The sequence below is a fragment of the Pseudomonas sp. LBUM1645 genome (genome assembly GCF_059716185.1).
Map to the genome: position 1 here is coordinate 3,974,226 of NZ_CP166811.1, position 461,373 is coordinate 4,435,598.

At 58.6% G+C, this 461,373-nt stretch carries 412 protein-coding genes, 5 tRNA genes, 13 pseudogenes and 2 riboswitches (1 of these 432 cut by a window edge); of the genes and pseudogenes, 185 read left to right on the plus strand and 245 right to left on the minus strand.

Annotated features, from left to right (window positions below; translation table 11 throughout):
- A protein-coding gene (gene galU, locus ACA079_RS17720) for a UTP--glucose-1-phosphate uridylyltransferase GalU (RefSeq protein ID WP_497700276.1) crosses the window boundary here: on the minus strand, positions 1-2 show a 2-nt sliver of it. 838 nt of this gene lie to the left of the window's left edge; only 2 of the gene's 840 nt are visible here; only part of the start codon is in view: it crosses the left edge, with 2 bases visible at positions 1-2; its stop codon lies off the left edge, out of view.
- Between the two features lie 266 nt (positions 3-268).
- On the opposite strand from galU, the gene ACA079_RS17725 reads away from it, so the two are divergent.
- Entirely contained in the window at positions 269-457 is a 189-nt protein-coding gene (locus ACA079_RS17725; RefSeq protein WP_056739847.1) for a hypothetical protein, read from the plus strand.
- A gap of 138 nt (positions 458-595) precedes the next feature.
- The gene (locus ACA079_RS17730) at positions 596-877 is read left to right on the plus strand and encodes a hypothetical protein (RefSeq protein ID WP_497700277.1); all 282 of its coding nucleotides are present in this window, start codon (positions 596-598) and stop codon (positions 875-877) included.
- Between the two features lie 11 nt (positions 878-888).
- Here ACA079_RS17730 and ACA079_RS17735 read toward each other — a convergent pair whose 3' ends face one another.
- Both ACA079_RS17735 and ACA079_RS17740 read right to left on the minus strand, forming a co-directional pair.
- The gene (locus ACA079_RS17735; RefSeq protein ID WP_415769267.1) at positions 889-1,119 is read right to left on the minus strand and encodes a hypothetical protein; all 231 of its coding nucleotides are present in this window, start codon (positions 1,117-1,119) and stop codon (positions 889-891) included.
- A 72-nt stretch (positions 1,120-1,191) separates the two neighbouring features.
- A complete protein-coding gene (locus ACA079_RS17740; RefSeq protein ID WP_123364929.1) occupies positions 1,192-1,548 on the minus strand; it encodes a hypothetical protein in 357 nt (118 codons plus the stop codon).
- Positions 1,549-1,760: 212 nt separating this feature from the next.
- Between ACA079_RS17740 and ACA079_RS17745 the strand changes: the two genes are divergently transcribed.
- The 6 genes from ACA079_RS17745 to ada all read left to right on the plus strand — a co-directional run bounded on the left by ACA079_RS17745 (position 1,761) and on the right by ada (position 5,434).
- On the plus strand, positions 1,761-2,063 hold the full coding sequence (locus ACA079_RS17745; RefSeq protein WP_024164534.1) for a DUF1883 domain-containing protein: 303 nt from the start codon (positions 1,761-1,763) through the stop codon (positions 2,061-2,063).
- Positions 2,064-2,092: 29 nt separating this feature from the next.
- The gene (locus ACA079_RS17750) at positions 2,093-2,269 is read left to right on the plus strand and encodes a hypothetical protein (protein WP_497700278.1); all 177 of its coding nucleotides are present in this window, start codon (positions 2,093-2,095) and stop codon (positions 2,267-2,269) included.
- 126 nt (positions 2,270-2,395) lie between these two features.
- Positions 2,396-2,902 (plus strand): methylated-DNA--[protein]-cysteine S-methyltransferase, encoded by a 507-nt coding sequence (locus ACA079_RS17755; protein ID WP_497700279.1) that lies wholly within the window; start codon positions 2,396-2,398, stop codon positions 2,900-2,902.
- Positions 2,899-3,603 carry a 2OG-Fe(II) oxygenase gene (locus ACA079_RS17760; RefSeq protein WP_497700280.1) on the plus strand — a complete coding sequence of 235 codons (705 nt, stop codon included), beginning with the start codon at positions 2,899-2,901 and terminating at the stop codon, positions 3,601-3,603. Before ACA079_RS17755 ends, ACA079_RS17760 begins: the two co-directional genes overlap by 4 nt.
- 4 nt (positions 3,604-3,607) lie before the next feature.
- Entirely contained in the window at positions 3,608-4,273 is a 666-nt protein-coding gene (gene alkB, locus ACA079_RS17765) for a DNA oxidative demethylase AlkB (protein WP_497700281.1), read from the plus strand.
- Positions 4,274-4,360: 87 nt separating this feature from the next.
- Positions 4,361-5,434, plus strand: coding sequence for a bifunctional DNA-binding transcriptional regulator/O6-methylguanine-DNA methyltransferase Ada (ada, locus tag ACA079_RS17770; RefSeq protein ID WP_497704339.1), 1,074 nt, complete (start codon positions 4,361-4,363; stop codon positions 5,432-5,434).
- On the opposite strand, the gene ACA079_RS17775 is transcribed toward ada, so the two are convergent.
- Complete coding sequence (locus ACA079_RS17775) at positions 5,398-5,886, minus strand: GyrI-like domain-containing protein (protein WP_497700282.1); 489 nt, start codon at positions 5,884-5,886, stop codon at positions 5,398-5,400. The two genes, ada and ACA079_RS17775, sit on opposite strands and share 37 nt — an antisense overlap.
- Before the next feature lie 52 nt (positions 5,887-5,938).
- Complete coding sequence (gene acuI, locus ACA079_RS17780; RefSeq protein WP_497700283.1) at positions 5,939-6,922, minus strand: acrylyl-CoA reductase (NADPH); 984 nt, start codon at positions 6,920-6,922, stop codon at positions 5,939-5,941.
- A gap of 189 nt (positions 6,923-7,111) precedes the next feature.
- On the opposite strand from acuI, the gene ACA079_RS17785 reads away from it, so the two are divergent.
- The 8 genes from ACA079_RS17785 to ACA079_RS17820 all read left to right on the plus strand — a co-directional run bounded on the left by ACA079_RS17785 (position 7,112) and on the right by ACA079_RS17820 (position 13,299).
- Positions 7,112-8,176, plus strand: coding sequence for an NAD(P)H-dependent flavin oxidoreductase (locus ACA079_RS17785; protein ID WP_497700284.1), 1,065 nt, complete (start codon positions 7,112-7,114; stop codon positions 8,174-8,176).
- 233 nt (positions 8,177-8,409) lie between these two features.
- Entirely contained in the window at positions 8,410-9,177 is a 768-nt protein-coding gene (gene modA / locus ACA079_RS17790) for a molybdate ABC transporter substrate-binding protein (protein WP_497700285.1), read from the plus strand.
- Positions 9,178-9,858: a molybdate ABC transporter permease subunit gene (gene modB / locus ACA079_RS17795; protein WP_074876958.1), complete on the plus strand. Its 681-nt coding sequence runs from the start codon at positions 9,178-9,180 to the stop codon at positions 9,856-9,858.
- A gap of 3 nt (positions 9,859-9,861) precedes the next feature.
- Positions 9,862-10,941 (plus strand): molybdenum ABC transporter ATP-binding protein, encoded by a 1,080-nt coding sequence (modC, locus tag ACA079_RS17800; RefSeq protein ID WP_497700286.1) that lies wholly within the window; start codon positions 9,862-9,864, stop codon positions 10,939-10,941.
- Positions 10,942-11,016: 75 nt separating this feature from the next.
- The gene (locus ACA079_RS17805) at positions 11,017-12,057 is read left to right on the plus strand and encodes a DNA topoisomerase IB (RefSeq protein WP_497700287.1); all 1,041 of its coding nucleotides are present in this window, start codon (positions 11,017-11,019) and stop codon (positions 12,055-12,057) included.
- 72 nt (positions 12,058-12,129) lie between these two features.
- Entirely contained in the window at positions 12,130-12,351 is a 222-nt protein-coding gene (locus ACA079_RS17810; protein WP_497700288.1) for a hypothetical protein, read from the plus strand.
- A gap of 125 nt (positions 12,352-12,476) precedes the next feature.
- The gene (locus ACA079_RS17815; protein WP_010460746.1) at positions 12,477-12,707 is read left to right on the plus strand and encodes a hypothetical protein; all 231 of its coding nucleotides are present in this window, start codon (positions 12,477-12,479) and stop codon (positions 12,705-12,707) included.
- Between the two features lie 307 nt (positions 12,708-13,014).
- Positions 13,015-13,299: a hypothetical protein gene (locus ACA079_RS17820; RefSeq protein WP_046047412.1), complete on the plus strand. Its 285-nt coding sequence runs from the start codon at positions 13,015-13,017 to the stop codon at positions 13,297-13,299.
- Here ACA079_RS17820 and ACA079_RS17825 read toward each other — a convergent pair.
- Positions 13,296-13,982 carry a TetR/AcrR family transcriptional regulator gene (locus ACA079_RS17825; protein ID WP_497700289.1) on the minus strand — a complete coding sequence of 229 codons (687 nt, stop codon included), beginning with the start codon at positions 13,980-13,982 and terminating at the stop codon, positions 13,296-13,298. The genes ACA079_RS17820 and ACA079_RS17825 overlap by 4 nt on opposite strands.
- A gap of 181 nt (positions 13,983-14,163) precedes the next feature.
- Between ACA079_RS17825 and ACA079_RS17830 the strand changes: the two genes are divergently transcribed.
- On the plus strand, positions 14,164-15,000 hold the full coding sequence (locus ACA079_RS17830) for an NAD(P)H-binding protein (protein ID WP_497700290.1): 837 nt from the start codon (positions 14,164-14,166) through the stop codon (positions 14,998-15,000).
- A 172-nt stretch (positions 15,001-15,172) separates the two neighbouring features.
- Positions 15,173-15,382 carry a hypothetical protein gene (locus ACA079_RS17835; protein WP_497700291.1) on the plus strand — a complete coding sequence of 70 codons (210 nt, stop codon included), beginning with the start codon at positions 15,173-15,175 and terminating at the stop codon, positions 15,380-15,382.
- Between the two features lie 79 nt (positions 15,383-15,461).
- Here the strand turns inward: ACA079_RS17835 and ACA079_RS17840 are convergent.
- The 15 genes from ACA079_RS17840 to gabT form a co-directional block, all read right to left on the minus strand.
- Positions 15,462-15,548 (minus strand) — tRNA-Leu (locus tag ACA079_RS17840).
- Positions 15,549-15,743: 195 nt separating this feature from the next.
- Positions 15,744-15,817, minus strand: a tRNA-Cys gene (locus ACA079_RS17845).
- Positions 15,818-16,154: 337 nt separating this feature from the next.
- Entirely contained in the window at positions 16,155-17,543 is a 1,389-nt protein-coding gene (hemN, locus tag ACA079_RS17850; protein ID WP_497700292.1) for an oxygen-independent coproporphyrinogen III oxidase, read from the minus strand.
- Between the two features lie 6 nt (positions 17,544-17,549).
- A complete protein-coding gene (locus ACA079_RS17855) occupies positions 17,550-18,899 on the minus strand; it encodes an oxygen-independent coproporphyrinogen III oxidase (protein WP_497700293.1) in 1,350 nt (449 codons plus the stop codon).
- Between the two features lie 116 nt (positions 18,900-19,015).
- On the minus strand, positions 19,016-19,459 hold the full coding sequence (locus ACA079_RS17860; protein WP_497704340.1) for a CopD family copper resistance protein: 444 nt from the start codon (positions 19,457-19,459) through the stop codon (positions 19,016-19,018).
- 844 nt (positions 19,460-20,303) lie between these two features.
- Positions 20,304-20,744, minus strand: a complete 441-nt coding sequence (locus tag ACA079_RS17865) for a CBS domain-containing protein (RefSeq protein ID WP_129444742.1) — start codon at positions 20,742-20,744, stop codon at positions 20,304-20,306.
- Positions 20,741-21,121, minus strand: a complete 381-nt coding sequence (nirD, locus tag ACA079_RS17870; RefSeq protein WP_497700294.1) for a nitrite reductase small subunit NirD — start codon at positions 21,119-21,121, stop codon at positions 20,741-20,743. The genes ACA079_RS17865 and nirD overlap by 4 nt, the downstream gene beginning before the upstream one ends.
- Positions 21,121-23,682 carry a nitrite reductase large subunit NirB gene (gene nirB / locus ACA079_RS17875; protein WP_497700295.1) on the minus strand — a complete coding sequence of 854 codons (2,562 nt, stop codon included), beginning with the start codon at positions 23,680-23,682 and terminating at the stop codon, positions 21,121-21,123. The genes nirD and nirB overlap by 1 nt, the downstream gene beginning before the upstream one ends.
- Before the next feature lie 95 nt (positions 23,683-23,777).
- Complete coding sequence (locus tag ACA079_RS17880; protein WP_497700296.1) at positions 23,778-24,023, minus strand: hypothetical protein; 246 nt, start codon at positions 24,021-24,023, stop codon at positions 23,778-23,780.
- A 20-nt stretch (positions 24,024-24,043) separates the two neighbouring features.
- Positions 24,044-25,387 (minus strand): OprD family porin, encoded by a 1,344-nt coding sequence (locus tag ACA079_RS17885; RefSeq protein WP_497700297.1) that lies wholly within the window; start codon positions 25,385-25,387, stop codon positions 24,044-24,046.
- A 66-nt stretch (positions 25,388-25,453) separates the two neighbouring features.
- Positions 25,454-26,659, minus strand: a complete 1,206-nt coding sequence (locus ACA079_RS17890; protein ID WP_497700298.1) for an acetyltransferase domain-containing protein — start codon at positions 26,657-26,659, stop codon at positions 25,454-25,456.
- A 28-nt stretch (positions 26,660-26,687) separates the two neighbouring features.
- On the minus strand, positions 26,688-27,458 hold the full coding sequence (locus ACA079_RS17895; RefSeq protein WP_497700299.1) for a DUF4198 domain-containing protein: 771 nt from the start codon (positions 27,456-27,458) through the stop codon (positions 26,688-26,690).
- Positions 27,459-27,859: 401 nt separating this feature from the next.
- Entirely contained in the window at positions 27,860-28,348 is a 489-nt protein-coding gene (locus ACA079_RS17900) for an Lrp/AsnC family transcriptional regulator (RefSeq protein ID WP_003174918.1), read from the minus strand.
- A gap of 45 nt (positions 28,349-28,393) precedes the next feature.
- Positions 28,394-29,050 carry an HAD family hydrolase gene (locus tag ACA079_RS17905; protein WP_497700300.1) on the minus strand — a complete coding sequence of 219 codons (657 nt, stop codon included), beginning with the start codon at positions 29,048-29,050 and terminating at the stop codon, positions 28,394-28,396.
- A gap of 95 nt (positions 29,051-29,145) precedes the next feature.
- Complete coding sequence (gene gabT, locus ACA079_RS17910) at positions 29,146-30,438, minus strand: 4-aminobutyrate--2-oxoglutarate transaminase (RefSeq protein WP_497700301.1); 1,293 nt, start codon at positions 30,436-30,438, stop codon at positions 29,146-29,148.
- Positions 30,439-30,710: 272 nt separating this feature from the next.
- Between gabT and ACA079_RS17915 the strand changes: the two genes are divergently transcribed.
- A complete protein-coding gene (locus tag ACA079_RS17915) occupies positions 30,711-31,637 on the plus strand; it encodes a 2-hydroxyacid dehydrogenase (protein WP_497700302.1) in 927 nt (308 codons plus the stop codon).
- 123 nt (positions 31,638-31,760) lie between these two features.
- Here ACA079_RS17915 and ACA079_RS17920 read toward each other — a convergent pair whose 3' ends face one another.
- The 13 genes from ACA079_RS17920 to ACA079_RS17980 form a co-directional block, all read right to left on the minus strand.
- Entirely contained in the window at positions 31,761-32,840 is a 1,080-nt protein-coding gene (locus ACA079_RS17920; RefSeq protein WP_497700303.1) for a tartrate dehydrogenase, read from the minus strand.
- Positions 32,841-32,865: 25 nt separating this feature from the next.
- Positions 32,866-34,323: an NAD-dependent succinate-semialdehyde dehydrogenase gene (locus tag ACA079_RS17925; RefSeq protein WP_497700304.1), complete on the minus strand. Its 1,458-nt coding sequence runs from the start codon at positions 34,321-34,323 to the stop codon at positions 32,866-32,868.
- A gap of 275 nt (positions 34,324-34,598) precedes the next feature.
- Positions 34,599-35,756, minus strand: a complete 1,158-nt coding sequence (gene argE, locus ACA079_RS17930) for an acetylornithine deacetylase (RefSeq protein WP_497700305.1) — start codon at positions 35,754-35,756, stop codon at positions 34,599-34,601.
- A complete protein-coding gene (locus tag ACA079_RS17935) occupies positions 35,753-36,907 on the minus strand; it encodes an NAD(P)/FAD-dependent oxidoreductase (RefSeq protein WP_134420326.1) in 1,155 nt (384 codons plus the stop codon). Before ACA079_RS17935 ends, argE begins: the two co-directional genes overlap by 4 nt.
- A complete protein-coding gene (locus ACA079_RS17940; protein ID WP_497700306.1) occupies positions 36,904-38,280 on the minus strand; it encodes an FAD/NAD(P)-dependent oxidoreductase in 1,377 nt (458 codons plus the stop codon). Before ACA079_RS17940 ends, ACA079_RS17935 begins: the two co-directional genes overlap by 4 nt.
- On the minus strand, positions 38,262-38,570 hold the full coding sequence (locus tag ACA079_RS17945) for a (2Fe-2S)-binding protein (RefSeq protein WP_415769402.1): 309 nt from the start codon (positions 38,568-38,570) through the stop codon (positions 38,262-38,264). Before ACA079_RS17945 ends, ACA079_RS17940 begins: the two co-directional genes overlap by 19 nt.
- On the minus strand, positions 38,567-40,408 hold the full coding sequence (locus ACA079_RS17950) for an ABC transporter ATP-binding protein (RefSeq protein WP_497700307.1): 1,842 nt from the start codon (positions 40,406-40,408) through the stop codon (positions 38,567-38,569). Before ACA079_RS17950 ends, ACA079_RS17945 begins: the two co-directional genes overlap by 4 nt.
- A 1-nt stretch (position 40,409) precedes the next feature.
- Positions 40,410-41,285 (minus strand): ABC transporter permease, encoded by an 876-nt coding sequence (locus ACA079_RS17955; RefSeq protein WP_497265877.1) that lies wholly within the window; start codon positions 41,283-41,285, stop codon positions 40,410-40,412.
- Complete coding sequence (locus ACA079_RS17960; protein ID WP_033062145.1) at positions 41,282-42,238, minus strand: ABC transporter permease; 957 nt, start codon at positions 42,236-42,238, stop codon at positions 41,282-41,284. The genes ACA079_RS17955 and ACA079_RS17960 overlap by 4 nt, the downstream gene beginning before the upstream one ends.
- 45 nt (positions 42,239-42,283) lie before the next feature.
- A complete protein-coding gene (locus ACA079_RS17965; protein ID WP_497700308.1) occupies positions 42,284-43,921 on the minus strand; it encodes an ABC transporter substrate-binding protein in 1,638 nt (545 codons plus the stop codon).
- Between the two features lie 83 nt (positions 43,922-44,004).
- Positions 44,005-45,279: an NAD(P)/FAD-dependent oxidoreductase gene (locus ACA079_RS17970; RefSeq protein WP_497700309.1), complete on the minus strand. Its 1,275-nt coding sequence runs from the start codon at positions 45,277-45,279 to the stop codon at positions 44,005-44,007.
- Positions 45,280-45,336: 57 nt separating this feature from the next.
- Positions 45,337-46,005, minus strand: coding sequence for a haloacid dehalogenase type II (locus tag ACA079_RS17975; protein ID WP_056743952.1), 669 nt, complete (start codon positions 46,003-46,005; stop codon positions 45,337-45,339).
- A 462-nt stretch (positions 46,006-46,467) separates the two neighbouring features.
- Positions 46,468-47,940: an aldehyde dehydrogenase family protein gene (locus ACA079_RS17980; protein ID WP_497700310.1), complete on the minus strand. Its 1,473-nt coding sequence runs from the start codon at positions 47,938-47,940 to the stop codon at positions 46,468-46,470.
- 242 nt (positions 47,941-48,182) lie between these two features.
- On the opposite strand from ACA079_RS17980, the gene ACA079_RS17985 reads away from it, so the two are divergent.
- Both ACA079_RS17985 and ACA079_RS17990 read left to right on the plus strand, forming a co-directional pair.
- Positions 48,183-49,040 (plus strand): GNAT family N-acetyltransferase, encoded by an 858-nt coding sequence (locus ACA079_RS17985; protein WP_497700311.1) that lies wholly within the window; start codon positions 48,183-48,185, stop codon positions 49,038-49,040.
- A 40-nt stretch (positions 49,041-49,080) separates the two neighbouring features.
- Positions 49,081-49,794, plus strand: coding sequence for a cupin domain-containing protein (locus ACA079_RS17990; protein WP_497700312.1), 714 nt, complete (start codon positions 49,081-49,083; stop codon positions 49,792-49,794).
- Positions 49,795-49,821: 27 nt separating this feature from the next.
- Here ACA079_RS17990 and ACA079_RS17995 read toward each other — a convergent pair whose 3' ends face one another.
- Positions 49,822-51,048, minus strand: coding sequence for an RtcB family protein (locus tag ACA079_RS17995; RefSeq protein ID WP_497700313.1), 1,227 nt, complete (start codon positions 51,046-51,048; stop codon positions 49,822-49,824).
- Between the two features lie 204 nt (positions 51,049-51,252).
- Positions 51,253-52,188 (minus strand): AraC family transcriptional regulator, encoded by a 936-nt coding sequence (locus ACA079_RS18000; protein WP_497704341.1) that lies wholly within the window; start codon positions 52,186-52,188, stop codon positions 51,253-51,255.
- Positions 52,189-52,453: 265 nt separating this feature from the next.
- On the opposite strand from ACA079_RS18000, the gene ACA079_RS18005 reads away from it, so the two are divergent.
- The 3 genes and pseudogenes from ACA079_RS18005 to ACA079_RS18015 form a co-directional block, all read left to right on the plus strand.
- Entirely contained in the window at positions 52,454-53,476 is a 1,023-nt protein-coding gene (locus ACA079_RS18005) for an alpha/beta hydrolase (RefSeq protein ID WP_497700314.1), read from the plus strand.
- An 86-nt stretch (positions 53,477-53,562) separates the two neighbouring features.
- The gene (locus ACA079_RS18010; protein ID WP_497700315.1) at positions 53,563-54,762 is read left to right on the plus strand and encodes an MFS transporter; all 1,200 of its coding nucleotides are present in this window, start codon (positions 53,563-53,565) and stop codon (positions 54,760-54,762) included.
- A gap of 254 nt (positions 54,763-55,016) precedes the next feature.
- Positions 55,017-55,163, plus strand: a pseudogene (locus tag ACA079_RS18015) (winged helix-turn-helix transcriptional regulator); the annotation flags it as partial.
- A 39-nt stretch (positions 55,164-55,202) separates the two neighbouring features.
- Here ACA079_RS18015 and ACA079_RS18020 read toward each other — a convergent pair.
- Positions 55,203-56,132, minus strand: coding sequence for a LysR substrate-binding domain-containing protein (locus tag ACA079_RS18020; RefSeq protein ID WP_497700316.1), 930 nt, complete (start codon positions 56,130-56,132; stop codon positions 55,203-55,205).
- Between the two features lie 229 nt (positions 56,133-56,361).
- On the opposite strand from ACA079_RS18020, the gene ACA079_RS18025 reads away from it, so the two are divergent.
- Complete coding sequence (locus tag ACA079_RS18025) at positions 56,362-57,651, plus strand: dicarboxylate/amino acid:cation symporter (RefSeq protein WP_497700317.1); 1,290 nt, start codon at positions 56,362-56,364, stop codon at positions 57,649-57,651.
- Positions 57,652-57,661: 10 nt separating this feature from the next.
- On the plus strand, positions 57,662-59,143 hold the full coding sequence (gene cuyB, locus ACA079_RS18030) for a cysteate racemase (RefSeq protein WP_497700318.1): 1,482 nt from the start codon (positions 57,662-57,664) through the stop codon (positions 59,141-59,143).
- A 327-nt stretch (positions 59,144-59,470) separates the two neighbouring features.
- Here cuyB and metC read toward each other — a convergent pair whose 3' ends face one another.
- The 10 genes from metC to ACA079_RS18080 all read right to left on the minus strand — a co-directional run bounded on the left by metC (position 59,471) and on the right by ACA079_RS18080 (position 70,232).
- On the minus strand, positions 59,471-62,224 hold the full coding sequence (gene metC, locus ACA079_RS18035) for a cystathionine beta-lyase (RefSeq protein WP_497700319.1): 2,754 nt from the start codon (positions 62,222-62,224) through the stop codon (positions 59,471-59,473).
- A gap of 23 nt (positions 62,225-62,247) precedes the next feature.
- The gene (locus ACA079_RS18040; RefSeq protein WP_497700320.1) at positions 62,248-62,904 is read right to left on the minus strand and encodes a glutathione binding-like protein; all 657 of its coding nucleotides are present in this window, start codon (positions 62,902-62,904) and stop codon (positions 62,248-62,250) included.
- Positions 62,901-63,497, minus strand: coding sequence for a cysteine dioxygenase family protein (locus ACA079_RS18045; protein WP_497700321.1), 597 nt, complete (start codon positions 63,495-63,497; stop codon positions 62,901-62,903). The genes ACA079_RS18040 and ACA079_RS18045 overlap by 4 nt, the downstream gene beginning before the upstream one ends.
- 17 nt (positions 63,498-63,514) lie before the next feature.
- Positions 63,515-64,351, minus strand: a complete 837-nt coding sequence (locus ACA079_RS18050) for an amino acid ABC transporter ATP-binding protein (protein ID WP_497700322.1) — start codon at positions 64,349-64,351, stop codon at positions 63,515-63,517.
- On the minus strand, positions 64,338-65,126 hold the full coding sequence (locus ACA079_RS18055; RefSeq protein ID WP_497700323.1) for an amino acid ABC transporter permease: 789 nt from the start codon (positions 65,124-65,126) through the stop codon (positions 64,338-64,340). Before ACA079_RS18055 ends, ACA079_RS18050 begins: the two co-directional genes overlap by 14 nt.
- Complete coding sequence (locus ACA079_RS18060; protein ID WP_497700324.1) at positions 65,116-65,850, minus strand: amino acid ABC transporter permease; 735 nt, start codon at positions 65,848-65,850, stop codon at positions 65,116-65,118. Before ACA079_RS18060 ends, ACA079_RS18055 begins: the two co-directional genes overlap by 11 nt.
- On the minus strand, positions 65,847-67,058 hold the full coding sequence (locus ACA079_RS18065) for an aminotransferase class I/II-fold pyridoxal phosphate-dependent enzyme (RefSeq protein WP_497700325.1): 1,212 nt from the start codon (positions 67,056-67,058) through the stop codon (positions 65,847-65,849). The genes ACA079_RS18060 and ACA079_RS18065 overlap by 4 nt, the downstream gene beginning before the upstream one ends.
- Complete coding sequence (locus tag ACA079_RS18070; protein WP_497700326.1) at positions 67,055-68,479, minus strand: FAD-binding oxidoreductase; 1,425 nt, start codon at positions 68,477-68,479, stop codon at positions 67,055-67,057. Before ACA079_RS18070 ends, ACA079_RS18065 begins: the two co-directional genes overlap by 4 nt.
- The gene (locus ACA079_RS18075) at positions 68,476-69,318 is read right to left on the minus strand and encodes a transporter substrate-binding domain-containing protein (protein ID WP_497700327.1); all 843 of its coding nucleotides are present in this window, start codon (positions 69,316-69,318) and stop codon (positions 68,476-68,478) included. Before ACA079_RS18075 ends, ACA079_RS18070 begins: the two co-directional genes overlap by 4 nt.
- A gap of 71 nt (positions 69,319-69,389) precedes the next feature.
- Positions 69,390-70,232, minus strand: a complete 843-nt coding sequence (locus tag ACA079_RS18080) for a transporter substrate-binding domain-containing protein (protein ID WP_497700328.1) — start codon at positions 70,230-70,232, stop codon at positions 69,390-69,392.
- 252 nt (positions 70,233-70,484) lie between these two features.
- Between ACA079_RS18080 and ACA079_RS18085 the strand changes: the two genes are divergently transcribed.
- Positions 70,485-71,354, plus strand: a complete 870-nt coding sequence (locus tag ACA079_RS18085; RefSeq protein WP_046046884.1) for a LysR substrate-binding domain-containing protein — start codon at positions 70,485-70,487, stop codon at positions 71,352-71,354.
- Between the two features lie 35 nt (positions 71,355-71,389).
- Here the strand turns inward: ACA079_RS18085 and ACA079_RS18090 are convergent, their stop codons facing one another.
- Both ACA079_RS18090 and ACA079_RS18095 read right to left on the minus strand, forming a co-directional pair.
- Entirely contained in the window at positions 71,390-71,605 is a 216-nt protein-coding gene (locus tag ACA079_RS18090) for a TOBE domain-containing protein (protein WP_008145745.1), read from the minus strand.
- A 136-nt stretch (positions 71,606-71,741) separates the two neighbouring features.
- Positions 71,742-73,004, minus strand: a complete 1,263-nt coding sequence (locus ACA079_RS18095) for an OprD family porin (RefSeq protein WP_497700329.1) — start codon at positions 73,002-73,004, stop codon at positions 71,742-71,744.
- Positions 73,005-73,270: 266 nt separating this feature from the next.
- Between ACA079_RS18095 and ACA079_RS18100 the strand changes: the two genes are divergently transcribed.
- From ACA079_RS18100 to ACA079_RS18130, 7 genes and pseudogenes are all read left to right on the plus strand, one after another.
- Entirely contained in the window at positions 73,271-74,218 is a 948-nt protein-coding gene (locus ACA079_RS18100; RefSeq protein WP_497700330.1) for a LysR family transcriptional regulator, read from the plus strand.
- A 91-nt stretch (positions 74,219-74,309) separates the two neighbouring features.
- Entirely contained in the window at positions 74,310-75,113 is an 804-nt protein-coding gene (locus ACA079_RS18105) for a putative hydro-lyase (protein WP_497700331.1), read from the plus strand.
- Between the two features lie 496 nt (positions 75,114-75,609).
- Positions 75,610-76,725, plus strand: a complete 1,116-nt coding sequence (locus ACA079_RS18110; RefSeq protein WP_497700332.1) for a substrate-binding domain-containing protein — start codon at positions 75,610-75,612, stop codon at positions 76,723-76,725.
- Positions 76,713-79,733: an EAL domain-containing protein gene (locus tag ACA079_RS18115; protein ID WP_497700333.1), complete on the plus strand. Its 3,021-nt coding sequence runs from the start codon at positions 76,713-76,715 to the stop codon at positions 79,731-79,733. The genes ACA079_RS18110 and ACA079_RS18115 overlap by 13 nt, the downstream gene beginning before the upstream one ends.
- 371 nt (positions 79,734-80,104) lie before the next feature.
- Complete coding sequence (locus ACA079_RS18120; RefSeq protein WP_497700334.1) at positions 80,105-81,031, plus strand: transporter; 927 nt, start codon at positions 80,105-80,107, stop codon at positions 81,029-81,031.
- A 48-nt stretch (positions 81,032-81,079) separates the two neighbouring features.
- A pseudogene (locus ACA079_RS18125) lies at positions 81,080-81,367 on the plus strand (outer membrane protein transport protein); the annotation flags it as partial.
- 124 nt (positions 81,368-81,491) lie between these two features.
- Positions 81,492-81,908: a type 2 periplasmic-binding domain-containing protein gene (locus tag ACA079_RS18130; protein ID WP_497700335.1), complete on the plus strand. Its 417-nt coding sequence runs from the start codon at positions 81,492-81,494 to the stop codon at positions 81,906-81,908.
- A 127-nt stretch (positions 81,909-82,035) separates the two neighbouring features.
- On the opposite strand, the gene ACA079_RS18135 is transcribed toward ACA079_RS18130, so the two are convergent.
- The 7 genes from ACA079_RS18135 to ACA079_RS18165 form a co-directional block, all read right to left on the minus strand.
- Complete coding sequence (locus tag ACA079_RS18135; protein WP_497700336.1) at positions 82,036-83,736, minus strand: hydantoinase B/oxoprolinase family protein; 1,701 nt, start codon at positions 83,734-83,736, stop codon at positions 82,036-82,038.
- Complete coding sequence (locus tag ACA079_RS18140) at positions 83,733-85,784, minus strand: hydantoinase/oxoprolinase family protein (protein WP_497700337.1); 2,052 nt, start codon at positions 85,782-85,784, stop codon at positions 83,733-83,735. Before ACA079_RS18140 ends, ACA079_RS18135 begins: the two co-directional genes overlap by 4 nt.
- A 55-nt stretch (positions 85,785-85,839) precedes the next feature.
- Positions 85,840-86,553, minus strand: a complete 714-nt coding sequence (locus tag ACA079_RS18145; protein WP_497700338.1) for a TorF family putative porin — start codon at positions 86,551-86,553, stop codon at positions 85,840-85,842.
- Between the two features lie 172 nt (positions 86,554-86,725).
- Entirely contained in the window at positions 86,726-88,015 is a 1,290-nt protein-coding gene (locus tag ACA079_RS18150; RefSeq protein ID WP_497700339.1) for a purine-cytosine permease family protein, read from the minus strand.
- A gap of 160 nt (positions 88,016-88,175) precedes the next feature.
- Entirely contained in the window at positions 88,176-89,948 is a 1,773-nt protein-coding gene (locus tag ACA079_RS18155) for an aminopeptidase P family protein (RefSeq protein ID WP_497700340.1), read from the minus strand.
- Positions 89,948-90,487: a peptidylprolyl isomerase gene (locus ACA079_RS18160; RefSeq protein ID WP_497700341.1), complete on the minus strand. Its 540-nt coding sequence runs from the start codon at positions 90,485-90,487 to the stop codon at positions 89,948-89,950. Before ACA079_RS18160 ends, ACA079_RS18155 begins: the two co-directional genes overlap by 1 nt.
- A 135-nt stretch (positions 90,488-90,622) precedes the next feature.
- Positions 90,623-91,111 (minus strand): Lrp/AsnC family transcriptional regulator, encoded by a 489-nt coding sequence (locus ACA079_RS18165; protein ID WP_497700342.1) that lies wholly within the window; start codon positions 91,109-91,111, stop codon positions 90,623-90,625.
- Positions 91,112-91,484: 373 nt separating this feature from the next.
- Here ACA079_RS18165 and ACA079_RS18170 point away from each other — a divergent pair, with 373 nt between their 5' ends.
- Together ACA079_RS18170 and ACA079_RS18175 are read left to right on the plus strand one after the other, a co-directional pair.
- Positions 91,485-92,618, plus strand: a complete 1,134-nt coding sequence (locus ACA079_RS18170) for an aminotransferase class V-fold PLP-dependent enzyme (protein ID WP_497700343.1) — start codon at positions 91,485-91,487, stop codon at positions 92,616-92,618.
- 414 nt (positions 92,619-93,032) lie between these two features.
- The gene (locus ACA079_RS18175; protein WP_497700344.1) at positions 93,033-93,929 is read left to right on the plus strand and encodes a LysR substrate-binding domain-containing protein; all 897 of its coding nucleotides are present in this window, start codon (positions 93,033-93,035) and stop codon (positions 93,927-93,929) included.
- On the opposite strand, the gene ACA079_RS18180 is transcribed toward ACA079_RS18175, so the two are convergent.
- Both ACA079_RS18180 and ACA079_RS18185 read right to left on the minus strand, forming a co-directional pair.
- Positions 93,923-94,831, minus strand: coding sequence for an MBL fold metallo-hydrolase (locus ACA079_RS18180; protein ID WP_497700345.1), 909 nt, complete (start codon positions 94,829-94,831; stop codon positions 93,923-93,925). The genes ACA079_RS18175 and ACA079_RS18180 overlap by 7 nt on opposite strands.
- 437 nt (positions 94,832-95,268) lie before the next feature.
- Complete coding sequence (locus ACA079_RS18185) at positions 95,269-96,210, minus strand: MBL fold metallo-hydrolase (RefSeq protein WP_497700346.1); 942 nt, start codon at positions 96,208-96,210, stop codon at positions 95,269-95,271.
- Positions 96,211-96,419: 209 nt separating this feature from the next.
- Here ACA079_RS18185 and ACA079_RS18190 point away from each other — a divergent pair, with 209 nt between their 5' ends.
- The 11 genes and pseudogenes from ACA079_RS18190 to ACA079_RS18240 all read left to right on the plus strand — a co-directional run bounded on the left by ACA079_RS18190 (position 96,420) and on the right by ACA079_RS18240 (position 107,944).
- Positions 96,420-98,978 (plus strand): arylsulfatase, encoded by a 2,559-nt coding sequence (locus ACA079_RS18190; RefSeq protein WP_497700347.1) that lies wholly within the window; start codon positions 96,420-96,422, stop codon positions 98,976-98,978.
- A gap of 130 nt (positions 98,979-99,108) precedes the next feature.
- Positions 99,109-100,230, plus strand: coding sequence for a formylglycine-generating enzyme family protein (locus tag ACA079_RS18195; protein WP_497700348.1), 1,122 nt, complete (start codon positions 99,109-99,111; stop codon positions 100,228-100,230).
- Between the two features lie 101 nt (positions 100,231-100,331).
- Positions 100,332-100,460 (plus strand): annotated as a pseudogene (locus tag ACA079_RS18200) (DUF3313 domain-containing protein); the annotation flags it as partial.
- A gap of 64 nt (positions 100,461-100,524) precedes the next feature.
- Entirely contained in the window at positions 100,525-100,953 is a 429-nt protein-coding gene (locus ACA079_RS18205) for a hypothetical protein (RefSeq protein WP_497700349.1), read from the plus strand.
- A 14-nt stretch (positions 100,954-100,967) separates the two neighbouring features.
- Positions 100,968-101,426 carry a glycine zipper 2TM domain-containing protein gene (locus ACA079_RS18210; protein WP_497700350.1) on the plus strand — a complete coding sequence of 153 codons (459 nt, stop codon included), beginning with the start codon at positions 100,968-100,970 and terminating at the stop codon, positions 101,424-101,426.
- 126 nt (positions 101,427-101,552) lie between these two features.
- Complete coding sequence (locus ACA079_RS18215; RefSeq protein WP_497700351.1) at positions 101,553-102,308, plus strand: bestrophin-like domain; 756 nt, start codon at positions 101,553-101,555, stop codon at positions 102,306-102,308.
- A gap of 399 nt (positions 102,309-102,707) precedes the next feature.
- Positions 102,708-103,559 (plus strand): sugar phosphate isomerase/epimerase family protein, encoded by an 852-nt coding sequence (locus tag ACA079_RS18220; protein ID WP_497700352.1) that lies wholly within the window; start codon positions 102,708-102,710, stop codon positions 103,557-103,559.
- A 14-nt stretch (positions 103,560-103,573) separates the two neighbouring features.
- On the plus strand, positions 103,574-104,644 hold the full coding sequence (locus tag ACA079_RS18225) for an isopenicillin N synthase family dioxygenase (RefSeq protein WP_497700353.1): 1,071 nt from the start codon (positions 103,574-103,576) through the stop codon (positions 104,642-104,644).
- A gap of 45 nt (positions 104,645-104,689) precedes the next feature.
- Positions 104,690-105,484, plus strand: coding sequence for an ABC transporter substrate-binding protein (locus ACA079_RS18230; RefSeq protein ID WP_497700354.1), 795 nt, complete (start codon positions 104,690-104,692; stop codon positions 105,482-105,484).
- Positions 105,485-105,548: 64 nt separating this feature from the next.
- Positions 105,549-107,096: an amino acid ABC transporter permease/ATP-binding protein gene (locus ACA079_RS18235; RefSeq protein ID WP_497700355.1), complete on the plus strand. Its 1,548-nt coding sequence runs from the start codon at positions 105,549-105,551 to the stop codon at positions 107,094-107,096.
- Positions 107,097-107,155: 59 nt separating this feature from the next.
- On the plus strand, positions 107,156-107,944 hold the full coding sequence (locus ACA079_RS18240) for an SDR family oxidoreductase (protein WP_497700356.1): 789 nt from the start codon (positions 107,156-107,158) through the stop codon (positions 107,942-107,944).
- 160 nt (positions 107,945-108,104) lie between these two features.
- Here ACA079_RS18240 and ACA079_RS18245 read toward each other — a convergent pair whose 3' ends face one another.
- The 7 genes from ACA079_RS18245 to ACA079_RS18275 all read right to left on the minus strand — a co-directional run bounded on the left by ACA079_RS18245 (position 108,105) and on the right by ACA079_RS18275 (position 119,128).
- Positions 108,105-109,883, minus strand: a complete 1,779-nt coding sequence (locus ACA079_RS18245) for an acyl-CoA dehydrogenase C-terminal domain-containing protein (RefSeq protein ID WP_497700357.1) — start codon at positions 109,881-109,883, stop codon at positions 108,105-108,107.
- A 36-nt stretch (positions 109,884-109,919) separates the two neighbouring features.
- The gene (locus ACA079_RS18250; RefSeq protein WP_497700358.1) at positions 109,920-112,430 is read right to left on the minus strand and encodes an efflux RND transporter permease subunit; all 2,511 of its coding nucleotides are present in this window, start codon (positions 112,428-112,430) and stop codon (positions 109,920-109,922) included.
- Between the two features lie 28 nt (positions 112,431-112,458).
- Positions 112,459-113,535 (minus strand): WD40/YVTN/BNR-like repeat-containing protein, encoded by a 1,077-nt coding sequence (locus tag ACA079_RS18255; protein ID WP_497700359.1) that lies wholly within the window; start codon positions 113,533-113,535, stop codon positions 112,459-112,461.
- 94 nt (positions 113,536-113,629) lie between these two features.
- On the minus strand, positions 113,630-114,988 hold the full coding sequence (locus tag ACA079_RS18260; RefSeq protein ID WP_497700360.1) for a DUF1329 domain-containing protein: 1,359 nt from the start codon (positions 114,986-114,988) through the stop codon (positions 113,630-113,632).
- Positions 114,989-115,025: 37 nt separating this feature from the next.
- The gene (locus ACA079_RS18265) at positions 115,026-116,930 is read right to left on the minus strand and encodes a DUF1302 domain-containing protein (RefSeq protein ID WP_497700361.1); all 1,905 of its coding nucleotides are present in this window, start codon (positions 116,928-116,930) and stop codon (positions 115,026-115,028) included.
- A 281-nt stretch (positions 116,931-117,211) separates the two neighbouring features.
- Positions 117,212-118,036 carry an SDR family NAD(P)-dependent oxidoreductase gene (locus tag ACA079_RS18270; RefSeq protein ID WP_497700362.1) on the minus strand — a complete coding sequence of 275 codons (825 nt, stop codon included), beginning with the start codon at positions 118,034-118,036 and terminating at the stop codon, positions 117,212-117,214.
- Positions 118,037-118,087: 51 nt separating this feature from the next.
- The gene (locus ACA079_RS18275; RefSeq protein WP_497700363.1) at positions 118,088-119,128 is read right to left on the minus strand and encodes an AraC family transcriptional regulator; all 1,041 of its coding nucleotides are present in this window, start codon (positions 119,126-119,128) and stop codon (positions 118,088-118,090) included.
- Positions 119,129-119,342: 214 nt separating this feature from the next.
- Here ACA079_RS18275 and ACA079_RS18280 point away from each other — a divergent pair, with 214 nt between their 5' ends.
- The 5 genes from ACA079_RS18280 to ACA079_RS18300 all read left to right on the plus strand — a co-directional run bounded on the left by ACA079_RS18280 (position 119,343) and on the right by ACA079_RS18300 (position 125,073).
- A complete protein-coding gene (locus tag ACA079_RS18280; RefSeq protein WP_497700364.1) occupies positions 119,343-120,398 on the plus strand; it encodes a beta-keto acid cleavage family enzyme in 1,056 nt (351 codons plus the stop codon).
- A gap of 113 nt (positions 120,399-120,511) precedes the next feature.
- On the plus strand, positions 120,512-121,798 hold the full coding sequence (locus ACA079_RS18285) for an MFS transporter (RefSeq protein ID WP_497700365.1): 1,287 nt from the start codon (positions 120,512-120,514) through the stop codon (positions 121,796-121,798).
- 10 nt (positions 121,799-121,808) lie between these two features.
- Positions 121,809-122,135 carry a Rieske (2Fe-2S) protein gene (locus ACA079_RS18290; RefSeq protein ID WP_497700366.1) on the plus strand — a complete coding sequence of 109 codons (327 nt, stop codon included), beginning with the start codon at positions 121,809-121,811 and terminating at the stop codon, positions 122,133-122,135.
- Between the two features lie 19 nt (positions 122,136-122,154).
- Positions 122,155-123,852 carry an AMP-binding protein gene (locus ACA079_RS18295; protein ID WP_497700367.1) on the plus strand — a complete coding sequence of 566 codons (1,698 nt, stop codon included), beginning with the start codon at positions 122,155-122,157 and terminating at the stop codon, positions 123,850-123,852.
- Positions 123,853-124,062: 210 nt separating this feature from the next.
- Positions 124,063-125,073: a YeiH family protein gene (locus ACA079_RS18300; protein WP_497700368.1), complete on the plus strand. Its 1,011-nt coding sequence runs from the start codon at positions 124,063-124,065 to the stop codon at positions 125,071-125,073.
- 61 nt (positions 125,074-125,134) lie between these two features.
- Here ACA079_RS18300 and ACA079_RS18305 read toward each other — a convergent pair whose 3' ends face one another.
- Positions 125,135-125,536 (minus strand): carboxymuconolactone decarboxylase family protein, encoded by a 402-nt coding sequence (locus ACA079_RS18305; protein ID WP_489845610.1) that lies wholly within the window; start codon positions 125,534-125,536, stop codon positions 125,135-125,137.
- Between the two features lie 122 nt (positions 125,537-125,658).
- On the opposite strand from ACA079_RS18305, the gene ACA079_RS18310 reads away from it, so the two are divergent.
- A complete protein-coding gene (locus ACA079_RS18310) occupies positions 125,659-126,693 on the plus strand; it encodes an AraC family transcriptional regulator (protein ID WP_497700369.1) in 1,035 nt (344 codons plus the stop codon).
- Between the two features lie 60 nt (positions 126,694-126,753).
- Here ACA079_RS18310 and ACA079_RS18315 read toward each other — a convergent pair whose 3' ends face one another.
- The gene (locus ACA079_RS18315) at positions 126,754-127,746 is read right to left on the minus strand and encodes a GlxA family transcriptional regulator (protein ID WP_497700370.1); all 993 of its coding nucleotides are present in this window, start codon (positions 127,744-127,746) and stop codon (positions 126,754-126,756) included.
- A gap of 127 nt (positions 127,747-127,873) precedes the next feature.
- Here ACA079_RS18315 and ACA079_RS18320 point away from each other — a divergent pair, with 127 nt between their 5' ends.
- Together ACA079_RS18320 and ACA079_RS18325 are read left to right on the plus strand one after the other, a co-directional pair.
- The gene (locus ACA079_RS18320) at positions 127,874-129,100 is read left to right on the plus strand and encodes an acyl-CoA dehydrogenase family protein (RefSeq protein ID WP_497700371.1); all 1,227 of its coding nucleotides are present in this window, start codon (positions 127,874-127,876) and stop codon (positions 129,098-129,100) included.
- A 37-nt stretch (positions 129,101-129,137) separates the two neighbouring features.
- Positions 129,138-129,851, plus strand: coding sequence for an NAD(P)H-dependent oxidoreductase (locus ACA079_RS18325; protein ID WP_497700372.1), 714 nt, complete (start codon positions 129,138-129,140; stop codon positions 129,849-129,851).
- Positions 129,852-129,900: 49 nt separating this feature from the next.
- Here ACA079_RS18325 and ACA079_RS18330 read toward each other — a convergent pair whose 3' ends face one another.
- Complete coding sequence (locus tag ACA079_RS18330) at positions 129,901-130,233, minus strand: winged helix-turn-helix transcriptional regulator (RefSeq protein WP_497700373.1); 333 nt, start codon at positions 130,231-130,233, stop codon at positions 129,901-129,903.
- A gap of 101 nt (positions 130,234-130,334) precedes the next feature.
- On the opposite strand from ACA079_RS18330, the gene ACA079_RS18335 reads away from it, so the two are divergent.
- From ACA079_RS18335 to ACA079_RS18355, 5 genes are all read left to right on the plus strand, one after another.
- The gene (locus ACA079_RS18335; protein ID WP_497700374.1) at positions 130,335-131,084 is read left to right on the plus strand and encodes an SDR family oxidoreductase; all 750 of its coding nucleotides are present in this window, start codon (positions 130,335-130,337) and stop codon (positions 131,082-131,084) included.
- A 450-nt stretch (positions 131,085-131,534) separates the two neighbouring features.
- Entirely contained in the window at positions 131,535-132,344 is an 810-nt protein-coding gene (locus ACA079_RS18340) for an energy transducer TonB (RefSeq protein ID WP_497700375.1), read from the plus strand.
- A gap of 85 nt (positions 132,345-132,429) precedes the next feature.
- Positions 132,430-133,155, plus strand: a complete 726-nt coding sequence (locus ACA079_RS18345) for a MotA/TolQ/ExbB proton channel family protein (protein ID WP_497700376.1) — start codon at positions 132,430-132,432, stop codon at positions 133,153-133,155.
- A gap of 1 nt (position 133,156) precedes the next feature.
- Positions 133,157-133,558 (plus strand): ExbD/TolR family protein, encoded by a 402-nt coding sequence (locus ACA079_RS18350; protein ID WP_497700377.1) that lies wholly within the window; start codon positions 133,157-133,159, stop codon positions 133,556-133,558.
- 65 nt (positions 133,559-133,623) lie between these two features.
- Positions 133,624-134,724, plus strand: a complete 1,101-nt coding sequence (locus tag ACA079_RS18355; RefSeq protein ID WP_497700378.1) for a sigma-54 interaction domain-containing protein — start codon at positions 133,624-133,626, stop codon at positions 134,722-134,724.
- A gap of 46 nt (positions 134,725-134,770) precedes the next feature.
- Here the strand turns inward: ACA079_RS18355 and ACA079_RS18360 are convergent, their stop codons facing one another.
- The 17 genes from ACA079_RS18360 to ACA079_RS18440 form a co-directional block, all read right to left on the minus strand.
- Entirely contained in the window at positions 134,771-135,133 is a 363-nt protein-coding gene (locus ACA079_RS18360) for a DUF6124 family protein (RefSeq protein WP_497700379.1), read from the minus strand.
- Between the two features lie 848 nt (positions 135,134-135,981).
- The gene (locus tag ACA079_RS18365; protein ID WP_497700380.1) at positions 135,982-137,808 is read right to left on the minus strand and encodes an ABC transporter ATP-binding protein; all 1,827 of its coding nucleotides are present in this window, start codon (positions 137,806-137,808) and stop codon (positions 135,982-135,984) included.
- Between the two features lie 129 nt (positions 137,809-137,937).
- Complete coding sequence (locus ACA079_RS18370; RefSeq protein ID WP_497704342.1) at positions 137,938-139,302, minus strand: MFS transporter; 1,365 nt, start codon at positions 139,300-139,302, stop codon at positions 137,938-137,940.
- Between the two features lie 88 nt (positions 139,303-139,390).
- The gene (locus ACA079_RS18375; RefSeq protein WP_497700381.1) at positions 139,391-140,599 is read right to left on the minus strand and encodes an acyl-CoA dehydrogenase family protein; all 1,209 of its coding nucleotides are present in this window, start codon (positions 140,597-140,599) and stop codon (positions 139,391-139,393) included.
- A gap of 26 nt (positions 140,600-140,625) precedes the next feature.
- Positions 140,626-142,338: a dipeptide ABC transporter ATP-binding protein gene (locus tag ACA079_RS18380; protein ID WP_497700382.1), complete on the minus strand. Its 1,713-nt coding sequence runs from the start codon at positions 142,336-142,338 to the stop codon at positions 140,626-140,628.
- Complete coding sequence (locus tag ACA079_RS18385) at positions 142,335-143,198, minus strand: ABC transporter permease (protein ID WP_497700383.1); 864 nt, start codon at positions 143,196-143,198, stop codon at positions 142,335-142,337. The genes ACA079_RS18380 and ACA079_RS18385 overlap by 4 nt, the downstream gene beginning before the upstream one ends.
- The gene (locus ACA079_RS18390) at positions 143,195-144,187 is read right to left on the minus strand and encodes an ABC transporter permease (protein WP_497700384.1); all 993 of its coding nucleotides are present in this window, start codon (positions 144,185-144,187) and stop codon (positions 143,195-143,197) included. Before ACA079_RS18390 ends, ACA079_RS18385 begins: the two co-directional genes overlap by 4 nt.
- Positions 144,184-145,800 (minus strand): ABC transporter substrate-binding protein, encoded by a 1,617-nt coding sequence (locus tag ACA079_RS18395; RefSeq protein WP_497700385.1) that lies wholly within the window; start codon positions 145,798-145,800, stop codon positions 144,184-144,186. The genes ACA079_RS18390 and ACA079_RS18395 overlap by 4 nt, the downstream gene beginning before the upstream one ends.
- A 592-nt stretch (positions 145,801-146,392) precedes the next feature.
- Entirely contained in the window at positions 146,393-148,066 is a 1,674-nt protein-coding gene (locus tag ACA079_RS18400; protein WP_497700386.1) for a dipeptide ABC transporter ATP-binding protein, read from the minus strand.
- Entirely contained in the window at positions 148,063-148,938 is an 876-nt protein-coding gene (locus tag ACA079_RS18405) for an ABC transporter permease (RefSeq protein ID WP_497700387.1), read from the minus strand. Before ACA079_RS18405 ends, ACA079_RS18400 begins: the two co-directional genes overlap by 4 nt.
- A gap of 66 nt (positions 148,939-149,004) precedes the next feature.
- Positions 149,005-150,054, minus strand: a complete 1,050-nt coding sequence (locus tag ACA079_RS18410) for an NADP(H)-dependent aldo-keto reductase (protein WP_497700388.1) — start codon at positions 150,052-150,054, stop codon at positions 149,005-149,007.
- A gap of 30 nt (positions 150,055-150,084) precedes the next feature.
- Positions 150,085-151,434 (minus strand): LLM class flavin-dependent oxidoreductase, encoded by a 1,350-nt coding sequence (locus ACA079_RS18415; RefSeq protein ID WP_497700389.1) that lies wholly within the window; start codon positions 151,432-151,434, stop codon positions 150,085-150,087.
- The gene (locus tag ACA079_RS18420; protein WP_497700390.1) at positions 151,431-152,744 is read right to left on the minus strand and encodes an acyl-CoA dehydrogenase family protein; all 1,314 of its coding nucleotides are present in this window, start codon (positions 152,742-152,744) and stop codon (positions 151,431-151,433) included. The genes ACA079_RS18415 and ACA079_RS18420 overlap by 4 nt, the downstream gene beginning before the upstream one ends.
- Positions 152,745-152,769: 25 nt before the next feature.
- Positions 152,770-153,702, minus strand: coding sequence for an ABC transporter permease (locus ACA079_RS18425; RefSeq protein ID WP_497700391.1), 933 nt, complete (start codon positions 153,700-153,702; stop codon positions 152,770-152,772).
- Positions 153,699-155,396 carry an ABC transporter substrate-binding protein gene (locus tag ACA079_RS18430; protein WP_497700392.1) on the minus strand — a complete coding sequence of 566 codons (1,698 nt, stop codon included), beginning with the start codon at positions 155,394-155,396 and terminating at the stop codon, positions 153,699-153,701. Before ACA079_RS18430 ends, ACA079_RS18425 begins: the two co-directional genes overlap by 4 nt.
- Complete coding sequence (locus ACA079_RS18435; RefSeq protein WP_497700393.1) at positions 155,393-157,087, minus strand: ABC transporter substrate-binding protein; 1,695 nt, start codon at positions 157,085-157,087, stop codon at positions 155,393-155,395. The genes ACA079_RS18430 and ACA079_RS18435 overlap by 4 nt, the downstream gene beginning before the upstream one ends.
- Before the next feature lie 75 nt (positions 157,088-157,162).
- Positions 157,163-159,304: a TonB-dependent receptor family protein gene (locus ACA079_RS18440; protein ID WP_497700394.1), complete on the minus strand. Its 2,142-nt coding sequence runs from the start codon at positions 159,302-159,304 to the stop codon at positions 157,163-157,165.
- Between the two features lie 445 nt (positions 159,305-159,749).
- Between ACA079_RS18440 and ACA079_RS18445 the strand changes: the two genes are divergently transcribed.
- Positions 159,750-160,478, plus strand: coding sequence for a class I SAM-dependent methyltransferase (locus ACA079_RS18445; RefSeq protein WP_497700395.1), 729 nt, complete (start codon positions 159,750-159,752; stop codon positions 160,476-160,478).
- A 125-nt stretch (positions 160,479-160,603) separates the two neighbouring features.
- On the opposite strand, the gene ACA079_RS18450 is transcribed toward ACA079_RS18445, so the two are convergent.
- Both ACA079_RS18450 and ACA079_RS18455 read right to left on the minus strand, forming a co-directional pair.
- Positions 160,604-161,971, minus strand: a complete 1,368-nt coding sequence (locus ACA079_RS18450) for an MFS transporter (RefSeq protein ID WP_497700396.1) — start codon at positions 161,969-161,971, stop codon at positions 160,604-160,606.
- Between the two features lie 68 nt (positions 161,972-162,039).
- Entirely contained in the window at positions 162,040-163,236 is a 1,197-nt protein-coding gene (locus ACA079_RS18455) for a fumarylacetoacetate hydrolase family protein (protein WP_497700397.1), read from the minus strand.
- A 120-nt stretch (positions 163,237-163,356) separates the two neighbouring features.
- On the opposite strand from ACA079_RS18455, the gene ACA079_RS18460 reads away from it, so the two are divergent.
- From ACA079_RS18460 to ACA079_RS18470, 3 genes are all read left to right on the plus strand, one after another.
- Positions 163,357-164,316, plus strand: coding sequence for a LysR family transcriptional regulator (locus tag ACA079_RS18460; protein WP_415769444.1), 960 nt, complete (start codon positions 163,357-163,359; stop codon positions 164,314-164,316).
- A gap of 166 nt (positions 164,317-164,482) precedes the next feature.
- On the plus strand, positions 164,483-166,030 hold the full coding sequence (locus ACA079_RS18465; protein WP_497700398.1) for a UxaA family hydrolase: 1,548 nt from the start codon (positions 164,483-164,485) through the stop codon (positions 166,028-166,030).
- A 73-nt stretch (positions 166,031-166,103) separates the two neighbouring features.
- Entirely contained in the window at positions 166,104-167,684 is a 1,581-nt protein-coding gene (locus ACA079_RS18470; RefSeq protein WP_497700399.1) for an aldehyde dehydrogenase (NADP(+)), read from the plus strand.
- A 249-nt stretch (positions 167,685-167,933) separates the two neighbouring features.
- Here ACA079_RS18470 and ACA079_RS18475 read toward each other — a convergent pair whose 3' ends face one another.
- The 6 genes from ACA079_RS18475 to ACA079_RS18500 all read right to left on the minus strand — a co-directional run bounded on the left by ACA079_RS18475 (position 167,934) and on the right by ACA079_RS18500 (position 177,646).
- The gene (locus ACA079_RS18475) at positions 167,934-168,902 is read right to left on the minus strand and encodes a LysR family transcriptional regulator (protein WP_497700400.1); all 969 of its coding nucleotides are present in this window, start codon (positions 168,900-168,902) and stop codon (positions 167,934-167,936) included.
- Between the two features lie 81 nt (positions 168,903-168,983).
- A complete protein-coding gene (locus ACA079_RS18480; RefSeq protein WP_497700401.1) occupies positions 168,984-170,834 on the minus strand; it encodes an amidohydrolase in 1,851 nt (616 codons plus the stop codon).
- An 88-nt stretch (positions 170,835-170,922) separates the two neighbouring features.
- On the minus strand, positions 170,923-171,897 hold the full coding sequence (locus ACA079_RS18485; protein WP_497700402.1) for a WD40/YVTN/BNR-like repeat-containing protein: 975 nt from the start codon (positions 171,895-171,897) through the stop codon (positions 170,923-170,925).
- Between the two features lie 9 nt (positions 171,898-171,906).
- Positions 171,907-174,270 (minus strand): efflux RND transporter permease subunit, encoded by a 2,364-nt coding sequence (locus ACA079_RS18490; protein ID WP_497700403.1) that lies wholly within the window; start codon positions 174,268-174,270, stop codon positions 171,907-171,909.
- 20 nt (positions 174,271-174,290) lie between these two features.
- A complete protein-coding gene (locus tag ACA079_RS18495) occupies positions 174,291-176,222 on the minus strand; it encodes a DUF1302 domain-containing protein (protein ID WP_497700404.1) in 1,932 nt (643 codons plus the stop codon).
- A gap of 59 nt (positions 176,223-176,281) precedes the next feature.
- Complete coding sequence (locus ACA079_RS18500) at positions 176,282-177,646, minus strand: DUF1329 domain-containing protein (protein WP_497700405.1); 1,365 nt, start codon at positions 177,644-177,646, stop codon at positions 176,282-176,284.
- Between the two features lie 426 nt (positions 177,647-178,072).
- Between ACA079_RS18500 and ACA079_RS18505 the strand changes: the two genes are divergently transcribed.
- Positions 178,073-179,557 carry a M20 family peptidase gene (locus ACA079_RS18505; protein ID WP_497700406.1) on the plus strand — a complete coding sequence of 495 codons (1,485 nt, stop codon included), beginning with the start codon at positions 178,073-178,075 and terminating at the stop codon, positions 179,555-179,557.
- Positions 179,558-179,730: 173 nt separating this feature from the next.
- Here ACA079_RS18505 and ACA079_RS18510 read toward each other — a convergent pair whose 3' ends face one another.
- Positions 179,731-180,603 (minus strand): DNA/RNA non-specific endonuclease, encoded by an 873-nt coding sequence (locus tag ACA079_RS18510; protein ID WP_497700407.1) that lies wholly within the window; start codon positions 180,601-180,603, stop codon positions 179,731-179,733.
- Positions 180,604-181,095: 492 nt separating this feature from the next.
- Here ACA079_RS18510 and ACA079_RS18515 point away from each other — a divergent pair, with 492 nt between their 5' ends.
- From ACA079_RS18515 to ACA079_RS18525, 3 genes are all read left to right on the plus strand, one after another.
- Positions 181,096-181,599 carry a sigma-70 family RNA polymerase sigma factor gene (locus ACA079_RS18515; RefSeq protein WP_497700408.1) on the plus strand — a complete coding sequence of 168 codons (504 nt, stop codon included), beginning with the start codon at positions 181,096-181,098 and terminating at the stop codon, positions 181,597-181,599.
- Positions 181,596-182,564 (plus strand): FecR domain-containing protein, encoded by a 969-nt coding sequence (locus ACA079_RS18520; RefSeq protein WP_497700409.1) that lies wholly within the window; start codon positions 181,596-181,598, stop codon positions 182,562-182,564. The genes ACA079_RS18515 and ACA079_RS18520 overlap by 4 nt, the downstream gene beginning before the upstream one ends.
- Before the next feature lie 98 nt (positions 182,565-182,662).
- A complete protein-coding gene (locus ACA079_RS18525; RefSeq protein ID WP_497700410.1) occupies positions 182,663-185,092 on the plus strand; it encodes a TonB-dependent siderophore receptor in 2,430 nt (809 codons plus the stop codon).
- A 270-nt stretch (positions 185,093-185,362) separates the two neighbouring features.
- On the opposite strand, the gene ACA079_RS18530 is transcribed toward ACA079_RS18525, so the two are convergent.
- The gene (locus tag ACA079_RS18530) at positions 185,363-186,400 is read right to left on the minus strand and encodes a GGDEF domain-containing protein (protein WP_497700411.1); all 1,038 of its coding nucleotides are present in this window, start codon (positions 186,398-186,400) and stop codon (positions 185,363-185,365) included.
- 244 nt (positions 186,401-186,644) lie between these two features.
- On the opposite strand from ACA079_RS18530, the gene ACA079_RS18535 reads away from it, so the two are divergent.
- From ACA079_RS18535 to proP, 3 genes are all read left to right on the plus strand, one after another.
- The gene (locus tag ACA079_RS18535) at positions 186,645-186,956 is read left to right on the plus strand and encodes a hypothetical protein (RefSeq protein WP_497700412.1); all 312 of its coding nucleotides are present in this window, start codon (positions 186,645-186,647) and stop codon (positions 186,954-186,956) included.
- A 369-nt stretch (positions 186,957-187,325) separates the two neighbouring features.
- Complete coding sequence (locus tag ACA079_RS18540; RefSeq protein WP_497700413.1) at positions 187,326-188,141, plus strand: DUF1206 domain-containing protein; 816 nt, start codon at positions 187,326-187,328, stop codon at positions 188,139-188,141.
- 669 nt (positions 188,142-188,810) lie between these two features.
- Complete coding sequence (gene proP, locus ACA079_RS18545) at positions 188,811-190,313, plus strand: glycine betaine/L-proline transporter ProP (protein WP_497700414.1); 1,503 nt, start codon at positions 188,811-188,813, stop codon at positions 190,311-190,313.
- Positions 190,314-190,375: 62 nt separating this feature from the next.
- On the opposite strand, the gene ACA079_RS18550 is transcribed toward proP, so the two are convergent.
- Entirely contained in the window at positions 190,376-191,626 is a 1,251-nt protein-coding gene (locus tag ACA079_RS18550) for an MFS transporter (RefSeq protein WP_497700415.1), read from the minus strand.
- 99 nt (positions 191,627-191,725) lie between these two features.
- On the opposite strand from ACA079_RS18550, the gene ACA079_RS18555 reads away from it, so the two are divergent.
- On the plus strand, positions 191,726-192,697 hold the full coding sequence (locus ACA079_RS18555) for a cupin domain-containing protein (RefSeq protein WP_497700416.1): 972 nt from the start codon (positions 191,726-191,728) through the stop codon (positions 192,695-192,697).
- A 62-nt stretch (positions 192,698-192,759) separates the two neighbouring features.
- Here ACA079_RS18555 and ACA079_RS18560 read toward each other — a convergent pair whose 3' ends face one another.
- The 9 genes and pseudogenes from ACA079_RS18560 to ACA079_RS18600 all read right to left on the minus strand — a co-directional run.
- Positions 192,760-192,975 carry a hypothetical protein gene (locus tag ACA079_RS18560; protein WP_497700417.1) on the minus strand — a complete coding sequence of 72 codons (216 nt, stop codon included), beginning with the start codon at positions 192,973-192,975 and terminating at the stop codon, positions 192,760-192,762.
- Positions 192,976-193,341: 366 nt separating this feature from the next.
- Positions 193,342-193,803 (minus strand): HvfA family oxazolone/thioamide-modified RiPP metallophore, encoded by a 462-nt coding sequence (locus ACA079_RS18565; RefSeq protein WP_497700418.1) that lies wholly within the window; start codon positions 193,801-193,803, stop codon positions 193,342-193,344.
- 245 nt (positions 193,804-194,048) lie between these two features.
- Positions 194,049-194,222 (minus strand): annotated as a pseudogene (locus ACA079_RS18570) (TolC family protein); the annotation flags it as partial.
- Between the two features lie 19 nt (positions 194,223-194,241).
- A complete protein-coding gene (locus tag ACA079_RS18575) occupies positions 194,242-194,700 on the minus strand; it encodes a response regulator (protein ID WP_497704343.1) in 459 nt (152 codons plus the stop codon).
- Positions 194,695-196,788 (minus strand): annotated as a pseudogene (locus ACA079_RS18580) (EAL domain-containing response regulator); the annotation flags it as partial. The pseudogene ACA079_RS18580 and the gene ACA079_RS18575, both read right to left, overlap by 6 nt.
- Positions 196,785-197,162, minus strand: a complete 378-nt coding sequence (locus ACA079_RS18585; protein ID WP_497700419.1) for a response regulator — start codon at positions 197,160-197,162, stop codon at positions 196,785-196,787. The pseudogene ACA079_RS18580 and the gene ACA079_RS18585, both read right to left, overlap by 4 nt.
- Positions 197,163-197,174: 12 nt before the next feature.
- On the minus strand, positions 197,175-197,909 hold the full coding sequence (locus tag ACA079_RS18590) for a response regulator (RefSeq protein ID WP_497704344.1): 735 nt from the start codon (positions 197,907-197,909) through the stop codon (positions 197,175-197,177).
- A 72-nt stretch (positions 197,910-197,981) separates the two neighbouring features.
- Positions 197,982-200,015: pseudogene (locus ACA079_RS18595) on the minus strand (PAS domain S-box protein); the annotation flags it as partial.
- Positions 200,012-200,522: pseudogene (locus tag ACA079_RS18600) on the minus strand (PAS domain-containing protein); the annotation flags it as partial. The pseudogenes ACA079_RS18600 and ACA079_RS18595, both read right to left, overlap by 4 nt.
- Positions 200,523-201,210: 688 nt before the next feature.
- Here ACA079_RS18600 and ACA079_RS18605 point away from each other — a divergent pair.
- Positions 201,211-202,185 carry a ribose-phosphate diphosphokinase gene (locus ACA079_RS18605; RefSeq protein WP_497700420.1) on the plus strand — a complete coding sequence of 325 codons (975 nt, stop codon included), beginning with the start codon at positions 201,211-201,213 and terminating at the stop codon, positions 202,183-202,185.
- 154 nt (positions 202,186-202,339) lie between these two features.
- Here ACA079_RS18605 and ACA079_RS18610 read toward each other — a convergent pair whose 3' ends face one another.
- Both ACA079_RS18610 and ACA079_RS18615 read right to left on the minus strand, forming a co-directional pair.
- Positions 202,340-202,681: an SMP-30/gluconolactonase/LRE family protein gene (locus ACA079_RS18610; protein WP_497700421.1), complete on the minus strand. Its 342-nt coding sequence runs from the start codon at positions 202,679-202,681 to the stop codon at positions 202,340-202,342.
- Position 202,682: 1 nt separating this feature from the next.
- Complete coding sequence (locus tag ACA079_RS18615) at positions 202,683-203,528, minus strand: SDR family NAD(P)-dependent oxidoreductase (protein WP_497700422.1); 846 nt, start codon at positions 203,526-203,528, stop codon at positions 202,683-202,685.
- A 151-nt stretch (positions 203,529-203,679) separates the two neighbouring features.
- On the opposite strand from ACA079_RS18615, the gene ACA079_RS18620 reads away from it, so the two are divergent.
- Positions 203,680-204,618: a LysR family transcriptional regulator gene (locus ACA079_RS18620; protein WP_497700423.1), complete on the plus strand. Its 939-nt coding sequence runs from the start codon at positions 203,680-203,682 to the stop codon at positions 204,616-204,618.
- Here the strand turns inward: ACA079_RS18620 and ACA079_RS18625 are convergent.
- Complete coding sequence (locus ACA079_RS18625) at positions 204,615-204,851, minus strand: hypothetical protein (RefSeq protein ID WP_497700424.1); 237 nt, start codon at positions 204,849-204,851, stop codon at positions 204,615-204,617. The genes ACA079_RS18620 and ACA079_RS18625 overlap by 4 nt on opposite strands.
- A 252-nt stretch (positions 204,852-205,103) precedes the next feature.
- Between ACA079_RS18625 and ACA079_RS18630 the strand changes: the two genes are divergently transcribed.
- Positions 205,104-205,934, plus strand: a complete 831-nt coding sequence (locus ACA079_RS18630; protein WP_497700425.1) for an alpha/beta fold hydrolase — start codon at positions 205,104-205,106, stop codon at positions 205,932-205,934.
- Between the two features lie 344 nt (positions 205,935-206,278).
- Positions 206,279-206,497: pseudogene (locus tag ACA079_RS18635) on the plus strand (LysR family transcriptional regulator); the annotation flags it as partial.
- 283 nt (positions 206,498-206,780) lie between these two features.
- Here the strand turns inward: ACA079_RS18635 and ACA079_RS18640 are convergent.
- Positions 206,781-207,281, minus strand: coding sequence for an Lrp/AsnC family transcriptional regulator (locus ACA079_RS18640; RefSeq protein WP_497700426.1), 501 nt, complete (start codon positions 207,279-207,281; stop codon positions 206,781-206,783).
- Between the two features lie 119 nt (positions 207,282-207,400).
- Here ACA079_RS18640 and ACA079_RS18645 point away from each other — a divergent pair, with 119 nt between their 5' ends.
- From ACA079_RS18645 to ACA079_RS18655, 3 genes are all read left to right on the plus strand, one after another.
- Positions 207,401-208,435, plus strand: a complete 1,035-nt coding sequence (locus tag ACA079_RS18645) for a histone deacetylase family protein (protein ID WP_497700427.1) — start codon at positions 207,401-207,403, stop codon at positions 208,433-208,435.
- Positions 208,436-208,486: 51 nt separating this feature from the next.
- A complete protein-coding gene (gene ocd / locus ACA079_RS18650) occupies positions 208,487-209,542 on the plus strand; it encodes an ornithine cyclodeaminase (RefSeq protein ID WP_497700428.1) in 1,056 nt (351 codons plus the stop codon).
- Positions 209,543-209,717: 175 nt separating this feature from the next.
- Positions 209,718-211,133, plus strand: a complete 1,416-nt coding sequence (locus ACA079_RS18655) for an amino acid permease (RefSeq protein WP_497700429.1) — start codon at positions 209,718-209,720, stop codon at positions 211,131-211,133.
- A 231-nt stretch (positions 211,134-211,364) separates the two neighbouring features.
- On the opposite strand, the gene ACA079_RS18660 is transcribed toward ACA079_RS18655, so the two are convergent.
- Entirely contained in the window at positions 211,365-212,297 is a 933-nt protein-coding gene (locus ACA079_RS18660) for a helix-turn-helix transcriptional regulator (protein WP_497700430.1), read from the minus strand.
- A 586-nt stretch (positions 212,298-212,883) separates the two neighbouring features.
- On the opposite strand from ACA079_RS18660, the gene ACA079_RS18665 reads away from it, so the two are divergent.
- From ACA079_RS18665 to ACA079_RS18680, 4 genes are all read left to right on the plus strand, one after another.
- Positions 212,884-214,233 carry an MFS transporter gene (locus ACA079_RS18665; protein ID WP_497700431.1) on the plus strand — a complete coding sequence of 450 codons (1,350 nt, stop codon included), beginning with the start codon at positions 212,884-212,886 and terminating at the stop codon, positions 214,231-214,233.
- A 98-nt stretch (positions 214,234-214,331) separates the two neighbouring features.
- Positions 214,332-215,024: a fumarylacetoacetate hydrolase family protein gene (locus ACA079_RS18670; protein ID WP_497700432.1), complete on the plus strand. Its 693-nt coding sequence runs from the start codon at positions 214,332-214,334 to the stop codon at positions 215,022-215,024.
- A 43-nt stretch (positions 215,025-215,067) separates the two neighbouring features.
- Positions 215,068-215,826 (plus strand): SDR family oxidoreductase, encoded by a 759-nt coding sequence (locus ACA079_RS18675; RefSeq protein WP_497700433.1) that lies wholly within the window; start codon positions 215,068-215,070, stop codon positions 215,824-215,826.
- Between the two features lie 33 nt (positions 215,827-215,859).
- Entirely contained in the window at positions 215,860-216,816 is a 957-nt protein-coding gene (locus tag ACA079_RS18680) for a 2-hydroxyacid dehydrogenase (RefSeq protein ID WP_497700434.1), read from the plus strand.
- Between the two features lie 249 nt (positions 216,817-217,065).
- Here the strand turns inward: ACA079_RS18680 and ACA079_RS18685 are convergent, their stop codons facing one another.
- The 3 genes from ACA079_RS18685 to ACA079_RS18695 form a co-directional block, all read right to left on the minus strand.
- Entirely contained in the window at positions 217,066-220,152 is a 3,087-nt protein-coding gene (locus tag ACA079_RS18685) for an efflux RND transporter permease subunit (protein ID WP_497700435.1), read from the minus strand.
- Positions 220,149-221,270, minus strand: a complete 1,122-nt coding sequence (locus ACA079_RS18690; RefSeq protein WP_497700436.1) for an efflux RND transporter periplasmic adaptor subunit — start codon at positions 221,268-221,270, stop codon at positions 220,149-220,151. The genes ACA079_RS18685 and ACA079_RS18690 overlap by 4 nt, the downstream gene beginning before the upstream one ends.
- Positions 221,271-221,448: 178 nt before the next feature.
- Positions 221,449-222,069 (minus strand): TetR/AcrR family transcriptional regulator, encoded by a 621-nt coding sequence (locus tag ACA079_RS18695; protein WP_497700437.1) that lies wholly within the window; start codon positions 222,067-222,069, stop codon positions 221,449-221,451.
- An 87-nt stretch (positions 222,070-222,156) separates the two neighbouring features.
- On the opposite strand from ACA079_RS18695, the gene ACA079_RS18700 reads away from it, so the two are divergent.
- Complete coding sequence (locus tag ACA079_RS18700) at positions 222,157-223,623, plus strand: efflux transporter outer membrane subunit (RefSeq protein ID WP_497700438.1); 1,467 nt, start codon at positions 222,157-222,159, stop codon at positions 223,621-223,623.
- Between the two features lie 387 nt (positions 223,624-224,010).
- On the opposite strand, the gene ACA079_RS18705 is transcribed toward ACA079_RS18700, so the two are convergent.
- Positions 224,011-225,576: a carbohydrate porin gene (locus tag ACA079_RS18705; protein WP_497700439.1), complete on the minus strand. Its 1,566-nt coding sequence runs from the start codon at positions 225,574-225,576 to the stop codon at positions 224,011-224,013.
- Between the two features lie 169 nt (positions 225,577-225,745).
- On the opposite strand from ACA079_RS18705, the gene ACA079_RS18710 reads away from it, so the two are divergent.
- The 7 genes from ACA079_RS18710 to ACA079_RS18740 all read left to right on the plus strand — a co-directional run bounded on the left by ACA079_RS18710 (position 225,746) and on the right by ACA079_RS18740 (position 234,011).
- A complete protein-coding gene (locus tag ACA079_RS18710) occupies positions 225,746-227,020 on the plus strand; it encodes an ABC transporter substrate-binding protein (protein WP_497700440.1) in 1,275 nt (424 codons plus the stop codon).
- A gap of 21 nt (positions 227,021-227,041) precedes the next feature.
- Positions 227,042-228,004, plus strand: coding sequence for a carbohydrate ABC transporter permease (locus ACA079_RS18715; protein WP_497700441.1), 963 nt, complete (start codon positions 227,042-227,044; stop codon positions 228,002-228,004).
- Positions 228,001-228,843: a carbohydrate ABC transporter permease gene (locus ACA079_RS18720; protein WP_150727227.1), complete on the plus strand. Its 843-nt coding sequence runs from the start codon at positions 228,001-228,003 to the stop codon at positions 228,841-228,843. Before ACA079_RS18715 ends, ACA079_RS18720 begins: the two co-directional genes overlap by 4 nt.
- A 27-nt stretch (positions 228,844-228,870) precedes the next feature.
- Positions 228,871-230,016: an ABC transporter ATP-binding protein gene (locus tag ACA079_RS18725; RefSeq protein WP_497700442.1), complete on the plus strand. Its 1,146-nt coding sequence runs from the start codon at positions 228,871-228,873 to the stop codon at positions 230,014-230,016.
- Complete coding sequence (locus ACA079_RS18730) at positions 230,013-231,515, plus strand: glycoside hydrolase family 32 protein (RefSeq protein ID WP_497700443.1); 1,503 nt, start codon at positions 230,013-230,015, stop codon at positions 231,513-231,515. The genes ACA079_RS18725 and ACA079_RS18730 overlap by 4 nt, the downstream gene beginning before the upstream one ends.
- Before the next feature lie 75 nt (positions 231,516-231,590).
- On the plus strand, positions 231,591-232,583 hold the full coding sequence (locus ACA079_RS18735) for a LacI family DNA-binding transcriptional regulator (RefSeq protein WP_497700444.1): 993 nt from the start codon (positions 231,591-231,593) through the stop codon (positions 232,581-232,583).
- A 294-nt stretch (positions 232,584-232,877) separates the two neighbouring features.
- Positions 232,878-234,011 (plus strand): CapA family protein, encoded by a 1,134-nt coding sequence (locus ACA079_RS18740; protein WP_497700445.1) that lies wholly within the window; start codon positions 232,878-232,880, stop codon positions 234,009-234,011.
- A 137-nt stretch (positions 234,012-234,148) separates the two neighbouring features.
- Here ACA079_RS18740 and ACA079_RS18745 read toward each other — a convergent pair.
- The 6 genes from ACA079_RS18745 to ACA079_RS18770 all read right to left on the minus strand — a co-directional run bounded on the left by ACA079_RS18745 (position 234,149) and on the right by ACA079_RS18770 (position 238,675).
- A tRNA-Gly gene (locus tag ACA079_RS18745) sits at positions 234,149-234,224 on the minus strand.
- Between the two features lie 62 nt (positions 234,225-234,286).
- Complete coding sequence (gene pgsA, locus ACA079_RS18750) at positions 234,287-234,847, minus strand: CDP-diacylglycerol--glycerol-3-phosphate 3-phosphatidyltransferase (protein ID WP_008150904.1); 561 nt, start codon at positions 234,845-234,847, stop codon at positions 234,287-234,289.
- 32 nt (positions 234,848-234,879) lie between these two features.
- The gene (gene uvrC / locus ACA079_RS18755; RefSeq protein WP_056741535.1) at positions 234,880-236,703 is read right to left on the minus strand and encodes an excinuclease ABC subunit UvrC; all 1,824 of its coding nucleotides are present in this window, start codon (positions 236,701-236,703) and stop codon (positions 234,880-234,882) included.
- A gap of 2 nt (positions 236,704-236,705) precedes the next feature.
- On the minus strand, positions 236,706-237,347 hold the full coding sequence (gene gacA, locus ACA079_RS18760) for a response regulator transcription factor GacA (RefSeq protein WP_008015884.1): 642 nt from the start codon (positions 237,345-237,347) through the stop codon (positions 236,706-236,708).
- Positions 237,348-237,473: 126 nt separating this feature from the next.
- Positions 237,474-237,917, minus strand: a complete 444-nt coding sequence (locus tag ACA079_RS18765) for a GNAT family N-acetyltransferase (protein WP_497700446.1) — start codon at positions 237,915-237,917, stop codon at positions 237,474-237,476.
- Positions 237,917-238,675: a carbon-nitrogen hydrolase family protein gene (locus ACA079_RS18770; protein ID WP_497700447.1), complete on the minus strand. Its 759-nt coding sequence runs from the start codon at positions 238,673-238,675 to the stop codon at positions 237,917-237,919. Before ACA079_RS18770 ends, ACA079_RS18765 begins: the two co-directional genes overlap by 1 nt.
- A gap of 160 nt (positions 238,676-238,835) precedes the next feature.
- Between ACA079_RS18770 and ACA079_RS18775 the strand changes: the two genes are divergently transcribed.
- From ACA079_RS18775 to ACA079_RS18810, 8 genes are all read left to right on the plus strand, one after another.
- On the plus strand, positions 238,836-238,964 hold the full coding sequence (locus ACA079_RS18775) for a hypothetical protein (protein ID WP_024164522.1): 129 nt from the start codon (positions 238,836-238,838) through the stop codon (positions 238,962-238,964).
- A 336-nt stretch (positions 238,965-239,300) separates the two neighbouring features.
- Entirely contained in the window at positions 239,301-240,389 is a 1,089-nt protein-coding gene (locus ACA079_RS18780) for a 3-deoxy-7-phosphoheptulonate synthase (protein ID WP_497700448.1), read from the plus strand.
- A 288-nt stretch (positions 240,390-240,677) separates the two neighbouring features.
- A complete protein-coding gene (locus ACA079_RS18785) occupies positions 240,678-241,559 on the plus strand; it encodes a lipase family alpha/beta hydrolase (protein WP_497700449.1) in 882 nt (293 codons plus the stop codon).
- A 106-nt stretch (positions 241,560-241,665) separates the two neighbouring features.
- Positions 241,666-241,947: a peptidylprolyl isomerase gene (locus tag ACA079_RS18790; protein WP_046048458.1), complete on the plus strand. Its 282-nt coding sequence runs from the start codon at positions 241,666-241,668 to the stop codon at positions 241,945-241,947.
- Positions 241,948-242,082: 135 nt separating this feature from the next.
- The gene (locus ACA079_RS18795) at positions 242,083-243,951 is read left to right on the plus strand and encodes an extracellular solute-binding protein (protein WP_497700450.1); all 1,869 of its coding nucleotides are present in this window, start codon (positions 242,083-242,085) and stop codon (positions 243,949-243,951) included.
- A complete protein-coding gene (locus ACA079_RS18800) occupies positions 243,951-245,012 on the plus strand; it encodes a microcin C ABC transporter permease YejB (protein ID WP_123368175.1) in 1,062 nt (353 codons plus the stop codon). Before ACA079_RS18795 ends, ACA079_RS18800 begins: the two co-directional genes overlap by 1 nt.
- Positions 245,012-246,034 (plus strand): ABC transporter permease, encoded by a 1,023-nt coding sequence (locus tag ACA079_RS18805; RefSeq protein ID WP_046048461.1) that lies wholly within the window; start codon positions 245,012-245,014, stop codon positions 246,032-246,034. The genes ACA079_RS18800 and ACA079_RS18805 overlap by 1 nt, the downstream gene beginning before the upstream one ends.
- Positions 246,035-246,048: 14 nt before the next feature.
- Positions 246,049-247,623, plus strand: a complete 1,575-nt coding sequence (locus tag ACA079_RS18810; RefSeq protein WP_497700451.1) for an ABC transporter ATP-binding protein — start codon at positions 246,049-246,051, stop codon at positions 247,621-247,623.
- A 2-nt stretch (positions 247,624-247,625) separates the two neighbouring features.
- On the opposite strand, the gene ACA079_RS18815 is transcribed toward ACA079_RS18810, so the two are convergent.
- From ACA079_RS18815 to ACA079_RS18830, 4 genes are all read right to left on the minus strand, one after another.
- Positions 247,626-248,957: a hypothetical protein gene (locus tag ACA079_RS18815; RefSeq protein ID WP_497700452.1), complete on the minus strand. Its 1,332-nt coding sequence runs from the start codon at positions 248,955-248,957 to the stop codon at positions 247,626-247,628.
- A 46-nt stretch (positions 248,958-249,003) separates the two neighbouring features.
- On the minus strand, positions 249,004-250,287 hold the full coding sequence (locus ACA079_RS18820; RefSeq protein WP_497700453.1) for a hypothetical protein: 1,284 nt from the start codon (positions 250,285-250,287) through the stop codon (positions 249,004-249,006).
- 33 nt (positions 250,288-250,320) lie between these two features.
- Complete coding sequence (locus ACA079_RS18825) at positions 250,321-251,256, minus strand: immunoglobulin-like domain-containing protein (RefSeq protein ID WP_497700454.1); 936 nt, start codon at positions 251,254-251,256, stop codon at positions 250,321-250,323.
- Between the two features lie 68 nt (positions 251,257-251,324).
- On the minus strand, positions 251,325-255,314 hold the full coding sequence (locus ACA079_RS18830; RefSeq protein ID WP_497700455.1) for an RCC1 domain-containing protein: 3,990 nt from the start codon (positions 255,312-255,314) through the stop codon (positions 251,325-251,327).
- Between the two features lie 274 nt (positions 255,315-255,588).
- Between ACA079_RS18830 and ACA079_RS18835 the strand changes: the two genes are divergently transcribed.
- The 4 genes from ACA079_RS18835 (at position 255,589) to ACA079_RS18850 (ending at position 261,606) form a co-directional block, all read left to right on the plus strand.
- Positions 255,589-257,004, plus strand: coding sequence for a sigma-54 interaction domain-containing protein (locus ACA079_RS18835; protein ID WP_497700456.1), 1,416 nt, complete (start codon positions 255,589-255,591; stop codon positions 257,002-257,004).
- Between the two features lie 287 nt (positions 257,005-257,291).
- Positions 257,292-258,683, plus strand: coding sequence for a GntP family permease (locus ACA079_RS18840; protein ID WP_497700457.1), 1,392 nt, complete (start codon positions 257,292-257,294; stop codon positions 258,681-258,683).
- 7 nt (positions 258,684-258,690) lie between these two features.
- The gene (gene hbdH / locus ACA079_RS18845; RefSeq protein WP_497700458.1) at positions 258,691-259,464 is read left to right on the plus strand and encodes a 3-hydroxybutyrate dehydrogenase; all 774 of its coding nucleotides are present in this window, start codon (positions 258,691-258,693) and stop codon (positions 259,462-259,464) included.
- Between the two features lie 186 nt (positions 259,465-259,650).
- Entirely contained in the window at positions 259,651-261,606 is a 1,956-nt protein-coding gene (locus tag ACA079_RS18850) for an acetoacetate--CoA ligase (protein WP_497700459.1), read from the plus strand.
- An 18-nt stretch (positions 261,607-261,624) separates the two neighbouring features.
- On the opposite strand, the gene ACA079_RS18855 is transcribed toward ACA079_RS18850, so the two are convergent.
- Both ACA079_RS18855 and ACA079_RS18860 read right to left on the minus strand, forming a co-directional pair.
- Positions 261,625-265,476 carry a hypothetical protein gene (locus ACA079_RS18855; RefSeq protein ID WP_497700460.1) on the minus strand — a complete coding sequence of 1,284 codons (3,852 nt, stop codon included), beginning with the start codon at positions 265,474-265,476 and terminating at the stop codon, positions 261,625-261,627.
- A 317-nt stretch (positions 265,477-265,793) separates the two neighbouring features.
- Positions 265,794-266,903 carry a PilT/PilU family type 4a pilus ATPase gene (locus ACA079_RS18860; RefSeq protein WP_497700461.1) on the minus strand — a complete coding sequence of 370 codons (1,110 nt, stop codon included), beginning with the start codon at positions 266,901-266,903 and terminating at the stop codon, positions 265,794-265,796.
- A gap of 120 nt (positions 266,904-267,023) precedes the next feature.
- Here ACA079_RS18860 and ACA079_RS18865 point away from each other — a divergent pair, with 120 nt between their 5' ends.
- Both ACA079_RS18865 and ACA079_RS18870 read left to right on the plus strand, forming a co-directional pair.
- Positions 267,024-269,561 carry a hybrid sensor histidine kinase/response regulator gene (locus ACA079_RS18865; protein ID WP_497700462.1) on the plus strand — a complete coding sequence of 846 codons (2,538 nt, stop codon included), beginning with the start codon at positions 267,024-267,026 and terminating at the stop codon, positions 269,559-269,561.
- Between the two features lie 69 nt (positions 269,562-269,630).
- A complete protein-coding gene (locus tag ACA079_RS18870) occupies positions 269,631-269,906 on the plus strand; it encodes a peptidylprolyl isomerase (protein ID WP_007898282.1) in 276 nt (91 codons plus the stop codon).
- A gap of 104 nt (positions 269,907-270,010) precedes the next feature.
- Here ACA079_RS18870 and ACA079_RS18875 read toward each other — a convergent pair whose 3' ends face one another.
- From ACA079_RS18875 to ACA079_RS18910, 8 genes are all read right to left on the minus strand, one after another.
- Positions 270,011-270,946: a sugar kinase gene (locus ACA079_RS18875; RefSeq protein ID WP_497700463.1), complete on the minus strand. Its 936-nt coding sequence runs from the start codon at positions 270,944-270,946 to the stop codon at positions 270,011-270,013.
- A gap of 140 nt (positions 270,947-271,086) precedes the next feature.
- Positions 271,087-272,304, minus strand: coding sequence for an amino acid deaminase (locus ACA079_RS18880; RefSeq protein WP_497700464.1), 1,218 nt, complete (start codon positions 272,302-272,304; stop codon positions 271,087-271,089).
- A 39-nt stretch (positions 272,305-272,343) separates the two neighbouring features.
- Positions 272,344-273,108: an IclR family transcriptional regulator gene (locus ACA079_RS18885; protein ID WP_033061664.1), complete on the minus strand. Its 765-nt coding sequence runs from the start codon at positions 273,106-273,108 to the stop codon at positions 272,344-272,346.
- Positions 273,109-273,258: 150 nt separating this feature from the next.
- Entirely contained in the window at positions 273,259-273,648 is a 390-nt protein-coding gene (locus ACA079_RS18890; RefSeq protein WP_108217295.1) for a RidA family protein, read from the minus strand.
- 30 nt (positions 273,649-273,678) lie between these two features.
- Positions 273,679-274,485, minus strand: coding sequence for an amino acid ABC transporter ATP-binding protein (locus tag ACA079_RS18895; protein WP_497700465.1), 807 nt, complete (start codon positions 274,483-274,485; stop codon positions 273,679-273,681).
- Entirely contained in the window at positions 274,482-275,144 is a 663-nt protein-coding gene (locus ACA079_RS18900; RefSeq protein ID WP_253428635.1) for an amino acid ABC transporter permease, read from the minus strand. Before ACA079_RS18900 ends, ACA079_RS18895 begins: the two co-directional genes overlap by 4 nt.
- Positions 275,145-275,152: 8 nt before the next feature.
- A complete protein-coding gene (locus ACA079_RS18905) occupies positions 275,153-275,815 on the minus strand; it encodes an amino acid ABC transporter permease (RefSeq protein WP_008015908.1) in 663 nt (220 codons plus the stop codon).
- 52 nt (positions 275,816-275,867) lie between these two features.
- Positions 275,868-276,716 (minus strand): transporter substrate-binding protein, encoded by an 849-nt coding sequence (locus tag ACA079_RS18910; RefSeq protein WP_497700466.1) that lies wholly within the window; start codon positions 276,714-276,716, stop codon positions 275,868-275,870.
- A 342-nt stretch (positions 276,717-277,058) separates the two neighbouring features.
- On the opposite strand from ACA079_RS18910, the gene ACA079_RS18915 reads away from it, so the two are divergent.
- Complete coding sequence (locus ACA079_RS18915) at positions 277,059-277,490, plus strand: thioredoxin family protein (RefSeq protein WP_497700467.1); 432 nt, start codon at positions 277,059-277,061, stop codon at positions 277,488-277,490.
- Between the two features lie 68 nt (positions 277,491-277,558).
- Here ACA079_RS18915 and ACA079_RS18920 read toward each other — a convergent pair whose 3' ends face one another.
- Positions 277,559-279,118 (minus strand): TerC family protein, encoded by a 1,560-nt coding sequence (locus ACA079_RS18920; RefSeq protein ID WP_497700468.1) that lies wholly within the window; start codon positions 279,116-279,118, stop codon positions 277,559-277,561.
- Between the two features lie 267 nt (positions 279,119-279,385).
- Complete coding sequence (locus ACA079_RS18925; protein ID WP_497700469.1) at positions 279,386-280,252, minus strand: LysR family transcriptional regulator; 867 nt, start codon at positions 280,250-280,252, stop codon at positions 279,386-279,388.
- A 103-nt stretch (positions 280,253-280,355) separates the two neighbouring features.
- Between ACA079_RS18925 and ACA079_RS18930 the strand changes: the two genes are divergently transcribed.
- Positions 280,356-281,906: an MFS transporter gene (locus ACA079_RS18930; protein WP_497700470.1), complete on the plus strand. Its 1,551-nt coding sequence runs from the start codon at positions 280,356-280,358 to the stop codon at positions 281,904-281,906.
- On the opposite strand, the gene ACA079_RS18935 is transcribed toward ACA079_RS18930, so the two are convergent.
- Entirely contained in the window at positions 281,887-282,300 is a 414-nt protein-coding gene (locus tag ACA079_RS18935; RefSeq protein WP_150655653.1) for a MerR family transcriptional regulator, read from the minus strand. The two genes, ACA079_RS18930 and ACA079_RS18935, sit on opposite strands and share 20 nt — an antisense overlap.
- 77 nt (positions 282,301-282,377) lie before the next feature.
- Here ACA079_RS18935 and ACA079_RS18940 point away from each other — a divergent pair, with 77 nt between their 5' ends.
- Positions 282,378-283,604, plus strand: a complete 1,227-nt coding sequence (locus tag ACA079_RS18940; RefSeq protein ID WP_497700471.1) for an NADH:flavin oxidoreductase/NADH oxidase family protein — start codon at positions 282,378-282,380, stop codon at positions 283,602-283,604.
- 137 nt (positions 283,605-283,741) lie between these two features.
- Here the strand turns inward: ACA079_RS18940 and ACA079_RS18945 are convergent, their stop codons facing one another.
- The 5 genes from ACA079_RS18945 to cobW form a co-directional block, all read right to left on the minus strand.
- On the minus strand, positions 283,742-285,388 hold the full coding sequence (locus ACA079_RS18945; protein ID WP_497700472.1) for a phospholipase D-like domain-containing protein: 1,647 nt from the start codon (positions 285,386-285,388) through the stop codon (positions 283,742-283,744).
- 100 nt (positions 285,389-285,488) lie between these two features.
- Complete coding sequence (locus ACA079_RS18950; protein WP_497704345.1) at positions 285,489-286,145, minus strand: vWA domain-containing protein; 657 nt, start codon at positions 286,143-286,145, stop codon at positions 285,489-285,491.
- Between the two features lie 2 nt (positions 286,146-286,147).
- Positions 286,148-287,146: a magnesium chelatase ATPase subunit I gene (locus ACA079_RS18955; protein WP_497700473.1), complete on the minus strand. Its 999-nt coding sequence runs from the start codon at positions 287,144-287,146 to the stop codon at positions 286,148-286,150.
- A gap of 169 nt (positions 287,147-287,315) precedes the next feature.
- The gene (gene cobN, locus ACA079_RS18960; protein WP_497700474.1) at positions 287,316-291,206 is read right to left on the minus strand and encodes a cobaltochelatase subunit CobN; all 3,891 of its coding nucleotides are present in this window, start codon (positions 291,204-291,206) and stop codon (positions 287,316-287,318) included.
- Between the two features lie 3 nt (positions 291,207-291,209).
- Positions 291,210-292,271 carry a cobalamin biosynthesis protein CobW gene (gene cobW, locus ACA079_RS18965; protein ID WP_046048481.1) on the minus strand — a complete coding sequence of 354 codons (1,062 nt, stop codon included), beginning with the start codon at positions 292,269-292,271 and terminating at the stop codon, positions 291,210-291,212.
- Positions 292,272-292,369: 98 nt separating this feature from the next.
- A riboswitch (cobalamin riboswitch) is annotated at positions 292,370-292,584 on the minus strand.
- A gap of 177 nt (positions 292,585-292,761) precedes the next feature.
- A riboswitch (cobalamin riboswitch) is annotated at positions 292,762-292,990 on the plus strand.
- A 121-nt stretch (positions 292,991-293,111) separates the two neighbouring features.
- On the opposite strand from cobW, the gene ACA079_RS18970 reads away from it, so the two are divergent.
- The 4 genes from ACA079_RS18970 (at position 293,112) to cobM (ending at position 295,274) form a co-directional block, all read left to right on the plus strand.
- The gene (locus ACA079_RS18970; RefSeq protein WP_497700475.1) at positions 293,112-293,315 is read left to right on the plus strand and encodes a CbtB domain-containing protein; all 204 of its coding nucleotides are present in this window, start codon (positions 293,112-293,114) and stop codon (positions 293,313-293,315) included.
- Positions 293,316-293,326: 11 nt separating this feature from the next.
- Positions 293,327-294,034: a CbtA family protein gene (locus ACA079_RS18975; RefSeq protein ID WP_497700476.1), complete on the plus strand. Its 708-nt coding sequence runs from the start codon at positions 293,327-293,329 to the stop codon at positions 294,032-294,034.
- On the plus strand, positions 294,031-294,444 hold the full coding sequence (locus tag ACA079_RS18980; RefSeq protein WP_497700477.1) for a cobalamin biosynthesis protein: 414 nt from the start codon (positions 294,031-294,033) through the stop codon (positions 294,442-294,444). Before ACA079_RS18975 ends, ACA079_RS18980 begins: the two co-directional genes overlap by 4 nt.
- 83 nt (positions 294,445-294,527) lie before the next feature.
- Entirely contained in the window at positions 294,528-295,274 is a 747-nt protein-coding gene (gene cobM / locus ACA079_RS18985) for a precorrin-4 C(11)-methyltransferase (RefSeq protein WP_497700478.1), read from the plus strand.
- A 146-nt stretch (positions 295,275-295,420) separates the two neighbouring features.
- Here the strand turns inward: cobM and nfuA are convergent, their stop codons facing one another.
- From nfuA to ACA079_RS19000, 3 genes are all read right to left on the minus strand, one after another.
- Positions 295,421-296,005 carry a Fe-S biogenesis protein NfuA gene (nfuA, locus tag ACA079_RS18990; protein ID WP_046048486.1) on the minus strand — a complete coding sequence of 195 codons (585 nt, stop codon included), beginning with the start codon at positions 296,003-296,005 and terminating at the stop codon, positions 295,421-295,423.
- A 57-nt stretch (positions 296,006-296,062) separates the two neighbouring features.
- A complete protein-coding gene (locus tag ACA079_RS18995; RefSeq protein ID WP_497700479.1) occupies positions 296,063-297,097 on the minus strand; it encodes an acyltransferase family protein in 1,035 nt (344 codons plus the stop codon).
- Between the two features lie 89 nt (positions 297,098-297,186).
- Positions 297,187-299,481: a fatty acid cis/trans isomerase gene (locus ACA079_RS19000; protein ID WP_497700480.1), complete on the minus strand. Its 2,295-nt coding sequence runs from the start codon at positions 299,479-299,481 to the stop codon at positions 297,187-297,189.
- A 155-nt stretch (positions 299,482-299,636) separates the two neighbouring features.
- Here ACA079_RS19000 and metH point away from each other — a divergent pair, with 155 nt between their 5' ends.
- Positions 299,637-303,347, plus strand: coding sequence for a methionine synthase (gene metH, locus ACA079_RS19005; protein ID WP_497700481.1), 3,711 nt, complete (start codon positions 299,637-299,639; stop codon positions 303,345-303,347).
- A 63-nt stretch (positions 303,348-303,410) separates the two neighbouring features.
- Here metH and ACA079_RS19010 read toward each other — a convergent pair whose 3' ends face one another.
- On the minus strand, positions 303,411-309,026 hold the full coding sequence (locus ACA079_RS19010) for an NEL-type E3 ubiquitin ligase domain-containing protein (RefSeq protein ID WP_497700482.1): 5,616 nt from the start codon (positions 309,024-309,026) through the stop codon (positions 303,411-303,413).
- A gap of 96 nt (positions 309,027-309,122) precedes the next feature.
- Entirely contained in the window at positions 309,123-310,490 is a 1,368-nt protein-coding gene (locus ACA079_RS19015; RefSeq protein WP_497700483.1) for a dermonecrotic toxin domain-containing protein, read from the minus strand.
- 152 nt (positions 310,491-310,642) lie between these two features.
- Between ACA079_RS19015 and ACA079_RS19020 the strand changes: the two genes are divergently transcribed.
- Positions 310,643-310,861, plus strand: a complete 219-nt coding sequence (locus tag ACA079_RS19020) for a DUF2970 domain-containing protein (RefSeq protein WP_497700484.1) — start codon at positions 310,643-310,645, stop codon at positions 310,859-310,861.
- On the opposite strand, the gene ACA079_RS19025 is transcribed toward ACA079_RS19020, so the two are convergent.
- Entirely contained in the window at positions 310,858-311,931 is a 1,074-nt protein-coding gene (locus ACA079_RS19025) for an ABC transporter substrate-binding protein (protein ID WP_497700485.1), read from the minus strand. The two genes, ACA079_RS19020 and ACA079_RS19025, sit on opposite strands and share 4 nt — an antisense overlap.
- A 525-nt stretch (positions 311,932-312,456) precedes the next feature.
- Here ACA079_RS19025 and ACA079_RS19030 point away from each other — a divergent pair.
- Entirely contained in the window at positions 312,457-314,115 is a 1,659-nt protein-coding gene (locus ACA079_RS19030) for a nitrite/sulfite reductase (RefSeq protein WP_111449836.1), read from the plus strand.
- Positions 314,099-314,593 (plus strand): DUF934 domain-containing protein, encoded by a 495-nt coding sequence (locus ACA079_RS19035; protein WP_497700486.1) that lies wholly within the window; start codon positions 314,099-314,101, stop codon positions 314,591-314,593. The genes ACA079_RS19030 and ACA079_RS19035 overlap by 17 nt, the downstream gene beginning before the upstream one ends.
- Positions 314,594-314,676: 83 nt before the next feature.
- On the opposite strand, the gene sohB is transcribed toward ACA079_RS19035, so the two are convergent.
- Positions 314,677-315,702 carry a protease SohB gene (gene sohB / locus ACA079_RS19040; RefSeq protein WP_497700487.1) on the minus strand — a complete coding sequence of 342 codons (1,026 nt, stop codon included), beginning with the start codon at positions 315,700-315,702 and terminating at the stop codon, positions 314,677-314,679.
- A gap of 203 nt (positions 315,703-315,905) precedes the next feature.
- Between sohB and ACA079_RS19045 the strand changes: the two genes are divergently transcribed.
- The 6 genes from ACA079_RS19045 (at position 315,906) to ACA079_RS19070 (ending at position 322,586) form a co-directional block, all read left to right on the plus strand.
- Positions 315,906-316,616 carry a histidine phosphatase family protein gene (locus ACA079_RS19045; protein ID WP_497700488.1) on the plus strand — a complete coding sequence of 237 codons (711 nt, stop codon included), beginning with the start codon at positions 315,906-315,908 and terminating at the stop codon, positions 316,614-316,616.
- 64 nt (positions 316,617-316,680) lie between these two features.
- Positions 316,681-316,995 (plus strand): SCP2 sterol-binding domain-containing protein, encoded by a 315-nt coding sequence (locus tag ACA079_RS19050; RefSeq protein ID WP_008154977.1) that lies wholly within the window; start codon positions 316,681-316,683, stop codon positions 316,993-316,995.
- A gap of 307 nt (positions 316,996-317,302) precedes the next feature.
- A complete protein-coding gene (locus ACA079_RS19055; RefSeq protein WP_497704346.1) occupies positions 317,303-319,150 on the plus strand; it encodes an amidohydrolase in 1,848 nt (615 codons plus the stop codon).
- Between the two features lie 234 nt (positions 319,151-319,384).
- Complete coding sequence (locus ACA079_RS19060) at positions 319,385-320,248, plus strand: LysR family transcriptional regulator (protein ID WP_033061633.1); 864 nt, start codon at positions 319,385-319,387, stop codon at positions 320,246-320,248.
- A 107-nt stretch (positions 320,249-320,355) separates the two neighbouring features.
- Positions 320,356-321,501, plus strand: a complete 1,146-nt coding sequence (locus ACA079_RS19065; RefSeq protein ID WP_497700489.1) for an SRPBCC family protein — start codon at positions 320,356-320,358, stop codon at positions 321,499-321,501.
- Positions 321,498-322,586 (plus strand): SMP-30/gluconolactonase/LRE family protein, encoded by a 1,089-nt coding sequence (locus ACA079_RS19070; RefSeq protein ID WP_497700490.1) that lies wholly within the window; start codon positions 321,498-321,500, stop codon positions 322,584-322,586. Before ACA079_RS19065 ends, ACA079_RS19070 begins: the two co-directional genes overlap by 4 nt.
- 91 nt (positions 322,587-322,677) lie before the next feature.
- Here the strand turns inward: ACA079_RS19070 and ACA079_RS19075 are convergent.
- Together ACA079_RS19075 and ACA079_RS19080 are read right to left on the minus strand one after the other, a co-directional pair.
- A pseudogene (locus ACA079_RS19075) lies at positions 322,678-322,939 on the minus strand (hypothetical protein).
- A 110-nt stretch (positions 322,940-323,049) separates the two neighbouring features.
- Positions 323,050-323,292: a DUF465 domain-containing protein gene (locus ACA079_RS19080; RefSeq protein WP_033061630.1), complete on the minus strand. Its 243-nt coding sequence runs from the start codon at positions 323,290-323,292 to the stop codon at positions 323,050-323,052.
- Between the two features lie 217 nt (positions 323,293-323,509).
- Here ACA079_RS19080 and ACA079_RS19085 point away from each other — a divergent pair, with 217 nt between their 5' ends.
- Positions 323,510-324,031 carry a DUF4142 domain-containing protein gene (locus tag ACA079_RS19085; RefSeq protein WP_497700491.1) on the plus strand — a complete coding sequence of 174 codons (522 nt, stop codon included), beginning with the start codon at positions 323,510-323,512 and terminating at the stop codon, positions 324,029-324,031.
- Positions 324,032-324,079: 48 nt separating this feature from the next.
- On the opposite strand, the gene ACA079_RS19090 is transcribed toward ACA079_RS19085, so the two are convergent.
- On the minus strand, positions 324,080-324,268 hold the full coding sequence (locus ACA079_RS19090) for a hypothetical protein (RefSeq protein WP_201181756.1): 189 nt from the start codon (positions 324,266-324,268) through the stop codon (positions 324,080-324,082).
- 171 nt (positions 324,269-324,439) lie between these two features.
- Here ACA079_RS19090 and ACA079_RS19095 point away from each other — a divergent pair, with 171 nt between their 5' ends.
- Positions 324,440-326,383 carry a PAS domain-containing hybrid sensor histidine kinase/response regulator gene (locus ACA079_RS19095; RefSeq protein ID WP_497700492.1) on the plus strand — a complete coding sequence of 648 codons (1,944 nt, stop codon included), beginning with the start codon at positions 324,440-324,442 and terminating at the stop codon, positions 326,381-326,383.
- Between the two features lie 85 nt (positions 326,384-326,468).
- Here the strand turns inward: ACA079_RS19095 and uvrA are convergent, their stop codons facing one another.
- The 3 genes from uvrA to ACA079_RS19110 form a co-directional block, all read right to left on the minus strand.
- Complete coding sequence (gene uvrA, locus ACA079_RS19100; protein ID WP_497700493.1) at positions 326,469-329,087, minus strand: excinuclease ABC subunit UvrA; 2,619 nt, start codon at positions 329,085-329,087, stop codon at positions 326,469-326,471.
- A gap of 141 nt (positions 329,088-329,228) precedes the next feature.
- Positions 329,229-331,340 (minus strand): hybrid sensor histidine kinase/response regulator, encoded by a 2,112-nt coding sequence (locus ACA079_RS19105; protein ID WP_497700494.1) that lies wholly within the window; start codon positions 331,338-331,340, stop codon positions 329,229-329,231.
- Between the two features lie 185 nt (positions 331,341-331,525).
- Positions 331,526-332,215 carry a GntR family transcriptional regulator gene (locus ACA079_RS19110; RefSeq protein WP_008154995.1) on the minus strand — a complete coding sequence of 230 codons (690 nt, stop codon included), beginning with the start codon at positions 332,213-332,215 and terminating at the stop codon, positions 331,526-331,528.
- Between the two features lie 140 nt (positions 332,216-332,355).
- Between ACA079_RS19110 and ACA079_RS19115 the strand changes: the two genes are divergently transcribed.
- From ACA079_RS19115 to ACA079_RS19145, 7 genes are all read left to right on the plus strand, one after another.
- On the plus strand, positions 332,356-333,441 hold the full coding sequence (locus ACA079_RS19115) for an ABC transporter ATP-binding protein (RefSeq protein WP_497700495.1): 1,086 nt from the start codon (positions 332,356-332,358) through the stop codon (positions 333,439-333,441).
- 1 nt (position 333,442) lies between these two features.
- A complete protein-coding gene (locus tag ACA079_RS19120) occupies positions 333,443-334,360 on the plus strand; it encodes an ABC transporter permease (RefSeq protein ID WP_046052935.1) in 918 nt (305 codons plus the stop codon).
- On the plus strand, positions 334,357-335,145 hold the full coding sequence (locus ACA079_RS19125; protein ID WP_046048507.1) for an ABC transporter permease: 789 nt from the start codon (positions 334,357-334,359) through the stop codon (positions 335,143-335,145). The genes ACA079_RS19120 and ACA079_RS19125 overlap by 4 nt, the downstream gene beginning before the upstream one ends.
- 39 nt (positions 335,146-335,184) lie before the next feature.
- Positions 335,185-336,249 carry an extracellular solute-binding protein gene (locus ACA079_RS19130; RefSeq protein ID WP_497704347.1) on the plus strand — a complete coding sequence of 355 codons (1,065 nt, stop codon included), beginning with the start codon at positions 335,185-335,187 and terminating at the stop codon, positions 336,247-336,249.
- Positions 336,250-336,408: 159 nt separating this feature from the next.
- On the plus strand, positions 336,409-337,605 hold the full coding sequence (locus tag ACA079_RS19135) for an amidohydrolase family protein (RefSeq protein ID WP_497700496.1): 1,197 nt from the start codon (positions 336,409-336,411) through the stop codon (positions 337,603-337,605).
- Positions 337,602-339,089, plus strand: coding sequence for an amidohydrolase family protein (locus tag ACA079_RS19140; protein ID WP_497700497.1), 1,488 nt, complete (start codon positions 337,602-337,604; stop codon positions 339,087-339,089). Before ACA079_RS19135 ends, ACA079_RS19140 begins: the two co-directional genes overlap by 4 nt.
- A 12-nt stretch (positions 339,090-339,101) precedes the next feature.
- The gene (locus tag ACA079_RS19145; RefSeq protein WP_129443589.1) at positions 339,102-339,764 is read left to right on the plus strand and encodes a flavin reductase family protein; all 663 of its coding nucleotides are present in this window, start codon (positions 339,102-339,104) and stop codon (positions 339,762-339,764) included.
- A gap of 146 nt (positions 339,765-339,910) precedes the next feature.
- Here ACA079_RS19145 and ACA079_RS19150 read toward each other — a convergent pair whose 3' ends face one another.
- The 14 genes from ACA079_RS19150 to ACA079_RS19215 form a co-directional block, all read right to left on the minus strand.
- Positions 339,911-343,009 (minus strand): error-prone DNA polymerase, encoded by a 3,099-nt coding sequence (locus tag ACA079_RS19150; protein WP_497700498.1) that lies wholly within the window; start codon positions 343,007-343,009, stop codon positions 339,911-339,913.
- Entirely contained in the window at positions 342,985-344,400 is a 1,416-nt protein-coding gene (locus tag ACA079_RS19155) for a Y-family DNA polymerase (protein ID WP_497700499.1), read from the minus strand. The genes ACA079_RS19150 and ACA079_RS19155 overlap by 25 nt, the downstream gene beginning before the upstream one ends.
- 7 nt (positions 344,401-344,407) lie before the next feature.
- Positions 344,408-345,025, minus strand: a complete 618-nt coding sequence (imuA, locus tag ACA079_RS19160) for a translesion DNA synthesis-associated protein ImuA (RefSeq protein WP_497700500.1) — start codon at positions 345,023-345,025, stop codon at positions 344,408-344,410.
- Positions 345,025-345,642, minus strand: a complete 618-nt coding sequence (gene lexA, locus ACA079_RS19165; protein ID WP_497700501.1) for a transcriptional repressor LexA — start codon at positions 345,640-345,642, stop codon at positions 345,025-345,027. The genes imuA and lexA overlap by 1 nt, the downstream gene beginning before the upstream one ends.
- Before the next feature lie 149 nt (positions 345,643-345,791).
- On the minus strand, positions 345,792-346,067 hold the full coding sequence (locus ACA079_RS19170) for a DUF971 domain-containing protein (protein ID WP_497700502.1): 276 nt from the start codon (positions 346,065-346,067) through the stop codon (positions 345,792-345,794).
- Positions 346,064-347,026 (minus strand): HEAT repeat domain-containing protein, encoded by a 963-nt coding sequence (locus ACA079_RS19175; protein WP_497700503.1) that lies wholly within the window; start codon positions 347,024-347,026, stop codon positions 346,064-346,066. The genes ACA079_RS19170 and ACA079_RS19175 overlap by 4 nt, the downstream gene beginning before the upstream one ends.
- Positions 347,023-347,871, minus strand: a complete 849-nt coding sequence (locus ACA079_RS19180) for an ABC transporter ATP-binding protein (RefSeq protein WP_497700504.1) — start codon at positions 347,869-347,871, stop codon at positions 347,023-347,025. Before ACA079_RS19180 ends, ACA079_RS19175 begins: the two co-directional genes overlap by 4 nt.
- On the minus strand, positions 347,871-348,653 hold the full coding sequence (locus tag ACA079_RS19185) for an ABC transporter permease (RefSeq protein WP_497700505.1): 783 nt from the start codon (positions 348,651-348,653) through the stop codon (positions 347,871-347,873). Before ACA079_RS19185 ends, ACA079_RS19180 begins: the two co-directional genes overlap by 1 nt.
- A gap of 165 nt (positions 348,654-348,818) precedes the next feature.
- A complete protein-coding gene (locus ACA079_RS19190; protein WP_497700506.1) occupies positions 348,819-350,222 on the minus strand; it encodes an ABC transporter substrate-binding protein in 1,404 nt (467 codons plus the stop codon).
- 237 nt (positions 350,223-350,459) lie between these two features.
- Positions 350,460-350,705 (minus strand): 4Fe-4S dicluster domain-containing protein, encoded by a 246-nt coding sequence (locus tag ACA079_RS19195; RefSeq protein WP_497700507.1) that lies wholly within the window; start codon positions 350,703-350,705, stop codon positions 350,460-350,462.
- Between the two features lie 25 nt (positions 350,706-350,730).
- Entirely contained in the window at positions 350,731-352,461 is a 1,731-nt protein-coding gene (locus ACA079_RS19200) for a fumarate reductase/succinate dehydrogenase flavoprotein subunit (protein ID WP_497700508.1), read from the minus strand.
- An 11-nt stretch (positions 352,462-352,472) separates the two neighbouring features.
- Positions 352,473-353,225 (minus strand): GntR family transcriptional regulator, encoded by a 753-nt coding sequence (locus ACA079_RS19205; protein ID WP_033061603.1) that lies wholly within the window; start codon positions 353,223-353,225, stop codon positions 352,473-352,475.
- A 177-nt stretch (positions 353,226-353,402) separates the two neighbouring features.
- Entirely contained in the window at positions 353,403-354,371 is a 969-nt protein-coding gene (locus ACA079_RS19210) for a Gfo/Idh/MocA family protein (protein ID WP_497700509.1), read from the minus strand.
- A 16-nt stretch (positions 354,372-354,387) separates the two neighbouring features.
- Positions 354,388-355,275, minus strand: coding sequence for a Dyp-type peroxidase (locus ACA079_RS19215; protein WP_497700510.1), 888 nt, complete (start codon positions 355,273-355,275; stop codon positions 354,388-354,390).
- Positions 355,276-355,621: 346 nt separating this feature from the next.
- Between ACA079_RS19215 and ACA079_RS19220 the strand changes: the two genes are divergently transcribed.
- Both ACA079_RS19220 and ACA079_RS19225 read left to right on the plus strand, forming a co-directional pair.
- Complete coding sequence (locus ACA079_RS19220; RefSeq protein WP_497700511.1) at positions 355,622-357,247, plus strand: NADP-dependent glyceraldehyde-3-phosphate dehydrogenase; 1,626 nt, start codon at positions 355,622-355,624, stop codon at positions 357,245-357,247.
- 68 nt (positions 357,248-357,315) lie between these two features.
- Positions 357,316-358,335 carry an FUSC family protein gene (locus ACA079_RS19225; protein WP_497704348.1) on the plus strand — a complete coding sequence of 340 codons (1,020 nt, stop codon included), beginning with the start codon at positions 357,316-357,318 and terminating at the stop codon, positions 358,333-358,335.
- A 14-nt stretch (positions 358,336-358,349) separates the two neighbouring features.
- Here ACA079_RS19225 and ACA079_RS19230 read toward each other — a convergent pair whose 3' ends face one another.
- On the minus strand, positions 358,350-359,246 hold the full coding sequence (locus tag ACA079_RS19230; protein WP_046055161.1) for a DMT family transporter: 897 nt from the start codon (positions 359,244-359,246) through the stop codon (positions 358,350-358,352).
- A gap of 135 nt (positions 359,247-359,381) precedes the next feature.
- On the opposite strand from ACA079_RS19230, the gene ACA079_RS19235 reads away from it, so the two are divergent.
- The gene (locus ACA079_RS19235) at positions 359,382-359,819 is read left to right on the plus strand and encodes an Lrp/AsnC family transcriptional regulator (protein WP_008155029.1); all 438 of its coding nucleotides are present in this window, start codon (positions 359,382-359,384) and stop codon (positions 359,817-359,819) included.
- A gap of 65 nt (positions 359,820-359,884) precedes the next feature.
- Here the strand turns inward: ACA079_RS19235 and ACA079_RS19240 are convergent, their stop codons facing one another.
- Complete coding sequence (locus ACA079_RS19240; RefSeq protein WP_223432534.1) at positions 359,885-360,556, minus strand: Bax inhibitor-1/YccA family protein; 672 nt, start codon at positions 360,554-360,556, stop codon at positions 359,885-359,887.
- A 123-nt stretch (positions 360,557-360,679) separates the two neighbouring features.
- Here ACA079_RS19240 and ACA079_RS19245 point away from each other — a divergent pair.
- From ACA079_RS19245 to ACA079_RS19260, 4 genes and pseudogenes are all read left to right on the plus strand, one after another.
- Positions 360,680-360,767: transfer RNA gene (locus tag ACA079_RS19245), tRNA-Ser, on the plus strand.
- Between the two features lie 203 nt (positions 360,768-360,970).
- Positions 360,971-361,180, plus strand: coding sequence for a hypothetical protein (locus tag ACA079_RS19250; protein WP_497700512.1), 210 nt, complete (start codon positions 360,971-360,973; stop codon positions 361,178-361,180).
- 264 nt (positions 361,181-361,444) lie between these two features.
- Positions 361,445-361,631 (plus strand): annotated as a pseudogene (locus ACA079_RS19255) (hypothetical protein).
- Positions 361,632-361,816: 185 nt separating this feature from the next.
- Positions 361,817-362,965, plus strand: coding sequence for a hypothetical protein (locus tag ACA079_RS19260; protein WP_497700513.1), 1,149 nt, complete (start codon positions 361,817-361,819; stop codon positions 362,963-362,965).
- 1,519 nt (positions 362,966-364,484) lie between these two features.
- Here ACA079_RS19260 and fleN read toward each other — a convergent pair.
- Positions 364,485-365,306: a flagellar synthesis regulator FleN gene (gene fleN / locus ACA079_RS19265; protein ID WP_497700514.1), complete on the minus strand. Its 822-nt coding sequence runs from the start codon at positions 365,304-365,306 to the stop codon at positions 364,485-364,487.
- A 196-nt stretch (positions 365,307-365,502) separates the two neighbouring features.
- Here fleN and ACA079_RS19270 point away from each other — a divergent pair, with 196 nt between their 5' ends.
- Positions 365,503-365,712, plus strand: coding sequence for a hypothetical protein (locus ACA079_RS19270; RefSeq protein ID WP_282314828.1), 210 nt, complete (start codon positions 365,503-365,505; stop codon positions 365,710-365,712).
- 708 nt (positions 365,713-366,420) lie between these two features.
- Positions 366,421-367,377 carry a tyrosine-type recombinase/integrase gene (locus ACA079_RS19275; RefSeq protein WP_497700515.1) on the plus strand — a complete coding sequence of 319 codons (957 nt, stop codon included), beginning with the start codon at positions 366,421-366,423 and terminating at the stop codon, positions 367,375-367,377.
- 63 nt (positions 367,378-367,440) lie between these two features.
- Here ACA079_RS19275 and drt2 read toward each other — a convergent pair whose 3' ends face one another.
- Positions 367,441-368,733, minus strand: coding sequence for an antiviral reverse transcriptase Drt2 (gene drt2, locus ACA079_RS19280; RefSeq protein WP_497700516.1), 1,293 nt, complete (start codon positions 368,731-368,733; stop codon positions 367,441-367,443).
- Positions 368,734-369,239: 506 nt separating this feature from the next.
- Here drt2 and ACA079_RS19285 point away from each other — a divergent pair.
- The 11 genes from ACA079_RS19285 (at position 369,240) to ACA079_RS19335 (ending at position 377,688) form a co-directional block, all read left to right on the plus strand.
- Entirely contained in the window at positions 369,240-369,641 is a 402-nt protein-coding gene (locus ACA079_RS19285) for a Rha family transcriptional regulator (protein WP_497700517.1), read from the plus strand.
- 20 nt (positions 369,642-369,661) lie between these two features.
- On the plus strand, positions 369,662-369,886 hold the full coding sequence (locus tag ACA079_RS19290; protein ID WP_497700518.1) for a hypothetical protein: 225 nt from the start codon (positions 369,662-369,664) through the stop codon (positions 369,884-369,886).
- Between the two features lie 15 nt (positions 369,887-369,901).
- Positions 369,902-370,582 carry a phage antirepressor KilAC domain-containing protein gene (locus tag ACA079_RS19295; protein WP_497700519.1) on the plus strand — a complete coding sequence of 227 codons (681 nt, stop codon included), beginning with the start codon at positions 369,902-369,904 and terminating at the stop codon, positions 370,580-370,582.
- Between the two features lie 6 nt (positions 370,583-370,588).
- The gene (locus tag ACA079_RS19300) at positions 370,589-370,717 is read left to right on the plus strand and encodes a hypothetical protein (protein ID WP_497700520.1); all 129 of its coding nucleotides are present in this window, start codon (positions 370,589-370,591) and stop codon (positions 370,715-370,717) included.
- Between the two features lie 445 nt (positions 370,718-371,162).
- The gene (locus ACA079_RS19305) at positions 371,163-372,005 is read left to right on the plus strand and encodes a helix-turn-helix domain-containing protein (protein ID WP_497700521.1); all 843 of its coding nucleotides are present in this window, start codon (positions 371,163-371,165) and stop codon (positions 372,003-372,005) included.
- Positions 372,006-373,230: 1,225 nt separating this feature from the next.
- Complete coding sequence (locus ACA079_RS19310) at positions 373,231-373,605, plus strand: hypothetical protein (protein ID WP_497700522.1); 375 nt, start codon at positions 373,231-373,233, stop codon at positions 373,603-373,605.
- Between the two features lie 13 nt (positions 373,606-373,618).
- Positions 373,619-374,143, plus strand: a complete 525-nt coding sequence (locus ACA079_RS19315; protein ID WP_497700523.1) for a hypothetical protein — start codon at positions 373,619-373,621, stop codon at positions 374,141-374,143.
- On the plus strand, positions 374,140-374,337 hold the full coding sequence (locus ACA079_RS19320; RefSeq protein ID WP_497700524.1) for a hypothetical protein: 198 nt from the start codon (positions 374,140-374,142) through the stop codon (positions 374,335-374,337). The genes ACA079_RS19315 and ACA079_RS19320 overlap by 4 nt, the downstream gene beginning before the upstream one ends.
- A gap of 685 nt (positions 374,338-375,022) precedes the next feature.
- Positions 375,023-375,736, plus strand: coding sequence for a recombinase family protein (locus tag ACA079_RS19325; RefSeq protein WP_497700525.1), 714 nt, complete (start codon positions 375,023-375,025; stop codon positions 375,734-375,736).
- Between the two features lie 334 nt (positions 375,737-376,070).
- Positions 376,071-377,396: a hypothetical protein gene (locus ACA079_RS19330; RefSeq protein WP_497700526.1), complete on the plus strand. Its 1,326-nt coding sequence runs from the start codon at positions 376,071-376,073 to the stop codon at positions 377,394-377,396.
- Between the two features lie 76 nt (positions 377,397-377,472).
- The gene (locus ACA079_RS19335) at positions 377,473-377,688 is read left to right on the plus strand and encodes a hypothetical protein (protein ID WP_497700527.1); all 216 of its coding nucleotides are present in this window, start codon (positions 377,473-377,475) and stop codon (positions 377,686-377,688) included.
- Between the two features lie 192 nt (positions 377,689-377,880).
- Here ACA079_RS19335 and ACA079_RS19340 read toward each other — a convergent pair whose 3' ends face one another.
- From ACA079_RS19340 to ACA079_RS19355, 4 genes are all read right to left on the minus strand, one after another.
- On the minus strand, positions 377,881-378,270 hold the full coding sequence (locus ACA079_RS19340) for a Rap1a/Tai family immunity protein (RefSeq protein WP_497700528.1): 390 nt from the start codon (positions 378,268-378,270) through the stop codon (positions 377,881-377,883).
- Complete coding sequence (locus ACA079_RS19345) at positions 378,267-378,722, minus strand: hypothetical protein (RefSeq protein WP_497700529.1); 456 nt, start codon at positions 378,720-378,722, stop codon at positions 378,267-378,269. The genes ACA079_RS19340 and ACA079_RS19345 overlap by 4 nt, the downstream gene beginning before the upstream one ends.
- Positions 378,723-378,802: 80 nt before the next feature.
- Positions 378,803-379,114 carry a hypothetical protein gene (locus ACA079_RS19350; protein WP_497700530.1) on the minus strand — a complete coding sequence of 104 codons (312 nt, stop codon included), beginning with the start codon at positions 379,112-379,114 and terminating at the stop codon, positions 378,803-378,805.
- A 256-nt stretch (positions 379,115-379,370) separates the two neighbouring features.
- Positions 379,371-379,435: transfer RNA gene (locus ACA079_RS19355), tRNA-OTHER, on the minus strand.
- 208 nt (positions 379,436-379,643) lie between these two features.
- Here ACA079_RS19355 and ACA079_RS19360 point away from each other — a divergent pair.
- On the plus strand, positions 379,644-381,539 hold the full coding sequence (locus ACA079_RS19360) for an acyltransferase family protein (RefSeq protein WP_497700531.1): 1,896 nt from the start codon (positions 379,644-379,646) through the stop codon (positions 381,537-381,539).
- Between the two features lie 5 nt (positions 381,540-381,544).
- Here ACA079_RS19360 and ACA079_RS19365 read toward each other — a convergent pair whose 3' ends face one another.
- From ACA079_RS19365 to ACA079_RS19375, 3 genes and pseudogenes are all read right to left on the minus strand, one after another.
- Entirely contained in the window at positions 381,545-382,078 is a 534-nt protein-coding gene (locus ACA079_RS19365) for a lysis system i-spanin subunit Rz (protein ID WP_497700532.1), read from the minus strand.
- Positions 382,069-382,386 carry a ubiquitination-like system serine protease family protein gene (locus ACA079_RS19370; protein WP_497700533.1) on the minus strand — a complete coding sequence of 106 codons (318 nt, stop codon included), beginning with the start codon at positions 382,384-382,386 and terminating at the stop codon, positions 382,069-382,071. The genes ACA079_RS19365 and ACA079_RS19370 overlap by 10 nt, the downstream gene beginning before the upstream one ends.
- Positions 382,383-382,679: pseudogene (locus ACA079_RS19375) on the minus strand (cell wall hydrolase); the annotation flags it as partial. The gene ACA079_RS19370 and the pseudogene ACA079_RS19375, both read right to left, overlap by 4 nt.
- Positions 382,680-383,117: 438 nt before the next feature.
- On the opposite strand from ACA079_RS19375, the gene ACA079_RS19380 reads away from it, so the two are divergent.
- Positions 383,118-383,519: a hypothetical protein gene (locus ACA079_RS19380; RefSeq protein ID WP_497700534.1), complete on the plus strand. Its 402-nt coding sequence runs from the start codon at positions 383,118-383,120 to the stop codon at positions 383,517-383,519.
- Positions 383,520-383,681: 162 nt separating this feature from the next.
- Here ACA079_RS19380 and ACA079_RS19385 read toward each other — a convergent pair whose 3' ends face one another.
- From ACA079_RS19385 to ACA079_RS19430, 10 genes and pseudogenes are all read right to left on the minus strand, one after another.
- Positions 383,682-384,107, minus strand: a complete 426-nt coding sequence (locus ACA079_RS19385) for a cell wall hydrolase (protein WP_497700535.1) — start codon at positions 384,105-384,107, stop codon at positions 383,682-383,684.
- Between the two features lie 62 nt (positions 384,108-384,169).
- Positions 384,170-384,535, minus strand: coding sequence for a phage tail protein (locus tag ACA079_RS19390; protein ID WP_497700536.1), 366 nt, complete (start codon positions 384,533-384,535; stop codon positions 384,170-384,172).
- Entirely contained in the window at positions 384,532-384,873 is a 342-nt protein-coding gene (locus tag ACA079_RS19395) for a hypothetical protein (protein ID WP_497700537.1), read from the minus strand. The genes ACA079_RS19390 and ACA079_RS19395 overlap by 4 nt, the downstream gene beginning before the upstream one ends.
- Positions 384,873-385,400 carry a hypothetical protein gene (locus ACA079_RS19400; protein WP_497700538.1) on the minus strand — a complete coding sequence of 176 codons (528 nt, stop codon included), beginning with the start codon at positions 385,398-385,400 and terminating at the stop codon, positions 384,873-384,875. The genes ACA079_RS19395 and ACA079_RS19400 overlap by 1 nt, the downstream gene beginning before the upstream one ends.
- Positions 385,401-385,535: 135 nt before the next feature.
- Positions 385,536-385,631 (minus strand): annotated as a pseudogene (locus tag ACA079_RS19405) (phage tail protein); the annotation flags it as partial.
- Between the two features lie 25 nt (positions 385,632-385,656).
- Complete coding sequence (locus ACA079_RS19410) at positions 385,657-386,160, minus strand: hypothetical protein (RefSeq protein WP_497700539.1); 504 nt, start codon at positions 386,158-386,160, stop codon at positions 385,657-385,659.
- Between the two features lie 152 nt (positions 386,161-386,312).
- Positions 386,313-386,669, minus strand: a complete 357-nt coding sequence (locus tag ACA079_RS19415) for a hypothetical protein (protein WP_497700540.1) — start codon at positions 386,667-386,669, stop codon at positions 386,313-386,315.
- Between the two features lie 3 nt (positions 386,670-386,672).
- Positions 386,673-391,607: a TipJ family phage tail tip protein gene (gpJ, locus tag ACA079_RS19420; protein ID WP_497700541.1), complete on the minus strand. Its 4,935-nt coding sequence runs from the start codon at positions 391,605-391,607 to the stop codon at positions 386,673-386,675.
- Positions 391,608-391,664: 57 nt separating this feature from the next.
- A complete protein-coding gene (locus tag ACA079_RS19425; protein ID WP_497700542.1) occupies positions 391,665-392,276 on the minus strand; it encodes a tail assembly protein in 612 nt (203 codons plus the stop codon).
- Positions 392,277-392,981: 705 nt separating this feature from the next.
- Positions 392,982-393,401: a hypothetical protein gene (locus ACA079_RS19430; RefSeq protein WP_497700543.1), complete on the minus strand. Its 420-nt coding sequence runs from the start codon at positions 393,399-393,401 to the stop codon at positions 392,982-392,984.
- Positions 393,402-393,555: 154 nt separating this feature from the next.
- Between ACA079_RS19430 and ACA079_RS19435 the strand changes: the two genes are divergently transcribed.
- The 3 genes from ACA079_RS19435 (at position 393,556) to ACA079_RS19445 (ending at position 395,097) form a co-directional block, all read left to right on the plus strand.
- Positions 393,556-394,377, plus strand: a complete 822-nt coding sequence (locus ACA079_RS19435; RefSeq protein WP_497700544.1) for a hypothetical protein — start codon at positions 393,556-393,558, stop codon at positions 394,375-394,377.
- Between the two features lie 138 nt (positions 394,378-394,515).
- The gene (locus tag ACA079_RS19440; RefSeq protein ID WP_497700545.1) at positions 394,516-394,770 is read left to right on the plus strand and encodes a hypothetical protein; all 255 of its coding nucleotides are present in this window, start codon (positions 394,516-394,518) and stop codon (positions 394,768-394,770) included.
- Positions 394,771-394,848: 78 nt separating this feature from the next.
- Complete coding sequence (locus ACA079_RS19445; RefSeq protein WP_497700546.1) at positions 394,849-395,097, plus strand: hypothetical protein; 249 nt, start codon at positions 394,849-394,851, stop codon at positions 395,095-395,097.
- A 108-nt stretch (positions 395,098-395,205) separates the two neighbouring features.
- On the opposite strand, the gene ACA079_RS19450 is transcribed toward ACA079_RS19445, so the two are convergent.
- From ACA079_RS19450 to ACA079_RS19570, 25 genes and pseudogenes are all read right to left on the minus strand, one after another.
- A complete protein-coding gene (locus tag ACA079_RS19450; protein ID WP_497700547.1) occupies positions 395,206-395,970 on the minus strand; it encodes a C40 family peptidase in 765 nt (254 codons plus the stop codon).
- A 2-nt stretch (positions 395,971-395,972) separates the two neighbouring features.
- A complete protein-coding gene (locus ACA079_RS19455; RefSeq protein WP_497700548.1) occupies positions 395,973-396,722 on the minus strand; it encodes a phage minor tail protein L in 750 nt (249 codons plus the stop codon).
- A 9-nt stretch (positions 396,723-396,731) separates the two neighbouring features.
- Positions 396,732-397,070, minus strand: coding sequence for a phage tail protein (locus tag ACA079_RS19460; protein WP_497700549.1), 339 nt, complete (start codon positions 397,068-397,070; stop codon positions 396,732-396,734).
- On the minus strand, positions 397,070-400,486 hold the full coding sequence (locus tag ACA079_RS19465; RefSeq protein WP_497700550.1) for a phage tail tape measure protein: 3,417 nt from the start codon (positions 400,484-400,486) through the stop codon (positions 397,070-397,072). Before ACA079_RS19465 ends, ACA079_RS19460 begins: the two co-directional genes overlap by 1 nt.
- 10 nt (positions 400,487-400,496) lie before the next feature.
- Positions 400,497-400,766: a DUF1799 domain-containing protein gene (locus tag ACA079_RS19470; protein WP_497704349.1), complete on the minus strand. Its 270-nt coding sequence runs from the start codon at positions 400,764-400,766 to the stop codon at positions 400,497-400,499.
- Between the two features lie 32 nt (positions 400,767-400,798).
- A complete protein-coding gene (locus tag ACA079_RS19475) occupies positions 400,799-401,188 on the minus strand; it encodes a phage tail assembly chaperone (RefSeq protein WP_497700551.1) in 390 nt (129 codons plus the stop codon).
- Positions 401,189-401,197: 9 nt separating this feature from the next.
- Positions 401,198-401,845, minus strand: a complete 648-nt coding sequence (locus ACA079_RS19480) for a phage tail protein (protein WP_497700552.1) — start codon at positions 401,843-401,845, stop codon at positions 401,198-401,200.
- Between the two features lie 70 nt (positions 401,846-401,915).
- Positions 401,916-402,332 (minus strand): phage tail terminator-like protein, encoded by a 417-nt coding sequence (locus ACA079_RS19485; RefSeq protein WP_497700553.1) that lies wholly within the window; start codon positions 402,330-402,332, stop codon positions 401,916-401,918.
- Complete coding sequence (locus ACA079_RS19490) at positions 402,329-402,925, minus strand: hypothetical protein (protein ID WP_497700554.1); 597 nt, start codon at positions 402,923-402,925, stop codon at positions 402,329-402,331. Before ACA079_RS19490 ends, ACA079_RS19485 begins: the two co-directional genes overlap by 4 nt.
- Positions 402,922-403,290 carry a hypothetical protein gene (locus ACA079_RS19495; RefSeq protein ID WP_497700555.1) on the minus strand — a complete coding sequence of 123 codons (369 nt, stop codon included), beginning with the start codon at positions 403,288-403,290 and terminating at the stop codon, positions 402,922-402,924. The genes ACA079_RS19490 and ACA079_RS19495 overlap by 4 nt, the downstream gene beginning before the upstream one ends.
- Before the next feature lie 44 nt (positions 403,291-403,334).
- Positions 403,335-403,532 carry a hypothetical protein gene (locus tag ACA079_RS19500; RefSeq protein ID WP_497700556.1) on the minus strand — a complete coding sequence of 66 codons (198 nt, stop codon included), beginning with the start codon at positions 403,530-403,532 and terminating at the stop codon, positions 403,335-403,337.
- A 34-nt stretch (positions 403,533-403,566) separates the two neighbouring features.
- Entirely contained in the window at positions 403,567-404,070 is a 504-nt protein-coding gene (locus tag ACA079_RS19505) for a DnaT-like ssDNA-binding protein (protein WP_497700557.1), read from the minus strand.
- Between the two features lie 3 nt (positions 404,071-404,073).
- Positions 404,074-404,391: a hypothetical protein gene (locus ACA079_RS19510; RefSeq protein WP_497700558.1), complete on the minus strand. Its 318-nt coding sequence runs from the start codon at positions 404,389-404,391 to the stop codon at positions 404,074-404,076.
- A 46-nt stretch (positions 404,392-404,437) separates the two neighbouring features.
- The gene (locus tag ACA079_RS19515; protein WP_497700559.1) at positions 404,438-405,400 is read right to left on the minus strand and encodes a major capsid protein; all 963 of its coding nucleotides are present in this window, start codon (positions 405,398-405,400) and stop codon (positions 404,438-404,440) included.
- A 12-nt stretch (positions 405,401-405,412) separates the two neighbouring features.
- Positions 405,413-406,141: a hypothetical protein gene (locus ACA079_RS19520; protein WP_497700560.1), complete on the minus strand. Its 729-nt coding sequence runs from the start codon at positions 406,139-406,141 to the stop codon at positions 405,413-405,415.
- 80 nt (positions 406,142-406,221) lie between these two features.
- Positions 406,222-406,887: a hypothetical protein gene (locus ACA079_RS19525; protein WP_497700561.1), complete on the minus strand. Its 666-nt coding sequence runs from the start codon at positions 406,885-406,887 to the stop codon at positions 406,222-406,224.
- A gap of 51 nt (positions 406,888-406,938) precedes the next feature.
- The gene (locus tag ACA079_RS19530) at positions 406,939-408,027 is read right to left on the minus strand and encodes a minor capsid protein (protein ID WP_497700562.1); all 1,089 of its coding nucleotides are present in this window, start codon (positions 408,025-408,027) and stop codon (positions 406,939-406,941) included.
- A complete protein-coding gene (locus ACA079_RS19535) occupies positions 408,002-409,417 on the minus strand; it encodes a DUF4055 domain-containing protein (protein WP_497700563.1) in 1,416 nt (471 codons plus the stop codon). Before ACA079_RS19535 ends, ACA079_RS19530 begins: the two co-directional genes overlap by 26 nt.
- Positions 409,414-410,715, minus strand: coding sequence for a terminase large subunit domain-containing protein (locus tag ACA079_RS19540; RefSeq protein ID WP_497700564.1), 1,302 nt, complete (start codon positions 410,713-410,715; stop codon positions 409,414-409,416). Before ACA079_RS19540 ends, ACA079_RS19535 begins: the two co-directional genes overlap by 4 nt.
- Complete coding sequence (locus ACA079_RS19545) at positions 410,702-411,163, minus strand: DUF2280 domain-containing protein (protein WP_497700565.1); 462 nt, start codon at positions 411,161-411,163, stop codon at positions 410,702-410,704. Before ACA079_RS19545 ends, ACA079_RS19540 begins: the two co-directional genes overlap by 14 nt.
- Before the next feature lie 32 nt (positions 411,164-411,195).
- A pseudogene (locus ACA079_RS19550) lies at positions 411,196-411,722 on the minus strand (putative metallopeptidase).
- Between the two features lie 147 nt (positions 411,723-411,869).
- Positions 411,870-412,340 (minus strand): hypothetical protein, encoded by a 471-nt coding sequence (locus ACA079_RS19555; protein ID WP_497700566.1) that lies wholly within the window; start codon positions 412,338-412,340, stop codon positions 411,870-411,872.
- A gap of 47 nt (positions 412,341-412,387) precedes the next feature.
- Entirely contained in the window at positions 412,388-412,576 is a 189-nt protein-coding gene (locus tag ACA079_RS19560; RefSeq protein WP_497700567.1) for a hypothetical protein, read from the minus strand.
- Positions 412,577-412,812: 236 nt separating this feature from the next.
- Complete coding sequence (locus ACA079_RS19565) at positions 412,813-413,169, minus strand: hypothetical protein (RefSeq protein WP_497700568.1); 357 nt, start codon at positions 413,167-413,169, stop codon at positions 412,813-412,815.
- Complete coding sequence (locus ACA079_RS19570; RefSeq protein WP_348125580.1) at positions 413,166-413,489, minus strand: phage holin, lambda family; 324 nt, start codon at positions 413,487-413,489, stop codon at positions 413,166-413,168. The genes ACA079_RS19565 and ACA079_RS19570 overlap by 4 nt, the downstream gene beginning before the upstream one ends.
- A 368-nt stretch (positions 413,490-413,857) precedes the next feature.
- On the opposite strand from ACA079_RS19570, the gene ACA079_RS19575 reads away from it, so the two are divergent.
- Positions 413,858-414,199 (plus strand): hypothetical protein, encoded by a 342-nt coding sequence (locus ACA079_RS19575; protein ID WP_497700569.1) that lies wholly within the window; start codon positions 413,858-413,860, stop codon positions 414,197-414,199.
- A gap of 75 nt (positions 414,200-414,274) precedes the next feature.
- On the opposite strand, the gene ACA079_RS19580 is transcribed toward ACA079_RS19575, so the two are convergent.
- The 10 genes from ACA079_RS19580 to ACA079_RS19625 all read right to left on the minus strand — a co-directional run bounded on the left by ACA079_RS19580 (position 414,275) and on the right by ACA079_RS19625 (position 419,647).
- Entirely contained in the window at positions 414,275-414,472 is a 198-nt protein-coding gene (locus tag ACA079_RS19580) for a hypothetical protein (RefSeq protein WP_497700570.1), read from the minus strand.
- A 244-nt stretch (positions 414,473-414,716) separates the two neighbouring features.
- Positions 414,717-415,298 (minus strand): hypothetical protein, encoded by a 582-nt coding sequence (locus ACA079_RS19585; protein WP_497700571.1) that lies wholly within the window; start codon positions 415,296-415,298, stop codon positions 414,717-414,719.
- Positions 415,295-415,870, minus strand: coding sequence for a recombination protein NinG (locus tag ACA079_RS19590; RefSeq protein ID WP_497700572.1), 576 nt, complete (start codon positions 415,868-415,870; stop codon positions 415,295-415,297). Before ACA079_RS19590 ends, ACA079_RS19585 begins: the two co-directional genes overlap by 4 nt.
- Positions 415,867-416,337 (minus strand): hypothetical protein, encoded by a 471-nt coding sequence (locus tag ACA079_RS19595; RefSeq protein WP_497700573.1) that lies wholly within the window; start codon positions 416,335-416,337, stop codon positions 415,867-415,869. The genes ACA079_RS19590 and ACA079_RS19595 overlap by 4 nt, the downstream gene beginning before the upstream one ends.
- 2 nt (positions 416,338-416,339) lie before the next feature.
- Positions 416,340-417,146 (minus strand): ATP-binding protein, encoded by an 807-nt coding sequence (locus tag ACA079_RS19600; protein WP_497700574.1) that lies wholly within the window; start codon positions 417,144-417,146, stop codon positions 416,340-416,342.
- Positions 417,136-418,005, minus strand: a complete 870-nt coding sequence (locus tag ACA079_RS19605) for a replication protein (RefSeq protein WP_497700575.1) — start codon at positions 418,003-418,005, stop codon at positions 417,136-417,138. Before ACA079_RS19605 ends, ACA079_RS19600 begins: the two co-directional genes overlap by 11 nt.
- Before the next feature lie 172 nt (positions 418,006-418,177).
- A complete protein-coding gene (locus tag ACA079_RS19610) occupies positions 418,178-418,609 on the minus strand; it encodes a phage regulatory CII family protein (RefSeq protein WP_497700576.1) in 432 nt (143 codons plus the stop codon).
- Positions 418,610-418,783: 174 nt separating this feature from the next.
- On the minus strand, positions 418,784-419,035 hold the full coding sequence (locus ACA079_RS19615; RefSeq protein WP_497700577.1) for a hypothetical protein: 252 nt from the start codon (positions 419,033-419,035) through the stop codon (positions 418,784-418,786).
- Positions 419,036-419,057: 22 nt separating this feature from the next.
- Complete coding sequence (locus ACA079_RS19620; protein WP_497700578.1) at positions 419,058-419,411, minus strand: hypothetical protein; 354 nt, start codon at positions 419,409-419,411, stop codon at positions 419,058-419,060.
- Positions 419,412-419,446: 35 nt separating this feature from the next.
- Complete coding sequence (locus ACA079_RS19625) at positions 419,447-419,647, minus strand: Cro/CI family transcriptional regulator (RefSeq protein ID WP_497700579.1); 201 nt, start codon at positions 419,645-419,647, stop codon at positions 419,447-419,449.
- Between the two features lie 104 nt (positions 419,648-419,751).
- Here ACA079_RS19625 and ACA079_RS19630 point away from each other — a divergent pair, with 104 nt between their 5' ends.
- The 6 genes from ACA079_RS19630 to ACA079_RS19655 all read left to right on the plus strand — a co-directional run bounded on the left by ACA079_RS19630 (position 419,752) and on the right by ACA079_RS19655 (position 423,297).
- Entirely contained in the window at positions 419,752-420,474 is a 723-nt protein-coding gene (locus ACA079_RS19630; protein ID WP_497700580.1) for a LexA family transcriptional regulator, read from the plus strand.
- Positions 420,475-420,476: 2 nt separating this feature from the next.
- The gene (locus ACA079_RS19635) at positions 420,477-420,680 is read left to right on the plus strand and encodes a hypothetical protein (RefSeq protein WP_497700581.1); all 204 of its coding nucleotides are present in this window, start codon (positions 420,477-420,479) and stop codon (positions 420,678-420,680) included.
- A 55-nt stretch (positions 420,681-420,735) separates the two neighbouring features.
- Positions 420,736-420,987, plus strand: coding sequence for a hypothetical protein (locus ACA079_RS19640; protein WP_497700582.1), 252 nt, complete (start codon positions 420,736-420,738; stop codon positions 420,985-420,987).
- A 382-nt stretch (positions 420,988-421,369) separates the two neighbouring features.
- Entirely contained in the window at positions 421,370-421,666 is a 297-nt protein-coding gene (locus tag ACA079_RS19645; protein ID WP_497700583.1) for a type II toxin-antitoxin system RelE/ParE family toxin, read from the plus strand.
- 16 nt (positions 421,667-421,682) lie between these two features.
- Positions 421,683-422,801 carry a HigA family addiction module antitoxin gene (locus tag ACA079_RS19650; RefSeq protein WP_497700584.1) on the plus strand — a complete coding sequence of 373 codons (1,119 nt, stop codon included), beginning with the start codon at positions 421,683-421,685 and terminating at the stop codon, positions 422,799-422,801.
- Positions 422,802-422,811: 10 nt separating this feature from the next.
- The gene (locus tag ACA079_RS19655; RefSeq protein ID WP_497700585.1) at positions 422,812-423,297 is read left to right on the plus strand and encodes a hypothetical protein; all 486 of its coding nucleotides are present in this window, start codon (positions 422,812-422,814) and stop codon (positions 423,295-423,297) included.
- 133 nt (positions 423,298-423,430) lie between these two features.
- On the opposite strand, the gene ACA079_RS19660 is transcribed toward ACA079_RS19655, so the two are convergent.
- Complete coding sequence (locus tag ACA079_RS19660) at positions 423,431-423,718, minus strand: hypothetical protein (protein ID WP_497700586.1); 288 nt, start codon at positions 423,716-423,718, stop codon at positions 423,431-423,433.
- Positions 423,719-423,891: 173 nt separating this feature from the next.
- On the opposite strand from ACA079_RS19660, the gene ACA079_RS19665 reads away from it, so the two are divergent.
- The 3 genes from ACA079_RS19665 (at position 423,892) to ACA079_RS19675 (ending at position 425,420) form a co-directional block, all read left to right on the plus strand.
- A complete protein-coding gene (locus ACA079_RS19665; RefSeq protein ID WP_497700587.1) occupies positions 423,892-424,128 on the plus strand; it encodes a hypothetical protein in 237 nt (78 codons plus the stop codon).
- 65 nt (positions 424,129-424,193) lie between these two features.
- Complete coding sequence (locus ACA079_RS19670; RefSeq protein WP_497700588.1) at positions 424,194-425,000, plus strand: zinc ribbon domain-containing protein; 807 nt, start codon at positions 424,194-424,196, stop codon at positions 424,998-425,000.
- A gap of 168 nt (positions 425,001-425,168) precedes the next feature.
- Positions 425,169-425,420 carry a DUF1654 domain-containing protein gene (locus ACA079_RS19675; RefSeq protein ID WP_497700589.1) on the plus strand — a complete coding sequence of 84 codons (252 nt, stop codon included), beginning with the start codon at positions 425,169-425,171 and terminating at the stop codon, positions 425,418-425,420.
- Between the two features lie 800 nt (positions 425,421-426,220).
- On the opposite strand, the gene ACA079_RS19680 is transcribed toward ACA079_RS19675, so the two are convergent.
- Positions 426,221-426,757, minus strand: coding sequence for a hypothetical protein (locus ACA079_RS19680; RefSeq protein ID WP_497700590.1), 537 nt, complete (start codon positions 426,755-426,757; stop codon positions 426,221-426,223).
- Between the two features lie 182 nt (positions 426,758-426,939).
- On the opposite strand from ACA079_RS19680, the gene ACA079_RS19685 reads away from it, so the two are divergent.
- From ACA079_RS19685 to ACA079_RS19725, 9 genes are all read left to right on the plus strand, one after another.
- Positions 426,940-427,188 (plus strand): hypothetical protein, encoded by a 249-nt coding sequence (locus ACA079_RS19685; RefSeq protein WP_497700591.1) that lies wholly within the window; start codon positions 426,940-426,942, stop codon positions 427,186-427,188.
- Complete coding sequence (locus ACA079_RS19690) at positions 427,185-427,397, plus strand: hypothetical protein (protein WP_497700592.1); 213 nt, start codon at positions 427,185-427,187, stop codon at positions 427,395-427,397. The genes ACA079_RS19685 and ACA079_RS19690 overlap by 4 nt, the downstream gene beginning before the upstream one ends.
- Positions 427,394-427,588, plus strand: a complete 195-nt coding sequence (locus ACA079_RS19695) for a hypothetical protein (protein ID WP_046047687.1) — start codon at positions 427,394-427,396, stop codon at positions 427,586-427,588. The genes ACA079_RS19690 and ACA079_RS19695 overlap by 4 nt, the downstream gene beginning before the upstream one ends.
- A gap of 280 nt (positions 427,589-427,868) precedes the next feature.
- Positions 427,869-429,017 (plus strand): coiled-coil domain-containing protein, encoded by a 1,149-nt coding sequence (locus ACA079_RS19700; protein WP_497700593.1) that lies wholly within the window; start codon positions 427,869-427,871, stop codon positions 429,015-429,017.
- Positions 429,018-429,070: 53 nt separating this feature from the next.
- Positions 429,071-430,060 carry a RecT family recombinase gene (locus tag ACA079_RS19705; RefSeq protein WP_497700594.1) on the plus strand — a complete coding sequence of 330 codons (990 nt, stop codon included), beginning with the start codon at positions 429,071-429,073 and terminating at the stop codon, positions 430,058-430,060.
- Complete coding sequence (locus ACA079_RS19710; RefSeq protein ID WP_497700595.1) at positions 430,060-430,722, plus strand: lambda exonuclease family protein; 663 nt, start codon at positions 430,060-430,062, stop codon at positions 430,720-430,722. The genes ACA079_RS19705 and ACA079_RS19710 overlap by 1 nt, the downstream gene beginning before the upstream one ends.
- Positions 430,723-430,724: 2 nt before the next feature.
- Positions 430,725-430,967, plus strand: coding sequence for a hypothetical protein (locus ACA079_RS19715; protein ID WP_497312412.1), 243 nt, complete (start codon positions 430,725-430,727; stop codon positions 430,965-430,967).
- The gene (locus ACA079_RS19720; RefSeq protein ID WP_497700596.1) at positions 430,964-431,425 is read left to right on the plus strand and encodes a hypothetical protein; all 462 of its coding nucleotides are present in this window, start codon (positions 430,964-430,966) and stop codon (positions 431,423-431,425) included. Before ACA079_RS19715 ends, ACA079_RS19720 begins: the two co-directional genes overlap by 4 nt.
- A gap of 75 nt (positions 431,426-431,500) precedes the next feature.
- Positions 431,501-431,842, plus strand: a complete 342-nt coding sequence (locus ACA079_RS19725) for a hypothetical protein (RefSeq protein ID WP_497700597.1) — start codon at positions 431,501-431,503, stop codon at positions 431,840-431,842.
- On the opposite strand, the gene ACA079_RS19730 is transcribed toward ACA079_RS19725, so the two are convergent.
- Entirely contained in the window at positions 431,839-432,282 is a 444-nt protein-coding gene (locus tag ACA079_RS19730; RefSeq protein WP_497341030.1) for a hemerythrin domain-containing protein, read from the minus strand. The genes ACA079_RS19725 and ACA079_RS19730 overlap by 4 nt on opposite strands.
- Positions 432,283-432,446: 164 nt before the next feature.
- Between ACA079_RS19730 and ACA079_RS19735 the strand changes: the two genes are divergently transcribed.
- From ACA079_RS19735 to ACA079_RS19745, 3 genes are all read left to right on the plus strand, one after another.
- Positions 432,447-432,677, plus strand: a complete 231-nt coding sequence (locus ACA079_RS19735) for a hypothetical protein (RefSeq protein ID WP_497700598.1) — start codon at positions 432,447-432,449, stop codon at positions 432,675-432,677.
- A 472-nt stretch (positions 432,678-433,149) separates the two neighbouring features.
- Entirely contained in the window at positions 433,150-433,311 is a 162-nt protein-coding gene (locus tag ACA079_RS19740) for a hypothetical protein (protein ID WP_497630831.1), read from the plus strand.
- A 104-nt stretch (positions 433,312-433,415) separates the two neighbouring features.
- Positions 433,416-433,562: a hypothetical protein gene (locus ACA079_RS19745; RefSeq protein WP_497700599.1), complete on the plus strand. Its 147-nt coding sequence runs from the start codon at positions 433,416-433,418 to the stop codon at positions 433,560-433,562.
- Between the two features lie 10 nt (positions 433,563-433,572).
- On the opposite strand, the gene ACA079_RS19750 is transcribed toward ACA079_RS19745, so the two are convergent.
- The gene (locus tag ACA079_RS19750; protein WP_497700600.1) at positions 433,573-433,758 is read right to left on the minus strand and encodes a hypothetical protein; all 186 of its coding nucleotides are present in this window, start codon (positions 433,756-433,758) and stop codon (positions 433,573-433,575) included.
- A gap of 79 nt (positions 433,759-433,837) precedes the next feature.
- Between ACA079_RS19750 and ACA079_RS19755 the strand changes: the two genes are divergently transcribed.
- Positions 433,838-435,643 (plus strand): DNA cytosine methyltransferase, encoded by a 1,806-nt coding sequence (locus tag ACA079_RS19755; protein ID WP_497700601.1) that lies wholly within the window; start codon positions 433,838-433,840, stop codon positions 435,641-435,643.
- Positions 435,644-436,285: 642 nt separating this feature from the next.
- On the opposite strand, the gene ACA079_RS19760 is transcribed toward ACA079_RS19755, so the two are convergent.
- Positions 436,286-436,588, minus strand: a complete 303-nt coding sequence (locus ACA079_RS19760) for a hypothetical protein (protein WP_497700602.1) — start codon at positions 436,586-436,588, stop codon at positions 436,286-436,288.
- Positions 436,589-436,598: 10 nt separating this feature from the next.
- Here ACA079_RS19760 and ACA079_RS19765 point away from each other — a divergent pair, with 10 nt between their 5' ends.
- The 5 genes from ACA079_RS19765 (at position 436,599) to ACA079_RS19785 (ending at position 439,876) form a co-directional block, all read left to right on the plus strand.
- Entirely contained in the window at positions 436,599-436,961 is a 363-nt protein-coding gene (locus ACA079_RS19765) for a hypothetical protein (RefSeq protein WP_497700603.1), read from the plus strand.
- Between the two features lie 121 nt (positions 436,962-437,082).
- The gene (locus tag ACA079_RS19770) at positions 437,083-437,211 is read left to right on the plus strand and encodes a hypothetical protein (protein WP_497700604.1); all 129 of its coding nucleotides are present in this window, start codon (positions 437,083-437,085) and stop codon (positions 437,209-437,211) included.
- 412 nt (positions 437,212-437,623) lie between these two features.
- The gene (locus ACA079_RS19775; protein WP_497700605.1) at positions 437,624-437,866 is read left to right on the plus strand and encodes a DUF4224 domain-containing protein; all 243 of its coding nucleotides are present in this window, start codon (positions 437,624-437,626) and stop codon (positions 437,864-437,866) included.
- A 1-nt stretch (position 437,867) separates the two neighbouring features.
- Entirely contained in the window at positions 437,868-438,917 is a 1,050-nt protein-coding gene (locus ACA079_RS19780) for a tyrosine-type recombinase/integrase (RefSeq protein WP_497700606.1), read from the plus strand.
- A 794-nt stretch (positions 438,918-439,711) separates the two neighbouring features.
- Positions 439,712-439,876, plus strand: a complete 165-nt coding sequence (locus tag ACA079_RS19785) for a hypothetical protein (protein WP_447792198.1) — start codon at positions 439,712-439,714, stop codon at positions 439,874-439,876.
- 730 nt (positions 439,877-440,606) lie between these two features.
- Here ACA079_RS19785 and ACA079_RS19790 read toward each other — a convergent pair.
- The 8 genes from ACA079_RS19790 to ACA079_RS19825 all read right to left on the minus strand — a co-directional run bounded on the left by ACA079_RS19790 (position 440,607) and on the right by ACA079_RS19825 (position 452,503).
- Complete coding sequence (locus ACA079_RS19790) at positions 440,607-440,861, minus strand: hypothetical protein (RefSeq protein ID WP_056744446.1); 255 nt, start codon at positions 440,859-440,861, stop codon at positions 440,607-440,609.
- A gap of 301 nt (positions 440,862-441,162) precedes the next feature.
- On the minus strand, positions 441,163-442,806 hold the full coding sequence (locus ACA079_RS19795; RefSeq protein WP_497700607.1) for a fatty acid--CoA ligase: 1,644 nt from the start codon (positions 442,804-442,806) through the stop codon (positions 441,163-441,165).
- 31 nt (positions 442,807-442,837) lie between these two features.
- The gene (locus ACA079_RS19800) at positions 442,838-444,616 is read right to left on the minus strand and encodes an acyl-CoA dehydrogenase C-terminal domain-containing protein (protein ID WP_497700608.1); all 1,779 of its coding nucleotides are present in this window, start codon (positions 444,614-444,616) and stop codon (positions 442,838-442,840) included.
- A 7-nt stretch (positions 444,617-444,623) separates the two neighbouring features.
- Entirely contained in the window at positions 444,624-447,143 is a 2,520-nt protein-coding gene (locus tag ACA079_RS19805; protein ID WP_497700609.1) for an efflux RND transporter permease subunit, read from the minus strand.
- A 31-nt stretch (positions 447,144-447,174) separates the two neighbouring features.
- On the minus strand, positions 447,175-448,248 hold the full coding sequence (locus ACA079_RS19810) for a WD40/YVTN/BNR-like repeat-containing protein (protein ID WP_497700610.1): 1,074 nt from the start codon (positions 448,246-448,248) through the stop codon (positions 447,175-447,177).
- Between the two features lie 148 nt (positions 448,249-448,396).
- The gene (locus tag ACA079_RS19815; RefSeq protein ID WP_497700611.1) at positions 448,397-449,755 is read right to left on the minus strand and encodes a DUF1329 domain-containing protein; all 1,359 of its coding nucleotides are present in this window, start codon (positions 449,753-449,755) and stop codon (positions 448,397-448,399) included.
- A gap of 41 nt (positions 449,756-449,796) precedes the next feature.
- A complete protein-coding gene (locus ACA079_RS19820; RefSeq protein WP_497700612.1) occupies positions 449,797-451,809 on the minus strand; it encodes a DUF1302 domain-containing protein in 2,013 nt (670 codons plus the stop codon).
- 127 nt (positions 451,810-451,936) lie between these two features.
- Positions 451,937-452,503 carry an RBBP9/YdeN family alpha/beta hydrolase gene (locus ACA079_RS19825; protein ID WP_497704350.1) on the minus strand — a complete coding sequence of 189 codons (567 nt, stop codon included), beginning with the start codon at positions 452,501-452,503 and terminating at the stop codon, positions 451,937-451,939.
- 355 nt (positions 452,504-452,858) lie between these two features.
- On the opposite strand from ACA079_RS19825, the gene ACA079_RS19830 reads away from it, so the two are divergent.
- Complete coding sequence (locus ACA079_RS19830) at positions 452,859-453,917, plus strand: AraC family transcriptional regulator (protein ID WP_497700613.1); 1,059 nt, start codon at positions 452,859-452,861, stop codon at positions 453,915-453,917.
- A 221-nt stretch (positions 453,918-454,138) separates the two neighbouring features.
- On the opposite strand, the gene ACA079_RS19835 is transcribed toward ACA079_RS19830, so the two are convergent.
- The 7 genes from ACA079_RS19835 to ACA079_RS19865 all read right to left on the minus strand — a co-directional run bounded on the left by ACA079_RS19835 (position 454,139) and on the right by ACA079_RS19865 (position 460,531).
- Complete coding sequence (locus ACA079_RS19835) at positions 454,139-455,149, minus strand: YeiH family protein (RefSeq protein WP_497700614.1); 1,011 nt, start codon at positions 455,147-455,149, stop codon at positions 454,139-454,141.
- Positions 455,146-455,472, minus strand: coding sequence for a Rieske (2Fe-2S) protein (locus ACA079_RS19840; protein WP_497700615.1), 327 nt, complete (start codon positions 455,470-455,472; stop codon positions 455,146-455,148). Before ACA079_RS19840 ends, ACA079_RS19835 begins: the two co-directional genes overlap by 4 nt.
- On the minus strand, positions 455,469-456,131 hold the full coding sequence (locus ACA079_RS19845; RefSeq protein ID WP_497700616.1) for a DsbA family oxidoreductase: 663 nt from the start codon (positions 456,129-456,131) through the stop codon (positions 455,469-455,471). Before ACA079_RS19845 ends, ACA079_RS19840 begins: the two co-directional genes overlap by 4 nt.
- Positions 456,128-457,456: an MFS transporter gene (locus ACA079_RS19850; RefSeq protein ID WP_497700617.1), complete on the minus strand. Its 1,329-nt coding sequence runs from the start codon at positions 457,454-457,456 to the stop codon at positions 456,128-456,130. Before ACA079_RS19850 ends, ACA079_RS19845 begins: the two co-directional genes overlap by 4 nt.
- Before the next feature lie 91 nt (positions 457,457-457,547).
- On the minus strand, positions 457,548-458,600 hold the full coding sequence (locus tag ACA079_RS19855; RefSeq protein WP_415769622.1) for a beta-keto acid cleavage family enzyme: 1,053 nt from the start codon (positions 458,598-458,600) through the stop codon (positions 457,548-457,550).
- A gap of 87 nt (positions 458,601-458,687) precedes the next feature.
- Positions 458,688-459,536 (minus strand): TauD/TfdA dioxygenase family protein, encoded by an 849-nt coding sequence (locus ACA079_RS19860; protein WP_497700618.1) that lies wholly within the window; start codon positions 459,534-459,536, stop codon positions 458,688-458,690.
- A gap of 14 nt (positions 459,537-459,550) precedes the next feature.
- Positions 459,551-460,531 carry a quinone oxidoreductase family protein gene (locus ACA079_RS19865; protein ID WP_192407843.1) on the minus strand — a complete coding sequence of 327 codons (981 nt, stop codon included), beginning with the start codon at positions 460,529-460,531 and terminating at the stop codon, positions 459,551-459,553.
- Between the last annotated feature and the right edge of the window lie 842 nt (positions 460,532-461,373).

The window sequence follows — 461,373 nt, forward strand, 5'->3', positions numbered from 1 at the left end:
ATAAAAGTCCTTGATAGGGCTGTGTGTACGAGTTTCGGCGCAGTCTAATCAGGCGGCGTGCACCTTACAATGCCCCGCACTGGCTAACCGATGCCATCATAGAGAAATATTCTCGCGGATAGTTCCCGAGATAGCTCCGCAGCCTTTATTGATAGCACAGACCATCAGATCTGCACGGCCGCGAATCACACAACCCTACACCATCAGCACCGGTTGAGTGCATTTGGCGCTATCATTGCGCGATTGAACCAGTCAACGAGGCAGATAGATGTCGGAAGCAAAAAGTGTCAACGGGTTCCTGATCAATCAGGCGAAAGACGGCCAGTGGTGGGTAGACAGTGCCAGCGGCGAGAATATTGCCGGGCCTTTCCCGACCGAGGCGTCGGCGATTGAAGTAGCATCCGTATTGGAGCTCGAACACCCAGCCCCGAAGCGTCGCGGCAAGGACAAGTCCTGAGAAGCACCTGACTCGACCCAAGCCCTGCTCGCGCAGGGCTTTTTTGTGATTGGCTGCAACCAAGTGGCCATTCGCTATAACCTTTTGATACCAGCGCTGTCACAGGCTCAGCCCCTTCATCCTGACGACGACAACGACATGAATAAATTTTTGCCCCTGATCGCGGCACTGGCCCTGAGTGGCTGCGCCACTTCGGAAACGACCTACCTGCACAACGGCGAGCAAGGCCTGGCGATCGACTGCTCCGGGGAAGCCAATTCCTGGGCGACCTGCTACGAAAAAGCCGATGCCTCATGCGCCGGCACCGGCTATCGGATCGTCGGTACCGACGGAACACCTTCGACCAAGGAAAGCGACAAGACGCTGGGTGTCGACGTCGGTAACTACAAGAACCGCAGCGTCGTGGTGGTTTGCAAGTAAGGCGCCCTGCCCTACATGTGAATTTCGGCGAACTTGATCCCGAGGCCGCGCACCGTCTCGATCAATTCATCGAGGCTACTGAAGGATTCGACTTCATCGTTTTCATCCACCAGAAAATAACTGCGCCCGGCGCTTTTCTTGAAAAACACGATCCATTCTTCCGGATCCGCCGGATTCTGAATCACGTGGGTGGCAGAGATGTGACCCTCTGCATGGCGCTCCCGTACCTGCTCTCGCTTCATGCTCGACTCCAGAAATGACAATGCCGCCAAAGCGCTGCTTTGGCGGCATTGGTGCTGACGGGCGACAGTCTATCAGCCGGAAATGCACGCCGTAGCGGCATTGCGTACATCCATGGGGCGCAACGGCACATTGGAAATGCGCTCATGCAGCTTGATGCTGCTGCCAGTGGAGCGGTCCTCGATATCAAATACCGCGGCCGGGCCCGAGGAGAACTTCTGCGGCACGATGACTCGCATTCCGTCCTTGTGCGGCTCGACTTGCAGGGCTCCGCGGCTGCTGGCCAGTTTTTCGGTCAGGCATTGCGCGTACTCATGAGGCTTCTTGCCTGAAATCACGCTCATGGTCGGCAACGTCTCATTGATCTCCGAAACACTCGCACAACCACTCATCGCTATCGCCATAGGCAGGAACAGCACACCCCACTTCATACAACACCTCCGATAAAGACACTCCGACAGTACAAATGCTGTTTTTCTCCGAGGCTCGCTGCGTTTATCGCTCATAGAATTCCGTATAACTGTTTTTAATTGTCAAAGCAGACCTCGACGACCGGATAATAACCCGTTCGGGCTGATAAACTGCGCCAATCGCACATGCTATCGTTTTGATTTTGTAGAAAAAGCCCTTCTGGAGGCGCCTCATGAAATTTATCCACCAGCGCGAGCACCTCAACGAAGACGACATCGTCGTCATTCAATGCTCCCAAACATGCAATATCCGCTTGATGAACGACGCCAATTTCCGCAGCTTCAAGAATGGCGGCCGCCACACTTACCATGGCGGAGCATTCGACACTTTCCCTGCCCGGATTACTGCACCGAGCACCGGTTTCTGGAACATCACTATCGACACGGTCAACCGCCGGCCGATCAGCGTGACGCGCAAACCGACCCTGACTCACACCATCAAGATCATCCGCCGCTCCAGCACGAAACTGAGCTGAGTGACACCCAAACACCAAGACAAGCAGGTATGACCGTGGCCCAAACGACCAAATACGTCATCAAATACAAACTCAATGGTGAGCGTCGCTTCGAATTTGCCCAGCTTGAAAACGGCACCGAAGAAGAAGCCAAGACCGCTCTGGACGCCATTCATGGCCAAAGCGAAGACGTCATCAGCGAAATAAGCGTCAGCAAAGCGTTGTAACGGGATCCGGAGCGACAACATGGACGTCTGCTCCTGCCTCTGGAATTCGACCGCAAGCGCCGGAGTGTTCACTCCAACCCCGTTCCCTAGACTGGCCACCTCAACCTTTGGTTAAGGAGTCAGAACATGTCTACTTCCTCGATTCGCTTCATCAGCGGCACTTCCAGCCTTGGCGTCTTGCTGCTCGCGTTCAGCGCCGAGGGTTTGTGTGCGCTGCTGATCGGTGATGATCTGGCAATGCTGGAACGCGATCTTTCGCAACGCTTCCCCGGCCAACAAGCACCGCAGCGCGATGAAGGCTTGATGCCTGCGCTGGAGCAAACCCTGCGCCACCTCGAAGACCCGCGCACCACCCTGGATTTTCCGCTGGATCTGACAGGCAGCGTTTTTCAACGGCGAGTCTGGGATGCCCTGCGGCAAATACCGGTGGGTGAAACCGCCAGCTATCTGGATATCGCGCGACAACTGGGTCAACCCACGGCTTTTCGGGCGGTGGCCAATGCCTGCGGAGCAAACCCGCTGGCGGTTATCGTGCCGTGCCATCGAGTGCTGCGTCAGGATGGCAGCCTTGGCGGCTACCGTTGGGGGCTGGAGCGCAAACGGCAACTGCTGGATCGTGAGGCGCAGCGATGAGCGAGCGTTCTCTTGATGGACTGGTCTGGGAAACGCTGACACAGCAACTCGATCAGGATGGCTGCGCGATCATCAGGTCGCTGTTAAGCCACGAGACTTGCGATGAAATCAGCGCTCTGTATGCGAGTGCCGAACCCTTTCGCTCGCAAGTGATCATGGCTCGTCACGGCTTTGGCCGTGGCGAGTACAAATACTTCAAATACCCGTTGCCAGATGTCATCGCCCGTTTGCGGGGTGCGCTTTACCCTCGCCTGGTGCCCATTGCCAATCGCTGGTACGAGCACATGGACCTGTCGACCCGATTCCCTGAAACCCATGAAGCGTTCCTCGAACGCTGCCATGCCGCCGGTCAGGAACGCCCGACGCCGTTGTTGCTGCAATATGGACCGCAGGACTACAACTGCTTGCATCAGGACCTGTACGGCGAACACGTCTTCCCGTTGCAAGTGGCGATTCTGCTGTCAGAGCCGGACGAAGACTTCACCGGTGGCGAGTTCGTACTGACGGAACAGCGCCCTCGAATGCAGTCGCGCCCCCAGGTCATTGGCCTGAAGAAAGGTGACGCGCTGATCTTTGCCGTCAACCAACGACCGGTAAAAGGCGTTCGTGGTTATTACCGAGTCACCCTGCGCCACGGCGTGAGTCGCCTGCACAGTGGAAAACGGCATACCCTTGGAATCATCTTTCACGACGCGTTATGACCCCATGAGCCCGACCACCTTCGACTTGTTTGCCGACGCCGAACCCGAGCAGCAACCCAGGCTCGATCGGATCGGCGAACAGTCCTGCGTCCTCAGAGGCTTTGCCCTGCCCTGGCTGGATCAGTTGCTGCCCGCACTGGACGCGGTTTTGGCGGCTGCGCCGTTTCGGCAGATGATCACGCCCGGGGGCTTTACCATGTCGGTCGCCTTGAGCAGTTGCGGCGCGCTGGGCTGGACCACCGACCGCAGCGGTTATCGCTATACCCGTCATGATCCGCTGACCGGTCAACCTTGGCCGAAAATGCCCGAGGTGTTTTTCGAACTGGCACAAGCGGCGGCGCGGGAAGCAGGATTTGCGGATTTCGTGCCTGATTCCTGCCTGATCAACCGTTATATTCCCGGAGCCAAGATGTCGTTGCACCAGGACAAAGACGAAGCTTCCTACGCAGCGCCCATTGTTTCAGTGTCCCTGGGAGTGCCGGCGATGTTCCTGTTCGGCGGCTTCGAACGCAGCGATAAAAGCCAACGAGTGCCGCTGTTGCATGGCGACATCGTGGTCTGGGGTGGCGTGGATCGCTTGCGTTATCACGGGGTCTTGCCGATCAAGGACGGCCAACACCCGCGACTAGGCGAACAACGGATCAACTTCACCTTTCGTACCGCCGGATGAAGCCTTCGAATTCGACCGCAAGACCCGGGGTGCAGCGACCCCGTCGGCTGGTTAATCTGCATGAAACGGATCAACGGACATGAAGCCATGACAAGCCATTCGACAAAGATCGCCACCGAGAACGATCCTCGCTGGGCCGCCGTCGTCGCGCGTGATCCCCGGGCAGACGGACAGTTTGTGTACGCGGTGAAAACCACCGGCATTTACTGCCGCCCCAGCAGCCTGGCGCGCTTGCCGAAACCGCAGAATGTCGAGTTCTTCGACACTGCCGAGCAGGCCCAGGCCGCGGGTTATCGCCCCAGCAAACGCGCCGCGAAGGATCAAAGCGACATCGCCGCGCAACATGCTGCGACCGTGGCGGCCGCATGCCGCCAGATCGAGACCGCGGAGAATCTGCCTGTTCTGAGCGAGTTGGCTTCTGCTGCGGGCCTGAGTAGCTTTCACTTCCATCGGGTGTTCAAAGCGGTTACCGGCCTGACGCCCAAGGGCTACGCCGCGGCCCATCGTTCCCGCAGGGTCCGTGATCGTCTCGCGGACGGAGGCTCAGTGACCGACGCACTGTATGACGCCGGTTTCAACTCCAACAGTCGTTTCTATGAAGCTGCCGATCAGCTATTGGGCATGAAACCCGGTGATTACCGCGCGGCCGGTCAGAACAACGACATTCGTTTTGCCGTCGGCCAGTGTTCCTTGGGGGCGATTCTGGTGGCGCAGAGTGAACGGGGGGTTTGCGCGATCCTGTTGGGCGATGACCCGCACCAACTGGTCTGCGATCTACAGGACAAGTTTCGCCGTGCGAATCTGATTGGCGCCGACCAAGAGTTCGAGCAACTGATCGCCAAGGTGGTTGGTTTTATCGAAGCGCCGGCCCTGGGCCTGGACTTGCCGCTGGATGTGCGTGGCACCGCTTTTCAAGAACGGGTCTGGCAAGCCCTGCGGGAGATTCCCGCCGGTTGCACCGCCAGCTACACCGATATCGCTCAACGAATCGGCGCGCCAAAAGCGATGCGCGCCGTGGCTCAAGCCTGCGGCGCGAACAACCTGGCGGTGGCGATTCCGTGCCACCGCGTGGTGCGCAGCGACGGCAACCTGTCGGGCTATCGCTGGGGTGTGGAACGCAAGCGTCAGTTGCTTGAGCGCGAAAACCCGTCTGAGTCCTGAATGCCGATATAGACCGACACTGAATCCGGGCTGGTATAGACCTCGAAGTCTGTGGCGAACGAGCGGCAAATCTGCGGGTTGTCCTTAAAGTAGGCCCAGATCAGGCCCCACGTCTGAATGACGCTATCTGGCATCGCCCCTTTGGCGCTGAACACCAGGTATTCGCCTCCTTCCACCTGAACCTGCGGAAAGTCCTCGGAGGGCGCGGTGACCGCCGCCCCCGCAGTCACATCGAAGTAGCCCGAAGCGTCGGACTCGTAGTTGGAATAGACGCCGTACATAAAGGAATCCGGCTGTTTGTGGGCAATCTTGTCGAAGATTTCCTCAACGAAGAATTGTTCCCACATCGGGCCGATGCGCGCCGTGTCTGGTTGCTGCTCTGCGGCATTGCAGGTGCGCACTTGCAGGCCCGAGACACTAAAGGGCCGCACTTCACGCTGCTTTACATCCATGGTCGATAGTCCTTGTCTCTGTCGTTTGTCAGTTTGATTGGCGGTGAGACAGTCAACGATTGACGTCGACCACCACCCGACCACGCAATTGACCGGCGAGTAATCGCGGTGCAGCTTCGATCACTTCGCTCAAGCCGATTTCGTGGCTGATCAGCGGCAACAAGGTGAAGTCGAGATCCTTGGCCAGACGATTCCAGGCCAGTATCCGCCTGGCTTTGGGCTGAGTCACGCTGTTGATCCCGGCCAGGGTCACGCCGCGCAAAATGAACGGTGCAACTGAAGCCGGGAAGTCCATGCCTTGTGCCAGGCCACACGCGGCAACAGTGCCATTGGCCTTGGTGCTGGCACAGGCATTGGCCAGGGTGTGACTGCCGACCGAGTCGATGACCGCCGCCCAACGCTCCTTGGCCAAGGGTTTGCCCGGCTCGGACAGCGTGGCGCGGTCGATGATTTCGCTGGCGCCTAGTTGCTTGAGGTAATCGTGTTCGGAGGTGCGGCCGGTTGAGGCGACCACCCGATAGCCGAGCTTGCTCAGCAGTGCGATGGCGAAACTGCCTACACCGCCATTGGCGCCGGTGACCAAAACTTCGCCCTGCTCGGGCGTCACGCCATTATGTTCCAGCGCCAGGATGCTCAGCATCGCCGTGTAACCCGCCGTGCCGATGGCCATCGCTTGCGCCGTGGTGAATGCCTTAGGCAGCGGAATCAGCCAGTCGCCATTCAAGCGAGCCTTCTGCGCCAGTCCGCCCCAATGTCCTTCGCCAACTCCCCAGCCATTGAGTACGACTTGATCACCGACCTTGTAGTCCGGATGCCCACTGACTTCGACAGTGCCTGCCAGATCGATCCCCGGCACCATCGGGAATTTTCGCACCACCGGGCTGCTGCCGGTGATTGCCAGGCCATCCTTGAAGTTCAGCGTGCTGTACGCAACACGCACTGTCACATCGCCCTCGGGCAGTTGATCGTCATTGATCTCTTGCAGTGTGGCCCGGTAACCGCTGTCGTCTTTGTCGATCAAAATGCCTTGGAACATTGCTGCCTCCAGATGGAATCACTCAGTTGTCTTGCAGTTGAAATAACACATAGCAACATTTCACCGTACTCGACTTTAAGCCAAGAGTGGCACACAGAACGAAAACTCGACTGGCCTTATGTCAGTCATTGCTGATACAAAAACGGTCCTACCGTCCCTGCCCTGTTATGACGTCGGAGAACCCTTCAAATGAGCAAATGGCCAGACACCCGCATTCTTGATCTGCTTGGCATTGAGCTTCCGATCATCCAGGCGCCCATGGCCGGCGCGACCAACTCGGCCATGGTTATCGCAGCCAGTAATGCCGGTGGCCTGGGCTCGATGCCGGCAGCCATGTTGAGCATCGATCAGTTGCGCGAGGAGCTGAAAACGATTCGTCAACACACTCAGCGTCCGATTAACGTCAACTACTTCTGCCATCAGACTCCCGCCGCCGATGAGCAACGCGCTCAAGACTGGAAGAATCTGCTGGAACCCTACTACCGGGAACTTGGCGTGGACTTCGACGCGCCGACGCCGGTGTCCAATCGAGCGCCGTTCGATAACGCGGCCTGCGAAGTGATCGAAGAGTTTCGCCCCGAAGTCGTGAGTTTCCACTTCGGCCTGCCGGAAAAGTCCCTGCTGGATCGCGTGAAAGCCACTGGAGCGAAAATTCTCTCCTCGGCCACCACCGTCGAAGAGGCGATCTGGCTCGAGCAGCAGGGTTGTGACGCGATCATCGCCATGGGGTACGAAGCCGGTGGCCATCGGGGCATGTTTCTCAGTGATGATCTGAGCAGCCAGGTGGGCCTCTTTGCGCTGGTGCCGCAGATCGTCGATGCGGTGAAAGTGCCGGTGATTGCTGCCGGCGGGATTGCCGATGCACGAGGCGTCGCGGCGGCTTTCCTGTTAGGGGCTTCGGCGGTGCAAGTGGGCACTGCGTACTTGTTCACGCCAGAGGCCAAGGTCAGCGCGTCTCATCACAAGGCGTTGCGCACGGCCAAGGAAAGTGAAACGGCCGTCACTAACATTTTCACCGGACGCCCGGCGCGCGGAATTCTCAATCGGGTGATGCGCGAACTCGGGCCGATGAGCGACAAAGCACCAGCGTTCCCGCTAGCGGGTGGTGCGCTGATGCCGTTGCGGGCCAAGGGGGAAGCGGATTTCAGCAATCTCTGGGCGGGTCAGGCATTCACGCTGGGCGTTGAAATGACCACGGCTGAACTGACCCGGCGTCTGGCTGAGGAAGGATTGGCGAAGCTCACTCGGCGCTAGGCGCAAAAATCTGTGGCGAGGGGGCTTGCCCCCGTTGGGTCGCACAGCGGCCCCAAAAGCTTTGCGACTGCTTCGCAGCCGAACGGGGGCAAGCCCCCTCGCCACAGGTTAGCTCCTCATCACAACTGAACGTCTCTCACTCCTACAAAGTTCCGTTTGCAGGCATTTCGCTATATATTCCGCTATATAGCGTTTCACCCCCTCGTTGCACTTGCCTATAACGGAGCCGTTTCATGACCATTCGTGCCTCACGTTTTGCCCCCACCTGCCTGGCAACCCTGCTTGCAGTGTTCGCTTTCGGGTCCGCCCAGGCGGGCGAAGTCCAGGTTGCCGTCGCTGCCAACTTCACGGCACCGATTCAGGCGATCGCCGCCGATTTCGAAAAAGACACCGGGCATAAACTGGTCACCTCCTTTGGTGCCACCGGCCAGTTCTATACCCAGATCAAGAACGGCGCACCGTTCGAAGTGTTCCTCTCGGCGGACGACACCACCCCGCAAAAACTCGAAACCGAAGGCGACACGGTCAAGGGCTCGCGCTTCACCTACGCCGTCGGCACCCTGGCGCTGTGGTCGGCGAAAGAAGGTTACGTCGATGCCAAGGGCAAAGTGTTGAGCGACAACCAGTATCAGCATCTGTCCATCGCCAACCCGAAAGCGGCGCCTTACGGTCTGGCCGCTACTCAGGTGCTGGCCAAGCTGGGCCTGACCGACAAGGTCAAAGCCAAGATCGTTGAAGGCCAGAACATCACCCAGGCCTACCAGTTCGTCTCCACCGGTAACGCCGAACTGGGTTTTGTGGCCTTGTCGCAGATCTACAAAGACGGCAAAGTCACCGGCGGCTCGGCCTGGATCGTTCCAGCCAGCATGCACGACCCGATCAAACAAGATGCGGTGATCCTCAACAAAGGCAAGGACAACCCGGCCGCCAAGGCGCTGGTTGAGTACCTCAAAGGTCCGAAAGCCGCCGCTGTCATCAAATCCTACGGCTACCAACTCTAAATGACGCTATCAAGTGCCGACTTTTCTGCCATCTGGCTGACCCTGAAACTGGCGTCGCTGACGACGGTTATCCTGCTGGTCATCGGCACTCCGATTGCGTTATGGCTGTCGCGCACCCGTTCGTGGTTGCGCGGCCCGGTCGGGGCGATCGTCGCCCTGCCCCTGGTGCTGCCGCCGACGGTGATAGGCTTTTATCTGTTGCTGGCGCTCGGCCCTAACGGGTTTGTCGGCCACTTCACCCAATCACTGGGACTTGGCACCCTCACTTTCAGTTTTGCAGGGTTAGTGATCGGCTCGGTGCTGTACTCGATGCCGTTCGTGGTCCAGCCACTGCAAAACGCTTTTTCCGCCATCGGCACTCGCCCACTGGAAGTGGCCGCGACCTTACGCGCCAATCCCTGGGACACGTTTTTCAGCGTGATCCTGCCGCTGGCCCGCCCCGGTTTCATCACCGCTGCCATTCTCGGTTTCGCCCACACCGTGGGTGAATTCGGCGTGGTGCTGATGATCGGTGGCAACATTCCCGACAAGACTCGCGTGGTCTCGGTGCAGATCTACGATCACGTCGAAGCCATGGAATACGCCCAGGCCCATTGGCTGGCCGGGGCGATGCTGGTGTTCTCCTTTATTGTGTTGCTGGCGCTCTACTCCAGCCGTAAAACCAAAGCGGGCTGGAGCTGATCAATGATTCATACGCGTCTGAAACTGAGGTATTCGGGGTTCGCCCTGGAAGTGGATCTGCAATTGCCCGGCCGCGGCGTCACTGCCCTTTACGGTCATTCCGGTTCGGGCAAGACCACCTGCCTGCGTTGCATCGCCGGCCTGGAGAAGGCCGAGCAAGGTTTCATCCAGGTCAACGATGAAGTCTGGCAAGACAGCGACAAAAAGATTTTCGTGCCACCACACAAACGTGCGCTGGGATACGTCTTCCAGGAAGCCAGCCTGTTTCCCCATCTGTCGGTGCTGGCCAATCTGCAGTTCGGACTCAAGCGCATTCCTCGCCCGCAGCGACGGGTCGACATGGCACACGCGACTGAACTGCTCGGGATCGGCCATTTGCTGGATCGCCATCCGCAGCACCTTTCCGGCGGAGAACGGCAGCGGGTCGGCATCGCCCGCGCCCTGCTCACCAGCCCGAAACTGTTGCTGATGGACGAGCCGCTGGCGGCATTGGATAGCCAACGCAAAAACGAAATCCTGCCTTACCTGCAGCGACTGCACGATGAACTGGACATCCCGGTGCTGTACGTCAGCCACTCACAGGATGAAGTCGCGCGGCTGGCCGACCACATCGTCTTGCTGAGTGAAGGCAAGGCGCTGGCCAGCGGCCCTATTGGCGAAACCCTGGCCCGTCTCGACTTGCCAATGGCGCTGGGCGACGACGCCGGAGTGGTGATCGAGGGGCACGTCAGCGCCCATGACGCCGACTACCAGTTGCTGACCCTGCAACTGCCCGACACGACCCTGAATATTCGGGTAGCTCACTCACCGATGACCTTGGGCCAGGCGCTGCGTTGCAAGGTTCAGGCGCGGGATGTCAGCCTGAGCCTGCAAAGTGTCGAGCAAAGCAGCATCCTCAATCGCCTGCCGGTCACCGTGATCAGTGAAATGGGCGCGGACAATGCCGCCCACGTGCTCATCCGTCTGGACGCTGGCGGCACACCGCTGCTGGCGCGGATCACCCGCTACTCCCGGGACCAATTGGGCGTGCACCCCGGCCAACAACTCTGGGCACAGATCAAGGCGGTTGCGGTGCTGGCGTAAATCCGCTGGCACGACTGCAACGGCGCGCGGTCAATGGCTGTAACGGCCCCTGATCCACCGCCAAGGACTACCGCCATGCCCGATACCGCGCGGCCCGATGCGCTGCCATCCGACCTGCATTACGTCGATGACACCCAGCCCGGCATCACCCGCAAGAAACTGCGCGGCAAGTTCTGCTACTTCGACCCTGCGGGTCAGCGCATTACCGATCAAGACGAGATCAAACGCATCAATGCCCTCGCCGTGCCCCCGGCTTACACCGATGTGTGGATCTGCGCAGACCCGCGCGGCCATCTGCAAGCTACCGGTCGTGATGCCCGGGGTCGCAAGCAATACCGCTATCACCCGCGCTGGCGAGAAGTGCGTGATGCTGACAAGTACTCACGTTTGCGGGACTTTGGGTTGGCGCTGCCGAAACTGCGCAAACAGCTTGAAGCACTGCTGGCGGCTCCCGGCTTCAGTCGCGACAAAGTCATGGCCACGGTCATCACCTTGCTCGATGCGACGCTGATCCGGGTAGGCAACACCCAGTACGCTCGGGACAACCGATCCTACGGCCTGACCACCCTGCGCAACCGTCACGTCGAAGTCAACGGCAATGCGATCCTGTTCCAGTTTCGCGGCAAGAGCGGCGTCGAGCACCAGATCACCGTGAAAGACCGACGCCTGGCGCGGATCATCAAACGTTGCCTGGAAATTCCGGGGCAAAACCTGTTTCAGTACCTGGATGAAAACGGTGAGCGGCACACCGTCAGTTCCTCCGACGTCAACGCCTACCTGCAGACACTCACCGGTGCCGACTTCACCGCCAAGGACTACCGCACCTGGGCCGGCAGCGCGTTGGCATTGGCGGTGTTGCGGAAACTGCAGTGGGAGCCTGAGTCGGACGCCAAACGGCATGTGGTGGAGATGGTCAAGAACGTTGCCAAACAGCTGGGCAACACCCCGGCCGTCTGTCGCAAGTGCTACATCCACCCGGCGGTGCTCGATGGTTTTCTTTTGGGTGCGTTGGCTGAGCTGCCCAGACCACGAGCGCGCAAAGGGCTCAGGGCAGAGGAAGTCGGGCTGGCGGTGTTTTTGGAGATGAGGGTCGCAATGGCTGAGGCGACGAACTGACCTGTCTATTTTTTTGCATGATCGCCAATGGCTTCTATAGTTGATGTGAACCTGAATTAGCTGCGGTGAGCCATGGAAGACATTTTCGTTGTGAAGCGATGCAACAAGATCATCATCCATGGTCGCCGGGCCGGAGAACCCGACCATCCACCACCCGACGCCGCCGTCTGGTATCGCATCACCGATACTCGAACCCGCGGCTTCATCGGTGACGGTTTCGATCGTGAAGAAGACGCCCGGCGTGAATGCCGGCAGCTGAATGCCAGGTCGCAAGTGACGGTCCGAGAAGGCTGAGGTCACCTGCCATTTAGGGGTCTATACTGAAAAAGCTGAAGGAACAGCAACCCCAACGGCTGAAAGCTCGCTCCCTGCGGGCTTTTTGCTGCCAAATACAGGTTTCTTGAACGGAGGTGTTTGCCATGTCCGAAAAAGAGTCCATCACCACTCTGCTCACCCTGCTCGACTCCCGTCAGGCTCGCCTGGCAGCGGCATGCAAGGAGATCGCCGACTGGGTCGATCATCAAGGTGGTCATCCGACGGCCCTCAGAATTCGTGATCGTCTGAACGACATCGAGAAGGACGCGCCACTGATTCGCAATACGCTGTCGTCGCTCAAACCTGTCGATCCGCCCCTGCCGCGGTTCAGATGATTCGATCTGGACATCCTCAAGGACACGGCCTGATTCAGGACGCATAAACGGCGACCTTATCGTCACCGGGTGCGTCCTTGCCTGAACGCTTCCTGCTACATCCCCAACCCAGCCTAGCGCTGGGCTTTTTTATGGCTGCGCAGTCTGTTTCACACAGTGTTCACATCTCAGGCTCTAGATTGACCGGACTCCTTTGAAGAATCCCCCTGGCCCGCCCGCATGCGGGCCTTTTTTTTCCATTACGCATGCAACGAACGTCACCGTACGCGCGAGGTCAAACGATCACACGTCACGAAGGAGGCGTCTGATGGTTACTCACTTCAAAGTCGGCGGGCATCTGGCCTGCGGTCACAAAGGCAGCAAGCTCGTTTCAACCAGCGAACTTACCCGGGTGAAATGCAGAAGCTGCCGCAACACCGACGCGTTCAAGGATGCGCGCAAAGACCAGCGCAACGCTGCACGCCGCGCCGCACGCAAAGCCAAAGTTACGCATACAGCCAATGACTGGCGCGCGGCTTGGGTCGAACGGCTCACCGCCATGGAAGGACTGCAACGATTGCCTCGTGGTTTCACCGGTCAGCCTTTCGTTTAGCTGACAGCATCGGCGGCTGAATCGAGTTCACTCGATCCGGCCGCTGGCGCCATGATTTCCAGCAACGACATGCGTTTGAAGGCTTCGACCAGACCACGCCCCTCCTCGGGTGCGCATGAGATGGCCAGCCGCATCGTCGCCTCCCCCAAATGCCAGATCAGAAACGCAGATTCCCGAACCCGCAACGCATCGCTGTCGGGGAATACCCGAAGCATCGCGTCAGCCAATAACCCGCCCGCAATACGACTCTCCTGCAGCTCCAGCGCCATGAGCTGTTTGTCTGCCTGCATCCCGGACCAGATATCACGCATCGCCGGTGTAGCAAAAACGATCTCGTAATACTGATCGAGCAGCTCCGAATAGGCTGCTTGCAATCCTTGCGCGTCCTCGACTGCACCCAACGCCTCTTCGATACAACGACGGCTTTCGGCGTTATAGCGCTCGGCCAGCGTGCGAATCACCGAACTCTTGTCGGGAAAGTATTGATAAAGCGATCCGATCGATATCTCTGAACGCTCGGCAATTTCACTCATTTTTAATTGATCGCTGCCCTTGGTCTCGATCAGTTGAGTTGCCACGGCCAGAATTCGCTCCTGACGCTCACGACTGCGTTGTTGCGTGGGGGTGCGCCGGGTCGGCTCTGAAACAAGCGACTCGGGCACCTCAGGAATTTTCTTGGGCACTGGTGCGCTTCCCGTTCAATAAACATGACATAGGCTCACCTTAGCACCGCTTATGAGCGCGCCCAACAGGTAGCGTCCATACGTCGGTTTCTTCAGTTCTGTTGATTGACGGCATAACGTGAGGGTTTATCATCTTTTTAACGTGAGCATCACTCACATTAACCCGATGGAGATGAACGCGATGAAAACCACTCAAGAGAACATCCTGATTCTCGGCGCGACGGGCAAAACCGGTCGGCGAATTGCCCAACGACTGGAAACTGCCGGCCTGCCTGTCCGCCTGGGTTCCCGTGTGGCGACGCCACCCTTCGACTGGGAAGATCGGGCTACCTGGGAAGCTACGCTTGATGGCATTCACGCGGTCTACCTCTCCTTTCAACCAGACCTCGCCGTCCCCGGCGCGCTCGAAACGGTTCAGGCATTCACCGATCAGGCGGTCAAAAGCGGTGTCAGCAAACTGGTGCTGCTGTCGGGGCGCGGCGAGGTCGAAGCAGAACAGGCCGAACGCGTCATCCAGAACAGCGGAGTCGACTGGACAATCCTGCGGGCCAGCTGGTTCTTCCAGAATTTCAGCGAGGCGCACTTCCTGGGACCTATCCTTCAAGGGGAACTGGCCCTCCCCGTCGGTCATATCGCAGAGCCCTTTATCGATGCAGAAGACATCGCCGAGATCGCTGTCGAGGCGCTGATCAAACCAGAACACTCAGGCCAACTCTATGAACTGACGGGCCCACGAGCGCTGACCTTTGCCGAAGCCGTCGACGAAATCGCCCGTGCGACAAAACGCGAAATCCGATTCGCCGCGGTGCCGCCGGACGCTTATCGTCAGGCGTTGGAACAGGAACAACTTCCAGTGCAACTGATCGACCTGGTGCTGTATCTCTTCACCACCGTGCTTGATGGTCGCAATACACCGGTAGCCGATGGCGTCCAGCGTGCACTGGGTCGGCCGGCGCGGGACTTTTCCGACTATGTTCGGCGCACAGCTGCTACGGGCGTCTGGGCAAATGAGGGATGAAATTGAAGCAGCGTGCGCTTTCGATTGGGATAACGGGTGTGCGTTAGTTAGATGATTTTTAAGCCCCTGGCACCCTGCCATTTTTTGGCGGCAAACAGATTTCTCGACTAGGGTTCTATCGAATCGAAATTGCGCCGACGGTGTTGGCGGGCACTCATCAAGGAGGGGACAGATGACATCAATTCGAGATACCGAGAAAACCTATCGCACCTGGTCCAGCCCAATCTTGCTTGAACTCAAGGAGAGAGAAGACCAGCTAGACGCTGCAGCCCGTCAGGCCCTTCAAAATGTCTTGGTAGAGAGAAGGCTTGTCGATATCGGCAACCCTTCTGGCCAAGATCGACGCGGCGCTAATCCAGGGGCTAGCGGTCGGGGTCAATAACTGCCACGGGCTAAAAACAGCAAGCCAGAAACAAACAAGGGTTTGCATCAGCTTTCGCCCGCAAACCCTTGATTTTAAATGGTGCCCGAAGCCGGAATCGAACCGGCACGCCCTTACGAGCGGGGGATTTTAAGTCCCATGCGTCTACCAGTTTCGCCATTCGGGCGGTAGCGCGGTGAAGCAGTCTGGAGACTGTCAAATAACGATCTGGCAGTTCTGACGCCTGTGCAGCAGAGGAGGAAATATATACATCCCGCCCCGGTGAAGCAAGTTCGCGACTGGCCTTTTCAAGACTAAATCTTGCAGGGCAGTGCAAATAAAAAAGCTCCGTAAATCATAGATCTACGGAGCTCGTTTAAAGTGGAGGCCGAGGTCGGAATCGAACCGGCGTAGGTGGATTTGCAATCCACTGCATAACCATTTTGCTACTCGGCCTCAAACATCTGATGTCAGTAGCACGACATCAAACGCGTACAAACTTGGAGTAAGATTCGTGACCTAACTCCTTGAAAACATTGAGCTTTTTCAGCGATCAGTGCTTTCGATGGCGTGAATTATGTACTGATTTCCCGAAGCTGGCAACCCCTTGATTTCAAAAAAAATTCCGCCAGGTGGTTTCTATGTTTCAAGGGGGTTGCTCAGCCCTTCAGGCCGGGATCGTCCGTCACGTCGACCGCGATCAACGGTTCGACGCCCCAGGCGCGTAGGTTGCCGTGTATCGAAGGCTGATGGATTGTCATGGGTTCGCTGATTTTCGAAAGGGCTTTCGGTCTCAGACCGTGCGTGAAAACTGGCCTTTTTGCTCACCACCCAGATAGGCGTCAAACGCCATCGCGGCACTGCGCATCATCAAATGCCCTTGTGGCAGCAGCACCAATTCGTCGCGGTGAATCTGCAGCAATCCATCGCGCACATGCTCGCCCAGCTGCGCCAGCGCCTCGGCAAAGTACTCGGTGAAACGAATGCCATGCCGCGCCTCGTACTTTTCGAACGCGATATGGCCGTGGCACATCAGGTCGCTGATCACCTCGCGGCGCAGCAGGTCGTCGGCGTTCAAGCGGTAACCGCGATGCACCGGCAACAACCCTTGATCGATACGCGCGTAGTACTGCGAAAGCTCCTTGACGCTTTGGCTGTAGCTGTCGCCGACCTTGCCGATCGACGACACCCCAAGGCCGATCAAATCGCAGTCGGCATGGGTGGAATAGCCCTGAAAATTACGCTGCAGCGTGCCATTGGCCCGGGCCAGCGCCAGCTCGTCTTCCGGCAAGGCGAAATGATCCATGCCGATATAGACGTAACCGGCCTCGGTCAGACGGCGGATGGTCAGCTCGAGCAGTTCCAGCTTGCGCTCCGGTGGCGGCATGTCGGCGGGGCGAATCAACCGTTGCGCGCGGACCATCTCCGGCAAATGCGCGTAGCTGTAGGCGGCAATCCGGTCCGGACGCAGCGCGATAATCTTGCTGAGGGTGACGTCGAAACTCGTCACGGTTTGGAGCGGCAAACCGTAGATAAGGTCGACGCTGATCGACTTGAATTGCGCCTCGCGCGCCGCCGCGACCAGCGCATAAATCTGCTCTTCACTTTGCTGGCGATTGACCGCCGCCTGTACGTCGGGGTCGAAATCCTGCACGCCGAAACTCAGGCGATTGAAGCCCAACTGGCGCAACGATTGAATCTGCTCGGTGCTGATGGTGCGCGGGTCGACCTCGATGGAGAACTCATGGTCATCGCTGTCATCCATGTTGAACGCCTGGTGCAGGCAGTCCATCAGGTCCGCCAGCTGTTCGCTGGTCAAATAGGTCGGTGTGCCCCCGCCCAGATGCAGCTGTGTGAGTTTTCGGGTGCCGTCGAACAGAGCCGCCTGCATCGCGATTTCACGCTTGAGGTACTTCAGGTACTCGACTGCGCGATGGGTTTTCTGGGTAATGATTTTGTTGCAGGCGCAGTAGTAACAAAGGCTTTTGCAGAACGGAATGTGGATGTACACCGACAACGGTTTCGGCGCGGCCACCTGATTGCTGTCGCGGGCGGCACGCTGATAGTCGTCAACGGCAAACGCCTGGTGAAACTGTGGCGCCGTAGGGTAAGAGGTATAGCGCGGCCCCGGGCGGTCATACTTTTCGACCAGGGCGCGATTGAAATCAAAAGTCTTGTTCATGATCGATCAACTCGCAATGGGCCCGCCAAAATCCTTTTCAAACAGGTTGCAGATGGCATCCACTTCCGGCCGACCGGCGGGAAGGATGCTGATGAAACGGTCTGATAATTCAATCAACCCGTCCCGGCTCAATTGCTCCAGCAACGGCCAGACGGCTGAGAAGTACTTGGAAAAAACCAGCCCGTAGCGCCGCTCGATGGCGCGGATATCCAGTTCTTGATCACAGGCCAGACGCTCCATGACCATTTGCCTGATCTGATCCCCCGCCTCGAAGCGCCAGCCTCGACACGTCGGCAATTGCCGCATGTCCAGTTGCTGCTGATAGCGTTCAATCTCGTCGGTGTTTTGCGTGTACAAATCGTCGATCTGGCTGATCGATCCCAAACCGAATCCAACATGATCGCAATAGCCGTGACGGGAGAAACCCTCACAGGTACGGCGCAACCGGCCGCGCTCCTGGGCGACCGCCAAATCGTCATCAGGCCGGACAAACTGCCCCAGACCGATGTAGTGATAACCCGCACCAAGCAGTTGCTCGAAACAGATCTGGCGCATCGCGCCTTTATCGTCCTGGCTGCACAACTCTCTGACTTTGTCACCGAGCACCGGCCGATAGCGCCGTGGTGGTCGGGCATAATCGAACACCATCAGCCGGTCCGGCTCCAGTTCGATAATGGTCGCCAGCTTCAGCGCAAAACTGTCTGGCGTCTGCCAGGCATGGCCAAACCCCAGATCGACGTTGATGGACCGAAACCCAAAGGTGCGCGCGGCATCCATGAGCGACTGGATCGGCGCCGGGTTCTGGTAGCACGCCACCGACCTGTCACAGTCGGCGTCGATATCCGGCACGCCGATGCTGACGTGATTGAAACCCTGGTCGCGCAACAACCCCATGGTCGACCAGTCGGTGTGGTGAAGGTCTACCTCGACGCTGTAGTCGCCGCCTTCATGTTCGAGAAAATTGAACCGGCCACGCAGATGACTCATCAGCCGTTGCAGATGGGCAGGCGTGGGGGTTCCGCCCCCCAGATGAAACTGCTCGACCCGTTGCTCTGCACCCAGGTGACAACCGACGAGGTCGATTTCACGCTCCAGGTGCTGAAGGTACTGCTCGATACCGTTGTTCTCGTCGGCGATATCACGCGAGGCACAGGAAGACGGCTTGAGGCTGGAAGGCAGCTGCACGTTCAGGGACAGCGGACGGCACTTCTGGCGGCTGACGCGCAATGCACGAAGCAGGTCCAGAGAGCCAATACCGTCATGAAATTTTTGCGTGTCGGCATGACAGTTAGGGTCAAGCACGCCTTGATCGCACCGAGCGATCAACTCGACGGGGTTGTGAAATAAATCGAGCATGACGGTCTCCGAGACTGGCTGCGGACTTTCAGTCTCCGGGTTTAACCATCAATGCTCCTTGATTTGCGTCAAGCGCAAGCGAAGTGTCTGCACAACGGACCACCGGTCCAGCCCGATTACCACGTCAGGTAAAACATGCCCTTGGCCAGCAGCACGATAACGACCATGTGGCAAAACAGGCTGCCATGGATGAAGTGCAGGTATCGCGGGCTCATTCGGCCGCTTTTGAACAAAAACATGGCTCCGAGGAAATGCAGCAGCACACTCGCGGCCACTGCAATTTTCAACGCCAGCAATGTGCCGAACGATGAGGCCAGTGGTGAGGCCAGGGCTGGCAAGTAGCGCAACCAGACCATGCCCAGTCCCGCGCCGAACAACACCAGCAGCACCCACGGCATCAGTGAGCGAGCGCGGCGACCGATGCCCTGTTCGACCAGCGGCATCACCCTGGCGGGTAGCTGTTTGCGGATGCTTTCCAGGAACAGGACTTCAAAGAACACCGTGCCGATGAAGATCAGCGCGGCAAACAGGTGCAAGGTCAGAATCAGCGGATAGATCATGGTGTTTTCGCCTTGGGTCAAGGCAACCCGCGCTACGGCGAACATTGGGGTGAGCGCATTGGCTGTCGGTCTCTGGAGACTACAGAGACTGCCTGGGTATGCGGTTGATACCGATCAAGAAAGCCGCAAAACCGTGTGCATATCCGTTTCTGCGGTCACGGCGCCTATCGGTTTCGCTTTTACAGCGAGTCACTTTCGAAAAGCCTGCGCGGCCCGGCGGAAAGTAACCAAAGCGCTTCTGCCCCTTTCGTTCGGTGCCTCGCCTAGGCTCGGCATGCCCTCGCTCCGGTCCTGCTCCGTGGGCCCGCCGCCATCGGCCATCCATGGCCGGGGGCGGCTAACCCGGCATCCATGCCGGGTTGCCCACTGCGCAGAACCTCCTCTCGGCCTCTCGATGGGGCGGTGCATCAAGATCAAAAGCTGCAGGCGAGCTAACGCTCGGCCTGTTGAGTGGTGAGGAGCGTGCGTACACCCCTTCCCCCCTGTAGGAGCTGTCGAGTGAAACGAGGCTGCGATCTTTTGATCTTGCTGTGGCTTTTGATTTTGATCTGTTGCCCCTTTCCCAGAGGCCGAACGCAGGCGTTGCGCAGGGGGCACCGCGGCAAGGATGCCGCGGTAGCCGCCCCCGGCCATGAATGGCCGATGGCGGCGGGCCCCCGGAGCAATGCCGGAGTGAGGGCATGCCGAGCCTAGGCGAGGCACCGAATGGAGGGGCAAGACTTTTTGGTTACTTTTGAGGCGTTTGTCAAAAGTGACTCGCTGTAAAAGCGAAACCGCCAGCAGCCATCACCGCAGAAACGGATATGTACCCCAACCTTAACTGAACACCATGGCCCAGACCCGTTCAGTGCCCGCGAATGTAGTGCTCCAACTGCCGAATCAGATCCGCCTGTTCAACGATAGCCTCCTTGACCAGATCCCCAATCGACAACAGACCAATCAGCTCGCCACCATCCACCACCGGCAGATGACGCAGATGACTGTCGGTCATGACCGCCATGCAACGCTCAATGCTCTGCTGACTATCAGCGGTCACCACCGGCGCACTCATAATGTCGCGCACCGGCGTACCGACCGAAGAGCGCCCCTGCAGAACCACCTTGCGCGCATAGTCGCGCTCGCTGATCACGCCGACCACCTGCCCGGCCTCAATCACCGGTAACGCACCCACGTTCTTCTCGGCCATGATCCTCAAGGCTTCAAGCACCATTTCATCCGGCGCGATGCTATGCACCTGGCGGTTTTGCACGACCTTGAGTTTGAGCAGTTGAGCGGCTGTTTTCATACGTGTACCCCGACTTCCACCACACCGCTGTTCAACCGCACGGGCCAGACACGCAGACGCTGTTGCGGATACTCCAGACAGCTACCGTCCTCAAGACGGAAATGCTGTTTGTAGATCGGCGATGCAACCACCAGATCCCCCTTGATGCTGCCCACCAACCCGCGACCGATCACATTCGCCCCGGATTGCGGGTCATGGTTGTCGATGGCGTAGAGGGTCCGCCCCTCGGCACCCGGCAGATAGAACAGCGCCACTTGCGCGCCGTCGAGCCAGACGACGACGCCGGAGTTGCTGACCAGGTCCTGTTGCTCGCACACCGTTTGCCAGGCCTCGGTGTTTTCCAGGGAATCGATGCGTTGGGTATTGGACTGGCTCATCAGGCAATCTCCTCGGTAACAGGGATAAGGTTGAGTTCGGCGGCCATGATCGGGCGCCGCTGGCCGCGTTCCTGGACAAAGTGGATGTCCGGGTCCGGGCGTTTATCGTTGACGAAGGTACGGAAGCGCTTGAGTTTTTCCGGGTCTTTGAGGGCGTTGGCCCACTCGCATTCATAGCGATTGACCACCAGTTGCATCTGCGATTCGAGCTCTTCACCCAGCCCGAGGCTGTCGTTGATGATCACGTCCTTAAGGAAATCGAGGCCGCCCTCCAGGCTTTCGCGCCACACCGAGGTACGCTGCAATTTGTCGGCGGTGCGGATGTAGAACATCAGGAAGCGGTCGATGTAGCGGATCAGGGTCGCATCGTCGAGGTCGGTGGCGAACAGCTCGGCGTGACGTGGGCGCATGCCGCCATTACCGGCGATGTAAAGGTTCCAGCCTTTCTCAGTGGCGATCACGCCAACGTCTTTGCTCTGGGCCTCCGCGCACTCGCGGGTGCAACCGGACACCGCGAATTTGAGCTTGTGCGGCGAGCGCAGGCCCTTGTAGCGGTCCTCGATGGTCAGGGCCATTTGCACGCTGTCTTGCACGCCATAACGGCACCAGGTGCTGCCGACACACGACTTCACGGTACGGGTCGATTTGCCGTAGGCGTGCCCGGTTTCGAAACCGGCTTCGATCAGCTCGGCCCAGATGTCAGGCAGTTCATGTAACTGCGCGCCAAACAGGTCGATACGCTGGCCGCCGGTGATTTTGGTGTAGAGGTCGTATTTCTTCGCCACCACGCCAATCGCGATCAGTTTGTCGGCGGTGATCTCGCCACCGGGGATGCGTGGCACCACCGAATAGGTGCCGTTTTTCTGCATGTTGGCCATGAAGGTGTCGTTGGTGTCCTGCAGCGGCACCAGTGAGGCGTCCATGATCGGCTGGTTCCAGCACGACGCGAGGATCGAGCCCACCGCTGGTTTGCAGACGTCGCAACCGGTGTGACCACGACCATGCTTGGCCAGCAGTTCTTCGAAGGTGATCACCCCTTCTACCCGCACCAGCGCATAAAGCTCCTGACGGGTATAGGCAAAGTGTTCGCACAGGCTCTTGTCGACGCTGACGCCACGGGCAATCAACTCATGTTCGAAAACCTGCTTGAGCAGCCCGGCACAACCGCCGCAACCGGTGCAGGCTTTGGTCTGCGATTTGAGCAGGCCGAGGTCGGTGCAGCCACCGTCGATGGCCGAACAAATAGAGCCCTTGGTGACGTTGTGGCACGAGCACACCGTGGCTGCTTCGGGCAACGCGCCCGGGCCCAGGGTCGGCGCGCCTTCGGACGACGGCAGAATCAGGCTGGCGGGTTCCGCCGGCAGCGCAATCGCGTTCTGCATGTATTGCAGCAGCGTGTCGTAATAACTGTTGTCACCGACCAGCACCGCGCCGAGTACGTGCTTGCCGGTCGCGTCCACCACCAGGCGTCGATAGCTGGCCGTGGTTTCGTCGATGAACTGATAACTGCGCGCGCCCGGCGTGCTGCCGTGGGCGTCGCCGATGGAACCGACATCGACGCCCAGCAGTTTGAGTTTGGTCGACATGTCCGCGCCCATGAACGGCTCGGCGGTTTCGTTGCACAACAGTGCGGCGACGCCGCGCGCCATCTGGTAACCGGGTGCAACCAGACCAAAGATGCTGCCGTTCCACGCGGCACACTCGCCGATGGCATAGATGTTCGGATCGCTGCTCAGGCATTGGTCGTCAATCACCACACCACCGCGCGGGCCGACTTCCAGCGAGCATTGACGGGCTAGTGTGTCTTGCGCACGGATGCCGGCGGAGAACACGATCAGGTCGGTTTCAAGGAATTCGTCATTGCCGAAGTTCATCCGGTAGCGGTATTCCTCGCCTGCGCTGATCGATTGCGTACCGCGCGACAAATGCACGCCGACGCCGAGGCGTTCGATCTGCGCCTTGAGCGCCAGGCCACCGTATTCGTCCAGCTGCACCGGCATCAGGCGCGGGGCGAATTCCACCACGTGGGCTTCCAGACCCAGGGTTTTCAGGGCGTTGGCGGCTTCCAGGCCCAGCAAGCCACCGCCGACCACCACGCCGCGGCGGGCGTTGCTTGCCGCGGCACGAATGGCGTCGAGGTCTTCAAGGGTGCGATACACCAGGCGCGAATCGCCCTCTGCGCCTTCGATCGGCGGCACAAACGGATAGGACCCGGTGGCCAGCACCAATTTGTCGTAGGAGACGCAGCCTTGCGCGGTGATCACCTGGCGGCGTGCGCGGTCGATTTCCAGGACCGGCACCCCCAGATGCAGCGTGACGCCCGGGGTCTGGTACAGCGAGGCTTCACCGAGGGCCAGCGACTCGGCATCACGGCCGGAGAAGTACTCGGAAAGGTGCACGCGGTCGTAGGCACGCATCGGCTCCTCGCTGAACACGTGCAGGCGATAGTGATCAAGGGCACCACGTTCGATCAGCTGTTCGACACAATGATGTCCGACCATGCCATTGCCGATCACGATCAGCGTTTGCAGCTTGTTCAAAGTGGCAACATTGGAATTCATAAGAGACACCCGTCGATAGCTGTTCAAAAAGCAAAAAAAAACGCCTGAAACCTTGCGGTTCCAGGCGTCTTTGCCTGTTCGTTTACGGTGCTAAGTCAGGCATCTATGCCGGATCCACCGATGTTGCCCGCGACCTGTTCGGCCAATCGATCGTCGTTGACCGAGGGGGCTGCCCACTCGACTGCATTCACAGTGGGCCTGAACAGTGTCTTGCAGACTTTGTGCCAGTCGGCCATTGGCAGTTCTTGCGCCAGTAAACGTTGACCACGGGCGCCCATCAAAGCCCGATGTTTGCCTTCGCATAGTGCAGAGGTGTGTTGCGTGGCCTTATAAAAGTGCACAAAGGCGATTCCGTTCCGGATCAGAATTTGCCACCCAGCGGGTATTCGATCGCCAGGCGGATCTGATTGGCGTCCAGCTCTGCTTGCGCCGCATTCCCGCGATGAACCGCATGGCGCAGGCTGAACGCGAGGTTTTTCGCGACGCCCGACTGCACCACGTATTTGGCCTGCAGATCACGTTCCCAATGCTTGCCGCCCTGCCCGTAACCCAACCACTTGTAGCCGCCGTTCGGGTCCATGTGCGTACCATCGATGCCGCTGCCGCGCACGTACAGGGCGCCGAAGGTCAGGCCGGGAATGCCGTAACCGGCCATATTCAGGTCGTAGCGCGCTTGCCAGGAAGCCTCCCGGGGCGCGTTGAAATCGGACAGCGCCACGGCGTTGCTCAGGTAGATCGCGCCACGGGTCACGTAATCGAAAGGCGTGTCGCCATCGACCTTTTGATAGCCCAGGCCGAAGCTGTGGGCCCCGAGTTTGTAGGTCGACAGCAAACTCCAGGTGGTGTTGTCGATGCGGCCGGACAAGGCTTTTCCAGTGTCCTGGGTTCGATACAGATTGAGATCAAAGATCAGGTCCTGGCCTTCCGCCAACGGCTGGGTGTAGACCGCTCCCAGGTAGTGCTGTCGCCAGGTGTCGGCGTAGTCCGCGCTGAACAGGCTGGCGTTGAGCCCTTTGACCGCCGTGTTGCGCACCCCTACCAAATCGAAGCTGTCGCCCTGTTTTCCGTTGGAGTAATTGACCACAAAGCCTTGGTCATGACTGGTGGCGTTGCGGTCGGTGCTCTCGTTGAAATGTCCGCCATACAGGGTGGTGGCGGGCAGCTCTCGACTGGTCAGCAGCCAGCCGGTGGCGGTCTCCGGCAGCAAGCGGCTGTCGGAGGAACCGAACACCGGGGTTTTCACCCGCTGCTCGCCGTAACGCAATTCAGTCGAGGAAAACCGCAGTTTGGCCACGGCACCGCCACGGCTGAACTCATCCTTGGGGTGCCCGTCATTGTCCACGCCCAACACCCGCGCCTTGCCGGCCCGCCCGCCGCCGCTGTCCAGTTCCCAGCCGGAATAGACGTGAGCGTCCATGCCCAGCCCCACGGTGCCGGCGGTGTAGCCGGAGGTGAAATCGGCCATCAGGCCGTAGGCCCACTCCTCGGCCAGGTCGCTGCGTTCGGCCCGGGGCTTGAAGGCATTGCGCGCGCCATTGCTCAGTGAGCCGTGTTCATAGTCGCGACGGTCATAGAGGCTGCGGTTGAGCAGGCTCCATTGGCTGTCTTCGATAAAGCCTTTTGCGGTGTCTTGCTCTGAAGCCAGGGCGAGCAGGGACTGCCCGCCCAATGCCAATAGCAGGGTATGCGTCGATAGGGTTTTCACAGTGCAACTCCACAGAATTCGGGGTCTGCAAGGTGTCCCGCCGAACGGGGGACACCGTAGGTCACCTCAGAGGTATTTGAGGATCGCGATATCGCGACGGCGCTGTTTGAGGTTGGCGAACCAGCGCGTCGGGAAGAACAGCAACACCCCGAGGATCACACTCCACAGCCACACCGTGGGCAGGTTATCGAAGCCATAGTAGGCACCCTGATTGGCGCCCCAGATTGCGACTGCCACCAGGTACATGGCCTTGAGTACGTACAAGTGCAGCAAATAGAAGAACATCGGCGCCCCGCCGTAAATCGCCAGGGTCGCCGTGGACCAGCGATCCTGCAGCTTCTCGAACAGCGCCAGCAAGATCAGCGAAAGGCCAATCGTCGGCATCAGGAACATCAGCGAGGGCGGGTACTTCTTGGCGCTCATGAAACTCATGAAGGTGCGCAGCGAGTCACCGGTCTGCACCCAGGGTTTCTCGCCATAGACGTTCAAGTAGCGAATGAACACGAACGCCACCAGCAGGCCTGCACCCAGTTTGAGCAGGCGGGAAATCCGCTCGGCCGGGTCCATGTCCTTGCCGAACCACGGCCCGATCCCCCACCCCAGCAGGATCACGCCAATCCAGGGCAATACCGGGTACGTGGTGCGGGCTCGGGTGAACTCGGTGATGTCGATGAACACTCGCTGATGCAGGATCGACCACGGCACGAAGAACGGCGACTCCGGCCCCACGGTCACGCCATCGAGCAGGTTGTGCCCGGCGACAATGGCCACCCCGAGCACAATCAGCCAACTGCGTTTGAAGTGCAGCAAACCGGCGAGCACGATCATGCAGATGCCGATGCACCAGATCACCTGCAGCCACAGGGTCTTGGGCGGGAACTCGGCGTTCCAGGCAAAGCACACGAAGGTGACTTCGAGAAACACCAGGAACAACCCGCGCTTGAGCAGGAACACCGAGGTTTCTTTCGCCGTATGTTTCTGGCTGTACAGCCAGGCGGACAAACCGGTGAGGAAGATGAACGCCGGGGCGCAGATCTCGCTGAGCATGCGGGTGAAGTACAGGTCCGGTGTGACGCTCAACGCATCGATCGGATCGGTGACCTGACGGTGCAGCAGAAAGGTTTCCCGCACGTGGTCGATCAGCATCAACAGCATGACGAAACCGCGCAGGGCGTCGATCGCCAGCATGCGGGTGTTGGCCTTGACGGCACTGGTTGCAAGCGCAGGGGAAGCGGTTGTCGCCTGCCCTGCCAATCCTGAAGATTGGGTCATATCAGTCACTCATGTAGTGGTCGAGGGATCAGGCTTGTTTCTTCAGCCTGGCGACTTCCGATGCCGGCAGCTGCGATGGCGCGCGCGGCAACGGCGTCTGGCCCTGTGATCGATAGAACGACAGTGTCGAACTGAAGCTCTTTATATCGAACGGCTCGGCCTTGCCTTGAGGACTGATGCGCTCGCCGGGCGTGCGGTCCTTGTACTCGACGGCCACCACGTAGGTGCCCTGCCACGGCAGCTCGAAGCTGACTTTGCCCGCAGCATCGGTGCGCTGGGTGAATACTTCACCGGAGCCGGTTTCCAGCACCACGTCCTGATCGGCCAACGGTTTGGACGCATAGAACACTTGGAACTGCGCCTTGCCTGCATCGGCGACGCCGGTGGGCACGATGTCCAGGGTCAGTTCCGGGGTGCGTGCGCGCAAGTCACCGACCCAACGGGTCGCCGGCGTCCAGTGGGTCTTCAGCGCCTTGTCGGCCTCATGAATATCGAAGATCGGATAGTGCGGGTCCTGGGCCAGCAGCGAGTCATCGGCACGGGTTTTATGGGCCACCGCAAAGGCCTGGCGCTGCAAGGTCAGTGTTAACGGCTGGGACTTGTTGCTGATCGACCAGCCCTTGAGTTGCTGGAACCGGTCCATCCCGCCCGGTGTGACTTCCAGCATGTTCTTGTCATATTCCCCGTAGTACAACGCCAGGGGTTGCCCGGGTGGTTGTTCATACCAGATTTGATGCGCCTCGCTGCTGCTCGCCAGCAGGAGAACGCCGTAACCCAATAGTGCTTTTGCGTTGCTCATTCGCATTTTTTACGCTCCGATTGGTGTTATTCAGCGATTTGCTGCAGTCGCCTCATCCTTTCGAATCAGCGACTTCAAAAACCGCACCCCTCTCTCTGTACGCATTACAGCGCAGAGACTTTTGCGCTTTGCTCTGAAATCAGCGCATACGGGGCAATCGGCAACTGTTTTTGTGGCTTGAAACAGCCGTTTATGCGGCTTGCGCCAGGATGAAGCGCCTTGGGCGGTTCCAGAGGCCCCATGTCCAAACACAGTGCGTTGCGGCACTGCAAAACAACTGTGGGAGCGAGCTTGCTCGCGATGGTGGCGAGTCAGTCGGTAAAGATTTCGACTGATCAACCGCTATCGCGAGCAAGCTCGCTCCCACAGGGGATTCGTATTGGGTCTAAGAATGGAGTCTGTCAGTGGCGCAGCAATTTACGCAGCGGCACGCCGTCCTTGAGCACCGGGGATTTGATGACGATGTAGCTGAAGTACTTGGAGATGCCGATGTTCTTGTCGAGCAGGCTTTCGACCACTTCCTGATAATGCTGGATGCTGCGGGTCATGAAGCGCACCAGGTAATCGTAGCCACCGCTGATCAAATGGCACTCGAGCACTTCGTCCACCAGACGGATATTGGACTCGAACTTGGCGAAGTCTTCGCGCTTGTGGTCGCTCAAGGTGATTTCGGTAAACACCGTCACCGAATCGGTGATCTTGGCCAGGTTCAGGTGCGCCTTGTAGCTGGAAATATACCCGGCCGACTCAAGCCGTTTGACCCGTTGCAGGCAGGGACTGGCCGACAACCCCACCGCATCGGCCAGGCTGACGTTGGTCATGCGCCCGTCCTTTTGCAGCTCCACCAGGATGCTGATGTCGATTCGGTCCAGTTTGACTAACCCTTCCATTGCGTACCTCTTGACTGCCGTTTGTAAGACAATCTTCTAGCAAAATCAGCGCCGTAAAGACAGCTGATGCTGAGCCACCAGATCCGCCATGCTGTTAATACAGTAATCCGCCGCGCACGGCGTGGGCTGTTTTGAGCGGCCGCGACAGATCAGGCACACGTCTTTGGCCGCCTGTCGGCCGGCCGAAGGGCGGGTCACGTGCAGGATGCTGCCGGGGTCAAGTTCGTTGTCCTTCAACCACTCTGGATCGAGTAAAGGGTCGCTCGCCAGTGAGATGAAATCGTCGGGCATGATCCCCAGCCGCTCGCAGAGCAGCCCTCGATCCTCGGCATCCCGGTCGCCGTGCACCAGCAAGCGGTAGAACTTGCGCAAGTACAACATCGCCCCGGGTGCGTCCTCGAACAGCGACCAACCGGCCACCGAACGGGCAAAGCTCATGCCCTCCTCCCAGCTGGCTTTCAGGCCCCAGCGCTCGGCCAACTGGCGATGGGCGAAACACAGCACGCCACTAAAGCCCAGTTCAGCGAAACGCGGATACAGCGCACGCACCACCTCGCTGTATTCGGCCAGCACCTGTTCCTTGTCCGGATGACCGCCTCGGCTGTCCAGCAGCGGTTGCAGTGCCGTCCAGACACCCGAGTCCCGATCGACCAGGACCTCATCGCAATCGATGAGCAGTGCTCGATATTCAGTCAGCCCCATGGTGCGCAAAGCCTCCGATGATGCATTCCATCAATCCATGCTCCATAAACGCTCACGGGCGATGCCTTGTGGCACCGCCCCGAGCGGCCAAGAGCTCAGTTCAAGACGCGTGCCAATGCCGCTTCAAGAATCTGCAGCGCTTCATCGACCTGTTCTTCGGTGGTCACCAGCGGTGCGAGGAAGCGCAGCACGTTGCGGTACACCCCGCATTTGATCACCAGCAAACCGCCGGCCCGGGCTTCATCGATCAGTCGCTGATTCAGGTCAGCGTCCGGCGTGCGGGCCTCATCATCCTTGATCAGTTCGATCGCCAGCATGAACCCGGTGCCGCGCACGTCACCGATTTGCCCGTGACGAGCCTGCAAACGCAGCAGCCCTTGGCGCAAACGCTCGCCCAGTGCTTCACCGCGGGCCAGCAGCTGTTCTTCCTCGAACGCCTCGATCACCGCCAGCGCGGCGGCACAGGACAAGGCGTTGCCACCGTAAGTGCCGCCCAGGCCACCGGGCAGCGGCGCGTCCATGATCTCGGCCTTGCCGACCACCCCGGACAACGGCAAGCCACCGGCCAGGCTTTTGGCGACGGTCACCAGGTCCGGCTGAATGCCGGCGTGCTGGAAACCGAACCACTTGCCGGTACGGCCGAAACCGGTCTGGATTTCATCGAGAATCAGCACGATGCCGTGCTTTTCCGTCAGCGCGCGCAGGGCCTGGAGAAACTCCGCCGGCGCTGACAGGAAACCGCCGTCACCCTGCACCGGTTCGATGATGATCGCGGCGACACGCTCAGGAGCAACCTGGGTGGCCAGCAACTCGTCGAGGGCCTTGAGCGCCATCTCGCTGGTGACACCGCGATAGGCATTCGGATACGGAGTGTGGAAGACCTCCGGCGCGAACGGCCCGAAGTTCTGCTTGTACGGCTGGCTCATGCCGGTCAGCGTGGTGCCGAGCAAGGTACGGCCGTGGAAGCCACCGCGGAAGGCGATCACTGCCGAGCGATTGGTGTGAGCGCGGGCGATCTTCACCGCATTTTCTACGGCCTCGGCGCCGGAGGTAAAGAACGCTGCTTTATACGCTTCTTTGCCCCCGATCATTTCGCACAGGCGCTGGGCCAGGTCTAGATAAGGCTTATAGGCCACCACCTGGAAACAGGCGTGAGAGACCTTTTGCAATTGCGCCTGCACCGCAGCGACCACCTTCGGGTGGTTGTGACCGATGTTCAGCACACCGATGCCGCCGACAAAATCCAGGTAGCGCTTGCCGTCCACGTCCCACAACTCGGCACCTTGGGCGTGATCGATCACCAACGGGTGAGCGGTAACCAGGCCACGCGGCACGAATTGATCGCGCTGACGGAGCAAATGAGGGGTTTCGTCGACTTTGCTATTCATGGCATTTCCCATCGTGAGTCCGGCAACCGGGAGGTGGTTGCGATGGTGTTCAGGTTAAGCCTTGCGCGAAACGATCTACGCCGAACTTGGCCCCTGAGAAATTCGGATCGACTGTTTTCACCCTGCCAAACGGCAGATTCCTTTCACCCGCCGAATCTGCCGGGGCGTCGCCGATCGAACATCGCGAAACCCGTTTAACCCGGCCCTTTCGACAGATCCTGCGCCGACGTTGCGCGATGATGTTCAGCACCTTCATCCATCAGGACATGCCCATGGCCCTGCTTTATAAAGCTGACCCTGTGCGCGGTGAACAGTGGAAAGCACTGTTCGCCGAACACGCCCCGGATATCGAATGGCGCGCCTGGCCGGACATCGGTGATCCGTCTGAGATTGAATACTTGGCCGCATGGCAGGCACCGGATGATCTGGAAACGCTGCTGCCGAATCTGAAAGTGCTGTTCGCGTTGTCCGCCGGGGTCGATCAACTGGACCTCAGTCGCTTGCCCGCGAGTTTGCCGGTGGTGCGCCTGCTGGACCCCGGTATCACCCGCGGCATGTGCGAATACGCCAGTTTTGCGGTGCTGAGCCTGCACCGGGACATGCTGCGTTATCGCCAGCAGCAAATGGCCCGGTGCTGGCAGGCGCACTTGCTGCAACCGGCGGCCACGCGGCGGATCGGCGTGATGGGCCTTGGCACCCAGGCTCAGCAGATTCTGGCGACGTTGCAGCCGTTGGGCTTTGCCTTGTCGGGTTGGGCGCGCAGTGCGCATCAGGTCGCTGGTGTGGAGTGCTATGCCGGGCGCGAGCAACTGCCGGCGTTTCTTAGCCAGTGCGACATTCTTCTGTGCGTGCTGCCGTTGACTGAGCAGACTCAGGGCATTCTTGATCATGAGTTGTTCCGACAATTGCCCCATGGCGCGGCGTTGATCAACATGGGGCGTGGCGGGCATCTGGTGGAGAGTGATCTGCTTGAGGCGCTGGACAATGGGCAGCTCAGTGGCGCGGTGCTCGATGTGCTGCAGGAAGAACCGGCGCCGGCGGATCATCCGTTTTGGGGGCATCCGCAGATTCTGCTGACACCGCATATTGCGGCGATGACGCAGCCTGAGAGTGCGTTTGGGGTGTTGTTGGAGAATATCCGGCGGCATCAAAGAGGCGAGCCGATGGTGGGCCGGATCGACCGCACCCAAGGTTACTGAACTCAACACATAACAACTGTGGGAGCGAGCTTGCTCGCGATGAGGCACTGACATTCAACATTGATGTTGACTGACACTCCGCTATCGCGAGCAAGCTCGCTTCCACATTGGTTGGGCGGTGGTTTAGAGAATGTCGGCAATTGCCTTGCCAACCTCCTGAGTCGACCCCTTCCCACCCAAATCAGGTGTAATCGGCCCCTCCGCAATTACCCGCTCAATCGCCTGCAATATCCCGTCATGCGCCGCGCGATAGCGCTCGTCCCCATTCCCCAGGAAGTCCAGCATCAACGCCCCGGACCAGATCATCGCAATCGGGTTGGCGATGTTCTGCCCATAGATGTCCGGCGCCGAGCCATGCACCGGCTCGAACAGCGACGGAAACCGCCGCTCCGGATCAAGATTGGCCGACGGCGCAATACCAATGGTCCCTGCACACGCCGGCCCCAGGTCGGACAGAATGTCGCCAAACAGATTCGACGCCACCACCACATCAAACCGGTCCGGTTGCAGCACGAAACGCGCGCACAGAATATCAATGTGCTGCTTGTCCCAGGTGATGTCCGGGTACTGCGCCGCCATCAATGCGGTGCGCTCGTCCCAGTACGGCATGCTGATGGAAATCCCGTTGGACTTGGTCGCCGCCGTCAGGCGCATGCGCGGCCGGGTCTGGGCCAGCTCGAAGGCGAACTTGAGAATCCGGTCCACGCCGCGTCGGGTAAACACCGATTCTTGCAGCACGAACTCATGCTCGGTGCCTTCGAACATCTTGCCGCCCACCGACGAATACTCGCCCTCGGTGTTCTCGCGGATCACCACGAAATCGATGTCCCCCGGCTTGCGTCCGGCCAAGGGGCACGGCACGCCGGGGAACAGGCGCACCGGGCGGATGTTCACGTACTGATCGAAGTCCCGACGGAACTTGAGCAGCGAGCCCCACAGGGAAATGTGGTCTGGCACCTTGTCTGGCCAACCCACGGCACCGAAGTAAATCGCGTCGAAACCCTTGAGCTGCTCGAACCAGTCGTCGGGCATCATCTGCCCGTGTTCCAGGTAGTAATCGCAATGCGCCCAGTCGAGTACTTCGATGCTCAGATCCAGCTGCCATTTCTTCGCGGCCTGCTCCAGTACTCGCAGCCCTTCCGGCAGGACTTCCCTGCCGATGCCATCGCCGGCAATCGCAGCGATTTTGAATGTCTTGCTCATCAATCTGCCTCCCCGTGTCTGTGAATTACAGCCCACCGATGTGGAAGGCTTTGACTTCAAGGTATTCATCCAGGCCGTACTTGCTGCCTTCGCGGCCCAGGCCCGATTGTTTGATACCGCCGAACGGCGCGACTTCCATGGAGATGATCCCGGTGTTGAGACCGACCATGCCAAATTCCAGCGCCTCGCCGAAACGCCATGAACGACGCAAGTCTTGAGTGAAATAGTAGGCACCCAAACCGTAAGGCGTGGCATTGGCCAGCGCGAGGGCTTCGGCTTCGTCGGTGAAACGCATCAGCGGCGCCACCGGGCCGAAGGTTTCTTCGTTGGCCAGCAGCATCCCCGCGTGGGCCTCGCCGAGGACCGTGGGCTGGACAAACTGACTGTCGCCCTCGGGAATGCCGCCGCAGAGCAAACGCGCGCCCTGGCTCAAGGCATCGTCGATGTGCCGGGCGACTTTGCTCACCGCCGCCGGGTTGATCAGCGGGCCGATGGTGACGTCGGCGTCCAGGCCGTTGCCGACCTTGAGCTTGCCCACCTCCTCCACCAGGCGCTGGGCGAAGCGTTCGTAGATGCCGTCCTGCACCAGAATGCGATTGGCGCAGACGCAGGTTTGCCCGGCGTTACGAAACTTGCTGAGCATGATGCCGGCCACCGCCTGCTCCAGATCGGCGTCGTCGAACACAATGAACGGCGCGTTGCCGCCCAGTTCCAGGCTCAAGCGTTTGATGTGTTCGGCGCTCTGACGCATCAGCAAGCGGCCAACGGCGGTCGAACCGGTGAAGGAAATCTTGCGCACGCTCGGGTTGCCGGTCAGCTCTTCGCCGATCCCGGCGGGCATGCCGGTCAACACGTTGAACACCCCGGCCGGGATGCCCACGCGCTCGGCCAGTACCGCCAACGCCAACGCAGACAACGGCGTCAGGTCCGAGGGTTTGACGATGATCGGGCACCCGGCTGCCAAGGCCGGCGCGCATTTGCGCGTGATCATGGCGTTGGGGAAATTCCACGGGGTGATCGCGGCGCACACACCCACGGGTTGCTTGAGGGTCAGCAGTCGGCGGTCACCGCTGGGGGCCGGCATGGTTTCGCCGTAGACCCGTCGGGCCTCCTCGGCGAACCATTTGACGAAACCGGCGCCGTAGCGAATTTCGCCTTTGGCTTCGTTCAACGGTTTGCCCTGTTCGCAGGTCATGATCAGCGCCAGGTCGTCGAGGTTGTCGATCATGGCCTGATACCAGCGCTCCAGAAGCGCCGCACGTTCCGCCGCCGGGCGAGCGCGCCAGGCCGGCCAGGCTTTTTCGGCGGCTTCGATGGCGCGACGGGTTTCCGCGCCTTGCATCGCCGGTACGCGGCCAATCAATTGGCCGTTGGCCGGGTCGATGACGTCCAGGGTCGCGGCGTTGTCAGCGCCGATCCACTGACCGTCGACATAGGCGAGTTCTGCCAGAAGGCTGGGGTCTTTCAAACGATTCTTGAGCATGGTCGAGTCCTGATCCGAGACACGCTCCAGTCTAGGGAGGTGCTACGGATGAGGATGCTGAAAGTGCCGATTGGGCGGTGTTGGATGCTGAAAATCGGGGTGGGACGGCAGGCTCTACTGAACCGACTTAGGGTCTTTCAGGGTAAACACCGAACCCTGTGGGCGCGAGCTTGCTCGCGATGAGGGACTGACATTCAACATTGATGTTGGCTGACACTCCGCTATCGCGAGCAAGCTCGCTCCCACATTTGATCTGTGCTTGCCATGGACTCTGATTACAGTTTCAGGGAACCGAGCAGGCCTTCCAGAAACCGCTCCGCGGCCTCCATCTGGCTGATCTCGATGAACTCGTCCGGCTTGTGCGCCTGTTCAATCGAGCCCGGTCCGCAGACCACCACCGGCACATCGAGGCGTTGCTTGAACAGCCCGCCTTCGGTGCCGAACGATACTTTGGCGGTGCCGGTATCCGGCGCGGCGAAGTTCTTCAGGAAGCGCACCGCTTCGACGCTCGGGTGCGTATCGAGGCCGGGATAGACGTTGACGGTTTCAATGTCGATCGCGGCGACACTGGACAGTTTTTTGGCCTCACGCACAATCACTTCGGCACGCTCACGCATCTGTTCCAGGAACTGATCCAGATCGTCCGCCGGCAAGTTGCGCACTTCGAAGTCCAGGGTGCACAGGTTCGGCACAATGTTCAGTGCCTTGCCGCCAACAATCTGCCCGACATGCACGGTGCTGTAGGGCACGTCGTAGTCCGCATCCTGGGCGCCCTGCTCTTGCAACTGCTGCTGGCTTTGACGCAGCGCGGCAATGAAATCGCAGGCCACGTGAATCGCATTGACCGAGCGCGGTGCCAGCGAAGAATGAGCCTCCAGGCCCCGACAATACGTGCGGTAAGAACCCTTGCCCTTGTGCCCCAATACAAACTGCATGTTGGTCGGTTCACCGATCAGGCACAAAAACGGTCGCACCGGCGCCAGGTGTAACACGTCCAGCAAACGTCGCACGCCGACGCAACCGGTCTCTTCGTCATGGGACAGCGCCAGTTGCAGCGGCCGGCTCAAGGGGCTGTCCGCCGCGTCGAGCATGGCGTCGATGGCCAATGCAATGAAGCCCTTCATGTCGCAACTGCCACGGCCGTAAATCCGCCCATCCTGCACCGTCGCCTGAAACGCCGGGAAGGTCCAGGCCTGCCCCGCCGCCGGAACCACGTCGGTATGCCCGGACAGCAGAATCCCCGGCAACTCGCGAGGGCCGGTGCTGGCGAACAGGTTGGCCTTTTTGCCGGTCTCATCCTTGACGATCAGCGACTCGATGCCTTTGCTCAGCAGCAAGTCACGCACGTACTCGATCAGGGCCATGTTCGACTCCGACGACACGGTGTCGAAGGCCATCAGGCGTTTGAGAATATCCAGTACACGGGGTTTCATGAGGCCTTGCTCCGTTGCTCGGCTGAGAGGGCGAACCGGTTGATGGAGAACGGCTCAATCGACGTACTGGTGCTGCCGGTGCTGATCAGTTCGGCCATCACGTCGCCGACGCCAGGACCGAGCTGGAAGCCGTGGCCGCAGAAGCCGAAGGCGTAGAACAAGCCATCGACTGTGCCGCTGGGGCCCATCACCGGCAGGGAATCAGGTAAGTAGCCTTCGATGCCGCTCCAGACCCGAATGATGTTCAGGTTGCCGACACCCGGCAGCAGGCGGCGCATCTGCTCCATCTGATTGAGGATGCTGCGTGGCTCGACATAGGCCCGGCGATTGAGCATGTCCGGTTTGCTGCGGTAGCCGCCGCCGATGACGATGTTGCCGCGCGGGATCTGGCGGAAATAGATCACTTCCTCGGGAATTTTGGTGTACACCCCGATCACCGTCGGCAAGGCGTAAGGCACCGGTTCAGTCACGGCCATTTGCGGGCCATGGGTGTCCAGCGGCACCGGTTCGCCGAACTGCGCCGACAGCTTCTGGCCCCAGGCGCCCGCCGTGATCAACAGCTGAGCGGCGCTGAATTGGCGGCCATCGGTGGTGGTGACGTTGAACTCGCCACCGACCTTCTGCACTTCGGCGACTTCCGTCTGTTCTTCGATCCGCGCGCCAAGTCGCCGTGCGGCACGGGCAAACGCCGGGGCTGCCAAACGTGGGTTGGCGTGGCCGTCGTGGGGCGCGTAGGAGCCGCCCTTCACGTCTGGCCCGAGGAACGGGAACCGCGCGTGCAGCTCGGCGCCGCGATAGATTTTCAGATCCAGTTGCGCCGCTTCGGGTGCTGCCGCGTAGGCTTCCAGCTCAGGGATTTCGTCTTCGCGGTAGCACACACGCATGTGCCCGCTGGCGATGAATTCGAGGTCGTCGTCGATCAGCTCCGGCAAGCGCTTCCACAGCGCCCACGAACGGTTGGCCAACGCCAGTTGCCCAAGGAATCGGCCCTGGCGGCGCACGTTGCCGAAGTTCACGCCGCTGGCGTACTGACCAATCTGGTCGCGCTCCAACAGGATCACCGACTGACCGCGCTGACGCAGAAAAAACGCCGCCGCCGAGCCCATCAGGCCGCCGCCGACAATCACGACATCGGCTTTGTGAACCGTCATGGCGACACCTCCTCGGTGAGCATCGAAAGGGGTTTGACCGGCGCCTGACCGCGTTGCCGACCGACCTGTTGCACGCTGACACCGGCGGCGGCAGCAATCACCTCGGCCCCGGCCTGGGAGCAATAACGGCCTTGGCAACGGCCCATTCCGACGCGGCTGAACGCCTTGGCCCGATTGACTTCGCAGGCACCCTTTTCGCTGACGGTGCGGCGCAATTCGCCGGCGCTGATCATCTCGCAGCGACAGACGATGGCGGCATCCGGCAAGGCTTTGGCTTGCGCCGACGGCCAGGGAAACGCCTGGGCCAGTCCCAGGCGAAACTGATCCATCACCGCCAGCGCGTGGCGTTGTTCATCGCGCAACCCGGCATTCAGCGGTTGGTGCAGGTCCTCCAGTAGTGCCATGGCGACCAGCCTTCCGGCGTGCTCAGCGGCATCCGCGCCGCGTATCTTCGAGCCGTCCCCGGCCGCGTACACACCACTGACCGAGGTCCGGCCGTCCTCATCAACCGCCAGCAACCATTGGCTGGACGCCTCATCGAACCGCAGGCGACAACCGGCCAGGTCCGCCAATTGCGTTTCCGGACGCAGGTGATAACCCAGGGCCACGGCATCGCAATTGACCGTCAGGGTTTCCCCGCGCGCCGTGCTGACCCGCACGCCACTGACGCCGCTCGCCTCGTCACCCAGCACTTGCAGGGGTTTGATTCCCAGATGCACCGGGATTTTCGCCTGATACAGCTGCGCCAACAGTTTCATCCCGGTGAACAGCAATCCGGGACGCGCCAGGAGTTTGGGCATGGCAAGGATGCGTTTGCTCAGCGGCGAGGTATCGAGCACTGCCGCCACGTTGGCGCCGGCTTTGACATATTGGCTGGCGACCAGATACAGCAACGGCCCGCTGCCCATGAACACCACACTGTGACCGATGGAAACCGCCTGGGATTTGAGCGCGATCTGTGCCCCGCCAAGGCTGTAGGTGCCCGCCAGTTGCCAGCCTTCGATCGGCATCAAGCGATCGGTGGCGCCGGTGCAGAGGATCAACGCGTCGTAATCCACCGTCGTATGCTTGCCCTGTTTCACGCAGCACAATTGCCCCGGTGTGAGGTTCCACACCAGCGTGTCCGGACGGTAGTCGATCGATCCGCGCAAGCGATCGAAGCTTTGGTGCAGGTCCCGGGCCTTGGTGGCTTCGGTGCCGTACAGGGTGGCGTAATCGCGGTTAAAGCCTTCCGGCTGGCGACGGTAGATCTGCCCGCCATCCCGGCGATTTTCATCGATCAGGATCGGCTTGAAACCCGCAGCCACCAGAGTTTCGGCACAACGAATACCGGCCGGCCCGGCACCAACAATGACTATCCGTGCAGTGGCCATGTCGCCTCCGGTTGTGTGGTGACGATGTCCAGTCCTTCACGGACTTCGTTGGAACAGGCACGCAGGCGTTCGCCGCTGCGGGTCCAGACCCAGCAATCCTGGCAGGCGCCCATCAAACAAAAACCGGCGCGGCGGCCCGAATCGAATTCCGACTGGCGCAACGCCGAGCCCTGGGTCAGCAACGCGACCATCAGGGTGTCGCCCTGCAGCGCCTCGATGGGTGCGCCGTCCACCTTCAGATTGACGGTCGGTCGACCCTGCTCGGCCAGCCTCACAAAACGCCCCTTCATGCATAGGCTCCCTGGGTCATGATGTTCAAATCCTGCTGGGTTTTCAGCAGCTCGGCCGTGTCATGGTGGCAAAGGATTTCGCTGCCACCGGCGATGACTCGGCGGTTCGGAGCGGTGCGATTGCACAGGCCGTCGACCCGCACCGGGCACCGATTGAGAAAGGTGCACAGCTCCGGCACGTTGGCCCTGGCGCCGATTGGCGGCAGTTCGCCGCAGGTGGTGCCACAGTTCTCCAGCCAGCCCTGGCGCAGTTCCGGCACCGAATGGATCAACAGATCGGTGTAAGGATGAAACGGTGCCTGGGCGAACGACTGCCGAGAGCCGGCCTGGATCTTGTGGCCGCTGTACATCACCACAATGTCATCGCACAGCGCGCGGACGGTGGAAATGTCGTGACTGATGAACAGGTACGAAACCCCCAGTTCCTGGCGCAGGTCGCGCAGCAGTTCGAGAATCGCCGCGCCGACCACGGTATCCAGCGCCGAGGTCACCTCATCGCACAGAATCAGATCCGGTTTGGCCGCCAATGCCCGGGCCAGGTTGACCCGCTGCTTTTGCCCGCCGGACAGTTCATTCGGACGCCGTTCGGCCATCGTGCGCGGCAAACGAACGAGATCCAGCAACTCGCCGATGCGCTCGCGCAATGCGGCCCCTTTGAGACCGAAATACATCTTCAGCGGCCGACTCAGAATGGTGCTGACGCTGTGCATCGGGTTGAGCGCGGTGTCGGCGTTCTGGAAGACCATTTGAATGCGGCGGAACTGTTCGGCGGTGCGCTCGGACAGACTGCCGCCCAGCGGTTGACCATCGAAGGTCAGCCCGCCCAGCGCCGGGGTCAACAACCCCGCCACCACCCGAGCCAAGGTCGATTTACCCGAGCCCGACTCACCGATCACGCCGATGGCCTGGCCCCGGCGCACGGTCAGGTCGATGTCTTCCAGCACCCGAATCGACGGCATGCCGTGCATGTTCTTGTTGCCGTAACCGGCGGTCAGGCCCTGGATCGTCAGCAATGGCGTGTCTTGCGCCACATCGCAGGGCGGACGAATCGTCGTGTCCGGCCGCGCCGCCGCCAGCAGGCTGCGGGTGTATTCGTGGGCAGGGCCTTTGAGTAAGGGCGCGGTGGCGCTTTGTTCGAAAATCTCACCGCCGTTGAGCACCACAATCTGATCGGCCATTTGCGCGACCACCGCGAGGTCGTGGGACACGTAAACCGCCGTCGCCCCCCGTTCGCGCACCACCCTTTTGAAGGCGCGCAGCACATCGATCTGGGTCGTCACGTCGAGTGCCGTGGTCGGCTCGTCGAGCACCACCAGCAGCGGATCGCTGATCAGCGCCATGGCCGCCATGACCCGCTGCAGTTGCCCGCCGGAGACCTGATGAGGGTAGCGCTGGCCGATGCGATCGGGGTCCGGCAACGCGAGGTCGCGGAACAATTCGATGGCCTTGGCTTCGAGCACAGCCCGGCTGCCCAGGCCATGAATCAGTGCGCCTTCCACCACTTGATCGATGAGTTTTTTCGCCGGGTTGAACGCCGCCGCCGCACTCTGGGCGATATAGGACACGCGGTTGCCACGCAGGCCTTGCAGCTCGCTTTCGCTCAACGCCAGCATGTCGTGCTCGCCGATTTGCACCACGCCAGACGCCAGGCGACAACCACGCCGGGCATAACCGAGCAGCGCCAGAGCGATGGTGGTCTTGCCGGAACCGGACTCGCCGATCAACGCCAGCACTTCGCCTTTGGCCAGGGAGAAACTCACGCCCTTGACGATTTCGACTTCGCCACGCTCGCCACAGGCGACCACGCGCAGGTTTTCGACTCGAATCAATTCACTCATTTCAATGGCCTCCCGAACGTCGACTACGTCGCGAAGACAGGCGGTCGATAAACAGATTCACACCGATGGTCAGGGTGCCGATGGCCAGCGCAGGAATCACGATGGCCGGCGCACCCTGATTGAGGCCGCCAATGTTTTCGCGCACCAATGAGCCGAGGTCGGCATCCGGCGGTTGCACGCCCAGACCGAGGAAGCTCATGCCGCTGAGCAGCAACACGATGAAACCGAAACGCAGCCCCAGGTCCGTCAGTACCGGGTTGAGCATGTTCGGCAGGATCTCCACGCAAGCGATGTACAGCCGACGTTCGCCGCGAGTACGGGCCACTTGCACGTATTCCAGGGCTTCGATGTTCACCGCCATGCTGCGGGCGATGCGGAATGCGCCGGGCGTGAAGCTCAGCACAGCGGTGCAGATCAGCAAGGTCACCGAGGAGCCGAAGGCTGAGACCATGATCAGCGCCAGCATCTTGCTCGGGATCGAGATGAAGGCGTCCATCAAGCGACTGATCACCTCGTCCAGCCACTTCGGCGACACCACCGACAGCAGCGCGCAACTGGTGCCCAGACCGCTGGCCAACACCGCCGCCACCAACGCCAGGCCGACAGTGAAGCGTGCGCCGACGAGGATGCGGCTGAGCATGTCGCGGCCCAGGTAATCAGTACCAAACGGGTAAACGGCGCTGATGCTGTCAAAGACATTGTCAGAGACCACTTCACCCACCGGGTGTGGCGCGAGCCACGGGCCGAAGATGGCCACCAGCAACCAGATAACGCACATCGCAGCCCCGATCAAACCCAGCCAGACCGGGCCATGAGACACCTTACCAACCGACAGGTCGGGGGTCGCAGGCGTCGATTTCACAATGAGATTGTTCATTGGTTTCTCAGCCTCGGATTGGACAGAATCGCGCACAGGTCGGCAATCAGCACCAACCCCAGGTACGCCGTGCAAAACAGCATGGTGCAGGCCTGGACCAGCGCCATGTCGCGGTTGGTCACCGCATCGACCATCAGGCTGGCGATGCCGGGGTAGTTGAAGATCGTCTCGACGATCACCACCCCGCCCAACAGGTAGGAAAGACTCAGGGCGATGGCATTGGCGATCGGCCCGATGGCATTGGGCAAGGCATGGCGCAGCACGATGCGCATCGGGCTCACGCCTTTGAGCCGGGCCATTTCCACGTATGGACTGTCCAGTTGATCGATCACCGCTGCCCGGGTCATGCGGGCCATTTGCGCGACGATCACGCAGCACAGCGTCATCACCGGCAAGGCGTAAGTGCGCATGAATTGCCAAGGTGAGGTGATGTCACTGGCGTACGACAGCGCCGACAACCAGCCCAGGTTCACCGCAAAAATCAGCACCGCCAGGGTCGCCACCAGAAACTCCGGGACGGCGACCATGGCCAGGGTAAAAAAGCTCAGGAAGCTGTCGATGCGCCCACCGCGGCCCATCGCCGAGCCGATGCCCAGAATCAACGCCACCGGCACTGACACCAGCGCCGTGGCGGCCGCCAACATCAAGGTGTTGGGTACCCGCCCGGCCATCAACTCGCTGACCGGCATGGCGTTGGAGACCGACTGGCCCATGTCGCCGCTCAGCAGGTTCATCAGCCAGTGCAGGTAACGCAACACACCGGGCTGATCCAGCCCCAGTTTCAGGCGCAACGCCGCCACCTGTTCCGGCGTGGCGAACTGCCCGAGCGATTGTTGCGCCGCGTCCCCCGGCAGTACCGCCGTGATCGCAAACACGACCATGGACACGATCAACAAAGTCACGATCGCGGCGCCCAGGCGCCGGCCGATCAACCACAGTGTGTTGCTATTCATCGCCCTACCCTCATGCAATGTCCCCGTCGCTTCAACCACTGCTCATCAAGCGTCCAGCCAGACCTGCTCGGCGAACATGTAGCCCATGAAACCGCCCAATGGGTTGCTGCCGTAGCCTTTGATGCGCTGGTCGACACCGTCGATGTTGCTGATGAACACCGGCACGCCGATACCGCTGTGGTCATGCACCAGGGTCTGCATGTCGGCGTACATCTTGGTGCGCTTGGCGTCGTCGGTTTCACCTCGGGCGAGCATCAGCAACTGATCGAACTGATCGTTCTGCCAGCCCGATTCGTTCCACGGCGCTTTCGACTGGAAGAACTGCGAGAACATCACGTCGGCGTTCGGCCGCGGGTTGATGTTGCCGAAGCTCAACGGGTGCTTCATCCAGTGGTTGGACCAGTAGCCATCGCTCGGCAGGCGATTGACGTCGAGCTTGAGCCCGGCCTGTTTCGCCGACTGTTGCAACAGCACCGCGATGTCCACCGAACCGGTGGCGGCCGGCGATGCGACCAGCGGCATGGTGATGCTTTCCATGCCGGCCTTCTTCAGCAGGAACTTGGCTTTTTCCGGGTCGTAGACCCGTTGCGGCAGGTCGGCGTTGTAGTAGCGCGAACCCGGGGAAATCGGATGATCGTTACCGACCACGGCAAAGCCCCGGAACACTGCGGATTTAACCTGCTCACGGTCCAGCAGGTGCTTCATGGCCTGAGTGAATTCGGCGCTTTTGCCCGGCATCTGGTCCTGGCGGATGATCAGGTCGGTGTAGTTGCCCGAGGGTGCATCGACGACCCGGTGTTTGGCGCTGGCCTTGATGCGTGTGGTCGAGCGCGGGTTGACCTCGTTGATCATGTGTACGTCGCCCGACAACAGCGCGTTGACCCGCGACGGTTCGTCGGCAATGGCGATGAACTCGATTTCGTCCAGGTACGGCAGGCCCGGTTTCCAGTAGCCGGTATTGCGCGCGGCAATCGAGCGTACGCCCGGTTTGAATTCCTTGACCTTGAACGGTCCGGTACCGATGCCCTGGTTGAAATCGGTGGTGCCTTCCGGAACGATCATCAAGTGCGACACGGCGAGGATCGACGGCAGCTCGGCGTTCGGCGCGCTCAGACGGATTTGCACTTCGTTGGGGCCGGTGGCTTTGATTTCTTCGAACTGCGCCATCAGCGGCATGACCTTGGAACCGGTCAGCGGATCCTTGTGGCGCGACAGCGAATACACCACGTCCGCGGCGCTCAGGGTCTTGCCGTTGTGGAAGGTCACGTCCTTGCGCAGGGTGATGGTCCACAGCGTGGCATCGGTGTTGTCGATGCGCTCGGCCAGCTCCAGTTGCGGCACCAAGTGGGCGTCAAAACGGGTCAAGCCGTTGTAGAACATGAAGTGGCGCACGTAGTCGGTCGACAACGCGCCTTTGGCCGGGTCCAGGGTATCGGCAGTGGAACTGGACATGCCGGCGACGCGAATCCGCCCGCCCGGCTTGCCTTTGCCGGGGGTGGCGGCTTCTTCGGCGAACAGCTTGCCGGCGGCGCCGAACAGGCTGCCGGCACCCGCCGCAGCCACACCGGCCACGCCGAGCATTTGCAAGGCGTTGCGGCGCGACATGCCGCGGTTGAGGCCTTCAAAGACTCGCAGGCTTTCTTGGCCGGAGATCAGTTGAGAGTCGATCTTTTTGTCAGTCATATCAGTTGTACCTGTCGATAATGAGAAGGCTCGGGTTGTCCGGAGCGTTGAAACGCAAACGACGGTGACGCCACAACATCAACTCAATGCAAATAATCCTGGAAGCGGTAATAGGCGCCCACAAATGGCAGGAACCACGGTTTGCCGAAATGGCCTGGAATCGCCGGCCATTCGAGTTCACGCCAAGGGTTGGCTTCGACGTTGCCGGCCATGACATCGGCCATGACCTGGCCCATGTGCACCGACATCTGCACGCCATGGCCGCTGTAGCCCATGGAGTGATAAACCCCGCCGTGTTGACCCGCCCGGGGTAGCCGATCGGACGTCATGTCCACCAGCCCGCCCCAGCAGTAGTCGATCTTCACGTTGGCCAACTGCGGGAACATCTGCACCATCGCCGCTTGCAGCACCTTGCCGCTTTTGGCGTCATTGACGCTGTCCGACATGGCGAACCGCGCACGGCCGCCAAACAGCAGGCGATTGTCCGGGGTGAGGCGAAAGTAGTTACCGATCATGCGGCTGGTGACATAGGCGCGGCGGCCCGGCAACAACTGCTCGATCAGCGATTGTGGAAGGACTTCGGTGGCAATCACAAAACTGCCCACCGGCACGATCCGCCGCCGATACCAACCCAAACCACCGTGCTGACAGGCGCCCGTGGCCAGCAGCACCTGACCGGCGTGCAGCGATCCTTTGCTGGTGTTGACCTGATAACCGCCGGCCTGGGCTTTCCAGTCCACAACCGAGGTGCCTTGATGGATCAACGCACCATGGCGAGCTGCCGCTTCGGCCAAACCGACACCGAAGCGCCCGACATGCATCTGCACGCCGTTGCGCTGCAGCAAGCCACCGTGGAACTGGGCCGAATTGACTTCCGCGCGGGTCTGCTCGGCGGAGAGCAATTCGACGTCGGCATCGACTTCCTTGCGAATCAGTTCGCACGTCCGTGCCAGGCCCTCGTAGTGCATCGGCTTGGCCGCCAGTTTGAGCTTGCCGTTGCGAATCAGGTCGCAGGCGATCTGCTCCTGCTCCACCAACGACACCACACTCTGCACCGCGTTTTCGTAGGCCTGGTAATAAGCCCGGGCCTTGTCGGCACCGAGGCTGGCGCTGAGCCCGGCGTAGTCCTGGGCAACGCCGGTGTTGCACTGGCCGCCATTGCGCCCCGACGCTTCACCGATCACTCTGCCGGCCTCCAGCACCACCACACTGGCGCCCTTCAAGGCCAACGCCCGGGCCGCCGCCAGGCCGGTGAAACCACCACCGACGATGGCCACGTCGACCTGCCCGGGCAATGCGCCGAGCTGAGCACCGCTGAACGCCGGTGCGGTGTCGAGCCAGTAGGATTCACTGCCCATGTCTAACCCGCCTATGCCAAAAAAAGAATGCGTTGAAGAGCGCCGTTACCGTTCGACTCAGAGACCAACCAGTGCGGCCAGCCCACCGATGTCAGTGATCTGCTGGTAGCCGTAGAAGGCATTGCCCGGGACTTCGTGACCACGGGCGACGAAGGCCTTGTTCTTGATCTTCATGTCGTGGGCCGGCATCAGGTCGTAACGGAAGCTGGAAGAGACATGCAAGATGTCTTCCGGACCGCAGTTGAGGTTGTCGAGCATGTACTCGAATGCCGCCAGACGCGGCTTGTAGGCCTGGGCCTGTTCGGCGGTAAAGACTTTGTGGAACGGCGCGCCGAGCTTGTCGACGTTGGACATGATCTGGCTGTCGCTGGCGTTGGAGAAAATCACCAGCGGGATCTTGTCGGCGATTTTCGACAGGCCGGCCGGCACGTCAGGGTGCGGGCCCCAGGTCGGCACGGCGTCGTAATACAGCTGACCTTCGTCACGGTATTCGATGCCCCAGCGCTTGCAGGTCCGCGCCAGTGCGGTCTTGAGGATTTCGTCATAGGGCATCCAGTCACCCATGACCTGATCCAGGCGATAGGCCGAGAAATCCTTGACGAACTGATCCATCTGCTCGGGCTTCACGCGATCGGCGAACAGTTCGCGAGTCATCGTGCCCATGTGGAAGTTGGTCAGCGTACCGTAGCAGTCGAACGTAATGAATTTGGGGCGAAGAAAGCTCATTGAGTGCGGTCCTGAAGTTCGTTGAGGTCATGGCGTGACAAGCATTCGCTCCGTTACCGAAGCTGTGATGCAACGCTGCAGCACACCGTCATTACAACACTGTGAAATCAGCAGATGGCGTTAAAAGCGACCTTCGCTCGATACAAACCACCGTTTTAGCGCCCACCCTCAGCAGACTTTGCGGCGCGCACAAGCCTTGGGCAAACCCCGTATTTGTGCGCTCTTATGGGCCTTTATCGCCCTGCAAGGGCCGATCACGCACCGATCTGCCGCAGAACCTGCGCCGGGCTGAACGAAAACGGGCGCTTCCTTGCGGAAGCGCCCGTTTGACATGTTGAAGATCTGGAGGCTGGTGAGAACCTGTGGGAGCGAGCTTGCTCGCGATAGCGGCCTGGCAGGCGACATCGATGTTGAGTGGACTGGCCTCATCGCGAGCAAGCTCGCTCCCACAGGGATTGGGTGTTACTGGACGATATCGATCAGCACACTCTTGAAGCGTAGATTGGCTTCGAACGCTTCGCGCCCCAGGTCCTTGCCGATGCCGGAGCGTTTGTAGCCGCCGGTCGGCAGGATGTAGTCGTTACTACGTCCGTAACGGTTGACCCAAACGGTCCCCGCCTCCAGCCGCCGGACCAGACGCAGGGCGCGATTGATATCGGCGGTGTGTACGCCCGCCGCCAAGCCGTAAGTGGCGTGCGCGGCCAGGCTCAGCGCCTGCTCTTCATCATCGAATGCCTGCACCGTCAGCACCGGGCCGAAGATTTCTTCGCAGATGGCCGGGTTGTCATTGTCCAGACCCGCCAACAAGGTCGGTTGGTAATAAGCCCCGCCCAGACCTTCAAACACTCCGCCGCCGGTCAGCACTTCAGCGCCGGCCTGACGCGAGCGCTGGACAATGCCGTCGATGCGGCTGGCTTGCAGTCGGGAAATGATCGGCGACAACGTGCTCTCGGTTGACCAGGTCGGCCCCGGGCGCAGCTCCTCGAAATACGTCTGCAAATGCGCGATAAACGGCTCCATGATCGAGCGCTGGATCAACAACCGCGAACCGGACACGCACACCTGCCCGGCGTTGCCGGTGATGGCCAGCGCCACAGTGCGCGCAGTTTTGGCGATGTCCGGCACGTCGGCGAATACCAATTGCGGGCTCTTGCCGCCCAACTCCAGCGTCACCGGTTTCGGCCCCACCAACGCGCAGGTCGACATGATGCTCGACCCGGTCGCCGTCGACCCGGTGAACGTCACCTTGGCCACGCGTGGATGGCGGCACAAGGCATCGCCCGTGATGCGGCCATCGCCTTGGATGACGTTGAAGATCCCCGCAGGAATGCCTGCCTGCAATGCCAGTTCGGCAAAGCGCAGGCTGGAGAACGGCGTCAGCTCCGAAGGTTTGAGCACCACGGCATTACCGGCTGCCAACGCCGGGGCGACTTTCCAGGAGGCCATGCTCAAGGGGAAATTCCACGGTGCGATGGCGGCAATGACGCCGTAGGGCTCGGCGATCTGCATGCCCAGTCGATCGGTCTGGGTCGCCGCCACGTGACCGCCATGCTTGTCCGCCAGTTCGGCGAAGAAGCGAATGCCTTCGGCGACATAAGGGATATCCCAGGCGATCACATCTTTATGAGGACGCGTCGAGCCCACGGCTTCCAGCGGTGCCAGGATGGCGGCGTCCGCCTCGATCAGATCGGCCCAGCGGCGCATCACCCGCGCCCGCTCCCGCGGTGGACGGCTGGCCCAGTCACTGCGGTTGAATGCCTGCCAGGCATCAGTGACCGCTTCATCCACCAGGTCCGCATCAGCGATTGGCAACTGGGCATAGACCTGGCCGTCAGAAGGTCGCACCACCTCAAGCCCGGGTTGCGCATCGCGGTACTTTCCAGCAATGAAGTGAGCGCTGCGCACAGCGATAAGGCGGGGATCGAAGCTATCCATGGAGCACTCCAAATAAGGGACGATGCGTCGTGAACTCAGGTCTCCATCGTAGAAAAAAAGCCCTGGCATTTGCTGCCGACCTTGCGGTGCATTTAAGTAGTAAGTGTGGTCTGCCGGCCTCGGGCTTGCGGAATCTGCCGAATGCTTCAGCCCCCCTTGTCAGGCCCTCACGCAGATGGGATACAGGCACCATCGCGCTGGAAATCCGGTCGCTTGCGCACACTGTCCAACGGAGACTCGCCATGTCCGCCTTGCAACAACCTGCTTATGTCTATCGGCCGATGACGGCCGCCGACCTGCCCTCGGCCCACGCGTTGTCCGTGGAGTTGAAGTGGCCCCATCGCCTGGACGACTGGGCGATGCTGCAACGGGTCAGCGACGGCTTTGTGGTGCTCGATGGCGAGCGTCTGATCGGCACGGCATTCGCCTGCCCCCAGGGTGGCTTCACCACCATTGGCCTGGTGATCGTCAGTGCTGACTATCAAGGCAAGGGCATCGGCCGCAAGCTCATGGAACAGGCACTGGATGCCTGCCAGTCACGCACCCCGATGCTCAACGCCACACTGGCCGGCGCACCGCTTTACGCCAGCCAGGGCTTTGTCGAATTCGGTCGGATTCAGCAGCATCAGGGCAACGCCAATGCACCTGCACCCGCAGCACTGGCAGACGGCGAACAGTGCCGTGCATTGAACGCGGCGGATCAGGCTCGCGTGCTGGCGTTGGCCAACGCCGGCAGCGGGCTGGATCGCAAAGCGGTACTCGCCGATCTGTTCGAGGTGGTCGAGCATTCGGTGGGGATCGAACGCGATGGCCAGTTACGCGCCTTCGCCTTGCTACGCCCCTTCGGCCGTGGTCGTTGCATTGGCCCGGTCGTCGCCGAAAACCTCAAACAGGCCAAACACCTGATCGCGGTGTTGCTGGCACAAGTACCGGACGCCTTCGTGCGCATCGACATTCCGGCCGACAGCGGCCTGGCCGAATGGCTGGAGTCGGCGGGTTTGAAGCCGGTCGATACCGTGGCGCAAATGGCCAAGGGCGCGCCACCGCAAACAGCCAATGGGGTCCAGCAGTTCGCTGTGGTGACTCAAGCCATTGGCTGATCGCTGTCCCTCACAGTCTTTTTTATGGAGCGTCACCCGTATGTCTGAACCTACCGTTCTGCTGTTGGCTCGCGCCGACGGCAGCCGCGTTACCACGTCTTTTACAGCAGCGTCTTTGGGTGCTTTCGATCCGTTCAAGGACGGTCGCCAGGTGGCCTACACCGGCCCGGATGGTGTGTCAGCGGGCATCGTGCACATCAGCGGAACGTTCGATAGCGATGACTTTCCGCACACCGAAGTGATCGTGGTCCACGCCGGCCACGTCGTGCTGCAATCCGAAGCGCAGACGCTGGAACTGGGTGTCGGCGCCAGCGCCGTGATCGGTCGAGGTACAGCGCTGCGACTCCAGGCCCAAGCTGATACATGCTGGGCCTTTTGTGCCGTCACCAGCCCTACCGCTAGCCCGACACCCGGCCTGACCGCGCTCGACCCGCTGGACATGCTCTCGCCTTCGGCCGCACCGGAACCGCAGATTTTGATCGGGCCGACGCCGCAGTGCCGGTCACACAATGCCTTCGAAGACGACGCCACCCAGCTGCGCGTCGGCGTTTGGGATTCGACACCGTATGAGCGTCACGGCCGGCCCCACAAACTCCATGAGCTGATGAACCTGATCGAAGGCAGTGTCACCCTGCTTGCGCCTGATGGAACGAGCGTGGAGGTCAACACCGGCGACAGCGTGTTTGTGCCGCTAGGTGCACGGTGCGCGTGGAAAAGTACGCGGTATGTGCGCAAGTTCTATGCGGTGAGGTAGTGGAAGGCATACCCGTGCCCATTTTTCCTATCCTTTTACGCACACCACCTGACGCAAGGTGTGCAGCACTTCCACCAGCTCGCGCTGGGCGTGCATGACGTCGTCGATATCCTTGTAGGCCATCGGAATTTCATCGATGACGGCAGCATCCTTGCGGCACTCCACGTGGGCGGTGGCACGGATCTGATCTTCGACGGTGAACAGGCTTTTCGCCTTGGTACGACTCATGGTTCGGCCGGCGCCGTGGCTACAGGAGCAGAAGGAATCCTCGTTACCCAGCCCGCGGACGATGAAGCTTTTTGCCCCCATCGATCCCGGAATGATCCCCAACTCGCCCTTCTTGGCCGACACCGCGCCTTTGCGGGTGACCAGAATATCCTGACCAAAATGCCGCTCTTTCTGCACGTAGTTGTGATGGCAGTTCACCGCTTCCAGCGTAGCCTCGAAGGGCTTGCTGATTACTTTTCGGGTCGCCTGAATCACCGCTTGCATCATCAATGCACGGTTCTGCCTGGCGAAGTCCTGGGCCCAGCCGACCGCTTCGACGTAGTCATCGAAGTGCCGGCTGCCCTCTTTAAAGTAAGCCAGGTCACGGTCCGGCAGATTGGCGAGGTGCTGACGCATATCCGCCTGCGCCATTTGAATGAACAGGTTGCCGATAGCGTTGCCGACGCCACGGGAACCGCTGTGCAGCATGAACCAGACCCGGTCGGTTTCATCCAGGCACACCTCGATGAAGTGGTTCCCGCTGCCCAGCGTGCCCAAGTGCCCACGGTTATTGGTGTTGGCGAGTTTCGGGTACTTGCCGGTGATCGCCTTGAACCGCGAGTCCAGTGCCGCCCAGGCCCGGTCCGCCTGATGCGGAACGCTGTCCCAGGCGCCCTTGTCCCGAACGCCGCGCCCAATGGTGCGGCCATGAGGCACCGCTTTCTCGATCGCGCAACGCAAGCCATGCAGGTTGTCCGGCAAATCGCTGGCGGTCAGCGACGTGCAGGCTGCGATCATGCCGCAACCGATATCCACCCCAACAGCGGCCGGAATGATTGCGCCGACCGTGGGAATCACGCTGCCGATGGTCGAGCCCTTGCCCAGGTGTACATCAGGCATCACCGCCAGATGCTTGAAGATGAACGGCATCCTGGCGGTGTTCATCAATTGCTGTCTGGCTTCGTTTTCTACCGGGACGCCTTCGGTCCAGAGCTTGATCGGATTACCGTTGGCGACTTCCAGCAGTTGGTAGGTAGGTGCTTGCATGACTTCGATTCTTTTCGATTGGCCGATTGTTCGGCGTTGTTCTGGCGCCGCTTTGATTTTCCTACTTCGCGGAGAAAAGAGGACAAATTTTTTACTCACCGTGTTCCCGCCTGCTGGCAATCGATTGTCATCGGCGGAAGCGTCCAATCACCGCGATATTGCATTCCATGAATGTGAATCTGTCACGGTGCCCCCATTGATTTCTCATGACTGCTTTCGCGTTGCAGTGCCATTTGCGTTGCCACGCAACACCGCAATATCCCGCTTGGGGGGTACGCCATACAGACGGCTGTATTCGCGGCTGAACTGGGACGGACTTTCATATCCGACCTTGTAAGCCGCACTGGATACGTCCTGATGTTCATTGAGCATCAAACGCCTTGCCTCGTTCAGTCGCAGCCATTTCTGGTATTGCAACGGGCTCATTGTGGTGAGTTGGCGGAAGTGGTGGTGAAAGGTCGGAGTGCTCATCTGCACTCGGGCCGCAAGCTCCTCGACGCGAAGCGCCGAGGTGTAATTCAACTTCAACCAATCGATGGCTTTGGCGATCCGATAACCTTGGCCATCGACAGAAGTTATTTGTCGAAGCCGGCTCGCCTGATCACTCTGCAAGAGACGGTAGTGAATCTCGCGCTGGATCAAGGGGGCGAGAACGGGGATGGACTCCGGCTCATCGAGCAGTGCCAATAAGCGTCCGAATGACGCCAGCATCGCAGGGGTCACTGAACCAATTCCTACCCCCTTCGCAACTGAACGATCACGGATTGGCGGCAGATCGCTTTGCGCTATCAGCTCTGCCAGCATGCGCAGATCGAGTTTCAAAGTCAGCCCCAGGCATGGCTGTTCCGGGCTTGCTGCCAGCACTTCTGAATTGGCAGGCAAGTCCAATGAGGTGATCAGAAAACGCGACGTGTCATACGGGTAACCCTCGCCCCCCACCCAGAGCTGCTTCTCCCCCCGGGCGACAATGATGATGCTTGGCTCGACCATGCAGACGACGGGCGGCGATGGATGTTCGCGCCTGAAGAAGCCGAGGCCCGCAATGGGCGTTCCGAAATCCCCTGGTCTGGAAACCTGCATGCCAATGACTTGGGCGAGCGCTTCCTGGGGCGATGTGGCGGTTGCGTGTTGGGTCGTCATGTTCATCTCGTACCTCTCGCTGAACTGTATCTCGCCAGCACACGACCGTCCTGCAAAAAAACAGAGACTCATAGAATCAGGCAAGTAATCCAGCGCAATGCACTACAGGGAGTTTGGGCAGCACGGGAGAATGTTCATCCGACAAACCCATTGAGGAATTGCCCATGACGTCATATCGCTTCCTGATCAACCCTCCCGACCTGGCTGACTAAACGCCGGGGCAAAAAACTCCAGCCGACAACTATTCAATCGAAAGGAATATCCAGTGAAAGGAATTTTGCTTGCCCTGGGGCTTCTCGTTACCTCGTTTTCTTCAATGGGAGCCGATATGTCAAACGGTGCGGACAACTTCTACAAAAGCGACAAGGTGACCGTAGAAAAGGTCACCTTCAAGAATCAATACGGCATGAAGGTGGCGGGCAACCTGTTCACCCCGAAAGACCTCGACCCCAAATCCAGGAACGCGGCCATCATCGTCGGCCATCCCATGGGGGCGGTGAAGGAGCAGAGCGCAAACTTGTATGCCACCAAAATGGCCGAACAAGGATTTGTCACATTGTCGCTGGACTTGTCCTTCTGGGGCGAAAGCGAGGGCACGCCTCGCCATGCAGTCTCGCCAGATATCTACGCGGAAGACTTCAGTGCTGCCGTCGATTTTCTCGGCACTCGACCGATTGTCGACCGTGAGCGAATCGGCGTCCTCGGCATCTGCGGCAGTGGCAGCTTCGCTATCAGTGCGGCCAAGATCGATCCGCGTCTGAAGGCCATCGCCACCGTCAGCATGTACGACATGGGGGCGGCCAATCGTAATGGCCTCAAGCACGGCGTAACGGCTGAACAACGCCAGCAGATCATTCGCGAAGCGGCGCATCAGCGCGATGTGGAGTTCCAGGGTGGGCAGACCCGCTATACCAGCGGCTCACCACTCAAGCTGACCGGCAACGCCGTGGGTGACGAGTTCTACGACTTCTACCGCACGCCGCGAGGGGAAGTCACTCCGGCCGGCGCATCGGCGCAAACAACCACCATGCCGACGCTGACCAGTAACGTGAAGTTCATGAACTTCTATCCGTTCAATGACATCGAGAGCATTTCCCCGCGCCCACTGCTGTTTATTTCCGGTGCCCAGGCACACTCACGCGAGTTCAGTGAGGAGGCCTACAAGCGAGCCGCCGAGCCTAAAGAGCTGCTCATCATTCCAGATGCCGGACACGTAGATCTTTACGACCGGGTCAACCTCATTCCATTCGCCAGGTTGACCACGTTCTTCAAAAGCAACCTGAAGTAGCCTGATCGGTGCCCTAGCCGGGCACCGGTTCTCTCGTAGCCTCGCTCCCGGGGCTGCGACGCTTCGCGCAATACAGGATTCAAACAATGACTGATCACCTCCTCCCAGTGCCTCATAAATCATGGGGCGCCGTATTCGCCATGTCGCTCGCCGCCTTCGTGCTCGTGGCCTCGGAGTTCATGCCCGTCAGCCTGCTGACACCGATTGCCGCAGATCTGCATATCACCGAGGGGCAAGCCGGCCAGGGAATCTCCGTCTCGGGGCTGTTTGCCTTGTTCACCAGTCTTCTGATCGCATCGGTGGCTACACGGGTTGAGCGTAAGCCGCTGCTCCTTTCACTGACACTGTTGATGATCCTTTCCGGAACAGTGGTCGCGTTCGCGCCGAACTACTGGGTGTTCATGATCGGCCGCGCGCTGATCGGTGTTGCGATAGGTGGGTTCTGGTCATTGTCGGCGGCAACCGCCATGCGCTTGGTGCCTGATGACCAGATCACTCGCTCCATGGCAATCGTCAACGGCGGCAACGCTTTGGCGACAGTGATTGCAGCGCCGTTGGGCAGTTTTCTCGGTGCCTTGATCGGCTGGCGCGGTGCATTCTTGTGCGTCATTCCGGTCGCGGTAGTCGCCTCTGTCTGGCTTTTGTTTAGCCTTCCAGCGATGAAGTCGCAAAGCGGTAAAGGCACTGAAAATGTCTTCAGGTTGATGAAAAGCACACCGGTCGCGTTAGGCATGGTGGCAGTCAGTGTCTTTTTCATGGGCCAGTTCATGCTGTTTACCTATCTGCGCCCGTTCCTTGAAACGGTCACGCACGTAAGTGTTTCCATGCTGTCGCTGATGTTGCTTGTCCTGGGTCTTGCGGGCCTCGCGGGAACCTTCCTGATTGAAGCGTTCTTGAAAAATGGCCTGCATCGAACCCTCGTCGTCATCCCGATCTTGATGGCGGTGATTGCACTGACGTTGGTTTCATTCGGTAGCTCGGTGGCCACCACGACTGTCTTGCTTGGCCTCTGGGGACTGGTTGCGACTGCTGCGCCCGTAGGATGGTGGACATGGCTGGCAAGAACGTTACCAGACGCTGCTGACGCGGGAGGCGGCTTAATGGTGGCGATCATCCAACTGGCCATTGCGTCTGGCGCAACCATTGGCGGGCTGGTCTTTGACTTGAGCGGCTATCGAGCGACCTTCGAGTTGAGCGCAGCCTTGTTTGGCGTGGCAGCCGTTCTTGCATTCCTGGCAGCACGCGTAGCAAAGCGGGAGTCTCCTGCATTGGCGAACATCGCTTGAAAATAACCGCAAGACACGCCAAGGCATGTCTTGTGGTTTCGGTTGAGCATGCGCTCGGAAATTGGACGTGTCAGTCAGCGTGCGCTGTCGATGATTTGGCCACGTCTGGCGTCAGGCTGTATCCCGTCAGAAATTGTGCATCCTTGCTGGCGAGGAATAGCACGACCGGCGCAATGTCCTCTTCGGGCGATCCATAACGGCCAAGTACGTTAGTGGGCGCGGGCACATCGGCCGCAGTACCCCAAGTGTCTGCGATGCCCCCGCGCGTCGAGTATGAGATGACGGCAAAGGCCCGAGCGCTAGGGCCGACGATGGAAGCACTCGCGTTATGGTGGAGCGAGTATGGAAAGAGCGTGCCGGTGAAGCCAGGCTCGCGCGGTCGCAAACCCAAAAGCACTTAAGCAGTAAATAGGGATACTTTTCGAGCCTTGAAGCTTCGATCAATTGGCTATTTTGCCATGGAGATCACGGGAAGCCCCTTCGAGGGTTTTCCATAGGCTGCGCATCGTTGGATTCTCATTGGTGATGGAGCAGTAGGAGCGTATTTCCAGTCGCGTACTCCATTCATCACCACCCGCTTTTACCAACTGACCTCGCTGAAGCTCGTCAATGACGGCGCTTTGTGGCAACCATGCCACGCCATATCCCTCTATCGCCATTCGCATCAAAAGCATCGCCATGTCTGCCTCATAGCACCGCTCCAGCACACTCACACTTGGCCCATTTTTGATGACTATGTCTGCTACGCGACCTAAAAAAGTTGTGGCTGTATAGGCGAGGTGAGGTACTGCTTTGGCTGAGGTGCCGGGCAAGCGATACAGGGGTTGCCCGTTGTTGTCAGGGGCACATAACGGAATAAAAGCGTCATGTCCCAACGTCAGGCAGCCGAATTTTTCCGGGTCTAGAAGAATGGGTGCCAAGGGATGGTGGTAGACGATCATCAGATCGCAACTCCCCTCCTCCAAAGCTATAACGGCGTCATGAATGTTCGCTGCAACGACTCGGGCGTTGAACTGCTCATTGTGCTGCTGAAATTGGGTTAGCCATTTCGGCAGAAACGTCATTGAAAGGCTGTGGCCAGCAGTGACCTGGATGGATCGCCCGGGCATTCGCTCAACCTCTCGCAGGGCTGAACGCAGTCTCAATAACCCCGACAATGCTTCGCGGCCCTCTTCACAAAAACTTCGCCCCGCAGGCGTGAGCTGAACGGGATAAGTTCCGCGATCTACCAACTCTGCTCCGACCCATTCCTCAAGTGACCGTATGCGACGCGACAGTGCTGACTGGGTCACGCACCGTACTTCCGCAGCACGAGAAAAGTTTTTCCACTCGGAAATCGCTAAAAGATCATCCAACCATTTGATTTGCATACCGGCACCTCACGCTCCGAATTCGCAGTGTACTGCGCCTCAGTCAGGACAAAGCAGCAGTTTCGAAAACTATTCCAAAAGCGCATGACGCTATCGGGATTACTCATCACGACGATTCAAACCCGACCCTAGAATCGTAAACGTTGAAGCGACGCCAGAGAGCTTCGACCCAATGACACTTGTCTCCTGCCAAGTAACAAAAGCAAAAAAACCACTTGAGGAAAGCTCCGTGAAGAAAAATAAACTTCCGCGTCGGATCGCAATTGGCATCGCCTCAGGCGTGCTTGTCGGTTGGGCGTGTCACCATTTCGCAGGGAGCGAACAAAGCGCCAAAGAGATCGCCTCTTACTTCTCGATGGTCACCGACATCTTTTTACGCATGATCAAGATGATCATCGCGCCTCTGGTATTCGCGACCTTGGTCGGCGGCATCGCGAGTATGGGTAACTCCCGCTCCGTTGGCCGGATTGGCCTAAGAGCCATGGCCTGGTTCGTAACCGCTTCGGTGATCTCGCTGGCAATCGGCATGGGCCTGGTCAACCTGTTCCAACCCGGTGCGGGACTGAACATGGAGGTTGTCCAGCATGCGGCAAGTCCCGTGGTGGTCAACACCGGGGATTTCAGCCTCAAGGTGTTCATCAGTCACGTGTTCCCTCGCAGCATTGCTGAAGCAATGGCCAACAACGAAATCCTGCAAATCGTGGTGTTCTCGTTGTTCTTCGGGTTTGCCTTGGCGGGTGTGAAGCGAGCTGGTCACACAAGGATTGTCGATAGCATCGAAGAGCTGGCCAAGGTGATGTTCAAGGTCACGGACTTCGTCATGGCCTTCGCGCCCATTGGGGTTTTCGCAGCCATTGCATCGGCTATTACCACGCAAGGGCTTGGCTTGATAGTCGATTACGGAAAACTGATTGCCGAGTTCTACTTGGGCATTGTGATTCTGTGGTGCGTGTTGTTCGGTGCCGGCTATCTGTTCCTCGGTCGCTCAGTGTTTACCTTGGGCAAGCTCATTCGCGAACCCATCCTCCTCGCATTTTCTACTGCCAGCAGCGAATCCGCTTACCCGAAAACCATGAAGGCACTGGAGAAATTTGGTGCGCCCAAGCGCGTATCCAGCTTCGTCCTTCCGTTGGGGTACTCATTCAATCTTGATGGTTCGATGATGTATCAAGCGTTCGCCGTCATGTTCATTGCTCAGGCCTACAACGTCGACTTGAGCTTCACACAGCAACTGCTCATCTTGCTGACGCTGATGATCACCAGCAAAGGAATGGCGGGTGTAGCCCGAGCATCGGTGGTCGTGGTGGCGGCTACGTTACCCATGTTCAATCTTCCCGAAGCTGGCATTTTGCTGATCCTTGGCATTGACCAATTCCTTGATATGGCCAGGACTGCCACCAACGTGGTTGGCAACAGCATAGCGACGGCTGTAGTTGCCAAATCAGAACCGCATGAAGAAGCAGAAGACGCGCCCGGTGCTGAATCTCCTCTCCCAAATCACACTGTAGCCACCGCCTGAGAACCGAACCATGAAAGGTAAATCGAAGCCGTCCAGCGGGTCATCGTTTGCTCGCAAACTGGGTATTGTCGGCGGGCTAGGCTCACTGGCCGGCGGCGACCTTTTTTACAAATTGGTGAAGTCCAGAGCTGTTTTGGAGGATCAAGGTCGCTATCACTTTCTGTTTGAACAACACCCGTTCAAGGACGTGCTAATGCCTCTGGATCAGGGTGCCAGCATGACCTCCAGAAAGTTCTACGTATTTCAGGTTTGCCAGACGTTCGAGGCAAGCGAAGTCAATGCAGTCTTACTGCCTTGTTTTGCCAGTCACACCTTTCGGGAGGAGATCCAGGAGGAAATCGGGATACCCGTCTTGGATATGATGGCGGCGTTACGCAAGCACGCGGATCATGTCGCTGAACACGGCAGTACCTTGGGCATCATTGCGTCCGATTATATTCGGCACTCCGGGTTGTTTGAACGCTATTTTGGCAATGACTTCAAGCTCGTTTATCCAAACGATAACGAGCAATCCGGGTTGATGGACGCCATGTACGGGGTTAACGGCATCAAAGATGGATTCCTTGACGGGGTACCACTCGAATGTGTTTATCAGGCCTGCCTGTCGCTTCAGGATCAGGGGGCCGCAATCATCCTGCCTGGCATGACTGAGCTCTCGTTGGTCTGCGGTGATCTTCAACGGCGTGGCTTGACTGTCCTGGATATCAACGAGATTTATGCCGCTTTCGCCACCTTGGAGAAAGGCCAGTCGGCCCGTCCGCCTTTCAAGCTCGGGATCGTCGGTGGAGTCGGGCCAGCGGCAACGGTCGACTTCATGGGTAAGGTTGTGGCGCACACCCCGGCAGGTCGCGATCAGGAACACATCAAAATGGTGGTGGAACAGAACCCCCAGATCCCTGATCGCACAGCCAACCTGCTGTACGACGAAACTGATCCGACGATGGCGATGTATGCAACTTGCAAGCGACTGGAAAGCGCCGGTGCCAATGCCATTGCGATTCCGTGCAACACAGCTCACGCCTTTGTTGAGCGCATCCAGGCGCACCTGCGAGTACCTATCGTGAATATGCTGACTGAAACGGTAGAGGCTATCGTGCAGCGGTACGGTGCCGGCAAAACCGTCGGGCTGCTAGCGACATCCGGCACAATCAAAAGTCAGGTTTATCACGAGGCTGCTCGCCGAGCAGGCCTTCAAATAATTGCCCCAGGCGTGGATTACCAAGCGTTGGTTATGCAGTCAATTTACGGAGATCACGGAATCAAAGCAGGTTTCACAGAGGGCATATGCAAAGACCAGCTCCTGACCGCCGCAGAGCACTTATGTGAATTGGGCGCTGATGTGCTCATCCTGGGATGTACGGAGCTACCTCTGGTGCTTGAGCATAGCGAATCCTACATGATTAAAAATCATGAGGTCGCATTGGTCGACCCGACAACCATTTTGGCATTGAAGTGCATTGAGCTTGCCCGAGTGGCGCTCAGTACACCGTAGAAAAACAGCCGCCGACACTTTTCTCCTGTCAGCACCGATAACAGAAACGCCGCTCAGTGAGCGTAATGCTGTTCACTTAAGCCGTAATGCGATCTGTAGCAGCTGGCGAAGCCTGCGTTCGGCTGCGCAGCAGTCGTGAGTCCGGCCGCCGTGGTGTACCTGACGCACCGCAAATGCTGATTTTACGACTGCTTCGCAGCCGAACGCAGGCTTCGCCAGCTGCTACAAAGAATGCGTCGCGGCTGAAATTTCTTAAGTGAACAGCGTTAGCTCATTGAGCGGCGTTTTTTGTGGAATAGGCATCCTTTCAGCTGTTGGCAGTGGAACCTAGTTATCCATAGCCGCAAACCCGCGTTGCAAATCCTCAATCAACGCCTCGACATCCTCAAGCCCGATATGCAACCGCAACACCGGATTCAAAGAACGATCCGCAGCGCTGTCGCGATCCGTGGTCTCGGCGACGGTGATCAGGCTTTCGTAGCCGCCCCAGGAAGCGCCGAGCCCAAACAACTGCAGCGAATCAATAAAGCGTTCGACGTAGGTCGGGTCTGCATCACGCAGTTCGAAGGACAACAAACCGTTGCTGCCATTGAAGTCTCGCTGCCACAGGGCGTGACCGGGATGTTCGGGCAATGCCGGATGGAACACCCGCTTCACCTGCGGTTGCGCTTGCAGCCAATGGGCGATTTCCAGGGCCTGGCGCTCGTGCACTTCCAGTCGCGGCGCCAGGGTTCGCGCGCCGCGCAGTACCAGATAGGCGTCGTCGGGGCTGACGGTGGCGCCAAAGGTGTCGCCCATGGACGCCAGCGGCTGCCAGACGTCTTGTCGGGTGCAGACGCTGCCCATGACCACGTCGCTGTGGCCACAGAGGTACTTGGTCAACGCCATGATCGAGATGTCCGCGCCGAGGGTCAGCGGTCGGTACAGGTAACCCGAGCCCCAGGTGTTATCGACGGCCAGGAGAATGCCTCGCGGTTTGCACAGGGCGGCGATGGCCGGCAAGTCGCAGAGTTCATACAGCAAGGAGCCCGGCACTTCGGTGTAGACCATTTTGGTGTTGGCTTGCAGCTGTGCTTGCAGGCCACTGCCATCAGGCGCGAAGTAGCTGACCTGAATGCCGAACGGCTGAAGAAACTCCCGGGCCAGACGTCGCACGGGCGCGTAGACCGCATCGGTGATCAACACGTGATCGCCGGGCCGCAGATAGGCGAGGAAAGTCTGCGCTACCGCCGCCAGCCCGGTGCCGAACAAGCGCGTGCGGTAACCGCCCTCCAGCTCCGTCACCAGATCTTCCAGGGCGAAGGCCGTCGGATTGCCTCGGGCGCCATAGCTCAAGACCCGCTCGCTATCACGGCGAGCACGGGCGTCGCGCATTTGCGCCAGGTTATCGAACAGCACCGTGCTCAACCGCGTGACCGGCACGTTGACTGCCCGACCACCATTACCCTGTTCGGTACGCGCCGAATGGACCAGGCGCGTACGTACCCGGGCATCGCGGGGCGCCGTGACGCGCAGCGGCTTGAGACTGGCGATTTCGTCGTCGCTCATCTGCGCCAGCAAACCGATTTCCCAGGCCAGGTACTGACGCGCCGCGTCCTTGTTACCGGAATGACGGTCATGAGTGAAAAACAGAAAATCGATGCACTGCTGATCGGGCGGTGTATGGGCGGACTCCTGCACGGAAAGGCCCGCCGCACGCCAGGCATCGAGTCCGCCGTCCAGCAGCCGCACGTACAGACGCTGTGCTTCGGACAATTCCAGCGCCGCGAAAGCGGCCAGCCGCGGATCATCGGCGACTAACACCAATGGCCGCTGCTCACCGGCCACTTCAGACGCCAACAACGAGCGAATCGACCAGCGCGACCCGGCGATGTGGCTCTTGCGATAAGTCATGCTCGGTCGCAGGTCAATCAGCGCAACGGCGTCGTCCTTCAGTGCATCAGCCAACGCCAGCGCTGTGATCGATGGCAACGCCTCGTGATCGGCAACTTCGACAACGGCCAACGCCAGACCGCTGCTCACGCCGCCCTTCAGGACATACGCTTCATGCCCCAATTGCCGCAACCAACTGGCAATGATCGGTGCCCGCACGCCATCACTGTCGAACAGCACCAACCGCGCCTGACGCACACCGACATACAGATCCGTGGATTGAATCAACTGCCCGCCCGGTGTGTGTTGTGCACCGGCCAGACTGCCCGCAGCAAACTCCTCGGCGGTGCGCACGTCGCACAAAAACAGGCTGCGACCGGCCTCCTTGGCCCATTGCTCGACCTGCGCAGCCTCAACGGTCTTCACACCGACCCGTTCCGCCAGTTGCGCAGCCGCGAGTCGCTGAGCCGGCAACGGGTCAGACGACACCTCCTCGGCATAACGTCGGGTGCTGCCGTGCTCCAGCTGAAAATCTTCCAGATACCAGCCCTGGGTTCCGTTCTCCAGCGCGTAGATCGGATTCTTCAACCCCAGATTGATCAACGTCTGGGCACCGATAATGCTGCGGGTCCGACCGGCGCAATTGACCACGATCGGCGTGCTTTCGTCCGGCACCAGATCGTGGACGCGATAACCCAGTTCGCCATTCGGGCAGCACACCGAACCGGGAATGGTCATCTTGCGATACTCATCGAACGGCCGACCGTCGAGCACCACCAGCGGCTCGCCCCGGCGTTGCCATTCGGCCAATTGCTGCGCGGTGACATGCGGCGTATGGCTGGCCTCTTCAACCAACTCACCAAAGGCCTTTGAGGGCACATGCACGCCGGCAAACAGCTGGAACCCGGCAGCCTGCCAGCCATCGGCACCGCCGACGAGAATGTGCACACGCGCATAACCGAGCGACTGCAAACGTCGAGCAGACCGTGTGGCAACATCCCCGCCGTCCTGGTCATAGATCACCAGCCGAACCTGAGGATTCGGTGCCAGACGCCGGACCTCCAGCTCCAGACGGCTATAGGGCAAATTCACCCCGAAAAACAGGTGGGCTTCGCCATATTGGCCGTGCTCGCGCACGTCAAACAGGGCAATTTCCTGCCCGTCGAACAGCCACTGCTGCAGTTGCCCTGGAGTTACGGTCTGGCTCATGGGAGTCCCGTTTGAAAAAAGAATTATTGAAGCGCCAGAGAGCGCTCATTGGCCGCGACTTCCCGGCCCTTCGAGTACGCACGCTGAATGGCCGGTCGCGCCTTGAGGCGTTCGCGCCAGGCATGGATATGCGGGTAGTCCGCCAGGTCCTGGCCCTGTCGCAACGGTTGAATCCACGGAAAAATCGCCATGTCGGCGATGGAGTAATCGCCCGCCACAAACGGCACGTCAGACAGGCGCGTTTCCAGCACCCGATACAGGCGCGTCGCCTCGGCATTGAGCAGGTCCAGAGCGAACGCAATCGGTTCCGGAGCCTTCTCCTTGAACAGCTGCAACTGGCTCAGGTACGGGGTGATATGCCCCACCTGCCAGAACAGCCACTCCTGAACGTTCTGCCGCTCAGCACTGCCGGCCGCTGGCAGGAAACGCCCGGCCTTGTCGGCCAGGTAATTGAGGATGGCGCCGGACTCGAACAGGCTCAGCGGCTCGCTCAAGCCCTGCGGCGCATGGTCGACAATCGCCGGAATCCGTCCATTGGCGCTGATGCGCTGGAACGCTGCCTGCTTCTGCTCGCCTTCACGGATGTTGACTGGCAGCAGGCGGTACTCAAGTTCCAGCTCTTCAAGCAGGATGCCGATCTTCAAGCCATTGCCAGTCGGCCAGTAATACAGATCGATCATGCGTAGGCCTTGATCGACGGCGCCATTTGCGAGGCGTTGTAATTGAGAATGCGTCCGTCGGCCTCGACGCCGTAACGGCCGTTGAGGGACTCCAGCGGCAATCCGTACAGGTGAAAATGCAGGGTCGCCTGCTCGCCTTCGACACGAATGCCATGCAGGTCTTCACCGAGAAACGAGATGGAGGTGCCGGGTTGCACGATCACTTCCTTTTCCAGGTGCAAGGTGGTGAAACCGGGCTCGCGGCCTTCGTCATCGCGACGATAGACGTAGTTGATTTCCTGGCCTTCGACCGCGCTGATGATCGCCCAGGTTTCATGGTTATGCGGAATCGTACTTTTGCCCGGCAACAGCGAGTTCAGGTACAGCGTCGGCGTGTCGCCGTCGTCATTGAGACGGTAGCGGAACGCGGTGCTGCCCTGCCCCGGCACCGGCGCGGGGAACTCGTCGAAATTGAACAGATCGCGGCGCTCAGCCAGGACTTCAAGCAAGGAAACAATTTCCACCAGCGCGGCGCGGTCGACGCCGCGTTGATGGATGACGCGGATTTTCTTCAGGAAATCCTCGATGACGTCGGCACGGTTAACGGTACTCATAAACAGGCTCCTCGGTATTAGACGGACAGGCTGTAGCGACTCAGGTTGGTCAACAGATACGGATCATTGGCAATGGGCGGCCGGCGGCCCGGATCACCCAGGGCGTGACGCAAAAACTCCTGAGTGCGCTCGCTGGTGGGGTGCTGAAAGATCTGCGCGGCGCTGCCGTGCTCGACGATCACGCCGTTCTCGGTGAAGTAGACGATGTCGCTGATTTCTTCGGCAAAACGCATTTCGTGGGTGACCAGCACGCAGGTCATGCCTTCTTCGGTCAGCTCGCGAATCACCGTCAGTACCTCGCCGACGGTTTCCGGATCGAGGGCCGAGGTCACCTCATCAAACAGAATCAGTTCCGGACGCATCGCCAGGGCGCGGGCAATCGCCACCCGTTGTTGCTGACCGCCCGAGAGCTGGCCCGGATAGGCATCGGCCTTGTGTTCCATACGCACCTTGGCCAACAAGGCGCGGGCGTCTTTCTCGGCGTCGATCCGGTTGCGCCCCAGCACCTTGCGCGGGGCAATCACCAGGTTCTCCAGCACCGACAAATGCGGGAACAGGTTGTATTGCTGGAACACAAAACCCACGCGCTTGCGCAACTCGATGCGCTGAGCTTCCTGGGCCAGGGTGTGAACCTCGGTCGTGCCAACACGGATGCTGCCGTGTTGGGGCTGCAACAGCCCGGTGATGCAGCGCAGGATGGTCGATTTGCCGGAGCCGGACGGGCCGATGATCGACACGGCCTGGCCGCGATGCACGTCGAGGTCGATGCCTTTGAGCACCGGGTTAGTGCCAAACGACAGGTGCAGGTCGCGCAGGCTGACCAGGGGCTCGGCGACGGTTTCAGTAGAAGGCATAACGTCGCTCCAGGCGTTGGGTGAGTCGGGAAATCGGGTAGCAATAGGCAAAGAACAGCACCAGCAGGCTCAGGTAAATCACCACGGTGAAGCCGGTCATGTTCACGGTGTTGCTGGCGATTTGCGCGGTGTCGATCACGTCATGCACGCCCACCAGGGACGCCAGCGCGGTGCCCATGGTGATCACCGCATACAGGTTCATCCACGGCGGCAACATGCGTTTGAAGCACTGCGGCAGGATGATCGAACGGAAAATCTGCCCGCGAGTGAATGCCAGGGAACGTGCGGCTTCCCACTGGGTGCTGGGGATCGACGCAATGGCGCCACGGAAGATTTCCGCGACGTTGGCACTCGCCGGCAAGGCCAGGCCGAGGGTGACCTTGACCCAATCCGGGAACGAGATATAGGCAGTGCCGATGTGGATCTCGAACGGGAACACGTAGGTGGTGAAATAGATCAGTACCAGCCACGGCGCATTGCGGAAAATCTGCACCCAGATCCGTGCCGGCAAGCGCAGTAGTCGAAGCGGGGATAGCGCCAACGCGCCGACCAACAGCCCCAGCAACGACCCCAGGCCGATGGCGACGAGACTGATCAGAATGTTCTGGCCAAAGCCCACGGCCAGCGCCGGCGACCATTGCAGCAAGGCCTTGAACACCGGGCTGTGCGGGGCGACATACACCAGCCACAGTACGACGCAAACCAACAACAGCAACTTGCCGACATGCCGCCGAGGCCAGGCCACCGGTGCGCTGACGGACGATTCAATGGCCATAGCCGGGCATCCTCAGGCGCGCTTCAAGGTAGCGCCCCACGCAATTGACGATAAAACTCAGCAGCCCGAAAAAGCTCAGGATCAGAATCATCAGCTCCAGCACGTTGTCGCTTTGGGTCCAGATCATGATCGCCGCGTAGGTGATGTCCCCCACGGCAATGGCCGAGGCCACGGCGGTCATTTTCACCAGGTCGATCAGGTTGTTGATCAGCGACGGCAAGGCAAAGCGCAGGGCCAATGGCAGTTGCACATTCCACAGCAACTGACGGCTGCTGAACGCCAGAGAACTGGCCGCTTCCAGCGTCACGGTCGGCACCGCCTCGATGCCGGCGCGCAACGCTTCGGCATGGAACGCGCCCTTGTGCAACGAGATCACGATCACCACCCAGGCAAACGGCGTCAGCGGGTTGGCCGCGCCGACGGCCTGAGTCAGCAGCATGTTCAGCACCAGGAAGGCGCAATACAGCTGCACCAGCGTCGGCGTGTTGCGGGTGACCTCAACAAATATGCGTGCCGGTTTTGCCAGCCAGGGTTTTCCAGAGGTCAGCATCGCAGCCAGTCCGACACCTGCCAGCAGACTGCCGACAATGGTGAACAAGCAAAGCAGCACTGTGGTCAACGCGCCCTGCTCCAGGGTTCCGCGCTGGTAGGCGTCCAGCAAAAAACCGTAGTTCAGGCCAAACCCGGCAGTCCACTGGACGAAAAGCTCCAGCCAATGACTCATGGTTCGCCCCGCAATTGCGCGCAGGCGTGAGCGATGCGACGCCCGGCTTTCGCAACGCTGTCGGTCGCCGTGGCGATGGACAGGCGAAACCACGGCGACAAGCCGTAAGCGCTTCCCGCCACACCGGCCACGCCCTCCTCCAGTAAATACGCCACGACATCGGCGTCGCTGTGAAGGCATACACCGTCCGGACGATATCGCCCCAGCAACCCGGCGCAGCGGACAAACACGAAGAAGCCGCCTTGAGGTTCGAGCACTTCAAGACCGTCCACGTGACGCAAGGCGCTCACCAGTAAATCCCGACGTTGCTGATAAGCCGCCACCTGTTCCGGCAAGAAATCCAGACCACCCTCGAAGGCCGCCAACGCAGCAGCCTGTCCTACCGAAGAGGCCCCCGACGTGGATTGCGACTGCACGACCGCCATGGCGTTGGTCAGCACTTGCGGCCCGGCACCGAAACCGATACGCCAGCCGGTCATGGCGTACGTCTTGGACACACCGCCCACCAGCAGGCAGCGCGGTTGCAAGTCCGGCGCGACGTTGAGCAGGCTCTGCGCGGGCTGACCGTCAAAGCGAATATGTTCATAGAGTTCATCCAGCAGAATCAGCACCTGCGGATGGCGACGCAGCACCTCGGCCAGGGCTTGCAATTCGGCCGCGCTGTACACCGCGCCGCTGGGGTTGCCGGGGCCGTTGAGGATCAGCCAGCGAGTCCGCTCGCCGATGTGTTGCTCCAGCTGTTCTGCGGTGAGCTTGCAGCCCTGCGCCAGCGCGCACTCGATAAACACCGGCTCGCCGCCATTGAAGCGCACGCTGTCCGGGAAGCTCGGCCAGTACGGTGTCGGCACCAGCACTTCATCGCCGTCGTCGAGGGTCGCGGCGAAGGCATTGAAGATGATTTGCTTCGCCCCGTTGGCAATCACGATCGATTCCAGCAGATAGTCCAGTTGGTTTTCTTGCTGGAGTTTGCGTTGCACCGCGATACGCAGGGCTTTTACGCCCGGCGTCGGTGTGTACTTGGTGGCACCGGCGGCGATGGCGGCATAAGCGGCCTGTTTGATGTGTTCGGGGGTGTCGAAATCCGGCTCGCCGGTGGTCAGGTCGAGAATGTCGCGACCGGCATCACGCAATGCGGTGGCCTGGGATTTGGCGGCGGCATTGGCCGACAGCGAGACGCGCTGCACGCGTTTGGACAGGCGAAGACTCATGACTGAATCACCTCCAATACCTTGCCCGGATTGAGCAGGTTTTTCGGGTCCAGCGCCTGCTTGATGCGGCGCATCAGGTCGAGCTCTACCGGACTTTTGTAGCGCGCCAGCATCTCCCGTTTGCGCTGACCGATGCCGTGTTCCGCGCTGATCGAACCACCATGGGCGTGGGCGCTGTCATGAACCAGCAGGCTGAGCGCAGCGTAGTGAGCCATGTGCGCCTCGACCGTCGAATCCAGAGGATGAGCAACGTTGTAGTGCAGGTTGCCGTCGCCCAAATGGCCGAACGTGAAATGGCGGACACCGGGGAAATGCGCCTGCAACAACGCATCGGTCTGGGCGACAAACGCCACGACCTGGGAAATCGGAACAGAAATGTCGTGCTTCATGTTGCGACCGGCGCGCTTCTGCGCCTCGCTCATGTTCTCCCGCAACAGCCACAGGGCTTCGCTTTGGGCCAGGCTTTCGGCGATCAACGCATCGGCCAGCAACTCGCGCTCGAAGGCCTCCCCCAGCACTTCTTCAAAGGCTTGTCGGGCATAACTTTCGCTGTGGTTGTCGGACAGCTCCAATAGCGCAAACCAAGGCTGTTCAGCGCCAAGAAAAGGTTGCGGACCTTGCGGAAATTGCTCGCGCAGCAGCGCGAGGCAGTCGGCACTGAGCAGTTCGAACGCGGTGAGACTGGCACCGAATCCGGCGCGGGCATGGGACAGCAATTGCACCGCTTGGTCCAGGGAGTCGAAGGCCAAGAGTGCCGTCGCCTGAGCCTTGGGCAGCGGGAAGAGTTTGAGGGTCGCGGCGGTGATGATGCCGAGTGTGCCTTCGCTGCCGATATACAGGTCACGCAAGTCGTAACCGGTGTTGTCCTTGCGTAACCCACGTAGGCCATTCCAGATTTCACCTTCGGCGGTGACCACTTCCAGACCCAGGGTCAGCTCGCGGGTATTGCCATAACGCAGCACCGCGGTGCCGCCGGCATTGGTGCCCAGATTGCCACCGATGGTGCAACTGCCTTCGGCGCCCAGACTCAGGGGAAACAGCCGGCCGGCGTCACGGGCAACGTCCTGGACGGTTTGCAGAATGCAGCCCGCTTCGACGGTCAGGGTGTCGTTGTCGGTGTCCACCGTCCGCACACGATTCAGCCGATCAAGCAACAGCAACACCGCTCGGCCGCTGGCATCCGGGGTCGCGCCGCCCATCAACCCGGTGTTGCCGCCCTGCACCACCACCGGCGTATCACTGGCCACGCACGCGCGAACCACGGCCGCGACTTCTTCGGTGTTCGCCGGGTGCACGGCGGCAACGACTTGCCCGACGTAACGGCCCTGTTTGTCGGTCAGGTAGGACACGGCCTCTTCGCTGCTCTGCACATGGCTGGGGCCGAGCAGTTGCTGCAACGCAACAAACAACGACGAACTCATGGTTGCGACGCCAGCGGTGGCGAATTGCGGTACTGCTCATGCAGATCACGCAATGCCTTGGACGGCGTCATACCGGTGCGCTCGCCCAATTCGATCAGCCAGCCGCTGCGGTGCCAGTCGCGCACGATGGCATCCAGTTTTGCCTGGGTATCGTGTTCGCCTTTGCGCAGCCAGATCACCGAGTTCGACGGGATCAAATCACCCGGCAGCGGGATTTCATATTCAGCCCACTCGGCATCGCTCAACAGCGCGTGCATGGTCGGGCTGACATGCACCGCCGCCACGCAACCATTGCCGCGTAGCGACAACAATGATTCGGATTGGCTGCGGAAGGCCTTGATCTCGGCGCCGTAGGTTTCCTGCAACGGCTTGATGAAGTTGCTGCCCTGGGACACGCACACCGGTTTGCCCTTGAGATCGGCCCATTGAGTCACGCCAGCGCCTTTGCGAATCAACGCGGCGCCGCCCACTTCTTCATAAGGCGTGGGCACGTAATCGAGAATCTCGCCGCGCTCTTCGGTGAACTGCATATTGGCGATCAGGATGTCGACCTTGCCCTGTTGCAGGAACTGCACGCGGTTGGGCGCCAGCACCGAAACGGTCTTCGCTTCGACGCCCAATGCCTTGGCGATGCCCTTGGCCAGTTCAACGTTGTAGCCCAAGTGTTCGCCGGTCTTCGGATCGATGGTGCCGAATGGCGGACCACTGAGAATCACCCCGACGCTGATGGCGTGGCGTTGCTCGATCTTGTCCAGCGTGGCATCGGCCTGGGCCAGGTTCGCACCCAAAGCAGCGCACCAGGCGAAGCACAGGGCTTTAGCGGAAAAATAACGGTTCATACACGACTACCTTGAACGACCGCCCGGCAAAAGGACGGTCTGTTGAAAACGATGAGGTGGAGAACCGGGGGTCAGGCGCCGTTGGCCTGGAACTGTTTCTGCAGTTCCACCAGAGCGGGTGATGCGGGCGTGATGTGGTTGCGGGTCTGGGCCTCAATCAACCAGCCGCTGCGGTGCAGTTCCTTGACGATCGGATCGAGCTTGGCCTGGGTATCGCTTTCTCCGGGGCGGGTCCAGATCACTGACGGCGCGGGATTGAGTTCCGGTGCAAGCGCGCGATAGCCCTGCCATTCGGCGGTGCCGGCGAGCAGCGGATTGATCAGCGTGGCGTCATGCACCGCCGCGACGCAGTTGTTGCCGCGCAGGGCCAGCAGGGATTCCGAAGAACTCTTGAAGGCCTTGATCTCGGCGCCCAACTCGGTGAGCGGCTTGATGTAGCTGCTGCCCTGCGACGTGCAGACCGGTTGGTTTTTCAGGTCTTCCCAACGGGTGATCTTGCTGTCCTTGAGCACCGCGGCGGTTCCGCCAACGCGGTAGAACGGCGTCGGCACAAAACCGAGGATCTCGCCGCGTTCGGCGGTCCACTCCATGTTGGCAATCAGCAAATCGACTTTGCCCTGCTGCAAAAACTGCACGCGGTTGGCGGGCAATACCGGCACCAGCTCCACCTCGGCATTCAGTTGCCGGCCCAACTCCTGAGCAAGGTCAACATTCAAACCGCGCGGCTTTTGGCTCGCTGGATCAATCCCGCCAAACGGACCGCCAGACAGCAATACGCCGACCACCAGCACATGCCGTTGTTCGATCTTGTCCAGGGTTGCATCAGCCCGGGCACCGGTGCTGGCACCCAGCGAGATCAAGGCGCCCAGCATCACAGGCAAAATTTGTTTAACGGCTGAGCACTTTTTCGACATGGATCTTCCCCTGATGATTGATCGGCGTCCCCCGACCTGTTGTGGAGGCATCCTAGGTACAGCGTTGAAGTAACGGAAATTCAAATATCTAATATCGTTATAACTTCCTGTGTTCTCACCGGAGGCGTATTTCCATAAAGCCCGCATTTACTGGCGCTCAAGATCAACCAACGAAAAATCTACTAAAAACACATAAATAATCGTAATGTTTATGTTTTCAGCCTTGATATAAAAACAGCCCCGGAAATGGCCATGCCGACCTCACCCACCCTCGATCTCGAATTACTGCGCACCTTCATTGCCGTGGTAGATCACCACAGTTTTGCCGAGGCTGGCGCGCAACTGGCCCGCACGCAATCGTCGGTCACCCAACACATGCAACGCCTGGAACAACAAGTGGGAGTGAGCCTGTTCGAAAAGCGCGGACGGCAGAAGCAACTCACCGAACCCGGCTTGCAGTTGCTGCGTCACGCCCGGCAGATGTTGTCGCTCAACGACGAGGCGTTGAACTCACTGCGTGAAAGCAGCTTGAGCGGTGTGTTGCGCATCGGTTCGCCCCACGACATTGCCGACACCATCCTGCCGCCGATCCTCAGCCATATCGCCCGCTCGGCACCGCGCTTGCGTCTGGAAATCGATGTCGGGCGCAGCCCGTTTCTGATGGACGACTTGCACCGGGGCAAGGTCGACATGGTGATTTCCACCCGCCAGGACCCGAGCCTGGAAGGCTTCGCCTTACGCACTTCGCCGGTGTGGTGGATCTGCTCGGCGCAGTACATTCACAACCCCGGCGAACCGTTGCCACTGATCCTCGTGGATGAACCGAGCATCTATCGGCGCTATGCCCTGGAGGCGCTGGAACGCGCCAATATCAGTTGGCGCCAGGCGTACCTGGCGTCGAATCTGATTGGCATCAAGGCGGCGACACGTGCTGGTTTGGGCGTCACCCCCCGAAGCATGGAGATGCTCGGTCCAGACATGCGCGTGCTGGGTGAAAATGACGGGTTGCCGCGACTGCCGGACGTGACCTACTACCTGTGGATCAGGCCCAACACCGCGAACTTGATTGCCCGAAAGGCTTATGACTTGATTCGCGCGAGCCAAGGGCTGTCCTTTTCCTGACGTGAGCGGCTCCGCGGATTCAAGCCCTGCCCATTTCAGAGTTTGGCGATCGAGACTTCAGTGGATTTGACGAAGGCAATAACCTCGCTCCCCACTTTCAATTCAAGATCGCGCACTGAACGGGTGGTAATCACCGAGGTGACGATGCCGGAGGCGGTTTGCACATCGATTTCGGAGACCACTTCGCCTGTCACAATTTCCTTGATGACACCCTTGAACTGGTTGCGGACGTTGATCGCTTTGATGGTCATGATGAGGCTTCCTGTCTGATGTCGAATACATCCGCACGGATGTGCAGGCCTTCAAAATGAACCTCCCGGATCAATATTAAAAGGAATATATATTGATTTGCTTATTCCTCAATCGAATATCAAGTCCACCCAGCATTTACCAAAGCGCCACGGTATAGCTGACGATCAGGCGGTTCTCATCCAGATCATTACCGAAGTTCGAACGCACTGACGCGTTGCGCCATTTGAGTCCGAGCCCTTTCAACGAACCGTCCTGCACCACGTAAGCGATATCGGTGTTGCGCTCCCATTCCTTGCCTTCACCCGGCGCAGTGCGTTGCACATTGTCGCCAGAGATGTAGCGGGTCATGAAGGTCAACCCCGGCACGCCGAGTGCGACAAAGTTGTAGTCGTAGCGCGCTTGCCAGGAATGTTCGTCGATGTTGGCGAAGTCACCGATCTGCACGAAGTTGACCAGGTACGGATCGCTGCGCCCGATATACGGAAACGGATCGTCGCCGCTCATGCGCTGATAACCAAAGCCCAACGCATGACCGCCCAGGCTATAGGTGAACAACGCGCCCAAGGCCTGGTTGTCGATATCACGAAAGTTGCCGTCTTCGGTACTGCGCGCATAGCGTACGTCGCTCTTGAGCGACTGGCCGGAGCCCAGATCCAGCGTGTGCACAAGCCCGAGGTAGTTTTGCTGATAGATATTTTCCAGCTGGCCGTAGCGGTATTGCGCGGTCAGGTTCGGCAGGAACTGATAGTCCGCCCCGGCAAACTGAAACTTGTCGCTTAGCCCGCCGATGCGGTTGGCGGTCATGTCCTGATAGTCGGTGGAGTCGACAAAATTGATCTGCGTGAGCTGACCGGCCGTGAGCTTCAAACGATCGATTTCCTGCACATTCACCAGGCCACCCTTGAACGTGCTCGGCAACAGGCGGGTATCGTTGGAATTCACCACCGGGTCCTTGATCTGCAACGTCCCGAACTTCAGGGTGCTGTTGGACACGCGCATTTTGCCCGTCAGGCCTAACTCGCCATAGCGATCCTGTGAGCCGCCGGACAAATCCGGTGGCAACAGATTAGTCCCCGCCGTCCCGCCACCGGAGTCCAGCTTGAAACCGGCCATGCCCAAAACATCCAGGCCAAAACCAAACATGCCCGCGGTGTAACCCGACTCCATCCGCAACAGAAAACCCTGCGCCCATTCCTCGGCCTTGTCGCGCGAACCGTCCTGGCGAAAATCACGGTTGAAGTAGAAGTTGCGCGCTTCCAGGCTGCCTTTACTGTCCGCGACGAAATCCGCCTGAGCGGTCGGTGCACAGAGCAGACTCAGGCCGAGCAATGTGCCAACCGGGGCGCACCCATTGAATGGGCGGGTGCGAGCCGCTTTTGAAGGCACGTGGACAGTCATGATTTTTCCCATGGAAAAGGTTCCTGCGGCAGCAAGCGAAGATGACGGACACGCCTCATTGTTTTTTTGTAAAGGCGTTGTCGTGGGGGGCGGACGCAGTGACCTGCGTCGTGGGGCGGATTCTTCGTGCCGGGGCAGAACGGCGTCAAACGGGAAAAAGACGAGGTTATGCATAAGAAAATTTGATGCCCGCGATGGCAGACTCTGGAGTAACAATTGCAACTCGCCCCTTCATTACAAGATCCACAAGCGCCAAGGGAACCGCCATGAACCTCAAATTCCTCGAAACCTTCGTGTGGGTCGCCCGCCTGCAAAGCTTCAGCCTGACCGCCGAGAAAATGTTCAGCACTCAGGCAGCGATCTCCAGCCGGATCGCCGCGCTGGAAGATGAGTTGGGTTTGCGCCTGTTCGTGCGCGATTCTCGCGGGGTGTCGCTGACGCCCGAAGGTCTCAAGGTGCTCGACTACGCCGAGCAAATGCTCGAGGTTCAGCGTGCGCTGAAACACTCGCTGGACAACACCAGCCCGCAGCAGGGGTTGGTGCGCATCGGCGTGATGGATACGGTGATCCACACCTGGCTCAGCCCGTTGATGTCGACCCTGATGCAGACCTTCCCCGCCGTCGAAATCGAGATCACTGCCGACGCCGCGCGCAATCTCTGCGAACAACTGCAAAAGGGTTATCTGGACATCGTTTTCCAGACGGACCTGATCCGTCACGAAAGCGTGCGCAACCTCGAACTGGCGCACTACCCCATGCACTGGATTGCCGCCAGCAACTCGATCTACGCCCGGCCTTATGCCTCGCTCACCGAGATGGCCGGCGAGCGCATCATCACCTTCGTCAAACACTCACGACCGCATCAGGATGTACTCAACCTGTTGCACGCCCATGGCATCGGCGCTCCGCGCGTCAGTTGCGTCAACTCGGTGTCGGCCATGACCCGGCTGATTCGTGACGGCTTCGGTATCGGCGCCTTGCCGGCGGCACTGGTGGCCAAACCCCTGGCCAGCGGCGAGTTGATCCAGCTGGATCCCGGCAGCCGCTTGCCGCAACTGGATGTCGTGGCCTCGTGGCGTGCGGGGGTCGGGCTGGAACTGATCGAGAACATCGTCGAGATGAGCCGCCAGGTGGTCTGCCAATACGCTGCGGATGTCGGCCCGTTACTCATGGTGGCGGCGCCGGGCCTGGACAACCGACTGCCCCCTGAATAACTTTTAGTTGTCTCGGGGCAACAACATTCCTTGTTGGACGGCATCACCGCGGTTTTCTAAAAAGGGTCAACGAACCTGCCGAGATGCCATGATGAATCAGCCCGCCCCGTCCTTCGAACAACTGCAGCGCAGCACCCCTCTCGCCCTGCGCCAAAGCATCGCCGCCGGGCACTATCAGGGTCACACCAGCGGCCTGGGGCAAGGCCGGGTGCAAGCCAATATCGTGATATTGCCCAGCGATTGGGCCGATGAGTTCCTCAGGTATTGCACCCTCAATCGTCAAGCCTGCCCGTTGCTCGACATAACCGAACCGGGCGATCCGTATTTCCGCAATCTCGGGGCAGCCATTGATATTCGCCACGATGTGCCCCGATACAGGGTCTATCGCCATGGCGAACTGAGCGAAGAACCGCTGGATATCGAGCACCTTTGGCAGGATGACCTGGTGGCCTTCGCCATCGGCTGCTCGTTCTCCTTCGAACAACCGCTGCTGGATGCCGGCATCCCCCTCAAGCACATCGATCTGGGGCGCAATGTCGCCATGTACCAGACCAACATCGACACGCGCCCCACCGCTCGCCTCGGTGGCAAGCTGGTGGTGAGCATGCGGCCGATGAAAGCCGCTGCCGCCATCCAGGCCATTCAAATCACCGCGCGCATGCCCAACGTCCACGGCGCCCCCGTGCACATCGGTGACCCGTCGCTGATCGGCATCCACGCGCTCGACACCCCGGACTATGGCGATGCCGTTCCCATTGAAGCTGACGAAATACCGGTATTTTGGGCGTGCGGTGTGACGCCTCAATCGGTGGTGCAGGCCTCACGCCCGCCACTGTGCATCACCCATGCGCCCGGTTGCATGCTGGTGACGGATTTGTACAACAGCGCTTTGTAAAGGCGTGGGTGTGCTTGAGTTCAGTGGATTGTGCCGGAACGAAAAAAGGGGCTGAAGCCATAACCCAATCAGTTAAGGAACGACACAATCCGTAGCAGCTGGCGAAGCCTGCGTTCGGCTGCGAAGCAGTCGTGAAATCAGACGATGCGGTGTTTCAGGAAGACCGCAAACGCAGGTTTTACGACTGCTGCGCAGCCGAACGCAGGCTTCGCCAGCTGCTACAAGGTTTGCGTTGCGGCTGATGCAGCAGTCGAAGCCTTGTAAAACCACTCAATGTAGTCAACGATGCAATTGGCCTTCGTTCCTTGTTTTGTGCCATGGACCCTGCCCCATTTCCTGAATGTTCAGGACTAAAGTTCGCGCACATTACCCACAAAAGACCTGGTGACAGCAGAACCGACTATCCTTTCGGACAGTGAACGCTGCACTCTTGGCAAAAAGGGACGCCATGCCAGACCTTGATCGCGCCATCGGCTCCAGACCCGAGCTACTCTGGATGGCTTCAATTACAGTTTTCTGTCTTTTCACGGCAACTCCCGGATTCGGCCAGAACCTGCCAACCGCAGCGGGTGTCGAAAACGCCACGGTTACGGTGATTCAAGCGCAGGAAATCGTTTCCAAGGCCACTCTCGAAGCTGTTCGCTGGAGCGGCCCTGAATCCGGCCCGCCAGCCCCGCGGGGCAAGAGCATCGCCTTTGTCGCCGAAGATTTGCGTAATGGAGGCATTGTCGGTGTCGCGCAGGGCGCTCGCGAGGCAGCCAAGGCGATGGGCTGGACGCTGAAGATATTCGATGGCGCTGGATCATCGGCCGGGCGCGCGAAGGCCTTTTCTGATGCCCTGGCAGCGAAACCCGACGGCCTCATTCTGTGCGGCTCCGATGCCCTTGAGAACAATGCGGCGCTGATCCTCTTCGCCAACAAGGATGTGCCGGTGGTTGGCTGGCACGCCGGAGCAAGACCCGGGCCGATTGACGGCACGCCGGTGGCCATGAACGTCACGACCGACCCGCTCGAAGTGGCTCGCCTCACGGCCATGGCGGCGGTGGCACAGTCAAACGGACAGGCCGGCGTGGTCATCCTGACCGACTCCAAGTACAGCATCGCCATGGCGAAAGCCAAGGCCATGGAAAACGTCATTCGGGCCTGTCGGGAATGTACGTTGCTGGAAGTGCGCGATGTCGCGATCTCCGAAAGTGGCGAGAAGATGCCGGCGATCACCAAGGAGCTGCTTCAGCGCTATGGCAAGCGCTGGACCCACACGCTGGCCATCAACGATATCTATTTCGACTACTCGATCGCCTCATTGACCAACGCCGCAATACCCAGCGACGGCATCAGTCTGTTGTCTGCCGGTGATGGCAGCGCTTCGGCTTTCTTGCGCATACAGGCAAAAACCTACCAGACCGTCACCGTGGCCGAGCCGCTCAACCTGCATGGCTGGCAAGTGATGGATGAATTGAACCGGCTGTTTGCAGGTCAGCCGGTGAGCGGCTTCGTCGCGCCGATTCACCTGGTCAATGCCGACAATATCGCCTTCGACGGCGGGAAGAAATTCCAGTACGACCCTGACAATGGCTATCGAGACATCTATCGCCACCAATGGAATCCCTGAGATTGGACGTTATTTCCCGGCTCGGACGCCGGCTATTGCCGCAATCGCTACGCGCACAGTTCACACTGGCGTTTCTGACGCTGGCGCTGCTGATCCTGGCGAGTGGTGCAACGGCGGTCTATGCCTTGCGCACGTCAAACAACGCCACCCGCCAGCTGACGGATGAACGACTGGTCCGCATGCAAGATGGGCAAGACATGCTGCAGCGTACCTTGCTGATCGAACGCCAGACCGATCAGCTTCTGACAACCCGCTCCCCCGACACCCTGCGTTCAAGCTATGCAGCGACCGTCGAACAGCTTGAAGCCCTTGATCAACTGGTGCAGCAGCTGACTGCCTCGAACAGTGGCGTGGCGATACTCGACATGCATCAGTCGAGTCAGATGTTCCGCAATACCGCCAACATCGTTGCGCAGCTGCGAGAAAGCCTGCTGCAAACCGAGGTCACCTTCGAGCAAACCATGGAGGATCGCACCACCCGGTTAACCGCGACGCAGATCCGGGCCAACCTGGAACTGGCGGTGTTGCTTTTCGATCTGCCGCAGACTGTTGACAGTGATGCCGTGCAACGGCTGCGGATCCGCTATGAGCGCCTGTCACGCACCGCGGGCAAGTTACCCGACGCTGATGTGGAGACGCCCGATCTCTTCTCCCTGCGCCTCAGGCTCATCAATCAGCACAACGTCATACAGCGCTTCAATGAGGAACTGAAGAATGAGGCCGGGGTTCTGGTCGCGGTGGCCCGTGCGCAATCCAGTGCTTACACCGAAGACTATCGCGAAGCCCTGCAGCGCCTGGTCGAGGCCTCAAATCGTAGCCAGCAATGGGTGCTGATCATGTTGGGCGCCAGCCTGGTGTTCGCCTGGTTCGTGACCCGGGTCTTCATGGGCCGTCATGTCCTCGTGCGCCTGAATGAAATCAGCCGGCAATTGCGTCAGGAACACACTGACAAAACGCATTTGATGATGGCGGAACATGGGAAGGACGAGATCGGCAACATGGCTCGCGCGGTGAATCAATTCCTCAAGGACCGACTTCAGCTGGAAAAAAGAACGGTCCAATTGAGTATCGCCACCGAGCGGCTCGCCCTGCAAAACAGCCGATTAGAGCAAGAAGCCGTCATCCGTGCCGGACAACGTCATGTCCTGGAGCTGATCGCCAGGAGCACCGAGCTTGCAGAAGTCCTCGACAGCCTGGCTCACCTGGTGGAGTCCCAACTGAAGGGGATGATGGTGTCCATCCTGGTGCTGGATGAGGATGGCAAGCACCTGCTGCACGGGGCTGCCCCCAGTTTGCCGAAAGCCTATAACCAGCTCATTGACGGGATTGCGATCGGTCCGAACGTCGGTTCATGCGGCACTGCGGTGTATCGACGAGAACCGGTCATCGTCACGGACATCGAGCTGGATCCGCTGTGGGAGGAGTACCGTTCAGCCGCTGCGCCCTATGGATTTCGCGCCTGCTGGTCGACGCCGATTCTGTCCCATGAGCGAAAGGTATTGGGTACGTTTGCCTTGTATTCCAACACCGTACGCAGCCCCAGCTCGACCGAGACGCGACTGATCGACATGGCGACACCGCTTGCCGGCATTGCGATAGAGCGCCAGCTTACCGAAAAGCGCATTCGCTATATGGGCGACCATGACGCACTGACCGGGCTGCCGAATCGCACACTGCTCGAAGACCGCCTCAAGCAGGCAATACTTTATGCTCAGCGCTACAACCGCCTGGTGACGGTGGTGTTCCTCGATCTGGACAAATTCAAACTGGTGAATGACAGCCTTGGGCACAGTGCAGGAGACGAACTGCTGAAAACCGTCGCCCAGCGCATGCTGGAGTGTGTACGCCGCACCGACACCGTCGTGCGACTGGGTGGCGACGAGTTTGTGATCGTCCTGTTCGACCAGCCCTCTGACCTCGACGGCGTTACTCCAGCCCTGCACAAAATCCAGGAAGCCATCCTGCGGCCGATTCAGCTCAGCGGACATACACTCCACGTCACCTGCAGCATGGGGTTGGCCACCTACCCTGCCGACGGCAGCGATACCGACACGTTGCTCAGCAACGCGGACGCCGCCATGTACCGGGCCAAGGAGCTGGGTCGCAACAGTTACCAGTTCTATACGAGCGAGATGAAGAACAAGGTTCAGGGCAAGCTCGCCATGCAGGACGGGCTTCGAAACGCACTCAACCATGACGAGTTCCGGCTGCTGTACCAGCCACAGGTGGATTTGCAGTCAGGTCAGATTATCGGCGTAGAGGCACTGATCCGCTGGCAGCACCCCGAGTTGGGCATGGTGTCTCCAATCAAATTCATTCCGCAGGCCGAAGAGACCGGGTTGATCGTGCCCATCGGCGACTGGGTGATTCATGCCGCGTGCAGACAGAACAAGGACTGGCAGGATGCGGGCTGGCCGCCGATCACCATGTCGGTGAATATTTCAGCACGCCAGTTCATCGAAAGGGACCTGATCGACCGGGTGAGGCATGCCTTGCAAGAAACCGGACTGGACCCGATGTACCTTGAGCTGGAGCTGACCGAAAGCCTGATCATGCAAGACCTTCAGCAAGCCATCAGCAAAATGAAGGAACTGCAATCAATGGGGATCAGTCTCTCGATCGACGACTTCGGCACCGGCTACTCCAGCCTCGCAGCGTTGAAAAGCTTTCCGATCGCGAGACTCAAGATCGACCAGTCTTTCGTGCGCGATCTGCCCGACAACGAGAACGACAAAGCCATCGCCACCGCGGTGATTTCGTTGGGGCACAAACTGAACCTCAAGGTCATTGCCGAAGGTGTCGAAACCGAAGAGCAACAAACCTTCCTGCGTGAAAACGGCTGCGATGAAATTCAGGGCCACTTTTTCAGCAGAGCGGTCAGCGCAGAGGAAATCAGTCTGTTACTGCGTACGCCCCGGGTGCCGCAACCGAACCGTATTGCGAGCCCTGACTCGACAAGGCGAAAACGCGATGTAAAACGCCCAAGCAGTCCAATGCCCGGGCATTAATACTGCGCAGGACCCAACCCCAACCTTTCAACAGTAAAATCGCGACGTTGCCGATCGGCGCCAGTGCCGCATCGCGGCTGTTAGTGACGGGTAGCTATCGGCCAAAAGCTGCCTGTCGATTTCGTCTGAGGAAACCCAGACGATCTGTCTCTTGCAGCGCCTTGTTATAAGACGTCGAGTTGTCCACGAAACCAGGGGGCAAACCTCATCCAACAAACAGTATGCCCAGGCACTGATCGGCCAAGAGTATCCGATCAAACTGTAAGTGCGGCCACACAGTGCTGGTGGCAGCTGTAAGTGCCAAACGAATGCAGATGCGCTACAACAATACATAGAACTCTGGGGTCGTCACAGGCAGCGAGCGAATGTGAATGAAACACAAACTCTGCGTCGTTAGGTTGGTTCGGTTCGCATCCGCTTCGCTCATCGTATTGGCCCCCGGTGCAGTCGCAGAGGATCTCGAACCCAGGTCCTACGCCAATACGCCGGTCGGTATCAATTTCCTGCTCATAGGCTACAGCGATCTCCATGGCAACGTGACGGCCAATCCCTCAATCCCGCTCCAGGATGCCAAGCTCAACATCAAGACTGTCGTGTTTGCCTTTGCCAGATCCCTGGACGTCTGGGGCCGCTCGGGGAAGTTCGATATCGTCGTGCCTGAGGCAAAATTGACGGGCTCTGCTCTGCTCGCCGGTGAACCCAAGGAGCGCAACGTTACTGGGTTGATCGATCCAAGATTCCGGTTTTCGGTCAACTTATATGGCGCCCCCGCGATGTCCCTGGCTGAATTCCCCAGCTATCAACAGGATGTGATTATCGGCGCCAGCCTGGCGATCACGGCGCCACTCGGCCAATACGACACTAGCAGGCTGGTAAATCTCGGCAACAATCGCTGGTCATTCAAGCCTGAACTCGGGATTTCCAAGCGCCTGGGGCAAGTGACCCTGGAATTATCCGGCGCGGGAACCTTTTACACCGACAATGACGAGTTACTCGGCGACCATGTACTTTCCCAGAACCCGATTTACCAGGTACAGGGGCATCTTATCTATGCCTTTAGCAACGGTGTTTGGGCTTCGCTGGATACGACCTACTTCGCTGGCGGGAGTAGCTCAGTCGATGGGGCCAGTAACCACGATTTTCAGGAAAACACACGCTACGGATGCACCCTCACGCTACCGTTGAACCGGAACTATTCGCTAAAGCTGAATGCGAGTAAGGGCGGGCATACCCGCACGGGCAGCGAATACGATGTCATTGGCATAGTCTGGCAGTATCGCTTCGGTGGAGGGCTTTGAAACATAGGGTTTACGCTACATTCCATATACGGACGATTGCGGAGGAACCAGGCCACGCCGCAACTGCTGTGGAACATCGGTGTGCCGTACGACAGCAGCGCTGTTTCGGATGACAACCCAACTTTTACCGTGCCCTTGGGCGAATCCTGGCGCATTGCGGCCGGAGCCACCTATGCTCTGAACAAGGTCACCGACATCAATGTCAGCTGGGCCATTGTCTGGCTCGGCGACATGCCGGTGGACTAGACCAAATCCACGTCGGGTATTCGAACTTCCGGTCAGTTCGACAATGCCTGGATTCAAGCCGTGGCCAGCAACATGACTTGGCGCTTCTAATGATCTCCTACCGAAAAAACGACTTAATCCATGGAGCACACACCACTATGAACTTGTCCCGAAAACTGTTTTAGCGGGATAGTTGGTCTTCGTTCGTAAATCCTCCAGTTGTTACGAGAGCCTGATGGCCCTCAACCAGCGTTTCGCCAGCGAGAACAAACCGGCGGTCGTCCTCAAGGAGGCACCGGAGTCTCTAGAGGACGAAGATCTGATCGAGATGCTGAGCGCCGGCATGATTCCTCTCATCGTCGTGGACAAGCACAAAGCGGACTTCTGGAAGAAGGTCTTCCCGGCTATCACGGTGCATGATGACGTCGCGTTACGCACCGGCGGCGAGATTGCGTGGGCGATTCGCAAGGACAGTCCGCAGTTGCAGGCCGCCACCAACGATTTCATTGCTCGTCACGGCCAGGGGACCACCATCGGGAACATGCTTCTGACGCGTTACTTGAAAAACGCAAAATATGTGAAGGACTCCGGCTCCGAGTCTGAACGCCAGAAATTTATCGCATTGCGTTGTTGTAGACGTCCCCGCCAATGAAAACCAGCTCCCAATAGCGCATCGACCTTGCGATAAGAAAACATTATTCGTCCTCGATAAAAACAATCGAAGCCAAGCCGTCCCTGGCAGGTACCCCTGGCACGTGTCTCGTTACCAGCCCTGGCAATCAAAAGCTGCCGTTGAGCTCAATCCGTGACATCTGCTCGGGGTAGTAGCGCCGAGCTTGTTCAGCCGAGATGTAGTCGTTTTTGATATCGTCCTGAATAGCCTCCAGGCTCCGCGCTTTTGTCGGCCCCCAACCACCGCCGTTGGCAGTGACCAGACGCAGCAAATCGCCTTTTTCAAGCTCCACACGATTGGCTCGACTGAAGCGCTCGGTCGGCCCCTGCGCGCGAATTACTTCGGCGTAGTTGCACGAGCCTTCATGACCCGCGTCAATGCCCCACGGTGGGGTGATGCCACGTCCGAAGAATGTCGACACCCAAGCTTTCGGCGACAGGATCCGATAATCGAGCATGACCCCTCTTCCGCCACAGTGACGCCCCGCGCCCCCCTCTTCATGATGAAAACCATAGCGCTCGACTAATACTTCATAACAACGTTCGGTCAACTCGACCGGAATATTGCTGGTTTCACCATTGCCCACACAGAACTGACCGCTCTCTCCGTCCTTGTCATGCCCGGCGCCCCAACCGCCAACCAACGGCTGAACCATAAGGTACTCATCGTTGGTAATGGAGTTGCGCCCGTTCAATACCATTGAGCACACGGAACCGAGTTGCCCTGCGATCAAGCGATCCGGCAGCACTTGAGCCAATGCCCGACGTATCACATCGGCCGCCGCTACCATTGACTCGAAGTAAGCAGACACCGGCGCCGGACGCTGAGCCGTGCAGATGGTGCCAGGCGGACAGATCACTTCGATTGGACGGAAACACCCGGCATTGGCCGCAATACCAGGTCGCACAACTCCCATGAACACTTCTCGTACCGCTGACTGCAGACCGCACAAGGTATTGTTGATCGGCCCTTGCGCTTGCAGGCTTGACCCAGTGAAATCAGCCACGAAGCGACCTTCACCGATCTCGACTTTGACTTTCACCGTGAACGGCCCGTTGCCCAGCCCGTCTTCGTCGATGACGTCCTCGGCATAAAAAACGCCCCTAGGCAGGCCTGCAAACGCCGCCAGCGTCATCGCCTCGCCGTGCTCGAGCAACCGCTCGATGGCATCAAGGGTGGTTTCCTCGCCATACTTGGCCACGATCGACAACAGCCTCCGCTCCCCCACGCGCAACGCAGCTGCGCAAGCATGCAGGTCGCCCAGCGTCATGTCAGGCAGGCGGACGTTGGCAGCAATGATGTCCACCACAGCCTGATTGATCCGCCCACGGTCATAAATGCGTACGGTAGGAAACTGCAAGCCTTCCTGGTAAATCTCCGAGGCATCGGAACTGAAGCTGCCGGGATCCTTGCCACCCACCTCCGTCCAGTGAGCCTTGTTGGCCGTCCAGGCGATCAGGCGCTCCTTATGGAAAACCGGCATGATCATCGAGACATCCGAAAGATGTGTGCCACCGCCGCCGTAAGGGTCGTTGGTGATGAACATGTCGCCCGGCAAAATATCGGTCAGCGGGAATTTCTCCATCACGCTGCGTACGGCGCCATCGAGTGTGCCGATAAAGCCAGGAATGCCGTTGCCTTGGGAAATCAACTGTCCTGTCGCATCAGTAAGACCAATGCCGTAATCCAGTGCTTCATAGATAATCGGGCTCATGCTGGTGCGCTTGAGGGCAATGAACATCTCTTCGCCAATAGCAACCAAGGCGTTTTTGATGATTTCGCGGGTAAATGGATTGGCGTTGCTCATGCCGAAACCTCCTGCGCGTTGATATGGATGTGAAGGCCACCGTACGAATCAACTTCAAGCCGATCGACCGGGCGAACGACTGTCGTGGTGGTCGCCTCTTCGATAATCGCCGGACCATCGATTCGCATACCGCTGAGCAGTGCCGAGCGTTGGTACAGGGGCGTCTTGATAGGTTGTTCAGGCTCGAATTCGACCCAGCGCCGTCCACTCAACGCAACTTCGGCTGTAGTCGAAGTACTCACACCTATGGGCGCCATGGGCGATTTGGGTACTTCGCCAAATGCCACCAGATGGAGGTTGACGACCTCGATCGGTAACTCCAGCCGGAAGGTGTAAGCCTGTTCATGCTGCGCGTGAAAGCGCTCGAGTATTGACGGCAACTGCAGCTCATCAAGGGCGACTTTTACGGTGTGTTCCTGGCCGGAATAACGCGCATCGATGTGCCATTCGAAACGGAGCTTTTCGCGCGGCATACCGTCGTCGGCAAATTGTGCTTCGGCAGTGGCCTGAAGACTGGCAAAAGCCCTGGTCAGGCCAGACAACCCTTCGTCATCGAGCAGTTGCAGGTGGGTCTGTATGTAATCGCGGCGGGAATCGAGCATCAACATGCCCCACGCCGAAAAGACACCGGCGAACGGCGGAATGATGACTTTCGGAATACCAAGTTCCGCAGCCAGAGCAGTCGCATGCAATGCCCCGCCACCGCCGAATGCCATGAGCGCGAAGTCACGAGGATCATGACCACGGTTGACCGAAATCAACTTGAGCGCATTGACCATGTTGGCATTGGCGATTTGCAATACGCCATGGGCCAGCAGTTTGGCCGATACGCCAAGCTGCTCTCCCAGTTTCGCAAAAGCCTTTTCCACCCCTTCGACATCCGGTTTGATTTCGCCACCGGCGAAGTCATCCGGATTGATCCGGCCCGTATAGAGGTTGGCATCGGTGGTCGTCGGTGCCATGCCGCCTCGACCATAAGCGACCGGCCCTGGCGTGGAGCCTGCACTTTGCGGGCCTACACGCAGGCTACCCGCCGCGTCGACCCACGCCAGACTGCCACCGCCATTGCCGATTTCAACGATGTCCACGACAGGTGTCATGATCGGATAACCGGCACTGATCGCGGTTTTCTCGATTACGTAATCGTTGCTGATGTCCACCTTGCCGTCATGGATCAAGGAACACTTGGCCGTTGTGCCGCCGATATCCAACGCCAGCAACTGGTTTTCCCCGATCAATTGGCCGTAGGCCTGCGCCCCGAGAATGCCACCGACCGGCCCGGACTCCACCAGGCTGATCGGATCCTGCTTGGCCGCATTGACCGGAGAAATGCCGCCGTTGGACTTCATGATGAAGGGTGCCGATTGCAGCCCTTTATCTGTCAGGTGCGTGGACAGATTATCCAGATAGTCTCGCGTAGCAGGCATCACATAAGCCGACAACACCGTGGTATTGGTGCGTTCATATTCACGCAGTGCACGGCTGACCTGATGCGAAGCGATGACCGCCACTTGCGGCCACAACTCGCTCACGGCAGCCATCAATTGCTGTTCATGCACGGGGTTGCAATAGGCATGCAGCAGGCAGATCGCGATCGCTTCGACGCCCTCCCCGCGCAAGGTGTCGAGTATGGCTGGCAGGGCTTCAAGGTTCAGGGGGGTGACCACTTCACCGCGATAATTCAAGCGTTCACAGATTTCCAGACGCAGATGACGCGGCACGAAAGGCGGCGGTTTGCGGTAGTAGGTATTGAAAATATCCGGAGTATTGCCCCGGGCAATCTCCAGCACATCGCGAAATCCACGGGTGGTCAGCAAGGCGGTTTTGACACCCTTGCGTTCGGTCAGGGTGTTGATCACCACAGTCGAGCCATGGGCGAAAAACTCGATATCGGCGTAACTGACGCCACTTTTGGCGACCGCATTGAGCAGTCCCTGTTCAAAGTTCGGCGGTGTGGTGTCGGCCTTGACCGCGTTGATCACGCCGTTTTCCAGGTAAACCAGGTCAGTAAAAGTGCCACCGATATCGGTAGCCACACGGATTGTCATAAGTCCTCCGGCAGTCACGCAAAAGCCGGCCAGCCGCAGGGCCGCCGGCTGTAATTCAAAAAGTGTGGGAAACGGTGAAGATCAGGCGACCATCATTTCGCAGATACTCGCCGCTGTTGTAGTAACGACCAGACAAGTCGGTGTCGACCCAGCTCAGTTTTGTATTGACCGGGCCAAAGCTGCGTTTGAGTGCAACTTCCCAGTTCGAGTATTCATGGGCGCCGGTCAGATCAGGTTGGCGAAAGTACTCGCCAAAGGAGTGCCCGGCCAGGAACGTCAGATCGACTTCCAACGGCAGATTGAAGGTGTAGTCGGCCGCCACGTACTGTGACGACTGGGACGTACTGATCATGTCATTGGAATAGTAGAAATACGTATTGAAGTTGCCGTAGCCGAGACTGAATCCAATCTCCGGATAGTTGATGTTGTAGTTGGTCGAAGGGAACGTGTAGTAGTAACCGATCACGCCATAACGCAATCCGTTTTCCAGTTGGCCGTTATAGCCACCGTAAAAGTCGATCTCGATGTTCGCGCCATCGTCATAGGGGTCGCCACTTTCGAAGCTGTCGGTGTTTGTCGCCCAGGCGCCGACAAATAACCCGCTCTCGCCGGCCCAGTCCAGGCTCATGCTCAATGCCGGATTGTTGCCGGAGTAACCGATACCACGAACCTGGTACTCAGAGGTTACAGCCAGTGTGCTGGAGACTTGGGCATGGGCTGCGCAACTGAATCCGAGCGCGGCCATCACGATGAGTCGGATGATGTTCATTGATACTGCTCCTGAACTTCTAAAGCTTTTTATGGGCGTTGCGGTTGGCAGAAAAAAGACGAGCCAGCCCCGTCGAACACACGCTTGCAGTGTTCGTTTTTCTAAAAACGGGCATGGCTTCGCCCTCCGGGTAAAACCCCGGGTCAACGCATTGGGTGGGGAGTTATCGGTGTTACGAGTGCGATGGCACTACTGTAGAAACCGGGGTCAATCGGTGAAGCACCAGATACGCGACGAGGGCGACCAGTAGTGAGTCCAACGTGGGTTGCGATGTCAGCGTCCAGCCTTCAAAGGACGTCATCCAGGCGACTGCGCTGGCCAGCGCCCAGCTGATCAGTGCCGGCCAGCCAAATGCGGAGGACTGTTTCAGTGCATCGATGTCATAGCGTTGTTGACGTACCACAAAGAAATCCGTGACATAGATACTCGCCAATGGCGGGATCACGATGCTCAAGGCCATGACGAAATCCAGGAAATGCGTCATGAACCCACCGACAGCCAGGCCGGTTGCCAGTACGCTCCCCCCCACTGTCAGCTTCCAGCTCGCGGTACGGCTGACGGTCGCCAGCGTGAGCGTCGCGGAATACAAATTCGCGGTGTTGGTGATCCAGGTGGAGAACACGAGTACGGCCAAGGCCGGCAGCAGTACGCCCAGGCTAGCCATGATCAACATGATTTCGCTCTGGCCGGTAATGATCGACAACAAGCCACCGACGATAAGCACAAACGGAAAACCTGCGGCCATTCCAAGAATGGCAATCAAGGCATCTTTTTCAGTACGTGCATAACGAGTGAAATCAGGCATTAATACCGGTGTCAAAATCACCATGCCAATGGTGCTGGCGATGGCCAGTGCGAGGCTATCACCCGAGCCCAAGAACCCGCCCAGTTGGCCGGGCGCTGCGCGCTGGAAGCCCAGGTACAAAGCAAAAAGCATGAACAGCGCCATAAGCGGCACCGAATAGATCGACAGCCGATCCAGCCCGCGCAATCCATAAATGGCCATCAACGTCATCAGGATGCTCCCCCATACACAGTGCACCCACGCCGGCGTGACAATGCCCCAGGAACTTTGCAACGCGCTGGCCACTGTGCTGCCGAAGATATCCGCCGTGGCGGCATAGAACCCCAGCAAGGTTACAGCCATGGTCAGGTTGATCAGCTTGGCGCCATGGCGGCCGAAGGAAAACTGCAGAATCATGTAGGTACTTAGCCGTGTCCGCACACCGACCATTGCGGTCAATGCACACAGCAAGCCGAGCACTGCACATACCCCGACGAAAATCAGCGAAGCAGTCGAGAACCCGACTTTCTGCGTTACGTCTGCACCCAGCCAGAACACCGGCAAGGTCATCCCAATCCCAAAGGTAATAAGCGCCAGCCCGATTCCGGAGACCGTTTCGGACTGGGGCACAGGTCTGCGATCGTACCCGTCGGGAATCACATTTTCTGAACTGTTCATGCTCGCCTCTATACTGGCAACGCCTGCTCTCCCACTAAGAAACAGGAGGCAAACCGACTATTAGAATTGTTTTTAGGCGCTCGCGAACGCTGGAAACATGTTGCCAGCCCCACTGAAATCTAACTGCGCTTTTGCAGGGGCCAGGAAAAACAATCAACGGTTATTCAGCACGAAACTGCATGTTGTTCGGTAGCGTTTGCCGCAGCAACCATGCTGCGACGTCTGGTTCCAGAGAAGCCGCCAATGACACCCGAACAGTCCAATGATACTCATCGAGCCACTGAGTTTCGGCCGGACTCAGCAGTCCACGGTCTATCAGTTCAATAGCAAACGGCGCCAGGGTAAGGACCTGGAACTTGAGGAACCCCGGATGCGCCTCGACCTCAACTACCTCATAGAGGTTCTCGATGCGGATCCCCAGCTCACCGGACAGGTAAACGCCCGGCTCTATCGAGGTCACCATTCCCGCTTGCAGTGGCACCGCGCTGGCGTGGGGGGCAATTCTGTGGGGCCCCTCGTGCACATGCAGATAGCTGCCAACGCCGTGTCCGGTGCCATGATCGTAGTCCAGCCCTTCTCGCCACATCACCTGCCGCGCAACGCTGTCCAGTTGCTGGCCACTGGTGCCAATGGGGAACAAACAGCTGGCCAGTGCAATATGGGCACGCAGCACAGTGGTGTAGAGGTAACGCTGGCGTGCGGTAGCGGGACTGCAGGCCAACACCCGGGTCACGTCGGTCGTGCCCTGGGGGTATTGGCCACCGGAATCGATCAGCAGCAGCTCGCCGTGCTTGAGCTTTGCCGCCCGCCCAGGCTTGGGCAAGTAATGGGGCTGGGCACCATTGGCACCGGTGGCCGCGATGGTCTCGAAACTCGCGCCTTGGTAATCGGGATGCTGAGTACGCCAGCCCTCCAGAGACTCGACAACCGACAATTCGCTTTGCCCGAGAAACCGGCCGCAGCGGCAGTGGAACTCATACAGAAACCGGCAAAGGGCCAGGCCATCGATACGATGCGCTTCACGGCTGCCAGACAACTCGGCGGGCTGCTTGCAGGCACGCTGCAATAACAGAGGATTTTGCGCCTCATAAAAGACACAACCGGCGGACTCGAACTGGCGATAAACAGCCGCCGTGCACATTCGGCGATCAACCCATACCCGCTGGCCATACAGTTCGGCGATGGCCTGGTCGAGCCATTGAGGTGAACGCACAGACACCACAGCGGGCAGCCAGCCCTGAGGCAGCTGCAGGCGGTCAGCGTCGATGAACCAGTCAAGCCGGCCGTCGGCGTACAGCAGGGCGCTGCTGAACGGTAATGGTGCGATATCGATATCCTGACCACGCACATTCAACAGCCAGGCCAACATATCCGGCGCCGGCAGCCACAAGGCATCGCACTGTGAAGCGCCCAAGCTGGCAGTGAGGTGTTCGAGCTTGTCTTGCGCAGCCATACCTGCATGTTGCAGCCCCCAGGCAAGCACTTGGCTGTTCGGCGCCGCCGGGCGATTGCGCCAGCATTCAAGCACCGGATTGTCCAGGGACTCGTGCCAGTTGAAGCCCGATTGCGTCGCCATGACTTGCCAGCGCGCGCACTCATCGACGCTGTGCAACCTTGAATCGCAGGCGATGGTTGCGCCGGGTTTCAACTGCCCGCGCAGCCAGCTGAACAGGCTGCTGTCGTCCAGCATCAAGGTCTCGAACTGAGCGCATTCCTGGCGGGCCTGCTCGGTATAGCGACCATCGACTAGCAGCGCCGCGCGTTCATGTGTCAGAACCGCCAGCCCTACGCTGCCACTGAAACCCGTCAACCAGTACAAAGCTTCGTCAGCCGGGGCCAGGTCTTCGTTGAGGTAAGCATCGCTACGGGGAAGCAAAAATGCATCGTATCGACGCGTTGCCATTACCGCCCTTACATCCGCATGGCGCCCCATCACACACCTCGCCGCTGACGATAGGCTCGTACGATGACGATCTCAGCCTCGGGCGGCAAATATTCCTGCGCCCCGGCATGACTCCAGATCGCCTCGACCACCTCCATGCCTGCACAGACCTGCCCGAACGCCGCAAAGCCCAGGCCATCCGGATGGCGCGCGCCGCCATGATCGAAGTGCGGCTGATCGCCGATGCAGATGAAAAAATCACCCTCGGCACTATTGGTCTCGTCACGCCCTAACGACACACTGCCATGTCGATGGCTCAAGCCGGTCTGCAGAGTGCTTTCGAGTTCGATCATGGGCAAATTATTGGCTGCCAAGGGGCGCGTGCCCCCGTGCACGACACTAATGCGAACAGGATCTTCCGGTTGCTGATTGGACGGATTGACGATGCGGAAAATGCTGCTGCCGTCATAGCGACCACTGTCCACGTAGGCCAGAAAGTTCGCGGTGGTCAACGGTGCCTGCTGGCCAAACAACTCGAGTGTAAAGGCCCCCAGTGCCGTTTCCAGGGTGACGTACGCAGATGCAGACATGGCTGTTCTCTCCCTCAGGATAAAACCACCATTGTCCGCAAAGACGGCGATGCAAAAGATTGAGATAGCCAGTGTGCATTGCACTTGCTGCGGGATGCGCGCTCAATTACCGCAGATTGTGCAGGTGGCTCGCCGTCACTCCCGCCAAATCAGATTCTCTAGCGGATAGCCAGCAAACCACTTGGTTTTGTCTAGAATAATGTTGCTGCTGATTTTCAGGATGTTGGGGTTTTCATCCAGCAGTTGCTCACAGAGCGTGTTGAAATCGGTAACGGTCGAACAAGTGGCCAGGGCAATGTAGTCGTACTCGCCATCGACTTTCAGGCAGTCGACCAGCTCGCGACGCTTGGCGATGAAGCGTTCGAATTGAACACGCAGATGCCCGGCGTGATCGCGCAGGCTGAACATGACATAGGCCATGACATTGATACAGATCGCATCGATGTCGATCGACGCCATGTAGGCGCGAATGTAACCGGCATCCTCCAGCGCCTTGGTTCTTTGCAGGCAGGCGCTGGGGGAGAGATTAATCTTCTCGGCCAGCTCCAGATTGCTGATTCGAGCATTGCTTTGCAGATTTTCGAGGATTGCTCGGTTGATACGATCCAACTTCACTTTTTTCATGTTGCCTCTACACGTATCAACGATAAACCCCAGGATCTAGCGGAAAAAATGTCTGCCACGAGACTGACATGAGGTTAGCGATCTGGATAGCCCATACCTTATGTTCCCAATGGCAATCATTTCTGTTCATTCTGGCACTAGCGAATAGCCAACACTGATGTCAGCTTTCGATTGAAGAAAAGAGCTTTGATGAATTGATGATCAGCTTTCCATAGCACTCAACGAAAGATTGATTTTGATCGGCGAATGGCTGCAATGGGTTGTGGATTCAACCGGTCGACAGAAGTCGCAATTCAATCCCGAGCAATCTTGTCATTTGCCAAGGCTTAGGGCAGGGTCAATACCACTGACATCTCTGCCAAAGGAGTCACCCATGTCAAAGCTATATCCCAGTATCGATCCCGAGGGGCTGGTCGAGTACTCAGTGGTCTACACCGACCGCTCGCTCAACCACATGTCGCAGTCGTTTCAAGGTGTGATGAAGAACATTTCCAGGACCCTGAAACAGGTCTACAACGCCCAGGCTGTTGCGGTGGTCCCGGGCAGCGGCACATTCGGCATGGAAGCGGTGGCGCGACAGTTTGCCACCGACCAGCAATGCCTGGTGATACGCAACGGCTGGTTCAGTTATCGCTGGAGCCAGATCCTTGAGATGGGCAACATCCCGGCGGCCACCACGGTGCTGAAAGCCCGACCGGTCGACAATGGTCACCAGGCTGCCTACGCCCCACCCCCTCTGGACGAAGTGCTGGCAGCCATTCAGGCGCAGAAGCCGCAGATTGTCTTCGCCCCCCACGTTGAAACCTCATCAGGGATTATCCTGCCCGACGACTACCTGCGGGCCGTCGGCGACGCCGTGCATGCGGTGGGTGGCCTGTTCGTGCTGGACTGCATCGCCTCGGGCACGCTTTGGGTCGATATGCAGAAATGCGCAGTCGACCTGCTGATCAGCGCACCGCAGAAAGGCTGGAGCGCCTCCCCTTGCTGCGCCCTGGTGATGCTCAGTTCCTTGGCCCTCGAGCGCATCGAACAGACGCATAGCAGCAGCTTCGCCTGCGACCTGAAAAAGTGGCTTCAGATCATGCAGGCCTACGAACAGGGCGGACATGCCTACCATGCGACCATGCCCAGCGATTCCCTCGCGCGATTTAACGAAGTGATGAAAGAGACGCAAGCCTACGGTTTCGACAAGGTCCGCGGCGAACAACAGGCTCTGGGCGATCGGGTGCGCGCAATGTTGACCGGCAAAGGCATCAAAAGCGTGGCCGCAGCCGGCTTTCAGGCCCCTGGCGTAGTGGTGAGCTACACCGATGATGCCGACATCAAGAGCGGCAAGAAATTTGCCGCCCACGGCCTGCAGATCGCCGCCGGAGTGCCGTTGCAATGCGACGAGCCGGCCGACTTCCAGACCTTCCGCATCGGTCTGTTCGGACTCGAAAAGCTGCAAAATATCGAGCGCACGGTCAGCACCCTCGAGCAGGCACTGGACGAGGTGATAGTTAACTAAGCCCTCATCTTGCCCGCAGCACATACCGAACTTGTGAATTCCAGGAAGGCATCCTGCCCTGGGCACTGCCGGCCCATGGCGCTGATCTTCGACGAATATGACGCTGATCGCCCGGACGTCATGTTAGAACCATAAGGGAAAGCCCGTGCACGTGTCTTACTGACACGTGCGCCCTTCAGCGCTATCAGAAAAGGTATCCAATGAAGCCTTTCACGGGGCGGATGATTGGCGACTGTATGACTTGGATCAGCCAAAAGCTGACGCTCACTTTATATCGGGACAAGGCCGCGACAGGGTAAGTCAGCGCCAGCAGGGTACCCATGTAATAGCAAATTGCGAGACGATGCTCATGTACGCGCGCTCGACCTTGTCGGGCTCCTGATCTGATCGCAGTGCTGTTGTTACGGAGATGAAATGCCGTTCCCCCCCTTGCACAATTTTAAAGTGTTCGAGAGCGTGGCCCGCTTGGGCAGTCTGGCAGCAGCCGCGGTTGAGTTGCACGTCACCACCGGCGCGGTGAGCCAGCAAGTCAAAGCATTGCAGGCTAGCCTTGGCGTGGCACTGTTTGCGAAGCGCGGCCGGCAACTTGTGCTGACCGCCAGCGGCCGACTGCTACAAAAGCATGTAGCGAACGCAATGAGCGAAATCAGCGACGCGGTGACAGCACTGCAGACCGGTTTCACTGCAGAGCAGGAGGTCGTTGGGATCACCTTGTCCATTCCCCCTGCGGAGGGAGTGGAGTGGCTGACCACGCCGCTGCTGCGTTTCATGGAGGCGTCGCGATCGGTACGGGTGAACGTGATCACCGCGCCGGCCATGCCGCAAGTAGACTGGCGCCGCGCCGATGTCGCGGTGGTCTATGACACGCCGCCATGGCCAGGCTTATGGTGGCGGCTGCTGCACGGCATTCGCATGACTCCAGTATGCAGCCCGCAATACTTGCGAGGACCGAAGGCCATTCGCGAAGTGTCAGACCTGGCACGGCATCGCCTGCTACACGAAGATAATGGCAGCCAGTGGCAGCAATGGCTTGTCGATGTCGGCTTCAGCCGTGGCGGCGACGAGGATATCTACTTCGAAGATTTCGGCATGGTCTTGCAGGCAGCGCGGGACGGCTTCGGCGTGGCGCTGAGCGATGAAATCGTCTCCGCCCGCGATCTCGATGAAGGACGATTAGTGCGTCCGCTACCGATCACGGTGCCTGCGGTGCACAATTACTACGTTGCCTGTTCCGAAGGAACGCGCGAACGCCCGGAAATCCGGGCGTTCATCGACTGGTTACTATCTACGGGCGGGCAGCCCAATCAATAACCGTAGCTACGACCATCAGTGAACTGGATGTTGGTGAGAATGCTGATGTCTTTCTCCACCTTGTAAAGCTCGGAGCTCTTGATAAGTTCCGGATCGCTGAAGGCTTCACCCTTGGCGCGCCCGGCCTGGATCAGGACCATCTTGTTGCGGATCGCCTGCACGTCGGCGTATGTCATGGCAGGCACCTTGGCTGGGTCCTCACCAGCGTGAGCGCCATAGATAGTGGTCTGCTCATTGATCACTTTCAGCGTGGCGTCGAGAGAAGCAACGTAGTCCTTTAGGTTCCCCGCCAGCAGCCAGGACGGATAGATGTGGTCCCCGGCCAGCAGGATATTGTGCGTCTCATCGTAGAGCGCCACTTCGTCTTGCGTGTGACCAGGCACGCTGATCAGGCGCACCTTGAGACCGCCCAGGTCGATAATCTCGTCGGGCTGTATCAGCCGCGCTACCTTGAAGGGCGGCACGACCATATGATCGATGTTGCCCAGGTAAACCGGCTCCGGAACACGGTAGAAGCCATCCTTCTCCCTGAACTGACGGGTAAAGGGCGTATCCACCAAGTAGATGCTCTGAAAATTGTGCAGGCCGCCAAGGTGATCGAAATGCAGGTGTGAGGGCAGCATCGAGAGCGGCTTGTCCGTGATCTTGCGCACCAATAGGGTGATGTCTTCTTTCTGGTTCGCGCCCGAATCAAACATCAGAGCCTGATCCGTCCCCACCAACAAGTACGAATAGTTCTTCTGATAGTAGTTGGGCTCGCCGATGGCGTAGAGGAAGTTCGTTAACTTATGCACCATAAAGGCCGGGCTTTCCGCCTTGGAGGCTTCTTGTGCCTGAGTGGCGAATGGAGCAGCAAGAATGGTGAAGGAAACCAGGGTCAGGATTTTTACGAGCTTGCGCATGGAATGCGAACCTTTTCTCTTAATGTCAACGGATGGCAGAGCACTGTCTGCCATGTCTATCTCACTGACTGTGGGTTCGCATTTCAATGGATGATTTTTAAAGTAGGACACTTCAGCTCAATTAAAGCGTGCGGAAAACAGAACTTGAAAAAAGGCAGCAGCCCTTGAGCAATAGGCACTAAGCGCTCGATTCCGACTCATCGGCTTTCATTACCAGCCTAAACGTCGACTCCACTGTAAACGATTAACTCGCGGTTGAATCCACGGTCGTTTGCAGCCCTTCGCACAGGCAGTCATCGGCCATTTGCAGTCGTTAGCGAACGGCTGCAATGGGTAGGTTGCAGCCTCTCGCGATTGGAGTAACGATGATCGCCTTGGGCGTGAGATTAAGTAGCCTGTGTTCGATATCCGCTCCCAGTCACATGAATTAACGACTTTTAATTTCCGGTCGAATATGGAACCGGATGCCAGATGTAGGTCCGATCACGACTTTCGACATGGCCCAAGCCCGGAAAGGAAATGTGAGCGCCTCCGACCAAGTAGCCTTCTTTAGCCGCTTCATCCAGAGCTTTGCGTCGCGAACTTGCTGCGGCGGTGGCATCAACATCGTATTGGATAGTGATCTCGGGATGATCCAGTTGAACCTCGGCCGCGTGAACCGTGTCACCCCAGAGCAGCAATCGTTGCCCCTTGCTTTCGATCATGTAGCCAGTGTGGCCCGGTGTGTGACCATGTAATGGAACAGCGCTGACACCAGGGAACAGTGTTGTTGGCGCAGTGAATGTTTTCAACTGACCTGAATCGACATAGGGACCAACCGTTTTACGGGACTGCTCAAAAGTGGTTTTGCGAGCAGCGGGGACTTTTGCCTCTTCGGTCTGACTAAGCCACAGCGTAGGGTCTGCCTTGTCTACATAGACGGCTGCGTTTGGAAACACACGCTTGCCCGCTACGGTTAAACCACCCGAATGGTCAGCATGAATATGGGTGAGCAGGACAGTGTCTATGTCCTCCGGGCTGTAACCGGCCGCGTGAAGATTGGCAACGACCTTTCCTGAGGTAGGACCAAACAATTCACCTGCCCCCGTATCCACCAAAATGCGTTGCTTACCCGTATCAATCAAAAAGCAATTGATGGACAGCTCGACAGGGAGAGCTTCGTGCGCTTGAGCGTATGCGGCACGTACCTCATCAGGTTTGCTCATGATCGAAGCGAGATCCCTGGGGGCGGTTCCGTCAGACAAAACCGTGACCTTGTAATCGCCAAGAGGTATTCGGTAATACCCTGGCGCCTGCTTCAACACATCAGCGCTTACCGGTCCAGTAGCCAGGAATAACGCTGCGACCGCGGACACTAGAAAACTGCGTGCTACGTTCATGGGTTGTTCCTCATACAGCGTGATAAAAGTCGTGAGTTGAGGATTGATATGCTGCCACTTGCGTAAAGCAGATATTGCTGACGCTTATTGCGAGCAACTGAGCGCGCTACCGCCCGTCGAATGAGGGGCAGCCCGCATTACCGGCGCAAATTCCGCGGCTACGCTTCACTGGCAAGTGCCACATCTACCTACGCCCCGCAGTTCTGAGCGTGCCCATCGAACTCAAACAGTTCCGAATGGAGCTAAGAGCCATGCGCCCCTTCAAGTTGATCACTTTCCTTCCCGTTGCGATTGTCGGCACCTTGCTGGCATCGGCACCCGTGTTTGCCGAGCAAGTTACCGGCACGCTAGGTGCGCCCAGTGCCACCATCAGTATCAGCGGTGCGCAACTGCCACCACCCGATCCGAAGTTTGGCGGCGTCATTCAGGACGACGCCTTGCATTCCAAACCGTGGTGGGCGCCACGCGTGGTTCCGCCGAAAGGGGCGCCCAACGTGCTGTTGATCATCACCGACGACGCCGGCTTTGGCGTGCCCAGCACCTTCGGTGGCGTCATTCCGACACCGACAATGGATCGCATCGCACAGCAAGGGCTGCGCTTCAACCGGACCTTCTCCACGGCGCTGTGCTCGCCGACTCGGGCCGCGCTGATCACCGGGCGCAATCACCACTCGGCGGGCTTCGGTGTGATCTCGGAGCAGTCGACCGGCTTCCCGGGCTACAACAGCATCATCGACCGGGACAAGGCGACTATCGGGCGCATCCTGCGTGACAACGGCTACTCCACCTCCTGGTTCGGCAAGGACCACAACACACCAGTCTTCGCTGCCAGCCAGGCCGGGCCATTCGATCAATGGCCAACCGGCATGGGCTTTGAGTATTTTTACGGCTTCGTCGGTGGCGATTCCAATCAATGGGAGCCAAACCTGTTCCGCAATACGACCCAGATCTATCCGTTCCTTGGCAAGTCGCCCGGCACCTGGAACCTGGTCACGGCCATGGCCGATGACGCGATCGACTGGATGACGCGCATCCATCAGATCGACCCCGACAAACCGTTTTTCATCAAGTACGCGCCCGGCGCCACGCACGCGCCGCACCACCCCACCAAGGAGTGGGTAGACAAGATCAGCCAGATGAAGCTCTTCGACGAGGGGTGGAACAAAGTGCGCGAGCGCATCTTCGAAAACCAGAAGCGCCTGGGGGTGGTGCCCAAAGATGCCCAGTTGCCACCGTGGCCGAAAGAGGTGCTGAAGGAGTGGGACCAACTGACGGCCGAGGAGCAGAAGCTCTATATCCGTCAGGTTGAGGTCTTCGCCGCCTATGTCGCCTACAGCGACAGTGAGATCGGCCGCGTCGTCCAGGCGGTCGAGGATCTGGGCAAGCTCGACAATACGTTGATCATCTATATCAACGGCGACAACGGCACCAGTGCCGAGGGGGGACCACTTGGCACCCCCAACGAAGTCGCCTTTTTCAACGGCATCAGTGTGCCGGTTGCGGAACAAATGAAGTACTACGACGTGTGGGGCACCGATAAAACCTATAACCACATGTCGGCCGGCTGGTCCTGGACCTTCGACACACCGTTTTCCTGGTTCAAGCAAAATGCCTCGCAGCTCGGCGGCATCAATCAGAACATGGCGGTGTCATGGCCGGCGCGGATCAAGGACAAGGGCGGCCTGCGCGAGCAGTTCGTGCATGTGATTGATGTGGTGCCAACGATCCTTGAGGCGGCCGGCATCCAAGCGCCCGACACGGTGGATGGCATCCAGCAGAAACCGATCGAAGGGACGAGCTTTGCCTACACCTTCGACGCGAAGAATGCCAAGGCGCCGTCGCAGCACACGACGCAATACTTCGAAATGATGGGTCAGTGGGCCCTGTACCAGGACGGCTGGTTTCTGAGCACGAAGGTCAATCGTGCGCCGTGGGAAGCCTTTGGCCCGGCCAACACGGATCCGTTGAACAACCAGGTGCTTGAGCTCTTCAACTTTAAAACCGACTTCAACCAGACCAATAACCTCGCGGACAAGAACCCGGAAAAGGTCAAGGAGATGAAGCAGGCGTTCATCGCCGAGGCCAAGAAGTACCAGGTTTTGCCGCTGGACGCCTCGGTGGGTGCACGCATCATTGCGCCGCGCCCAAACATCACCGCCGGACGCAAGGAGTTCGTCTATACGAAGCCGATGACAGGATTGCCGCAGGGTGACTCGCCGCTGTTGCTGAACACCTCCTACACGATCAGCGCCGACATTGAAGTACCGCAGGGTGGTGCCGAGGGCATGATCCTTACGTCTGGAGGACGGTTCTCGGGGTATGGTTTCTACCTGCTGAAGGGTAAACCGGTGTTCTTGTGGAACCTGATTGATCTGCAACGCGTGAAGTGGGAAGGCACTGAGGCGCTACCGCCGGGTCGGCACACGATTGAGTTTGACTTCAAGTACGACGGGGTGGGTGTGGGCACGCTCGAGTTCAACGACTTCAGCGGCCTCGCCCAGCCCGGCACTGGCACGCTAAAGGTGGATGACAAGGTGGTCGCCACACAACGTATGGAGCGCACGCTGCCTATGATCCTGCAGTGGGACGAGGCGTTCGACATCGGTTCCGACACACTGACTGGCGTGAACGATGCGGACTACCAGCCGCCGTTCCCACTGACGGCCAAACTCAACCAGCTGACGATCAAGGTCAATCGCCCGCAGTTGTCACCCGAGGACATCAAGAAGTTACAGGCTGCAATGGAGGAGAAGGCAAAGCAGGATTGAGCCCGCGTCGGGTGTGAGGAGCGCAGACGGTGCCTGCCTGGGCGCAGATTTCACCCGTGGTCAAAGGGTTAGCAATAGTCACAACCTACAGAAACCAAGGGGAGCGCAAATGCTTAACAGGAAACGGCGATTGGGCATCGCTTTAGTCGCAGCCGGGATAGTGTCTGCCGGCCTGGCTTTTGCTGTGTATCAGGACATTCGCGGTCCGTCGCCTTTGACCCTCGGTGATGGGGAAAATGGCCCCGTGGGTATGGTCTGGCTACCTGCGGGTGAGTTTTTGATGGGTAGCGATCATAAGCAGGCGCGACCCAACGAGGGGCCGGCTCACAAGGTTCGACTCGACGGCTATTGGATCGACCGCTACGACGTCACCAATGCCGATTTCGCCCGTTTCATTTCTGAAACGCATTACATCACCACCGCAGAACGCAAACCCAAATGGGAAGACCTGAAGGTACAGCTTCCGCCGGGTACTCCGGAGCCGGACGACAGTGTCCTGGTACCCGGGGCATTGGTTTTCGTGGGCACAGACAGACCAATCCCTCTGAATGACTTCAGTCAGTGGTGGGCATTTGTCCCGGGGGCCGACTGGCGCCACCCGTTAGGCCCCAACAGTACAATCGAGGGCAAGGAAACCCATCCAGTTGTTCAGGTTTCACGCGAGGATGCACAGGCGTACGCAGCATGGGCTCATAAGCGTCTGCTGACCGAAGCAGAATGGGAATACGCCGCCAGAGGCGGACTGGAGCAAGCGAACTATGCGTGGGGGAATGATTTCTCGCCCGGTGGAGAAAAGATGGCCAACACTTGGGATGAGGTACAACCGTTCCCCGTGACCGGGTCCAGCAATAAATTCAAAATCGGCACCAAACCGGTAGGCAGTTACAGACCTAACGCCTACGGGCTATACGACATGTCCGGGAACGTTTGGCAGTGGGTTGCCGATTGGTACCGTACAGATGCATTTAAGGTTCGACTTAAACTTCAGCCGGCTGGGGAAGTAGCGGTTAACCCGATGGGGCCAGCTGAGAGCTATGACCCCGAGCTCGGGGTGACGGCCAACGCACCACAGCGCGTGATTCGAGGGGGCTCTTTTCTGTGTAGCGACAGCTACTGTACGAGCTTTCGAACCAGTGCCAGGCAAGGTGCGGATCCTATGAATTCCATGTCCCATCTCGGCTTTCGCTTGGCGATGAGTAATGACCAATGGGAAAAGAACCAGACTCAGCTACGCGCTTCGCCAAGGCACTGATGCGAACTTCAGCTGGGTCACCCACAGGCTCGGGACATGCCGGTGGATCAGACAAAAACCTTGTCCGGCGATCGAACCTCGGACGAGTTCGGCAATGTCTGGTTGCCAAGGTGGTGCGCAAGGTGTTCGGCACCCAGCTTTCGAATGAAAGCGAGAAAATCACCACCCAGGACTTCAAGGCCGCAATCGACAAATTGAATGCCGACCTGTGGGCATTCATCCGCAGTTGAGTCCTGCATACAACCTACAACACCCGTTGGCGGTTGAGAAAACCTCAATCGGAGGGCAGCTGACATGTCGGCTCATTCATCGCTTAGATACGAAAAATTTCAAATGCCGTTTCTCTGCGCCACCCTCCTCGCCAGCGTGCTCGCGCTGAGCGCTTGCGCGACTGTTGACGCCCAGACGACTGCTTACGTTGGGGTTGAACATCCTGCACCGACTCTGGCCAGCGAGGTCCAGGTATTACGGGTAGAACCCACCCGGCCCAACGTACGGCTGGGTGAGATCCTGATCGATGCCAGTGTCGATCCAGCGCCGCCCATCACGCAAGTTGAACAGAAACTACGTGAACAGGCCGCCACACTGGGTGCAGACGCAGTCGTCGTCGTTTATGACCACATTCAGCCAGTGGCTGCGTACGTTTCCGGACCGCTATGGAACCGGGACATAGAAACGATTCAGGGGCGAAAACTCAAAGGCATTGCCATCCGATATCAATAATGAGGTGCACAGAAATGAAAACAATCTTGTCTTGGGTGACGCTTACGTTGGTGGCTGTGCTGATCAGTGCCTGCTCCACCGTGGGATCAACCGATGGTGGTGCCGGCGAAATCGAGATTCGCTCAGGGAAGATCGAGCAGATATCGCTGACGCAAATGCAGACCAATCACGACAGTGGCGTCGGTGCTGTTCTCGGTGGCCTTGGCGGTCTCGGTATCGGTAGCCTGATCGGTCGTGGCACCGGACGCGACGTCGCCATGGTTGCGGGTGCTCTCGCTGGCGCTGTCGGCGGCAATTACGTGGAGAAGAAAAAATACGACCAACCGATAGAAGCGCAACAGATCATCGTGCGGGTCAAAAGTGGCGTGCTGGTATCGGTTACCCAGCCGATCAATCCATCCCTCGGTAAAGGCATGAATGTTTATATCCAAGGTTCAGGTAATGACGCTCGAGTGGTACCGCAAGGCGGTTAAAGTTCACTTAGGTCTTCGGTACTACTCCGACCAAAATGCTTTCAACTGACTCGCGATTCGCATGCGGCGCGAGCCTTTCTCACGACGGCAGGAATTCCAAGGTGATTCGATGCGCATTTTTCTCTCATGAGCCATATAGCTATCGGACTCATCGCCTTCGTCGCTATCTTCGGCGGCGCCCTTGTCGGCATCTTTGCTGCGAGGGCTTTGCCCGAGCATCACCTCAGCAATGAGTCGCGCAATGCGATCTCAGTTTCAGCAGCAATTGTCGGCACGCTTTCGGCCTTGGTGATCGGCCTGATGATCTCGACGGCGAACAGTTCGTTCTCGACACGGTCGAGTGAAGTATCCAGGATCGCCGTCGACATCGTCCGCATTAACCGAGTGATGCTGCGTTACGGACCAGAGGCGGAGGACGCCCGCATTAAGCTACGCAACTACGCGAGGGCGAAAATGCAGGAGTTGTTCCCGGTCGTGGGAGAACCGTCACAGTCAACCGAAGCGACTGTCGGGCTGATGGAGGCGACACAAGAATCGATTCTATTGCTTGTTCCGACTGATCCGAGACAGCGCTGGCTGCGCTCGCAGGCGCTCACACTTTCAGACGATGTTTTACAGGCGCGCTGGCTGCTGGCGGAACAGCGTGCCAGTAATATTCCGATGCCGTTCCTGATCCTGCTGATCTTTTGGCTTAGTTTGGTTTTCGCCAGCTTCGGTTTGTTCGCACCTCGCAACGCCACGACTATCGCTGTTTTCTGCCTCTGTTCGGTTGCGGTTTCTGGAGGTATCACAATGATTCTGGAGCTGGACTCGCCCTTCTCCGGCCTGGTTCATGTCTCCGGTGAGCCGATGCGCCAAGCGCTGGCCGAGATCATCCGTTGATCAACTAGTCGAGAGGGGGTCGGTCAGCACATAAAATTCGCCTAGCCGAAGGCCTCAGTGTCGCTTGGGACTCTTCAAAATGATGCCGTAATAATGTCACCCCTCGCTAATAGCCAGCGTAGACACCTGCTCGCCCATAAAAACCCTCTTGAAAAGCGCGATAAATAGCTAGCTATTTGTTGACGAAAGTCTGAAGTATTCATTTGAATTTTCAGATTCTTTCACCCCGCCGCCTATGCCTAACATCGGCTCCACAGCGAACTAGCCTCGGCAGCGCTTAGTGGGACCCATCAGGCAGAGACCCGGCTCAAAAACCCTCTGCCGTTGCTGGCCCTTGATCGCCGACTGGCTTTGTCGAAGTGCTTTTGCAGTAGGCCTAGGGATTTTTGAGGATCACCGATGAAGCTGGAAATTTTCCGCACGCTGTGGGGTTACACCGCCAGCAAGGCCCAGGCACTTGAAGAGCTGCTGCAGGCGGGCTTTGATGGAATGGAAGCACGTCTGCCACTGGACGCCCGTGAACGGGCTGAGTTTGGCGCCTTTCTCCAGGCCAATCGCCTGGGTTATATCAGCACAGTCTTCACTGCGTACGACGTGCTGCCGGAGCAGTCGGCAACCCCTGCCGTTCACCTCAATGACCTCGATCAGAAACTCGCCTGGGCTGCCGAACTCGGCCCACGTTTCGTCAACGTGCTGGCGGGTAATGACCGCTGGTCTTTGCCACAACAAGTGGAGTTCTTCGGTCAGGCACTGGAACTGGCGCGCAAGCACGGTCAGGTCTGCAGTTTCGAAACCCACCGCTCGCGTTCGCTGTTCAACCCTTGGGTGACCCTGGAGTTGATCCGGCAACTGCCCGATCTGTTGTTCACCAGTGACATCAGCCATTGGGTCGTGACCTGCGAGCGTTTGTTGAATGATCCGGCCGATGACCTGAGCGCTTTCGTCGAGCGGGTTCACCATATCCAGGCACGGGTCGGTTACGACCAAGGCCCGCAGGTTCCGCACCCGGCGGCTCCCGAATACGCAAAAGAACTGGCTTTCCATCAGCAGCACTGGGAAAGCATCTGGCGCTCGCAGCAAGCCCGCGGTTACCAGGTCAGCACCCTGACCCCGGAATTCGGTGCCGACGGTTACCTGCATCATTTGCCCTTCACCAATGTCCCAGTGGCCGACCTGTGGTCATTGAACGTGTGGATGGGCCAGACCGAGCGCGAACACTTCGAGCGTTTCCACCACTCAAGCAATCCTTAGGGAGCCGATGCGTCATGCCTGACAATAAAAACAACAGCGCCAGCACTGACACACACAAAGCCAACTTCAATAGCATCCCGGTGGTCAACATCGCCGGTCTGTTCAGCTTCGAACTGGAACACCGCCTGGCCGTGGCCCAACAACTGGGGCGCGCCGCCAGCGAAGTCGGGTTCCTCTATATCACCAATCACGGTATCGACCCGCAACTGATCGCCAACCTGCGCAAGGCTGCCAAGGACTTTTTCGACCAGCCCTTCGACACCAAGATGCGGCACTACATCGGCACCTCGCAAACCCACAAGGGCTTTGTACCCGAAGGCGAAGAGGTCTATTCCAAGGGCAAGCCGGACCACAAGGAAGCCTTCGACGTCGGCTTCGAAGTCCCGGCCGATGACCCGCTGGTGCTGGCCAACACCCCGTTGCTGGGGCCCAACGACTGGCCGCAACTGCCGGATTTCAAAGCGTCGGTGCAGGCCTACTATGAAGCGATCTTTGCCTTGGGCCGGCGCCTGTTCGGCGGCTTTGCCCTGACCCTGGGCCTGGAAGAAAACTATTTCGACAGCCTGGTCACCCGCCCGCCGTCCAAGCTGCGCCTGATCCACTACCCCTTCGACGGCGCCGCCCATGACGCACCGGGTCTTGGCGCCCATACTGATTATGAGTGCTTCACCATCCTCTTGGCCGACAAACCAGGCCTTGAGGTGATGAACAGCCTTGGACAATGGATCGATGCACCACCGATTGCCGATGCCTTTGTGGTCAACATCGGCGACATGCTGGAAGTGATGACGGCAGGCGCATTCGTTGCCACTGCGCACCGGGTGCGGAGCGTGAAGGAGGAGCGTTATTCCTTCCCACTGTTTTATGCCTGCGACTATCACACCCAGATCAAACCACTGCCCGGGTTCGCCCAGGGAGGTAACGACTACGAAGAAATCACGATCGGCGAACACATGTATGGCCAGGCACTGCAGACCTATCAGTATCTGCGCCAGAGGGTGGCCAATGGGGACGTTCAACTGCCAGGCAAGGCACGCAAGCCCGCCAGTTTCGGACATCTGAAAAATCAGGCTCAACCGTCCTGATTGAAGTTTTCAGCTACACCCCACCTACGCCGGAGTCAGTAAAAAATGAAAAACAATAACAAAAACCTGTTGAGCTTGGCTGTATTGGCAGCCGGTATGCTCGGTGCCTCGGTGAGCATGGCCGCATCAGACACGTTCAAGGTCGGCATGGAAATCACCTACCCTCCTTTCGAGTCTTATGACAAAGACAAAAACGTGGTGGGTTCGGATCCCGAACTGGCAGCGGCACTGGCCAAGCACATGAACGCCAAGGTGGAGTTCGTCGACACCAAGTTCCCGAGCCTGATCCTGGGCCTGAACTCCGCCAAATACGACGCGGTCATTTCCGGCATGTACATCACACCGGAGCGCCAGACTCAGGCCCAAACCATCGCCTATGCCAACACCGGTGCCGCGGTCATGGTGCCCAAGGGCAGCGAGATCAATGCGAAAAAACCTGAAGACCTGTGCGGCTTGAAACTGGGCCTGGAACAGGGCACCACCTGGGTCAAGGAATTCAAGAAGCTCTCCGATGAGTACTGCGTGCCGAACAACAAAGGCGCCATCACCGTCAGCGAGTACCCCTCGGCGCCCGAAGTGACCCAAGCCCTGTTGTCCAAAAACATTCAGGCCCAGGTTGAAATCGCTGGTGCTGCAAAAATGATCGCGGAAAAGACCAATGGCCGGGTAGTGATCACCACCGAACACCCGATCTATCAGCAAACCCTGGGTATCTTCGTCAAGAAAGGTAACGACGAAACATTCCAGGCCGTGCAAAAAGCCTTCGAAGAGACCAAAAAGAGCGGTGAATACGCCGCTATTCTTAAGAAATATGGCTTGGAAGAACCGACTGCCCACTAAGAACGTGTCCTTGTAGTCTGGTCATCTGCCGCCCCCGCACCGGGGCGGCAGATCGAGGTGCCCTATGCAATTCGATTGGTCGTATTTCCTCTCCCTGTTCTCCCTGCCGGACTTCTGGAAAGCCTGCGTCACGGTGGTCCAGCTCAGTGCCCTGGCCTGGTTCATCGGCATGCTGCTGGGTTTTGTCCTGGCCACGGCCAAGCTGTCCCAGGCGCCCTTACTGCGCATTCCCGCGGCGGTCTACATCTGGTTCTTCCGCAGCATCCCGTTGCTGGTGCTGGTGGTCTTCGTCTACAACTTGCCGCAATTGTTTCCCGGTAGCGGACCGATCCTGTCAAACCCCTTCTACTCCGGCTTGCTGGCCCTGGTGGTCACGGAAGCGGCTTACATGGCGGAGATCCACCGTGGTGGCCTGATCTCCGTGGCCAAGGGCCAGAAGGAAGCAGGCCGCGCGCTGGGTGTCGGCCTGTTCGGCATGCAGCGCTTGATCGTGATCCCCCAGGCTTTCCGTATCTCGCTGCCTACGTTGATCAATGAATACATCACGGTGGTCAAGCTGACGTCGCTGGTCTCGGTCATCTCCCTGACCGAAATCCTCACGGTCGGCCAACGCCTCTATGCCACCAACTTCCTGGTCATGGAAACCCTGGCTGCGGTGGGCGTGTACTACGTGCTGATCGTCACCGTGTTCGGCTTTTTCCTGCAGCGTCTGGAGCGCTACCTGGACCTTAACTTCCGCAAGCCGCATACACTCGATGCCGCCGCCGTGGCCAAGCTCAAGGCCTGCGCCGAAGCCTTGCCCGACAATGCGCGCAAAGCCGCGGGCAGCAACTCGACGCCAATCCTGCAACTGAAGAACATCCAGAAGAGCTATGGCACGCACCAAGTGCTGATGGGTATCGATCTGAATGTCGAATACGGCCAGGTGATCTCGATCATTGGCCCATCCGGTTCCGGCAAAACTTCGCTGATTCGTACGGTCAACGGTCTGGAAAGCATCGATACAGGCGACATTCTGTTGTTCGGTGAAAAATTCATCGAAGCTTCGGACAAGCCCAACAGCTCCCGTCTGCGCAAAGGCGTGCGGCACATTGGCATGGTGTTCCAGAACTTCAATCTGTTCCCGCACCGCACCATTCTCGACAACGTCACGCTGGCGCCGCGTTACCACGGTATCCCGGGCGAGCTGAGCGAACACCGTGCTTATGCGCTGCTGGACAAGGTCGGCTTGCTCGCCCATGCCCACAAGTACCCGCACCAGCTCTCCGGCGGACAGCAACAGCGCGTGGCGATCGCTCGTGCTTTGGCCATGGAGCCGGACATCATGCTGTTCGACGAGCCTACGTCAGCGCTCGATCCAGAGCTGGTGGGCGATGTGCTGAACGTCATACGCGACCTCGCCAGTGAAGGCATGACCATGATTATTGTCACCCACGAAATGGACTTTGCCATGTCGATTTCCGACAGGGTCGTCTTCATGGAAAACGGAAATATCCAACTGGATGCTGCACCTGAAACCATACGCTGCGATGCCGAAGGAGAGAGAGTGCGGCGCTTTATGGGAATCAGTACTCGATCGCCAAACCTGCCTGTCACTGCGAATCATGCGTGAGCAGGGTTCTGCAGTAGGCAACCACTTTTTATGAGCTTCCTTCTTTCAGGAAAACACGCATGAATCTCGGAATAGCAGGACGCTGGGCGCTGGTATGCGCGGCCAGCAAAGGCCTGGGTAAAGCCTGCGCACAGGCACTCGTCAGCGAAGGCGTGAACGTGGTGATCACCGCCCGAGGCGAACAGACGCTGAATGAAACGGCCCGTCAGCTCAGAGCGATCAATCCTGAAGTGACTGTCATCGCCGTAGCCGGAGACATTTCAACGCCTGAGGGTCGCGCGGCAGCCCTCATGGCCCATGAGCATTTCGATATTTTGATCAACAACGCTGGAGGCCCTCCTCCCGGGGATTTCCGCGAATGGAACCGCGACGTCTGGCTCAAGGCGCTGAATACCAACATGCTCACCCCTATCGAGTTGATCAAGGCAACGGTAGACGGTATGGCGACCCGCGGATTTGGCCGAATCATCAACATCACCTCGAGTGCCGTGAAGTCCCCTATCGAAAGCCTGGGCCTTTCCAATGGCGCGCGCAGTGGTCTGACGGGATTTATCGCAGGGCTTGCCCGGCAGGAAAACATTGCCAGCCGGAATGTGACGATCAACAACCTGCAACCGGGCTCATTCGACACCGATCGACTGCGTGACAATCTGGTCGCTGCTGCCGAAGAGTCGGGGCAAGACAGTGAGGCATTCCTCGGCGAATGCCGTAGCGAAATTCCTGCTAAACGCTTCGGCTCACCCGAGGAGTTCGGCGCTCTGTGCGCTTTCGTTTGCAGCAGTCATGCGGGCTACCTGACCGGGCAGAACTTGTTGATTGATGGAGGGGCCATTCGCTCCAGCCAATAAAGACGGCAGGCACAAGTGGAGCGGATGGCATGTACAGACTCAAGGCATCACAAGGAGTGATGTGTCCGGTTTTACGGAACGGTTTCGAAGGGATACAGCCGATCATCGAATTGAACCAAGCGTGGGTATTCGATGGGCTCGTCTCCGTTCTCGTGCCGCATCAGAATTGCTCGGCATCCAGCAGGTACAGGCTTTCGCTGCCGGCCTTGACCGAAGCGCTCAACGAGTAGATCCGCGGCAACAGGCGTGCGAAGAAAAAGCGCGCCGTCCCCAGTTTGGTCCTGTAAAAAATGTCCTGGTCCTGCCTGGACAGTGCAGTACGCGCCATGAGCGCCCACATGTACGCGTAAGCGGTATAGCCGAACACATGCAGGTATTCGACCGAAGCCGCACCGATTTCATTCGGGTTGGACCTGGCGCGCTCCAACAGATCGACTGTCATTTGCTCAAGGTTGGCGATGGCCGCTTTCAGCGGCTCGACGAACTCTGCCAGTGAAGCGTCGGCGGAGTCGGTAAAGACCTTGATCTCTTCGGCGAAGTGCTTGTAGTACGCCCCGCCGCTACCGACCACTTTTCGCCCCAACAGATCGAGCGCCTGGATGCCGTTGGTGCCTTCGTAGATCTGGGTGATGCGGCAGTCGCGGATCAGTTGTTCCTGGCCCCACTCACGGATGAAACCGTGCCCCCCGAAGATCTGCTGTCCATGTACCGTGGTTTCCAGGGCCATGTCGGTGAGGAAAGCCTTGGCGACCGGCGTCAGCAGGACGACCAGTTCTTGCGCGCGTTGGCGGGTGGCGGCGTCTTCGCTGAATTTGGCGGTATCCAATTGCATGGCGACATAGCTGGAAAAGGCACGACCGCCTTCGTTCAACGCTTTCATGGTCAGCAACATGCGGCGCACGTCGGGGTGGACGATGATCGGGTCGGCGGCCTTGTCCAGATCGACCGGGCCGGTCGGCGCACGGCTCTGGATTCGATCGCGGGCGTATTCGACGGCGTTCTGGTAGGAGCGCTCTCCCAGGGACAGGCCCTGGATACCGACACCCAGACGTTCGTAGTTCATCATCGTGAACATGGCGGCAAGGCCCTTGTTCGGCGCATCGATGAGGTAGCCGGTAGCGCCGTCGAAATTCATCACACAGGTAGCCGAGGCCTTGATGCCCATCTTGTGCTCGATCGAACCGCAGGACAGGCTGTTGCGTTCGCCCAGCGAGCCGTCGCTATTGACCATGAGCTTGGGCACCAGGAACAGCGAAATGCCTTTCGGGCCAGCCGGGGCATCGGGCAGCCTGGCCAGTACCAGGTGAATGATGTTTTCGGTCAGGTCATGCTCGCCACCGGTGATGAAGATCTTGGTGCCGCTGACCTTGTAGCTACCATTGGCCTGCGGTTCGGCCTTGGTGCGGATGATGCCCAGGTCGGTACCGGCATGCGGCTCGGTCAGGCACATGGAGCCGGCCCAAACGCCCGCGTACATGTTTGGCAGGTACTTTTCTTTCAACTCTTCGCTGGCATGAGCGTTGATCGACAGGCACGCGCCGGCGGTCAGCATCGGGTACAGGCCGAATGAGAGGTTGGCCGAGTTGAGCATTTCCTCGACCTGGGCGGAAATCACCTTGGGCATGCCCATGCCACCGAACTGCGGATCACCGCCGACGCTGGTCCAGCCACCTTCTGCGTAATTCCGGTAAGCCCAGGGGAAGCCAGTCGGGGTCTTCACTGCGCCGTCGGTCCAGGAGCAACCTTCTTCGTCGCCGCTGCGGTTTAACGGGGCAATGGTACCCGCGATGACTTTCCCGGCTTCTTCGAGGACAGCGCTGGCGATATCTTCGTCCACTACTTCGGCCAAGGCCGGCAGTTGCGCCCACAATTTGGAGATTTCGAATACTTCGTTGAGAACGAAGCGCATATCGCGCAGGGGAGCTTTGTAGTCAGCCATGATGAAATCGCTCGTAGGGTATTGGATAGTGCACGTTCAGGATTCGCCATCGCCGACAGAGTAGTGATGCTTGAGGGCTGCGACTTGACCTTGAGGGACAACAATTTCCTTCCGGCGCCGTTCACCGTTCAGAAGGAAGTACGACAGCGCCGGAATCAGGATCAGCGCCCCGAGCATGTTCCACAGGAACATGAAGGTCAGCAGGATGCCCATGTCAGCCTGAAACTTGATCGGCGACCAGGCCCAGCAGATGACCCCGGCAGCCAGCGTGATTCCAACCAGCCCCACTACCCGCCCGGTGAAGGCCACGGCATTTCGGTAGGCCTCGGACAGCGACATGCCCTGGCGCTGGTAATGCAGTTGCACACTGAGCAGGTACAGCGCGTAGTCGACGCCGATCCCGACGCCCAGCGCGATGACCGGCAGGGTCGCCACCTTCACGCCAATGCCCATGGCGACCATCAAGGCTTCGCAGAGGATCGAGGTCAGCACCAGCGGCAGCATTGCCACTAGCGTCGCCCGCCAGCTACGGAAAGTGATCAGGCAAAACAGCGTCACCGCCAGGTAGACGTACAGCAGCATGGTCCGGTTGGCCTCGCGCACGACGATGTTGGTCGCCGCTTCGATGCCGGCGTTGCCCGCGGCCAGCAGGAACTGGCGATCCTCGCTGCTGTTTTCCTTGGCGAATTTGTCGGCGATGGCCACCACGGCGTCCAGGGTCTCGGCTTTGTGATCCTTGAGGTAGGCAATCACCGGCATCAACGAACAATCGGTGTTGAACAGCTCCGGGGCGTTGACTGACGCCTGTTGCGCGGCGTAGTTCAGCACGTTCTGGTTACGCTGGATGTTGTTCAGCTTGGGGTTGCCTTCGTAAGTGCCCGCGGTGATCTGGCGTACCGCATTGACCAGCGACACGGTGGTCTGCACCCCCGGATGCTGCTGCAGCTCCCAGGCCAAGCGGTCGGCCAACACCAGCGTCTGATAGTTCAGACAGCCTTCCGCCGGGGTCTTGATCATCACTGCAAACTGGTCACTGGACAGCGCGTAATGACTGGTGATGTAGGCGTTGTCACGGTTGTAGCGCGAGTCCGCGCGCAGTTCCGGGGCGCCGCTGTCGAGGTCGCCGATTTTCAGCTGCAGGCTGACCACAAAACCGCCGATACCCAGCAACACCGCCACCAGCACCGTGCCGGTCGCCCACTTGCGCGTGGTGAAACGGTCGAGCAGGTCCCACAGTTTGCCTAAGCCTCGATGTTCACCGGCACGGATGTCGATCTTCAGCGCGCGCTCGGCAGCCTTGCGCCCGACACCGATGTAGGACAGCGCCACCGGCATCAGTAGCAGAGAGGTGAAGATCAACACGGCGACGCCGATGCTGGCGGTGATCGCCAGGTCCTGGATCACCGGGATATCGATCAGCATCAGCACGGCAAAGCCCACCGCATCGGCCAGCAATGCGGTGACCCCGGCGATGAACAGACGGCGGAAGGTGTAGCGCGCGGCAATCAGCCTATGCGTGCCGCGAGCGATGTCCTGCATGATGCCGTTCATCTTCTGCGCCGCGTGGGACACACCGATCGCGAAGATCAGGAACGGCACCAGGATCGAATACGGATCGATGGCGTAACCCAGCCAGGCGACGATGCCCAATTGCCAGATCACCGCAATCAGCGAACAGCCGACCACCAGCAAGGTGCTGCGAACGCAGCGGGTGTAGGCGTAAATGATGATCAGTGAAGTGACCACGGCCAGGCCGAAGAACATCATGACCTCAATCAATCCATCGATCAGGTCACCCATCAGCTTGGCGAAACCGATCACCCGGACTTTGTACTTGCCTGTGCCCTCCTCCCCGGCCTTGTGCAAAGTGCCGCTGGCGAACTCGATCTTGTCACGCAAGCGCTCTTCCAACAGTCGGGAGAACTCGTGGTAATTGATGCTCTGTCCGGTGGCCGAGGTTTTGTCCAGCAGCGGCACGATCAGCATGCTCGATTTGAAGTCACTGGCCACCAGGCTGCCGACAATACCGGCGCGGTTGATGTTCTGTCGCAGCTGTTCGATATCAGATGAATTGCCCTGGTACGCATCCGGCATCACCGGACCGCCCTGGAAGCCTTGCTCGGTGACTTCGGTCCAGCGCACCGCCGAACTCCACAGCGACTTCATCCAGGCGCGGTCGACGCCTTGCATGAGGAACAGTTCGTCATTGACCTGCTTGAGGACCGTCAGGTAGTCCGGATCGAAAATATCGCCCTGGGTGTTTTCCACCACCACGCGCACCGAGTTACCCAACCCCCGCAACGACTGGCGGTTTTCAAGGTAGTTCTGGATATACGGCTGGCTCTGCGGAATCATTTTTTCGAAGCTGGGGCGCAACTCCAGCCGGGTCATGGCCATGTAACCCAGCACGATGGTCGCCAGCGCCATGAGCAGCATGAACAGCGGGCGGTGGTTGAACACCAGTCGTTCCAGCAGATTGCCGGAGCGCCGATCGAAGTCCAGCAGTTCGCGGATCACCGGCATGGTGTCTTGCTTCAAATTGCCCATGTCTGGGTACTCGCTCTAATGCTTATCGTTATTCGATGGACTGCGTACGCACACCGCGACCGCCGACCAGTACCAGCGCGCCATGGGCGGCCAATGCGGCACCGGCTACCGGTGTCTGTTGCGTCTGAGGCATCAGTTGCAGCGGGGCGTTGCCGTCGCCGCTCACGAGCATGTGCCCGGCCTGGGTGAAAAGCCGGAAATGGCCGTCGGCGTCCAGCGTTGCAGCGGTGAGGCTGACCTGCAGACCGCTGTCGAGCCGAGTCCAGCTGATGCCGCCATCGGTGCTGCGAAAAACGTGGCCGCGAAGCCCATAGGCGAGTACTTCGCCTGGCTGGCCGACCACACCGAAAAAGCTGCCTTGATAAGGTGTCTGCAGCGACATGAAAAGCTGCCGGGCGTCGTCCCATTTGAGCAGCAGGCCTTGTTCGCCAGCGATGTAAAGCGCATCACCTGCAGAGGCAATGGCATTGAGGTGAAAACCCTGTGGATTCTCGGTGTGGTCCTGGAACGGGGTCCAGTGCTGGCCTCCGTCCTCGGTACGCAGAATCAGGTTGAAGGCACCGACCGCATAACCGAGCTTGTCGTTGGCGAACCAGACGTCGAGAAACGGCTTGTCGGCGCCCTCCTCGATCAGCCGCTGGCTGTCGGCGGCCAGCCCGGCCCATTGTTCGTTCTCCGGCTCGGCATTGGCCAAGGCGGTGTAATGCTTGAGCATCAACTCGCCGATCTGACGGCCATCGAGCTGCTTGCTCCAGGTAGCGCCGGCATCGCTGCTGTGCAAAATCACGCCATCGTTGCCCACCGCCCAGCCCTGCTTGGCAGTCGGGAAATGCACGGCGTTGAGGTCGGAGCTGACCGGTACGACGGCCTGCTGCCAGTTCTGGCCTTCATCATCGGAATAAAGAATGTGCCCGCGCTGCCCCACCGTGACCAGACGCGGTCCCGCATGGGCAACGCCCAGCAGCGGGCTGCGCACGGCCAGGGCACTCGGCTTGGCCGGCAGATCCAGCACGTCGACATAGGTCGATGCTTGCGCGCCGACCTGCAGCAACGCCAGCAGCGCACCCATCGCCAGCGGCACTATTTTCTTGTTATAGGAGCCCATATAGCGCCCTCATGGCAAAAGGCGCCGGTGTGTACGCGAGTACAACCCGGCGCAAAAACTGCGCGATCAGCAATCGGCAGTAGCGACGAAGCCGTTAACGGATACCGGCACCCGCCAGCGATTCAGGTGCCCACTGGGTCTTGCTCAGCGCCTCGCTGTACTTGATGCCGCCGTATGGGCCTGGAAAGCCGACGGCGCTGTAGGTGCCACCGATCAGGTCGTAGCTCAGATAAGGCGTGGCATCCGGCACCTGCTGGTCATAGCTTTGACTGAGGAAGGTGTAGACGCCTCGGTATAGCTGACCGTTCGCATCGTATTGGTCGGAGGCCAGAGCGACCCAGCTGTCCTCATCCAGATAGAAGCGGCGCTTGGCGTAAATGTGACGAGATCCCTGCTTGAGGGTCGCCTCGACCACCCAGACACGATGTTTTTCCCAGCGAACGAAATCCGAAGCCAGGTGGTTCGGGGTCATCATCGGCTTCAAATCGTTCTGATACGTCACACGGTAGGTGTTGTACGGAACGATCATTTCCTGCTTGCCCACCAGCTTCCAGTCATAGCGGTCCAGCGCACCGTTGAAGACGAAAGAATCGTCCCAGGTAGAGGCGCCAGCGCTGCCCGGGTTCGGCGTGTCGTAGGCCAGGCTCGGCGCCAGTTTCACGCGGCGCTGCCCGGGCAGGTATTGCCAGCCACGGCGCGGTTGCTCCAGCGGGTTGACCGCATCGCGCAGCAGCACAGCCTCACCGGCACGACGGGCCGGACCGGTGAAGGCCAGCTTGATCTGGTAATAGGTGTCCGCGGCAGCGAGCGGCTTGGACAAGTCGTCATAGGCGGCATAGTTGATCTGCGCGATGCCGGTCGTGGCCAGGCTGGCTACCCCGGCGGAGTCGACGTTCCAGTTGTCGTACTTGCTCTGGATGTTGACGCCCTGATAGCGCAGCAAGTGGTTCCAGATGGCCTCGGCACCTGTCTTCGGGATCGGAAATGGAATGCCTGGCAGCGCATTTTCGATGGAATTGCCACCTTCTGTGGAGCGAGTCGCGGTGGCATTTTTTACCGTGTTGTCCAGCACGCCCGAAGGCAGCGCGGCAGTGCGATGCGTCGGGAAGACCTCGACTTTGAAGCTGGGATAACGCTTGACCAGCTCGGCGGTCACCGCGGTCAGTTGCCCCTTGTACTGGTCGACGTTCTTGCCGTCGATCACCAGCAGCGGTTTTTCAGCGGCGAACGGATCGGGGCGCATTCTGTCGCCCGCCTTGAAACCGGCTGGCGGGGTGGTCAAGCCCCCTGCATAAGCCGGAATGGAACCGTCGGCATTACCGGCTTTCTCGGCACCGATCCGGGTCAACTGGTTACCCAGTTTGGCCGCTTCTGTGGCGTCAACAGCTGCGTGGGATGGCCCCGCAAGGGCCATGGCCAAGGAGGCGGCCATCAGGGTATAGGCGAATTTCATCTTATTGTTCTCCTGCTTGCACTTGGCAATGGATGGATCAGAAGGTGGTTTTCAGGGTCAGGTAGAGAGCACCCCGATCTTCGGTGGCACCGGCGCCGGAAGCGGACGCATAACCGCCCCCGTAGCAGGTGTAACGCTGTGTGCCATCCAGGGCGTTTGGAGTTGCACCATCGTTTGCGCCGTCGTCACATTTGGTGGTTTTGCCGAAGGCGTCGACGTACTTGAGGTCAACGTAATACTGGTTGTAGATGGCAGCGCTGATCCCGACGGCGTAGTTGCCGGCATCTTCCGCCCCGCCCGCGACCACAGGCGAAACACCGTCGATGCCGACGTTGACCGACATCGGTGCGCTCAGGTCCACACCGGGAAACACCTGGTACCAGGTCGGCGTGAAGTTGACGGCGATGCCCCAGTTGTCCCGGGTAGGTTTGTCGATACCGCGATAGGTGTCTTCACCCTTGTAGAGCGCCTTGTTTTTGCTATCGAGGCTCAACAGGTTGCTGTAATACAGCTCACCCAACAGGCTGGCCGAATCGAAAAACGGGGTGTCGGCGATCGCAACCAGGCCATTGATGGTCCAGTGCAGCGTGTCGCCGGTGGCGGCCAGGCTGTCACCGTCGCGTGGCACATCGGTGATCACGCCGGTACCCGGGCTACGCGCAGGGAGCAAGCCAAGACCCGACTGCAACCCGCCAGGACCTGTGGCGCTGATGATTGCCGGAATGCTGGCCAGCGGCATGTTGTGGCGAATGTTCAAATCACTGCCGACGCTGACGCCGCCCACTTCCTTGGACAGGCTGAGACCGTAGATGTCGATGTCATCGCCGTAGGCGAATTCATAGGAGGTGGTGCCGATCGAATTACGCAGCCCTGCTACCCCGCCCACACTGGTCAGGCCGCGAGTGTCCAGGACCGCTTGAGGGAGAATGTCCGAGGTTTTGCGGTAGTAAGCACCCAGCGTTCCGTCCAGCCACTCGGGCGACCATTTGACCATCAGCCCGAAGTCACCCTGATTGTCCGGGGTGAAGTCATGACCGCGTCGAACAGTTGTCAAAGTGCCGTTAGGACCCGCCAATCCCGCACCGCCCGTATGCCCCAGCAAGAACGACTGAGCGCCGAAGCCCACCACATCGGAACCGCTGTAGAAGGTACCGGCCTCAGGCAAGCGAGCGCCTTCCCAATCAAGGAAGTACTGGGCGCCGAAGGTCAGTTCGGGGGTGAGTGTGAAGGTGGTCGAAATCTGGTTGCGCGGAACGAACAATTCCTTGGCTTCGGTACCGGGCGATGCTGCCGCCTTGGCCAGATCGAGGGACGCCTGGCCATAGCTCAGCGAGTGCACCGGGTTAAGTACCGTCTCGCCCCAGAACACGTTGTGCTGGCCGGCCTTGATATTGAGCTGGGAGTCGTCGCCCACTTGGGTGTTGTAGAACACGAAGGCATCGAGGACTTCACCGGACGGGCCGTTGTAGTAACGCTGGGCATAGTTGCTCAGGTGCGGGCTGCCGAAAATGGCCGGTGCTGGCGGACGCCCGCCAAAACCGGAAATCGACGAATAATCATCGTTGCCGTTTACGAACGGATTGGAGTTCGAGCCGGTATTTTCATAAGCCTTGTCGTACCAACTCGCGGTGCTGACACGAAAGCCCACCTTGCTCTGATAGACCACATCCAGTTCAGACAGCAGGTCGACACGGTTGGTGATGTTGGTGCCGGCCTTGCGGAAGTTGTAATCACCGTCGTTACTGTTGGGCGTACCCAGCAGGCGCTTGTCGGCACTTTCCGTACGCACGCCATAGTTGTACTTGACGGTGTTGTCGAAACGGACGGACCAGTCTTCGCTGCCAGTGTCCAACTCGAAAGCGTGGGCGGCCGGCAGGCTCGTGGCCAGGATAGCCGTGGCGAGCAATTGGCGTCGCGCAGACAGGAGGTTGCGACTCTTCATCGGGTGATACACCTTTATTGTTTTTGTTGTGGCTTGACGTCAGACACGGCTGCTGACTCCTGTCCTGGTCTCGGTAGTCGACCAGGTCAGGGGCTTGCTCAAGCCTTGCGGCTAACGACGGTAATAGGGGTTCATGCTACGGGTGGGTAAGCGGTAGTCCCGGAACTCACTCTAAGAGCAGCGCGGCGATCCGGATTGACTTTGCGGGGCATCGGTTTGACATTTCGGGACGTCCGACAGACTGTCCAAACTGGCCGTCCAACTGGCCGTCCCGAAAAACCTCAGATGTAGGTACCGCCGCCAGCGTTGATGATCGAGCCGACCAGGTAGCACTCATCGGACGCCAGGTGAGATACCAGCGCCGCGTATTCTTCGCCCTTGCCCAAACGCCCCAGTGGCATGACCTGTTTGAACACGCTCAGTTGCTCAGGCGATTGTTGATCGAGGTAGCGCTCGAAGGCCGGGGTCTGTACGCCACCCGGGCAGATGGCATTGACCTGGACATTGGCGCCGGCCACCTCGTAGGCCACCGCGCGGGTGAAGGCTATGACCGCGCCTTTGGCTGCGGAGTAATGCGGGCTATGCGCCCCCATGGCGGAAATACCGGCAATGCTGGCGATGTTGACGATCTTGCCGTAGCCCTGTGGCTCCATGCGCTGCAAGGCCGCGCGGGTGCAATAGAACACGCCGTCGACGTTCACCGCCCAGAAGCGCTTCCATTCCGCATCGTCCATGTTGCGGGTGATCTCCAGCGACTGACGGGGAATCGGCTGGGTCACCAGCGCGTAATGACGCTTGCGTCGCTCGTCATCATGCGGCTTGTCCGGGACCAAAGCGGCATTGTTGACCAGGATGTGCAGCGTGCCGAAACGCGCGTCGATCTGCTCGAACATAGCGTTCACGTCAGCGCTCGACGAGACATCACAGCGCAGGGCCAGGCATTGCGCACCGATGTCCTCGATCAAGGCACGAGTGGCTTCAAGCGCCTCTTCGTTGATGTCGCAAATGACCACATTGGCGCCTTCGCTGGCCATGCGCAGGGCAATAGCTTGGCCCAACCCACCTGCACCACCGGTAATCAAAGCAACTCGACCATTCATTTTCATGGGTGAACACTCCGTCTTGAGGGAGCACGCAGTGTCGCCCAGACGTGGGCATCAGCCTTGACCTGGCGGGACATCGACCGAATCGCTGCCAACCTGTTTGGTCCGGTTTCGCCATTCCCGTGGTGAACAACCGAACTCAGCGCAAAACCAGCGAGTAAAAGAAGTCGGAACTGCATAACCGACCATCATGCCCACGCGTTGCAGGGAGTAATTTTTGTTTGCCATGTAATGCAAGGCGAGTTCGCGACGTACAGCGTTGAGCAGCTCGGAAAAAGTCAGGCCGACCTCGTCGAGCTCGCGTTGCAGGGTTCGCACGCTGACGCCTTTGGCATAGGCAACCTGATTGATGGTGGCGCGCCCGACCGGCATCAACAAATAGATTGCCTTGCGCACATCGAAAATCACCGAGTGTTCACTGTCTCCTGCCATCGAATCCATGAACTGGCGAGCGTAGCCAGCCATCGCCGGGTCGGCTTGGGGATTGAGTTGATCAATATCCTCGGCATTGCAGACGATGCCATCGAACTCAGCGTCGAACACCACCCGGCAACGAAAGAATCGCGTGTGCTCCTGCTGGCTTGCCGGGGCCTCATGGCTGAAATGAATGCTATGCGGATGCCATTGACTACCCATCAGCGATTTGCACGTGCGGTGCAGGATGCCGATCGCCAGTTCGGCGGCTTGACGCTTGGGTATGCCCGCCTCGGCCATGATTTCATCGCGGATCAGCACCGTGTTTCCCACCGTCTCCAGGTTCATGGCCAGCGTCCGGTTGAGCAGGTGTCGATACTCGATGCTGGTGAGCAGCATGTCGCGCAGTGTGCGCTGATGACTGAACAGCAAGCTGATGGCGCCGAGATCCGAGAGTCGTCGGGCCTCTGCCATGCGCAGGCCAAAGGTCGGGCAGGATGAGCGAGCCGCAGAGGACTCCAGCAGATTGAGCGCCGCCTCCAGCGGCAGCATGCATTCCGGGTCGTTCAGCATGACGGGAGTCAGGCCGACGCCACGCAGCATCTCGCTCGGATTCAGACCGAGGCTCTGGGCAACCTCCGTGTAGTTCTTGAGGGTTGCAGCCCGTACAAACGCTTCCATCGCACCGCCTCCAGTGATGTCGACTGCATTCTTCGGCGAAGCCTGCAACCGATTATAGGGTCACCGATTGAAAACTGGTATTGGCACGTAATGAAAGGTTTTTGGCACGTGATGAGAGGTTTTCATCCACCGGCTGCGCCAAAGTACAAGCCATGCACCACCGACAACGACACCCTCAAAGCACAAAAACAACAACAACAGATTGGAGACATGCATGAACTTTCTTGACGGATCCCTGTACCCCGAGCATCAGCCAAAGCTCGTCATCACCGTAGCTCCTTACGCGCCTTCATGGACACCAGCGGACTTCCCTGAAGAAATTCCAGTCACCATGTCAGATCAGGTTCAGATGGCCGTCGACTGCTACAACGCCGGTGCCACTGTACTTCACCTGCATGTGCGTGAACTGAATGGCAAGGGGTCCAAGCGACTGTCCAAGTTTAATGAGCTGATCGCCGGCGTCCGCGAAGCGGTACCGGACATGATCATCCAGGTCGGCGGCTCGATTTCCTTCTCCCCGGAGGATGATAGTGATGTCGCCAAATGGCTCTCCGACGACACGCGTCACATGCTCGCCGAACTCTCGCCGAAGCCCGATCAGGTGACGATTGCCATCAACAGTAACCAGATGAACGTCGTTGAACAGATGCTGGAAGCCGACCTTGCCGGCACGAGCATGGGCTCGCCCGAGGGCTATCGCGCCTATCGCGAAATGACCATCCCGGCTGGCCCGGAATGGGTCGAGGAGCACATCAAGCGCTTATCGGCCAATGGCATTCAGACGCAATTCCAGCTCGGCAACATCCCCTCATTCGAAACCGTCGAGCGCATGATGCGCCGCGGCGTCTGCAATGTGCCGCTGATCCTGACCTGGGTGGCGATCGGTGGTGGCGCCGACTCCCCCAATCTCTACAACCTGGCGAATTTCGTGCGCGCCTGTCCGGACGGTTCCGTGCTGACACTGGAATCCTCCGTACTGAACGTGCTGCCGCTGAACGTGATGGCGATTGCCATGGGGCTGCATGTGCGTTGCGGTACCGAGGACAACATCTGGACGCAGAGCCGTGATCGCAAGATGGGATCCGTCGAGCAGATCGAGCAACTGGTACGCATTTCCAGGGAAATGGGTCGCGAAGTCGCCAACGCCAAAGAAGCCCGCGAGATCTACAAGATCGGCACGTTCTACAAGGACGCCGATGAAACCCTGGCCGAGAACGGCTTCGCGCCGAACCGCAAGCCAGGCCAGAAAGGCTTTACGCAACACGGCTGAGTCAAGCTTGCGGGGTGCACGATCCATATCCATGGGCGCGCCCCGCAAGTATCGCTGCACCCAATTTACAAGAGCTGCGCAATGAACGCGGCCGTAACGAGAGGAGAGTCTTCGTGACTTTGCACGCCCCGATAGAAATACGCGGTGACAACTGGCGACGTATCGCCCGACCCTACGCCTGGGTGGTCTTCGCCCTGACCTTCGGACTGCTGCTGTCAGACTTCATGTCGCGGCAGGTGCTGACGGTGGTTTTTCCGCAGCTCAAGGCCGACTGGGGCCTCTCCGATTCCGAGCTGGGCGCGCTGTCCAGCGTCGTCGCCATCGCCGTCGGCGTGCTGGCCTTTCCGTTATCGTTATTCGCTGATCGCTGGGGGCGTATTCGCAGCCTCATCCTCATGGCCGCCATCTGGAGTCTGGCCACCCTGGTGTGTGGTTTCGCTGCCAACTACCAGGAAATGTTCGTGGCGCGCTTCTTCATCGGTGTCGGCGAGGCGGCCTATGGCAGCGTCGGTCTTGCCGTGGTGCTGAGCATCTTTCCGCCACAGCAACGGTCCACGATAACCGGTGCTTTCCTCGCCGGAAGCATGGTGGGTTCCGTACTCGGCATCGGTCTGGGCGGCCTCCTCGCGACCCATTTCGGCTGGCGGGCGTCCTTCGTTGGCATGGCGATCTATGGCATTGCTCTGACTGCTGTGTACGCGCTAGTCGTCAGGCCTGCTCGCATTGAATTGCCTCGCCAGAAAGCGGGCTCGGGTCTGCCCAAGGCCTATCCTCCGCTCAGCACCCTGTTCTCGACGTCTTCGGTGCTGAGCGTCTATATCGGCAGTGGCCTGCAGTTGTTCACCATCGGCGCCCTGCTGACCTGGCTGCCCAGCTACCTCAATCGTTTCTACGACATGCCGCTCGCCAACGCCGGTGCAGTCGCGGCCATCTTCATGCTTTGCACCGCGGTCGGCATGCCTCTGTGCGGTGCCATCGCTGACCGACTGTGTCACGATTCGCCAACACGCAAAATCAGGTTGACCATGGGCTACTGCCTGCTCTGCAGTGCTCTGTTGACCGTGGCTTTTCAGCTGCCGGTGGGCATGGCGCAACTGGTCATGATCGGCCTGGCAATGTTCGTCGGCGGTGGCATCGTCGGACCCTCCGGCACCATGGTCGCCGACCTGACTCCGCCTGCGCTTCACAGCACCGCAATGGCCACGCTGGCCATTGCCAATAATCTCTTGGGGATGGCCCCCGGCCCCTTTGTCACCGGTTTGCTCGCCGATCGCATTGGCCTGGCCTCGGCACTGCAACTGCTGCCATTGGCAGGTATTGCAGCGGCCTTGGCGCTGCTGGTGGGGGCTCGCAATTATCGCAATGATCTTGAACGCGTAAGTCCTCAACCATGTTCCTGAGACAAGCGTCATGAAACACACCATCGAGGTGCCTGTCTCTGTCGATCTGAGTATCGGTAAGCGCGCTCGTGTGCAGGCCAATGGCACCGACATCGCGCTGTTCAATGTCGATGGCCAGATTTACGCCATCGACGATAACTGCCCGCACAACGGCGCCTCGCTGTTGTTCGGCAAACTCGACGGTCGACTCGTGCAATGCCCCGCCCACGGACTGCGCTTCGACCTTGCCACCGGCTGCATGCGCGGTGGCGGCATGAACGTACGCACCTATCCCGTCGAGGTCATCGAGGGTCGCGTGCGTATCACTCTGCCCGTTCCAATCACCAACCAACAATAACTTCAAAAGCAGGTTGATCATGACCACAGCATTCACCCCCACCCGCCATTGGCAACAGAGTTACGACGCCCGCGTACCGGCTGACATCAACCCCGATGCCTGGCCTTCGGTCGTGGCCATGGCGCAAGAAGCTATGCAGCGTTACGCCAGCCACACCGCATTTCGCTGCTTCGGGCGCTCACTCAGTTATGCCGATGTCGACACGCAGTCAGGCGCATTTGCCGCCTACCTGCAGCATCTAGGCGTGCGTCGTGGGGACCGTGTCGCGGTCATGCTGCCTAATATTCCGGCATTTCCCGTGGCGATGTTCGGCGTCCTCCGAGCCGGCGCCGCCCAGGTCAATGTCAACCCGAGTTACACCCCACAGGAGCTGGAACACCAGCTCAACGATTCCGGAGTCGAGACCATCGTCATCGTCGCCAGTGCCCTGCCGACACTGGATGCGATACTGAACCGCACATCGATCAAAAAAGTCATCGTGGTACAACCCGGCGACACGCTGGGCGAGCCGGTGGCCATGCACGAGATCGACCTCCAGTCATCGCCTCACCTGCCGTTGACACGCTTCGTCGATGCCTTGCGCGAAGGTAGCTCGATGCCGTTCACGCCGGTCGAACTGACCGGCGATGACTTGCTCTTCCTGCAATACACCGGCGGTACCACCGGCCCCTCAAAAGGTGCCGCCCTGTCTCATCGCAACCTGATCGCCAACATCTTGCAGGCGCGCGCATTTCTCCCTGACATGTTCGACACGGTCGGTGACAACGTGGTGGTCACGGCGCTACCGCTGTTCCACGTGTTCGCCCTGACGATCAATCTGCTGATCTGCTTTTCGGCTGGGGCCGAGAATTGGCTGATCCCCGATGCGCGCAATAGCGATGATCTGGTCGACACGCTGATCAAGGCCCGGCCGACGCTGCTGACAGGGGTCAATACCCTGTACGGCGCACTGGTACGCCATCCGCGTATCGGCGAAGTGGATTTCTCGCGCCTGCGCCTGGCCATTGGCGGCGGCGCCGCCGTGCTGCCGGCAACCTCGACGCAATGGAAGAAGATCACCGGTCAGGAAATCCTCGAAGGCTACGGCCTCTCCGAGACATCGGCCATTCTGTGTCTGAACGTCATGGGCCGGAGCCATTTCTCTGCGGCAGTGGGTTTACCTTTGCCGTCGACCGACATCGTGCTGCTCAAGGACGATGATCAACCCGCCGCGCTCGGCGAGGCCGGAGAAATTTGCGCCAAGGGGCCACAGATAATGTCCGGCTACTGGCAAAAGCCTACTGCCAACGCCAACGCGTTTACCGCCGATGGTTACTTTCGCACCGGCGACATCGGCATCTTTGCCGCCGATGGCTTACTCAAGATCGTCGATCGCAAAAAGGACTTGATCATTGTCTCGGGCTTCAACGTCTACCCCAACGAGGTGGAGGTCGTTGTCGCCAGTTGCACAGGTGTCAGTGAATGCGCCGTGATCGGCATGCCGGATGAACGCAGCGGTGAATCCGTTTGCCTGTACGTCGTCAAGTCCACTCATGTCACGCTCGACGAAGCCATGCTGATCCAGCACTGCCGCGCGCACCTTGCGGCCTACAAAGTGCCCCGCCAGGTGCGGTTCCTGGAAGCGTTGCCCAAGTCCGCGGTGGGCAAGATATTGCGCAGAGACTTGCGCGTACTCGCGACTGCGGGCAGTTCGACTGAAACGACCCTGGTCAGTTGATCGACGCTACGACAGATCCGTCAGCGCCTTGCTCATCCCGGCCATCCAACGGGCGAATGAAGGCGTCGACGGAATTTGGCATCAATTGAAAGGTGGCTGGCATCAAATGAGAGGTTCTCAAACAGCCACAGCCCTAGAGTGAATCAACTGCCACACCGGCACCTGCCCGTTCCCACATCGCCATGGCTTCGCCCGCGAGGACTTCACTCCATGAGCTCGATCGCTCTCGTCAACATTCACACCCGCGCGCTCGAACTGGCGCCGGGTTTTTTCGTCAGCGTGATCGTTGCCACAGCGGCGACCTTCCTCTCCGAACACTATGGCGCACCGGTGATGCTGTTCGCGTTGCTGCTTGGGATTGCGCTGAACTTCCTGTCCAGCGACGGCAAGTGCAAGGCCGGTATCGAGTTCACCGCGCGCGCTGTTCTGCGCCTCGGTGTAGCCCTGCTGGGGATGCGCATTACTCTGGAGCAGATCGCCACGCTGGGCTGGAAGCCCGTGGCGCTGGTGGTCATTCTGGTGGTGGTGACGATTGCCGTTTCGATCGTGGCGGCCAAGGCGCTGGGTTTCAATCGCCTCTTCGGCATGCTCACCGGTGGTGCCACGGCTATCTGCGGCGCCTCGGCGGCACTGGCCCTGGCGGCCGCGCTTCCCAACCATCCGCAAAAAGAGCGCGCCACTCTGTTCACCGTGATCGGCGTGTCGGCGCTGTCCACTGTGGCGATGATTCTCTACCCGATGATCGCCAACTGGTTCGCGTTGCCGCCGCAAGTGGCCGGTGTTTTTCTCGGTGCAACCATTCATGACGTCGCCCAGGTGGTCGGTGCCGGTTACAGCATGTCCACCGAAACCGGCGACACCGCCACCGTGGTCAAGCTGATGCGGGTCGCCATGCTTCTGCCGGTCATCCTCTGCGCCACGTTGATCACTCGCATGCAGGGTGCGGACCCGACCGGCAAGCGCCCTCCGCTTCTGCCCATGTTCGCCGTCGGTTTCCTGGTCCTGGCCTGCGTCAACAGCACAGGCTGGATAGCGCCAGCGGTGCAGGGTTTCGTCAACGAGCTGTCGCGCTGGTGCCTGGTGATCTCCATCAGTGCCTTGGGTATGAAGACCCAGCTCAAGGAGCTCGCCACGATAGGCATCAAGCCGATCCTGTTGATGGTGGGGGAAACCGTGTTTCTCGTGGGCCTGGTGCTGCTATTGCTGCATTGGGGATTGTAAAGCGTGGGTCTGCGAAGGCCGGTCCGGCCTTCGCATCCGAGCGAAGAGTGACGTGATGAATTCAGTAAGTGCCTTTCACCGGACCGTCGACGGCCAGCTTCTGTGCTTCCTCGATAAGGATCGGGGCGCCCAACGCCATGCTGTGGATGCCCAGTATCGAAGTCAATTGCAGCACCGCCAGTATCTCCTCGACGCTGACGCCGATTTCCAGTGCCTTGCGGATGTGGCGACGCACACCAGGGGCATACATATGAGTGCAAGAGGCATCGACGGCGATGGCGATCAGTTCGAAGGTCTTGGGTTCCAGAATCCCCTTGCGAATCGGGTGCGTGGCCATGCCGAGAAACTTTTCCGTCCACTCGGCATCCAGCTCGGCCAGCGAGTCCCAGGCGGTATTCCAGTTACCCGCATCACGCATGGCATCGCAGGTTGGGGTGTCAGGTTTGGTCTGGTCTTTATTCATTTGCAGTTCCTCAAGGTTGAGTGGTTGCTTTCAACTCTAAGCGTGCCGATGCCCTCTGTATTGACTGTAGGGGGCACGGGAATGACATCTCGGGACACGTGCAACGTAGGGGTAAATCCTCAATGAAAGGTCTTGTTCGAAGCGCCAGCCTCACCAACTACGCGGAAATTGCCCGCTCGTTGAACGTCGACCCCATGCAGCAATTGCGTCTTGTCGGTCTTGATCCGCGCTGCTTGCTACAGCCGGACCTGAAAATCTCCATCGAGGCTGTGGCGCAGTTGCTGGACAGCACGGCGCGGGAGGCCGGCGTGGAAGATTTCGGCCTGCGCATGGCCGAAAGTCGCAAAGTCTCCAATCTCGGCCCCTTGGCACTGTTATGGCGCGAACCAACGCTGCGTTCAGCGTTGAAGGCGCTCCAGGAGTTTCTTCATCTGCACAATCAGGGTTTGGTGCTGGATATCGAAGAAAGCAGCGGCGTGGCGGTGTTGCGGCTTGAGCTGGTGTCGGTCAGCCATTTGTTTGTGCGCCAATCAGTGGAGTTGGCGGTCGCGGTGACTCATCGAATGCTGAAGACCTTGCTCGGTAACCTCTGGCATCCATCAGCGGTCTGTTTCCGTCACTGCGCTGCGCTGGACGATAGCCGGCATCAGCGTGTGTTCGGTACCGCGATACAGTTCAACTGCTTGATGGACGGCATTGTCTGCCGCACCAGCGATCTCGACCGTGCCCTGCCCAGTGCCGATCCGGAAATGGCCCGCCACGTTCATCAGTACCTGAAAAGTATCCGCGAAGACTCCCGGACAGCCCTGCTGGCGCAGGTGCAGCAGATGATCTGGATGCTGCTGCCCACTGGACGCTGCTCGGTGGAACAGGTGGCGGCGCACCTGGGACGTGACAGACGGACGCTGCATCGGCAGCTGACGCGGGAGGGTGAGACATTTTCGTCGCTGCTGGACAAGGTACGCGGGGAACTGGCGACGCGTTACCTGGCAAACCCCCATCATCCCTTGAGTGAGATTGCTGGCGTTCTGGGTTTTTCCGAATTGAGCGCCTTCTCCCGCTGGTTCAGCCGGCTCTTCGATTGCAGTCCATCGTCCTGGAGAACTCAGCCCTCACCGATAGCCACAAGAAGGCCAACACCTCAGGTGTTCAATTAGAGGATGCCCGGACATTCAGTCATAAGCCTGGTAGTGCCCCACCCTTCGAGAAATTTTCAGTTAATCCGCTTTGGGTAACTGAAATCTGGCCCGGTACGCCCCTGGCGTAAATCCAACCCGCTCACGAAACAGGCGGGAAAACGAGCTGAGGTCGCTATAACCCACATATTGAGCGATTCGCTCGGTGCTCAGGTCACCGGCTTCCAGTAACGCTCGCGCCGTATCGATGCGCAAGTTCTGCAAATAGGTCAGGGGCGACTGCTCAAGCACACTATTGAAGCGGCGTATCAGTGTACGTTCGCTGACTGCCAATCTCGTCGCCAGGTCTTTCATGCGTATCTGATCCGCCAAGTGATCCTGTAGCCACTTCTGTGCGCGTTGAATCAAGGGATCGTTGTGGGTGTTGTCGGCGATAAGCGGTTGCAAAGGTGTCTGTGTCGTTTGGGTCAAATCGATCAGCATGCTGCGGGCGCACTGCATGGCTATCGCCTTTCCCGCAAATTGGTTGAGCACATGGACCGATTGCAACAGGAATGTGGCGTGTGCGCCGCCACACACCAGTCGCTCAGACTCAGTGACCAGAGGACGCATTTGCAGATCGACTCGCGGGAATCGCTCGCGGAAATGCCCCTCCAGCCACCAGGTGGTCGTTGCAGCTCTGTTATCGAGCATGCCTGTATCGGCGAGCAGAAAGGTGCCCGTGCAATTCGCGCACAGCCATGCACCCTGCTCCCACTGCTTGATCAACCACTCGCGCACGGCTATCTGATTATCGAGAAATTGCTGGAAGTGCTGCCAGCCTCGGTAATGCAGGCTAGGGATAAAGACCAGATCGTAATTCTGGCTCTGCGGTAGTGGCCGCATGGCAAGTTCAAGTCCGTTGCTCGCACGTACAGGCAGCCCGCTCTGCGATATGAAATGCCATTCAAACAGCCCGGCTGGCGGCATTCCTTGCTTGGACATATGCGCATTGGCGACCTGAAGCATGTCGGCAAATCCGCCAATAACGGAGGCATAGGAATCGTCAAATCCCAGAATCGCGACGGTAGGCATGGCTGCACCTTTTTAATGGGTATGGCGATACTCGCATATTTACAGTCGTTTTTGCCTATTACGCCATCTGATGCGTCTCTTTACAGTTCTCGCCACGTTACTTTCCAGGCTGCTTGCGAGAGACCTCATGACCCAGACGACTATTCCCCGCTACCAGAACAGCCTGTACCACGACCTCAATACCCCGGAGGAAATCCTGGCTATCCGCCAGGAGGTTCGTCGCTTTGCTGATGAGCATGTCGCACCAGTGGCTTATGCCATTGGTCATACCGAGGAATCCGTCGCAGCCTTTCCGCGCGACCTGTTCGCCAAAATGGCCAAGGCAGGTTTGTTCGGCATCCCCTTTGCTGCCGACATTGGCGGACGCGGGCTCAAGTACCCCACCGCAGCCACTGCCGTGATGATCGAAGAGTTGGCCTATCATTCGAACTCGGTGGCCGCCATCGTTGACGTGCATTGCATTCTCGCAGGCAATGCGCTGAATCACGGGTCAGACTCGATCAAGCAACGCTATCTCACGCCTTTGCTCAACGGCGACAAGATCGGGAGCTTTGCCACTACCGAACCGGATGCCAGCACCGACCTGAGCATCCAGGCCATGACCACCCATGCCACGCGCACCGAAGATGGCTACATCGTCAACGGCCGCAAGCGCTTCATTTCCAACTCGCCCGTCGCCGACTTCGTTGTATTGCTCTGCGTCGATGGAGAGCGCATGACCGAGTTGGTCGTCGAACTGAATTGGCCAGGTGTTCGTGTTGGCGAACCCGACAAGAAAATGGGCAACCACGGTCAGTTGACTGCGGACATCTACTTCGACAACGTCAAGGTACCCACGGCGAACGTTGTTGGCCTGCCGGGTCAAGGTCTCAAGATTGCGTTGCAAACGCTGACTTACGGACGCGTCGGGATTGCCGCGAGCGGGACCGGCATGGCTCAGGCCCTGTTTGATCATAGTGTCGAGCGACTCAAGACCCGCCGGGCATTCGGCAAAGCCATAGCGCAGTTCCAGCACTGGCAGTTCAAGCTGGCTGAGCGCGCCACTGAAATCGAGAATGCCCGCAACCTGTATCTCAAGGCAGCGTTACGCATGGACGAAGGGCACCGTTTCCCGGAACCCGAGGCCGCGATGGCCAAATGGTACGGCACTAACCTCGCCGGTGAATTTGCTCGTGATGCGGTACAGATCTTTGGCGGTTATGGCTTCATGCGCGAACTGGCGGCTGATGGTTCGCACTACCGAGTCGAAGAGATTTACCGCGATTGCAAAATCGCCGAGATCTATGAGGGTACCAATGAGATTCAAAAATTGGTCATCGCACGCGGGATTTTTGGTAAAGAGATCACAGGCTGATGGGTCTGCCAATTCACGCTAACTGGAGGCCTGTCCAATGAATATCCTCATTATCCATGCACACAACGAGTCGCAGTCGTTCAATACAGCCATGAAAAATCTGGCAGTCGAAGAACTGAAAGCGCAAGGACATTGCGTCGAAGTTTCCGACCTGTACGCCATGAACTGGAATCCGGTCGCCAGCGCTGCTGATTTTGGTAGCCGCGCCAATGCCGAGTACCTGACCTATGCGCTGGAACAACGTCACAATCATTCGCAACACACCCTGGCACCCGATATTCAGGAGGAATTGGACAAGTTGCTCAAAGCAGATCTTGTGATCTTCAACTTCCCGATTTATTGGTTCTCGATGCCGGCGATCATGAAAGGCTGGATCGACAGAGTGCTGATTTCCGGCGTTTGCTATGGAGGCAAACGCTTCTACGACAAGGGCGGCCTGGTTGGCAAGAAGGCCATGCTTGCCATTACCATCGGCGGCCAACCTCACATGTTGGTCAAGAACGGCGTGCACGGTGAACTCAACGATATGCTCCAGCCCATCCTGCGTGGCACGCTGGCCTATACCGGGATGGAAGTGTTACCAACCTTTGTTGCGCATCACGTGCCGTATATCGCCCAAGAGGCACGCGCCACACTGTTGGAGCAGTATCAGCAGCACTTGCGTTCGCTGGATACCCTGCAAACGCTTGCGTTCGTATCGCTCAATCAGTTCGATGAAAAGCTGCACCCGATCTCTGCCCCGACTACCTAGCGATATCCAGCCCGCGTGGGCATGCAATCAGGTGCCAGAGGCACTCGTTTCAGCAAGTGGTCCTGAGCTGATCAGCGTGAGTTCGCATCCAGTCGGCCAGTGAATCGAAGGTGTCTTGCAGGGTTTTGCCCAAGGCCGTGATTCGGTATTCCACCCGAGGCGGCACTTGGGCATACACCGTGCGCGTCACCAGTCCGCGCTGTTCGAAAAGACGCAATTGCCGAGTCAGTTCTTTTTGGGTGATCGGCGACACCGCACGCTGCAACTCGCTAAAACGCACAGGACAGTCCAGCACCATCAGTCGATAAAGAATGGGGATGGCCCATTTACCGGAAATCAGGCTGACGAAATCCACCATCGGACAAAGTGTCTCAGTGCTCATAAGGATCAAATCCGTCCCTTGGTATCCAAAAGGTGCCTACTAGGCAAAAGATACTAACGCTCTGAGAATGGGTTCTCCAACTCATTACAGGGACGAAAGACATGCCGAGGTTGAAGAACAAATACGCACTGATCACCGGTGGTACATCCGGCATTGGCCTGGAAACCGCTCGCCAGTTTTTGGCTGAAGGCGCAACGGTAGCGATCACCGGTCGCAGCGAAAGCGCTTTAGCGGCGGCCAGGCGGGAGCTGGGCGATGCCGTCCTGCCGATTCAAAGCGACGCGGGTGATACGGCGGGTCAGCAGGCGCTGGCCCGTAAACTTGCAGGCGTATGGCCTCGGCTCGATGTGCTGTTCGTCAACGCCGGTGACGTCACCCACCGATCGATCGAAGAGTGGGACGAGGCGGCATGGGATCAGCTCATGCACACCAACCTCAAGGGACCGTTCTTCCTGATCCAGGCGTTGATGCCCTTACTGTCAAACCCTTCTTCGGTGATTCTTTGCGGGTCCGTCAGTGCCAGGATCGGCCTTGCCCAGAGCAGTGCTTATGCCGCGAGCAAGGCCGGGCTACTGTCATTGGCACGCACACTCTCGGGCGAGCTCATTGAGCGTGGCATCCGAGTCAATGGCCTAAGTCCCGGCCCCACTGAAACGGCGGCCCTGAGCAAGCTGGGTTTGCCCGCCGCAGAGCAGGAAGCGTTGCGCGAGAGAATCCGCCAACTGGTCCCCCTCGGACGCCTGGGAACTCCGTGGGAGCTGGCCAAGGCAGCGGTCTATCTTGCCTCTGACGAATCGACGTTCGTGGTGGGGACGGAGTTATTGGTGGATGGCGGCGTGGGCAACTTGTGAGCGACAGGTGCTGGTCATCACGCGCGCCCCCCGATCATCGCGTCCAGGCAAGCGACGAGCGTGCCTTTCAAACATCGTACGCATCAATTCAATATTCCCTGAAATCTAAAGTTAGTTGGAGCATCTATTTGTATAGCCGCGCGCTCATTAAACTTTTCACGGTTCGCACCACTGAAAACCCGCCACTTTTCGGGGTTTGTTATTGAATTGATTCAACGCTTGCAGACTGTTCCCCCAGCAACACTTGTTTGACAAAAAGTTCGCTCAACACAACTCACCCGGCCCACAGCACTGTTAAAAGCATCATTTAATGGTTCATTCATAATTGGTATGGCTCTTGCTCTGACTATTTACGTATCCATGTTTGCCTGAACGATTAAACGCGACATACAGGCAACAGTTGATAACGGAAACACTTTTCCGTTTCGCTAAATAGCCAGGAGTTAGTCAATGGCCAATGTCCAAACCGCCACTGCACTGAATGTGCTCTGGCGTCAGGCACCGGGCGGCGAGTTGCTCGACTTGGGGCGGGTCTATCTCGGCCCTTTGTCGCAGTCGCGGTTGCACAGCACGCCCAAACGGGTACTGAGCCGTCGTGAAGCGGTGTTGCTCGGCGTCTTCGCGGTGGTGCTGCACGGCGCGGTGATTTACTGGGTCAACAGCACTCCGACTCCGGCGTTGCCTATAGTGCCGCCGGAAATCCCGCCGATGACCATCGAGTTTTCTCAGCCAGCACCAGCCGTGGTGGAACCCCCTCCCCCCGAGCCGATTCCACAGCCCGTTGTCGAACCACCACCGCCCGTGGAGGATGAACTGGCCGTGAAGCCACCCCCGCCCAAACCGATTCCCAAACCCAAACCCGTGGTCAAACCCGTGCCCAAACCGGTCGCCAAACCGGTGGAGCAACCGCCCGCGCCACCGGCGCCACCGCAACCTGTCGCCGCTCCTGCACCACCGGCACCGGCCGCGCCCAAACCGGTGACACCGGCATCGGCCAACGCCGGTTACCTGCATAACCCGGCGCCGGAATACCCGTCGGTGGCCATGCGTCGTGGCTGGGAAGGCACGGTGCTGTTACGGGTGCATGTGTTGGCCAGCGGCAAACCCGGCGAAATACAGATCCAGAAAAGCAGCGGACGTGATCAGCTCGATGACGCCGCACTGACTGCGGTCAAGCGCTGGAGCTTCGTCCCGGCCAAACAGGGCGACGTCGCCCAGGACGGTTGGGTCAGTGTGCCCATCGATTTCAAGATCCGATAAACCCTCACTGTTCATTGACAACCGCGGGCCACCTGACAGAAGGCGCATCGCTACACGACCTACGTTTTGTTGGAGAGCCTAAACCATGAACCTCATCGCTTCCCCTTTCGAATCCATCGAACACGCCGTCATCTGGCTGCTGATTATCTTCTCTGTCGCGACCTGGGGCCTGGCCCTGCTCAAGGGTGTGCAGTTCACCCGCCTGAAGACTCAGGATCGAAAATTCCATAAGCAATTCTGGGCCGCTTCCAGCCTCGATTCCGCTGCAGAATTAGCCCACAACCAACCGGGTGCCGCCGCCCGCGTGGCACTCGCCGGTTACGCCGCGATCCAGGTGCCGGATAACGCGCAAGCCACCGACCTGAGCCAGGCGATCAACCATCAGGACCGCCTCGAACGCGCCCTGCGCCAACAGATCGTGCGTGAGCGTCGCTCACTGGAAACCGGTCTGGCGATTCTCGCCAGTATCGGCAGCACCTCGCCCTTCATCGGCCTGTTCGGCACGGTCTGGGGGATCATGTCGGCCTTGAAAGGCATCAGCGCGGCCGGTTCTGCAAGCCTTGAAACAGTGGCCGGCCCGATCGGTGCCGCACTGGTCGCCACCGGCGTGGGGATCGCCGTCGCGGTGCCGGCGGTGCTGGTTTACAACTACTTCTTGCGTCGCCTGAAACTGACGGCGGCGGATCTGGACGACTTCGCCCACGACTTCTACAGCTTGGCGCAAAAGAACGCCTTCCGTGTGCTACTGCATCCGGCGCAGAAAAAATCCGGCGCCACCGCGACCGGTCAGAAAGTGAAGGAGGCGTCCTGATATGGCCTTCTCCACACAAGACAGCGATGAAGTGCTCAGCGAAATCAACGTCACGCCATTGGTAGACGTCATGTTGGTGTTGCTGGTGGTATTCATCGTCACCGCGCCTTTGCTGACCAATTCAATCCCGATCAACCTGCCGAAGACCGAGTCGGTGGCGCCGGTGGAACAGAAAGACCCGCTGGTGGTGAGCATCGACGACAAGGGCAAGCTGTTCATCAACAAGGACGAAATTCAGCCGGCTCTGTTGGAATCCAACTTGAAGTCCGCCAAGGAAAAGAACGCCGATGTGCGCGTGCAACTGCAGGCGGACAACGGGGTGAATTACGGCGAGGTGGCTCGGGCCATGGCGTCGATCGAGCGCGCAGGGATTACCAAACTGTCGGTGATTACCGCGAAGTAACTGATGGCAGGCGCCCTGAGGTTTCAGGGCGCTGAATCTCCGAACTTCCACTCATGGGGATCAAGATGCAACTGCTGACCTTACCGCCCTCTCCCACCCTGGCCACTTCGATTCGCGCGACGGCGCAAGTCTTTGAGGACCCGAAATCCAAAGCCCTGCTCAAGCATCTGCAACAAGTCGCGCCCAGTGAGGCCAGCGTTTTGATCATTGGCGAAACCGGCACCGGAAAGGAACTGGTGGCCCGTCACATCCACAACCTCAGCCCGCGCAGCGCACACCCGTTCGTTGCCGTGAACTGTGGTGCCTTTTCCGAATCGCTGGTCGAGGCTGAACTGTTCGGCCACGAAAAAGGCGCGTTTACCGGTGCGCTCACCGCCAAGGCAGGCTGGTTCGAAGAAGCCAACGGCGGCACGCTGTTTCTCGATGAAATCGGCGATCTGCCCATGCCGATACAGGTCAAGCTGCTTCGGGTGCTGCAAGAGCGTGAAGTGGTGAGGCTGGGCTCACGCAAGAGCATCCCGATCAATGTACGGGTGCTGGCGGCGACCAACGTTCAACTGGAAAAAGCCATCAATGCAGGTCACTTTCGTGAAGACCTGTTTTACCGGCTCGATGTGGTCAATCTGCAGCTTCCGCCACTCAAAGAACGTCCCGGCGATATCGCTCCGCTGACTCGACACTTCATCGAGACCTACAGCCGCCGTCTCGGCTACGGGCCCATCACACTGAGCCGCAGCGCCGAACACAAACTGCTCAACTACAGCTGGCCGGGCAACATTCGCGAGCTGGAAAACGTCATTCACCACACGCTGCTGATCTGCCGCAATGGCGTCATTCAGAGCGAGGACCTTCGCCTGTCGACCTTGCGCAGTGAAAGGCAGGATGGAACCACCACTGTCGATCAATCGGCGGATGCGTTGCTGGATCGCGCCTTCCAGAGTCTGTTTCACGCGCCACTCGGCAACGTCCACGAAGTCGTCGAACACGCCCTGTTACGCGCCGCGTATCGGTTTTGCCATCACAACCAGGTGCATACGGCCAACTTGCTGGGGCTCACTCGCAACGCCACTCGGACACTGCTGATCAGCCAAGGCGAATTGAGGGTCAACAAACGTCGACCTGCGCCAGCCCCGAAAGATGCGCGGGCCATTCAATTGTCTATCTGAGTGCGAAATGATCGTTCCCACCAGCGTGGGAACGATCAGGCATCCGTTAGCCCGGCGGATCGAGTTGATCCAGCGCCCGGTTTACCGCGAGTTCGCCCAACATAATCACTTGAGCGATGCCCAGCAGGGAGTTGCGACTCACCCCCTCCATGTGGTCCGCCAGATCCATGGCCATGACATTGGCCGAGGCCAGCGACTCGCAAGCATGGGCCAACAGGGTTTCGGTATCGAGCTCCGGGTTGACGATGAACATCGTGCCGGGTGTGCGCGGGGTGGCCTGAATGTTGGCAGCCGAATTGAGGAAGTGATTGAGGGCGCGGTCGACAGCCTCGTGGAGTTTTTCTGAATCGAGGCTTTCGTAGGAGGAAACGTCGTCCGTTTCCGGAGGATTGGGCGTTGGTTTGAACATAGATGAAACTCCTAACAGGATAAAGGAGCCATCACCCTCGCTACCAAACGAATGGGTGGCGGCCATACGCAGGTTGGTAGACCGGGCGTTAGGAAACCGGCGCGCTCGAAAGCGCCCTGCGCATGACCACCAAAAAGCGGAGATTAGAAAAACTCTGCTAATGGTGATGCTGTGCACCTAACAAACAAACCAGGCTACCAAACCCGATCACTGTTATTCAGCGACCGGGAAACGATAGAGCCCAAGCCATAGGCGCACAAGCCGGCGGATTCTGGCGCAACCGTAGGCAACGACGCAACGTTGTGTAGCTTTCAGGAAGTAAACCTGACGCCCCCTAAACAAACAGATTGAGTACAGCCGAAAGGCTTTGATCGGCTATCAGGCCGCCATCGCGAGCAAGCTCGCTCCCACAGGGGATCGGTGTTCGCCTTTCGCTCCTCACCACTCAACAGGCCGAGCGTTAGCTCGCCTGCAGCTTGTGATCTTGATCCACCCGCCCCTTCGGGAGGCTGAGTGGAGGTGTGCATCCGGGGAGTGGCGCGCAGCGCCGTTCGACGCAGTCGAACACGCTGCATGTAGGTCGTCGCGAAGCAGACCGGAGGGCAGTGTCCCCGGATGGATACCGGAGCGAAGGAACGCCGAGCCTAAGCGAGGGGCCGGACGCTCGGGGCGAGACTTTTTGGTTACTTTTGAGGCGTTTGTCAAAAGTGACTCGCCGTAAGGGCGAAACCAATAGTGGCCGTTACCGCAGAAATGGATATGTACTCAGTCAACAAAATACAGGCCGGCTGTCAGGCCGCCTCAATCGATCGTTCCCACGCCACCGTAGGAACAATCAGACACCGGTGTCAGGCATTTACCTCGTCCAGCACTTCATCGAACTGACGATTCCACAACCGATAATATTGCCCGCCCAAACGAAGCAGGTCTTCGTGACTGCCGTCCTCGATCACCCGCCCGTTGTCGAACACCAGAATCCGGTCAAGGTGCGCCACCGTCGACAGTCGATGCGCAACCACCACCACGGTTTTGCCGTCCATGATTTCGTCGAGTTTGTCCTGGATGAAACGCTCGGTGATCGAATCCAGGCTTGAGGTCGCCTCGTCCATCACCAGAATCGGCGCGTTCTTGAGCAGCACCCGAGCGATGGCAATACGTTGGCGCTGGCCACCGGACAGCTTGACGCCTCGCTCCCCGACCAGGGACTCGTAACCGTGTTCCATGCTGTCGATGAACTCACTGGCACCCGCGCGATGAATGGCCTCGGCCAGTTCCTCCTGGGAGGCATCCAGACGACCGTAGTGAATGTTCTCCCGGATGCTGCGATGGAACAGGCCGGGCTCCTGCGGAATCAGGCCGATCTGTCGGTGCAGGGAATGCTGGGTCACCTCTCGCACACTCACCCCGTCGATGAGCACTTCGCCCTGTTGCACGTCGTATAACCGCAACAACAAATTGACCAGCGTCGACTTGCCAGAACCGGATGAGCCCACCAGCCCCACTTTTTGCCCCGCCGGGATAACGATGTTCAGATGTTCGAAAATCGCCGGACCCGAACCGTAGCTGAAGCCGACATCGCGGAACTCGATATCACCTCGTTTGACCTGCAGTTTCTTCGCATGCGGGCGATCGATGACCTCATGCGGCCGAATCAGGGTGCGCACGCCGTTGGAAATGTTGCCGGTGGCCTCGAAGAACTCCAGGAATCGTCGTGACAGGTTGCCCACGTCACTGATGATCAGCAGCGACAGGCTGGTCGACATGACGAACGCGGCGATATCGATGCGTTGCGTGCGCCACAGATAAAGCGCCAGCAGGAGCAGGCCCAGTTTGAGCACGACGCCGCAGCTGGTCTGAAACCAGCGAATCTTCTCCATGTAGCCGAGCGAGCGATAGGCCGCGGTCACTTCCTTGTCCAGAAAGGTGCCCAGGTAATTGTGTTCGAAGGCGTGGCGGGCAAACAGGCGGATATTGGCAAGGTTAGACACGGCATCGACGACCTTGCCTGAACTGGTACTTCGAGCGGCAGAGTACTGTTGCGCCAACGGGTGGCTGCGCCGGGCCAGCAAATAGCACACCGCGATAAACACCGCCGACCAGGCCGCCATGAATACCGCCAGCAAAGGTGACGCCGTCCACAACAGCACCGTGGCCAGGCTCAGTGTCACGAGCAACGGGATGAGGTCGAACAACAGAATACTCAGCGTCTGGTTGACGCCCAGTGCGATCTCGGACACCCGATGCGCCAACGCGCCGGCAAACTCGTTGCTGATGAATCGGTGCGAATGCCGTTGCAGGTAGGCGAACACCACATGCGTCACGGTGCGGCGCTGCAACGGCAGTACATGAATGTGGCACCCCGCAGCGGCACGGGTGAACAGGACTTCGCAGACCAGCAGCGTGCCGAACAACGTCAACGGCCACTGCAGCACTTCGAAGGCCCGCTCGGCATCCAGCCCGTTACTGACCGTTCGGGTGATTTGTCCCAACCCCCAGGGAATGAGAATGGTGCAGATCACCGCCGCGATCTGCAGCAGCAGAATCGCCAGATACCACCCCTTGAAATTGCCCACAAAAAAACGCACGAACGCTGCGGGTCTTGCCGGCAGATGCTGGACTTCCCATTGGCCTTGCCGGCGCTCTCGTGGCGCGGAAGACGAGAAAAATGAGCTCATTTAAGAATGTTTTCCTGGATGGCGCCTGTGGCCGCGCAGCTTTCAGGCAAGAATGGGCAAAACAGCCGCCCGTTTAACAAATGTGCTTGAAGGTTCCTGGCTCCTGCGTCGCGTTTGCCACGTCTGCGATCATCGGGCACGCCCGGCATACACCGCTGCACCCGCCTGTGGCGAAAGCTTTCTGAACATCAGCCCTGACAAGGCGCAAACCACCCCGCCCATCACGATGACCAATGCCACGTCGCTTTCACCGACGCTGACATGGCCACGCAGTGACATGATCAGGCTCAACAACGCAGCCGCGATGCCCACCGACAGGCTCATGGTCAGCTGGATGGTCATGGCCGACAGACTGCTGGCGCGGCTTGACTGCTCAGGGGGTACATCGGCGTAGGTCAAAGCCCCGAGGGTGCTGAACTGCAGAGAGCGAATGATGCCGCTGCCAAACAGCACCAGGACAACGATCCAGTAGGGCGTAGAAATATCGAATGCCGCACACGCGATGATCGTCAGCCCGGTGAACAGTGCATTGGCGGTCAAGGTGCGCCTGAAGCCGAACCGGCTGACAATCCGCACCGCCAGCAGCTTCATCAGGAAGGCACCAGCACCGCCGGCGAAACTCAACAGGCCGGCCTCGAGCGGATTGAGGCCAAAACACAGCTGGAACAACAGCACCAACAGAAACGGCTGCGAGGCACTGCCGATTCGCATCAGGTTGCCGCCCCAGAAACTCACGCCGAACGTGGGTATTTTCAGCAATGAAAGATCGATCAGCGGATGCGCGACGCACCGGGAATGCCTGACGTACAACCAGCCGCAGAGCAGACCAACAGTGATCAACAGCAGCGCCCAATGCCGCTCCAGCAGACCGTGGCCGAACGCTTCGAAACCGAATACCAGACCGCCCAGACCAACGCCGCTGAGTGCAAGGCCAAGCACATCGAGTGGCCGTCCGCGTACGCCGGGATAGTCAGGTATGTAGCGCAGGACCAGGACCAGCCCCAGGATCCCGATGGGCACATTGATCAGAAAGATCCAGTGCCAGGACAACAGGGTGACAAGCAAACCGCCCAGCGGCGGCCCCAGCACCGGCCCGATCAACGCCGGAATGGTCAGGTAGGACATAGCACGCAACAGGTTTTCCCGGGCCGACCATCGCAGCAGGATCACTTGCCCCACCGGCACCATCATCGCCCCCGCGGCACCTTGCGCCATGCGCGCCAGTGACAGCTGCAACAACGAACCAGAACTGGCGCAAGCCACCGACGCCAGGGTGAACAGCACGATGGCGCTGACAAACACCCGTCGCGGTCCGAACCGGTCTGCCGCCCAACCGCTGACCGGCACAAACAGTGCGACGGCCAATAGGTATAGCGACACGACCAGGTTCATGCGTACGCTGGGTTCGTCAAAATCCCGCGCCATTTGTGGCAATGCCGTGAGCACGGCCGTGGCGTCGATCAGTTCCATGAACAGCGCACAACCGATGATCATTGGCACCCGACGAAAGTTGCTCTCCTTGAGCTTCAATGCGCGGGTATCGGGCGGACCGATGACCGCGCCCAGTTCAAGGTTGCCCATGTCAGAACAGCCCGGAGGTCGGTGGCGGCGTGCCTTTGAGATGCCAGGCGCCCACCGCGGCGGCTTTCCAGTGGCGAGGATTGTGATTGGCCACGGTGCGCGCGTTGCGCCAGTGACGGTCGAGGTTGTGCGCACGGCCAGTGGTGGAGGCGCCACCGACGTCGAACAGCAGTTCCGCCGCCTTGAGCGCGGACTCCGCCGCAATGTATTGAGCCTGCGCGACATCGACCGCGGCCTGATCCACCGCGTGAGGATCGAGATCCGCCGCCCAGGCCCTGTCGATGGATTCGGCAGCGCGCAACACCACCGCTTCCGCGGTGAATGCACGAGCCGCGATGTCACCGACACTCAGTTCCACATACGGATCATCAACGGAACGCGTGGCCGTGCTGTGCTTGATCGGTCGCGCATGGTCGTTGGCAAATGCCACGGCATCATTCAACGCATTGCGCGCGATACCAGCCTGCACCGCCGCCAGAAACAACTGCAAAAACGGAGTGACGATGGTGCGTTTGCCCTCCTCCACGGTCCGGGTACGAATTTCATCGGCCTTGACCACCACATCGTGCAGGTGCGTGGTGCCGCTCGCCGTCAGCCGCTGCCCCATGGCGTCGAAATCATCCAGCAGTTCCAGCCCTTTTCGATCACGCGGCAGGATGAAGGAAACCGGCTGGTCATTTTCGTCCAGGGCAACCGCACTGACCCAGTCGGCATACAGGGAGCCGGTGCTGTAGTACTTGCTGCCGCTGGCCCGATAATGCGCACCGTCGCGCACGATGCGCGCACTGATCGAGCCGTTGGCCCCACCGACCTCCCAACCGGCGTTGCCCAGCACGGCGCCCTTCAAGTAGCGCTCGAACCAGCGCTCACGCTCGCCCTCCGCCCCTTCCGCGCGTGAGGCCAACAGACCTTCAATAAATCCGAAGCCAGGTCGCAACGCCTGGGCCACGTTGGAGTCCACCGACGCAATGCGGATCAACAAGGCAATCACGTCTTTGACTGAGCCGCCGGAACCGCCGTATCGAACCGGAATCCGGCAGGTAAAAAAACTCGCTTTTGCAATCTGCGCCACGGCATCGAACGGCAACGACCGATCACGTTCACGCTGTGCGGCACCGGTGGCGATGTGCGGCAACAACTCGTCAGCGCGGGCGTTGAGTTGTTCGACCGAGATGATTGGTCGTTCGGGTACAGCGGACAACTGACTCATGACAATTCCTTGTGCAAGGTTCGAACTTAGATGGCGATTTTCCACAGGCGTGTTTCGTCAAACAGCAACACCGCGCTTTCCGGCTCGATCGGCGGCACCACCAGCGTGGCCCCGGCCCCGGGCAGACGTGGCACGGCGCCCAGCAGGCGCCGGGTGTATTCATGTTGCGGATTCTGGAACAGCGTCTCGACCTCGGCGCTTTCCACGACCTTGCCGTGCCGCATCACCAACACCTCGTCGCTGACGTGGCGAATCACCCCAAGGTCATGGGAGATGAACAGGTACGCCAGGCCCAGCTCGGCCTGCAGGTCCGCCAGCAGATCCAGCACCTGCGCTTGCACCGAGACGTCCAGCGCCGAGACGGGCTCGTCGCAGATGATGACTTTCGGATTGCTGGCAATCGCACGGGCGATGGCCACGCGTTGACGCTGCCCGCCCGACAACTGCAACGGCCTGCGTGTCACCAACTCTGCTGGCAGGCGCACCTGATGCAACAGTTGAGCGATGCGCGCCGGTTGTTGCTCGACGGCGATACCAGCGACATCGAGTGCGTCGGCCAGCACCTGCCCGACGCTCCAGCGCGGATCGAAGGAGCTCAGCGGGTCCTGGTAGATGACACTGATATCGCGCCGATACACTCGGCGCGCCTTCTCCTCGACCCGGCCACTGCCGGCACCCGCCCAGGCCCAGTCAAGGAACGTCACGTCACCGGCATCCGGTTCCAGCAAACCGAGGACGATCCGCGCGACGGTGGTCTTGCCCGAGCCTGATTCGCCGACAATGCCCAGCGTGCGCCCGGCCCGAAGTTCGAAGCTGACATCGTCGACCACTTGCCGCGATTGCTGATCGGGACCGACGTAACGCTTGCCCAGCCGTGACGCCTTTAACAACACCGGCGAGTCGACGCCGGGACGTGGTTGCACCGCGCCCGTGTTGCGCTCTGGCGACAGGCGCGTGCCACGGACATGTTCGGCGGGCACCGCATCAAGCAGCGAACGGGTGTAGGGATGACGCGGATCGCGCAAGACCTGCTCCATCGGTCCTTGCTCCACCACTTCGCCATGACGCAGTACCAACACTTCATCCGCCAGTTGCGCCACCACCGCCAGGTCGTGGCTGATGATCAGCAGCGAATCGCCACGGGCCTTGATGTCTTGCAGCACTTCGAGAATCTGCGCTTGTACGGTGGCGTCCAGCGCGGTGGTGGGCTCATCGGCGATGACCAGGCCGGGGGTCAGCGCCAGGGCACTGGCAATCAGTGCGCGTTGGCGAAGTCCGCCCGAGAGTTGATCGGGGCGTTGTCGGGCACGCAGTCGCGGTTCAGGTACGCCGACCTTTTCCAGCAGTTCGATGACCCGTTCTGCGCGGCTGCGACGATCCCCCCAACGATGGGTCTCAAGGACCTCGAGAATTTCCTTGCCCACCGGGCGCAGCGGATCGAGCGACACCAGCGCATCCTGCAACACAAAACCGATACCCTTGCCCCGCAACTCACGCCAGCCACGCTCGGACAGACTCAACAAATCGTGCCCGTCATAACTCAGGGTGCGGGCTGTCACCCGCGCTCCGGCGCCCGCCAGACCGATCAGACTGCGGGCGGTGACACTTTTACCCGAACCCGACTCACCGACCAGCGCCAGGGTCTTGCCCGGCTCCAGAACAAACGACAGATTGCGCACCACAGACTGGCCGTCGAACTCGATGGTCAGGTCCTCGACGATCAAACGTTTATCGCTCATGACAGGCGGCCCTCCAGGCGTTGTTGCAGATAACGGCCGGCGACCGTGGTTGAGAGTGTGGTCAGAACGATGAACAGCCCCGGGAAGAACGTCAGCCACCAGGCATTGGCGATGAAGTCCCGCCCCATCGACAGCATCGTCCCCCACTCCGGCGCGGGTGGACGTGCGCCCAGTCCGAGAAAACTCAGGGCCGAGGCCCAGACAATCGCCTGGCCTACGCCCATGGTCAGGGTCACGATCAGCGGACGCATGGCGTTGGGTAACAGCTGCCGGGCGATGATCCGCAACGGTGGATGTCCCAATGCCCTGGCAGCTTCGATGTAGCCGGCATTGCGCACCGCCAGCACCTGGCCGCGGACCATACGTGCGTACCCGGGCGCCCCGCCCAAACCGGTGGCGACGATCAGCGGGCCGATGCCACTGCCGAAGATCGCCACGAACAGCAGCGCCAGAATCAGGCTGGGGAACGCAAACAGCACTTCCAGAAACCAGCCGACACCGCGGTCGATGCGCGCACCGCCCAATCCACCCAGCAATCCCAGAACGATCGCGATACTCATGGCCAGTGCGGTGGCGGCCAACCCGATGAACAACGATTGGCGAGTGCCGTAAATCACCCGAGAGAAGATGTCGCGTCCGGATTGATCGGTGCCGAACCAATGCGCCCACCCCGGCGCCTGGAACGCATCGTGTGGAACGATCGCCAGTGGATCGCTATGGGCGAATAGTTGCGGTAGCAGCGCCGCGACAATCAGAAACAGCAGGAACGTGACGGCCAACAGTGGACCCGGCCGAACTTTTCGCGCTGCGCGCTGGACCCGAACTGTGGCCAGCGGTGCTTCTAGAGTGAGCTCGCTCATGCCGGATTCCCCTGTTGGCGAGGGTCGATCCACAGGTACAGCAGATCGACAAGAATGTTGGCCAGTACGTACCCGGCGGCGACCACCAGGCTGATGCCGATGGTCAACGGCAGGTCCTGGGCCTGCACGGCCTGGAATAACTGACGCCCCAATCCCTTGCGGGAAAAGATCACTTCAATCACCACGGCGCCACTGATCAGCGCCCCGATCGCCCAGCCCGACAGCGAAATCCCCGGCAGCACCGCATGGCGCAACGCATGTTTGAAGCGCACGGCAAAATCGCTCAGGCCGCGGGTCCGGGCGGTCAGCACGAAAGGTTGATCGAGGGTCAGTTCGAGTGATTCACGGGTCACCTGAGCGATGAAGCCCGCCAGCGGAATGGCCAGCGCCACCGAGGGCAGCACCAACGTTCGCCAGCCGTCGCTGCCGGCGGGCGGAAATAGCCGCAGACCGAAGGCGAACACCGCCAACAGCAAGATCCCGAGCCAGAAATGCGGCAACGCAGCGGCCAGGGTTTCTGCCAGCGACGCGAGGCTGCCCACCCAGCGTCGACGACCCGCCGTCAGCACCGTCAGCGCCAACACCAGCACCCACGCCAGCACCAATGAGGTGAAGGTCAGTTCCAGCGTCGGCCAGGACTGTTCGGCAAGTACCTTGGTCACGGGCAAATGCTGGGAATAGGAAATGCCCAGATCACCCTGGACCAGCCGCCCCAGGTACAGCGCGTACTGCACGGCCAGCGGCTTGTCGAGGCCATACTCGCGAGTGGCCTCGGCGATGGTTTCCGCCGTCGGGTTGCCGCTCGGGCCACCGAGAATTGCCAGCACCGGATCGCCCGGCATCAGTCGCAAGGCAAAGAACGTCAGTGTGGCGACCGCCCACAGCACCAGAATGCCGCCGGCAAGCCGCCACAACGCGCGGCGCCCCAACTGGGCAAAACGTTCGCCTTGTGGATTGGGTAGTTGATTGGAAACTGTCGAACTACTCATTTGTTCACCCATGCGTCATAGAGGTAAGTCACCGCCAACGAAGGGTCCAGGCGGACGCCCTGAGTGGTTTTGTAGATACCCAGCCGCGTGCTCTGCGGGTACGTGGTCAATTGCAGGTATTGCTGCGAGGCCACTTGCTGGGCCTTGTAATAAAGGGCCCGGCGCTGCTCCGCATCCTGCGTGGTCAGTGCTTGTTGGATAAGCCCGTCGAAGGCCGGCTCGCTGAACCCGGCGGTGTTCTGGTGATATCCCCCTACCCCGGCCGGGCGAATGAACTCGGAGCTGAAAATGATCCGCAGCACGTCGGCGGTGTTGGTGTTCCAGTAGCCCAGACGGATGTCGTAGTCCCAGTCAGCCTGACGCTTGGTCGCCTGCACATCGCTCATCTGTTCGACGATCAACTCAAAACCGGCCTGGCGAGTGGTGGCCTGGACCTGCTCCCACAGCGTGTATTCCGACGGTGGTGTGCGATTGCCCATGACCACATGGACCTGCAAACGCTTGCCGTCCTTGGTCCGGTAACCTTCGCTGTCACGTTGCGTCCAGCCTGCCGCGTCAAGCAGTCGCGCCGCTTTGGCAGGGTCGTAATCCTGAGCCTTCTGGAAGTCCGGGCTGTAGAAACGCGTTGCCGGGCTGAGCGGTCCACCGGCACGGGGGAACTCGTTGAAGTAAACGCTTTTCAGCGCACCCTCGATGTCCGCGCTGCGCACGAAGGCTTCACGTACTTTCAGGTCATTGAATGGCGCACGGGTGATGTTCAGCGTGCCGTTGGTGGGGTTGCCCGGACGCTGGGCAATGATCAATGTCAGGTCCGGATTGCGCCGGGCCGCTTCATGGGATTCCGGTGGCAATGTTTCAATCACGTCCACTTCGCCTGCCTGCAACGAGGCAAACCGCACCGAAGGCTCCTGAATGAATTTCCAGACGATGCGTTCCAGCCAGGCCGGTCCCTGATGTTTGGCCGTGGGTGGCGCAGAGTTGTAATCAGGGTTGCGCACCAGTTCAACGTGGCTTTGGCGATCCCAACGGACGACCTTGAAAGGCCCGGTGCCGACAGGGCTTTCACAGTTAACATCACGCGGCCGGAGCAGCGCCGTGGGTGACTCGATGCCGAGAAACCCCTGGGCCAAGACCTCCAGAAACGCCGCATAAGGCGTGGCCAGGTGAACCACGGCGGTGTGTTCATCGAGCACATCGGTGCTGCGGTATTGGCGGATGTAACCGCCTGCGGTACTGGACTGGGTTTTCGGATTGGCCATGTGATCGAGGTTGGCCTTGACCGCTGCGGCGTTGAACGGTGTGCCGTCGGTGAATCGCACGTCATCGCGAAGATGGAAGGTGTAGCTCAGACCGTCGGCGGAGACTTCCCAGCGCTTGGCCAGCCATGGACCTATCCGGCCTTCCGCGTCCATCGACACCAGCGAGTCGAGATACTGTTGCGCGATAAACACCTGGGGCATGTCCCCGGCAACATGAGGATCGAGGCACGTCGGCTCGCGGTCCGTGGCGTAGACCAGCGTACCGCCGCTGACCGGCTGATCGCTGCGCGCAACGGTCGAAGTGTCCTGGCCGCATCCGGCCAACAAGCCGCAGATCGCGGCGATTCCAATCATTGGATTGTTCTTGAGGAGTTCTCGCATGGGTCCTGATATGCCTTGAGTCCGGGAACAAGGTCATTGCACAAGGCATGCCGGGTTTTTCAGCCAATGAAACCGGGGGGGTCAGCGATTGAGCGAGGGCGGCAAGGGAGCAATTTGTTCAGGGTGTGTTGGTGGGGCAACAGTGGGATCAACCTGGGATTATTTGTGGCTGTACTGGCCCCATCGCGAGCAAGCTCGCTCCCACAGGTTTCGTGGCCGACTGGGGGTTCGGGTTTTTACGCCGAACAGTGTGGGAGCGAGCTTGCTCGCGATGAGGTCCGCACATTCAGCATTGATATCGACTGACACATCGCCATCGCGAGCAAGCTCGCTCCCACAGGTTTTGTGGCCGACTGGAGGTTCGGGTTGTTACGCCGAACAGTGTGGGAGCGAGCTTGCTCGCTCCCACAGGTTTTGTGGCCGACTGGGGGTTCGGGTTGTTACGCCGAACAGTGTGGGAGCGAGCTTGCTCGCGATGAGGCCCGCACATTCAGCATTGATATCGACTGACACATCGCCATCGCAAGCTAGCTCGCTCCCACAGGTTTTGTGGCTGACTCAAGGTTCAGGGGGTTACACCGAACAGTGCGGGGGCAAGCTTGCTCGCGATAGTCGAGGTCATTAAAGCGGTGCAGTGTTCGAATTGGGGAATGGCATTCAACAAGGCTCGGGTGTACGGGTGGCGCGGCTGATCGAACACCTGGCGCACGGGGCCCGACTCGACGATTTCGCCGTCTTTCATCACCAGCACGTGATCGCTGACGCTGTTGATTACCCCCAGATCATGGGAAATGAACAGGCACGCCAGGCCCAGACGGCGCTTGAGATCGGACAGCAGTTCGAGAATCTGCGCCTGCACCGAAACGTCCAGCGCCGACACCGGTTCATCGCACACCAACACGTGCGGTTTCGGTGCCAATGCACGGGCAATGGCGACACGCTGACGCTGGCCGCCAGACAACTCGATCGGTCGGCGTATCAGAAAGCTTTCGTCGAGCCGGACCAGCTTCAACAACGCAACGGCCCTTTCACGACGCGTGCCTTGATCGACATGGCTCGTCGCGTCCAGCGCTTCATACAGGACGCGCTCCACGGTGTAGCGCGGATCAAAGGAACTCAGCGGGTCTTGAAACACCACTTGAATGCGCTGGCGCTCCTCGCGTTTCTCACGACTGTTGAGGCTCGACCAGGCTCGGCCACGCAGCAGCACGTCGCCGCTGTCAGGGGTTTCCAACCCCAGCAGCATGCGCGTCAGGGTGGTTTTACCCGAGCCGGACTCGCCGACGATGCCCAGGGTTTGTCCTGCGTGCAGTTCGAAGGACGCTTGCGCCACGGCCGTGCGTACTTTGCCGTCCGGTCCTTTGAACGCCTTGCGCAGCTGTTGCGCCTGAACCGCCAGCGGCCGGTCAACACTGATCGTTTGTGAGGTTTCACTGCGCCGCACATGCACCGAGCGTGCGGCCATCAGCAGCGACTGCGTGTACGGGTGCTGAGGATCGTGCAGTACCGCATCCGCCGAACCCTGTTCGACGATGACGCCGTTGTGCATCACCGCGATCCTGTCGGCCAGACGCGCCACCACGGCCAAGTCATGGCTCACCACCAGCATCGCCGTAACGCTGCGGCGCAAGGACTCGAGCAATCGCAGCACCTGATCCTGCACCGTGGCATCCAGTGCCGTGGTCGGTTCGTCGGCAATCAACAGGTCCGGTGCGCAGGCAATCGCCGAGGCAATCAACGCCCGTTGACGCAAACCGCCGGAGAGTTGATGAGGGTATTGTCTGGCCCGCAACTCGGGCTCCGGAACGCCGACCGAGCGCAGCAGTTCCAGTACCTTGAGCTGGCGTTGTTGTTTTGTGAGGTGCTCATGCAAGCGCAATGGCTCTTCGATTTCATCGCCCACCCGGCGTAACGGATCGAGGGAGCCCAAGGCGTCCTGCATGACGAAGCCGATGCGCGCTCCACGAATGCGTCGCCAGGCGCGCTCGTCAAACGTGCGCAGGTCCAGCCCGTCAAAATGCAGCCGCTGCGCCTGAATGCTTGCGCCCTGCCCCGTCAAACCGGCCAGGGTTCGCGAAGTCACGCTTTTGCCGGAACCGGATTCGCCCACCAGCGCCAGGCATTCGCCGCGATGGAGGGTGAAGGAAATGCCGCCGATCACCGGTTGTGCCTGACCGGCAAAGTGCACGCGCAGGTCCTGGACGTCGATCAGCGCGGGACCCTTTTCGAACTGGCTCATGTGCGCTTTCCTTCGCTGCGACGCAACAGTTCACGACCCAGCGCGGTAATGGAAATCACCGTCAAGGTCACCGCCAAACCCGGCCAGGCCACCAGCCACCAACCATTGGCGAGGTAGTTGCGCCCCGCCGACAGCATCGCGCCCCATTCAGGAGAAGGCGGCGGCGCGCCAAAGCCGAGAAAACTCAAGGCCGCCCCGGCGGTGATGTTGCCGCCGATGCCGATGGTGGCCAGCACCAGAATCGGTTTGATCGCGTTAGGCAACACGTGGCGAAAGATAACGGCCGCGCGATGAATGCCCAGAGTGGTCGCTGCCTCGACGTAAGGAGCTGAGCGAACGACCAGCGTCTGGGCCCGCACCATCCGCGCGAAACGCGGTACACCGGCCACACCGACCGCGACTACCGCGTTGAACAGTCCCTCGCCCCAGAACGTAATGATCACCAGGGCCAACAGCAGATCAGGAAAGGCCAACAGCACGTCCACCAAACGCATGATCGTGGCGTCGACAATCCGCGGACCCAGCCCGGCCAACAGACCCAGAGCGACACCGAAAACCAGCGCGATGGCCGTTGCCGCGAGGCCCATCAACAAGGAAGGCCTGACGCCATGAATCAGCCGCGTATACAGATCGCGGCCGTTCTCGTCGGTGCCCAGCCAATGGGTGCCACCGGGAGGCTGAAACGCGTGTCGTGCGCTGGCTTCCAGCGGATCGCCCGGTGCCAGCAGACCGGGCACCAACGCGGCGATGATCAGCAACATCAGAAACACCCCGGCCAGCAGCAATCCGGGGCGCAACCGCCAGACTCGCGGCGCGGCACCCAAGGCCAGCGCGGGCAGGTTGCTCAGTAAGGTCTTGTTCGCGACAGTCATCTTTTTCTCCTTCTAACTGTAAGCATTGCCAGCCAGTCACACCGCGAACCTTGTGGGAGCCCGGCGTTACGGCGCCGGGTTCGGAATGCGCGAGTGAATCGCGTTGATGCGCCCGAGCAATTCGGCGTCGAGCGTCAGCGCCAGGCTGTCGAGGTTTTCCTTGAGCTGATCGAGCCGTGTCGCGCCCGATAGCGCACTGCTGACAAAAGGACGACTGGTGACGAAGGCCAGCGCCAACTGTACCGGCGACAGGTCGTATTCCCGGGCCAATTCCACATAGGCGGTGACCGCTCGTGTCGCCTCTTCACCGTCGTAGCGAGAGAACCGACGGTAGACCGAAGCCAGTCGCGAGCCTTCCGGCAAGGCGCCGTTGAGGTATTTGCCGCTGAGCACACCAAAGGCAATCGGTGAGTACGCCAGCAAGCCGACTTGCTCCCGGTGGCTGAACTCGGCCAGCCCCACTTCGAACTGACGGTTGAGCAGGCTGTAAGGGTTCTGGATGCTGACGATGCGCGGCAGCCCAAGACACTCCGACTGCTTGATGAATTCCGCGGTGCCCCACGCGGTTTCATTGGAGATACCGATATGGCGAATCTTGCCGGCCGTCACCAGCTCGGCCAGTACCGAGAGCGTCTCCTCGATGGCGACGCTCTGCTCGCCCTCGACCCAGGGGTATTCGGCGCGACCGAAGAAGTTGGTGCTGCGGTCCGGCCAGTGCAACTGGTAGAGGTCGATGTAATCGGTCTGCAACCGGTCGAGGCTGCCCTCCAGCGCCGCAATGATGTTCTTGCGGTCATGCCGGGTTTCGCCGTTGCGAATGTGCGTCTGCTGGGCCGAGCGTGGCGGGCCGATGATTTTACTGGTGAGGACGATGTCCTGGCGACGCCCGCTTTTCGCCAGCCAGGAGCCGATGAAACGCTCGGTGCTGCCCCACGTATCGGCATGGGTCGGCGTCGGGTACATCTCGGCGGTGTCGACCAGATTCACCCCGCGTGACAGCGCGTAGTCGAGCTGTTGATGGGCGTCGGCCTCGCTGTTCTGATGGCCCCAGGTCATGGTGCCGAGACCGATCAGGCTGACGTCGATATCGGTTTTGCCTAGCTTGCGGTATTGCATGGTGATGATCCTTGAGCGTTGAAGGGTTTATCAGGCACTTTCGCGCTGGGCACGGTTGGCATAACGACTGGTCACCGTCGGCAAGCCCAAGTGACCGCGCAAAGTGGTTGAGGTGTATTCGTGGCGGAACACTCCGCGCTTGCGTAGCAACGGCACGACTTCGTCGACGAAGATCTCGACGCCCGACGGGAACATGTCCGGCATGATGTTGAAGCCATCGGCGGCCCCGGCCAGGAACCAGTGCTCCAGAGTGTCGGCGACTTGTTCCGGGGTGCCGACGACCAAGCGGTGGCCGACAAGGATGCGTTGCGACAGTTGCCGCACGCTGAGGTTTTCCCGGCGGGCCAGATTGAGTTGGGCTTCCAGGAATCCATGGGAGCCGGCCTCGAAACTCTCCACTGGGCCGATGCGATGCCAGGGCAGCGGGCCGTCCAGATCGAGTTCGCTGGCCGGGATCCCGATGCGCCGCGCCACCTGATCGATCAGGCCGCCGTCGCCATTGAAACCATTGAGCTGATCGAAACGGGCCTGGGCTTCCGCCTCGGTGCTGCCGATCACCGTTGACAGGCCCGGCATGATTTTCAGGTGCTGCGGATTGCGGCCCCACTGCCGGGCACGGTTTTTCATTTCCTGATAGAACGCCAGGCCGTCTTCGAGGGTGGTCTGGGTGGTGAAAATTGCATCGGCGTAGCGCGAGCCCAGGGCTTTGCCACCCTCGGATGAACCGGCCTGCACCAGCACCGGATGCCCCTGAGGACTGCGCGGCACATTGAGTGGGCCCTTGACCGAAAAATGCTCGCCGACGTGATCGACCTCATGCACCTTCGACGGGTCGGCAAAACGTCCGCTGATGCGGTCACCGATGATTGCGTCGTCCTCCCAGCTGTCCCACAGCTTGCGCACCACATCGACGAACTCATCGGCCCTGCCGTAGCGATCGACGTGCAGCGGCGCGCCACGCAAACCGAAGTTCTGCGCCGCTGCATCACCGGCATTGGTCACCACATTCCAGGCTGCACGGCCTCCACTGAGGTAGTCCACCGAAGCAAGTCGACGGGCCAGGTTATAGGGATCGTTATAGGTGCTCGACGCCGTGGCGATCACACCAATGTGCTGGGTCGCCAGCGCCACCGCTGTCAGCAAGACCGTAGGTTCCAGTCGCCCGGCCGGCGAGCTGGAAACGTCACCCGCCAGGGCCGGACCGTCGGCGAGGAAGATCGCGTCCAAGGTTCCGCGCTCGGAAATACGTGCGATGTTGCGGTAGTACTCCACGTCAAGATAAGCGTCAGCCGCCACTTCACCGACGCGCCACGCCGCCGAATGCGCGCCGAAGCCCAGGATGTTCATGCCGATGCTCATTTGCTTTTGCGACGCGCTCATGGCGTTTGCTCCTCGGTGGTTTGGGGGGTGGTTTCCAGGGTGGCGCTGGCGTCTTTTTCAGCCTTGTCTTTGGCCAGTCGCTCGGCCCACGCCTCACTCGGCGTGACGTCGTTCAAATAGAAATCGCCCAGCGCCCGCTCGCGCAAAATTGCCGGGTTGTGTGAAGACACGGTGCGGGCGTTACGCCAGTGACGGTCAAGGTGACGCGGCGTGCTGGTGGCCGAAGCCCCGCCGACTTCAAACAGCAACGTGGTGGCTTGCAGCACCAGGTCGATCGCGACTTGCTGGCCCTGATAGGCCTTGACCTCGGCCGCGGCGTACAGCGCAGTATCGGCCGTGCCGGCCTGATGGGCCTGCCAGACTTCCTCGACACCCGCCGACACTCGATCCACTACGGCTTCGGCGGCGAACGACAGGCTGGACAGTCGACCGACGACGCGCTGGACCAAGGGGTCCTGCCCTGGAATGGATTGCCCAGGCACGCCGAAAGTCCGCGTGCGACCTTTGACGAACGTCACCGCATCACGCAGTACGGCTCGGGAAATACCCGCGAGGGTCGCCAGATGCACCAGTTGATAGAACGCCGTGATGTAGCTCTGGCCATGCCCTTCGGCCGTCTTGAAGCGGCGAATCACCTGGTCGTCGCTGATCAGTACGTTGTTGAAGCGCGTGGTGCCGCTGCCGGTCAGGCGCTGACCGAAACCGTCCCAGTCATCGAGGCGTGTCACGCCGGCTGCCGTGGTGGAAATCACCACGCTGACATGGTCGTCGCCATCGGCAGTGGAAGCGGCGATCCAGTCGGCGTACAGGGTGCCGGTGCAGTAATACTTCTCGCCGTCGACGCGCCAGTCGTCACCCTCCTTTCTCAGGGTCACGCTGTTTCGGGTTTCGCCGGTACGCTCGGCCATCGCCGCACCGAACAATTCTCCGGCCACCACTTTTGGAAACCAGCGCAGGCGTTGTTCGTCTTCGATGTCGTTGAGGCGACCTTCGACGAAGCCGAAATGCGCTCGCAAAATTTGCGGCAGATTCGAATCGGCTTCGCCCAGCAACGTCAGCAAACGAAACAGCTGTGGCACTGTCGCGCCGATGCCGCCATACGCGCGCGGCACACGCAGGGCGCCGAACCCGGCAGCGCGTAGCCAGCCGACGGCTTCGTAAGGCAACTCACGACGTTCTTCGCGCTGCAGCGTTCCGGCGGCGATGCGGTCGAACACCGGCTGAAAACGGCTGAGCAGTTCATTGTCCGTGGGCACGCCACTGGCGTCGTGCTGGTCCTGATCCACGAGGGAAGCGTTGATTGCGTTCATGGGAGTTTCCTTGAATTACGAGGTTTCATGACTCGACCACGCGGGGGTCGAGAAAACTGTTGAGCAGGTCGACAACCAGATTCACCAGGACGTAGATCAACGCCACCAGCAACGTGATGCCCAGTACCAGCGGGATATCCTTGTTGGTGGTGGCTTCGATCATCAGTCGCCCAAGGCCCTGCCGGGCGAACAGGGTTTCGGTAATCACCGCACCGCCGAGCAGGCTGGCGAAAATGAAACCGGAGAGCGTCACCAGCGGAATCAACGCGTGGGGCAACGCATGCCGCAGGCGCACACCGGCCTCCGACATCCCGCGAGCTCGGGCCATGCTGATAAAGGGCAGTTCAAGCACGTCTTCCAGTTCCTGGCGCAGCACCTGGGTCAGCACCGCCATGACCGGAAGCGCCAGCGTCAGCGTCGGCAGGACCATGGTTTTCCAGCCTTGGGAGCCAGCCGGCGGGAGCAGATGAAACTGGAAAGAGAAGATCAGCAGCAGGACGATCCCGAGCACAAAGCTCGGCACTGACGTCAGGACCAGCTCGGAACCGGACGACAGTGACCGAATCCAGCGCGCGCGATGCGCAGTCAACAAAGCCAGGACCAATGCCGCCAGAACCGCCAGCACCGCGGCGCACGCAGCCAGTTGCAACGTGGCGCCAATCTGCTGGGAAATCGCCTTCACCACCGGGATTCGCAACCGGTACGAATTGCCGAGATCGCCCTCGGACAGACGCCCGAGATAGCGCCCGTATTGCACGATCAAGGGTTGATCGAGACCGTATTCGGCACGCACTTGTGCCAGCACCTGAGGCGTCGGCAATGCATCCGGGCCGCCGAGGATGGCCAGCGCGGTATCACCGGCAGTGACGTTAAGCGTCACGAAAGACAGGGTCGCCGCGCCCCACAACACCAAGGCGCCGGCCAGCAGGCGCCAGACAATACGCTTGAGGATTTTCATTTCGACTCCTTGCTGTCGAGCCAGACGGAGGTAAAGAACGGCGTGTTATGGGACGTGTCGAAAACCACGCCGTTGACCGAGCGCCGATAGGCCACCAACGTGTGGTTTTCGTACACCGGCACCGCTGGCACCAACTCGGTCAGGCGCTGTTGCGCCTGGCTGTAGAGGCTGCGCAGGCGTTCGGGATCGCGGGTGCGACGGGCATCGCTGAGCCACTGATCGAGCTGAGGGTCCTGCAAGCGCGAGGTGTTCTGCCCGGTGTAGCGCTCAGAGTTGATTTGCAAGCGGTGGTACAGGATGTACAAACCATCCGGAGTGTTGGTGTGCCAGTAACCCGATCCCAAGGCCTGATAGCGATTGGCATTGCGCCGCTCGAGCAATTGCGTGACTGGCAATTGAGTGATTTTCAACTCGAAGCCGACCTTCTTCAGGTCCGATTGCACCGCCACCAGATCGACACCCGGCGACAACGCTGTTTCCGTGCTCAGCACTTCGGCGCTCAAGCGTTGCCCGGCGCGGGTGCGGTAACCCTCGGCATCACGTCCGGTCCAGCCCGCCTCGTCCAGAAGCTGGTTGGAATGAGTCACGTCATAGCGCAGTGCGCTGGCGAAGGCCGGGTCGTAGTCCGGCGTGGTGGCTGACAGGTAGTCAGTCTTGGTCCGGTACTCACCGAAGCCGACAATCTGTGCGATGCCTTCCCGGTCGATGGCCAGCGCCACCCCTTTGCGTACCCGCACATCGTCGAACGGTGCCTGGCTGACATTGAAGGTCAGCACGCGGGTCGGGTTACCCAGGTTCACCCGACTCTTGAGCACCAGATCAGGGTCATTGCGGATCGAGCCGGCTGTCTGCGGCGGCGCGTCGATAGTGAAGTCATACTGCCCGGCCGCCAGCGACGAGTAGCGGATCATGGCTTCTGGCACAAAGCTCAATTCGACACCTTGCAAGTACGCCGACCCCTGGTGCTGGATCAACTCTGGCGCCCAGTGATAATCCTCGCGACGGGTAAAACTGACGCCTTGCTGGCGCACGTAGCGGGTCACCACGAACGGACCGCTGCCAACCGGGTGCTCTGCGAGGGCCGCTGGATTGTCGAGAATGGCCCGAGGCGACATCATGCCCAGCCAGGATTGCGCCAGCACGTTGAGGAACGGCGTGTAGGGTTCGCTCAGGTGCGCTTCGAAGGTGAATTCGTCGATCACCCGGCCATCCACATAAGGTGCGATGTACGCCGTGGTCATCGCCGCTTTGGTCGCCGGATCGCGAATTCTCTTCAGGTTGACGCGCACCGCTTCGGCGTTGAACTTGACGCCATCACTGAAGGTGACATCGTCACGCAAGTGAAAGGTGTAGGTCTTGCCGTCGGCGGAAATGTCCCAGGATTTCGCCAGCCAGGGTGTCGCGTTGCCCTGCTCGTCCAGATACACGAGATTGTCGAAAAGCATGCGTCCCAACCACTTGGGGTTAGTGCCTGTGATCAGGTGCACGTCAAGGCTGCCCATGTCGATGGCCGCCGTCACGCGCAGCACCCCGCCCGCCTCGCCCACGCTCTGTTCGCGGTAATCGGCGGCCGGGTAGCTGACCGGCTGGCTGCTGTCGAGGTCAGCCGCTTTCTGCTGCGGATCTGCCGGGGGGGAGCAACCCGCCAGCACCGTTACGCCCAGTAAAATAAGCGAGCCAAGAAACGATCTCATGACGCCTTCCCCAACCAGACCGTGGTGAACACCGGCGTGTTGTGCGAGGTGTCGTAGACGATGCCTTTGACACGTTGCCGGTGAGCGCTCAGCGAATAGTTCTCGTAGAGCGGCACCGCCGGAACCAATTCGGCCAAACGTTGCTGGACCTTGCTGTAAAGACCTTTCAGTTGCCCAGGATCAGTGGCGTGGCGGGCCTGGGCCAGCCAGTCATCAAGCTGCGCATCACGCAAGCGCGCGGTGTTTTGCCCGATGCGTTGGGGCGAGATGATTTCGCCGCTGTGATAAAGAATGTACAGACCGTCCGGCGTGTTGGTGTGCCAGACGCCGGAGCCCACCGCCTGAAAACGATTGGCGCTACGCCGCTCGGCCAATTGCAAAGGTGGCACCTGCGCAATACGCAACTCGAAGCCAAGCTTCTTGACGTCCGACTGAATGGCGACGGTGTCGGCAACAGGAGTGATGCCTTCGGCCAGCAACACCTCGGCACTCAAACGGTGACCATCGCGCACCCGATAGCCTTGCGCATCACGCTGACTCCAGCCCGACTCGTCCAGCAGACGGTTGGCAGTTGCGGGGTCATAAACCAGTGCCCCGGCAAATGCGGGATCGTAGTAACGCGTGTTGGCCGCCAGAAAATCGCTCTTGGGTGTGTACTCGCCGAAACCACTCATCTGCACGATGCCTTCACGATCGACACCCAACGCAAAGGCCCTGCGTACCCTGACATCGTCGAACGGCGCTTTGGAGGTGTTGAAGGTGATGCCGCGATTGGGGTTTCCCTGCCTGATCCTTCTATCCATGACCAGTTCCGGGTCATTGCGCATCGCCTGGGCATTCTGCGCGGGAGCATCGACGGTCAGGTCATACTGCCCGGCGACCAGTGAGGAGTAGCGGATCATCGCCTCGGGTACGAAATCGATCTGGATCCGCTCCAGATACGCCGGCCCCGGGTGATTGATGAAGTCCGCTGCCCAATGGTAGTCATTGCGCCGCACCAGGCTGATGCCTTGCTGACGGGAGTAACGCTCGACGACGAAGGGGCCTGAACCGACGGGCGCTTCACCCAGCTTGCGCGGATTGTCGGTGATTGCCTTGGGCGACATCATGGCCAGCCACGACTGCGCCAACACATTGAGAAAAGCCGTGTAGGGTTCGCGCAGATGCGCTTCAAAGGTGAAATCGTCGATGACTGTGCCGTCGACGTAGGGCGCGATGTACGCCGCCGCCAGGGGCGACTGGGTGGCAGGCGCGCGCATGTGTTCCAGGTTGATCTGCAAGGCATTGGCGTCGAAGCGTGAGCCGTCGCTGAAGGTCACGTCGTCGCGCAAGTGAAAGGTGTACGTCAGCCCGTCTGGAGAGATATCCCAGGACTTGGCGAGCCAGGGCGTGATGTTGCCCTTCTCATCCAGATACACCAGGTTGTCGTAGAGCAAACGCCCCAGCCACTGTGAATTGGTGTGGGAAATGGCATGCAGGTCCAGCGACCCGGTGTCAGCCGCCACGGACACCCGAAGCGTGCCACCGGACTTGCCAGAGGACTGCTCACGGTAGTCTCGCGCGCTGTCGACTTCAGCGCTGTTCGTTTGACTGCTGGACGGTTTTCCAGCGTCGTTCGCGGGTGAGCAGCCACCCAGCGTCAATCCAAGGCAAAGCGCCGCCACTGCGCGGAAATACCATCGATTATTCACGCGTTCATTCCATCAAAAAGTTGGGCGCCAGCGCCTGGCAGTGGGCGACCAGGTGGCTGCGCGGCTGGGATTCAATCAGTTGAAGCGATAGCTCACGCCGCCGTAGATGCCGAAACCATCACTCGGATAAGAGCGCGCACGATCAACGCCGCCATCGTCGTACGTCGGGCTGACGACCGTCGTGTAGTGGCGGTCGGTCAGGTTGCGCAGATCCAGATAGGTCAGCCAGGACTTCTTGGGCGAGTTCCATCCGATGGTTGCGCCGAAGACGTGATACGGCCGGGTGTAGAACGAGTTGGCGTAGTCCACCGACATTTTCGAACCGATCTGCGTGTTGACTCCCACGTACACACCGTTGGCAAAGTCGTATTGCAACTCACCCTGGTAGTAGTGTTTGGGGATGCCCGGCAGTTCGTTGGCGTTGAACTTGTCGTCGTTGACGAAGTGGAAATCGCTGTAGGTATAGGCCTGGCGCAAGGTCAGTTTGTTGATATCGCTGCCCTGCCATAGCGTTGATTCGAGGCCTGCTTCCACGCCTTGGTGAATCGTCGCGCTGCCGTTGGATTCCGCCGTGATCGCCGCCGTGGTGTTGGTCGCCGGTACGACTTCAACCGAGAGCAACTCATGGTTAACCTTGGAGTAGTAGTAACTCAGGCTCCAGACGTTGCTGTCGAAGTTGCCCCGCGTCCCCAGCTCAAAGGTGGTCGCCGTCTGATTGACCAGGTCCATGCCTGCACGCGCGAGACCTCTGGCGGGCCCGCTGGTGAAGCTCGGTGGCGTGGTCAGGATCTGCCAGTCGCTGGGCGGCTCGACAGAGCGGCTGATGTTGCCGTACACCTGAAAGTTCGGGGTGAAGTCGTAGCGCAGACCAATGCGAGGCGCATAGTCCCAGTCATTCTTTTCATAGCGATCGTTGGTAACCGGGTACTCCACTTCGGTTTCGCGATTGGTGTAGATCATCGACAGGCCCGTGGTGAGCCACAGGTTATTGACCAGCTCGGTGTCGTTACTGACGTGGAAGACGTTATCCATGCCTTCGTAACTCGCTTCACGAATCAGTGTGCCGACCGGTAACCCCGCCGTGGCGCCTGCCGGAATCCGCACATAGGTCTTCTGGAAACCCTCACCCGGCAAATGCTTGGTCGATAGCAACCCGACGCGGGTCGTACTGGCATGGCCGAAAAGCTCGTCGTCACGCACGTACTGCACCGAACCGGAAACATCCCTGTAACCCCATTTCGCGCGGTTCACCCCACCTCGGATGTCGATCGGGTAGTCGTGATACACCGCACCGAGTTCCAGCCGGGAATTGTCATCCAGATGAATCGTGGTCTTGTTGGCAACCCAGGTCGAACCCGGCTGCTTGCGCGAGGCATCTTGTGCAAGGTTGGTGGCATTGGCACGACGCGGGTGATGCGCAATTTCATCGCGCGTCAGCAAGCCACCGGTGTCGTTATCGGTTTCGCGGTAACGCAGGTAAAAGCGCGTTTCGATATTGGGATTGAATTTGTAGCCGAAGTTACCGGCGAAGCCCTTGCTCGAACCGTTGGTATGGTTCTGATAACCGTCCTGTTCCGAGTCGGTCAGGCTGAAGTAGTAGTCGAAGTCACCGAGTACCTGACCGGATGCAATCTGACGCTTCTGATAGCCATAGCTGCCCGCCTCGTAACGCACTTCCAGGGGCGCCGCGTCATAGCCGGTTTTGGTGACATAGTTCACTGCACCGCCCAGGGTCAGCGAGCCATAATCGAAGCCGTTGGCGCCGCGCAAAATATCGGTGCGGGAAAGTCCCAGCGGCTCGAACAACTCATAGGGCGTACCGCCAGGACCACTGACCGGCAGCCCGTCGAACATCAGAAACACACCGGAACGGAAGTAATTGACGCCCTTGTTGATGCCCGAACCGCGGATGGACAGTTTGATCCCGTCCGCGCCGCCAACTGATTGAGCGTAAACACCCGGCTGGTAAGCCAGCACATCCTGGTTGGTCGCGACGCGGCGTTTTTCCACGGTCGCGGAATCCACCTGCGCGGTACCGCCAGGGACTTCGTTGAGCACCTGTTTCGCCTGTTCCTTTTCGCTGAGCTGCTGGCCCTGTACGACAACCGTGGCCAGTCGTTTTGAATCAGCGGGCGCTGTATTTTCCTCACTTTCGCCTGTTGAATTCACCTCCGCTGCCCACACGCCTTGATGCGTCCCCAGCAACATAAGGCTCATGCTTAATGCACTAAACACACCCCGATGGTTTTTTGGCCTTACGCTTGCGTAAGCTTGCCCCTTTACACGCAAAGATACTTCCAAAGCTCGACTCCCTTAATATGAATGCGGGCGAGGCTTATTGATTTTTATATTCCTCAAGGGGGTCATTGCACACGCCATGCCAAACCATAAATCTCTTTTATTTCAATGACATATTATTTTTAATCGGCAGCATGAAGTGTGATTTTGACTGCACTGTGTTCAGTTGATGTCGTCCTGGCAACAGTGAACGCTTACTTATAATCAACGGGCAGTGAAAATGAACATCTGGTTATGATAATTACGCACTGGCATATAACGTTCCCCGTGAAGGTTAAGCGATTCACACGCTTGCTCTAACCTGTAGCCTGCTCGTAGACTTTTTTACTTGAACCCGAAGTGCACATATCCAGCGAGATCATCAGTGACCCAGAATATCTACGACAACCCCGAGTTCTTCGACGGATACAGCCAACTGCCCCGCTCGCTCCAGGGACTGGCCGGTGCCCCCGAGTGGCCGGCGTTGAGATCGTTACTGCCGCCAATGTCCGGCCAGAAGGTCGTGGACCTGGGCTGCGGTTATGGCTGGTTTTGTCGATGGGCCGCTGAACAGGGCGCCGAGCGCGTGCTGGGGCTGGATGTCTCGGAGAAGATGCTGGAGCGCGCCGTCGTCGCCACACACGACTCACGAGTGAGTTATAAGCGGGCCGACCTAGAGCGGCTTGAACTTGCCAGATCCGGTTTCACCCTGGCCTACAGCTCACTCGCGTTTCATTACATCAGTGACTTGGCTGGGCTATTGCGCAACGTACATGACGCACTGGTATCCGGTGGAAGGCTGGTGTTTTCCATCGAGCATCCCATCTATATGGCGTCACGCCGACCGGACTGGATCGTCGATGCGCAAGGACGCAAGTCATGGCCGGTAGACAGTTATCAGGTGGAAGGTCCAAGGTTTACGAACTGGCTCAGCGATGGCGTCGTCAAACAGCATCGAACGCTGGGCACGCTACTTAACCTGCTGATCCAAACCGGGTTCACCCTCGATCACGTGAACGAATGGGGGCCGACCGAAGAAGATCTTGCTGATCGCCCTGCACTTTCCGATGAAGTCGAGCGACCCATGATGCTGATCGTGTCGGCCAGCCGCTGAGTTTCTAACTGCACACTTTCGGTAGGCCGGATGCCGTCACACCGGCAGGATTAATGGGCAAAAAAAAGCCGAAGCCCTTAAAAGGCTTCGGCTGTTTTTATCGGTCTATTGTCGACGCTGTGACTTCAAGAATTCGAAGGTGCCTGGGCGTTACTCGCCACCCCGTCCAGCGGACCTTGATTGACCTGCAGTTGCCCCTTCGGCACGCGCAACGTCCATAGCAGGTAAACCCCCACCAACCCCGCGGCCGACAGCGACAACATCCCTGCCCGTGGATCGGTGAACCAGACCTCCATATTGGCCTTGAGCATTGGCGCGACGAAGCCGCCGATGTTGCCCATGGAACCGATCAGGGCAATACCGCCTGCCGCGGCGACCCCACCGAGGTAGCCGGTCGGCAGCGTCCAGAACAGCGGTTGAACAGTCACGAAACCAGCCGCTGCAAAACAAAAGGCCAGCAGTACCGGCGCGAAGCTGTTGAGCAAGGCCGAAGCGGCAATGCCAAGGGCCGCCATACCGAGCATGCACATCGCCATCTTCAGGTGCGCCCCATGTCGGTCGGCATATCGGGTCACAAAGTACATGGCGATGGCGGCGCACAGCCATGGCAATGAAATAAACATGCCCACCTCCAAGCCGACCTTGGTCCCCAGCAGCTCCGCAATTCGGGTGGGCAGATAGAAGATGACCCCGTACACACTGACCTGAACGCTGAAGTAGATCAGGATGAACTTCAGCACTCGCTTGTTGCGAACCAGCCCCAGCAGGCTTTTCGGTCCATGAGCCAGTTTGAGCTTGTCTTCCGCCTCGAGCTCCTGGCTCAGGGCGGCCTTCTCCTCGCGGGTCAGCCAAGGCGCATCCTGTGGCTTACTCTTGAGGTAGAACAGCGCAATGATCCCCACGACGACAGCCGCCAGGCCTTCCACCAGGAACATCCACTGCCAGTTGGTCAGGTTGAACATGCCATGCATTTCCAGCAACCAGCCCGACAGCGGACTGCCCAGCATCAAGGCCATTGGCAAGCCGAAATAGTAGATGCCGATGGCCTGACCGCGACGCTGGGCCGGAAACCAGTAGGTCAGGTACAGGATGACACCTGGGGAAAAGCCCGCTTCGGCCACGCCGAGCAGAAATCGCAACACATAAAACGTGGTTTCATCCCGGGTGAACATCATGGCGGCGGACACCAGCCCCCAGGTGATCATGATCCGGCTGAGCCAGAGTCGTGCGCCGACCCGGTGCAACATCAGGTTGCTGGGGACTTCGAAGATCGCATAACCGATAAAGAAAATACCCGCGCCCAGGGCGAAGGCTGCATTGCTCAAACCGATATCGGTCTGTAATGCCGCCTTGGCGAAGCCGACGTTGGAGCGATCGATCATTGCCAGGGCGAACATCAATGCCAGGAACGGCAACAGCTTCCATCTGCATTTGGCGATGGCGCTCTCGATGGCTGCCGCGTGATCCGGTCCTGTTGTGTTTTTGGTCTTCATTTGTGTGCCTTATTATTATTGTCCAGCGACCACTGTTTTTTATCTGCCAGGAACCTCTGGCAGGCAAATCAGTGGATTGATTTACCTGCCACCAGACCGCGAGCAGTCAGGTTGCCCATCAATGCACGCAGGCCAAACGTCCATGGTGTGGCTTGATTGCTGTAGGTGACGCGATTGTGCAGCGTGCCCAGCAACGGGCTGCCGATGCTGACGCTATCGCCCTGTTTGTGGGTGAAACCGCTGCCCTGCTCTTCACGATCCTGCGTCGGAGCAAACAGGGTGCCCAGGAAGAGCATGAAGCCATCCGGGTACTGGTGATTGCTGCCCACAGTCTGGGCCACCAGTTCCAGCGGATCGCGACTGATCTGCTCCATCGAACTGCTGCCGCGCAGGATAAAACCGTCATCACCTTCGACCACCAGGTCGACCACGCAGCGGCGCACATCATCCAGAGAAAAGCCTTCGTCGAACAGGCGAATAAACGGGCCGATCGCGCAAGACGCATTGTTGTCCTTGGCCTTGCTCAACAGTAATGCGCTGCGGCCTTCGAAGTCGCGCAGATTGACGTCGTTACCCAGGGTTGCACCGAGTATCCGGCCTCGGCTGTTTACCGCCAGGACGATTTCCGGCTCAGGGTTGTTCCATTTCGATTCAGGATGAATCCCGACCTCGTTGCCGCTACCGACGGAAGCGAGTACCGGCGCCTTGGTGAAGATCTCGGCATCAGGACCGATCCCCACTTCCAGGTATTGTGACCACAGCCCCTGCCCGATCAACGCCGCCTTTAGTCGCGCCGCTTCGCTCGAACCCGGTTTGATCGAACGCAGGTTATCGCCGATAGCTGCCTTGACCACGTTGCGCACGCTCTCGGCCTTGACCGCATCGCCACCGGCCTGCTCTTCAATCACGCGCTCGATCATACTGGAAGCGAATGTCACACCGGCGGCTTTGATCACTTGCAGGTCAGCCGGAGGCAACAAGAACGCTTTGGCGGGGTCGGAGCCCATTCCCGTATTGGCCAACAATTCGTCAACACTGCCAATGTATCGACCCCGGGCGCTGCGAACAGCCTCGAGCGGTGACGGGCTCTCAAGCAGATCGCTCAATGTCGCAAACTCCTGCGACACATCAAACACGCCGTCGGCGCGCAGTACCACCGGCGACGGGCCTGCGGCCTCCCCCGGTACCCAGGCGCGACCGATCAGCGTGCCTTCCAGGCCATCGATCGGGAGAGTGTTTTTACCAGTCAAATTCAGCTTGGGCATATGCAGATCCAGGTCAATTCGAGAACGATCGGGCAAAACTAGTGGACTGGACCGATAAATCCCAATGACATATTTTCAGCATTTGATATCGTTTCGTTATCAATCAGATTTGAGCGACTTATGGAAAACGACGAGATTTCCTACGCCAGCGTCAGCAAATGGCTCAAGATCAAGCACCTGATGCTGGTCGATACCCTGGCCCGGACCCGCAACATGCATACCACCGCCGAGCTGATGAACCTGACCCAGCCCGCCATCAGCAAGATGTTGCGCGACATCGAGTTGTTGCTCGGCTTTGCCTTGTTCGAACGGCAGACCCGCAGCATGGTCCTGACCGAGCTGGGCGAGTTCGTGGTCCGCTATGCGCGGATGACCCTGGACGACACGCAATCTTTCGTCGATCAGCTCAATAAGCTGCGCAAAGGTGGACATGGCCATTTGAAAGTCGGCGCGATTTTCGCCGCAACCTCGGTCGTGCTGCCCGAGGCCATTACCCGGATCAAGCTGGACCGCCCGATGCTGTCCATCGAAGTGATCGAGCAAACCAGCAATCAACTGCTGGAAATGCTCGAGCATAAAAAGCTCGATCTGATCATTGCCCGCTTCACCGATGAACGTTATCAGCAGCCCTTCGAGTTTCGTGCGCTCGGGCCCGAGCCCTTTTGCCTGGTGGTCAACAGTCGCCATCCCCTGGCGCAGTTCGATGAAGTGGCGACCGATCAGCTCGGCGATTGGCCCTGGGTCATGTACCCCTTCAATGCCCCCATACGGCGGCGAATGGAAAGTGCCTTCGCCGAGTTCAATGTGCGCACGCCCACCAATACGGTCGAGACCATCTCGATGCCAACCTTCCTGCAACTGCTGCAATCGGGACCGATGCTCGCGATGTTGCCCGAATCCATGGTCCAGTCGCAGGTTCAGAGCGGCTTGCTCAAAGTGCTCAACACGCCGTTCAAGGTCGAGCCCCAGGACTACGGCATCATCACGCGCAAGGATGAACCGCTGAGCGAAGCCGCCCGGGAATTCGCCGATACGTTGCTGGAATGCGCCAGGCTGCGACGGGAAGCTGGCGACCGTTGAGCGATGTTTTCATTCAAAAACCCCTGAACCAATGAGAAAAGGTTATCGATCAATCCAAAGGTCTCATTAGGCAGCCACGGGCGGAGGCTCTTATAGTGCGGCAACAAAGGTATGGCGCGGCCCGATTGCCAGCGACCTCCCACGCTTCATAGCCAGTGAGTTTCCGATGGAATTGATCATGAAAACCGGTGCAGCTGCTGTTCTGCGCCTCAATCCTCTGGACGATGTATTGATCGCCCGTCGGCCGTTGGCGGCGGGTGAAGTACTCGAGCAGGAAGGCGTGACCGTACGCCAGCCGGTACCCGCCGGCCACAAGATCGCCGCCCGCCGTGTCGAAGCCGGCCAGCCCTTGCGTCGTTACGGACAGATCATCGGTTTTTCCACCGGGGTTATCGAAGCCGGCGATCACGTGCATGTGCACAACCTGACCATGGGCGATTTCGCCCGTGACTATGCCTTCAGCGTTGATGTGAAACCCGACAAGCCCTTGAACGACGAGCCGGTGTTCATGGGGATCGTGCGCCAGGATGGTCGAGTGGCGACGCGCAACTACATCGGCATCCTGACCTCGGTCAATTGCTCGGCCACCGTGGCCCGCGCCGTTGCCGACCACTTCCGCCGGGACATCAATCCTGCCGCGTTACTGGCGTACCCCAACGTCGACGGCGTAGTTGCCCTGACCCATTCCGCCGGTTGCGCCGTGGACCCCGCCGGCGAAGGCCTGGCCCTGCTGCGCCGAACATTGGCCGGCTACGCCACCCATGCCAACTTCGCCGCCGTGCTGGTCATCGGGCTGGGCTGCGAAACCAACCAGATCGAAGGGTTGCTCAGCACCCAAGGCCTGAGCCGCAGCGATACGCTGCGTACTTTCAGCATCCAGGACAGCGGCGGTACCTCCAAAGCGGTCGCCAGCGGCATCGCCCAGGTCAAGGCGTTGCTTGAGGAGGCTAACCAGGTCAAGCGCGAACCCGTGAGTGCCAGGCATCTGGTGATTGGATTGCAATGTGGCGGTTCGGACGGTTATTCCGGTATCACCGCCAACCCGGCGCTGGGCAATGCCGTCGATCGTCTGGTCGCCTGTGGCGGTACGGCCATCCTTTCCGAAACCCCGGAAATCTATGGAGCCGAACACCTGCTGACCCGTCGGGCCGTCAACCGCGCCGTGGGCGAAAAACTCATCGCCCGTATTCATTGGTGGGAGGCGTATTGCGAGCGCATGGGCGCAGAGCTGAACAACAACCCTTCGGCCGGTAACAAGGTCGGAGGCTTGACCACCATCCTGGAGAAATCCCTGGGTGCCGTGGCCAAGGCAGGCTCCAGTAACCTGGTCGATGTCTATGAATATGCCCAAGTGGTCAGCGCCAAAGGACTGGTGTTCATGGACACCCCCGGCTACGACCCGGTATCGGCCACAGGCCAGGTCGCCGGCGGCGCCAACCTGATCGCCTTCACCACCGGACGTGGCTCGGCCTACGGTTGCGCCCCCACGCCTTCGATCAAACTGGCGACCAATACTGCCTTGTGGAACCGCCAGCGCGAAGACATGGACATCAACTGCGGCGAGATCGCCGAAGACACCATGACCATCGAAGAATGCGGTGAAGCCATCTTCAAACTCATGCTGCGAATCGCTTCGGGCGAACGCAGCATGAGCGAGCAGCACGGTTACGGGCAGAACGAATTCGTGCCCTGGCAGATCGGCGCAGTCACCTGAACCCCTGCTCTCCTCCCCTATTGCCCTGAAATCCCCGCAAGGGGGATTCGAACATTCTTTTCTGGAGCCAGAAATGCCCACGATCATCGGCCAAAACTACATCGCCGGTCAGCGCAGCGCTGCCGGCACTATCATCGTCAACAGCGTTGATGCCAGCACCGGCGAAGCGTTGCCTCACGATTTTTACCAGGCCACCCTCGAAGAAGTCGATGCCGCCGCCAAGGCTGCCGCTGCCGCCTACCCGGCCTATCGCAGCTTGAGCGCCGAACGCCGAGCGCAATTTCTCGACGCCATTGCCGATGAACTGGACGCGCTGGGTGATGACTTTGTAGCGCTGGTCTGCCGCGAAACCGCGCTGCCCGCCGCACGCATTCAAGGCGAGCGCGGTCGCACCAGCGGTCAGATGCGCTTGTTCGCCAAAGTGCTGCGTCGCGGTGACTTCTACGGTGCGCGGATCGATCAGGCATTGCCGGATCGCCAACCGCTGCCGCGTCCGGATTTGCGTCAGTACCGCATCGGCCTTGGACCAGTCGCGGTGTTTGGCGCGAGCAACTTTCCGTTGGCATTCTCCACGGCGGGCGGTGACACCGCGTCGGCGTTGGCCGCCGGTTGCCCGGTGGTGTTCAAGGCTCACAGCGGTCACATGGCCACAGCCGAACTCGTGGCCGACGCGATCATCCGCGCAGCTGAGAAAACCGGCATGCCGGCTGGAGTGTTCAACATGATCTACGGCGGTGGCGTCGGTGAAGCGTTGGTCAAGCATCCGGCGATTCAGGCGGTAGGCTTTACCGGTTCGTTGAAGGGCGGCCGTGCGTTGTGCGACATGGCTGCCGCGCGCCCTCAACCGATCCCGGTGTTCGCCGAGATGTCGAGCATCAACCCGGTGATCGTGTTGCCGCAGGCCCTTGAAGTTCGCGCTGAAAGCGTGGCCCGCGACCTGACCGCTTCGGTGGTGCAAGGCTGCGGTCAGTTCTGCACCAATCCCGGTTTGGTGATCGGTATTCGTTCGCCGCAGTTCAGCGCGTTCGTGCAACAGGTGGCGGGCCTGATCGGCGATCAACCGGCGCAAACCATGCTCAATGCCGGGACCTTGAGCAGCTATGGCCAAGGCTTGCAAAAACTCCTCGCTCATCCGGGCATCGAGCACCTGGCCGGCAGTCCGCAACAAGGCAATCAGGCGCAACCGCAGCTGTTCAAGGCCGATGTCAGCCTGTTGATCAAGGGCGATGAAGTGCTGCAGGAAGAAGTGTTCGGCCCGACCACAGTGTTTGTCGAAGTCGCCGATCAAGCGCAACTCAGCGCCGCATTGAACGGCCTGCACGGGCAGCTGACGGCGACGATCATTGGCGAGCCGGCAGACTTCGAGCAGTTCGCTGAGCTGACGCCGTTGCTGGAACAGAAGGTCGGACGGATCCTGCTCAACGGCTATCCGACTGGCGTGGAAGTCTGCGACTCGATGGTCCATGGCGGGCCGTATCCGGCAACATCCGATGCTCGTGGTACGTCGGTGGGCACGCTGGCCATCGATCGCTTCCTGCGCCCGGTGTGCTTCCAGAACTACCCCGACAGCCTGCTGCCGGATGCCTTGAAGAATGGCAATCCGTTGCGCATTCAACGCCTGGTGGACGGCCAACCGTCCCGCGACACCCTCTAACGGTTAAATGCAATTAATGTGGGAGCAGACTCGCTCCCACATTTGCCCTGTGTCGTTCGCGGGTATTGCGACTTTTCATGGTGTGCGCGAGTTCTTACCTGACTGAATGGATAATCATGCGACTCATGGACAGTCGCGGCGCGTCAGTGCTTCAAGAACTCTGACAAAGTCAGCCCCGCTGTCGGCTGTCAGCGAGATCAAATAAAGGTTTCGAGAGGCCGCTCACTCGGCAGGTGGGGAGTTCCCTGCTCAAGGACGGGTCACTATGATAGGCGAGTGCAGCAGGGAGTTCGTGCGCGTGTTGCCGGTCTGTTCAGTACACAGTTTCGGATTCTTGAAGGCATAGCTCACCTCGTCGACCAACGCCTGAGCCTCCCGGGTCATCAACTCGGGGTCACGACAGACCATGGAGATATTCATGCCGGGTATCTGTTCGTCGATATTCAGCATTTCAAGCCCGTGCTTGAGCAGTAGCTGGGTTGATTCCAGTACCCGCAACGACAGACAGCCAACCGCATCAGTGGTGGAGACCAGTTCGACGTATAGCACGGCGGATGCGCATTCAATGATGTTCATCGGTAGCGCGATACTGTTTTCGCGGAACATCTGCCCGACCAGCGAATCGTCTAGTGCATCGGGTATCAGCCAATCCAGTTCACACAACTCTTTCAGCGATTTGGCATGCCGCAAAGGATGTCCCTTGCGCACAACCAGGGCGGCGGGTTGGGCTTGCAGTTCGACCCAGTGAAAACCTTCGGCATTACGCGAGGGCGGTTGGGAGGTCAGCATCAGATCCAGGAAACCTTCGCGCAGACCTTCGAGCAGCTTGGCCGGGCGCAGCTCGTGAATCTGCAATTGAACCTTGGGGTAACGCTTGCGGTAACTGTTCAGGCTTGAAACGAACTGCCGGCCTGGGGTCGCCGGTGACACACCAATCGCCACTTTCCCGTCCATCACCCCCTTGAGCGTTTCGATTTCCTCTCGGGCGCGGCGCACTTCCGCCACGATCAAGCGAGCACGGCGCACCAGGTGTTCGCCGTAATGGGTCACCGTGATGCCTCTATTGGAGCGTGCCAGCAGAGGCACGCCCAACTCGGCTTCAAGCTCCTTGATGCTCTTGGACAACGCGGGTTGGGAGATATGCAGCAGGCGCGAAGCCTCCTGGATGCTGCCACTTTCGCTGATGGCGACAATGGCCCGGAGTTGATGCAACTTCATAGGAGGGGAACCGCTGGAATTCATGGGGTAACACTCTGAAGTCAAAGCAAAATTCGAGCCTTAATGCTGAGCGGGTCTGATTCAGGGCTTGCTTGCCCCGGTCTGTAAGCCTGGGGACGACACCTTGGGATCAAGACCCGCGAACGGCTGCTTGGCCCAGATGACCTTGCCGCCCACCAGCGTCAGCAGTACTTCATTGCGAGCCAATTGGTCCTCAGGCACCTGCATGAAGTTCTTGTCCAAAACGATCAGGTCAGCGAACTTGCCTACCTCCAGCGAACCGACGACAGCGTCCATCCGCAGCTGCTCAGCGGCGCTGAGGGTGATGGCGCGCAACACCTCGGCGCGTGACAGTCCCGGAGCAGCGTTGAGCCTTGCCGCGTATTTGGGACCATAGCTATGCGGGTTCGATGGATCGCCGGAACGAGTGACACCGACCTTGAGCGCGAGGAATTCGTCGAGTGGATCTACGGGCCAATCGCTACCGTAGGCAATGCGTCCGCCAGCGTCATGGATGCTGCCGGAGGGTTCCATGCGGGCAAAGCGATCCGCGCCAAGATGATCGTTGGTTCCGTCGATGGTTGAGGGCGCCTGCTGAGCCCACTGGAAGGACATCGTGGCGGTCACGTCCAATGCCTTGAAACGCCCATAATCCGCAGTATCTACCGTCTCCGCATGAGCAATGGACGGTCGGAACGGGTTACCGGGAAGTTGCTGGCGCACGTACTCGATGCCATCCAGTGCTTCACGTACAGCTCGCTCGCCCGTGGCATGGATGTGCGGATCGAAGCCGGCTTGTACGGCTTTGAGCAGCACCGAGTTAAGTACGGTCTGGGGGAAATAGACGGTGCCCAGATTGGTGCCGGGCACCCAGTTTTGTGCCGTGTCAGTTCCCGCATTGTGCAAGTAAGGCGTCAGCAGTGCGCCGGTATCCGCCGGGGCGTTGATGATGCCGTCCATGAACACTTTTATGTGACGTACGCTGACACCCGGCGTGGCCTTGATCTCTTTCTGGTCGTAGAGACTGGCGACTGCCTGGACATCCGCAATCGTCTTGTCCGGGTCAGCCGCGGCGGCGGTTGGGTCCAGTTTGATTGCCAGCAAGGCGCGGGCCGTCAGTTCCCCAGACTGTTGCAATGCGGTAAGGACTTTGCCATCGAGCGCACCTGCGGCGGCGTCCAGGAACGTGGTGATACCTTGCTGGCGCATGGCATCGAGCGCTACGCGAGTCTCCGTCAACGATTCTGCATCAGAGGCTGGCGGCACTGCGGCAGTCAGGACCATGACCGCTTCGTCTTCGCCGATGCCGGTAAGGTTTCCCGAGCTGTCACGCACAAACCTGCCACTCGCAGGGTCAGGCGTATCCTTGGTTACGCCGGCGACTGTCAGGCCGCGCGAGTTGCTCAACGCAGAGTGGAAATCGGTCGAGTGAACCAGTATCGGTCGGCGGGTCTTCAACGCATCCAGCGTCGACTTGTCGGGGTCGCCATCGAGCCCGCTCATGCCCATGCGATCCCAGCCAACCACCTCAAGCCAGGCATCGGGTTCCTTGTCCTTGGTGGCGTCCAGGCATGCCTGGAGATTGGACTGGAAGACCGCCTTCGTCATCGCCTGGTATTTCAGGTCGCACAGGGTCATGGCATGGCCAGCGATCACGGGATGCATATGTGCGTCGATGAGGCCCGGCATCAGCATGCGCCCTGCCAGGTCGATCTGCCGGGTCTGCGCGCCGATGTACGAGCTGGCACCCGCGTCACTGCCGACATAGACGATCTTGCCGTCAGCAACCGCAATGGCCTGCTGCACGGAATTCTGGCCATCGACGGTATAGACGTAGCCGTTGCGCAGCACCATGTCGGCGGGGCTCGCCGCAGTTGCCTGCCCAACCACCAGCGCGAGGGATGAAATAGCCATCGTCGTGGGAAGGGTCATGAATAGCCGGGAAAATTTCAAATGTCAGACCTCAATCAGATAGTTCATCAGAGCCCCCTGACCCGAGGTCAGGGCTTGCTTCAATCTTTTAATCAGGTGCCGCGGCATTGCTGGTGTCATTCACCAACCCCAACGCAGAGAACAGAATGACACTGGATTTATCGGCAACCACTGCCGTGAGCGGCGCACGATCGTTACGCTCCTGCGCCATAAAGGTCCGACCGCCATCGACGCTGGTCAGCACGTAGCCACCAAAACCGACCACCAGCACCCGACCATCAGCCAGTTGGGTCAGGCCAGTCAGTGCCTCCTTGACCCCAGTCTCGGTGCGGGTCCAGGTCACGCCGTCGACGCTACGGTACAGATGACCGCGAAGCCCGGCAGCGACGAAGGTATCGTCATCCAGGGCAATCACATTCCACAGCGAACCACCCTGCCCGGTTTCGCCACGCTGCCAGGTTTGCCCACTGTCAGCGGAAAAAACGCTGATGCCACTTTCCCCGACTGCCAGCACCTTGCCCGAGCTGGTACTGGTCACGCTGTTAAGGTGCATGCCTGGGTCATCCAGTGCCTCGATCAGGGACGAAGCTTGCCAGCTGCGGCCGCCGTTGTGGCTTTCCAGCGCCAATCCGAACTGGCCGACCGCGAAGCCGTGTAGCTCATTGAGGAATCTCACGGAGAGCAGCACCTCGCCAGGTTTTTCCGCCCTGCGCAACAGGCTCCAGTTTTCACCCCCATCGCTGCTGGCGAGAACGACGCCATCATGGCCCACCGCCCATCCGTGCAGGTCATCGATGAACTGAACGGAGGTGAGCATCGATTGCACCGGCACCGAGCGGGCCTGACGAAATTGCTTGCCGTCATCTGAAATCAGCACCGTGCCGTAGTCACCGACCACCACGATCCTTTGCCCCGCGCGAGTCGCAGCGACCAGGTTGGCCGCTGCGCTGTTGGCGCCGAGCACCGCAGGTCGGTCGACCGGCACCCGGCTCGGCTCGGCGGGTGCCGAGAGTGTCGCCAAAGCCAGGACCAAGGCATAAAGGGAATAATCAGAACGCTTCATGTCTGGACCTCAATGGTGGGCAATGCCGGGAACCCGTACCGGGCCCCTGCGCGGAAACAGTCGGTCGAGCACCACGGCGAAAGCTGGCAGCAACGTTATGGCCATGACCATGTTGATCATGAACATGAAGGCTAGAAGCTTGCCCATATCGGCCTGGAACTTGAGCGGAGAAAAGGACCAGATGGCCACCCCGACTGTCAGCGTCAACGCGGTGAAAATGGTGGCGATACCGGTTTCCAGGATCGCGCTTTCGACGGCCTTGGTCGTGCTTAGCCCGGCGCCCAGGTGCAGCTGGAAGCGGTTGTAGATGTAGAAGGCGTAATCCACGCCAATGCCCACTGCGAGCACCATGACCGGCAGCGTCGCGACGGTCAGGCCGATGTTCAGTTCTTTCATGAACCAGTAGCCAATCCATGTCGCCACCGTCAGCGGCAAGCAGCAAGACAGCACCGCGCGCCAATCGCGGTAGGTGAGGAACACCAGCGCAATAATGCAGCCGTAGACGTAGAGCAGCATCGGCATCTCGGACGCCTCCAGCACTTCGTTGGTAGCGCCGGCCACGCCTGCGTTGCCGCTGGCCAGGCGGATCGCCACACCATCCAGCGTGTTAGCGGCACTGAACGCCTTGACCGCCTGCAAGACCGCCTTGATGGTGGTGGCCTTGTGGTCCGCGAGGTAGAGATTGACCGCCTGCATCGAGCAATCGGCACTGCCGATGCCTTGCGTCTTCGGCAGGCTCAGCATGATCCCGCCAACGCCGCGACCGTCGCGCGGCAGGCTGGCCAGCTTCGGATTGCCCTCGTTCAATGCCGCGACGAACTCCTTGCTGACCGTCGCTGCCGACTCTACGGCGACGACGCCGGGGACTTGTTTCAGTGCCCAGCCGAGATCGTCCGCCAGCTGGATCATCGAGGCGTTCTCGCAGGCATTGTGTTCAGTCGCGATCACGACCGTCAGCCAGTCGAGGCCGACATTGAAACTCGAGACGATGGAGGCCGCATCCTGATTAAAGCGCGCATCGGCACGCAGCTCAGGCGCCCCCGGCTCCAGGCTGCCAACATGCCGCCCGTGGCTGCCCCAGAGTGAAAGGCCGAACACGACCACTCCTGCGAAGGTGACCCATACAGCTTTTTTCGGCTCTGCCAGGCGCGCTACCCCGTGCAGCCACTGGCTGCGCCGCTCACGTTCAAGCATGGCCTCGCGGGCGAAATCCGGACTGACGCGAACATAGGAAGCCGCCACGGGCAACATGATCAGATTGGTGATGATCTTGTAGCCGACCCCGATCGACGCGGTGATCGCCAGCTCCTGGATCATCGGAATCGGCACCAGGACCAGGGTGATGAAACTGACGAAAGCGGTGACCAACGCCAACGTGCCGGGAATCAACAACCCGCCGAAACTGGCGCGAGCGGCCTGCAGGCTGCTTTTGCCATGGGCGATCTCGCGCACGATGTAGTTGATCTGCTGAATCCCGTGTGACACGCCGATGGCGAACACCAGAAAAGGCACCAGAATCGCCAGCGGGTCCAGACCGTAGCCCAACAAACGCAAGGTGCCGAACTGCCAGACCAAGGACACCAGTGAACACGCCAGCGGCAGGACCGTCAGCTGGACCGAACGGCAATACCAGTAGACAGCGGCCGCCGTCAGGAAGAACGCCAGAATGAAGAACGGAACGGAGGCCTTGCCCTGCTCGGCGATATCGCCGATCTGTTTGACGAAGCCGATGATCTGGATCTCGAAGTCGGCGTCTTCAAATCGAGCCCGTAACTGTTCCTCAAGGGCGTGGTTGAACGCGATGTAATCCAGCGGCTGACCGGTGGCAGGGTCGCGATCGACCAGCTCGGCGGTGATCGCAGCGCTACGGTGATCATTACCGACTAGTGTGCCGATATGCCCACCACGAACGGCCCGTTCGCGAATCTGCGCGATCACCGCGGCATCCAGGCGATCGGGCGTCAGGTCGCCGCCGGTAACAGGCAGCGCGCTGAAACCTTCCTCCGTGGTTTCGGCGACGAAGACATTGGGCGTCCACAGGGACGTCACCGATGCCCGGTTGACGCCCGGCATGGCCGCCAATGCCTCGGTCACATTGAACAGCCGGCCCAAGCCCTGCTCACTCCAGATATCGCCCGTGCGGGCATGTACGACCACGGTCAGCCGGTTGGCACCGAATAACTCATTGCGATATTTCTGGAAGGTTTCGATGTATTCGTGACGGGTCGGAAGCTGCTTCTCGAAGCCAGCCTCCATCCGTAGCTGCAGGGCGAACACCGCCATCAGCACGGTGAAACACAACAGCGATAGCAGCAACGCCAGCCTGTGCCGGAAGGCAAGGACTTCGAAGCGGGCGAGAAAGACTTGCAACATAGATCACCTGGCCTTCCGGCTTAAAACGAAGTGGTCAGACTGAGACCGAGAAAGTCTTTGTCGAGCATCGGGTTACTGTCCCCGCCACCGTAGAAGTGGGTGAAGTCGACCCTTGCGACCAACCCCGGGTTGGTTTTGAAGTCGACGTTGAGCGCCGTGGTAACCGAGCCGACGTTCTTCGAAAAACCGGGGAAGAAACCCGCCGCGCTGCCGTAAAGACCATGATTGATATTCAGCTCCGGGCTGAACGAGGCGCGGGTGCCAAAGGCGTTCGGGTAGGTCAGCACGCTGGAGAGCGCCAGCCCGGCGGTGGTCCTGGTGGGCGCCGCGCCATCGAAGTTGGCCGCATAGGGCACATGGGTCTCGAAGGACTGGTTGCCGCCATTTTCACCCGGCGCTGCAGCACCCAGATCCAGGTTCGGCAGATGCGACACGGCCAGTTCTGCGATCATCTGGCCTTCGCTAGCGCCCAGTACGCCGATCAAGCCGCCGAAACTGTCCGGCCGCAGGATGCTCAGCCCGCTGATGGTTGCCTGATAGCGCTCGGTTTCAATGAAACCGGGGCATACGGTGCCGTCAGGTTTGCCACCCGCAATCGGGCCGCCGCTGAGGGCATTGCCGTTGGCGGGAAGACATGAATACTTGCTGCTCGCCACCTGCGGTACCGACTGATCGATGATCACCGCATCCTTGGGTCGATAGGCCAGTTCGGCCCCCCAGGACCAGTCGCCCAAGCGGAAGTTGTAACTGATGCCGAACAAGTCGCGGTCTTGGGCATAGTTGACGAAGTAGCTGGCGTAACCCAATGGGTTGTTCGCCGTGGAGTCGACGACAAAGCCGATGGCCGGAGTCTTCTCCTGATAGCGAATGTAATAGAGACCCAGTTGGTCCCCCGTTTCCTCGAAGGTATAGCGCGCCGCCAGACCGAACTGCCCACCCTTTTTGTACTTGTCCGAGCTGCGCCCGAGGGCCGAGCCCAACCCGCCAAGGTTGTTCTGCGCGCCGGGGTAGTTGCCGTCCAGTCGGTCTTGCAGACTGATGGTGCCCCCGGTTGTGGCATCTATAGTGCCGTCGTCGCCCAAAGTGCCGGGCGGACCCGCCGGTGGCAAGGCTCCACCGGTCAAGGCCGGGGTGCCGAAGAACAGCCCCTTCCCTCCTGGTGTCGCCATGTCGAAGGGGCTGAAGAAGGTCCCCTTGGCTGGCAGGATGTGCTCGTCGAACCCCCACTGGTAATAGGTCTCGATGCCGAAGTTATCGGTCAGGCTGGTGGAAAAATCGAGTATCGGCGTCGGGCGGTAAAGCTCCTTGAGTTGCACCCCCGCGGAGTTGGCTTTGCGCAAATCCATCGGGTTGATCGCGTTGATGCCGCCGGAGGTGAGGATCGCCTCACCCCATGTGACCACCTGCTTGCCGGCGCGAATTTTCGAGGGCTGACCGACGATATCGAAGTCTTTCTGCACATAGGCATCAAGGATCTCCGCGTCGCGCACCGCGTTGTGCCTGGCGCTATCGGGAATGTCGGTGCGCTGGGTATCATCCACCGCAAAATCGTAGAACCAGGCACCGCGCAGCAGCCCCTTCCAGCCATCCGGGGCTTTCAGGTAGAGGTCATGGGTGCCGCGAATGACCTGACTGATCAGCTGACCTTTGTTGTAGTTCAGGTTGCCATCGTCGCCATTGAGCATGCTGAGGTCAGCATCAGCCTTGAAGTTGGCACAGCCGCCATTGTCATAGCCGACGTAACGACAATCGCGGTCCTCTGCACGCATTTGCATGCCCAGTGAAAGGGTGCTGTCAAAGTTGCCCTCGATGCCGTCACCCAGTTCGAAGCGGAAGGCATGGGCCTGCGGCGCGAATGCGCCAGTGCTCACTGCTGTGGCGATGGACAGGCTCAGCGGCGCGAAGCGCAGCAAGCCGAAATGAAATTGCCGAAATTTTCTTGTTGTTGTCATGGCGTTCTCGTCATGCGGGAAAGTCAGATTCGGTGCAGCCAAAAAGCTTGAGTGCAGGCTCAACGGCCCGCGCTGGAGCGGAAGGATTCCACGGAGAAATCGGATTTATTGACCGCAACGCCATAGACCGGCGCCTTGCCGCTACCAGCGACCACTCTGTCGCTGATGTAGCGACCGACCTGCAGGTCATAACTGACATAACCCGCCTGTACGCAGGCGCCGAGACTCCAGTCGGTGACGGTGTAGGCCTCCATCGAGCGCCAGATCTTTCCCTGGGCGTCATAGAGGTCTTCAGCAACGATCAGCCAGCTGTCTTCGTCCAGGTATAAGGTCCGCTTCGGGAAACTGTGGCGCATACCCGGCTTCACACTGGCCTCGACCACCCATACCCGGTGCGGCTCATAACGCACCTTGTCGCGCGCCATGAACAACGGGTCGTGTACGTCCTGGGCCGCAAGGGTGTGGTCGTACATCGGCACGTTGTTGTAGGGGATGATCAACTCTTGTTTGCCGACCAGTTTGAAGTCGTAGCGATCCAGGGTGCCGTTGTACATCTGCAACTGGTCCACCGAGAGGAGGTTGTCACTCTGGAGCACTGGCGCGTCGTACTGGTAGGTTGGCGCACGCCGCACACGGCGTTGGGAGGCGAAGTACAGCCAGATATCGTTCGGCTTGGCGATGTAGTAGTGGGCCAGTGAGCCTTCGCCAGCGATGGCCGCGGGCGCCGTGATGAAGTTGCTCACGTAAAGCTCCACCCCATTGCTGCTGGCCAGGTCACTACCGGGCTTGCCCATCGGGAACAGAAAGTCATCGTAGAGCTGCTGCACCACGCCCAGATTCTTGCCGCTGGCGCCCTTGGGCGGCAGCATGCCGACATAGGAGTAATGCAGTGATTCGCCTTGATAGCGCAGCTTGAAGTTCCAGATCGCCTCGACACCACTCTGCGGGATCGGGAAAGGGAAACCACCGCCCTGCACCTCAGCCAGTCCCCAACCATCGGCTGCCAATTTGGCGTCGGTGGCGTTTTTGCGGGTCTGTACGGCAACGCTGGCCGGTATCGGGCAACTGCGATGGGATGGATAGACATCCATCCGGTAACCCGGCTGCTTGAGCAATTCCCGTTGACCCGGGCTCAGCCTCGCCTGGTATTGAGTAGCGTTGCTCGCATTGATGGAAAATAACGGCTTCTCCCCGGTGAAGGGGTCGACCGGCTTTGCCCCCTTCTGGAAACCGGCTGGTGCCTGCGCCTGCGACCCCGTCCACGCCGGAACCGAACCATCCTGATTGGCCTTCGGCTCGGCGCCGACCGGGGTCAACCCGCCGCCGAGCCTGGCAGCCTCGCTCTGCGCCACGGCGGCGTAAGCAGCGTCCTGCGCACAAAAGGCTGAAAGTCCGACCATCAACAGCTTCGCGTATTTATTCATTGTTATGCCTCCTCGAATTCTGCGATTACCCGACTCCCGCTTATTTCTTATTCGTCACAGGGAGTCAGGTGCAGCGCATCCTAAGTGGGCTGTCACAGTCCTGACTTATGAAAAACTCTTATGCCCATAGCTAAAAGTGAGGTACGGCGGATCGAGCTGCTACACGGATCGCGTCGAGGCTTAACTGGCTGGCATCAGGCATAACGAATGGTTATCCCGATAGGCAGAACTCATGCGGGAGGCGCGGAATCCGTGCCCTATAGTTGCGCGGCTTAAGCCCCGCTGCAGGGTGGTGAGTTGAGAAAAGACAGTGTTGAAGGTGACGGTTCCTGGTCAGGAGCCTGATCACCAAAGCTGCCAAGCGCGCCCCGGCGCCCGCCATCCTGAAGTCACTGTGCTCCGCCCTTCGACAAAGGAACTCTCGTTATGAAACGCCTTTTACTGACCCTGGCCGGCGGCCTGCTGGTGCTGACTGTATTGCTGGTCAGCCGCACTTTGCTTCTGGCTCCTGCGCAAATCAGTGGCACCACCCCTGCCCTGCCCAAGGGCCTGGATGTCCAACGTGCCGCCGCCCACCTGGGCGAAGCCATCCGCTTCCAGACCATCTCTCATCAACTCGGCGCCGACAGTGAACAGCTGGCGAACAGCCGCGCCGCCTTCCAGGCGTTGCATGCCTGGATCGCCAACACGTACCCGCAGTTTTCGGCCAAGGCCCATCGTGAAATCATCAGCGGCAGCAGCCTGCTTTTCACCTGGGAAGGTCGCAATCCAGAATTGCCGCCGGTACTGCTGATGTCGCACCTGGATGTCGTACCGGTACCTCCCGGCAGCGAAGCGCAATGGCAGCAACCGCCTTTCTCCGGCGCCTTGAACGACGGTTTCATTTGGGGGCGTGGCACCATCGATACCAAGGGCTCGGTGGTCGCCATGCTGGAAGCGGCAGAGTCTCTGATCAGCCAAGGCTTCCAGCCGGAACGCAGTGTGCTGTTCGCCTTTGGTCACGACGAAGAACTCGGCGGATTGCAGGGCAATCGACTCATTGCAGAGCAACTCAAAAAGCGCGGAGTCCATCTGGACTGGGTCGCGGATGAAGGCGGCGCCGTGACCCAAGGGTTGATTGCCGGCGTGCAAGCCAACGTCGCAGTGGTCGGCATCGCCGAGAAGGGCATGATCAGTCTGGCCCTGCAAACCAAGTCCGCCGGCGGCCATTCGTCGATGCCCCCCGCCTTCGACGAAACAGCCATCGGCCGCCTCAGCCGAGCGCTGCAGAGAATTGGTCAAAGCCCTTTTACGGATTCACTGCAAGGCCCAACGGCAAGCTTTCTCGACAGCATTGCCCCGGCCCGGGAATTTAGTCTGCGCCTGGTACTCGCCAATCGTTGGTTGTTCGGGCCACTGGTGACCAGGAGCATGGAGCAAACGCCTTCCAGTGCAGCCCAAGTGCATACGGTGATCTCGCCGACCCTGCTCACTGGCGGCATCAAGGAAAATGTCTTGCCACCGGATGCCAGTGCGGTGGTCAATCTGCGTATCCACCCGCAAGACAGTATTGCCAGCGTGCGTGAACATGTCAGCGCGGCGGTCAATGACCCGCAAGTGACAATCACGGACTTGCCCGGAGCCATCGAGCCGTCGGCCGTTTCCAATGTCAATGGCGAGGCTTACCGCTATTTCAGCCAGACGATCCGTGACAGCTTCGGCAACACGCTGGTAGCGCCCAACCTCACCGTTGGCGGCACCGATTCGCGCTATTACCTGCCGCTCACCGATAACGTTTTCCGCTTCATCCCGATCCGCCTGGCCGCGCAAGACCTGCCACGCTTCCATGGCAACAATGAGCGTATCTCAATCGAGAATCTGGGCGAGGCGGTTGCATTTTACTATCGGCTGCTCAGCAACCTGCCGGGCTAGTCAGAGTGACTTGGAACCAACAATGCCCAGTCCTCGAAAGCATCTGAGTACATAGAAGCTTGATGACAACAAATGACTGACCGTTTTTTGTTGTGGATTCAACCGATCGACGCAACAAGTGGTGTTGCATCGACCGGTTGAATCCAGCCTTTGAGGTGCAATTCATCAAGCCATCAAGAGCGCCCTACGGAACCTGTAACCGGTAGATTCCCCAGCAAGTGGAGCCCGGTACTCTTCACGAAAGCGTCATAGTCCATCGGTCTCTCGATACGGGTTTCAGCGTTGGGTAGTACGTAGGCCCAGGCACGCTTGGACGATGCGTCGTAAACCAGCTTGAACAGGCGGGTCGGCACCCAGACCTTGTTGTCGCCGATGGTGGTGTGGCCTGAGTCAAACAGCGGGCCGGTAAAGACAAACACATTGCCATCGGCTCGCTTGGCAAATTTTCTGACGTCCGCCTCGACCTTGCTCCAGATCTTCCGGTTGTTGGTGGGGTCTTGCGGCACCATGTTCGACAGCGCAAAGGATTGGGCCATTGCATTGGGGCTTGGTGCATCGGCTGCCGGGGATTGATGGCCGCGGTCCACGGCCGGATGTTGGCTGCGGTAGTCGCTCAACTCTGCCCGCCCATTCTTGGGGATGCGTGGGTCCGGGTAGAACTGGTTGGTGCGCTCCTCCCCTTTGGCATCCTGCAACTGGGCGGCATTAAGGCGTTCGACCACTACCAGCGGCGTCTTGCTGGTTTGCGAGTACAGCACCGCGAAGTTGTCAGAGCACAGGGCCAGGGGTTTCATGGTTGCAGGCACAGTGGCCATGTTGATCGGTTTCGCTGCCGGGAACAGCTCTGCGCAGCCCTCAAACGATGCCTGTTTCTGTTTGTTTGAATAGAGCTCCAGGGCCGCGTTCTGGTTGATCGAACCCGAGCGCGACACTTGTTCCTGATGCTGGGTGGGCGGCTTGAGGAGATCCAGCAGACTGCGGGCTTCTGCCCCGGTCGAGAGCAAAACAAGGGCCGACAGCCCAACTGCAATTTTGCGTAGGTGCATGCTTTTAATCTTCGAATTGGATTGAGGGGTAAACGTACGGCGAGTCCCGATTCACGGAACCAGGTGGAGGCGGTTGCTGATTATCTTGCGGCGAGCATGCTTTCACTGTCCTTGATCAAAATGCCGATGCGGATCCGGTCGGTTCCGAGCAGTACGACCGCTGACGGTCGTGCGGGATTTATTGACCATGACAAGTCACATAAGTGCTGAGCAGCGTTTACATTCTGCTATGCCTGTTCAGCTCGAGAGGCGTCCCCACCGACAAGTCGCCCCCTCCCCCAATACACAACCGACTGTTGGCGACACAGAATTTAGTTGTGTTGCAACGACCGGTTGAATCCACAGCCAATAGCCGTCGCTCGTTCCAAATGTGCAGCGCCTTTGGCTCTTGCCTTCAGCCAAACGCTGATCCGTTTCAGACAGGATTGCACTGTCGCTCATCACACAGGTACTATTGAGAACGATTCACACTAACATCTGGAAAGTCGACCAGTGCAATCTCCGTCCAGTAAGCTGGGATTCTTTTTCAGCGATCATCATCGTTGGCTGCTGCAGCATATTCATCGGCACCTGCGCAATCACGCAGACGCAGAGGACACCGCCGCCGATACGTTTTGCCAGTTGCTGGTGGCTCGTGTCGATCCCGACAGCATCGAACAACCTCGTGCTTACCTTTCGACCATTGCTCGCCGGCTGATCTTTGACCGTCATCGCCGGCGCAAGTTGGAGCTGGCCTACCTTGAGCGCTTGTCCGTTCTGCCCGAGGCGCTGGCCCCCTCCCCCGAAGAACAGCTGCAGTTGATCGAAGCCCTGGAGGCCATCGACCGGGCTATCGACGGCTTGCCGATGGTCGTCAAGGCGACTTTCCTCTATAGCCAACTGGATGGTCTGAGCTATGTCGCGATTGCGAAGAAGCTGGGGCTGTCGGAGCGCACTGTCAGTCGTTACATGAAACAGGCATTGCGTCAGTGCTATCTATGCGAAATGTCGTCATGAGTAAGCCGCGCCTGGACCCCATCAGTGAGCAGGCCATCGACTGGATGGTAACGCTTCGCGCCGGTACGCCCGATGCTGCACTGCAGGAACGTTTCAACGAGTGGCTGGCGATGGATCGTGCGCACAGCCAGGCCTGGGCAAAATTGCAGGACCGTCTCGGCGGTTCGTTCAACACGGTTCGCGCGCTGGATCGACGTTTACCCGGTCATGCCAGCGAAGCCCGCCAAGTGCTCCTGCAGCCTCATGGTTCGCGCCGCGACGCCCTGCGCGTGATCGCCGGTCTGGGCCTGCTCGGAGGCGGGATTTGGCTAGGCGCCAGAAGTCAGCTGGGTGACGCGCTGCTGGCTGATCTGCACACCGGGCGCGGCGAGCGTCAAAACTTCAATCTGGCCGACGGCAGCAGCCTGAGCTTAAACGCCAACAGCGCGGTGGATCTGCGCTTCGATGACAAGCAACGGCTGGTGATCCTGCGCCACGGTGAACTGGTGATTGAGGTGGCGCCCGATCCCCGCCGTCCGTTGCGCGTGCGCACCGCTGAAGGTGAAGTGCGCGCGCTGGGTACCCGGTTTCTCGTTGCCCAGGAGCAAGATGCCAGCCGACTGGTGGTATTGCAGCATTCGGTCGAAGCACGGTTGTTCGACGGCACAGTGCAAGTTGTGCAAGAAGGTCAGTCGGCTCTGCTGCACGCCCGGCAAATTGCCCTCGTTAGCGGCGATCAGCGCCAGCGTGCCGACTGGTTGAGCGGGAGGCTGAATGTGCTGGACGAATCCCTTGAGCAAGTGGTCGACGCCCTACGCCCTTACAGTCGCGGTTTTGTGCGCGTGGCTCCCGAGGTTCGAGGCTTGCGCGTCCAGGGTGTGTTCCCGCTTGACGATCCCAACCGGGCGTTCAGTGCTCTGGCAGAAACCCTGCCTATACGGGTGGATCGCTACAGCCCTTGGCTGACACTGATTGGCTCGAAGTAAAACGGTGAATTTTTTTTGATAATCGATCTTATTTGTGTCCGGTTTTCATTTCTCATCCCACTTATCTCCTGACACTTCAATACAAACAGGAGAATGTTGTGTTTAACACATGGCCCCACACCCTTTCCGTCGCCGTTGCCCTGGCAACCCTGGCGAGCCCTGCCCTGGCGCAAAACCTGACCTTCAATCTGCCAGCCGGCCCACTCGCCAGCACGCTTAATGCGATCGCCGGCCAGAGCGGGCAAATCATTTCGCTGGAGCCATCGCTGGTGCAGGGCAAACAGGCGCCATCGGTGATCGGCCAGATGTCGGCCGAGCAAGCGATGCAGAGGGCACTGTCGGGCAGCGACTTGCAGTTACGCGTGACGGATCAAGGCAACTTCAGCGTTGAACCGGCCCCGCAGAGCAGCGCGACACTGCAATTGGGTGCCACCAACATCGTTGAACGCAGCATCGACGCCACTACCGAAGGCTCGGGTTCCTATGCCGCGCGGGCAGTGACCATCGGCAAAGGCACTCACACCCTCAAGGAAATTCCGCAGTCGGTCACGGTGATGACCCGCAAACAAATGGACGATCAGGATATCGTCGATCTCAAGGATGCGGCCAACAAGACCACCGGCCTGGTCGGCGCCCAAGGCGTCGGCAGAGGCATGATCCTCTCCTCGCGCGGTTTCCAGATCGATGACTGGCAGTACGACGGTGTGCCGATCCCGCGTAACACTTACGCGCTAGGCAACTGGGCCACGCAGGATTTGATTTTCTTCGATCGCATGGAAGTGCTGCGTGGCGCGTCCGGTTTGCTGCAAGGCACCGGCAGCCCCGGCGGCGCCATCAACCTGGTGCGCAAGCGCGGTCAGGCCGCACCGAAAGTGACCCTGACCGGTAAGGCCGGCTCCTGGGATCACTACGGTCTGCAACTGGACGCCGGCGGGCCGTTGAACCAGAACGGCACCATCCGTGGACGTTTCGTTGCCGACCAGGACGACACCCACACGTTCGTCGACTCCGAATGGTACAAGACCACCTCGCTGTACGGCGCGCTGGACTTCGACCTGAGCGAAGCCACTACCGTGGGCGTGGCGGTCAGCCAGTCCGACGGCGAATCCCGCGCGAACGTCCGCGGCTTCCCGCGTTATTCCGACGGTAAACCCATCGACCTGTCGCGCAGCACGTACACCGGGGCGAAGTGGAACCATTCGGATATCGACGTCACCACGATCTACACCGATCTGGAACACCGTTTCAACGACGACTGGGCCTTCAAGGTCGGCGCCGTGCACATGACCGAAACCAACAAGGCGAAGAACCAGCGGGTTCAATCCACCGGCGGTGGCATCAGGCCCGATGGCACTGGCGTGCAGTACGCTGACTTCGTGACAGACCTGGACTCCACCAAAGTCGCGCTGGACATGAACCTCATCGGCAAGTTCGAAGCCTTGTCCATGCAGCAGGAAGTCATGCTGGGCGGCAGCTATTCCAAATACACCTCGGACGACAAATACGCCCGAACCTTCAATAACAGCACCGACAATATCTTCGACATTAATCACAACCGTCCGGAGATCAGCTACGACGGTTTGGTCAATTCCCCCGGTGGTCGTGGCTTCCCCAGCAAATACGACATCCGCCAGAAAGGCCTGTACGGCAACTGGAGGGTCAAGCCTGTTGAAGACCTGACCCTGGTGCTCGGCTCGCGGGTCAGTTGGTACGACTACAGTTACAAGTCTCAGATCGAGACCCCGACCAGCATTACCCCCGATACTGACAGCGCCGCCACCGAAACCGGGGAAGTCACGCCTTACGCCGGTATCATTTATGACCTGAGCCGTGAATGGTCGGTCTACGCCAGTTACGCCGACGTATATACCCCGCAAACCGAACGCGATACAGACGGTTCGGTACTTAAACCGATTATCGGTACTAACTACGAGATCGGTCTCAAGGGCGAGTTGATGGATGGCCGGATCAATACATCCGTGGCTCTGTTCCGTTACGACCAGGAAAACCGTGCCGTTCTCAATCCGCAGGGTCCGCAAACCTGCGACGGTTGGTATTGCTCGACGTCATCGGGCAAAGTGCGCAGCCAGGGTCTGGATGCTGAAATCAGTGGCGAAGTGATCGACAATCTGCAGCTGTTTGCCGGCTACACCTACAACACCACCAAGTACCTCGACGACCCAGACAACGAAGGCAAAATCTTCAGCTGGTGGACGCCTAAACACATGCTGCGTGTGTGGGGCAATTATCAGTTGACCGGCGACTGGAGCCGTGTGAGCACTGGCCTTGGCTTTACCGCACAGACCCACACGGTAGGTTTCGACCACTCCGTCAACGTTCCGGGCTACGCCGTGTGGAATGCCCGTGTCGGTTACCAGCTCACCTCGGAAATCGAGCTGGCGATGAATGCCAATAACCTGTTTGACAAGACCTACTTCGCGGCGGCCTACAACCAGATCAATGGCAACAACAACTACGGTGATCCGCGCAACGTGATGTTCAGCGTGAAGTACACCCCGACGTTCTAACACTGAATAACGTAATTCGATCCCGATCTCTCGGTGCCAACCCGGCCGGAATCCGTTTCCGGCAAGAGGGCATTCGCTGACGCTTGGTCAGGCGCACTTTGCAACCACGTTGACGAGGAGTGCGCAGCGGTCGGGACTGTTCCTCGTCGGCAACCTGCATTCCTCAAACCGCCATCTGGTCATGACGAAGCCATTTCGATTAATGAACGCGAACTGAATCACCCTATCCTGTGGAGCTATGTGATTGCAGCTAGAGCCCGAACGCCAGTTTCAGTTCACTCGGTTACGCCCGCTGCGCTTGGCTAGATAGAGCGCATCATCGGCCCGAGTCAGAAGGCTTTCCACATCGTCACCCGCTTTGGCGAGGGCGACACCAAGGGACGCAGTTACAGTGTCTAGCACCTCATCCGTGCCACGAACCTTGATCCGCAACGCCTGAATTTTTAGGCGCAACTGCTCAGCAAAAGTATGAGCACTGGTGAGATCAAAACACTCTTGCAGGACTACACAGAACTCTTCACCACCATAGCGTGCCGCCAGGGCCTGAGGCGGGATTGAGTTCCGTAACACCTGACCAACATGCTCAAGTACGCGGTCGCCTAAAGGATGGCCATACCGGTCATTGAACTGCTTGAAATGATCAATATCCAACATGACCAATGCCACCCCATGAGGAGCGTTGATCAATGCATGCTCCAGCAAGCGAGTGAAGGTAGCTCGGTTCAACACCTTAGTCAGACCATCCAAAGATGCAGCCAGTTGGGCTCGCTCGAGCTTGTCTCTCAGACTCTTGATTTCATTTTGCGCTGAGTGCAGTTGGGAGAGGAAAAGCTCTTGCTGATCCTGCATGACCTGGGTGCTCTGTTGCAGCTCGCTCAGAATGGCGGGCAACCTCTGGTCGACCGGCTCCGCGAGCATTTCCATGCAATGGCCAAGACTGGCTTGAAAGTTGGCACTGCCATTCACGCTACGCGAGACATTACGCTCCATGTCGTCAACCAGATTGATCGCTTGCTGTTGCCCTGCGCGCGCCTCCTCCAATTCGTCACGAATGATGTAGTCGCGAAAAAGCTTCGTAGCAGATTCTGGAGGGAAACAGTCGAAGTCTTTTACCACCCTGTCCAGATGGCGATTAAGCTCTGGCTCCTGACCTTTGCTGTAGGTGTACCAGAGAGCATAGTGAACGGGATTTGGTGGAATGTTGTGACGCACCATCAGTGGTACGGCCTGCTTCAGCAAAGCCGCCGCCTCGCGGGAGTCTTCTGGATACAGCGCTAGGGCAGTCGCACGCGTCTCTGATTGGCTCATAACGTCACTGTGGTTGGTTTTATTGGCATATATGAAGTCGGGGGCAGCATATCCTTACGTGCACCAAGCAGCCATACATAAGTCCATGAGCAAGACGTCCTGCGTTCCTGTCGATTACGGAATCATCCCAGGCATGTTCCCAATTTGACACGATCGCCATGTTGGAAGAAATTGATGTTCCGCAACCGGCCACTGGCCCAGTCGATTACTGGGTGCCTGGTTTTCCCATAATAGGAGTGACAAATTGCTGACTCGGCCCGACAAAGACGCACTACGTGCGATGCTGGAATCGCAAGTTCAAGAAAAGCTACAGCATGACCCTGACGCGGTAACGACTTATGCAGCACAGCCTGAACCCGAACGAAAGCCATACACCAGTAAGCCCACGGTTCAGGACAAGGCGTTTCACAAGGAGCTCGAGCAGATGCGTGCGGATGCTGAAGCCGGAGTGATTCATAAGCCGGAATCCGGCGTGGTTGAAGACGGCAAACCTTGTCTTGCCCTTGATGATTACCCGGGCTTAAGAGAAGCAGGCTCTGCATCAAATCAATGGTAATGCCTCAACACCTGATATGCGGTGATCGGTACCTGCGCGCTGCAAGAGGCGCTCTGCCACTCACATCTTCTTGCTGGAAAGATCATCTATTTCTAAAGATTCTCCTGCTGCTTCGCTGTCCTCTTCCACGGAGGATTCGCGATGCCAAATTCAGACCTGCTCCCTTCCCTACTCTTCAAGATCAATCAAAACCAGATCGCCCCCTGTAGCCGAGAACGTTCGTGGTGCGCTGGAGGTTATTGGTCGAAATGAAGAGTTCATCAATATGATGCTCGCCGTACTCCTGGCACCGGAATAATCAGCTCTCGAATCGAACCCCTCCCGATTCGACAGGTCTGCTCCTGTACTACTTCTCTGGAATTAGATCCTATGTCCACGCGACAGAGCCTTGTTGTACTCGCAAGGGGTGGGTATGCCGCTCGGGGCGTTATTTATCTGATCATTGGCATTTTTGCGTTGCTGGCGGCTCAAGACTCGACAAAACCGAAGGACAGTCACAGGAGCTTGGAAGCATTGTTAAGCCAGCCATTCGGTTATGTTTTAGTCGGGCTAGTGGTGGGTGGTCTGCTCGCCTTCGCCGGTTGGCGAGTGTTGCAGGCAACGCGCGACGTTGATCACCACGGTAAAAAGTTCAAAGGCTTGGTGATTCGTGCAGGTTTGTTGGCGGGAGGTGTAGTCAACGGCGCGCTGGCGTTTTTTGCGTTGGGCCTTCTCATCAGCGGACTCAAGAGCTCGGGCAGCTCAGGAGGGGAACAAACCAAGGATTTACTGGCGCATATCTTGTCTTGGGAACATTCAAATTTATTGATTTACCTCGTCGCACTTGTGCCACTAGGCGTAGGCATTGCGCACATCATCAAGGGCTGGAAGGCGTCATTCGAGAAATATTTTGAAGCTGACGAAGACGTTATGCGATATGTACGTCCGGTGTCTCGGTTCGGTCTTATAGCTCGTGGAATCGCCTTTATTGAGATCGCCCTGCTGCTGACAATCAGTGGTTCGAGTTATCAAGCCATGGATCCACCGGGCATGAAGGACGCCCTCAATGCTCTCCAGAACCTACCGGCCGGAGCTGTGGTTTTGATGGTGATGGCCTTGGGGCTGATCGCCTTTTCGGTTTACAGCTTTGCCGAAGCCGCTTGGCGCAAGATAAACATGGACGTGCCGGGAGTGTCGGAAACATAGCGCCTCTTCTCCTATGAAAGCAGTTGGAAGCAGATGTTGTGGACAGAAGCGTGGATCCGCAGAGGTACCTGAGTTCTTAGGCTCCTCATCAGCAAAGACGGCTCTAAACCTGCAAACGAGGAACAATACCGTGAATTTAGAAGGTGTCCCGATGTGAGGGAGTCCTTTGCAGCGGTCTCAAGTTAAGCCACTGGCATTCAGCCTCAGCCTCTTCACGTGTCAGAAAGGTAGCCTGCGAACGCAGCTTTTTCTCGTTGTCATAAATGTTAAAACCTATAGGCTCTGTTTTGCAGTAAACGCGTATTCCATTACGTGAAGAGCCAGTTTCCGTGGGGACTGCAGGGACAACAACGAATCTCGAAATCATCTTCATTTCCTCGCTGAGATACCTACACGATAGGTCACTTCAGCAAGCGATCCTCATCTGTTTCCGAGGCTCGGGTGCCCGCGTCGGCATATGGGGCATCGTTTCGACCAGACGCGTTGACAGCTGTTGCCAGTAGCAAAAAATAACGGCGAAATGTGAATTTTTTCGTGTCCTCGTGTATCTGATCAGAAAGAAGCCGTGCTATCAAAAAGATGGCATCGGTAAAGGCAAACTCGTCTGGCCTGCGCCACACCGGAGCTCAGCGGTTTGCATCAGGACAGATCAGTTACAGAGTGGCTCGCATGAAATCACGTGAGAAAGCCGTCAATCCGATCGGATTGGAAGACATCACCATTGTCGACGACGCGAAAATGCGCAAGGCGATCACGGCCGCTGCACTCGGCAACGCGATGGAGTGGTTTGATTTCGGCGTCTATGGTTTTGTCGCCTATGTTCTCGGCAAGGTATTTTTCCCCGGCGCTGATCCCGGTGTGCAGATGATTGCCGCGTTGGCCACCTTCTCGGTTCCCTTCCTGATCAGGCCTCTGGGCGGTTTGTTTTTCGGTACGTTGGGCGATAAGTACGGCCGGCAGAAAGTCCTCGCGGCCACCATCGTCATCATGTCGCTCAGCACCTTCGCCATCGGACTGATTCCGTCGTATGCCTCGATTGGCATCTGGGCGCCGGTCCTCCTGCTGCTCGCTAAAATGGCCCAAGGTTTTTCAGTGGGTGGTGAATACACCGGCGCCTCGATCTTCGTCGCCGAATATGCCCCGGATCGCAAGCGCGGTTTCCTTGGCAGTTGGCTGGACTTCGGTTCGATCGCCGGCTTCGTCTTCGGCGCAGGCCTGGTCGTGCTGATTTCCACCATTCTGGGCGAAGAGCAGTTTGAGGCATGGGGCTGGCGCCTGCCCTTCTTCCTCGCCCTGCCCCTAGGCATGATCGGGCTCTACCTGCGTCACGCGCTGGAAGAAACACCGGCGTTCCAGCAGCATGTCGAGCAACTGGAACAGGGGGATCGCGAAGGCCTTGCCAGAGGCCCGAAAGTGTCTTTCAAGGAGGTGGCCACCCAGCACTGGCGCAGTCTGATGACCTGCATCGGCGTAGTGGTAGCTACCAACGTTACCTACTACATGCTGCTCACCTACATGCCGAGCTACCTGACACACAACTTGCACTACAGCGAAAATCACGGCGTGTTGATCATCATCGCGATCATGGTCGGCATGTTATTCGTCCAGCCGGTGATCGGGCTCATCAGCGACAAGATTGGGCGCCGCCCCTTCATTATCTGCGGTAGCGTCGGTCTATTCTTCCTCGCCATCCCGGCCTTCATGCTGATCAACAGTGGCAAGATCGGCCTGATCTTTTCCGGTTTGCTGATGCTGGCGGTGCTGCTCAACTTTTTCATCGGCGTGATGGCTTCCACCCTTCCGGCGATGTTTCCCACTCACATCCGCTACAGCGCCCTGGCCAGCGCCTTCAACGTCTCGGTGTTGATAGCGGGTCTGACCCCTGCCGCCGTGGCCTGGCTGGTGGAAAGCACGCAAAATCTGTACATGCCGGCCTACTACCTGATGGTGATTGCCGTAGTGGGTCTGATTACCGGCGTGACGATGAAAGAAACAGCAAACAAACCGCTGCGTGGTGCAGCGCCGGCGGCTTCCGACATTGAGGAAGCGCAAGAACTGTTGGAGGAACATCACGACAATATCGAGCAGAAGATCGAGGACATCGACGCAGAAATCGCTGAGCTGAAAGCTAAACGTGAGCATCTCGTACGGCAGCATCCGCGAATCGAATAAAGGGGTGCACTATCGGCCCAAAAAGCAGCTATTCGCTGAACCCGAACAAGCGACTGCACATCTTAAAGCTGCGGAACCGGACTACCCCCTGCGCCGTGCCCTGGCGCTTCGACCTTGACCCGCATCCCGATCAGCAGCGCTGCGAGCAGCATCAGGATGCCGGCGGCGACAAATACGCCGGCGATGCCACTGAAACTGAACATAGCGCCCCCGGCAGCGGCACCCGCAGCGATCGCCGACTGCACCGAGGCCACGACCATTCCTCCCGCGCTTTCCGCCTGATCTGGCGCCGCCCGGGCTACCCAGTTTGACCACGCCACTGGCACACCGCCGAAAGCCATGCCCCAGAGTGCCAACAACAACGCCTGACACGGCACAGAAGCAGGCAGCAACACCAGGGCTAATGCTGCAACGCCGACCAGCGCTGGCATCAGTACCATCGTCCCGCGCGGACTGCGTTCAAGTAGCCAGCCGGCCAGCAGCGTGCCGACGAAGTTAGCCGCGCCGAAACCCAGCAGCATCAGCGCCAATCCTTCAGCCCCCACGCCGGTTGTGCTTTCCAGAAACGGCCGGATGTAGGTGAACAACGCGAAGTGCCCTGTGTGCACCAACACGCAACCCAGCATGCCCACGGCAATGCCCGGACGCAGCAGCACTTCAAGCACCGTTCTCAACCGCGCCGTCCTGCGCGGCGCCAGAGGCGGCAGCGTGAACAGCTGGAAAACCAGCGTTATCACCCCGACGGCGGCGGCCGCCACAAAAGCACTGCGCCAGCCATACAGCCCGCCCAAATAACTGCCGAGCGGCACCGCCACCACAGTGCCCACGGCAATACCGCTGAAAATAATCGACAGAGCCCGCGGCAGCATCGCCGCCGGCACCAGGCGCATCGCCACTGCCGCCGCCATGCTCCAGAAGCCGCCCAGTGCGATGCCAAGCAAAATCCGCATGATCAGCAGCACCATCAGGCTGGAAGAGAAAGCCACCAGCAGGTTGGAGGCAATCATCAGCGTGGAAAAGCACAGCAATACCACTCGCCGGTCGATCCCTCGCGTCAAGCCTGGCACCAGTAACCCGGAGAACAGCGCCACCACCGCCGTCACGGTCACCGCCTGCCCTGCCAAGGCTTCCGACACCCCCAGTTCAACGGCCATCGGCGTCAGCAAGCTGGCCGGAAGGTACTCCGCCGTCAACAATCCAAACACGCCCATCGCCAGCGAAAATACCGCCATCCAGGCCGGCGTCGCTGGCTCTACATCAGCCTCGTTGCCAAAGCGCGCATCAGCTACAACGTCACACACCCCATTACTCATCACTAAATACCTCTGGAATTTATCTCAACCAGAAGTCTATGGACGCAGGCCCGGATGTTCTATGATGCAAAGTCTTTAGTTTTTGACCGAAACCCCGAAATGACATCTCTAGATCAGTTCGCCTTATCGTCCGATCTCATCAACGAACTGTTGCGCGGCATGCGCCTGCGGGGCGTCGAGTACCGTCGCATCCAGGCCGGGCCCTCTTTCGGGCTGGGCTTCGCTGCCAAACCAGGACACGCCTACTTCCACTTCCTCGCCGTCGGCACCGCCGTCCTGCGTGCGGAAGACGGCACTTTGTACGAGTTGTCGGCCGGCAACGCCGTGTTCATCGCCCAGGGTGAAGCCCATCAGCTTCTCTCAAGCCTGGACGTCCCCGCCCAGGACATCGGCAGCTTCGACGCGGCCCCTCTCGGCGACGCGGTCTGCGCCGTGGATGCTTCCCCCGGTGTCGATGTCAGCCCCAGCACCATTATCTTTAGCGGCTGCATGGAGTTCGAACTCGGAAGCATGCAAGGCCTCGGCGGGTTGATGCCAGATCTGATGCTGATTGATGCCAGAGGGCAGCGTTACCCTGGGCTTATGCCGATTCTCGCTTCCATGGAGCGTGAAGTTCGCTCCGCACGCGTCGGCTTCGCAGGCATCCTCGCTCGTCTCGCCGACGTAGTGGCGGCGATGATCGTGCGCGGTTGGGTTGAATGCGCCTGCGGCAACGCCTCTGGCCTGGTGGCCGCGTTACGCGACCCCAGGCTGGCCGGCGCGCTCCTGGCCTTGCACCGAGAGCCGGCGCGTGACTGGACCGTGGCGGAACTGGCGGCGCAATGTAATACCTCTCGCTCGGTCTTCGCGGAACGCTTCCAGGCCACTATCGGCATCCCCCCGCTGCGCTACGTGACGGAACTGCGGATGCGCCTCGCCAGTCAATGGCTGAGCCTCGAGCGACTGCCTATCGAGACCGTCGCGCAGCGCCTGGGCTACACCTCACAGGCGGCCTTCAGTCGTGCCTTCAAGCGCATCACCGGCCAGCCACCCGGCGCCAGCCGGCAAATGGCTCGTTCCATTGCCTCCTGAAGTACGAAGATGTGGCGCGAGGGGCGACGGTCAAGCGCTGCGTTGGGCCCGCCAGCGGCCGGTCACGCGAGTTTGATGGAGACGCTCTGGACGTCGTCGCGCGCCAATCGCAAATCATTGGCGTCCTGATTGAGCCTGTGAATCAGATTTAGCAACCGCTGGCGCAGCACATCATCTTCGAGCTGCTCAGTTGCGCGCATAACATCCAATGCTGCGACCTCATTGTTGGAGGCGACCGAGTCGAGCAGTTTCCGCAGGTTTCTTGATGGCCGATTCATCTCTAACACCTTGGGTTTCCGTGATGCGGATCATACGGCCCGAATGTTTCGCCAGTATTTCAGTTGCAAAGAGCCGGTTTTGCGCCACCGGCACCGGCTGAATTACTGCTTGAAAGTCCGAAACCATCGGTTCCAGATTCTGATTTCTTGAGATGAGCAACCTGGCGGATCAGCGGCGGCGAGCGTCGAGGGCGAAACGACCGGCACCGAATGCGACGATCTGCAACAGGCCGCTGCGCAGTGGTTGATTGACCGGTTTGTAGAACAAATCCCGGAGCAGGCGTAATTAATAAACGCCAGCGCTGGCGAGATAGAGAAAACCCTATCTCGCCACACCGGTGTCGTAGTAGTTCGCGGCACCCACTATCAGCCCTGCGCTTTGCTCATTTTGGTGAACAGCTCGGTCGGCACTTTCTTGCCGTTGGAGGTGAACTGGTTGGTGCGGAATTTGTAGACTTCGCCTTCGGAGAGGAAACCGTCGTTGTTGGTGTCCATCGCCTTGAACTCTTCAGCGCCCTGCGGGGCCACGGTCAGCAATTCTTTCAAGGAAACGCGGCCGTCGTCGTCGGTGTCGGTACGGGCGAAGGAAGCATCGCCGCATTTGCCTTCACCGCACTTGCCTTCACCGGCCTTGGTGACCTTGGCGCCGGTTTCGCTGGCGCCGCACTTGCCTTCGCCACACTTGCCTTCACTGGTCTTTTCCGCCGCGGCGAGTTGGTAGCCTTGAGGCAGTGCGTCAGCAGCGAAGGCGGACGAAGCGAGGTTCATGCAGCCAACCAGTGAAACAGCGATCAGGCCAATACGGGATTTGTTCGAGAGACGGGACATGGTTATTACTCCGGATACTGTGTGCGGTGAGGCCGCTTAGAGTCATGCCAAAAAGGCGAAAGCCGTGGTGTGAGGTGCGTTTGCTTTCTCGCTAAGGCCAGGCTATTTGACTGCATCCGTGTATCCCGGATGTATCCGGTTCGAGGGGCATTTGTACACCAGCATCCTTAAAGCGGGTCCGGATACACAGCGATACACATGCCCCGCTCGTTTCATCGTGGCGGCCAGCAACCCCGACCTCGGCATCATTTGGCGGCCACGACCTTGTTGCCCCCACTATCCCACCCGCCCCCTAACGCTTTATAGATCGCGACAATTCCCCGGTACTGATCAATTTCACCCTGTGCCTGAGCGTCCTCGGCGTTAAGCCGTTCACGCTGTGCATCCAGCAACACCAGATAATCCACCGTGCCTTCCTTTACTCGGGATTGGTGCGACTCATCCATCCAGCTCATCAGTGCAAACATTATGCAGCAAGCAATAACCGCGGAATGCTTCGCGCACATTGTTGCGTAACAGTACGTTGTCCCACGGTTTGGTATAGACGCGATAAATCTCACCACGATTCATTGCCTCCATGATTGATTCCCGATAGGTGTCTCCAGACAATATCCGGAAGGTATCGGGATACAGTTCCTTGACTCTGTCGAGGAACACCCCGCTGTTACCGTTCTTGATCGGTAAGCGCTGATTGCACAGGATGATCTGCACCTCGTTAAGTGCCAGCAATTCAAACCCCTCGGCGGCCGACTGCGCAGCCAAAATACGGTAGCCATCCTGGCGCAGCAAGTGTTGCAAGGGAGCCAGCACGTGGGGCTCATCGTCTACCAACAGCAGGGTCTTGTGCTGAGTACGCGCGCCAGCAGGCAGCAACAAGTGCTGTTCGTCACGTAGCATTTTCTCCACTTGCGTCACTGGCAGCGGCGGGCTGAAATAGAAACCCTGGATATAGTCGCAATGGTGGCGTCGCAAATACATCATTTGTGCAGCCGTCTCGACACCTTCGGCGACCACATCGAGCTTCAGGCTATGGGCCATTTGGATAATAGCCAGCACAATGGCCGCATCGTCGGGGTTGGTCGTCACGTCGCGGATGAAGGCGATGTCGATTTTCAGTTTGTCGATCGGGAAACGTTGTAGATAAGCCAGGCTGGAATAGCCAGTCCCGAAATCATCGATGGAAATCTGCACACCTCGATGCTTCAGATTGCGTAACGTGCCAATCGTACGTTCGGTGTTCGCCATCAGCGACGTCTCTGTCAGCTCCAGCTCCAGCAGCTCGGCCGGGATACCGTTGGCTTCGAGCCCTCTGATAACGTCTGCGTCCAGGTCACCTTCAACGAATTGACGTCCGGACACATTCACCGATATTTGTACCGCGCCGATTGGTGAAGGTAGCCATAACCCGATTTGCTTGCAGACCGAGGCAATGACCCAACTGCCCACACGCACGATTAATCCGGTCTCCTCCAATAGCGGGATAAATTCATTCGGCGGCACCATCCCATGTCCTGGTCGTTGCCAACGCAGCAGCGCCTCAAGACCGGATATGCGACCACTGTCGAGTCGCACTTTGGGTTGGTAGTACAAAACAAACTCTTCATTTTCAACGGCCCTGCGCAAGGCCGTTTCCAGGTGGAGTCGGGCCTGCACATCGGCATTCATCTGAGCCGTAAAGAAACGATAAGTGTCGCGTCCAGCCTGCTTGGCCCGGTACATCGCCGTATCTGCATACTTGATCAGGGTATCGGGGTCCGAGGCGTCTTCGGGATGGATCGTGATGCCGATACTGGCAGTCACGTTTACCTCGTGGCCCTGTAATTCGAAGGGTGCGCGCAGCACCTCGCGGATCTTGCTGGCGACCAGCGCGGCGCCTTGCTGCCCCTGCTGCATCACCAAAATCAGAGCAAACTCGTCGCCGCCCAGGCGCCCGATGATGTCGCGGATGCGCACGCACTGAACCAGCCGATCACTGAACTGGATCAGCAATTCATCGCCGATTGCGTGGCCTAGCGTGTCGTTCACATTCTTGAAGTGATCCAGATCGATGAACAGGACGGCGACCACCCATCCACTTTCACCCGCCATTGCCAGGGTTTTCTTCAGCGTCTCATAGAACAGCGTGCGATTCGGCAGGCCAGTGAGCGCATCGTGATGCGCTTGATGATGAAGACGTTTCTCCGCTTCCTTGCGCTCGGTAATGTCACGCACCACGGCGACAATGATCCAGTCCGTACCGGAGAGCAGGGCCTGGCGATGCACTTCTACCTGTACATAAGAGCCGTCTTTGCGCCGCAAAAGAGTTTGGGTCAACTCCTTGCTGGCGAGGCCTTCGATGATGCCATCGTACAGACTCTCCAATTGTTCCGGCACGGCTACATCCAACTCCGTCGGCCCAATCATGAGCATTTCTTCCCGCGTGTAACCGAACATATCGCAAGCTGTCGCATTGACTTCGACATAGCGCATCGTGCTGCGGTTGACCAGCAGGATTGCGTCGGCGGTGGCATCCATCGCAGTCCGGAAGCGCCGTAAGTCAACAGTGCGCGCCAGCACCAATTGCTCCAGGTTGGAGCTATGGTTCTGGAGATCGCCAAATGCTTTCAAACGCAACAGATTACGCACCCTTAGCCAGAGTTCGGCGCGGTCGACAGGTTTCGTCAAAAAGTCTTCAGCCCCCGCGTTGAGGCAGGCCAGCCGAGCACTGCGCTCTACAAGGGCAGTCACTATGATGATCGGAATATTCGAAGTGGCCGGGTTGGATTTCAGAATGCTGGCGACCTGGCAACCATCCAGGCCCGGCATCATGATGTCGAGCAAAATCAGGTCCGGTGCACACTTTGAAATCGATGCCAGCGCCTCTTCACCACTGGCTGCGGTTGATGTGAGATAACCTTCGGGGCTCAACAGTACCGACAGCAACCTGCGATTTTGTGCTTCATCATCGACAATGAGGATGGAAGGAGAAACGGCAGGAACACTCATGAGAACGCCCCTTTGACCAACAGCGCATCAATCGCCGCGTACAAATTCTGGTAGCGCAATGGTTTCGCAATATAGGCGTCACATCCGGCTACCTTGCTCTTCTCCTCATCTTCCTTCATTGCCATCGCGGTCAGCGCAATGACAGGGATGGCTGCCGTGACAGGATCCCGTTTCAACAGGGCCGTCGCCGCTAACCCGTCCATGCCTGGTAGCTGGATGTCCATCAGGATCAGATCGGGCATATCGACGCGTGCCGTCGTCAACCCGGTCTCGGCATCAAGGGCACACAACACCGTATGGCCGGCGTTGCGTAACAACAGGGATGCCAGTTTCATGTTCGCTGCATTGTCTTCTATGACTAATACCTTGGCCATGTAACGCCCTCCCTAGCGTGGCAGCAACGCACGCCTGACTTCGGAAATGAATCGTACCTGGTTGAACCCGGCTTTCTCGACGATATGGACAAGCTGATCCGAATGCCTGCCGAGCACATCCCGGTCCTGTTCCGAAACTTGCCTGGCCGTCACGACCACGATCGGGATGCGCGCCGTATCAGCATTGAGCCGCAGTGCTTCCACCACATCAAAACCGTTCATGCCCGGCATTATCAAATCGAGCAAGATCAAGTCCGGGCGAAAGCGTTGGGCCAGCATCATGGCTTCGGCACCGCTATACGCGCGCACTACCACATAGGCCGGCGCCGGCAAGAACCCGGCAATCACCTCCACAGCCTTGGGATCGTCGTCCACTACCAGTATCGTGCGGGTGTGCTCGGGCGCCGGCTGCAGGCCCAGGCTGGCCAGCGAGGCTTTCAGCTGGGCGCGGCTGAGGGGCTTTTGCAAGACAGCAGCGGCGCCATCGGCCAGTGCCAGATTGGTGTCGGCGACGATGACCACCGGAACCCGGGCCAACGCGCTGTTTTCGCGTATATGCTGGAGAAACTCCCAACCGTCGATGCCAGGCAAACGAATATCGAGTGTGATCAAACTGAGCGTTTGCTGCGGCGCCATCAGCAGCGCGGTCTCGGCGCTGGCAGCACGCAAGACAGTAAATCCCTCGGCTTCAAGCAACAGGCGCGTCAGATCGGCGGCCTGGTCGTCGTCCTCGACAACCAGTGCCATACGTTCGTTCAGGCCGGCGCTTATCGAGGCTTCGGGACCGGTGCTGCGCAGCGCAGCACGCGTTCCTTGTACCGGCGCGCGCAGCGGCAACCAGACAGCGAAGCGCGAACCTTCTCCCTCAAGACTGGCCACCGCCACCGCCCCTCCGTGCAGTTCGGCCAGTTGCCTGACCATCGCCAGACCGAGACCGGTGCCCTCGAATTTGCGTGCGAGACTGCTGTCGATCTGGCTGAACGCCTGGAATAGTTTCGCCATATTGTCCTGAGAAATTCCGATGCCGCTGTCGCTGACACTGATCTCCAGGAAGTCGTTATATTCGTTGTCGGCCAACGGAAAACTGTGCACGGGCCAAGTACCTGCCAGTGTGCCAACCGCACTGCGTGATACCCGTCGCGCACGCAAGATCACAGGACCGCCGTTGGCGCTGAATTTGACTGCATTGCTCAGCAGGTTGTAGACGATCTGCTTGGTCTTGCGCACGTCCAATTGGGGCACGCCCAAGTGTTCCTCGATCTGGAGTTCAAGCGCGATATGCTGGGCCGCTGCCTTCTCCCGTACGATCGTCAGGCTGTTGGACAGCAGACTGTTCAAGTCGACCTCTTCCAGCTCAAGCGCCATCATGCCGGCCTCGACCTTCGACAGATCCAGAATATCGTTGATCAGGGAGAGCAGGTGCTGGCCGCTGGTAAAAATATCGTCGATGTATTCGTGTTGGAGCTCCGTGGTCTGGCCCATCAAGCCATCTTTGAGCGCTTCGGAAAAGCCGATGATCGCGTTGAGCGGCGTACGCAATTCGTGCGACATGGTGGCCAGAAATTCCGACTTCATGCGGCTGGCGCGTTCAAGCTCGATATTTTTGTCTTCCAGTGTGTGTTCGAAGCGTTTGCGCTCTGTGACATCCCGCGCCGACGCAAATACGCCTCGCAGTGTCCGGTCGCGGTCGTGGAAGGTCGCGGCGTTATAGGACACCACCGTTTCGTCCCCATTCTGGGCACGTACGGTCAGTTCGTAGTCCCTCACCTTGTTTTCAGTCAGTACGCGTTTGATCGCGGCGTCGGCCCGTATCGGATCGGTAAAGAAGTTCTTGCAGGGGGCGCCGATCAGTTCGTCGCGAGTGCGCCCGGTGAGCGTCATCATTTGTTGGTTCACGTCCGAAATGATGCCCTGCGGGTCAGTCATCATCAGCGCGTCGATGTTCGATTCGATCAGGGAGCGAGTGTAGAACTGCTGGTCGCGCAAGCGCTGGTCGAGCAGCGCCTGAGCGGCCTCGACCTGCTTGCGTGCGGTGTTGTCAGTGCCGATCAACAAATAACCGATGATGTCATCGCACGCATCCCGCAGCGCAGTGACCGATACGATGGCGGGGAACCGGCTGCCATCCTTGCGGACATAAGTCAGCTCGTAAATGTCTTCAATGCCGCGCGAGGCCTTGAACACCAGCGCCTCAAAGCCCGGTGTAATGGGCGTATCCAGTTCCAGGCTCAGGGCCTGGGCGCGTGCGATCACCTCCTGTGGATCGGAAATATCGGCCGGTGTGATCTTGTTCATCACTTCGGCGGCGGAGTAGCCCAGCATGCGTTCGGCGCCGACATTGAAAATCTGGATCACCCCATTGGCGTCCGTGGCGATGCTCGAAAAATTGGCGCTGTTGAAGATTGCGTTCTGTAGGGCGCCCGCCTTGAGCAGTGCTTCTTCCGCACGCTTGCGCGCAGTGTTGTCAGTGCCGATCAGCAAATAGCCGATGATTGCGTTTTGATCGTCGCGTAACGCCGTGACGGACACGACGGCGGGAAAGCGGCTGCCATCCTTGCGAAAGTAGGTTAGCTCGTAGATATCCTCGATTCCGCGCGAGGCCTTGAACACCAGGGCCTCAAAGCCTGGAGTAATGGGAGTATCGAGCTCCACGCTGAGCGCTTTAGCGCGCGCGATCACCTCTTGTGGATCGGAAATGTCGGCTGGTGTGATCTTGTTCATCACTTCGGCAGCCGTGTAGCCCAGCATGCGTTCGGCACCGACGTTGAAAATCTGGATCACCCCCTTGGCGTCCGTGGCAATGCTCGAAAAATTGGCGCTGTTGAAGATCGCGCTTTGCAGGGCGCCGGCCTTGAGCAGCGCCTCTTCCGCTTGTTTGCGCGCAGTGTTGTCAGTGCCGATCAACAGATAGCCGATGATGGAATTGTGATCGTCGCGCAGCGCCGTGACGGACACAACCGCCGGGAAGCGGCTGCCATCCTTGCGGATATAGGTCAGCTCATAGATGTCTTCGATCCCGCGAGATGCTTTGAATACCAAGGCCTCAAAACCCGGCGTAATCGGTGTATCCAGTTCCAGGCTCAGCGCTGCGGCCCGTGCGATCATTTCTTGCGGATCCGAAATGTCAGCCGGCGTGATCCGGTTAAACACATCAAGTGCCGTATAGCCCAACATGCGCTCGGCACCGACATTGAAGATCCGAATCACGCCTTTTTCATCTGTGGCGATACTGGAGAAATAGGCACTGTTGAAAATGGCGTCCTGCAAGGCGCCCGCCTTCAGCAAGTTTTCCTGGCGCCTGAATTCAATGTTGCCATCAAGCCGTTCATTAATACCGCTACCAAAACCGGTCGTATGCATTATTGCGTCCATGCGAATGATTACATATCAGTCAGTAGCGCTTACACGAATGTATGCACCGCAGCTGCAGAACAGGCTCACAGATCGACGCCGACCAGCACTGAAACAAGAACAGGCCGACGACAAAAGTGAGAGAAGTAAATTAAGTACCAGAGGCAATATTGTGCTGGTTCATCAATCGTCAGAAGCATGCAAGCGCTGCTTAGCGATTAAAAATTGGCACTGTGCGCTGCTGAAATATAAAACAGCGTAGAAGCTGCGTTTATATAAACCTAAACAAAAGAGGAATATCAGCTAAATAACGATTCATTCGAGCTCATTCAGAAATCTTTACTTGCAATTACTTCATACCATTGTCAGGAAGCACATTCAACACAACAAAGCGCCACAAACAACATTTATTTATTGGCGTCAATATTAAATTATTCGCCCCTCTGCGCACTCTCTAACGTGGCATTTTTATAACAATGTCAAATAACGATATTACTCTTATAGACGAAGAAACCCTCTCTGTCATTTCCAGAACGAAAACCCGATGCACCGACGCAGCCTTCGGGATCTCCATTGATCCCATGAATATCAAATGGTCGAGCACCGGCCTGTATACCCGTTTACTGACGGACGCTCTGCACGATTGATCGCTTCAATGCGCTATGGTTAAACAATCAGTCACCGTCAGGAGACTTCTATGCCGACCACACATGCGAGGCGCCCTCTTCTGTTCGCTCTGCAAGGCAGTGAGCACTACGCTGCCCGCGTGGCGCAACGGCTCGGCTGTCAACTGGCGCTCCACGAAGAACGCGACTATGAGGATGGCGAACATAAATGCCGACCGCTGGAGTCGGTCAACGGCCGCGAGGTGGTAGTGTTTCATGCTCTGTATGGAGATGACCGACAGAGCGCGAACGATAAACTGTGCCGCTTGCTCTTCTTCTGTGGCGCACTCAAGGATGCCGGTGCTCACCAGGTCCAAGTGGTGACTCCCTACCTCTGCTACGGGCGCAAGGATCGCCGCACCCAGCATCAGGATCCAACAATCACTCGTTACCTGGCGGCCATGCTCGAAGCGTGTGGCGTAGATCGTCTGGTTGCACTGGAGGTCCACAACCCGTCGGCGTTCGACAACGCCTTTCGCATTCCCACATGGAACTTGCAGTGCACGGAATTGTTCGCCGAGTATTTCGCCGGGCTGGTCGGTGACACCGAGGTGGTTGCGGTTTCCCCCGACACCGGAGGTGCCAAGCGCGCCGAACAATTTCGCCAGGCCCTGGAGCGGCGACTGGGTCGCCCGGTCGGCGGTGCGCTGATGGAAAAGCACCGAGAGCAAGCCACGCTCACTGGCACACTGCTGGTGGGCGAAGTCCTGGGCAAGACCGCCATCATTTTTGACGACCTGATCAGCACCGGTAATACGCTGATGCGTGCTGGCCGCGCCTGCCAGAGGGCCGGCGCCGTCCGCTTGCTCGCAGCAGCCACCCATGGCTTGTTCACCGGTGGCAGCGATCTGCTCGACAGCACGCTGTTTGAACGGATCGTCATCTGTGACAGCGTGCCACCGTTTCGCCTGCCACCCGACCAGGTGACGCAACGCTTGCACGTCCTCGACAGCACGGCCCTGGTTGCCACGCTATTGGCTGAAAATGGAGCATGGGTTTCAGAGTGACTGACCCAGCCCCTCTGAACGCAGACTGATGGTCTGCCACCACCCAAACTGATTTGCTGGAAAATGTACCCATTAGGGTGCCAGCGGATGCAGATTGACAACACGGGTGTTCAATCACTGCGCAACGTTCCAGCTATAAAGCCAGCTCAGCTCATCATAAAACTCCGGTTGCGTGCGGTCGATCCGATCTCATATGGCGTTGCTTCGTAATGGCCAGTTTCGAGTTATGGCTGACACGCAGGCTGGTGCGATTGAGAATGGCGACGCCGGCATTCTGGGTAAAAATCAGGTTACCGGCATTGGTCAGCGCCAACGCGCCGATCCGTGATGGCGACTCGTAAAGACGCGTAAGGTTGCCCTGTTCGTCCAGGACGTTGATCTGCCCTCCTGAAATATCCACGAACAACAGAGCGTTGCAGGTTTCGTCCCAAACCGGGCTTTCGCCCAGATCAGACTGACACGATGAAAAAAGACGCAGCTCTTCCTGAGCAGGCATATCAACACTCCTTGATGTGGTCCCACAATTGAGCAATTTGCTCGGCGCTGGATGCCTTGACCCGGGCCAGGTCGACGGGATAGTCGACGCCCTCATTCTCGGAAAACCGTGTAGCGGTGAATTGGCCATTACTGGCTCGCAGAATGTAACCGGTGTCCTGACACAGCTCCGACGCCAGGAAAATCACACCGGGAGCCACCCACTGCGGCTTCAGATTGTCCGGTTCCCCGGTCACGCCCCACATTCTGGTTTTGGCGACGGGCGAAACCGCATTGACCAGGATGCCATCGGTCGCGCCTTCCATGCTCAGCGCGTTCATGATGCCCAGTTGCGCCATCTTGCCGGCCGCATAAGCCACCAGGCCTGACTGAGCATATTGTTGATACATCGCCCGATCCGAAGAGGTCAGCACCACGCGCGCAGCCGCAGATTGCCGGAGGTATTTCCAGGCATGCTTGCACAACCAGATGGGCGTATAGATATTGATATCCACCGCGCGCTCGATAAATGACAACTCGGCCTCTTCAATCGATTGATAACCGACCCAACCGGCGTTGTGAATCACGATATCGAGTTGGCCGTAGGCCTCGATGGCCGTCTCGATCAATTGCCGACAACCGTGCTCTTCAGCCAGGTCGCCGTGGTGACCGACAACGCTGTAACCCTCGGACTGAAGCGTTCGTGCAGCATCGAGGGCAATGGACGTATCCGCACCATCGCCGATATTGTCCGCGCCGATATCACTGATCACGACATTGGCGCCCAGCCTTGCCAATTCCCTTGCGTAGATGAAACCCAGGCCTCGGCCAGCGCCCGTTACAATCGCAGTCTTTCCTGTAAAGTTCATTGATTTCCCCTCTTGATTGCCACCTCACCTTAACAATGAACAAGTGGCTTGTTTAATACTAATGAGGGGCGAAGTTGATACCTGGCTCATATCAAATCAATGTCTGGAGCAAGCTCGCAGCACTGATCAATTCAAATGAAGGAACGGAAGAATGATCGAAACCCGACTGCTCAGGCAGTTCATCGCCGTGGCTGAAGAATTGCATTTTCACAAAGCCGCGATTCGCCTGCACATGGCCCAGCCGCCACTGAGTCAGGCCATCAATCGCCTGGAAGACAAATTGGGTTTCAGCCTGTTCACGCGTAACAAGCGCGGGGTAAAACTGACACCTGCCGGCAGTGCCTTTCTGGACGCGGCCTACAGCACACTCAAGGAACTGGAACTGGGGGTGGAACACGCCCGCCAAGTGTCCGAAGGCATCGCCGGCAAACTCACGGTCACCGCGGTGTCCATTGCTTACTACGAGTCGTTGCTCAACACCCTCAGGCAGTTTCGCGAAACCTTTCCCAAGGTCCAGCTGATCATCAAGGAAATGCCATCTTCCAGCCAGGCCAAGGCGATTTTGTCCGGAGACGCAGATATCGCCTTCATGCGCAAACTGCCCATTTCGGCGGACAACATCGAATCGCGCTTGTTGCTCGACGAAGAGATCGTCATGGCGCTCCCCACGCATCATCCAAAGGCGCAGACCGGGCAAATCGACCTGAGGGATTTCGCCGGTGAAGACTTCGTGTTCACACCCGAAGCCCTGGGCACCGGTTATCACAGCCAGCTCATTGCCTTGTGCGAAGCCGCCGGTTTTTACCCGAAAGTGGTGCAGGAAGCCGCGCAGATCCACACCCTGATCGGCCTGGTGGCCTGCGGTTTCGGCGTGGCCCTGGTGCCCGAATCCATCGCCAACTCGATCATGCGCGACAAGGTCCTGTTTCGCAGAATCTTCCCGGTGACAGAGTCGCCCAACCCCGCCATCGGGCTGTACATGAGCTGGAATACCCATAACGAATCACCGCTGATGGACAGCTTTATTTCCATGCTCGACTTCAGCGCAGAGCCTCATGTCGAAGGTGCCCTGGCCGAACAGGTCCGCTAGAGCGCGAGGTTGTAGTCCTTGAGCCAGGCTCCCAGCGAGAGCGCCGTTTCAAGATTGTTGCGCTTGAGTTGAGAGTTGAAATAACCCGCGGGCTGCTCAAGCTCTCGACGCAGATTAGTGCGATCGATGATCTGGAAAACCGCATTGCCCGGCTCTTGCAGCAACGCCTGGGTTTGTCCGCGTAAAAACTGCTCGTATGCCAGGTTTGTGGTTTGCGCCTCCGTCCAAGCCAAGGCAGCCCGCTCGCACGGGATGTAGAGGACGGGTGGAGGTACGAATCTCCCTGAGCTACAACATATGATCGAGAGACCGCCAATGAAAGACTCCAATCGGGAGATAGATCTCCAGCGTCGGGCCATATTGACAAGTTCAGCAGTAGTGGCCGCAAGTTTGTTGGTACCGCTTTCCAGCTTTTCCGAGTTGACGCAGGCCGCTGATAAGCACTCTGCAACCCAACACAAACCAGATCACAGGAGATGCACGCCATGAACTCCATTACAACCAAAGACGGCACCGAGATTTTCTTCAAGGATTGGGGTCCGAAAGACGCGACGCCCATCGTGTTCCACCACGGCTGGCCATTGAGCGCGGACGACTGGGACAACCAGATGATGTTTTTCTTGCTCAAAGGCTATCGGGTGATCGCGCACGACCGCCGCGGTCACGGTCGGTCGACCCAAACCTGGGTAGGCAACGAAATGGACACCTATACCGCTGATGTCATCGAGCTGACCGATGCGCTCGACCTTAAAGGTGCGATCCATGTCGGCCATTCGACCGGTGGTGGTGAAGTAGCGCGCTACGCCGCTCGAGCCAAACCAGGACGCGTTGCCAAGGCCGTACTGATCAGTGCGGTCCCCCCCATCATGGTTAAGTCAGAGAAGAACCCCGGCGGTTTACCTCTGGAAGTGTTCGACGGGTTCCGTTCGGCACTGGTCGCCAGCCGCGCGCAGTTTTACATGGACGTGCCGTCGGGGCCGTTCTACGGTTTCAATCGACCCGGGGCCAAGGTTTCACAAGGCGTAATCGACAACTGGTGGCGTCAAGGGATGATGGGCGGTGCAAAAGCTCATTACGACTGCATCAAAGCGTTTTCCGAGACCGACTTCACCGAAGATCTGAAGGCGATTCAGGTGCCAACACTGGTCATGCATGGAGAGGATGATCAGATTGTGCCGTTTGCCGACTCTGCGCCGCTTTCGGCCAAACTATTGAAGCATTCCACTCTCAAGACGTACCCGGGCTTTCCTCACGGTATGCCAACCACCAACGCGGATCAGATCAACGCCGATTTGTTGGCGTTCATTCGCGGTTGAGCACTAACGTCGTGACGGCGGTCTGATCGCCGTCGCGGCGTCGATAAGACCTCACCACTTCTCACATAACCACAAGGAAGGGTTGATAGCCTCGGAGCGACAAAAGTTTGCCGGCATGGAATATCACCAGGAAATCCGCCCCCGACGCCGCCCCTTCCCCCCACAAACCGGTTAATTTACAACCGACTGTTGGCGACCCAAAGCTACCTGTGGTGACGGGCAGCAATCGGGTTTCCGATAACCTTCAAACCATCCGATTTAGAAACCCAAAACCGCTCAGCTTTCGTGGACCGGGCGGTCTTGGGGCTGTCTTGCGACAACTCGTTCAGGGCTGCGCCTCTAGCTCACGGGGATTCGGCGTGGCGCTGACCTATACCAGACCCTTCGGCGACCATAGCTACGATGGTCAACCCCTGGTCTGTCGCCCCATACGCGAAGAGCTACCCGCTCAGCGCATTGTATTGGCCTATGACCAGCGCTACCCGTTAACGCCACCTGCCGAGGCGTTCAAAATGCAGGCAGTGACCTGGTTCAAAGAACGGCTGCCGTTTACCTCAAATTGAACATTACCCAGAATCCAGGCTTAACCAGCGCTGCTCGCCCGGCTCCAAACCGGGCGCGGTGATCAGCGAGGCCACCGAGGTGTTATTCGACAATCAGCCAGTGGAGCCGTCTGGGTTCCAAAAGGACATACCCCGGCGCGCGCCTGTGGCGAGGCGAAACTGGCGGATCCGTGGTCATTGTCTGCGCGGCAAAGCGGTGAGTTTTTACGGCGCATCTATACGTTTAAAAAGTCCAGGACAGACGATAGCGCGACCTTGAAAAGATGATTTAACCCCTGCCCTTTCAGTCCCTGCTGGATTTGGGTATCGCTATACGGCTACTGGTCTTGACCTCGCGTAACGACAAACTGGACTGGATAGATGCAATACCCACCTGACGCCTGAGTACCTGCTCGATAAAGTCACTGTAGCTATCAAGATCCTCTGCCAACACTTGCAGCACGTAATCGGCATCCCCGGTGATCTTGTGACAGGACAACACTTCGGGCAATTGCGCAATCACCGCCTCGAAGGCGTCCGGAGCGTGATCGGCGTGGGTGGAAAAACGGATGTGCACGAACGCCATGATATCCAGCCCCAGCATTCGTCGATCAAGGTTGGCCTGGTAGCCCTTTATCACGCCCGCCTCCTCCATTCTCTTACGCCGCCGCCAGCAAGGCGTAAGGCTTAACGACAGCCGCTCACTGAGCTCGGCGTTGGAAATACTCGCGTCCTCCTGCAGCAACGCGAGAATCGCCAGGTCGGTGTCGTCGAGACTGATGCGTTTGGATGATTTTTTCTGCATTACGCCATTCCTGAGTAAAAACTCCCGAATAATCTAGCAAACCACGAAAACAAAGCAAAGAAAGCGCCTCCCAGCCGGAACAGAATATTTGCACTGGCTCACATCAACGGATGCGCACAATGTTTACAGTTTTCAGTGATTCCCACCGTTTGCACCACGGCACCGAATTGAAAGACGGCGTGCTCAAGCCGTCCTTCGAACAGCCCAGCCGGGCCGATACCGTCCATCATCGGGTCAAACAGGTAGGGCTTGGCCAGGTCATCGAACCGCGAGTATTTGACAGGGCGTGCTATGTCAACGCACACAGCGAGCGCTATGTAGCCTTTCTGGAATCCGCCTGGTCTGAATGGAGTGCAACCGGACGCACCCACGATGCCTTGCCGCTGGTATGGCCAGTGCGCGATCTGGCCAACGAGCAAGTGCCGACTTTCATCGACGGCAAGCTTGGTTACTACGCCATGGATGCCGGGTCCCCGATTACCGCCACCACATGGCAAGCAGTAAAAACCAGTGCCGATATCGCGCTGACCGGACTGGCGCTGATCGATGAAGGCCACGACAGTGCCTTTGCCCTATGCCGTCCGCCCGGCCATCACGCCGCGCGTGAATACATGGGCGGCTATTGCTATCTGAACAACGCAGCCATTGCCGCACAGCAGGCCATTACCCAAGGCGCCAAACGTGTCGCGGTACTGGATGTCGACTTTCATCATGGCAACGGTACCCAGAACATTTTCTACGGGCGCAGTGACGTCATGTTTGTCTCGCTGCACGGCGAACCGACGGTGTCCTATCCGTACTACTCAGGCTACAGCCACGAAGTCGGCGCGGGCCACGGCGAAGGTTACAACCTGAACTATCCGCTGGCGAAGAACACCACTTGGGAAAGCTACCGCAACGCCTTGCTCCACGCCTGCAAGAAACTCCAGCAATTTGCCCCTGAAGTGCTGGTTATTTCACTGGGCGTCGACACGTTCAAGGACGACCCCATCAGCCACTTCTTGCTGGAAAGCGAAGACTTCGTCGGCATCGGCGAGCTGATAGCGGGCGTGGGCTGCCCCACCCTGTTTGTGATGGAAGGCGGCTACATGGTCGATGAAATCGGGATCAATGCAGTCAACGTGCTGCATGGCTACGAGAGCAAACGCGCCTGAGTCATCCCCCTGAATCGCAGCGCTTCAACTATTGAATCGGAGAATAAAAACATGACTCTTTTTATAGACGTCGATCATGCCGCACGCCTGTTCGCCAAGGTGGGAATCCGCCGGGCAATTCGCGAAATGGCGACTTACATCGAAGCTGACTATTCACGCTGGGCGCAGTTTGATAAGTCGCCCCGCACCGCCAATCATTCGGCCGCCGGTGTGATCGAGTTGATGCCGACCGACGATGGCCAACAGTACTCGTTCAAATACGTGAATGGCCACCCGGACAACGGTCAAAGGAATTTGCTGACGGTCATGGCCTTCGGTGTCCTGGCCGATGTCCACAGTGGCTATCCAACCTTGCTCAGTGAACTGACGCTGACCACCGCCGTGCGCACTGCCGCGACCTCTGCCTTGGTCGCACAGTCTCTGGCGCGCCCCGGTGCAAGCATCATGGCAATCATCGGCAATGGTGCTCAGAGCGAATTTCAGGCCCTCGCCTTCCACGAAATGCTGTCCATCAAGGAACTACGCATTTTCGATATCGACCGCGACGCTTCACTCAAGTTGAAGCACAACCTGTCCGCATTCCCGGATATTGAGGTGATTCTGGCCAACTCGGTACAGGAAGCGGTCAAGGGCGCGCACATCGTCACCACCGTTACCGCAGACAAAGCCTATGCGACGATTCTGACGCCCGAGATGATTGAGCCCGGCATGCATATCAATGCCGTCGGCGGTGACTGCCCGGGGAAAACCGAACTGCACGCCGACATTCTGCGCAATGCACGAGTCATCGTTGAGTTCGAGCCTCAAACCCGAATTGAAGGCGATATTCAACAACTGGAGGCGGACTCTCCCGTCGTCGAGTTTTTCCGGATTGTTCAGGGCGAAGTCCCGGGCCGCGAGAACGACGCACAGGTCACCGTTTTCGATTCGGTGGGTTTTGCCCTGGAAGACTTTTCGTCACTGCGCTACGTGCACGACCTGGCGCGAGAGCATGCCATCGGTGAGCGCATTCATCTGGTGCCGACGCCTGCCAACATAAAAAATCTCTACCAACTGCTTGATCAGCAGCCAGCAATCGTCTCCTCGCGCCTGCGCACAGTCAGCTGATAGCCATAGGTGATGCCTCCTGAGCAAAGTGCCAAGGGGGCACACACCGTGTGAGTGGGCGAGAAACCCTGCCACCCCCAAACCACCACCGTCAGTAGCCGTTGCATCTCTAACAAGAACGCCAGACACCCACTTTCTGCCAAAACTCAAAAACATAAAATCAAGAGGTTTTGTAATGAAATCGACTCCATTCGAGCGGGTTGAACAGCCCGCGCTGCAGCGCACGCTCAGCAATCGTCACATTCAGTTAATGGCCATGGGAGGCGCGATCGGTACAGGCCTGTTCATGGGTTCCGGGAAGATCATTGCTCTCTCAGGCACGTCGATCATCCTCATTTATATGATCATCGGGATGTTCGTCTACTTCGTCATGCGCGCCATGGGCGAACTGTTGCTCTCCAACTTGAACTTCAAAACCTTCGCGGATTTTGCCGGTGCCTACCTCGGCCCGCGAGCGGCATTCTTCCTCGGCTGGTCGTACTGGCTGAGCTGGAGCGTCGCGGTGGTGGGCGATGCCGTCGTGGTCGGCGGATTCTTTCAGTACTGGTTCCCCGATGTACCCGCCTGGATCCCGGCCATCGGTATGCTGATGACGCTGTTTGCCCTAAACGTGCTGACAGTCAGACTTTTCGGTGAAGTGGAGTTCTGGTTCGCGATCATCAAGATCATTGCCGTCGTCACCCTGATTGGCGTCAGCATGGTGATGATTGCCAGCTCCTTTGTATCACCTAGTGGCGTTACTGCATCCCTGAACCACCTGCTGGATAAACAGGCAGCCTTCCCCAACGGCCTGTTTGGTTTCTTTGCCGGATTCCAGATGGCAATCTTCTCCTTTGCCGGCACTGAGCTGATCGGTACTGCAGCCGCCGAAACCCGTTCCCCTGAGAAGACCCTGCCTAAAGCCATCAACTCGATTCCGCTGAGAATCATCCTGTTTTATGTGCTGGCACTGGCCTGCATTATTGCAGTGACTTCCTGGCAACAGGTTTCGCCCAACAAGAGCCCCTTCGTAGAACTGTTTCTGGTTGCAGGGTTTCCCGCAGCAGCAGGTATCGTCAACTTTGTGGTGCTGACGTCTGCCGCCTCATCGGCCAACAGTGGCGTATTTTCATCCAGTCGCATGCTGTTTGGACTGGCCAGTCACGACAATGCGCCTGGGATTTTCCGGCGTTTGTCGGGTAATAGCGTGCCTCTGCTAAGCCTGGCGTTTACCACACTGTTGATGCTGGTGGGTGTACTGCTGCTGTTCATCGTTCCGGAGGTCATGACAGCGTTCACCATCGTCTCTACCGTTTCGGCGATCCTGGTAATTTTCACTTGGTCGACCATCCTCGCGTCGTACATTGCCTATCGCAAAAGCCGACCCGACCTGCATGCGCAATCGACCTACAAGATGCCTGGCGGCGTGCCGATGGCCTGGTTCTCCCTGGCGTTCCTGGGGTTTGTTCTCTGCCTGCTGGCATTAAGACCTGACACTCGTGTTGCCTTGCTGGTCATGCCAGGGTGGTTCATTTGGTTGGCAATTGCTTATCAGCTGACCCATTCCAGGAAGCTGAAATCCGCTGCTGGTTCGGCAAATCAGTACAGCTGATGTACACCTGCCGCCTCCAGGTGCCGATGCAGTGAAACGCGCTTGAGCAACGTGGCGTTTGTGGGGCGGCTGCAGGTTGAAGAGCGGCAAGCGAAGGCCGTCAGATTTTACTGACGGCCAACTCGCTCAGTGCAGCGCGCTGCGTTGCGTCCCACTGCCGATCACCCCATCTTCAATCCGGTGCGCCCAGATCGACCTCGTATCTACCGCCACATCACCTACAACTGTCGATCACGTGCTGGACGGCGATTGCGGCGTATCAGGATTGAGTTGCTGACGTCTGAATTGCCCAGGTGGCTGGCCATGTATCTGGCGAAAGCGTCGCGAAAAATAAGCCTCGTCAGCGAAACCGCACAATCTCGCCACCTCCCCCACCGGCCGCGTTCCATTGAGCAGATAATTGCGCGCCGCGTGCATCCTGCGCTCGAGCACCAACTCAGTGAAGGTCTTGCCGATTTCCTTGCGCAACCAGTGCGTCAGATACGTCGGTGACAAGTAAGTCGCAGCAGCCACCTTGATCAGGTTGAGGTCGGGGTCGGCGATGTTCTTGCGCAAGTATTCGGACATCCTGCTCAGTGCGTCGCGTCGGCTGACTTCAGCGGCGTTCTCTTCGGCCAACCGTTTCAGCGGCTCGGCATACAAGGCACAAACGCTCCCCACCAGTTGCAGCAACAACCCCTTGAGCATCTCGCGGGTGCCGAACTGACGGTTTTCATCGAGCACGCGCATCTGTTCGATCAGGGCACAGACTTTGCTGAAATCTTCATCGGCCAGAATGAAATCCAGATGCTCCTGAAAGCGGAACGGCGATAACTCCGGGGCCAGGAGAATCGAGACTTCCTCCAGATCCATCGGGTCGCACTGCAAATGCGGCAGCAGGAAGGTCTGGGAAAAATTGATCACCATGAAATTACTGTCGGCCGGATGCGGAATCACGTGCACGCGATGCGGCAGGATGAAGGCCAGCGTATTGCGCGGAAACGCACGTTCGACGTTGCCGATGTGCTGCACGGTATCGCCACCGAGGTTGACCTGGATCTGGAAATACTCATGGCGATGCGGGCTGGTTTCGGCGCGCCGGCCCTTTTTGTCGCGGATGTAAAAGTCCGTCAATTCGCTGCGTTGCTGCATGACGTAAGTGGGCACTCGATCGGGTGACGACATCGCCTGGGATTCCTCGACTGGTACATGGACAGGTTGTCGTCGCGCCGGGATGCAAGCGGCGACTGCGGTGATTGTGAAGGCAGACATCGCTGGCTTCAACACGTCATAGGATGACAACGAAATTCAGAGAATTAATTGTATCCGTGTGTGATGTGTCGTCTGTCCAAAAAAGCTACGAGCACACGTAAATATTTAATCATTTAAAAACAATAAGTTATTAAACATATGAAGCATAACGAAGGAAATGAGCTGATTTGGTTTTTCTTGGACACCTGCATTAATCGCCTTTTCCAGAAGAAAAAACGATCTAACGCCTCCGTTGATTTTGAGAAGTTGTACGACCACTGTGACAACCAATGCAGCCCGACCCTTCCAAAAACAATCAAAAGGTGCGCACGTGATGAACCTGTTTTTCCCCCTCGCCAACCCTCCCCCGATCGAGCCAGTCCGAAGGCGTATCTGAGCGCCTGACAGCGGCTGTCCGCGCCTCTCATTCAAGTAGCGATTGCTCTGCCCCGACACTGGGGGCATCGGCTTCGGCTGCGCGCGAACATCTCGATTCTTCTAACAATAAAAAGGTCTTCTCATGTCGAACTCGCAAACCTCCCCGTCCATCGCGCCGTCGGTGAGCGCCGGCGCCCGGGACGCCCTGCTGCCTCAGCGACTGCCGACGCGTCGGCGCTGGTTCATGCTGTCGTTGCTGCTGATTGCGACCATCATCAACTACATCGACCGCGTGAACATCTCGATTGCCGCACCGTTCATGGCCAAGGATCTGGGCCTGGACAAGATCGAAATGGGGCTTATTTTTTCCGCGTTTGCGTGGACCTACGCACTCGCCTTGGTCCCCGCCGGGTTCATCGCCGATCGCTTCGGTTCCCGGTTCACTTACGGGGTGTCGCTGATTAGTTGGTCGACGGTCACCGTGTGCCAAGGCTTTGCCACAGGATTCGCTTCGCTGTTCGGGCTGCGCCTGGCCGTCGGTGCCATGGAAGCACCAGCGTTTCCAGCCAACAGCCGCGCGGTCACCGTGTGGTTCCCGGCCCGGGAACGAGGCTTGGCCAGCAGCATTTACGTGTGCGGCCAATATCTGGGCACGGCACTGTTTACCGGCGCGCTGTTATGGCTGGCCACAACCTATGACTGGCGGCATGTTTTCTACAGCACCGGGATACTCGGCATTGTGTTCGGTGTGATCTGGCTCTACTTGTACCGCGATCCGCTGAGCTGCAAGAACGTCAGCCAGGAAGAATTGAAGTACATCGAAGCCGGGGGTGGCCTGGTCAAGAGCAGTCAGGAACGCACCCGGTTCAACTGGCGGCAGATCGCCGAGCTGTTCAGCTATCGGCAGATCTGGGCGATTTGCATTGGCAAGTTCGCCAGCACCTCGGCGCTGTACTTCTTCCTGACCTGGTTCCCGACGTACCTGATCGAAGAGCGCAAGCTGACCATGATCAAGGCCGGAATCTTCGCTGTGCTGCCGTTCGTGGGCGCAACGGTCGGCATTTTGCTCGCTGGCATCGTTTCTGACTTGCTGATACGCCGTGGTTACTCAATGTCCTTCGCTCGCAAGTTGCCATTGGTAGTCGGATCGATGCTGGGCATGTCGATTGTGCTGGTGAATTTCACCGATTCGAACGTGATCTGCATCGCCGTACTGACCATAGCCTTCTTCGCCCAGGGAATCGCCTCGTCGTCGTGGGCGGCGGTGTCGGAAGTCGCGCCCAAGGAATTGATCGGACTGACCGGCGGGGTCACCAGCCTGGCCGCCAACATTGGCGGGATTGTCACCCCGATTGTGATTGGCGGCATCGTCCACGCGACAGGCTCGTTTGCCTACGCCTTCTGGTTCATTGGGGGCGTGGCGCTGATGGGCACCTTGTCCTATTCGTTGCTGCTCGGTCGCTTGTACCGCATCGAACTCAAGGCGCGCTGAGCCAAGAAACCGTTTTTCTCCAACACGAAGCGGCATTCGTCCAACTTCGCAAAAGATTGCCGCCGTACGCTGACGCTTCTAACAGGACGACTACAAAAATGACGATGACCGAATATGTGTTTACCCCGGATCTGCCCGTGACCTTGCCGGTTGCCGGCAGTCAGCAGCGCTTTCCCGTCGGCCGGGTATTTTGCGTCGGCCGCAACTACCCTTGGCCAGACACCGAAGGCCAGTCCCGCCAGCCGCCAGTGTTCTTCATGAAACCGGCGAGCAACGTGGTGGATGCGGCGGGTGAAGTGACTTTCCCGCCGTTGACCGAAGAGTTTGTCCACGAAATCGAATTGGTCGTGGCCATCGGTGAAGGCGGCGCCAATATTCCGGAGAGTCAGGCGCTGGCCTATGTCTGGGGCTATGCCGTCGGTCTTGACCTGACCCGTCGTGATGTCCAGCGCGCGGCCAAAAGCAATGGTTTGCCGTGGGAAGGCGCCAAGGTGTTCGACGGCGCCGCGCCGATGACCGCCATCGTGCCAGTGACTCGCGCCGGACACCCGGATGGCGATTTGTGGCTGAACGTCAACGGCGAAGAGCGCCAGCGCGACAGCCTCGACAGTCAGATCTGGTCAGTCAGTGAAATCATCAGCCGCATCTCGCAATCGGTAGCGCTCCGGGCCGGTGACTTGATCATGACCGGCAGCCCGGCAGGCGTCGATGTGCTGCAACCGGGCGACATCATTAACGCCGGGATCGACGGCATCGGCCAACTGGAAATGCGCGTCGGTCAGCGACCTTGAACCCGACATACGCTCTCGTGAATTGCAAAGAGGAGATAACAGCATGTCCAGTCCTTTGAAAGTGGCCCTGGTCACCGGCGCCGGTAGCGGAATCGGCCGCGCCGTGGCGCTGGCTCTGATGGCAGACGGATTCATCCTTGTATTGGCCGGACGTCGGCCGGAGCCGTTGCAGGCCTTGGTCGAATTGGCGCTCAGCGAAGGACACCAAGCGCTGGCGGTGCCCACTGATGTGCGCGACCCGGCCAGTGTCGATGCGCTGTTTGCCACCATCACCGAGGTATACGGACGCCTCGACGTGGTGTTCAACAACGCCGGGGTCAACGCCCCTGCCGTGCCGCTCGATGAGCTGACGTTCGAGCAGTGGCGAAACGTGATCGACACCAACCTCAACGGCGTTTTCCTCTGCGCCCGTGGTGCCTTCGCACTGATGCGCCGGCAACAGCCACAGGGCGGACGCATCATCAATAACGGCTCGATCTCGGCGCATACCCCACGCCCCTTCAGCAGCGCCTACACCGCCAGCAAACATGCGGTGCTGGGGCTGACCAAATCCCTGGCCCTGGACGGGCGCGAATTCAACATCGCCTGCAGCCAGATCGACATTGGCAACGCCCTGACCGAAATGTCGGTGCGCATGACCAAAGGCGTGCGCCAGGCCAACGGCACCATCGCCGTGGAGCCGATGGTGGACGTCAAGCATGTGGCCGATGCTGTGCGCTACATCGCCGGCCTGCCGCTGGAGGCGAACGTCCTGAACATGACCGTCATGGCCAGTGCCATGCCGTTTGCCGGTCGCGGTTAAACCGGCCTTTTTATTCCGTTACGCGAGGTTTACATGAAGCCAGAAGTCTTGCAGCTCAGCCCGATCCTGATCCCTGAAATCAACGCGCGGCTCGATGAACTGTTTACCGTCAGACGTTACTTCCAGCAGGCCGACAAGCAGGCTTATTTGCAGGAACACGGCGCGAACATTCGCGGGGTAATCACCGGCGGGCATACCGGGATCAACCAGGCACTGATGGCACAACTGCCCAAACTGGAAGTGGTGGCGGTCAACGGCGTGGGTACCGATGCGGTGGATCTGGCGTACGCCCGGGATCGCGGAATTCGCGTGACCGCGACCATCGGCGCGCTGACCGAAGACGTCGCCGACCTGGCCATCGGATTGTTGATTGCCGTGTGCCGGGGTCTGTGTACCAATGATCGTTATGTGCGTTCGGGGCAATGGCCCCATAGCCCGACGCCGTTGGCCCCGTTGCCGTTGGCGCGTCAGGTGTCGGGCATGCGCATCGGGATCGTCGGCATGGGCCGGGTCGGCCGTGCAGTGGCGACCCGGGCCGCGGCGTTCGGCTGCCCGATCAGTTACACCGATCTGCAGCCGATGAGCGATGTGAACCACACGTTCATCGCCGATCTGAAGCAGCTGGCCAGCAACAGTGATGCGCTGATTCTCGCGGCCGCTGCCGACAAGACTGAAGCCATCATCAATGCCGAGGTGCTGCAAGCGCTGGGCAAGGACGGGTATCTGATCAACGTGGCGCGCGGCAAACTGGTCAACGAGATGGATCTGGTGGCGGCGCTTGCCGCTGATGAGATCGCGGGTGCGGCGCTGGATGTGTTTGTCGATGAACCGAATGTCCCCGAGACACTGTTCGGCAACGAGAAAGTGGTACTGCAGCCCCATCGCGCGAGTGCGACGCTGCAGACCCGCACGCGGATGGGAGAGATGGTGGTGGCGAGCCTGGTGGACAGTTTCGCCGGGAGAATACCGCAGGGTTCCGTGACTGACTGAACGTTGGCCACCGTGGGGACGTTGCGTCCCCTCGGCGGCAGGGTGTCAGGTAAACAGATCGACGCCCAACTGGAAGGCGACCCACAACGCGAGGCCTGTAGCAAAGAGCAGCGTTAAATACCGTTCCACCCTGCAACCAATAAGCAGGAGCCTCAAATGGCTCACCGGGATCAAATTGTTCCACCAGCCGGGCCAACGAAGTCATCTCAGTTCTCCTCTGCGTCTCGAAACGGTCCAGACTCGAATTGCTCATGCGGATTGAGTACACGCATCCACATCACTTGCAGACTCAGGTCTGATCTTGAACCAGAGGGAGTACATCGCTGGCAGGAACACCAATGTCAGCACTGTGCCGGCAAACGTACCGCCAATCAGCGTGTACGCCAGCGTGCCCCAGAACACCGAATGGGTCAGCGGAATGAAAGCCAACATCGCTGCCATCGCCGTGAGTATCACCGGCCGCGCCCGCTGTACAGTGGCTTCGACCAAGGCGTCATAAGGCGCCAGGCCGGCTTGCTCATTGGAATGAATCTGACCGATAAGGATCAGCGCGTTGCGCATCAGAATCCCTGACAACGCAATCAGTCCCACCAAGGCGTTGATCCCGAACGGCTGTTGGAACAGCAGAAGAATCGGCACCACACCAATCAGCCCCAGGGGCGCGGTGGCGAAAACCATGATCATCGCCGACATCGAGCGCACCTGAATAATGATGGTCAGCAACATCAGCGCGATCATGATCGGGAACAACGGCAGCAATGCCTTGTTTGCTTTACCCGACTCCTCGATCGCGCCTGCCAACTCAATCCGGTAGCCCACAGGCAACTGTTCAATGACCGGTTGCAGTTGCTTCATCAAGGCGCTGGAGACATCTGGTGGCTGAAGACCTTCAGCTACATCACCGCGTACGGTGATGGTTGGAGTACGGTCACGGCGCCGCAGAATAGGCTCCTCCATGCGCGCATCCACCGTCCCAACCTGAGACAGCGATACCCGTTGACCCTGAGCACCAGTCAGCGTGAAGGCGTCAATTTTTGAAGGATCCAGACGTGTATTTCCCGCAGAGCGAGCGACCACCTGGACCGAACGGATGTCTTCACGCACTTGGGTGACAGGCGCTCCGGTCAACAGGAACTGCAGTTGCTGAGCAACATCAGTGGAGGTCAAGCCAAAGGCCTGCAAACGGTCCTGATCCAGTGTGAGATGGAGTGCCGGAGCGCGCTCGCCCATGTCGGTGTTGACGGTTCTCATCATGGGACTGGCCGCCATGACCTCGCGCACCTGTGCGGCGATATCGCGCAACACTGTCCGGTCCGCGCCCATAACCCGAAAGGCCACCGGGTACGGCGAATAAGGACCGAACACCAACTGTGTTACACGCACCCGTGCTTCAGGCGCCAAGCCATCAGCCACGGCTTGCCGGAGCCGGATTTTGAGCGCCTCGCGCTCTTCCTGGCTCGCCGTCAGCACGACGATTTTTGCAAACGAAGGATCGGGCAACTCAGGTGCCATCGCCAGATAGAAGCGTGGCGCGCCCTGACCAATGTAGGCGGTAACTATCCGAGCCTCCGGTTGTTTTGCCAACCACGCCTCGACTTTGGCCGACGCCGAATCGGTTTGCTCGATCGATGTCCCGTACGGCATCTGCACCTCAACCAGTACCTCGGGCCGGTCTGATGTAGGGAAGAACTGTTTCTTTACCACGCCCATGCCAAGAATCGCCACAATGAACAAGGCCACGACGGATATCGCTACAAGGCCTTTACGGCGAATAACCGCCCCCAACAGACGCCTGAAACGCAGGTAATTCGGTGTACCGTAAATCGCTGCATGCCCCCCCTCAGGCACCTTGATCTGCGGCAACAGTTTGACGCCCAGGTAAGGTGTGAACACCACTGCCACCACCCAGGAGGTAATGAGCGCAATGCCGACGATCCAGAACATATTGGCGGTGTATTCACCGGCTGTGGACTTGGCAAAACCGTTGGGCATAAAGCCAATGGCAGTGACCAGCGTGCCGGACAACATGGGGGCAGCAGTATGGCTCCAGGCATAGGCGGAGGCTTTGATTCGGTCGTAGCCCTCCTCCATTTTCACCACCATCATTTCAATGGCAATGATTGCATCGTCCACAAGTAGCCCCAGCGCCAGAATCAACGATCCCAGCGTAATCCGGTCAAAGTCTTTACCTGTGGCGGCCATGACAATGAACACCGCAGCCAGAGTCAACGGCACCGCCGCAGCGACGACGATACCGACTCGCCAGCCCATGCTGAGGAAGCACACCAGCAACACCACTCCTAGCGCCGCGAAAAATTTGACCATGAACTCGTTGACGGACCCGCCAATATTCACCGCCTGATCGGTGACCTTGGTCAGCGTCATGCCTAAAGGCATTTGCTCATTGATCGACGTTGTCTCGGCATCGAGCGCCTTACCTAAATCAAGGCCGTTCCAGCCATCGCGCATCACTACGCCGAGCAATAATGCGGGCTCTCCGTTGTTGCGCACCGAGAACGTAGAGGGGTCCTCATAACCACGCTTGACCTCAGCCACATCGGATAATTTGAGGGTTCTGCCCTGCACTACCAACGGCGTATCTCGAATCTTCTGCAAGTCATCAAACGCACCATCCATTCGGATGAAAACCTGTGGGCCCTTCGCCTCAACCGAACCGGCCGGAGTCATCATGTTCTGCGCGTTCATCGCACTGAAGATATCTCGTGCGGAAACACCCAGTGTCGCCAGACGCTCGTATGAAAATTCGACAAAAATGCGCTCGGACTGCTCACCGATGATATTGACCTTCTTCACTCCCGCCACATGCAGCAGACGCTGGCGCAAGACCTCAGCCTCGCGCACCAACAAGCGTTGCGGTTCACCCTTGGCCTTTAGCGCATATAGAGCGAAGGTGACATCGGCATACTCATCATTGACCATCGGGCCGATCACCCCGGACGGCAACCCCTTCTCCTCATCAAGGATTTTCTTACGTGCCTGGTAAAACTCCTCCGGGACGGCGGAGGGCGGCGTGCCGTCGAGCAGATAAACTGTGGTAAAAGCCAAGCCTGGCCGGGTAAAGGTCTCGGTCCGGTCGTACCAACGCAGTTCCTGCATGCGCTTTTCCAGCTTTTCAACCACCTGGTCCTGCATCTCCTGAGCAGTCGCCCCAGGCCAAGCAGTAACCACCGTCATTTGTTTGATGGTGAAGGCAGGGTCTTCCGCGCGCCCCAGTTTGAAGAAGGCATACAGCCCACCTACGGAAATCAGCAGGATCAAAAACAGCGTGATCGAACGCTCACGCACCGCCAGTGCGGACAGATTGAACCCGATCATCGGCGCACCTCGGCCACCGGCGCTTGGGCGCTGACTGCCATTTGAGACCTGACCCGTTCCCCTTCACTTAACAGATGCGCGCCCAGTGCAACGATACGATCGTCGATCTGGAGGTTGCCCGTAACTCGAGCAGTTTCTGCATTGCTTAGGCTGAGAACCGTGACAGGGCGCCACGTCACCTGCTCAGGTTCGCCCCCAACGGCCCAGACACCAGGACCTTTACCCGCGTCGTAGAGGGCAGCGATAGGCACTTGTAATTCATTGGAATTGGCGACTGGCGTACCGTCTATAGCAACTGAGATGGTCGAACCCAGGATGGCATCAGCAAGCGCGCCCTCCAACACATAGCGCGCCTCAAACGTACGGGTTTGCCGGTCAGCCGAATCGGACAACTGGCGTAAACGCGCGCTGCCTGCACGTTGGTTTTGCCCATAAAGTTCAACCGTCGCCGACGACCCTAATGCAGGACGTAGCGTTTCAGGCAACTGGATCACCGCCTCGCGCTGCCCGGAATGGGCAACACGTACCACCACCTGACCTGCGCCTATCACCTGCCCCGGCTCTGCCAAGGTGTCCACAACAACCCCGTCAGCATCAGCCAGCAAGGTCGAATAGCCGGTAGAGTTTCTCGCCACATCAGCCTGGGCTTTGGCCGCGTTAAGCTGCGCTTTCGCCGAGTCGGCAGCCGCTTTGAACCCTGCATAAGCTGAAGCAGATACAGCACCAACAGACACCAAATCCCGGTAGCGAAGCTCATCTTCGGAGGCCTGCCGGGATCGGGCCATGGCGGCCAGCACCGCTTCCTGCTGCGCCCGCGCGGTTAGCGCCAGATCATTAGCATCGATTCGCATGAGTGGCTGCCCGCGCTTGACGCTCTGCCCAGTGTCCACCAAACGTTCCAGCACTTTCCCAGGAACTCGAAATCCGAGATCGCTCTGAACTCGAGCTGCGACGATACCGGTGAATACGCGATCTGCGGGCACGGAGGGTTGAACCACCGCGATGCGCACCAAGGGCGTTTGGAGGCGAGGATCTGAAGGTATGGCCTCGTTGCACGCGGCTAAGGCAAACGGCAATAAGCCAATGAAAATGAATGACATGTGGCGGCGCTGGATCATAGAGACCTCTTGGAAGCGGATGCACCATGCTTATTCAAGTGACCAATTAAGTCAATAGTCACTATCCAGGCAAATGAAAGTCGCCCTGATGATCAGGGCAACGCAGAGGGGTTTGAGATCTGGTTATTTAGATACGCATGCTGCTGCGGATGCGCAACGGATCCGTCAGCCAAGCCTTTTAAGGCATCAGACCGCGTAGAATCAGGTTGGAAATGAGCCCAGGCGCCTCTTCAACAACATCGAGGTTGTACTGCAACAGCAAAGGATTGATGAAGGGCCGTAGAGCGAGATGAATCGATTCCACTGTCTCGTCCAGCGGTGTCTTGCGCTCAAACTCACCGAGTTCCCGCCCCTCTCGCACAATCTGCAGCACGAAGCTCTTGATCCGCGCGTCATAAACTTGTGAGCTGGGCCAGCTTTCCGAAGCGGCGAACGCCGCGATGTCATAAAGTTTTCGGTCGTTAAAAAACAGGTCTACACCCTTGGCGATCAAGGTTTTGACCAACCGCCGAAAGCGCTCGGTCGGGGAGATACCCTCAACATTGGTGGCCTGCTCAACAGCCGCAACGATTTCCGACAGACAATTTCTACAAATAGCCTCACCAATCGCCTGCTTGGAATCGAAGAACTTATAGATGTAAGCCTTGGAAAAACCGATGGCTTTGGCCAGGTCGGAGACTGTTGTCTTGCTGTAACCGTATTGACTGAAATGTTCGTTGGCCGCCGCGACAATCTGGTCTCGGATCTCGTGATCGGCTGGGCCACGGGCGCTGGGCGAAGAAACTGATGGCTGGTTCATGCGAGCAGCTTACGCACCCTGAAGGTGGTTGACAACTTGTGACCAAATTGTAATATCGTCACAAATCGATCATTCCGAAGGTATCACATGCACCCTCCTCGTTTTGCCGTCTTGCTGTGGTTCGGTATGGTTGCGGGTTGCGCAGTGGGCCCTGACTATTCAGAGCCCTCTGTGGAATTGCCTGAGCATTTTTTGGCGCAAACACCTAAAGCACACCAAGTTGATACAGCACCAACTGATCTCGCCGCTTGGTGGAACGCGTTCAATGACCCCGTGCTCAGTCAGTTGATCAATCGAGCACTTGAACAAAATCTCGATTTAGCTCAAGCAACAGCAAGGATCGAGCAGGCTCACGCGGGTTTGGGGGCAGCTAACGCAGCGCTTTTGCCATCGGCTACAGTCAATGGCCAGGCGGCCAGAGCCCGGCAGTCCGTGGAGACACCGTTGGGCCAAGTACTGAGTTCAGACCCATCCTATAATCGCTACGGTAGCGCCTATGAGGCGAATCTGAATGCAGGTTGGGAACTGGACGTATTTGGCGGACTACGCCGAGGCAAAGAGGCAGCCTTCGCCGATTATCAGGCCTCCCAAGCCGGAGCGGTTGCCACACGCCTCGCGGTGGTAGCGCAGACTGCAGACCTTTACATCAGCATCCGTGGCCTGCAAGCACGCCTGGAAATTGCCCGAAAGCAAGTAGACACGCGACAACAACTGCTCACCACCACCGAGCACCTGTATGCAAAAGGAATAGCTGCTGAACTGCAGTTGAACCAGACCCAAGGGTCGCTGAATCAAGTACAGGCAACCGTACCGGTACTGCAGGCGGGCCTTGCAGCTGCGATGAATGCTCTGGATGTCATGTTAGGCAAACCGCCGGGTACTTACAGCGCGCAATTGATTAAGTCGGCGCGCATCCCTGATGTGCCAAATCTCGCCAATATGGGCTCTCCGGCCGATCTGCTGCGTCGGCGTCCAGATTTGATCGTCGCTGAGCGCCGACTGGCGGCATCGAATGCTCGCATCGGCGAAGCCATCTCCGAGTACTACCCCAAGTTTTCTGTGGGTGCGCTGCTTGGCAGCGCTACATCGGTATCCAGCGGGAATCTTTTCAGCAACGGTGCCAGTCAGGCCTCGGCGGTCCTGGGACTGCGCTGGAGGCTATTCGATTTTGGCCGCATCAACGCCCAAATTGACTTGGCGAAGGGTCAAGAAGCCGAAGCGATAGCCGTTTACCGCCAGTCAGTTCTACGGGCCTGCGAGGATGTCGAAACCGCTTTTTCGGCACTGATCAACCGCGAGCAGCAATCCGAAAAGCTAGCCCAGGGCGAGTTTGCTTATGCGAAAGCACGAGCGACGTCGTTTACCGCGTATGAAAAAGGCGTGGTCAGTCTGATAGAAGTATTGGACGCCGATGAAAATCTTTTAGCGGCATCTGATGGTAGAGCCCAAGCACAAACTGAATCGGCTCGCGCTGCAGTGGCCACATTCAAAGCATTGGGCGGCGGCTGGCAGCGCGAAGACTCAAATGGCCGTTTGATCTCGAGTGCACAATGAGCTTGCACGTGCTCGTCTACAACCTGAAACGGGTCATGAAAATCTTCGGTACCCATCACTTGATGAAGGCGTTAACGGCGTAAAAACCGGTCTGTTTTTTACTTCTCCCGGTGATCTGATGCGCAGACGCAGCTCTTCCTGAGCAGGAATTTCAACACGCGTAAAAAGCGCGGGGTAAAGGCGCTCTGGCCGAACAGGTTCGCTAGAGCGCCAGGTTGTAGTCCTTGAGCCAAGCCCCAGGGAGAGCGCCGTTTAAAGTTCGGCCAGGCGACAACGCTGAACACGACCAACACTACTGCGCCAACGCACGTAAAGTGGAGCAGCAGAATGATCGACAAACGCCAAAGGTTGGTTACAGCACGAAACCTGTCGCAGATGAAGCCGATATCAAAACCAGGTTTCCATCTGTATGCCGTACTGCCATACACCTCCGGCGTTGAAGTCCGACTTGCCGAAGTTGTCTGTGGAACTGTATCGGTCCAGGTCCGAAGACCAGTTCATGAGGCTTGCGAATACTCGCAATTCGGGACGTGTGAGCAGGTCTCCAACGTCAGGTTTGAATGTCGGGGCGATAGTGAATTTCCAGAAGTTGCCGTCGACCGCATTACGTTGTAGATAACCCTTGGGGTCGAGGTTCATGGTTTGCCAGCTCAACTCGTAGGCCATCTCGAAATTGCTGTTGATTTCATTGGCCAAACGCACGTTCAGTGTCATCCAGCGGTAGTCATCACCTTTGACGTATCGATCCTTGCTCTGTTCGGCCAGCAAACTGGGGCCGACTCGCCAACCAGTCGCAAGGGGTGTCTCGCCGTAAAGCGCCAGCCGCAGAGCGCGGGCGTCGTCGATCAGTTCGCCATCCGAACCGATGTTCTTGACCTCTGCCCCCAGACCTTGCCCATAGAGCAGCGCCGTTTTGAAGAAGCCTTCCCTGCCGAAAAAGTCTTTCTGGTGATTGGCCAGCATGCTGTGCAAGCCGGAGTCCGCAGGCGTCAGACCCGCTTCATTGGTGCGGGTGCCGATGTCGTTTTTCTTTGAGCCAATGGCATTGAACATCCACTGCCACTGACCACCATCGAAGTACTGGTTGGAGGTGAGGATGTAGCTTTCCACATCGGCATTGATACCGCCCTCACTGAAATCCCCGTAGTTACGCCCGATCAAGGAGTAATTCGAACGCCAATTCTTGCTCATTTGCACATCGTAGATACCACCCCCCGTACCGGCCAGAAAGACGACGTCCGAGTCCAGCCAGTGGATATCGAAATTGTCTCTATCGAATCGCTTGCCTGCCCACAGGGTGGTGTTCTCGAACACTGAATTGCCCTTGAAGGCGGCGAGATGATCGAGTTCGGTAAAGACCTGACGCACGTTCAAATTGCTTTCGTCGGCCGTCCAGTCATTGGAACTTTCCACACCATCGGCGATGGAAACCGTGAATTTGGAATGGGTGCCGTTCTGCGCATAAGCCTCTTTCGACAGGTCGATGCGCATGTAGGTGTCGTCTTCATTGCCGAGTCGCCCGACGGCGCCACCGACTGAACCGGCCGGGGTTGTATAAGGGCCGCCACGCCCACCACCCAGCCCATCGTTGATCAGCAATCCGGAGCGAGCGTAACCCTTGAAGCTGAACCCGTCGGTGAGGTGTCCGGTACTGCCCTCTTTCTCCATGCTTTGCTGACGGGCTTCGAGTTTTGCCAGCCGGGTATCCACAGTGGGCGCCACAGCGGCTGTCGCAGTGGACGCGGCAGGCTGCAAGGCGGGAGTGGCGAGTTTGATCTGCTGCAATTCCCTGGCGAGCGCCTGGGTTTGCTGTTCGGCTGCGGCCGCACGCTTTTCCGCGGCGCTGGCACGGGCTTCAAACGCGGCCATGCGTTCTTCCAGAGTCGCGGCCTGAGAGGTGGCCGCTGAGGTGCCAAGCACGCCTGCGAGTAGCCAGCTTGATGCTTTCTGCATGTGGATTTCCCTGTTTTGTTTTTATTGTTTTGTTCCCGCGACCGGCCTTTTTTTTCTTAGGTATGAATTGTCAAAATTGACGAAAAAAAGGATGCCTCATCGCAAATACGCTGCTACATTTGGCGATGTTAACGTTAACTTCTCTAAAAACAAAAATAAAGAGGGCTTTATGAAACAGCTGAAATCTCTCCTTCCAGCAGCGCTGCTCACCCTCTGCGCCGGGCTTCCATCCCTCTCGAGTGCAGCCGATTTAACGATCTCGTGCGGTGCGGTAGGTGCGGAATTGCAACTCTGCAAGGAGGCTGTCGAGGCGTGGTCGAAACAGACCGGCAACAACGTCGAGGTGGTTTCCACGCCTAACTCGGCAACCGAGCGGTTGTCGTTCTACCAACAGATTCTCAGTGCGCAATCCAGCGACATCGACATCATTCAAATCGATATGGTGTGGCCGGGGATGCTGGCCAAACACCTGATGGATCTGCGCGAGGTGCTTCCCGCTAACGCGACCCAAGGTTACTTCCAGGCACAGGTGGATAACGCCACGGTGAACGGACGGCTGGTGACGATGCCGTGGTTCACCGACTCGGGTCTGCTGTACTACCGCAAGGACTTGCTCGAGAAGTACAACCAGCAGATTCCACAGACCTGGGAGGAAATGACCGCTACCGCCAAGAGTATTCAACAGGCCGAGCGCAATGCCGGGAATCCCAATGCATGGGGGTATGTATTTCAGGGGCGCGCCTACGAGGGCCTGACGTGCAATGCGCTGGAGTGGATCAGCAGCCAACCGGAAGGCGGACTGGTCAATTCACGAGGCGACATCGTGGTCAACAATCAGGCCTCAAGAACAGCTTTGACCCTGGCGAAAAGCTGGGTCGGAGACATCTCCCCGCGGGGCGTGCTCAATTACACCGAGGAAGAAGGACGTGGCGTATTCCAGTCGGGAAATGCGCTGTTCATGCGTAACTGGCCGTATGTCTGGGCCCTGGTTCAAAGTCAGGACAGTGCCGTAAAAGACAAGGTCGGTGTCGCTCCCCTGCCCCGCGGCGGCGAAGCCGGCACCCATGCATCCACTCTCGGTGGCTGGGGCCTGGCGGTATCGCGTTACAGCGCCCATCCAAAACTTGCCGCAGAGCTGGTGAGCTACTTGACCAGTGCCCAAGAGCAAAAACGTCGTTCCCTGATAGGCGCCTATAACCCGGTTATCGAGTCGCTGTATCAAGATCCCGAATTGCTCGCGGCAATGCCTTATTACAGTCAGCTCCACAGCATTCTCAACGATGGGGTCATGCGCCCCGCATCAGTCACTGCCGATCGCTATCCACGGGTCTCCAATGCGTTCTTCGATCGAGTGCATGGCGTGCTGGCGGGTGAGTTGCCTGTCGATCAGGCGCTGGCCGAACTGGAAAGCGAACTCACCCGCATCAAACGCCGGAACTGGTAAGCCACAAGGAAGGAAATCACCATGTCTGTCTCTTCTACCCACGCCCCCTGTGACGAGCTCCTGCTCACCAGGGAAACGCCTGTACAACGTCGCCGAGTACGCGCTGCCTGGCTGTTTCTGACGCCGATGTTGCTGTGTCTGGCCCTGGTGGCCGCCTGGCCGCTGCTACGGACATTCTGGTTCAGCCTGACCGACGCCAACCTGGCGGATACCGGTGGCGGAACCTTCATTGGCTTGAGCAATTATCTGTTTCACAACGGTTCCAGCTGGTCGGGCATTTTGGTCGATCCACAATGGTGGAACGCCGTGCGCAACACGTTACATTTCACCGTGGTATCGGTGGGGCTGGAAGTCGTACTGGGACTGCTGGTGGCGTTGTTGTTGAACATCAAGTTCACCGGCCGTTCCCTGGTGCGTGCGTTGATTCTGATTCCCTGGGCGATTCCTACCATTGTCTCGGCGAAGATCTGGTCATGGATGCTCAACGACCAGTTCGGCATCATCAATCACCTGATGCTGAGCCTCGGCCTGATTGAAGCGCCTCTGGCCTGGACGGCGGATGCGGACCTGTCGATGTGGGCGGTGATTATCGTCGACGTCTGGAAGACCGTCCCTTTTGTCACGCTGCTGATGCTGGCTGCCTTGCAGATGTTGCCGAGCGATTGCTACGAAGCCGCCAGGGTCGATGGCATTCACCCGCTGAAGGTGTTCTGGCGTGTCACGCTCCCCCTGCTGATGCCCGCATTGCTGGTGGCGGCGATCTTCCGCATCCTCGATTCCCTGCGAGTGTTCGACGTGATCTATGTGCTGACCTCGAACTCATCGAGCACCATGAGTATGTCGGTCTATGCTCGCCAACACTTGGTGGAGTTCCAGGACGTTGGTTACGGCAGCGCGGCCTCGACGCTGCTGTTTCTGGTCGTTGCGGTGATCGCCATGCTTTACCTCTACCTCGGACGCCGTCAACTGGAGGTCCGGTCATGAACCTGCGCCTACTGAAAAAAGCGCTGTTGCGCCTCGGGTTCTGGTGCCTGATCGGGGTTTTGCTGCTGTACGCGGTCTTCCCTTTCTACTACGCCATCGTGACTTCGCTGAAGCCGTCCAGCGCCTTGTTCGAGGTGAGCTACTGGATCGATAACCCCGACTTCTCCAATTACGCGGCGGTACTCCATCAAGCCTCATTCCTGCGGGCGATCGGCAACTCGCTGGTGGTTGCGCTGTGCGTGGTGACGCTGGCGCTGTTCCTCAGCCTGACCGCAGCCTATGCCTTGGGCCGGGTGAAATTCCGTGGGCGTGGCACGGTCTTGATGATGGTCCTTGGTGTGTCGATGTTTCCTCAGGTCGCGGTGCTGTCGGGGCTGTTCGAAGTGATCCGCGCACTGGGTCTGTACAACACGTCCTGGGCATTGATCCTGAGCTACACGATTTTCACCCTGCCCTTCACCGTCTGGGTGCTGACCACGTTTATGGGACAACTGCCCCATGAACTGGAAGAAGCGGCAATCATGGATGGCGCCTCGCCTTGGGTCACGCTGACCCGCGTGCTGTTGCCGTTGCTCTGGCCCGCACTGGTCACCACTGGTTTATTGGCCTTCATCGCAGCGTGGAACGAGTTCCTGTTTGCCCTGACCTTCACCCTCACCGACACCCAACGCACGGTGCCGGTCGCCATCGCCTTGATTTCCGGCGGCAGCCCCCATGAGTTGCCTTGGGGGCTGTTGATGGCCGCCTCGGTGGTGGTCACCGTCCCACTGGTGATTCTGGTGCTGATCTTCCAGCGCCGAATCGTTTCCGGTCTCACTGCCGGCGCGTTAAAGGGTTGATGCCCAACAAAGACAAGGAACAGCATCGTGATCAAATTGAAACTGGACAACGTGAACAAACAATTGGGCGGCATGCGGATTCTTCGCGACGTCAGCCTGGAAATCGCGGCGGGTGAATTCGTGGTGTTCGTCGGCCCTTCGGGCTGCGGAAAGTCGACCCTGCTGCGGCTGATCGCCGGACTGGATTCGATCTGCGGCGGCGACCTGCTGATCGACGGGCGTCGGGTCAACGACCTGGAGCCGCGCGAGCGTGGTGTCGGTATGGTGTTTCAGTCTTATGCGCTATACCCGCACATGAGCGTCTACGACAACATCAGCTTTGGTCTCAAACTGGCCAAGACGGAGAAGACCAGCCTGCGCGAGCGCGTGCTGAAAACGGCGCAAATCCTGCAGTTGGACAAACTGCTGCAACGCAAGCCAAAGGAGCTGTCTGGAGGACAGCGTCAGCGTGTAGCAATGGGCAGAGCCATGGCACGGGAGCCGGACATTTTGTTGTTCGATGAGCCGCTCTCCAATCTGGATGCGTCCTTGCGGGTGCAGATGCGCAACGAAATTGCCCGGCTGCATGATCGGCTGGGCTCGACCATGATCTATGTCACCCACGATCAGGTTGAAGCGATGACCCTGGCCGACAAAATTGTCGTGCTCAATGCCGGTCGCGTGGAGCAGGTCGGCTCACCGCGCGAACTCTATGAACGCCCCGCGAGCCGCTTTGTCGCCGGCTTTCTTGGTTCGCCCAAAATGAACTTTCTGGCGGCGCGCCTGCATGCCTCAGGCAAAACCAGTCTGGTCGATTGCCCCGTATTGGGTATGACTTCCCTGCCCTTTGACAGCTCGAACCTGGCAGCGGACGCGCAGTTGAGCCTCGGGATTCGCCCGGAACACGTGTCGCTCAAGGCGGCAGACGGAACCGCCGGCGTCGTCGTGATAGTGGTCGAATACCTGGGCAGCGAAACCTATGTGCACCTCGATACAGGTCAGGACGAGCCACTGATCTGTCGTTGTGAGGTTAACGCCGGATGGCAGGTGGGTGATCGGGTCGAACTGCAACTGGAGATCGGCAATCTGCACTTGTTCGACGCCGACGGCGCGGCCCTGGAGCGCCACCCACAAGCCATTGAAAACCCGCCAAATGACGTCTCTCTGCGCTCAGTCCGAGCACGCGCCCTATGACCTTGTCTTTGAATACTATGAGCGATCCAACGTCTTCTTCTCTTGACCTCGCGCAGCATGCACTGAGTGACGCCCTGTCTCGCGTCATCCAAGATTATCGACCCGGTTATCATATTGCTCCCCCGGCAGGCTGGATGAACGACCCTAACGGGGTGGTGTTCTTTCGTGGCGAATACCACGTTTTCTATCAGCACTACCCCTTCGAAGCGAAATGGGGCCCGATGTATTGGGGGCATGCCAAGAGCGCCGATCTGGTTCATTGGCAGCACCTGCCCATTGCGCTAGCACCCGGCGATGACTTCGACCGTGACGGCTGTTTTTCCGGTAGTGCGGTGGTGTGTGGAGATACCCTGGCGCTGATCTACACGGGGCACACTTGGCTGGGGGACGTGGGTGACGAGCGCTCGATCCGTCAAGTTCAGTGCCTGGCCACCAGTGTCGACGGCGTCCGGTTCGTCAAGCATGGCGCCGTCATCGAGACAGCGCCGCAAAACGCGATCATGCACTTTCGTGACCCCAAGGTATGGAAGGAGGATGACTACTGGTTCCTGATTGCCGGCGCACGTCTGGACGATATGCCGCTGCTTCCGCTGTACCGTTCCACGGATCTGCATACTTGGGAGTTCCTTGATTATGTGTCCAGCGGCAGCGAGGGCGATGGCTATATGTGGGAGTGCCCGGATCTGTTTCGACTGAACGGTCGCGATGTGCTGCTGTATTCCCCTCAGGGCATGCAACCCCAAGGTTACGAACGGCTCAACAAGTACCAGACCGGTTATCGAGTGGGCCGACTCGACAGCGAGTGGCACTTCACCGGCGGGCCTTTTATCGAGCTGGATAACGGCCACGATTTCTATGCCGCGCAAACGCTCCTGGCCGCCGATGGTCGGCGCCTTGTGTGGGCGTGGCTCGACATGTGGGAAAGCCCTATGCCGAGCCAGGCCCATCACTGGTGCGGCATGCTGGGTTTGCCGCGCGAACTTGAACTGTGCGCCGATCGCCTTTGCGTGTTTCCGGCACGGGAGCTCACTGCTCTACGCCAGACGCCATTACCGGGTACGTCCTGGTGGGATGAAGCGGGAACCCGGTGGGTGCCGGAAGTGAATGGAGATATGCTCGAAATCCATGTGCATCTGGATTTGCTCGGCTGCACCGACGGCCACCTGGGAATCGCCTTGCGTTGCAGCGACGATGGCGATGAAGAAACCCTGCTCTACTACGATGCGTCACTACAGCGTCTGGTGCTTGACCGTAACCGCTCGGGTGCACAAGTCACCGGTCAGCGCAGCGTGGCGATAGACCCGACACAAGAGTTACTGGTACTGCGTGTGTTCCTCGATCGCTCGTCCATCGAGGTGTTCGACGAAAACGGGCGCTTCAGTCTCAGCAGTCGCCTCTATCCGCGGCCCGACAGTCTGGGCGTGAAGCTGTTTGCCAGCGGGAGTGGCGGGCGTGTCTCGATTCCCAAGGTATGGCCTCTGGCCTCGGGATGGCTATGAGCAGCGTCATTCGAGTCGCGAGAAGCCCGGGCCCTGTGTCATGATTCTGCGTCAACCTGACCGGCCTCGCCTCGCATGACTTCAGTGAAAGACGTTGCACAGCTGGCCGGCGTATCCCTGATGACGGTTTCTCGAGCGCTCAACAACCCGGAAAAACTGAGCCCCGAAACCCTTCTACGGGTGCGTCGCGCCATTGATGAACTGCAATTCGTACCGAGCCTGTCGGCGCGCAAGATGCGCGGCGACAACCTCCAGTCGCGAACCATCGGTGTGTTCGCTCTGGACACCGCGACAACACCGTTCGCGGTCGAGTTGCTGCTGTCCATCGAACAGACCGCGCAGCAAGCAGGCTGGAACGTATTTATCCTTAACCTGCTAAGCAACCCGCCCACCGACCAGAACATCGACCTGATGTTGTCGCACCGTCCCGACGGGTTGATCTTCAGCGCCATGGGGTTTCGCCAGGTTTGCATTCCCGAGCGGCTGAAGAGCAAACCACTGGTACTCGCCAATTGCCTGGCCGATGACAGTCGCCTGGTCAGTTATGTGCCAGACGACGAAAAGGGGCAGTATCGAGCCGTACATCACGCGTTAAGCCAAGGCTATCGGCGCCCGCTGTGTATCAATCTGCCAAAACAGAGTCTGGCCTGGGACCTGCGACAAAAAGGCTTGCAGCGTGCCTGTCAGGCATTCGGCCTGGCGCCTGACGCACTCCTGCAATACGACCTTTCCGATCATGACGCCTACGGTGAAACCGCAGCCATCCTCGACCGACATATCATCGAGGGTCGCCCCCAATTCGACATTCTGATCTGTGGCAATGACCGTATTGCCTTTTGTGCCTATCAGCTGTTGTTGGGCCGTGGCCTGAAGATTCCCGCCGATGTCGCTGTGCTCGGCTATGACAACATGATCGGCATCGCCGAACTGTTCATCCCGCCGCTGACCACGGTGCAACTGCCGTATTACGAGATCGGTCGCAATGCTGCCCGGCACCTGATCGAGGCCCTCGAGGTATCGGGAGCCCAGCCAGTTGATTGTCCATTGGTGGTCAGGGCGTCGCTATGACAGGTTGCGCCAGCTAGGTTGTCAACGATGCTGCCAGCGGCCGAACGAACCTGGTCTTAGGCACATTGGGAATGTGCTGGCGCAAAGGTACGGAGAGCGACCCGGGGGTCGCCGACCTGCTCGATAGCCTGCGCTACGCGTCAGCCAATCAGATCGAGCTTCCGGATGCTTGCTGAAGGTGGAGCGCTTTTTCCAGAAGCTGAAGCAGTTTCGCCGGATCGCAGATGGGGCCGCTGGTGCGCTAATCGGGGGCTGTCCCCGGTTTACGTTATTCGGGATATCCGGGAGGGTGCCATGGCAGCTGTTACCGATACGCTGAAGCTGTTTCTCGCCGGCGACGTCATGACCGCCCGCGGCATCGACTCAGTACTGCCGCATCCTGGCGATCCGCGGCTTTACGAAGCTTACGTCAAGAATGCCGGCGATTACGTCCGGCTGGCAGAACGACTCAATGGCTCGATTCCCCGCCCAGTCGATTTCACCTATGTCTGGGGCGCTGCGCTGGATGAGCTCGAACTTCGCCAGCCACACGCACGCATCATCAATCTGGAAACGGCGGTGTCCCGCCGCGGACGTCCGGAGCAAAAGGGCATCAATTACCGCATGAGCCCGGAGAACTTCCCGGCCATCAACGCAGCCGGCATCGACTGCTGCGTGCTGGCCAACAATCATGTGCTGGACTGGGGGGCAGCGGGCCTGGCCGATACGCTAGATACCCTGTCGAGCAACGGTATGTGCAGCGCCGGCGCCGGGCACAACCGTCAATCTGCCGAAGCGCCCGCCGTGCTGCCGCAGCCTGGCGGGTGGCGCTTGCTGGTGTTTGGCCTCGGAGCACCCGACAGCGGCATTGCGCCAGACTGGGCCGCCACGGATAGGCGCGCGGGTGTCGCGCGGCTGGAGGATCTGTCGATGCAAAGCCTGCGCCCTGTGGCCAAACGGATTCTCGAGGGCAAAAATCCGGGGGATCTGGTGATCGCCTCCATTCACTGGGGCGGCAACTGGGGGTTCGATATCCCGCGCGAGCAGGTCCGGTTCGCCCATGCCTTGATCGACGAGGCCGGAGTTGACGTGGTGCACGGGCATTCCTCGCACCACGTCAAGGGCATCGAGGTGTATCGCGAACGCCTGATTCTCTATGGCTGCGGTGATCTGCTGAACGATTACGAAGGCATCGAGGGCCACACCGCCTTTCGCGGCGACCTGGGGCTTCTATACTTTGCCTCGCTGGGCCCGGGCGGGCACCTGCAGTCGCTGGACCTGATACCCACCCGCCTCCATCGATTTCGCATCTGTCGCGCCGAAGGGGATGACCGTCAATGGCTGCACGACACCCTTTCTCGCGAGTGCGCACGCTTGGGCAGCAGCATCCAGCCGGGCGCGAAAAATGCCTTCGAGTTGCGTTGGCAGGAGCGTCTGGACCCGACTTAAGTAACCGCTCCACAAATCCCCACCCTATCCAAGGCGGGGAATGTTTTTTCAGAGGATGTCGCGGCAAAAGCCAACGAAAGACTTTTCTTTGGACGAAAAAAAATGGACCTCTTTTCAGAGATCCATTTTTTAATGCTTGGAGCGGGAAACGAGACTCGAACTCGCGACCCCGACCTTGGCAAGGTCGTGCTCTACCAACTGAGCTATTCCCGCGTCTTGGTGAGGCGCATTCTATAGAATCCAGATGCCCCGTCAACCCTTTGATTCAAAAAAGTTTATTTCTTTTCCACGTCGGTCTTCAGATGCGGCCAGGCAGCCCGCAAATACTGGACCATGGACCACAACGTCAGGCCCGCGGATATCAGCAGCAAGGCGTAACCCAGCAGCACCCAGAAGGTGAAATCCGACGGATTGGCCAGCAGGATCACCAGCGCCAGCATTTGCGCGGCGGTTTTCCATTTGCCCAGGTTCGACACGGCGACGTGAGCGCGGGCGCCGAGTTCGGCCATCCATTCGCGAAGTGCCGAGACGACAATCTCGCGACCGATGATCACGGCGGCCGGCAGCGTGAGCCACAGGTTGCCATGTTCTTGCACCAGCAATACCAGCGCAACAGCGACCATCAGCTTGTCAGCCACTGGATCGAGGAAAGCCCCGAACGGTGTGCTTTGTTCCAGTCGGCGGGCCAGATACCCATCCAGCCAGTCTGTGGCGGCGGCAAATGCGAACACCGAGGCGGACGCCAGGTAGCTCCATTGATACGGCAGGTAGAACAGTAAAATGAAGATCGGAATGAGCAGGACGCGTAGTACGGTAATCAGATTAGGGATATTCATCGGCACAACTGGCTACGAGGTGAGGGGGCATTCTACTCGCTGTGCAGATTGGCATAAATCAACTCTGCGAGCTTTTTACTGATCCCGGGTGCTTTGGCGATCTCTTCGATGCTGGCACGAGACAGCTCCTGCAATCCACCAAAATGTTTCAACAAATCGCGGCGACGGGTCGGTCCGACACCGGCAACGCCTTCCAGTGTAGACGTGCGCCGAGTTTTCCCACGACGGGCGCGGTGCCCGGTAATCGCGAAACGGTGAGCTTCGTCGCGTATCTGCTGGATCAAATGCAGCGCGGGGGAATCGCCGCGCAAGGTGAATTCGTGGGCAGCATCGTTCAGATACAGGGTTTCAAAACCGGCCTTGCGCGTGGCGCCCTTGGCTACGCCCAGCAGAATCAGATCAGGCACGGCCAGTTCATTGAGCACGTCGCGGGCCATGGACAGCTGCCCCTTGCCACCGTCCACCAGCAAAATGTCCGGCAGCTTGCCCTCCCCGTCCTTCAGTTTGCTGAAGCGTCGGGTCAGGGCCTGGTGCATTGCGGCGTAGTCATCGCCCGGGGTGACGCCTTCAATGTTGTAGCGACGGTAGTCGGACTTGATCGGACCTTCGGGACCGAACACCACGCAGGATGCCACGGTTGCTTCGCCGCTGGAGTGACTGATGTCGTAACACTCCAGGCGCTGTGGTGGCTCATCCAGATTCAACACTTCCGCCAGGGCATCGAAACGTGCAGCAACGTGTTGACGGTTAGCCAGGCGCGCTCCCAGTGCCTGCTCGGCATTGGTGACCGCCAACTGTTGCCAGCGTGCTCGCGTACCACGAACCCGATGACTGATGGTCAATTCGCGACCGCGCAGCTCATCGATGGCCGCGATCAGGGTCGGGAAGTCTTCGTGAACCACGTTGACGATCAGTTCGCTCGGCAAGTCGCGCTCGGGACTGCTGATGAAGTACTGGCCGAGAAACGCCGCCATGACTTCAGAAACGTCCTCTTCAATACCCACCTGCGGAAAGAAGTTCTTACTCCCCAGCACCCGTCCACCACGCACACTGATCAAATGAACGCAGGCACCACCCGGATTGACAAACGCGGCGATCACGTCGACATCGCCCGTCCCGCCTTCCATGCTTTGCTGGTCCTGGACCCGGCGCAGTAATGAAATCTGATCGCGCAACTCGGCCGCACGTTCGAACTCGAGGTTGATCGCCGCCTCTTCCATTCCGGCGGATAACTCATCCGTCAGCGCATTGCTGCGCCCTTCAAGGAACATCACCGAGTGCCGTACGTCTTCGGCATACACCTCGGGCTCTACCAGTCCTACACAAGGCGCCTTGCAGCGTTTGATCTGGTATTGCAGGCAAGGACGCGTGCGGTTCTTGTAATAGCTGTCTTCGCACTGACGAACGAAAAACGTCTTCTGCAGCAGGCTCAGGCTTTCGCGAATCGCGCCGGCGCTGGGATAAGGGCCGAAATATTTGCCCTTGGCCTTTTTTGCACCGCGATGGATGCTCAAGCGTGGAAACTGACCATCCGAGAGAAAGACGTAGGGGTAGGATTTGTCGTCGCGCAGCAGGATGTTGTAGGGCGGACGCCATTCCTTGATCAGCGTCTGCTCAAGCAACAAGGCTTCGGTTTCATTGGCCGTAATCGTCGTTTCGACCTGAGCGATACGCGCGACCAGCGCCGCGGTCTTGGGTGCAAGACCGGATTTGCGGAAGTAACTCGACAGGCGATTCTTGAGGTTCTTGGCCTTGCCGACGTAGAGCAGGCGTGCCTCGCTGTCGAACATGCGATACACACCGGGACGCCCACTGACCGTCGACAGAAAGGCGCTTGGATCGAAGACTTCAGTCATTTTCAGAGACTGGCATCGACCATGCCGTGACGGACCGCCAACAGCGTCAACTCGACGTCGCTGCTGATCGAAAGCTTTTCGAAAATGCGGTAACGGTAAGTGTTCACGGTTTTTGGCGACAGACACAGTTTGTCGGAAATGATCTGGACCTTCTGACAGCCGACAATCATCAACGCGATCTGGATTTCCCGCTCCGACAAGGCATCGAAAGGCGAATCATTGGTCGGCTGGAAGGATTTGATCGCCAGTTGCTGTGCAATTTGCGGGCTGATGTAGCGCTGCCCGGCAAACACCAAGCGGATAGCCTGGACCATTTCCGGCAATCCTGCACCCTTGGTCAGATAACCCGCGGCACCGGCCTGCAACAACCTTGTCGGAAACGGATCCTCCTCGCACACGGTGACCGCGACGACTTTGATATCCGGATGACTGCGCAATAATTTGCGCGTGGCTTCAAGACCGCCGATGCCGGGCATCTTGACGTCCATCAGTACCACATCGGGTTTCAACTCACGCGCCTTGAGCAGGGATTCTTCGCCTGACTCGGCCTGGCCGACTACTTGCAGGCCATCGATGTCAGCCAGCATTCGTGTAATGCCTGTACGAACGAGATCATGATCATCGACTACTAGCACCCTAATCAAGCAGACACCTCGCGATATGGTCCTATTGGGTTGCCGACACCTTAGCAAAAAGCGACTGGCAGACCTAGCGGCAAGCGTCATATAAAAAGTTTCAATACATCTTGAAAGGCTTGTCGTAAGCGTGTTTCAGCCGGGTGAAGCATCGATATCACGCTGCATTCTCAGGAAACACTCGTCCGTGCCAACCACCTTCAGGCCCTTTCTCTCATACAACGCTTGCGCGGGATTGTTTTCAAAAACCGTCAAACGCAATGCCGGACGCCGTTCCTTGCACGCCATGGCGAATACCTGATCGATCGTCCAGGAACCGGCGCCCTGCCCTCGAAACGCTTCGATGACGTGCAACTCGCGAATGTACAGGGCTTTGGCATCACGACTCAGACTGACGTAGCCCACCAATGCCTCGTCGCGCGCAATCAACCAGTTCTCGCGCCCTGCCCAGCCCACATCGAAACCTTCGTCCTGCCACAGCAGATCGTGCTGAATGTAATAGCGCAGCATGTTTTTGCGGGTCAGTTCACGAGCGAAGTCGAGGTCCCGGATCGTTGCCGGACGCAATTCAAATGCCATCAAGCCTCCGCGACAGCCACTATTTGCCCCTTCCAGCCATCAGCATCGCGGCGAGCTACGACCATCAGGTTGCCTGTACCCGGTGCGGCCGCTACCAGCGAGCCGTCCGAGGCCCAAATCGCACTGCGTCCCGCCGACTCCCAGCCACCCGTTGCACCCCCATGGTTGGCCATCAGCACCGCCATCGAATGAGCGCTGGCGTAACCTTGCAATAACGCGGTGTCCGGGACGAAGCCGTTTTCCGTGATCAGCACGCCCGCCGCATAGAGATCGGCGCCTTGCTGCGCCGCCGCGGCGGCATGACTGGCGTGAGAGAAATCCGCGCACACCGCCAACGCGACCGTATCGGCACCTATGGTCAGGGTCGAACCGCCGGTTCCCGGTGCAAATGCCACTTCCTCGCCTGGATGCAGATGTTGCTTGCTGTAGATCCCGAGCGATCCATCAGCGCCCAACACCAGCGCCCCAATCAATACGGGCGAATCCTGCGACAGGCGAATCGGCATCCCGACGACAGTGGTCACACCGACTTCCCGCGCGAAATCCCGAAGCGGTTGCAAAACCTCGGCGTCTGGCGCGATAGCCAATTCAGCCGCAAGTCCACGCTCGTACCCGGTCAGCGATAACTCCGGGAACACCAGCAATTGCACGCCCTGCTCCGCGGCAAGTTGCATGAAGCGCTGATGCCGCACCATGTTTGCGGCAAGGTCACCGGCGATGGAGATCGATTGAGCAGCGGCGATGATCAGGGGCGTCATGGTTCGTCCTTGTGACGTTGTACGTAAGCGGAACACAAAGTGTGTCACAACCGGTGACGCACTCAAGCGATAGAAAATGCCGTCGGTGATCGATAGCATTTTCTGATTGAATCCGTGTACCGGCCTCTAGTAAGCTCGGCGCACTCATTGGAGACAAATCATGTTCAACGCCCTCTCACAGCTTCGTACCGTCAGCGCCCTGCGCTCGGTGGCGGCTGCCCGGGTGAATGACGTTTGTGCTCCGGTCAGCTTTTATTTTGGGTATTGGTTTAGCCACTGGCGCGCCTGATACCCACACGGCGCCCACTTTAAACGGGTCGCCACCAGAGAATTCTCAACCCCCGGTCGGCTTCCCGACCGGGGGTTTTGTTTTTTCAGCCCCGCACATTTTTAGCGACACACCAGACAACCAGAGGATTCAACAATGAACTACGCCACTTATTACCGTTACGACAGTTTTTCCGCCTGGCGATTTAGCAGCCTCCGCTCGGGACAGCCTGCCGCCTCCGATCGGTCACCCACAGGTGGCAAGCACACACACGCAGCCAATCCGGCCAATTGTCGAACACCCCAGTAGGGCCGAGTGCGCGGGAACGAACCCGCCGCCAGCCCAGGAAGCCCGAATATGAACTCGTCCGTCTCTGCTCTGCCGCTGTCCACCTTGAGCCCTGCCAATGAAGCGCTGACCCTGCGTCTGCCCAGCTCATTGCAACTCAAACAGCAACTGCCACTCAGCAACGTCCTGAGCCAGCAAGTCACCGCCCACCGCCAAGCGGTACGCGCGATCCTCAACGGTGAAGACTCCCGTCTGTTGGTCATTGTCGGCCCCTGCTCGATTCACGATCCTCAGTCCGCCCTCGAATACGCCGGCAACCTCGCCCGCCTCGCCGCCGACGTCAGCGATGAAATGCTGCTGGTGATGCGCGCCTACGTCGAAAAACCCCGCACCACCATCGGCTGGAAAGGCCTGGCCTACGACCCGCAGCTTGACGGCAGCGACGACATGGCCGGCGGCTTGACGCTGTCCCGCGAGTTGATGCGCGAAATGCTCCGCCTGGGACTGCCGATTGCCACCGAACTGCTGCAACCGATGGCTGCGGGCTACTTCGACGATCTGCTGAGCTGGGTCGCTATTGGCGCTCGCACCACCGAATCGCAGATCCATCGGGAAATGGCCAGCGGCCTGAGCATGCCGGTCGGCTTCAAGAACGGCACCGATGGTGGTGTCGGTGTGGCCAGCGACGCCATGCGCTCTGCCTCCCATCCGCATCGCCATTTCGGTGTCGACAGCCAGGGTCATCCGGCAATCATTCAGACGCCGGGCAATCCCGACACCCACCTGGTGCTGCGTGGCGGACATCGTGGGCCGAACTACGACCGCGACAGCGTCGCCCGGGTGAACAGCGACTTGACCAAACTGAAGATCCCGGCCCGGATCATGGTCGACTGCAGCCATGCCAACAGCGGCAAAGACCCATTGCGTCAGCCAGCGGTGTTTAACGATGTGCTTGAACAGCGCCTGCAAGGTGATCGTTCACTGATCGGCATGATGATCGAGAGTCATCTGTTCGAAGGCTGCCAACCGCTGAGCCCGTCCATGCGTTACGGCGTGTCAGTCACGGACGGCTGCCTTGGCTGGAGCGGGACGGAATCATTGTTGCGCCAGGCAGCCGACCGACTCAGAGCGCAGAGCAGCGATCAACAATCGGCGTGAGCCATACCCTCTTCCAGTCCTCCCATCGAGGACTGGACGTCGGAATCGAGACACGATTAACAGGCAAAGGGTGTTCCCGGAGTAGGCCATCGCAGTAAAACGCTCTGTTACAGATAAAAAGATGTCCAAATATTCCGACCAAGACCTCATGTACTTTCGAACTTTCGTACATTTTCTATTCCGTTTTCATCAGGTTACAGCGGCTTTTTCATACAACGTCGAACAGCGGGTGTGCTTTAGAGTGAGCCCATCAACACACCTCTGAACGACTGTGAAAAAGGAAAGAACATGCTACGGAATGCAACTACTCAGTATCCGATCCTGTTGGTCCACGGGCTCTTCGGCTTCGACCGCATCGGCAAGATCGAACTCTTTCATGACGTCAAGCAGGCCCTCAGGAGTGCAGGCGCAAGAGTGTTCATCCCGCACCTGTCGGCTACCCATAGCAATGAAGTCCGCGGCGACCAACTTCTGGCGCAGATCGAACGGGTACTGGAAGGAACCGGTGCAAACAAAGTCAACCTGATCGGCCATAGCCAAGGCGCACTCGCTGCACGTTACGCGGCAGCGACGGCGCCGGAGGCAATCGCTTCGGTGACGTCCGTCAGCGGACCGAATCACGGCTCGGAGCTGGCCGACTTCTTGCGCAAGGCGCTGACGCCCGGCCGCCTGCCGGAACATGTCGCCGCGACGGTTGCAACGTTGTTTGCAGACTTTCTATCGTTGCTCAGCGGCCACCGTCACCTGCCGCAGAACGCCATCGCCGCTCTGAATGCCCTGACCACCGAAGGCGTAGGCGCGTTCAACGACAAGTACCCCCAGGGATTGCCGAAAACCTGGGGTGGCAAGGGTCGCGAACTGGTCGACGGCGTACGTTATTACTCCTGGAGCGGCACCCTGCAGGGCGATCTCCTCGACAAAGGGCTTGATGCACTGAGTCCGCTGCACGGGTTTCTCCGCGCCTTTTCCCGATACTTCACCACCGAACCCGAGCAGAACGACGGCCTGGTTGGCCGCTACAGCTCCCATTTGGGAAAAGTCATCCGGTCCGACTATCCGCTGGATCATCTGGACAGCCTCAGCCAGACCGCCGGTCCGTTGCGCAAGGGCATCGACCCGATTGCCCTGTATGTGCAGCATGCGGAGCGTCTGAGAACTGCCGGCCTATAAAGGAATGCCCGCGATCTGTGCGGGCTGGAGGGAACTTTGAGGAGAAATAGACCACTGAATCCGGTAGGCTCCGCACTTTACTGAACATTGAAAGGAGTATTTCACCATGGCTAAAGCCACTGCCCGTCACATCCTCGTTGCCAGCGAAGCCAAGTGCAACGAACTGAAAGCCCAAATCGAAGGCGGCGCTGATTTCGCCGAAGTCGCCAAAGCCAACTCCACTTGCCCTTCCAGCCGCCAGGGCGGTGATCTGGGTTCGTTCGGTCCAGGCCAGATGGTCAAGGAATTCGACGCCGTGGTCTTCAGCGCACCGATCAACGTGGTGCAAGGCCCGGTCAAGACCCAGTTCGGTTACCACCTGCTGGAAGTGACCAGCCGTCAGGACTGATCAAGCCTTAAGTTTTCTGCACAACGGCCCGCCTTTTGGTGGGCCGTTGTGTTTCGGATACGTGATACGAGTGGCGAGGGACGCGCCGCTAGCGTACAAATTGTGGTTATTGACCACCCGGCTCTAAGGCTGACAATGCGACTGGCGTTCCCTACTTTATTGTTCACGGCCTTGGCCCTGTTGTTGAGCGTCACCGGTGTGACTGCAGCACCGCAACATGCGTTGACCGTGTACGGTGAACCGGCGAAGTATCCTGCCGGCTTTAGTCATTTTGCCTACACCAACCCGCAAGCCCCCAAGGGTGGCAAGATGCGCCGCTCGGCCGTCGAAATCGGTCATTTCGATCATATGTTGCCCTATATCGATAAAGGCATTGGCGTCACACAGATCGACGGCCTGCTTTACTCGCCCCTCGCCCAGCGTTCACTGGATGAGCCTTACACCGTGTACGGCCTGGTGGCACAGAAGATGGAGCGCTCGGACGACGGTTTGTTCCTGCGCTTCTACCTGAACCCCAAAGCCCGTTTCGCCGACGGCAAACCGATCACGGCCGAAGACGTTCGTTACACCTACGACCTGTTGATGACCCAGGGCAGCCTGCGTTATCGCACCCAATTTGCCGACGTCAAAGGCGTCGAAGTGGAATCACCTCTGACGGTTCGGTTCGACTTCAAAAGCAATGAAAACCGTACCCTGCCCCTCGATATCGCAACCTTGCCGGTGTTTCCCGAGCATTGGTGGAAGACTCGCGACTTCGCCAATGGGGGCGGTTACGAGCCACCTTTGGGCAGCGGCCCCTACAGGGTAGGCAAGGTCGACTCCGGTCGCAGCATCACCTTCGAGCGCAATGCCGATTGGTGGGGCAAGGATTTACCGGTCAGCCGCGGCCTCTACAACTTCGATCATTTCAGCATCGAGTATTTCGGCGATACCGACGTCGCCCGCCAGGTCCTGCGCGGCGGAGCCTACGACTACAACCGAGAATTTTCCGCCACCGGTTACTCCATCGGCTACGACGGCCCGGCCCTGAGTGACGGGCGCCTGCAAAAGGCGCATCTGGCAACGCAAGCTCCCCAAACGGCTCAGGGCTTTGTGTTCAACCTGCAAAACCCGCTGTTCCAGGACCGTCGAGTGCGTCAGGCGCTGGCCATGCTCTGGGATTTCGAGTGGAGCAACCGGCAGATGATGCGCGACATGTACATTCGCCAGCAGAGTTACTTTTCCAACACCGACCTCGCCGCCCGACAACTGCCGGACGCCGGCGAACTGGCGATTCTCGAACCGCTGCGCGGGCAGATCCCCGACGAGGTTTTCACCCAGGTTTTCCAAGCACCGAAAACCGACGGCAGCGGCGTGATACGCGACAAGCAGTTGCAGGCACTCGATTTGCTCGAACAGGCCGGCTGGAAACCCGATGGCGATCAACTGGTCAACGCCGAAGGCAAGTCATTGAGTTTCACTTTCCTGGTCAGCCAGAACGGCATGGACCGATTGCTGCTGCCTTATAAGCGCACCTTGAAACAGATCGGCATCGACATGAACATCCGCCGCATCGACTCGTCCCAATACGTGAATCGCCTGATGAGCCGCGACTACGACATGATCGTCACCGGCTACCCGGTCACGACGTCGCCCGGGGGTGAACTGCTCAATTACTTCGGTTCGGTCTCGGCCAACGACCCTGGCGCCAATAACTACATGGTGTTGAAAAATCCGGCGGTCGACACACTGGTCGCCGGACTGATTCGCGCCACCACCCAACCCGAAATGCTGCACTACGCCCACGCTCTGGACCGGGTGCTGCAATGGAACTACTACTGGATTCCCAACTATTACCCACCGGGCAGCTCCACCGTGTGGTGGAATCGTTTCGGCAGGCCCAACGAGCAAGCGAGCAATGACGAAGCCATCGAGAGCTGGTGGGAAATCAGCACCACGCCGCTGACCAACCAACAGATGACCGCTGAGCAAATCAGCCGTGGTAAACCCGGAGGGCCGCACTGATGTGGGCTTACATACTGCGGCGTCTGCTGCTGATCATTCCGACGTTGGTGATCATTCTTCTGGTCAACTTCATCATCGTTCAGGCCGCGCCGGGCGGCCCGGTGGAACAGGCTATTGCGCACTTGCAAGGCATCGGCGGCGCGAGTGTCGGTGGCGGTTCCGGCGAACGCATGTCCGGCACCTCCCGATCCAGTCGCGGCCTAGACCCGCAACTGATCAAGGACATCGAAAAGCAATACGGCTTCGACAAGCCGGCGCACGAACGCCTGTGGCTGATGCTCACCAGTTACGCGCGCCTGGACTTCGGCAAGAGCTTTTTCCGCGGCGCGACCGTCACCGACCTGATCCTGGAAAAAATGCCGGTGACCATTTCCCTTGGGCTCTGGGCGACGCTGATCACCTACCTGGTGTCGATTCCTTTGGGCATCCGCAAGGCCGTGCACCACGGCAGCCATTTCGATATCTGGAGCAGCACTGCGATCGTCATCGGCTACGCCATGCCTGCGTTCCTGTTCGCGATGTTCCTGATTGTGGTCTTCGCCGGTGGCACCTCGCTGAACTGGTTCCCGGTGCGCGGGCTGGTCTCGGACAACTTCGAATCGCTGTCGACCGTGGGCAAAATCGCCGACTACTTCTGGCACCTGGTATTGCCGGTGACTGCGCTGGTGATCGGCGGGTTCGCCACGCTGACCATCCTGACAAAAAACTCCTTCCTCAATGAAATCACACGCCAATACGTGGTCACTGCCCGCGCCAAGGGTCTGAGCGAACGCCGAGTGCTCTACGGTCACGTGTTTCGCAATGCCATGCTGCTGGTGGTCTCGGGGATTCCCCAGGCGTTTATCAGCGTATTTTTCGCCGGCTCCCTGCTGATCGAAGTGATCTTCTCCCTCGACGGCCTGGGTCGCATGAGTTACGAGGCCGCGGTTTCCCGGGACTATCCGGTGGTATTCGGTTCGCTGTTCATCTTCACGCTGTTCGGTCTCTTGATAAAACTGGTCGGCGACCTCTGCTACACCCTCGTGGACCCGCGTATCGACTTCGCCGCGAGGAACGCCTGATGTTCAAGCTCTCGCCGTTAGGTCGGCGTCGTTTCGAGCGCTTCAAGAAAAACCGTCGTGGCTGGTGGTCGCTGTGGCTGTTTGTCGGCCTGTTCCTGCTGACCCTCGGTGGCGAGCTGATCGCCAACGACAAACCGCTGATCGTCAGCTATCAGGGATCCCTCTACTTCCCGGCCCTGAAGCGTCATACCGAGCAGGAGTTTGGCGGGCAGCTGCCGTTCCAGGCGGACTACCGCAGCGATTATGTGCAGAAGCTGATTCACCAGGACGGTGGCTGGATGCTGTTCCCGCCAATCCCCTTCAGCGACGACACGCCGAACTATGACCTCAACCAACCGGCGCCCAGCCCTCCGACCAAGGTCAACTGGCTGGGCACCGACGATCAGGCGCGGGATGTGTTGGCCCGAGTGATTTTCGGTGCGCGGGTGTCGATCCTGTTTGCCTTGATGCTGACCTTTGTCAGCGCACTGATCGGCATCGCGGCCGGCGCCCTGCAAGGCTATTACGGCGGCTGGGTCGACCTGATCGGTCAACGGTTGCTGGAGGTTTGGTCGGGGCTGCCGGTGCTGTACCTGCTGATCATCCTGTCGGGGTTTGTCGAGCCTAATTTCTGGTGGCTGCTGGGGATCATGGCGCTGTTTTCCTGGCTGGCCCTGGTGGACGTGGTGCGCGCCGAGTTCCTGCGCGGGCGCAACCTGGAATACGTCAAAGCCGCCCGGGCGCTGGGCCTGACCGACCGCAAGGTGATCGTCCGGCACATCCTGCCCAACGCAATGAACGCGACGCTGAGCTACCTGCCGTTCATTCTGACCGGAGCGATCTCCACCCTCACGGCGCTGGACTTCCTCGGTTTCGGCATGCCTGCCGGCAGTGCATCGCTTGGCGAGTTGATCGGTCAAGGCAAGCAGAACCTGCAAGCGCCGTGGCTGGGGCTGACGGCGTTTTTCACCCTGGCGCTGATTCTTTCTTTACTGGTGTTTATTGGAGAGGCATTGCGAGATGCCTTTGATCCCCGGTCATGACGCGGACAGCTGATATGAGTAACAACCTGATCGAAATCCGTGACCTGCGCGTCGCCTTCAGTGGCCAGACCGTGGTGCGCAATCTGTGCCTGGACATCCGCCCCGGCGAATGCCTGGCACTGGTGGGCGAGTCGGGCTGCGGCAAGTCGGTGACCGCTCACTCGATCCTGCAACTGCTGCCCGAGACCGGCACCGAAACCACGGGCAGTATTCGCTACCGTGGCCGGGAGCTGGTCGGCGCTCCGGCCAAGGTATTGCGAGAACTACGGGGTAACCGTATCGCGATGATCTTCCAGGAGCCGATGACCTCGCTCAACCCATTGCACAGCATCGAAAAGCAGATCGGCGAAACCCTGCTGCTGCACAAGGGCCTGGCCGGTAAAGCGGCGCAAGCGCGGATACTCGAGTTGCTGCATCTGGTCGGCATTCAAAAACCCAAAGAGCGGCTCAAGGCCTACCCCCATCAATTGTCCGGCGGCCAGCGGCAACGGGTGATGATCGCCATGGCCCTGGCCTGCGAACCGGAGTTGCTGATCGCCGACGAGCCGACCACCGCGCTGGACGTGACAGTGCAACGCAAGATCCTGCTGCTGCTCAAGTCGTTGCAACAGCGACTCGGCATGTCGCTGCTGCTGATCAGCCACGACCTCAATCTGGTGCGCAGCATTGCCCAACGAGTCTGCGTGATGAAGGCCGGGGAAATCGTCGAGCAGGCACCTTGCGAAACGCTGTTTACCGAACCGAAACACCCTTATAGCTGCGTACTGCTGAACGCCGAACCGGAGGGTGAAGCCCTGCCTCGGGATGAGCGCGAGAACGTGCTGGAAGTGGACAATCTGCGGGTGCAGTTCGCCCTCGGTGGCGGGCTGTTTCAACGCAAGACTTATCTAAAGGCCGTGGACGGTATCAGCCTGAATATTCAGCGCGGCAAGACGCTGGGTATTGTGGGCGAATCCGGTTCCGGCAAGTCGACGCTGGGTCAGGCGATCCTGCGCTTGCTCGATTCCGAAGGCAGCATTCGCTTTCAGGGCGAGGCGCTGGACGGTCTGACGCAAAAGCAGCTGCGACCGTGGCGCAAGAAAATGCAGGTGGTGTTTCAGGACCCCTTCGGCAGCCTCAGCCCACGGATGTCCGTGGCGCAGATCATCAGTGAAGGCCTTGAGGTGCATAGCCAGCTAACCGCTGACGAATGCAAAGCCGAAGTGATTCGGGCACTCGAAGAAGTCGGCCTCGACCCGCAAAGCCGTCATCGCTACCCGCACGAGTTCTCCGGCGGCCAACGCCAACGCATCGCCATCGCCCGGGCACTGGTGCTGAAACCTGCGCTGATTCTGTTGGACGAACCGACTTCGGCATTGGATCGTACGGTGCAAAAACAAGTGGTCGCCCTGCTCCGCCAACTTCAGGAAAAACATGGCCTGACCTACCTGTTCATCAGCCACGACCTGGCGGTGGTGCGCGCACTGGCTCACGACATGATCGTGATCAAGGACGGCAAAGTCGTGGAAAGCGGTGCCAGCCACGACGTGTTCGATTCGCCGCAGCATCCGTATACCAAGGAGCTGTTGGCGGCGGCGCATCCGCGATAGTTCTACTGCACGCCCTGCTCCTGAGGGTTGAAGACGAACACCTGCCCCGGGATTGCGTTGAGCGTCACACGCATGATCGGGATGTAGCGGCCGGTCACTTGAAAATAATCCTTCTGGTCATTTTGCGCACCTGCCAGCCCGTTAGTACCGTGATGTGACAGGGTCGTATAGATGAACGCCTCTATTGGCAACTGATTGGGATTGTTCTGCGGCCAGGCGGCGAGAACCGGCTCGTTCCACCCAAGCCGGTCATTCGAATGCAGGCGTACCTCGATACTGAGTTGAAATTGCTGTGGGTCTGTATTGAACGCACAAGACGAATAAGGGTTTGCTGCATAACGCGCAACCCATGTCGCGACACTGGTAACACCCACTTCACTGCACAGGCCACCGTGGACACGGCATGTGTCTGACGACCCTGTCGCCGAATGCCCATCAAAGGGATAGGAGCAACGCAGACTTAATGGATTCCCCGCTGGCGCCGATTGTTCACGAATAACAAAGCCCTGCGCTTGATAGAGCTTGGTGACATATGTATCCGCTCTCAGGTAACTGAACGAAACGCCATTGCCCTTTACGGACCCCGGACTTGGATTCCACGAATGAAAGGCAGTCGATTGGTCTGTCGTGCGAATCAACACCCCATTGCAATAAAACGCTGCTCGTCCATCCCGGCATACCGGTGACGTATCGGCATACCGTGCGTTCAACCGGGCTGCCACTTGATACCCGACATACAGTTGATCGTTCTGGCTGAAACCAAAGAGGCTCTGTTGCGCATCATCGCGCTGCAACCGCAGGACCGGCAGCCACTCGCCGGTTGCCTGAAAGAAATCCAGTTGATCCTTCTGCGCCCGTCGTAGCGCGCCGGCCGTGCCCACGTCATAGAACAATGCCTGCACTGGCATCCGTGCTGGCAACGCATCATCCCAGTTCGTGACCAACGCTTCGGAGTCCGACACATCCGGCACGACATCAAGCTGCTTGCCCACTCCAATCGCCGTGAACACGCTGGTCAATACGAAACCGTTTAGGCGCTCCGCAGGCATCGGTGCACGATCTGTCCGCCAGTAGTCAAAACGTACACCGGCGGCATCCGCTTCCGGAGCGAGCGTCCAGAACGTGGCGGTCGGCACGGCGGGAGAACGACGCGCCAACACACCACTGCAGTGATACACCGTCGTGTCACCGACACAGACGCTGGACGTCTGCCGATACTGAGCATTGAGCAGCTGCGTCACTTGAGGCCCGGAAATCGCCCACGCCACTTGGACGGTGACCAGACACATCAACAGCCCGACAAAATACCGAACAACTTGCTTTCCTTGCGCCATGGCAAGCACTCCCGTTGAAATAACGTTGCCGATCAAGGACGGTTTTTCACGGGGAGCTTTGATCCGACGGGTCGTAGACAAAGGGTTTGCCGTCAGGCGAGTCGAGTGCGACGCGAAGGATCGGCACCGCTCGGGTGGTTTGCTGATAAAAGTCTTTTTGAATAAGCCGAGCCCCCACCAGCCCCGTAGAATTGGCGACCGTAAAAATCGCCTCCAACGGCAGTTGCTGAGGGATGTTCTGCGGCCATGCGGCGATGATGATCTCGTTCCACTCACGACTGCGGTTTCGCACGTCGACGTGCAACTGCACCTGTGCCGTCGTTACATTCAAGGAACATTTGCCGCTACCCTGTGCGTTGTAAGCCGCAACCGTGGTGATTCCCATCGAGTCGCAATACGGCCGGCAACTATCGGGAATACCGTTGGTTCCGGCATTCAGCGGGTAGAAACAACGAACCTGGGCCTGATAGGGCGTCGGTGCAGCCGCCTCCTTGAATATCAGACCTTGGACGCCCGCGATACGCACCATTCCCACATCAGCTCTCGCCCATGAAAACGAAACGCCGTTGCGCCCCACCGAGTTGGGGCTAGGGTTCCACGAATGAAACTGCGTTGAAGCGTCCGTGCCGCGAATCAGCACACCGTTGCAATAGAACGCCGCACGGCCGTCGCGACAGGTGGCGGATGTATCAGCAAACCGTGCATTGAGCCGGGAAGCCACCTGGTACCCGACATACAACTGATCCTGCTGATTAAAGCCAAATACCTGTTGCCCTGTGTCATTCAGATCAAGACGCAGAATGGGCAGCCACGCTCCCGTTGCCTGGAAGTAATCGCGCTGATCACGCTGCGCGGCGAACAAGCTCGCGGGCCAGCCACGGTCATAAAACAATCCCTCGACCGGCAACGACTGTGGCGCCTGCTCGTTCCAGTTGGTAACCAGCACTTCACCGCTCAGGCTCGGCTGCGTCACATCCAGCAGCTTGCCCAGGCCAATGGCGGTGAATTTGTCCATGAACACATACCCGTTCTGCAGCACGGACGAATCTCTCGCGATATCTTTGCGCAGATAAGCGAATCGCTCGGAACCGGCGCCGACCGCCTCTGGGCTGAGCATCCAGAAAGGTCGGCCCTGACTGACCTGCGAGCCACGCACCATAACCCCACTGCAATAGTAAGGCTGCGTATTACCGACGCATGAGGAAGTGTCGATGACATAGCGACTGTTGAGTACTTGCGCAACTTGCGGGCCGGTAACGGCCTGGGCAACTCCGCCAAACAGCAGGCAAAGCAATAGCGTGCTGTGAACCAGCAAACGATAGATGTTCATGGAGTTTCTCCTGGTGCTACGTCATGAGCGTTCTCAGCGCATGGAAATGCCCAAAACCTGATGTGACTCATTCAGGTCGACCGAGGTAGGGTTGGGATCCAGTGGGTCGTTCTCCGGCTTATCCAGATCGACGATCCATGCGGTGTTGGCCCCGTTGAGTTCACCGGTCCAAAATGGATAAGGCAGGCGCCCGAAGTAATCGGTCAGTGACCCTGCACTTTCGCTGTAAATATTCATCAACTGTCGCAGTTGGGCCAATGTGGCCGTATCCAGCCCGGCTGTGACGCAGGCGTCGCGCATTCCGGACCAATTGGCGGTGGCCGTCAGGAAGTGCAGTTGGCCTATCCCGGTAACAGTCAGGTTGTAGCGCTTGGTTTGGCCCTGACTATCGGTCGCACTGATCGTGCAGATGCCGTTGCCAGTGGCGGTCACATCTCCTTGTCGTCCCGCGCTGGCAACCGCGGTATCGCTGCTGGCGTATTCATAAGGTGCAACCCCCCATGCGGCCGCTCGGGTAAAACGGCTGAACGAAGGCGAGTTAAGCGGCGGTTTGCCGGTGACCACCACATAGTTGTAAGTACGTAGATCCAGCGTGTAGTCACCTTCAAAACCGGCTTTGATTTCAAGGGGCAATCCCCGCGAAGTGTGCAGGCGGTTTGCGTCGCGCCAGATTTCGTAGGACACCTGAATCTCGCGTCCCAGGTACTCGGCGAATCGCTCAAGACGCTCAAAAAACACTATCGGCTTACCGATCTGGCGATTGCTAACCGTGATGCTGTTGAACTGTGTAGCGGTACCTCCCGAGGTAATAAAAAGGCGTACCTGATCAAGGATTGCCATGTCGACGTACGCAGGCACCTGAACCGTCGTTTCCGCCTCCGGTGGTTGCGGATCCAGCGTTCCGTCGATGGCCCGATCGACGGTCGGAGCAGCCAGGGTTGCCATGACACCACTGATTTCTTCGCTCATTTCAGTCACCTCTAAGTCAGTCGGGCACTCGGCGTCCTCACGACGCACGAGTGACCGCAGGGTTGTTGTCAGGACTGTTGCAGGGCGGCCGGATCAACCTCCAGGCCGGCCATTTCCACGACCGGCGCCGTAGGATCCACATAAGACACAAAGCCATTGACCGCCGACGATCCCGCCAGGGCCGTTGCATGGCCCCATGTGACCACGCGTTTGTCGGACGTCAGGGCGATAAAGCCGTGGGAGTTGGTGTAAATGGCGACGACATTGACCAGTTGCGCACTTACCGGTGTGGTATCGCCGCCCAATGAGACATTGCCCCAGGCGAAGACCCGGCCGTCGGCGCACAACACGGCAAAGGCATGCGAGGTGCCCACCACCTGAATGGCATTGGTCAGAACAGCGATGTTCGCAGGAACCACCCCCGCAGGAGCCGGGCCCCAGGCAGCAACGCGGTTGTTTTCAGTGATGCCGGCAAACGCCTGCCACGTGGAGGCCACATCAACAAAGCGCAACGTGGCGATGCCCGGATAGCTGCTCAATACCCCACCGTGTGTGGATGCCCCCCATGGGAGGACATTTTTACCAGTGGTCAACGCCACGAACGCACGGGCATTGGCGCAGCACAGCCGTTCGATGTCTGTGCGGTTGGCAATGTCTGCCGGGAGGGTGCCGCCGTAGGCCGTGTCACCAAACGCGAATAGCCGTTTGGTCTTGGTGATGCCGCCAAACGCCCGGTAAGAAGCGATGATCTTGTCGACATTGATAACGCCTGGAACAGGGTTGGCGACGCCCCCTGCAGCGGCGAGCCCCCAGGCGGTGATAGTCCCGTCATTTCGCTCTGCCGCAAACGCCAGACCACCATTGAACACGCGCCGGATATTGGTCACGCCGCCCGTAGGCAGAGTGCCGCCGTTGGCTGCGTTGCCCCAACAGCGCACTTCCCCGTTGGTGGTCAGTCCGGCAAACGCGAATCCATTGCAGGCAATGGTCTGGAATCCGCTCGGATTGACGGAACCCATGCTACCGCCGGTGGCAGCGTCCCCCCATGGCAGCGCTATCCCTTCCTTGGTCAATGCCACATAAGCACCGCCGGTACAGAACACGCTTCGCAAGTTTTCGTGGATCAGATAGACCGCGGGGATATTGGCACCGTAAGTCCCGTTGCCGAACCCGCTCAGATCCCGGCCACCAGCGGCGCCTCCGCCTGTCACCCTGGCGTCGCGCAGAACCACCACCGCTGCCGCGCCGCTGGTATTGTCATCCACGCCATTGCCGCACACATTGACGGGGTTGAGTGTCATCTGGCTGGTGGTGGATCGCACCTGCAGGGCCTTGGCCGAATTCGTGTCGATAAAATGGTTACCGGCTACCCAAGTCGTATCGCCTACATAGCGCCATTCCGCGAGCATTGGCTGGAGTGTCTGCGCGTTGAACGCCCACATCACACTGGGCACACTCGAAGATCGATAAGTGTTGGAGTTATGGCGGGCACCCATGACTTTCAAGGCTCCCGATCCGATCACTCGGCGCACGTCGAACGATTTGGTGTCCGAGGCTTCAACCGGCCCGCCCACCTTGCGCTTGATGTTGTAGGCCAGAGTAAAGCTGCCTCCGTTGTTCTGATCGATGAGCGCCCGTGGAATCTTGAGGTTCAGTTCCCTGCTCTCATCACTCTTTAAGATGGTGCGGACAATCGGAGTACTGCCGCTGGGCGTGAGCGTGACGACATCCCCTTCCCGGAGTTGCGCGGTCACGCCGATCTGGGCATTCGCACCATCGGCGGCCACATCATCCGGGTTGATCTGATCCCGGTTGGCGCCTTGCGCTTCGCTGATGGCAGGCAAAGGCAACGCCGCCACTTGAATGCTCAGCAGCAATACGTCCGAAGGCTGTTCGCCGCCGGCAACGCGCTCGACGAGGTAGGAGACGCGAACGCCCAGGTTTTGATTGGCCTGCACGTACTGGTAGGGCACCTGGTGAGTGAACGGCTTGCCTGCATCGTTACCCGAAATCGGCCGTTCGTAAGCGTAATCACCGCTGGAGGCATCCCCGTCCCAGGACAGAATGAGGTAGTCGCCACTTTTCAGGTCGGCGCCATCGATCACCACAGAGGCGCCTTTAGTGATCGTGTCGCCAGGCTTCAATACACCGTCTTCGCTGGCCTCGAGCACTTTGGGTTTCGGTAAGGGCTGCTTCGCGCTGGCACCGATGCTGACCGTGGTGGTGGCTGCAAAACGCTCCGTTCCCGAGCCGTCCGTAGGTTCTGCCGAGTAACCGATCGTCAGCGTGTAACCGACATGCTCCTTGAGGAAATCATGTGGCAGGTAAAACGACACCGAAATGTCGACATCGCGGTCGTCGATATCGACCGAATCCTCATAACGCTGCGAGTCCGCCGGGTTATCCGATTGGTACCACAGATAAACGCTATGCCCCTTCATGTCCTTGAACGGCGGACATTGAAGCTCAGCATCCGCAAAGGGTGGCAACTGTTCGGGGTCCAGAACGCCGTCCACCGCATCCACAATGATGACGGCCTGCAGATCGGGCTTGGGTTCTCCGACGCGTACCGAATAGCGCAATGACTCGGCGGCCAGCGGGTCGTCCGCAGTGGAACCCACCTTGTAATAGACTTCCAGCGGCCCGCCGTCGATCTTGGAAAGAAAGCTCACCGGCATGGGAAAAGTCATGTCCCGTGCGGCCTGAGAACTGCTGATGCGTCGTCCACTGTCAAACAGATGGACAACCCCGCCTGGCGCCGTGCCAATGGCATAAAAATGCAGCCAGACCTGAGGGGCGATTGCCGCGTGGGGAGAAACGATCCCGGTCGCCGCTTTGGCGGGGTCAATCACGACGCCAGTAATTGGCAAGATCTTCGGTGCCGGCAGGTTCACAGCTGTCCCTTTGAGCCACACGGTGGTTCGACTGGAGCGCCGAGTGTCACCACTGCTTTTCTTGGTCAGCTCGTAGCGAAAGTAGATGTGTTCCCTGGCCAGCTGTTGAGCAAGCACGTTAGGCATAAAAAACCTGACAGTACTGTCAATTTGTATAACGGTCTTGGTCTCGGTGAACACAACAGACTCAACGCCGTCCTTTATCTTGGAGACCGACAGTTTGACGGTGTCCTGCAACTCGAAGGTCGGCGATCGGGTGACGACATCAACCTGGATGTCCTTAGTACCCAACGCCGCCAGGTCATAAAACAACTCACCAGTGACCGGGTCGACCTGCACCGCTTCCAGGATGACCGGACGCAACAGATCACCAATCACCTCGACATACACGGTGGTGCGCAACGACCAGTCGCTGGCACGGTTATGCACTTCATCGAGCGGCCGCCAGATGAAAATCTGGTCTCCGTTGCCGGCCTTCTGGATGACGTCCAACGGTACCTTTTGCTGGATTTCCTGGCCAACCTGATCAAGGCCCACCGTGATGTAAAACTCATACCCGCCCCAGCTGCAGGTAATGACGTCAAATTGCCGCATGTTCGGATAAGGCCGGATAGCGAATCTCACCCCTTCTGCGGACTCCGCCAGCTCCTTGGTCACTCCGCCGGCCGGAACATTGAGCAATACAGGCGCCAGAAGCCGGTAATGACCGGGGCGATCTGGCTGTGGATCCGCACCGCCGGGTAGCAGCGTCCTGATGAATACCTCCAGGAGTGGAGATGTTCCAAAGTTTTCGCTGTTGCGAGTAATGACGTACCAGAAGGTCTGAAAACCCGCTACGAGCAAATGCCCCGGCAAGAACACATGGGAGATCTCATTTTCCTGACCTTCCAGTAGATTGAACGACAGCAAGGGCGTCGGATCGAGACTGGAGAAGATCTGGATGTTGTCACCCTGTTTGGAATTGGTGTAGGGGTCCACGTTCACCAACAAACCATTGGCATTAGAAGTGATCATGCTGCGGTTGACGCCAAACCGGTTTGGATTGGGTGCACCGTCGGCATCGTGGATTTCCGGAATCTGACCCGGAATGTTAATCGGCGCCAGCGCCAGAACTCCCTCGCTTTGTTCTGAAAGCGATTCCGGCAACAACTCTTCCGTGGTCATTTGCAGTCTCCCATCTCAAGTAAGGCGCTCACTCGAGCAACAACCATAAGCGCCGGATGAGTGCATTGAGAGCCTGCTGCAACGTAGGCGCAACTGTCATAAATAACAGGTCAACGGGTGTTTCCGACGAACGGCACCTCCCTCCTGCTTCCATGTGCGGAATGAAAAAGAACACTGAAATGGTAACCAGGGAGCCCTCCCCGGCATAATGCCGCCCACGCCAACAGGCTCATTGCGCGCATGCCGGCGAGCCCACTCATTCTGGAAATGCGCCATGAACACCACCGAAAGCCTCAAGGACTACCAGCGCGTTCGCCTGCTGGCGATCCGTTCGTTGTTCGAGATCATCGAGCAGTCCAGCGAAGGCACGGTGATTGTCGACCGCGACGCCAACATCGTCTGGATGAACGAGCGCTATGCCCGACGCTTCGGCCTGGAATCGGCGGAGGTGGCGATTGGCAAGGCCTGCGAAAGTGTGATCCCCGGCAGTCTGTTGCGCGAGGTGGTGCGCACCGGTCGGCCGATCTTGCTCGACATGCAAGACACCCCCAAAGAACCACTGGTGGTGATGCGCCTGCCGATTCATGACGACGCCGGCGTGGTGATCGGCGCCATCGGGTTTGCGCTGTTCGACGAATTGCGCAGCCTCTCGCCGATGCTCAAGCGCTACATGAGCATGCAGGAAGAACTGGCCTCCACCCGCTCGCTGCTGCGGTCGCGGCAGACCAAGTACAACTTCGCCCACTTCATCGGCACCAGCGCCGCCAGCCTCGAAGTCAAACGCCGCGCCCGGCGCAGCGCGAGCGCCGAGTCTCCGGTGTTGCTGCTCGGTGAAACCGGCACCGGCAAGGAGCTGCTGGCTCAGGCGATCCACGGTGCTTCGCCGCGCGCGCACAAAGCCTTTGTCAGCATCAACAGCGCGGCGATTCCCGAATCGTTGCTGGAAGCGGAATTCTTCGGCACCGCGCCCGGCGCGTTTACCGGTGCTGATCGCAAGGGCCGTGCCGGCAAGTTGCAAATTGCCCAGGGCGGCACCCTGTTTCTCGATGAAATCGGCGACATGCCGTTGCCACTGCAAAGCAAATTGCTGCGGGTATTGCAGGAAAAGGAATTCGAGCCGGTGGGCTCCAACGAAGTGATCCAGAGCGATGTGCGGGTGATTGCCGCGACCTCCACGGATCTGGAAGCCGCGATCAAACGCGGCGAATTTCGCGCCGATCTGTATTACCGCCTCAACGTACTGCCGATCCAGGTCCCGCCGCTGCGAGATCGACTCGACGATCTTCCGGCCCTCAGTGAAGCGATCCTTGAGGAACTGCGCAGTCAGCACGAATTGAACCGCGAAGCCCTGGATCTGCTGGGTCAACATGCCTGGCCAGGGAACATTCGTGAACTGCGCAACGTACTCGAACGCGCCGCACTGCTCAGTGATGACTTGATGCTGAATGCCACGGATATCCGCGCGGCGATTGGGACGTTCACACCGGTAGAGCGCGTGGCGCCTGTAACGATTGAGTCGGTTGCGCATGAGACTTTCAGTGAGGCTCGAGAGCGGTTTGATCGACAGTTGATTGAAAGCACCCTTGCGCAATGCGGGGGGAAGGTGATTGAAGCGGCGGTGCGATTGGGGCTGGGGCGGTCGACGTTGTACAAGAAGATGGTGGCTCTTGGGATTGCGGAGTCTCTATAAAGAGACATACATCTCCACTTGTAGACAGACCATCGCGAGCAAGCTCGCTCCCACAGGTTGACCGCGCCGCGCAGAAGAATTCGGTCAAATGTGGGAGCGAGCTTGCTCGCGATGAGGCCGGCATTACCAATACAAGTCTCAAACCAGAGACACCCAACTGAAACCCAACTCAAACAATCGATATATATCCTTATATTTCAATAGCTTGCGTGTCTGGCACGAAACTCGCTAAAGCCCTCTCCCACAACAGATCCACCCTAAAAAAATAACAATCCAGGAGACACACCATGAGTGTGATCATCGCCTTGGCAGCCCTCACGCTGCTAATGCTCGCGGCTTACCGTGGCTACAGCGTTATCCTCTTTGCCCCGATTGCCGCCCTCGGCGCCGTTCTGCTCACCGACCCTTCCGCCGTCGCCCCCGCCTTCACCGGGGTGTTCATGGAGAAAATGGTCGGCTTCATCAAACTGTATTTCCCGGTATTCCTGCTCGGTGCAGTGTTCGGCAAGCTGATCGAGTTGTCGGGCTTCTCGCGCTCCATCGTCGCCGCGGCGATTCGCCTCCTCGGCACGAGTCAAGCGATGCTGGTAATCGTGCTGGTCTGCGCCCTGCTGACTTACGGCGGCGTATCGTTGTTCGTGGTGGTGTTCGCGGTCTACCCGTTTGCCGCTGAAATGTTCCGCCAGAGCAATATTCCCAAGCGACTCATCCCGGCGACCATCGCCCTCGGTGCATTCTCGTTCACCATGGACGCCCTGCCCGGTACCCCGCAAATCCAGAACATCATCCCCAGCACCTTCTTCAACACCACCGCTTGGGCCGCGCCCTGGTTGGGCCTGATCGGCGCGATCTTCGTGGTCTGCGCCGGCATGCTGTTTCTGCAGCGCCAACGCAACAAGGCTCAGCGCGCCGGTGAGGGTTATGGCACCGAACTGCGCAATGAGCCGGAAACCGCTGCCGACATCAAACTGCCAAATCCATGGATTGCACTGTCGCCTCTCCTGGCGGTGGGCATCATGAACCTGCTGTTTACCCAGTGGATTCCGCAGTGGTACGGCAAGACCCACAGCCTCGCGCTGCCGGGCATGGCCGCGCCGGTGACCACCGACATCGCCAAGCTCACAGCGATCTGGGCCGTTCAAGCTGCTCTGCTGGTCGGCATCATCATGGTGCTGGTGTTCGGCTTCCAGGCGATTCGCGGCAAACTCGCCGAAGGCAGTCGAAGTGCGGTCGGCGGTTCGTTGCTGGCGGCGATGAACACCGCGTCGGAGTACGGCTTTGGTGCGGTGATAGCCTCCTTGCCGGGCTTCCTGGTATTGGCCGACTGGCTCAAAAGCATTCCCAATCCGCTGGTCAACGAAGCGATTACCGTAACCCTGCTGGCCGGCATCACCGGTTCTGCGTCGGGCGGTATGAGCATTGCGCTGGCGGCAATGGCCAATGACTTCATCGCAGCGGCCCACGCCGCCAATATCCCGCTGGAAGTGCTGCACCGGGTGGCCGCGATGGCCAGTGGCGGCATGGACACCCTGCCGCACAACGGCGCGGTGATTACCTTGCTGGCGGTCACCGGCCTGACTCACCGCGAAGCCTACAAAGACATTTTCTGTATTACGCTGATCAAGACCCTGGCGGTTTTTGTGGTGATCGGTACTTTCTACGCCACTGGCATTGTGTGAGGTATTCATGACAACTCTTTCGGGCAAGACTGCACTGGTCACCGGTTCCACCAGCGGTATCGGCCTGGGCATCGCCCTCAGCCTCGCAAAGGCTGGCGCCAATCTGATCCTCAACGGTTTCGGTGATGCATCCAAAGTGATTGCCGAGGTGGAGCAATTCGGCGGCAAGGTCGGCCATCACCCGGCCGATGTGAGCAACCCTGAGCAGATCGCCGACATGATCGCCTACGCCGAGCGTGAGTTCGGTGGCGTGGACATCTTGGTCAACAACGCCGGTATTCAGCATGTGGCGCCGGTGGAAGACTTCCCGGTAGAGCGCTGGGATTCGATCATTGCGATCAATCTGTCATCGGTATTCCACAGCACCCGCTTGAGCCTGCCAGGCATGCGCGCCAAGGGCTGGGGGCGGATCATCAACATCGCTTCGGTACACGGCCAGGTCGGGTCCGTGGGCAAGGCGGCTTACGTGGCGGCCAAGCATGGGGTGATCGGTTTGACCAAGGTGGTGGGCCTGGAAACGGCCACTACCAACATCACCTGCAACGCCATCTGCCCAGGCTGGGTGTTGACGCCGCTGGTGCAGAAGCAGATTGATGACCGCATCGCCAAAGGAATCGACCCGCAACAGGCGCAGCATGATTTGCTGGCCGAGAAGCAGCCTTCGCTGGAGTTTGTGACGCCGCCACAATTGGGCGAACTGGTGCTGTTTTTGTGCAGCGAGGCCGGTAGCCAGGTGCGTGGCGCGGCGTGGAATATTGATGGTGGGTGGTTGGCGCAGTAACCCACCGCTAACCCCTGTGGCGAGGGGATTTATCCCCGTTCGGCTGCGAAGCAGTCGTAAATCCTGCGCTCTCGGTATGTCAGTCATACCTGAGGTGCCGGGTTTGGGGCGGCTTCGCCACCCAACGGGGATAAATCCCCTCGCCACAAAAGGCCGACTGAATGCATTAATAAGAAGAGGCAAGCCATGTCCGACATCCTCTGGCAACCCAGCGCCAAGCGCATCGGCAAGACTCGCATGGAGGCCTTTCGGCGCGTCATCAATCAGCGACACAACCTTCACGTCGACGACTACCCTGCCCTGCATCAATGGTCCATCGATCAGCGTGAAGCGTTCTGGCAGGCCATCGTCGATTTCTTCGACATCCGTTTCCACGATCAACCGGACGCTGTGCTGGTTGAGGGCGCGCAAATGCCCAGCGCCCAATGGTTTCCTGGCGCCACCCTGAACTTCGCCGAACACCTGATGCGCCGTCGCGACGATGCCGTAGCGGTCATTGCCATCGGCGAGAACGGCCAGCGTGAACACCTGACCTGGGCAGAACTGGCCGAGCATGTCGCCGGGTTTCAGAACAGCTTGAAAGCCGCCGGTGTCGGCCTCGGTGACCGCGTCGCGGCGTGCATGCCCAATACCTGGCAAACCCTGGTGGCGATGCTCGGCACCACCAGTTTGGGAGCGATCTGGTCCTGCTCTTCGCCGGACTTCGGCACCCAAGGGGTGATTGATCGCTTCGGCCAGATCGAGCCAAAAGTGCTGATCACCTGCGCCGGTTACCGCTATGCCGGCAAAGAGATCGACCAGACCGCCAAGGTCAATGAAATCCTCGAACGCTTGCCGTCCTTGCAGCAGTTGATTGTTGTGCCTTACGCCCGACCGCAAGCGCACATCGAACACTTCCACACCCGGGCCAACGTGACGCTCTGGGATGATTTCTACGACGTGGGCGGCGAGCCGGATTTCGTCCCAGTGCCCTTCGCGCATCCGCTGTACATTCTCTACTCCAGCGGCACCACTGGCGTGCCGAAATGCATCATTCACAGCACCGGCGGCGTGTTGCTGCAACACGTCAAGGAACACGGATTGCATTGCGACCTCGGCCCCGGCGACCGGTTGTTCTACTACACCACGTGCGGCTGGATGATGTGGAACTGGCTGGTCTCGGCGCTGGCCGTGGACAGCACGGTGGTGCTGTACGACGGCTCGCCGTTTCATCCCGCTCCCGAGCGCCTGATCGACCTGATCGACGACGAATGCATCAGTGTCTTCGGCACCAGCCCCAAGTACCTTGCGACCCTGGAAAGCAGCGGCATCAAACCTCGCGAAAGCCATGACCTGAGCAGCCTCAAAACCGTGCTCTGCACCGGTTCCGCGTTGTCGCCGCAGAGTTACGACTACGTCTATCGCGACCTCAAGCCTGACCTGTGCCTGGCCTCGATGTCCGGCGGCACCGACATCGTGTCGTGTTTTGTGAACAGCAATCCGCTGCAACCGGTGCGCCGTGGCGAGATACAAGGCAAAAGCCTGGGTATGGCGGTGGAAGTCTGGAACGACAACGGCCAGCCGGTGATCGGCGAAAAAGGTGAGCTGGTGTGCACCCGGCACTTTCCGGCAATCCCCATCGGGTTCTGGAATGATCCTCAGCAGGAAAAACTCCGCGCTTCGTATTTCAGTCAGTTCCCCGGCGTCTGGGCCCAAGGCGATTACGCGGAACAATTGCCCCACGGCGGGATGATGATCCACGGACGCTCCGACGCCGTGCTCAACCCCGGCGGCGTGCGCATCGGCACCGCGGAAATCTACCGTCAGGTGGAGAAAGTCCCACAGGTTCTGGACAGCGTGGCCATCGGTCAGCAATGGCAGGACGACGTGCGGGTGGTGCTGTTCGTGCGATTGCGTGACGGCGTTGAACTGGACGAAGCACTGCAGCAGCAGATCCGCCAGGTCATCCGCGCCAACACCACACCGCGGCATGTGCCGGCGAAGATTGTCGCGGTGACCGATATACCGCGGACGATCAGCGGCAAGGTCGTTGAGCTGGCGGTGAGGAATGTGGTGCATGGCCAGAAGGTGAAGAATACCGACGCCCTGGCCAATCCCGAAGCGCTTGAGCAGTTTCGGGATCGGCCGGAACTCGACACTTAAACAATCATGCAGTGTGTGTTAATTCATGTGCGAACCAGGTGGGCGCCTTCCGTTGGCGGGATTTGGCGCAATAGAGTTGTTCAGAGTGATCAGAACCGGCTCGTCAATCGCGCTACCGGGGTTTGCTTCAAGCGCGCCGCGCAGGGTGGACATATTGAGTTCATAACTACCCTTGTCCGTATACAGCTGGCTCAGCAGCGAGGTGGTCACAGCCAGTGAGTCAGCATTTTCAAAGGCCTTGGAACTGGCGTGACAGGCACGGCCCTCATCCGTAACCGGCAGACGGCCCGACGCCAGGTTCAGCAGCGCAGCCACATCCAGCCATTGCCCTCTTTCGCCGTTGCGTCCCGCATCGCGGGCATAGCTGACATCATCAGTCTGTGCCGCACCGTGGAACACCTCATGAATCAAGTCGTCTGCCACCACGTCATGGTTGAAGCCCAGACCGATGAAGTGCTTGTTGAGATTGGGCGTATAGATTTCGATGAATGTCGTGGCGGATTTGTCTGTTGCACCTTTCCATTGCTGGTAAGCGTTCGGGTCGAAAGCGGCAATGTGGTGGGTATCCTTTAGCGGATCGAGGAAAAAGTTGCTAATGGAAAGACCTGCAAAGTCTGCCCTGATCAATCTCAAATAGTTCAACAACCGTTCGAATGCATCGCTCGAGTTGTTTCCCATCAGTGCCTTGATGATTGCGTTGCGTTCCTTCGTGAAGTCATGACTGGTCAAGACATTGATCGCGTTTTCGATTTTTGTACGCGCCAGCGGCAAGCTTTGCTCAATGAACTGCCGGGTGTAGCTGACGGGCAATGTCCTAACGGAGCGCGGCAACCGGACGGGTGCCATAAAGGTGAAGTGACTTAGCTTTGGGCCCCAGGGTTTGCCTAACCTATCAAGGGCATACCATTGAAGGTTGTTACGCGTCGCCATGACTATGAAGGTTTCACCGGTAGCACCAAGGGGCCGCCAGGTACCCTGTCCGGTGGTATCGGCGCTTTTGGCTGCGCGAACCAGGTCGTAGGTTTTATGACGGCCATTGAGTTTGTGCAACTGGGACTGCGCCAGTCCGAACATCTCTTGAGCCTGCCTGTTAAAGCGTAGCGCCCCCTTATGGATGAGTTTCCCGGTTCCGAACAATGCCGTAGGCACGCCATCCACGGGGTTGAAGACGGAAACAGATGTGACGAAAGCGAGCTTGGTCAGACGGGCGGCTTTGGAAGCTGTGGAGATAGCCTTCGCCGAGATGCTCAGTGCTTTGGCGCCAGCCCCCAAAAACGCCCCAGCCAATGCGATGGCATCCATAACGCAGCCATATATCCCATCGACAATCTTATCGTCCTCCCCGGAAGATAGATCCTCGATGCACTTTTTAAAGGGAACAATCAGATCAACAAGGTACTTCCCTCTTTCTTCTGCGTCCTTGCGCTGGCGTTCAAGCTCTGTTGGCACGGTGTTGACGACTTTAAACTCATCAAACGTTATTACCGGACGATTGTTGACGATGAACTCGGCGATCCGAATAATTTGCGGATTATCAAAATTTTTAAAAATGCTCTGCTGCCGCAACGTCGGCGTAGCAGGCGCGGGAAGTTCACCCAGCTTTTCAATAATCGCCATGCCGCCGGCCGAATCGGCTTCTGAAAAACCGTGAGCGTATTCACGAAGAATGATCGGTAAAGATTCCAGAGGCGTCGGTGTCACCTTCGCATTAAGGTCACCGTTGAAATCCATTCTGGCGGCGCCCTGCAATTTTCCTGTTTTGGTTATCAACGCACCTAGCGTGTTGTTTCTACGTAGTTCTCCACGCAAGGTAAACAGTTCATAGCATGAAACAGCGCCTCCATGAGAAGCGTACATTACAATGCCAAATCGCCCCGTGACAGCATCTTTGTTTTGTTGGGTTTCGTAGTCTGTTTCACGCGTAAGCGCCCCCCCCAAATTCCTGGAAGATGTCTCTACCGCCGCACTGCGAAGGGTAAAGAAAGTGATCTTACCTTTCAGAAAGGTTTCCAGATCAAAGGGAAGCATGTGTGAAAGGGCCAACTTCACATTTGTGACAACCGCACTATTCAAATTCGCGAGATAATTCCACAACTGGAGGTGAAACTCATGATTATTGGACGGCAGTCGCCGCAATTGCGGATAGCGGCTGTAAATACTGACTATGGATGGATCATAAAAAGTTAGCCTTTTTCTACTAACAGTAGCTGCCAATAAATCGGGCGTCGTGGAAAATTGGTTGTCGGGAAAAACACCACGTAGATCCCAATTGCCAGTCACCAAATCACCGGACATATGCAACTCGACCATGGACATGGCGGTAGGTGAGGCAGATAGGCCTGGCTGTTGATAGATAATTTTTTCTTCCAGGAAATCACAAGCGGGCGCGACTCTGTTTACCGCCGCCCGTGCAATGTCTTTTCTGCTTGGTATGGAGCAGGAGTATGCGCGGGCAAGGTGCGTGAAGTTTTCCGCGTACTTCTGGAACACAGTTATTGCCCGTTCAGTGGTCTCCTTTTCCGCTGGAATGAGTTCCTTCGTCGTCACCACACCGTTAATCAGCGCCCAGTCAACGATTGGATCGATCATTGCCAGATCCCGCAGATGTTTCAGCGATTCACTGACAGGCTCCAGATCGGCATATGCCATGATTTGCGCATACGTCATCGCACGAGAAGCCCCTTTCCTGACCGCCTCCGCCAGCACTACCCCGCGGCAGAAGGACACCCAACCAACCGAGCCCATCATCAGTGACGCCGGGACAACCTTGACCAGAAATTCTGGCGCGATTTCCGCCAGCAGCAGGTGCGATGCCATTGGGGCCAAGACAGGACTCACCCACCCTTTTGTGTGTAGAACGGTTTCCAGCTCCTTGCGCACGACCGACGAAGATCGCTCGACATTGGTCGGGGCATACAAATCGAGCCCGCCGATACTCTTTCTGCCTTGAACTCTACCGATTTCTAGATACAGCTCCAGCAAAATAGCCGTTATCAATAGTTGCGCAAGATCCTGTGCAGAGACGTCTTGCCCGGATTTTGCACCGAACCAGTCCAGTTCCTTCAGGAGTTCCCTGGCGCAGGCTTGGGCCGCCGGATGCATGACCAACTGAACGATACGTTCGGCGGCGTTATCGTGCCTCACACGGGCGCCACCTGTTTCGCGATTTAGCTTCTCCAACAGTTTTTCGTTCGCACCTACAAGTTTGCCAGTGGCCTGCCGAATAGCTGCACGTTGCTCAGCCGACAATACGGCTAACGATTGATCATCGGTGATGATCTGCCCCCAATAATTGCCAAAATGATCGACTTCAGAACTATCAAACTCTAAGTAACCGATCAGATTTCTGACCTGCGCAACTGTCTTTGGCACATGGAAGCCATAAAATTGAAGCCACTGATCGATAATCACATAGTTGTCCGTCCACAGGCAACCTCCGGCCTCTTTGGCAATGTCCACCAAGATATCCATTGAAGCTCGGACATCCTGACGCTGGGCATATCCCTGCGCGACGAGATCTATCCAACCATAGCCAGTACGCACTTCCAGCTTGCCAGAATGGGTAACACGAACAAGTTCGGCGTCCGTGTTTTCCTGGGTTAGTGCGCTTCTTATTGCAACCGTACTGAGCAATTCGTTCAACAGAACGCTTCCCGGCACATAGACCTCATACAAAGATGAGCCATTCTGCAACTCCATCTCGTAATCAAACCAGTCTATTGGTTCGTCGCCATTGTAATTTGCCAGACAAGCTTTCAGTTCGTCCAAAATCAATTTCCGCTCAGCTGCATCCGCGTCTTGACGCAACTGCTTCTCCCTGCCGAAATCACCCAGAGGCTTATAGAACTTATCCCTTAATTCAAAATGCATAGCCCAATCCTTAATAAATTAACTCACTGATTTATTCAGCCTGGGCAGATCTTACTTATCCAGGCCGAACAATCCAGAGCCAATCTATTAAGTAACATTTCCGACAGACCAACCATAGTACAACTAGCCAGCCAAAAATCAGCCCATCAAGTCCCGCGCTCCGAAAATCAAGTAACTTACAGAGGTGGCATCCCCCTAAAATTTCAGATGTAACTTCAGGCGATTAGTCAACAATCAGCATACTTTAATTCTTCTCACCGATAACACCTGCGACAACCAACTTGTTAAAGGAGCTGTCGAAGGCAGCTCCTGTGGAGTCAGTCCATCAGCCCCCATTCACCCGGTGGTGTATGGGGGCCGGGCGTGGCCTCAGCGTGCATTTTCAGCCGCAGGCGCAAATTGTTTACCGAATCCGCATGCTTCAACGCCTCCTCCTCTTCGATAGCCCCTTCTGCGACCAACTCGAATAGCGCACCGTCAAATGTCTGCATGCCCAGCTGGGCGGACTTTTCCATAATGCCCTTTAACTCGTCCAATTCATTGCGCCGAATCAGGTCGCCTATGGTTGGCGTCCCGAGCATCACTTCCACCGCCGCCCGTCGCTGACCGTCCCGGGTGTGCACTAATCGCTGGGAAACGAAGGCCTTGAGATTGTTGCCCAGGTCATGCAGGAGTTGCGTCCGGCGCTCCTCGGGAAAGAAATTGATGATCCGGTCCAGCGCCTGATGGGCGTTGTGGGCATGCAGGGTGGAAATGACCAGATGACCGGTATCGGCAAACGCCAGCGCGTGTTCCATGGTCTCGCGGTCACGGATTTCGCCGATCAGCACCACATCCGGGGCCTGGCGCAGGGTATTTTTCAATGCGGCGTGAAAACTGCGGGTATCAACGCCGACCTCACGCTGATTGATGATCGACTTCTTGTGCCGATGGATGTATTCGACCGGGTCCTCGATGGTGATGATGTGGCCACTGCTGTGGCGATTGCGGTAGTCGATCAACGCGGCCAAAGAAGTTGACTTGCCCGAGTCGGTAGCGCCGACGAACAGCATCAGTCCTTGTTTGAGCATCACCGTTTCGAGCAGCACCGGCGGCAGCTTGAGGTCTTCGAAACGCGGAATGTCGAGTTTGATATTGCGCGCCACAATCGACACATCGTTGCGTTGTTTGAAGATATTGACCCGAAAGCGCCCGACACCGGTCAAAGAGATCGCCAGGTTCATCTCCAGGTCCCGATCGAACTCCAGACGCTGTTCGGCGTCCATGATGGACGCGGCAATGGCCGCGACTTCTCCCGGTTTGAACGGCTGATCGTCCAAGGGTTTGAGCACACCCTCGAACCGTGCGCTGGGTGGCGCACCGGTGGACAGAAAAAGATCGGAGCCATTCTGGCTGGCCAGGAGCCTTAACAGTGCATCGATTTCCATGGCAAAAAGCACCCGCGAAGCATTCAATGAATAAAAATGACCCAAAACGGGTCATCCAGCGTCTACTGCGGTACAAGGATAGTTGACACCGTTACACCGACTTAAGTGCAGGACATCTTGATGAACGCATCACCGACCGGCAGCGATGCCCAGGCCTTGATTGCCCGACTGGACTGGAGACGCAGTCCGCTGGGCGCCGCCAGTACCTGGCCGCAGAGCCTGCGAACCGCCGTGGATATCGTGATTCATTCGCCGATGCCCATGCTGTTGCTGTGGGGCCCGCAGCTCACACAGATCTACAACGACGGCTTCGCGCTGCTCGCCGGCAGCAAGCATCCACACGCATTCGGACAGCCGACACACCTGGTCTGGCCTGAGTTAAAAGACTTTACCGACCCCATTTACAGCGCCGTCCTACAAGGGCAGGTGCGGACCTACAGCGAACAGCGCTTCACCTTGCAGCGTGATGACCATGATTCCGACTTCTGGCTGGACCTGACCTACAGCCCCATCCGCGATGAAAGCGCCCAGGTCGCCGGGATTCTGGTCACGGCCATCGAAACCAACGAACGCCGACGCATCGCCCTCGAACTCGAGCAGCGTTCGGCCGCCAGCCTCAAGGCCCAGCACGAAACCGAGGAGCGTCTGCAACTGGCCCTCGCGGCCACCGACGCCGTCGGCACCTGGGACTGGGACATCAACGAAGACCGCTTCATTGCCGACACCCACTTCGCCCAATTACACGGCATCGACCCGTTGCTCGCCAATCAGTTGCCCATCAGCGCCTACCTTCAGGGGGTGCACCCGGAAGACCGCGCCATGGTCGCCCGCAGCATCAAGCACTCCATCACCCACGGCACCGAGTACGCCGAGGAATATCGCCTGCTGCAAGCCGACGGTCAGCTGCGCTGGGTGTTTGCCCGGGGTCGTTGCTACAAGGATCACCATGGCCGGCCGATCCGCTTCCTCGGCGCCGCCCTCGACCTGACCGAACGAAAACACACAGAACAAGCCTTGCGACAAAGTCAGACCGAGCTGCAACTGATCATCAACGCCATGCCGATCCTGATCAGCTACGTGGACCGCGAGGAACGCTTTCGCCTGAACAATGCGGCCTACCTCGACTGGTACGGGCTGACGCCTCAGGAGCTCTTTGGCAAAACCATCCGTGAAGTACTGGGTGAAAAAGCCTATGCCTTGCGCGCCGAGTACATCGCCCAGGCGCTGTCCGGCAAACCTTGTTGTTTCAGCATCCGCACCCCGCACCGTGACGGCAGCATCCGCCATGCCCTGATGAACTACTTGCCGCGCCACGGCGCGGATGGTGCGGTGAATGGTTTCTACATCTTTGTGATCGACGAAACCGAGCGCAAACAGACCGAAGAAGCCCTGCGCAATCTCAACGAAACGCTTGAAGAACGAGTCGCCGCCCGCACCCAACAGTTGGCCGAAGCCAACCAGCGACTGCAGAACGAGATGTTCGAACGCGAGCGCGCCGAAGAGGCGTTGCGCCATGCGCAGAAGATGGAAGCACTCGGCCAGCTCACCGGTGGCATCGCCCATGACTTCAACAATATGCTCACCGGGATCATCGGCAGCCTCGACTTGATGCAGCGCTACATCGCCGACGGGCGTGCCGCCGAGGTGGGCCGTTTCACCGAAGCGGCCGTGTCCTCGGCCAACCGCGCCGCCGCCCTGACCCATCGCCTGCTGGCGTTTTCCCGGCGTCAGTCACTGGACCGCAAGCCGCTGAACGCCAATGATCTGATCCATTCCCTGGAAGATCTACTCAGTCGGACCAAGGGCGATCACATCGAGCTCAAACTGCAACTGGCCGATGACGTCTGGCCGGTCAGCACCGACGTCAGCCAGCTGGAAAATGCCCTGCTGAATCTGGTGATCAACGCCCGAGACGCCATGCCCGATGGCGGCGAGTTGCGGATTGAAACCGCCAACGTTTACCTCGACAGCAGTGACATCAACACCCTGGAACCGGTCAAGGCCGGGGATTACCTGATGATTGCCGTCAGCGACAACGGTAGCGGCATGACACCGTCGGTGCTGGCCAAGGCCTTCGACCCGTTCTTCACCACCAAACCCATCGGCCAGGGCACCGGTCTTGGGCTGTCGATGATCTATGGATTTGCCCAGCAGTCAGGCGGTCATGTCAGCCTGTTCAGCTTGCCGGGCCAAGGCACCAGCGTTCGTCTGTACCTGCCGCGGCTGCACGCCGCAGAGCCCGAAAACGTCCTGATGCCGGTCACCAGCGAGGCACCGGCCGCAATTGCCGGTGAAACCGTGGTGCTGGTGGAGGACGACCCGGCGGTGCGCATGCTGGTGCTCGACCTGCTCAACGAGCTGGGTTACCACGCCCATGAAGCCAAAGACGCGAAGACCGCACTGCCCCTGCTGGAATCCGACCTGCGAGTCGATTTGCTGGTCACCGACGTCGGGCTGCCGGGGATGAATGGTCGGCAACTGGCGGAAATTGCGCGCCAGCACCGCCCCGAACTCAAAGTGCTGTTCATGACCGGTTACGCGGAAAAAGCCGCCGAGCGCCAGGGCTTTCTGGAGGAAGGCATGGACATGGTGGCCAAGCCCTTTTCCATTGACCTGTTGGCCAACAAGATTCGCGAGATGATCGGTCAACCGGACTGAGTTAAGGCATAATCGCGCGCCCCCCGCTGGCACCAACATAGCCACCACCGTTGCAAGGTACCTGCCCCAATGAAAGCTCAAGCCCGCCATATTCTGGTAAAAACCTCGGAAGAAGCCGAACAGCTCAAACAACGCATCGCCAAGGGCGAAGCCTTCGATGTGCTGGCCAAGAAGTATTCCACCTGCCCGTCCGGCAAGCGCGGCGGCGACCTGGGTGAAGTGCGGCCCGGGCAGATGGTCGGGGTGATCGATGCGGTGATCTTCAAAAAACCGCTGCGCGTGGTGCACGGGCCAATCAAGAGCAAGTTTGGCTATCACCTGGTGCAGGTGTTTTACCGGGATTGAAGAATCACTGTAGGAGCTGCCGCAGGCTGCGATCTTTTGATCTTGATCTTGCTCTTGTAAATCAAAAGATCGCAGCCTGCGGCAGCTCCTACAGGGGGTCGCGTTCAGTCTTTGGGGATCAGTGCCCCCGGCACCTGAATCACCCGACTCGCCAAGCGATGCCCCGCTTCAGCAGCCTCAACCGGGCTGCCGCCTTTCAGGCGACTGGCCAAATACGCCGCGCTAAATGAATCCCCCGCCGCCGTGGTGTCCACCACTCGCTCGACCACCTGCGCCGGCACTTCAAATGACTCTCCATCACAACGAATCAGACACGCCTCGGCGCCACGTTTGAGTACCACCTCAGGCGTGCCAATCTGCTCGTAAGCCGCAAACACCGCTGCGCAATCGGAAAAATGAAACAGCGCTTGTTCATCGTCGACGGTCAGCAACGCGAGGTCGACATAGGGCAGAACGCTGCGATAGACCGCTCGTGCGTCCTCGATCGACGCCCATAAACGTGGCCGGTAGTTGTTGTCGAACACGATCCGCGCATCCCGCTGCCGGGCTTCGATCAGGGTTTCCAGTAACTTCTCCCGACCTTGCACACCCAATATCGCCAGAGTGATGCCGCTGAAATACAGCACGTCGTAATCCGGCAGCGCCGCCAGGATCGGCGCGGCGGCCGGGGTAGTGAAACAATCACGGACTGCCGCCTCGTTGCGCCAGTAAAGAAAACGCCGTTCGCCGGCAGCGTCAGTCTGGATGCAATACAAGCCGGGCAATCGGCCGGGCAAGCGCTGGACCATACCGAGCCCGATGTTTTCGTCCGCCCAGCTCTGGCACATGGCATCGCTGAAACTGTCGTCACCCAAGGCGGTGACGTAATCCACTGTGCCGCCCTCGCCCAGCTCCCGGGACAGGTAGACCGCCGTGTTCAAGGTATCGCCACCGAAACTCTGTTGCAGGCTGCCGTCGGCGCGTTGCTGCAACTCGATCATGCACTCGCCGATCAGGGCGATGCGCGGGGTGTTGGGGCCGAGAGTGCTGATGGTGTTCATGTTGTGGGGTCTCTGGTGTTTCTGTGTTGTCTGGCCGACCGTCATCGCGAGCAAGCTCGCTCCCACAGGGATTGTGTGAACACTGAAGATCCCATGTGGGAGCGAGCTTGCTCGCGATGGCCGCGCCTCGGTCTCAAACCTTAGAAACAGGTTTCCATGGTCTCGATGACATTCAGCTGCTCATCCACCAGACACCCGATACGCCACTTGTCGAACGTCAGGCACGGGTGCGAAGTACCAAAGGAAATGATGTCCCCGACCCGCAACTCAACCTCCGGCGCCACAGTCATGAACGCATGCTGGTCCATCACTGCCGTCACCTTGCAGGCGCTGACATCATCGCCCGTCGCCGGCACCACGCCCGCCTTGTAACGCAGTAACGGCACCGGCAACCCGGCGTCGTAAGCCACGTCGCGTTTACCCAGGGCGATCACCGCAAAGCCCGGTTCCGGCAACGACTGCACGTGAGCCCAGACTTCCAGTGCCGGGCGCAGGCCTTCGTGCAGATCACTGCGGCGGTCGAGCACGCAGCATTGCGCTTCTTTGTAGATGCCGTGATCGTGCGCCACGTAGCTGCCGGGACGCAGCACACTGAGGAAACGCCCGCCGGCGTTCTGCGCTTCGAAGGATTCAGCGATCAAGTCGTACCACGCCGAACCCGACGCAGTGATGATCGGCTTGGGAATGGCGAACGCGCCGCTGTCCTGCAATTGCACGGCCAGGCGCACCAAAGAATCAGCGAACGCACGGATGCCGCTCACCGCGTGATCGCCGTGAATCACCCCTTCGTAACCTTCGATCCCGGTCAGCGCCAGGGCCGGTTGTGCAGCAATGGCTTTGGCCAGCGCGACCACTTCGTCTTCCGTGCGGCAACCGCAACGACCGCCGACCACGCCGTACTCGATCATCACGTTCAAGCGCACACCGCGCGAGGCGAAATACGCGCCGAGGTCAGCGACGTTGTCCGGGTGATCGACCATGCAATGGAAATCGAAGGCCGGATCGGCCAGCAGATCGGCGATCAACGCCATGTTCGGCGTACCGACCAATTGGTTGGCCATCAGCACCCGATGCACGCCATGGGCGTAAGCCGCGCGGGTTTGCGTGGCGCTGGCCAGGGTGATGCCCCAGGCACCGGCGTCCAGTTGGCGGCGAAACAGCGCCGGGGTCATGCTGGTTTTGCCGTGGGGGGCGAGTTCGGCACCGCTGTTGCTGACAAAGGTCTGCATCCAGCGAATGTTGTGTTCCAGCGCTTCGCGGTGCAGCACCAGCGCAGGCAGGCTGACGTCGCGCACAAGATTGGCGCCTGTGTGGGCAAAGCCCTTTTCCACGGTGGCAGTATTTTTGGCAGAAAACATGGTCGAACTCCTCACATTCGCGGCCGCAGGCAGCCGCTGTTATTCGTTGATGCGACGGGCCAGGCTGTTGGCACTGTCGATCAGCACCCGGCGATAGTCGTTGTAATTGTTCTTGGCATCGGCCCGTGGGGCGACGATGCACAGGGTCGCAATGGCCACGCCGTTCGGGTCTTTGACCGGGGCGGCGAAGCAATGGGTAAAGGTGTCGGCAACACTATCGAAAGAGAAGAAGCCATCGATAGCGGCCTGACGGATTTCACCGAGAAACTGTTCAAGCGGCAGGCGTTCGCCGTTGGGCAGGATGAAATCGTCGTGATCAATCAGGTCGACGATTTCCTGGTCGCTCAAGTGCGCCAGCAGCAGGCGCCCGGAAGCGGTCCAGGGGATTGGTGCGTTCTCGCCGATGTCCGAGGAAATGCGGAAGTGCCGCTCGCCCTCTTTCATCAAGGCCACGGTGTATTTTCGTCCGTTGAGCAGGCACATCTGCGCGGTTTCGCGGGTCTGGCTGACGATCTCTTGCAAGGCATGATCGGCCTCGCGAGTCAGGTCGAAATGGCGTAAATGCGCTTGCCCGAGGAAGTACAGCTGACGGCCGAGGTAGACGTGACCGTCCTTGCCCACGGCCTCCAGAATCCGTCGCTCCAGCAGGGAGGCAACCAATTCGTAGACCGTGGATTTCGGGCTGCCGATGCCGCTGGCGATTTCGTTCGGGCGCAGGGGCTTGCCGACTTCCTTGAGGAAATCGAGGATATCGAACGCCCGGTCCAGACCGCGAGCCCGGCGCTTGATGGTGTCTTCGGTCATGTCAGTGTTCCCATTCAAAGTCGCCCTCGTAGGAGCTGCCGCAGGCTGCGATCTTTTGATCTTGATCTCGCTCTTGCGACTCGTCCAAAAACGCCAAAAGATCGCAGCCTTCGGCAGCTCCTACAAGGGCCAATCAGCCGCACTCTCGGTTCAGGCCTTTTTCTTGTACGCGATGCAGTCAATCTCGACCTTGCAATCGACCATCATATTCGCCTGCACACAGGCCCGGGCCGGAGCGTGCTCGGGTTTGAAGTACTCGGAGAAGACCTTGTTGAAACTGGTGAAATCCCGCGGATCCTCCAGCCACACGCCAGCACGCACCACGTCTTCCAGGCCATAACCGGCCTCTTCGAGAATCGCGATCAGGTTCTTCATGGTCTGGTGGGTCTGCTCGACGATGCCGCCAGTAATGATCTCGCCATCCAGCGCCGGTACTTGCCCGGAGACGTGCAGCCAGCCATCGGCTTCAACGGCGCGGGCGAAAGGACGAGGCTGACCGCCAGCGGCGGTGCTGCCGGTGCCGTAACGAGTAATGCTCATGAATAATTCTCCTGATTGAAAAGTGGATATTTAAAAACGCGTGTTCTTGAGAAATTCTGCCAGGCGCGGTGATTGCGGGCGTTCGAACAGCTCCTTGGGTGGCCCCTGCTCTTCGATTCGTCCCTGATTCATGAAGACGATCTTGTCCGAAACCTCGAAGGCGAAGCGCATTTCGTGGGTGACCAGCAACATGGTCATGCCTTCATCGGCCAGGCCCTTGATCACGTTCAGCACTTCGCCGACCAGCTCCGGGTCGAGGGCCGAGGTGACTTCGTCGAACAGCATCAGGCTCGGGTTCATCGCAATCGCCCGGGCAATCGCCACGCGCTGCTGCTGACCGCCGGACAACTGACCGGGGAAGTGATCGCGGCGTTCCAGCAAGCCGACCCGTTCCAGCCATTTTTCCGCCAGGGCCACCGCTTCATCCTTGTGCAGCTTTTTGACCTTGAGCAAACCGAGGGTGACGTTCTGCAACGCCGTGAGGTGCGGAAACAGGTTGAACTGCTGGAACGCCATGCCGGTCATGGCCCGATGCCGGGCGATGACCTTTTCCGGGTGTCGCACGCGCTTGCCGTTGACCTCGTCATAACCGATGGACTCGCCATCGAGCATGATTTGCCCGCCCTGAAACTCTTCGAGCATGTTCACGCAACGCAGCAGCGTGGTCTTGCCCGAACCGCTGGAACCGATCAGCGTCACGACGTTGCCGCGCTGCATGGTCAGGTCTACGCCCTTGAGCACTTCGAGCTGGCCGTACTTTTTGTGCAACCCGCGAATGTCCAGCAGGGGCTGACCGTTTTGAGCTTCTTTTACGATAGAGAGCGAAGATTGAGTCATGGCAAGGCCACCCGCTTTTCAATGTGCCGGCCGAGTAATTCGATGGCGTAGTTGATGACGAAAAACAGAAATCCGGCGAACAGGTAAAACTCGAGGGTCATGAAGGTTCGGGCGATGATCTGCTGCGTGCTGAGCAACAACTCAGCCACGCCGATCACCGACAACAGTGTCGAAGCCTTGACGATCTCGGTGGAGGAATTGACCCAGGTTGGCAGGATCTGCCGCAGCGCCTGGGGCAACAACACGTAGCCCAGGGATTGGAAAAACGTCAGGCCGATGGCCTTGCTCGCTTCCATCTGCCCACTGGGCAGTGCTTGCAACGCGCCGCGCACAATCTCGGCGACGTGGGAGCCGCAAAACAGCGTCAGCCCCAACGCACCGGCTTGAAAGGCACTGATCTGCCAACCCAACGCCGGCGCCATATAGAAGCAGGCAAGCACCAATACAAACACGGGCGTGCCGCGAATGATGTCGACGTAAAACCGAAACGGCGCGCGCATCCAGAACTTGCCGTAGGTCAGCACCAGACCGGCGACGATGCCGACCATCGTGCCCAACAGAATCGCCAGGGCAGAGACCTGCACACTGGTCAAAAAGCCCTGCCACAAAACTTCCCGGGCAACCCACAACTCATGCAACCAACTGGGGGATTCGTACATGTGGCCTCCTATCGGCGAATCGCCAGACGCTGCTCGAGGTAACGCAGCATCATGGCAATGAGGTAACAGGCCGCCACATAGAGCGCTGTGGTCACCAGCCAGGTTTCAATCACCCGGTAGCTCTCGACATTGATCTTGCGCGCGTAATAGGTCAGCTCCGGCACGGCAATCGCCGCGGCCAGCGAGGTGTCCTTAAACAGCGAGATGAAATTGTTCGACAGCGCCGGCAGCACATTGCGCAGCATCACCGGCACGGTGACGTACGCCTTGACCTGCCACTCACCCAGACCGATGGCCAACCCGGCTTCGCGCTGGCCCTTGGGAATGCTCAACAACCCGCCGCGGAACACTTCGGTCAGATAGGCGCCGGCATACAGCGACAGCGTGATGATGAACGACGGGATCTTGTCCAGACGGATCCCCAGGCTCGGCAAGGCGAAGTAGATCAACAGAATCAACACCAGAATTGGCGTGTTACGGATCACCGTCACATACACCGACGCCAGCACCCGCAATGCTCGGTGCTTTGACAGCAAAGCAAACGCCATCATCAGGCCGATCACGCAACCGATGGCGATCGACACCAGCGCCAGCTCAAGACCCAGACCGAGCCCCGCCAGCAAGGTGTCGAAATCGCGCCACACGGCGGCAAAGTTCAACTGATAGTTCATGGTCAGCAGTACCTTGAACGGGGCGATTTATGACCGCCCCGCTCTCACGGGATCATTTGAATTCGACGGGGAAACCGATGGCGGGCGACGGCAGATCGACGCCGAACCACTGTTTGAAGGAGGCCGCGTAGGTCGGGAACTCCACGCCTGTCATGCCTTCATGCAAAACGGTGTTGACGAAGTTCAGCCAGTCCTGATCGCCGCGTTTGACCGCGCACGCGTAAGTCTGCGGGCTCCACGCGTAGGCCGGGCTGCGATAACGACCCTGGTTTTGCACCATCAGGTATTTCACCGACGACTGATCAGTGGCCGCGGCGTCGGCACGGCCGGAGTTCACTGCCTGATACATCAGATCAACGCTGTCGTACTGATCGACCTTGGCCTTGGGCAACGCCTGATGCACCAGTTCTTCGGCGTACACGTTCTGCAACACCGCCACAGTCACGCTGTCGCCGCCAGCTTTGAGGTCTTCGATTTCCTTGTACTTGCTGTTGGCCGGCAGCAGCAGGCCGACACCTTCGCGGTAGTACGGCAGCGTGAACGCCACTTGCTGCGCACGACTGGCGGTGACGGTAATGAACTGACAACTCATGTCGACCTTGTCGGTCAGCAGGTTGGGAATCCGCGCATCGGACGACTGCACCACGAACTCGACCTTGCTTGGGTCGTTGAACAACCCCTTGGCCACCATCCGCGCGATATCGATATCAAAACCCTGCAACTTGCCATCCGCTCCCTGGAAGTGCCACGGCGCATTGGTACTGCCCGTGCCCACAATCAGTTTCCCGCGGGCCAGCACGCTATCGAGCTTGCTGTCCGCCGCATGGGCCACGCCCATAGCAGCAGCCGAAGCCGCGAGAACAAAAAAACACGCTTTAAACAAGGAAGGTCGGCGATGCATGGCAAGCACTCCAGGGTGATATTATTCCGTTATACCGGACGTTGGTATGTAACAACGGAATAGACAGCAGAAAGTGTGCCACAGGATGTGAGGGGAATGTTGGGGAGATTGAAAAACCAGGTGAATCAATAAGATGGGCAACGCACAGGCAACTCTGTTACCCAACGCACACGTCGAGCACCGCTACCGTTGGCCACAACGCACGGGTACTTGCACCACATTTGAAAGGTAGCGATTCAAAATGAAGCAGCGCGTTACCTGTAATTTCTGACAGTAGACTGATCGCGGCTGATTCCTTTACCGTCAACAGGCACTCGACGCACTGTGAAAAAGGAGATTTCAATGAGCTCGACAACCACCCATGCAGCGCTAGCCCCGGTCTACCGCAAGGCCCTGAAAACCTGGCGCCCGGTGATCCTGTACTTCGGCAGCCAGCAATGTCCCGCCTGCGAAATGGCCGGACCGGTGTTTCGCCTGATCGCCGAGCCGTATCGGCATCACGCGCAGATCTACATGCTGAACACCAGCGAATCCCCCCGCCACCCGGACGTCACCGGCACCCCGACCGTGCTGTTTTACAAGGATGGGAAGCTGCTGAAGAAGCTCAAGGGAATCGGCACTGAGCAAACCCTGCAAGAAGACTTCGCCAGGCACATTGGCAAGGTGAAACCCAGATACACGGCTCGCAAACCAAGCCATGACCTGGCGTGGTTGCGTCAATCCCTGCGGACCCTGTGCACTGTACCTCAGGCACGTCAGGTGGGCAGGGCTTGAGTTGTCTGTCGCCGGATAGAGCGCTTTCGCGAGCAAGCCCGCGAAGCCCCCTCAAATCCGGCGCAAAATTACCCGTCGATACGCGCCAGCAACACGCGCGTCACCCGCCGCTCTTCAATCGCCACCACAGTCATCCGCCAGCCTTCCCACTCATGGCTGTCACCGATCATCGGCAGGCGATCCAGCAAGCTCATCACCAGTCCGGCCAGGGTCTGATAGTCGTCGCCGGGCTCTGCCGCAAACCCGGTCCGCTGTCGCACGCGCGCCAGGTTCAACGCGCCACTGACCATGAATCCGCCCTTCTCCTCGACCACATCCGGACCCTCGATTTCGCTGGCGTCAGGCAATTCGCCAGCGATCGATTCGAGAATGTCGGTCATGGTCAACACACCGACGAAGTCACCGAACTCATTGACCACAAACGCAATGTGCGTCGAGGCTTTGCGCATCTGCTCCAGGGCATTGAGGATCGAGTAACTGTCCAGCAAGTTGATGGTCTTGCGCGCCAAATGCTCAAGACCGGGCGAGTTGCCGGCCAGGTACTCCTTGAGCAACTCCTTCTTGTGCACGAAGCCCAGCGGCTCATCCACTGCGCCATTGCGAATCAGCGGCAGGCGCGAATAGGACGAATGCATCAGGCGTGTACGAATGGCGTCGGCATCGTCGGACAGATCGATGTGATCGACATCGGCGCGCACGGTCATCAAAGTGCGGATCGGCCGCTCGGCGAGTTGCAGCACACCGCTGATCATCACTCGCTCGCGACGGTCGAACAGTTCGGCGCTCGGTGCTTCACCGTTGTCCAGCATGTCGGCAATCTCCTCGCCGACCTCCTCCACCGCCAGCTTGCGGCCACCGAGCAAACGCATCACGGCGTGGGCCGTGCGTTCACGCATCGGTCGCAGGCCCTGCAAGGATTTTTTGCGGCGAGCCCGGGCGATCTGGTTGAAGATCTCGATCAGGATCGAGAAACCGATGGCCGCATACAGGTAACCCTTCGGAATGTGGAACCCCAGGCCTTCAGCGGTCAGCGCGAAGCCGATCATCATCAGGAAGCCCAGACACAGCATGATCACCGTCGGGTGTTCGTTGACGAAACGGGTCAGCGGCTTGCTGGCGACGATCATCAGGCCGATGGAAATAATCACCGCGATCATCATCACCGCCAGTTCATCGACCATGCCCACAGCGGTAATCACCGCATCCAGAGAGAACACCGCATCGAGCACAACAATCTGCGCCACGATCGGCCAGAACAGCGCGTAAGCCGCGTTTGACGAGCGCTGGCCGACATGGCCTTCGAGCCGCTCATGCAATTCCATGGTGGCTTTGAACAACAGGAACACACCACCGAACAGCATGATCAGGTCGCGGCCGGAGAAGCTCTTGTCGAACACCTCGAACAGCGGCTGAGTCAGGGTGACCAACCAGGAAATACTCGCCAGCAGGCCCAGGCGCATCAGCAACGCCAGGGACAAACCGATGAGCCGCGCACGATCGCGCTGCTCGGGCGGCAGTTTGTCGGCGAGGATTGCGATAAACACCAGGTTGTCGATGCCCAGCACCAGCTCTAGCACAATCAACGTCAACAGGCCCAGCCAAGCGGTAGGGTCAGCTATCCATTCCATAAAAATGTCTCGATCTCTTCAGTGAATTCAGAATGCCGGGCACGGCAAGGCGCGGCGCGGAGGCCGTGGAACTGCAATGTAAAAGGTATTCAGAAGTCGAAAGACTGGGTGTTTCGCGTGCATCAAGACCGCGTAGTAGCGCGAGGAGAAAGGATAACCGGGAGGCTCCGAGAGGGTGTTCATGCACGTCCTGAAAGGAAAAAGGCCTTGAAGCGTACAGGTGAAAGCGACATTTCCTACAGTTGGAAATCATTACAAAATCTGTAATCAGCGATTTTTGACCTGCTCGATATACCTCGCCACCGCCGGTGATTTTTCGAATCGCCGATAGATCAACGACAACCAGGAGCTCGCCTCACACCCATTTATCGGCCGGTACAAGACACCCGGCAGACTGACATGCCCGACCACCGATTCTGGCACCACCGCCACGCCCTGCCCCAACGACACCAACGCAATGACCGCCACCAACCCACCCGGTTGCGCACCCAGTTTCGGCGCAAATCCGCCTTCGGCAGCGACTTGCAAGGTGCCGCTGATTTGCTCCGGCAGGATGAACGTCTCGTTCTGCAAATGTTCCGGACCAATCTCTGGCAATCGGCACAGCCAGGACTCGGCCGACACCGCCAGCACAAAACCTTCTGCGTCCAGGCGAATGGCATCCAGGCCTTCCGGCAAGGTCATGGGTGAGCGGACATAGCCAATATCGAAACGCCCCTCGACCACCATCACCGGCAATGACGCCATGGGACTTTCCCGTACGTTGAGGCTGACGTCTGGACACTCGCGGCTGAAGGCTTGCACCTGTTTCTGCAGCAAGCCCGAATACACCGCCGAAGCCACGTAACCCAGCTCGATATGGCCAATATCCCCGCGCCCGGCACGCTGGGCGTTGTACTGAGCGTATTCGAATTGCCGCACCGTCGCCTCGGCCTCGATCAACAGCGCGGCGCCGGCCTCGGTCAGGCTGACTTCTCGTGTCTGGCGCACGAACAATCGCGTGCCGAGTTCGTTTTCCATGTCCTGGATCTGTCGAGTCAAGGTTGGCGGTGCGATACCGAGTTGTTCGGCGGCGCGGGTGAAGTTGCCTTGCCGGGCAACGGCGAGGAAATAGCGAAAATGGCGAATATCCATCGGTGCGTTAGCTCAAAGGTAATGAAGTGACAAGGCGTACCTAACAAGGAAAGTAGCAGCCGGCGATAAGCTGCACTGACTTTCACAGTAGAGAAACGTTGCCATGCCCGTCAAACCCAAGGTGAGCCCGCGCCTGACATTACTCACAGCCTCAGGCGTTTGCTCGCTGATCGTTCTCGACACCAACATCGTCGCCGTGACGCTGCCTACGATCGCCCGCGACCTGGGCGCAAACTTTGCCGACATCGAATGGGTGGTCAGCGCTTACATGCTGGCCTTCGCCGCTCTTTTGTTGCCGGCTGGCAGCATCGCCGACCGTTTCGGCCGGCAGAAAACCCTGCTCTGCGGGTTGGCCATTTTCATCCTCGCGTCCATCGGTTGCGGTGCCGCGCCCAATGCGCTGTTCCTCGACATCGCCCGGGCGATCAAGGGTGTCGGCGCGGCCTTGCTGCTGACCTCGGCCCTCGCCTCCATCGGCCACACCTTTCACGATGAAGTGGAACGGGCCAAGGCCTGGGCGTTCTGGGGCGCGTGCATGGGGGTGGCGATGACCGCCGCGCCGACGGTCGGCGGGCTGATCACCGAATACATGGGCTGGCGCTGGATTTTCTACCTCAATTTGCCGGTGGGATTGTTCCTGATGGTGATGGTCTGGCGCGCGGTGCCGGAGTCCCGCGACACTCAGTCCGCACGCCTCGATCCCTGGGGCAGCCTGGCGTTCAGTGCGAGTTTGCTGTGCCTGATCTGGGGCCTGATCGAGGCGAACCGGATCGGCTGGAGCAACCCGCTGACCTACGCTCGGCTGATCGGTGGCGCTCTGTTGCTGGGGTTGTTCGTGGTAATTGAGCGGATGCAGCGGCGGCCGATGGTCGACCTGCAACTGTTCAAGCATCCGCGTTTCATCGGCGCGCTATTGGGCATGTTTGCCTATGCCGGTTGCGCTCAGGTGATGATGACCCTGCTGCCGTTCTACCTGCAAAACGGCCTGGGTTTCTCGGCCATCGCTTCAGGTCTGGGGATGTTGCCGTTTGCCCTGACGATGCTGATTTGCCCGCGCATCGGCGTACGTCTGGCGAGTCGATTTGCCCCCGCCACATTGATGGCCGCCGGTTTGACCCTGGTCGGCAGCGGCAACCTGCTCAGTGCCTGGGCGGTCAGCAGCGGTGGTTACCTGCCCTTCGCCTTGGCGATTGCCGTGACGGGTGCCGGTGCCGGGCTGCTCAACGGCGATACGCAAAAGAACATCATGGCTTGCGTGCCACGGGAGCGCACTGGCATGGCCTCAGGCATGAGCACCACCATGCGTTTCAGCGCAATCGTGCTGGCCATCGGCGTGTTCGGTGCGTTGCTGTCCAGCCATACCGAGCTGTTGTTGCGTACGAGCCTGACGGCACAAGGTGCGCAATGGCTCGGCCAAACCCAGGGCATCGCCTCGCGGGTGGTGGCCGGCGATATGACGGCGGCGATGGGCCTGTTGCCGGAAACCGCGCGCTCGGTGGTCGAACCGATGGCCCGGCAAGCCTTCGTCGGTGGTTTCAGCCTGCTGCTGTGGGTCGCGGGATTGTTGGCACTACTGGGTGCGCTGGTGGTGGGCACGCTGATGCGCAATCCGATCCCCGCTCCGTCGATCGCAGCTATCGGCGCGAATGCTTGAATGACGCCAGCACCCGCTCGGCATTCGCATCGCAGCCCATGCCTTCGGGTTTCGCCTGTATGTCGTCGATCACCGCCAGCAGCTTCGCCTTGCTCTGCGCCAGGTGCAGCTGCATTTCTTCGATCTGATCGACTTTGCGCTTAAGCCCCGCCAGCAGTTCGTCGTGCTTGAATTCACCGGTGATGGTGTCCGGCATCAACTGTTTCAACTCTTCCAGGCTGAACCCGGCCTGCTGGGCGCATTGGATCAGGTACAGAGTCTGCAATACCTGCTCGGGGTAATGCCGGTAGCCGTTGGCCCGACGTTCCACTTTCTGGATCAGGCCCTGGGCCTCGTAAAACCGAATACGCGACGGGTTGAAGCCACTTAACTCCGCCAATTCACCAATCTTCATCTCAGCCTCATTTGCCTGCTTGACATTAAAGTTAACTTTAAGCTTAGCCTCTACTCATCACTGATGAGGAGTCAAGCATGTCGCCCTTCCAAGTATTGAATTTGCCCAACGGCCAGACCATCGGCAACCGCATCGCCAAAGCCGCGATGGAAGAGAACCTCTCCGATACCGGGCAGGCACCCGCGGATGCCTTGTTCCGGCTGTATCAGGCGTGGGCCGAAGGCGAAACCGGACTGTTGCTGACCGGCAACGTGATGATCGACCGCCGCGCCATGACCGGTCCCGGTGGCGTGGTGCTGGAAGATGAACGGCACCTTGAACGCTTTCGCCAGTGGGCCAGCATCGGTCGGGCCGGTGGCGCGCAGTTCTGGATGCAGCTCAATCATCCCGGCCGTCAGACCATGGCCAACCTCGGCCAGCAAGCGTTGGCGCCTTCGGCGGTGGCGCTGGACCTGGGCGCGTTCTCGAAGATGTTTGCCGAGCCCAAACCCATGAGCGAGCGCGATATCGAAGACGTCATTCAACGCTTCGCCACCAGCGCGGCCCTAGCGGAAAAGGCCGGTTTCACCGGAGTGCAGATTCATGCCGCACACGGTTATCTGATCAGCCAGTTCCTCTCGCCCTTGACCAACCGCCGAACCGACCGCTGGGGCGGTTCTCTGGAGAATCGCGCGCGCCTGCTGATCAACGTGGTCAGCGCCGTGCGCAAGGCCGTGTCGCCGTCATTTTGCGTGGCGGTGAAGCTCAACTCGGCGGACTTCCAGCGCGGCGGTTTCGACGCAGACGATGCCCGGCAAGTGATTCAGTGGCTCAACGATCAACCGATCGATCTGCTGGAACTCTCCGGCGGCAGCTACGAGGCCCCGGCCATGCAAGGCGAGGCACGGGATGGTCGCACCCTGGCGCGTGAAGCGTACTTTCTGGAAATGGCCGGTGAGCTGGCCAGCGTGGCGAACATGCCGGTGATGGTGACGGGCGGGATTCGACGCCTGACGATCGTCGAACAGGTACTCGACAGCGGCATCGCCATGGCCGGGATCGGCACGGCGCTTGCGATTGAACCTCAACTGGTCAAACGCTGGCGCGAAGGCCAGAACAGTCACCCGCAACTGCCGCCGATTCTCTGGAAGCGCAAACCCCTGGCGGCACTGGCGAGCATGGCCGTCGTGAAGTTCCAGCTCAATCGCCTGAGCCGTGGGCGCAAGACCCGTCCCGATGTTTCGGCGCTATGGGCGTTGATTCTCGACCGCGTGTACATCGCCCGGCGTACTCGCCAGTACCGGCAGGCGATGGGAATGAAGTAGTCAAGTTGTCGAAGATCAAATGTGGGAGCGAGCTTGCTCGCGATGGCGCCCGGTCAGTCAATATTGATGTAGCCTGACACACCGCTATCGCGAGCAAGCTCGCTCCCACAGGAGGTGCGTCTGCCCCGCGAGCGTGTTTACCGTCCGGAAAAACGCAATCTGGACAGCTGACGCAAATCCCCGTCGAGGTAATAGTCGTCGGTCCAGCTGTCATCCGCCGCCAACGGATGGACCTGCTTGAGCGCGAGTTTTTTGGCGAAGTAGCGAAAGCGGTAATGCTCGTAGAACCGCAGCAGTTCCAGACCGTAACGGTCTGCCAGATCGGTATCACCGCGAATGATCAGGTAGTTCTCGTCATTGCCATTGCTGGCCGCGGCACTGAGGTTATGGCTGCCGCTGATGATCGTCGGCGCATCGCTGGTGAAGTCCGTCACCACGGCTTTGGTGTGCACCAGCAGGTTGCCCTTCTGGCCTTTCATGTTCTCTCTGAGCCAGCCTTCCAGCCCGGTGTTGAGTAGCGCGGTGGCGGCGAATTCGGCGGTGCGGTCGGCGTGGAAACCGGTGATGCGGCTGGCGGTGTTTTGCAGTCCGTAACGCAAAATGTCGTCGTGGGGCTGGCCGAGCAAGGCGTTCAGGATATCGTCGGACAAGGCGAACGCGGTGACGAACAGCACGTCCTTTTTCGCGGCGTTGATGATCTCCTCGAACGCTTGCAGATCCCCTTTTCCCGAGCGCGGAGAGAAACCGGCGAACATCGGCTGCAGCGAATCCATCGGATTGTTTTGGGTGATCCAGTTTCGGGTGGCGCCGACATCCGCCGGGTTTGCCCAGACCTGCTCGAAGGTGTGCAGATAGCTGGCGCTGACGCGTGCGTCGTCCAGCACATGCACCACATTGGCCTGGCGGTAAACGCCGTTGGGCGTGAAATTGGTGCTGCCGCAAAGCACCGCTTCGGGTTGACGTTGCCCCCCCGTGTCGAGCCGACTCAGCACCATGAACTTGTTGTGGAAGATATTGTGGGTGACCCGCCCGCGCTTGTTCTCTGCCGGGATTTTTTCCAGGCTAGCCTCGTTCATGGTGGTGTCCTCATCACCCGGTTGAGCGTGATACAGGACTCGAACGTTCACCCCACGTTCGAACGCGGCATTGACCGCATCGACAATGGCCTGCAATTCATACTCGTAGATGGCAATGTCCAGCGCCCACTGGCCATCCATCGCACGCTCGATAAACCCCAGCAAGCGCCCGAGCAAACCGTTTTCCAGCCATTGCCGCGGGACATCCGGCCAGGCTTCGATGGGCAGGTTCTTGTTGGCGCTGATCATCGCGTCGAGTTCGGGAAACTTGCGCTGGAACGCCTGACTGGCAGCCACCGCGCGATTGAAGATCACGCTTTGGTTATTCGGCTGACCATTGTCGGAGGTGACCGTGACTTCCAGGAATTCACCCAGTTGCAGCGCATCAACGCTGCCGTAGGCCAGGTGGATTCGGTAATGGATCGTCATCCCCGGATTGACCGCGTAATCGGCCCAGCGAAATTTCTGTAATGGCGCGATATCGCTGGGGGTCGCGTGAAACTGGGGAAACGTATGCACCTTGCCGGGGAAGGTCAGGCTGTTGAACAGGAACAGCCAGGGCTTGGGGCCTTGCTGTTTTTCGATGGCGAAACCCAATAGGCCTTTGCGGCGGTGTTCGGCCAGGTCCATGGCCAACAGCACGCCATTGGTGCCGGCGTAAGCCTTGACGCGGAAATCGTCCTGATGGTTGACGGCTAGAACGCGCATTTTTCACTCCTGTGAAGATCAAAAGATCGCAGCCTGCGGCAGCTCCTACGGGTGTACGCCATTCATTGTAGGAGCTGCCGCAGGCTGCGATCTTTTCGGCTCACGCCATATCATCGATATGTCGATAATCAGCACGCAACTCAGTCGCCAATGCCTTAGCCCGCCCAAGCCGAATCGGCCCGCGTTCGATGTCTATCAGCAGCCCCGGACAATCAAGCACGGGCAACATCGACCAGTCCTTCAATCGGCCATCGGTCACCAGCAACAAGCGCTGCTGTTCCGCCGGAAAACGCTTCTGCCTGACCGCCAGCCATCGCCCCGCCTCACCCAGCGCCGCCAGTAATGGCGTACCACCGCCCGCTCCCAGCCCATCTAACCAATTGCGTAAACCGGCGGAGGCTTTCAACCCTTGCACCTGCCATTTCGGCACATGACCACTGGCGGTGAGCAACGCCAGGCGCGCGCGCTGGCGATAGGCATCGTCGAACAGTTGCGCGAGCAAGCCCTTGGCATCGCTCAACGCCTGATGACGGCGAGTCGAAGCCGAGGCGTCGACGATCACCAACCACAGTTCGTGAGGCGAACGGGTGCGCAGGTGAAACGAGACATCGGCGCGCTGACGCGGGCGGCCGTTCAACAATGTGCCCGGCCAGTTGATCGAGCCGCTACGCGCCGCGTGACGTTTACCCTGCTTGCCATTGTCCAGCCGTCCGGCGCGGGGTCTGGCATTCGCCCCCGCATCAGATCGAGGGCGAATGCCTAGGGCTTTTTTGGCCAGCTCGGCACGTCACGTCGTGCGCCGACCGGGAGCGCCTGAGCGGGCATTTCACCCCATTGGCCCTGGCCTTCGCTCGGGTTGGAATGCTGGATAGAAGGCGGCTGACTTTGTTGCGGCGCCGGTGGCGATGGCTCGCGGCGACGATGGCGCAAGGCAAACTCGGCGACGGCGTCGATGTCTTCCTCGGCGATGGTGCTCGCCCCACGCCACGCCGCGTGGGCACGCGCCGCGCGCAACCAGACCAGATCGGCGCGCAAGCCATCGACCCCGGCAGCAAAGCAGCGCTCGGTAATCTGCGCCAGTGCATGATCGTCGAGCGGGATGCTTGCCAGCGCGCTGCGCGCTTTCTGACAACGTTCGCGCAGAGACTTCTGTTGGCTTTCCCATTCGGCGCAGAAGCTGTGGGGATCGCTGTCGAAATCCAGCCGTCGCCGGATGATCTGCCCGCGCTCGGTCGGTGCTGTGTGGCCACTGAGGGCAACGTTCAAGCCAAAACGGTCGAGCAGTTGCGGACGCAGCTCACCCTCTTCCGGGTTCATGGTGCCGATCAGCACGAACTTCGCCGAATGCCGATGGGAAATGCCGTCGCGTTCGATCAGGTTGGTGCCGCTGGCGGCCACATCCAGCAGCAGGTCCACCAGGTGATCGGGCAGCAGGTTGACTTCATCGACGTAGAGCACGCCGCCGTCGGCCTTGGCCAGTACTCCGGGGGAAAACTGTGCGCGACCCTCGCTCAGGGCGGCGTCCAGGTCGAGGGTGCCGACCAGTCGTTCTTCGGTGGCGCCGAGCGGCAATGTCACGAATTGGCCGCTGGCCAGCAAGTCCGCCAAGCCACGGGCCAGCGTTGACTTGGCCATGCCCCGGGGGCCTTCGATGAGTACGCCGCCGATTTTCGGGTCGATGGCGGTCAGGTAGAGGGCGAGTTTCAGATCGTCGGCGCCGACCACGGCGGAGAGGGGGAAATGTGGGGTGTCGGTCATGTCGGGTTTCTCATCATGGTCGGTGATTACTCTGTGGCGAGGGAGCTTGCTCCCGCTGGGCTGCGCAGCGGCCCCAAAAAATCAGATACACCACGGTTTCAGGTTTTACGACTGCTTCGCAGCCCAGCGGGAGCAAGCTCCCTCGCCACAGGTGTCCCCTGTTCTCCAGTCAACTGTCTTCTTCTATGTCGAGCAACAGACTCTCCAACGCCTCCCGATACTCACCCGGCTCCTTCCACATCCCCCGCTGCTGCGCCTCAAGCATCCGCTCAGTCATGTCACGCAACGCATGCGGATTATGCTCACGAACAAAATCCCGGGTCGCCGGATCCAGCAAATACGCATCCGCCAGCAACGCATACTGGTGATCATCGATCAGCTGCGTTGTAGCATCGAACGCAAACAGATTATCGACCGTCGCCGCCAGTTCAAACGCGCCTTTATAGCCGTGGCGTTTCACGCCATCGATCCACTTCGGATTGGCTGCCCGGGAGCGAATCACCCGGTTCAGTTCTTCCTTCAACGTGCGGATTTTCGGCAAGTCCGGCTGACTGTGATCGCCATGGTAACTGGCCGCCGCTTCGCCACTGAGGCTTTCCACGGCCGCGAGCATGCCACCCTGGAACTGGTAATAGTCGTTGGAATCGAGCAAGTCGTGTTCACGATTGTCCTGATTTTGCAGCACAGCCTGAACCTGGCTCAGACGGTGAGCGAACTGAGCTCGCGCCGCAGTGCCTTCGTCGGAGCCGCCGTAAGCGTAGCCGCCCCAGTTCAGATAAACCTCGGCCAGGTCGTCGCGACTTTGCCACAGACGACCATCGATGGCGCCCTGCACGCCTGCGCCGTAAGCACCGGGTTTGGCGCCGAAAATTCGCCAACCGGCCTGACGCTTGGCCGAGTCTTCATCCAGCCCCGTTTGCATCAATGCTTCGCGCTCGGCACGCACTTTGGCGGCCAAGGGATTGAGGTCGTCCGGCTCGTCGAGGGCGGCGACCGCTTGCACGGCGGCGTCGAACAGGCGGATCAGATTGGCAAAGGCATCGCGGAAGAATCCGGAGACGCGCAACGTCACGTCCACGCGCGGACGGTCCAGCAGACTCAACGGCAGAATTTCGAAGTCGTCGACCCGCTGACTGCCCGTGGCCCAGACCGGGCGCACGCCCATCAGCGCCATGGCCTGGGCGATGTCGTCGCCGCCGGTACGCATGGTCGCGGTGCCCCACACCGACAGACCGAGCTGGCGCAGGTGATCGCCGTGGTCTTGCAGGTGTCGTTCAAGAATCAGGTTGGCCGACTGGAAACCGATGCGCCACGCGGTGGTGGTCGGCAGGTTACGCACGTCCACCGAGTAGAAGTTGCGCCCGGTCGGCAACACGTCGAGCCGACCGCGACTCGGCGCACCGCTCGGGCCGGCCGGCACGAAGCGACCGCTGAGGGCGTCGAGCAGACCGCGCATTTCCGCCGGGCCGCAGGCGTCCAGCCTTGGCGCGACGACTTCGCGCAGGCTGTCGATGATGGCGTGCACCTCGGCCCAACCTGCCTCCTGTGGGAGCAGGCTTTTGTGGTGAGGGGATTTATCCCCGTTGGGTCGCGAAGCGGCCCCTGAAAATGGGACTGCTGCGCAGTCCAACGGGGATAAATCCCCTCGCCACAAAAGCTCGCTCCCACTGGGTTCGGGGGTGGCTAATGTGTTTGAGATCAGCTGCGTGGCAAACAGCTCCAGACGTTCGCGGGTATCACCTGCTGTGCGCCAGACTTCATCGGTGAGGGATTGCAGTTCAATCGGACGCGGCCCGGTCCAAGGTTCGGCAAGCGCACAATCCAGCGGATCGAAGCCCAACGTGAACGCCTTGGCCAAGGCCCGCAGCAGACTCGATTGCGCACCACGCCCATCGCCACGCGGAATACGCAACAACGCCAACAACGTATCGATACGCAAACGCCCGGTCGGCGATTCGCCGAAAATGTGCAGGCCGTCGCGGATCTGCGACTCTTTCAAGTCGCACAAATAGGTGTCCAGACGCGGCAACCAGATCGCTGCATCGGCATCACTGTCGAGTTTCTCGTCGAGTTGCAGTTCGCGGTCGATGTGCGTGTCACGCACCAGTTGCAGGATGTCGCGCTGCAATTCCCGGGCACGACGCGGATCGAGCATTTGCGCTTCGTAATACTCGTCGGCGAGTAATTCGAGGTTGCGCAACGGGCCGTAAGTTTCGGCGCGGGTCAGCGGCGGCATCAGGTGATCGATGATCACCGCCTGCGTACGGCGCTTGGCCTGGGCGCCCTCGCCCGGATCGTTGACGATAAACGGATAGATGTTCGGCAACGGCCCGAGCAGCGCATCTGGCCAGCAATTCTCGGACAGCCCGACGCCTTTGCCCGGCAGCCATTCGAGGTTGCCGTGCTTACCGACGTGGATCACGCCGTGGGCGCCGTAGGTGTTGCGCAACCAGAAATAGAACGCCAGATAACCGTGAGGCGGCACCAGGTCCGGATCGTGATACACCGCGCTCGGATCGACTTGGTAACCGCGCGCCGGTTGAATGCCGACGAAGGTCAGGCCAAAGCGCAGCCCGGCGATCATCATTCGGCCGCCACGGCACATCGGATCGCTTTGAGGCGTGCCCCAACGTTCCAGCACGGCTTGGCGATTGGACTCGGGCAAGGCGTTGAACATCAGCAGGTAGTCGTCCATCGACAGACTTTGCTGACACGGGCGCTGGTCGAGGGTGTCGAGGTCGTTGCTGACGCCGCCGAGCAATTGCTGGATCAACGCGGTGCCGCTGTCCGGCAACTCGGCGGGTAGCGGATAACCTTCTTTATGCAGCGCACGCAGGATGTTCAGCGCCGCGGCCGGCGTGTCGAGGCCGACACCATTACCGATACGCCCGTCACGGGTCGGGTAGTTGGCGAGGATCAGGGCGATGCGTTTTTCAGCGTTGGGCACTCGCGCCAGATCAATCCAGCGCCGCGCCAGTTCGGCGACAAAATCCATGCGTTCCGGTTGTGGTCGATAGCAGACCACATCGGATTGGCTGCGCTCGCTGCGCCAGGCCAGGTCCTTGAAGCTGATCGGTCGGCTGATGATCCGCCCGTCCAGTTCCGGCAGCGCGATGTGCATCGCCAGATCACGCGGACCGAGGCCCTGTTCGCTGGCGCGCCAACCGGGTTCGTTGTCCTGGGCGCAAATCGCCTGGATCACCGGGATGTTGCGGCGAAACGGTCGCAGGTGCGGCGCTTCGGGGCTGGATTGCGCAAAACCGGTGGTGTTAAGAATCACGCCGGCTTCGACTTCGTCCAACAGGTCCTCGACCACGGTCAGGCAGCCGGGCTCTTTCAAACTGGCCACGGCAATCGGCAAAGGGTTTAACCCTACCGCCTGCAAACGCTGGCAGAAAACATTGATGAAACCGGTGTTCGCCGCCTGCAAATGCGAGCGGTAGAACAGCACCGCCGCAACCGGTTGACCGGCCTGCCAGTCGGCTTGCCAATCCCTCAGTTCAGCGGGGCTTTTATGCGGATGGTAAATCGCCGTGCGCGGTAGGGTTTGCGGCTCGGCCCAGGCGTAGTCGCGATCCAGCCAACGATTGGCGAGGCAGTGGAAAAAATCGAGGGCATTGCTCATGCCGCCCTGACGCAGAAACTGCCAGAGGCGATCGCGGTCTTCCGCACCCACCGTGCTTAGCTCGCTGAGTTCCGGGTCCGGGCGGTCATCGCCGGGGACCAGAATCAGCTGCACGCCGCGCTCCGACAGTTGGACCAGTTGCTCGACGCCGTAACGCCAATAGGCGATGCCACCGTGCAGCGAAATCAAAATGACCTTGGCGTGGCGCAGCACTTCGTCGACATACAGGTCGACCGACGCGTGGTTCTGCACCTGCATCGGGTTGGCCAGGCGCACGCTCGGGTAATCGTCGGGCAACTGCTGCGCGGCTTCGGCGAGCAGCGCGAGGCTGGAGTCGCCGCTGCACAGGATCACCAGCTCGGCGGGGGTTTGTCCAAGGTCGGCAATGTTGTCATCCGACACGAAACCGCCGGGCTGGGTCCTGAGCAGGTGCATGGCTTAAACGCTGAGCGCAGCGCGCAATTGCGCTTCAAGCAGAGTGGCGTCCAGTTCCTGACCGATCAACACCAGACGCGTGGTGCGCGCTTCATCGGCGCCCCACTGACGGTCGAAGTGCTTGTCGAAACGTGTACCCACGCCCTGGATCAGCAGGCGCATCGGTTTGTTCGGGATCGCCGCGAAACCTTTAACGCGCAGGATGCCGTGCTGGACCACCAGTTGGGTCAGCGCGTCCAGCAGCAGGCTTTCGTCGGCTTGCGGCAGTTCGATGGAGATGGAGTCGAAGGCATCGTGGTCGTGATCGTCTTCGCCTTCATGGTGGTGATCGTGATGGCTGTGACGGCTGTCGATGTGTTCTTCGGAGCCGGCGCCGAGGCCGATCAGCACGTCCAGTGGCACGCGACCGCTGCTGGCTTCGATGACTTTCACCGCAGGCGGCAGTTCTTCAGCGACTTCCAGGCGAACACGGGCCAGGTCTTCAGGGCTGATCAGGTCGGCCTTGTTGAGGATCACCAGGTCGGCGCTGGCCAGTTGGTCGGCGAACAGCTCGTGCAGCGGCGATTCGTGGTCCAGGTTCGGGTCGAGTTTGCGCTGGGCATCGACCTGGTCCGGGAACGCGGCGAAGGTGCCAGCGGCGACCGCTGGGCTGTCGACCACGGTGATGACCGCGTCAACGGTGCAGGCGCTACGGATTTCCGGCCACTGGAAGGCTTGCACCAGCGGTTTTGGCAGGGCCAGGCCGGAGGTTTCGATGAGGATGTGGTCGAGGTCGCCGCGACGGGCGACCAATTCGCGCATCACCGGGAAGAATTCTTCCTGAACGGTGCAGCACAGGCAGCCGTTGGCCAGCTCGTAGACGCGGCCGTTGGCTTCTTCTTCAGTGCAGCCGATGGAGCACTGCTTGAGGATTTCGCCGTCGATGCCCAGCTCGCCGAACTCGTTGACGATCACCGCAATGCGACGGCCCTGAGCGTTGTCGAGCATGTGCCGCAGCAAGGTGGTTTTGCCCGAGCCGAGGAAGCCGGTAACGATGGTGACGGGGAGTTTGGCCAGTGTTTTCATCGGATGCCCTTTGGCAAGGTGGCGGGCATACGGGACGACGACCGCTGCTGCATAGGCGCGCGGAAGATTTCGCCACCGGATCACCCCGCCCGGTTGTAGTGAGAATTCGTTTCGAGGCAGGTCTCCTGGCTGACGGTGTGCCGGGCTTGTGGGCCTGGCATTCGCTGCGCCTTCCCGCGAACCCGTTGCACAGGGTTTGCAGTGGCGTGGCAGCGAACATCACCGTTCACAGTTGCGGGGGCAGCCGCGGCATCGACCGCGTTCCCTTCTTAGCTTCGACAAACGCCGAAGAACCTCGAAAGCGCAAGGCTACGCATCGTGTGGGGGCGGGTCAATGTCTTGTGCCGACCCTCAGGACGCTATCGCGGGCAAGCCTTGCTCCTACAAGAGCGCCGCCGTCCTGTAGGAGCAAGGCTTGCCCGCGATTGACGCGCCTCAGTCCCGAGTTGAGAACCCATGCCAATTGACTCTCCGCCCCCGCCCATGCTCTCCTACACGCCTTGTTACGGGTGCCCTTCACAGGGTGAAACGGGAAACCGGTGAATCATGTGCTTTACTCTAAAGTCATGTCAGTCCGGTGCTGCCCCCGCAACGGTAAGCGAGCGAAGCGTCAGATCCACTGTGCCAGCAGTTCGGCATGGGAAGGTGATGCTTGCAGGTCAAGGCGAAAGCCTGCGCCCCTCGTGAGCCCGGAGACCGGCCCGCAACACAAAGTGACCATTACGATCACTGAATAACAAACCCGCGGTGGGCGGGCGCTGTTTGAACCTCTGCGTGCCCGACTCGCAGGGGTCTTCCATGCGCTCTATATCACCCGCTGACAGACCAGAGGGAAGCGCCATGTCGATCATCAGCAGCACCGGCAGCAACACCGATAAGAGCACCGCCAGCACCACCACTACCCTGACTCAACGCCTGACCGCCGCCGCATGCGCGTCGATCCTGGGTGCGTGCCTTGTGTATTTCGCCGGTTTCTCGCACATCGAAGCGGTGCACAACGCCGCTCACGATACCCGCCACAGCTCTGCATTCCCGTGCCATTGAGACCTGCTGACATGATCAAGCGTATTGCGCAAACCGCAGGGTTCACCGGGCTGCTGGCCGCCCTGTTGCTGACCCTGCTGCAAAGCTTCTGGGTGGCTCCGCTGATTTTGCAGGCCGAGACCTACGAAAAATCCGAGCCCGCCGCTGTTGAAGTTCACGAACACGCCCCGGGCGCTGTCGCCGCTCACACCCACGACGCCGAAGCCTGGGAACCGGAAGACGGCTGGCAGCGCGTGCTGTCCACCACAGGTGGCAATCTGGTGGTCGCTGTCGGTTTCGCCCTGATGCTCGCCGGTCTCTACACCTTGCGCGCACCGACCAAAACCTCCCAAGGCCTGCTTTGGGGCCTGGCCGGTTACGCCACGTTCGTGCTGGCACCGACCCTCGGTCTGCCGCCCGAGCTGCCGGGCACTGCCGCAGCTGATTTGGCGCAGCGGCAGATCTGGTGGATCGGCACGGCTGCCTCCACCGCGGTCGGCATCGCATTGATCGTGTTCAGTCGTCACTGGCTGATGAGAGTGCTCGGCGTGGCAATCCTGGCTGTTCCTCATGTGATCGGCGCACCACAACCGGAAGTCCACTCGATGATGGCTCCAGAAGCCCTGGAAGCTCAGTTCAAAATCGCTTCGCAGCTGACCAACGTGGCATTCTGGCTGGCCTTGGGCCTGATCAGTGCCTGGTTGTTCCGCCGCAAAAGCGATAGTCAATACCACGCATGACTGAGATCAGCACAGCGCCGACTTTAGTGGTCGGCCTGGGCTGCCAGCGCGGCTGCCCTGTCAGCACGCTGCGGGCGCTGCTCGATCAGGCGTTACAGGCTCATAAAATCGAACTTCACCAGATCAAGGCCCTGGCCAGCATCGACCTGAAGCGCGAAGAGCCTGGCTTGATCGAATTGGCCGAACAGCTTGCGTTACCATTGCAGTATTTCAGCTGCGAACAATTGGCCGTCTATCAACCGCAACTCAGCCATCGTTCAGACATCGCATTCGAACGCACCGGCTGCTACGGCGTCGCGGAAAGTGCCGCCCTGGCCCTGGCCGAACACCTGGCCCAGGCACCGGCAAAATTGCTGATATCACGACAAAAATATGCCCAGGCCACCATGGCATTGGCCGGCGCTGCATAAAATCCCCGATAATCCCCGCCTTCGATCATGAGCAATCTTCATCTGAAGCCTTGCCCAGCCCCTTTTTCTCACAGGAACCGACGATGACCGTCTACTTCATTGGCGCAGGTCCCGGCGACCCGGAACTGATCACCGTCAAAGGCCAACGGCTGATTCGCAGCTGCCCGGTGATCATCTATGCCGGCTCCCTGGTGCCGACCGCCGTGCTGGATGGCCATCGCGCCGAACAAGTGGTCAACAGCGCCGAACTGCACCTGGAACAGATCATCGAGCTGATCAAATCCGCCCATGCCAAGGGCCAGGACGTGGCGCGGGTGCACTCTGGCGACCCGAGCCTTTATGGTGCGATTGGCGAGCAGATTCGCTACCTGCGCGAACTCGACATCCCGTTTGAAATCATTCCCGGCGTCACGGCCACGGCGGCCTGCGCGGCGCTTCTGGGCGCGGAACTGACGTTACCGGACGTGTCGCAGAGCGTGATCCTGACCCGCTACGCCGACAAAACCGCGATGCCCGCCGGCGAAGAGCTCAGCAGCCTGGCGCAGCACGGGGCGACCATGGCGATTCATCTGGGGGTCAATCATCTGGAGAAAATCCTGGCCGAATTGCTGCCGCATTACGGCGCGGATTGCCCGATCGCGGTGATTCACCGGGCGACCTGGCCGGATCAGGATTGGGTGGTGGGGACGCTTGAAGACATTGCCGCGAAGGTTGAAGCCAAGGGGTTTCGACGCACGGCGTTGATTTTGGTGGGTCGGGTTTTGGGCAGTGATCACTTCAGTGAGTCATCGCTGTACCGTGCCGGGCATGCGCATTTGTATCGGCCATAGGGCCTCATCGCGAGCAAGCTCGCTCCCACAGTTGACCGCATTCCAATGTGGGAGCGAACTTGCTCGCGAAGGCGTCATTGAATTTGACCCATAAAAAAACGGCACTCACGGGTGCCGTTTTTTTATGTCTGCAGCGAACACCTTACTTAGTAGTAGGCGTTTTCTTTCTGCGTGTGGTCGGTGACGTCACGAACGCCCTTGAGCTCTGGAATGCGCTCGAGCAAGGTGCGCTCGATGCCTTCGCGCAAGGTGACGTCTGCCTGGCCGCAGCCTTGGCAACCGCCGCCGAACTTCAGCACGGCGATGCCGTCTTCGACCACATCGATCAGGCTGACCTGACCGCCGTGGCTGGCCAGCCCCGGGTTGATCTCGGTTTGCAGGTAATAGTTGATACGCTCGTTGATCGGGCTGTCGGCATTGACCATCGGTACTTTGGCGTTTGGCGCCTTGATGGTGAGCTGGCCGCCCATACGGTCGGTGGCGTAGTCGACTACCGCATCGTCCAGGAAAGCTTCGCTGAACGAGTCGATGTAAGCGGTGAAGCTTTTCAGCCCCAGCGCCGTGTCTTCAGGTTTTTCTTCGCCCGGCTTGCAGTAGGCAATGCAGGTTTCGGCGTACTGGGTGCCAGGCTGGGTGATAAAGACGCGGATGCCGATACCTGGGGTGTTCTGCTTGGAGAGCAGATCAGCCAGATAATCGTGGGCGGCGTCGGTAATGGTAATAGCGGTCATGGAAACTCCTCGCAGGCTTGGGCGCAGTTTACGCCAATCATCGCGCCGTACAAAGTCCTAGTATTTTTGTCGGGAAAGAGCTGGAACTGCCTCGATAGCCAATTCGCCGTCGATTCGGCCTTTAAGCCACCGATAGCTGCATTTTTCCACCCATTCGTAACTTGCCCACGAGCCCAGACCGATTGTCGCGGCACAAACGGCGAACATCACGTAGGGATTGATGCCATAACGCTGTGCGACAAAACCACCCGCAGACAGCACCAACACGTGCATCAGGTACACCGAGTAGGAGCAATCGCCCAGCAGTTTGAGCACCCGACTGTTCTCGAAATAGCGCTCCAGCGCCATGCACGCCATCACCAGCACCGCGCTCGGCAAGCCCCAGGCCAGCAACCGTGGCTGCGGCGCCAGGTGATAAATCGCCAGCAACGCGCCGCCAATGCCCAGCAACGGTAGCCACAATCCGGGTCTGATCCAGCCGCGACGGTAGATCATGCCGATGGCGATCCCCAGCAAGAATTCATAAACAATGTCCGAGCGGTAGAACTCGCTGATCCAGCCGTAGCCGGTCCAGACCTGACCCACGGCAAACAGTAGCGCGGCGACAATCAGCAGCCGAACCTGCAAGCGGAACAGCAGCGCCCAGGCAAACAGCACGTAGAAGAGCATTTCGTAGTTGAGGGTCCAGCCGACGTTGAGCGTCGGATAAATCCCGTAGCCACCGGGGTTTTCAGTAGGAATGAACAACAGCGACAGCAGGAAATGCGACCAGTTGACGGTCTGATCCGGCAGAACCGGTTGAGCGAATACCACCAGCAGCGCCATCAACACCGTATACAGCCAGTACGCCGGAACGATGCGGAACAGCCGATACAGCAGAAAGCGCCCCGGCGGCAGTGATTTGCCCTCGGTGGACAGGAAAATCACCAGACCACTGATGACGAAGAAGATGTCGACGCCCACCGCGCCCTTGTCGATGAACATCTGCCCCACCGGTCCACGGGCCTGGAAGTCGAAGAATATCTGCATGAAATGGTGGCAGACCACCGTCCAGGCCGCGAGCGCGCGCAGTGCCTGTACTGAAATCAACATCGACGGCCCTCCCGATCGCATTCCCCAAATCACCACAGGGTTTTTGTGGTGTCTCTGGATTGGGACAGCAGCTGCGATTCAAAGGTCGATCAAAGATTCTCGTACCGGTTCATGTCCAGCACGCCCTCTTCCGCCGGATCGGTCTCATGGACGTACCGGCTCAGGTCATGGAAGTAGAACCAGAACTGCGGATGGCTGCGGCGAATCCCCCAGCGCTCGACGATTTTTTCGAAGCGATTGGCGTCCTTGGCATTTTCCATCTCGTCCACGAACTCAGGCACTTGCTCGGCCGGGATATTGAACATGAAGTTCGGATAGCTGCTGAGCACGCCCGGGTAAATAGTCACTGTGTCGAGCCCTGGCTGATACCGCAGCGATTCACCGAGCAGGAACGCGACGTTACTGTGCGCGCGATTGCGCAGCAGGCTGTAGACCTCGCGCTTGCCGCTCGCGGTTTCGATGCGCAGCAGGGTCGCTTCCGGCAACTGATCGATAACCTTCAGCCCGGCCGCCGGACGCGAAGTCAGGCGACTCAACGCCTGCTCGGCGCTCTGCAAGGCCAGATCGATGTTCGGCCGCGAGCAATAAGCGCCGTCACAACGATTGATCGGATCAGGCTTGGCGTTGAGGTCGCCGTAACGGGTGAGCAACTGCAGGGCGAAATTGCGTTTCGGGTCCTTTTCGTCCAGTACCAGCGCCGTCTCTTTGTCGTTATCGATGGCCTCGTAGTCCAGCCACATCTTGAATTTGCCGCCGCTCTGGTACCAGTCGTCGAGGTAGTCGTCCCGCGAATCGGCCGGCATCAGACGCAGGAAATTCTGCTCAGCGCCGTTGCGGATCAGATCGAAGTACAGCCGGGTTTGCGCCTGATGGGAAACATTGCCGAACACGTCGAAGTTGACCGCCAACTGATAATAAGTGCGCTCCAGCAGCGGGAAGTCGAACAGCCACATCGTTTGCGGCACGTCACCGATCAGGCCTTTGTTCACCGAGGCACTGTCGAAATGCCGGAAGATCGTCAGCAAGGCGTTATCGTTGCCGGCCCATAAGCTCGACCAGCTCGGAGCCGGCGCATCAGCGTAACTGTCACGGCGCAGCGCCTCGTACTCGTTACGCTTGTCGCGGTAGTCATGCCACACGCTCAGGACGCTGCCGACATCGTCGTTCTGACCCGGCATCGCCAACAACGGCGTGGCCTGGCCGCGATACTTCGGATCGATGATGTAGAGGTCGTGCTCAGGCGCCTGGAACATTGCCCAGAAGTTATCGCGGATCACGTCGGTGGCGATCTGGCCGCGGCACACCGGGCCGCGAATAAATGTACGGACGAAGTATTCGGCGTTATCGAGCATGAATTGATAACGCGCCTGGGCCGGGATCGCCTCGAACGTGGTGAACGGATTGGCCCGACGCTCCGGCCCGTAGCCTGGCAAGGCGTTGACTTGCCAGTTGCCGTTATAGAAGAGGCTTTTGATCCGTGCCATCTTCGCCGCGCTCAACGGGTAAGTGATGTGGGTCTTCTGCACAATCACGCCTTGCACCGGCCACAAGCGGTAATACACCTGAGTGCCCGGATCGTCATTCGGACGGCGAGTGTTGATCAGGTCGATCGGCTGACCGGTCGGCGTGCGCGAACGTACCCATTGAAAAAAGTGCCCCGGCTCGCCGTCCTTGAAATAAAGATGAGCGAGAAACCAATGCTCGAACAACCAGCGCCCCACCAGGCTTTGCCGTGCGCCTGGTGCATTGAGCAGGTTTTCCCACTGCACCACCTGCAGCGCTTCTTTGGCGCTTGGCACCAGGCCTTGCTCGTCAATCGGCGCGCCGGACGCCAGCCAGCGTTGCAGCGTCTGGTATTGCTGATCGGTCAGGCCGGTGACCGCCAGCGGCATGCCCTCTTTGGGATGTGATTTGGCGTAGTTGTCAAACTCGGCCGGCAGGGTGCACATGTTTTCCCGGTTCAGACCAAGGACGATGTCCTCCGGCAGCTTGGCATTGGGTTGCAAAGGGGTTTTATGGCCCTGCTCAAGCATCCGCGCCATCAACGCGGCCTGACTGCCCTGAGCGTCGAGTACCGAATAAAAGTCCTTTTGCTGCCAGGCGCGTTTGCCGAAGGCGTCATAAAACAGCCGGGTCGGCGCGGCAGCCTGGCGGCGTTCGCCGTCGTAGACCGGGATCTTGGTCGCGCCACGGTTAGCGCCTTCGCCACTGCCCAGATTGAGCTGACAGGCGGCGTCATAGCAGGCATGGCAGGCCACACACTTTTCGGTGAAGATCGGTTGAATGTCGCGGCTGTAGGAAATGGCAGAGGAAATGGCCGGATCCTGCGCGGCAGCGCCCCAGCTTAAAAACAGCAAAACCATGCTGATGACGCGATAAGACATATCCCTGGTCCCGATCATGAAAAAACGCCGCGATTCTACCGGTCTGCACCCCACTCCAACATGAGCGATATTCATGCAAAACCGGGACATGCTCTAAAACCGCACAGGTTTGCTATTATCCCGCCCCTTCGTCATGGTCTTTCCGAGTAGTCCAAATGTCCGATCGCAGTGTTCGCCTTCAAGCTCTCAAGCACGCCCTCAAAGAGCGCATCCTGATTCTCGATGGCGGCATGGGCACGATGATCCAGAGCTACAAGCTCGAAGAGCAGGATTACCGCGGCAAACGCTTCGCCGACTGGCCAAGTGACGTCAAGGGCAACAACGACCTGTTGATCCTGACGCGCCCGGACGTGATTGGCGCCATCGAGAAAGCCTACCTGGATGCCGGCGCCGACATTCTGGAAACCAACACCTTCAACGCCACCCAGGTGTCCCAGGCCGATTACGGCATGCAGGGCCTGGCGTACGAGCTAAACGTAGAAGGCGCACGTCTGGCGCGCAAGGTTGCAGACGCCAAGACCCTGGAAACCCCGGACAAGCCGCGCTTCGTCGCCGGTGTTCTCGGCCCTACAAGCCGCACCTGCTCGCTGTCGCCTGACGTGAACAACCCCGGCTACCGCAACGTGACCTTCGATGAACTGGTGGAAAACTACACCGAGGCCACCAAAGGCCTGATCGAAGGCGGCGCCGACCTGATCCTGATCGAAACCATTTTCGACACCCTGAACGCCAAAGCGGCGATCTTCGCGGTGCAAGGTGTATACGAAGAACTCGGCGTCGAATTGCCGATCATGATTTCCGGCACCATCACCGATGCCTCCGGCCGTACGCTCTCCGGCCAGACCACCGAAGCGTTCTGGAACTCCGTGGCCCACGCCAAGCCGATTTCGGTCGGTCTGAACTGCGCCCTCGGCGCCAGCGAGTTGCGTCCGTACCTGGAAGAGCTGTCGAACAAGGCCAGCACCCACGTCTCCGCGCACCCGAACGCCGGCCTGCCGAACGAATTCGGCGAGTACGACGAACTGCCGTCGGAAACCGCAAAAGTCATCGAAGAGTTCGCCCAAAGCGGCTTCCTCAACATCGTCGGCGGCTGCTGCGGCACTACGCCGGGCCATATCGAAGCCATCGCCAAAGCGGTGGCCGGTTATGCGCCGCGTGAAATTCCGGATATTCCAAAGGCCTGCCGCCTCTCGGGTCTGGAACCGTTCACCATCGATCGCAACTCGTTGTTCATCAACGTCGGCGAGCGCACCAACATCACCGGTTCCGCCAAGTTCGCCCGCCTGATCCGTGAAGACAACTACACCGAAGCCCTGGAAGTCGCCCTGCAACAGGTCGAAGCCGGCGCCCAGGTGATCGACATCAACATGGACGAAGGGATGCTCGATTCGAAGAAGGCCATGGTGACCTTCCTCAATCTGATTGCCGGTGAACCAGACATCTCCCGCGTACCGATCATGATCGACTCCTCCAAGTGGGAAGTGATCGAAGCCGGCCTCAAGTGCATCCAGGGCAAGGGCATCGTCAACTCCATCAGCATGAAGGAAGGCGTCGAGCAGTTCATTCATCACGCCAAACTGTGCAAACGCTACGGCGCCGCAGTCGTCGTGATGGCCTTCGACGAAGCCGGCCAGGCCGACACCGAAGCGCGCAAGAAAGAAATCTGCAAACGCTCCTACGACATTCTGGTCAACGAAGTCGGCTTCCCGCCGGAAGACATCATCTTCGACCCGAACATCTTCGCCATCGCCACCGGCATCGAAGAACACAACAACTACGCTGTCGATTTCATCAACGCCTGTGCCTACATCCGCGACGAACTGCCGTACGCGCTGACCTCCGGTGGTGTGTCCAACGTGTCGTTCTCGTTCCGTGGCAACAACCCGGTGCGCGAGGCGATCCACTCGGTGTTCCTGCTGTATGCGATCCGGAACGGCCTGACCATGGGTATCGTCAACGCCGGCCAACTGGAGATCTACGACCAGATCCCGGCGGAGCTGCGTGACGCCGTGGAAGACGTAGTGCTCAACCGCACTCCGGAAGGCACTGACGCCCTCCTCGCCATTGCCGACAAGTACAAGGGTGACGGCAGCGTCAAGGAAGCCGAGACCGAAGAGTGGCGCGGCTGGCCCGTCAACAAGCGACTGGAGCATGCACTGGTCAAGGGCATCACCACGCACATTGTTGAAGACACTGAAGAATCCCGTCAGTCGTTCGCTCGCCCGATCGAAGTGATCGAAGGCCCGCTGATGTCCGGCATGAACATCGTCGGCGACCTGTTCGGCGCCGGCAAAATGTTCCTGCCGCAGGTGGTGAAATCCGCCCGCGTGATGAAGCAGGCCGTGGCTCACTTGATCCCGTTCATCGAACTGGAAAAAGGCGACAAGCCGGAAGCCAAGGGCAAGATCCTCATGGCCACGGTAAAAGGCGACGTGCACGACATCGGCAAGAATATCGTTGGCGTAGTGCTGGGTTGTAACGGCTACGACATCGTCGACCTCGGCGTAATGGTGCCGGCGGAGAAAATCCTGCAAGTGGCCAAGGAGCAGAAGTGCGACATCATCGGCTTGTCCGGTCTGATCACGCCTTCGCTGGATGAAATGGTCCACGTCGCACGCGAGATGCAGCGTCAGGACTTCCATCTGCCGCTGATGATCGGTGGCGCGACCACCTCGAAAGCGCACACGGCGGTGAAGATCGAGCCGAAATACAGCAACGACGCAGTGATCTACGTCACCGACGCTTCCCGCGCCGTGGGCGTGGCGACGCAGTTGCTGTCCAAGGAATTGAAGCCCGCGTTCATCGAGAAGACTCGCCTGGAATACATCGAAGTCCGCGAGCGCACCGCTAACCGCAGCGCCCGTACCGAACGCCTGAGCTACCCGGCGGCCATCGCCAAGAAGCCGCAGTTCGACTGGAGCACTTACGAGCCGGTCAAACCGACGTTTACCGGTGCCAAAGTGCTGGACAACATCGACCTGAAAGTCCTGGCCGAATACATCGACTGGACGCCGTTCTTTATCTCCTGGGACCTGGCCGGCAAGTACCCGCGCATCCTGCAAGACGAAGTGGTCGGTGAAGCAGCCACCGCGCTGTTCGCCGATGCCCAGGAAATGCTCGCCAAGCTGATCGACGAAAAGCTCATCAGCGCCCGTGCGGTGTTCGGCTTCTGGCCGGCCAACCAGGTGCGTGAGGATGACATTGAAGTCTATGGCGATGACGGCAAGCCGATTGCCAAGCTGCATCACCTGCGTCAGCAGATCATCAAGACCGACGGCAAACCGAACTTCTCCCTGGCTGACTTCGTTGCACCGAAGGACAGCGAGGTAACCGACTACGTGGGTGGTTTCATCACCACCGCCGGGATCGGTGCCGAAGAAGTGGCCAAGGCCTATCAGGATGCCGGTGACGATTACAACTCGATCATGGTCAAGGCACTGGCCGACCGTTTGGCCGAGGCTTGCGCCGAGTGGCTGCACCAGCAGGTCCGTAAAGACTACTGGGGTTACGCCAAGGACGAGACGCTCGACAACGAGGCGCTGATCAAAGAGCTATACACCGGTATCCGCCCTGCCCCGGGCTACCCGGCCTGCCCGGATCACACCGAGAAATCCACGCTGTTCAAGCTGCTGGACCCTGATGCCTCGGAAATGAAAGCCGGCCGCAGCGGCGTGTTCCTCACCGAGCACTACGCCATGTTCCCGGCGGCAGCGGTCAGCGGTTGGTACTTCGCTCACCCGCAGGCGCAGTATTTTGCCGTGGGCAAGATCGACAAGGATCAGGTGCAGAGCTACACCTCGCGCAAGGGTCAGGAGTTGAGTGTGACCGAGCGTTGGTTGGCGCCGAACCTGGGTTACGACAACTGATGGTGGTCCCGGGAGTCGACTGGTGCGACTCCCGGGGTTCTTATGAAAGCTGCAGGGTTAACGTTACGGCCCCACCAGCGTCCGTTCTTTTTCAGACAATTCGCGCAGCAACTTTGCTTGCTCGAAGAGAAGGTCTGCCTCTATCGCCTGCATTGCGGTTTTGAACTGTTCCTGCGCGCCTTCGCCGTAATTTGGATACGCCTCGTCTGCATCATGCTCTCTGCCTGCGAAACCCTCTCGCACCTGGGCGAATCGTTCAGGGTACTTGTCCTTCAAATAGTCGCTCCAGTACTTGCGACCGACCAAATCATCAATAAATGCCGATGACTGTTCTGCCGCGATCACTTCAGCAAGGGCCGCATCCAGCATGGCAGGCGTAACGTTGCCGCTGTAGCGCATGCCTCTTGGTTGCCCCGGCAACTCAAGTCGCTCGGCAAGGCCGATACGATAGGCCAATCGCACTTCCGCCGGATCAGTTGAACGGCGGCTTGCCTGTCGCTGGACAATGTCGCGGTTAGCGATTTCCTCGACTTTCCCAAGACGAAACAGGCTCCTGCCAAGTCTGAACAAGACGTTGCCTTGTTGGCCTGGGGAAATTGACTTCGTGGTCTCAAATTCGAAAGCCTTGACTTCAATATCGCTGAACAACAGGATTTGACCATCAACGCAGGTTGCACCAGACCTCGCCATCTCGAATATCGTATCCCTCAGACCTGCGTCGCTATCGGCCACCCTCAGTACGGTATGGACCCGCCGCACTAGATCAGCACGTCCCGTCAGGAAGTCTGTCGTACCTTCCATTCTGGTCAGCAGATTGAAGAAGAACTTACTGTTTTGCGCTTGCTCGAAGCCTTTCCATATCCGTATCAATTCCTCTGAGTCGGCTGCTGACGGAGCGATCCATCGCTCACGGGCGTCTGTACCTGTCACCTCATCCATATCCACTTCAACGTCACTTGCGAGCGAGTCATCGCTATCGCTGTCGTTAAAGCTGTCGCTGTCGCTATTGCGGTCAAACCGCCCCAGCGCCTCGTCAATCGCTGCTGGCGTCCATCCCACTATCTGCTCGCCCGCCTGCACCTGATTACGCAGCATTAGCAGGCTCACGCCATCCAGAGCTTCGTTGCTCGCCAGATTCGTGCCCGCACGCAATACCCTGTGCTCGTCGGCCATCAGGACCGGTGGAATGGACTCGATCATGTTGTCGCGCAAATCCAGTGCACTGAGCGAAGGGAGATGAAGCGCTCCCTGCGGCCAGATGACCAGGCGATTGCCACTCAGATCGAGGGCCTGCAAACGGGTAAGAGGGCTGACATCCAGCGACTCAAGCCAGTTTTCCGCCAGGTTCAATGACTCCAGGCTGCTCAATCCTGCAAGCTGACGACGGAGCTGAGGCGCATTGGAAAAACGGTTATTGACTGCCGAAAGTCGCTTGAGGCTGCTCAATGAGATCACGGAATCTGGCAAGGCATACAATGCGTTGGCATTCAGCGCCAGGGTATGAACATGAGTAAACGCGCCGAGGAAATCGCTTAGCCCCTCCTCTCTGAGATAAACATTGTTCAGGTTCAACACACCGACATGAGCGAAGTCGGCGGGCAGAGCCGGGAGATTGCCCAAGGGGTTATCGGACAGATCAAGGATATAACCACCCGATGCGCGCTCCACGGCCTTCGCCCCGCGGAGGTTCTGCCTCCAGCACGCCATTATCCGGTCAGCCGCCTGACGACGCTCGGTGGCTGCAATCCACACCGGAGGAGAGGATTCACCCATCCGCTGTGGTGGGGTTTCGATCCATGTGTTCAGGGTCTTCGTCAATGCCTGATGTTGTCTGTCCCATTTGGCCAATTGCACATACAGGGGACCAGCGCCGCCATGGCGTAACGTCAGTTCATCAATCAACTGTATCGCCTCGGCGCCTGGCAGATCCGGGTCAAGCCTTCGCAAGCGGGCTTGCGGGGTCAAGCGTGTCAGGTCATTACCAGGTACAACGGGCAGCGGCAGTAACAAGTCCGGATTTTGTCCGACCAAAGCCGGAAAGTACTCTGGTTCACCCATGGTAATGCCCGCCTGCAAGCTGGCTCTGGAAATACCCATGGGTGTTTCGGAAGAAGTACTCGCCAGCAAATCGGTGCGGGCCTTGGCCGTCAACCGACAGCCAGTCATATCGATCCATAGAGCGTCATGGCCGGTCAGGGCAGCCTCAGGAATCGTCGTGATCGCGCTGTTATTCAACTCGAGCCTGCCGAGGCCGGACAAGTCCAACGCGCCTTTTGGCCAGTCTTTAATGGCGGTATGACCCACACGCAAGGTCTTCAAGCGGGTCATGGCCCTGACATCCAGCGAATCGAGCCGGTTATAACGCAAGTCCAGGCTTTCAAGGGCAGACAACCGGTTCAAGCGTTGCTGCATACTCGGGGTAATTGTCAGGTAATTTCGGCTCAGCTCCAGATCACTGAGTTTTCCGAGGTTGCCCAATGCCGACGGAAGATCCTGCAGTTGATTGCTACTCAGATCCAACTCGCGAATGTCGGTGAAGCTGCTCAAAAAACGACTGAAATCCTCGGATGAGGCCGCCACACCCGACATTTGCAGGGTTTGCACATGGGCAAAATTCGTTGCTGACAGCGCTGGCAGTTCAGGCAGATCGCCCAGCGCCCAGCAGGACAAATCAAGATTCGATGAAATGATTTGTCGCGGCATGACAGGCCATGGCCGCACGGTTGAAGGTCCGGCCTGAGGTTGCGAAGACTGTGCCTCCTCCGTACTGCCATAGCGTTTACGCAGACCATCACGCCAGCACTCACGGATTCGCCGGGCAACGGATTCTCGTACCCGAATGTTGACCTGCCGGCCATCGGCTCTTGCTGTTCGCTGCTGCCACGCCTCCAGTTGCTGACGCAATGCCTGTCCATCCTGGCGCAGTGCATTGATCCGCGCCAGCAACGCCCGCCCTGCCAACCCCTCAGCCTTCATTCGCCCAAGGGCAATCTTCGAACGCTCGTCTCCTGTCTCCAAGGCGTCCTGTAGCGTGCCTTGGCAATAACGATCCAGCATTTGCCCGCTATCCAGCAAATGCGCAGGATTGTCGTGCACATACTCGTATGCCTTCACGAAGTCCTCAGTGCTCAGCCTGGCCCAGTTGAGTTTCATGCCAGGCCACAGTGATTCATGACCGGATAGCCATTCAGGGGGAAGTGTCTTGACGTATGAGTGAGTGAGATCCAGCGACCTGAGCTGCGGCAATTGCAGAGCGCCCTTCGGCCAGGCTTTTGTCGTCCCGGACACACTCAACGAACGCAGATGAGTCAGGCGACTGACATCCAGCTCGCCCGCCATGCCGATTACGTCCAATCGTTGCAGTTGTGGCATGGCGTCTATCACGGATTGGACAGTTTCGGTGAATTGCGGAGTCAGCGCCCCTGCCATCCGCAGTCCATGAATACTCGGCAGTGCCTTTAGCCTCTCGGCCAGTTGAACCCTATCGACGCCATCCGGGATCCCCAATGTTAGCGACCGGGCGTTGGGGAACTGGCGCACAAAGGCTTCCGGTGTCTGACTCAATACCCCACCAACGCTCATATTCAAACCACTTACGTGAGGAAAATTGCCGGCCAGTTCCGGCAGGCTGTCTGCAGCGCCCACGTCCAGATAAATACCGGCATCGCCATCGTAAATACCCCTCTGCTGCCAGACGTTTTTAATGTTTCGTGCGACATGATAGCGGACAGTATTCTGGCCGCCGCTGGCTACCCATTGTTCGAGCTGTGCCGTCAATGCCTCGTATTCCAGGCCCCGCATGTTCAGAAAATGGGCGATCTGCGTTTCGGTCATGCCATCCAGCGCAAGCTGGATGACCATTGATTCCGCCAACTCATCGGTGAAGTTCGGGTAGACATCCCGCAACCTGGAGACCAACGAGGGATTCACCGTTGCGCCGGCACCTCGCCCGCTCAATGGGTAGCCGACCCTGCCGTCGGCCAATCGCACTGGCGAACGGAATCGTGGCGTGGTGGCGTTGGGCACGAGGGTTTCCATCATCTGCTCACGGTGGCCCATGGCATAAGTGGTCAATGTCTTTTGTAACTTGGCACCCTGCGCCACATTGGGCATGCCCAACTGAGTGCGGATGTCGTCCGGCAACGCATGCATGACCGAAGAGAAAAAGTTGTCGCCTTCTTTCGGCACGCTGTGCAACGAGTTTTTTTGCTGGTCGAAGGCCTGGAACTGGTTGGCTTGATGTTGTTGATAGCCGTCCTTGACCAGGTATTTGACTTGCTCGGCCGTCTCGCTGCCGATGCTGTCGAGCAGTTTTCCGCCGCAATCGCCCTGACGAACTTCCAGGCGCAGGTTTTTCGGCCAGCCGGGGAGTTTTTCCAGGCTGTGCAGCGCCAGGCGCTGGCTGTCGGATGACACCATGCTCTCCAGCTGCAATCCGGCCAGAGCCTTGTTCAGCCGAGTAACCCAGGCGCGCGCACGCCCCTTGAGCAACAGACTGGTGGGGAGTCGGCCGGTTTGTTTGATGTGCAGCCGTTCCTTGGCTGTGGCATTGGCCAGGACTTCCTGCGCCGCGTCCGTCGACAGACTGGGGAAAGTACGTTGCAGTGCCTGAGTTTCACGCGTTGTTGCCGTGGAATCCTGGCTGAGTTTGCCGAACAATGAGGTTTTTTTGCCCGAGAGGTGGGCGCCAAGCTGTTGTCGAAAAACCGTTTCACGCTCTGCCTCGACCCGCGCACCTTCACCCCCCAGCAAGCGAACGACTTCTTCCTCATCCAGTGCCGCAAGCACTCGTTTGGGCAATTTCCCGGCAGACACATCCTCACGGGAAATCCTGATGCTCGGCTTCGCGGGTGTCGACGCCTTACCATAGCGGGACGAAGCACCGCTCAGGCTTGCGTTGTCGAACACGTCGATCACCCGCCCCTGCGGCCAACGCGGCATATTGATCACTTGCGGCAAGATGTCGTTGTAGCGGCTGTCCGGCACCGGCTGATCGAGACGAATCTGTTCAATCATTTCATTGAGCTGACGGTCGATTTGAAACTGCCGCAACGTGTCGGATAACGCTGATGGCAAACTCAGGTTATCCATATGGATCTTGCGCAGCACGCCGTCGTCAACGCCGCTGATATCGGCGATTTTCTCCAGCGTCGCCGCGTCAAAACCGTCGGTGACCGGGCCAAGACGTCGTAACAAGGTGGCACGATCCCACTCCAGCGGGCGCTCGAAACGATGACGCCACGCGCCCTCACCATTGTGTTCAAGAACGGGGGAGTAAGCGTCCGGGGCCGTCGGGTGTTTGAGACGCCATTTGTTCAGCTTGGGGTCGAAGGTTTTTTCGTAGACGTTACCGTCGAGCCTGATATAGGTGTTGCCGCCCACTTCATACTGCCCAAGCGTGTCGGGCTTGAGCCCCGCCGGCAAGACCCTGTCGCTCAGGTAAGGCGTCAAGCCAGGCCGCCACAACTGTTCGCTGCCAAACGGCAATTTGACCTTGACCAGGCCATCGACGATGGGTGTGGACAGCACTTTCGGCGCTCTACTGGCAACCGCGCCTACGGCCGCCATGAATGCGATGTTCACGGCCACTGATTTCAAATAACTCCAGGCCTGATCCGTGTCCCCGATGCTCCAGGCTTCAACCCCGTGATAAATGTCTGTGGTCAGTTGCACAGCCATCACGGCCATCATTACCTCGCCCAGACCGGGCACAAAAAATGCGGCCACGTTGAGTATGTTCAGTCCCCACTCGGCATAGCGGGCGAGTCGTTCATACTAGGCGTCATGATCGACCTTGGCCGTCGGCACCGCCAGTTGCTCGGCAGTCTCCTTGAGGCGCGTCTGGTGCCGCGTGTACAGCTCGCCGAACAGCTGCGTGTCAAAAAATTCTTCACTGATATCAAGAGCCGGCTCGTCCCGGTAAACATTTTCATAGATTCCGTCCATGTGCCCCAAGAGGGTCTGTTTACGGTAAGGGAAATCCGGGTTCCATTTGAGTGTTTGCAGAGCAGGCTTGATCTTGCCGAGGAACTTGCCCGCCTCACCGTGGGGGATGAGCCTGAGGAAAGAGCGCTGGTAATTCACATCGCGCAGCCTGTAGCTCAGGTCATTTTCAAAGGACTTGAGCGAGGCATATTCCATGACCGGCGCCACCGGATCACCCGGAATACAGACGATGATCCGCGAGTCCTGGTAACCCAGTACGTCAAACAGGTCTACACCGGGATTGATCCAGCTGAAGTTGATCTTTTTACCTTTGCGCCGGCTTGCGCCAATGACAAACAGCTCACTGACAGGCGACCCCAGCACATGCAACTGACTGCAAGTGACGCGCTCACCGTCCAGTGTTGGCGATTTGTCGCCGTTGAGCACGGCGAGCAATGTGCGGTAGGCCGATGGCGTGATCAGCGATTTGAGGTGGGCGATATGGGCATGCACCCGCAGACTGTCCTTCCACGCGCCGATCGTTTGGGTGCGCACGGTGGCCGCCCTGCCCGCTGCGTCAAACATCGCCGTCAGGTGTTCCTGATACTGCTTGCCGATATCCAGTTCACGGCATAGCGAGGCGAAATCGGCGGGTTTTATCGGTAGCTTCTTGATCCTGTAGCGCGTTGAAGGGCCCTTTTGCGGATAGTCCCAACCGTAAGGTCCTCCTTGAGTTTCCAGATTGGCAGCCCGTTTACCTCGTTCAGCAATGACGTCACCTTCATCAAATGCCTGGCCTTCTTCAAAATTGCGCAGTGCCAGTTGCAGCAGTGTCTGGCGAGTGATGAGCGAGCCTGCAAAGGGCTCGTAGAGCCAGGTCTGCGCAACATCAATTTTCAACCCGAACTTTTTTTGCAACGCCGCTTCGAGCAACGGTTGCGCGAATTCGGTGACCCCTTTGAGCCCGGTGAGTGTTTTTGCCAGGATTTCGTTGGAGGTTCGACTGCGCTTCTGGTCGTCCCGTACAGTTTGTCGTTGGTCGCTGGAGGCCTTCTGAAACCAGTCCGGCATGGCATTTTCGGCCAGGCCTCCCGGTGTTCTCGCCCGATCCAGAGCCCGGATGTTTGCCAGGGTCAGGTGGCGTATCCGATCGCGCAGCTTTTTTTTGATGAAATGGTTGTGAAGGCCCTTTTCCTGGGCCGATGGGATTCCACGCATGTGGCAATACCTGATGCTGTTAAATGAAGCACCAGTCAATCAGCAGGTTTGCCGTCCAGGGCGGTACATATTTATACCGGGTAGCGCTGGGGGCGATCTTCTTTCCGTGGGTTGTCTATGCTTGTCTTACTCAAACAGGAGACGAGGGGTTTATGGACGATCCAGGCGACAACAAGCCGCCCACTTTCTGGCAGATGCTGCACAGCGTCATGGCGGCGGCGTTCGGGGTGCAGAGCGGGAAGAACCGGGCGCGGGACTTCACTCACGGCAAGCCCAGTCATTTCGTGATTTTGGGGATTTTGTTCACGGCGGTGTTTGCCTTGGCGCTGTACGGCATCGTGCAACTGGTGGTGCATCTGGCCGGGGTTTAGCGCATCAAGGTTTGCAGGCTGAACGGATAGCGATATGACGTCGGCCGGCCCTTGGCTGAAAGACGACGGAAGTCCACACCGTAATCCGGTGATTCCCCCATGGCCAGCAATCGCCTGGCCTGCGCCTTGTCGATCAGTTGCAGCAACGGGATTCGCCGGTCTCGGCCGCCGTAATGGGTGAGATCCACGCCCTGCTCAAGATCATGCAACTCCACCAGCGCCCAGCCGCCCAACGTGAAGTGCCCGCCCACCAGCACGCTGATGCGTCCGTCGACCGTCGCCTGTAACGCCGCCGGCGAGGTGTTGACCGCACTGAACAACGCATCCTTGCCGGGTGTCCCACCCGTCTCCGAATACGCCTGCATGGCGCCAAACGCCATTTCATCATTGGCTGACCAGACCAGCGAGACCTTGGGGTAACGCTTGAACAGCAGTTTGGCCTGTTCATACGCCCGTTCCCGGGTCCAGCCGCTGTAAACCAACTGGCGCAAACGCACTTCCGGGTGTTCGGCCAAGGCCCGCATCATGCCTTGCTCGCGCAGTTGCGCCGAAGGGGTGATCTTCAGACCGGAAAACGCCAGCAACTCGATGATTTGACCGGGCTCCGCGGGGGGATGCTGGCGAATCAGTTCCTTGAGCATCAGGTAGCCACCCTCCTCATCGTTGGGCACCAGGCTGCCCAATTGATCGGAGCGATCCCCCAGCAGACTCTGCTGATTGGCCGTCAGCGAAGCGTTAACCATAAACAGCTTTACCCCGCTGCCCTGGGCCAGACGAATGATCTGTGGGGCGACGTACTGTTCGTTGGCGAACACCAGATAGTCCGGACGATCGGGGCCTTGCAGCGCCTGACGGGCTTGCGCCAACGTGAGCTCCGGCATGCGTCGGGAATAGAGAATTCGCAGATCAATGCCCAGATCCGTGGCTGCCGCCTGCATGAATTGCGAATAGCTGACCCAGAAGGCTTCGTCAGTCTTTCCGGGGCTCAGGAACAATACCGATTCCGCGCGCGCTACGGGGCCGTAAACCGCGCCAAACATCAGCAGGAATGAGTAGAAAAACTTCAACATTGATCGTCCGAGCCCCCCGGCAATTCGCCGCGCATTATAGCCAGCGAAGTCCCGGAAAACGGCGTTTATTCGGGTTATTGTCCGACAATCGTCGGAATCGGGCCCGGACGGGGTCGGTTATTGATGGCTGACCCAAAATACCGCTGTGCTCACGACCAGGATAATCAGGAACAGAATTGCCCAAGCATCGACCGTGCTATCGGGTTTTGACGTTTTGGTAGGGTTGCTCATTGCATCGCCTCTTGTCGGTTTTATCGGTGATTGCATAAAGACTCGAGCACAGTTAAGACGATGATTGCCCGCACCACAAATGTGGGTTTTGCCTCATTGGATCTCATTAGTCGTTTTGGTTCTTTACATATACTCAAACATCACTTTTGCGCATAACTGCAAACTGGTATCTTGCCCCGGCTCCGTTGGGAGTGCGCGGCCGTGCGCGCAGAATTGCCGAGGCAGTATCGGAGACTTCAGCAAGCGAAAAACGCAACTGGATCCGACCGGCCCAAGCCTGAGAACAGGACTTATATGTACGTATACGACGAGTACGATCAGCGGATCATCGAGGACCGCGTCAAGCAGTTCCGTGATCAGACCCGACGCTATCTGGCAGGCGAGCTGAGCGAAGAAGAATTCCGCCCCCTGCGCCTGCAAAATGGCCTTTATATCCAACGCTTCGCGCCGATGTTGCGGGTGGCGGTGCCTTACGGCCAACTGACTTCGCGCCAGACGCGAATGATGGCCAAGATTGCCCGCGACTATGACAAGGGCTATGCCCACATCAGCACCCGGCAGAACGTACAGTTCAACTGGCCGGCGCTGGAAGACATCCCGGACATCCTTGCCGAACTGGCAACCGTGCAGATGCACGCGATCCAGACCAGCGGCAACTGCTTGCGCAACGTCACCACCGACCAGTTCGCCGGTGTCGCTGCCGACGAGCTGATCGATCCGCGCCCGTGGTGCGAGATCGTCCGCCAATGGACCACGTTCCACCCTGAATTCGCTTACTTGCCGCGCAAGTTCAAGATCGCCATCAACGGTTCGACTTCCGACCGTGCGGCCATCGAAGTCCATGACATCGGCCTCGAGCCGGTGCACAACGCCGCTGGCGAGCTGGGCTTCCGCGTGCTGGTGGGTGGCGGCCTCGGCCGTACCCCGGTGGTGGGCGCGTTCATCAATGAATTCCTGCCGTGGCAAGACCTGTTGAGCTACCTCGACGCCATCCTGCGGGTCTACAACCGCTATGGCCGTCGTGACAACAAGTACAAGGCGCGGATCAAGATTCTGGTCAAGGCCCTGACACCTGAAGTCTTCGCGCAAAAAGTCGATGCGGAAATGGAGCATCTTCGCGGTGGCCAGACCACGCTGACCGACGCCGAAGTGCATCGCGTCGCCAAACACTTCGTTGATCCGGAGTACAAGGCTCTGGACAACCAGGCCCTGGCGTTGGCCGAACTCGATAAAGAACACCCGGGCTTCGCGCGCTGGCGCACCCGTAATACCCTGGCTCACAAGAAGCCAGGTTATGTGGCCGTGACCCTGTCCCTGAAGCCGACCGGTGTTGCACCGGGCGACATCACCGACAAGCAGCTCGATGCCGTTGCCGACCTGGCCGATCGTTACAGCTTCGGTCAGCTGCGTACGTCTCACGAGCAGAACATCATTCTGGCCGACGTTGAGCAGTCCCAACTGTTCGCGATGTGGGGCGAGTTACGTGAGCAGGGTTTCGCCACGCCGAACATCGGTTTGCTGACCGACATTATCTGCTGCCCGGGCGGCGACTTCTGCTCCCTGGCCAATGCCAAGTCGATCCCGATCGCCGAGTCGATCCAGCGTCGTTTCGAAGACCTGGATTACCTGTTCGATATCGGCGAACTGGATCTGAACATCTCCGGCTGCATGAACGCCTGTGGTCACCACCACGTCGGCCACATCGGCATCCTCGGGGTGGACAAGAAAGGCGAAGAGTTCTACCAGGTGTCCCTGGGTGGCAGCGCCAGCCGTGACGCCAGCCTGGGCAAAATCCTTGGCCCGTCCTTCGCCCAGGAAGCCATGCCTGACGTGATCGAAAAGCTGATCGACGTGTACATCGAACAACGTACCGAAGACGAGCGTTTCATCGACACCTATCAGCGTATTGGCATCGACCTCTTCAAGGAGCGCGTCTATGCAGCGAATAATTAAGAACAACGAAGTCGTCGACGAAACCTGGCACTTGCTGCCCAAGGACTTCAACATCGACGAGATCAGCAACTGCGACGACCTGATCGTCCCGTTGCAGCTGTGGCGCGAACACAGCCGCATGCTCAAGGCCCGCGATGGCGGCCTGGGCGTATGGCTGGATGCCGATGAAGAAGCGGAAGAAATCGGTGACGACGTGGAAAATTTCCAGGTCATCGCCCTGAATTTCCCGGCCTTCACTGATGGCCGCAACTACTCCAACGCCCGCCTGCTGCGTGACCGTTATGGTTTCAAAGGCGAATTGCGGGCGATTGGCGATGTGCTGCGCGACCAGCTGTTCTACTTGCACCGCTGCGGTTTCGACGCCTTTGCGATCCGCGCCGATAAAGACCCGTATGAAGCCCTTGAAGGTCTTAGGGACTTCTCGGTGACCTATCAGGCTGCTACCGACGAACCGCTGCCGCTGTTCCGTCGCCGCTAAGTACGCGTAAAACAAAAAGCCCTGAATCGGACATCCGGTTCAGGGCTTTTTTGTGTCCGGCGTAAACGATTACGCGACGGTGCTTACCAGAAGCGTTGCTGGGTCAACCGGCTCCACCAGCTCAGCAGCACACGATCCACCGAGCCGCTGGCCGCCATGCCGATGCGTTCCTGCAGGCTTTTACGTTCGGCGTAGTGCAAGTGGTACAGCTCGGACTTCTTGGCACGTTCGGCGAGGTATTCATCGCTGGTTTTCAGCTCGTCCACCAGTTGCTTGTCCAGCGCTGCGATGCCGAGCCAGATTTCACCGGTGGCCACTTCGTCGATGGCCAGTTGCGGGCGATAGCGGGAAACGAAGTTCTTGAACAACTGGTGAGTGATGTCCAGGTCTTCCTGGAACTTCTCCCGGCCCTTCTCGGTGTTTTCGCCAAACACCGTCAGGGTGCGCTTGTACTCGCCCGCGGTCAGCACTTCGAAGTCGATGTCGTGTTTTTTCAGCAGGCGGTTGACGTTAGGCAGCTGCGCCACGACACCGATTGAGCCGAGGATCGCGAACGGTGCGCTGATGATCTTCTCGCCGATGCACGCCATCATGTAGCCGCCGCTGGCCGCGACCTTGTCGATGCACACGGTCAACGGCACACCGGCATCACGGATACGCGCCAGTTGCGAGGACGCCAGGCCATAGCTGTGAACCATGCCGCCGCCGCTTTCCAGACGCAGCACCACTTCATCCTTGGGCGTGGCGAGGGTCAGCAGCGCGGTGATTTCATGGCGCAGGCTTTCGGTGGCCGAGGCCTTGATGTCGCCGTCGAAATCCAGCACGAACACCCGAGGTTTGGCTGCCTCAGGTTTTTTCTTTTGCTTTTTCTCGGTTTTAGCTTCGACCTTGCGCAAGGCCTTGAGCTGGTCCTTGTCGAGCAAGGTCTGCTCCAGGCGATCGCGCAGCCCTTTGTAGAAATCGTTGAGTTTGCTGACTTGCAACTGGCCGACCGACTTGCGTCGACCTTTGCTGCGCAACGCCGCGAAACTGGCCAGGACCACCAGAATGGCGATCACCAGTGTCACGGTCTTAGCCAGAAAAACTGCGTACTCGGCAAAAAACTCCACAGGGACTCCTTTAATACGATGCGCTGCAAAAATGCGCGCGGGATACCTCCAGCATACCCATGCACCGCCCCGGCGACCAGCCGTGAAACCTCTGGCAACAGCCCTGTAACGGGCATTTCAAACAAGCGTATGTTTTTTCATTGACAGCTCACCCTCATCCTCATAACCTCGCCGAACCTTCAACGTACCGGGATGACGCGGACGTGGGCAGTATCTATTTGATTCGACATGGCCAGGCCTCCTTTGGTGCAGACGACTATGACGTCCTGTCGCCGACCGGTATTCGCCAGGCAGAAGTCCTCGGTCAGCACCTCGCCGAGCTGGGTATCAGCTTCGATCGCTGCCTCTCGGGCGACCTGCGCCGCCAGCAACACACGGCCAACAGCGCACTGGAACAGTTCGCTGCGGCAGGCTTGCCGGTTCCCGCGCTGGAAATCGATTCCGCTTTCAATGAGTTCGACGCCGACGCGGTGATCCGCGCGCTGCTGCCGGCCATGTTACCGGACGAACCCGAAGCGCTGCACATCCTGCGTAACGCCGCGCAAAACCGCGGCGAGTTCCAGCGCATCTTCGCCCTGATCATCGAGCGCTGGCTCGCCGGCACCTATGACACACCGGGTCTGGAAAGCTGGCTGGGGTTTGTCGAACGGGTGCAGGCCGGTCTGCAGCGCATTCTCGAACAGGCCGACAACACCCAGAAAATCGCCGTGTTCACCTCCGGCGGCACCATCACGGCCCTGCTCCACCTCATTACGCAAATGCCGGCAAAGCAGGCGTTTGAACTGAACTGGCAAATCGTCAACACCTCGCTCAACCTGCTGAAGTTTCGCGGTCGCGAGGTGGCTCTGTCTTCTTTCAACAGTCATGCGCACCTGCAACTGTTGAAGACCCCGGAACTCATCACGTTTCGCTGAGTCCGGACTATTGTGACCCTGGCTGTATTCACCCAGCTCTAATTACCCAAGAAAGGATCGAACCATGACCTCCGTAGCTGATGCCGTACAAGCAATGAAAGCCAAGTTCAACCCAGCCGCTGCTGCCGGTCTGGACCTGGTATTCGGTTTCCGCATCGACGACACCAAGAACTTCTCGCTGATCGTCAAGGACAGCACCTGCGAGCTCCAGGAAGGCGAAAACCCGGACGCCCAGGTGACTCTGGTCATGGACGGCGAAACCCTGGAAGGCATCGTCAGCGGCGAAACTGACGGCATGCAAGCCTTCATGGGCGGCAAACTGCGCGCCGAAGGCGACATGATGCTGGCCATGAAACTGTCCGAGCTGTTCCCGGCCTAAGCGCGCCGCTCCCGACCTTCGGGGGCACGCCTGGCTGCAAACGAATCCCGCCCCTCGTGGCGGGATTCGTCGTTTTTCGCCATCGGAAAACGGCTACCTGTGGATTTGCCGTCTATATTCCTTCTGGCCGCATGCGTCAGACATCGGCTGTTTGCCCTCGCTTTTTTATGAAGAACCTTTGCGCGGAGCACTGCCCATGAGCCCACCTGACGACCACGACGGATTTAACCGCCGACGTGTACTGCAAGGCCTTTCGGCAGGCGCCGTCGGTGCCTGGATCAGCCCGCTAATCGCAGGGAGTAAAACCATGCCCGACGCCCCCGCCGACCTCATCCTGTACAACGGACGCCTGCACACCGTCGACCGCAAAAAACCTCAGGCCAGTGCCGTCGCGATCAAGGACGGACGCTTCGTGGTGGTCGGCAGCGATGCCCAGGCCATGGCCCTGCAAGGCCCCGGCACACAAATTATCGACCTGCACGGTCGCACGGTGATTCCCGGCCTCAACGACTCGCACCTACACCTGATCCGTGGTGGCCTCAACTACAACCTAGAACTGCGTTGGGAAGGTGTCCCCTCACTGGTCGACGCACTGCGCATGCTCAAGGATCAGGCGGACCGCACGCCCACGCCGCAATGGGTGCGAGTGGTCGGTGGCTGGAACGAATTCCAGTTCGCCGAAAAACGCCTGCCGACGATTGATGAATTGAACAAGGCCGCGCCGGATACCCCGGTGTTCGTCCTGCACCTCTATGATCGCGCACTGCTCAACCGCGCCGCGTTGAAGGTGGTCGGCTATACCCGTGACACGCCGAACCCGCCGGGTGGCGAAATCCAGCGCGATGCCAATGGCGACCCGACGGGCATGCTGATCGCCCGCCCCAACGCGATGATTCTTTACTCGACCCTGGCCAAGGGCCCAAAACTGCCGCTGGAATACCAGGTCAACTCCACCCGCCAATTCATGCGCGAACTCAATCGCCTGGGTGTCACCAGCGCCATCGACGCCGGCGGCGGTTATCAGAATTATCCGGACGACTATCAAGTCATCCAGCAATTGGCCAAAGACCAGCAGCTCACGGTGCGCATTGCCTACAACCTGTTCACGCAGAAACCCAAGGAAGAGCTGACCGACTTCAAGAACTGGACCAGCACCTCCCACTACGGTCAGGGCGACGATTTTCTAAGGCACAACGGTGCCGGGGAAATGCTGGTGTTCTCGGCGGCCGACTTCGAGGACTTCCTCGAGCCCCGCCCCGACCTGCCGCAAACCATGGAGCAGGAACTGGAACCGGTGGTCCGCCATCTGGTGGAACAGCGCTGGCCATTCCGTTTGCACGCCACGTACAACGAATCCATCAGCCGTATGCTCGACGTATTCGAGAAGGTTAATCGCGACATTCCATTCGACGGTTTGCCGTGGTTCTTCGACCACGCCGAAACCATCACACCGCAGAACATCGAACGGGTAAAAGCCTTGGGTGGCGGCATCGCGATCCAGGACCGCATGGCATTCCAGGGCGAATACTTCGTCGACCGTTACGGTGCCAAGGCTGCCGAAGCCACGCCGCCCATTGCTCGCATGCTGGCGGAAGGCATTCCGGTCGGCGCTGGCACCGATGCCACGCGCGTCTCCAGCTACAACCCCTGGACTTCGCTGTATTGGCTGGTCAGCGGTCGCACCGTCGGTGGTCTGGCGCTGTACCCGCAAGGCTTGAGCCGCGACACCGCGCTGGAACTCTTCACCCACGGCAGCGCCTGGTTTTCCTCCGAACAAGGCAAAAAAGGCCAGATCAAGGTTGGGCAACTGGCCGACTTGATTGCGCTATCGGCGGACTATTTCCACATCGAGGATGAAGCCGTCAAATGGATCGAATCGGTACTGACCATCGTCAACGGCAAGATCGTCTACGGCAGCGTCGAGTTTGAAAAACTCGGGCCGCCTCCAGTCCCCGTGGTGCCTGAATGGTCGCCAGTTGCCAAAGTACCGGGCCATTGGAAACCCCTGGCGCCGCTGACGGCGCAGGTTCATCAATGTGTCGGGGCTTGCGCGGTGCATGCGCATAGTCATGAGCGGGCGCGGCTGTCCTCGGCGCCTGTCAGTGATTTCGCCGGTTTCTGGGGGGCCTTTGGTTGTTCGTGTTTTGCGTTTTGAAATGAGCCGCTAAAAGATCGCAGCCTGCGGCAGCTCCTCGAACCCTGTAGCAGCTGCCGAAGGCTGCGTTCGGCTGCGAAGCAGTCGCTAAACCATACGCTGCGGTGTCTCAGATAAACCGCGTGCACAGGATTCACGACTGCTTCGCAGCCGAACGCAGGCTTCGCCAGCTGCTACATGAACTGATGCGGCGGTATCCGTTTACAATGGCGCACCTCCGACACCGGCCGCCCCATGGACATCGATCTCGCCCGTACCTTTCTGGAAATCGTCCGCCACGGCAGCCTTGCCGCGGCGGCCGAAAAACTCCACGTCACCCAGACCGCTATCACCGCGCGGGTACAGAAACTCGAAAGCCAGCTAGGCAGTACGTTGTTCGTGCGCAACCGCGCCGGTGCGCGCCTGACGCCTAACGGTGAAGCCTTCGTGGTCTACGCCAATCAACTGGTCGAAACCTGGGAAGCGGCGCGACGGGACTTGCCGTTGCCCGAGGGTTACCGCGACGTGTTGCACATCGGTGGCGAGGTCAGTCTGTGCAACCCGCTGATGCTCAGCTGGGCCGGCGCGCTGCGCGAGAAGATCCCCAGCCACGCCCTGCGCATGGAAATTCGTGACGGTGAAAACCTGCTGCGCCAACTGGAACTGGGGGTTCTGGATGCGGCGCTGGTTTACCAGCCCGAGTATTGGCCACGTCTGCAAGTCGAACAGGTGCTGGAAGAAAAACTGGTCCTCATCCGCCTGGCCGCAAGACCCGATCCCTACGTGTACATCGACTGGGGCCCGGACTTCCGCCGTCAGCACGATGCGGCCCTGCCGGAAAAAGCCAAAGCCGCGCTGAGCTTCAACCTCGGCCCACTGGGCTTGCAGTACATTCTGGAAAACGGTGGCAGCGGCTACTTCCGCACCCGGGTGGTCCAGAGTTATCTGGAAAGCGGTGTGCTGGAGCAAGTGCCCAAAGCCCCGGAATTCAGCTACCCGACCTATCTGGTTTACTCCCGCGACCGCGACTCGGCGACCCTGCAACGCGCCTTCGACCTGCTGCGCGAAGTGATCAAATCCGACGATGACTGGTCGCAACGCTGGAACCCGCTGACCTGAATCCGGTTTGCACCGGATCATGGCATTTGTGACCTCACGCTTCGCCCCGCCTGAAACGCCGGGATCGTCTAATCTGCTGGAGATAACAATAACTACAGGTGATTGCAGTGAGGCAGACCACCGAAGCATTCCGCGCCCGCTACCGCGCTGCTATTCATCCGCTCTACAACCCATGGCTGCACGGCGCTTTTGTGCTGCTGTTCGGGTTGCTGGCCATCGGCGGATTCTGGAGCACCGTGCACCAGGTTCAGCCACTGGAATGGCTGGCGATGCCATTGACGCTGTTGTTCTTCAACTTCGGCGTGTACATGGTCCATCGGCACCTGGGGCATCATAAAAAGAACTTCGCGCGAATGTTCTACGCCCGCCATGCCGGTGACCATCACAGCTTTTTCGCCCCCGGCCACATGACCTACGACAGTGCCCGGGACTGGCGGGTGATTCTGTTTCCAGCCTGGTTGATCGTGTTGCACACGGTCGTCATCACCCTGCCCGTCTGGTGGCTGCTTGAGCAGTTCGATGCCAACGTCGCCGGGTTGTTCGGCGGCTGCCTGGTCCTCGGCTACCTGACCTATGAGGTATTCCATGCCTGCGAGCACCTGCCGCCGGAGAACCCCGTCACACGTTTGCCGTGGATCCGCCAGATGCGCCGCCTGCATGAACTGCATCACCGTCGTGAGCTGATGCAGGAACGCAATTTCAATATCGTTTTTCCGCTGATGGACTACCTGTTCGGCACCCTCTATTGGGAGCCGGAGCCGATGGACCTGCACCCGACGAGAACGGCCATGACCCGCATGCAGCATCAGATCGATATTGCTGGAGACCCGATTGACGTGCTCGCCTACGCCAGCACCGTGACCCGTTGGCCGGAGTGGCATCCCTCGTCCCTCAAGGTCGATGGCCAGAGCGGTCCGCTGCATGCCGGAGGGCGGTTCGAGGAAGACATCAAGGCGGGCGGGCGTGAGGGACACTTGCACTGGGAGGTTAACGAATACCTGCCAGGACGCCGCTGGAGTGCCTGGGCCCATGACGATCACGGATTGTCTTTAGTGGTGACTTACGAGTGCGAGGCCCTGGGCGCTGGCACACACTTTGTCCGCACCCTGGAGTATCGGTTCAGCGGCCTGGCGATGCGCATTGCCAATCGACTGCTGCTCAAGCGCCGCATCGATCGTGAGTCGGCAGCTTCGATGTTGGCATTGCGCGAGATGGCGCAAAAACAATTGGCCCCGGCAGGAGTCAGCGCGTGAGTCGAACCGTCAAGTTTCGCCATGTGGTGTTGCTGGTGATCGTCGCCATCGGCGCCTTTCTGCTGCTGATGCCGACCAAGGTTCAACCGGTGGCCTGGACACCGCCACCGGCGCCCTCCCTCACCAGCGGCATCTACGCTGACAATCAGCGCCTCAAAGGCGTGGAGCGCGTCGGCGTCGCGGATATCGACGGCCCGGAAGCGTTGCTGCTGGAGGAAGACGTCCTCATCACGGGTTTGCATGACGGCCGATTGATCCGTACCAGCCTCGACGGCAAGGTCACCAAGGTCCTGGCCGATACGGGCGGCAGACCCTTGGGCCTGGCCCGTCATCCCAACGGTCTGCTGGTGATTGCCGACGGGGTCAAGGGCTTGCTGTCACTGGATGCCCAGGGCCGATTGATTCCATTGACCACGGCGGCCAACGGCGTGCCCTTCGGTTTCACCGACGACGTGGCGATCGACAAATCCGGGCACTACGCCTATTTCAGTGATGCCTCCAGTCGCTTTGGCTACGGCAGTGACGGCGAAGCGATAATCGAGCATGGCGGCGATGGCCGCTTGCTGCGTTATGACTTCCAGACCGGAAAGACCGCGGTTCTGTTGGATAAGCTGGAATTCGCCAACGGCGTGACCCTGGGCCCGGACGATGCCTTTGTGTTGGTCAACGAAACGGGCGCCTATCGCATCAGTCGTTACTGGCTGAGCGGGCCGAAAGCCGGCACCCACGATCTATTCATCGACAACCTGCCAGGATTGCCGGACAACCTCGCGTTCAATGGTCGCGACCGTTTCTGGGTGGCGCTCTATGCACCGCGCAACGCATTGCTCGATGCCACCGCGCCGCATCCCTTCGTGCGCAAGATGATCGTGCGGGCCATGACTTTCCTGCCGAAACCGGTTGAGAAACGCGCCTTCGCGCTGGGCCTGGATCTGGACGGTAAAGTCATCGCCAACTTGCAGGACGGTAGCCGCGACAACTATTCGCCGATCACCACCGTTCGTGAGTATGGGGATTGGTTGTATTTTGGGTCGTTGAAGGCCAAACACATGGCGCGATTACCGTTGAGCACTGCGCTGCAGTAAAAATCAAAAGATCGCAGCCTTCGGCAGCTCCTACATTGATTCCGCGTACACCTGTAGGAGCTGCCGAAGGCGGCGATCTTTTGATCTTGGTTTACCGCGGATCCACCTCACCCTCGCGCACCGCATTATCCGTTTCTTCAAGCACCCTTTTCCGGGTCCATGACGGTGGAGTCATCCTCGTCCAGCGGGATGGCCCCTTCGTTATTCGGCAGTTCGTCGATGCCCGGTTCATCTTCCGGATTGACGGTGGTGCGTCCTGGACTCAAAGGCTCGGGATGTGTGGGGATGGGGTCGTAGCCACCCTGCTCTTCGCTGGGGAACTTTGCTTTACCGGGGATGAGTGGTTCGGTCATGGGGCACCTCGCATGGAGCCGTAAATTCGGACTCTGAACATTCGAGGTGCCGGTATTTATCGCCGTTCCAATTTTTCAGTCACCGATCGTCGGTGACCAGACAGGGCGCGTCAGGACGGCGTCTGGAGTCGATCAACGATCTTTTGCTTAACCTCCACGCGCTTCGCCTTGAGTTTCTTTAATGCGTCATCGCTGGGCGCATCCGATTGGGCGGTTTCAGCCTTGACCACCTCGGCGTCCGCCTGCGAATACTTGTTGATCAGTGAATCCAGTAACGGATCCTTGGTGCGTTTTTGCTGGATATCTTCCTTTGAAAGCTTGAGATCCTGATAAAGGTCGTGTGGCACCGGCATGGAACACCTCCGTTTGTTGATCGGAGGCAAACGCGATCAATTGCGTTCACCAACTATCAGAATGGCCTCGGTTAGCCGGTTCTGTCGACCGCCTATCAGACCAGCGGTGCCCGTTCGTCGCCATGCCGCAAACGCAATAAAACCTTTGTCCACTCGTCGACCTCCACAGATTAACGATCAATCGATCGCCCATGAAAACCTGTGTGGAGAATAACCAATGGACGGATTTACCCTGCGCCACCTCAGTTTGGCCGTTGCCTTGAGCACCTGCATGGGCACGGCGTTCGCAGCGACTTCAAATGACTTCGTCGACAGCGCGGCCGCGGGCGGTATCGCGGAGGTCGAAACAAGCCGACTGGCCCTGGAAAAAAGCTCATCGGCAGACATCAAGGCATTCGCCAACATGATGATCACCGACCATTCCAAGGCCAACGATGAACTGGCGGCGCTGGCGAAAAAGAATGACATCAAGGTGCCGGACAGCACGACGCTGGTGAAACAGGCGAAAGAGAAGATCCTCGACTTGCGCGATGAATCCTTCGACGCGGCCTACGCCAACAATCAGGTGAAGGCCCATGAAGACACCCTCGAACTGTTCAAGAAAGAAGCCAATACCGTGACGGACGACAGAACCAAAGGCGCCACGGACCTGAAAGGTTTCGCGCAAAAAATGCTGCCGGCGCTAGAGAAACATCTGGATATGGCAAAAAAACTCCAGGCTGCTCACCCCAGTAAATAACGCCCACAAAAAGGCCGCATCGATTGATGCGGCCTTTTCACGAATTGACTAGCCGCCATCGGTGTCGATGTCGGCATCGGTGTCATCTCCGGGTTTTGGCCGATCGGGATTCGGCTTGAAACCGGGGCTGAACTCATTGTCGTTATCGGTGTTGAGTTGCTTCTGGTCGACCGCTTTGTCTGCGCTTTCCGGTTCAGCGGTTTTCGCCTCTTCCTCAAGATCACTGTCATCTTGCATAAGTACCTCGTTCATCACATGTGCGCGGCTGAAACAGTCGGGCCTTGAAGATTCGAAGCCGCCCGGCAAGCAACGTTCAATCGAATGGATCACCGACCCTTTGACTATGCTCAAGTGAACGGACACTTGTTGATCATGTACCGCTGTTGGTCATTGCTCTGGAGCCTGTCGATGAAGCGTGACATCCGTTTGCTGATCGTCGACGACAACATCGCCACGCGCTACGCCCTGCGCCGACGCCTGGAACGACACGGCTATGAAGTACTCGAAACCGGCACCGGCACCGAGGGCCTGGAGCTGATCGACAGCGTGACGATCGACGCGCTGATCCTCGACGTCAATCTGCCGGACATGAGCGGCTTCGACATCGTGCGCAAATTGCGCGCCGAACCCGCCACTGCCCTGCTGCCGGTGATTCAGGTCTCGGCGGCCTCGATCCAGACCGGCGACATCATTGCCGGCCTGGACGCGGGCGCCGATGCCTACCTGATCCACCCGGTGGATCCGGATGTACTGCTCGCGACCTTGCGCACCTTGCTGCGGGTGCGTGATACCGAAAATGCCCTGCGCGAAAGCGAGGCGCGGTTTCGGGAAATCTTTGTCAATGTATCGGCGCCCATCGCCGTGCTGGATGCCGAGTTGAAGGTGCATGAATGCAACCATGCCTTCGCGCAGCTGATTCAAGACAACCTCAACCCGGACACCCTGCGCGAGTGCTTTGCCGAGGATCAGGACGTCGTCATCGAGGAACTGCGCCTGCGCCTGGCCTATGGCGAGCGTTGGAAAGGCACCCTGAGCATGCGGGTCCACGGCGAGACTCGCGAAACCGAGTGGCAGATTTCGCCGTACCGCACGCCGGAACTGAGCCTGGTGTTTGTCGAGGATGTCACTGAACACCGACACCGCAAACGCTCGCACCTGGCCCGGCTTGACGACGCCACTACCCAGTTGGCCAAAGAAGTCGCCGAGCGAGCGCGAACCGAAGCTCAACTGCTGCAAGTGCAGAAAATGGATGCACTGGGCAAGCTGACCGGGGGCATCGCCCACGACTTCAATAACTTGCTTACTGGCATCATCACCAGCCTGGAACTGATTCAAAAACGGATCGCCGCTTCACGCACCGACAAGGTTCAGTTTTACGCCGAAGCCGCCTTGAACTCGGCCATGAGTGCCGCGTCCCTGACTCATCGCCTGCTCGCCTTCGCCCGCCAACAGCCACTCGATACCCGGCCCGTGGACATCAACGAACACGTGCGTTCCCTTGAAGAACTGCTGGTGCGCACCATCGGCGAGCGCATCACGCTGAAACTCGAATTAACCTCTAAACCCGCCATTGCCCTGGTCGACCCTATTCAGCTCGAAAGTGCGATGCTCAATCTGGTGATCAATGCTCGCGATGCCTTGCCCCAGGGCGGCAACATTTGGGTCAGCACCTATGCCGCCTATTCCCATGGCGACCCCAATCTGGCCGATGGTGCGTATGTCGCGTTGTCGGTGCGCGATGACGGTACCGGTATCGAACACAGCGTGATCGACAAGGTGTTCGACCCGTTTTTCACCACCAAGCCGCTGGGCCAGGGCACCGGGCTGGGGTTGTCGACCCTCTACGGGTTCGCCCGGCAATCGGGTGGCGATGCACACATCCGCAGCGTCGCGCGTCGCGGCACCGAAGTCACCATCATGCTGCCGGCCAGCTCTGACCCCACAGCCGGCGATGCTGAGCCAGGCACCGGCGATCATCAGGGTGCCGGCGAACATGTGTTGATCGTCGAGGACACGCCGTCGGTGCGCATGTTCGTGGCCGAAGTGTTGGTGGATGCCGGTTACCGTTGCACGCAGGTGGGCGACATCGAAAGTGCCCTCGAACGCCTGCAAAACGATGAGTCCATCGACCTGCTGCTGACGGACGTCGGACTACCACGCATGAGCGGCCGCGAACTGGCCGATGTGGCACGGAGCTGGCGCAAAAAGCTGCCGATCCTGTTCATGACCGGTTATGCCGAAACCGCCATCAACCGTCAGGTGTTCCTCGGCGATGGCATGGAGATGCTGATCAAGCCGTTCCAGATCAATGAACTGCTGGGCAAGGTGCGGCGCACGCTCGACAGCGCTTAAAGATCAAAAGATCGCAGCCTTCGGCAGCTCCTACAGGTGTACGCCGATCCTTTGTAGGAGCTGCCGAAGGCTGCGATCTTTTGATTTAGCCCAGGACTCTGGCCAAAAAGGGTGCCGTCCGGCTCTTTTTGCTGTTGGCGACTTTCTGCGGCGTGCCACTGACGACAATCTTCCCGCCCTGATCCCCCGCCCCCGGGCCGATGTCGATCACCCAGTCACTCTGCGCCACCACGCGCATTTCATGTTCGACGACGATCACCGTATGCCCCGCCGTCACCAGCGTATTCAACTGTTCGAGCAAGCGATCGACATCCCTTGGATGCAAACCGGTGGTGGGCTCGTCGAGCACATACAGGGTTGCCCCACGCTGGTTGCGTTGCAGCTCGGTGGCCAGTTTGATCCGCTGGGCTTCACCGCCCGACAACTCGGTCGCCGGCTGGCCGAGGCGCAGGTAACCCAGGCCAATATCGCGCAGCACCTCCAGCGAGCGGCGAATGCCCGGTTGCTCGGCAAACACCGTGACCGCCTCGTCCACCGTCAGTTGCAACACCTGGGCGATGTTCAATCCTTGCCAGATGATCGCCAGCGTCTCGGGGTTGTAGCGTGCGCCGTGACAGGTCGAGCACGGTGCATAGACGCTGGGCATGAACAGCAACTCGACGCTGACAAAGCCTTCACCTTCGCACGTCGGGCAACGGCCCTTGGCAACGTTGAAGGAAAACTGGCCCGCGTCGTAACCCTCGGCCTGCGCCTCGGGGGTTGCGGCGTACAGTTTGCGCACGTTGTCGAACAGCCCGGTGTAGGTCGCCAGGTTCGAGCGCGGTGTGCGGCCAATGGGTTTCTGATCGACTTGCACCAGGCGCTTGATCGATTCCAGTCCCGCCGAGACCTGACCGCCGCTGACTTGCGGTGCTTCATCCTCAAGGCTCAACGCTTCTGACTCGCTGTCGCTGGTCGCGCGCCCGAGATGCGCGCCCACCAGTTCCAGCAGCGCCTGACTGACCAGACTTGATTTACCGGAACCGGAGACGCCCGTCACCGCGGTAAAACAGCCCAGCGGAAACTCGACGCTGAGGTTGTTCAGGTTATTGCGGGTGATGCCCTCGAGCCGTAGCCAATCGTTCGCCTTTCGGCTGGCTTGGGGCTGAGTGACCTGCTCGGCGAACAGATAAGCGCGCGTCTGCGAGTTCGTCACCTGCGCCAACCCTGGCGGCGGTCCGCTATACAGGATTTGGCCGCCATGCTCGCCGGCCGCCGGGCCCACGTCGATCAGCCAGTCGGCGCGGCGCATGGTTTCCAGGTCATGTTCGACCACGAACAAGGTGTTGCCGGCGGCCTTCAGACGTTGCAGCGCTTCGAACAATGCTTCGCCATCTGCCGGATGCAGACCGGCCGACGGTTCATCCAGCACGTAAATCACGCCGAACAACTGCGAACCCAATTGCGTCGCCAGGCGCAGACGTTGCAACTCACCGGACGACAGCGTCGGCGTGCTGCGTTCCAGCGCCAGGTAACCGAGCCCCAGATCGGTCAACGTGCTGACCCGTTCCAGCAAGTCCTGAGCGATCCGCTGCGCGGCCAGGCGTTTCTCCACTGACAGGTTCGGTGTGTGGCGTACATCCGGCGCGTTGGCGTGACCACTGGCGCCGTGGGCCACTCGTTGCTCGCGGGCTTCGCGGGTCTGGTCGTGCGTCAATACTTCGCCCGCCGCCTCGGTCTGTTCGAGGTAGCTGTGAGCGGCCACCGGTTTCAAGACTTCGGCCACTTGCAGCAACGGCATCTGCGACAGTTCGCCAATGTCGTAACCGGCAAAGGTCACCGACAACGCCTCGCGTTTGAGCCGTTTGCCGTCGCACAACGGGCATGGGCTGCCGAGCATGAATTGCGAGACGCGCTTTTTCATCAGCGCGCTTTGGGAATGGCTGAAGGTGTGCAGGATGTAGCGCCGGGCGCCGGTGAACGTGCCCTGGTAACTCGGCTCCATGTTGCGTTTGAGCGCGATTTTGGTTTCTTCGGGAGTGAGCCCGGCATACACCGGCACCGTGGGCGTTTCTTCGGTGAAGAGAATCCAGTCGCGCAGTTTTTTCGGCAGATCGCGCCAGGGTTTGTCGACGTCGTAACCCATCGTCACCAGGATGTCGCGCAGGTTCTGTCCCTGCCAGGCGGTGGGCCAGGAGGCGACCGCGCGCTGGCGAATGGTCAGGCTCGGGTCCGGGACCATCAACGCTTCGGTGACTTCATACACCCGCCCCAATCCATGACATTCGGGGCACGCGCCCTGGGGCGTGTTGGGCGAAAAATCTTCGGCATAGAGCATCGGTTGCCCCGGCGGATAACTGCCGGCCCGGGAATACAGCATGCGGATCAGGCTCGACAACGTCGTCACGCTGCCCACCGAAGAGCGCGTGCTCGGCGTACCCCGTTGTTGCTGGAGCGCCACCGCCGGCGGCAAGCCTTCGATGGAGTCGACGTCCGGCACCCCGACCTGATCGATCAGGCGCCGCGCATAAGGCGCCACGGATTCGAAATAGCGGCGTTGCGCTTCGGCGTAGAGGGTCGAGAACGCCAACGACGATTTCCCCGAACCGGACACGCCAGTGAACACCACAAGGGCGTCCCGCGGGATGTCGACATCGACGTTTTTGAGATTATGTTCCCGGGCGCCGCGCACCCTGACCATGCCGGAGGGGGGATTGGAAGTCATGAGCAGCCTTGATTGGAAGGTTCAAAGAAATGCGGTTCACCTGTAGGAGCCGAGCTTGCTCGCGATGGCGATCTGTCTGACACACCGCCATCGCGAGCAAGCTCGGCTCCTACAGGGTGATCGTTCCCAGGGTGGATCGAGTCAGCCGTTGAGCACGGTGCGCACCATTTGGGTCAGCGCCTCGGGCCCATAAGGTTTGCTCAGCAAGTAAGTGTCGGGGCTGAGTTGGTGATTGCGCGAAATAATGTCACGGGTGTGGCCCGAGGTGAACAGCACAGCCAGCGGCGGTGTCTGCATCTTGGCCCAAGCGGCCAGGTCCGAGCTTTTGATCAGGCCGGGCATGACCACGTCGGTGAAAATCAGGTCTACCACGGCGCCATCCAGCAACATCTGCATCGCCACGTCACCGTTGGCCGCCGTCAGCACTTGATAACCTTCTTCGCGCAGTAACTCCACCGCGGAGCTGCGCACCGCCTCGTTGTCCTCGACCACCAGAATGGTTTCGTGTCCGCCTCGCTGTTGCGGGTCATGACGTGTCGTTTCGTTGAGTATCGGGCGCAGGCTGCGAGGGAAATACAGCTGCACCCGAGTGCCCTGCCCGACCACGCTGGAAATCTCGATATGCCCGCCACTTTGCTTGACGAAACCGAACACCATGCTCAGGCCCAACCCCGTACCCTGGCCATCGGCCTTGGTGGTAAAAAACGGTTCGAAAGCCTGCGCGAGCACCTGCGGCGACATGCCGATACCCCTGTCAGCCACCGCTACGCAGACATAGTCGCCGGCAACGATGCCCTTGCCTGCACAAAACTTGCTATCAAGGGCAATGTTCTCGGCGCTCAGATCAATGGTCCCCTCGCCGTTCATGGCGTCCCGGGCATTGATCGCCAGATTGAGAATGGCGTTTTCCAGTTGATTGTCGTCCACGTAGATGTGCCAAAGAGCTTCAGCCGCGGCGACATTGATCTGGATGGTTTCCCCCAACGCCCGCTGCAACAACTCCCCAAGTCCATCGAAGACTTGGCGCAGATCGCAGACCGCTGGCGACAAGGGCTGACGACGGGCGAACGCAAGTAGTTGCGAAGAGAGCTTGGCGCCACGTTCGACCGCGGCAATCGAAGCGCTGACCCGACGCTGCACGTTGGCGTTGTCCGGTTCATGCCGAGCCAGCAAGTGCAGGTTGCCGGCGATCACCTGCAACAGGTTGTTGAAGTCATGGGCCACACCGCCGGTGAGGCCGCCGATGGCTTCGAGCTTCTGCGATTGACGCAATTGTTCTTCAGCGGCCAGCCGCGCTTCGACTTCGTCGGCAACGCGTTGCTCCAGGTTGCGGGTGAACTTGAGCAGGGATTCTTCGGCGGTCTTGCGTTCGTGAATGTCGATCAACACCCCGGGAAAACGGAACGGTTCGCCCTGCTCATTGAACTCGCAGCCACCACTCGCCTGCACCCACATATAACTGCCATCCGGGCGCAAGACCCGATACTCGGCGTTAAAGGGTTCGCCGGTTTCCACTGATTGATTGATCTGCTCCTGCACCCAGCTGCGGTCATCGGGATGGATCCGTGCTTCGGCGATGTCCGTTGGCAGGTCGGCCAGGTTTTGCTCCGGCGGGTAGGAAAAGGTGCGGGCGAAACGCTCGTCACCGGAGAGCGCATTGCCCTTGATGTCCCAGACGAACGAGCCGAGTAAAGCCCCGGCATTGAGCGCCAGGCGCACCCGTTCGTTGTCAGCATGATAGGCGTCCTCAGCGGCCTGACGGCGGCGCTCGGAAATCACATGTTCGGTGGTCTCGACCACCATCGCCATGACCCCGGCCGGTTTCCCGTCATCATCCGCCACCGGGCTGTAATAGAGGTCCAGCCAGACGTCTTCGGGAACCCCATCGCGCAGCAACTCCAGGACTTTGTTGCGATAGGACAAGGTGCCGCCGGCCAGGCAGGTGTCGACCACCTGCCGATTGAATTCGGCGACTTCCGGCCAACCCAGTTCCACCGGGGAGCCCAACAGGTAAGGATGGCGGCCACCGGCGAACTTCGAGTACGCATCGTTATAGATCATGTAACCGGGTCGGCCCCACAGCATCACCATCGGCAGTGGCGACGCGAGCATCAACTGCACCGCACTGCACAAGCTTCTGGGCCAGGTGTCGATGTTCCCAAGCTCAGTCAGGCTCCAGTCGAACGCACGGATGCGCCCGGCCATTTCACCGTTCCAGCCTGCACACCCATGGCTATCGTCTAGAAACTGCATTGACTGACTCTGTATCCCTGTAGATGACTGGCTTAAGGGATCGCAACGGCATGAGGACGGCGCGTGCCCGTTTGTTTCGAGCATCGCCGTCGCCAATGGTTTCATAGAGGTTAGCTGATTCTTGATTTGCAGATTTTTGTGGGTTTGCCCTGATGGCTTTGCAGCTGCAAGTACTGTGTTGAGCATCAAACCTCGATCAGGTGCTTGAGCGGGTGGTAGCCGGTTTTCAGCGTGGCGGCGACGTCGAGAATGGCCTTCTCGATGCCATTCAAATGCATGCAGGTCAGTTCGATCGCGGCGCTCTGGTTGCCGGCTTCGATGTACTCGATCAGCCGCAGGTGCTCGTCGTCGCGGCAAGCTTCATGACTGTCGTCATCCAGCGCAGCGGCGTACAGCGAGGCGCGGGAAATCAGCTTGCGGAACCAGTCCAGCAACACAGGGTTGTTCAGGCTTTGCGCGAGTTTGATGTGGAACTCACCAAGCAGATGAATCAACCGTTCATGGTCGCCGCTGCGGTGCGCTTCATCCTCCAGCAACAGGTGATCACGCAGATCCTGGGTCACTGCCGTATCACGTCGACGACAGAGCTCGGTGACGATGCCGATCTCGATCAGGCGCCTCGTTTCAAACAGCGAGCGAATCTCCTCATCACTGGGCAACGACACCGACGCCCCTTTGTTGGGCTCGGTGGTGACCAGGCCATCGGCCTCCAACTGCTTGAGCGCGGCACGAACCGACGTCCGGCTGACATTAAAAAGTTCGGCCAATGACGCTTCGCCGAGCTTCATCCCGGGACGCAATGAACGTTTGCTGATCGCCTCGTAAACCCCTTGGTAGACGCGGTCGACCGTGGTCTCGAGTTTTTTCTCAGTCATCTGAACACTCCTTTAGCGCTAAACAACCGGCCCCAGGCGATGAGCAGCCTTTGAAAAAGGGGGTTGCACGAGCAGATTAATCCGGTTATTTCTAGATTGCATCCAGATATTGCATACAATAATTAGAGGAATGCACCAATATGGGTCATCCAACAGCGATTGAAGTGCGTAACGTCTCCAAGCGGTATTCCGACGATCCGGGGCTGGCTCCAGCCCTCGACAACGTTTCAGTCGACATTGCCGACAATGAATTCTTCACCCTGCTCGGCCCTTCCGGCTGCGGCAAGACCACCTTGCTGCGCACCATCGCCGGCTTCGAACAGGTCAGCGAAGGCGAGATCCGTCTGGCGGGCGAACCGGTCAATGATTTGCCACCGTTCAAGCGCCGGGTCAACACAGTATTCCAGAGCTACGCGCTGTTTCCGCACATGAGCGTCGCGCAGAATATCGCCTTCGGCCTCGAGATGCAGGGTCTTGATCGCAAGCTGATCCCGCAACGGGTCGATGAGATGCTGGCGCTGGTGCAAATGCAACACCTGGCCCAGCGCAAACCGGCCGAGTTGTCCGGCGGCCAGCAGCAGCGCGTGGCCCTGGCCCGGGCCCTGGCGCCGAAACCCAAAGTGCTGTTGCTCGACGAACCGTTGTCGGCGCTGGACTTGAAGCTGCGCAAGGAAATGCAGGTCGAACTCAAGCGCGTACAGAAGGAAGCCGGGATCACCTTCATTTTCGTCACCCACGATCAAGAAGAAGCCCTGACCCTGTCCGACCGTATCGCCGTGATGTCCGCCGGCAAGATCCTGCAAATCGGCACACCGAACGATATCTACGAACGGCCGCAGCACCAATTCGTTGCGCAGTTTATCGGCGACATCAACTTCCTCCCCGGCCACCTCAAGCGCGGCCAGCAGAACGAAAAGCTGTTCGTGCCGAGCGGCATGCCGGTGGAAATCCCCTGCCCGGCTCAAGGCTTCGACGGCACCAAAGTGCAACTGGCGTTCCGCCCGGAGCGCTCACAATTGGTCGACCTGGAGCAACCGCATCACCTGCGCGGCGTGATTGAAGCGGTGTTGTATGTCGGCACCGCGACCCTTTACCAGTGCCGGTTGAACAACGACATCAAGGTCATGTTGCGCGAGAACAACGAAGGCCTGAACCGCGGTCGGGTGGTCGGTGATCGCGTCGCGGTCAATCTGCCGCCCCACGCCTGCCTGTTGATGGAGGCCTGAGATGAGCGTCAGCAGCACTTCTCCCGCCCTCAACCGTGCGCTGTTGCTCAGCCCGGTGGTTCTGACTTTGCTGGCGCTGATCGCCATTCCGCTCGGCATCATGGGCTACATCAGCCTGTTGCCGCGCAACGTGTACGGCGGCGTCGACTGGCAGGCCAACTGGCAATTGCAAAGCTACGTGCAGCTGTTTTTCCAGGAAGGTTTCGACGGTGAACTGGAGCTGAACTGGGTCTACGCCCAGGCGCTGTTGCGCTCGGTGTTCCAGGCCGGTGGCACCACGTTGCTGTGTTTCCTGTTCGGCTTCCCGGTGGCGTTGTGGATGTCGAGCCTGACACCGCGTCGACGCAACCTGATGGTGTTGCTGATCACCATTCCGTTCTGGACCAACCTGCTGATCCGCAACTATGCCTGGCTGATCATCCTGCGCGAGCATGGCTGGGTTGCTCAGAGCCTCAACGCGCTGTTCCCGCAGGCCGGTGGCATCACCCTGCTCTACAACGACTTCGCGGTCAGCGTCGGGCTGGTCTACAGCTTCCTGCCGTTCATGATTTTGCCGATCTACTCGACCCTGGAAAAACTCGACTGGCGTCTGGTGGAAGCGGCCTACGACCTCGGCGCCAATCGCTGGCATGCGTTGCGGCGGATCATCCTGCCGCTGTCGATGCCCGGCGTGATTGCCGGTGCGCTGCTGGTGTTTGTGCCGAGTCTCGGCGCCTTCATCACCCCGGCGATTCTCGGCGGCGGCAAGACGCTGATGATCGGCAACCTGATCCAGCAACAGTTCGGCACCGCGCGTAACTGGCCGCTGGGCAGTTCGCTGTCGTTCCTGCTGCTGGGGATTCTGCTGCTCTCCCTGGTGCTTTACGCCCTTTATAGCCGCAGCACCGCCAAGACTCTGCGTCGGGGAGCTACCGCATGATCGCCCTGCACCTGAAAAAACTACCGCTGACCCGCGAAGTCAGCCTGTTGATCCTGGCCTATCTGTACGTGCCGATATTCGTGCTGATCGCCTACAGCTTCAACGCCAACCGTTCGGCCACGGTGTGGACCGAGTTCTCCTTTGCCTGGTACGGAAGGATTCTGGCCAACCCGTCGATCCAGACCGCCGCGCTGAACTCGATCATCGTCGCCGGCATTGCCACGGTCTGCGCCACGGCGATTGCGCTGCTCGCGGCGCTGGCGACGTACCGACCGTTCTATGGACAGAAGATGGTCGAGGGCGGGATCAACCTGCCGCTGATCCTGCCGGAGATCGTCACCGCCGTGGCCACGCTGCTGCTGTTCATGGCGCTGGGGATCAAGCTCGGTTTGCTGACGGTGATCGTCGCGCACATCGGCTTCTGCATTCCGTTCGCCTACCTGCCGATCCGTGCGCGGCTCAATGACCTCGACAAGAGCTTGCTGGAGGCGGCGAACGATTTGTACGCCAACCCGTGGCAGGTGTTTCGCCGGGTGACACTGCCGCTGTTGTGGCCGGCGGTGTTGTCCGGTTCGGTGTTGGCGTTCGTGGTCAGCCTCGACGATTTCATCATGACCTTCTTCGTCGCCGGACCCGGTTCGACGACGTTGCCGGTGTACATCTTCTCGGCGATCAAATCCGGCGTCACGCCGGAGATCAACGCGATCTCGACCCTGATGCTGGTGATTTCCATCGTGCTGGTGGTGCTGGCCTTCTGGCTGGGACAGCGCGGCAAAAACCAATGAGCCCTTTCCTTCGCGGTACTTTCGGAGCGTAAAACCATGATGTTGAAAAACACGATCTTCAAAAGCATGCGTTACGGCGTCGCCGGTCTGGCCCTCAGTTGCTTCAGCGTTTTCACCGCGCAGGCCGCCGAACCCAAGGAATTGTTCTTCTACAACTGGACCGACTACTACCCGGTGGACCTGCTGGCCAAGTTCGAAAAGGAGACCGGGATCAAGGTCACCATGGACGGCTACGACAGCAACGAAACCCTGCTGGCCAAGTTGCAGGCCGGTGGCGCGGCATATGACGTGATCGTGCCGTCGCAGTCGATCATGCGCACGTTGATCAACCAGAACCTGCTACTGCAAATCAACGCGTCGACCCTGCCCAACTTCCAGTACGTCAAACCGGCCTTCCGCGACCCGAGTTTCGACCCGGGCCGCAAGTTCTCCGCCCCGTACCTGTGGGGCACCACCGGGTTTTCCTATGACAGCGCGCGGGTGCCCGGCGGCAAACTGGACGATTCGTGGAAAGAGTTCTTCGAACCACGCAAGGAACTGGAAGGCCAACTCGCCGCCCTCGACACCTCCAGCAGCGTGATCAACGCCGCCAGCCATTACCTGAACGTCGACGAATGCAGCGAAAACCCGCAGGACGCCAAGCGCATTCTGGAGCTGCTGCAAAAACAGAAACCGCACTTGAAGATGTACAGCTCGGACAACACCGTCGACCGCATGGCCTCCGGTGAAGTGATCATGATGCAGAACTGGAACGGTTCCACCGCCCGGGCCACGTTGCAAAAAAGCACCATCAGGTACGTGTACCCGCGCGAAGGCCTGGCGATGTTCCAGGACAACTTCGCCGTACCGAAAAGCGCCCCGCACCCTGGTAACGCGAAGATCTTCATCGACTGGATGATGAAGCCGGAAAACGCCGCCGCCGTGTCCAACGCCATCGCCTACGACAACGGCATCCAGAGCGACAAGCTGATCGACGCCAAATGGCGGGTGATGGACGCGATCAACATGCCCGACGAGTTCGCCTCGCGCCTGCGCCCGGAGAAAGAGTGCAGCAACAAGGCGCGTGAGCTGCAGGACCGGATCTGGTCGAAGCTCAAGGGCTGATCAGCTGACTTGAGACCGAGTCGCGGCCATCGCGAGCAAGCTCGGCTCCCACAGGGTATTGGGTTGTTCACACATTCCATGTTCAACACAAAACCACTGTAGGAGCCGAGCTTGCTCGCGATGAGGCCCGCCCAAACACCACAAAATTTGAGGCTTGATATGACCCAACCCCGCTGGCTGCGCAACGTGCGCCCCTACGGCTCCCCCGCCGAAGACCTGCTGATCGAAAACGGCCTGTTCAAGCAACGCCGTCCTGCATCAAGCGCCGCACTGACCACCACCGACATCGACGGCCAAAACCAGCTCCTCACCCCGGCCCTGGTAGAAAGCCACGTCCACCTCGACAAAACCCTCTGGGGTCAACCCTGGCGCCCGAACAGCGCCGGCCCGACGCTCAAGGACTACATCGCCAACGAGCGCCGCGTGCTGCGTGAAGTCCAGGCGCCGATTGCCCAACGCGCCGGCGCCTTGCTGGAAAACTGCATCGCCCGTGGCTCGCTGACGATGCGTTGTCACGTCGACATCGACCCGGAATTCGGCCTGCGCCACGTCGAGGCCATGCAACAGTTGCGCGAAAGTTACCGCGACCTGATCGACCTGCAACTGGTGGTGTTCCCACAAACCGGCCTGATCAGCCGTCCCGGCACCGCCGAACTGATGCGCGAAGCCATGGCCCTGGGCGTGGAAAACGTCGGCGGTCTCGATCCGTGCGGCATCGACAATGACCCCATCGCCCAGCTCGACTTCGTGTTTAAGCTGGCCAGTGAATTCGAACGTGGCGTCGACATTCACCTGCACGACAAGGGCGAACTGGGCCTGTGGCAGATCGCACTGATCGCCGACTACACCGAACGCTTCGGGCGTCAGGGTCGTGTGATGATCAGTCATGCGTACTGCCTTGGGATGTTGCCGTGGAGCCAGGTCAAACCGGTGGCCGAACGCCTCGCGGCGCTGGGCATTTCGCTGATGAGTTCGGCGCCAGCCGATTGTGCTGTGCCGCCGTTCCTTGCGTTGCGCGAGACCGGGGTGAACGTGTGCCTGGGTTCGGACGGCATTCGCGATGCCTGGTCGCCCATGGGCAACGGCGACATGCTGGAACGGGCGATGCTGCTGGCCTTTCGTTTCGACTTGAACAAGGACGATGAACTGGCGGCGGCGTTCGAAGCCGCCACGGCAAATGGTGCTCGGGCGTTGGGCTGTGAAGGTTATGGAGTGGAGATCGGTGCGCCGGCGGACTTTTTGCTGATGCCGGTGCAGACGCTGGGTGAGGCGGTGGTGTCGCGTCCGGTGCGGCAGGTTTATCGCGGCGGTGAGTTGATCGCTACAGCTGGCAAACTTTTGGACAGTCGCTTGTGAAAAGGATTGGATTGAAAGCCAGTTGCGTGGTCGGGTTCGACGGCACCCAGCATGTGCTGTGGCGCGACGGCGAAGTGGTGTTCGAAGGTTCGCGCATCGTGTTTGTCGGGCGTGACTATCCGGGCCCGATGGATCAGTGGATTGATTACGGCAACGCGTTGATCGGTCCGGGCTTCATCGATCTGGATGCGCTCGGGGATCTTGATTCGACGGTGTTGACGCTGGACAACGGCGATGAACGCGACATGGGCCGGATGTGGTCCGAGGACTACCTGGCGGCGGGTCCGCGGGAGAGTTACAGCCCCGATGAAGAAGTCTTCAAATACCGCTACGCCTTCACTCAGCTGATCCGCAACGGCATCACCACCGCCATGCCGATCACCTCGATGTATTACCGCGAGTGGGCCGAAACCTACGACGAATTTTCTGCGGTGGCCGGTGTGGCGGCCGAGTTGGGGCTGCGGACTTACCTCGGTCCCTGCTACATGAGCGGCATGGGTTACTGGCGCGCCGATGGAAGCCTCGGGCATCACTGGGATGAAGCGCGAGGCATGGCCGGGCTCGATGCGGCTGTCAGGTTTTTCCGTGATTTCGACGGTGCACACGAGGGTTTGATTCGTGGCGCGCTGCTGCCGGACCGCATCCAGACCTGCACCCCGGCCCTGCTGCAACGCACTGCCGCGCTCAGCCTGGAACTGAACGCGCCGATGCGTTTGCATTGCTGCCAAGGGCTCGGTGAGGTGGCGATGGTCGAGCAACTGCGCGGCACTTCGCCGCTGGGTTGGTTGCAGCAACTGGATCTGTTGACCCCGCGCAGTCTGCTGCCCCACGGCATCTACACCTCCGGCGATGACGATCTGCAACGCGTGGTGGATGGCGGCGCGAGTCTGGTGCATTGCCCAGTGGTGTTTGCCCGTGACGGCGAGGCGCTGAACTCATTCGGTCGCTATCGGGCCAAGGGCATCAACTTCGCCTTGGGCACCGACACCTGGCCGGCGGACCTGCTGGAGAACATGCGCCAGGGTTTGAACATCGCCCGACTGATGGAGGGCGGCAACTCGCTCACCTCCACGCTGGACCTGTACAACGCCGCCACCCTCGGCGGCGCCAAGGCTTTGGGCCGCGATGATCTGGGCCGCTTGGCGCCGGGCGCCAAGGCCGACATCACGGTGTTCAGCCTTCGCGGCCTGCATTTGGGGCCGCTGTTCGACCCACTGAAAAACCTGGTATTGGCCGGGCGCGGTGACGACTGCATCGCCAGCTACATCAACGGCCGCTGCGTGATGCAGGACGGTCAGGTTCAAGGCGTCGACTACTCCGCCCTGCAACGCCAGGCCCAACAACAATTCGAAAAACTGATGCGCAGCCACAGCGACCGGGCCTTCGGCCAACCGGACTGGAAAGGCCTGTTCAAACCGGCCATCCCGTTCGCTGACGACTACAGCGCACACGCGCCGCTGAGCGCGATTGATCCCCTTCTTTAGAGAGTCCTGCCCATGCAAAGCTTTGACTTCAGCCAATTGAGCCCGCGAGACAAGTACAAGATTCTGATCGGCAGCGTGGTGCCACGGCCGATTGCCCTGGTCACCACCATCGACGGCGAAGGTCGGATCAACGCCGCGCCCTTCAGCTTCTTCAACGCCCTCTCGGCCGACCCGCCGATCCTCGCGTTGGGCGTGGAAAACTACGGTGACCAAAGCCCCAAGGACACCACGCGCAATATCCAGCTCAACCAGGAATTCACCGTGAACATCGTCAGCGATGCCCTGGTGGAAGCCATGAACGTCTGCGCCGTGCCGTTCGCCCCCGGTTTCGACGAATTGACCGCCGCTGGCCTTACCGCGATTCCCGGCACCACCGTCAAGTGCCCGCGAATTGGCGAAGCCCCCGTGGCGCTGGAGTGCCGACGGATGATGGCGCTGTCCATTGGGCAGTCACGGGAGATTATCTTTGGCGAAGTGCTGATGGCCCATGTGCGGGATGAATTGATCGACCCGAAAACCTTGTACATCGATCAGTTGGGGCTCGATGCGATCGGGCGGATGGGTGGGCATGGGTATGCGCGTACGCGCGATTATTTTGATTTGCCGACACGGTCGTTGCAGGCGTGGACGGAGGCGCCGGGGGGTGGGGAGCGGTTTTGGCCAGAAGCCAAATAGAACTCTGCCCACGTACCCAAACCCTGTAGGAGCTGTCGAGTGAAACGAGGCTGCGATCTTTTGATCTTGTTTTTAAAAAGCAAAGTCAAAAGATCGCAGCCTCGTTTCACTCGACAGCTCCTACAGGGGGTGTTGTAAGGCAGAGATCAGTGGAAATCCCGGCTACGCACGCTAATGCCGTCGAGCAACGGGCTCAAATCGCTCAACCGTCCGGCAATCAAATGCCGCACTTCGCCCTCCTTCTCCCAGCGCCCATCAACCTTGAGCAATTGCGAGCCAACCAACACCTGGCGCTGCCGGTCGGCCAGGTCGCGCCAGACAATGACGTTGACGTTGCCGAACTCATCTTCAAGGGTGACAAAGGTCACACCACTGGCGGTGCCCGGACGTTGTCGACCGGTCACCAGCCCGGCGACGCTGACCGGTCGTCCATGCTCGACCTCCAGCAGTTCCTTCGAACTGCGGCAGCGCCGGGCTTTCAATTCACCCCGCAGCAACGCCAGCGGATGCGGACCGAGCGTGGTACCGACGCTGTTGTAATCGGCTAGCAGGTCCTCGCCGACGGTGGGTTTGGGCAACGACACCGCGCCCTCCTCCTGACTCGGCAGACCGGCAAACAAACCGAGCTGTTTCTGCACACCCGCCACTTCCCAGCGAGCCCGATGACGGTCACCGGCCAGGCCACGTAGCGCACCGGCATCGGCCAGTTGCTCCTGGGCACGGGCGTCGAGTCGCGCCCGTTCGCCGAGGTCGGCAATGTCGATAAACGCCCCCTTCGACCGTGCGGCTTCAATGCGCAGGGCATCGTCCTCACGAAAGCCCTTGATCATCCGCAACCCCATGCGAATCGCCGGTTGAGCTCCGGTGATCGGTTCGAGACTGCAATCCCAGTCACTGGCGCGCACGTCCACCGGGCGAATCTGCAAATGATGCCGGCGCGCGTCCTGCAGAATCTGGTCCGGGCTGTAGAAACCCATGGGCCAGCTGTTGATCAGCGCACAGGCGAAGGCCGCCGGCTCGTGGCATTTCAACCAGCAACTGGCGTAGGTCAGCAAGGCGAAACTGGCGGCGTGGGACTCGGGAAAACCATAACTGCCGAAGCCTTTGATCTGCTCGAAGATCTGCGCGGCAAACTCGGCCGTGTAGCCGTTTTTCTTCATCCCGGCGGCCAGGCGATCCTTGTGCGGCTCCAGCCCGCCGTGGCGTTTCCAGGCGGCCATGGAGCGGTGCAACTGATCGGCCTCGCCGGGGCTGTAGTCGGCGGCGACAATCGCAATCTGCATCACTTGTTCCTGGAACAGCGGTACGCCCAGGGTGCGCTTGAGTACGGTTTCCAGTGCCGGGGACGGATAGATCTCCGGTTCTTCCTTGTTTCGGCGGCGCAGGTACGGATGCACCATCCCGCCCTGGATCGGTCCCGGACGGACGATCGCCACTTCAATCACCAGGTCATAGAAGGTCCGGGGTTTGAGCCTCGGCAGCATCGACATCTGCGCCCGGGACTCGATCTGGAACACGCCAATGGTGTCGGCACGACCGATCATGTCGTAGGTTTGCGAGTCTTCGGACGGGATCGTCGCCAGGCTCAGGTCCCGATGGCGATGACGGCGCAACAGATCGAAACAGCGGCGGATCGCACTGAGCATGCCCAACGCCAGGATATCCACCTTGAGCAGCCCGACGGCATCGAGGTCGTCCTTGTCCCACTGGATGATGGTACGCTCGGCCATGGCAGCGTTTTCCACCGGAACCAGGCTGTCCAAAGGCTGCTCGGAAATCACGAAACCGCCGGGGTGCTGGGACAGGTGTCGGGGGAAACCGATCAGTTGCCCCGTCAGGCTCAGCACCCGGCGCAGCACCGGGCTCTCGGGATCGAATCCGCCTTCAAGCAGGCGTTCCACGGGCGGTGTTTCATCACTCCAGTGGCCACAGCAATCGGCCAGGGCGTTGATCTGATCCGGCGGCAAACCCAAGGCCTTGGCCACATCACGCACCGCGCCAGCCGCGTGATACGTGCTGACCACCGCCGTCAACGCCGCGCGGGTCCGGCCATACCGCTGGAACACGTACTGCAGGACTTCTTCGCGGCGTTCGTGTTCGAAATCGACGTCGATGTCCGGCGGTTCGTTGCGCTCTTTGGAGAGAAAGCGCTCGAACAACAGCGTGGTGCGATCAGGATCGATTTCCGTGATGCCCAAGGCAAAACACACCGCCGAGTTGGCCGCCGAACCACGGCCCTGACACAGGATTTTTTGCTCACGGGCGAATCGCACAATGTCGTGAACCGTCAGGAAATAGCTTTCGTATCCCAGCTCGGCGATCAGCTCCAGTTCCTTGTCGATCTGCGTCAGCACTTGGGCCTGCGGGCCTTTTGGCCAGCGCCACGCAATGCCCTCCTCGGTCAAATGACGCAGCCAGGACGTGGCGGTCTGGCCTTCTGGTACCAACTCCCGGGGATACTGATAACGCAACTGCCCGAGATCAAAAGTGCAGCGCCGGGCGATGTTCAGCGTTTCGTCGAGAAGTGTTTGTGGATAGATCGATTGCAGCGCATCGAGACTGCGTAAATGCCGCTCGCCATTGGGATGAAGGCGCAGCCCGGCCTCCGCCACCGGCACGTGATGACGGATCGCGGTCATGGTGTCCTGCAAGGCGCGTCGCCCACGGGCGTGCATGTGCACATCACCGCTGGCCACTGCCGGGATTCGCAGTTCGCCCGCCAGGGTCAGCAGCGCAGTCAGTCGTCGGGTATCGTCCTGGCCGCGATGCAGCTGGACGGCCAGCCACAGACGTTCGGCGAAGGTCTGCTTCAGCCAGTGGCCCTGTTCAAAGTCATCGACGGCGTCCGGCACCCACAGCGCCAACAGCCCCGGCAAGGGCTCGCTGAAATCTTCCCGCAGCACTTGATACTGGCCTTTCTGCGTACGGCGCCGCGCTCGGGTAATCAGTCGGCACAGGGTCTGGTAACCCTCGATACTTTCCACCAGCAACACCAGTTTCGGACCGTCCTCGATGCGCACTTCGCTGCCGATGATCAGTGGCAGCTCCACGGATTTGGCCGCTTGCCAGGCGCGGACGATACCGGCCAGGGTGCATTCATCGGCGATCGCCAGGGCCTGATAGCCCTGATTTTTCGCCCGCTGAAAGAGTTCGAGGGCACTGGAAGCACCGCGCTGAAAACTGAAGTTCGACAGGCAGTGCAGTTCGGCATAGTCGATGCTCATGCGAACCAGCCTTGCAGCCACAACGGGCCGTCCTCACCGACCGCACGATAGGCCCAGCCCTGCTGGCCGGAACGGGTTTCGATCAGGAAGTAATCGCGGCGCACATCGGCACCGTCCCACCAACCGGACTCGATGCGTTCCGGCCCCATCAGGATACGCGTCGAACCTTCGTGCACCGCCAGCGGTTCAGTCAGCAGCCAGCCCGGACGTTGCACCGCAGGCAGCCCTGCACAGCGCTGACTGTCGGCACTGGCCTGCCACGCGCATTCCGGTCGGTGATCGGCCTGGAACCGCAAACCCTGCACCGCGTCATCTCCCAATCGCGCGCGCAAGCGTTCGCGCAGTTGCTCCCACGGCAAGGACTGCTGCGGGCGGTCGTCGAACAGTTCCTGACGCTGGGGAACGAAGGCCGGCAAGTCTTCGGCGCGCAGGCGAAAACCGCGCACCGGGGCCTCGACCTGGACGTGCTCCAACCGGCCCCGGGCCAGCTCAAAGAGCATCGCCGGATCACGTTCGGCGCTGAGCAGGCCGACCTTGATGACGGTGTCCGGCAACCCGGCGTGTTCCAGGTGCAGGTCGAAACGCTGCACGCCGCTGTCCCGACCGCAAAGAAACGCCGACAGGTCGCCGGTCAGCCGGCGTAACGGAAACAGCAGCGCCTGATGGGACTGCACGTCGAAGTTGAGCTCGATGCGCACATCGAACCGGTCCGGCGGCAAGTAGAACGCCAGCGCCAGCCGCCGTAACCCGAGCAAGGCGTCCAGATGCTTGAGCACCTGGGCCTCGAAACGCCGGGCCAGGCTATGGCGAGGCAACGCCTGAATCTGACTCAAGGTGCGTAACCCCATGCGCGACAACGTGGTGGCAACGCTGGTTTCCAGCCCGATCCGATCGATGGGCAACTGCCCAAGATGATGTTGCAAGGCTTGGTCGTCGGGCACCACCAGACCGTCATAAGCGTTGGCCAGCACCCGCGCTGCCACCGGGTTGGGGGCAGCAACAATCCGATGGCGAAAGCCCAGCTCGCCGAGCTCGGCCCGCAACCGCGCCTCGAACTGCGGCCAGGCGCCGAACAATCCCAGGCTGGACTCGATTTCAAACACCACCGCACGCGGGTAATGCACGCTGACTTGTGAACTGAATCGATAAGCCCAGGCGGCCAGAAACTGCTGCCAGTGTTCGATCTCGGCAGCGTCGTATTCAGCCGTGACAAACCCTTTGCTCAAGGCCTGGGCGGCGGTCATCGACTGGCCCGGGCGCAAGCCCAGCGCCCGGGCCGAAGCGTTGACCGCTTGCAACACCCGACGCTGGGCCGGGCCGGTCAGCAACGCCAGCGGCTCATCGGGATCGGCGCGCTGACGCAGTACCGCGTCCAGCGCCAATTGCGGGAAGAGAATGCACACCCAGCGCATGGCAACCTCAATGTCCCATGGGGAAGGCAATCGGCGCCGAACGCGCCAACCCGCCCCGGCACTTGAGCACACGCAATTGCGCAGGCTTGGCATCGATGGCGATGCGCAGCGCCGCTGGCGAAGGGTTGATCGCTTCATAGATCGAGCGGTAGGCAAACGCCAGGGTCGAGCCGGTTTCCGCCGCCACCTGCAAGCGCCGCAACGCCCGGTCATCGGCCTTGTGCGGCCAGCACAGCACTGCGCCGCAACTGCCCGAACGCAGGCATTGTTCCGCTGCCCACAGCGCATCGCGCTCGCTGGCCTGGATGATCGACAACTGACGCAGATCGACCCCGGCGTTCTGCCAGGCCTGGGGGTATGGCACGTAAGGCGGCGCCACCAGCACGATGCGCTCGCCCGCGGCGGACAACCGCGCCAGCGCCGGCCACACCAGTTGCAACTCGCCAACACCCTGCCCAGCCAAAAGGATTTCGGTCAGTGCCGCTTCCGGCCAACCACCCGTAGGCAACGCTGCATCCAGCGCGGCATGCCCGGTGGGTTGCGGGCTGACGGCCGGTGGCGCAGGCCGGCCCTTCCAGACCTGGCCGCCATTGAACAGCGTATCCAGCGCAACGACGGCGCCCATCACCCTTGTCTCACCAGTCCGCAGAACACCCCTTCGATGGCCAGGTCCTGACTGGCTTCGACGATGATCGGCTTATAGGCCGGATTGCGTGGCAGCAATCGGACAACCTCGCCGACCCGTTCGAAACGTTTGATGGTGACTTCCCCGTCGAGTCGCGCGACGACGATCTGGCCGTTGAGCGCCTCGGGATTGCGGTGCACGCCCACCAGATCGCCGTCGAGAATGCCGTCCTCGATCATCGAGTCGCCCTGGACCCGCAGCATGTAATCCGGCACCCGCGAGAAGATCGACGGGTCGAGCAGCAAGCGGCTGTGAACCTCGGCATCGGCACCGATCGGCGCACCCGCTGCTACCCGACCGAGTACCGGAATGTCCAGCAACTCGGGCCGCGCCGGTTGCCCGAGCAAACGAATGCCCCGGGCCTGATGCGGATTGACCTCGATGAAACCGGCCTCGGTCAGCGCCAGCACATGCTTGCGCGCCACGCTACGGGAGGCGAAACCGAACGCCTCGCTGATTTCAGCGAGGCTCGGGGACTGACCGTGCTCGGCGATTCGATCGCGGATAAAGGTCAGGATGGCGGTGCGGCGGGGAGTTAAAGTCGTCATGGAGTACATTTGTACTCTTTTGGCTTTTTTCTGGCAAGAACTTGTAGGAGCTGTGTAGGAGCTGTCGAGTGAAACGAGGCTGCGATCTTTTGATCTTGCTCCTTAAAAACAACATCAAAAGATCGCAGCCTCGTTTCACTCGTCAGCTCCTACAGGTTTCAGGTGAGTCCTGAGAGGTAAGGCCAAGGGTAGATGCCGCGTTCGTGGCCGTCGCTGAAGATCAGTTGCACGCCGTAGCCCTGCTGGTTGAGTTCAATCACGCGGATGCGCTCATCGACTTTTACCGTCAACCCTTGCAGGCGAAACGCCCGGCACTGCGAACACGGACACTGTCGGCGCAACTCAGCGTGATCCAGCAACTGCTCCCGCCCATCCGGCCAGTTCAACCGCAGCTGCTGTTTGCTCTGGGAATTGCCAATCGCCACCGGGTTCATTGCAGTTGACTCAAGGCGATGCGCACGGCTTTGCGCACTTCCGGATCACCATCGTCCTGCGCTGCTTGCAAGGGTGCGATGGCGCCTCGGTCGTTCAACTCTCCGAGCGCCAGCGCAGCTTCCTTGCGCAGGTTGCTGATACGGTGGCCGAGGGTTTCGATCAAAGCTTCAAGGGCCGGGACGTAACGCAAACGACCGAGGCTACGAGTGGCACGCAGGCGGACTTGCCAGTACGCGTCACTCAAGGCTTCGACCAAGGCCGGGCCGGCGTCGACGTGACCGACCTTGCCCAGCGTGGTCGCGGCTTCTTCGCGTACTTGCCAGGCGGCGTCCTGCAAGGCGTGGCGCAGCGCCGGCAGCACGTGGGCGTCGGAGGCCAGGCCAAGGGCACCGGTGGCGGCGCGGCGGACTTCGGTGTCCGGGTCGTCACTGGCCAATCGAGCAAGCGCCGGCAAGGCATCGAGCTGCTTGAGCCAGCCGAGTACGCCGACAGCTTCGCGGCGGACACTGGCGTCTTCGTCGGTCAAGGCCCCTAAAGCGGCAGCGGCGGCATCAGGAAAGCGCAACTCACGCAATGCCCGGAAAGCGGCGATGCGCACGTTGATGTCGGCATGCCCGGTCCACGGCAGAATCACCCTGCCCGCCGCTTCGGTCTTGAGCAAGCTAAGGCTTTGCGCGGCGGCAGCTTGCACGGCTTGGGAAGGATCGGTCAGCGCCTGACACAGCGCTTCCACCACCGGTTCGTCCTCCCAGGCTTCGAGCAATCGTGCGGCTTCGGCGCGGACCTCTTCGGTCGGGTCTTCAGCCAGCCGATTGACCAGCCAAAGCAAACCGTCCGGTTCTTCAAGGTCGGCCAGTTCGATCAGGGCAATTCTGCGCACGCCGGGATCTTCATCCGTCAGGCGCGGTTGCAGGGCGAGAATGTCGTCGTTATCGGTTACATCGAATAGAGAGGTCATAGGGCAAATCGCGGCAGTTTGTTTTCAAGGGGAAGTCCGAGAGGGTTCAGGCGCGGTAACTGCCGACCGTCTTCGTGACGCAGCAACTCGAGGCAATGACGCTTCAAGCGGGAGAACGCGTGGCTGGTGACCAGTTCGGTGGTGCGTGGCCGAGGGAAATCGAGGCGCAGGTCTTCGATGATCCGGCCGGGGCGCGAACTCATGACCAGCAGCCGATCGGCGAGGAACAGCGCTTCATCGATGTCATGGGTGACGAACACCACGGTGGTGCGAATTCGCGTCCAGATGTCCAGCAGCAGCTCCTGCATGTTCAGCCGGGTCAGCGCATCGAGGGCGCCGAAGGGTTCGTCCATCAGCAACAGGCGCGGGCGGTTGATCAGCACCCGGGCGATTTCTACCCGTTGCTGCATGCCACCGGAGAGTTGGTCAGGCCAGCGATCGGCAAACCCTTCGAGACCCACCAGGGCAAGGATTTCGTCGGCAGCTTTGTGGCGCTCGACTTTTCCGATGCCGCGCATTTTCAGGCCGAAAGCAACGTTGTCGCGCACGGTGCGCCAAGGGAACAGCGTGTGGTGCTGGAACACCATGCCGCGCTGCGGCGACGGGCCCGAGACCGGCGCACCGTCGACTTTCAGGGTGCCGGTTCGCGGTTGCAGGTGACCGGCCAGCGCGCCGAGCAGGGTCGATTTGCCGCAACCGGACGGCCCGAGAATGCACACGAATTGCCCCGGTTCGATCTGGCAATCCAGGCCTTGCACGGCTTCGAATGCTTGCTTGTCTTCGCCGAGGACGATGGACAGTTGGCGGATGTCGATCCGCCCTTCGGGGGTTTGCATCACGCTCATCAGACTTTTCCTCGTGGTCGGTGCCAAGGCGTGAACAGCCCGCCCAGACGTTTGATCAGCAGGCTGCTGCCCATCCCCAGTACGCCAATCAGCAACATGCCGACCACGATGTCGGCGTAGTTCTGGATGGTGTAGGACTCCCAGGTGTAATAGCCGATGCCGTACTGGCCGGAGATCATTTCGGCGGTCACCAGGCAGAACCATGAGGTGCCCATGCCGATGGCGAGGCCGGTGATGATGCTCGGCGCAGCGCCGGGCAGGATCACCTCCAGCAGAATCGCCCGGCGCCCTGCCCCGAGGCTTTTCGCCGAGGCAATCAGCCGTGGGTCGACGCCTTCGACGCCATGCACGGTGTTGAGCAAAATCGGGAACAGCGCGCCGGTGAAGGTGATGAAGACCATCGACAGCTCTGACGAGGGGAACATCAGGATCGCCAGCGGAATCCAGGCCACGGCGGGGATCGGACGCAGGACTTCCAGCGGTGGCAGCAGCAGGTCTTCAGCCCATTTCGAGCGACCGATGGCCAGGCCCAAAGCGATGCCGATGATCAGTGCGCTGAGATAACCGGCGAAGACCCGGCTGAGGCTGCTGCCGAGGTGTTGAGCGAGCTTGCCGGAGTCGCCGAGGCCGAGGGCTGCTTCGATGACCGCCAGTGGCGTCGGGACGTTGGCGAAGGTGACCAGGCCGAGGTTCCATTGGTGGCTGGCGGCGAGTTGCCAGAATAAAAGGCAGAGCAGCAGTGAGGCTGTTCTGGGGATCCAGCGTGAAAATGATCGAGACATACATAACTTCCAATGGCGAACACATCACCTGTAGGAGCTGCCGAAGGCTGCGATCTTTTAGCGGCTTCAAAGCCACCGAAGAGCAAGATCAAAAGATCGCAGCCTTCGGCAGCTCCTACATTGACCGCGCTTCAATCGCGAGCCATCAGGCCAGGGGGATCTGGTTTAGCGAACGGCAACGGCCTGGGTGGTGGCGTCGGTGAAGTCGAAGACTTTTCCGCCTTGGGCCGTGGCGAACTGTTGGGCCTGGCCTTTGAGCAAAAACGCACTCAGCCGCCCCTTCGCATCACTGGCAAACCACGCCTGATCCGCCAGCAACTTGATCCCGCTGTCACTCGCCTGGGCATACACCGCGCGGATGTTTTTGCCTTCCTGCTTCAGGCCGGCCAACGCGGTGAACGCCGACTCTGCCGAGGCGTACTGCCGAACCTTCGGCTCACCCCGCACCCAGATCTCCGCCACATGGCTGAAATCGGTGATGGCTTTGCCGCTCGACGCATCCACCGCCTTGAGCGGCGTCTGCCCGTAGTTGGCCAGTTGCGCGGTGTAATCCAGATTCGAGGACTTGAACGCGGCGCGGATGTATTGGTCGTCGATGAAGGTATTGAGGTCCAACCCGCGATCCGCCTTCTTCAACAACTTGAGGGTATCGATGGCGGTCCCGACGGCCTGACGGTATTCCGGCTTCCAGCTCAGATCGCGGGTTTGCACGCCCAGCGGACCGTGGAACAGGTAATTGACCTCGGCATCGACGCCGGTGACCTTGGCGATCAACTCGCTGTATTTCTCCGGCTCAGCCGCGAGCAACTGATTGGCTTCGATGCTCGCCCGCAGGTAAGCCACGACGATTTCCGGGTACTTCTTCGCATAGGCCTGATCCACCAGCGCACCGTGGAAGGTCGGCGCATTGGCCTGGGCGCCGTCATAAATCTTGCGAGCGAAACCACGGCTGGGGAACAGTTCGGCGAACGGCACGAAGTCGGCGTGGGCATCAATCTTCCCGGCCTGCAATGCAGAGCCGGCGACTTCGGGCGGCTGGGCGATGATGTTCACGTCTTTGAGCGGATCCCAGCCTTGGGCAGCCACAGCCCGCAGCAACATGCCGTGCGCCGTCGAGGCGAACGGCACGGAAATGGTCTTGCCCTTGAGTTCGGCCAGCGACTGCACGCTCGAGGCGCTCGGCACCACGATGCCGTTGCCACTGCCCTTGATGCTGCCCGACAGTACGCTGATAAACAGGCTGTGCTTGCCCGCGGTTTCGAACGCCACGCCGTTGAACGAGCCGGGGAAATCGGCCATGGCGCCAAAGTCGAGTTTGCCGGCGACCATTTCGTTGGTCAGGGGCGCGCCGCTGGTGAAGTTTTTCCACTCCACCTCGTACTTGGCGTCTTTGTAGGGGCCATCGTGGGGCAGGTATTTGTCCAGCAGGCCCAGCTCGCGAATCAACAGACCGCCGGCGGCGCAGTTGATCGTGGTGTCCTGGGTGCCGATGGCAATGCGGATGGTTTCGGCTGAGGCCGACAAGGTGAATGAGGCCAGTACCAGACCGGCTAAAGCTGCACGCAACATGGGTGTGTCCCCTCGAATCATTTATTGGATGTTCGTCTCCGCCACGATCAGGGCGCGGTGGGAAACGAGGGGTGTTTTGAAGCAAGCGTCCGGGGGTTACCGGATGGCTTTTTTGTTGTCTGGGCCGGCCTCATCGCGAGCAAGCTCGCTCCCACAGGTTTCGTGGTGTAGGCAGGATTTGCGGCTGGCTTCGATCCACTGTGGGAGCGAGCTTGCTCGCGATAGCGTCCGTTCAGATCAGCGCAACAGATACGGAATTTGGACCTTCACCGCCCCGGTCGGGCAGTCCTTTTCACACGGCATGCAGTACCAGCATTCGTCGAACGCCATGTAGGCCTTTTGCGTGGCCGGGTTGATCGCCAGCAGGTCCATCGGGCACACATCGACGCACACGGTGCAACCTTTGTGGGCAATGCAAAGGTCCTCATCGACCGTGACGGGCGCGTTGGAGCGGAAGAAGATTTCCTGGGGTTGATAGGCCATTTCGCGGTCTCTCTTTTTGTGATGCTCAGGCAGCAAAGGCACCGACACGCAGCCGGTCGTAGGCCTGCATTTCATCGGCGTCCAGCGGGATGATGTAAGGCTCGACGGCTTTCTTGAAACTGGTCATCTGGCCGTCGTCGCCCTTTTTCAGGTGGCAATGGCAGAACCAGTCGCTGTCGTTGCGTTGCGGGTGATCGACCCGATAGTGGTAAAGCCCCCAGCGACTTTCGGCGCGGAACAACGAAGCGCGGGCGGCCATTTCGGCGCAGTCGCGAATCATGCTGACTTCCATGGCGCGCATCAGTTCGTGGGCGTTGTGCGCCTTGATCTGATCTAGATCGCGCTGGATATCGCTGAAGCGTTGCAGGCCAATTTGCATCTTCTTGGTCACTTTCGGCGGTTGCAGGTAGTCGTTGACGAAGCGTCGCAGCTTGTACTCGACCTGAGCCGGCGGCAGGCCGTGTTCGCGGTCCAGCGGTGCGTAGACCCGGGCTTTTTCTGTTTCGATCTGCTGGGCATCGACCGTCGAAAACTCGCGTCCGACGACAAAATCCGCCGCGTTGGTGCCGGCAAACCAGCCGTAGGTGAACGCGCCGAGCATGTAGTTGTGCGGCACGGCGGCCATGTCACCCGCCGAGTACAAGCCCTTGACCGAGGTCTCAGCCTTCTCGTTGACCCACACGCCGGAGGCCGAGTGACCGCTGCAAAAACCGATTTCCGAGATGTGCATCTCGACCATTTGCGTGCGGTAGTCGGTACCGCGATTGGCGTGAAACTGGCCGCGACTCGGACGTTCGTTGCTGTGCAGGATCTCTTCGATGTTCTGGATGGTTTCCTCGGCCAGGTGATCGAGTTTGAGGAACACCGGGCCGTTGCCGCTTTCGAGTTCCTGGTGGAACTCCCACATCATCTGGCCGCTCCAGTAATCGCACTCGATGAAGCGTTCGCCCTTGTTGTTCGCGGTGTAGCCGCCTAACGGACCGGTGACGTAGGCGCAGGCCGGGCCGTTGTAATCCTTGATCAGCGGGTTGATCTGGAAGCATTCCAGGTTCGCCAGTTCGGCCCCGGCGTGATAGGCCATGGCGTAACCGTCGCCAGCATTGGTCGGGTTTTCGTAGGTTCCCATCAAGTAACCCGAGGACGGCAAACCCAGACGCCCGGCGGCGCCGCAGCAGAGGATCACGGCTTTGGCCTTGATCACGTGGAAGTCGGCGGTGCGGCAGTCGAACCCCATCACACCGTTGACCGTGCCCTCTTCGTCCGTCAGCAATCGCGTGCAAACCAGGCGATTGGTGATGCTCACCCGCGCCCGTTTCAACTGGCGATACAGGACTTTTTTGATGTCGTGCCCTTCCGGCATCGGCAGCACGTAGGCGCCCATGTGGTGGACCTTTTTCACCGCGTAGTCGCCGGTCTCGTCCTTCTCGAACTTCACGCCCCAGCGGTCCAGTTGCTCGATGGTTTCGAAGCTGTGGGTCGCGTAGGCATACACCGCTGCCTGATTGACGATGCCGTCATTGGCGATGGTGATTTCCTTGGTGTATTGCTCGGGCGTCGAGTGACCGGGAATGATCGCGTTGTTCAGGCCGTCCATGCCCATGCTGATCGCCCCGCTGCGTTTGACGTTGGCCTTGTCGATCAGCAGCACGCGCAAATCGCGGTTGCGTTCCTTCGCCTTGATCGCCGCCATCGGTCCTGCGGTGCCGCCGCCGATCACGACGATGTCGTATTCCTGTTCGAGCGTCTTTCTAGTCATTGAGCCGTGAGTCATGCCTGCGCCCCTTTTTGCCGGTCGATCCGCAGGCGGTACTGGAAGGCATCGCCGCGGTAGTAAAGGTGTTCGAAGTCCACGGGTTGGCCGCTGGCATCGTGGGTCAGGCGCTCGATGCGCATGATCGGCGAGCCGGGCTCGACGTTCAGCGCCTGGGTCAGGTCGCTGTCGGCCAGCACCGCGTCGATGGCCAGATCCGCGTGACCGAGGGCCAGGCCGCAGTCGTTTTCCAGGATCAGAAAAATGTCACGGGTGACCAGATCGGCCTTCTCCAGGCGCTCGCCGATGGCCTTGGGCAGGTAGGTGATCTCCAGGGAAATCGGCTCGCGGTTGATCAGCCGCACGCGTTTGATCTGCGCCACCGTCTCGCCTTCGGCGACTTGCAAGCGCTCGGCAACGAGTTTGTCGGCGGGAATGAATTTGAAACTGCGCAGGCGGTTGATCACCTCGTAGCCGCGACCGGTCATGGACTCGGCGAGGCCTTGCAGGGTGCTGACGTTCTGGAAGGTTTTAGGCTTGGCGACGAAGGTGCCCTTGCCGTGGATCTTGAAGATCAGTCCTTCTTTCTGCAGATCGCCCAAGGCCTGGCGCACGGTGATGCGGCTGACTTTGAACAGCGCGCCGAGTTCGCTTTCGGAAGGCATCTGGCTGTCTTGCGGGTATTCGCCGTCGAGGATGCGGGCGCGAAGCACATCCCGCAGTTGGGTGTGCAGCGGAACGCTACTGAGGGAGAGAACGTTATCGGTCATGGAAGATCACTTGTCATAACGAGTTATGACGTGATCTTAAAGTTCTAATGACAGGCTTGAGAAATACTGTTTGAGCATAAGGTTAGAAGATCAAAAGATCGCAGCCTTCGGCAGCTCCTACAGGTGTACGCGATGCCATGTAGGAGCTGCCGAAGGCTGCGATCTTTTGACCTTTTATCAGCCGCGCTTGAGGATCTGGTCCATCACCCAATCGGTTTTCAATGCCTGTTCGGCCACGGCCGGATGCTGCGCCTCACCCCGAATGTGCGCGTTCATGCCCAGTACGTGATGCCACTGGATGTGCTCATGATTGTCGATGTGCAGGCTGAGGCTTTCATCGGCTTCAAGCTGAACCGGATGTTCATCGAATACGGAAAAGCTGATCCGGCCTTTGCTGCCGATCAGCTCGACCCGATCTTCACGTCTGTCCGCGACGAAATTCCAGCAGCCCATACCCAGGGCGCCCGAAGCAAACCGCCAACTGGCGCTGACGGCATCCTCGGCGGCATACAAACCGGCCTGGTGCGCGGTAAACCCGGCAACTTCGACGATGTCACCAAGCAGGTACTGGAACAGGTCGAAGCCATGACTGGCCAGGTCGGCGAAATAACCACCACCAGCAATGACCGGGTCGGTGCGCCAGTTATCTGTACCGCCAAGATCGGCCGGAGATGGCGCTTTGGTCAGGGTCCAGGTCAGGTGCCGGACCTCGCCGATCCGCCCTTCTTCCAGCCATTGCCGCACCTGCTGGAAGCGCGGCAGTGAACGTCGGTAGTAAGAAACAAACAGGTGCAATCCGGCATCGGCAAAGACCTTTTGCATCTCACGGCTTTGCCCGGCATTCAACGACATCGGTTTTTCGACGCAGCAATGTTTGCCGGCGGCGGCCACCCTCAAGGCGTAAGCGTGATGACTGTCAGGTGGCGTGGCGATGTACACCGCGTCGACCTCGGGATCATTGATCAGCGCGTCGACGTCGGTGTAGACCCGAGCGATGCCGTGGCGCGCGGCATAATCCGTCACCGCCTCCAGACGCCGGCCCATCACCGCCACCAGCGCCGAGCCGGGCGCCTTGTAGAAGGCTGGCCCGCTCTTGCGTTCAGCGACGCTGCCACAACCGATCATGCCCCAGCGCACCACGTTCATACTCACTCCCTGATGTTTAGCCGATGCGCAGCGCGCGCAGGTCCAGATGACCGTCCTTGAGCGGCGGGCACCAGTAGTAGCCGCCGGTGATCGGCCGGCTGATGCGGTACAAACCGTCGGTGATGCCGTCTTCCAGACCGCTCATGCGGCGCAGTTGGGCTTCGAAGGCGTCGAGGGAGAAACCGAAGGCCAGGAACATCAGTCCGGCGCGATCGCCTTCGATCCAGGGCATGGAACGGCGCACCACGAAGGCTTCGGGGGCGAAGCTTTCCTGGGCGGTGCGTTTGACGTGAGCGGAGATCGGCGCGTCGTCTAGCTCTTCGTTGTCGCTCAAACGGCGGCCCATGATGTTGTCCTTCTCATGGGACGGCATCCCGTGGAAACCCTTCAGGTCGTGCTGCCACTGCTGGATCGCGGCGAAGCTGCCGCCGACCATTCCGTCAGCGCCGTCACTCACCAGCGCAGCGGCAACGGCGGCTTCGTCGTGAGGGTTTTCGGTGCCGTCTTCGTAACCGGTCAGGTCGTGGCCGGTGAGGTGGCGGAAGGTTTCGTTCATCTGCACCAGGCGCAGGGCCGGGGCCAGCGCGGCTTCGATGGCGTTGCTGCGGTTGAGCAATTCGCCACGGTCGACACCGTGCAACCAGCACCAGAGCGCGTGCTGGGTCGACGGGTTGTCGACGCCGACGCCGGTCAACGCTGGAAAGGTGCGCAGGCCTTCGATTTGCCCCTTGAGGGCCTTGACCAGGGATTCACCGAAACCGACCACTGCCGACTTCCCGTCCACCAGCCCCTTCAGATTCTCCAGCGCGGCCGGCAAGGCAGCGACGGATTCGAGTGCGAAGAACATATGACGGGCTTGAGGCGGAACTGGGGTGGCGAGAATGCCCGGCTGGTAGTAACTCATATGAACTCCTTTAGAAAGAGCGCGAAGTTTAACCGCAGGATCGTTACTTGTGTGTTTTCAGGGCAAAAGGTCGCAGCCTCGTAACCCTGTAGCAGCTGCCGAGCCTGCGAGGCTGCGTTCGGCGGCGCAGCCGTCGTGAAATCGGATATTGCGGTGTGTCAGGAAAACCTTGCGTACAGGGTTTGCGACGGCTCCGCCGCCGAACGCAGCCTCGCAGGCTCGGCAGCTGCTACGACGACCCGCAACGTCGAGCCAAAAAAATCATAAGATGAGCCATGACAAGCGAGTCCGAGGTCTGCTAAAACGATTCATCAGTGCATCACCCAAATCCATACGGGGTAGCGACATGACCACAGCACACATCCTTGGCAACCTGTTTCCCGACGCGAGCGACATCCCGGAAAAATACCGCCTCGACGGCCAGACCGAACAGCGTGAATACCTGGTCGACGGCGAGCTGAAAACCTGGTCCGGGCCCCTCGCCCAAGTCCGCAGCCCGGTGTACCTGACGGGTGAAAATGGCGACGAACAAGTGATCCTTGGCAGCACGCCACTGCTCGATGCCGACACCGCATTGACCGCCCTCGACGCCGCCGTCCGCGCCTATGACCGGGGCCAGGGTCTGTGGCCGACAATGCGCGTAGCCGAACGCATCCAGCACGTCGAAGCCTTCCTCGGACGCATGCGTGAACAGCGCGAAGCCGTGGTCAAGTTGCTGATGTGGGAAATCGGCAAGAACCTCAAGGACTCGGAGAAAGAGTTCGACCGCACCTGCGATTACATCGTCGACACCATCAACGCGCTCAAGGAACTCGACCGCCGCTCCAGCCGCTTCGAACTGGAGCAAGACACCCTCGGCCAGATCCGCCGCGTACCGCTGGGTGTCGCGTTGTGCATGGGACCTTACAACTACCCGCTGAACGAAACCTTCACCACGCTGATCCCGGCGCTGATCATGGGTAACACCGTGGTATTCAAACCGGCCAAGCTCGGCGTGCTGCTGATTCGTCCGTTGCTGGAAGCGTTCCGCGACAGCTTCCCGGCCGGGGTGATCAACGTGATCTACGGCAGCGGCCGCGAGACCGTCAGCGCGCTGATGGCCAGCGGCAAGATCGATATCTTTGCGTTTATCGGCACCAACAAAGCCGCGAGCGACCTGAAAAAACTCCATCCAAAACCGCACCGCTTGCGTGCTGCGTTGGGCCTGGACGCGAAAAACCCCGGCATCGTGCTGCCTGAGGTGGATCTGGACAACGCGGTCAGCGAAGCGCTCACCGGCTCGCTGTCGTTCAATGGCCAGCGCTGCACCGCGCTGAAAATCCTCTTCGTCCATGAAGACGTGGTCGACGCTTTCATCGAGAAATTCAACGCCAAACTCGCCGGCCTCAAACCCGGCATGCCGTGGGACAGCGGCGTGGCGCTGACGCCGTTGCCGGAAGCGAGCAAGGTCGATTACCTGCACTCCTTGGTGGCGGATGCCGTGAGCAAAGGCGCGACAGTGGTCAACCCAAATGGTGGTGAAGCCCGCGCATCATTCTTCTACCCCGCCGTGCTGTACCCGGTGACGCCGCAGATGCGTGTCTATCAGGAAGAACAGTTCGGCCCGGTCGTGCCAATCGTGCCTTACCGACATCTGGACACGGTGATTGATTACGTCCTGGAATCGGACTTCGGCCAGCAGTTGAGTATCTTCGGCACCAACCCGGTGGCGGTCGGCAGGCTGGTGGACACCTTCGCCAACCAGGTCGGCCGGATCAACCTCAACGCCCAGTGCCAGCGCGGCCCGGACACCTTCCCGTTCAACGGCCGCAAGAACTCCGCCGAAGGCACGCTGTCGGTGCATGATGCGCTGCGGGTGTTTTCGATCCGGACACTGGTGGCGACCAAGTTCCAGGAAACCAACAAAGAACTCATCAGCGAGATCATCAGCGGACGCAGTTCGAGTTTCCTGACCACCGATTACATCTTCTGAGGAGACCGAGCCTGAGCACATTCAGAGCCAATCGACTGCCACCGCTATTGCGCCGACTGCTGCGTCCGTTGCTGGACCCGTATCGGCGCTATCGCCACGCCAGAGTGATCCACGCGGTGCGTGTGTCGCTGGGGTTGCTGGCAACGATTCTGCTGACCACCGGCATCAATCTGCCCCACGGTGAGTGGGCGTCGGTGACGATGCTGGTGGTGATCGGCGGCTTGCAGCATCACGGCAACATCGGCAAAAAAGCCGCCGAGCGCGCCATCGGCACCTTGATCGGCGCCGGCGTTGGCTTGCTGCTGGTAGCGCAACAGGCCTGGCTCGGGATGCCGTGGCTGACCTATTTCGCGATGGCCGTGGTTTGCGGGTTCTTCTCGTACCACGCCATCGGCAAGGGCGGTTACACCGCGTTGCTCTCGGCGATCACCGTGTTTATCGTCGCGGGACATGGCGATAATCCGATCACCGACGGGTTGTGGCGTGGGGTGGACATCCTTATCGGCATCGCCCTGGCCCTGGCGTTTTCTTTCGCCTTGCCGCTCTACGCGGTTTATTCCTGGCGCTACAACCTGGCCGATGCCTTGCGCGACTGCGCGACGATCTACGGGCGCATCATCAATGGCCAATCGGTCACCGATGACGAACACCATAAACTCGTGGGCCGCCTGAATACGGTGATGGTGCAACTGCGCTCGTTGATGCCGTCGGTGTCCAAGGAAGTACGGATCTCCATGACTGAACTCGATGCGATTCAGCGCCACTTGCGGATGTGCGTCAGCACCCTGGAAATCCTCGGCAATACCCGACCGGATGCCAATGACCCCGATGCCATGGCCCATCTGCAATCGGCCTTGAAAGCCGAGCATCGGCTGATTCGGGTGCAACTGATTGGTATGGCCCGGGCGCTGAAATCCGGTGCGTCCCAGCGGCTCAGTCGGCCCGTCGAACTGCCGTCGGATTCAAGCCTGACCGCGCCGGTTTACAATCCGCTGGACGGCTACCGGTTATTGGTCCGGCAATTAGCCGCCAACATCGGCGAGATGCGCCAGCGCTTGGCCAAGACGGCACCGCGCTGGAACATCTGACGTTTCTTTACGGCTTACTGCGTCGTCACCGTCCGACGAAACTTGAGACTCCAACCCTGTTGCATGCCGGCAGCGGCCAACAGAATCGCAGCAACACCGATCCATTGCAGCGGCTCCAGGCGATGGCCGAAGGCAAACCAGTCAACGAAAATCGCCGCAATCGGGTAGATGAACGACAGCGCACCGGTCAATGCCGTCGGCAGTTTTTGGATCGCTCCGTAGAGCAGCACGTACATCACGCCGGTGTGGACAATGCCCAGGGTGACCAGACTGGCCCACGCGCTCGGCGCTTGCGGCAGTGCCGAAAAGTGCGCGAATGGCGCGAGTAACAGCACGCCGGTGGTGACCTGAATCAGCGCGATCAGATGCGGCGGTGTGCCGGTCAGGCGTTTGATGATCAACGCGGCAATCGCGTAAAGAAATGCCGCCCCCAGCGCCAGAGCGATGCCCATCAGGTAATCATTGCCGCTCTCGCCCTGCCCGCCATGTGCGCTGACAATCGCCAACATCCCGAGAAACGAAATGCCCAGCCAGAACAGTTTTTGCAGGGTGATTTTCTCGTTGAGGAACAACGCAGCCAACCCCACCAGCATAAACGGCTGAACGTTGTAAACCGCGGTGCCGATGGCAATCGAGGCGCGGGAGTAAGAAGCAAACAACAGTACCCAGTTGCCAACAATCGCCACGCCGCTGAGCACGGCCAGCAAGAACGTGGTGCGGGTCAGAATGCCGGGGCGCAGGAAGCCGAATGCCGCGCAGATCAGCAACAACGTGCCGGCGCCGAACACGCAACGCCAGAACACTACGTCCAGCACCGGTTGCCCGGACACCAGCACAAACCAGCCGATAGTCCCGGAAATCAGCATGGCGGCGGTCATTTCGAATGACCCGTGACGTATTGTTTTGTCCATCATCAGACTCCTGTGTTTGAGCCCAAAGTATGCCAATCCGCCGAGGGGCTTCTCCAGCGCAAAAAGCAGGCTAAACTCGATTTCTGCCTTTTTTATCAAGGCAGTTTGAATTTATTGCCTAATAGGGGTTTCGCCATGACCGACGATATCGACCAAGTGCTGATCACGGCATTGATGGAAGATTCACGCCGCTCGCTCAAGGCTCTGGCACAGATCAGCGGCCTGTCCTCGCCCAGCGTCGCCGAACGTTTGCGCCGCCTCGAAGAGCGTGGCGTGCTCAAGGGCTACACCGTCGAGATCGACCCCAAATGCTTTGGCTATCAACTCCAGGCCATCGTCCGTATTCGTCCGCTGCCAGGCCAGCTGCAAGAAGTGGAGCGGCAGATCCAGGCCATCCCGGAGTTCACGGAGTGCGACAAGGTCACCGGCGACGACTGTTTCATCGCACGCCTGCACGTGCGTTCGATGGAACAACTGGACACCCTGCTCGACCGTCTAAACACCCACGCCGAAACCAACACTGCAATCGTCAAGAAAACCCCGGTCAAGCGTCGCTTGCCACCGATGGCGTGACCCTTTACTCAAATCGCAGGCAAGAAAAAACCCGCCGAAGCGGGTTTTTTCCTCAAGGCTGACGATTAGTCATCGCGGCTCATGATGCCGAACAGCTGCAACAAGCTGATGAACAGGTTGTAGATCGATACATACAGGCTGATGGTCGCCATGATGTAGTTGCGCTCGCCGCCGTGAATGATGGCGCTGGTCTGGAACAGAATGCAGACCGAGGAGAACAGCACGAAACCTGCGCTGATCGCCAGTTGCAGACCGCTGATCTGGAAGAACAGGCTCGCCAGCGTCGCACCCAGTAGCACGAAGAAGCCTGCGGTGATGAAACCACCCAGGAAACTCATGTCCTTGCGGGTAATCAGCACATAAGCCGACAGACCGCCGAACACCAGCGCAGTCATCGCGAAGGCCGAACTGACCACCTCGGCGCCGCCCTGCATACCCAGGTAACGGTTGAGGATCGGGCCGAGCAGGAAACCCATGAAACCGGTCAGGGCAAATGCCGACACCAGGCCCCAAGCCGAATCACGGAGTTTGTTGGTGAGGAAGAAAAGGCCGTAGAAACCGATCAGCACCACGAAAATGTTCGGGTAGCCGACACGCATCTGCTGAGCGACAAACGCCATCACGCCACTGAATGCGAGGGTGAGAGCGAGTAAGCCGTAAGTGTTGCGCAGGACGCGGCTAACCTCTAGCTGCTCAGCCTGCACGCTGTTATTAACTGCGTAATCCTGTTCGCGCATGGCGACACTCCTGTTGGTTTGAAACGTTCAGTCGCAAAGATCATAACAGACGCCCTGTAACAAGCTATGCAGAGAGTTTGACAGTGTGTTTCATTCAGGTATTATGGCGCCCGCAACGCAAACGGAGGTGTGGCCGAGTGGTTTAAGGCAACGGTCTTGAAAACCGTCGACTGTAACAGGTCCATGAGTTCGAATCCCATCGCCTCCGCCATCTTTATACGACAAAGCCCTGATTATTCAGGGCTTTGTCGTTTCTGGGGTTTGGGTGGCGGCTCTTCTTTTTGGAGGCGTTACAAAACTATTTGGTAACCGTTACAAAACCTTCCGGTTTTCCCATCCTACGGCGTCCTACCGATCGTTAAACATCCTTCATGTAACGCGATGCTACGCTGTCCTCAAAACAGAGGATTTGCGATGCCACATTCAGACCTGCTCCCTTCCCTGCTGTACAAGATCAACGAAAACCAACTCGCCTTGGAGGCCGCCATCCTGGAGCTTTCCAATTGGGTCGAGGCCCGCGGCTCGGCTGATATCGCCGACAACGTACGCGGCGCCTTGGACACCATCGATAAGAACGAAGAGTTCATCAAGCTGACGCTGGCGGTGTTGATGGCGCCAGAGTGACGGTAATCGGTCGAAGAACACACTCGCCCCCCAGCACCCCATGCTTGCAGGGGAGCTAAAAAGCTTTACAAATCAGCCCTTTGGAACGGCGCCCTATGCAATCGATGCCGTACCGTGCTTAACCGTGATTTACGTTTCCCCGCAAAAGTCCCTACAGGCTTTCGACGAGAAAGACCCTGCATTCCGGCGTTCTGCCGATCGAACAAATCCATGCCGAACCTGACCGCGAGTACTACGCTTTCCTTCATCTAAAGAGGAATCGCGATGCCCAACTCAGACCTGCTCCCTTCCCTGCTGTTTAAGATCAATGAGCCATCCTGGAGCTCTCGAATGGGTCGAGCAGCGAGGCGCGGACGACGTCGCCGACAACATGCGTGGAGCCATGGACACCATCGACAAGAATGAAGAGTTCATCAAGATGACGCTCACGGTGATGTTGGCGCCGGAGTGACTGCAAATAAACGAATGCTATAACCTTGGGTCTGCTCAAGCCCCTCAATGAGGTAGCCGCCGCACAAAATAACAAGGTGCGTTCGTGATGGCGGTTTACTATCATGGCTAACGTTGGCCATGCAGAAAAATTTCACCAACATTCCAGCCATGAGCATAGGCGCTCTTGATAACTAAGGATAGGCAATGCTGCCGTTCAGAAAATTTCTCGCTTTCAGTCTCTTATTCATATCATTATTCCCCTGCATATCCAATGCGGGATTATATAGCTCCGACTACAACAACTTTAGCCATTTAAAAAAGAAACTCACCGACGTCAACAATTATCGATATGCAGCTCTTGTTTACCCCCCTCTGAACGGAAATAATTTTGACGTATATTTAATTCTAGCGAAAACCTACGCAGAAATCTTAGAAAAAGATATGGGTATAAAAATCCAATTAGACGAAACCGACGCCTTACACATCCAAAACATCCAAAATTTTAGAAACTATGCAACACAAGAGATAAGTCGGAAAGATTTCGAGCCAGGAAATAGCAGCTGCAGCATTGCCACAACATTCCTATACCCATCCGCCGTATCAGATTTGCTCCGCATTATGGGGACAGATATTATCGCCAAGGACGACCCTGCGATACGTGCTGAGATCTTCAATGAGTCAAAGCAATATCTTGCTGGAGATCTCAGCTTGCTTATGAAAATGTGTGATCGCTCAAAGTTTAGAGAGCAAAATAATGCATTTACGGAGTTTCTGAAGGCCCTTGAGAAGGCACAACCTTACATTCTCAGCGAAGTCAGGATGAATTTGCAAAGAACACATGCTATTGCTGCATCTGCGGCAGAAGACGCAGCACGCGCAGCAGCATCAAAAAAAGCATTAGAAGAACGCGCCGCCAAGGATAAAAAAGATCAAGAAATTGAGAACGCCCGTGAGGCGAAAGTAATTGCCGATCGAGAAGCTGCGTTGGCAGAAAAGAAACGACAAGCCCAACTTCAAGAAGATGCTCGTCAAAAAGCGCTCGCTGCTCGCACACCAGAGCAGGTACAGCACGATCAGCAACAGAGCGAAGACATCCACCGCTGCTACAAATTCGCGGCAATGTATAAAGTAGCCACCGAAGCTTATAATCGAGGCTATTCTATCGAGCAATCTCAACTATACCTGGTCGATTTAAAAGGGCTCAAGGGTGAAGATGCTGATGCAATGAGAGATACGATTAAGATTGTTCCTTTAACCCATGCAAACGACACTCCAATGCAAGCGTTTACATTTGAATATGATACTTGCTTAGCTTATTTGTCCAAGAAGCACGCAGCGATACCAAAAGGATAAGCATAACTAATTCTTGACTCTAGAGCCTGGGAGTTCCCTTCCTATGGGATCCCCGGCTTACCTACTCAAAATTCAATCGGAAACTTTACAGAAGTTAATAACAACTTCAAGTTTTCCTGCTGCATCGCTTCCGAGCGAATACATCCACCTATCGCAGTAGTGAATTGCTGGTACATCGCTGGTAACCTCGCCGCCACGTTCGCCAATCATTGAGGGATGGAGGCGAAACTAGAAGCCCCGAAGCCACGAAACTTCGGGGCTTTGCTTTTTCTGAGCCCTCCTACCGGCATCCCCCGCCGCTCCAGTGCTACGCTGACTTCTTCACGGAGGATTCGCGATGCCGAACTCAGACCGGCTCCCGGCATCACGGCGTAGTGATTGCTTCTTTATGAAAAAACCAAGCTAATAGAAAGGTATTTTAGACCTTTTAGTATTTTACGGAGATCAAAGCCATGCCGAATGATTCTGACGATTATGATGATGGTTCCGAGGATAGCGCACGGAGCAAGGACTGGGATATGGAGCCTGGTGATCCAGGTTGGCTTGGCGACGAGGATTGATCGAAGTTACCCGCACGTATAATAGAAAGCCCCCCGAAAGGTGGGCCTTTTTTATTTTGGTATTCCGCCGTCTGTAAGCGTCTGCCGAAGTCACCTTACGTACGCTATTCCAGAAATCCACTGATGCAGCAGTACTATCTGGAATGGCCTGCAGGTCTTGTATTTCAACGGCGTGCATTGACGATTGTCTAAAACCCTAACCCGACATAAGCGCCTTTCGGACCAATGAAACCGAGCAAGGACGAGGTAGTTTTAGACAGCTTTTCACTCTTCATCGACCACCCCTATCACGAAAGACGCGACATTTAATTATGACGTCTATAGGGGCGCGACCGGGGGATAGGCCTTTGAATCTAAAGGCCCGGCCCCAACGTTTCCCCGATGCACTCCGTCATTCCCCGATAAATTGGCCCAGGAATTGGCCCATCCATCTTTGACTTCTGCAAAGCGAACAGTCCAACACAAGATCACACCTCAATGAGTCAGCCCAGTGAAGCATTATCAGGCAATTGACCATTCAGGTAAGGGATTACCCTAGAGACATTGGATTGCCGCAGACTTACATTCGCTCACCCGCAGGGACGCATCTCAACCACTCACGCCTAAGGTACGGAGTACGATGCGTTATCTAGTCTTCATCGTCGTAGCTATAGTCGTTATCACACTTGGTGTAGCGCCGTATGGCTGGTATCGCCATCTGCGAGACGACGAAGATGACACCGTTTAGCCTGCGCTCCACCCGAAAACCCTATCGACCTATCCCCATCCTCCGACTTCCTGTCGACAACCCAATCACACCTCCCTGCACCACCACGACTGCGCATACAGGCAGCCGTCGATTTCCTCAACGCCAATCAGCACGAATATCTTGACGTATGAAGTGGCCTCCCTATGAGCGCCTCCATGCTTACCAGGCTAAGCGGACGCCCAATCGCACCATTCATACGGCCTGAGACATGTCACCTTCCCGAATTATGGACAAGTCGCTCAACGAAGAACTCCATATGCCCTCTAGGGGTAACCGGCAAAGGCCAAGCGTCGACCTTTAAAGCGATTCCGTGAAATGCTTGGGCGCACTTCGAGTGCGGAAAGTGTTCGTAGACCGCTCGCTGCTTCTGCACAGCCTTGCGCACACTTTCGTCGTAAGGCACCGCGCCGACGTATTGTAAGGCGACGTCAAGGAAGCGATCCGTTACCTTGGTCAACTTGGCGAACAGGTTGCGCCCTTCCTGCGGGCTCTGGGCCATGTTGGCCAGGACGCGGAAGCGGTTCATGCCGTAATCGCGGTTCAGCAGTTTGATCACTGCGTAGGCATCGGAGATCGAAGTCGGTTCGTCGCAGACCACCAGCAGGACTTCATGGGCCGCCCGGACGAGACTGACCACCGACGCGCCGATGCCCGCAGCTGTGTCAATCACCAGCACATCGAGACTGTCACCGATTTCACTGAAGGCCTGGATCAGGCCGGCGTGCTGAGCCGGAGATAAATGAACCATGCTCTGGATGCCTGAAGCCGCGGGGACGATTCGTACCCCGCCCGGACCGCGCACAAGCACATCGGATAGCTCACAGCGACCTTCGATTAAGTCTGCAAGCGTGTACTGCAGGGAAAGCCCCAACAGGATATCGATATTCGCCAAGCCAAGATCGCCATCAAGCAATACGACTCGCCTTCCAAGTTTCGCCAGCGCCACTGAAAGATTCACAGCCACAGTCGTCTTGCCGACGCCGCCCTTTCCGCCGGTCACGGCGATAATTTGTACAGAATGCACACCATCCATGTTGTTGATTCCCTTCCATGTGCCGCGCGTGCGCGTAGTCGCTAACTATTCCTAGATGCACAATGGTAACTGAAAGTGCAGACACATGGCTCTTAGCTATATCACAGGATCACCAGAAACGCTGTAACCCACTAAATGGCAATCACGCGAACCAGAACTGCCACTGCTACGCTGATCTCTTCACGGAGGAATCGCTATGCCAAACTCAGACCTACTCCCTTCCCTGCTCTTCAAGATCAACGAAAACCAGCTCGCCCTTGAGGCCGCCATCCTGGAGCTTTCCAACTGGGTTGAGGCACGCGGCTCAGCTGACGTCGCAGACAATGTGCGCGGCGCCTTGGACACCATCGATAAGAACGAGGAGTTCATCAAGCTTACGCTCGCGGTGCTGATGACACCCGAGTGACAGCAATCGATCGCCACGCTAAGTCCCTAGCACCCCATGCTGGGGACTGTAGCGACCCAAGCAATTGTTTTATAAGGATAACAGCCCTTTCTGGGGGTGGCAAAACATCCGCTTTTTTGTGCTTATGCAAACGGTAAACCGTGGCTTGCAGCGTAGGTTTTGCGCAGCATCCAGCAGCGAAAAAGCGGCAGCTGCGACCTTCCTGAAAACTCTTGTTGAATATGCTCACGACCTCTGGCATTTTCGCGCCAGTCCAGTTGGGTTGCTGCCGCCACTCTCGCTGGAGGTCGCTTACACGGGGCCGTAAACAGAGAATAGGCAGCATGAAGTCTGAGCCTCCCCGCCAGCTGCTGTATGAGACTGGGAGAACAGTAAGGGAGGGAAGCCTCATGGGCGTTACCAAACAAACTGGTTCAGCAGCTTTACACGAACGCCTCACAGCGTTCGGTGGCGTAGTCAGCGTACTTTGTTTCGCTGGTCTCACTCCAGTAACCGCAGTTGTACTGGTGTTAATCGTCGCAGCCGTCTTGACGAGGATGTGAAGCTAGAGTGGTCCGTATGCGGGCGGGCCACTCGACCTTTTTCTAGATTCCAACCTTCTTCTCTCACGATACGGGCACCACCATGTCAATGTCTGCTTGAGCAAGCTGCAAGCCCTGCTGCTCTTGGATTTCACAGAACGCCCATTCACATCATGAGGCGTCAACAATGGCCAATTTCCGCTTACTTCCGTCCGGCAACTGGAACGCTCAGGTCCGGCTAAAGGGTAAATCTCCCCAATCGAAAACCTTCAGCACCAAAGCCGAAGCAGAGTCATGGGCGAAACAAATCGAAGCCGTTACGGTGGATCGCAAGCATCACACTATATATACGTTGGGCATAACCTACTGCGAGATGATGCTCAAGGGTAAGGGCAGCTACGACCACGCCCTGAAGATCGTGGAACATCTGGGCAGGCACTTCACCCAGCCAATTCACGAAATCACGCCGCAAATGATTAATGACTTCAAGATTATGCGATTGAAGAAGGTGAAGCCGTCCACGTGCAGAACGCAACTTGCATTCATGTCCCGCTTTTACAGGTTTGCCAAACGCGGCCTACTGATCGACATCCCCAACCCTGTCAGTGATATCGCACTCCCAAAGCCTGGTCGGTCTTCAGACAAGGTGATTAGTGCAAGTGAGCTTGAGCGGTTACTGGCAAAGCTGTCACCCATCATGAAACCCATTGTCGAATTGGCATATGAGACTGCCATGCGCCGCTCTGAGATCCTAAAGCTGACCAAAGACTGCCTGCACCTCAAAGAGCGGATTGCCGATGTGATTGATGGAAAGAACGGCACACGGTCAGTTCCCCTCACCCACCGTGCAGTGGAAATTCTCCAACTCGCCCAACTGTGTGCCACCGTAGAACGTCACCCGAACAACCTGATCTTCCCCGTCACTCCACATGCAGTTTCTCAGGCAGTGCGATTGGCACGAGTAAAGGCCGGCTTGGACAGTAGTGTTCGACTGCACCAGCTCAGGCACACCAGAATAACGAACGTCGCAAAAAAGGGGTTCAACAACGCCCAGATAATGATCGTGTCAGGACACCGGGATACACGATCCGTAGCGCGATACTCCCACCTCAACGTCATGGACGTTCTTCACCTCATTGACTGATTGAGTTGTCTAGACTGCCTCGCCAGAATGCATCCGTTTTGGTTGGGCAGTTCATTAGCAAACTCAGCTACTCGACGTTGCATCGTTAATATGCTTCTTCAGTTTCTTCCAGTGAGGGCGAAGTTGCTTCCTTATAGATTGGGAGTCCATAATTTTTGCGGCCCTGAAGCCATAGGTAATAAAGTTTCTACGCCCTACACAACTGTAACCTCGATAAATCGCCCTTAGAAAAAGTTCTCGGGGAGCTTCTCCCCTACCTGCTCGAAGGCCGTTGCAACGATCCATAGCCTTTTTGGTAACCCAGATTTTCTTACGCATCTTCTTATAATAACGGGTAATCGACGATGAACGAATGTGTTCATGCTGACCGTCAAACGAAAAACCTAGATAATGAACCGGCTTATCAGCCCTGAGCTTGCCAGACGAATCATAAGTGAAATGCCGAACCTCGGTCTTTGCATGTTGCAAATCAAGCTTCAACTTTTTCACTTGCATATCAACGAAGTCGTGAATAGCTATTTCATGTTCTAAATCACAGATGATAAGTAAATCATCACAGTATCTGAAAAAAACGGATTCGGACAAAAACAGAAAGTCACGCAACGCCAGATCAAATTCCAACATATACATATTGGAGAGTAGCGCACTTATTGGCGAGCCTTGAGGAATCCCACGGGAATCAGGACTAACACTTAACAGCCCACCACCTCGCACCTCTTCACGAAATTGCTTCGCAGAACAAAGACGTGCATCGCTTACGCACGGGTTGTGCAATGACACTCCAAGCGTCTTGTAAAGATCAATTTTGTCGACCTTCGCGCTCTTCGTGATAGACCGATAAACAGAAAAATGGTCATCCGGCAGCATCTTCACATCAAGCAGCTTTGACCAAGCTTGCTTCAATATAGAGTGATCGATGCGATCGAAAAACTTCTCTATGTCGAAAGCAAGCACGCAACACTCACCCCTGGCCCTAATTTCTTCAAAGGCATCGTGTGCAAAGTGAATATTATTTTTCGAGTCAATAGACCGGAAGGCCAACACCGAAGTGTGAAGCCCTCTTCGGACCAACTCGGCCTCGTATTTCTCACTTAGGAGAAAACAATAGTACGCATATATATGTGAATCCAAGTGTGCCGCGTAACTAATCGGCCTTGGCTTTGGTTTTTTAGTAAAAACACCACGACCTTTATCAAGGCGATATTTCAAAACTTGAGAAGTATAAGTAATAAATGGATAAAATGAATGCTGCGCGACCTTTTTAGGCGATGTCACAAAGTCATAAGCAGGCTTCTGACCAAGAGGTCTATCGAAGTGCAGGTATTTCCTTGGCTTATACCACGGAAGATCTTCCATGTTCTTTCCACCTTGATAAGCCAACCGGTGGGACTAGGATGGCGGCAATCCCGAACCGCCCCACCGGCTAAACTTAATGCTCTAAACATTATCCATCTTTTCAGACTAGGCCGCGTATTGCTAGAGATGACGTATAGTGTCAGTATCACGATTACATTTGGAGATTCTCGATGAAGAGATTCCGCACGCTGTTGCTCGCCGTGTGTATCGCAGTAGTAAATAACTATGCGCGGCTTGACAACTTGTGATCCACCTCATGGCCAACTGCCACAAGCAGGATCGAATCTACCATAGCCCCAGCGTAACGCCTAGCCAAAAACATCGACAAAACCCACCTCTTACAAATCAACGCTCCTCTGCGGAAGCAATGTTGATGCGGTGCAGATCCGTCGGGGGACTAAGGTCTAGCCATTTGCTCGTAGACCTCCAGCCCGACATAACAAGCCCTGTTCATCGCTAACCGACTCCTTGAGTGGCAGTGTGAAAAGGTGCGTGCGAGCCTGGGCTTGCTGAAGCCGGTGCAGGTGGTGGGTGTTCCTAAAGAGAAGCGGACAGTCTTGGCCCTGGTCGATCCGAGCGTGGCCAGCTTGACTAGCCAAGATATCGCCGATCTTGTGGGGAGTCGCCACCAAAACGTTGTACGGGCCATCGAGCGTCTAGCAGATCGGGCGGTAATTCAACTTACTCCAATGGAGTACGTCCAGAATTCCAATGGGCAGACGGTTGGTCGAATGGTGTTCTCCGGAGAACAAGGTAAGCGTGACTCGATCATCGTAGTGACTCAGCTCTCTCCAGAATTCACCGCTCAATTGATTGATCGCTGGCAGGAACTGCTGACTGAACTGGCCAAGGCTGTCTCGCCTCAGGGTGATGGTTTAACGATGAGCGCCTGGAGATTGCATCTCTAACCGGGAAGCAGCACGGGCACATGATGCGTGACATCCGAGGGATGCTGGAGGATCTGGGAATTTCCACTCAATCCAAATTTGGAGCGAGTAAAAAAGATGGCTCTGGCCGGGCGGTTCCTTACTACAACCTTCCTCGTCGGGAAGTAGACATTCTGTTGACAGACTACAGCACCACAATGCGTGCGGCAGTTATCGACCGCTGGCGTGAACTGGAGGCTGAGGTGGCCAAGACGCTCTTGCCCTAGGTCGATGTTGTGACAATGAGCAGCCTAGAGATTGCTGAGCTGACTGGGAAGGATCATAAGAACGTGTTGGCAGATGTACGCAACATGCTCAACGCCTTGAAATTTTCCACGGCTGAGTTTTCAGCCATGAAAAAGGCCGGTAATGGTCGCGAGTACGAGGTGTACAACTTGCCGCGTGATCTGACTGAAACGTTGATCACCGGATACAGCATCCCGCTTCGCCATAGGGTGGTTGTTCGACTCCGTGAACTGGAAGCCCAGGTAGCGAAGCCATTCCAAGTACCTACCACACTACTGGGTGCCTTGCAGTTGGCTGCGGAACTCGAAGAACAACGTACGTCTCTGGCTCATCAAGTTGAAACGCAAGTGCAGAAAATCACTGCGGATAAACCAAAGGTCGATTACTACAAGAAAGTTCGTGAGTCTGTGAATACTGAAACCATTGGAGACTTCGCTAAGAAACTTGAGTTCGGTGAGATAAAGTTGTTCAAGTGGCTGCGTAAACAAAACATCCTGATGGCAGATAACAGCCCTTATCAGCGTCATATTGATGCAGAGCACTTCCGAGTTCTCGATAAGGAAACCGAGAAGAACGGAAAGGTTATCACCTACAGCCAAACCGTTTTGACGGGTAAGGGTAAGACCTATGTACAGAGGCGTCTGGCCCGAGCTGGCAATCCTGACTTGACGGAATAACACCTGATGTATCGCGATGCCGTTGAATACAAACCGGGGCATTGGCTTGCTCCGGGGAGTAAAGCCCTGGAGCTGTACAAAGAAAAGAAGTGGGCAGAACTTCAAGCCCTTCTAAAAGAAACCGATGCTGCATGACAGAAGTTGTAGAGACGTTAGTAAACCAAGATCAAACTGATTAGTTGACGGTACACACCTGCCACCCAAGCCCCCTGCGAGCCTCGTTAAAGCACGACAACAGTAAACCAAGCCAATGGATACAGCAGAGAAAGAAGACCGCCCTAACGAGCCTTGTACGCTCTTAAGGCGACAACGCAAGTTAAATGTAGATTCTGCCTATAATTGACCCATTATTATTTGCTTGACGCCCCACTCCGACGCGTTATCATTCCCATCCTAGTCGCAGAGACTGGCACCCGCAACACCTCCCCTACCTGACAACTACCTCGCATGTTCAAGCCAATAGGCCGCTGAGCAGAGCGAGTTTCGTGCTGTCTGCAATAAGGGTCACGCGTTCCCAACCGACAATAGCCGGAACACACCGAGGGTTTGCTTATGAACTAACAACATCCCAATGAGTAACATGAATATGAAATCGCAACTTCTTAATACCTGCACTACCAGAATACTTACGCAGTCCGAACTCAAAGAGCTGGATGCACGCATTGCCGCTAACGCCAATAAGTGGCTAGAAGATAACGCACCGATAGTCAGCGGCAAGATTCCTCGAAAGCCAAAAAGTGCTCGTGGCCGAACAGCCAAGATGATCCTGAACCCGTTCTTTGGATTCATCGGCCCCTACACGTACTGGGAACGTTACCCAGTATTTGCCCAGGACATCATAGACGGTGTTGCCCGGCTTGATTGGCATGATCGCCCCATCGGCGTGGGAGGCAAGTCGATGCCACTTTCTGTACACAACCTGGCACTTATTCTCGAATCCCTCTCCATCGTAACCACCGAGGCCGTAGAAGACCTGCTGCAACTGAGGGAGAGGCACGCCAGGCGTTACGTGAAAGCAATTGAGCTGATCATTCCACGGATGATGAAGAGTCGGCCCCGCTCCCTTCTATACGAGATGGAAGACATCGAGCCCGAGCAAAAAGCTTGCGAATGGGAAGATGGCAATGAGTCGAGCACACCAAGCCCCGAAGAGCTGGCCAAACTACACCACGACCTGCGGACATTGACCCGGTACAAGACAGCCGAAGAATACGAAGCGGAGTTGGGATGCATTCCACGCACACCGAACATCGTCGACTTCCCCCCCCGTCAGCAGCACCCGAAGAAAGCCCAAGTGTTGCAGATGCTGGTAGATGGTGTAACGGGCAAAGCCATTGAGCGAGAAACTGGCGTGTCTCCAAAGACAATCAGGAAGTGGCGGGACGATATGCTCGCCGCACGAGCAAAGTTGCAGGCCGCGTAACCTTCACCATCTTGGGGGGGGGACCAATTCGGCCGCATGTATCAAAGGCAAGTGCCAACTTCCGCCAAAGGGCGGAATGGGGCACAATCGCCAAAGCGGAGCTTTGAGATTAACTACCTCTATAATATATTTAACTTGTGACGTTACCGTCACTAGCAATAGCCTGTGCCTGTGGGCACCAGTACTTCCTGCACAATTCAGAGCAAGAGCAACAGCGGGAGGGGGTCACCCCCTATCCTCCCTTCTTGAACCTCTACAGTTATTAACTAACCATATTACTTAATAGAGGGTTACTGCGTGACGTAAACGTCACAACTAACTTGGCAAGACAATAACTCTATCAGTAGGGTGGAGTGGTGCTGCACCACCCTGCTCTTCGCTTGTAACATGCCGAGAGGCATAAGATATATTGCTCCGTGGCGGAACGCCACACATTACCCCCTGCTTGAGTTTACTCTACCGGGCGTGAACATCAGGATCTTCATCTGCCACCGAGACAACCAAGTGTAAAACCAACAGTAGAAGGAACAGTGGAGCAATTAGAACTAACTGGGAACAGAAGCCACCCACAACAGCGAAACAAAAGCAACTAATTTAGTATGAAGGTATTGACTTCTACAGATATCGTGGTACTATAAAACAGTGACAGAAACAACTAACACACCCTCCCCGTAACACCTTCAAGAACATCCAGTCTGCAACAACTTAGTTAGGACTATTCCTTTCCTTGCTGAGTTGCCTTGTCCTGTTTCCGATCCAGTGCAGATGATCGGTAGTTTCATTGGAAGATAGTTGTCAGGATAGGCTTAGACGTTTCGAGATTTCAAAAGCCTTCAATGCCCCGCCTTGGCCAGAGGCTGCAACGAACTGGTCACTAATTCGCTCTGCAATAAAGCAAATACCGCACTTGCCCATAACGAGTGCACACACTAGCAAAACCAACCGCCCGCAACCTCAATCCCGAGGAACGGGTTTTATCGTCCTTAAGAAAGGTCAACATTCATTCAGAGGTAACTACCATGGCACAAAGACCACTTCGTTTAAAAACCTGCATATCGTGCGGTCGCAACTTTTACAGCCGGTCGACACTTAGCAAATATTGCTGTGTTGCTCATCAAGTCGCATCTTGGCGATCACGTAATAAGTTCACATCAGAGCAGCTTGAACAGCAGTTCGTCACACAAGAGTTGGAGAACACCAGCCAGCCACAACAGGAGGCAGTTTGATGAATAACAACACTGTTTGGCTTGAAGTCGATAAGACCAATCAAGCAATTCTCTCTTACTTCTTGGAACAACCAACTACGCCAAGTGACAAGGTTGATTATGTCCAAGCAACTCAGGCCGAGCTGACTTATCTCTCAACCCTGGAAGAAGCAGTATTCCCAGATGGGATGGTCGCCACCATTGACGACTTGATGGCGCATAGAACGCGTGTCCAGGCAGCCAAGAAGGCCAAGGCTGCCACACCCACAGGGGCCGCTTCTAAAGGCTCTCAGCAGCCCGTAAACAGCGCCAGCAAGCCCAACTCACAGACACCCAAGCAAACCGCCAAGGCACGCTTTATCGCGGCTTTGAAACAGCATCGCTCAAACAAATAAACAAGGAACTACTATGAACTTTGAATACGGCATCACAGTCGCCGAAGTCTTTCCGCACAATGATGAAGAATTGCAGGAACTGATTAATAAGCGAACGACTCGTTACAATAACAACTCCGAAGGGCTCTTTAGTCAGGACATGGGAGCCCATTGTGATTGGGTGAAATATGCACCTCTGGAAATTTCCCTAATCGAACTTCAGGACGTTATCAAACAAGGCTTTACCATCATCAAGGTAGTTACAGAAGTTCTTTACTTCAAAGCTATCTTACGCAAACCGGATGAGGTGATTGCCGTCGAACTTCCTAAGGTGGCAGAGCTGGCCCGACAAGAGTACGAGCTGGAACGGTACGAGCGTAACCGCGTCGAGACCGCCAGATTGGTAGCCATCAACGTACAGCAAAGTGAACGAGCAGCAGAGGAAGCAGCCGCAAAACTGGCAGCAAAACGCCAAGTGTCCGAGGGACAGAAAGCCCTGGCGGAGTTGTTGAAAGCCCACGCCAAGCCCGAGGCCAAGCAGGCGGATGCGGCAGCATGAGCGACCAGCCTTCCACCCCCAACAGGGCGCTTGGCGTGACGTTTACGGCCGAAGACTTTCACACGCTGGCGTACCACGCACGCCGCCACCAGATGCCCATCAGGGAGTTCATCGAGTACATGGCGTGCTCTTACGTCGCCGCGATGCGGCAGCAAGAACAGGCATCGAAGGGCAAGAATCGGGGTGATCAATAAACACCTACTGGCTGACCTGGAGAGCGAATAGGAACTATATGAGAACCATTCTCGCATCTATTACCTACAGGTGGGCATTGCAGCCTTCCAGCGGGAGTAGATCGAGTTAGGGCCAATGGTTACGGGCACCAGGGTCTAGCCGATTGCCCCACACACGCGTGTTCCCCGCCGTACACGCCAGATTCCCCTACACCTGCTCGATCAAAGCACCACGAATCGCCGGATCGGCCTGCACTACAGCGGGGTGGTCAGTCATTTACGTGTGGGCGCCAAAGGGCTGCACCAACCCCTTGATCCACCCACCCCAGTCAGTCGTCCCGCTGATCCCTCACGTATTCCCAGACCGCCCGCAGGGTCTCGTGCAATACCGCCCTGAGTACCCACTGTCCTACTGCTTTGAAGAGTTGTCGCATGGTTATTCATCCTCTGATCCCTAGTGAAACCCCTATGCGGATCTTAATCTGGTCGGGTACAGGGTTCAAAGTCGCATCATGTGTATAAGCCTGCATCGAGCTGGAGTGCGTATACGGGCTCTGGTGCGGCAATCAGACAAGCGGTCTACCAAGCCACCTTGCAGAGGCATCCAGTACAACCAACAACCCCCAAAAAAGAGACCTTAACAAATCGTTGTCGAACGCCATCAATATGTTAAGATTGATTCACACTAGATCAGCAGGGGCGAACAATGAAACAGGTTGTGGCTTACGCAAGGGTTTCCACAGACGATCAGTGCTTGTCCGTCGCTGGTCAGTTCGCTGCCATCAAGATCGCTGCTGAGGCCAATGGCTGGCACATTGCTGCTGAGTTCACCGACCAAGGGGTGTCAGGCAGTATTGACCCTATGGAGCGCCCACAGTGCCGCCTTGCTCTTGCGATGGCGAAAGGTTTGGATTGCCCGGTAGTGGTTCACCGTCTTGACCGTCTTGGCCGTGACCATGCTCACTTCGCTGTTCTCCAGAAGAAATACGCCATCATCGAAGCCGAGGACGTACACGGCAGTAGTCTGGTACGCAACATCAAGAGTCTTCTCGCTGAGGAAGAGCTAATCAAGATTCGCCAACGCACCAAGGATGGTCTAGCCGAACTGAAGAAAGATGCTGCCAACGGTGATGTTGAAGCCCAAGCCAAGATTGCGCGTCGTGATGCAGGGCGTACAAAGGCTTGGGCTGTCGGTAATGGTGCCGCCCTAAAAGCTAAGAAACTGAATGCTGACAATCGGGCTGATGCAATCGCTCATCACATTAAGGCGTGCTTGTACGATGGCTGTACATCCTTTGTTGCCATTGCTCATTGCCTCAACTCTAAGGGCGTGACAACAGCTAAAGGAAGCGTATTCCAGCCCATGACCGTTTCCCGCCTCATGACTCGGCTTGAGTTGTCATTCAGCGTCAAAGCCTGACTTCACCAGTGTGCCTCTAGCCGCCTACGGGCGGCTTTTTCCTTTCCGCGATATTTCAAAGTTTTAAGTCCGAGCAGCGAGGTGGCATGGGAATGGCTCTTAACCCCGACCCAGCCTAAGCAAGAAATCTACCTTTTCGCCAAATGCTCCGCCGATATTCCCGTCCAGGTAATGAGGGTGATATTGGCAAAAGGCAACGTTCCATTTTGAAAAGTTCAAGTATCGCCGGGTTAGGAAAATGGTCCCTTTGCCGGAAGTCGATATGTACCTCTAAACGCACGCTATACTAGAAAGCCGTGTGCCATCACTGGCCAAGCGATTTCCTGAGGAAAACATGAGTAACCAAGCATTGGATTTACTAATTGAATGCGAGCTACTTAAGTCTAATGGCAGCGTTATCGATTTAGACAAGGTGTCCAATGAAGAGTTGTCTCGACGGTTCTCATATTTCGTCGTAGCAAGACAAGGAAGCATTTATACCGAGGTTGAAAAATACCCTTTAGACTCAAAGCTCAACGCTCAATTCAGTACGTGGTCTTCAAGATTCTCCAAAGAGAATACTCTTTCTTCTCTACTTATTTATAATAGAGTTGCTCTAGATGATCCACTTGTCTCCTCCCGGCCGGGTATCAGCATTGATAACTTAAAAGCCGGCCTAGAGTTCTATAGCTGGCTTCATCCACTTATAAGGGCTGGGTTTGTAACTGTCTATCCTATCAGTTATTACGAAAAACCTAGCGAAGAAATTCCTATGTTCTCCTCGAAGGACGCGTTCAGATCTTCAATCTCCCCAGCGATCCATGATTACGCCCACGCTAACGCAGTCCTAAAGTCAGTGATGATGGATGATGAGGGGCAAATGTTAGTTATGCGCGAGGACGCAAGCATTAAGCGGCGTACCGCCCTGAATGTGGACTTCGTGAATGATCGACTTTACTCGGGGGTTGGCTTATTCAAGTTTACAACAATTGAGAATGCTAAAAGGGATGGCGACAGAATTACTTATCAGCAGCACTGGGACAAAGACGGAGTATTATCCGAAGAAAAGTTTAAGCACTGGGCCTATCAAGCCACCAACCAAGCTATAATTGCTCGCTTGAAAGCAATTTGCAACCAAGTGTCACTAGCCCAAGAGCTGGGGCATACCTACATCACCGAATCCGAATTCGAATCTACGCTTCTTTCACTATCCAACACGCAGGGGGCGAAGCAAATCTCACCATGCGTTAAATTTCTCAATCTTAATGACGACTTTTTAAATGTCGAATCCCCACACACCATTATTGAGTTACGAGATAAATACCCTACCGCTTTCGAACGCTTCAATAGCTCCCTTATTTCAGTTAGCGAAGAGCTTCACGGAATTGATGACGAGAAGTTTGGGGATAAGTCTCGCGTTCTCTTTCAAAAAGAAATTATGCCTCAGGTAGACGAGGTTCGAAGTGCAATTGGTCAAATCAGTTCAGGGTTCGTAAACGGTACAGTAACGTCTTTTTGCGGAGTAGGACTTGCAATATGTACTGGCTCGGTGCTCCCTCTCGTTTCTTCGCTGGTGATTTCAGCAGTACAAGGGGTCAGTGCAAGTCTGCCCGCGCTTCGAGAGTTTCAACTTACGAAAAAGCGCCCCAGCTACATTTGGCATCGTTTGGCAAAGCGATGAGATTACTGTTAACACAGCCGCTCGTCTGCGGCAGGGTGAACTAGGATTCTCGCACCATCACTCAAGGAAGATAGCCATGTCAGTTAACTTAGAAGCCAACATCGCTACAGCGGACGCTCTAACCCTTCTATTACATAATCAGCACGCCCTAGCTGCCTCGATGGAAGAAGTAATCAAGTGGCTCTCAGAGAACGGAGTAGGGATTGTCGCCGATAACGCCATGACTGCCATGGAAACGTTGGATACGAATGCTCAAGGGATCACTGACGCAATCATGCGACTACGCCTTTGATCGCTGACAGCCAGAGAGTAGCAACCTACAATCTGTCCCGCTCGCCCGGCGTGGACAGTGCCCGTCTTCGCTGGATGCAGTACACCACGCTGGGTGAGCCCCATCTTATTTTCCCAGCCTGAATCTGGATCGCCTCAAGAGTTGCACTCTGTTTCGCGGCGGTGCTTGGGATTCTGTGGAAAGAGGTCTTGGTCATCCCTTACACGGGAAGGCTCGCTGCAAAGCAAACAGTATCAGTATCCCGTCGTCCAGATTCAGCTTCTCAGGATGTCTCTCTAGATATTTCACAGCGATTCTTGCCGCCTGAATGTTTGGTGGGCTAGGAGTTGGCAAACAGGTTTGGGCTTCCTCGGGGAGAGCTGGGTTCGTCATTCCACGCAGAGAAGTCACCCCATTTATGACCCCGATGCAGGTTCCAGCACCGAATGCGTCGCCTTCCTTCCCGTTGGTTTCGAATAACTTGACTGCCGACTGACAGTCGCTCAGTAGTTGATTCCCGTCTGCCATCGCCTGACCACATACCGCCAACCCAGCCAGTGCAACCGCCCCAATCCATGCCTTCATGTTGAGTTGCCGCCTCATTTGCCATCGTCGCAGTTGACGTAGTGCCCAAGGGAGATGATGCCCGCCGTTCCTCGAGTGAGGTTGTCAGTCAAGTTCTGAGAGCGAAGGACAGCTCCGTCACGGATCATCAGCCAATACACTTGATTGCCGGTGTAGCCACCGTAGGAGTTTTTGGCATTCAGTAGCGTGCACACCGAGTACCCGTACACAGGTTTCCTCTCGGCGTACATGTACTCTTTCCGGGGCTTGCTGATCTTCTTGAAGATGACGGATGCAGGATCTTTCATGCTGTCTTCACTCCAGCCCTTCACCACCGCCTCATACTTCTGAGGGTACTGACCGTAGTCGGCAGCGGCTAACTCTGCGGGTGTAGGGTCTGGGGCCATTAGGGGAAGGGGTGGGTGATTTGCCGCACATCCAGACAGTCCCACGCTAACCAGTACAACCGTTGCCGCTATCCATGCCGTCATGGCGAATTCCTTCTGAGTGATTGAGCCATGTTAGCGGGTGCAGTAGCTGGCTGCCATCACGTCACTCGGTTGACCTGGGCCTAGGTCTTGTCCTTGGGTGCGTAGTCACCGTATGCATACCCCAACTGAGTCTTCCCTTGTTCCCGCTCTCGACTGTACATGTCTGTCAGCGTCCACTTCAGCCGCTCGTGTTCAACCTTCAGGGCGGCCAGCTCCGTCGAGCTTTCCCGGTACATGACGATCAGCCCGGCGATGTTCTTGTGTGCCCTGCGTAAGTCCCGGCGTGTGCTGTCCAACTCAGCACACAGCAAATCACACTGATGCCTCAATAGCTCCACGTGGGTCGGCATGCCCAGCTCAAAGCCAGAATCGTCAATCAAATCGTCTTCCATCACTGCGCACCAAATACTGTATATGCGAACAGTATATTGATGGGCGGTGATGTTCAATCTGCGGGTGATGGGTGGGGAAGGAAGATCGACATATAGAGGAAGGATCGCCCCGAACGGCTAGGCACTTTCGGCGTTCACATTGCTCAGTGTGAACGGACCCTATAAATTGTGAACGTTCTGCAGGAAATCCAGACAACAAAAAAGGGCCCACCTTTCGGTGAGCCCTTCTAGACCGCCCAGCAGAGCGGATTTTGTTTGGTAGGCGCGATTGGACTCGAACCAACGACCCCCACCATGTCAAGGTGACCCCGAAGCACGCGCAAGCTAATGATCTGTAAAGGAAAATAGGTGTTTTCAGGAGCTTTCAAAATGCACATACCTCCCTATAAGAATCAATAACTTAGCGTTGGATATTCCTACAGTAGCCCTCTCCTTCCTCCGGCTTTCTGCCGACCGAACACAAACCCCTGCATTCACCTGTAGACTTGCGCAAAATTTTTTGCCAAAAACTATCGGAGCTGTCTATTTCATGCATGAAAAAAGCCTATCGTACCGACCAGACATAGACGGGCTGCGAGCGATAGCTGTCCTTCTGGTTGTGTTTTTCCACATAAATCTAAACTTGGTCCCTGGTGGATACATTGGTGTAGATATTTTCTTCGTGATATCAGGCTTCCTGATTACTAAAATTATTCATAAAGAAATTACAACTGGGAGCTTTTCTATTGCAGGTTTTTATGCACGAAGAGCCAGAAGGATTATACCGGCATTCGCATCGGTAATTATCGTAACAAGCATCTTCGCATCTCTTCTACTATATCCAAGCGAGCTTGTTAATTACGCAAAATCCGCTATTGCCTCTTCGCTTTTTTCGGCAAACATATATTTCTATTCTTCGCTGGATTACTTCTCACCTTCCGCAGACGAGATACCTCTTCTACATATTTGGTCACTTGGAGTGGAGGAGCAGTTCTACATTATTTTTCCACTTATCTTGATCTGCGCGGCAAAGATTAGGCTTCCGGCTTCAATCGCAACCTGCGCACTGTTCTTAGCTTCCGTGGCAGCATCGGTGTACATGCTGGAAAAAAGCCAGCCTGCTGCGTTCTACCTGCTGCCATTTAGGGCCTTCGAGATACTCATAGGGAGCGCGGTAGCTCTTTCTTTCTCAAAACATACGCCCAACAAAAACTCATCAACCTTGCTGTTTATTGCTGGCATCTTGTGCATAGCAATTGCAAATATCTTTTACACTCACAACACAAAATTTCCAGGACTCGCAGCGCTACTCCCTTGCGCCGGGGCCGCATTAATAATTATTGCTGGCCAAGCCAACTCGGCGCCACTCTCGAAAATGCTTGGGGGAAAAACCCTAGTCTTTATCGGCAAGATATCGTTCTCACTGTATCTCGTCCATTGGCCTGTAATTGTTTTTTTAAAGCGCTTCAATCTTGATATCAATGAATATCAATTCGCCGTTATAGCCTTTTCACTATCGATGATACTCGCTGTGGCAAATTACCAATTCATTGAAAAAAAATTCAGACACGTGAAAGAAAATGGAACAACAGCAAAAACTCTGACGACAGCACTAGCGGTGCTTGTATCAATGATTGCCGTGAGCATTGCAACCATTTCGAATAATGGCTTTGAAGATGACTCAAACGCCCGACTGAACAAAGTTCTTTCATATTTAAAATATGATGCAACTGCTGATTACAGGTCAGGAACGTGCTTTCTGAACCCCGACCAGATTCCTTCTTCGGTAGACATTTCCTCCTGTTTGCCAGACGCCCACGGGGAAAAAGCAATGCTGTGGGGCGATAGTCATGCCATTCAGTTTTATCCGGGAATGAAAAACATGATGCAAATCAGGGGCTACTCTCTGGGAGCGCTAACGGCATCTGCTTGCCCTCCTATTTTGGGGCAGGCCATCGCGGACCGACCGAATTGCGTTGCCTTCAACGATATGGCCTACCTCGAGATCCTGAAGGTCCACCCTGACGTGCTGATCCTTTCGGCAAATTGGAACGCAGCTGTAGATCAGAGCATGAATAAGCTCGACGAAACGGTAAAGAGATTTGCAGGCACTGGTATCAAGGTCTACATCCTTGGGATATCCCCAACTTATAAGCGCGCCGTACCTATAATCATTGCGGACCAGATGAAGTCTGGACAAGTTGATTTCTCGGCACCTAAAGATATTGAACAAGACTGGATAACCTACAACGAGACAGCCATGGCTGATAAATTCTCGAATAGGTCTGACGTGAAGTACATCTCTGTCATCGAAGCCGTTTGCCCGGCAGGGAAGTGCCCGCTGGTCGATGCAGGAGGGATTCCAGTTCACTTCGATGTTTCGCATTTGACGCCTGAAGGCTCTCGGCTTATGTCCAAAAACATCATTAGCGAGATGTTTAATTAACCGCATTATTTCGGAGAGGTCCTCCCCTCTCCACTCACCTCCCTTACGAAAGCCTGGCATGCAGCCAGTGCAATCAATCCTTGGTCGCCGTCGTCGGTGATTCCGATAATTCGTTGAGCATGCGCGGGGTCAAGTCGGGCACGCGCTCCTCCATGAACCACGCCGCTGGCTTCGGTACCGGCGGGCACTGAACAGCCACCGGCTGGATCCGCGGCGTCGATGAGGACTGACAGCCGTAAATCAGAAGTGGCAAGGCGATCGCGCAGGCGAGCCTGATTGGTTTGAGCATCTGTCAGTTCCTTATGGTGGATTTGGTCGGTGGTCGAAAGTCGCTGCTCCAGCGCCAGGCGCTTGTCCTGATCGGCGCGCACCTGGGCGGAGGCCGCATTGCCAATGGCAGTCAGATCGCCCTGATGCAGGCCAGCCTGTTCGGCGAGCTGCTTTCCGTAGCGCCAGTCCTGAACCTTCCACGTGCCGCCGGCGATGGCCAACAACAGCGTCAGAATGCCGATCAGCCTCCACGGAATAGCTATTGGCATTGCTCGTCCTCCCAATCCGGCAGGTCAACGGTCTTCCCGGCCAGTGCGTGCGTACAGTCGCCGAGGAACTGAATGCGTCCGTCGGTAACGAACGAATGGCACACTCGATCCCCGTCAGACCATGAGTAACGCACCAGCACCGAAGGGGTGAACGTCGGGCTATCCAGATTGCCGTTCCAGCCCCAGCGCGACCCAGCGCCGGGGCCGTGCATGATCCGGTGGACCATCTCGCAGCCAGGGCACTCGAACCAGAGACTGCCCTCCTCGGTCGTCGCCAGCGCGCGAGACAATCTGCGAAAGGCTGTCATGGCACGTCCTTGAAGAAGACGTGCCCGCCGATAACCACCGTCTTCGTGGCCTTCGCCGCCCAATCCGGGGGCTTCTTCATGGCGGTTGCATAATAGTGCGTGGCGCCCCCTGTAGGATCCGGCACCTTTCCATCGATCACCTGGTCACCGGCAATGCGCGCCTGTGCCAGTTCGCGGAACGGGATCTGCTTCGCGCCACTCAGGGAAGCGAAGTTCGGATCGCTCTTGTTCCAGCAACTGAACTGGTACGGCGCTTGGCACACACCGGCATAGCCCTCCCCCCACCACGACTGCGCATACAGGCAGCCGTCGATCTCCTCCAGGCCACTCAACGTGAACGCGTTGGTCGCCATCCCTGACAACCTGGCATCCATCAACGGAAGAAGCGGCACCGCATCAAGTGGCATGCCGGCCGGTCGGATCTCTGCGATATCGCTCGTCCTGTTCAGCTGCTCGCACATCTGGTTTCGGATGTTGATGTCACCACGGATGCCGACCGTTTGCCGGATCGCCTTCCACTCCCGGGCGACACCCTTCTCTCTCATGACCGTAATAAGGAAGTACATCTGCTTGCCCAGCACTGGATAAAAAACCAGTATTGCAATCGTTTCTCCTAGATTTAAGGAATTGCATTACAAAGACGATGGGCTGTATTTCATTGGGTATGACGATCGACTATTCTTCTCGATCAAACAGGGCTCCGCCCAAGGAAAAGGAGTGGTACGGGAATCATGAAATACTTTTTTGTCATTGGCATTTCCCTGGGGCTGATCTGGTGCGTCGCGCTATTTGTAGGCGTCTGCTCACAGCTTAAGCAAGCCGTAAAGCACAGTCTCGACGGGGTTCAAGCACCGATCGAATCGAACCCAGTGCTTACCGGAACGTTGAGAATTTTAGGGCTGAGCCGGCGAGACCGGCTGACATGCTCGATTTTCATCTTCAACGCACTGATGCTTTGGCCGATTACGCTTATTGTGGCCGTACCTTTGATCAACGCCTTTCGCACGAAAGAGCGGAGTCATGTCGAAAAAGGGCAAGAAACCCAGCACGCCACCATGTTTCTACAGCCAGACAGATCAATGCTTCATGTGCCAAATATGCAAACGAACATTAATCAAGCAGTGTCCAGTTGATTTAGGCTCAGCGCGTATGTAATGAGCGACACACGCTCATTACATACGCTTGAAGCGTCCTAAGGGCTGCTTGGTCGGCGATGATTCCGGCTCGGATATCCGAAAACAGAAGATCCAGAAGCTGCAGAGAGTTCGACGGCGCCAGCATCAACGCGCTCTAGCTTATGGCACATCCTTGAAGAAGACGTGGTGTCCGAGCTTCAGCGTCTGCTTCGCTCCTACGGTCCAAACCGGTGCTTCCGGCATGGTGGTCGCGTAATAGTGCGTGGCCCCGCCGGTGGGATCAGGCACCTTGCCGGCCAGCACCTGGTCAGCAGCGATCCGCGCTTGGGCGAACTCGCGAAACGGAATTGACTTCGCGCCACTCAGGTAAGCAAAGTTCGGGTCGTTCTTGTTCCAGCAGCTGAACTGGTACGGTTTCTGGCACACGCCTGCATAGCCCTCCCCCCACCATGACCGATCCTTGCCGTCGTTCACACGGTTGCGGATCGTCCAGGCAACGGCAATCTGGCCGGACAGTGACTCACCGCGCGCCTCACCCCATAGCGTGCGCGCGAGGATATCTCGGTCTTTGTCGGTAACTGGCATCACTTTTCTCCAGGCAAAAAAAATCCCGCTCGTTGGCGGGGTGCGTTGTTGGAGCTCGCGGCCTACATCAGGTCGGCGGCCCGGGCATCGGGGCTGGCTTCGATCGCGGGCGCTACGGGCTCCATCGGCCACACCGGCGCGGCATACCAAGTCGGTTGCGCGGTGACTTTGCCCAGAGCGAACTTGTAGGTCTTCCAAGCTTTAAGGTTGATCAGCAGCGCGGCCTGCTCTGCTTCGTCTGCCTCGGTGGCCTCCCCAGCATCGATGCCGTAACCGAGGGTATCGACGCGATCCTGAACACGGGCAATCTGCGCAACGGCCCTGAGGTTTTTCTCCGAGAGCCCTGCTTTCGCTTGAGCAAGGTGCGCGGCCTGAGCAGCAGCGTCCTTCATGGCCTGGGTTATGAGTTGGGACCAGTCGATGTTCATGCGGACTCCTCTGAAATAGGTTCAGGAGCGGGTACTGGCTCAGGAAGAGGTTGAGGAAAAATCACCGGGCCGTCCGGTACGTTCATCAGGTCTGCCGGGAAGGCCTGCGCCGGACTGTAGTTCTGCGGGTTTGGCAACACCAGTGTCAAAACCAGCTCATCGCCGAGGTTTTCCACATCGCCGGCGAACCACTCCGACGCGATTGCCGCACGAGGAAGAGTGTCGCCGCTCTCCATTTGGGAGAAGTCAAATGGCTCGCCGTTCACGATGAGAACATTGCCGGTTTTCACAACCACCAAAAGATCATCGCGGCGTTGCGGTGAAAGTATGATGCGCATTAGAACCACCGTCCTACAGCCGAGTAATCGACGCAAAGTTGCATTTGACCACGGCTCAGTTGAGTAAATACGTAACCAGATGGCCATTGAGTTGTAGAGTTTATTAGGGTGCCCGCCGGAAGAAACCAACCCTCGCCCACCTCAAGAGCGCCCTGAATCGAAATTGCTGGGGGAGATATAAAAGCTACAGGAAAGTTACGGGCAATTTCTTGCGCACCACCGAAAAACAGCGGGCCCGTGGCCGTGGCCATTGTGCGAATCACGCGCCACTTAAACCAGCAGAGCATAGTGCCATCTGCAAACTTTACGTACTCACCATTCGCATTGGAGCCACGCTCAATAACACCGCCTGTAGGAACTCCGCTAGCCTGACTCACTGTGCCGAGGATGTTAGATTTTTTGTAATTAACCAGGTCTGCGGCATACAACTCATCAAAATTTGACTGAGCCTTTGTGAACGCACTGCGCGGCGTGTCACCACCGACACCAGTCGGCGCTGTTCCGAGTGCAATTGTCTGCTTAGCCATTTGGCTTACCTTACTGTTATTAATAAAAAGTCGAACTTTGCGGGCTGGGGCTAATTAGCTTGATCCAATATTGATTTGCCATCGCACGCAATGCATCAGCTGAATCCTTTATGCCTCCCTCTACATCTCTGGTCTACCTACCCTGCTGTTGGCAATAAATGCAGTACTGGTGCCGATCACGGCATTGGAATTTTGGACGAAGGAAACCGTACCGGCTTTGCACCAAGGCATCGATTATCTCCAGAAGAATTTAGGTTCAGGCCAGCAGTTTGGCGCAAAGGAATGGGCGGTGCCCTTGATCGGTCCAGGCGGTGGTTGCGAGGCTGTACATCATGATCCGGCCATTGGCGTAATCGACGCCAAGGGCGCAACCGCCACCCGACGCATTGTTGTGGCAGTTCATGGCGAAAGGGTTCAGGGAGACATACTCGCCTGAACCGAGCACCTTGTTAATTCCCCAGAAATACCGGTGTCCCACGGTCAGCTGCTCTTCTCCGAGGTACGTCCAGTTTCCTGCCGCGAAGGTCACGACAACCGCCGGAGCGCCACTGTCGTAAACAAGCGCCGCGTTCTGATCCCACAACCGCAGGCCATAGGCCGCCGTGCCCATGGACGCCCAAGCGGCCGCGAAATACTGGCCGCTTAACGTGGCGTTGACGTTGGATGCCTTCATGGTGAACCCGGTCCAGTTTCCCGGCCCGCCGGTGAACCACACCGATATCGGAACCTGGATCGCCCCCTGATCCGGGCGAACGAACACTAGCGGCGGGTCCTGGCTTGTGATTGCTCTGGCAAATACCCCCGACGCATTGGTAGTCCCTGAATACGCCCCCTTGGTGAGCATGCAGAGTCTGGGGGCCTCGGCGTCAATTTGAACAAATGAATTGTCGTTGATGCTCTGAAATCCAAAACTCATGTCGAGTACCTTATCGCGTAGGCCTTGGCGGCAACCGTTGAGCCAATAGTGGAAGCACTTGAAGATGGGTTTTTTCTCCTGACAACCACCTGGCCCACCGCCGTCGTGACGAACGGATAGGACTTTTGGTTCCCGCTCCCGTCGGTTTCGGATGACTGCACATCCTGTGCCCTTGTCGGAATGATCATGAACACGCAGTTGGCCGGGTTGAAGCCCGGAATGCTCAGCGTGTAGTCGGGCGCGACTCCACTGAAGTCGATCACGCCCTGCCAGATCACCTGGTAGGTGAACGAGTTGGTGTCCATGGCAAGCTGACCGCTCTCATCAAAAACACGCAGACCAAATAGAGCCATTGATTACCCCAGATAGCCGAGACGGACGCGCAACACGTTGTTGGCGTCATAGACAGAGACGTTCAGCGAGTTGATCACCAGCCGGCCTTGCCCGGGAACAATGCCGTTGATCTCAAGCGTTCCGTCTTTGTTGAGAATCCAGCCTTGCTGGCCGGCGATGTAGTTGGTTGAGCTGATGTAGCTGCCGATCTTCGCGTTGGTGACCGTGCCGTCCTGAATGAACGCCGACCGGATGAACACCTGGCCACCAGTCACAGCAAACGGCGAGGACAGTGTTCCGTTGATGCCGTTGACGACCGCGAACGTATCGGCGCTCACCAGAAAGGTACTTTGCAGACCCGCCGGGCCGTTCTCAATACCCAAGCCGACACCCGCCGCCACGTACTGTCCCTGTGAGTTGACCTGCAGCTTCACCGTCCACATAGCGCTAGCTTTACCATCAGCTGTAATCTGCGCTTGAGACACCTGTTGAACAACGGCTGTGTTTGCTTGAGTTAATGTGATCGCGTTACCAGCCAGGTCAATTGCTTGGTCACTCGATACCTGAATAGTATCAACGCGCCTACCGACAGCAATCCCGTCCTCGATCCGAGCTGATTGCTCGGACCAGACGCCGACCAAACTGGCGGTCGATCCGGCAAAGCCGGTGTCATCACCGCCCAAGGCCGGATTAACCTGCGCATAGATCCCGTCTACGCGGTTAGTTTGCGTGGTCAGCTTGCCGTCGATTAGCGAAACGTTCGTGTTGGTGTCGCTGATCGCCGTTGCTTGCGCGGTCAGGTTCGTTTCGGCAGTGGTGACTCTATTTGTCAGGCTGGTAGCTGCATTGCCCTGGCTGGTGATCGTTCCCTCAGCGCTGGTTACTCGAGTCGTCAGGCTGTTGACCGCTGCGGCATCGGCTTTTGTGTTCGCCACCGATAATGCATTGGCCGCTGCTGCTGCCGCGTCTAACGCAACCTTGTCGGTCACTGCAGCCCATGCCGTACCTGTCCAGCGCTTCGGAGTATTGCTCCCTCCCGTGATATCAATCCATAGGTTCTGCGCGAGCTGGTCAGCTGCCGCCGGCGCTGCAGTCTGGACCAGGACCTTACCTTTCGATCCGGCCAGAGTATTTGCGGCATTGGCAACGTTTTGCGCAGTAGTGAGGTTGGTGTTGGTGGTGGCCAGACTGTTGGTCAGGTTGGTGATGTTCGACCCTTGCGAAGTGATCGTGCCTTCTGTCGAGGTCACCCGCGAAGTCAGCGAGTTGAGCGCCGCCGCATCGGCCTTACCAGCCACAGTATTGTTCAGGCTGGTGATCGCGCTGCCTTGGGAGGTGATATTTCCTTCAGCTGTGGTCACCCGAGTGGTCAGGCTGTTCACTGCCGAAGCGTCTGCCTTTGTATTGGCGACAGCCAGCGCATTCGCCGCTGCCGCTGCCGCGTCAGTTGCCGCCTTGTCAGTGACTGCCACCCACGCGCTCCCGGTCCAGCGCTTTGGGGTATTCGCATTGCCAGTGATGTCGATCCACAAGTTCTGCGCAAGCTGATCAGCCGCCGCTGGCGCAGCGGTCTGCACGATCACTTTGCCTTTACCACCAGCCAGCGTATTCGCCGCATTCGCCGCAGTTTGCGCGGCAGTCACGTTGGTATTGGTGGTAGTGAGACTGGTATTCAGTCCGGTAATCGCCGAACCCTGGCTACTGATTGTCCCTTCGGCTGAAGTCACGCGGGTGGTTAGGCTATTCACCGCCGAGGCGTCCGCTTTGGTGTTCGCGACGGAAAGCGCATTCGCCGCTGCTGCCGCTGCATCCGCTGCAATTTTGTCCGTCACCGCCGTCCAAGCAGACCCAGTCCAACGTTTAGGGGTATTGGCACCACCAGTGATATCGATCCAAAGGTTCTGAACCAGTTGGTCGGCGGCAGCAGGCGTCGCGGTTTGCACCAGAACTTTGCCCTTGCCACCGGCAAGCGTACTGGCAGCATTGGCGGCGTTCTGCGCAGCAGTTACGTTTCCGTTGGTGGTGGTTAGACTCGCTTGCAGGCCGGTGATCGACGTGCCTTGAGCAGTATTTACTCCCTCAATATTGGTGATTTTGGTTTCGGTGGTGCTGACGCGCGCGGCCAAGCCGTTCGAGTCCGTCACGATCTGGCCCACGTCCAACCAGTAAGTGGTGTTAGGCGGTGCTACCGCCCCGGTCAAGTCCACCGGCACCGCAACCTTGGCCTGGTACAAACGATCATTCAGCCGAGTGGATGAACCAGCCGCATAAGCTTTGTCCTTCTGATACTCGGCAGAGTTGGCAATGTCGCTGACCTGGTCAATTTGTTCCTGAAGTTGATCGGTAACCTCGGTTACCTGGTCGTCCAACTCCTTCAAACGATTGTTCACAGATCCAAGCAGAGTCGACGGACCATCGATCAGCTCGATACGGTCCAGCAGGTCTTTGCCCAGCTCGGTCTCCCCAATCTGCCCAGCGATTTGATCAAGGATCGGGCCGGCTTCTGCGCTCGTCTGGCCCATCACTCCCAAGCCAATCGGATAGAACGGACCAATGTTGCCGGTTCGATCCACCAAGCGCGCCCAGAAGAAGAACGTCACCCCCGCACGCAAGCCCAGCATCGAGAAATCGCTTTGCGGGTAAGACAGGTCTGTCAGCTTGGTTGCCGCCGGCAGACTGGTCGTCGGCCCATACCAAATCTCCGTGCGCTGGGTGTCCTCGGCGCCAGCCGGGAAGCCCCACTTCAGGTAAATGCCGAACAGCAGCGGCGTGGCCGTCAGGAACGACACCGCCGGTGGCAATCCTTCCTTCCCCTTGAGGTTGGTCAGGATCGAGTTACGCCAGACCGACGAGATGTCGAAGGCACTGACCGCGCGGACGCGAGCCACGTAGGCGCCGGCGTAGATACCCACCACGTCGACACTGGTCATGCCGGTGCGCTGCAGCTTGATCCAGTTGCCGCTGTCCTTACGCCACTCAATGTCGTAGCCGACTGCGCCAGCCACTGCCGGCCAAGTGATAGTCATGGTGGCCACGGCGATGCCCTGGGACACAACCGAGTTTGACGTAACGGTCACGCTGGCCGGCGCCGGAACGACGGTGATCGGAATCACGCTGATCGGCCGCTCTTCCAGGCGTGCGCCAGTGTCGATGAAAGCGAACTTGCTCGGGTCGTACTGCAGAGCGCTGATTTCGAAGTCGCCTTCAGCGGTGCGCCTGGTACGCAACACGCGGTACAGCGGGATCGCCAGATCATCGGCATCCAGCGCCCACTGGAGCTGCGCGAGCGGTGGCTCGCTGTAATTGGTGGTGACGGTCACGGCGCGGCCATTCACGCTCTGCACGGTGCGACCTTCGGCCCGCCCACCTGGCAAGTTGATGATCAGCCGATCACCGGCCTTGGCCTGGGTGTCACGATCCAGCGTCACAACGCGGCCGGCTACAGCAGAGATACGCCCGCCGATCTCACGGCCAGCCAGCAGCGAATCTGCTACTGGAATGATGTGGCCAGGAAGCGGAATCACGCCCTCCATGCCGGTTTTGAACGACACGGTGCGGTCCTGATTGTTACTCAGGATCGCCCACTTGCCGCGGCGCTGTGCCTCGGAAGCCCGAGTGCAGCCGATGGCGCTCAGCTCGATAGGCTTGTCGCCCATGCGGCGCTGAAGGTTCAGGTCCGCGAATGGAATGACGTCCGTGTCGTAGTTGTTCGCCGGGTTGTCGTAGCTGACCAGGGCCCGAGTGTAGCGGGTCTTCGCCGAGGCGCTGCCGTACGAAAACTTCCCATCTATGACGTTGGCGCGGGTGAACACATAGTCAAAGTCCTGCGCACGAGGCATATCCGCCTGCATCACCAGTTGGCCCTGAGCCCAGTAGGTCATTCCCCGGTAAATGCCGGCGATGTCGCGCAGCAACGACCAGGCATCAGCTTTGCCTTGCAGGTTCATATCGCACAGGAAGCGAGGCTCTACACCGCCTAGGCCATTCGGCACCAGCTGGTCGCAGTACTGCGCAATCCGGTATAGCTCCCACTTGTCGACCATGAACGACTTGATGCGCTTGCCCAGTCCGAAACGCTCTTCAGTGCAGATGCCGTACGTGATCCAGGCCGGGTTATTGGTCCAGGCCTGTTTCATGGAGCCATCCCAAGTCCCGGTGTAGGTCCGGGTGATCGGGTCGTAGTTGCTTGGCACCTGCCACTTGCGCGCGCGGCACTTCACGGTGACGGCTGGAATGTTGGTGAACTGCTCGGCATCAAACTCGATGTAGAGCAGCGCGGTGTTCGGATAGCGAAGCTTGGCGTCGATCACCTCGGTGTAGCCGGCGATCAGCATGGTGTCGGCGATCTTGTTGCTGTTCTGGTTCGGTGTCAGTCGGCGTACGCGGATCTGCCAGCCGACGGTGGCGTCCGGCAGGTTGATGCGGGGCGAGCGCTCGTAACGCGTGGTGGTCTTGCCGTCCACTGCGTCGACCAGCACCTGCTGATAGGCGCCGCCGTCCGTGGCCACGTCAATCGCATAATCGATGCGATAGCCGCCAATGTTGCCTTCGTCGTCCTGACGCTGCAGTGCAGGCCAGGCGAGGCGCACACGAACGGCGGAAAGCTGAATGTTGTTGATTGAGCGAACCCATGGCGAGTCGCTGCGAAGCTCAACGTTCAATGAGGTTTCGTTCTCGACCGACGGAATACCAGGGATATAGGTCTGATCCACCGAGCCAGAGCGCCAGTCCCACTTCACATTGGGGAAGTTGTAGTTGCCGCTGGCATCGCGGATCGGGGTGTTGTCCAGGAAGATGCTGTAGTCGGTCGGGACCTCATCAAACTCACCCTCGCCCACGGCGATCAGTAGCTTGGCCAGGTTGGTCGAGCGCAGGCTATCGCTGGCCTCGGCCGGCGACTTCGGCTTGCTTTCCCCGCCCTTCGCGCCGTGGATATCGATCATCTGTGCTGCGCCCATACTTTCCTCCAGGCGAAAAAAAACCGCCTCATGGGCGGCCTGCTTGCTGCGTGCGGATTACGCTTTGTCTTCGGCAAGGATCGATGCGGAAATGATCATTCCGCCCCATCGACGATCGCCGATGCAGATCGGTGCCGGGTTACCGCTGGCCGTGGTGTTTTTTGCAGAGCCGAAAGCATACGACGGTGAGTTTTCAGGGGATGCGCTTTGCTTGAGGCCGCCCGCTTGGGGGCTGAGCATTTGGATCACACCGCCGATGACCATTGCAGCGCCCACATTCAATAAATAGGGCGATATAGGGTTACCAGGCACGAAGTAATTCCCGATCAGCGCCGCGGCGATGAGAACAACCCCCATTACTGTCTGAAAGGTCCCGCCACGCTTGCTACCCTCTACAACAGGGACGATACGAATCTCGCGAGTTCCACTTAGCGCGAATTCATCCTCAGAAGAATTTTTGCGATTCCTGAAAATGGCGAACCGCATGCCAAGGCGATCAAGGCGCTGAATTTCCTCTTGGAAACCAGCGATCGTTGCCTTCAACGCCTTGAAGGCTTCCCAGGTCTGACCGGAATCAAGACTACGCCGATGCACTCTGCCGAACTTGGCAGCCAACGAACCGGATAGTTTAATTGTCGTCATGGGTTGATAGCGGGCTGCTGTTTGCATCCTTTTTCTCCAGGCATAAAAAACCGCCCGAAGGCGGTAGATGCTCATTATCGAATGGAGCTCGGCCTGATATCGAAGCCGGCTTGATCTCCACCCACACGGAATAACCTTACTTGTCCTGCCTTCAGCGAGGCTGACTGCTCCTTCATCATGTCCGTGAAGCTGCACAGCCCGCCGCCACTTTTATCTATCCCCATACCGACTAGGTGATCACCTGCGGGAACCCGAAACTTTACTACCTCGCCCGTATCTATTCTCGCGGCTACCTCGCCATCGAGATATATCGCCAGAAAGCACCCGCCCCCCATCGAACCAGTATCTCGAGCCACAACAATTGTGCCATAGGGTACGGAAGGCTCTGCCTGGTGCGAGAAAACGCGGTCTTTTGGAATAGGCTCCGCTTGGCTTAGCGGAACAGGCGACGTCGAGCACCCGGCCAGCAATGCGACTGCCAACGCTCCTACGAATAATTTCATGCGGGTCACTCCTGTGGGAAGGCGAGCAATGTAGCATCGAGCGGCTCAATTAAAAAAAACTGCTCGAACTGAGGACCGCACCTTTTACGGATCTACGCTTTCAGCGATTCGCCTTACGTCACTGATCAGGTGCCGGTTGGTAAGTGGTTGTCGGCGCGTAATGAATTACTGACGCGGCCATATATTCTCCGGAATAAAAAACCGCCCGAAGGCGGCTTAGAGCTCACGTTTATTGGTACTCGACATAGGGACCGAGGACTAACCCTGTCATGTCAGAACTCACCCGATAAATCACCTCTTTATTAGCTTGAGCGTTAGCGGCAACCGTCCTAATAGCTGGCCCCGCACACAGCCCACTACCCGGTCCTGCACCAATATTTAGCGAGCCTGGTTCGACAAAAAACGATGCTTTCTCGCCAGAACCAAGTTTTGCCGCCCTCTTGCCATCTACATAGATGACAAAGTCGCAGGCTGACGAATTAACCCCGCCATCCCTCACCACCGTAACGGTCCCATAAGCACCCGCAGGTCTTGACTGGAAGGCGTAAATTTCGTCACTTGGAGCCTGCACGGCTTCGCTCACAGATATCGGATTAGAAGAACATCCCGCCAACAGCATCACCGCCACTGCACCAATCAAAATCCGCATGATTCTTCCTCGTCCTGAAACGGGTGACTGTAGCTGGATACTGTCCGGACATCCAGTGTGGACGAAACGCCAGTAGTGAAATCAGCCAAGCAATAGTAGCATTACGCCACCAAGCCAACACTTACTACTGCGCCCTATTACGGATTAATTCAATATGGATAGCTTCTCAATACCTCCTACGATATATGTAGCGTTCGGCGTTATTACTGCTGCGTTACTTGCTGGATTTTTCTCATTCTTGAACTTGATCAGTGCAAAAGAAAATAAAGTTTCTGAGTTCCGACTAGCTTGGGTCGACGGCTTAAGGGAAGAAATTTCAGTCTACACTGCAGCAGTTCAGGAACTAGTTAGAGTAGATGGTCAGGGGCTTTATGACCATGGCGGTGATACCGAAGAAATGAGCGAGGCCGAATTAAATCGCGAATGGTACCTTGAAACCCGTGAAGTTTACGCTAGAGCTGCCGAAAGCCTTTCGAAAATTCAGCTTAGGATAAATCCGAAACATATTGAAGAAAACCCAACAGGCCCCGAAGCAAAGTTGATGTCCAGCATTCTCAAAACACGAGATTTATTTAATAACGGATACTACAAAGAATCCTCGCTATTCTGCTTAGACATAAGAGACGCAGCAACTCCCCTACTGAAAAAAACTTGGGACCAAGTTAAAAAAGGAGAGCCGGGATATAGAATAATCCGAGCAAGCGCGTTGACTATTATAGTAGCCGGAACGGTTTTCGTTTCTGGCTTCGGTTACTACCTGATCAGTCATCCAATAAAAATTGAGCACGACCTGCAGCGACCTGAGCCCACAACTATAATCAACCAATTCAACGGCGAGAAAACAGAAAACCCATTGACGCAAGTCTCTACCGATGCGCCGTCGGATAAAAAGGCAATCGACCCACGGACGTTTCTTAAGCCTTCCGAGAGTGAAGCACCAACTCCTCCCAAATCAGATGGCACCGTTAAACAGTAAGATTCAAAATGTCAATCTCAACTGATTACCGGGGCAAATACTTTAGTGCTGACACTAACAAGTCTCAGACTGTACGAATCCCCAGTAACGCCAAACCACCTGCTGTAGTAGCGTTATGCCCCACTGACAGAGGTGCCTATGAAACGCAATGCAGAGATGTCACAGCAACTCACCGAAGCTCTAGCGAGCACGGAGATCGGCAAGTCATTGGTGATGAACTTCCGTGGAGCTCCGACACCAGTAGAGGTGAAATACACCTTCACGGGTGGATGGGTGATAACGCAGAGACTAATTCCTGGGATGCCGCTCGAAATAATCCGTGGCGAAGATGGCCACCTTCAGCAAATCGATATAACACTATTGCCGCATGACGGCCTGAGCAGTGCCGATTAAGGATTCCCCAGTCCTTTGCCTGCAAGCCCAAGGACTGGGATTGCGCCAATTTCGGCGCGCTTATGACCTGGAGGTCAAATGGAACAGCTTTCACCTTTCGAACAAGGTGTGTTGATGGCACTAGTCTCAATATCTGCAACCATTCGAGCAACACCTGGCTTTGATGGCGTAGCACTCACCAAAGCAGCCCAATACTTTACCGATAACCCCGCGCAGGGTTGTGAAAGTGGTGCGGCTAAAGAAGCTTACGAATGGCCGCTAAACCTTTTGAAAACAGATTTGGCACAGCTTCAACAGATGCTCCACGCAGATAAAACTCGCAATTAATTTCAACGGCACCGTTCTTCGAAAGCCGCCAGATGGGTTCGCCGCTGGCGGTTTTCGCTACTGACTCAATCACGCTTTCCATGTTTGTCTCCCGCGGGACAGGCCGCATCATGTGGTTGGTTGTGCATTTTTGTGCCTGAGGATCAGGCGTGTTCGGTCCAGCCATGGGCCACCGAAGACGATGATCTCGCTCGGGCGACCGTACAAGTGGTGCAGCAGGAAAGGACCAGATCCGAAGGTGGCAGCATCCTCACCCTGTAGAGCCGGATCGGAGCCAAGGAAGATTCCGGCGTGGTTTGGATAAACCGTTCGCCCGACCTCCATGACGATCATGTCGCCGCGTTGCGGCTGGTCGACCTTATAGAAGCCGGCCGCCTCGTAGTTCGCCTCGTACAGGCTGGCGTTGTCAGTGCTCTCCCACCAACCATCAGCGCGTTTGAAGGCTTCGAACTCCAGCCCCCACTCGCGCTTATACCAATCGGCACAAACCTGCCAACAGTCCCAGGCGCCGTGCACGAATGGCCGCTTCAGCAAAGGGACGTCGCCACTCGGCAACACGGTGCGCAGGTCGCCCTCGGGCCAGCTCAGAATGTGCCACGGCATCGCTGTCGCTTCACACATCGCGAGGTCGCGTGGCGAAGGCCTGCTGGTGGCGTCCGGGTGCGAATGGACAATCCCGATCACCTCGCCGATATCTTCTGCCGCGGCGTACTCCTCCGGATCGATTCGAAACTCTTCGTTCGGCTCGGTCGAAATATTCCGGCACGGGTAATACTGCTGTTTTCGCCCAATGCTCAGCAGCAGGCCGCAGCACTCTTTCGGGTACTCGGCAACCGCGTGAGCCTGGATCGCGTTCAAGATGTGCTTGCGCATGGTCAGCTCCGGGCGATCAGGGAAACGGCAGGAAAGCCGCCAAACGGCAGCGAGTTGCCCTCACCGAAGCGCGGAATGCAGCCCCGACCCAGCGTGGCGTCACACTCATCCAGTTCGGGGTTATAGGTGGGCACTCCGTCCTTGGTGAAGTAAGGACCGGTGTAACCGCAGTTCGGCCCACGGTAGCCGCCTGTAAGGCACCAGTGGCACAAGGTGGTCGCCTGCCTCCCGATGGATTCGCCACCGACGTCGCCCGGGCTGGCTAGCTCCCAGCTGACCATCTCCCCGTCCTCATTCGTTTTCTGGTCGATGTACCAGACCTCGATCGTCTCTTGGGTTGGGTCAGCTGCTGGGTTTCCGGCCGGAAAGTTCTGCGCGTCCAGGTACGTGCCCAAGGTGTGCCGCATGGTCAGCTTGAACTCGAGCAGATCGTCAAACGCCAGACATAGCGCAGTGATGCGTCCGTTAACATTGCCGACTGACAGCGAAGGCCGTACCGCGGTGCCGTCGCCATTGGCCTCAATGCCGTCGATCTGCATGGGCCAGGCACCGTACTCGTTGCCCTGGAACCAGATTGGCTTCGCGGGCAGCTGGTCAGCATCCGCACCAGCGGCGATCAACTCTTCGGGTGTATGCGGGATGGCATGCCCGTGGAAGCGCAGCACGTCCGCCCCGTAGTCCGAGCCGTCCAATTCAAAGAGCAGCACTTCGCTGCCAGGCTGAAGCACCTGGATGTCACTGATCAGCGGCATGGTTGCCCCTTATGGTTGGAATGCACGGTCGAAAGTGGCAGTGAGCTTGAATACGCCCCCACCCATGGGAGTAGGAACCAGCTTTTTACAGGTGAACAAACCCAGTTCGCCGAGTGGAGTGGTCCAGAGGAACGCCTTGGCGCCAGCGTGCCGATCAAAAAACGCCATGATCTCCAACACCTTGGTCTTGGGCCCGGTGTAGGAGATCGGGTAGGAGTCCTGTTTGTTGTTCGGCCCGTCGCCAGACTCTTGCTTGTAGCCATCGCCAAACTGCGCGGTGCGCACCCGATAGGTGATATCGGGTGCGTCTCCATTTTGCGTTGGCCAGGTGAAGCGCTCGATCGCCATCAGGCTCTCCCATTTACGTTTCGGAAGCTGACACCGCCAGCACGCCAAGAATCAGCCACAGCTTTCTCGGCCGCAGACTTCATTTGCGTTTGAAGGTTTTGTGCTAGTGCTTGCTGATCGAGCTGCATGCCTTCCGAGCTTCGGTCTTGCGTGACCACACTGACCGGAGCGCTGATGCTGATCGACGTACCCGAACTACCGCTGCTCAGTGCAGCGACACCAGGGCCACCGCCAGACGTCAGCGGCGTGACGCTGCCGCCATTCGCGCCGGTCATGAGGAATGACCGGCCGCCTTCGTTGTACAGCTCCGGCCCCAGCTCGTTGACTTCGTACAGAGAGTTTGGTGCGACAGGCCCGCCGGCTGCTCGGTACCCGGAGAAGTCGACGTTGTCATAGCCCGCTTGCGTCGACCCCGCCGAAGTAGGAGTGGAGCCGCTGCCGACGAAGTAGCTGGTAGCGGCGCCGGCCAAACTGCTCAGCAGCGTCGAGCTGGCCTGACGAGTTGCAATCCGCGCCATATCCGCAATGATCGATTTCGCGAAATCACCAAACGACAGCTTCCCAGTCATGGCGAAGTTGACGATCGCGTCTTCCATCGAACTGAAGGCGTTGGTGAACAAGCTTTTCGTCTGCCCGGCAACATCCCGCGCCGACTCCAGGTAGTTCTGCCACGCCGACGATGCGCCGGCGCTCCAGTCGCCCTGGGCGGCGGTCATCTCGTCATAGTTGGATTGCACGGTGTCGTGCAGATCCTGCTGAGTGGTTTTCAACGCAGCCAGCTTGGCGGTGTATTCGTCGAGGCTCATGCCGCGCGAGCCGTCACCGTACTGGCTGGCTAGGTCAAGTTTCTGCGAGTTGAAGCGGTCGTCGATGGCGTTCTGTTGATCAGTCATGCCGCGCTGTCGATCGCCTTGGCCAAGACCTGCCGCGGCGCGCTGCCCCTGCTGGCGCAGCGTATCGACTTGCTGCTGCAACGCGCTGGTGTAGGTCTGAACGGCCAGCTCCTGCTTTTTCAGCCGGCCCTGCTCGTTCGTTGCCAGCACATCCAGTTCACTGTCCGCAGTTTTCTGCGCCTTGAGCATGTCGGTGCGAGCGTCGGCGATCTTCTGGTCGAGCTGAATGCGCTGCTCGCCCGTGGTGGTCGCCTTGCCCTTTGCCGCCTCGAGAGCGGCAATTTCCGCCTCATAAGCAGCAGTGACCTCGTCCCGCTCGTTGCCGATCAAGGCTTCGCGCTTCAGGAGATATTCCTGTTGCGAGATCAGCCCGGCCTTCTGCGCGGCATCCAGTTGTTTCTGGGTGTTCGAGTAGTCGGCCTGAATTTCCTTGAGGGCATTTTGAGCAGCGTTGTAGCCAGTGAGATCGACAGCTCCAGCCGATGCGGCTTTAGGGTCCTTGTTCTTGTCCTTGATGTTCTGAAGAGTCTTGGCGACATAGTCAGCCTGAACCTTCGGATCATCAGGATTTGCTTTCTTAAGGACCTCGACATCGCGCAAATAGGCCTTGGTCAGCTTGTCGCGCTTCTCGGCATTCGTGAGGTTAGAGTCGCTGAGTTGCTTAAGGCGCTGCTCGGCCTCAATGCCTTCCTTCTGTACCGTCAGATTGAGAGCCTGGGCCTTATTTTTTGAGTCCTGCATATCACGTTGCTTTACAAGAAAATCGAGCTCCTTCTTTGAAGCATCGAGTTTCTTTTTGGCATCGGTGTCATCGGGGTCCGCCTTGAGCGCGCTTTGCGCAAAAGCCACGCTCTGCGTCAGCTCAGCAATCCGTTTCGCTGGGCCCTCGTCGCGACCGATGTTTTTGATCGCATCGAGCGACTTCTTGGCTTCGTCGGTGATGCCTTTCCAAGCCTTTTCGATAGTGCCAAGGTTCTGGGTGATTTCACCCGACCGGCCTTTTACGGTCTCGGCGTAGGTATCCGTCAGCAGCTTCGCGGCGCCGATGGTGTCGCCCTGCTCTTTCAGAGCGACAATCTGCGAATAAACAGAAGCCGTCAGGAAGTGATACTGATCGTTCAGTTCCTTCGCGGCAGCGACTGGGTCCTTCGCAATTTTGACGAACTCGGCAATGGTCGCATCGACCGACTTTCCGGTGGCGTCCTCCATCGCAGCGGCGGCGTCGGCGATATCCTTAAAGCTGTCGCCGGCAATCACCCCGCTGGCCGCCAGCTTGACCAAAGACGCGGCAGCTTCGCTGGTTGTACCGTTGGTGGCGCTCACCTGCTGAGCCAGGTCAGCCAGCTTGCCCGCCGAAGTGCCGGCAATATTGCCAGTGAGGATCAGCGCTTTGTTGTACTCGTCAGCCTCTTTACTGCCTTGGCTGTAGCCATAGATGAGCGTTCCCAGCGCGACTGCCGCAGCCACAACGGCAAGCGCCATGCCGGCAGCACTGAATGAAATGCCACTCATTGCTGGCTGAATAGCACCGACAGCCCTCTGTGCGTTTTCCGCAGCCTCAGCCGCAGTGTTCGAACTCTCAGCCAGGTCCGACAGGCTTTCACCCGCCTCGTCGGCATTGTCAGCGACATCCTTGGCATTGGTAGCGATGCCGGCGAGAGACTCGCCCAGCACTGCCGCTCCGGCGCCACCAGTGAACAGCGAGCGGAATTTGTCCTTCAGCGCGTCGAAGGTATTGCCGACACCACCGAATGAGTCCTTGATCTGCCCGCCCTGCTGGATCAGCACCATCAGCGGGTTCTGACCACCGGCCAGGCTTGTGAAGATGTCGGTAAACTGCGCAGGGAGCTGACGCAGAGCCTGCTCGGTCTGCTTCGAGTTGGCGCCGGTCTTGCGCAACCCTTCATCGAAGTCGCCCAACTTCTGCCGGGACGCATCAATGCGGGTCGAGTACTCACGGAATGTCTCAGCGTCGATAAGGCCGGCGGACTTGTACTTCTGCAGCTGCTCCTGCTGCTGATCGAGCTTTTCGAGCGCGGCCATGGCCGGGTTGATCTTGCCGAGAAGCGCTTGCAGGCCTTCGGCTTGAACGCCGGTGGCGGCTGCGGCCTTCTTCGCCGCCTCAGCCTGACGATCTGTCGAGCCGACCAGAGCGTCAGACTCAGCCTGCAACCGTCGCTGAAGTGCTGCCAGGCTGCTGACCGAGGAACCTGAATTCTCCAGCGCGGCGGCATTGGTATTCACGCTGGCGGTGAGGCTCTGGTAGTAATCGCTCGACTCCAGCGAGGCCTTGGCCATGGCCGTCAGACGCTTCATTGCGTCTTCAGTGGACTCGGACAGTTTGCCCTCGGCCGTGGCCAGGGCAGTAGACGCAGTCGCCGCTTTGTCGAAGCCAGCAGCAACGCCGTCAGCAGCTTTCTCAGCCTTGACGCCAGCCTGGGCCAGACGTTCCAGATCCGTGGCAGCCTGGACGGCATCGCCCGAATTTACCTCGATGCCTAATTGCGCGATTGTGCCCGACATGAGTGCTCCATTACTTCGATTCGCTCATGACGAGCAAGGCCTCGACCTCCATTACCTGAAGGTCGGGAAAAATCTCAGCGATTTGTTTTTTCTTGATGCCGAGGTAGCCGGCCACGTCGCGAATGGACGTGTAGTCGAGCCCGGTGGCGCCACACGCCCCTGTACGCCACTGCGTGGACAAGGCATTGAAGAGGCAGAAGGCTGGCCAGTTATCTGACCAGACTTCGCAATCATCACCGTAATCCTCAGCCGAGAACCCAAAGGCATCCTGTCCTTTTATGCTCGGCTGGTAGAGGGCACGTGCGACGCTGGTCAGTTTCCCAGGCGGGCCGAAGCGAAGGCTTTCTGATAAGCATCGACAATCGCATCACCAGCGCCGGCCGATGTTTCCACCAGCGCGCGGATCGACTCAGGGCTCAACTTGTCATCAAAGCCCCAGCCCGTGACTAACTGAGCGACCTGTTCCACCTGGCGCTCGATGTGAGAGTCAGTGATCTCGATCAGCGTGAGGCCATCACCCTTGGCCTTGAAGCGCTCCTGATCTTCCTTGGCGCTCTCTTGCCATCCCGCGAACAACGCAGCGAGTTCCTTGCGGTCGCGATACTTGAGCTCGAACGGCACCTTGATTGTGGTGCCCCCAACGCGCGGGATATCCACGTCGGCTGTGAAGGTGGGGTTTTGGGCAATCTTGAACTTGGCCATGGGTGCCCCTTACGCGGCGTAGCGGATGAATTTAGCGACCACGGCAAACACGGCGGTGACGGCCATGATGTTGTTTTTGGTCAGCGTGGGCACGTTGTCGAACGAGGCGAATGCGTTGTAAACGATGACGCCGCCGGACGCGAGGTTCACTCGGACCGCCCGGGGTGTCTTGTCGTCGTCAGCTGTCAGCAGCACATCGTTATGCGGAAGGCTCGGGTCATCCGCCATGGTCAGCGTGAACGACAGTGCCGACTTGGACGTTGGAATCTGGTGCTCATCGTCCTCTTCGAGGAACGAATACGTGACGTTTTGCTGCTCGCCACCGGACTTGCTCGATTCCGTGACTTGGCTGATAGGCGTCCAGGTCAGAATCTTCCGAACCGAGCCGCCGCCCGCGCCAGCGATGAAGCGCGCAGCATTAAGCGTATTGACCGATTCAAGCACGAAAGCGTCAGCGGTCACGCTCTTGATCCGAACGACGCGATTGTTCAGGCGGGCCCAGCCAGACGTCACTTCGACATAATCACCCGACTCAAGATCGTGACCGACAGACGATACAGATGCCTCGGTTGCGTTGGTGATCGCGATAAAAATTACCGACGTGTCATAAGACGCTGCGATACCGACAGTCGAGCCGTTTGGTAGAAACACACTCATTGGTTTTTCCTCTTTTCAGAAATGACAAAACCCGCTCAATGGCGGGTTCTGGGTTTGCCCAATGGGCGGATTAGTTGGTGTCAGCTCGGTACAGGAATGAGACCGGCACGGTGAATGTGGTGTCATCAGCGATGCCGGGGCCAGGGTCAACCGGCGTCATGGTCACGACGGTCAGCGCGCCCTTGGTATTCCGCTCGTACAGCGGGAACAGCGCGGCGATCTGGTCGGCCAGCACGCCGACCGCACCGCGATACTTGCCCGATGGCGTCACGATGCTGACCTGAAACACGCCGGTGTACAGCTTGTGGTCGCCGCCGAGCGTGTTGCTCGCAGTGTCCGCTGGCAGCGTGAACGCCTTCAGGTAAGTGACGCCGTCCACTGGCGTGTAGGCCTCGTTCTCGACGACGACCTTCAGCGGAACCGGCAACGCTTTCGCCCAGTTGATCAGCTTGGCCTCGTAGATTGAGGCGATGATGTTGTGGCTCATACCTGGTTGTTCCTGATGGCCTCCAGCACGATTTGCTGGAAGCGGGCCACGGTGATGCGGACCATGCCGCCAGGCGCTTGCGTTGAATGCCCAAACTCGAGCGGGATCGCGTACCCGAGACTATTGGTGATGTAGCAGGTGTCACCCGCCTTGAACTCGATTGCACCGGCAACGATTCGCGCAGTTGATTTGGCTCCGCTCGGATCAACCTCTTCGGTCGTGGTGCTATTCGGGGCGCCAATGCTGAACATCCAGTTTCCGCGGAACCGGCCGCCGACGTAACCACTCGGCGCGGAGATGTCCATGCCGTCATCCAGCTTACGGCCAGGCTTGAGCCGTCCCGCCTTCGTCAGGTTGGTCGGATCGCTGCGCAGGCCGCTGTTGTGATCGTCCACGGCCTTGTTGTACTGGCTTGCGACGGCGTTTTGCGCCCAGATTTCAGGATTGCCCACCGGGGACATGCGGATAACGCTGTTGCCGACTTCGATGATGATCTCGCGCAGGCTAGCGTCGATGGCTTCCGTGGCCTGGGCCGCGAACTCGGCGAGGCTCAGCGCGAAGCTTCCAGACTGGCCGGAGCCTGCGCGACTCATGACCGCACCTGCAATTCGTACAGAATCGGCGTGCCGGCCGGGTTGATCTCTTTCAGCGGCGGAACGATTGACCAGGTGCGACCTTGAACGATGACCTTGTTCAACAGGTCCGGTACCCACACCAGTCCCCGCGCGGCGATCTTGAGCTTCTTGTCGCCTTGCTTGATGAGGCTGTTGTTCTGGAATTCTTGACCGGTGAAGTCGAGCAGGATGCCTTGGGCGGTCTGCTCCGTGACGGTGTCAGGTGGCGCACTACCGGCGTCCGGATCGTACTCGCCGACGGTGATTGCCCGAATGGTCACGGGCTGGCCGAACTCTGTGATCATATCCAGAGCCATCACGGCCATTTCGTCGTAGAAGGCCATGGTGGCTCCAGATGTGAAAAGCCCAGCGTGATGGCTGGGCTTTTTTATGTTTCGCTTTCGTCCCAAAGTTGAGACAGCTTATTTCTTCGGCGAAGCAACATCGCGTCCGCATAATGGGCCGCCTCATCTGCTAGGACAGCCCCATCGGTTGGTTCTCTCGAAGCGATAGCAGTGATTGCTGCAGCTGCATACAAATCCCACGCTTCAAGTTCCTTTTCGGTAACGCTTTTTCTGTCAGCCATTTGGAGCTCCATTAAATTAGCCCCAACGCTACCACTATGCGCGAACTGCAAACAGGCCGCGCCGCTGCAGGTAATCCGCAAACTGAGTAGCGCTCGGCCGATCCGGCGCCGCCGGCAATAGTCGGCCGCTGGTGTTGGAGATCGTCGCGTACTCGCGGGTCACCGCGCCTTCGACACGCTCCAGCGTCACCGCGCCTTTGCGCTTCTCCACTGGGTCGATATCGTCGGTGTGGATCTCGGCGGCCAAGGCCATCTGTCCATATTGGATTCGAGCCGGCAGGTAGTTGTCGGGCTTGATCTGACAATCCAGTTCAACCCCTCGCCGCGGCCAGGCCAGAGCCTGATCGCTGTCCATCTTGCGCCCCTTCCAAGTCATGCCATCCATCGCCAAGGCGGACCGACGAAGCAGTGCTTCTTGCGCTGGCTCGTCCGCAGGGATGGTCACGCCAAACTTGCCGGCGTACATGACCAGGTCCGCGGCGCTCGCGTAGCTTTCGGCGTTTGGCTTGCCGGTACCGTCCTCGATGATGAGTGTCATGAATCAGCTCGCAGGAATGAGTTTAAGAAGGTCGAGCTTCGGAGCTTTGGCATCATATTCGATGCCTTGAGCAATCAACCACTCGCGTAATTCGCCGACACCCATTTCCTTGGGATCGGTTTCGAACTCGCCTTGTTCACTGCCAGAAACTACGAGAGTTACGTCGACGCCCGCCGCCTCGTAAGCAGCAACGATCTCCGGGTAATCGCCAACGATCATAACCTTCGTTGCATCGCGCTCAATCAAACGAAAAAGATCGGGATTGCGGTAGCGCTTTTCGGGATCGAAGCCATCAAGCTGATTGCTGTAAGTCAATTCCATGAATATCTCCGTTGCGGCCATTGCTGGCCGCGTCCTAGGGTTGTTATTAGCCGCCAACCGGAGGCGTAGCAGTCAACTTGATCATCACGCCGGCGGTAACCTTGTTGCTGCCGGCATGCTTGACCCAGTTGGCAGCAGAACCAACGGCGGCCAGCGTAGGGTTAGAACCGCCAGTGGCAGCCTTCCAGCTGTAACCCAGAACATCGATGTTCACGGTACCTTCCGCACGGTAGCCAATGCCGAGGTTTTCTTCGTCGTTCACCTCGTACGAACGGAAGCCAGGGGCCTGGGATTCGGTGATCGTCACGGCATTCGGAAGCAAACCGAAGATCACGTCGGCCGGTGCGGTATCGGTCACCAATACTGGCTTACCCAGGGTACCCGGCAACCCGCCGTAAATTACGACACCGGCTTCTTCGTAGATCTTGTTGGTGATCGCCTCGTCGACAATGTCGAAGTAGGCGCTGGAGTGCATGACCCAGAGCGCGATCCGGCCGAATTTGTCACCGAACTTACGCATACCGCGCGTCAGCGTCTTCTTGCCATCGGTTTCGATGTTGGCGGAAACCACCATGTCGGTATTGGAGCCAATGGCAGCACGAAGGCCCGCAGTGGCGTACTGAATGAAACCTTCCAGGGTCGCGTCAGCCACGTCGGCTCCGACGATTTGGGAAAACTCTTCGACCGGGCGACCGCGGCGTTTGAATGCCTCCTCGGTCGTCTGGTACGGACCGTACTTCCACGGTGCTTTGACACCCACCGCTTCGCCGGCGCTGATCTTCTTGGCGGTAACCTTGCCTTCAGAGTTAACGTCGCGGTGCTCCAGCGAGCCGTTCAGCTTGTACAGAGCACGCTTGCGGAAGTCGCCTTCGATCAGCTCGTTATCGAGCACCATCGCGCCGTTGGACGACGCGTTGAAGACATCCAAGTTGTCTTGAACACGCTCCAGGTATGCGGTTTGCGCCTCATCGTTGTAGATGATCAGGTCGCTGTTAACGGTTGTAGCCATGGGTCAATCCCCTTACTTGGGCAATTGCAGATATGCGGTTTGGCCGTGCTTGCGCTGATAGTCGCGCTTTTGCTCGGAGGTCATTTCGGAGCGTTTGAATGCAGCCTGGCCGCCACCCCCGCCCGGGGCATTTGTTCCCTGAGCCCTTGGCCACAGGTGAGGTGCGCTTTCGCGCAGAGATTCCGCCCATTCGAGCGGAGACAGAGGGCTCTTTCCGTCTTTGCCGAGGATGGCCTGGCCTTCCTTGTCGACAGCAACAGCATCACCCTCTTCGTTGAGGGTGAATTGCCCACGCGCGCGCAGGATCAGATCCTCCGTCGCTTCAGGTAATGCTCCGGCCTTGATTGCTGCGGCGCGAATCGAGTCTCCGAGTACCTTGTCTCGGAATTTGTTCGCGAACGACTCGGACTTATCTGCCCGGGCTTTCTCGCCAGCCAATTGCTTGTCGAATTCACCGCGCAGACGCTCTGTACGCTTACCAAAGACCTCATCGATCTTGCCTTCGGTAAGCAGCTTGGTTTCTTCATCCTGTCCGGCCTTGGTCAGCAGTCCTTTCACGGCATCAATATCGATGCCTTCGAACTGCGTTTCGAACTGGCTCAGCTTGCCGGAGGTATCTTTCAGCTTGCCCAGCAGCTCAGTGTTCTTGGTTTTCAGTCCAGAGACGGATGCTTCAACGGCAGTCGCGATAGCGGCCTTGATTGCCGGATTTTCCAGGTCGATTTCGTTTTCTTCTGCCACGTTGATTCACCCCTTGGGTTTTGTGCCGCCCGCTTTGCAGGCATAAAAAAACCCGCCGAAGCGGGTTAGGTTCAGTAACTTCAAATGTTTAAGTCAAATCGGTTAAGAAGAATGTTGTCCATCTGCCTTAAGCTCAACGAGCTACCTAAATCATCTTGGAAAAGCTCTCGCGCTCGTAAAAAATGATCAACATAAGTCCTGTAGTTTTTTGACTTGCCGGCAGTTGTGTATGCAAAGACCCATTCCTGCTCGTCTGCAACCCATTTCAAAGCGACCCGGGCCCGTGAGTCCATCATGGGGAACAGCTTCGGCCGATGAAAATGAAGATACTTCGAGGCAAAGCTGCTGCAATCCTTTTCTGTAATTGTGGTGATTGCCTCGCACAGAAAGGCGTGGACCTTTACAACATCACCAACTAGCACTGGCGTCAGCTCTTGGTGTTCATCAAGCATATCCAGCAGTTCACTGACCATCGAATTACCAATAGTCTGCCCCAGCAAATCATAGAAATTTGCCGTGCCACTGACTGGATCTATTTCACTCGGCGTCCGCCTCTCTGCTGATGCCGAAAGACTCCGCCCAATGATCAAAGCCTTCGATGCAATTTGCGCCTTGTCAGTGTTGCTCGGGTTATCCCGCACAAATTGATAAAGCAACCGGTTGGCTGGAATGAAAATCCCACAACCTTCATCTGTACCAATGATCTCCTTGGTCAGATACGGAATCGCAGTTTTTTTAAGGCGCATGCATGACTCCCTGTGTATGTCATGCACACCATAACGAAGCGAATTAGGATTTCAACTCAATCCAGCCCGTTCAAATGCCAGTGGTTCCAAGCCCTTCATCTGCACCAAGGTCATTGGCGAAAAATTCCGATCAAGCTGAAGCTCAGCGAAACGCTGGACGCTCAGCCCGCCTTCTCGGAATAGCTTCGCCCGTACCGACCCAATAGCCACATCCTGAAACGAAGCCGGCTGCTGCTGTAACCAGTGATAGTAATCGAGGCTTGCGCTGACCTGGCCTGCGCCATCAGCCCCCACCGAAGCCCGCGTAGCGCCTTTGCCGAACATCTCGCTGAGCTTGGTCAGCAGAATGAAGGTGGTTCGGCAGTTCGGGTGGAACGGCGGCCTGGGCCCAGAGTTGACGGGGAAGCGCCGCTTATCCATCGAGCGACATCGCTGGCTAGTCTTGCTGTCCAGCGTGGCGACCATTTCAATCTCGGCCACGATATCCGTATTGGCCTTGGCCACTTCCATGCGCGCCTGTGACGACACATGCTGAATCGCGGTGTGCATGACCGTGCTGGCATTGCGGTTGGTGGTGGCCAGGATGCCGTCTTTGTACCCCGCCGCCTTGGTCCCGCGAATGTTGCGGATGACCTGGAAGTTCGTCTGCCCTTCGAAGAAGCCCTGCCGAATCGTGCCGGTAACGCGCTCCCGTTCGGAAGTGGTCCAGCCCTTGATGAACGACTTCAGCAGCTTCCCGCCACCGGTGCCACGCACGCTTAGTGGATTGGTCAGCACTGCCGACCTGATGGCTGCCGCCGTCGGCGCTGCGACGTCGAGCGACACACCGACCGGCGCAGACCTCGCCAAGCTCGTCGCCTCAAACTCAGCTTCGTAGTTGGCAATGTCGATCAGATCGAGGTTCAGTTGCGCGCTGTAACGATCGAAGATGCCCAGCAGCAGGCTGTCGACTTCCTTCAGCAGCGCCTCAAGCCGTTTGACGTTGTACTCGGTCAGATCTGACTGGGTAAGTCGATCGCGGATCGAACGGTCAATCTCCTTGAGGAAAGGCGCGAACTTACCAACCTCCCCGGCCTTCAATTTTTCGAGGAAGACCGCGTGCCGGATCGTGGTGTCAAGGATTGCTTGGTTTGCCGCCATTTGGTGTTACCTCATCGTCCAGACCCAAGCCATCGCTCTGCTCTTGAAGCTCGCCATCGATCTGCAAGTCCGTGCGCTCCGGGGCAATCAAGCCCAGTTTGCGCAGGTAAGACCTCAGATCCGCCTTCGCGAAGCCGCCGTTCTGCCACAGAGCAACCAATGCCGTGATCATTTGCGGATCAGCCGTCAGCTCGACGAACTCCTGATTGACCTGGTACGCGACCTTGTCGGTGATGCCCATGTAAAGGCCGCACCACATGATCGCCCGGGTGTATGCCTCGCTAACGTTGGCCACGCAGCCGGCGAGTACCGATGTCGACGCAGATTGATCGCCGCGGGACTCTGTCGCCGTTTTGGCTGCCAGTGATGCGCCAACCATTCGCGCCCCCAGCTCGATCATCATCTGGTTCTTGTCGGCCATGGCCTCCTTCACCAGAGTGTTTGGCAGTGGCTGCGAGTACCCAAACTGGCCGCCAGCAGGAAGCAGCATCGGCGCCCGAGAGCCAACGTAAACGCCGTTTTTCTCCATATGGTCGCGCCACTGCTCATCAAGTCCAGATATCCATGGCTGGGCTTGTCCGCACCAGAAGACGCTGTCTTCGTAGTCTGCGCTGTTACGGTAATGCCCCAGGTTGATGATCGCGATGTCGTAGAGCGGCGACTCGTCGATGGTTGGATCGTTGTTCTGTGCACCGATGAAGGTGAACGGGATTTCCTTGAGGCGCCCGGTAATGCCTTCCGGCGTGAATGTCTCGGCGACCTCAAGCGGACCGCCTCCTCTCGGGCCAGAGCGGCGCCAGACTCGACAGATAAAGCCTTCATCCTCAAGCGCAAGCTCGCGGAACTGCTCGACAGCTTTGAACCCGAAGCCGTCCTCGATCTCCAGCATCTCCCGCAACACGACCAGGGTCAGTACGTTGTGCCCGTTCACCATGCCGGTGCGCCAGTTGATGATGTCCTCGGCGCAGTACGACAGGATTACCGAATGGCCACCGACGCCTTTGTCCTGATGGTAATCGACGTACAAGCCGTGGCGGCCTGCCTCAAGCACCTTTTCCAGCGTGCCTTGGGAGTGCTGGTAGATGCTCACCCCGGAGCCGTTGGCATTGTCCTGCAAGTACTCCAGCTTCTTCGGCGCGGTAAGCGTCGGGTCTTTGTGAAAAGCCAGGCCCAGCAAGCCATTGCGTGTGTGGCCAGTTGCGTTTTTGAACACCGCCCGCTCTCGGTAGGACTTGTTCCGGTCGATGTTTTCGGGCGACTTGTCGTGTGCGTTTATGTACGGCAGCCGAGAAACAACCCGGTGCTGGCCGGCGCAGACATCGCGCACGGTTGCCCAGCGCTCCAGCGCTTCGATGTAATCCGCCCGCTTGAAGGAGACGTCGTTGCTCATCGGGCGAATCCCATTTTGATTGCGGTGACCGGCTTGATAATCGGGTACTCGCGGTGAATGAAGTAACCGCCGCCATCGTTGGCGTGGTCATTGCCCTGGCTCTTGTCCGGCTCGCCGTTGGGCGCCCAGATTTGCTGTTCAAGGCCGTCGGCGTACGTTGGGCATGTGAACGGGTTCACCAGGTAACGCCGCTCGCCCTGCGCGTTGCAGAACATGGCGTTCATGGCGTTGATTCGATCCTTTACCGGAGGGTTGGCAGCCGGCGCGATGACCGTGAAGCCCGCCTGCTTGAGCATGGCGATATCGGTGACGCTGGCGTTGACCGATTTGCGTGAATCACCCGAGGCGTCCGGGTAGATCCGAATCTCGCAGGTCTTCTTGTAGTCGTTGCCGGTGTGCTCCCAGTAGCGTTCCTTGATGCGACGGATCATGTCCGGTGTGTCGTAGCCATCCATCAGTTCATCGACCGCTCGGGGTAGACCCTGATCGCGCTTGACGTGTGTGACCGCCGCCATCTTGCCGACGTTGAAGTCCATGCCGATGAACAGTGGCTCGCCCGCCTGTACGGTGTCGAAGCACTGATTCAGCTTGCGGTCGTAAGCGTGGTAGATCGATCCAGACGTCAGGTTGACGAACTGGCCGTTGAGGTACGCGCGGATCAGTTGCTCGGGATACGACTCTATTAGCGACGAGATATAGTCGTCGGGCAGGTTGAGTTCGTTGTCGAACGTGCTGGCCTGCACGAGGCCGTACATCTCGTTGAGCTTTGGCTTGTCGCGTAACTGCTTCACGAACTGCAAGAAGACAAACTTGAAGCCTTCCGGCGTGGTGGTCACGTCGACGCCGTTCTTCAGCCCCGGCAGGTTGTAACGCATCCGGGCAATGATCTTGCGCCAGGCCTGCTGAGCCTTGATCGAGGTCAGCACGTCCAGTTCGTCCACCAGGGCATGGCCGATCTTGAAACCGACAATCGTCTGCGGCTTCTCCATCGACCGGCAAATCACAGTGCCGCGATACTGCCGACCGCTGTAGATGTGAACCTCGTGGTTCGCCTGGTTGATTTTGGTCTTCAGCCCCCAGTCGTAGGCCACCTCTTCCACCGTCGGATAGAAGATGTCCCGGATCTGCGGGTAAGTCGGTGCGAAGTAGCCAGCGTTGACGCCGGGCCATTCCATGAAGTGCTTGCACAGCGCCGAGCATCCGACCCAGGTCTTGCCTGAGCCGAACCCTGCGACGAATGCGCGGAATTTGTTCGGCAATAGAAGGAACTTCGACTGCGGAACGTTAAGGCTCGGCATTCGGCTTCCTCGCATCCACTACATCGACCTGGATGCGGGTCGGGATTGCCGGCTCGTCGTCAGGCTCGTCCTTCCGATTGCGGTTGACGTAGATGTCGCCGACTTCCTTCGCGGCCTGCTCCAACAACTGGGCTGTCAGCGACATATTCTTGGACTTCTCGGCCTTCTCAGCCATACGGCCAAGCGTCCGGAGCCGATATGCACGGTTAGCGATCGGGATCTCTGCCGTCTCTTCACGGAAACGCTTGCGAGTATCGTGAAACAGCATCACCCACTTCTTCGCCAGATTGACGCCGGATCGTTTGGTTGGGTCGTGCGACTCGCACAACTGCCGGGATATCTCGACGCCAAATTCTTGTTTGACGGCCTCTACCACCTGCGACGGTGTGTCAAAACACGCCAACGCCTGAACGATGAAGCCTTTCACCTCATTATTCAGGGTTGCCATATTTGGGATTCCGTCTAATGCCTGTCAAAAACTCAGGCCGACTTGAGCAGACAGGTTCCGCAGGCCCTCGATATGTTCAATTTCCCCACCTCAGCAGGTTTGTTTGCAGCGTCCACCAGATCTTGCACATCAGGGCTCGCACCGTAGCGACGGACCACACCGATGAACTCTTCGACGTCGTGCCCGCGCATCTCAAGCTTGGGCAATCCTTCCTGTGTGAACTTGGGCGCGCCGTACTGATCTTTGGCCTGGGAAATGTGATAGAGCTCATGCTCGACCAGCGCGCAGAAGTCAGAGTCGGAGCACTGTGAGCAATAATCGGCAGCCAGGGTGATGATGTAGCCGGCACGCAGCCGAACCAATCGAACATCTGCTGTTCCATCCGGGCTTTCTGCCAGCCACCGGCTCGGAACGCCACCTGTTCGGCCTGTCCAACCACAGCGCGCCCCTTCTTGCTGAAAGCTGACGATGCCCACATCACCCGGATATCAGCATCCAGTAGATGAGCATGGTCTTCGTTATGAATGCTGCTGGTGTCGGCAAGGATCTCGGCGTTCAGCCACTCCCACACTTCTGGAGCTGGAGTCAGGCGGATGCCGAAGTCGGACAGGTCGAGTAATTCAAGAAGTGACATTGGCGGGTGTGGCCTGGCCATTTCGCCCTCACAATAAAAACCCCGCACTTAGCGGGGCCTGATGTTTTTCAGTTACTGCTTGAAAGCCGGTGTGCTGGCAATGCAATAAAGCAATGATTTCGCAGGCGCGCTTATCGAATTGCTGTGGGGACCAACGTTAGCAACTTCGATCTCAATGTTGCCCTCATCGCCTAGCAACACATTCCCGAATCGGCTAATCCTGATTGCCCATATGGGTGTCCAAATTTCCTGACCTTCTTCCGATACTACGCTCTTCTCAAACACGTATCGTCCTGTGATCACATCAGCGACCAGCTGGATTACCAGTCGACCTCTAGCCGTGCCATAGGGAGTCACGATTGTGGAGCGAAAGTCATTTGCTGCTGTAAAGGCAACAGCATAATTACTTTGAATGTGCTCAAGAGCAAAGAATCTAGAAAGACCAGTCAGCAAATAGCCACAATAAGCCTGAATATTTCCGCAATCGTTGCCGGTACTGTCAAGTAATCTCTGCTTGCTCAAATCAATTTGCTGAAAAATCATGATTAACTCCCGTCCTAATTGGACAGGCAGTATGCCAGCATCAAGGATCAATCCACCATGATGTTGGTCTGCAAATGGGCGTGCCCGTGCAAGAGAGATACGACCAGGCCCTGAGGCAGGCCGGCATCTTTGGCAGCACTCACAGCCTTGGCGATGGCGCTATCCAAATCGGTGACGGCCTTGTTGATTGCGGGGCTCAGTGGCAATGCGTGATGCAGTCGGGTGATGTTGGTCATGCTCACTCCAATGTCGCGACACAATTTGCTGATTCGCGAAACGTGTCGCGGACTACTTGCTCTGGCTGCGCTTGATCTGGGCGTCCACCTGGTCGGCACACGTGTCCAGCAGCTTGATGGCTTGGTCCTTCAGCTCCCACACATCACCATTCAGGCGAAGGTCAGCCTCAGACGCAGCCGCGTCGATCCGCTCACAGGGGATTAGCTCAGGCGCTTCAATCCTTACTGCCGTTGCCTTAGTTACCACTGGTGGGCTTCCCGCGCAGGCCGTCAGGAAGAGGCTGAGCAGCCCAGTCACGAACAGGCTTGCTGTTGCGCTTGAGGTCTTCAAAGTTCTTCTCCGCCTTTTTGGCTTTGTCTTCGCTGGCCTTGATTCGTTTGTTCAGGTCTTTCAAGTAATCAGCGTTGCGTTGGGCTTCGGCGCGCAGGGTGGTGATCGTCGCCTGACTCTCGGTGTTGGCAGCGATGGCGTCTTGCTTGCCCTTGGCCTCGATCGTCACCTGCCCCTCAAGCGCAATGACCTGGTAGTGCTGGATGCCCAGCAACAGGCAGGCAACGAGCGCGATGATTGCTGCGGCGGCAAAGGCCTTCATAGCGAATCCACCTTGCGACCCAGGAAGCGGGTCACCATCTCGCGAATGGCTGTCACGCCAAGGAAGCCAATGGCGCCACCGGCAGCAACAGAAAGATTCGATGGCCACTCCATCCAGGCGATAACGCTACTGGCTGACAGGCTCAGGCCTCCACAGATCAGCGCTTCGAAGATGATTCGGCGCTTGCTGGTTTCTTTGGCGTCGTACAGCACGCGCAAGAGGGAGATGAGGATCGCCATAATTGCGCCCTGTAGGAGTGGATTGCTCATTGCCTCCCAGAACTTGGCCCAGCTCTCAGGTCTGTCTGGCATGGCAGGCATCCGGTGTCCTCCCTCATGGGGAGATTGATAGGTCCGACTCCAACAGCACTCCCAGCTCAGAGCGATGGGCGTGGCGGAGTCGAAAACGAAAAAGCCCCAGCAGATGCCGAGGCTCGAAATAGGTGCGAGGGTCTTTCCCCTCCTGTCTGCCGAAGTCCTTCTCTGCGTCGACGCCCCTTTGCATCGATCTCGCAGTACAGTCTCGCGCCACCCTGGAGCATGTACGGCCAGGGTGCGCGGGCTGCCGGTGTTTTCTCGTAGTGAGCATATGACCGCGTGCTACCCTCGGACGCTCGAATTAAACGGATGTACGCGGCTCATGGAATGCGGATACACGATCTGATGAGCCGTAAAACGAGAGGCAAAATATGCAAAACAACAAACACCATCCAGCACTGATCGCTATTACCTGTCTTTTCCTAGCAGGATGTGACTCCAAGAAGGATGAGGTTTTCCAGGTCGCACGCTGTGTTATGGCAACTGAGACTGTAGGCGGGGCAACCCCTGGCGACGTGGGGATCAAGGCCGGTCAAGCAGTTGCTCAATACATGAGCGAGCATGACTTAGACATGAGCCAAGAAAAAATTGTAGCTCTAGGAAAAAAAGCACGAATAGACATAACTGGGGATCCGGAGTTGCCAATGCCAGCTCAGATTGATCGGGCAAAAAAGATTATGGCTTCAGAGCCGTGTAAAAAGAGCCGCCCCTGATTAATGTGTGCCGCACGCTAATTTTCGCAAATGAAAAACCCGGCACAGTGGCCGGGCTCATTAACTGGGAAACAATTAGGGTTTGGGATGCTCGCTCGACACCGAATTGTTGGCGTCCACATCGACCATTTCTTCATCGACAGGCGCTTCGTCGTCCGGAGGCAGCGGAACCTCAGGTTCTTTCCCCTTGGGATCATGGCCTGTTTCGTTATCAGTGCCGCCCGTTACGCCCTGCTGAGATTTGTTTCCCGGGGCATTCTCGTCTATGTCCATGCTGGCTCTCCGTTCTGATGCGCGGGATGTCCGTGCTTGTACATGAGAGATGACAAAGCATTGCAAGTGCCGAGCAGTGGACGAACGGCGGGAACAAAAAACCCGACGCGATGGCCGGGTTGCGGTTCAACTTGCCGAAGGCAAAATACTAACTATGGCGAAATGATGCCCTCAGCCGTGCGGGAAGTAAAGCCCTTTCTGTCCCTTTTAGTTCCATGGCCTGTCATACCTATTGAACGTGGATTTATGCCGCCTCTTTCATCTTGTAAATTACCCCACCAATTGGGCTCAGCGCGCGGGCATCTATGTCGTAGCAGGCATCGAAGCAAAGCTGCACGAATGGCTCCCAATCCCTGCCCCATGCGGCAGACGGAAGCTTGACGTCGTACTCCCCTTCCATCCATGCACGGAACAATTCTGGCTTGATCAGCGGATCGGCGTTGGCCGACTGCCCGCCCTGATGCATGTACCGATAGCGGCGGAAGACACCCTTGGCGACATACTCGGCCCGCTCCCGCTTGCTGGCGGTCATGCGCTCCACCCGAGAGCATGCTAGGTTGAAAACCGCACCTTCGGCCTCCTCCCGATCATCATCTGTCGGCTCTGCCGCATACATGGCATTGCCGAAAGCCCGCAGTTGAAAGTGAAGTCGTGCAATCGCTGATTGGATGTGGCCGGCCAGCGCTCCGTGCATTGCGGGGTTCGCTGTCGGACCGCGCTCAGTGCTCTGCACCACCACGCCCAGTTCAGCAGCGTCAGAAGTCTGGCCGGGGGCCGGGTTGTAGTTGCAGTCGTGCCAAGCCTGGCGCGCGGAATGGATTTTCATGCTGCTATCCCCTTCAGCTCTCTTGTTTTTGCCCGGTAGTCGGCGGTCATCACCTTCAGCTCTTCGACGGTGTACTTCTTCGGCTCATGCGGGCCTTCCAACCAGTCGACCTGCTCGGCGCCGATCCGCTTAACCAGCGCGATGCGGTAATTCACGATGTTCCCGGACAGCTGGGTGTTGCACGGTGAACACTGACGGTGGCAGTTCAGCGGCTCGAAGCGCAGTGCAGGGTTGCTCCCGACGGTCCGGTAGTGCCCTGCGTCGTATTTGCCCTGATGGTGGCGGCCGCAACTGATGCACGGCAACTCGGCATCCCGCTCACGCACCCAGGCGTTGAAGGCGATCTGCGTGTCCTTGAGGTGCTCGGCCCGGCTCTTCAGCTTCTCCTTGCGGACCTTGATCTCTTTGCGCTCGATCTGGGCCAGCGACTTGCGCGCCCTCTCCTGATTCACGTCCTTGATGGCCAGTCCGCACTTAGGACTGCACACGGCCTGACCCAGGCGCTGCGGAGGAAAGCTGATGCCGCACGCCGGGTTCTTGCACTTCTTCGGCTTGGGTTGCTTGGCGATCATGCAGCCTCCTTGCTGAGCAAATCGGTGAACACGACGCCTTGGCCGGTGAAGAAAGTGGCGATGCGGTCGGTGTACGCCACGCCCTGGGCGCGGTTAAACAGGCTGGTAACGGGGAAGCCGTCAGGGCCGAACAGCTTGCACTCGCCCATCATGGCCAGCTTCTCCTCGTAGGGCAGATGGCGCATGACCCGATACCACGCTGCCTGGAACCCTGAGTCCTCGTTCAGCAGGATCTGCACGCCGAAGTGCAGCTTGCAGTAGCGCCGAGCATCGGCCGCGTCGCCGATCTGGGTCATCTCGGCGATGCGCTTGTACATCCCAAACCACAGAGAGTTCTGATCGAGCGTGCGGTCCTTGCCCGGGCGCAGGGATACCACGACGAACTTTTTGTCGCGGTACATGGTGGTCAGGCTGGTGATTGCCTCGGAGAGCTTGGCCTGACTGTTGACGCTGATCTTATCGGTCATGATCAAAACCCTTCCTTGCCGCGCTGAGATTCCCACTCAAACGGAATGACGATCACCCCGCCCTCTCGCAGACGATCTGCGCAGCGCTCGCCGATGGCAGCCGGTAACGCTTTCGCATCCAGGTTGGAAACGATCACCGTCGGGCGCTGCTCCTCGTACCGGCCGTTGATGATTGCGAACAGCGTGGTCAGCTCGAAGTCGCTGGGCTTTTCCTTGCTGACGCCGATTTCATCGAGGATGAGCAGCGACGGGCTGACGAGGCTCGACAGGATCTGGCTTTCGCTCTGCTCGCTGGTCCGATCGTAGGTAGCGCGGATGGCTTGCAGGACCGAGCCGACAGTGCGGTACACGGCGGTAGCGCTCGACCGGGCCATGATCTCGTTCGCGATCGCCACGGACAGGTGCGTTTTTCCAGTACCAGGCTTGCCCAGCAGCAACAGGCAACGACCCGACTCGGCGATCTGCGAGAACTCGGCGGCGTACCGGCGGCAGGTATTCAGCGCCTTGTGCTGCTCGGCGGTGGTGGCCACGTAGCCATCGAAGGTCTTGCCAGCGAAGCGCTTCGGGATTAGCGCCGAGCCAAGCTTGCGCTCCATGGCCATGCGGAGCATCAGCGCCTTACTCTGGCGCTCGGACTCATCCGTCGCTTCCTGGGCAATGCGGGAACATTCGGGGCAACCGGTCTTCAGCTCGCGGCCGATGACCGAGAAGATCTTCTGCTCGAACTCGCCGTGGGCGTCACAGTCGGCGGGCTGGATGCGAGTTCCCGGCGGGAACTCAGGGGTTGTCGGAACAGGCTCAGAACGCATAGGTGCCATCCTCCCGCTTGATCAAGCCTGCGGTGTAGTCGCGGTCAGCGAAGCCAGTGTGGCGGCTCAACGGGGCAGTTTGGGCGACGGGCTGGTCAGCCAGGCGCTTGGCGATCCACTCGGCCTTGAAACCCTGCCATCCAGCGGACAGTGCCTCGGTCATGGCGGTCTTCACATCGATCCCGTGATAGGCCTGGCACTTGACCAGTTCGGCGTTCAGCGAATCCCAGACGGTCTCGGTGGTCGCGGCGCGCTTGGTCTTGCGCAGGGCCAGCCAGTCGACCAGCAGTTGCTCAGGAATGGCGTTCGGGTTGTTGGCCAGCATCTGGGTTTTACCGAACGGCTTCTTACGCTCAGGCTTCGGCGGAGCCAATTGCGCTTGGGGCGGATTAATCTCTTTCGAAGAAAGAGTTAATAGGGGTTCTTTCTTTGTATAAAGAAGGCAAGTTGCCGTTTTGGTCTCACTCGCATCAGGTCTCAGTGAGACGATTTGGGCTGAGTGAGACGTTTTGGTCTCAGTGAGATTTACTGGCTTTTCTTCGTAGAAGGACCACTCGCGAATAGGGGAAATCCCGATATCACCTCGGCTTCCACCTACACGGAAAATGATTCGACGCCCCAGGAGATGACTGATCGCTTTCGACGTGACGTCTCGGCGCATGTTGGTCTGCTTGCCGATATCGTCGGCGGTCAGGCGCTTTGTTTCGAGTTGATAGCCGATGGTCTGCCGTGCAATGGCCATGAGAACGCGCAGTTCGCGCGCTGGCAGGTCAACCGTAGCCAAAGCCTCCATCAGGCTGTTGTCCATACGGGTGAATCCCCTGCTGCTGTTCAGCTGGATGATGTTGTCGGGGGTCATTGCTTGACTCCCTGAGAACGAGATTTGAGGCGCGACACGTTTTCGGAATTAACAAAACGTGTCGCGACATGGTTCGGGGTATTGCTTGAATCGGGTTGGATCTGCATAATCTGCCTCACAAAGTGTTATCGAATCAGCCGACCTCGTACGTCGGCTTTTTTGTGTCTGAAATTCAGGCAACCTTCAGCGATTCGCGCAGAACGTTCAGCGCGTCGATGGCTTCCTGGATGGCTTTGTCGCCTTGGGCTCTTTCGTGCTGGCTGATGTGGTTGTCAGAAGTGGCGTCGAAGATCAGTCGGCCCACGTCGCCGCACTCGGCGGTCAAATGGCATAGCGCGGCCATCAGTGGTTTCGGCTCTGGACGCTTGCGCAGCACAACGTCACATTCGAACTGGTTGGTGAGTGCGCTCAACACGCTCAGGCGCCCTTCCAGTGGCAAGTGAGTCAGAACCATCCCGAGCATCTGGATGTTCATCTTGTGATTTGCCCGATTTGGGTTCGCGCAGTCCAGTAGAGTGGTTTCGTTCACGCCCATCCGCTTGGCCAGCGCAGTGCCGCCGTCAGCCTTCACTTCCCGGTGCAGCGTTCTTTCAAATTCTTCCATTGCGAAATCCCCTCTTCTTCTCGCGTGGCACCGAGCCACTGCTTCCGCGATCATTCATTCATCAACTGATCAGGGACGAATCCATGACCTTCTGTTCTTCTTGGCCCCTTATTAGGTGCCAGCCCCGCTTGGCCCAATCGCTGCCAAGCTGGCCCCTAATAAGGGGCCAGACCGTTACCTCACGGGGAAAATTGAAACCACGTTCCCGGTCCGAGCTTCTTGTGCGCAGTGATCAGCGAGGCGTCTTCGCAAGTTTGTTTTATCCGTTGCGAGGCGAGCAGCACTGCGCCGCTCGACCGCCAGCTCTGTCATTTGCAAAATCCGGTCAGCGAGTTGATCCATGCCGATACCAACCTCGTCTGCCCAGCGCTCAAGCTCGTCCTTCTCGTCCTGCGTGTACTGCCCTACTTCGGGTATTGCAGACATTGGTGCCTCCTCCATGGCCTAGTCAGGCGCTAAGTTTCTTGTCGTTAACCTGGGAAATCGTGTCCTGCTCTCGCCTGGCTTTCAGAGCCGCACGTATGAGGTCGCGAACTAGCGCACCAGGCTGAATTTTCAGCTCGCGGGCCAGCTCGCCCAGCGCTGGAAAGCCGTCCAGTTCGTCCGGCTCGCCGTCATCGATCAACGGGAAGTACCCGTAATCCTCCTTGAACCGCAGAGCCGCCAACGTGAGGTCGCGAACCAAGGCGCCCGGCTGAATCTCACGCGCTAACGCTTCCACTTGGAGAGCGGCGTAAGCGGCGTCATTGAGGCGAGACTTCAGCTGGTGGGTGTTGCGATGCGTCTTGTTGCCGTAGGCCATGGGCTCACTTCCGGGGTCGGTGTGACGGGGCTGGGTTAGGCGGCGGACTGCTTGTTGTGCGCAGGAAATGGCTTCAACTCCTGAGCCTCAAAGGAGCCATCGGAACGCTCGGTTACATAAACCTCGCGATCGGCTCTTAAGGCCTTGCTGATTCCGCCTTGGCTCATGCGAAGCGCTGCTGCGGCTTTGATCTGCCCAACACGCGCGACAAATTCTTTAAGTGGTGTGCGTTGCATACGGATTCTCCTGCGCTATGCATACTCAAGTATTACCTGCGGTCTTTATTAAGTCAATATCGGCGGTCTTAGTATGTTAATACCTGAAGTAATACAGTCGGCAGATGAATAAACCGACCAAAAAACGCTCGCTCAGCGACATCGAAATGGCTGAGTGCGAAGCGTTAAATGCCATTTACAAGGCAAAGAAGAAGTCCCTGGGGATCAGTCAGGAAAAAATCGCGATCGAGGGGTTGAAGGCGAATAGTCAGAGCGCGGCCAGCCATTACTTGACTGGCCGAAATGCTCTTAACATCGAAGCCGCAGCCGTCTTTGCCCGCTATCTTCAGGTGCCGGTCTCAGATTTCAGTGAGCGCCTGGCAAAAGAGATCAGGGGTATATCCGGTTCGTCCGACTCAAACGTTGGCGATGCGCGCCAGCAGGTCGAGTCCTACCGCTACCCGGTAATCAGCTGGGTCGCTGCAGGTGCCTGGGCCGAGGCAGTCGAGCCCTACCCTGCCGGCTTCTCAGATCGCTACGAATTTTCCGAATACGACTCAAAAGGTCCGGCTTTCTGGCTTGAGGTCAAAGGCGACTCGATGACCTCGCCTGCCGGGCAGAGCATTACCGAAGGCACACTGATCTTGGTTGACACTGAAGCCGAGGCCGCACCTGGCAAGCTGGTGATCGCCAAGCTGCCAGATAGCAACGAGGCCACGTTCAAGAAGCTGGTCAATGATGGCGGGAGACTGTTCTTAAAGCCGCTGAACCCTGGCTACCCGATTGAACCGTTTGACGAGCAATGCCGGATCGTGGGCGTCGTCGTGCGGGCGCTGCAGAAGTTCTGACAATGCCAAAGAAGCGTCCGGCAGACCCAGCTATAGCAACCGCTGCAGACATTGAAAGATCTATCCAGGCCCTGAACAAAATGGCTGAGCGCCTTTGGGGCGATGGTCGGAAGATCGAGGCGAAAGCCCTCCTTGATGCCTTGGATTCTCTAAATAGGGCGCTCGATCGGATCAGGATTGGCGAAAGTCGTAAGACTCTTCATTGAAGACCGCCATGAACTCATTGGAAGGCCTAAAGCGGCCAGAATGTGTGAGGCATAGATGACACTCACCAAGCCCAACCAAGAGCTGCGCCGCGAACTCAAGACCCTAGGGTTTGATATCGAGCAAGCTGCAAGCGAAGTGCTCAACATCACTAAGGACTGCCGTGATGTCGAGGTGGCAGCCGTCCTGAAGCTGATTGCGAAGCTGTATGAGGATGCAGATCGGCTTGCGGCGCTTGCGGATGAGGTGAAGGCCGGAAGGATTGTTCACGATCCAGAGATGAATAGATGGCCTGGCGGGGATATTTAGGAGGAGATCATGGGACTCAACAAACCAGAGCAAGACCTGAAGCGCGACCTCCAGGGCGAAGGTGGATGACTGATGGATTTTTTATCGGCCCTCAACGACCTATTTGATGCGTTATGGATGGGCTCGAACGCATCTAACCGTAAGCGGGTGTTCTCACCTGGCTTCATTGCGCTTTGCGTGGCAGTGGCCACCATAGAGTTAGTGGTGCTGAACGGGCTCTATGGGTAGCCTTGGCAATGCTGGTAGGGCATGCGGATGAGGTGAAGGCGGGAAGGATTTTGCGAGGCTGGGACGATCCGGCTTGATTGATCGGAACACCATCTTTACACTAGGTGTAATGACGTCACTTGACGCTTTTTACGCCTTGATCTAGAGTAGCGCCATGGACGTTGAATTCGACGATGAAGACCTGGATAGACTTGAGGTTGAGCCTAGATTCACAGCAGGTCATTCACAGGACGTAGTCCGCGCCTTCCGAAGGCGTATGCAGCAAATTCGTGCGTTTAGTGATGAGAGAGATCTATACGCAGTGAAGTCGCTGCACTGTGAAAAATTGAAAGGAAGCAGAGAAGGCCAGCATTCGATCAGACTAAATCTACAGTGGCGTCTAATTCTGGAAATCAGAGGAAATCACCCCTGCAAAGTCATCGGAATCGTTGAAATAGCCGACTATCACTGACAGGAGAGTTATTATTATGAGCGCACGCGTGCCTGCTGAAGTATTTCCGCCAGGAGAGTTCCTGCGGGAAGAGCTGGAAGCGCGAGAGTGGAGTCAGCAAGAACTTGCAGACATTCTGGACCGCCCGCCGCGCCTTATTAGTGAGCTGATCGCTGGGAAGCGAGCCGTAACGCCTGAAACAGCGAAAGGGCTTGCCGAGGCTTTCGGAACATCTGCTGAGTACTGGATGAGTTTAGAGAGTCAATACCAGCTCTCTAAAGTTAAAACAGAACACAGTAGTGTCGCTAGAAAGGCTAATTTGTACAGCAAATTCCCTGTACGGGAAATGCTTAGACGCGGTTGGATTCAGGCAAGTGAAAATCTAGATGTTCTTGAGCAACGGTTTTGTGATTTTTTTAACATACCTACACTACAAGATCATCCAAATCTGACTCACTACGCAAAGAAGACCGATGTTGCTTTGGATGTTACTTCTCTTCAGCTTGCATGGCTTTTCCGTGTCAGGCTCATGGCCGACAGACAGGTCATTACATCTTATAAAAAAGAGAAGTTGCTGGCTGCCGTAGACAGTTTAAAAAATTTACTGCTTTCCGCTGAAGAAATTCGACACGTACCAAGAATCCTTGCGGAAGCCGGCGTTCGACTAGTTTTTGTAGAGGCTATATCTGGTTCACGAATAGATGGTGCCTGCTTCTGGCTATCGGAGGACAAACCAGTGATCGGCATGACCCTTCGTTACGACAGAATAGATAATTTTTGGTTTGTACTGCGGCACGAGATTGAACACGTTCTAAGAGAAGATGGACGACATTCCGACATGCCGATAGTAGACCTTGATTTAGGGTCTACTGATGGAGAGCTAGACGAGTGCGAGAAGCTTGCCAACGAGGCGGCGCAAGAATTTTGCGTTCCAGTCAAACAGCTTAACGATTTTGTTTCTCGCGTTCAGCCGTACTTTTCAGAGCAAAAGGTTATTTTGTTCGCACAAAGAATTAAAGTCCACCCAGGGATAGTTGTAGGCCAGCTCCAGAGAAAGCTTGAGCGCCACGACTTCCTTAGAAAGCATCAAGTTAAAGTAAGAAGCTTCGTCTTGCCCTCGGCTGATGCCGATGGCTGGGGATCACTTTCAAGCTGAAGGGGTACTTATGACTGCTTATTCCAATCAGATAAAATTGTATCTTGAACGATACAAAAAAGAAGTCGGTGATGATGGCCTGATTGATGCTCACGCGATTGCGGCGTGGGCATATAAGAACGGCCTACACAAACCCAACACCAAAACAATTATTGACGCGATTGCTTCAGATATTTCTCAAGCTTTTCGTGAAGAGTACAGAACCAACAAGAATGGTCAGCGTTACAGAGCAAAACACGCTGTCAGATCGAAAAAAGGCAATAAGACGCTTTCGCTCTGGGCTGATATTGATGACGAATTAGCACCTCGAGAACACTTCGTGAGGTCTTTCGCTCAGCGTAGACAGCAAATTGTCGGTGATTGCTATCAACTGAAAACAGACGTTGATGTGTACAACACGAAAGATCGCTCTCAGGAGCCAATACAGATAGTTCTCGACTTCACATATGACGTCGAGGAGCTTCAGCTCCCCTTTCAGGACAGTGCTGCTGCGTAAACCAAAGCCCGACCCAGCGCCGGATTTCTCGTATCTGACCTGTCACGCCTTCGTCACACCGACCAAGCACACTGCAATCAGCCAAAGGGATTTGGCCACGTGCATAAAGAGCCCGGCCTAGCGCCGGGCTTTTTCATTTCTGACCGGTGCCGCCCATGCACTCTGCGGTGCTCGCGAAAGATGTTCCCGCCTGCTGAACCAGCTTTCGCCACTCGTCGCTACTGATAAGTCCGGAGCGCTCCATGTGATCCGCCGCCCTGAGCAACTTATCGTAGCGAGCCTCGTCGCTTATGAGCTTTGCAGGCATAGAGAACAGCTTTCGCCAGTTAACCAGCGCCTGCCTCCTCAAATCGTCTTTCATAAAATCCTTGTATTGATTGTCCCTATAGCTGCGCGATTTATCGAGTAACTTACTGAACACAAGACACGATCAAAGCTTATCACTTGCCGGGCTTTTCGCTTCTGTCTTGCGCCTCCGCAGACACCGCCTACACTGAGCCTGCCGAGTCTTACTCTCCTTTCTCTCGGCATTGGCCCGCCCGTGCGGGCCTTTTTCTGCCTGCTACGCTTTCCTCACACCAAAGAGGACCAGCCATGCCAGACGATCCCACCCCCGCCCTGCTCTACCGCATCAACCAAAATGTCATGGCTCTCGGTAGCGCGATTGAGGAAATCAGCATCTGGATCGATCAGCGCGGCTCTACAAATACGCATGACCGAGTCAGTAAGCATCTAGAGGTGCTGGCAGACAACAGTGACGCCGTTGCTGAGCTGATGGCCGATCTGATAGCCAGATGGAAACCAGAAGAAGAGATTGATCCGGAGGACTGAGCTCGCCCAATGATGGCCGTGCGCCATGAATGGTAGAGTCCGGACTCAATTATGGGAGGGATCCAATGAAAGGCTTTGGGACATTTGCGCTGATTGTCGGCATTTGCTGGTTGGTATTCGCGTTAAGCATGGATGTGTCGGTTTCCACTGGCGCCGGCGGCAGAGTTAACAATCTGGGACTCATGGCTGACCGCCAGGTGCACACGATTGTCGGCGGAATGATCGCCTTGGCCGGCCTGCTCATCGTATTGCTCGGCGGCAAGGTTGCTGGTGCGTCAATAATCACCGAGATTAATACGCGCCCCTGCCCTCTCTGTGCAGAGACCATCAAGAACGCGGCCATCAAGTGCAAGCATTGCGGCAGCGATGTTGAGGCGGCCAAGCCTCAGCAGTTGACGGTTGGCTGGGTGGCCTCGACTGCGTGCGAGGACAAGGAGGAGCGGGATCGCACTATTGATGTGATTGTCGCGGCAGGCTTACCCGTTGTGCCTATGGTGGGCATGGACGTAGGGGCTGGCCCATTCAAGACCAAAGAAGATGCCAGGCAGGCCTTGGCAAATCTGCGAGACGGCCCGAGACTTTTTAGCGAGATCGTTTATCGAGACTCGGTCAGCGGCAAGTACCCGCCGAACTTTGATAGTACTGAGAGCAAACCATTGTACGGATGGACCGTCCGCATTCCGGATGTCGGCTCAAGAACCGAGGATGTTGCTGATCTTTTGACAAAGATAGACCTTCCACTTATGACTACCGATGGCGGCACCATAGTCACCGGCCCATATGAGAGCGAAAAGGCAGCAAAGGCAGCTGTGATTCGTCTTGGCGATATCCATAACATCCAAAGCAACATGTATTGGGTTCCGCCCGCCTAATAACCGCGACCGAAGAGCAAGATAAGCCCGCCGCTGAGCGGGCTTTTTTGTGCCCGGAGAAAAGGTGCTTACAAGCCCCTGCTGCCGAAACAGATAGGCCAATGTTTCTTGCCAAAATATGGCAGGAACAATACTGTACATACATACAGCTATAGCAAGGAGCTTTCCATGTCAAAAATCGCGTCACCCGCTTCGCAGGCCAGAGACTCATATGAATTGGTTGGTCGGCGCATCCAGCGTCTGATAGCTGCGCCTGGTGTCCAAAAGGTCCAGGCCATCACAGTCACCAGGCTTGAAGAAGAACCCGCTGAAGCATGGCAGCAAGTCCTTCAGGAGATTGAAGACACCAGCGGAGTACGCATGGAGCGTCTTGAGAGCGGCGCGGTAAGGATTGGGTGGCGAGAGTACTGCGAAGCTTGAATTGAGCCCGCCATTGAGCGGGCTTTTTATTACCTGCGATTTATTTTATTACCTGCGGTCTTGACGAATAATATTATCGCTAGTAATGTTTGTTCCATCGCAGCCGGCACCCAATCAGGGACCGGAAGAGAAGGGTCGAGAGACCTGCCGCTCTTTAGCTCCGCCGCTTCACCTTGCCGGATCACCACCGGCCCAGATTCAAAGGCAGCGATGAACCGGCCTCAACGGTTCAGAGGGTTGGCAACTGACCCGGGCGTGCAGCGTAAAACGCCAAGAACAGTTATCCAGCGGGAGAACAAGCCGAAAGGCCCGCGGCTGGAAGAACAATTTGAGATAGGCCAGTGATCGACGCCAGTAGCGGGTCACTGCCGAAGGCATCACCTCTGTCCATTCGTAGAGTGGGCTTTGGGATGCGGACGAAACTGCGGCCTATAACCGCCCACCTGCATCACAACCAACTACCGAGGAATGCTCGGGAGTTGCCCACGTCACGGAGGATGCGCCATGAAGTAGCTGAACGATTCACCCGCGAGGCGCAGCAAGCCTGAAGGCTGCGCTCAACACCCATACAGGCAGCGGACAGTAGGGCTGATGATGTCACCGCGCATCGGCCAATAGGTAGGCCCAACCGAAACGACGACGATGTACCGCAGGCGAGTCCGAGGGCATAGCTGGCCAGACTCGACGCATCCCGGGCAGCTCCGGGCGCCTGCATCCTTCCCTATCAAACCAAAAAGAGCGCATTAGCAGGTGCCACGCCAGTCTCGCGAATGGGTAATCAACCAGGCGGCGAGCCCAACTTAAAAACCGGGATTCGAGAACTGGATATAGATACCAAAGCTTGCGAGAACTACCCAGAAAATCACAAAAAGCCATGGGGTTCTCATAGAGAACTGAAGGGATTTGCAATACCCCTTGTGACTGGACTCTGCTTCGCAGAACAGGGGCGAATCATCATAGTTAAGCCCCATTGCGGGCTCGCTGCGCAAAAGATGGCTTTGCTTGAAATGCCAGTGATCAATTATTGCGTAAGCAGCTCGAATCCCTGGCCACGCATTCAGCGAACTCACAATCCCGAGTAAGGCCATCAACAAAGGCACAACCAAGGTGAAGATCTTGCTCCATTCCGGGTTGACGTTGGCCATTGAGGATGCGAACGCAATCACCAAAAACGATTGCGCCGTCAGATTCGCATTTGTTCGATTCGATAGCAGAGTGGTTTCGTACTGAATTTCTCGACGATAGAAATCGAGACGGTCTTTCGGAGTTCCGAATAGTAATGCATCAGTTGGGAGACGCTCATGCGTACTGACCTTCTCGGTAATGATCTTAGACACAGTCGCTCACCAAATATGGATGAATTAATTTAGAAGCCCTTGGGCGTCAGTGGTTCATTACATCTAACACCCTTCCCCGCCTCTACCCGCATGCACTCCCCTCCGCGCCCAACGGCAACCAGCGGAACGGATGAGTGCAGCCGAGTTTTGTTGGATCAACACCCGCCACTCTGGAGGCGACCATGGCAACCAGCTATGCAGACGGAGCGCAGGCCCGGGAGTGGGATCGGCGCTACGACGCTTGGGGGCGCGAGAAGAAATCGCAGCCTGAAGAGTTCCACGATTACGAAGCTGAAGCACTCAAGCGCAACCAAGCACTGGCAGACCGCGATGTTCGCTTGCTTGCAGAGCGCAAGGCGAGTGCGAAACGTGTAGCCGCAGCGGTCGATGCCATCGGTGAGTTTTGGGGCTTGAAGGAGACGTCAGCATGAGCAGCCAGCACGATCTTGCTACCGGCATGCTTGATGGCTACATCCAAAGCATGATCGACCCGCAGTGCAGCGCCGTAGCGGTAAAGGCATCAGCCAACACCGCAATCCTCATCTTCCGCACGCTGAGCATCATCAGCGCCGACGAAGACGCCAAATACACCGAGCGTTTGCGCTGCACTTTTGATATGCGGCAAGGGAGAACGTCATGACCACCGCACCAGTGAAAACCCTGATCGACGAACAGCTTGACGACATCGAGCGCAAGATCGCCCTGCTCGGCTTCGGCCTGCCCTTCAACGAGGTGATCGGCCGCAAGCGCGAAGAGCTGGTCGTCAACCTGCCGCAGCGCTTGGCGCCGACCATGAAGGGTCGCCGGATTGCGGTGAGGGTTCGGTTGTGAAGACCTTCTACTGGATTCTCACCGCCGGCCTGGTACTTGTGCTGATGGCCTACAACGTCTCTCGAGACGCATCCAGCGCCTGCCAAGTGCCGCAGGAGATGACTTACCGGGTGCTCCGGTGACCAGTCGCCAGCGGGCACGACGCCTGCTGATCTGGCGCGGCTCTCTGCCTGTCCTCGCCCTCTTCGCTTTCCTGATGCTGCTCAGCGCCCTCGCTGATCGCGTCACTCAATAACTCTCACACCTTTCAAAGCTGCGCACCGCGCCGCAAGGAACTGTCATGTCCGCAAATACTAAACAAGCACTCGCGCAAGAAATGAACGAAACCGACAACGTACTAAAACCTGTAGTCCCTGCGGTTGCCGTCACCGACATCGCCGAATACCGGCCGCACGAAGAACAGATCGTTCGTCTGGAGACCACTTACGCGAAGCTGGTCGTTGACTGCTCGACCAGCGAAGGCTTGGCGAATGCGAAGGAAGTTCGCGTCGATATCCGAGACGTGCGCTATGCCCTGGCGAACACCACCAAGACGGCGCTCGTTCCCTATCAGCAGAAGGTCAAGGATGCCCAGGCGCGCGTGAACCAGGTTAAGGAATTCGGCGAGGCGCTGAAGGATCGAGTCTTGGCAATTGAAACGCCTGTCGACGAAGCAATTAAGGCCGAGGAAAAACGCGTAGCTGACGCCAAGGCTGAGCGCGAGCGTGTCGAGGCTGAACGTGTCGAAGCCATCCGGGCAAAGATTACCCGCTTCAGCTCTGTCGCTGCTGCATATGCAAGCCGTAGCGCTGCCGATGTGGCGGCCATTCTGCAAGGCGTCAAGGAATCGGTGATCCTGCCCGAAGAATATGCCGAGTTCGAAGCTGAAGGCACTATCGCTCGCGACAACGCTATTGATCAGCTTGAAACGCTGCACAAGTCTGCGGTTGAACGAGAAGAGGCTGCCGCCAAGCTGCTGGCCCAGCAGAAAGAACTTGATGAGCTGCGCGAGAAGCAACGCATTGCCGACGCTGAAGCCGAGGAGTTGCGCAAGCAACGCGCCGAGGAAGACCGCCAGCGTTTGAAGAAGCAGCAGGATGATCTGGACCAGCAGCGCCGCGATATGGAAGCACAGCAACGCCAACAGCGTGAGCAGCAGGAAGAGCAACAGCGCCAGCAGCGCGAACGCGACGCACAGTATCAACGTGACCAGGAAGAGCTGGCTCGTTTGCGCGCCCAGGCTGCCGCACCGGTTCCAGTCACCCCAGTGGCTACCCAAGTGGTCGCAGAGAAGGCCGAAGTCACGCCTATCAGCACACATGCGGCTGCTGAATCCTACGACGTAACTACGGCCGCCCCATCGGTTGACGACATTGTCGAGGTTGTAGCCCTGGGCTTCGACGTGGACCTCGACACTGCTCGCGCCTGGCTTCAAGCCATCCGCTTCTAACCACCCTTTCCATCTAACGGCCGACCCACTCCTTGTCGGCCACGGAGAGCGCAATGACTGACTCAGACACCCAAGCCCCAACTGGCCTTGCCACGTACCACGATCCATCGCACAACGCAGCTGCGCTCATTCTCGACCCGGGCACCATGAAGTCAATGAGCGACCTCGCACTGATGATGTCGAAAGGCGTGACAACAGTCCCCAAGCATTTGAAGGGCAATCAGGCTGACTGCATGGCGGTAGTGCTGCAAGCGATGCAGTGGCAGATGAACCCATTCGCTGTTGCGCAGAAGACATTCATCGTCAACGGCGGTGCGTTGAGCTACGAGGCGCAGCTCGTCAACGCAGTAATCACCGCCAAGGCACCAGTCAAGGGTCGCTTGAACTTCGAGTGGTTCGGCGCCTGGGAAAACGTCATCGGCAAGATGCGCGAAGTCACCAGCAAGACCAAGAAGGACGAGGACACTGGCGAGTTCAAGAAGTACCGCGTTCCGGCCTGGAGCTTTGACGACGAGAGAGGTCTCGGGATCAGGGTCTGGGCAACCTTCAAAGGCGAAGACGAGCCACGCGTTCTGGAGCTTCTGCTCACCCAGGTCCGCACGCGGAACTCTACGCTTTGGGCGGAAGATCCCAAGCAGCAGATTGCCTACCTGGTGACCAAAAAATGGGCGCGACTCTTCTGCCCTGACGTCATCCTCGGCGTCTATACACCAGATGAATTCGAAGACTCGTACGGAGGCGAAATCGATATCACCCCTGCGAAGCAGGCTTCAAACACTGCTGCCGCTGCTGGTGTGTCGTTCGGCCCGAAATCCCCGTCGCCGGAAATCGACGGAGTATTCGCAGACCTTTTGGTCGTCGCGAAGCAGCAGGACATCGAAGCCTATGCGACAGCCTGGGCAGGTCTCAAGCCTAAGCAGCGCGCAGCGATCGGCCTGGAATGCCACGAAGCGCTCAAGAACATGGCGGCAACCGTTGATGGCGACTTTACCGATATGACTGGCACCCACGACGGCCTGTCTCAGGCCGAGGAAGCGGCGTAGTGAGAACGGAACTTCAGGGCACTGAAAAGTGGCATGCAGACCGATCTGGCCGAGTGACAGCCAGCCGGTTTAAAGATGTGATTGCCTGGGGGAAGCCTGACAAAAATGGGAAGCGCGAGCCTATGGGGGCGCGCACCTCATACATGCGTGAACTGTGCTTTGAGCGTCTGGCAAAGAAGTCCAAGCACAACGTCAGCAGTGCTTCCATGAAGTGGGGTCACACCGAAGAACAGAAGGCTCAGGACGCCTACGAGATGCTAACCGGCAACATCGTCATACCGTCAGAGTTCATCGTCCACCCGAAGTACGACTGGCTCGGCTGCTCGCCAGACGGCCTGATCAACGATGACGGCGGCACCGAGTCGAAGTGCCCTTTCAACGAGGCGATACACGTCAAGACTTGGCTCGAAGGCATGCCCGAGGAACACATGCCGCAGGTCCAGGGCTGCATGTTCGTTACGGGACGGAAATGGTGGGACTTTCTGTCGTTCGATTCTCGCCAAGATGAAGAGTGTCAGCTCTACATCGAGACGATTCACCGCGACGAAGACTACATCGCCAACCTGCACAAAGAGCTGGTCCAGTTCAACCTGGAACTGAATCGCATGGTTGATGAGGTCGCGGACAAAGCCAGGGCGCAAGCCCATCGTTTAGGAGCCTGATCATGATCAGCAACCACCTCAACTTAGTCGAGCAGCAGCGGCAGAACGCTGAATCAATCTCCAACCGGATCGCCGAGTTCCTGGCCGCCGGCGGGCAAATCGCCCAATTGAAAAACCCACCACGTAACCCACTGCCACCTCCCCGCTCACAGAAAATCGACCCCGGAACGATCCTCAAGAGAAAGCCCAAGGCGTTGACAGCCGCTGATCGGAAAGCTCTCCGGCTAATGGCGGACTCACTATGAGCAAACGAAAGCCTCATAACCTCAAGGCTCGCATCGACCGCTCGTGTCGTTCGCTGCTGGCCACCAATCACGTCGCAGTGGTGAACATCGACCCCAGTGGTCGCCAGGGCATGATCAATTACAAGTCGCTGAAGAACATTGCTCCCGGGAAGATTGGCCAGGCAGTGTGTGGCATTGCCCATCGCTGGACGATCTACCTCAGCGCTCTCTGTATTGATGCTCGCGGCGACCGCTACAGCAAGTCGATTGAGGTGGCTCCAGACGGAGTCTATCTCTCCGACCACCTGGAAGACGTGATCGAGCGCTGCTACAAGGATTTGCGCGACTCAGCCAACCAAAGCCAGATGGTGGCTTCTGGCTGGATCGCGGTTCCGGAATCCTTGTCGCTCGACGAAGCTCACGCAGCGCGAATTTTTGAAGCGGTCGGGGCCTGGAATCAGGTCAAGGTAGCAGCGTGAGACGGTTCCGCGTTCAGCAACGAAAACGACAAACCTGGCTGGCGATGCCGGCCAGTGGCATAGAAGAGGTTGACCATGGCCAAGAGTGGACAAGAACGATCGGCGAAGGCCGCCGAGAAGCGGATCGAGTACGACGAGAAGGAATTACGGCATCGCTGCCGGTTGGGCACTCGGCAGAAGCTTGACGAGTTGATGGCCTGGAACGGCATCGAGGAAATCAACGAGGCGGTGCAGAACCTGATTCTAAACGCGCATGCCCTGGGCCCGAATGGGTCGGCCAAGGTGATGGCAATCCCGCGACACGAAATCGTATTTAGCGAAAACGTGTCGCGGGCATTTGAGCGGGAAAGCCTGCGCGAGCTAAGTAAAGACCCAGGCGACCTACCGAAGCACATGATGAATGCGCTCCAGAGTTAAGTGGCGGAAAGCTGCTCCTTGTATTCCTTGGTGTACCCAACAGCCAGCGACTCTTTCTGCTTATCGTCCAGAATCTTACCAGCCATCTGGAAGAACTTTTGCTCCTCCTCTTTCAAGTGGTGATGCACTTTTTCAGAGAGCTTTTTGGCGGTAACCAGCCAGCCGGGGGTGGACATCTCTATCTCGTCCAGCTGCTCCATCAACTCATCCATTTCGTGGTGTTCTGAAATGGCGTGACGACTCAAGTCAACGCCGTCGTCGTACTCCATTAGCGGCATGTAGAAAAAGCGCTCTTCCGCAGTTTCGTGAGCTTGGAGCTCAGATTTGAGCTGTTTGTACGCCTCGACGCGCTCCGGGCTTTCTCCACTGGTCTGGATAAGTGCATCAGCGTAGGTGCGCTGCCGTTCATGGCTCTCACGCAAAGCTTCGAAGATATTCAATGGCGTTTCTCCAAGATCACTTCCAAATACGGAAGCACTTCTGATTAGACCTCGAGCAAATACGGAAGCACTTCTGATTAGACCTCTTCGAGAGATCGCCGGTTCCACAACCACCCCACTGTCGCATCCGGTCACGGAGGGCGGCGCCTGACTGGATATATCCCATGAGCACATTCGCTGTGTTTGGCATGACCCGCGCTGTCGCCCTGGCTGAAGCCAAGAAGCGCACCAAAGGAACCCGCAAAAATGTTAAGGCGCCTAGCGGTGTCGAGCCGATACCGCTGACTGAATGGCTGGATCTGGTCGAGAAGAAGACCGAGCAAATAATGGGGGGGGTACGGTTCGTCAGCTCTCTCCGCTGTTTGATGCGCCTCAGTACGCTGAGCAGTTCATAGATCTGGCCCGCAAGACGATTCAGTGTCGCGACATGCTAATCAGATCGAAGAGCGTTCTGAACGACGCCCAAGGCAAGCCGATCATCAATCCCAAGACGAAAGCGCCAAAGGTTGGGTTCGCCGACTGGAAGCCCGCGAAAACCGAACAGGCCGCCTGACCCACCCTCACCCACTTGCGCTGAACGTCCTGGCAGGATTTCTGCCGCGCGGAGGGAATAAATCAACCCGTTTGAACGTTTCACTGATCCCGCGGGTCAACACGTACCTACTGGCCAGACGGATTTCTAACGCTGAATTGCACGTCATCCACGACGGGTACGTGTTCTTGGTCACTCAGGCGGAAAACCATCGCCCTCAGCATCATGTCGTTCTGTCCGGCGTCGCCCACGTCGAAGAGCCTCTTTCTGAGCTCGCTGACTCGAACGACCTTTGCGCTTTCCAACAACCCGGCTCCTAGCCCGAGGAATCCATCATGAAATACCAAGTCGTCGATCGCTCTATCAACGGCACCGCGAAGTTCGCAGTTGATACCGAGTGCGGAAAGAACGTGGATTCATTCTCGACCATCAAGGAGGCTCGGGACCATGCGGCATGGCTAGAATCCGAATATGAGCGGATCAGCGAGACTCTCTAGCCGCCGTCCCGCCCAAAGGAATAAACACCTGGCAGAGAATCGCCTATTACCTTTTTCCGCCAGGCTTGATCCAGCCTTGCTTCTTGGCCGGGGAGCCGCCGGCGGTGGTCGCGATACAGGAAAGCCGAAAGTCGATCCTGTACGAACTCAATCGAGCCTATGTGGCCATGGCTCAACGCTGGATCGCGGAGGCCTGGCTCAATGGCGCGACGCAGATGGACGTGTTTCACGATTCCGCGCCTTCCGCCTGACCCACCCCACCTATTGCGCTGAAGGTTCTGTAAATCGGTCTATCGCGTTCCTGTAGGTCGCAAGCTCGATGATCTGCCGCAAGCAAATGACGACTTCCAGCTTCTGCTTGTCGTCGGGGATCCCTACTCGCTTGAGCATCATTTGAGCGTCTTCCTCGATTGCCGCGAGTGCATCGATATCGCTTTGCAGTCTCATGTCGGCCTCCCGCCAGGCTGAGTTCGACATAAATAAATACCCCACTTCAACGAATCACGCCAGCCGGCGAGGATCCCCTATGTCCGCACAACAGAAAAAATCCCAGTTCATCCATGGCCAGCCGAGCATGGGACTGCCTTTTCAGAAAGAACTGGTGGTGGATCTGTTCGCCGGCGGAGGTGGTGCAAGTACAGGAATTGCCAAGGCTTACCGTGAGCCGGATGTCGCGGTAAACCACAACCCGATCGCCTTGGCCGTGCATCGCGCCAACCACCCAGAAACAGCGCATTACGTCGCCGACGTGTTCGAGGTCGATCCGGTCCTTGCTACAGGCGGCCAACCGGTCGGAATACTCTGGGCTTCGCCCGACTGTCGTCACCACAGCAAGGCGAAGGGTGGCGCACCGCGCGATCGCGGTGTACGCGGCTTGGCATGGGTGGTTGTCCGTTGGGCTCACGCTACGCGCCCGCGACTGATGTTTCTCGAGAACGTCGAAGAATTCTGCGACTGGGGGCCAATCGACGACGAAGGTCAGCCGATCAAGGCCGAGCGCGGCCGCACTTTCAAATCATTCATCGCCGCGCTCAGCACCGGGTTGGCCGCCGACCATCCGGACATGCCGGAGATCCTTCAATCCATCGGGGACTTCGTGCCGATCGAAAGTCTGGTGCGCGGCCTCGGTTACAACGTCGAGTGGCGCGAGCGCATCGCAGCCAACGCCGGAACTCCGACCATTCGCAAACGCCTGTACCTGGTAGCACGCAGTGACGGCAAGGCGATCGTTTGGCCGGAACCCAAGCGCCACAAAAAGCCGACGGCAAAACAGCAGCCTTGGCGCACGGCTGCCGAGTGCATCGACTGGAGCAATCTCGGCCGCACGATCTTCCGTGAAAGGCCGATGGCAGTTAACACAATGCGCCGCGTGGCCAAGGGCTGTTGGCGTCATGTGCTGACAAGCGCGAAACCGTTCATTGTCCCGATGCGCGGCACCTCGGAATCGCACACCAGCACCCACGGAGTGGACGAAGCGCTGTCGACCATCAGCGCCGGAGGCACACATCACGTGCTGATCCAGCCAGTGGCGGCGCCATTCCTCACCGAGTGCGCCAACGGCTCAGCGCAGCGCAACTTCAGCGCGGTCGAGCCGCTGCGCACGCAAGTCGCCCAGGTCAAGGGTGGGCACTTCGCGCTGGCCGCGGCGAACATGGTCACTCTGCGAAAAGGTTCGGATGGTGCTGATGTCGACAACCCCCTCGGCGTGGTCGCTACCAGCACCGGGCACCATGCTGTATCGGCCGCATTCTTCGAACAGGCGAACGGCGGGTACTACAAAGGCGACGGCCGATCGGCCTATGACCCGATTTCGACCATCTGCCAATCCGGCGCCAATCAGCGGCTCGTGAACGCCTACCTGGTGAAGTACTACGGAAACGAGAAGGACGGAATTTCGCTCAACGAGCCAATGCACACACTGCCGACGAAAGACCGGGTCGCAGTTGTCGAGACGGTTCAGGTGCCTGACACGCTAACGCCCGAGCAGATGGAAGGCGCCCACCGCTGCGCCGCCTTTATGCATGAATACCTGCCGGAACACTTCAAAGACCCGGCCGAAATGGTGATGGTCGGTGGCTATGTTCTGGTGGACATCACCCTGCGCATGCTGCAACCGCCAGAGCTGAAAGCGGCACAGGGTTTCGACCGGGACTACATCATCGACCGCGGGCTTTTCGTTGACCCGGTCACCGGCGCAGAGGAATGGCGCGACATCAACAAGACGGACCAGGTCCGACTGATCGGCAACAGCGTCTGTCCGGACGAAGCCGAAGCCTTGGTCAGCGCCAATGCCGCAGACATCATCGAGCTTTACCAGCGCCTTGCCGCTTGACTCACCCCCACCTATTGCGCTGAACGATATGGTCTTTATCCAGCGCTATACCGCATTTGGCTCGACGACATTTTGCTGAAAGGGTGATCTCCGAGATTTGCTTCTCTGTGCAGCTCATAGATCATCGTTCTGCATGCATCGAAGCACGATCGGACATTAGCGTTGGTCAAGCTCATCTGCCACCCAACGGGGATTTGCTGCTGATGCGGCCATATCATGTCTTCAGACTCCATGGAGAATTTGTGTGTCTCTGTTCTCCCGTGGGCCATCGTATTTCTGAATTCAATTGCAGACTCTACCAATGGATATGCATCTTTAATGGATATCCCTGACAAGCCAACTTTTTGCCTGAGTAGTCGATACTTACTCCAAATACTAGTTTTTTTGTCGGTGCCGTTATTCCACTCCGGATACCCTTTAATCTCCCCAAGATGATTGAAATAGGCCTCGACAAGAAAGCTGCTTAGGACCATGGCATTTAGCAAGTGGTAACTTCTTCCCTCCTCCTGCTCCTCTGCGGTTGTGAGCGCTGCTCGAGCTCCAACGTGAAAAAACGTGTAAGTGATAACCGTAGTTTCACCGCTTACCATCCCAACCATGTTGAATCCTTATTACTCGAGTTTGACTGATTATCGTAGCACCTCACTGCGATCCACCACTGAACAGATCAAGCAGTCCAGTTCGGAACATCACATCGGCTAAACGGATCAAAGCTGCAATCAGGTTTAGCCATTCGGTTATTCGTTTCATGCAGTAGAACTCCAGCTTCGTTGGGAGCCCAAAGATGTGGATGGTCACTTCATTGGGGTTGGCCATCACAACTATCGGGACGATCAGTACCCGGCCTGTGGTGGCCATGCTGTTGATTTTCCCGCTGAAGCTTTGTCTCTTCCTCTTGGGCTTTTTCCAATTCACCCCTCCCACCGCCCGGGCATGACCCGGCATAGGACGCTCCATGCCCACAGAAAACAAACCGGCCGATCCTGGCTTTGACCTGAACACACCAGATGGCGGACGCGGCTACATCGCCCACCTGTGCAAGACCGTGCTCAAGCGTCACGACTACCGTCAGTACATCAATGAGCGGCTGGCCGGCGACTTCGCGTGCTCGCTGGCGCAGCACTTCGAGGATATCAAAGCTCGCGAACAAGCCCTGCAGCTGCGCCTGAACGCAGCGGATCAGCGGATTGATGAACTGACCGCGAAACCATCTGATGCCGAGCGCGAACGCCTGTGGGCAATCATTGAGAATTACCCGAACGGCGACCCGCTCGAATACAACGCAGCTGTGCGCGCTATCACTCAAAGATCGCAGTAACTCCCTCCCCCTTCAAAGTCAGCCTCTATAGCGGCAAAGGACAGGTATTGCCCAATGAAAAGAACAGTCGTTCTGACCGGAAAGGCGGTCGTGAATTTTCGAAAGGTGATTGAGGACATCGATGACGATGAGGTTGCCGAGTTGGTGGCCAGCGATGACTTGCGCGGGGCGCGGGGCGCAGATCGATGACGACGACCTGCTCGACATCGAGTGGATTCATGATGATGTCGACATCAAGGTAACGCCATGATCGCCCTCGCCTACATGGCCTGGCTCATCTACTCGGGGCCACGGCGATGAGAAAAGTCTCCCGCCTTGTCATCGATCCTGAAGCGAAATATGGCTTTCGATGGGACCAGGCGACGTATGAAGAGGCCGAGCAGATCACGGGCTTTCGCCTGGATCGACGCCTCAACTACTCGATCAACCGCGATGGCGAGGTCGAACAGCAATCCGTCTGCACCATGCCTTGCTCGGGCTGCAGTTGCGATTGCTCCAGTTGCTGCTACGGCTACAACGCTCATGCGCCAAGCGGGTGCAGTGAGTGCGGTCACACTGGCCGCCGACGCATGCATTTTGGATTCCCAGCCACCCCGTCAGCCCGCAAGAAACCCTAACCCATTCCCCACCTTCTGCCGCCATGCGCGGCATGGAGCATCATCATGGAAACTGAAATTCTCTCGGACGAAGAGCTGGCAGACCTCACCGGCTACAAAGCCAGAGCCTACCAGCGGCGCTGGCTGACGGATCGCCAGTGGGTATTCGTCGAAAGCCGCGGTAAACGCCCGCTGGTTGGTCGGATGTACGCCCGCATGAAGCTGGGCATGATCTCCCCCGCCATCGCTGACCCTAACCCACCGCCGGCAGCTCCGGCATGGACGCCAGACTTCTCGCGAGTGAACTGATATGCGACCCCGCAAGGCCGAAACACGCAATTTGCCGCCCCGAATGTATCAATGGACGCGGCCACGCAAAAGCGGAAAGGACTGGATTGCCTACTACTACCTGGACCTGACCGGCAAGGCGATCCCATTGGGCAAAGACCTGGACCTGGCCAGGATCAAATGGGCAGAACTCGAAGCCAAGGAAAAACCCCTCGACCTGCGCACCATGAAGGGCATCTTTGACAGGTACATCCGCGACATCGTCTCCAAGAAAGCGCCGCGCACCCAAAAGGACAATCTATCGGAGATCAAGCAACTGCGGCCGATGTTCGACAGCGCACCCATCGACTCGATCACCCCGGCGACGATTGCCGGGTACCGGGATGCACGGACGGCAAAGGTGCGGGCGAACAGGGAGATCGCCACCCTTTCTCACGTTTTCAATATCGCCCGGGAATGGGGGCTCACGACCAAGGAGAATCCGTGCCAGGGCGTGCGCAAAAACAAGGAAACGCCGCGGGACTACTACGCAAATGATGTGGTTTGGGATGCTGTTTACAAGAAGGCAGCTCAAGAGCTGAAAGACGCGATGGACCTGGCTTATCTGACCGGGCAACGGCCGGCAGATGTTCTGGTCATGAGGAAGGATGATGTCGAAGGGGAATATTTGGGGGTGCAGCAGAAGAAAACGCACAAGAAGCTTCGTATACAGATGACCGCTGACGGTGAGGCAAACAGTCTTGGCCGGCTGATCGCCGAGATATCCGCACGCAACGCTCATCACGTCTCGAACTATCTGATTGTAAGTAGGCACGGAAAGCGGATGACCGCGACGATGCTGAGAAAGCGTTGGGACATTGCGCGCGAGAAAGCAAAGTTGGCCGCGATCGAGATCGGCGACGAGCTGCTAGCGACAAAGATAAGTGGATTCCAGTTCCGTGATATCCGGCCAAAAGCTGCGTCGGAAATCCTCGACGTCGGCGATGCGAGCCTGCTCCTGGGCCACACCAAGGGCGACATCACGGAACGCGTTTACCGCCGCATCGGCGCCATTGCAAAGCCGTCAAAATAGCCCGAAAATCCGTTACAAAACTCAAACTCCGCCCCTTGTAGAATGCGGTCTACAGAGGTGCCGAAAAACAAAAGTACTGTAACGAAAAACAGCTACAGGCCACGGTTTCAGCGGCTTTAAATAGCGGTCTTGAAAACCGTCGACTGTAACAGGTCCATGAGTTCGAATCCCATCGCCTCCGCCATATTTGTACCGACAAAGCCCTGATTATTCAGGGCTTTGTCGTTTCTGGGGTTTGAAGAAATCAGCGCCGCTCGGCCTGTGTTCCATAACTATTCTGGAAGCGTTCCAGACTCAACAAGCCCGAGCAAGACTTGAAGCGCGACCTCCAGGGTGTCGCCTCCGATCTGAAGTGGTCAGCGGTGGAGCTGTTGCGAGTCGCCGAACGGCTGAGCTTGGCCGGGAACGAGGCTGATCGTCTGGTGCAATGCAAGAACCTGAGCAACATGTATCTTTTCGAAGGGCTGGGCGCTAGCGGTACGACCGGTGTTCCGTCACTGTTCCCGTCTCGGGATCCTTCGAGGCCTATGGCAATACACCAGCGTATGATTGCGATGAGCTGCACCAGAGCGGAAAGACAGCCGCGGTTGGCGTTATAGGCTCAACGGATCAGATATGTGTTCTGGTGGCCGATACTCTTAAGCTAGAAACTGAAGGCAAGTACTGCCCTGCAGAAGGGTTACTCAATGCTGAAGAAGCAACCGGAAAGCAAAGCAGCGACTGCCAGGGTTCTTCATTGAAACGCAAACGTCCCAGCTGAAGGCTGGGTGTATTAACAGCGAGGCAGATTGCTGATGGGGTTACTCGAATTTTTATCCGACCTTCTCGGTGGTCTCGCTAATCTCCAGCCTTACGAAAAGCCTCGCAGGGTCTTCACGCGCGGCTTTGTTGCATTCTGCGTGTTGGTGGCTGTTTTTGAGCTGATAGCGCTGAACCAGTTCTATGGCGCGCGCGGCTGAAATCTAGCTACCCGATCGTCGATTTATAAATTGAAATGGAATTTATGAAAAAGCTGCTTTTCTCGCTCTTTATGGGCTTGCTTCTTTCAGGTTGCGCCAGCACGCCTCCACAGCTGCCCCCGAATGCTTCGTACGATTGCGGAGCAAAGAGATAGGCTCTACAAGCCATGATATCCGCCCGGCCCAGCGCCGGGCTTTTCGTATCTGTCTGTCACACCTTCGTCACACCGACCCAGCACAATGCAGTCAGCCAAAGGGATTTGGCCACGTGCATAAAGAACCCGGCCTAGCGCCGGGTTTTTTCGTATCTGCGACATGCTTTTCACAAAGCGCTCACGGAATGGAGCGCAGATTGATCGGACAAAAGGATTTGACCCCATACAGAAAGCCCGCAATACGCGGGCTTTTTGTTGTCAGCCATTCCCGCTGCTAAGCTCCCTACTCCCTCGAATGGAGTCGAAGCTATACCCTCCCCCGAATACTCTCTCCCTGATGTCCTTGAACGCCGGCATCACAATCAACTCGCCCTTGAGGCTGCTCTGAACATCACCACGACTGGTGAAGATGACAACGGTAACGGGCCGGGCGCGCGAGTAACGCCGCACTATGCCGCCATGGCCGAACGCCGAATTGCAGCGGCCTGGCTCGACGGCGCGGCACAGATGGACGTTTTTCACGACTCTGCGCCAGCCGCCTGCCCCACCCTAACCTATTGCGCTGATTACTGTTTTCAAGCCGAAAGATCAGGCCCAAGAGTCAAATCGATGTCTAGCCTCGCCAATGCTTTACCGCGTGCTAACGCCTCATTGAAGCTGTTGTACTTGGCATTTTCACGGATTGCTTCAACCTGCCTTTCTTTGATCTCAACAGCGATTCTAAGTCCTGTTGGCACAGAATCACTGTCGCTATCCCATTCGAAATCAATCTTCGCTTTAACGCCTCGATGCTCATAAACAACTGGGTACGGCCTATCCACTAACACCATTTCGCTCTCCTTGATCCGGCTCCATGCCGGGCCGAACACAAATACCCCACTTCAACGAATCACGCCAGCCGACGAGGATCAGTTAAGGCTAAAGGCCTGAATGAGCAGCACCGCGTCATCGCGCGATTCAACCTTTATGGCCCAGTGCTCATCATTGGCCTTGTGGGAGTCATCAGTGAAGCTGTCGGGAAGTCAGCCGCGCAGCTCCCCCCAAGTCCTCAGTTTTTTAAAGCAGACTGATCTGAAACAGAACACCTCACGATGTATGGCCAGGGTTGACGTAGCACCCACCCCACCTTTTTCAGCCCAATTCGCTCTCCCGTATAAGCTTCTTGTTAATCTTCCCAACGCTTGTTTTAGGGATCTCAGCAACGAACTTGAACTGCTTGGGGATCGCCCATTTGTTGATGCGGCCACGCTCGACAAATCCTTGAAGGTGCGTCTCCAGGATCTTGCGGTCGAGATACTGCCCGGGCTCGCACACCACCAGCGCCATCGGCCGTTCGCCCCATTGCTCATCGGCGATGCCCACCACCGCGACCGACATGACCGCCGAGTGCTCGCTGATCAGGCTCTCCAGTTCCAGGGAGCTGATCCACTCCCCGCCTGTCTTGATCACATCCTTGATGCGATCCTTGATTTCCACTCCACCCAACGCGTCGATAGAGGCCATGTCGCCGGTGTGCAGCCAGCCGTTGTGCCACAACTCGGCGCCCTTTTCGGGCTCCTTCAAATAGCCTTGGGTCAACCAGGGTGCGCGCACCACGATCTCGCCCAGGGACTCGCCGTCATGGGCAACGTCATTGCCACTGGCATCGATGATTTTCAGGTCGACCATCGGTACAGGCGTGCCCGTCTTGATGCGGGTGGCCAGTTGGGCTTGCGTGGATTGATCGAGGTCTTTGTCACGCAGGTAAGTCAGGCACAGCAACGGACAGGTTTCCGACATGCCATAACCACTGTGCACCTGAATACCTTTGGCGTTCGCTTCGCTGGCAATGCCTAAGGTCAGCGCGCTGCCGCCCAGGAGCATTTTCCAGCCATCAAAACGGGTCTGTGCCGCTTCCTCGCAGTTCAGGATCATTTGCAGAATGGTCGGCACACAGTGGGAGAACGTGACCTTCTCCTCTCGATACAGCCTGACCAGGCTGTTGGGCTCGTAACGACCGGGGTACACCTGCTTGATTCCCATCAGGGTGGCGACATAGGGCACACCCCAGGCATGCACATGAAACATCGGTGTGATCGGCATGTAGACATCATCGGAGCGCAGCAGCGGTAACCCCTGATAGACGCCCAAAGTGCCCACGGCATTCAAGGTGTGCAAGACCAATTGGCGATGGGTGAAATACACGCCTTTAGGGGCGCCAGTGGTGCCCGTGGTGTAGAAAAGGGTCGCGACGGAGTTTTCATCGAAGTCGGGAAAGTCGTACTGGTCGGCCGACCCGGCCAACAGGTTTTCATATTCCCCCAGCACCGGTAGCGACGTGTGAGTGGCTGTGTCGTCCGTTAGCTGCAGGTAACCTTTGACGGTTTTGAGCTGCCCCTGAATCTGTTCAACCAAAGGCAGAAAATCGTCATGCACCAGCACCAGGTCGTCCTCGGCATGGTTCATGGTGAAGAGCACCTGATCCGGCGAAAGACGGATGTTCACGGTATGCAGCACCGCGCCGATCATCGGCACGGCAAAGAAACATTCCAGGTAGCGATGGCTGTCCCAGTCGAGCAGGGCCACGGTGTCCCCGGCCTTGACGTCGGCAGCGGTCAAGGCGTTGGCCAGCCGGCGGATCCGCTGGTTGAGGGTCTGGTAGCTGTAGCGCAGTTTGTCGGCATACACGATTTCCCGGCCCGGCTCGTAGCGCACGCCGGACAGCAACAATTGCTTGATCAGCAAGGGATAGGCATAGGCGCCGTCGGCGGGCGGAATTATTTTTGTCGCCATCATGGTTGGGGTTCCCGGTTCTTTTTACGTGGGCTCAGAACTGCTCTGCATCCAATTGATAGAGGCATTCGCTGCCTGCCTTGGCCGACGCGCTCAACGAGTGGATGCGTGGCAGCAGACGGGCGAAGTAGAAGCGCGCGGTGGCCAGTTTGCTGGCGTAGAAATCGTCTTTGGAATGCGTGCTCATGGCGGTTTTGGCCATTCGCGCCCACATGTAGGCGTACGCGGTGTAGCCGAATACGTGCAGGTACTCGACCGACGCCGCGCCGATTTCATTCGGGTTGTTCTGGGCTCGGTCCAGCAGCCATGCGGTCAGTTCGTCGAGGGTGTCGACGGCGGCGTTCAACGGTTGGGTGAACTCGCCGAGGTCAGCGCAGGCATTGGCGGTAAAGTTGCGGATTTCCGAAGCGAACAGCCGGTAGAGCGCCCCGCCGCTGCCGACGATTTTGCGCCCGGCCAGGTCCAGTGACTGGATGCCGTTGGTGCCTTCGTAGATCTGGGTGATGCGCACATCGCGAACCAACTGCTCCTGGCCCCATTCCCGGATGTAACCGTGGCCGCCGAAGACCTGCTGGCCATGCACCGTGGTTTCCAGCCCCATGTCGGTGAGGAACGCCTTGGCCACCGGGGTCAGCAGCGACACCAGTTCCTGGGCACGGGTGCGGGTTGCCGCGTCATCGCTGTACTTGGCGGTATCCAGTTGCAGGGCCACGTAGCTGGAGAACGCGCGCCCGCCTTCGTTCAAGGCCTTCATGGTCAACAGCATCCGCCGTACATCCGGGTGAACGATGATCGGATCGGCGGCTTTGTCCTTGTTCTGCGCGCCCGTCGGCGAACGGCTTTGCAGACGGTCACGGGCGTATTCGACGGCGTTCTGGTACGAACGCTCGCCCAACGCCAAGCCCTGGATACCCACGCCCAGACGTTCGTAATTCATCATGGTGAACATCGCCGCCAGGCCCTTGTTCGGCGCATCGATGATCCAGCCAGTCGCCCCGTCAAAGTTCATCACGCACGTGGCTGAGGCCTTGATGCCCATCTTGTGCTCGATGGAACCGCAGGACAGCGCGTTGTGCTCACCCAGCGAGCCATCGCCATTGACCAGTACCTTGGGCACCAGAAACAGCGAAATGCCTTTGGGACCGGCGGGCGCATCCGGTAACCGGGCCAGTACCAGATGGATAATGTTTTTGGTCAGGTCGTGCTCGCCGCCGGTAATGAAGATCTTGCTGCCGCTGATCTTGAAACTGCCGTCGGCCTGAGGTTCGGCACGGGTGCGAATCAGGCCCAGGTCTGTGCCGGCATGCGCCTCGGTCAGGCACATGGAACCGGTCCAGGTGCCGGCGTACATGTTCGGCAGATAGCGCTCCTTGAGTTCCTGACTGGCGTGGGCATTGATCGACAGGCACGCACCGGCGGTCAGCATCGGGTACAGGCCGAACGACAGGCTTGCCGAGTTGACCATCTCCTCGACCTGAGCCGAAATCGCCTTGGGCATGCCCATGCCACCGAACTGCGGATCACCGCCAACACCCACCCAACCGCCGTCGGCGAATGCCTGGTAGGCCGCGACAAAACCATCCGGCGCCGTGACCGTGCCGTTGCTCCAGGTGCAGCCCTGTTCGTCGCTGTTGCGGTTCAGCGGTGCGATAACTTCGCCACTGATTTTGCCGGCCTCTTCAAGAATTGCGGCGGCCGTTTCTTCATCGATCACCTCGGCCAGGCCAGGCAATTGGGCCCAAAGCCGGGACACCTGGAAGACTTCGTTGAGTACGAAGCGCATATCGCGCAAAGGAGCTTTGTAATCAGACATGGTTGGCTTACTCGGAAGTGGTCAGGGCATGCGGCACGCCCTGGCGTTGAGAGATTTCAGTGTTAGCGGTCTGTGCATCAGGACCCGGCTGAAGCGCCCGTTCGCGCAGGAGGAAATAAGACAGGGCAGGAATCAGCACCAGCGCGCCCAGCATGTTCCACAGGAACATGAAGGTCAGCAGGATGCCCATGTCGGCCTGGAACTTGATCGGCGACCAGACCCAGCACACCACGCCGGCCGCCAGGGTGATGCCCACCAGGCCCACGACCCGGCCGGTAAACGACACGGCGTTGCGGTAAGCCTGAGACAGCGGCAGGCCCTGGCGCTGGTAATGCAACTGCACGCTGAGCAGGTACAACGCGTAATCCACACCGATGCCCACGCCCAATGCGATCACCGGCAGGGTCGCGACCTTCACGCCAATGCCCATGGCCACCATCAATGCTTCGCAGAGGATCGACGTCAGCACCAGTGGCAACAGGGCGACCAGGGTCGCGCGCCAACTGCGGAAGGTGATCAGGCAGAACAACGTCACCGCCGCATAGACGTACAACAGCATGGTGCGATTGGCCTCGCGCACCACAATGTTGGTCGCTGCCTCAATCCCGGCCGACCCGGCCGCCAGCAGAAACTGTCGATCTTCGCTGTTGTTGTCCCGGGCGAATTTTTCGGCGATGCCCACCACGGTATCCAGGGTCTCGGCCTTGTGGTCCTTGAGGAAGGTGATCACCGGCATCAGTGAACAATCGGTGTTGAACAACTCCGGGGAGTTGACCGAGGCTTGCTGCGCGGCGTAGTTCAGCACGTCCTGATTGCGCTGGATGCTGTTGAGTTTGGGGTTGCCTTCATAGGTGCCGGCGGTGATTTGGCGCACCGCGTTGACCAACGACGCCGTCGCCTGCACGCCCGGGTACTGCTGCAGCTCCCAGGCCAGTCGGTCGGCGAGGATCAACGTCTTGTAGTTCAAGCAGCCTTCCGGCGCAGTCTTGATCATCACCGCGAACAGGTCGCTGGACAGCGCGTAGTGACTGGTGATGTAGGCGTTGTCACGGTTATAGCGAGAGTCGGCACGCAACTCCGGTGCGCCACTTTCCAGATCGCCGATCTTCAGTTGCAGGCTGACCATGAAGCCGCCGATGCCCATCAGCACCGCGACCAATACCGCCCCTGTGGCCCACTTGCGCGTGGTGAATCGGTCGAGCAAGTCCCACAGTTTGCCGAAGCCTTTGTGCCCTTCTGCGCGCGTGTCGATTTTCAGCGCACGCTCGGCAGCCTTGGCGCCGACGCCGACATACGACAGCGCCACCGGCATCAACAATAGCGAGGTAAAAATCAGCACCGCCACACCGATACTGGCGGTGATCGCCAGATCCCGGATTACCGGAATATCGATCAGCATCAGTACCGCGAATCCGACGGCGTCGGCCAGCAGCGCGGTGACGCCGGCAATGAACAGACGGCGGAAGGTGTAGCGTGCGGCGATGAGTTTGTGGGTGCCACGGGCGATGTCCTGCATGATCCCGTTCATCTTCTGCGCCGCGTGGGACACACCGATGGCGAAGATCAGAAAAGGCACCAGCACCGAGTACGGGTCAATGGCATAGCCGAGCCAGGCGACAATGCCGAGTTGCCAGACCACCGCAATCAGCGAGCAGCCGACCACCAGCAAGGTGCTGCGCACGCAGCGGGTGTAGGCGTAAATGATGATCAGTGAAGTGACCACGGCCAGGCCGAAGAACATCATCACCTGAATCAGCCCGTCGATCAGGTCGCCCATCAGTTTGGCGAAACCGATCACCCGGACTTTGTATTGGCCCTTGCCCTCCTCCCCGGCCTTGCGTGCAGCGCTGTCGCCGGCAAATTCGATCTTGTCGCGCAACTGCTCTTCGAGCATCTGCGAAAAGGCGTGGTAGTCGATGCGTTGACCGCTGGCCGTGGCCTTGTCCAGCAGGGGGACGATCAGCATGCTCGATTTGTAGTCGCTGGCCACAAGGCTGCCGACGATACCGGCGCGGGAAATGTTCTGGCGCAGCTGTTCTATTTGCTCAGGCTTGCCTTCATAGGTGTCGGGCATCACCGGGCCACCCTGGAACCCTTCCTCGGTGACTTCGGTCCAGCGCACCGCCGGGCTCCATAACGACTTCATCCAGGCGCGGTCGACGCCTTCGGTGAGGAACAATTTGTCATTGACCTGCTTGAGCACGTCCAGGTAACCGGGATCGAAAATATCGCCCTGAGTGTTCTCCACCACCACCCGCACCGAGTTGCCCAAACCGCGCAACGACTGGCGGTTTTCCAGGAAGTTCTGGATGTACGGCTGACTCTGCGGAATCATTTTTTCGAAGCTTGGACGCAGCTCCAGGCGAGTCGCGGCCATGTAGCCCAGCACCACGGTGGCCAGCGCCATCAGCAGCATGAACAGCGGACGGTAGTTGAACACCAGCCGCTCCAACCGATTGCCGGATTGGCGGTCGAAGTCCCGCAGATCGCGGATCACCGGCATGGTTTCTTGTTTGATATTGCCCATGTCTGGGTTCTCGCTCTAAGGGTTCGAGGGCTTATTCAACGGACAGCGTCCGTGCACCACGGCTGCCAACCACCACCAGCGCACCGTTGGCGGCGCGCGTGACGCCAGTCACCGGGACCGGCTCGGCTTGCTGCACCCAGTGCATTTGCGCATCGGTGCCCTGGCTCACCAGCATCTGTCCACCCTGGGTGAACAAGCGGTAATCACCATGGGCATCGACGATGCCGGCGGTGATGCTGACGTGCAGGCCACTGTTCTGCGGGGTCCAGCTGAGACCGCCATCGGTGCTGCGCAGCACATTGCCGCGCAAGCCATAGACGAGCGCTTCCCCGGGCTTGCCGAGCACGCCGAAAAAACTGCCCTGATAGGGTGTTTGCACGGCGGCGAACCGCTGTTGGGTGTCATCCCATTTCAGCAACAAGCCCTGCTCGCCGGCGATGTACAGCGCATCGCCGGTGGAGGCGATGGCGTTGAGGTGAAAGCCCTGCGGGTTGTCGGTGCGGTCCTGGAACGGTGTCCAGCTCTGGCCGCCATCCTCGGTGCGCAGGATCAGGTTAAACACCCCGACCACATAGCCGAGGTGCTCGTTGGCGAACCAGACATCGAGCAAGGGTTTGTCGGCGCCCTGCGCCACCAGACGCTCACCTTCGGCGACCAGCAGTGGCCATTGTTCGTTGTCAGGTTCTGCACGGGCCAACGCGCTGTAATGCTTGACCAGCAAGGCCCCGATTTCGCGGCCGTCCAGTTGCTTGCGCCAGGTCGCACCCGCGTCATTGCTGTGCAACACCACGCCGTCACCGCCCACCGCCCAGCCCTGGGTGGCGGAAGGAAAACTCACGGCATTGAGGTCGGCACTGATCGGCACCGCGGCCTGTTGCCAGTGCTTGCCGGAATCATCGGAAAACAGAATATGGCCACGCTGGCCGACGGCGATCACGCGCTCACCGGCGCGGGCCATGCCGGACAACGGACTGTTGATGGCCAACGCACTGACCCTGGCGGGCAAGTCCAGCACATCGACGTAATCGGCCGCGTGGGCGACGCCCTGCAACAGGCCGAGCACAACGCCAAACGCCACCTGCAAATAATTCTTATACGAACACATACCGCGTCCTCTTCGGAAAACCGCGCCGGGACACACATCCGTGTGTCTGACGTTCACACCTGGCGCCCGCGACGATCGGCGTGCACCGACCACCACACGGTCCACGCCTTGTGAGCAGTGGACCCTGTGGGCGTTTTTTTGCGGGGGCTTAGCGAATGCCGCTGCCGGCCAGGGATTCCGACGACCATTGCGCCTTGGAAAGCGGATCGATGTACTTGATGCCGCCGTAAGGCCCGACCACGCCGTTGATGTTGTAGGAACCACCCACCAGGTCATAGATCATGAAGGGCGTGGAATCCGGGATCTGCTTGTCGTAGCTCTGGCTGAGGAACGCGAAGGAGCCACGGTACAACTGCCCACGGGCGTCGTATTGGTCGGAGGCCAGAGCGGTCCAGCTGTCTTCATCGAGGTAGAAGCGGCGCTTCTGATAGATGTGTCGAGCGCCGGCCTTGAGGTTGCCCTCCACCACCCAGACGCGGTGTTTTTCCCAACGCACGTAATCGGGAGCCAGGTGATTGGCGGTGGTCAGCGACTTGGGATCCTGGGCGTAAGTCAGCTTGTAGGTGTTGTAGGGCACGATCATTTCCTGCTTGCCCACCAGCTTCCAGTCGTAGCGGTCCAGTGCACCGTTGAACACGAAAACATCGTCGTAGGTGCCCGCGCCAGCGGTGCCGGGGTTAGGCGTGTCGTAGGCCAGGTTCGGTGCCAGCTTGACCCGACGCTGGCCCGGCAAGTACTGCCAGGCGCGGCGCGGTTGCTGCAGAGGATTGGCGGCGTCCTTGAGCATCACCGCTTCACCGGCCCGGCGCGCAGGGCCGGTGTAGGACAGCTTCATCTGGTAGTACACGTCGGCGCTGCTGATCGGCTGCGCCAGGTTCTCGTAGATCGGATAGGAAATGAACGCCTGCCCGGTGGTCGCCAGGCTCGGCACGCCGGCGGAGTCGACGTTCCAGGAGTCGTACTTGGAATTGATGCTCACGCCCTGATAGCGCAGCAGGAAGTTCCACATTGCTTCGTTGCCCGACTGCGGGATCGGGAACGGCACGCCCGGCAGCACGTTATCGATGGCCAAACCGCCTTCGAGGGACTTGGCGCCGCTGGCATTCTTCACGCCGTTATCGAGGATGGCTTTGGGCAGCGAAACGGTGCGGTGGGTCGGGTAGACATTGACGTGAAAGCTCGGGAAACGTTTGGCCAGTTCCGCCGTGGTTGCACTGAGCATGCCCTTGTACTGATCAACGTTTTTGCCGTCGATCACCAGCAACGGTTTTTCGTTGACGAAGGGATCCGGACGCATGCTGTCACCGGATTTGAAACTGGCTGGCGGCGTGGTCAGGCCACCGTCATAAGCGGGGATGGAACCATCAGCGTTCCCGGCCTTTTCGGCGCCCACCAGGGTCAGGCTGCTGCCCAATTTAGCAACGTCCTGAGTTGAAACAGCGGCCTGTGCCTGGGCGGCAAGGACCATGGCCAGCGAAGCGGCCAACACGGTTTTTGCGAATTTCATCTTGTTATTCTCCTGCTTGCATTGAGCAAATCAGTGGTGAATCAAAAAGTGGTTTTCATCGTCAGGTAAACGGCGCCACGGTCCTCAGTCGTTGCACCACCACCGGAGAAGGCCGAGTAGCCACCGGCGTAACAGGCGTAGTTTTCATTGCCGCTAAAGGCATTGGGTGTGGAGCCGTCGCCGCTGCCGGCATTGGCTGCGCCGGTGCTCAGACCGCTGGCGTCGCACTTGTCGGTCTTGCCGAAAGAGTCCACGTACTTCAGGTCAACGAAGTATTTGTTGTACACAACGGCCCCGAGGCCGATGGCGTAGTTACCGGTGTCTTTGGCACCGCCACCGGACACTGGTGAGACGCCGTCGAGACCGACGTTGATGGACATCGGCGCGTTGAGGTCGACACCGGGAAACACCTGGTACCAGGTCGGCGTGAAGTTGACCGCGATGCCCCAGTTGTCCCGGGTCGGCTGGTCGATGCCGCGATAGGTGTCCTTGCCCTTGTAGAGCGCTTCGTTCTTGCTATCGAGCTTGAGCAGGTTGCTGTAATACAGCTCGCCAAGCAGGGTTGCCGAATCGAACACAGGTGTTTTAGCAATGGTCATCAGACCGTTGAGCGTCCAGTGCAAGGTGTCGCCGGTGGCGGCCATGCTGTCGCCCTTTTGCGGGGTGTCGTAGACCACACCGGTGGCAGCCGTACGCGCCGGCAACAGGCCAAGACCCGCGCCCAGGCCCAGCGGACTGTTAGTGCTGACCACCGCCGGAATACTGGCCAGCGGCATGTTGTGTCGAATGTTCAGGTCCGAACCGACGCTCACACCGCCCACATCCTTGGACAGGCTCAGGCCAACGATCTTGATGTTGTCGGCATAGGCCATTTGATAGGTGGCGGTGCTCAGCGAGTTGAGCGTATTGACCACCGCAGGCACTTGCCCTGCCGGCCGGGTGCCGTTGGGGTTGGCCGAACTCAGGCCTCTGGCATCCAGCCAGGCTTGCGGCAGGATTTCCGAGGTTTCGCGGTAGTAAACGCCGAGGGTGCCATCCAGCCAGGCCGGCGACCACTTGGCCATAACGCCCCAGTCACCGCGCTTGTCCGGCGTCAGGTCGTGACCGCGACGCACGTTGGTCAAGCCGTTGCACGGCGCCAGACCGCACCCCAGTGGACTGCCCGGCACCACGCCATTGGTATTGCCCAGCAGGAACGACTGCGCACCGAAACCGACCAGATCGGAACCACCGTAATAAGTGCCCGCTTCCGGCAGGCGCGCGGCATCCCAATCGAGGAAATACTGAGCGCCCACGGTCAACTCGGGATTGACCGTGAATGACATCGACAGCTGATTACGCGGAACGAACAGCTCCTTCGCTTCAGTGCCCGGCGAGGCGGCCAGTTTGGCCAGGTCCAGGCCGGATTGGCCGTAACTGATCGAGTGCACCGGGTTGAGAATGGTCTCGCCCCAGAACACGTTGTGCTGACCGGCCTTGACGCTCAGCAGCGATTCCTCGCCCACTTCGGTGCTGTAAAACACGAAGGCATCGAGGATTTCGCCGGACGGACCGGTGTAGTAACGCTGGGCATAGTTGCTCAGGTGCGGGCTGCCGTTGCCGACGTTGTCACCGGTGACCGCGGCCAGACGTGGGTCGTTGGCGACCAGCCCCGACCTTGCGTCGTTGCCGTTGACGAACGGGTTGGAATTGGAACCGGTGTTCTCGTAGGCCTTGTCGTACCAACTGGCGGCGCTGACACGGAAACCCATGTAGTTCTGGTAGACCACATCCATCTCGGTCAACAGGTCAACACGGTTGGTGATGTTGGTCCCGGCCTTGCGGAAGTTGTAGTCGCCGTCGTTGTTGTTCGGCGTTGCCAGCATGCGTTTGTCAGCGCTTTCGGTGCGTACGCCGTAGTTGTACTTCACGGTGTTATCAAGACGCACGGTCCAGTCCGGGTTACCTGTGTCGAGCTCTACCGCCTGCGCGACCGGCATGGCTGCGGCCAGAATGGCCGAGGCCAACAAGGTGTAACGCGAGGGTGCGAACCCGTGACTCTTATTGTTGTGCATTGCGTTGTCTCCGCCTTTTTGTATTTGTTTTAAGCGCAGCCGCCCTCGCGCAACCCCTTGTTCCAGGGGTTTACGTTTTCAGGAGTGAGGGCAATTGCCGGATGGCGCGGGCCAACCGGCGCCTGAGTTAGCGATCCAGCTCGAGGATGAGTGCTTCGGCGTGTGGCCAGTGCCCATACCCGGCAGCAGGATTGAGATGACCGACTTCGCCGAGGTTGAGCAGTTCGCTGCCCCAGCCTTCGGCCATGCGCGTGGCGGCGTTCAGGCTGGCGAGGTGGTCGTTGCTACTGGCGGCCACCAGACTGCGGAACGGCAGCCGGCCTTTAGGTAGAGGGTCCCAACCCTGGGTGCGCAGGGTTTCAGCGGATGGATAGCCCTGCGGCCATTGGGCATCAAGGTCCGGTGGAGCGGCCAGCAGCGCGCCTTTGATCGGCCGACTGTGCCGGGCAGCCCAGTGCGCAACCATCAACACACCGGCGCTGTGAGCGACCAGAATCACCGGCCCGTCGATCTGCGCAAGTGTGTGTTGAATCGCTTCGACCCGCTTGCTGCAATCGAGCTTGTCGGTTTCCAGCGGCGGCACACTGCGTACCTTGCACAGCCTGGCTTCAAGCAGCGTTTGCCAATGCTCGGCAACGTGCTCGCGCAGACCCGGTACGATCAGAACGGTTGCGGCAGTTTGCAGTTTGTCCACGTCAACACCTTCGCTTTCTCGATGACTCGACTGGCTCTGTTCGCCAGGGGCTTCTTGTAGGACTGACATTAAAGAGCGCCCGCCCGAGGCGCTTTTCATTGGACGTCAGGCACTTTTCTTTTCATGACAAATTTCCTGGTGTTGGCGCACAGCGACCATTGGTCGAAAGTCTCCGCAAGTTCTCTACAGCTCACTGTAATCAATGGATGAGCGTCGATTGCTCCACAATGACGGTGTGATTTTGGACAGCATTGGGCGAGCGCCCTCGACAACGTCGCAACTGTTCAATTGTTGATGTGCTGGATATAGTCGCCACGCAAATTTGAATCGCAACCGGCCCAGGAAAGACCTTCGCATGCCCAAGCTTGTTCGCGCCGCCGTCTTGACCAACTACCTGGATGTCTCCCAGTACCTGGGATTCAACCCACGTGATGTACTGGCCGACGTCGGCTTGAGCAAAGCCCAGCTGCAAGCCCCTGAACACCGCATTCCCATCGATGCCGCCGTGCGTCTGCTGGAGGACTCAGCCGCCGCCAGCGGCTGCCAGAGCTTCGGCCTGAGCATGGCCGAGTCGCGCCAGCTCTCGCACTTCGGCGTGGTCAGTCTGCTGCTCAGCCACCAGCGTACGTTGCGTGATGCGTTGCAAGTGTTGGTGCATTACCGGCATCTGATGAACGACTCACTGGCCCTGTTCATTGAAGAGGCTGGCAAGCTGGTGATCATTCGCGAGGAGGTGGTCCCTGAAACGCCGATGCCCTGCCGACAAGCCAATGAACTGGCGATCGGGGTGATGTTCCGCCTGTGCGCCGCCCTGCTCGGCGCACACTGGCAACCCTACAGTGTCAACTTCACGCACCAGCCTCCCGATAACCTGCAACTGCATCGCCGTCTGTTCGGCTGCAAACTGGAGTTCGGCAGCGAGTTCAATGGCATTGTCTGTCCCAATGCCAGCCTTGACATGACCACCCCCCATGCCGACCCGGCCATGGCACGCTATGCCCAGAGTTACCTCGACTCGCTGCTGGGCCACGAAGACCCTTCGATGCTGTTCGAGGTGCGCAAAGCCATCTACCTGTTGTTGCCGATGGGACGCGCCACCATCGAGCAGATCGCCCAGACTCAGGGCATGAACGTTCGGACCCTGCAACGCCGCCTCAAAGACGACGGCTGCGCCTTCAACGACCTGATCAACGACGTGCGCCGTGACCTGGTGTTGCGCTACCTGGAAAACCCGAATTACTCGCTGGGCCGGATCGCCGACATGCTCGGCTACTCCATGGCGAGTTCCTTCACACGCTGGTTCATCACCCAGTTCGGCATGCCGCCGGCCGCTTGGCGCAGCGCGCAAAAACAACCCAAGGTACCCAGCGAACCGAGCGCCCTGCCCGGCTCCTCGGAACCCTGGGACGACTGAAAGGGACGCAAAAAAAAGCGGCGACTGCTGGTACAGTCGCCGCAAAAACGGCGTTCGTGACACCGGCCGAGGAGTCCTGTGGCGAGGGAGCTTGCTCCCGCTGGGCTGCGGAGCAGCCCCAAATCAGTCGCCGCGTACTTTCTGAAAAAATACAGTGGTCTTGGAAGAGGGGCGCTTCGCACCCCAGCGGGAGCAAGCTCCCTCGCCACAGTGTTGTGTGCCTACATTCCCCAACGCAGCAACAACAGCACCAGCACGACAAGGAACACCGTCTCCCCCACCATCAGCAGGATCGGCTTGATGCCGACAGCCGCCAACTCCTTGAGCTGGGTTTTCATACCCAGGGCGCTGATGGAAACCACCAGGCACCAGCGCGACAATTCATTGACCGATCCCTGCACCACCGGGGCCACCCATCCGGTGCTGTTGATACAGGCCAGAATCAGAAAACCGACGGCGAACCAAGGCAGCAGCGGCGGTCGTTTGCCGGTCGGGTCGGCGCCCTGCATGCGGGTAATCATGGCGGCGCAGACGATCACCGGAAGCAGCATGGCGACCCGCATCAACTTGACCACCGTGGCCGTATCACCGGTCTCGGTCGACATGCTGTAACCGGCACCGACGACCTGGGCGACATCGTGGATGGTGGCGCCGAGGAACACGCCGGCCACTTGTGGCGACAACGACAGCCAATTGGCAATCATCGGGTACACGATCATCGCCAGGGTCGACAGCGCCGACACCCCGATCACCGTGAATAACGTCGCGCGTTCTTTCTGCGGATGATTGGGCAATGCCGCCGCCAGCGCCAACGCGGCCGATGCACCACAAATCGCCGTGGCGCCACCGGTGAGCATGCCGAACAAACGCTGGAATCCCAGCGCCTTGGCCGCGATCACCGAGACGCCGATCGTCACCACCACCAGAATCACCACCAGGGCCACAGGCTTCCAGCCCAGCGCGGCAATCTGTTCGAGTGTGATGCGCATGCCCAGCAACGCCACGCCGATGCGCAACACAGTGCGCGCAGTGAACTCGATGCCGGCCTTGCAGACGCCGTCACCGGACAGGAAGTTGAGCGCCATGCCCAGCAACAAAGCGAACAGCATCACCGGCGCGCCGTAGTGCTCGGACAAAAAGGACGCAGCAGCTGCAACGATCAGACTGACGACAAAACCCGGCGCCAACTCGCGCGTTCGGCTGTGGATACGGGTGAGAGCGATGGCGCTCATGGCGCGGCCTCCTCGGGAACGATGACGATGAATGCCTGGCCGTCGATGATCTCGACCGGGTAGTTGGCGACTTTGACAGCAGTGGAATTGAGCAAGTAGCCGCTGCGCAAATCGAAGCGCAGGCCATGGGCGCAGCACTGAATCACCCGCCCCTCAAGACGCCCGCCACACAGCGAGGCGCCCTGGTGCGGGCAACTGTCGTCGATGGCGAACAGGTCACCTTCGACGTTGAACAGCGCCAGGCTTTTGTCATCGAATTCGAACAGTGCACGACCGCCCGCCTGCGGGAATTTTCCGGCAGGCACGGGGATACGAAGGCTCATGCCGGTTGTCGCTCGTAATCACTTTCTTTCAGTGCCTGGCTCATGGCCTTGAGCAACGCCACTGCCGGTTGCGCGCCCACCACCGTCATGCCGCGGTCGAACTGAAAACTCGGCACGCCACTGCTCGCCCCGGGTGATCCGGCAAATGGCGTGGCGTCACCCATCAGGCAGTCGGCCAAGGCCTCGACATCAATGCCGCAGGAGCGGGCAATCGCGAGCAAGGTCTCACGGCAACCCAGGTCTTCGCCCTTCTGGAAATAAGCGGCGAACAGGCGCTCGAGCAAGATGTCACGCTGGGCAACATTGCCCAGCTCGCTGGCACGCTCGAAGAAACGATGAGCGTCTGCGGTGTTAGGCATTGTCGCGATGCGGCTAAAATCAATGGCCAATCCGACCGCCGCGGCAGCCTCCTGTACCTGGGCTTGGCGCATGACCACAGCGTCGGCATTGCCCAGACGCTTGCGATAGAAGTCGGCGAAGGGCTCACCTTGTACCGGCAACTGAGGCAGCAACTGCACGCCATGCCACTCCGTGGTGATCTGCACACCCGGGTGGCGACTGCGAAACTGTACTTGCGCATGCTCCAGTTGACGCTTGCCGATCAGGCACCAGGGACAGATGAAATCGAAGAACACATCAATACGTAAATGACCACTCACAACTTCACCTCTAACACGGATTCGTCCACCGGATCGATGACCCGCTCACCCTTAAGCCGGGCAATGTCCTTGTGGTAATGACACTTGGCATAAAAGAACACGGCCGCAGCCGCGATGCTGACCAGCGGCACTAACTGAAAAGCAGCCTGCAAGCCGATTACGTCGGACACCCTGCCGGTAATGAACGGCCCAGGCGCCAACCCCAGCATGTTGTTGGCCAGGGTCAGCGTTGCGAAGGCCGTGCCGTGGACCGAGTAATGGGTCAGGTTGGCAACCATCGCTCCGCAAGGGCCGGTCGTGCCGGCGGCAATCAACATGCCGAGGCAGATCAGCGCCAATTGCACAGGCCCTGCCGGCAGGGCGAACGCCGCCGACAACAGCAGGCAACTGCCCAGGCAATAGGCGATGGCCAAAGTGACTTTGCGCTCCGGCGAATGGCGCGACAGTCGATCGCTGAGCATGCCGCACAGGATCATCCCCGCACCGCTGCACAGCACGATGATCGCCGCGACACCGCCCGCCTTGTCCGTGGCCATGTCGTAATAACGATTGAGGTAACTGGGCATCCACACAATGACGGTGCCGCCGACGAACAGTTGCAAGCCACTGCCGATGTAGGCAGCGATTACCGAGCGGCTGGAAAACAGCGTACGCAACGGACGCTTGACCGCTGCCGCCACCTTGTTCGCCGCCAGGGAGGCACGTTGCGGCGCAATGCGTGCTTCCTTGACGATGACCGGGTAAAGCACAGCCAGCAGCAGGCCGAACAGCGCCATGCCGGCAAACGACCAGCGCCAGCCAAGCTTGGCGGCGATTGCACCGCCCAGCGCCATGCCTAATACCGAACCGAACATGCCACCCGCCATGAAGGCACTGGCCAGCGTTGCACGCAGGTGTTTGGGAAACACCGAAATCACCACCGCGATGCCGACGCTGCCGTACGCCGCTTCGCCGACGCCGACCATGAATCGTGCAATGAACATCTGCTGATAGTCCTGCGCCACTGCGCAGCCCAGCGTCGCCAGACTCCACAGCAAGGCCATCAGCGCCAGGCTCTTGACCCGGCCAAAGCGATCCGCCAGCAATGACAGGGGAAACGTCAGCAGCCCCACCATCAGCGCGACAATGCCACTGAGCAGACCGAGCTGGCCGTCGCTCAGGGCCCATTCGCCCTTGAGCATCGGGAACACCGCGTTCAACACCTGGCGCGACATGTAATCGGAAATCAACAACCCGAACGTCAGTGCAAAGACGATCCAGGCGTACGGGCGCGCAACACCGACAGCACAGTCGTCATCGTCTGCGGCGATTGGGTGAAAGGCCATGCAGCCTCCTCAAAGCTTTGTTTTATTGTTGTTATCAAGCGTGTTGCAGTGCAGCGAGCGGGAGGTGTTGACCTCCCGCCTCGTCTGCCGATCAGCCGCGTTGCGGCACACCTTTCTGCCCAGCCTTGCGGTTGGGGGCCATACCGTTGGCCAGCAGGGTTTCTTCGATGCTCTGGTACTGCACGCCGATGCGGTAGATCTCACGGGCTTCTTTGCCGGTGGCGATTTCGCGACCCAGTTCATGAGCGATGCGCACGGTCTGCTTGATCTGCGCAACTGAGCCGAAACGATCGCCCTTGTGATCAATGATAGTGTCTTCATTGCCCACACGCGGGTGCATACCCATGGCCATCGACATGGTGTTGAATGGCATGACGTTCTTGAGCAGCGACTCGGAGGTCAGGGTGCAACCGTCTGGCGCGCGGTGGATGAAGTTGAAGAAATTGAACGGATTGGGGCCATCGAAACCGCCACCGATACCGATCCAGGTCAGGTTCAACGGGCCCTTGTAGACGCCCTTGCGCACCAGACGCTCGAGGGTTTCCATCGCATGCATGCCGGTCAGCTGGAAGTGCGGCTGGATGCCGTTGTCCATCAGACGCTTGAGGTGTTCGGCGACCCAGGCCGGGCCTGCCGGTACGGTCATTTCGCTGTAGGCGGCCTGAAACAGCGGATTGGCCAGGGACGTGCCTTCCAGGTATTCCGGATACAGCAGCTCCATGATGTTCATCTGGGTGGTGTTGATCGCTACCGTGACCTGATCCGGTTTTGGCGTCAGCTCGGCCAGCATGTGTCGCGTATCGTCAGACAGCCACTTGGCGGCTTCGCCATCGCTTTCCGGCGCGAAGGAAATCGAACCACCGACCTGAATGATCATGTCCGGCACGGCTTCACGCACGCCAGCGATCAACTCGTTGAATTTGGACAGACGCTTGGAGCCCTTGCCGTCCAGTTCGCGCACATGCAGGTGCAGAACCGTGGCACCGGCCTCATAACACTCGACCGCTTTTTGCACCTGTTCGTCCATGGTCAGCGGGATGTCTTCGGGGAAGTCTTCCGGCATCCATTCCGGGCCGTACGGGGCCACGGTGATGACCACCTTTTCCATGTTTTCCGGGTGCAGGGAATCGTCGAAGAATTGCATGAGTTACTCCTGTTTTTATGATTGTCGCGCCCACCCGGGATCGTGCCGGGCAGACGTGTTTACGAGTGCGAATGCAGAAGGGGTCGATCAGTAGGTCTTGTCGCCGATGATTCCGGCACGCTCCATCTTGCGATGGCACGGCGGGTAATCCATGACGGCGTAGTGCTGGGTGCTGCGGTTGTCCCAGATGGCGATGCTGTTGGGCTTCCAGCGCCAGCGCACCTGATACTCGGGGATGTAAGCCTGGCTGATCAGGTAGCGCAGCAACTCGCTCGCGCCGGGGTTGGCGTCCTGGCCGAAGCGCACCCGCTCGGGGGTGTGGTAGTTGCTCAAGTGTGTCGTGAAGGCGTTGACGAACAGCACCTTCTCCCCGGTTTCCGGGTGGGTACGCACCACCGGGTGCTCGGCATCCGGGTACATCGCCTTGAGCGCCAGACGCTTGTCGATTGGCATGGCGGCACCGAAACTCGCTTCGATGCTGTGGCGGGCGCGCAGGTCGGCAATCTTCACCTTTACGTCCTCCGGCAAACGCGCGTAAGCCTCGACCATGTTGGCCCACATGGTGTCGCCGCCCACCGGCGGGCACTCTACACAGCGCAGCACGCAGCCCATCGGCGGCGCCTCGCGCCAGGTCGCGTCGGTGTGCCAGGCGTTTTCGTAGCGGTCCATCGGCTGGTCCGGGTTCTTGTAGATGCGCACCAGCCCGGGATGATCCGGATCGCTGCCGGCCACCGGATGATCCTCCAGTTCGCCAAAGCGGCGAGCGAATGCCACGTGCTCGGCGCGAGTGATGTCCTGATCGCGCAGGAACACCACCCGATGCTTGAGCAACTGAGCACGAATCTCGGCAAAAAGACCGTCGTCATGCACCGCATCGGCGAGGTTGACGCCCACCAGCTCCGCGCCAATGCTGCAGGTCAATTGTTCGACTTTCATGGCAGACGACTCCCTTAAATGACGAAAATCGACGAGCCCGTGGTCTTGCGTGATTCCAGATCGCGATGGGCCTGGACGGCATCCTGCAAGGCGTAGTGCTGGTTGATCTCGATCTTGATCCGACCGCTGCCAACGTGGTCGAACAATTCGCCGGCCAGGGCGGCTTTTTCCGCCGGGTCGGCGATGTAGTCGGCCAGGGCGGGACGGGTCATGAACAGCGAGCCTTTCATCGCCAGCAGTACCGGATCCAAGGCCGGGATCGGACCGGATGCCGTGCCGACGCACACCATCAGGCCACGACGCTTGAGCGAATCCAGCGAACCCATGAAGGTGTTCTTGCCGACGCTGTCGAACACCACGTTGACCCCCACGCCGTCAGTCAACTCGCGAACGCGCTGGGCGACATCTTCGTGGCTGTAATTGATGACATGGTCGCAGCCATGGGCCCGGGCAATTTCACCCTTGACCTCAGTGGACACGGTACCGATGACGGTCAGGCCGAGCAGCTTGGCCCACTGCGAAACGATCAGGCCTACGCCACCGGCAGCGGCGTGCAACAGAATGCTGTCGCCGGCCTTGAAATCGTAAATGCGCCGCATCAGGTACGAGGACGTCAAGCCGCGCATGGTCATGGCGGCGGCGGTCTCGAAACTGATGGTTTCCGGCAGCTTGATCAACGGCGCGGCCGGGATCAGGCGTTCGGTGCTGTAGGCGCCCAATGTATTGAGAAAGCCGGTGTAGGTGACGCGATCCCCCACGCGCACATTGGTAACCCCCTCGCCAATGGCCTGGACCACACCGGAAGCTTCAACCCCCATGCCATTGGGCATCGGGATCGGGTATGTGCCATTGCGAAAATAGGTGTCGGCATAGTTCAGGCCAACCGCCACATGACGAAGACGAACCTGGCCTGGACCGGGGTCGCCAACTTCGACCTCCTCATAACGGAGGACTTCGGGACCACCGGTTTCGTAGAAGCGTACGGCTTTGGCCATTTTTTCTTATTCTCCAGTCTGCAAGATGGGCGTGCTGCGTCGAATTGCGCTGATTGGACTGTAGGACGCCGTCTGGCGAGTCGCTTCTCATCAGACGACAATGGCTTTTCATTTCATGACAACTGCCTGGCTGTACGAATCCCGGAAACGAAAAAGCCCGGCGAGTGGGCCTGATGCTGTTTGCTTGAGGTTGGGTTCATATCCGTTTCTGCGGTGATGGCTGATTACGGTTTCGCTTTTACAGCGAGTCACTTTCGAAAAGCGCGAAAGTAACCAAAGCGCTTCTGCCCCTGACGTTCGGTGCCTCGCCTAGGCTCGGCATGCCCTCGCTCCGGTCCTGCTCCGTGGGCCCGCCGCCATCGGCCATCCATGGCCGGGGGCGGCTAACCCGGCATCCATGCCGGGTTGCCCACTGCGCAGAACCTCCACTCGGCCTCTCGAGGCGGCGGTGCATCAAGATCAAAAGCTGCAGGCGAGCTAACGCTCGGCCTGTTGAGTGGTGAGAAGCGTGCGTACACCGCCTCCCCCTGTAGGAGCTGTCGAGTGAAACGAGGCTGCGATCTTTTGATCTTGCTGTGGCTGTTGCTTCAGATCTGCCGCCCCTTTCCCAGAGGCCGAACGCAGGCGTTGCGCAGGGGGCACCGCGGCAAGGATGCCGCGGTAGCCGCCCCCGGCCATGGATGGCCGATGGCGGCGGGCCCCCGGAGCAATGCCGGAGTGAGGGCATGCCGAGCCTAGGCGAGGCACCGAATGGCGGGGCAGAAGCGCTTTGGTTACTTTCCGCCGGGCCGCGCAGGCTTTTCGAAAGTGACTCGCTGTAAAAGCGAAACCGTAATCAGCCA

What these genes read in the sequence shown, in the direction of transcription:
- ACA079_RS17725 (WP_056739847.1), top strand. Translation starts at nt 269, where the DNA reads ATGTCGGAAGCAAAAAGTGTCAACGGGTTCCTGATCAATCAGGCGAAA.
- ACA079_RS17730 (WP_497700277.1), top strand. Translation starts at nt 596, where the DNA reads ATGAATAAATTTTTGCCCCTGATCGCGGCACTGGCCCTGAGTGGCTGC.
- ACA079_RS17735 (WP_415769267.1), bottom strand. Translation starts at nt 1,119, where the DNA reads ATGAAGCGAGAGCAGGTACGGGAGCGCCATGCAGAGGGTCACATCTCT.
- ACA079_RS17740 (WP_123364929.1), bottom strand. Translation starts at nt 1,548, where the DNA reads ATGAAGTGGGGTGTGCTGTTCCTGCCTATGGCGATAGCGATGAGTGGT.
- ACA079_RS17745 (WP_024164534.1), top strand. Translation starts at nt 1,761, where the DNA reads ATGAAATTTATCCACCAGCGCGAGCACCTCAACGAAGACGACATCGTC.
- ACA079_RS17750 (WP_497700278.1), top strand. Translation starts at nt 2,093, where the DNA reads ATGACCGTGGCCCAAACGACCAAATACGTCATCAAATACAAACTCAAT.
- ACA079_RS17755 (WP_497700279.1), top strand. Translation starts at nt 2,396, where the DNA reads ATGTCTACTTCCTCGATTCGCTTCATCAGCGGCACTTCCAGCCTTGGC.
- ACA079_RS17760 (WP_497700280.1), top strand. Translation starts at nt 2,899, where the DNA reads ATGAGCGAGCGTTCTCTTGATGGACTGGTCTGGGAAACGCTGACACAG.
- alkB (WP_497700281.1), top strand. Translation starts at nt 3,608, where the DNA reads ATGAGCCCGACCACCTTCGACTTGTTTGCCGACGCCGAACCCGAGCAG.
- ada (WP_497704339.1), top strand. Translation starts at nt 4,361, where the DNA reads ATGACAAGCCATTCGACAAAGATCGCCACCGAGAACGATCCTCGCTGG.
- ACA079_RS17775 (WP_497700282.1), bottom strand. Translation starts at nt 5,886, where the DNA reads ATGGATGTAAAGCAGCGTGAAGTGCGGCCCTTTAGTGTCTCGGGCCTG.
- acuI (WP_497700283.1), bottom strand. Translation starts at nt 6,922, where the DNA reads ATGTTCCAAGGCATTTTGATCGACAAAGACGACAGCGGTTACCGGGCC.
- ACA079_RS17785 (WP_497700284.1), top strand. Translation starts at nt 7,112, where the DNA reads ATGAGCAAATGGCCAGACACCCGCATTCTTGATCTGCTTGGCATTGAG.
- modA (WP_497700285.1), top strand. Translation starts at nt 8,410, where the DNA reads ATGACCATTCGTGCCTCACGTTTTGCCCCCACCTGCCTGGCAACCCTG.
- modB (WP_074876958.1), top strand. Translation starts at nt 9,178, where the DNA reads ATGACGCTATCAAGTGCCGACTTTTCTGCCATCTGGCTGACCCTGAAA.
- modC (WP_497700286.1), top strand. Translation starts at nt 9,862, where the DNA reads ATGATTCATACGCGTCTGAAACTGAGGTATTCGGGGTTCGCCCTGGAA.
- ACA079_RS17805 (WP_497700287.1), top strand. Translation starts at nt 11,017, where the DNA reads ATGCCCGATACCGCGCGGCCCGATGCGCTGCCATCCGACCTGCATTAC.
- ACA079_RS17810 (WP_497700288.1), top strand. Translation starts at nt 12,130, where the DNA reads ATGGAAGACATTTTCGTTGTGAAGCGATGCAACAAGATCATCATCCAT.
- ACA079_RS17815 (WP_010460746.1), top strand. Translation starts at nt 12,477, where the DNA reads ATGTCCGAAAAAGAGTCCATCACCACTCTGCTCACCCTGCTCGACTCC.
- ACA079_RS17820 (WP_046047412.1), top strand. Translation starts at nt 13,015, where the DNA reads ATGGTTACTCACTTCAAAGTCGGCGGGCATCTGGCCTGCGGTCACAAA.
- ACA079_RS17830 (WP_497700290.1), top strand. Translation starts at nt 14,164, where the DNA reads ATGAAAACCACTCAAGAGAACATCCTGATTCTCGGCGCGACGGGCAAA.
- ACA079_RS17835 (WP_497700291.1), top strand. Translation starts at nt 15,173, where the DNA reads ATGACATCAATTCGAGATACCGAGAAAACCTATCGCACCTGGTCCAGC.
- hemN (WP_497700292.1), bottom strand. Translation starts at nt 17,543, where the DNA reads ATGAACAAGACTTTTGATTTCAATCGCGCCCTGGTCGAAAAGTATGAC.
- ACA079_RS17855 (WP_497700293.1), bottom strand. Translation starts at nt 18,899, where the DNA reads ATGCTCGATTTATTTCACAACCCCGTCGAGTTGATCGCTCGGTGCGAT.
- ACA079_RS17860 (WP_497704340.1), bottom strand. Translation starts at nt 19,459, where the DNA reads ATGATCTATCCGCTGATTCTGACCTTGCACCTGTTTGCCGCGCTGATC.
- ACA079_RS17865 (WP_129444742.1), bottom strand. Translation starts at nt 20,744, where the DNA reads ATGAAAACAGCCGCTCAACTGCTCAAACTCAAGGTCGTGCAAAACCGC.
- nirD (WP_497700294.1), bottom strand. Translation starts at nt 21,121, where the DNA reads ATGAGCCAGTCCAATACCCAACGCATCGATTCCCTGGAAAACACCGAG.
- nirB (WP_497700295.1), bottom strand. Translation starts at nt 23,682, where the DNA reads ATGAATTCCAATGTTGCCACTTTGAACAAGCTGCAAACGCTGATCGTG.
- ACA079_RS17890 (WP_497700298.1), bottom strand. Translation starts at nt 26,659, where the DNA reads ATGACCCAATCTTCAGGATTGGCAGGGCAGGCGACAACCGCTTCCCCT.
- ACA079_RS17895 (WP_497700299.1), bottom strand. Translation starts at nt 27,458, where the DNA reads ATGAGCAACGCAAAAGCACTATTGGGTTACGGCGTTCTCCTGCTGGCG.
- ACA079_RS17900 (WP_003174918.1), bottom strand. Translation starts at nt 28,348, where the DNA reads ATGGAAGGGTTAGTCAAACTGGACCGAATCGACATCAGCATCCTGGTG.
- ACA079_RS17905 (WP_497700300.1), bottom strand. Translation starts at nt 29,050, where the DNA reads ATGGGGCTGACTGAATATCGAGCACTGCTCATCGATTGCGATGAGGTC.
- gabT (WP_497700301.1), bottom strand. Translation starts at nt 30,438, where the DNA reads ATGAATAGCAAAGTCGACGAAACCCCTCATTTGCTCCGTCAGCGCGAT.
- ACA079_RS17915 (WP_497700302.1), top strand. Translation starts at nt 30,711, where the DNA reads ATGGCCCTGCTTTATAAAGCTGACCCTGTGCGCGGTGAACAGTGGAAA.
- ACA079_RS17920 (WP_497700303.1), bottom strand. Translation starts at nt 32,840, where the DNA reads ATGAGCAAGACATTCAAAATCGCTGCGATTGCCGGCGATGGCATCGGC.
- ACA079_RS17925 (WP_497700304.1), bottom strand. Translation starts at nt 34,323, where the DNA reads ATGCTCAAGAATCGTTTGAAAGACCCCAGCCTTCTGGCAGAACTCGCC.
- argE (WP_497700305.1), bottom strand. Translation starts at nt 35,756, where the DNA reads ATGAAACCCCGTGTACTGGATATTCTCAAACGCCTGATGGCCTTCGAC.
- ACA079_RS17935 (WP_134420326.1), bottom strand. Translation starts at nt 36,907, where the DNA reads ATGACGGTTCACAAAGCCGATGTCGTGATTGTCGGCGGCGGCCTGATG.
- ACA079_RS17940 (WP_497700306.1), bottom strand. Translation starts at nt 38,280, where the DNA reads ATGGCCACTGCACGGATAGTCATTGTTGGTGCCGGGCCGGCCGGTATT.
- ACA079_RS17945 (WP_415769402.1), bottom strand. Translation starts at nt 38,570, where the DNA reads ATGAAGGGGCGTTTTGTGAGGCTGGCCGAGCAGGGTCGACCGACCGTC.
- ACA079_RS17950 (WP_497700307.1), bottom strand. Translation starts at nt 40,408, where the DNA reads ATGAGTGAATTGATTCGAGTCGAAAACCTGCGCGTGGTCGCCTGTGGC.
- ACA079_RS17955 (WP_497265877.1), bottom strand. Translation starts at nt 41,285, where the DNA reads ATGAACAATCTCATTGTGAAATCGACGCCTGCGACCCCCGACCTGTCG.
- ACA079_RS17960 (WP_033062145.1), bottom strand. Translation starts at nt 42,238, where the DNA reads ATGAATAGCAACACACTGTGGTTGATCGGCCGGCGCCTGGGCGCCGCG.
- ACA079_RS17965 (WP_497700308.1), bottom strand. Translation starts at nt 43,921, where the DNA reads ATGACTGACAAAAAGATCGACTCTCAACTGATCTCCGGCCAAGAAAGC.
- ACA079_RS17970 (WP_497700309.1), bottom strand. Translation starts at nt 45,279, where the DNA reads ATGGGCAGTGAATCCTACTGGCTCGACACCGCACCGGCGTTCAGCGGT.
- ACA079_RS17975 (WP_056743952.1), bottom strand. Translation starts at nt 46,005, where the DNA reads ATGAGCTTTCTTCGCCCCAAATTCATTACGTTCGACTGCTACGGTACG.
- ACA079_RS17980 (WP_497700310.1), bottom strand. Translation starts at nt 47,940, where the DNA reads ATGGATAGCTTCGATCCCCGCCTTATCGCTGTGCGCAGCGCTCACTTC.
- ACA079_RS17985 (WP_497700311.1), top strand. Translation starts at nt 48,183, where the DNA reads ATGTCCGCCTTGCAACAACCTGCTTATGTCTATCGGCCGATGACGGCC.
- ACA079_RS17990 (WP_497700312.1), top strand. Translation starts at nt 49,081, where the DNA reads ATGTCTGAACCTACCGTTCTGCTGTTGGCTCGCGCCGACGGCAGCCGC.
- ACA079_RS17995 (WP_497700313.1), bottom strand. Translation starts at nt 51,048, where the DNA reads ATGCAAGCACCTACCTACCAACTGCTGGAAGTCGCCAACGGTAATCCG.
- ACA079_RS18000 (WP_497704341.1), bottom strand. Translation starts at nt 52,188, where the DNA reads ATGACGACCCAACACGCAACCGCCACATCGCCCCAGGAAGCGCTCGCC.
- ACA079_RS18010 (WP_497700315.1), top strand. Translation starts at nt 53,563, where the DNA reads ATGACTGATCACCTCCTCCCAGTGCCTCATAAATCATGGGGCGCCGTA.
- ACA079_RS18020 (WP_497700316.1), bottom strand. Translation starts at nt 56,132, where the DNA reads ATGCAAATCAAATGGTTGGATGATCTTTTAGCGATTTCCGAGTGGAAA.
- cuyB (WP_497700318.1), top strand. Translation starts at nt 57,662, where the DNA reads ATGAAAGGTAAATCGAAGCCGTCCAGCGGGTCATCGTTTGCTCGCAAA.
- metC (WP_497700319.1), bottom strand. Translation starts at nt 62,224, where the DNA reads ATGAGCCAGACCGTAACTCCAGGGCAACTGCAGCAGTGGCTGTTCGAC.
- ACA079_RS18040 (WP_497700320.1), bottom strand. Translation starts at nt 62,904, where the DNA reads ATGATCGATCTGTATTACTGGCCGACTGGCAATGGCTTGAAGATCGGC.
- ACA079_RS18045 (WP_497700321.1), bottom strand. Translation starts at nt 63,497, where the DNA reads ATGAGTACCGTTAACCGTGCCGACGTCATCGAGGATTTCCTGAAGAAA.
- ACA079_RS18050 (WP_497700322.1), bottom strand. Translation starts at nt 64,351, where the DNA reads ATGCCTTCTACTGAAACCGTCGCCGAGCCCCTGGTCAGCCTGCGCGAC.
- ACA079_RS18055 (WP_497700323.1), bottom strand. Translation starts at nt 65,126, where the DNA reads ATGGCCATTGAATCGTCCGTCAGCGCACCGGTGGCCTGGCCTCGGCGG.
- ACA079_RS18060 (WP_497700324.1), bottom strand. Translation starts at nt 65,850, where the DNA reads ATGAGTCATTGGCTGGAGCTTTTCGTCCAGTGGACTGCCGGGTTTGGC.
- ACA079_RS18065 (WP_497700325.1), bottom strand. Translation starts at nt 67,058, where the DNA reads ATGAGTCTTCGCCTGTCCAAACGCGTGCAGCGCGTCTCGCTGTCGGCC.
- ACA079_RS18070 (WP_497700326.1), bottom strand. Translation starts at nt 68,479, where the DNA reads ATGAGTTCGTCGTTGTTTGTTGCGTTGCAGCAACTGCTCGGCCCCAGC.
- ACA079_RS18075 (WP_497700327.1), bottom strand. Translation starts at nt 69,318, where the DNA reads ATGAACCGTTATTTTTCCGCTAAAGCCCTGTGCTTCGCCTGGTGCGCT.
- ACA079_RS18080 (WP_497700328.1), bottom strand. Translation starts at nt 70,232, where the DNA reads ATGTCGAAAAAGTGCTCAGCCGTTAAACAAATTTTGCCTGTGATGCTG.
- ACA079_RS18085 (WP_046046884.1), top strand. Translation starts at nt 70,485, where the DNA reads ATGCCGACCTCACCCACCCTCGATCTCGAATTACTGCGCACCTTCATT.
- ACA079_RS18090 (WP_008145745.1), bottom strand. Translation starts at nt 71,605, where the DNA reads ATGACCATCAAAGCGATCAACGTCCGCAACCAGTTCAAGGGTGTCATC.
- ACA079_RS18095 (WP_497700329.1), bottom strand. Translation starts at nt 73,004, where the DNA reads ATGACTGTCCACGTGCCTTCAAAAGCGGCTCGCACCCGCCCATTCAAT.
- ACA079_RS18100 (WP_497700330.1), top strand. Translation starts at nt 73,271, where the DNA reads ATGAACCTCAAATTCCTCGAAACCTTCGTGTGGGTCGCCCGCCTGCAA.
- ACA079_RS18105 (WP_497700331.1), top strand. Translation starts at nt 74,310, where the DNA reads ATGAATCAGCCCGCCCCGTCCTTCGAACAACTGCAGCGCAGCACCCCT.
- ACA079_RS18110 (WP_497700332.1), top strand. Translation starts at nt 75,610, where the DNA reads ATGGCTTCAATTACAGTTTTCTGTCTTTTCACGGCAACTCCCGGATTC.
- ACA079_RS18115 (WP_497700333.1), top strand. Translation starts at nt 76,713, where the DNA reads ATGGAATCCCTGAGATTGGACGTTATTTCCCGGCTCGGACGCCGGCTA.
- ACA079_RS18120 (WP_497700334.1), top strand. Translation starts at nt 80,105, where the DNA reads ATGAAACACAAACTCTGCGTCGTTAGGTTGGTTCGGTTCGCATCCGCT.
- ACA079_RS18130 (WP_497700335.1), top strand. Translation starts at nt 81,492, where the DNA reads ATGGCCCTCAACCAGCGTTTCGCCAGCGAGAACAAACCGGCGGTCGTC.
- ACA079_RS18135 (WP_497700336.1), bottom strand. Translation starts at nt 83,736, where the DNA reads ATGAGCAACGCCAATCCATTTACCCGCGAAATCATCAAAAACGCCTTG.
- ACA079_RS18140 (WP_497700337.1), bottom strand. Translation starts at nt 85,784, where the DNA reads ATGACAATCCGTGTGGCTACCGATATCGGTGGCACTTTTACTGACCTG.
- ACA079_RS18145 (WP_497700338.1), bottom strand. Translation starts at nt 86,553, where the DNA reads ATGAACATCATCCGACTCATCGTGATGGCCGCGCTCGGATTCAGTTGC.
- ACA079_RS18150 (WP_497700339.1), bottom strand. Translation starts at nt 88,015, where the DNA reads ATGAACAGTTCAGAAAATGTGATTCCCGACGGGTACGATCGCAGACCT.
- ACA079_RS18155 (WP_497700340.1), bottom strand. Translation starts at nt 89,948, where the DNA reads ATGGGGCGCCATGCGGATGTAAGGGCGGTAATGGCAACGCGTCGATAC.
- ACA079_RS18160 (WP_497700341.1), bottom strand. Translation starts at nt 90,487, where the DNA reads ATGTCTGCATCTGCGTACGTCACCCTGGAAACGGCACTGGGGGCCTTT.
- ACA079_RS18165 (WP_497700342.1), bottom strand. Translation starts at nt 91,111, where the DNA reads ATGAAAAAAGTGAAGTTGGATCGTATCAACCGAGCAATCCTCGAAAAT.
- ACA079_RS18170 (WP_497700343.1), top strand. Translation starts at nt 91,485, where the DNA reads ATGTCAAAGCTATATCCCAGTATCGATCCCGAGGGGCTGGTCGAGTAC.
- ACA079_RS18175 (WP_497700344.1), top strand. Translation starts at nt 93,033, where the DNA reads ATGCCGTTCCCCCCCTTGCACAATTTTAAAGTGTTCGAGAGCGTGGCC.
- ACA079_RS18180 (WP_497700345.1), bottom strand. Translation starts at nt 94,831, where the DNA reads ATGCGCAAGCTCGTAAAAATCCTGACCCTGGTTTCCTTCACCATTCTT.
- ACA079_RS18185 (WP_497700346.1), bottom strand. Translation starts at nt 96,210, where the DNA reads ATGAACGTAGCACGCAGTTTTCTAGTGTCCGCGGTCGCAGCGTTATTC.
- ACA079_RS18205 (WP_497700349.1), top strand. Translation starts at nt 100,525, where the DNA reads ATGTCGGCTCATTCATCGCTTAGATACGAAAAATTTCAAATGCCGTTT.
- ACA079_RS18210 (WP_497700350.1), top strand. Translation starts at nt 100,968, where the DNA reads ATGAAAACAATCTTGTCTTGGGTGACGCTTACGTTGGTGGCTGTGCTG.
- ACA079_RS18215 (WP_497700351.1), top strand. Translation starts at nt 101,553, where the DNA reads ATGAGCCATATAGCTATCGGACTCATCGCCTTCGTCGCTATCTTCGGC.
- ACA079_RS18220 (WP_497700352.1), top strand. Translation starts at nt 102,708, where the DNA reads ATGAAGCTGGAAATTTTCCGCACGCTGTGGGGTTACACCGCCAGCAAG.
- ACA079_RS18225 (WP_497700353.1), top strand. Translation starts at nt 103,574, where the DNA reads ATGCCTGACAATAAAAACAACAGCGCCAGCACTGACACACACAAAGCC.
- ACA079_RS18230 (WP_497700354.1), top strand. Translation starts at nt 104,690, where the DNA reads ATGAAAAACAATAACAAAAACCTGTTGAGCTTGGCTGTATTGGCAGCC.
- ACA079_RS18235 (WP_497700355.1), top strand. Translation starts at nt 105,549, where the DNA reads ATGCAATTCGATTGGTCGTATTTCCTCTCCCTGTTCTCCCTGCCGGAC.
- ACA079_RS18240 (WP_497700356.1), top strand. Translation starts at nt 107,156, where the DNA reads ATGAATCTCGGAATAGCAGGACGCTGGGCGCTGGTATGCGCGGCCAGC.
- ACA079_RS18245 (WP_497700357.1), bottom strand. Translation starts at nt 109,883, where the DNA reads ATGGCTGACTACAAAGCTCCCCTGCGCGATATGCGCTTCGTTCTCAAC.
- ACA079_RS18250 (WP_497700358.1), bottom strand. Translation starts at nt 112,430, where the DNA reads ATGGGCAATTTGAAGCAAGACACCATGCCGGTGATCCGCGAACTGCTG.
- ACA079_RS18255 (WP_497700359.1), bottom strand. Translation starts at nt 113,535, where the DNA reads ATGGGCTCCTATAACAAGAAAATAGTGCCGCTGGCGATGGGTGCGCTG.
- ACA079_RS18260 (WP_497700360.1), bottom strand. Translation starts at nt 114,988, where the DNA reads ATGAAATTCGCCTATACCCTGATGGCCGCCTCCTTGGCCATGGCCCTT.
- ACA079_RS18265 (WP_497700361.1), bottom strand. Translation starts at nt 116,930, where the DNA reads ATGAAGAGTCGCAACCTCCTGTCTGCGCGACGCCAATTGCTCGCCACG.
- ACA079_RS18270 (WP_497700362.1), bottom strand. Translation starts at nt 118,036, where the DNA reads ATGAAAATGAATGGTCGAGTTGCTTTGATTACCGGTGGTGCAGGTGGG.
- ACA079_RS18275 (WP_497700363.1), bottom strand. Translation starts at nt 119,128, where the DNA reads ATGGAAGCGTTTGTACGGGCTGCAACCCTCAAGAACTACACGGAGGTT.
- ACA079_RS18280 (WP_497700364.1), top strand. Translation starts at nt 119,343, where the DNA reads ATGAACTTTCTTGACGGATCCCTGTACCCCGAGCATCAGCCAAAGCTC.
- ACA079_RS18290 (WP_497700366.1), top strand. Translation starts at nt 121,809, where the DNA reads ATGAAACACACCATCGAGGTGCCTGTCTCTGTCGATCTGAGTATCGGT.
- ACA079_RS18295 (WP_497700367.1), top strand. Translation starts at nt 122,155, where the DNA reads ATGACCACAGCATTCACCCCCACCCGCCATTGGCAACAGAGTTACGAC.
- ACA079_RS18300 (WP_497700368.1), top strand. Translation starts at nt 124,063, where the DNA reads ATGAGCTCGATCGCTCTCGTCAACATTCACACCCGCGCGCTCGAACTG.
- ACA079_RS18305 (WP_489845610.1), bottom strand. Translation starts at nt 125,536, where the DNA reads ATGAATAAAGACCAGACCAAACCTGACACCCCAACCTGCGATGCCATG.
- ACA079_RS18310 (WP_497700369.1), top strand. Translation starts at nt 125,659, where the DNA reads ATGAAAGGTCTTGTTCGAAGCGCCAGCCTCACCAACTACGCGGAAATT.
- ACA079_RS18315 (WP_497700370.1), bottom strand. Translation starts at nt 127,746, where the DNA reads ATGCCTACCGTCGCGATTCTGGGATTTGACGATTCCTATGCCTCCGTT.
- ACA079_RS18320 (WP_497700371.1), top strand. Translation starts at nt 127,874, where the DNA reads ATGACCCAGACGACTATTCCCCGCTACCAGAACAGCCTGTACCACGAC.
- ACA079_RS18325 (WP_497700372.1), top strand. Translation starts at nt 129,138, where the DNA reads ATGAATATCCTCATTATCCATGCACACAACGAGTCGCAGTCGTTCAAT.
- ACA079_RS18330 (WP_497700373.1), bottom strand. Translation starts at nt 130,233, where the DNA reads ATGAGCACTGAGACACTTTGTCCGATGGTGGATTTCGTCAGCCTGATT.
- ACA079_RS18335 (WP_497700374.1), top strand. Translation starts at nt 130,335, where the DNA reads ATGCCGAGGTTGAAGAACAAATACGCACTGATCACCGGTGGTACATCC.
- ACA079_RS18340 (WP_497700375.1), top strand. Translation starts at nt 131,535, where the DNA reads ATGGCCAATGTCCAAACCGCCACTGCACTGAATGTGCTCTGGCGTCAG.
- ACA079_RS18345 (WP_497700376.1), top strand. Translation starts at nt 132,430, where the DNA reads ATGAACCTCATCGCTTCCCCTTTCGAATCCATCGAACACGCCGTCATC.
- ACA079_RS18350 (WP_497700377.1), top strand. Translation starts at nt 133,157, where the DNA reads ATGGCCTTCTCCACACAAGACAGCGATGAAGTGCTCAGCGAAATCAAC.
- ACA079_RS18355 (WP_497700378.1), top strand. Translation starts at nt 133,624, where the DNA reads ATGCAACTGCTGACCTTACCGCCCTCTCCCACCCTGGCCACTTCGATT.
- ACA079_RS18360 (WP_497700379.1), bottom strand. Translation starts at nt 135,133, where the DNA reads ATGTTCAAACCAACGCCCAATCCTCCGGAAACGGACGACGTTTCCTCC.
- ACA079_RS18365 (WP_497700380.1), bottom strand. Translation starts at nt 137,808, where the DNA reads ATGAGCTCATTTTTCTCGTCTTCCGCGCCACGAGAGCGCCGGCAAGGC.
- ACA079_RS18370 (WP_497704342.1), bottom strand. Translation starts at nt 139,302, where the DNA reads ATGATCATCGGTTGTGCGCTGTTCATGGAACTGATCGACGCCACGGCC.
- ACA079_RS18375 (WP_497700381.1), bottom strand. Translation starts at nt 140,599, where the DNA reads ATGAGTCAGTTGTCCGCTGTACCCGAACGACCAATCATCTCGGTCGAA.
- ACA079_RS18380 (WP_497700382.1), bottom strand. Translation starts at nt 142,338, where the DNA reads ATGAGCGATAAACGTTTGATCGTCGAGGACCTGACCATCGAGTTCGAC.
- ACA079_RS18385 (WP_497700383.1), bottom strand. Translation starts at nt 143,198, where the DNA reads ATGAGCGAGCTCACTCTAGAAGCACCGCTGGCCACAGTTCGGGTCCAG.
- ACA079_RS18390 (WP_497700384.1), bottom strand. Translation starts at nt 144,187, where the DNA reads ATGAGTAGTTCGACAGTTTCCAATCAACTACCCAATCCACAAGGCGAA.
- ACA079_RS18395 (WP_497700385.1), bottom strand. Translation starts at nt 145,800, where the DNA reads ATGATTGGAATCGCCGCGATCTGCGGCTTGTTGGCCGGATGCGGCCAG.
- ACA079_RS18400 (WP_497700386.1), bottom strand. Translation starts at nt 148,066, where the DNA reads ATGAGCCAGTTCGAAAAGGGTCCCGCGCTGATCGACGTCCAGGACCTG.
- ACA079_RS18405 (WP_497700387.1), bottom strand. Translation starts at nt 148,938, where the DNA reads ATGACTGTCGCGAACAAGACCTTACTGAGCAACCTGCCCGCGCTGGCC.
- ACA079_RS18410 (WP_497700388.1), bottom strand. Translation starts at nt 150,054, where the DNA reads ATGCAATACCGCAAGCTAGGCAAAACCGATATCGACGTCAGCCTGATC.
- ACA079_RS18415 (WP_497700389.1), bottom strand. Translation starts at nt 151,434, where the DNA reads ATGAGCGCGTCGCAAAAGCAAATGAGCATCGGCATGAACATCCTGGGC.
- ACA079_RS18420 (WP_497700390.1), bottom strand. Translation starts at nt 152,744, where the DNA reads ATGAACGCAATCAACGCTTCCCTCGTGGATCAGGACCAGCACGACGCC.
- ACA079_RS18425 (WP_497700391.1), bottom strand. Translation starts at nt 153,702, where the DNA reads ATGAAAATCCTCAAGCGTATTGTCTGGCGCCTGCTGGCCGGCGCCTTG.
- ACA079_RS18430 (WP_497700392.1), bottom strand. Translation starts at nt 155,396, where the DNA reads ATGAGATCGTTTCTTGGCTCGCTTATTTTACTGGGCGTAACGGTGCTG.
- ACA079_RS18440 (WP_497700394.1), bottom strand. Translation starts at nt 159,304, where the DNA reads ATGAGCCTTATGTTGCTGGGGACGCATCAAGGCGTGTGGGCAGCGGAG.
- ACA079_RS18450 (WP_497700396.1), bottom strand. Translation starts at nt 161,971, where the DNA reads ATGAAGACCAAAAACACAACAGGACCGGATCACGCGGCAGCCATCGAG.
- ACA079_RS18455 (WP_497700397.1), bottom strand. Translation starts at nt 163,236, where the DNA reads ATGCCCAAGCTGAATTTGACTGGTAAAAACACTCTCCCGATCGATGGC.
- ACA079_RS18460 (WP_415769444.1), top strand. Translation starts at nt 163,357, where the DNA reads ATGGAAAACGACGAGATTTCCTACGCCAGCGTCAGCAAATGGCTCAAG.
- ACA079_RS18465 (WP_497700398.1), top strand. Translation starts at nt 164,483, where the DNA reads ATGGAATTGATCATGAAAACCGGTGCAGCTGCTGTTCTGCGCCTCAAT.
- ACA079_RS18470 (WP_497700399.1), top strand. Translation starts at nt 166,104, where the DNA reads ATGCCCACGATCATCGGCCAAAACTACATCGCCGGTCAGCGCAGCGCT.
- ACA079_RS18475 (WP_497700400.1), bottom strand. Translation starts at nt 168,902, where the DNA reads ATGAAGTTGCATCAACTCCGGGCCATTGTCGCCATCAGCGAAAGTGGC.
- ACA079_RS18480 (WP_497700401.1), bottom strand. Translation starts at nt 170,834, where the DNA reads ATGACCCTTCCCACGACGATGGCTATTTCATCCCTCGCGCTGGTGGTT.
- ACA079_RS18485 (WP_497700402.1), bottom strand. Translation starts at nt 171,897, where the DNA reads ATGAAGCGTTCTGATTATTCCCTTTATGCCTTGGTCCTGGCTTTGGCG.
- ACA079_RS18490 (WP_497700403.1), bottom strand. Translation starts at nt 174,270, where the DNA reads ATGTTGCAAGTCTTTCTCGCCCGCTTCGAAGTCCTTGCCTTCCGGCAC.
- ACA079_RS18495 (WP_497700404.1), bottom strand. Translation starts at nt 176,222, where the DNA reads ATGACAACAACAAGAAAATTTCGGCAATTTCATTTCGGCTTGCTGCGC.
- ACA079_RS18500 (WP_497700405.1), bottom strand. Translation starts at nt 177,646, where the DNA reads ATGAATAAATACGCGAAGCTGTTGATGGTCGGACTTTCAGCCTTTTGT.
- ACA079_RS18505 (WP_497700406.1), top strand. Translation starts at nt 178,073, where the DNA reads ATGAAACGCCTTTTACTGACCCTGGCCGGCGGCCTGCTGGTGCTGACT.
- ACA079_RS18510 (WP_497700407.1), bottom strand. Translation starts at nt 180,603, where the DNA reads ATGCACCTACGCAAAATTGCAGTTGGGCTGTCGGCCCTTGTTTTGCTC.
- ACA079_RS18520 (WP_497700409.1), top strand. Translation starts at nt 181,596, where the DNA reads ATGAGTAAGCCGCGCCTGGACCCCATCAGTGAGCAGGCCATCGACTGG.
- ACA079_RS18530 (WP_497700411.1), bottom strand. Translation starts at nt 186,400, where the DNA reads ATGAGCCAATCAGAGACGCGTGCGACTGCCCTAGCGCTGTATCCAGAA.
- ACA079_RS18540 (WP_497700413.1), top strand. Translation starts at nt 187,326, where the DNA reads ATGTCCACGCGACAGAGCCTTGTTGTACTCGCAAGGGGTGGGTATGCC.
- proP (WP_497700414.1), top strand. Translation starts at nt 188,811, where the DNA reads ATGAAATCACGTGAGAAAGCCGTCAATCCGATCGGATTGGAAGACATC.
- ACA079_RS18550 (WP_497700415.1), bottom strand. Translation starts at nt 191,626, where the DNA reads ATGAGTAATGGGGTGTGTGACGTTGTAGCTGATGCGCGCTTTGGCAAC.
- ACA079_RS18555 (WP_497700416.1), top strand. Translation starts at nt 191,726, where the DNA reads ATGACATCTCTAGATCAGTTCGCCTTATCGTCCGATCTCATCAACGAA.
- ACA079_RS18560 (WP_497700417.1), bottom strand. Translation starts at nt 192,975, where the DNA reads ATGAATCGGCCATCAAGAAACCTGCGGAAACTGCTCGACTCGGTCGCC.
- ACA079_RS18565 (WP_497700418.1), bottom strand. Translation starts at nt 193,803, where the DNA reads ATGTCCCGTCTCTCGAACAAATCCCGTATTGGCCTGATCGCTGTTTCA.
- ACA079_RS18575 (WP_497704343.1), bottom strand. Translation starts at nt 194,700, where the DNA reads ATGCTACGTGACGAACAGCACTTGTTGCTGCCTGCTGGCGCGCGTACT.
- ACA079_RS18585 (WP_497700419.1), bottom strand. Translation starts at nt 197,162, where the DNA reads ATGGCCAAGGTATTAGTCATAGAAGACAATGCAGCGAACATGAAACTG.
- ACA079_RS18590 (WP_497704344.1), bottom strand. Translation starts at nt 197,909, where the DNA reads ATGGCACTGGTTGTCGAGGACGACGACCAGGCCGCCGATCTGACGCGC.
- ACA079_RS18605 (WP_497700420.1), top strand. Translation starts at nt 201,211, where the DNA reads ATGCCGACCACACATGCGAGGCGCCCTCTTCTGTTCGCTCTGCAAGGC.
- ACA079_RS18610 (WP_497700421.1), bottom strand. Translation starts at nt 202,681, where the DNA reads ATGCCTGCTCAGGAAGAGCTGCGTCTTTTTTCATCGTGTCAGTCTGAT.
- ACA079_RS18615 (WP_497700422.1), bottom strand. Translation starts at nt 203,528, where the DNA reads ATGAACTTTACAGGAAAGACTGCGATTGTAACGGGCGCTGGCCGAGGC.
- ACA079_RS18620 (WP_497700423.1), top strand. Translation starts at nt 203,680, where the DNA reads ATGATCGAAACCCGACTGCTCAGGCAGTTCATCGCCGTGGCTGAAGAA.
- ACA079_RS18630 (WP_497700425.1), top strand. Translation starts at nt 205,104, where the DNA reads ATGAACTCCATTACAACCAAAGACGGCACCGAGATTTTCTTCAAGGAT.
- ACA079_RS18640 (WP_497700426.1), bottom strand. Translation starts at nt 207,281, where the DNA reads ATGCAGAAAAAATCATCCAAACGCATCAGTCTCGACGACACCGACCTG.
- ACA079_RS18645 (WP_497700427.1), top strand. Translation starts at nt 207,401, where the DNA reads ATGTTTACAGTTTTCAGTGATTCCCACCGTTTGCACCACGGCACCGAA.
- ocd (WP_497700428.1), top strand. Translation starts at nt 208,487, where the DNA reads ATGACTCTTTTTATAGACGTCGATCATGCCGCACGCCTGTTCGCCAAG.
- ACA079_RS18655 (WP_497700429.1), top strand. Translation starts at nt 209,718, where the DNA reads ATGAAATCGACTCCATTCGAGCGGGTTGAACAGCCCGCGCTGCAGCGC.
- ACA079_RS18660 (WP_497700430.1), bottom strand. Translation starts at nt 212,297, where the DNA reads ATGTCGTCACCCGATCGAGTGCCCACTTACGTCATGCAGCAACGCAGC.
- ACA079_RS18665 (WP_497700431.1), top strand. Translation starts at nt 212,884, where the DNA reads ATGTCGAACTCGCAAACCTCCCCGTCCATCGCGCCGTCGGTGAGCGCC.
- ACA079_RS18670 (WP_497700432.1), top strand. Translation starts at nt 214,332, where the DNA reads ATGACGATGACCGAATATGTGTTTACCCCGGATCTGCCCGTGACCTTG.
- ACA079_RS18675 (WP_497700433.1), top strand. Translation starts at nt 215,068, where the DNA reads ATGTCCAGTCCTTTGAAAGTGGCCCTGGTCACCGGCGCCGGTAGCGGA.
- ACA079_RS18680 (WP_497700434.1), top strand. Translation starts at nt 215,860, where the DNA reads ATGAAGCCAGAAGTCTTGCAGCTCAGCCCGATCCTGATCCCTGAAATC.
- ACA079_RS18685 (WP_497700435.1), bottom strand. Translation starts at nt 220,152, where the DNA reads ATGATCGGGTTCAATCTGTCCGCACTGGCGGTGCGTGAGCGTTCGATC.
- ACA079_RS18690 (WP_497700436.1), bottom strand. Translation starts at nt 221,270, where the DNA reads ATGATCCAGCGCCGCCACATGTCATTCATTTTCATTGGCTTATTGCCG.
- ACA079_RS18695 (WP_497700437.1), bottom strand. Translation starts at nt 222,069, where the DNA reads ATGAACCAGCCATCAGTTTCTTCGCCCAGCGCCCGTGGCCCAGCCGAT.
- ACA079_RS18700 (WP_497700438.1), top strand. Translation starts at nt 222,157, where the DNA reads ATGCACCCTCCTCGTTTTGCCGTCTTGCTGTGGTTCGGTATGGTTGCG.
- ACA079_RS18705 (WP_497700439.1), bottom strand. Translation starts at nt 225,576, where the DNA reads ATGCAGAAAGCATCAAGCTGGCTACTCGCAGGCGTGCTTGGCACCTCA.
- ACA079_RS18710 (WP_497700440.1), top strand. Translation starts at nt 225,746, where the DNA reads ATGAAACAGCTGAAATCTCTCCTTCCAGCAGCGCTGCTCACCCTCTGC.
- ACA079_RS18715 (WP_497700441.1), top strand. Translation starts at nt 227,042, where the DNA reads ATGTCTGTCTCTTCTACCCACGCCCCCTGTGACGAGCTCCTGCTCACC.
- ACA079_RS18720 (WP_150727227.1), top strand. Translation starts at nt 228,001, where the DNA reads ATGAACCTGCGCCTACTGAAAAAAGCGCTGTTGCGCCTCGGGTTCTGG.
- ACA079_RS18730 (WP_497700443.1), top strand. Translation starts at nt 230,013, where the DNA reads ATGACCTTGTCTTTGAATACTATGAGCGATCCAACGTCTTCTTCTCTT.
- ACA079_RS18735 (WP_497700444.1), top strand. Translation starts at nt 231,591, where the DNA reads ATGACTTCAGTGAAAGACGTTGCACAGCTGGCCGGCGTATCCCTGATG.
- ACA079_RS18740 (WP_497700445.1), top strand. Translation starts at nt 232,878, where the DNA reads ATGGCAGCTGTTACCGATACGCTGAAGCTGTTTCTCGCCGGCGACGTC.
- pgsA (WP_008150904.1), bottom strand. Translation starts at nt 234,847, where the DNA reads ATGAATATCCCTAATCTGATTACCGTACTACGCGTCCTGCTCATTCCG.
- uvrC (WP_056741535.1), bottom strand. Translation starts at nt 236,703, where the DNA reads ATGACTGAAGTCTTCGATCCAAGCGCCTTTCTGTCGACGGTCAGTGGG.
- ACA079_RS18765 (WP_497700446.1), bottom strand. Translation starts at nt 237,917, where the DNA reads ATGGCATTTGAATTGCGTCCGGCAACGATCCGGGACCTCGACTTCGCT.
- ACA079_RS18770 (WP_497700447.1), bottom strand. Translation starts at nt 238,675, where the DNA reads ATGACGCCCCTGATCATCGCCGCTGCTCAATCGATCTCCATCGCCGGT.
- ACA079_RS18775 (WP_024164522.1), top strand. Translation starts at nt 238,836, where the DNA reads ATGTTCAACGCCCTCTCACAGCTTCGTACCGTCAGCGCCCTGCGCTCG.
- ACA079_RS18780 (WP_497700448.1), top strand. Translation starts at nt 239,301, where the DNA reads ATGAACTCGTCCGTCTCTGCTCTGCCGCTGTCCACCTTGAGCCCTGCC.
- ACA079_RS18785 (WP_497700449.1), top strand. Translation starts at nt 240,678, where the DNA reads ATGCTACGGAATGCAACTACTCAGTATCCGATCCTGTTGGTCCACGGG.
- ACA079_RS18790 (WP_046048458.1), top strand. Translation starts at nt 241,666, where the DNA reads ATGGCTAAAGCCACTGCCCGTCACATCCTCGTTGCCAGCGAAGCCAAG.
- ACA079_RS18795 (WP_497700450.1), top strand. Translation starts at nt 242,083, where the DNA reads ATGCGACTGGCGTTCCCTACTTTATTGTTCACGGCCTTGGCCCTGTTG.
- ACA079_RS18800 (WP_123368175.1), top strand. Translation starts at nt 243,951, where the DNA reads ATGTGGGCTTACATACTGCGGCGTCTGCTGCTGATCATTCCGACGTTG.
- ACA079_RS18805 (WP_046048461.1), top strand. Translation starts at nt 245,012, where the DNA reads ATGTTCAAGCTCTCGCCGTTAGGTCGGCGTCGTTTCGAGCGCTTCAAG.
- ACA079_RS18810 (WP_497700451.1), top strand. Translation starts at nt 246,049, where the DNA reads ATGAGTAACAACCTGATCGAAATCCGTGACCTGCGCGTCGCCTTCAGT.
- ACA079_RS18815 (WP_497700452.1), bottom strand. Translation starts at nt 248,957, where the DNA reads ATGGCGCAAGGAAAGCAAGTTGTTCGGTATTTTGTCGGGCTGTTGATG.
- ACA079_RS18820 (WP_497700453.1), bottom strand. Translation starts at nt 250,287, where the DNA reads ATGAACATCTATCGTTTGCTGGTTCACAGCACGCTATTGCTTTGCCTG.
- ACA079_RS18825 (WP_497700454.1), bottom strand. Translation starts at nt 251,256, where the DNA reads ATGAGCGAAGAAATCAGTGGTGTCATGGCAACCCTGGCTGCTCCGACC.
- ACA079_RS18830 (WP_497700455.1), bottom strand. Translation starts at nt 255,314, where the DNA reads ATGACCACGGAAGAGTTGTTGCCGGAATCGCTTTCAGAACAAAGCGAG.
- ACA079_RS18835 (WP_497700456.1), top strand. Translation starts at nt 255,589, where the DNA reads ATGAACACCACCGAAAGCCTCAAGGACTACCAGCGCGTTCGCCTGCTG.
- ACA079_RS18840 (WP_497700457.1), top strand. Translation starts at nt 257,292, where the DNA reads ATGAGTGTGATCATCGCCTTGGCAGCCCTCACGCTGCTAATGCTCGCG.
- hbdH (WP_497700458.1), top strand. Translation starts at nt 258,691, where the DNA reads ATGACAACTCTTTCGGGCAAGACTGCACTGGTCACCGGTTCCACCAGC.
- ACA079_RS18850 (WP_497700459.1), top strand. Translation starts at nt 259,651, where the DNA reads ATGTCCGACATCCTCTGGCAACCCAGCGCCAAGCGCATCGGCAAGACT.
- ACA079_RS18855 (WP_497700460.1), bottom strand. Translation starts at nt 265,476, where the DNA reads ATGCATTTTGAATTAAGGGATAAGTTCTATAAGCCTCTGGGTGATTTC.
- ACA079_RS18860 (WP_497700461.1), bottom strand. Translation starts at nt 266,903, where the DNA reads ATGGAAATCGATGCACTGTTAAGGCTCCTGGCCAGCCAGAATGGCTCC.
- ACA079_RS18865 (WP_497700462.1), top strand. Translation starts at nt 267,024, where the DNA reads ATGAACGCATCACCGACCGGCAGCGATGCCCAGGCCTTGATTGCCCGA.
- ACA079_RS18870 (WP_007898282.1), top strand. Translation starts at nt 269,631, where the DNA reads ATGAAAGCTCAAGCCCGCCATATTCTGGTAAAAACCTCGGAAGAAGCC.
- ACA079_RS18875 (WP_497700463.1), bottom strand. Translation starts at nt 270,946, where the DNA reads ATGAACACCATCAGCACTCTCGGCCCCAACACCCCGCGCATCGCCCTG.
- ACA079_RS18880 (WP_497700464.1), bottom strand. Translation starts at nt 272,304, where the DNA reads ATGTTTTCTGCCAAAAATACTGCCACCGTGGAAAAGGGCTTTGCCCAC.
- ACA079_RS18885 (WP_033061664.1), bottom strand. Translation starts at nt 273,108, where the DNA reads ATGACCGAAGACACCATCAAGCGCCGGGCTCGCGGTCTGGACCGGGCG.
- ACA079_RS18890 (WP_108217295.1), bottom strand. Translation starts at nt 273,648, where the DNA reads ATGAGCATTACTCGTTACGGCACCGGCAGCACCGCCGCTGGCGGTCAG.
- ACA079_RS18895 (WP_497700465.1), bottom strand. Translation starts at nt 274,485, where the DNA reads ATGACTCAATCTTCGCTCTCTATCGTAAAAGAAGCTCAAAACGGTCAG.
- ACA079_RS18900 (WP_253428635.1), bottom strand. Translation starts at nt 275,144, where the DNA reads ATGTACGAATCCCCCAGTTGGTTGCATGAGTTGTGGGTTGCCCGGGAA.
- ACA079_RS18905 (WP_008015908.1), bottom strand. Translation starts at nt 275,815, where the DNA reads ATGAACTATCAGTTGAACTTTGCCGCCGTGTGGCGCGATTTCGACACC.
- ACA079_RS18910 (WP_497700466.1), bottom strand. Translation starts at nt 276,716, where the DNA reads ATGCATCGCCGACCTTCCTTGTTTAAAGCGTGTTTTTTTGTTCTCGCG.
- ACA079_RS18915 (WP_497700467.1), top strand. Translation starts at nt 277,059, where the DNA reads ATGAGCTCGACAACCACCCATGCAGCGCTAGCCCCGGTCTACCGCAAG.
- ACA079_RS18920 (WP_497700468.1), bottom strand. Translation starts at nt 279,118, where the DNA reads ATGGAATGGATAGCTGACCCTACCGCTTGGCTGGGCCTGTTGACGTTG.
- ACA079_RS18925 (WP_497700469.1), bottom strand. Translation starts at nt 280,252, where the DNA reads ATGGATATTCGCCATTTTCGCTATTTCCTCGCCGTTGCCCGGCAAGGC.
- ACA079_RS18930 (WP_497700470.1), top strand. Translation starts at nt 280,356, where the DNA reads ATGCCCGTCAAACCCAAGGTGAGCCCGCGCCTGACATTACTCACAGCC.
- ACA079_RS18935 (WP_150655653.1), bottom strand. Translation starts at nt 282,300, where the DNA reads ATGAAGATTGGTGAATTGGCGGAGTTAAGTGGCTTCAACCCGTCGCGT.
- ACA079_RS18940 (WP_497700471.1), top strand. Translation starts at nt 282,378, where the DNA reads ATGTCGCCCTTCCAAGTATTGAATTTGCCCAACGGCCAGACCATCGGC.
- ACA079_RS18945 (WP_497700472.1), bottom strand. Translation starts at nt 285,388, where the DNA reads ATGCGCGTTCTAGCCGTCAACCATCAGGACGATTTCCGCGTCAAGGCT.
- ACA079_RS18955 (WP_497700473.1), bottom strand. Translation starts at nt 287,146, where the DNA reads ATGACCGACACCCCACATTTCCCCCTCTCCGCCGTGGTCGGCGCCGAC.
- cobN (WP_497700474.1), bottom strand. Translation starts at nt 291,206, where the DNA reads ATGCACCTGCTCAGGACCCAGCCCGGCGGTTTCGTGTCGGATGACAAC.
- cobW (WP_046048481.1), bottom strand. Translation starts at nt 292,271, where the DNA reads ATGAAAACACTGGCCAAACTCCCCGTCACCATCGTTACCGGCTTCCTC.
- ACA079_RS18970 (WP_497700475.1), top strand. Translation starts at nt 293,112, where the DNA reads ATGTCGATCATCAGCAGCACCGGCAGCAACACCGATAAGAGCACCGCC.
- ACA079_RS18975 (WP_497700476.1), top strand. Translation starts at nt 293,327, where the DNA reads ATGATCAAGCGTATTGCGCAAACCGCAGGGTTCACCGGGCTGCTGGCC.
- ACA079_RS18980 (WP_497700477.1), top strand. Translation starts at nt 294,031, where the DNA reads ATGACTGAGATCAGCACAGCGCCGACTTTAGTGGTCGGCCTGGGCTGC.
- cobM (WP_497700478.1), top strand. Translation starts at nt 294,528, where the DNA reads ATGACCGTCTACTTCATTGGCGCAGGTCCCGGCGACCCGGAACTGATC.
- nfuA (WP_046048486.1), bottom strand. Translation starts at nt 296,005, where the DNA reads ATGACCGCTATTACCATTACCGACGCCGCCCACGATTATCTGGCTGAT.
- ACA079_RS18995 (WP_497700479.1), bottom strand. Translation starts at nt 297,097, where the DNA reads ATGTTGATTTCAGTACAGGCACTGCGCGCGCTCGCGGCCTGGACGGTG.
- ACA079_RS19000 (WP_497700480.1), bottom strand. Translation starts at nt 299,481, where the DNA reads ATGTCTTATCGCGTCATCAGCATGGTTTTGCTGTTTTTAAGCTGGGGC.
- metH (WP_497700481.1), top strand. Translation starts at nt 299,637, where the DNA reads ATGTCCGATCGCAGTGTTCGCCTTCAAGCTCTCAAGCACGCCCTCAAA.
- ACA079_RS19010 (WP_497700482.1), bottom strand. Translation starts at nt 309,026, where the DNA reads ATGGCTGTGCAACTGACCACAGACATTTATCACGGGGTTGAAGCCTGG.
- ACA079_RS19015 (WP_497700483.1), bottom strand. Translation starts at nt 310,490, where the DNA reads ATGCGTGGAATCCCATCGGCCCAGGAAAAGGGCCTTCACAACCATTTC.
- ACA079_RS19020 (WP_497700484.1), top strand. Translation starts at nt 310,643, where the DNA reads ATGGACGATCCAGGCGACAACAAGCCGCCCACTTTCTGGCAGATGCTG.
- ACA079_RS19025 (WP_497700485.1), bottom strand. Translation starts at nt 311,931, where the DNA reads ATGTTGAAGTTTTTCTACTCATTCCTGCTGATGTTTGGCGCGGTTTAC.
- ACA079_RS19030 (WP_111449836.1), top strand. Translation starts at nt 312,457, where the DNA reads ATGTACGTATACGACGAGTACGATCAGCGGATCATCGAGGACCGCGTC.
- ACA079_RS19035 (WP_497700486.1), top strand. Translation starts at nt 314,099, where the DNA reads ATGCAGCGAATAATTAAGAACAACGAAGTCGTCGACGAAACCTGGCAC.
- ACA079_RS19050 (WP_008154977.1), top strand. Translation starts at nt 316,681, where the DNA reads ATGACCTCCGTAGCTGATGCCGTACAAGCAATGAAAGCCAAGTTCAAC.
- ACA079_RS19055 (WP_497704346.1), top strand. Translation starts at nt 317,303, where the DNA reads ATGCCCGACGCCCCCGCCGACCTCATCCTGTACAACGGACGCCTGCAC.
- ACA079_RS19060 (WP_033061633.1), top strand. Translation starts at nt 319,385, where the DNA reads ATGGACATCGATCTCGCCCGTACCTTTCTGGAAATCGTCCGCCACGGC.
- ACA079_RS19080 (WP_033061630.1), bottom strand. Translation starts at nt 323,292, where the DNA reads ATGCCGGTGCCACACGACCTTTATCAGGATCTCAAGCTTTCAAAGGAA.
- ACA079_RS19085 (WP_497700491.1), top strand. Translation starts at nt 323,510, where the DNA reads ATGGACGGATTTACCCTGCGCCACCTCAGTTTGGCCGTTGCCTTGAGC.
- ACA079_RS19090 (WP_201181756.1), bottom strand. Translation starts at nt 324,268, where the DNA reads ATGCAAGATGACAGTGATCTTGAGGAAGAGGCGAAAACCGCTGAACCG.
- ACA079_RS19095 (WP_497700492.1), top strand. Translation starts at nt 324,440, where the DNA reads ATGAAGCGTGACATCCGTTTGCTGATCGTCGACGACAACATCGCCACG.
- uvrA (WP_497700493.1), bottom strand. Translation starts at nt 329,087, where the DNA reads ATGACTTCCAATCCCCCCTCCGGCATGGTCAGGGTGCGCGGCGCCCGG.
- ACA079_RS19105 (WP_497700494.1), bottom strand. Translation starts at nt 331,340, where the DNA reads ATGCAGTTTCTAGACGATAGCCATGGGTGTGCAGGCTGGAACGGTGAA.
- ACA079_RS19110 (WP_008154995.1), bottom strand. Translation starts at nt 332,215, where the DNA reads ATGACTGAGAAAAAACTCGAGACCACGGTCGACCGCGTCTACCAAGGG.
- ACA079_RS19115 (WP_497700495.1), top strand. Translation starts at nt 332,356, where the DNA reads ATGGGTCATCCAACAGCGATTGAAGTGCGTAACGTCTCCAAGCGGTAT.
- ACA079_RS19120 (WP_046052935.1), top strand. Translation starts at nt 333,443, where the DNA reads ATGAGCGTCAGCAGCACTTCTCCCGCCCTCAACCGTGCGCTGTTGCTC.
- ACA079_RS19125 (WP_046048507.1), top strand. Translation starts at nt 334,357, where the DNA reads ATGATCGCCCTGCACCTGAAAAAACTACCGCTGACCCGCGAAGTCAGC.
- ACA079_RS19130 (WP_497704347.1), top strand. Translation starts at nt 335,185, where the DNA reads ATGTTGAAAAACACGATCTTCAAAAGCATGCGTTACGGCGTCGCCGGT.
- ACA079_RS19135 (WP_497700496.1), top strand. Translation starts at nt 336,409, where the DNA reads ATGACCCAACCCCGCTGGCTGCGCAACGTGCGCCCCTACGGCTCCCCC.
- ACA079_RS19145 (WP_129443589.1), top strand. Translation starts at nt 339,102, where the DNA reads ATGCAAAGCTTTGACTTCAGCCAATTGAGCCCGCGAGACAAGTACAAG.
- ACA079_RS19155 (WP_497700499.1), bottom strand. Translation starts at nt 344,400, where the DNA reads ATGCGCTGGGTGTGCATTCTCTTCCCGCAATTGGCGCTGGACGCGGTA.
- imuA (WP_497700500.1), bottom strand. Translation starts at nt 345,025, where the DNA reads ATGGGCGCCGTCGTTGCGCTGGATACGCTGTTCAATGGCGGCCAGGTC.
- lexA (WP_497700501.1), bottom strand. Translation starts at nt 345,642, where the DNA reads ATGTACTCCATGACGACTTTAACTCCCCGCCGCACCGCCATCCTGACC.
- ACA079_RS19170 (WP_497700502.1), bottom strand. Translation starts at nt 346,067, where the DNA reads ATGAACCCGGTGGCGATTGGCAATTCCCAGAGCAAACAGCAGCTGCGG.
- ACA079_RS19175 (WP_497700503.1), bottom strand. Translation starts at nt 347,026, where the DNA reads ATGACCTCTCTATTCGATGTAACCGATAACGACGACATTCTCGCCCTG.
- ACA079_RS19180 (WP_497700504.1), bottom strand. Translation starts at nt 347,871, where the DNA reads ATGAGCGTGATGCAAACCCCCGAAGGGCGGATCGACATCCGCCAACTG.
- ACA079_RS19185 (WP_497700505.1), bottom strand. Translation starts at nt 348,653, where the DNA reads ATGTCTCGATCATTTTCACGCTGGATCCCCAGAACAGCCTCACTGCTG.
- ACA079_RS19190 (WP_497700506.1), bottom strand. Translation starts at nt 350,222, where the DNA reads ATGTTGCGTGCAGCTTTAGCCGGTCTGGTACTGGCCTCATTCACCTTG.
- ACA079_RS19195 (WP_497700507.1), bottom strand. Translation starts at nt 350,705, where the DNA reads ATGGCCTATCAACCCCAGGAAATCTTCTTCCGCTCCAACGCGCCCGTC.
- ACA079_RS19200 (WP_497700508.1), bottom strand. Translation starts at nt 352,461, where the DNA reads ATGACTAGAAAGACGCTCGAACAGGAATACGACATCGTCGTGATCGGC.
- ACA079_RS19205 (WP_033061603.1), bottom strand. Translation starts at nt 353,225, where the DNA reads ATGACCGATAACGTTCTCTCCCTCAGTAGCGTTCCGCTGCACACCCAA.
- ACA079_RS19210 (WP_497700509.1), bottom strand. Translation starts at nt 354,371, where the DNA reads ATGAACGTGGTGCGCTGGGGCATGATCGGTTGTGGCAGCGTCGCTGAA.
- ACA079_RS19215 (WP_497700510.1), bottom strand. Translation starts at nt 355,275, where the DNA reads ATGAGTTACTACCAGCCGGGCATTCTCGCCACCCCAGTTCCGCCTCAA.
- ACA079_RS19220 (WP_497700511.1), top strand. Translation starts at nt 355,622, where the DNA reads ATGACCACAGCACACATCCTTGGCAACCTGTTTCCCGACGCGAGCGAC.
- ACA079_RS19230 (WP_046055161.1), bottom strand. Translation starts at nt 359,246, where the DNA reads ATGGACAAAACAATACGTCACGGGTCATTCGAAATGACCGCCGCCATG.
- ACA079_RS19235 (WP_008155029.1), top strand. Translation starts at nt 359,382, where the DNA reads ATGACCGACGATATCGACCAAGTGCTGATCACGGCATTGATGGAAGAT.
- ACA079_RS19240 (WP_223432534.1), bottom strand. Translation starts at nt 360,556, where the DNA reads ATGCGCGAACAGGATTACGCAGTTAATAACAGCGTGCAGGCTGAGCAG.
- ACA079_RS19250 (WP_497700512.1), top strand. Translation starts at nt 360,971, where the DNA reads ATGCCACATTCAGACCTGCTCCCTTCCCTGCTGTACAAGATCAACGAA.
- ACA079_RS19260 (WP_497700513.1), top strand. Translation starts at nt 361,817, where the DNA reads ATGCTGCCGTTCAGAAAATTTCTCGCTTTCAGTCTCTTATTCATATCA.
- fleN (WP_497700514.1), bottom strand. Translation starts at nt 365,306, where the DNA reads ATGGATGGTGTGCATTCTGTACAAATTATCGCCGTGACCGGCGGAAAG.
- ACA079_RS19270 (WP_282314828.1), top strand. Translation starts at nt 365,503, where the DNA reads ATGCCAAACTCAGACCTACTCCCTTCCCTGCTCTTCAAGATCAACGAA.
- ACA079_RS19275 (WP_497700515.1), top strand. Translation starts at nt 366,421, where the DNA reads ATGGCCAATTTCCGCTTACTTCCGTCCGGCAACTGGAACGCTCAGGTC.
- drt2 (WP_497700516.1), bottom strand. Translation starts at nt 368,733, where the DNA reads ATGGAAGATCTTCCGTGGTATAAGCCAAGGAAATACCTGCACTTCGAT.
- ACA079_RS19290 (WP_497700518.1), top strand. Translation starts at nt 369,662, where the DNA reads ATGATGCGTGACATCCGAGGGATGCTGGAGGATCTGGGAATTTCCACT.
- ACA079_RS19295 (WP_497700519.1), top strand. Translation starts at nt 369,902, where the DNA reads ATGAGCAGCCTAGAGATTGCTGAGCTGACTGGGAAGGATCATAAGAAC.
- ACA079_RS19300 (WP_497700520.1), top strand. Translation starts at nt 370,589, where the DNA reads ATGTATCGCGATGCCGTTGAATACAAACCGGGGCATTGGCTTGCTCCG.
- ACA079_RS19305 (WP_497700521.1), top strand. Translation starts at nt 371,163, where the DNA reads ATGAATATGAAATCGCAACTTCTTAATACCTGCACTACCAGAATACTT.
- ACA079_RS19310 (WP_497700522.1), top strand. Translation starts at nt 373,231, where the DNA reads ATGAATAACAACACTGTTTGGCTTGAAGTCGATAAGACCAATCAAGCA.
- ACA079_RS19315 (WP_497700523.1), top strand. Translation starts at nt 373,619, where the DNA reads ATGAACTTTGAATACGGCATCACAGTCGCCGAAGTCTTTCCGCACAAT.
- ACA079_RS19320 (WP_497700524.1), top strand. Translation starts at nt 374,140, where the DNA reads ATGAGCGACCAGCCTTCCACCCCCAACAGGGCGCTTGGCGTGACGTTT.
- ACA079_RS19325 (WP_497700525.1), top strand. Translation starts at nt 375,023, where the DNA reads ATGAAACAGGTTGTGGCTTACGCAAGGGTTTCCACAGACGATCAGTGC.
- ACA079_RS19330 (WP_497700526.1), top strand. Translation starts at nt 376,071, where the DNA reads ATGAGTAACCAAGCATTGGATTTACTAATTGAATGCGAGCTACTTAAG.
- ACA079_RS19335 (WP_497700527.1), top strand. Translation starts at nt 377,473, where the DNA reads ATGTCAGTTAACTTAGAAGCCAACATCGCTACAGCGGACGCTCTAACC.
- ACA079_RS19340 (WP_497700528.1), bottom strand. Translation starts at nt 378,270, where the DNA reads ATGAGGCGGCAACTCAACATGAAGGCATGGATTGGGGCGGTTGCACTG.
- ACA079_RS19345 (WP_497700529.1), bottom strand. Translation starts at nt 378,722, where the DNA reads ATGACGGCATGGATAGCGGCAACGGTTGTACTGGTTAGCGTGGGACTG.
- ACA079_RS19350 (WP_497700530.1), bottom strand. Translation starts at nt 379,114, where the DNA reads ATGGAAGACGATTTGATTGACGATTCTGGCTTTGAGCTGGGCATGCCG.
- ACA079_RS19360 (WP_497700531.1), top strand. Translation starts at nt 379,644, where the DNA reads ATGCATGAAAAAAGCCTATCGTACCGACCAGACATAGACGGGCTGCGA.
- ACA079_RS19365 (WP_497700532.1), bottom strand. Translation starts at nt 382,078, where the DNA reads ATGCCAATAGCTATTCCGTGGAGGCTGATCGGCATTCTGACGCTGTTG.
- ACA079_RS19370 (WP_497700533.1), bottom strand. Translation starts at nt 382,386, where the DNA reads ATGACAGCCTTTCGCAGATTGTCTCGCGCGCTGGCGACGACCGAGGAG.
- ACA079_RS19380 (WP_497700534.1), top strand. Translation starts at nt 383,118, where the DNA reads ATGAAATACTTTTTTGTCATTGGCATTTCCCTGGGGCTGATCTGGTGC.
- ACA079_RS19385 (WP_497700535.1), bottom strand. Translation starts at nt 384,107, where the DNA reads ATGCCAGTTACCGACAAAGACCGAGATATCCTCGCGCGCACGCTATGG.
- ACA079_RS19390 (WP_497700536.1), bottom strand. Translation starts at nt 384,535, where the DNA reads ATGAACATCGACTGGTCCCAACTCATAACCCAGGCCATGAAGGACGCT.
- ACA079_RS19395 (WP_497700537.1), bottom strand. Translation starts at nt 384,873, where the DNA reads ATGCGCATCATACTTTCACCGCAACGCCGCGATGATCTTTTGGTGGTT.
- ACA079_RS19400 (WP_497700538.1), bottom strand. Translation starts at nt 385,400, where the DNA reads ATGGCTAAGCAGACAATTGCACTCGGAACAGCGCCGACTGGTGTCGGT.
- ACA079_RS19415 (WP_497700540.1), bottom strand. Translation starts at nt 386,669, where the DNA reads ATGGCTCTATTTGGTCTGCGTGTTTTTGATGAGAGCGGTCAGCTTGCC.
- gpJ (WP_497700541.1), bottom strand. Translation starts at nt 391,607, where the DNA reads ATGGGCGCAGCACAGATGATCGATATCCACGGCGCGAAGGGCGGGGAA.
- ACA079_RS19425 (WP_497700542.1), bottom strand. Translation starts at nt 392,276, where the DNA reads ATGCAAACAGCAGCCCGCTATCAACCCATGACGACAATTAAACTATCC.
- ACA079_RS19430 (WP_497700543.1), bottom strand. Translation starts at nt 393,401, where the DNA reads ATGCGGATTTTGATTGGTGCAGTGGCGGTGATGCTGTTGGCGGGATGT.
- ACA079_RS19435 (WP_497700544.1), top strand. Translation starts at nt 393,556, where the DNA reads ATGGATAGCTTCTCAATACCTCCTACGATATATGTAGCGTTCGGCGTT.
- ACA079_RS19440 (WP_497700545.1), top strand. Translation starts at nt 394,516, where the DNA reads ATGAAACGCAATGCAGAGATGTCACAGCAACTCACCGAAGCTCTAGCG.
- ACA079_RS19445 (WP_497700546.1), top strand. Translation starts at nt 394,849, where the DNA reads ATGGAACAGCTTTCACCTTTCGAACAAGGTGTGTTGATGGCACTAGTC.
- ACA079_RS19450 (WP_497700547.1), bottom strand. Translation starts at nt 395,970, where the DNA reads ATGCGCAAGCACATCTTGAACGCGATCCAGGCTCACGCGGTTGCCGAG.
- ACA079_RS19455 (WP_497700548.1), bottom strand. Translation starts at nt 396,722, where the DNA reads ATGCCGCTGATCAGTGACATCCAGGTGCTTCAGCCTGGCAGCGAAGTG.
- ACA079_RS19460 (WP_497700549.1), bottom strand. Translation starts at nt 397,070, where the DNA reads ATGGCGATCGAGCGCTTCACCTGGCCAACGCAAAATGGAGACGCACCC.
- ACA079_RS19465 (WP_497700550.1), bottom strand. Translation starts at nt 400,486, where the DNA reads ATGTCGGGCACAATCGCGCAATTAGGCATCGAGGTAAATTCGGGCGAT.
- ACA079_RS19475 (WP_497700551.1), bottom strand. Translation starts at nt 401,188, where the DNA reads ATGGCCAAGTTCAAGATTGCCCAAAACCCCACCTTCACAGCCGACGTG.
- ACA079_RS19480 (WP_497700552.1), bottom strand. Translation starts at nt 401,845, where the DNA reads ATGAGTGTGTTTCTACCAAACGGCTCGACTGTCGGTATCGCAGCGTCT.
- ACA079_RS19485 (WP_497700553.1), bottom strand. Translation starts at nt 402,332, where the DNA reads ATGAGCCACAACATCATCGCCTCAATCTACGAGGCCAAGCTGATCAAC.
- ACA079_RS19490 (WP_497700554.1), bottom strand. Translation starts at nt 402,925, where the DNA reads ATGAGTCGCGCAGGCTCCGGCCAGTCTGGAAGCTTCGCGCTGAGCCTC.
- ACA079_RS19495 (WP_497700555.1), bottom strand. Translation starts at nt 403,290, where the DNA reads ATGGCCTTCTACGACGAAATGGCCGTGATGGCTCTGGATATGATCACA.
- ACA079_RS19500 (WP_497700556.1), bottom strand. Translation starts at nt 403,532, where the DNA reads ATGGCTGACAGAAAAAGCGTTACCGAAAAGGAACTTGAAGCGTGGGAT.
- ACA079_RS19505 (WP_497700557.1), bottom strand. Translation starts at nt 404,070, where the DNA reads ATGACACTCATCATCGAGGACGGTACCGGCAAGCCAAACGCCGAAAGC.
- ACA079_RS19510 (WP_497700558.1), bottom strand. Translation starts at nt 404,391, where the DNA reads ATGGAATTGACTTACAGCAATCAGCTTGATGGCTTCGATCCCGAAAAG.
- ACA079_RS19515 (WP_497700559.1), bottom strand. Translation starts at nt 405,400, where the DNA reads ATGGCTACAACCGTTAACAGCGACCTGATCATCTACAACGATGAGGCG.
- ACA079_RS19525 (WP_497700561.1), bottom strand. Translation starts at nt 406,887, where the DNA reads ATGCGCCTTAAAAAAACTGCGATTCCGTATCTGACCAAGGAGATCATT.
- ACA079_RS19530 (WP_497700562.1), bottom strand. Translation starts at nt 408,027, where the DNA reads ATGGCGGCAAACCAAGCAATCCTTGACACCACGATCCGGCACGCGGTC.
- ACA079_RS19535 (WP_497700563.1), bottom strand. Translation starts at nt 409,417, where the DNA reads ATGAGCAACGACGTCTCCTTCAAGCGGGCGGATTACATCGAAGCGCTG.
- ACA079_RS19540 (WP_497700564.1), bottom strand. Translation starts at nt 410,715, where the DNA reads ATGCCGAGCCTTAACGTTCCGCAGTCGAAGTTCCTTCTATTGCCGAAC.
- ACA079_RS19545 (WP_497700565.1), bottom strand. Translation starts at nt 411,163, where the DNA reads ATGGCAACCCTGAATAATGAGGTGAAAGGCTTCATCGTTCAGGCGTTG.
- ACA079_RS19555 (WP_497700566.1), bottom strand. Translation starts at nt 412,340, where the DNA reads ATGATTTTTCAGCAAATTGATTTGAGCAAGCAGAGATTACTTGACAGT.
- ACA079_RS19560 (WP_497700567.1), bottom strand. Translation starts at nt 412,576, where the DNA reads ATGACCAACATCACCCGACTGCATCACGCATTGCCACTGAGCCCCGCA.
- ACA079_RS19565 (WP_497700568.1), bottom strand. Translation starts at nt 413,169, where the DNA reads ATGAAGGCCTTTGCCGCCGCAGCAATCATCGCGCTCGTTGCCTGCCTG.
- ACA079_RS19570 (WP_348125580.1), bottom strand. Translation starts at nt 413,489, where the DNA reads ATGCCTGCCATGCCAGACAGACCTGAGAGCTGGGCCAAGTTCTGGGAG.
- ACA079_RS19575 (WP_497700569.1), top strand. Translation starts at nt 413,858, where the DNA reads ATGCAAAACAACAAACACCATCCAGCACTGATCGCTATTACCTGTCTT.
- ACA079_RS19580 (WP_497700570.1), bottom strand. Translation starts at nt 414,472, where the DNA reads ATGGACATAGACGAGAATGCCCCGGGAAACAAATCTCAGCAGGGCGTA.
- ACA079_RS19585 (WP_497700571.1), bottom strand. Translation starts at nt 415,298, where the DNA reads ATGAAAATCCATTCCGCGCGCCAGGCTTGGCACGACTGCAACTACAAC.
- ACA079_RS19590 (WP_497700572.1), bottom strand. Translation starts at nt 415,870, where the DNA reads ATGATCGCCAAGCAACCCAAGCCGAAGAAGTGCAAGAACCCGGCGTGC.
- ACA079_RS19595 (WP_497700573.1), bottom strand. Translation starts at nt 416,337, where the DNA reads ATGACCGATAAGATCAGCGTCAACAGTCAGGCCAAGCTCTCCGAGGCA.
- ACA079_RS19600 (WP_497700574.1), bottom strand. Translation starts at nt 417,146, where the DNA reads ATGCGTTCTGAGCCTGTTCCGACAACCCCTGAGTTCCCGCCGGGAACT.
- ACA079_RS19605 (WP_497700575.1), bottom strand. Translation starts at nt 418,005, where the DNA reads ATGACCCCCGACAACATCATCCAGCTGAACAGCAGCAGGGGATTCACC.
- ACA079_RS19610 (WP_497700576.1), bottom strand. Translation starts at nt 418,609, where the DNA reads ATGGAAGAATTTGAAAGAACGCTGCACCGGGAAGTGAAGGCTGACGGC.
- ACA079_RS19615 (WP_497700577.1), bottom strand. Translation starts at nt 419,035, where the DNA reads ATGTCTGCAATACCCGAAGTAGGGCAGTACACGCAGGACGAGAAGGAC.
- ACA079_RS19620 (WP_497700578.1), bottom strand. Translation starts at nt 419,411, where the DNA reads ATGGCCTACGGCAACAAGACGCATCGCAACACCCACCAGCTGAAGTCT.
- ACA079_RS19625 (WP_497700579.1), bottom strand. Translation starts at nt 419,647, where the DNA reads ATGCAACGCACACCACTTAAAGAATTTGTCGCGCGTGTTGGGCAGATC.
- ACA079_RS19630 (WP_497700580.1), top strand. Translation starts at nt 419,752, where the DNA reads ATGAATAAACCGACCAAAAAACGCTCGCTCAGCGACATCGAAATGGCT.
- ACA079_RS19635 (WP_497700581.1), top strand. Translation starts at nt 420,477, where the DNA reads ATGCCAAAGAAGCGTCCGGCAGACCCAGCTATAGCAACCGCTGCAGAC.
- ACA079_RS19640 (WP_497700582.1), top strand. Translation starts at nt 420,736, where the DNA reads ATGACACTCACCAAGCCCAACCAAGAGCTGCGCCGCGAACTCAAGACC.
- ACA079_RS19645 (WP_497700583.1), top strand. Translation starts at nt 421,370, where the DNA reads ATGGACGTTGAATTCGACGATGAAGACCTGGATAGACTTGAGGTTGAG.
- ACA079_RS19650 (WP_497700584.1), top strand. Translation starts at nt 421,683, where the DNA reads ATGAGCGCACGCGTGCCTGCTGAAGTATTTCCGCCAGGAGAGTTCCTG.
- ACA079_RS19655 (WP_497700585.1), top strand. Translation starts at nt 422,812, where the DNA reads ATGACTGCTTATTCCAATCAGATAAAATTGTATCTTGAACGATACAAA.
- ACA079_RS19665 (WP_497700587.1), top strand. Translation starts at nt 423,892, where the DNA reads ATGCCAGACGATCCCACCCCCGCCCTGCTCTACCGCATCAACCAAAAT.
- ACA079_RS19670 (WP_497700588.1), top strand. Translation starts at nt 424,194, where the DNA reads ATGAAAGGCTTTGGGACATTTGCGCTGATTGTCGGCATTTGCTGGTTG.
- ACA079_RS19675 (WP_497700589.1), top strand. Translation starts at nt 425,169, where the DNA reads ATGTCAAAAATCGCGTCACCCGCTTCGCAGGCCAGAGACTCATATGAA.
- ACA079_RS19685 (WP_497700591.1), top strand. Translation starts at nt 426,940, where the DNA reads ATGGCAACCAGCTATGCAGACGGAGCGCAGGCCCGGGAGTGGGATCGG.
- ACA079_RS19690 (WP_497700592.1), top strand. Translation starts at nt 427,185, where the DNA reads ATGAGCAGCCAGCACGATCTTGCTACCGGCATGCTTGATGGCTACATC.
- ACA079_RS19695 (WP_046047687.1), top strand. Translation starts at nt 427,394, where the DNA reads ATGACCACCGCACCAGTGAAAACCCTGATCGACGAACAGCTTGACGAC.
- ACA079_RS19700 (WP_497700593.1), top strand. Translation starts at nt 427,869, where the DNA reads ATGTCCGCAAATACTAAACAAGCACTCGCGCAAGAAATGAACGAAACC.
- ACA079_RS19705 (WP_497700594.1), top strand. Translation starts at nt 429,071, where the DNA reads ATGACTGACTCAGACACCCAAGCCCCAACTGGCCTTGCCACGTACCAC.
- ACA079_RS19715 (WP_497312412.1), top strand. Translation starts at nt 430,725, where the DNA reads ATGATCAGCAACCACCTCAACTTAGTCGAGCAGCAGCGGCAGAACGCT.
- ACA079_RS19720 (WP_497700596.1), top strand. Translation starts at nt 430,964, where the DNA reads ATGAGCAAACGAAAGCCTCATAACCTCAAGGCTCGCATCGACCGCTCG.
- ACA079_RS19725 (WP_497700597.1), top strand. Translation starts at nt 431,501, where the DNA reads ATGGCCAAGAGTGGACAAGAACGATCGGCGAAGGCCGCCGAGAAGCGG.
- ACA079_RS19735 (WP_497700598.1), top strand. Translation starts at nt 432,447, where the DNA reads ATGAGCACATTCGCTGTGTTTGGCATGACCCGCGCTGTCGCCCTGGCT.
- ACA079_RS19740 (WP_497630831.1), top strand. Translation starts at nt 433,150, where the DNA reads ATGAAATACCAAGTCGTCGATCGCTCTATCAACGGCACCGCGAAGTTC.
- ACA079_RS19750 (WP_497700600.1), bottom strand. Translation starts at nt 433,758, where the DNA reads ATGAGACTGCAAAGCGATATCGATGCACTCGCGGCAATCGAGGAAGAC.
- ACA079_RS19755 (WP_497700601.1), top strand. Translation starts at nt 433,838, where the DNA reads ATGTCCGCACAACAGAAAAAATCCCAGTTCATCCATGGCCAGCCGAGC.
- ACA079_RS19760 (WP_497700602.1), bottom strand. Translation starts at nt 436,588, where the DNA reads ATGCCGGGTCATGCCCGGGCGGTGGGAGGGGTGAATTGGAAAAAGCCC.
- ACA079_RS19765 (WP_497700603.1), top strand. Translation starts at nt 436,599, where the DNA reads ATGCCCACAGAAAACAAACCGGCCGATCCTGGCTTTGACCTGAACACA.
- ACA079_RS19770 (WP_497700604.1), top strand. Translation starts at nt 437,083, where the DNA reads ATGACGATGAGGTTGCCGAGTTGGTGGCCAGCGATGACTTGCGCGGGG.
- ACA079_RS19775 (WP_497700605.1), top strand. Translation starts at nt 437,624, where the DNA reads ATGGAAACTGAAATTCTCTCGGACGAAGAGCTGGCAGACCTCACCGGC.
- ACA079_RS19780 (WP_497700606.1), top strand. Translation starts at nt 437,868, where the DNA reads ATGCGACCCCGCAAGGCCGAAACACGCAATTTGCCGCCCCGAATGTAT.
- ACA079_RS19785 (WP_447792198.1), top strand. Translation starts at nt 439,712, where the DNA reads ATGGGGTTACTCGAATTTTTATCCGACCTTCTCGGTGGTCTCGCTAAT.
- ACA079_RS19790 (WP_056744446.1), bottom strand. Translation starts at nt 440,861, where the DNA reads ATGGTGTTAGTGGATAGGCCGTACCCAGTTGTTTATGAGCATCGAGGC.
- ACA079_RS19795 (WP_497700607.1), bottom strand. Translation starts at nt 442,806, where the DNA reads ATGATGGCGACAAAAATAATTCCGCCCGCCGACGGCGCCTATGCCTAT.
- ACA079_RS19800 (WP_497700608.1), bottom strand. Translation starts at nt 444,616, where the DNA reads ATGTCTGATTACAAAGCTCCTTTGCGCGATATGCGCTTCGTACTCAAC.
- ACA079_RS19805 (WP_497700609.1), bottom strand. Translation starts at nt 447,143, where the DNA reads ATGGGCAATATCAAACAAGAAACCATGCCGGTGATCCGCGATCTGCGG.
- ACA079_RS19810 (WP_497700610.1), bottom strand. Translation starts at nt 448,248, where the DNA reads ATGTGTTCGTATAAGAATTATTTGCAGGTGGCGTTTGGCGTTGTGCTC.
- ACA079_RS19815 (WP_497700611.1), bottom strand. Translation starts at nt 449,755, where the DNA reads ATGAAATTCGCAAAAACCGTGTTGGCCGCTTCGCTGGCCATGGTCCTT.
- ACA079_RS19820 (WP_497700612.1), bottom strand. Translation starts at nt 451,809, where the DNA reads ATGCACAACAATAAGAGTCACGGGTTCGCACCCTCGCGTTACACCTTG.
- ACA079_RS19830 (WP_497700613.1), top strand. Translation starts at nt 452,859, where the DNA reads ATGCCCAAGCTTGTTCGCGCCGCCGTCTTGACCAACTACCTGGATGTC.
- ACA079_RS19835 (WP_497700614.1), bottom strand. Translation starts at nt 455,149, where the DNA reads ATGAGCGCCATCGCTCTCACCCGTATCCACAGCCGAACGCGCGAGTTG.
- ACA079_RS19840 (WP_497700615.1), bottom strand. Translation starts at nt 455,472, where the DNA reads ATGAGCCTTCGTATCCCCGTGCCTGCCGGAAAATTCCCGCAGGCGGGC.
- ACA079_RS19850 (WP_497700617.1), bottom strand. Translation starts at nt 457,456, where the DNA reads ATGGCCTTTCACCCAATCGCCGCAGACGATGACGACTGTGCTGTCGGT.
- ACA079_RS19855 (WP_415769622.1), bottom strand. Translation starts at nt 458,600, where the DNA reads ATGCAATTCTTCGACGATTCCCTGCACCCGGAAAACATGGAAAAGGTG.
- ACA079_RS19860 (WP_497700618.1), bottom strand. Translation starts at nt 459,536, where the DNA reads ATGAAAGTCGAACAATTGACCTGCAGCATTGGCGCGGAGCTGGTGGGC.
- ACA079_RS19865 (WP_192407843.1), bottom strand. Translation starts at nt 460,531, where the DNA reads ATGGCCAAAGCCGTACGCTTCTACGAAACCGGTGGTCCCGAAGTCCTC.